The organism is Klebsiella sp. M5al (assembly GCF_002090195.1).
In the GTDB taxonomy this organism is placed as follows: Bacteria; Pseudomonadota; Gammaproteobacteria; order Enterobacterales; family Enterobacteriaceae; genus Klebsiella; species Klebsiella grimontii.
In genome coordinates this window covers 1,843,559-2,304,931 of sequence record NZ_CP020657.1, presented here as the reverse complement: position 1 = coordinate 2,304,931, position 461,373 = coordinate 1,843,559, and the positions used below count along the sequence as shown (strand labels likewise).

Below are 461,373 nucleotides of genomic sequence, written 5' to 3'. Positions count from 1 at the left end.
ATGAATACACGAGGATAATATGGCACGATAGCCCCCGGGACGAAAGTCTGGGGGCAGAGGGTTACCGATACTCAACATCCAGAATAGCGAGGGTCCGTTGCGGGTTAATATATCTTAATTGCGCAGAACGGATATTTTCGTTGTGTATATTCCCTTTCTCAAGCTGTTGAGCAGAAATTTTAATCGCTTCCGCCCTCGGGCAATCCATAATAATCTGGTTATTTATAGTACTAAGCTGACAGGGCGCTTCCACCACCCGCCCGTAAAAATGAATGACGCCGGCCACGGTCTTTTCCGCGAGCACGGGGCTAACAAAACAGGGTAAAATAAACAGAGCGGCAAGTGGCGCATATTTGATTTTTTTCATTATAAAACTCCTCTGCATATCGGTATAGCGACTGAAAAGCACCAGCCATCCATGAGTGCATCGGGTTATATTTTTTTACTTCAAGTTAATTATATTAACAATTTAAAAACAAAATACATCATCCGTTAGAATCTGATAACAAAATCGATTCACTGACTTTCGGTGCAGTTAAAACATTTGATATATAAGGAAAAATAGAATGCAGGGGGGAGATTAACGACGGGGTAAACCTGGCGCCAAAAACGGCAAAAGAGCCCGCAGGGCCCTTTTGTGATGTCAACGGGGATACATTAAAAAACGATCAGCTGCTTTGGTTAGCAAGAGGTTTATTTTTCTCAGCCCGGGTCGCCAGCCACAGACCGCTATTTTTCATAGCGTAGCCAAATACCAGACCCAGCGCGAGTGAAGGCACAACCAAACGCCAGTCGCCGCTGCCGGCAAACGTCGCACACGCGCCAATAAAAGTTCCCGGCACAAAAGAGAGCATCAGCTGACGCGCCTGAATGCACATCAAAAACGCCACGATGCCGGTCATGATATAGCTGACAATTTCCAGCTGCGGCGCCAGCGCGCTGCCGTGAATAATCACCAGCGCCCACACAACGCCGCTCATGACCGTACAGGTTGAAATGAACAGCCCTTTTAACCCACCTTGCGGACAGGCAAAGTAAGCCGTACAGCCGAGGAACCCCGCCCAGCTCAGCAGACCCAATGCGACCGCCACCCATCCCCAGATACCGGAGAGAATGCCCGTCGTTAATGCGATTGCGAAGAGTATGTTCATGGCGCGTATCATAACAGAAACGCGCCCGTCAAATGCGACACAGAGCACACTAAATGAAATTAAAAATATTGCGTTGCATTTAAAATGTGATGTATATCACAAATTATTGTTCATTTTCTTCCTGCAGTTCATCCCACATAGCGGAGACCGCTTCGCGAGTCAGCGGGGCCATCGTGCGCCAGAACGGCGTGGTGGCATGCGCTTCAACTTTGCCCAGGAACTCACCGCACCACGGCAGGATATATTCCGCGAACAGGGTTTCCAGAACTTCGCTTTCCTCTTCCGCCGCGTGATCTTCCAGCCAGGAAGCGGCCAGCAGCAAGGAGCCGAAATGATCCGCCGCCCCCTCCCCCGTAGGTACGCCATGTGCGGTGAGGAAACCACGGACTTCAGCTTCCGTAGCGCCGTCAACCCATGCGCTACGGTAAGGCGCGACGCGGCACTCTTCACCGACAAACAGCACGTTGTATTCGGCGGCCAGCGACTGCATATCACAGCTTTTTTGCAGGCGCTCCAACAGTTCATCCTGCTCCAGCGGCCAGCTCGCCGCCAGCTTCCCTTCGCGGATAAGGGTAAAGAGCGGAACCAGCAGCGGGTCCTGCGGCTGACGATAATAGAGAGAGCCCAGCACGCGGCAGAGGATTGAAAACTCGTTCATTCATTTATTCCAGTTATTCACATTAAAGTTCAGCCAACTCAGGAATCGCAGGCATGCCGCGCGATTCAAGAAAATTAAGCAGACGCCGGGGCGTTACGTTAAGAATTCGCTCTTCCGGAAAACCGACGGCATCAAGAATTTTTCGGCATTCGCTAAATTCACCGAGCGTAAATGCCGTATGGGAATCCGAGCCCAGCGCCACCCAACCACCGGCATCGCGTACGGCCGCCGCAACGGCGCGGCAGTTATCTTCGCTGCCGATACGCGACGAGACAAAAGAGGAGTTATTGATTTCCAACGCCACATGGTGCTTCGCCGCGGCGGCGGCAATGGCCGGGATGTCAACGGGAAATTTAGGGTTACCCGGATGGCTAATGATATGCACCGCGCCGCTCGCTATCGTGGCGATCATCGCTTCTGTATGCGTCGCTTTGTCCTGCGGAGGGAATACCGGCTCGTGAAAACCGGCGATAATCAGGTCCAGCGAGTTGAGCATCGGGCCGGTACAGTCGATTTCGCCCTGGGTATTTTTGATATTGGCTTCGATACCGCGCAGAATGCCAACGCCATCCACCAGCCGCGGCCAGATACGCATATTAATAAAATGCCAGTAATGCGGCGCATCGGCCATATCGGGCCCGTGGTCGGTAATAGCAAAGAGTTTGATCCCCTTGCGCTTTGCTTGCGCAATATAGTCGTGCAGGGTGCTGTAAGCGTGGGTACTGGCGACGGTATGCATGTGCAGGTCAACAGGATACATCACAATCTCCTTCTCTGTTTGTGGCAAGAATAGCAGGAATCTGCGCCCATGATCAGCAAAACCCCGCTCAGGCGGGGCTATCGCTTAGTATCCCAGCTGGCGATTGACCTGCCCGCTGACCGTTTCGCCCCGTTCTAACTGAGCAATGGTTTTAGCGATATAAGCGATGGCTTCCAGAGGCCGGGTGACGGCAGCAATATGCGGCGTCATCGCCACTCGCGGGTGCCGCCAAAGCGGGCTCTCTTCCGGCAGCGGTTCGCGGCTGAACACATCCAGCATCGCCCCTTTTAAGTTGCCGCTATCCAGCGCGACCAGCAGATCGTCTTCCACCACATGAACCCCGCGAGCGAGATTCAGCACATAGCTATTATCCGGCAGCTGCGCCAGGCGCGCGCTATTAATAATGCCAACGGTTTCCGCCGTGTTGGGTAGCAGATTAATCAGCACTCGCGTACCGTTCAGGAAATCCCCCAGCTCGGCTTTCCCCGCAAAGCTCGTTACCTGAGGCCAGGATTTGCGGCTACGGCTCCAGACGCGTAGCGGAAAACCCCAGCTTTGCAGGCTTTCTGCCACTTTCGCGCCCAGTACTCCCGCCCCCATAATGCCGATGGTGAAGTCCTCGCGCTGATACTCCTCCAGCGGCTGCCACCGCGCCTCCTGTTTTAAGGCCTGATAGTCATCAAAACGACGGAACCAGTGCAGCACCTGGCTCACCGCATACTCTTGCATCTGCAGACCCATGCCGGTGTCTTCCAGACGGAACAGCGGCGTAGACAGCGGCAGCATTTCCGGGTTTTCCCGCAGTTTACTTAGAATTGAATCAACGCCGGCGCCAAGGGCAAAGACGGCTTTAAGTTCGCGGCCTTGCAGCATTTCAACCGGCGGATGCCAGACCAGCGCATAGTCCGCGGGTTGATTATCACCGGATTTCCATTCGCGGACTCGCGAGCCGGGGAGCTGTTTTTCCAGCTCCGCAATCCAGAAAGGGGTGTCGAACGTCGGGTGGTAAAAGATGATATCCATAAGGGCTCCTGACAGCTGACGCTATCGGCAGGTTAGGCTAGCGTCGCGTTTTACTCGTTGTTTTCTATTGGTTTGCCAGCATAGCAAATTTCGTCAGGCGAGCGTGTGAAAAAGGGAATGGCGACAAAAAAATCGATTCTCGCGCATTTAGAGAGCAAGTTGCTTGAAGTTTGGCTAAACGGGCGATTTTTTTAAAAAGTTGATTGACGGGAGATACGTATTTCCCTAAATTAGCGCCCGTTCCCGGCAGCAACGGGAAAAACAATATGGTGAGGTGTCCGAGTGGCTGAAGGAGCACGCCTGGAAAGTGTGTATACGGCAACGTATCGGGGGTTCGAATCCCCCCCTCACCGCCATATTTAAAGAAGAGCTCGTACGCAAGTACGGGCTTTTTTTTCGCCTGTTGCACTCCCCCCGGTAGCCCGGACAGGTGCGCAGCACCGCCTCCGGGAAATGATGCCATCCTGCGCTCTGCTCCCGGGGGCGGCGCAGAGCGCCTTGCCCGGGCTACGGGTACGTGCGGCCTGCGTTTGGGTAGCCCGGACAGGCGCATCGCGCCGTCTCCGGGAACCGTCGCCATCCCCCCGGCTTCAGACTTTCTTCGATAGCGCAGCGCCGCCGGGATTGTGGCAAATGCTAATCCTCCTCCATCCGCTGATACTCTTCGCTGAGGAAATCAACCAGCGCCCTGACCGAGGGCAGCAGCCCGCGGCGCGAGGCAAACACCGCATGGATCACCTCCCGGCGCGGTTGCCACTCATCAAGGACAACCACCAGCTCTCCGGCGGCCAACTGATCGCGCACCATTAATAAAGGAAGCTGTACCACCCCAACGCCGGCGATAGCCGCTTCACGGAGCGCCAGCATATCCGTGGTCACCAATCGGGGAGTGAAGTAGATCTCCGCCCTTGCACCCTCGGGACCGGTCAACTGCCACTTATGCTGATGTTTACCTGCTCCCAGGCTCAACCCCGGCCAATCGCTTAATTCTGACGGAACCCGGGGCTGCCCTTGCCGCTCAACCAACCCGGGGCTGGCGACCAGACGGTGCCCGCGGTCGGCCAGGACACGCATCACCAGGTCGCTGTCTTCTATCGGTCTTGGGCGCACGCGAATCGCCACGTCGACGCCCTCGCCAACAACATCCACTCGACGATTAGTGGCTTCCAGCTGAAGATTGACGCCCGGATAGCGCACCATAAACCGTGCCAGCATCGGCCCGACATGCGCATGCAATAACGTTACCGGACAGGTCAGCTTCACGCTGCCGCGCGGCTCGGAGCGCAGGGTTTCCACCGCCTGTTCTGCCGCTTCCGCCTCGATCAGCATCGCCTTGCAGTGTTGATAAAAAGTAAGCCCAACTTCCGTTACCGCAAACTGGCGGGTTGTACGTTGAATCAAACGTACGCCGAGGCGTTCTTCTAACTGGGCGATTCGACGGCTCAATTTTGATTTGGGTTGATCGAGCGCCCTTCCCGCCGCAGCAAATCCACCGTGATCGACCACCTGTACAAACCAGGCTAAATCATTGAGATCCTGCATCCTTCCTCCATCGTTCCATTTTTAGAACAGTATAGGTCGTTTTTGCTATCTAGCGGACTATTAGTGGCGAATATATGCTTATTCACATCAGAAACAGACATTCAGGAGACTGCCATGAAACAAATCACTGGTATCTACACCGCACCTTCGCAGCACTGGGTCGGCGATGGTTTCCCGGTTCGCTCAATGTTCTCTTATCAGACGCACGGCGAACAGCTAAGCCCCTTCCTGCTGCTTGACTATGCAGGCCCGCATCACTTCCCGGCGGGAACGGAGAAACGCGGCGTCGGCGAACATCCGCATCGCGGATTTGAGACCGTTACCGTCGTCTACTCCGGCGAAGTTGAACACCGTGACTCTACCGGTAGAGGCGGCGTTATTGGGCCGGGTGATGTGCAGTGGATGACCGCGGGCGCCGGGATCCTGCACGAAGAGTTCCACTCGGCGGAGTTCACCCGTACCGGCGGCGAGCTGAAGATGATCCAGCTCTGGGTCAACCTTCCGGCTAAAGACAAAATGACGCATCCGGGATACCAGAGCATTACGGCAGATGTGATTCCTGACGTTGACCTGCCGAACAATGCCGGCCGCATGCGGGTGATTGCCGGGCGCTACGAGGATACGGTTGGCCCCGCGCACACCTTTTCTCCGCTGAACGTCTGGGACCTGCAGCTCAACCAGAGTCAGGAGATCACCCTGCACCAGCCCGCTGGCTGGAGTACGGCGCTGGTCGTCCTGGAAGGTGAGATTGTGGTGAACGGCGAGGGCAACGCCCGCGAGGGTCAGCTGCTTGTGCTCAGCCAGAAAGGAGAAGCGCTCCACCTCGCGGCCGGTACCAACGCAAAAGTACTGCTGATGGCCGGTGAACCGCTGCAGGAGCCGATCGTGGGCTACGGCCCGTTTGTGATGAATACCAAAGCACAAATCGCAGAAGCGGTTCGTGATTTTAATAGCGGCCGCTTCGGCCAAATCTGATATTGAATGAGGTGAAGAATATGTCTACCCCAGCTAACTTTAATGGTTCTCGTCCGGTTATTGATGTCAATGATGCCGCCATGCTGCTGATTGACCACCAGAGCGGTCTGTTCCAGACCGTGGGTGATATGCCGATGCCGGAGCTGCGGGCGCGCGCCGCCGCGCTGGCGAAGATGGCTTCATTAGCCGGGATCCCGGTAATCACCACGGCGTCAGTGCCGCAGGGACCGAACGGCCCGCTGATCCCTGAGATTCATGCGAACGCGCCCCATGCGCAATATATTGCGCGTAAAGGAGAGATTAACGCGTGGGATAACCCGGAATTTGTTGCCGCGGTAAAAGCGACCGGGCGTAAAACGCTGATTATCGCCGGTACGATTACCAGCGTCTGCATGGCGTTCCCGTCCATTGCCGCCGTTGCCGATGGGTATAAGGTTTTTGCCGTCATTGATGCTTCCGGTACCTATAGCAAGATGGCGCAGGAAATCACCCTCGCCCGCGTCGTCCAGGCTGGCGTCGTACCGATGGATACCGCGGCGGTCGCCTCCGAGCTGCAGCGCACCTGGAATCGACCGGATGCCGCGGAGTGGGCTGAGGTGTATACCAAGGTCTTCCCGGCATACCAGCTGCTGATCGAGAGCTATGCCAAAGCTCAGGACGTGGTCAAGAACAATGAACAGCTTGATTCACAGCGTTAAAATGCCTGCCCCGCCGCGCTACGGCGGGGCAGTGTTCATTGCTTAACCGAACGATAGCAAAAGAATAAATACTGCTTGACCGTTTTAGCGCAACTCCCTATAGTAGCGCCCCGTTGCCCACCCAAGGTGAGCAGCAAAACAATATGGTGAGGTGTCCGAGTGGCTGAAGGAGCACGCCTGGAAAGTGTGTATACGGCAACGTATCGGGGGTTCGAATCCCCCCCTCACCGCCATATTTGAAGAAGAGCTCGTACGCAAGTACGGGCTTTTTTTCGCCTGTTGCACTCCCCCGGGGGGATGAGATGCCCCGACCGGGGTTCGACAACTGGCGCCAGCCAGTTGGACAGATGACGAGCCTGCGAGGAATCTGCCCGGAGGGCGAGCGCAGCGAGTCAATCCCCCCCTCACCGCCATATTTGAAGAAGAGCTCGTACGCAAGTACGGGCTTTTTTTTCGCCTGTTGCACTCCCCCGGGGGGATGAGATGCCCCGACCGGGGTTACCCCCGGCGCTCCTGTTTTATCAAGCCGCGTGACGCCTTTTCCAGTATCTCCCCATCCCCAGCAACATGCTAAAAGACGCCGGCAGTACGGTTAACGTGACGAGCGTGGCGACGATCAGCCCGCCAATGATGGCATACGCCATTGGCCCCCAGAAGACCTGGTGAGAGATGGGGATCATGCCCAGGATCGCGGCGCAGGCGGTCAGAAATATTGGCCTGGCCCGGTGCTCCGCGGCGGCAATAATGGCGGCGTCGCTTTCCATGCCCTGAGCGAGATTATTGTCGACCTCACTGATCAGTATCACGGCATTGCGGATAATCATCCCCGCCAGCGCGATCGCGCCGAGCAGAGCCACAAATCCCATTGGCGTATCGCTCGGCAGCATGGCCATGACGATCCCCGGTAAGCCGAACGGGGCCATGAACAGAGCCAGCAGCATACGAGAATAGCGCCGCAGCTGGAGCATCAGCAGTAACAGCATCACCCCGAGGGTGACGGGTAAAATATCAAATACCGAGCTGTTGCCTTTTTCGGACTCCGCGACCACCCCGCCTTCAACAATGCTGTAACCGCTGGGTAGACCCGCGCGCAGTTTATCCACCGTCGGGCGCAAACCGTCCGATACGCCTTCTGCCCGCATCCCCGGCGCGAGGTCGGTTTGTACGGTGATAAACGGTAACCTTTGCCGACGCCAGAGTACCGGATCGTCCACTCCCCAGACCGGCGTGGCTACCGCGCCAAGGGAAATTTTTTGTCCATCGCGTCCCTCCACCGTCAGCGATGACAGGGTGGCAAGATTCAACCGCTCGCTGTCATTCGCCCGCAGCACCACGTCAACCAGCCGATCGTCATCCCTTATCGACGTCACCGTCGTGCCGGACCAGACGGTATTAAGCGTCTGCGCCAGACTCTGCGACGACACCCCCGCCGCCCGCGCGGCGGTCTGGTTCACCTGCAGAACGAGGGTTCTCTCCGGCTCGCCCGCGGTCTGATTCACCTCCCGGGTTAACGGCGAGCGCCCTATCGCCTCGGCCAGACGCCCGGCATACTCTCTGACTTTGAGATAATCCGGCCCGCTGACCCGGTATTTGATCGGCCAGCCCACCGGCGGCCCCAGCTCCAGCGGCGAAACGCGCGAGGTTAGATCGCTGAATTGCGCGCTCAGCAGCGTATTTAACTGTTCCCGCAGGCGGTCCCGGGCGGCCAGATCCTTCGCCACCACGACCAGCTGCGCCGTATTTTCATTATCCAGCAGAACATCCATCGGTAAGTAAAAGCGGATAGCGCCCGAACCCACATAGGTCGAGTAATGGTCAATATTGCGATTCCCTGCAAGCGCCCGTTCCAGCCTTTCCGTTTGTTTCTCCGTAGCAGACTGCGAAGCATTGGCCAGCAGCGTCAGGCTGACCAGCAGCTCCGGACGATCGGATGAGGGGAAAAACTCCCCCTGCATAAACGTTGTGCCATACACCGATAGCCCCAGCACGGCCAGCGCAATTCCCAGGGTGGCGAGCCGGTGGCGCAGCGCCGTTCGCAGAAGTCGTCCATATCCCCGCGCCATTCGGCCCGGGCCTGCGGCATGGTGTTTAAGCTTTTCCGGCAGCAGCCATGCTCCGGTCAAAGGAGAGAACAGAATCGCCACGATCCATGAACTCAGCAGCGCCATCAGCACCACGGCAAACAGCGAAAAGCAGTATTCGCCAGCGCTGGATGAGGCAAAACCGACGGGAATAAACCCGGCAATCATAACCAGCGTACCGGTCAGCATCGGAAATGCCGTGGTTTTGAAAGCATAGGTCGCCGCCCGCCGTCGCGTATCACCGGCCTCCAGCCGGGATACCATGGTTTCCACGGCGATCATGGCATCATCCACCAGCAGTCCAAGCGCAATAATCAGGGCCCCGAGAGAGATTCGCTGCAGGCCGATGCCTGCCAGCATCATTCCGGCAAAGGTCATCGCCAGCACCAGCGGGATCGCCGCGGCCACCACCAGCCCGGCCCTTAATCCCAGGGAGACAAAAGAAACCGCCAGCACAATCAGCACGGCTTCCACCAGCACCCGGACAAACCCGCTTACCGCGCCGCTGACCACCGCCGACTGGTCAGCCACTTTCACCATCTCAATACCGTGCGGCAGCCCGGCACCGATGGCGCTCATTCTGTAGTTCAACGTCGCGCCAAAGCGCAGCATATTTCCCGTTGGCGCCATGGAAATCGCCAGACCAACGGCAGGACGCCCGTTAACGCGATACGCCGCAGAAGGCGGTTCAGCCGCTCTTCTCTCGATGGTGGCAATGTCGGTCAGGGGAAGATAGCGATCGTTAATGCGCAGGGTGACGGCGCGTAAGCTCTCTTCGCTCCTGAGCGCCCCGCTGACGTTTATCGTCATCTTCTCCTGCCCGGTGCGCAGAACGCCGGCCGGAACTACCGCATTCTGGGCCCGCAGAGCATCCGTAACCTGCTGAATGCTGAGCCCCATACCGGCCAGTCGGGCGGGTGAAAAAGCGATCGCAATCTGCTCCTGCTGCTCGCCAAGCAGAACCGTTTTGCCGATATCCGGCACGGACATCAGTTCACGGCGGATCGTCTCCACCTGCTGGCGCACCTCCCGGAGGGTATATCCGTCAGGAATAAAGGCATAAATCGTGCCGTACGTGTCGTCAAACTCATCGTTCACGCTCGGCCCCTGCGCGCCTTCGGGCAGCGATGGCGCAATATCCTGCATTTTTTTGCGGATCTGATACCAGATCGCCGGGACTTTTTGCGCCGGCGTGTCATCACGCAGATTAATATAGATAACCGTTTGTCCGGCCCGGGTTTCACTTTCGATATAATCGAGCCAGGGCGTTTCCTGCAATTTTTTTTCCAGGACGTCCGTCACCAGATGGGTCGTGTCCGTTACCGATGCGCCCGGCCACTGCGCAGAGACTACCGCCGTTTTGATGGTGAACGCCGGATCTTCATTACGCGGCAGCAGCGTATAGCTGAGCGAACCGATAACCATCATCAGCAGCATAAAAAAGCTGACCATTTGCGGGTTTTCCAGCGCCCAGGCGGAGAGATTAAAGGTATTTTTTGACGGCGCTTTTTTCACGGCTGCTTCTCTCCGGCGACGACTTTTTCCCCCGGCCGAAGTTTACTCACGCCCGCGGTAATAACCCGGTCGCCGGGCATAAGTCCGGAGGCGATGATAACGGAAGAAGCCGTGTAGCTGGCGGGAACCACAACGCGCAGCTGCGCCTGCATCTGCGGGGTAATCACAAAGACGGCCGGTTTTTCTCCGCAACGGCTCAGCGCCGAAGCCGGTACCGCGTAACCCGCCGAGCCGGATGACGGCAGCCTTACCGTGACGCTGGAACCCAGCGCCATCGCGGCGGGCGGTTTCTTGAGGGTCGCCCTGACGCGCCATGTCCGGGTCTGGGGATCGGCCTGCGGGCTAATATCACGCAAAATGGCGAAAGCGTTCACCCCGGCATCGCTGAGCAAAGCAACCTGAAATTCCTCCGCCCTTTGCGCCTCAACCTTAGCGGGATCCGGGATATCAAACACCACGTCGCGCGCCTGCCCGGCCGCCAGCGTCACCACCGTCTCACCGGCGTTGACGACCTGACCGGGAGAGGCGCTGACCGCCGTAATGATCCCCTCACCCGGCGAGGTCAGGCGAGTCCAGCCAAGGCTTTCCCTGGCGTTGCGCAAAGCGGCCTCGCTGCTCTTCACCCGGGCGCTGGCGACCAGCCAGTCCGCCCGCGCGCTGTCGAGCTGGGAGCGGGCGATTGCCCCTGTCGCGATGAGCTTTTGCATCCGGCTAACGTTCAGCGCGGCCACCCGGGCGGTCGCTCTGGCGCTCTCTTCGTCAGCCGTCGCGCTATCCAGCTGGTTTTGTGCGCTGGTATCGTCAAGCGTGGCCAGCAGCTGCCCATAATTGACCCGATCGCCAATATCCACCGCGCGCGTCATCATCCTGCCCGCCGTACGAAAGCTCAGGGCCGTCTCATCGTGCGCATGGATCTCGCCGGTTCTTTCCAGAGAGGGAAGCGTTGCCGGGGAGCCGATGACCACGTAGCGCACCGGGCGGGCCGGCGCCGGCTTATCGCCGCTTTTATCGCCGCAGCCCACCAGCGGTACGATCATCAGGGCCAGTACGATCGGCGGCAGCAGCGCAAACCAGGGTAGCGATCGCTCGGCGCCGAGCAAAGCGTACACGCACTGACGAAGGGAAAGAACTAACTCATATAACATAACGCCACTCCGTTCGGGAAATGGCGCCATTACATGACACATTAATCGAGAATGGCTCGACGTTCTGTCAAGGGATTATCAAGATGCGCTCTTTTCTTCCGCGCCGGGGTCGTACGGCAGATGAACGCGAATCAGCAGACCGCCGCTCGCCGGTGGCGACGCGCTAATACGCCCCCCGTGCGCCGCGCAGATAGCGCGCGCAATAGATAATCCCAGGCCGCTGCCGCCGGAGTGTCTGGCGCGGGACGCCTCCTCGCGGGTGAAACGCTGGAACATTTCCGGTAAAAAATGCCGCGCCACGCCGGGCCCGTCATCAACAAAATCGATGAGGTAAGCCCCCTCTTCGCGGCGCAGTTTAATAGAAAGATGGCCCCCCTTGCGCCCATAGCGAACGGCATTTTCCATCACGATGGTAAAGACCTGCCCCATGCGGAAGGCGTCGCCGCGAAAGGGGCATGCCGGCGAAGGCTGAATGGCGATCGTGACGCGCTGAGCGTCCGCCTGCGGCGTTAACCATGCGGCTCGCTCCTGCAGGAGCTCATCCAGAGCGAATGGCTGGTCATCCAGGACCAGATTGCCGGCATCCGCGAGGGAAAGGAGATGCAGTTCATCCGTCAGCCGATTCAGATGCTGGAGCTGTTTCATCACCATCTCCAGCTGCTGCGGCTGGGTATCAAAAACGCCATCCAGCATGCCCTGCAGACGGCCAATCGCCGCCGTTAGCGGAGAGCGAAGCTCATGCGCCATCGCCACATGCGAGGCGCGGAGTTCTTTATCGTAGCGGGCCAGCTGGCCGGTCATTTTGTTAAAGTCGGCGGCAAAGCGGATCATTTCCGCCGGCGCGTCCTCAATCAGCTCCGCCTGGCGGCCAAATTGCCCTCCGGTCACGTCCTTCGCCGCATCACGAAGACGGCTGAACTGCAGCGAGAGCGGACGGGCGTAGCGCAGCCCCATCACAACAATGAAGGGGATCATGACCAGCACCAGCACCGCGAAGGTCACCCAGTCCGCCGAGGCGATAGAGGGCGTGGAATAGCTCAATCCCCACCAGCTATCGACAATCTGATGAAAACGCGCCGGATTGGCCTCGGGATGGCGGCTGAGCGCGATAAATTCCTCGCGCAAGGCGGGCGGCATTTTATGCATGATCCAGTAGTTCTGCACGGCGAAGCGCAGCCACATACAGGTGGCGATAACAATCACGCTGCCGATAGCCAGCGCCAGAATGCGCCCGCAAATCCAGCGCCAGAGAGAAGAGTGACGGGTCTTGATCATGGTTGTCTGAACCGGTAGCCCACGCCGCGAACGTTGACCAACGCGCCGGATACTCCCGCGGCCTCCAGTTTTTTACGCAGGTTATAAATATGCGTATCCACCACGCGCTCCAGCGCTTCGCTCTCGGGAAGGCAGCGCTCCAGCAGATACTGTCGCGAGAAGGGGCGTACGGGGGCGCGCATCAGCGTGGCCAGAAGCGAAAACTCGGTCGGGGTCAGGTCGAGAATAGACGCAGGTTCCCCCGAGTGACTGACGGTCGCGACAATGGCCGCGACATCAACCTCCAGCCCCTGCCAGCGCAGAATGTCTTCCCGGGCGTCGTCTTTGCGACTACGCCGGAGCACGGCCTGAACGCGCGCCACCACTTCGCCAGGGTGGTAGGGTTTGACCACATAATCGTCGGCGCCGTAGCGCAGCGCGCCAATACGATCGGGCATGTCTCCCATTGCGGTCACCATAATCACCGGCACATCGCTTTTCCGCCGCAGGCTGGCCAACACCTCGGTTCCGTTTAGCCCGGGCAGCATCACATCCAGCAGGATCAGGTCAGGCTTCCAGCGCTGCGCCATATCCAGCCCGGAGAGTCCGTCCATGGTCACCGCCACGTCATAGTTTTCCCGGCGTAAATAGGCCTCAAGCACGCCGGCCGCGTCGGCGTCATCTTCAATTATCAGCACTCTTCTGGACAACATCTGTTCACCTTGACCGTTTCTTAACACTATCCCGACCGTTTATTGATTTAGCAAAACCATACTGCAGCGGCATTCTGCGGCGTCCCCGATCGGACGGCGCCCGTTTCCATATGGAGAACAGTATGATAGCCAGAAAAATTTCGCCGTATATGGTCGTGCCGTTTTTAATGGCGATAACGCCCGGCGCGCGCGCCGATGAAGCCGCCGCGCCTTCTGACGGGCTGACTATCGGGGTGGGGGGAAAGTACGCGCCTCGTTACAGCGGTTCTGACAAGCAGATTTGGCAGGTGGTTCCCGTACTGCAGGGGCGGAAAGGCGCTTTCTTTATTGATAGCCAAAAAGGCATAGGCTACGACCTGTCAGGCGACAGCGGCCTCTACTTCGAGCACACGCTCGGTTACGACCTCGGGCGAGCGGAAAAAAACTCGAGCTGGCGCGATGGGGCTAATACGCTGAAGGGGATGGGTAATATTAAAGCCACCATGAATACCGCCTTCGCCGTCGGCTGGTCGGTCACGCCGTGGCTCACCGTTGAAGGCAAGGCTACGCTTCCGCTCACCGACGCCCAGGGCGCGCATTATCAAACTTCCGTCACCCTCCTGCTGGTTCAAAACCCGCAGGATATCGTTGCTTTACAGTCCGCCGCGCTGTTTGGCGACAGCCGGTACGTCAATACGTTTTACGGGGTTGATCGCCGGCAGAGCATCCGTTCCGGCTATCGACCCTATCGCGCAGCCGGCGGACTTTACGGCATCGACAGCGCGCTGACCTGGAGCCATCAATATAACGAGCATTGGGGCTCCATACTCAGCGCCGGCTATAGCTGGCTCGGGGAACACGCTGCTGAGAGCCCGCTCGTCTCACGGCGCAATGAAGGTACCGTGACGGCGGCAATCACCTGGACATTTTGAGCTACAGGTCAGCGACAATGATTCCCTTATATAGCAGTAAACTACCGTTATTTTCGTTTATAGCGGCCTGGATAACGTGATGAAAAAAACCAGAAACCCCGACCACGCTAATGATAAACTTCTGCAGCGTTACCTTTAAATGTTAAGGAAAGAAAATGAGCACCATTGCCGTTGTTGTTCTGACTTACGTTAAACCGCTTGAGGAAGTAGACGCCCAGCTTGCTGCGCACGTGGAGTGGCTGAAGCAAGGGTACGCTGACGGAATATTTCTCGCTTCGGGGCGTAAAATCCCCAGGTCCGGCGGCGTGATTCTGGCTAAAGGCGATGATCTGGATGCGCTGCAAAACCGGCTGAGCCAGGATCCGTTCCAGCAATCGGGCGTAGCGAAAGTCGATATCATTCCTTTTGAAGCAACGATGGCCAGCCCCTCACTGCAGGCTCTTCTGTAGTGCGCTAAAAACAAAGCCCGGTCACCCGGGCTTTGCAGACTCAAAAGGACTCAGTAGTAGGCTTTCAGCGCGCGCTGGCAAAGCGTTGAGCGCACGCAATCGTCGGTCGTAAAGCGCACAATACCGACCATCTCATCTTCCTCAAAACGCGCCAGCGCATCGCTCAGGCCCGAGCGGACCCCAGAAGGCAGGTCGCACTGGGTAATGTCGCCGTTGACGATAACCGTCACGTTCTCCCCGAGGCGGGTCAAAAACATCTTCATTTGCGCAGCGGTCACGTTCTGGGCCTCGTCCAGAATCACCACCGCATTTTCAAATGTACGTCCGCGCATATAGGCGAACGGCGCGATTTCCACCTTGCCGATTTCCGGGCGCAGGCAGTACTGCATAAAGGAAGCCCCTAGTCTTCTCACCAGCACGTCATAAACCGGGCGGAAATAGGGAGCGAACTTCTCGGCGATATCTCCCGGTAAGAAGCCGAGATCTTCATCGGCCTGCAGAACGGGACGGGTAACAATAATTCTGTCCACATCCTTATGGATCAGCGCTTCAGCTGCTTTTGCCGCGCTAATCCAGGTCTTACCGCACCCGGCCTCGCCCGTCGCGAAGATCAGCTGTTTATTGTCGATGGCATTCAAATAATGCGCCTGAGCGTCATTGCGCGCTTCGATTGGCGAGGCGTCGCGGCTATCCCGCGCCATGCCAATGGCTTCTACGCCACTCATTTGCACAAGTGATGTGACCGATTCTTCTTCGCGCTGCTTATGGCTTCGCGAATCCTGTCTCAGCACACGTTTGGCCTCACGACGAGCTCTGGTCACTGCTTTTTGTCTTCCCATGGATAGCACCTTGCGTTGTTGGTTTACATCACACGCGTCACGATCGACGCGATTATGCGCACTAACGATTGAGGTTTGGCTTCCTTGTAAGCCATTGCTTGCCTGACGAATTGGCAGAGGGTCACGGCTACGCGCACCGGTAACCTTGCCTGGGTTCGGGTTTTCTTTACTAGAAGAGGAGGATTTTACGGTGTGAAAATCGCGGCCGGAAGTTGGGCTCCCGTGCTGATGAGTACGGTCTGGGGTTTGACGTTTTCCGTTACAGCAATCGGGCATTCGCGATCTCCATAATGAAACGAGACTACTGCCGAGAACTACCGCGCCTGTAATAAGTACATCAGAAATAATTCTAAGCGCAACTTATTTTTCACATACAGACAACAAATAATTCTCATCACAGCTGAGGAGAGTTTCCGACTATAAGATTACAGAAAAATGAAACAAGGCAGGAAATACAAAAAATGAATGGAAAAACAGCAGAAAACGCCCTGCCCTCGCGGGCAGGTACGTCAGGCTTCGAGCAGCGATTGCCCGAGATAATGCCGATCGTCGATAACCCCCGGCAGAACAAAGAAATAGCCGCCGCCAATGGGCTTCACGTACTCTTCCAGCGCTTCACCGTTCAGGCGCTTTTGCACCGTCAGAAAGCCTTTTTCCAGATCGTGCTGGTAGCAGACAAACAGCAGCCCCATATCCAGTTGCCCGGAATTGGTCACCCCCAGCGAATAGCTGTAGCCCCGGCGCATCATCAGGCTGGATTGCGTTTCCGGGGTGCGCGGGTTGGCAAGACGAATATGGCTATCGAGCGCAATGGTATCGCCGTCAGGGTCTTTGCTGTAATCCGGCACGTCGTGCTCGTGCTGCATCCCAAGCGGCGCACCGCTCAGCTTATCGCGACCAAAAATGGTCTGCTGCTCTTTCAGCGGCGTACGATCCCAGAACTCAACGTGGAACTGAATAATCCGCGCCGCCTGATAGCTGCCGCCCGTCGCCCACGCGGGCTCTCCCTGGTCGGCGGTTACCCACACCACCTTATCCATTAGCGCCTTATCGGTGCTCACCGGATTCGCGGTGCCGTCTTTGAAGCCCAGCAGGTTAACCGGCGTCTCTTTACCCTTGCTGCGCGCGGCGCTGTCGGAGATAAACCCTTCCCGCTTCCAGCGCACGCTAAGCAAATCCGGGGTGTGCTTAATCACGTCGCGCAGGGCGTGAATCACCGTATCCTGGGTGTTGGCGCAAATTTGCAGCAGCAGATCGCCGTGGCACAGCGCTGCATCCAGCGAATCGTTCGGAAAACGCGTCATCTTCTGCAGCGTCTTCGGCGCCTGATTAGCCAGGCCGAAACGCTCGTCAAACAGCGAATGCCCTACCGAGACGGTGATCGTCAGGTTATCCGGCGCGATCCACGGTCCGAGAATGCCTGAGTCCATCGGTGGCAGGCGCGGGTTCGGCGTCTCCGGCGCGGGACCGCCTTTGGTCAGAAAGGCGATACGCCCGGTCAGCAGGCGAAACAGGCGCTCAAGGTCCGCTTTATCGCTGGCGAGCACGTCAAAAGCGACAAGCATCATCGACGCCTGCTGCGGCGTCAGCACGCCGGCCTGATGCGGACCGTAAAACGGCTGCGCTTCCATACGCGCGTTTGGCGACAGCGTGCCCGGAGAGCTGTTGTCTTTAGCCGCGTGCGCCACCGGACAGCCGCCGGTTATCGCCAGCGCGCCGCCAAGCGCGCCGATCCCTTTTAACAACCGCCGCCGGGACGGTTCATTAACATCATATTTTTGCTCAGCCATCGACTTAGTCCAGACCCAGGATCCCGCGCAGCTGGGCCAAATCTTCCGCCAGCGTGGTGATCGGGCCTTTCAGCGCGTTGCGATCGGCATCCGTCAGCTTGTCATAGGTCTCGAAGCCGTCTTTGGTGCGGTATTTGCTGAGAATGGTATCCACTTTTTTGAAGTTGGCGTCCACCTTCGCCAGCAGAGCGCTGTTCTCTTTCTGCAGCTGCGGACGCAGCAGGTCGACGATTTTCTGCGCGCCGTCAATGTTGGCCTGGAAATCCCACAGGTCGGTATGGCTGTAGCGATCTTCTTCGCCGCTGATTTTGCTGGCGGCCACTTCTTCAATCAGCCCGGCAGCGCCGCCGACCACTTTTGACGGCGGGAACGCCAGTTCGCTAATGCGTTTTTGCAGCTCGAGAACGTCGGCGTTCAATTGATCGGCATAGTTATCCATTCCCTTGACGCTGTTATCGCCAAACAGCGCTTTTTCCAGCCGGTGGAAACCGGTGAATTTCGGATCTTCGGCTTTTTTCTCGTAGTCATCCTCGCGGGCGTCAATGCTGCCATCGAGGTCGGAGAACAGCTCGGCGATCGGTTCAATACGTTCGTAGTGCTGGCGCGTCGGCGCGTACAGCGCTTTCGCCTTCTCGATATCGCCCGCTTTCACCGCATCGGTAAAGGCTTTGGTGCCGCTAACCAGCTCCGCGGTCTCGGCGGTAACGTAGGCTTTATAGGCGGTAATGGCTTCACCCAGGCTGAGCAGCGCATCGGCTTTGGCGGCATCTTTGGTCGCCTCGCCGGTCACCGTCAGTTTGCCTTTCGGGTTGGTCAGCAGACCGCAGGTCATATCATATTCGCCCGGCTGCAGGTTGGCCGTCAGCTTTTGCGTAAAGCCGGGAGCGATATTCTCCCGCTCTTCCACCACCATCACCCCTTTCAGAATCTCCCACTCCAGCGCTTTCTGGCTGTGGTTCTGAATGATGAACTGGGTTTTACCCGCCTTCACGGTGACGTTCATCGGCTCGCACTGTTTGTCGGTGACGGTCACTTTGACCTGCGGAATATCGGCCGCCTGGGCGTAAAAAGCCGAGCTGAACAGCGCAGCGAGCGTAAGCTGCAGCGCATTACGACGAAAATGATTCATCATGACCATCCCTTTCGATAAGTATGTTGTCACTATTGCAATCCGCGATGCCCGACTACGCTGCCCGGGATGCGGTGGTTTTTTTTCCCGGCGGCGAGACGTACAGCGCCAGCGCCGGGATCAAATAGATAAAGTAGACCGCCACTTCGCTGACGGTCGGCGTTTCCTGATAGCCAAAGATCCCCTCCAGCAGCGTGCCGAATAGCGTGTGCGTCGAAATGACGTTGCTCAGGTCGAAGGCGACCTCCTGAAAATGGTTCCACAATCCGGCCTCATGGAAGGCGCGGATAGCTCCTGCGGCGAGGCCTGCGGCCACCAGTAAAATAAACAGGCTGGTCCATTTGAAGAAGACGCCGAGATTCATGCGGATACCGCCCCAGTAGATCAGGAACCCTAAAACGATGGCCGTCGCCAGGCCGAGCATCGCCCCAATGGGCGGCCAGATCCCGACATCCTGCTGGAAGGCGGCGAGCAGGAAAAAGACCGATTCCAGGCCTTCACGCGCGACGGCGAAAAAGACCATCATCACCAGCGCCCAGCCGTGATTGTTCCCGCGCTGGAGGGCATTATCGACCGCCTGCTCAAGCTGCTGTTTGACGTTGCGCGACACTTTACGCATCCAGAACACCATCCACGTCAGAATGCACACTGCCACCACTGCCACGATGCCCTCAAACAGCTCCTGCTCGCGCTGCGGAAACTCACCGGTGGTTTCGTTGATGAAGATGCCCAGGCCCAGGCACAGCGCCGCTGCAAGCAGCACCCCAATCCACATTACGCCAATCCAGCTGCCGCGCTGGGTGCGTTTCAGATAGCTGGCAATCAGGCTGACAATCAGCGCAGCTTCCAGGCCTTCACGTAACATGATGAGAAATGGGACAAACATGCCAACACCCTTAAATGTGAACCGCAGTCAACTGATGCAAAGATAGGTAAATATTTCTGATAGTGATTATCATTACAATAATCAGAAACACAAGTGAAATGTGGAGTGAATGATGACGATTTGTAAATTAATCGCGAACAAATAATGACTTGCGCGATTATCTCGCAGCCCTGGCCCCACGGGGCAGGAGAAGGGGATTTTTTGCGGTGGATATTTACCCGGCTGCGCAGCTGTGGCTAAATGGCGGCCTTATTGACCTGCGAAATAAACGACATGACTCAATTCTTGCACTTCCTGCTGGCGCTGGTGGTTATCCTCGCCCTTGCCTGGCTCGCCAGCTATGACCGTAAAAAAATCCGCATTCGCTATATTATCCAGCTAATTGTTATTGAAGTTGCCCTGGCTTTCTTTTTTCTCCACGCCGAAAGCGGCCTGTGGCTAGTGAAAAATATTGCTTCCTTTTTTGAATCCCTGCTCGGTTTTGCCGCCGAAGGCACCAATTTTGTATTTGGCGGCATGAGTGAAAAAGGGCTGGCGTTTATTTTCCTTGGCGTGCTGTGCCCCATCGTCTTTATCTCCGCGCTCATCGGTATTCTTCAGCACTGGCGTATTCTGCCGATTTTCATTCGCCTGATTGGCACCCTGCTGTCAAAGGTTAACGGTATGGGCAAGCTGGAGTCCTTCAACGCGGTCAGTTCGCTGATCCTCGGACAATCAGAGAACTTTATTGCCTATAAAGGCGTGCTCGGCGACCTCTCTTCACGCCGCCTGTTCACCATGTCGGCCACCGCGATGTCGACGGTTTCGCTCTCCATCGTCGGCGCTTATATGAGCATGCTCGACGCGAAATACGTCGTCGCCGCGCTGATCCTGAATATGTTCAGCACCTTTATTGTGCTGTCGATCATTAACCCGACGCGTCTGGGCAGCGAGGAGGAGATCAAGCTTGAAAAGCTGCATGAGTCCCAGAGTTTCTTTGAAATGCTCGGTGAATATATTCTGGCCGGTTTTAAAGTCGCGATGATTATTCTGGCGATGCTGATCGGTTTTATCGCCTTAATTAGCGCGATTAATGCCCTCTTCGCCACGATATTTGGCCTGAGCTTCCAGCAGATCCTCGGCTACGTCTTTTATCCGCTGGCGTGGCTAATTGGCATTCCGCTTAGCGATGCGCTGAACGCCGGGAGTATTATGGCGACGAAACTGGTGGCCAATGAATTTGTCGCCATGATTGAGCTGCAAAAAATAGCCGCCAGCATGACGCCGCGCGGGCTGGGAATTTTATCCGTGTTTCTGGTTTCCTTCGCCAACTTTGCCTCTATCGGCATTATCGCCGGGGCGATTAAAGGCCTGAACGAGCAGCAGGGGAATATCGTTTCCCGCTTCGGCCTGCGCCTGGTGTATGGCGCAACGCTGGTCAGCCTGCTCTCCGCCAGCTTCGCGGGGCTGGTGCTGTAAATACAGCGCGTTGGCCTGTTATCCCGGGTAAGGCGTTAGCCGCAACCCGGGAATGTCATCGGATTCAAGTTAAAAATGTACGCACACCGGCTGGTCAACGCGCATCACCGACTCCTGCGCAAAGCGTGATTTATAGGTAGTGCGTAGCGCCTCAATCCCCTCTTCGCTCTTCGCATCTTTACCGTGAATCAGCATCAGCGCTTTGCTCTGCTCGCGCGCCACGGTACCATCATTGCCCAGCCACTGCCCGCGCGCGTCAAAGACCGTCAGGCCATCGCGAAAGCGCGGCGTCACGTCGCGGTCAACGAACTGCTGCCACTCCTGAGCGGTGATATCCTTCCCGGCCGGACGGCTTAAGCCGAAATAGAGCGTGGTTTGCACCATCGCGTTATCCGCCGGGCAGGCGTTAGCATCAACCGCCGGGGTGGTCTTCGCGGCAGGCGCTACGCAGCCGCTCAATAATCCTGCCAGCACCAGCGCCACTGCACCCTGTCTGAAACTCATTTCGCTACCCTCATTGTTATTTGTGCTGAGATATCAGCGTATTTTCAAACGATTAGCAAGAGGCATAAATAACAAAGCCCGCAGAGCGCGGGCTTGATGAGGCTGCAGAGGCTTACTCGGCGGTTGCGCGTACCGGCGGCGCGGAGTGATAATGGGCGTCTGCTTCGGCGAAGCGTCGCTGCATCTCGGAGGAAGGCGCTTTACCCAGCAGGCTGAAGACCACAATCCCCAGGCTACCAAAGATAAAGCCTGGGATGATTTCATACAGGCCCAGCCAGCCGAACTGCTTCCAGACGATGACCGTGACCGCGCCGATGATCATCCCGGCCAGCGCGCCGTTCCGGGTCATTCGTGACCACATCACCGAGAACAGCACCACCGGGCCAAACGCCGCGCCAAAGCCTGCCCATGCGTAGCTCACCAGACCCAGCACGCGGTTCTCCGGGTTGGCAGCCAGGGCGATAGACACCAGCGCCACGACCAGCACCATAAAGCGTCCTACCCATACCAGCTCTTTCTGACCGGCATTTTTACGCAGAAACGCTTTATACAGATCTTCGGTAATCGCGCTGGAGCACACCAGCAGCTGGCAGCTCAGGGTCGACATCACCGCCGCCAGAATCGCCGACAGCAGGATCCCGGCAATCCACGGATTGAACAGAATCTGCGCCAGTTCGATAAACACGCGTTCGGCGTTCTGGTTGACCGCTCCGGCAACGCCCGGGTTGTTATTGAAGTAGGCAATACCAAAGAAACCGACGGCAACGGCGCCCGCCAGGCAGAGGATCATCCAGGTCATGCTGATACGACGAGCGTGAACGATGCTGTGGTGCGAGTCCGCGGCCATAAAGCGCGCCAGAATATGCGGCTGACCAAAATAACCCAGCCCCCAGCCCATCAGCGAAATAATCGCCACAAAGTTCAGGCCCTTGAGCATATCGACGTTCTCAATACTCTTTTGCTTAATCACTTCCAGAGAATCGCCAAAACCGCCGACGGAAATGACCACCATCACCGGCGTCAGGATCAGGGCGAATATCATCAGGCTGGCCTGGACGGTATCGGTCCAGCTCACCGCGAGGAAGCCGCCGACGAAGGTATAAATAATGGTTGCCGCCGCGCCGGCCCACAGCGCGGTTTCATAACTCATGCCAAAGGTGCTTTCAAACAGACGTGCGCCGGCCACAATCCCGGAAGCGCAATAGATGGTGAAAAATAACAAAATCACCAGCGCCGAGATAATTCGCAGCACGCGGCTTTGATCTTCAAAGCGGCCGGTAAAATAATCCGGCAGCGTCAGGGCGTTATTATTGACTTCGGTATGCACCCGCAAACGCCCCGCCACCAGCTTCCAGTTAATCCATGCGCCTAACGTCAGGCCAATGGCAATCCAGCTTTCGGAAATACCGGAAATAAATATCGCCCCTGGCAGCCCCATCAGCAGCCAGCCGCTCATATCGGAGGCCCCGGCGGAGAGCGCCGTGACGAATGGGCCAAGGCTGCGGCCGCCGAGAATATAATCATCAAAGTTCTTCGTCGAACGCCAGGCAATAAAACCGATGAGTACCATGCCAAAAATATAAACAATAAAAGTCACCAACATGGGTGTGCTAATAGCCATGTAAAAATCTCCAGAATTTTTGTCGACAGCGTCCAAATTTGTCGTTTTATCCACTACCGGAACGGGGCAATGGCCTATTGGTTGTATTGGGCGACCGTATCCTGACGGAAGCTTTGTTTTTTCACAAACGATTTAACACAGCATTTACACGAAATGCTTCCGGGACCAAACTTCATTTTGTTATAGGTTGCACTCTCTCACGTTTTTAGCGGTTGCACCACGCAAAAGTGTTAAGTGACGCATAGAAATACCTTATTAGACAGGGGATAAATATCTGCTATTTTCGTCATTATTTTTAACAATCCCGGCGTTTTACTACCTGCCACACAATTCTCAATTAACAAGGTTGCACAAAGTTGCAACATGGTAGATATTTCTACGCAACCTCATCTTGGCACGAAGACGTTCTATTACAGGAGTTCCTGACATGGGCACCACCACCATGGGTGTAAAACTTGACGACGCGACGCGTGAACGTATTAAATCCGCGGCGAGCCGTATTGACCGCACGCCGCACTGGCTGATTAAACAGGCCATTTTCAACTATCTGGAAAAGCTGGAAAACGACGAGACGCTGCCGGAGCTGCCGGCGCTGCTGTCCGGCGCGGCTAACGAAAGCGATGAGGCCGGTAACCCGGCTGACGAACCTTATCAGCCCTTCCTCGATTTCGCCGAGCAGATCCTGCCGCAGTCCGTTTCCCGCGCGTCGATCACCGCCGCCTGGCGCTGGGCCGAAACCGACGCCGTACCGATGCTGCTGGAGCAGGCTCGCCTGCCGCAGACTCTCGGCGAACAGGCGCACAAGCTCGCGTATCAGCTGGCGGAAAAGCTGCGCAATCAGAAAACCGCCAGCGGCCGCGCCGGAATGGTGCAAAGCCTGCTGCAGGAGTTCTCACTCTCCTCACAGGAGGGCGTGGCGCTGATGTGCCTGGCGGAAGCGCTGCTGCGCATTCCGGACAAAGCCACCCGCGACGCCCTGATCCGCGACAAAATCAGCAACGGCAACTGGCAGTCGCATATCGGCCGCAGCCCGTCGCTGTTCGTCAACGCCGCCACCTGGGGGCTGCTGTTTACCGGCAAGCTGGTCTCGCCCCATAACGAAACCAGCCTGTCGCGTTCGCTGAACCGCATTATCGGCAAGAGCGGCGAGCCGCTGATTCGTAAAGGCGTCGATATGGCGATGCGCCTGATGGGCGAGCAGTTCGTCACCGGCGAAACCATCGCCGAAGCGCTGGCCAACGCCCGCAAGCTGGAAGACAAAGGCTTCCGCTACTCCTACGATATGCTCGGCGAAGCGGCGCTGACCGCCGACGATGCCCAGGCCTATATGGTCTCCTACCAGCAGGCGATCCACGCCATCGGCAAAGCCTCCAACGGACGGGGCATTTATGAAGGACCGGGCATTTCTATTAAGCTCTCCGCGCTGCACCCGCGCTACAGCCGCGCCCAGTACGACCGCGCGATGGAAGAGCTTTACCCGCGCCTCAAGTCGCTGACCCTGCTGGCGCGCCAGTACGATATCGGCATCAACATTGACGCCGAAGAGGCCGATCGGCTGGAGATCTCTCTCGATCTGCTGGAAAAACTCTGCTTTGAGCCGGAGCTGGCGGGCTGGAACGGGATTGGCTTTGTCATTCAGGCCTACCAGAAACGCTGCCCGTTCGTGATTGACTACCTGATCGACCTCGCCACCCGCAGCCGCCGTCGCCTGATGATTCGTCTGGTAAAAGGCGCCTACTGGGACAGCGAAATCAAACGCGCGCAGATGGACGGCCTCGAAGGCTATCCGGTCTATACCCGCAAGGTCTACACCGACGTCTCCTATCTGGCCTGCGCGAAAAAGCTGCTGGCGGTGCCGAACCTGATCTACCCGCAGTTCGCGACCCATAACGCCCACACCCTGGCGGCGATTTATCAGCTGGCCGGGCAGAACTACTACCCTGGACAGTACGAATTCCAGTGCCTGCACGGCATGGGCGAGCCGCTGTACGAGCAGGTCACCGGTAAGATCGCCGATGGCAAACTCAACCGCCCGTGTCGTATTTACGCGCCGGTCGGCACCCACGAAACGCTGCTGGCGTATCTGGTGCGCCGTCTGCTGGAAAACGGCGCCAACACCTCGTTTGTTAACCGGATCGCCGACAGCACCCTGCCGCTGGACGAGCTGGTTGCCGACCCGGTCGCCGCGGTGGAAAAACTGGCCCAGCAGGAAGGTCAGGTGGGCCTGCCACACCCGAAAATCCCGCTGCCGCGCGATCTTTACGGTAAAGGGCGCAGCAATTCCGCCGGTCTGGATCTGGCCAATGAGCATCGCCTGGCCTCCCTCTCCTCCTCGCTATTAAACAGCGCGCTGCATAAGTGGCAGGCGCTGCCGATGCTGGAACAGCCGGTGGCCGAAGGCGAAATGCAGCCAGTCATCAACCCGGCGGAGCCAAAAGATATCGTCGGCTACGTGCGCGAAGCCAGCGATGACGAAGTTCAGCAGGCGCTGACCAGCGCGGTTAACAACGCGCCAATCTGGTTCGCCACCCCGCCGCAGGAGCGCGCGGCGATCCTCGAACGCGCCGCGGTGCTGATGGAAGGCCAGATGCCGACCCTGATGGGCATCCTGGTACGCGAAGCGGGGAAAACCTTCAGCAACGCGATTGCCGAAGTGCGCGAAGCGGTGGATTTCCTCCACTATTATGCCGGCCAGGTGCGCAACGATTTTGACAACGAAACCCATCGCCCGCTGGGCCCGGTCGTCTGTATCAGCCCGTGGAACTTCCCGCTGGCGATCTTTAGCGGACAAATTGCCGCCGCGCTGGCGGCAGGCAATACCGTGCTGGCAAAACCGGCCGAGCAGACGCCGCTGATCGCCGCTCAGGGCGTGGCGATCCTGCTGGAAGCGGGCGTGCCGCCGGGCGTTATTCAACTGCTGCCGGGCCGCGGGGAAACCGTCGGCGCCGCGCTGACTTCCGACGAGCGCGTACGCGGCGTGATGTTCACCGGCTCAACCGAAGTCGCCACCCTATTGCAGCGCAATATCGCCAGCCGCCTGGACGCTCAGGGCCGCCCGACGCCGCTGATCGCCGAAACTGGCGGCATGAACGCGATGATCGTTGACTCTTCAGCATTAACCGAACAGGTGGTGATCGACGTTCTCGCCTCGGCGTTCGACAGCGCCGGACAGCGTTGCTCCGCCCTGCGCGTACTCTGCCTGCAGGATGATATCGCCGACCATACGCTGACCATGTTGCGCGGCGCGATGGCCGAGTGCCGGATGGGCAACCCGGGGCGTCTGACCACCGATATCGGGCCGGTGATTGACGCCGAAGCCAAAGAGAATATCGAGCGCCACATCCAGACGCTGCGCGCCAAAGGGCGCAAAGTCTTCCAGGCGGTGCGCGAAAACGGCGAAGATTCCCGCGAGTGGGCCAGCGGTACTTTCGTTCCGCCGACGCTCATTGAGCTCGACAGCTTCGACGAGCTGAAAAAAGAGGTCTTCGGCCCGGTGCTGCACGTGGTGCGCTATAACCGCAACGAGCTGGAGGGGCTGGTCGAACAGATCAACGCCTCCGGCTACGGCCTGACCCTCGGCGTACATACCCGTATTGACGAAACCATCGCTCAGGTTACCGGCAGCGCCAACGTCGGCAACCTGTACGTCAACCGCAATATGGTCGGCGCCGTGGTCGGCGTGCAGCCGTTCGGCGGCGAGGGCCTGTCGGGTACCGGTCCAAAAGCCGGCGGCCCGTTGTATCTGTACCGACTGCTTTCCAGCCGCCCGCAGAACGCCGTCGGGATCACCCTCGCCCGTCAGGACCCGGAGTACCCGCTGGACGCGCAGCTGAAGACGCTACTGGAAAAACCGCTGGTCGCTTTACAGCAGTGGGCGGCGGATCGCCCGGAACTGCAGGCCCTGTGCCAGCAGTTCAGCAAGCAGGCACAGGCCGGAACCCAGCGTCTGCTGCCCGGGCCAACCGGCGAGCGCAACACCCTGACCTTTATGCCGCGCGACCGGGTGCTGTGCGTGGCCGATAACGAGCAGGACGCGCTCACCCAACTGGCGGGCGTGACCGCCGTTGGCTGCGAAGTGCTGTGGCCGGACGCCCCTCTGCAGCGCGAGCTGGCGAAAAAGCTGCCGCGCGAGGTCAGCGAGCGGATCCACTTCGCCAAAGCGGAAACCCTGACGACCGAGCCTTTCGATGCGGTTATCTACCACGGCGATTCCGATCAGCTGCGGGAGCTGTGCGAACAGGTGGCGGCGCGCGATGGCGCGATCGTTTCGGTGCAGGGCTTCGCCCGCGGCGAGAGCAATCTGCTGCTGGAGCGCCTCTATATTGAACGTTCGCTCAGCGTCAATACCGCCGCGGCCGGCGGCAACGCCAGCCTGATGACGATTGGCTAAGACCGCTCCCCGGGTCGCGGCTAACGCCTTACCCGGGCTACCCCAACGCAGGCCGCGCGTACCCGTAGCCCGGGCAAGGCGCTCTGCGCCGCCCCCGGGAAAACGGACGGCACAACGTCAGCTAATGACACCAGGCGCAGGCTGTGGTTAATTAAGGCTCCCGGACGGGAGCTTTTTTTATGGGAGTTGACCAATGAAACGCACTTTACTCGCTTTTGCCGCGCTGCTGGCAAGCACCCATGTGCTGGCGGACGAATGCAGCAACGCCAGCAATCAAACGGAAATGAACCAGTGCACCGCCGAGCAGTACCAGGCTGACGACAAAAAATTAAATGAAACGTATCAGGAAGCGCTGAAGCGCGCCTCCGGCAAGCAGCAGGAATTGCTGAAAAAAGCGCAGCTGTCGTGGATTGCCCTGCGCGACGCCGACTGTCAGTTCCTCGCCTCCGGCGCTGAGGGCGGCAGCGTACAGCCGATGCTGATCAACCAGTGCATGTCCGATAAAACCGTCGAGCGCGAGTCGTTCCTCGCCTCGCTGCTGCAGTGCGAGGATGGCGATCAGAGCTGCCCGCTGCCGCCCGCCAATTAACGCACGCGGATCCCTTCAATAATCATCCGCTGGACGTTATCGACGGTTTGCTGAAAAAACGCCTCATCGCGCAGCGTCGCGCCGGTTACCGCCTCAACCTGAGTGGCGAAATCGGCGTAATGCTGTGTGGTCGCCCAGATCATAAAGATCAGGTGCTGCGGGTCAACCGGCGCCAGCCTGCCGCTCTCGACCCAGCCGGAAATAATCGCCGACTTTTCATCCACCAGCGCTTTCAGATCGCCGGTCAGTTCACCCATCAGCAGCGGCGCGCCCTGCAGCATCTCCAGGCAGAACAGCCTTGACGCCTGCGGGTGATCGCGGGACACCTCCAGCTTGAGGCGAATATATTCGCCGATAGCCACCAGCGGGCTGATATCTTCGCGAAAGGCCTTCAGCGGCGCCAGCCAGATAGCCAGAATCTGCTGCAGCACGGCAATATACAGCGCCTCTTTCGACGGGTAGTAGTAGAGCAGGTTCGTTTTTGATACCCCGGCCAGCTCGGCGACCTGCTCAAGCCGCGTACCGTGGATACCAAACTGCGAGAACGCGTCCAGCGCGGCGGCCAGGATCGCCTCTTTTTTCGCGCTCACCGCCAGTGAACGTTTGCCGATCTTTTTCACGCTGCCCTGTGCCATTCATCATCTCCTTCTTTTCACGCCATCAGCATAGCAAAAGCCCAGCGCCGACACGACTCTCTGCACCCTGATTGCGCACGACTGCGGTTTTTTCGTGCACCGATTTTGACCATTCAGTCCACTTTTATTGCTGCTATTTTCGGCAAACATCCAGTAACACCCTAATAACATTAACCTTTGTAAAACTGGCATCGCCTTTGCTTTATCTTTCAGGCGAGGTGATTGAGGGAGATGCAGGATGCAGCGCCGCGCGCCTTCTTGTTCAACGACATGCAGAGAGGTAGGTATGAAAATTGGTGTCTTCGTTCCGATTGGTAATAACGGCTGGCTGATTTCCACCCATGCTCCCCAGTACATGCCAACGTTTGAGCTGAATAAGGCCATCGTGCAAAAAGCCGAACACTACGGCTTCGATTTCGCGCTGTCGATGATTAAACTGCGCGGCTTCGGCGGCAAGACCGAATTCTGGGATCATAATCTGGAGTCCTTCACCCTGATGGCCGGACTGGCGGCCGTCACTTCGCGCATTCAGATCTACGCCACCGCCGCTACGCTGACGCTGCCCCCGGCGATCGTCGCCCGCATGGCCTCGACCATCGACTCCATTTCCGGCGGCCGCTTTGGCGTCAATCTGGTGACCGGTTGGCAAAAACCGGAATACGAGCAGATGGGCATGTGGCCGGGCGACGACTACTTCGCCAGCCGCTACGACTATCTCACCGAATATGTCCAGGTGCTGCGCGACCTGTGGGGAACCGGACGCAGCGACTTTAAAGGCGACTACTTCACCATGAACGACTGTCGCGTCAGCCCGCAGCCGTCGCAGCCGATGAAAGTGATCTGCGCCGGGCAAAGCGACGCCGGTATGGCGTTCTCCGCCCAGCACGCGGACTACAACTTCTGCTTCGGCAAAGGGGTCAATACCCCTGCCGCCTTCGCTCCCACCGCCGCGCGCATGATGCAGGCGGCGGAAAAAACCGGCCGCGACGTCGGCTCCTACGTCCTGTTTATGGTGATCGCCGACGAGACCGACGAGGCGGCCCGCGCCAAATGGGAACATTATAAAGCCGGCGCCGATGACGAGGCGCTGGCGTGGCTTACCGAACAGAGCCAGAAAGACACCCGCTCCGGCAGCGATACCAACGTGCGCCAGATGGCCGACCCCACCTCGGCTGTCAACATCAATATGGGTACCCTTGTCGGCTCTTACGCCAGCGTCGCCCGCATGCTCGACGAAGTGGCGGCGGTTCCCGGCACCGACGGCGTGCTGCTGACGTTTGATGATTTCCTGATCGGAATCGAAGCCTTTGGTCAGCGTATTCAGCCGCTGATGCGCTGCCGCGACCATATCGCCACCATGACTCAAGAGGTTGCCTGATGATTACCCTACCCGCTCGCCCGGAATCCCTGACCTTCGCGCCGCAGCAGAGCGCGCTGATCGTCGTCGATATGCAGAACGCCTACGCCAGCCAGGGCGGCTATCTCGACCTCGCCGGATTTGACGTTTCCGCCACCCGACCGGTTATCGACAATATCAACCTCGCCGTGGCCGCCGCACGCGCCGCCGGGATGCTGATTATCTGGTTCCAGAACGGCTGGGACGACCAGTACGTAGAAGCAGGCGGCCCCGGCTCGCCGAATTTTCATAAATCCAACGCGCTGAAAACCATGCGTAAGAACCCGGAGCTGCAGGGCAAGCTGCTGGCGAAAGGCGGCTGGGACTACCAGCTGGTCGATCAGCTGAAACCGCTGCCCGGCGATATCGTGTTGCCAAAACCGCGTTACAGCGGCTTCTTTAACACCGCGCTCGACAGCATCCTGCGCAGCCGCGGCATCCGCCATCTGGTGTTTACCGGTATCGCCACCAACGTCTGCGTGGAATCAACCCTGCGCGACGGCTTCTTCCTCGAATATTTCGGCATCGTACTGGAGGACGCCACCCATCAGGCCGGTCCGGCGTTTGCCCAGCAGGCGGCGCTGTTCAATATTGAAACCTTCTTTGGCTGGGTCAGCGATGTCGCCAGCTTCTGTACCGCCCTTGAGCCCGCCGCGCCGCGCGCCTTTACCGAGGAGAAACGTTATGCCTAAACAGGTGATTATTCCGCCAGGCACCACCACGCCTATCGCGCCGTTTGTCCCCGGTACGCTGGCCGATGGCGTGGTTTACGTCTCCGGCACCCTGCCGTTCGATAAGCAAAACAACGTGGTGTATATCGGCGACCCAAAGGCGCAAACCCGCCACGTGCTGGAAACCATCAAGAGCGTTATCGAGACGGCGGGGGGCAGTATGGAGGATGTGACCTTCAACAGCATTTTTATCACCGACTGGAAAAACTACGCCGCGATTAATGAGGTCTACGCGGAGTTCTTCCCCGGCGACAAACCGGCGCGTTTCTGCATACAGTGCGGGCTGGTGAAGCCCGATGCGCTGGTGGAGATCGCCACCGTCGCGCATATCGGGAAACCGGCATGATGAAGCTGAACATCTCCCCGGCGCCTTATTCGGGCGCGCCGGCGGTGGTTCTGAGCGCCGGGCTCGGCGGCGCGGGCGGCTACTGGCTACCGCAGCGGGCGGCGCTCGAACCGCACTATCAGCTGGTGAGCTATGACCATAACGGCACCGGCGAAAACGGCAGCCCGCTGCCGACAGGCTACAGCATGGCCGCCATGGCGCAGGAGCTTTACGCGGCGCTGCAGGCGGCGGGGATTGAGCGTTTTGCGCTGGTCGGCCACGCCCTGGGCGCGCTGATTGGCCTACAGCTGGCCCTGGACTATCCCGCAGCGGTAAGCGCCCTGGTGCTGGTAAACGGCTGGCTGACGCTCTCCCCGCATACCCGCCGCTGCTTCTTGGTGCGCGAACGCCTGCTGCACGCGGGCGGCGCGCAGGCATGGGTGGAGGCGCAGCCGCTGTTCCTCTACCCGGCGGAGTGGATGGCCTCGCGCCTGCCGCGGCTGGAGGCCGAAGACGCGCTCGCCATCAGTCATTTCCAGGGCAAAGAGAATCTATTGAAAAGGCTGAACGCCCTCAAGCAGGCCGACTTTTCACGCCGGGCGGCAGCGATAACCTGTCCGACGCTGATCATCAGCGCCGCTGACGATCTGCTGGTCCCGGCCTCCTGCTCCCGGGTGCTGCAGGCGGCAATCCCCGGCAGCCAGCTGGCGGAAATGGCCTGGGGCGGCCACGCCTGCAACGTCACCGATACCGCCGCCTTTAACCCTATTTTATGCGACGGGCTTGCCGCGATGCTGCCCGTCCCCCAGGAGAACCTATGAGCGAAGCCATTAGCCCGGCCGCCTGCGCCGCGCTGTTTACCGAGGCCCGAACCCACAACGGCTGGCTGGATAAGCCGGTCAGCGACGAGCAGCTGCGTGAAATCTACGACTTGCTGAAAATGGGGCCGACCTCCGCCAACTGCTCCCCGGCGCGCATCGTCTTCGTGCGCACGGCGGAAGGCAAAACGAAGCTGCGCCCGGCTCTGTCGAGCGGCAATGTCGAGAAAACCATGCAGGCGCCGGCCACCGCTATCGTCGCCTGGGACCGCGCATTTTACGATCGGCTGCCGGAGCTGTTCCCCCATGGCGACGCCCGCAGCTGGTTTACCTCCAGCCCGCAGATGGCGGAGGAGACCGCTTTTCGCAATAGCTCACTGCAGGCGGCATACCTGATTTTCGCCTGCCGCGCGCTGGGCCTGGACACCGGCCCGATGTCGGGCTTTGACCGCGAAATGGTCGATGCGGCGTTTTTTGCCGACGGCGGCTGGAAAAGCAACCTGCTGATCAATATCGGCTACGGCGATCCCGGCAAGCTGTACGGCCGCCTGCCGCGTCTGCCTTTTGATGATGCCTGCCAGCTGGCATAAGGAGCCCGTATGTCTATTGCCGATAAACAAAGCTTTCGCGACGCCATGGCCCACGTCGGGGCGGCGGTGAACATTATCACCACCGATGGTCCGGCAGGCCGCGCCGGCTTTACCGCCAGCGCCGTCTGCAGCGTCACCGACGCGCCGCCCACGCTGCTGGTCTGCCTGAATCGCTCCGCCTCGGTGTGGCCGATCTTCAGCCAGCACCAGGCGCTGTGCGTCAACACCCTGGCGGCCGGCCAGGAAGAACTCTCGAACGTTTTCGGCGGTAAAACGCCGATGGCGGAGCGCTTCGCCGCCGCCGACTGGCAAACCGGCGCGACCGGCTGCCCGCGTCTGGAAGCGGCGCTGGTCAGCTTCGACTGCCGTATCAGCCAGATCGTCAGCGTCGGGACTCACGATATTCTGTTTTGCGAAGTGGCGGCGATTGTACGCCATCCGGAACCGCGCGGACTGATGTGGTTCGACCGCGGCTACCACACGCTGATGCGTCCAGCCTGTTAACCTTAAACCCAGGATCTCATCATGGCTCTCTTCGATTTTCCTCGCTGGCAGTTAACCTCCCCCTCCGCCGCCTCCGGCGTCGTGGCCCCCGATGAACGGCTGTCGGTCGGGCAAACCGTGGTGATGGGCGTTCAGCACGCGGTGGCGATGTTTGGCGCGACCGTTCTGATGCCAATCCTGATGGGGCTGGATCCCAATCTGTCGATCCTGATGTCCGGCGTCGGCACCCTGCTGTTCTTTTTGGTTACCGGCGGGCGCGTGCCGAGCTACCTGGGCTCCAGCGCCGCCTTCGTCGGCGTGGTGATCGCCGTCACCGGCTTCAACGGCCAGGGGCTTAACCCGCACCTCAGCGTCGCGCTGGGCGGGATTATTCTCTGCGGACTGGTTTATACCCTGATTGGCCTGGTGGTGATGAAAATCGGCACCCGCTGGATCGAGCGGCTGATGCCGCCGGTAGTTACCGGCGCGGTGGTCATGGCGATCGGCCTTAACCTCGCGCCAATCGCGGTGCGCAGCGTGTCAGCGACGCCGTTCGACGGCTGGATGGCGGTGCTGACGGTGCTGTGCATCGGTCTGGTGGCGGTGTTTACCCGCGGAATGCTGCAGCGGCTGCTGATCCTCGTCGGGCTGATTATTGCCTGCGCGCTGTACGCGCTGCTGGCCAACGGCCTCGGGCTGGGCAAACCGCTGGATTTTAGCCTGCTTGCGCAGGCGGCGTGGTTTGGCTTGCCGCAGATAACCGCCCCGACCTTTAACAGCCAGGCAATGATGCTGATCGCCCCCGTGGCGGTGATTCTGGTGGCGGAAAACCTCGGTCACCTGAAGGCGGTGGCCGGGATGACCGGACGCAATATGGACCCGTACATGGGGCGGGCGTTCGTCGGCGACGGGCTGGCCACGATGCTCTCCGGCTCGGTCGGCGGCAGCGGGGTGACCACCTACGCGGAGAATATCGGCGTGATGGCGGTCACCAAAGTGTACTCAACGCTGGTGTTCGTCGCGGCGGCGCTGATTGCGATGCTGCTTGGATTTTCACCGAAATTCGGCGCGCTGATCCATACCATTCCGGGACCGGTGATCGGCGGCGCATCGATTGTGGTGTTCGGCCTGATTGCCGTCGCGGGCGCGCGGATTTGGGTGCAGAACCGCGTGGATTTGAGCCAGAACGCGAATCTGATTATGGTGGCGGTGACGCTGGTGCTGGGGGCGGGCGATTTCGCGCTTTCTCTCGGCGGCTTCACCCTCGGCGGGATCGGTACGGCCACCTTCGGCGCAATTCTGCTGCACGCTCTGCTTAACCGCCGTCCGCGTGAAGCCGGGCAAACCAACGTCACCCCAGTATGAAAGCGGGCGCCGTTAACGGAAGCTGCGTTGCGCGTTGCTTCCCGGAGGCGGCGCTTTACGCGCCTTGTCCGGGCTACCGGTCCGCAGGCAACGGTAAACCCGTAGCCCGGTTAAGGCGTTTACGCCGCGAGCCGGGAGTTCCTCCCGCTCAACGGCCGCGGCAAAGAGACAAAAAAAACCGCCGACGTAACGTCGGCGGCGAGGGCGATGGGGTCGGGCCCGGGAGATTAACCCCCATCAGCAAACAATCAGGGGACGCTAGCTTTCGCGGCTACCATGACTGTTTTTACCCCCTTTCTTACCCGCTTCGGATGCGCGTTGAGGATCGTTTTTAAAGTTCCCCCCGCTGTGCTGGCCACCTTTACGACCTGCTTCTGATGCTCTTTCACGGTCTTCGGCAAAGTTGCCGGCGCCGCCACGATGGTTTGCCATTACTGACCTCCATTTAGGTTAGACATCATGCTGCATTAGGTGAAACACGAGGCTTTAGCCTCCGCGATACGGGTTGCGTATCACGTGCTTTTAAGGTTAGCGAAGGAAAGCCGTGCCGGATGGATATCGTCACATCCTGAAATAGATTTTGTATAAGAACTGCCGCTATTACGCCGGACGCGCGCTAAGCGGCTCTTATGACAGCCTAAAATGGCGCCACTAAAGATGTATCTTTTTGCAACAGCCCTCATTTTTTGCAATTTTGTTATAAATCAAATAAATGATTGTTGCATTTGCACTCTTCGCCACAGGTCTTATCTTTAAAGATAGCCAGTCGACTGGCTGGCTCATAACGCAACCGAGGAGTGATGCAAATGGCTAAGATTCTGGTGCTTTATTATTCTATGTACGGACACATCGAGACCATGGCGCATGCCGTCGCCGAAGGGGCAAACAAGGTGGATGGCGTTGAAGTGGTCGTGAAGCGCGTGCCGGAAACCATGCAGGCAGAGGTTTTTGCCAAAGCAGGCGGGAAAACGCAAAACGCGCCCGTCGCCACGCCGCAGGAGCTGGCGGAGTACGACGCCATCATCTTTGGTACCCCTACCCGTTTCGGCAATATGTCCGGACAGATGCGCACCTTCCTCGATCAGACCGGCGGTCTGTGGGCATCCGGGGCGCTGTACGGCAAGCTGGCCAGCGTGTTTAGCTCGACCGGCACCGGCGGCGGCCAGGAACAAACCATTACCTCAACCTGGACCACCCTTGCCCACCACGGGATGATTATTGTGCCGATCGGCTACGGCGCCCAGGAGCTATTTGATGTCTCGCAGGTTCGCGGCGGTACGCCTTACGGCGCCACCACCATTGCCGGCGGCGACGGCTCGCGTCAGCCGAGCGAAGAGGAGCTGGCGATTGCCCGCTATCAGGGAGAGCACGTTGCGGGCCTGGCAGTAAAACTACACGGTTAATCTTCAGCAGGAGGAAAGCATGCCGAATCAAGAAGCAAAGGCCCACCGCGTCGGTGAATGGGCAAGTCTGCGCAATACGTCTCCTGAAATTGCCGAGGCGATTTTTGAATTAGCCCATTACGATGAAAAGCTGGCGGAGAAAATCTGGGAGGAAGGCAGCGATGAAGTCCTGCCCCTCGCCTTCGCCAAAACGGATAAAGACTCCCTGTTCTGGGGCGAACAAACTATCGAACGCAAAAACGTGTAGCCCGGACAGGTACGCAATACCGCCTCCGGGAGTTCTTGCATGAGCTTCCCGGGGGCGGCGCAGAGCGACTTGCTCGGGCTACATCAGCGGAGCGCCTGCGCCCGCCATAACCGAAAACCCGGATTGCTCCGGGTTTTTTATGCTCTGTTATTTTGTCGCCTCGGCCATCACTTTTTTGAAGGTGTCCATCGGGCAGAAGCCGTTATCATCGACCGGACAGCCGTTCAGCGCCAGCGTCACCCGCTGCGGCGGCGACTGCAGGGTTAACGCATCGGCATTGCGCAGCTGCTCGGTGCTTTGATAGACGTACTCAATCTTCATCAAATCACGATTGCCGCCGTTATCATGCCAGCGCTGGAACACCAGCTTGCCGCCGATAGGCGTGCGCTCATATTGGTTATGCAGCTGATAGGGTTTAAAATCCAGCGCCGTCAGCAGCGAAGCGATATTGGAGTCGTGTCCCACCAGCAGCGTCACTTTCGCCGCCTTCGCCGCATCGCCCACCAGCGCGTTGTCAATATATTTCACCAGCGGCTTAGCCACGTTGCGCGCCACTTCAGGGGAAGTAAACAGGCTATCCTGATAGCCGTTTTTCAACTTCGACAGCACCTGCCACTGCTTATCGGTTTTGATTTCGCCCCAGGCGACCTGGTCTTTCGGGAATCCCTCGTAATACTGCAGCGTAAAGGCGTCAACCAGCGAGTTACCGACCTTAAGCGGCCCGGAAACGCCAGGCTCCTGCTGATATTTGGCGCTAAAGGTATCCTTCCCTTCGCTCAGCGAGCACTGCTGCTTCTCTTTACAGGACGGAGAATTGCGGTAGTCGATTATCGCCTCCAGCAGCTTATAGCTTTCGCCCAGTTGCATCCCCTGCCGCTCTTTCTCCATCGCCTGCACCGCCTTTTCGCTGAAGGCGGCGGAATCGTCGACGATCACCGGATTAAACGTTGGGTCCATGGTGCCCATTTTTTCCTGATGGTGCACCGTCACCCCGCAGCCGGGAAACGCGCCGGTAATAAAGAACTGCGCGGTCGCGACGGTGCGCTGCAGGCTATTGGCATAGGCGTAGACCGCGTTCTCCGGCGGGCATTCGCCGCTGGTCACCAGCCCCTGCTGCGCCAGCCATTCACGCATATAGTGCCCCATATAGACTTCCAGCACCCCGCCCTTGGTCGTCAGCTGGCCGCCGGGAACATCCCACTCCGGCCAGGACTTCGGCGTGGATTGCTCCAACACGCTGCCGTTGTTCGCCAGCGGCGCGCGCAGGTTATGGCGGCTCATGATCAGCACCTGCTGAAGCTGATACCCTTCCGGTGCGGCCTGTTCCTGCGCCTGGACGCCAGCGGACAGTAAGACAACGCCGGCCACGGCGGCGGCGAGTAGACTTTTTCTCATCCCTTAACCCTCAGTCAGTGATTATCATCGCCTTAATTGTGACAAATTTATGACATTTTTCCGGGCAATGGCTCGCAAAGTGCGGAAAGAAATACGCTTTCCGCCGTGACGCAGGAAGAGTGAAATCAGAGGGATGGCGTTACTCCGGCAGCGGCACCGCCGCGAGGGTGCAGATAGCTTCATGCTTGCCGCCGCGATGGTCGACGATCAGCACTTTATCGCCGGCTTTTTTACCTTCGCAGGGTTTTAAAACCTGATCGACAATACGTTCGCGAATTGACGGGTTCCCGGGATCGGCCAGGCTATTGAACGACGTCAGAACCAGCAGCGGCCCAACAACAGCGATGATTTGCTTATTAAACATTTGTGACTCTCACCCCTTATTTAGCGGGCCAAGGGTAGCAGCCCGTCGCGCTCTCGTCTGTAAATTCGCTTAAACGAGTGTTACTCGTTCATTTTTTCACCATCATCGCGCTTTACTCTTCACATTTATTCATGTAAATAATAATTTCAGTGCACTGCTGGCAGTCTATTCTCGTCTTATTCATCGGGTCATCTTTAAGAAATATCCCGATGCTATTATCCCGATATCACGGTATTTTTTCTTCATGTTAAACATAACATTAGGTTAATCTATGTCAGGTATCCTGCTCTTTATCGTCGCGGTGGTTTTGCTGGGAGTAGCCATCTACAGCCTGGTCTCCTATGTCAAGGATCGGCGCTCCGCACAGCTGCCAACTCATAAGAAAAAGAAATAATTCATCCTCACTATTCTTACCTTCTGCCCCTGCTATTTCTCCCCGACCGCCTGATTTCAAACGAGAATGACAAAAAGAAGGCAGGCTCGCCGGCCTGCCTTTATGTCTGAGCTAAAAAATCGTTACGATTCCCAGGCCTGTTCCGCTTTGGCCCCGTCAAACTGCGGCGGCGGCTTACGAAAGCGGCGGGTCAGATAAGTCAGATACAGCAAACCCAGGCCCGCCCATATCAGACCGAGCGTCAGCGAGGTCGCCTCCAGGTTAATCCACAGAACGCCCACCGTCAGCGCGCCGACCATCGGCAGCAGCAGATAGTGAAAGCGATCTTTCCAGGTTTTGTTAAAGCCCTTCCGCCGCCAGAAGTGATTAAACACCGACAGGTTAACGAAGGTGAACGCCACCAGCGCGCCAAAGTTAATCAACGCCGTGGCGGTGACCAGGTCGAAGAACAGCGCCGACAGCGCGACGATGCCCACCATGATCACGTTCAGCGCCGGAGTCCGCCATTTTGGATGGACATAGCCGAAAATGCGCTCCGGGAAAACGTTATCGCGGCCCATGACGTACAGCAGGCGCGAAACGCTGGCGTGTGAGGCCAGGCCTGACGCCAGGGTATTCACAAAGGTGGTGCACAGGAAAATCGACTGGAACAGCTTGCCGCCGACGTAGAGGGCGATCTCCGGCAGCGCCGCATCCGGGTCTTTAAAACGGCTAATGTCGGGGAAAAAGAGCTGCATAAAGAACGAGGCGGCAATAAAAATCACCCCGCCGTAGACCGCGGTCAGGAAGATAGCTTTCGGGATCACCCGCGCGGCGTCCGGCGTCTCTTCGGAGAGGGTCGTCACCGCATCAAAGCCGAGGAACGAAAAGCAGACTATCGTCGCCCCGGTAATAATCGGGATCAGGTGCGCGTTCTGGCTAATAAACGGCTGGAGCGACCAGACGGTACCGACGCCCTCCCCTTTATGCAGCCCTTGCACCACCAGCACGATAAAGACCACCATGATTGAGATCTGCACCAGCACGAACAGGGTATTGAAGTTCGCCACCAGATTGACGCTTTTCAGGTTCGCCGCGGTCAGAATGGCCACAAACGTCACCACCCATACCCAGGGCGGCACGTCCGGAAACAGCGCGGAAAGATAAATCTTGGCCAGCAGAACGTTGATCATCGGCAGGAACAGATAATCCAGCAGCGAAGACCAGCCCACCATAAACCCGACGTGCGGGCTGATCGACTTCTGCGCGTAGGTATACGCCGATCCCGCCTGCGGAAACTGGCGTACCAGCTTACCGTAGCTAATGGCGGTAAACAGCACGCCGGCCAGCGCCAGCAGATAGGAGGCCGGAACGTGGCCGTTGCTGATGCCGGAAACGATGCCGAAAGTATCAAAAACCGTCATCGGGGTCAGATAGGCGAGGCCCATCATCACCACCTGCCAGAGCTTGAGAGACTTGCGCAGCCGCGGTTTGCCCGCTTCAGAGGCGTTATCGAGAGAGGTGTTAATAGCCATGGCCATTTCCCCCGCTGCACATCCGGGTTTGCGGTCGTAGAGACCGGGAAACCAACCTGCTTCGCAACGGGGTTAATGGCAAATCAAAAGGTAAAAAGAACCGACGAGCGGTGGCGGCGCACTCCATGCGGCCATGACGGCCCCCTTCTCCCTGCGGATATTTAAACATCTGCATCATTTCCTACCTCGTTACACACTGTGTCGTTAACTGAAGCCCCGTTGCCGCCTGCGCTCCTTAACGCGGCATCCGGGAATGGCTGGGCTCCCAGCAAAAACGTCCGACCAGGCTCCGCTCAGGCCGTATGATGCTACTCGTGATAACGCTAAGCTGCCCCCTGCGGGGCGGCAATCAGGCGTTTTTCAACATCCACTCGATTTCGGTTTCCGTGATCAGCCGCTCAAACTGCAGTAATTCGTCGTTTTTACAGGCGTGATAAACGTGGCAGAAACGTTCGCCAAGCCGCTCGCGCAGGTGATCGTTTTGCATAAACTCCCACAGCGCATCGCTCTGGCGAATCGGGAACGGCAGCCCCTCCTGCTCAAGGCCGTTGCCTTCCACCTCTTCCTGTAGCGGCAGCGGATTATCCAGACCGTGGAGGATGCCGGCGAAAATCGCCGCCATCACCAGGTACGGGTTGGCGTCCGCCCCGGCCACGCGATACTCGACGCGGTGGTTGTGCCGATCGCCGCACGGAATGCGCAGCGCCACCGTCCGGTTGTTGTGCCCCCACGACGCCTGGGTCGGCACGTACATTCCCGGCTGGAAACGACGATACGAGTTGACGTTCGGCGCCAACAGCGCCATCGACGCCGGCATCAGGTCAATCATCCCGGCGAGCGCGCGTTTTAACATCGCGGAATCTTCGCCGTCCGCGTCCGCCAGCACGTTCTCGCCTTTGTTGTTCTGCATGCTGATATGGATATGCATCCCGCTACCGGCGTGCTCTTCATAGGGTTTGGCCATAAAAGTGGCGTGCATCTTATGCTTCTCCGCCATCAAACGCACGAGACGTTTTAACGCCAGCGCGTCATCGCAGGCGTCGAGCACGTTATCGGTATGGTGGAGGTTGATTTCAAACTGACCGGGAGAGGCTTCCGCCACCGCGCCGTCCGCCGGGATCAGCTGGAGCTGGGCGATCTCATCGATTTCGTTCAGCACGTCGGCAAAGTGGTTGAGGTTGTCGACGGAGTAAACCTGACTCTGGGTATTGCGATCGCCGGTTCCCGGCGCGCACGGCGGCTGCAGGTAGCCTTCCGCGTCGCGCTTGCGGTCAAGTAAATAGAACTCCAGCTCTACCGCTACCACGGGGAACAGCCCGCGCTGGCGCAGCTGCTGCCAGAGCCGGTTCAGAACGTTCCGCGGCTCAACGTCAAAGGGAGCGCCATCTTCATCAACCATGGTCAGCAGAACCTGACCGATGTATTCCGGGTCCGCCGCTGACGGCGTTAAGGTTCCCAGCACCGGTACGCAGGTGCGATCCGGTTCGCCCATCTCCTGGCCGAGTCCCGCCTCTTCCACCACGTTGCCGAGAATGTCCATCGCGAACACCGAAGCCGGGAAATAGCAGCCCTTCTCCAGTTTGCTCAGGCCGGACACCGGGATCCGCTTACCGCGGAAGCAGCCGTTCAGGTCGGTTAACAGTACATCTACGTATTGCGTATTGGGGTAACGCTCGAGGTAGCGCTTCACTTCCCAGGTGAACGCGCTGACCCGTCTCTCTTCCGACTGCTGAACAAAATTCTCAACTTCTACGATATTGGTTTCCATGATTCACCGCCGTTGTTTTAGTTTCGGACCCTGAATGGCACTGTTAAATATAATGTCCACTCTTCGAATGTGTATGCAAACAAATTGTTTGTCAAATGTTAAATTAAGTTTGCAAAGGGCTATATCCACTGCTAGATTGAGAAAATATTGAACGAAATGGCCGTTTTACCCGCTAATCCGGTCATAATTTAGTCCACTTTGTGAGGGCGATCATGGAAAATATAATGTACAAGCCAGTTATTGGCGTGGTGATGTGTCGAAACAGGCTTAAGGGTCACCAGACCCAGACTCTGCAAGAGAAGTATCTGAACGCGATTGTTAACGCCGGCGGCGTGCCGATTGCCCTGCCGCACGCGCTGGCGGAGCCGGAACTGCTTTCCGCGCTACTGCCAAAACTGGATGGCATTTATCTGCCCGGCAGCCCGAGCAACGTACAGCCGCACCTCTATGGTGAAAACGGCGATGAGCCTGACGCCGATCCCGGGCGTGATCTTCTGAGCATGGCGCTGATCGACGCCGCGCTCGAAAGGCGCATCCCCATTTTCGCCATCTGCCGTGGACTACAGGAACTGGTTGTCGCCACCGGCGGGACTCTGTATCGTCGTCTGTTCGAGCAGCCTGAGCTTCTTGAACACCGCGAGGACCCCGAACTTCCCGTCGAGCAGCAATATGCGCCCTCGCATGAAGTTCAGGTTCAGGAAGGAGGATTACTTTCTCAGTTAATACCGGGCTGCAACACGTTTTGGGTAAACTCGTTACACGGACAGGGAGCGAAAACCACGGGTCCACGGCTGCGCGTGGAGGCGCGTTCTCCGGACGGGCTGGCGGAAGCGGTCAGCGTTAACGACCATCCTTTCGCCCTCGGCGTGCAGTGGCATCCTGAATGGAACAGTAGCGAATACGCCCTGTCGCGAATGTTGTTTGAGGGTTTTATCACCGCCTGTCAGAACTATGTCGCCGAAAAACAGCGACTCTGACCACTACCGTTAAGGAAATGCAAATATGAGCGATGACGGACTGGCGCCAGGGAAACGTCTGTCAGAGATCCGCCAACAGCTGGGTCTCTCACAGCGTCGTGCCGCCGAACTGTCTGGGTTAACACATAGTGCCATCAGCACCATAGAACAGGACAAAGTCAGTCCTGCCATCAGTACGCTGCAAAAGCTGCTGAAAGTCTACGGGCTGTCGCTCTCGGAATTCTTTTCTGAACCAGAAAAACCGGCTGAACCCCAGGTGGTTATCAATCAGGACGATCTGATTGAAATCGGCAGTCAGGGGGTGTCGATGAAGCTGGTTCATAATGGCAATCCGAACCGCACGCTGGCGATGATTTTTGAAACGTACCAGCCTGGAACCACAACCGGGGAGAGGATCAAGCATCAGGGTGAGGAGATAGGCACCATACTGGAGGGTGAAGTCGTGCTGACCATTAACGGTCAGGCGTATCACCTGGTGGCTGGGCAAAGCTATGCCATTAACACCGGCATACCGCATAGCTTCAGCAACACCTCGGCGGGTATCTGCCGAATCATTAGCGCCCATACTCCCACCACATTCTGATTTTTTAGCCTGAGGTTTTCTCAGGCTTTCTTCAGGCCTGCGCCGCCGGGGATTCATTCCGGCGGCGCGAAGAAAACGCTAGTTCACCTTGCGCAATGCGGAAAAAGGTATTCCGCTGGCCCCGGATAATTCACGCCCGTTAACGGGCAATTTACACGGTAATCAACCCCGGGGACGCCCTGCGCCCTGAGGGTCAGAAATAGCCAATTTTTATCTTTTCCCGATTACGTTATTAAGGAGTCATGATGGATTTTCACAACCTGGCTTACTGGCAACAAAAAGCACGCGAACTGACGATTGAGACACGCTTATTTATTAACGGCGAATACAGCGCCGCCGCCGATAATAGCGTGTTTGCCACCATCGACCCGGCAGCGCAGCAGACCCTTGCCGAGGTCGCGCGCGGCAAAAAGGCCGACGTCGATCGCGCGGTCCAGGCCGCCCGCGGCGTTTTCGATCGCGGCGACTGGTCGCAGGCGTCTCCTGCCCAGCGCAAAGCGGTGCTGACAAAATTCGCCGACCTGATGGACGCCCATCGCGAAGAGCTGGCGCTGCTGGAAACCCTCGACACCGGCAAGCCGATTCGCCACAGCCTGCGCGACGATATCCCCGGCGCCGCCCGTGCGATCCGCTGGTATGCCGAAGCTATCGATAAAGTCTACGGCGAAGTCGCCCCCACCGGCGGCAACGAACTGGCCATGATCGTCCGCGAACCGATTGGCGTGATTGCGGCGGTGGTGCCGTGGAATTTCCCGCTGCTGCTGGCCTGCTGGAAGCTTGGCCCGGCGCTGGCGTCCGGCAACAGCGTGGTGCTCAAGCCGTCGGAAAAATCCCCGCTTACCGCCCTACGTCTGGCGGGCTTAGCAAAACAGGCCGGACTGCCGGACGGCGTATTTAACGTGGTGAGCGGTTTCGGCCATGAAGCCGGTCAGGCGCTAGCGCTGCATCCGGACGTCGAAGTGATTACCTTTACCGGCTCCACCCGCACCGCTAAACAGCTACTGAAGGACGCGGGCGACAGTAATATGAAACGCGTCTGGCTGGAGGCGGGCGGCAAAAGCGCCAATATCGTCTTTGCCGACTGCCCGGATCTACAAAAAGCAGTCAACGCGACCGCCGGCGGTATTTTTTACAACCAGGGCCAGGTCTGTATCGCCGGTACCCGCCTGCTGCTGGAAGAGAGCATCGCCGACCGCTTTCTCGATCTCCTGAAAGAGCAGGCAAAGGGCTGGCAGCCGGGCAATCCACTCGACCCGAATACCACTATGGGCATGCTGATCGACAACACCCATGCCGATAGCGTCCACAGCTTTATTCGCGCCGGCGAAGCGCACAGCACGCTGCTGCTGGACGGGCGCAAAAATCCGTGGCCCGCGGCGGTCGGCCCGACCATCTTCGTCGACGTCGACCCCGCCTCCCCGCTCAGCCAGGAGGAGATCTTCGGCCCGGTGCTGGTGGTGACTCGCTTTAAAAACGAGGAGCAGGCGCTGGCGCTGGCCAACGATAGCCGCTACGGCCTCGGCGCGGCGGTCTGGACCCGCGATCTCTCCCGCGCTCACCGCGTCAGCCGCCGTCTGAAAGCCGGCTCCGTCTTCGTGAACAACTACAACGATGGCGATATGACCGTGCCCTTCGGCGGCTACAAGCAGAGCGGCAACGGACGCGATAAGTCCCTGCACGCGCTGGAAAAATTCACTGAACTGAAAACTATCTGGATTGCCCTGGAGTCTTAATCATGAGCGAACATACCACCAGCTATTACGCCGCCAGCGCCAACCGCTATGAGCCGTTCCCGACGCTGGGCGAATCAATCAGCTGCGACGTCTGCGTCGTCGGCGGCGGCTATACCGGCCTCTCATCGGCGCTGCATCTGGCCGAAATGGGCTACGATGTGGTGCTGCTGGAAGGCGCGCGCATCGGCTTCGGCGCCAGCGGGCGTAACGGCGGCCAGCTGGTTAACTCCTATAGCCGCGATATCGACGTTATCGAAAAAACCTACGGTCCGGACGCGGCGAAAATGCTCGGCAGCATGATGTTTGAAGGCGGCGACATTATTCGCGAGCGCATCCAGCGCTATCAAATCCAGTGCGACTATCGCCCCGGCGGGCTATTTGTCGCGCTGAACCATAAACAGCTGGAGACGCTGGAAGAGCAGAAGGCGAACTGGGAGCGCTACGGCAATACCCAGCTGGAGCTGCTGGATGCCAGCGCCATTCGCCGCGAAGTGGACAGCGACCGCTACGCCGGCGCCCTGCTGGACCACAGCGGCGGCCATATTCATCCGCTGAACCTGGCGATTGGCGAGGCGGACGCCATTCGGCTAAACGGCGGTCGGGTTTACGAACAATCACCGGTCACCCGCATTCAGCACAGCAGCCCGGCGGTGGTGACTACCGAACGCGGGCAGGTTACCGCCCGCTATGTGATCGTCGCCGGTAACGCCTATCTCGGCGATAAGCTCGAGCCGGAGCTGGCGAAACGCAGCATGCCGTGCGGCACCCAGGTGGTCGCCACCGCGCCGCTGGCTGAGGATCTGGCGCGCTCGCTGATCCCGAAAAACTACTGCGTGGAGGATTGTAACTACCTGCTGGATTACTACCGTCTGACCGCCGATAACCGCCTGCTGTACGGCGGCGGCGTGGTGTACGGCGCGCGCGATCCGGACGACGTTGAGCGGCTGATTATGCCGAAGCTGCTGAAAACCTTCCCGCAGCTGCAGGGGGTGAAAATCGACTATCGCTGGACCGGCAACTTCCTGCTGACCCTCTCAAGGATGCCGCAGTTTGGCCGCCTCGATAACAATATCTATTATATGCAAGGCTACAGCGGCCACGGCGTCACCTGTACCCACCTCGCCGGACGGCTGATTTCGGAGCTGCTGCGCGGCGACGCCGAACGTTTCGACGCCTTTGCGAAGCTACCGCACTATCCGTTCCCCGGCGGGCGCAGCCTGCGCATTCCATTTACCGCCATGGGCGCGGCCTACTACAGCCTGCGCGACAGGCTCGGCGTTTAATCCCCCCGGCCGACGGCGCCTGCCGTCGGCAATGTTGCCTCGTCGTCCTGCTGCGGAAAGCGCTGGCGGAAGTAGCGGCGTAAAAACTCCACGGTGGTGCGAATTTTGGCCGAGGTCGCCAGCCGCGAGACGTATACCGCCCAAATATTGGCAGGCTGGTAATACTCCGGCAGCAGATGCACCAGGTTGCCGCTGGCGATATTTTCCCTGACGTCCCACCACGAGCGCAGCGCGATCCCCTGCCCCTCGAGGCACCACTGATGGACGATTTCGCCGTGGTTTGACGACAGCGGCCCGGTCACCTTGATGGCGTGCTCGCCCTCTTTATCGCGCAGCTGCCAGACGCCAAAGGGCCGGTCGCGCTCTTTGATCACCAGGCAGGGTAAGGCGGCAAGGTCGCTAAGCTGCTTTGGCGCCGGGTGACGGGCGATAAATTCCGGCGAAGCACAGAGAATTCGATGGTTGGTAGCAAGCTGGCGGGCAATCAGGTTAGGAGCGATGTCGTCGCCGACGCGAATATCCAGATCGACGCCTTCATTGGCTAAATCCACCAGCCGGTCGGCGACGTCGAAACGGATCTCCAGCTGCGGGTAGCTACGGGCCAGCTCGGAGAGCGCCGGCGCGACTACCCGCCGGCCAAAGCCAAAGCTGCTGATAATCCGCAGCGTCCCCTGCGGCACCTGCCGCGCATCGGAGAGCTCATCCATCATCTGATCGACGTCCTGCAGGATGCGCAGCCCCCATTCGTAGATGCGCTCCCCCTCTTCGGTGATAGCGACGCGTCGGGTGGTGCGGTGCAGCAGCTGGACGTTGAGCGTTTGCTCCAGCAGCGACACGCGCTTGCTGACGAAAGCCGGAGAGACCCCCAGCTCTTCAGCGGCGGCGGCAAAACCGGCGCGGCGGACAACCAGCATAAAGACGCGCAAATCGTTCAGCAGCGGCAGATTATTCATGATTCGTGTTTTATGTTTCACCAGTTGGCGGGATTAATTATGAATCAGTCAATTATAGGATAGAGATGAAGTCAATTTCCCTTACCTGAAACTGAGAACAATGATGAATAAAACCTTACGTATTGCCGCCATCCCCGGCGATGGCATCGGTAAAGAAGTGCTGCCGGAAGGCGTCCGCGTGCTGCAGGCCGCCGCCGAACGCTGGGGGCTGGCGTTAAGCTTCGAGCACTTTGAGTGGGCCAGCTGCGACTATTACGCGCAACACGGCGCCATGATGCCCGACGACTGGCGCGCACAGCTGCAAACGTTCGATGCGATCTACTTCGGCGCGGTCGGCTGGCCGGATATCGTGCCGGATCACATCTCCCTGTGGGGCTCGCTGCTAAAGTTCCGCCGCGAATTTGACCAGTACGTCAACCTGCGTCCGGTGCGCCTGTTCCCCGGCGTCCCCTGCCCGCTGGCGGGTAAGCAGCCCGGCGATATCGATTTTTACGTGGTGCGCGAGAATACCGAAGGGGAATACTCCGCCCTCGGCGGGCATGTGAATCCGGGGACCGAACATGAAGTGGTGATTCAGGAGTCGGTATTTACCCGCCGCGGCGTTGACCGCATTCTGCGCTACGCTTTTGAATTAGCGCAAAGCCGCCCGCGCAGAACGCTAACGTCGGCGACCAAATCCAACGGTCTGGCCATCAGCATGCCCTTCTGGGACCAGCGCGTCGAAGCGATGGCGCAGGAATACCCGGAGGTGAAATGGGATAAACAGCATATTGATATTCTGTGCGCCCGCTTCGTGCTGCAGCCTGAGCGTTTTGACGTGGTGGTCGGCTCCAACCTGTTCGGCGATATTCTCTCCGACCTCGGTCCTGCCTGTACCGGCACTATCGGCATTGCTCCGTCGGCGAATCTCAACCCGGACCGCACCTTCCCGTCGCTGTTTGAAGCGGTGCACGGTTCCGCGCCGGATATCTACGGCAAAAATATCGCCAACCCGATTGCCACCATCTGGGCCGGCGCGATGATGCTCGACTTCCTCGGCAACGGCGACGCGCGCTATCAGGCCGCCCATGACGGCATTCTGGCGGCGATTGAGCAAACCATCGCCAGCGGACCGAAGACGCCGGATATGCAAGGCACCGCCTCCACCCAGCAGGTGGGCGAAGCGATTTGTCAGGCGATTGCCGCACACCAGGTCTCCCGGCAGACGGCTGGTAACCCGTAGCCCCGGTAAGCGCAGCGCCACCGGGGAGATAACTACAGCTCCAGCTCGCGCTGCAGCAGCGCCGCGATCGCCTCGCTGCTCTGCGCCGTCACCAGCGATTGCCGGAACTCCGCATGCATAATGCGCCGCGCCAGCCGCGAGAAAATACGCATATGCTGATCGCCCGCCGAATGTTTGTTCAGCGTCAGCATAATCACAAACTGCGCCTCGTCGTCGCCCCACGCTACCGGCTGCGCCAGGCGGGCGACGCTGATGGTCGACTGCTCGATATGCTCCGATTTACTGTGCGGAATGGCGAAGCTAAAGCCCAGCCCGGTGGAGAACACCGCTTCGCGGGCCCACAGATCGGCTTCCAGCTTACGCGGGTAGCGGCAGCGCCCGGCCAGCAGCAGATTGTCGGTCATACCCTTAATCACCTCCTCTTTACTGCGCCAGTCGCTGTTCAGCGTAATGCACTGAGGGGTAATCAGCGGCGCGTCCTGCTGGGTCATGCGGAACTGGGCCAGCAGGTGCTCGACCTCCAGCGAAGTACGGCACTGCATCGCCTGATTCAGCAACTGACGGCAGGCGCGGCTATCGAGCTGCGCCAGACGCGCCTTGGTCGCGGGGATCGACGGCGCGCTCATGCTTAGCTCATCGAGCCCCAGCCCTACCAGCAGCGGCAGCACCGAGCCTTTGGCCCCCAGCTCGCCGCACAGGCCGATCCATTTACCCTGACGATGCACCGCCTGAACCGCATAATCCAGCGCGCGCAAAAAGGCCGGGTTAAGGCTGTTGTAGTGGCGCGTCACCTTGGCGTTATCGCGATCGACCGCCAGCAGATACTGGGTCAGGTCGTTACTGCCGATACTAAAGAAATCAATCTCTTCGCAGCACTGATCGATGATAAACATCACCGACGGCACTTCGAGCATAATGCCCAGCGGGATCTTCTCATCAAACGGAATATGTTCGCTGCGCAGCGACTGTTTGGCATCCGCCAACTGCTCCTTCACCCACAGAATCTCCTCCATCGAGGAAATCATCGGGATCATGATTTTCAGCGCGCCGTGCGCCGAGGCGCGCAAAATCGCCCGCAGCTGGGTGCGGAACAGCGCCTGATACTCTGCGTAAATACGTACCGCCCGGTAGCCGAGAAACGGGTTGTTCTCCGCCGGAATGTTGAGGTAGGCCACCGGCTTGTCGCCGCCGATATCCATAGTGCGGATGATAATGCCGCGCCCGTTAGCCGGCTCCAGCGCCTGGCAAAATATGTTGTAGAGCTCGTTTTCCGAGGGCGCGCTGGGCCTGTCCATATAGAGCATTTCGGTGCGGAACAGGCCTACCGACTGTGCGCCGTTGTTGAAGGCCGCCGTCGCCTCTACCGAATGGGCGATATTGGCCGCCACTTCCAGACGAATCCCGTCTTCCGTACGCCCCTCTTTATCCAGCCAGGCCTGCTGCTGGCGGCGGATCTGCGCCTGCACCCAGGCCTCCTGCTGATAGTAGCGCGCCACCGCTTGATTGGGATTGACCACCACCAGCCCGGCGTTACCGTCAATCTGCACTCGCCGATCGACCCACGGCAGCAGCGCTTCCATATCGACACCTACCAGAGTGGGAATATTGAACGAACGCGCGAGGATCACCGTATGTGAAGTGGTGCCGCCGCTGCGCAGCAGCAGGCCTTTAAGCAGGGTTTTATCCAGCTCAAGAAACTGGCTGGGAGTGAGTTCATCGGCGAGGCAGATGGCCTCTTCCGTCAGCTTACCCGGCGCCGGGAAGCGCGCTTCGCCGTAGATATGCTGGAGCAACTGGAAGCAGACGTCGCGAACGTCCAGCACGCGCTCCTGCAAATAGCTGTTGCCGGATGCGCTGAACTGGGCGCAAAAATGTTCACCGCTAGCGACCACCGCTTCGGCGCAGCTCAGGCCGCTCAGCAGCCCGTCCAGCAGGTGCTGGCGCAGCGAAGCGTCGGTGGCCAAGGAGCGATGCGCTTCAAGGATCGCGCTGGCGGTGCCGTCGTTATCCAGCAGGCGGAACTCAATGTTTTTCACCAGCAGCGTTAGCCCTTTATCCAGCGCCGCCTGCTCCTGTTCGATGGCGCCCGCCGCCGGTAGCGCGCCTAAATCGCGCAGATCGAGGGACTTAAGATGGGTGAGCCTGCCGCCCGCGCTGCCGGCGCAGACCGGTAAGGCGTGAAACAGCGTGGGATTGAGGCGCGAGAGGGATTCAGGAACCGGCTGAACATCCATCTGCTCAGCCGTCGGCAGCGGCGCATCGCAGTGCGGAAATTCGTCGCGGATAAACGCCGATAGCGCGGCGAACGCCTGTTCTTCGTCCTCTCCGCTGACGATCAGCTCACAGCGGTCCCCCTTCAAGGTATTGGTGCCGATAATCGCCAGCGCGCTTTTCGCGTTCCCGCGCCCTTCCGTGCGGATATTTAACCATTCGACCGAAGACGAAAAAGTATTGCACAGCGTTTCGACCAGGCTTGCCGGGCGCGCATGTACGCCGTTGGGCAAATCACATATGAATTCAATTACCAGAGCCATCGCCTTCCTCCTGAATAATGCGTATTAGCCAAAAGGTAAAGAAAGAAGCCGCCCGCCACTACGTGATAAAAGTGGTAATTACTGGATAATTGTATGCCAGACTCTTTTTTATGCTCGTGGTCACAAATCGCCCTATTAACGGCGTCAAAAACCCGCCAGAACTAAGATTTGAGGTGGATCGCAATTTTCTTCTCGTCTTACAAATATCCAGTAAATGCACTTTTTCTCTACTATTTTATGCGCCGCCCTTTTTCTAAGGTTGAGACATCAACTCAGTCACGGGCCACGCAGCGCTCAGGAGAAAAACAATGAATGAACTGGTGCAAATATTAAAAAATACACGCCAGCACCTCATGACCGGGGTGTCACATATGATCCCGTTTGTCGTGTCCGGTGGGATCTTGCTGGCAGTCTCCGTCATGTTGTACGGCAAGGGCGCGGTGCCCGATGCCGCCACCGACCCTAACCTGAAAAAACTGTTTGATATCGGCGTGGCCGGGCTGACGCTGATGGTGCCGTTTCTGGCAGCCTATATCGGCTACTCCATCTCCGACCGCGCGGCGCTGGCCCCCTGCGCCATCGGCGCCTGGGTCGGCAACAGCTTCGGCGCCGGCTTCTTCGGCGCGCTGATTGCCGGGATCATCGGCGGGCTGGTGGTCTACTACCTGAAGAAGATCCCGGTGCACAAAGTGCTGCGCTCGGTGATGCCCATCTTCGTTATCCCGATTATCGGCACCTTTATAACCGCCGGGATCATGATGTGGGGTCTCGGCGAGCCGATTGGCGCGCTGACCGCCAGTCTGACCGGCTGGCTGCAGGGCATGCGCGAAGGCAGCATCGTGATTCTCGCCATCATTATGGGTCTGATGCTGGCCTTCGACATGGGCGGTCCGGTGAATAAAGTCGCCTACGCCTTCATGCTGATTTGCGTCTCGCAGGGCGTTTACAGCGTGGTCGCTATCGCCGCCGTCGGCATCGCCGTGCCGCCGCTGGGCATGGGCCTGGCAACGCTGATTGGGCGCAAATACTTCTCCGCTGAAGAGCGAGAAACCGGTAAAGCCGCGCTGGTGATGGGGTGCGTTGGCGTCACCGAAGGGGCGATTCCCTTCGCCGCCGCCGACCCGCTGCGCGTTATCCCGGCCAACATGATCGGCGCAGCCGCCGGCTGCGTCACCGCCGCGCTGCTCGGCGCCCAGTGCTACGCCGGCTGGGGCGGGCTGATCGTGCTGCCGGTGGTTGAAGGTAAAGGCGGATTTATTGCCGGTCTGGCGGTGGGCGCCATCGTCAGCGCCGCCTGCGTCATCCTGCTCAAAGCCCTTGCGAAAAAGAAAACGTCAGACGCCAAAGCCGATGACGAGATGGATCTTGATTTCGAAATTAACTGAAACAGTGGAAGGAATATTGTATGACCAAAATTATCGCCGTTACCGCTTGCCCGTCTGGCGTCGCCCACACCTATATGGCCGCCGAGTCGCTGGAGAGCGCCGCTAAAGCCAAAGGCTGGCAGGTCAAAGTCGAGACTCAGGGCTCCATCGGTATTGAGAATGAACTGACGGCGGAAGACGTCGCCAGCGCCGATCTGGTGATCCTGACTAAAGATATCGGTATTAAGTTCGAAGAGCGTTTTGCCGGTAAAACCATCGTGCGCGTCAATATCAGCGATGCCGTGAAGCGCGCCGAAGCCATTATGAACAAAATCGACAGCCACCTTTCACAGAATGCCTGACCGAAAGCACGGGGCGCGACCTGCGCCCCGCAAAATAACATGGAGTTTGTCATGACTAATCGCACTCAACGCTTAAAAGACCGTCTGTTCGCCAACCCGCGCGAAATCTCCCTCGAGCGGGCCCTGCTCTACACCGCCAGCCATAAACAGACCGAGGGAGAGCCGGTGATGATCCGCCGGGCGAAAGCGACCGCATGGGTTCTCGACCATGTGCAGATTTCGATTCGTGATGATGAACTGATTGCCGGTAACCGCACGATCAAGCCGCGCGCCGGGATTATGTCCCCGGAAATGGACCCCTACTGGCTGCTTAAGGAGCTGGACCAGTTCCCGACCCGCCCGCAGGACCGCTTCAATATTAGCGAAGAAGATAAGCGCATCTACCGCGAAGAGCTGTTCCCCTACTGGGAAAATCGCTCGATGAAGGACTTCATCAACAGCCAGATGACCGATGAAGTGAAGACCGCCGTCAGCACGCAGATTTTTAGCGTTAACCAGACCGATAAAGGCCAGGGGCATATCATTATCGACTACCCCCGCCTGCTGGAAAACGGCCTCGCCGCGCTGGTGGCGGAGCTTAAGGCGTTGAATAAGCAGCACCCGCAGAACAGTTTTTATCAGGCGGTGCTGATCCTGCTGGAAGCCTCCCAGCGCCATATTCTGCGCTATGCCGCGCTGGCCGATGAGATGGCCGCCGGCTGCGTTGACCCGCAGCGGCGCAAAGAGCTGGAAACCATCGGCGAAATTTCGCGCCATAACGCGCTGCACCGCCCGGAAGACTTCTGGCAGGCCTGCCAGCTGTTCTGGTATATGAACATCATTTTGCAGTATGAATCCAACGCCAGCTCCATTTCGCTGGGACGCTTTGACCAGTACATGCTGCCGTACTATCAGGCGTCGTTGAATCGCGGCCAGGATCCGCAGTTTCTTCAGGAGCTGCTGGAGTCGCTGTGGGTGAAGTGCAACGATATCGTCCTGCTGCGCTCCACCAGCAGCGCGCGCTACTTCGCGGGCTTCCCGACCGGCTATACCGCCCTGCTCGGCGGCCTGACCGAGACCGGACGCAGCGCGGTCAATATCCTGTCGTTTTTATCCCTCGACGCCTACCAGAACGTGCGCCTGCCGCAGCCGAACCTCGGCGTGCGGGTCAACGAGCTGATCGACCGTCCGTTCCTGCGCAAAACCGCCGAAACCATTCGCCTCGGCACCGGCATTCCGCAAATCTTTAATGATGAAGTGGTGATCCCGGCGTTTCTCAACCGCGGCGTCTCGCTGGAAGACGCGCGGGATTACTCGGTGGTCGGCTGCGTTGAGCTGTCGATCCCGGGGCGCACCTACGGCCTGCACGATATCGCCATGTTTAACCTGCTGAAGGTGATGGAAATCGTGATGCTGGAAAACGAAAGCAATCCTGATATCACCTGGGATGGGTTGATTAATCAAATCCGCGACAAGATTCGCTATTACATTAAGCTGATGGTCGAAGGCAGCAATATTTGCGATATCGGCCACCGCGACTGGGCGCCGGTTCCCCTGCTCTCTTCCTTTATTGAAGACTGCGTGCAGCACGGCCAGGATATTACCGAAGGCGGCGCGCGCTATAACTTCTCTGGGGTGCAGGGTATCGGCATCGCCAACCTCAGCGACTCGCTGCACGCGCTCAAAGGGATGGTGTTTGAGCAAAAACGCCTGAGCTTCGCCGAGCTGATCGCGGTGCTGAAAGCCAACTTCCAGACGCCGGAAGGCGAAAAGATCCGCGCGCGCCTGATCAACCGCTTCGAGAAATACGGCAACGATATCGACGAAGTGGACAACATCAGCGCCGATCTGCTGCGCTTCTACTGCAAAGAGGTTGAGCGGTATCAGAACCCGCGCGGCGGTCATTTCACGCCGGGCTCCTATACCGTCTCCGCCCACGTGCCGCTGGGGTCGGTGGTTGGCGCGACGCCGGACGGACGCCTGGCCGGGGAGCAGCTGGCGGACGGCGGGCTGTCGCCGATGCTCGGCCAGGACGTGCAGGGGCCGACCGCGGTGCTCAAGTCGGTCAGCAAGCTGGATAACTTTCTGCTCTCCAACGGGACGCTGCTGAACGTCAAATTCACCCCGGCGACCCTTGCCGGCGACAGCGGCCTCAACAAGCTGGCCGACTTTCTGCAGGCCTTCACCAAGCTGAAGCTACAGCATATTCAGTTCAACGTGGTCAACGCCGACACCCTGCGCGAAGCCCAGCAGCGGCCGCAGGACTTCGCCGGTCTGGTGGTGCGCGTCGCCGGCTATAGCGCCTTTTTTGTCGAGCTGTCGCAGGAGATTCAGGATGACATTATCCGCCGCACCGCGCATCAGCTGTGAGGTGATGGAAACGCGCGCCGATAAGGCGCGCATTTTTAACATCCAGCGCTACTCTTTGAATGACGGTCAGGGGATCCGCACCGTCGTGTTTTTTAAAGGCTGCCCGCACACCTGCCCGTGGTGCGCCAATCCGGAATCGATCTCGCCGAAAATTCAGACCGTACGCCGCGAGAGCAAGTGCCTGCGCTGTTCCCGCTGCCAGCAGGACGTGGTCGAGTGTCCCTCCGGCGCGTGGGAGCAGATTGGCCGCGACGTCACCCTGGATAATCTGCTTAAAGAGGTGCTGAAGGATGAGGTCTTCTTCCGCGCCTCCGGCGGCGGCGTCACCCTATCGGGCGGCGAGGTGCTGATGCAGGCCGAGTTTGCCGCGCGTTTTCTGCGCCGCCTGCGCGAATGGGGAGTGAGAACGGCGATTGAAACGGCGGGCGATAGCGCCTTCAGCCGTTTTTTTCCGCTGGCGCAGGCGTGCGACGAAGTGCTGTTCGATCTGAAAATCATGGATGAAGCGCTGGCCCGCGAGCAGCTGCGGATGAATATGCCGCGGGTGCTGGATAACTTCGCCCGTCTGGTGGACGCGCATATTCACGTGATCCCCCGGGTGCCGCTGATTCCGGGGTTCACGCTTAACGAAGAGAATTTCCGCCAGATTCTGGCTTTTTTGGCCCCCTTTAAGCTGCCCGAAATTCATCTTCTGCCGTTCCATCAGTACGGCGAACCCAAATATCACTTACTGGGAAAAACATGGTCGATGTTGATGATTAAAGCGCCCGCGGAATCTGAGATTCAACCATTCAAGACGCTGGCCGAACGGGCCGGTTTTAGCGTGACCGTCGGCGGATAACGCCTGGAGGATGCTATGGATTTCACTATCGTTGCCGTCACGGCCTGCGTCAGCGGCGTCGCTCACACCTATATGGCGGCCGAGCGGCTGGAAAAAGTCGGCCACCAGGAGAAATGGAATATCAAAATAGAAACCCAGGGCGCGTTGGGGGTGGAGAACAAAATCACCGCTGAGGATATTGCCCACGTCGATGTCGTTCTGCTGGTGACGGATATTGAAATTGACGATGCCCAACGTTTTCACGGCATCCGCACCATTAAGACCAGCATTAAAACCTTTCTGCTGCAGCCGCAGCAGATTGTCGAGGCGGTGAAATGCATTATGAAAAAACCGGTGGTGTATATTGAGATCCCGTGAGCGCACCTGTGATTTTGTAGCCCGGGCAAGGCGCTTGCGCCGCGGCCCGGGGAAATAACACTTCGGCAGTTTCAGGTTTTCCCCGGTCACGCTGCGCTTACCGGGGCTACAATTCCACGCGATTCTTACTCCACGGCCAGCAGCCATTTCTGCGCGGGCGTCAGGCGGCTGGCGGTTTCCGGCGTCAGCCAGCGCTGCTGATCCTGCTGTGCGGTATCCGCCCTGTCGATATATAAACCGTGCAGCACGCGCCTTCTGCTGCCGACGCGGTTGCGCGTCCCGCCGTGCCAGGCGTGGGCGTTATAAATCATCACGCTGCCCGCCGGCGCGGCGAACACCACCTCATCAGGATGCGCCAGCTCCGGGTCGTCCAGCACTTCTTCCGGCAGCTCCGGGCGAAGATGCGTGCCGGGAATAATGCGCGGCGCGCCGTTTTCCGCGCTCAGGTCATCAATGGCCCAAATGGTATTCACCAGATGCACTTTCGGAAAATCGGGACGCGGCTTTTTCCAGTCCGCATGCAGCGGCTGATGGCCGCCGTTAAACAACGCTTCCCGCGCGTTCAGGCTGGAGACTTTAAAATCGCCCTGAAAAACATGCCGACAGGCGGAGAGAATCAGCGGGTGGGACCAGACCTTTTCCCAAATCGCGCCTTTGTTAATCAGGTTGGCGATGCGGGTTGCCGTCGCTTCCTGGTGGTGCTCCATCGCCAGATTATCGCCCTCTCTCTCGACGATGGCGTCGATAAGCGCGCGCATCGCCGCCAGCCACTCCGCGTCCGCCACGTTATGCACGACGGTGTAGCCCAGGGTATCCAGCTCCTGTTTCATTGTCGGGCTCAGCGCAACGTTCGCCCCCAGCGCATCCAGATAAACCGCAGATTGTTGTTCCATATTTATATTCCTTAACTTATCGATAACACAAAACAAACTCTAATCTGCGGCGGGCGGGAATACATGAGGCCAAAACTACGAAAAACTGGACAAGCGTACGCGGCAGAAAAAAGTGTGATGGCCATCAAAATCCAGCTTTTCCGCCTTCCAGCAGGGCCATCATTCGCGAAGTCGCCTGATACAGAACAAACCTGTGCAGATAAAATAGATTATAATCAACAGGATAATTGCTCTCTTCTAAGGCGTACGGAATGATTGACGATCTGGCGGATATTTTAAATCGTTTAGTAAATCAGAAAGATAATCTGCACGTCAGGTTCCCCGACCCGGATATCTCCGAGCCCGCGCTGGCGTTTAAGGTGCCCTTTCCACGGCTGGAAATTGTGCTCGAGGGTGAGCTTAAGGAGAGCGGGCTGCCGCTGTCGGAGACGATGCTCTCCGCCTCGCAGGTACTCTACGTTCAGGCGGGTAAATGGACGCTGCCGGAATGGACCGCGCCGGCATCGACGTTAAGCATTCTGTTTGGCCGCCAGAAGCTGGGGTTTTGCGTTCAGCACTGGGACGGCAGGCAGCTGCGCACGGAAAAGCAGAACGTCGCCCGCCTGGGGCCGCGCGTGGGCTCCTACCTGCTGCTGTCGCTCAATGAAATCTGCCTGCAGCCGGACCCGGTGACCGCCCGGCTGGTCGTCTCTGCGCTGTTAAGCCACTGCCTTGAGCAACTGGTCGGGCTGGAGATGCGCGTCAGCCGCAGCCGCGATCTGTTTCTGGCGGTACAGGATTATCTCGAAGAGCATCTCAGCCAGCCGCTGACCCGCGAGTCGGTGGCGAAACGCTTTCACATTACGCCCAACTATCTTTCGCATATATTCCAGAAATCCGGCTCCGTCGGTTTTAACGAGTTTCTCACCAGCGTCCGCCTGGAAAAGGCGAAAAAACTACTCCGCGGCTACGACCTTAAGGTCAAAGAGATCGCCCACAACTGCGGGTTTGTCGACAGCAACTATTTCTGCCGGGTGTTTAAACGCTATACCGAGCGCTCTCCGTCCGAATATCGCCGCCACTGCCGCAGCGCGCAGCAGGGATAGTTCACACGGCCCATTCCACTCGCCCGCGGCCGTTATTTTTTGCCTTATAGAGCGCGTCATCGACCTTTTTAATAAACTGATTCTGCGGCTCGTCTTTATGCCGCAGGCCAACGCCAATGCTAATCGACAGCGGGTTGTCGTGGTTGATCAGGATTGCCCGGGCGTTTTGCAGAATAGACTGCGCCAGTTCATCCACTTCCTGCGCCGACAGGCCATCAACGATAATGGCAAACTCTTCGCCGCCAATCCTCGACGGCAGTACCTTATCGCTGGTGAGTTTCGCCAGCTGTTTGCCGAGGGCAAACAGCACTTCGTCCCCCACCAGATGACCGTAGGTGTCATTAATTTTCTTAAAGTAGTCGATATCAACAATCATCAGCGCCTGCGTATTCCCCGCCTTTTCGCGGACGGTATCGATAAAGAAGCGGCGGTTTGGCAACTGGGTCAGCTCATCCTTAAGCGATTGAGAACGCGCGTCGACGTACAGGAGATTGATGCGCTCAATGATTTTGTAGACCCCGACCGCGCTCAGCAGCATGCCGGTCAGACGCAGCAGATCTTCACAGTAGTATCCCATCCAGCGCGGCTGGCGGAAGATTTCGTCCATCAGATCGAACGTGCCTCCGGCAATCCATAGCAGCAGCCCGTAGCGTACCCAGTTGACCGCCACGTGGTTCATGCGCACCTTGGTTGAGCTCCAGAGCATAAACAGCAGAAAAAGCAGCGCCAGAAGATCGATATACATACCGGGATTAGACAAAATCACGCGCCACGGTCCCAGCGGCGGCGAGACGAACGCGCACAGACCCGATACGGCGGCGATCGCCAGCAGCGCCGGAAAGATATGGGTTCGGGAAATAGAAGACGAGGGTTGAATATGGATGTTTTTTTCGCGTTCGGCCATGGTCAGGTCTCTTTACAGCGCGGCTTGCCAGGGCGTTAGCATAACAGCGGAAAGCGTTTGCGCGAACTGTAAAGGCGCGCGGGCGGGCGACAGGGAGCGGATTTCCACTTATCCCGCGTAGCGTATTAGATGAAATTGTTATCGAAGCGGGTTCGCGCAAAAGCGGTAGTCTAAACGTACAGGTTTAAATCAACAGGCGGTGGGAGAATATTCATCAAAACCACGCCAGGATCAGGGAGAAATTTCATAAACCGCAGGAAGTCCGCCGCAAAATAAGGAATTCAGCGCCCTTTGCGCATTTCCCTACCAACTGGCTGAGCGGGGATTGCCATCATTTATCTCCCAGGACTATGCTAATAGCACCAGCCTCATCAGTCATGCCCTGCGGGTTAAGCGATAAATATAAGGTGTCGTTATGGCCATTGATCCGGAACTATTATATATAGAAATTCTGGAGACTATTCTGTTGGCTACGCTGGATTCTCAATTCTGGAAACCCGCGCTGCAGAAACTGTCGTTACTGACAGGACATCAGTACGCGGCATTGCTTTATTATGACAAAGGTAATGCGCATCTTATGACGGATTCATTACTTTTTGATGAAAAAGTCTTTACGGCCTACCGGGATGTTTTTCTGGCAATCGATCCTGCCGAAAAAATATTGACGGGGTTGCCTGTAGGGCAGATGTACAGAGACAGGGAGTTTTTAGGAGATAAATTTATTGCTAATAGTATTTATTATAATGAATTTCATCACCCTAATGATTTAAATTATCTTACCAGCGTCAAACTAGGTACCGTCAACGGTTATGCCACTTATTTATCGCTGATGACGGCTAATGAAGCGGCCTATCCACAGCCCACGCAATTTGACCTGTTCCGGCGCCTCATCCCCGCGTTAATTACCGCCAGCCAGCTTCATGCCAGATTTGAACACCTTCGTGACACGATTAAATATCAGGGTGCCGTCATGGACAACGGTATTTACCCGGTCTGGCTTGTGGGTCATGCCGGTAAAATCCTTTACGCCAACACCCGGGCCGAAAATTACCACCGCGCGAGCCATAGCGCGATCTGGTCTGTCGGCGCTGACACGCTAAGCCTGAACACAGACAGCAAAAAACTGCGGCATGCCATTGAACAGGCCACCCGGACGGAGGCGCGCCCCCGAGCAGGATTATGCTACACCGCCGGGCGGCAAGCAAAGCCGATCCTGGTCATCCCGTCCCCCAGCATTCCCGGTGCGGCTTGCATTATCATCCCCGAGCCTTTCCTCACCGGCAGCGCATTCATGGAGCTCTTTAATGTCAAACCCGCCGAGAATGCGGTAGCAGAACTGCTGGTCAGAGGGATGACCCCGGATGAATGCGCCCTGCATCTCGGCGTCTCCATCACCACCGTCAGAACCCACCTTAGTGCGCTGTACCGGAAAACGCATACCCGTAATCAATCCGAGCTGCTGCTCATTATCAGGGCTATTCATAGCTAATTTATTTTACCCACTCATTCATTTGAATGAATGTGGATGCCATGACCACCACTATACTGAACCTTATCTGCGGGGACGCGTATCAGTATAACCCCGTGGGTATAAGATGACCCCTTGTTGTAAATAGAAATACCTGCGTATATTAGTTTATCTTCGCATGCCAGGAATAAAATAATTTTATCCTGGCGAGGAGCGCATTTATGTTTTTACTAAAAACACACGCATCAGTAATTGTTTTATTTTTTATTTCCGCCGCCGCTCACGCTAATGAAGCCTCCTGTCAGGCTCAGCAGTCCTGCGGTGAACATATCAACAAATATTTAATTTACCTTGTGTTTTTCATCGTTATCTTTGGTACCTTGCTTTCTATTTTAGTCATCCGCAATTCACTTCCTAAAGCGTGGTCTTTAGCCGATGCGCTTTCTGAAGATGTTGAATTATCCGCTACCGAAGAGGTTAAAGCCACCAGGGACGGCACTGATACCGTGACAAAGAAGCCTCTTTATGACGATGCAGGCAGGCCGCGGCTGGTCAAAGAAATGAAAGCCAGTTCGAGCCGGCTCATTGCGCTAATCGGCATGCTGGTTATTTTGTTTATGTATATTGGCTTCGGCTCGTTATTGCTACTTGACTTTGGCCGCAATGGAAAAATATCCAACCCTGACGCCCTGAGTGAAATCATTAAATTCCTGATAGCCGGAATGACATTATTTGCGCCTTACCTGGTAAATAAAGTCTCTTCTCTCTTTCAGGGCTTAACCTCGAGTAAATAGACCTAAGACACTATCTCAACATTCGTCACCGTCATGAAGGAGAGTTTTATGGATACTATCAACAAGCGTATATTCATCGCGACTCGCTATCCTGTCAGCACGCAGCATGGTCGCCCACCGATAGCGTTTTTAGAACAGTTAGTCGATACTTTAAATGCTTTACCTGATGAGGTTTTTGCTGAAAATAAGCTTCATGATATCTATGCCGTAATGAAAGGGGCTCTCGGGCCTTACACCAGCCTTTTACACCGTAAAGCCGTCATGTGTGAAGTGCTTCGCGTTCAGGCGGGGTTTGAATCAGACTGGCGCTGGGATGCCGGCGTTGATTCCGAAAACGCGCATTCAATGGCTCACATGGAAAGCGAGGAAACCGGGGCGTTTCAGGTGTCATTTGACAGCATCGGCAATGGAAAGGCGGAACTCCTGAGTTTTGCTAAACAGCATGGCATTGATACAGCTGAAAAATTCATTACAAAAATGAAAACAGACCACCCGCTGGCGATAGAGTATTGTGCCCGACTGTTGCGTTTCAGCACCAGCTGGTGCGGTACCATCGTAAACCCCGCGATGGTTATCTCTCACGTGCGACGCGATGCCGTGGAAGAATTCCAGACATTTGTTACGCTACATACGCCTCCTGTGATGTTTGCCGATAGCATCACGCCGCTGAGCGACAAAGAAAAAATGCTCGACGTAGTCAATATTGCCACAACGCCGGATCGTTATGAAAAAGTTCAGGCCATCGCTGCGATTGAGCTTTTCAAATTAGCCCATGAGCAGTGGCCGCATGATGGTTGCGCCCTGAACCTGGCTAACCTGTTACAGGCCGGAGGGATTGCCGTTCCCGATATTACGCAGGCATTAGCTTTGGGTAACTATCTTCGTGATAAACGACAATGGAAAGTCATTTCTGTGGGTGATCAACAGCCCGGCGATGTCGGTTCCACCTGCGGTCCCGTAGCGCACCACGGTTACGATCATATTTATCTGGTGCTGGAATGCGAAGGTAACGACATAATGCTCATTGCCGATAATCAAAAACCAGTCCCTCATCAACGACTAGCCAGTGGAAATGGCAAAACACCCACAACTTTCTTTTTGCGGCCAGTCTGATTCAACCCGGAAAAAACTTACCGCGTACTGAATCCCGTAACAGCAACGCTTTGGGTATTGCACGGGGTCGGATAGCCCGGGCAGGTGTGCGCCACCTCCGGGTATATCCGGCCTGCGTCGCGATAATCCGTTACCTTTTTTGCCGCTGTCGCTGATTATGCTGCTCAAGCTCATACTCAATAAAGGCATCTATCATGGACCGATATACTTTCTCAATAATCACTTCGGGCAACCCTGCCGCAGCCGCTTTTTCGCGAACCCGATCAATAACCTGCTGCACGCGTTCTGGCGCGCGTACGGCTGAGTGGTCTGTTTTAAATGCGGCGGCGGCTTGAACACACGTAGCGCGCTGAGCAATCAGGCTAACCAATTCGCTATCAATCGAATCGATCTGGCTTCTGACATCGGCAAGGCTGGAAAACGTCATCACTTAAACCTCCAAACTAGTACATAGGATCAGCATGATATAATAAATTTCGCCCGATTCCACGCCTGGCGTCTATTCAGGCAGCGTTGGCCAGCTTTTCTTCAAAGCCGATGCCGGCGGCGAGCTGCAGATGTGACCTTTCGTTTTTATCCGCGGACGCGCGTATTTGTTAGTGATAAAGCTTAGCCGGACAGCGGTGGTCGCTGGGTACGCATAGCCGCATACAGCGAGCATAGCTCCTGCAGGCTGTTGGTCCCCATACGCTTCATCAGCCGGGTACGCTGGACGCTGACCGTGGACGGACTGACCCCGCGGATACGGGCAATATCATCCAGAGAATGGCCGCGTAAACTGAGCCTCATGATCTGTTGCTCGGCGTGGGTAAAATTAAACGTATCGGGCAGATAAGCAACGCTTTGGTTCTGGGCCGAAAACAGGCCCATCACTTTTAACGCCTGACGCAGCTCTTCGACCGTCAACCTCTCTGACAAACAGAGCTTTAGCAGGCCCGGAAACAGCCGGTTGATAGCCTCAAAATGGCGCTCAGAGGTGATGAAGATGGCGTAGTGCTCCGGCGGATGGCGAAAGAACAAAGCGTATATCTCCTGGATATCCATCCCGCAAGTGACATACACGCAGTTGCTTAACCCTGCATCCGCGCCATCGTTCAGCTCCTGCAATAGAGTCTCTACGCCAGAAATAAATACACGATCCTTTCCATGAATAGTCATCTTGAAGTCCCGAGGTTACTGTCTTTTATTATCCTTCCATATGGATGCTTTTCTGAGAGTGTTATGTCGTCAGTCTGGCAGATCAATAGCGCAATCTTTTCCGTTTAGCTTTCGTTTAGGTTAAAGGAATCGGAAGCATGGGCTTCAGTTTAACCATTGAAACCGACGGAGTATTTTTTAAGTTTTAACAAATTGAGCGCTTTAAAATATAGGAATACGATTACTGCCAATTCAAAGAAAAGCTTAAATTCACGCATAAAACGGCGTCAAAAAACCAGAAACAAATACATAACACTATGATACGCATGGAAAATATAGAATTAGGATTATCTTTATAAATAACATAAAAAATATTTACCCTCTCTTTTTAATATTCAGATCTCGATCTCAAAACATCATTTCATTTTGTGTAAAAGTTATTTTCAATAAAATTACAAGCAGTGCGAATTAGCCATCAACAGGGAATAAAGAATAATGTGTGGTGAATCCCCCTAAGCGGCGGGGTCAAGCTGAATCGAGGAATACCCTCATCTACGTTTCGTTTTTATTGACGAATCAGGAAGTCAGCGCCTGATTCACCGGGAGGCACCCGGCACCACACCACCCTCTAATAATTTAATGTGTATCGTTCTGCCTGCTTTACGGCAGGTAATTTCTTGTACCTTTGGAAAATATAAAAAGTAGAGGCACTCTATGTTTCGCTCATTATTATTAGTCACGATTCCTTTTATCAGTATTGCTGCCCACGCGGTGACCTTTGATTACCGTCATGAAACCAATGACAAAGCCGGCAATAATCATAAAGACAGACTGTTGATGTCTCACCGTTTTGCTAATGGTTTTGGCTTGTCGCTGGAAGGGAAATGGAAAGGTTCGCAGGATAAAAATAAAGCCTATGATGAAACCGTTAGTAACGGCACCGAAGTGGTGGCGAGCTATGTGCATAAAATAAATAAAACCTTTCAGATTGAGCCTGGCTTCTCTCTGGATACCAGCTCGTCTTCAAATAGCTACCGCCCTTATCTGCGCGGCAAAGCCAACCTGACAGATGACCTCAGCGCCTCACTGCGCTACCGCCCTTACTACAAGCGCAATTCAGGCAATATCGGCACGTCTAAAGACACCTCGGAGAACGGTTATAACCTGACCAGCGTTATTTCCTGGAAATTCCTCAAAGATTATCAGCTGGATTATGAACTGGACTATAAAAAAGCCAACTCCGCAGGGGTTATTTTAGCGGATAACGAAAGCTACGACTGGACCCATGATTTTAAGCTGACCTATAAATTTGATAAAAACTGGTCGCCTTATATGGCAATAGCGAATGTTTCCGGCAGTAAAGCCACCGATGAACGCCAGACGCGTTATCGCGTTGGCGTGAAATACTCCTTCTGATAACTTCCTGTCAGCCAGATAAAAATAAATAAGGGTTTCATTAAACCCTTATTTTCATTAAGAGGAAAATAATGAAGATTGCAAAAATCACCCTGGCATTGGGCGCTCTGAGTCTCTTTTCCCTGAGTGCTGGCGCCCAGGAGAACGCGCGTCTGAGCAGCGTAAAGCAGTTCGCCGAGGTCGTGCTGGATAAAGCGGGGGATCGGTACGGCCATCACTCTCCTCTGCTGGCAAACGGCGTGGATCCTCGCACCGGCAAGCAAATGGAATGGGTTTTTCCGGACGGTAAAGTTACCGTGCTGTCGAACTTCTCCGCCCAGCAAAATTTAATGCGGGTGCTGGTAGGGTTAAGCAACCTGACCGGCGAAGCAAAATATAAGCAGCGGGTCGCGGAGAATATTCGCTACTACTTTGACCACTATCAGGACGCCAGCGGGCTACTGCTGTGGGGAGGCCATCGCTTTGTTGATTTGAAAACGCTGCAGCCTCAAGGCCCGAGCGAAAAGGAGATGGTCCATGAACTTAAGAACGCGTACCCCTATTACGACATGATGTTTGCCGTCGATGACAAGGCCACCGCGCGCTTTATCAAAGCGTTCTGGAATGCCCATGTTTACGACTGGAAAACGCTGGAAACCAGCCGTCACGGGGAGTACGGCAAAGCGATGGGCGCGCTCTGGCAAAATGATTTTGTCCAACAGCCGCCGTTTTTCGCCACCAAAGGCCTGAGCTTTCTCAATGCCGGCAACGACCTTATCTACTCCGCATCGCTGCTCTATAAATACGATGGCGACGCAGGCGCGCTGACGTGGGCGAAGCGTCTGGCCGAACAGTACGTTCTGCCGCGCGATAAGAAGACCGGGCTCGGCGTCTACCAGTTTACCCAAGCGCTAAAACGCGCCGACACTACCGATGATAGCGATACGCACTCGAAATACGGCGACCGCGCGCAGCGTCAGTTTGGTCCCGAACTGGGGCCCGATGCGCTGGAAGGCAATATGCTGCTGAAGGGCCGGACCAGCACCCTCTACTCAGAAAATGCGCTGATGCAGCTTGCCCTGGCTAAATCGCTGGGCACCGCCGGCGACGATCTCAAAAAATGGACCCTTGATGGCCTCAAGGCCTTCGCGACCTACGCTTACGATGAGCAGAACAATACCTTCCGCCCTCTGCTGGCCAACGGCACGGACCTCTCCGGCTACGCGTTAAAACGCGATGGCTATTATGGGAAAAAAGGCACGGTGCTGAAAGCCTATCCGGCGGGAAATGAATTTCTTCTCTCCTATGCCCGCGCCTGGACGCTTGAACCGGATCGTGCCATCTGGAAAGTCGCGCGAGGTATCGCCAAAGGCCAGGGACTGGGCGATATTGGCGAACCCGGCGGCGCGAACCGCAGGCTGAATAACCAAACGGAGAATCATCAGCCGTATGCGATTTTCGCGCTTATCGACCTGTGGCAGGCCACCGGGCAGCAGGACTATTTGACGCTGGCGGATCGTATCGGCGCTAACATCATCAACAAGCAGCGCATCAACGGCTTTTTTGTCGATAACCCTGAGGCCGAATATGCCAGTATCGATAGTATCGCCCCCTATGCGCTTCTCGCCCTGGAAGCCGCCTTCCGCAATACGCCGGACGCGGTGGCGCCGTTCCTGAACGGCGCGGGATTCACGGAGGGTGCTTATCGGATAGCTGACGGGACGGTTCGCTACTCCACCCGCGATGACGAGCTGTTCCGCCTTAAACCCGGCGAACAGCTCAAACCGAACGGCAAAAAATAAAACGGTCCCCCACAGCCACCGGTGTGGGACCGTACCGCGCCGGACCGCCCGGCGCTTACTTTCCGGCATCCAGCGCCGACACCGCGCGCGAATAGGCGTCTATCGCCAGCGCCACATCATCGGCGGTGACCGACTCGGCGGGATGATGGCTGATGCCGCCTTTGCAGCGGACAAACAGCATCGCTGACGGCCAGCGTTCGGCAATGGCGATGGCGTCATGCCCGGCGCCGCTCGGCAGCGTTAGCGAACGCCCCTGCACCGCCTGCACCGCCTCGCTCAATACCTGCTGCAATCCGCTATCGCAGGCGGTAGCGGCAATCCGGTAAAACTCTTCGGCGCTGAACCGCAGCTGGCGACGAGCGGCAATGGCCTGCGCCTCCGTCAGCAGCGTATCCAGCAGCGCATCCAGCGGCTGGTCTTTCGGCCCGCGAATGTCGAGGGTCAGCGCGACTTCGCCGGGAATGACGTTAACCGCGCCGGGCGCGCAGCGCAGCGTCCCCACCGTGGCGACCAGGTTTCCGCCCTGTTCGCGGGTCAGCGTCTCTATCAGCACCATCCACTCGGCGGCGGCGGCCAGCGCATCTTTCCGATGGCTCATCGGCACGGTCCCGGCGTGTCCCGCCTCGCCGGTAAAGCGGCAGTTCAGACGACGCGCGCCGTTAATCGCTTCCACTACGCCTAAGGCCAGTCCTTCCTGCTCCAGGCACGGCCCCTGCTCGATATGCAGTTCCAGATACGCGGCGATCTCCTCCTGGCTGCGGGCGGCCAGGTGAACGCGCGCCGGATCCAGCCCGGCCAGCACCATCGCCTGCGCCACGCTGACGCCATCGGCATCGGTCTGCGCCAGCCAGCTCTCGGGCCAGGTGCCGGTCAGCCCGCGGCTGCCGAGCAGCGTAATACCGAAACGCGTCCCTTCTTCATCGCTAAAGCCGACAATCTCGATCGCCTTTTTCAGCCTACGCCCCTGTCGATGCAGGCTGTCCACCACCTCGATCGCCGTCAGGACGCCGAGCATACCGTCATAGCGTCCGGCGTTACGCACCGTATCAAGGTGCGAACCCAGCAGGATGGCGGGCGCTCCCTCCTGCTCTCCCTCGTAGCGCCCGCATATATTGCCGACGCTGTCCTGCCAGACGGTCATCCCGGCCTGGGTCATCCACAGCGCCGCCCGCTGGTTGGCCGCAAGATGCTGAGGAGAGAGATAAACCCGGGTCAGGGCGTCCGGCGTTTCGCTGATCGCCGCCAGCTCGTCGGCGCGGGCCATCACCCGGGCCGCGGCCTGCTGCATATCCGCCTGCTGGCGTTGTGTTTGACTCATTGCGCGCGCTCGCTGCGATAGTGGTCCCACGCGGCCTGCATCGCGGCGCCCTGGGTGGTCGGGAATTTGAGATAGTTCAGCACCGACTCCAGGGCGCTGAGCGTAGTCATCACGCAATCTTTCCGCGCGTTATAGCCCATGGTGCCGATCCGCCATACCTTGCCGTGCAGCGGGCCAAACGAGGTGCCGATTTCAATGCCGAAATCTTCCAGCATCAGCTTGCGCGCCTGGTCGCCGTTGATGCCCTGCGGGATGACGACGCCAAGCACGTTGTTCATCTTGTGTTTCAGGTCGCCGAAGGTCTCCAGCCCCATCGCCTGGATGCCTTTAACCAGCGCATCGCCGTGCAGCTTATGCCGGGCAATGCCGTAATCCAGGCCTTCCTGGAGGATCAGGCGGGCGCATTCGCGGGCGCCGAACAGCGCGGTAGTGGCCTCGGTATGGTGGTTAAGGCGCTCCGGCCCCCAGTAGTCCATCACCATGCCGAGATCGAAGTAGTTGGAGTAGATCATCTCCTCGTCGCCGTCGCGGTGGGCATCGGTGCGGATCCCCTCTTCCACGCATTTGCGGCGGCGAATCGCCTCTTCCATGCGCGCGCTGAGGGTAATCGGCGAGGTGCCGGACGGGCCGCCAAGGCATTTTTGCATCCCGGCCGAGACCGCATCCAGTCCCCAGACGTCGGTTTCCAGCGGGTTGCCGCCCAGCGAGGCGGTGGCGTCGGTGTAAAACAGCGCGTCGTAGCGGCGGCAGATCTCCCCCAGCTCCGCCAGCGGCTGCAGCATGGTGGTCGAGGTATCGCCCTGCACCGTCAGCAGCAGGCGCGGACGAATACGTTTGACGGCATCCTCCACCTGGTCCGGGGTGAACACTTCGCCCCACGGCACTTCAATGGTATGCACTTCCGCCCGGCAGCGGCGGGCGATTTCGCACAGCAGATGGCCGAAGCGGCCAAATACCGGTACCAGCACCTTGTCGCCCGGCCGAATAGCCGAAACCAGGATCGCCTCAATCCCGGCCCTTGAGGTTCCGTCCACCAGCATCGTCCAGCGGTTTTCGGTACGAAATACGCCGCGGTACAGCGCCATCACTTCGTTCATATAGTGGGTCATCGCCGGGTCGTACTGGCCGATAAGCTGGCTCGACATGGCGCGCAGCACGCGCGGGTCGGCGTTAATCGGGCCGGGCCCCATCAGCAGGCGCGACGGCGGGTTGAGTTGCGAAAACTGGGTGATATCCATCTTTAAGTCCTTATTGATTGAGGCCGCGCACGGATGAAATAAACTGCTTCAGTTCGCTGGTCTGCGGGTTGGCGAACAGCGTTTTGCTGTCGCCCTGCTCCCAGACGCGTCCCTGATGCATAAACACGACGCGGTCGCCCACTTCGCGGGCAAAATTCATTTCATGGGTCACGAGAATCAGCGTCATGCCCTCCGCCGCCAGCTGCTCCAGCACCTTGAGCACTTCGCCCACCAGCTCCGGATCCAGCGCCGAGGTGATCTCGTCACAGAGTAAAACTTTTGGCGACATCGCCAGCGCGCGGGCAATCGCCACGCGCTGCTGCTGGCCGCCGGAGAGACTCGACGGGTAGTAATCGAGCCGGTCGCCCAATCCGACCTTTTCCAGCATCCGCTGGGCCAGTTCACGGCACTCGGCGGCGCTCTTCTTCAGCACCCGACGCGGCGCCAGCATCACGTTTTCCAGCGCCGTCATATGCGGGAACAGGTTAAAGTTCTGGAACACCATGCCGATAGAGCGGCTGATCTCACGCGCCTGCGAGTCGCGGTCGGTAATGGTCATCCCGCCGAGCTTAATGCTGCCTTCCTGATAGCCTTCCAGCCCGTTGATGCAGCGCAGCAGCGTGCTCTTGCCGGACCCGCTGCGGCCGATAATCGAGATAACTTCGCCCATATCGATATCCAGATCGACGCCCTTGAGCACGTGGTTATCGCCGTAATACTTCTGCATCTGATTAATGGTGATGAGAGGCATTGAATTTGTTCTCCAGATAACGGCTGTAGCGGGACAGCGGATAACACAGAATGAAGTAGCCCAGCGCCACCAGCGCAAAGACTTTAAACGGCTGATAGGTGACGTTGGTCAGCATGGTGCCCGCTTTGGTCAGCTCGACGAAGCCGATAATCGACGCCAGCGCCGTGCCCTTGATCACCTGCACGGCAAAGCCGACCGTCGGGGCGATGGCGATCCGCAGCGCCTGCGGCGCGACGACGCGATACAGCGTCTGGCCAAAGCTCAGCCCCAGACAGCGCGACGCTTCCCACTGCCCTTTTGGCAGGGCGCGAATGCTGCCGAACCAGATATCGAGCAAAAAGGCGCTGGTGTACAGCGTCAGCGCCAGCGAGGCCGCGGTCCACGCCGAAACGTCGATGCCGAACAGCGCCACGCCGAAAAAGGCGAGAAACAGCTGCATCAGCAGCGGCGTCCCCTGGAACAGTTCGATATAGCCGCGGATCAGGCGTTTTACCTGGCGCCCGCCGGTCATGCGCAGCAGCAGGAGCGGCAGCGTCACCAGCGCGCCGCCGAGAAACGCCACCAGCGACAGCAGCACCGTCCAGCGCCCGGCCAGCAGCAGATTGCGGACAATGTCCCAATCGGTAAAGGTGGTCATCATGCCTGTACCCCCAGCCATTTACGTCCCGCCGCCAGCAGCAGCTGGCGCATCGTTATCGACAACGCTAAATAAATCCCCGTCGTCACCAGATAGACCTCAAAGCTGAGGAAGGTGCGCGACTGAATCAGGTTGGCGGCGAAGGTCAGCTCTTCATAAGAGACCTGCGACACCACCGACGAACCGAGCATGACGATGATGCACTGGCTCACCAGCGCCGGATAAATGCGCTGTAGCGCGGGCGGCAGAATGACCTGAATGAAGGTCTGCGTCCGGGTCAGCCCGAGCACGCGCCCCGCCTCCCACTGCCCTTTCGGCGTCACCTGAATACCGGCACGTACGATCTCGGTACTGTAGGCCCCGAGGTTCACCACCATCGCCAGCAGCGCGGCCTCGCCCGCCGTCATCTTCAGCCCCAGGTTCGGTAAGCCGAAGACGATAAAAAACAGCTGTACCACAAACGGCGTGTTGCGAATCAGTTCGACATACCCGCCCCATATCCGGCTGAACCACGTCGGACGCCCGCTGCGAACGGCGGCGCCGAAAATGCCAATCGTCAGGCCGCCTATCGTCGCCAGTACGGTCAGCTGAATGGTCACCCACAGCCCCGCCAGCAGCTCCGGCCAGTGCGGCCAGAGCTCAGAGAAATGAAGTTGCTCCGTCATGCCCGAACCTTAGGCGCCGAGGCTGGCAGGCAGCGGCGCTTTCAGCCACTTCTCAGACAGCCCGTTGAGGGTGCCGTCTTTCACCCCCTGCTCAATCAGCGCATCCACTTTCGCCTTCAGGGCCGGTTCATTTTTCTTCAGGCCGATAAAGCACGGCGAGTCTTTCAGCATAAAGCTCGGCACCGGGGCTTTGTCAGCGTTCTGCCGGGAGATGGCCGCCACCACCAGGTTTCCGGTAGCGACGTACTGCACCTGGCCGGAAAGATACGCCGACAGCGTGGTGTTGTTGTCTTCGTAGCGCTTAATCTGCGCCTCTTTCGGCGCCACGCTGGTCAGCACCATATCTTCCACCGCGCCGCGGGTCACGCCAACGCTTTTACCACTCAGCGCCGCCGGGTCTTTCAGCTCTGCGCCCTTCGGACCAAATACGCCGAGGAAGAACGGCGCGTAGGCGCGGCTGAAATCGATCACCTTCTCGCGCTCGGCGTTTTTACCGAGGCTGGAAATCACCAGGTCCACCTTATCGGTTTGCAGATAAGGCACGCGGTTGGCGCTGGTGACCGGCACCAGCTGCAGCTTGAGCTTCATCTGTTTGGCGAGGTAGCGCGCCATATCGATGTCGTAGCCCTGCGGCTGAAGGTCGGTCCCCACCGAGCCAAACGGCGGGAAATCCTGCGGCACCGCAATGCGGATCGTGCCGCGCTTTTCAATATCCTGGAGCTGGTCAGCCTTCGCCGCCGAGAGGTTGGTTAACAGACAAGCGGCCCCGGCCAGTGCGATCAACAGTTTCTTCATGGTGTTTACCCGTTACGTTAGCATGAAACAAAAGATTCTTTAAAGTCACTTTTGCAACTAATGTGCCAGATAAATCGCCGCGCATCGGGTGAGTCCGCCGTTTGGCTAAGCGAAGGTAAAACAAGGGAAAGTGAGGAATTAAGAGGAAACGACCGCGCGTTTCCCCATTATTTTGTCGCACCAAAATCATGCAAGGCACCACGCTGGCGCCCCATTATCGTTGTTCCAGCTCGTCCAGCTGCTGATAGAGGGTGGCAATATCGTGAATACGCGGGCGGCCTTTATCGAGAATTTCGTGCAGAAACGCGTTCGACAGTAGATTGATCAGGCTATTGACCGACGCGTAGCTATCGTAGGCCGATACGCTATCCAGCGGCGCGCAAAGCCGCCAGCGCGCCAGCGGAAACAGGCCGTGGGCCTGCGGCTCGCACATCAGCAGCGCCGGAATACCGCTGCTCTGTAGCTGCTGCAGCAGCGGGCGAATAATGCGCGGGCGGCGGCGAAACGCCATCACCACCACCAGATCGTCAGCGGTTAAATCCACCAGCTCCTCGCTTAAGCTTTGTCCCGGCTGCGGCAGCACCAGCACCTGCCCGCGCGCCTGAAGAAGCTGCTGGCGCAGATGCAGCGCCGCCGGATAAGCATTGCGCATGCCGATAATCACAATACGCCGGGCGCTTACCAGCGCCTGAATCGCCTCGGCGAACTGCTGGACATCAAGGGCGTTAACCCACTGGGTCAGGTTGGCGATCTCCTGTTTATAGTGGCGCGCCAGCAGCGTGTTGCCCTGCACCGCATCGCGATTATCGGTCAGCGGCATTCCGCTCTGGCGCAGGGTGCGCAGCTCATCGCGCATATCTTTATATTTCTCATAGCCCAGGCGCTTGAACAGACGGCTGACCGTGGCTTTCGATACCCCGCTAAGCTGCGCCAGCTCTGCGCTGTTGTAGCTAATCAGGTCATCAAAATGATCGAAAATAAAATCCGCCACCCGCTGTTCCTGCGGCGATAAAGACGGGTACTGCTCTTTTAGTCGTTCATCAAGCTGTTGCATAAGACCTCTGTAACTTTCGTTTCACCGCACTATACCGCTAACGCCTTTCATAATGCATGCCAGTTCGGCAAAAAACGCCCATCGCCAGCAGCGATTGAAACTTTGCGTTCAGACATGGAACAGCTTTTGCAACCCTCTGGCGACGATTCGGTTAATTGAGGACACCCCATGCAAAGTCATGTTGCCGCCCACGGGATGGCGGTCGCGCCCCATCATCTGGCCAGCCAGAGCGCGCTGGCGGTTCTGCGCGAAGGCGGAAGCGCGATAGAAGCGATGGTCGCCGCCGCCGCCGCCATCGCCGTGGTTTACCCGCATATGAACGGCCTCGGCGGCGATGGCTTCTGGCTTATCGTGCCGCCCGAAGGCGACCCCATTGCCATTGACGCCAGCGGCGCGGCGGGCTCGCTGGCGACGCCGCAGGCCTACGCCGGCCTGGCGCAGATCCCCCACCGGGGCCCGCAGGCGGCCCTCACCGTAGCGGGCACCGTCAGCGGCTGGGACGAAGCGCTGAAGGTTTCGCGCGAGTTAAGCGGAAGATCGCTGCCGCTGTCGCGGCTGCTGGAAGATGCCATCGGCTACGCCGCGAGCGGCATCCCGGTTACCGCCTCGCAGGCCAGCGCCACCGCCGGGAAATTCAGCGAACTGCGCGACCAGCCCGGCTTCGCCGAAACCTTTCTGGTGGACGGCCAGCCGCCGAAGGCCGGGAGCCGCTTTTTGCAGCCGGCGCTGGCGAACACTCTGCGCCGGTTAAGCGAGGAAGGATTGGACAGCTTCTATCGCGGGCCGCTGGCGGAGCATCTGGCCCGCGGTATGGGACAGTATGGACTGCCCGTGACCCTCAGCGATCTGCAGCAGCATCGCGCCCGCCGCCCGCTGCCGCTCAGGCTTGAGCATCAGCACGGGGAACTGTGGAACCTCGCGCCGCCGACCCAGGGGCTGGTTTCGCTGGCAATCCTCGGCATCACCGACCGGCTGGCGATGGCCGACGCCGACGATGCGATGACCGTCCACCGCATCGTTGAGGCGACCAAGCTGGCTTTCGGCCTGCGCGACGCGCATATCACCGATCCGCGCCACCTTGATGTCGATATCCAGAGCCTGCTGGCGGCGGCGGCGCTACAGCCGCTAGCGGATAACATCGACGACCAGCAGGCTGCCCCGTGGGGCGCGGGCAAAGGCCCTGGCGATACCGTATGGATGGGGGTTATCGATAAAAGCGGACTGGCGGTCTCCTTTATTCAAAGCCTTTATCACGAATTCGGCAGCGGCGTGGTGCTGCCGGAGAGCGGAATTGTCTGGCAGAACCGCGGGGCCTCTTTCAGCCTCGACCCGAGCCACCTGCTGGCGCTGGCGCCCGGCAAACAGCCGTTTCACACCCTCAACCCCGCCGCAGCAAGGCTGAACGATGGCCGGGTGATGGTGTACGGTTCGATGGGCGGCGACGGTCAGCCGCAAACCCAGGCCGCTATTTTCACCCGCTACGTGCTGCAAAACGCGCCGCTGCAGGAGAGCATCACCCGGCCGCGCTGGCTGCTGGGACGCACATGGGGGCAAACCTCCGACTCGCTCAAGCTCGAAGGCCGCTTCAGCGCCGAATGCGTTGCCCGCCTGCGTCAACTGGGGCATGACGTTGAAGTGCTAGCCGATTTCAGCGAAGCCATGGGCCACGCCGGGGCGATCGTTCGCCACCCCAACGGTCTGTTCGAGGGGGCCAGCGATCCGCGCAGCAACGGCTCCGCCGCCGGATATTAGGAGCTGATGATGAACACACCGCACAACGAATGGGACGCTTACCTCACGCAAATGGAACAGCTGTTGGCGCTGGAGCTGGACGATGCGCGGCGCGCAGAGCTCCGGGTGCAGTTTAGCCGCATTGCCGCCATGGCCGGGCCGCTGCTGGCCTTTCCCCTCGACGAGCGCGTCGAAATCGCCGGAGTTTATAAAGCATGAAGCTGCCTGAAATGACGATTCACGACATCCAGCGCGCGCTGGCCAGCGGCGAACTCAGCGCCAAAGAGATCGCCCGCCACACCCTGGAGAACATCGCGCGGGTTAACCCGCAGATCAACGCCTGGACCCACATCAGCGAAAAACGCATGCTCGCTGAGGCGGAAAATATCGATACCCTGCGGCGGGAAAAAAAGCCTCTGCCCGCGCTGGCAGGCGTTCCCTATGCGGTGAAAAATCTTTTCGATGTCGCCGGACACACGACCCTTGCCGGGGCGCAGCTGCTGGGCGATCGCCCCGCCGCCGTTGCCGATAGCTGGGCGGTGCGCCAGCTGCTCAGCGCGGGCGCGCTGCTCTCCGGGATGCTGAATATGGATGCCTACGCCTACGGGTTTACCACCGAAAACAGCCATTACGGGGCGACGCGTAACCCGCACGATCTCTCGCGGATCGCCGGGGGTTCCTCGGGCGGGTCGGCGGCGGCGGTGGCCGCCGGGCTGGTGCATTTTTCGCTGGGGAGCGACACCAACGGCTCCATTCGCGTCCCGGCATCGCTGTGCGGGATCTTCGGCCTCAAGCCGACCTTTGGCCGCTTATCGCGTTCCGGCAGCCATCCTTTCGTCGCCAGCCTCGACCATATCGGTCCGTTTGCCCGCTGCGTCAGCGACCTTTCCGCAGTTTACGATGCCCTGCAGGGCCGCGATCCGGGCGATGGTTTTCAGGCCGACAAGGCCAGCGAGCGCACGGCGAATCTGCTGTCGCGCGGTCTCGAAGGCCTGCGCTGCGCCACGCTCGGCGGTTATTTTACGACATGGTGCGATAACGACGCCCGCGCGGCCGTCGCTCGCGTCGCCGGGGCGCTGGCGGCACATGAGGAGCTGATCTTCCCGGAGGCGGAGCTGGCCCGCTCGGCGGCGTTTATTATCAGCGCCGCCGAGGGCGGCAACCAGTACCTGCCCGCGCTGCGTAGCCAGGCCGAACGTTTTGAGCCGAACTCACGCGAGCGCCTGCTGGCGGGCGCGATGATCCCGTCGGCCTGGTATCTTCAGGCCCAGCGCTTCCGCCGCCACGCACAGCAGGCGTTTAAAGCCCTGTTCGCCCATGCGGATGTGCTTATCGCCCCGGCCACGCCGTGCAGCGCGACGCTCATCGGCGCGCAGAACATGGAGATCAACGGCCAGCCGCTGCCGATCCGCGCCAGTATGGGGATGCTGACTCAGCCCATCTCCTTCCTTGGCCTGCCGGTGGTCACCGTGCCGCTGCGCACGGCGAGCGGGCAGCCGATCGGCCTGCAGCTGATTGCCGCGCCTTTTAATGAACAAGCCTGTCTGCGGGTCGCGCGGGCGCTGGAAGAGACGGGCGTGACCGACGCCCGCCCGGTGGAGATAGCAGCATGATGACGCAAGAGCATATTAATCGCCCGCGGATCCTCGCCGAGGTGACAGCGGCGTTTTACCGCTATGAGGAAGCGCTGGTCAGCAATAATATCGCGGTGCTGGATGAGCTGTTCTGGCACGATAAGCGCACGGTGCGGCTGGGGGCCGGGGAAAATCTCTACGGTATCGACGAAATCCGCGCCTTTCGCGCCGCCCGTCCCACCGCCGGATTAGCGCGCGAGCTGCGGCACACCGCCATCACCACCTTCGGCGAGGATTACGCGGTGTGCAGCACCGAATTCACCCGCGAAGGCAGCGAACGCATTGGCCGACAGCAGCAAACCTGGGTGCGCTTCCCCTTCGGCTGGCGCATCGTCGCCGCCCAGGTGAGTTTAATGAGTTAAGGGAATCCCCCGGGTTGCGCTGCGCTTACCCGGGCTACGGGTCCATCGCCGTCTGCGGGCCGGTTGCCCGGACAGATGCGCAGCATCGCCTCCGGGAATGTGCCAGATCTGAAATGCTCTGCGGTTTGCTTCCCCGGTGGCGCTTCCCTGACCGGGCTACGGGTTAACTCGCGCCTGCAGGCCAGTAGCCCGGGTAAGCCGCTTGCGGCGCGACCCGGGGAACGACTTTACCCACCAAACGGATGAACCTCGCGCCAGTGGTCGGCGATCTGCTGACGGGTGCAGACCCAGACCCGGTCGTGCTGCTGCACATAATCGAGGAAACGCTGCAGCGCGCGAAAGCGGCCCGGACGCCCCAGCAGGCGGCAGTGCATACCGATGGACATCATCTTCGGCGCGCTGGCCCCCTCTTCATACAGCACATCAAAGCTGTCTTTCAGATAGATGTAAAACTGCTCGGCGGTATTAAACCCCTGGGCGGTGGCGAAGCGCATATCGTTGGCATCGAGGGTATAAGGCACGATCAGGTGCGGCCTACGCGTCCCGTCGCCGCAGGCCACCTCGCTCCAGAACGGCAGGTCGTCGCCATAATAGTCGCTGTCGTAATCAAAACCGCCGTGCTCCACCACCAGCTGGCGAGTATTGGGGCTGTCGCGCCCGGTGTACCAGCCGGTGGGCGGCTTGCCAAACAGATCGGTTAACACCTGCACCGCTTTATGAAGATGCTCCCGCTCCTGCTCAATGGACATATTCTGGTAATGGATCCAGCGCCAGCCGTGGCTGACCACGTCATAGTTCGCCGTCTTAATCGCCTCGACCACCTCGGGATGCCGCGCCAGCGCCATGGCAACGCCGAACACGGTCAGCGGCAGTCCCCGCTTGCTGAACTCATTATGGATGCGCCAGAAACCGGCGCGGCTGCCGTACTCATACAAGGAGTCCATCGACATATGCCGGTCAGGGTAGCTGGCGGCGCCGATAATATCGGACAGAAACTGTTCAGAACCGGCATCGCCGTGCAGCACGTGGTTTTCCGAGCCCTCTTCGTAGTTCAGCACAAACTGCACGGCGATGCGCGCGTTGTTCGGCCACCGCGCATGCGGCGGCTGTCCGCCGTAGCCGCGCAGGTCGCGCGGGTAATCGTCTGCCAAAAATGCCATCTGCCACCTCTTTCATTCAAAACGGGGTTAATGCCTGAAATTTGCCGCTCAACGCCTTGTTTTCGGGAAAAGCTAAATCGCCGTGCTTGCTGGTCGACAGGCCTAACGCCACCAGCGACTCAACCATTTTGACCGCCGCGCTGACGCCGTCGATCACCGGCACGCGCAGCTCGCGGGTCAGCTCCTGGGCCAGCGTCGCCATCCCGCCGCAGCCCAGTACGATGGCCCCGCAGCCGTCCTCTTTTAGCGCCTGAATACAGCGCGCACGCACCTTCTCCTGCGCCACACCGCTGCCGTCCTCCAGCGCCAGCACCGGTAAATCAATGGCGTGCAGGGCTGCGCAGTGGTCATGAAAACCATACTGGTGCAGCAGATGACGGGCGATGATCAGGGTGCGCGGCAGCGTGGTCACGATGGAGAAACGGGTGGCCACCAGCGTCGCCATATGCATCGCCGCTTCGGCAATGCCCACCACCGGCCCCTGCGCCAGCTCGCGCGCCGCCAGCAGCCCGGGGTCGCCAAAACAGGCGATCACGTGCCCGTCTACCCCCTGTTGGCGACCGGCTTTGATCTGCTCCAGCACGCCCACGGCGGCGATGGCTTCATCAAAGTGGCCCTCTATCGATGGGACGCCTTCGCGGGGGCAGACCGCCAGAATCTCGGTTCCCGGCGCGGCGACCGCCCGCGCGGCGGCGCCGATGGTTTCCGTCATTGCCAGGCTGGTGTTGGGATTGATCACTTGTATACAAACAGCGGCCATTACGGCTCCTTATAACCGGCAAACAGCCGGGCAAAATCGGGCAGGGTCACGCCAGAACGCTCAAAGCAAAGGCTGGCGACAATATGTTCAAAATGGTGGCTTAACGCATCGCTCAGCGGCTGCAGCGCCTTGTCGCGCAGCAGCTGGACAAGCCGTTCGTGATCGTCGCAGCGGCAGCCCTGACGCCACGGCGATCCCCACGCCGCGATAACTAATGAAGAGCGCTGGCTCAGGCGGGTCACCATCTCGGTGAGCACCTGATTGCCGGAGATCGCCTGCAGCTGAATATGAAACTCGGCGGAGTAGCGGATCGCCGCCGGGCCGTCATAGCGTTCATGGGCCTGCTGCTCCTGACGGATAATGGCCTCCAGCGCCGCCAGATGCGGCGGCTGACAGCGGGCCAGCACATCCGGCAGGTTGGCGACCTCCAGCAGCGCGCGGGTGCGGAAGATCTCTTGCGCCTCTTCGACCGTCGGGCTGGCGACCTGTGCACCACGTTTGGGCGTCAGGGCGACCATTTGCACAGTCGCGAGTCGTTGCAGCACCTTTCTGATCCCGGTGCGGCTTACGCCGAACACCTCCGCCAGCGCCTCCTCCGGCAGTTTGCTCCCCGGCGGCAGCTGATGCTCGACGATCGCGGTCATCAGCGCCTGATAGATGGATTCGTCTTTATCCTGCAGTTCTGGCGCGGCCTGCAGACGATGTTGGTTGCTCATTCACCACTCCGGTTTTACTTTTTGATATCGGATCGTATACATAAAATTTAATTATTGCATACAAAAATAACTACTTTGGCCTAAATCCTGCAACAGCCTCAGCAATCCATTTAAACGGGTGTTCATTTACAGGAGCAGGTTTCATGCCAAATCAACAAAATACACATCAGGTTAAGGCCGCTGATCCCCACGCTGGATACAGCCCACGGCTTTGCAATGAGGATCTGGCGCCGACGCGCGACCAGAACTGGAGCTGGTACAACATCTTTTCTTTCTGGATGTCGGACGTGCACAGCATGGGGGGCTACGTGGTGGCGGCGAGCTTCTTTACCCTTGGTCTGGCGAGCTGGCAGGTGCTGCTGTGCCTGCTGGTGGGGATTTGCATCGTTCAGCTGTGCGCCAACCTGGTGGCGAAGCCCAGCCAGATGGCGGGGGTGCCCTACGCGGTCATTTGTCGTCAGGCGTTTGGCGTCTTTGGCGCCAATATTCCGGCGGTGATCCGCGGGCTTATCGCCTTCGCATGGTACGGCATTCAGACCTATCTCGCCGCCAACGCGCTGATGCTGGTGCTGCTGAAGTTCTGGCCCTCGCTATCAACGCTCACCGCCTCCAGCTTCCTTGGCCTGTCGCATCTGGGCTGGCTCTGCTTCGCCACCATGTGGCTGCTGCAGGCGATGGTGTTCTGGCACGGAATGAACGCCATCAAGCGCTTTATTGATATCGCTGGCCCGGCGGTCTACGTGGTGATGCTGGCGCTGGCGGGCTGGATTGTATACAAGACCGGTTTTGACGGGATCTCCTTTACCCTCGCCAGTAAGTCTCTGAGCGCCGGGGAGCAAACCTGGCAGATGATCACCGCCACCGCGCTGGTGGTCTCCTACTTCTCCGGCCCGCTGCTCAACTTTGGCGATTTCTCGCGCTACGGCAAAAGCATGGGCGAAATCCGCCGCGGCAACCGCTGGGGACTGCCGTTTAACTTCCTGCTGTTCTCCATCGTGACCGTGGTGATTGTCTCCGGAACGCAGTCGCTGTTTGGCCGCATGATCACCGACCCGATTGAGACCGTGAGCCGCGTGGGCAACGACCTGGCGGTCGCCATTGGCCTGTTGACCATGATCACCGCCACCATCGGGATTAATATCGTGGCCAACTTTGTCTCCCCGGCGTTCGATTTCTCTAACTGCTCGCCGCAGAAAATCAGCTTCCGCACCGGCGGGATGATTGCCGCCGTGGGGTCGATTCTGCTGACGCCGTGGAACCTGTTTAACTCGCCGGAGCTTATCCACTACACCCTTGATGTGCTGGGGGCGTTTATCGGCCCGCTGTTCGGCATCCTGATTGTGGATTTTTACATCATTAAGCGCGGTAAAGTTTCCGTCAACGACCTGTTTGACGACACGCCAAAAGGCCAGTACTGGTACCGCAACGGCTTTAACCCGAAAGCGATCGCCGCCCTGATACCCTCCGTCGCTATTGGCCTGGTCATCAGCTTTATTCCGGCCCTGCACGAAGTGGCCAACTTTAGCTGGTTTATTGGCGTCTTCCTGAGCGGCGCGGCCTACCGCTGGATTGCCCGCGACGAGCGCGTCGGCGCGACGGCCGGTTTCAGCGCCCTCGCCCAGAAAGAGTAACCCCGCATCCCCGCCGCGGCGTCACGTCGCGGCGGCTCTCCGTCTGCGCAAACTGGCATTAATCTTGCTCAATCAACCTATCCTTTCGCTAACCCACAGGGCAGCTATGATGTTTGACTACCATGCCGCAGTTCGCGGCGCATTTTTCGATATCGCCGCCGTTGCCGATAGCGCTGACGATATCGCCCGCCATGCGCGCTATCTGGAGGATGGCGTGCTGTTTCTTCGCGACGGACGCGTTCAGGCGCTGCTGCCATGGCAGGAGGGCGAACGGTACCTGCACCCGCAGAAGGGCTATCGCGACCTGCGCGGTAAGCTGCTGCTGCCGGGGTTTGTCGATGCCCACGTCCACTATCCGCAAACCGAGATGATTGGCGCATTTGGCGAGCAGCTGCTGGAGTGGCTCACCACCTATACCTTTCCGGTGGAGAGCCAGTTTGCCGATGCCGACTACGCCGCCGAGATCGCGCAATTTTTTGTCAACCAGCTGCTAAGCCACGGCACCACTACCGCGCTGGTTTTTTGTACGCTGCATCCGGAATCGGTCGATGCCCTGTTTAACGAAGCGCTGCGCCTGAATATGCGCCTGCTCGCCGGGAAAGTGATGATGGATCGCCACGCGCCGGACTACCTGAGCGAAAGCGCGGAGCAGAGCTACCGGCAAACCCGCGAGCTGATTGAACGCTGGCACCAGCGCGGCCGTCTCGGCTACGCCATTACGCCGCGCTTTGCGCCGACCTCGACGCCAGAGCTGCTGGCGGCGGTGCGGCAGCTGCGGGAAGAGTTTCCCGATACCTGGCTGCATACCCACCTGAGCGAAAACCTCAACGAAGTGGCGTGGGTAAAAAGCCTGTGGCCGGAGCATGAGCACTATCTCGACGTCTACCATCATTATCGGTTAACCGGCGAGCGCAGCGTGTTTGCCCACGGCATTCACCTGGCGGACGCCGAGTGGCAGTGCCTGCACGAGACCGGTTCAGCGCTGGCCTTTTGCCCGACGTCGAACCTGTTCCTCGGCAGCGGGCTGTTTCGTTTACCGGTCTGCTGGCAGAACAAGGTGCGGATGGGCATCGGTAGCGATGTTGGCGCGGGCACTACGTTCAGTATGCTGCGCACCCTCGGCGAGGCGTATAAGGTCAGCCAGCTGCAAAGCTATCGCCTGCGCGCCAGCGAAGCCTTCTACCATGCGACCCTCGGCGGCGCGCGCGCCCTGCGCCTTGATGAGAAGATTGGCAATTTCCAGCCCGGCAAAGAGGCCGATTTTGTGGTTATCGACCCGGCGGTCACGCCGCTGCAGCGCTTACGCAGCGGGCGCTGCAAAGATATCTATGAGCAGCTGTTCGTGCTGATGACCCTGGGCGATGAACGCAATATTAGCGAGACGTGGGTAAACGGCGAGCGCGTATGGGGAGATGCGGCTGCGCAGTAGTCCCTTTCCCAGAGGCGCGCAGCGCCGCCTCCGGGGGACATTTAGCTGCCGCGATAGGTGGACCAGCCGCCGGGGGCAATTAAAAACGGTAAATGATAGTGCCCGCCAGCCGCTTCGCGGATGGCGAAATCAATCTGCGCGCTCAGGTAGAGCGTCTCGCGCCCGCTGGCGGTAAACCACTCGCCGATTTCCGCGCTCAACCGGTAATGCCCCGGCGCCAGCGGCCCGGCGCCGAGTTCGCCAATACGGCCGTTCTCATCGGTGGCCCCGCGGGCAATCAGCGCGCCTTCGCGCTCCAGCACAACCTTCACGCCCTGCGCCGGTCGGCCGGTAGAGATATCCAGAATATGGGTGCTTAAGGTACTCATTCGCCAATTGCTCCTTCCAGTCTTAATAAGGTGATTTCGCGCAGCTGCGCCAACGCGTCCTGAACTTCTGCGCGCTCGCTGTTTTGCAGGCGACGCGACAGCGCCGCTAAGATTTCATCCCCGCTGCGCCCTTTCGCGCGAATCAAAAAAACCCGGCCAAATCGCGCTTCGTAGCGGGCGTTGCCCGCTTTCAGCGCCTGCGCCAGCGCAGCATCGCGCTCATCAACGCTTCCCTGCTCCTGACGCGAGAGCGCCGCGTGCGCCTGAGACCCGGCGGGCTTTTCGCCAATACGCGGATGGGCGCTTAGCGCCTCGGCCAGCTCCGCTTCGCCCCACGCCGCCATCAGCCGCTGCGCGGCGCTGAGCAAATCAGCGCGGCTGCGCCAGGGCCGGCCGGCGGCGAGCGCCGCTGCCCAACCAGGAACGGCAACGCAGGGCGCCAGCAGGGAAACGGCCTCTTCGCCGCTCAGCTGGTTAAAGTGATTCAGCGCGATCATCGGTGCTCCTTGTGGCCGCCGCCGCGGCCGGTTTCTCTTCCGGGATAATCAGATTCAGGACAATCGCCACCAGCCCGCCGCTGGTCGCCGCGGAGCCGAACAGGTTACCCACGATCGGCGGGAAGTGGGTCAGAAACGCCGGGACCGCTTCAATGCCGAGACCAAAACCAAAGGCCAGGCCAACGATAAGCATATCGCGGCGGGTCAGCGGTTTCTGGGTGATAATGCGGATCCCCGCCGCCACGACGCAGCCAAACATCACCATCGTCGCGCCGCCCAGCACCGGCGCCGGGATCTGGCGCAGTATCTCGCCGAACGGCGGAAACAGGCCCAGCAGAATCAAAATCACCCCAATGTAGCGGCCAACGTAGCGGCTGGCGACGCCGGTCATCTGAATCACGCCGTTGTTTTGCGCAAAGGTGGTATTGGGGAACGCGCACAGCATCGCCGCCACCATGCAGCTTATGCCATCGGCAAGAATGCCGCCTTTTAGCCGGGAACGGAAGGCCTCGTCATCTATCGACTGCCGAGAGATCAGGCAGTTAGCCGTCAGATCCCCCACCGCCTCAAGAATGCAGACCAGCGACACCAGCGCAATCGGCATAAAAATCGCGCTGTTAAACTGAAAACCAAACGGAAACAGCTGCGGCAAGCGGAACCAGACATCGCCGACGCCTTTAAGCTGGAACGATCCGCTCAGCGCCGCCGCCGCGCAGCCGACGGCAATCCCCACCACCACCGAAGAGAGGCGCAGCCAGCGGTTTTTCGCGCAGCTCAGCAGGACGATGGTCCCCAGCGTGCCCGCGCCGAGGGCGATATTGCTCATGCTGGCAAAGGCTTTCGCCTGCTCGCCGCCGCACCAGTTAATGACGCTGACTTTAATCAGGCTAATGCCGATCAGCGCAATCACGCTGCCGGTAATCACCGGGGTAAAAATACGCTTCAGCGGTTCAATAAAGCGGCTGACGAGACAGGGCACCAGCGCGGCGACGAAGTTGACGCCAAACAGCATGGCCATAATATCCTGCGGCGTGCCGCCCTGCCCTTTTGCCCACATACCGCCGGCAATGGCGACGCCGAGGAACGCAAAGCTGGTGCCCTGCATACAGATCATGCCCGCGCCGATCCCCCAAACGCGGTTGGATTGCAAAAAGGTACCGATGCCGGAGGCCAGCAGGGACATGCTGATTAAATAGGGCAGCCACTCCCCCAGCCCCAGCGCCGCGCCGATAATCAGCGGCGGCGTGATGATGCCCACCAGCCCGGCGAGTACGTGCTGTAAAGCGCTAAAAAATGCCGGGAGCGGCGGGATCCGCTGCTCGAGGCCGTACAGTAAGCCGCCGTTTTTTTCATCTGACATGGTCGTTTCATCCCGTTGCGAATAAGCGTGCGGGAACGGGTGCACAAAACAGGCCAAATTCGCTCACACTTGCGCAACATTTAATTTTTCCTCAATTTTACAAAGAGATAAATCATCTTCCTGGTTAACCCCTGTGCGCCTGCGCGGGCCGCCGCGGTGAAACTTTAGATTCTCGATTCCTAATATAGAAATTATTGATTCATAAAAAGGCAACAAAACCCCCATCACGCACCACGATTGTGCAACCGCACGATGGCGGGGAGGCCGAATCGGCGAAATCCGCGCCTGCGTCAAAGTGGTACGCAAATTGCTCAAGCCAATCACGACGTATGTAAAGGAGAAGCAAATGAAAGCATTAGTTATCGGCGGCGGCATCGGCGGCCTGAGCGCGGCGGTGGGGTTAAAAAATGCAGGTATCCATTGCGAAGTCTTTGAAGCGGTGAAAGAAATCAAACCGGTGGGCGCGGCCATCTCCATCTGGCCTAACGGCGTGAAGTGCATGAAGCATTTAGGTATGGGCGATATTATCGAGAGCTACGGCGGCCCGATGCATTTTCTCGCTTATAAGGATTATCTGCGCGGGGAGGACCTGACCCAGTTCAGCCTCGCTCCGCTGGTAGAGCGTACCGGCGGCCGCCCCTGTCCGGTTTCCCGCGCTGAACTGCAGCGCGAGATGCTCGACTTCTGGGGACGCGACGCCGTGCAGTTTGGTAAACGCGTCACCCGCTGCGAAGAACACGCCGACGGCGTTCGCGTCTGGTTTACCGACGGGTCGATGGCGGAGGGAGATTTTCTGATTGCCGCCGACGGTAGCCATTCCGCGCTGCGCCCGTACGTGCTCGGCTATACCCCTGAGCGCCGCTACGCGGGTTACGTTAACTGGAACGGTCTGGTGGAGATTGATGAGGCGATTGCGCCGGGCAACCAGTGGACCACTTTCGTCGGCGAGGGGAAACGGGTGTCGCTGATGCCGGTCTCCGATGGCCGGTTTTACTTTTTCTTTGATGTTCCGCTGCCGGCGGGGCTGGCCGAGGATCGCAGCACGCTACGGGCGGATCTCAGCCGCTACTTTAGCGGCTGGGCGCCGCAGGTGCAGAAGCTGATCGCCGCCCTCGATCCCCAGACCACCAACCGCATTGAAATCCATGATATTGAACCGTTTGAGCGGCTGGTTCGCGGCAAGGTGGCGCTGCTGGGCGATGCCGGGCACAGCACCACGCCGGATATCGGCCAGGGCGGCTGCGCGGCGCTGGAGGATGCGGTGGTGCTGGGGGATCTGTTCCGCGAGAGCCGCGATATCGCCGGGGTGTTGCGCCAGTACGAAGCGCAGCGCTGCGATCGGGTCCGCGACCTGGTGCTGAAGGCGCGAAAACGTTGCGACGTGACCCATGGTAAAGATATGGCGCTGACGCAAGCCTGGTATCAGGAGCTGGAAACCGAGACCGGAGAGCGGATTATCAACGGCCTGTGCGAAACCATTCAGGGCGGCCCGCTGGGGTAAAAATATTGGCATCAGCGCCCTTCCCGGCTCGCGGCGTAAACGCCTTAGCCGGGCTACCGACCCGCAGACGCGGGTGAACCTGTAGCCCGGTCAGCGCAGCGCCGCCGGGGAAGCAAACCGCAGAATATTTCAGGCCGGGGACATTCACGCAGGCGGCGAGATGCGCCTCTCCGGCTACCGGATCGCAGACGCGGGTGAACCCGCTGCCCCGGCCTGCATCTCCTCCATCACGGCGGTCAGCTTCTGGATCGCCATCTGCGCCGGGCGGGAGAGCTGGCGCGACGGCGCGGTGCACAGGGCCAGGGTGAGCGGACGCAGCAGCTTGTTGCGTAGCGGGACAAACGCCAGCTGCCCGAGCTTCACCTCTTCCAGCACGTCCAGACGGCTGAGAATCGTCACGCCGCCGCCTTTCAGCACCAGCGATTTGATCAGCCGGATATCGTTACAGCTAATACTGTTGGCCGGAGAAAAATCATAATGGCGATAAAGCATCGCGACCCGATCATGGACGATCAGCGGCGCGCCGGGAACAATATGCCGCTCCTCGCTGAGCTCCCCTGGCGACAGCATCACGGCCTGCGCCTGAGGATGATCCGGGCGCATTACCGCGCCCATCTCCAGCTCAGCAAAGGCCAGCACGCTCAGCCCCGCCTGGCCTTCAGGATCCAGAATCAGGCCGAAATCGAGATCCGCCTGCCGCACCTTCTGGCTGATGGTATGGCTATCCGCCACCTGCAGATTCAGCTCCAGCCACTGCCAGCTGGCGATAATGTCCGCCAGCGCGGCGGCAAAGCTCCCTTCCGCCAGCGCCTGCACCATGCCAAGGCTGACGCTGCCGCGCTTCAGCCCCTGCAGCTCATCAAACTTTTGCCGCGTCAGATGAAACTCCTTTTGCCAGCGCAGCAGATTGTCATACAGCAGCTCCCCGGCGGTAGTCATACGCAGCCCTTCCGGCAGGCGCTCAAACAGCGGCGTACCAAAGGCCTCTTCCGCCTGCAAAATTTGCCGGTTGATGGCCGAAGCGGAAATATGCAGCTTTTCCGCCGCCCGCCGCAGGCTGCCGCTGCGGGCCACTTCGGCAAAATAGATAGCGAAACGTGAAAATGGGCTCATTGGCGACCTGTTCTCTTTTTTGCAACGGCTGGGTGAATTCTTGCTGATGGATGTCAACACCCTAATATGGCAACAATAAACTCACAACAATTAAACAAATGTTTTTGTGAGCAGGAAGAGAAGCCATGAACAAACCACAACCTACCCCGCCCGCCCATTGCACCTTTGAGCCCGAGGACTGGCTGCGCCTGGCGAAATGCTGGCATCCGGTCGCCCGCGCCTGCGATATCGGCCCCGCGCCGGTAAAAGCCACCCTGCTTGATGAACAGCTGGTTATCTATCGTATCAAGGGCCAGGTGGTGGTCGCTCGCGACGTCTGTCCCCACCGCGGCGTGCCGCTGACGCTCGGTTTTCACGACGAAGAAGGGATCGTCTGCCCGTACCACGGCCTGCGCTTCGGCGAAGATGGCCGCTGTAACCGTATCCCGTCCAGCCCCGACCAGCCGGTACCGGCGAAGCTCAACCTCACCAGCTTTGCGGTTGAGGAACGCTATGGCCTGATCTGGACCTGCCTGGCCTTCGACCCGGAGAATCCGATGCCGCTGCCGGTGATGCCGCACTGGCACGACGACGGCTTTCAGCAAATCAACTGCCCGGCCTTTGAGGTCAACGGCTTTGCGGGCCGCCAGGTCGAGGGCTTTCTGGACGTCGCCCATTTCGCCTGGATCCACACCGAGACCTTCGCCGACCCGGATAACCAGGTGGTGCCGAACTACAACCCGCAGGAGACGGCGTTTGGTTTTATCGCCGATTACTGGAGTTCAGTCGGCAACTATCCCGCCAGCTCCGAGTTTCGCGCGCCGGAAGGCTTCCAGTGGCTGCGCCATTTCGAGATGCATCTGCCGTTTACCGCCACCCTGACGATTCATTTTCCCGGCGAGGCCCGGCTGGTGATTATGAACGCCGCCTCGCCGGTTTCCTCACGGATCACCCGCATGTTCGCGCCCATCGCGCGTAATTTCGATCTGCACGTGCCGGTAGAGGATGTTCACGCCTTTAACCTGCGCGTCTTTGAGGAAGATCGCCTGATGGTAGAGACCCAGCGCCCGGAGAGACTGCCGCTGGATTTAACGCTCGAAGCGCATATCCCCGCCGATCGCAGCTCCATCGCCTATCGCCGCGGGCTGAAAAAAATGGGCTTCGGCGACTTTTTCCTCGTTTAAGCGGAGAGCCATTATGAGCGATGTAATAGAGGTTATCGTTGACGGTATCTGGCGCCAGGGCAGCCAGAACCTCGCCGTCAGGCTGGTGGCGCAGGACGGCCGACCGCTCCCCGCCTGGCAACCCGGCGCGCATATTGATGTGCATCTGCCGTGCGGCATTATCCGCCAATATTCGCTGACCGGCCCGGACGGCCCTGACGACGGCTACCTGATCTGCGTGGCGCTGGAGAAAGCGTCACGCGGCGGCTCGCGCTATATCCATCAGCAGCTGCGCCCCGGCCAGACGCTGTTGATTTCTCCCCCGCGCAATCTGTTTCCTTTACGCACAGCGGAGCGGGTGACGCTGCTGGCGGCTGGGATCGGCATTACGCCGCTGTACGCGATGGCGCTCAGGCTTAAGGCGGAAGGCGTGCCGTTTACCCTGCACTATTACCTGAAAAACCGCGCGCAGGGGGCGTTTGTCCGCGAACTGCAGCGGCGGTTCAGCGCCGAAAGCGTGGTGATTCACTGCTCTTGCGAAGGAGACAGCGCCCGGCAACATTTAGCCGCCGCGCTGAACAATACGCATACCGGATATCCGATTTATCTCTGCGGGCCGGAGGGATTTATGGCCGCCGCGCGTCGGGCCGCTATGGAACGGGGCTGGGCGGACACGCTAATCCATAGCGAAGCCTTTCAGCCCATCGCCGCGCCAGCCGGCGCTGAGGAGGGAGAAACCTTTAGCGTGACGCTGGCGTCCTCGGGAGAGCGGTGGCCGGTGCCCCCGCATAAAACTATCGCCCAGGTGCTCCAGGAAAACGGCGTCGCCGTCCCGCTCTCCTGCGAGATGGGGATTTGCGGCGCCTGTCTGACGCCGGTTATCGAGGGGGTTGTCGACCATCGCGACACCGTACAGTCGGAGGCGGAGAAATCCGCCAGCGCGCAGCAGATCGCCCTGTGCTGCTCGCGCAGCCGATCGGCGAATCTGTGCATTGATTTATAGACCGGCGCCGCTAGCGGGCGAAAACCCGCGCCTCGCCCACCACCTCAATGCGTACCGCCGCCCCCGGCCGCCATAACGGCTGGCTGACGGTTTTGACGATCAGCGGCTCGCTCCGGCCGGGCATCGTCAGGGTTAACGTCGAGAGATGGCCGCTAAAGTCCACATCGCGTACGGTAAGCTGCGGGTCATCCGCCCGGCAGGGAGAAATAACCAGCTGCTCGGGGCGCAGCATCACCCTTCCCTGTCCGACGGCCTGCGGATTGTCAGTTAAGAGTTCACCTATCGCGCAGCGCGCGCGGCCGCCGCGCAGCTCGGCGGGCAGCACCAGCGCATCGCCGAGAAAAAGCGCGGTCTCTTCATCAACCGGGTGACTGTAGACCTCATACGGCGTACCAACCTGGGCAAAACGCCCCTGACGCATCACCGCGACCTGGCTGGCAAAGGAGAGCGCTTCATTCTGATCGTGGGTGACCAGAATCGACGCGACGCCGGCCTGCGCCAGCAAATCGGCGGTGGCTTTACGCGTGGCCGCGCGCAGTCCGGTATCGAGGGCGGAAAAAGGCTCATCCAGCAGCATCAGCGCGGGCCGCTGCGCTAGCGCGCGCGCCAGGGCCACGCGCTGCTGCTGACCGCCGGAAATTTCGTGCGGCCAGTGGTTCGCCAGCTGGCTGTCCAGCGAGACCCTCTCCATCAGCGCCGCTACCTGCTGGGATTTCTCCTGGCGACTGCCATCGAGCCCCCAGGCGATATTGTCCGCGACGTTCAGATGGGGGAACAGCGCGCCCTCCTGCGGCACGTAGCCCACCCCGCGCAGGTGGGCGGGAATAAATGTCCCCTGCGCAAACAGCGTGCGCCCCTGCATGACAATCCGCCCGCTATCCGGCGTTTCGAAACCCGCGAGGATCCGCAGCAGCGTGGTTTTACCGGAGCCGGAGGGGCCAACGATCGCCGTACGGCTGCCTGCGGCCACCGTCAGATTGAGGTTTTCGAGCACCCGTGTACCGGCAAAAGATTTTGAGATTGAGGAGAGTTCGAGCATTTACAGGCCTGCGATTTTTTTCGACTGAATATAGAGAATGCCGGTCAGCGGCAGCGAAAGCAGAATCATCAGCATCGCGTAAGGGGCGGCGGCGACATAATCAATTTCGCTGGTCAGCGCCCAGAAGCCGGTCGACAGCGTGCGGGTGCCGAGTGGCGAGAGCAGCAGCGTGGCGGTCAATTCATTGGTGATGCCGAGAAACACCAGCGCCGCCCCCGCCGCCGCGCCCGGCGCCGCCAGCCGCATGGTGACGCTCCACAGCGCCCGGCCGGGGCTGCGGCCTAAACTGCGGGCGACGTTTTCCAGCTCGACGGGGGCCTGCGCGATCCCGGCCCGCAGGTTGACCAGCGCCCGGGGCATAAACATCAGCAGCCAGGCGAGCAGCAGCGTGACCTCGGTCTGATAGATGGGACGCGCATAGTGAATGGTGACCGTCACCAGCGCCAGCGCCGTTACGATGCCGGGCAGCGAGCTGGTCATGTAGTTACACCCCTCCAGCAGACGAAAAAGACGCTGCGGATAGCGAACGCCCAGCCAGGCGATGGGAATTGCGCAGGCGGTGGTGAGGAACGCGCCCACCGCGCCGAGCAGCAGCGTTTGCCGCAGGGAGAGCCACAGGTCGGCGCTCATCCAGTTTTCCACGCCGCCCAGCCAGAGCCAACGGCAAAGCACCATCAGCGGAACGCCCAACGCCAGCATCACCAGCGTCAGCAGCGCGAGCTGAAGAGGGATCGCCGACAGCCGGCCCAGCGGCTGCCGCTGCTGTTCGCGCGCGGCGCCCGAACCGATGCGGGCATAGCGCGCCTTCCCCCGCGACGCCCCTTCCAGCAGCAAAATGGCCAGGCAGCAAAGCGCCAGCACCCCGCCCAGCATGTTCGCCGCCGGGCCGCTGAAGGTTGACTGGAACTGGTCATAGATGGCGGTGGTAAAGGTATCGAAACGGACCATCGCGAACAGGCCGAACTCCGCCAGCAGATGCAGCGCCACCAGCAGCGCGCCGCCGCATATCGCCAGCCTGAGCTGCGGCAAAACCACGCGGAAAAAGATCCGCCACGGCGGCGTACCTAATGAGGCGGCAACATCTTCCAGCGTCGGGTCCAGCCGCCGCAGAACGGCGGCAACCGGCATATAGATAAACGGGTAATAGGCCAGCAGCGAAAGAAACACCCCGGCAGACAGGCCGTGCATTGCCGGCACCGCGCTGACCCAGGCGTAGCTTTGCACAAAGGCCGGGATCGCCAGCGGCGCAACCGCCAGCACCGACCAGAGCCGCCGCCCCGCCAGCAGCGTGCGCTCCGTCAGCCAGGCCAGGCCAACGCCCAGCGCAATGCACAGCGGTACCGTCAGCGCGATAAGCCACAGGGTGTTGCTCAACAGCTCAGCGACGCGCGGACGAAAGACCAGCGCCCGGATTGTCTCCCAGCCGGTATCGACCCCCACGGCAATAACAAAACCCGGCGGCAAGAGCGCCAGCAGAGAAAACAGAACGGCTAACGCGATCATCGGAAAAGCAGGACGCCTGCGCTCGGGCAGGCGTTGGGCTTTTTTTCCGAGCGCGAAACTCAGAGAAGACATAGCGTATTCACTTTAACGGACGATTACAGCAGGCCAGCCTGGGTCATCAAATCGACCACTTTTTTGCTGTTCAGCGAAGACGGCTCAACCTTCGGCGCCTCTAACGCCTGCAGCGGCGTCAGCTTCGGGTTAGACGCGGCGTTGACGCCAACGGCGTATTCAAAGGCGTTATTGGTGCGCAGCTCATCCTGCCCCTGCTTGCCGGTGATCCACTTGATAAAGGCCTGAGCCTGTTCCTGATGTTTGCTGGAGGCCAGAACGCCGCCGCCGGAAATGCTGACAAAAGCGCCAGGATCCTGGTTTTTAAAGTAGTGGAGACGGGTATTTTTGCTGTTCTCGCCGGTTTTCGCCTGATCGACAAAGCGGTAGTAATGATAGATAACGCCGCCATCAATCTGACCGGCATTCACCGCTTTCATCACCGTGCTGTTGCCCTTGTAGGCCACAAAATTGGTTTTCATCGCTTTAAGCCATGCCAGGGTGGCCTGCTCGCCTTTCAGCGCCAGCATCGCGCTGACGATGGCCTGGAAATCCGCGCCGGATGGCGAAGCGGCCCAGCGCCCTTTCCACTGCGGTTGCGCCAGATCCATCAGCGACTTCGGCAGCTGCGCTTCGCTGATTTTCGCCGGATTGTAGACGAATACGGTGCTGCGGGCGGCAATGCCTATCCAGCGGCCGTGCTCAGGGCGGTACTGCGGGGCGACCTGCTGAAGGGTCTCGGCCGCCAGAGGCGCAAACAGCTTCGCGTTATCCACCAGCACCATCGCCGGGGAGTTTTCCGTCAGAAAGACGTCCGCCGGGGACGCCGTCCCCTCCTGCACCAGTTGATTCCCCAGCTCGCTATCGCCGCCGTTACGCAGCGTCACTTTAATGCCGGTCTCTTTGGTAAAACCGTCAACCCATGACTTAACCAGGTTTTCATGCTGCGCGTTGTAGACCACAATCCCGTCGCTGCTGGCCGCCGCCAGCGCCTGCGGAGCAATAAACGCGGAAGAAGCCATCAATGCAGCGGAGCAATAAGACACCAGACGAAAACGCATACGCTAATCCTTAATAGAGGTGGGCAAAGGGTAACTGGCAGCCGGTCGGCAGGGATTAAATCACAGAGGAATGTGAATGATAATGCAAACAATTACCATCTAATGAAAAAAGAGAAATATACTGCGCGCGGGCGGCACCAGGCGGGGAAAATGCTATAAAAAAATAACCGCCGCGATGAACATTAAAATAACCTTAAGACAGCTTAATTTTATTTTACACTGCCTTCAAAATCCCACTGCGGGCGGGCTTTGGCCACTGCGTTAGCGAAAACTCCACTGCACGCTCACCACAAAGACGGCGGGAAGAATAATTCCGCTTTCCACGCCGAAATAATCGGTAAAGTTGTACTGAAATCCATGGTAAATATAGGGAGAAAAGCCTATACCGGTCGCATCTTTAAAATCCTTGTAAGAACCATGGTCGCCGCAGTGCTCAAAGGCCGAGAAGAAAAACTCGCCAACGTAGCCATAAATTCCCTTAAATACCCAGCCGTTGCCCAGCGAGGCCCAGTCGCGGCGTACCCCGAGCGCGATGCAGCGATCGTCAAAGCTGTTTTTCATCGTTCCGGCCAGCAGGCTGTACGGAGAATCTTCGGAGAACTTGCGTTCAACGGAGGCAAACTGGTTGTCAAAACCTTCGGTGTACTGCCCGTGGTTATTCGACAGGTGGTATATCCAGGAGCCGGTATTAACCGAATAAAGGTTGATTTCATCCGCCCGTAGGGCCGTCGACGACATCAACAGCGCGGCGGCAGCCACCGCAGGCTTGATCATTTTTCTGCGCATCAACATCATCCCCTGGTTCAGGCGTCGGCCCGGCTGGATAATAAGAGTATAGAAACCGCCGATTGGCTCTGCCGGAGAAATGCGCGATTTTCTGCAAAGAGATATTTTAATGAAATTCTGGCGGGCTAATTTTAGTAATACAGCGTATTTATTCCGGTCTTCATTGTCTGATGAACAAGAATAAAATGGGGTATTTAATTAATTTTCAGGACAGGAGTTGATCGTTAATAATAAAATACCTGGCGTCTGACCAGGTATTTATGAGGTGGATTTAGCGCTGACAAATTTTTATCAACAGTTCCGCCATCCAGCGGTGGCTTCTCTCCTGGCCCGCCGTTTCATGCCACGAGAGATAGCAGGTGCGGCTGTCCATTTCTAAAGGCAGCGGCAGCAGCTGCAGCCCAAACTGCTCTTCAAACTCTTGCGCCAGCCACTCCGGCGCGATAGCCACCATATTGGTTTGCGACACAACGCTCAACACGCTGACCATCGCGTTACCATGAAAAGCGACGCACGCCTGCTGCTCTTCAGAACTGTACCAGGGGGAGCTGAAGGAGGCGTAGCGATCCAGCGCGACGGTAGCGTGCTGCTCGCGATAAATATCCTCCTCACTCAGCGGCGATGCGATACGCGGATGGTTGCACCTGGCGACCAGTACCATTTTGTCGTTGAACAGCGGGATGCTGGTAAACTCCGGATGATTGAATTTGTTGTAGTCGAGAACAAATTCCACCTCCTGATAGCGCAGCTGATTTGTCACCTGCTGACTTAGCGAAGATTTAAAGGACAGACTGACCCTGGGAGCAATCTCGCTGATTTTGTTAAAAATAAGCGGCGTCAGGTAGTTATCCAGCGGGCTACAGACGCAAAGGGTGTAGAGACGTTCGCAGTCAAGCGGGTCGAAAAGCGTGTCCGGCAGCTCATTTTGCACCAGCGACAGCGCGCGTCGAACCGAGCTAAAGAGTTGAAAGGCGCGCTCTGTCGGTTTAATGCCGCGGCCGTTACGGACAAACAGTTCATCTTTAAACAGCACCTTCAGGCGAGAGACCGCGCTGCTGACCGCAGGCTGAGACATACCCAGCGTTTGCGCCGCTTTGGTTAGGCTTTGTTCCTGCATGACGGTATCAAAAATAGTCAGCAGGTTGAGGTCGACTTTGCGCAATACCGGCTGCAGGACTTTCGGTTCAGAGGTTGGTTTAGATGTTGTATTTTCACTCATGTAGGGAACTCCACCAGCACATTAATCAGCGATTCTGCTGCGTAACACTGAGACCTTTCGCCAAAGGAAAAAAATAGGCAGATAAATCACCATCGGCCCCAGCAGCCATGTGTTATCGGTTTCCAGCAGCACGCTCAAATGTATGAAACTTATTATCAAAATGGTAAACAGCAGAAGAATATGAAACGTATTATGTTTTCTGGAGAAAACGGCATAGCGGTAAAGCATTCATTTTTCCTTCGTTCACTCCTTGAACAGCGGAGAATACCATATAAAAAGTGATGAAATTTCTGAAAAATACGCGACTTAATCCTAATAAGTAAATTCTCATTAAAATTTTTCGCCTGGGCTTAGCTAAATCGCGAATCAGGCAGAACGCCGATATTCCTTTGCCGCTACAGGGAGTCTAAAACCGGGTAATAACTTTCCATGACGCATAGGGGCTAAAGAATAGAAATTATTTCACAGAAAATAGTCACGTATATGCAGCAATAGCCGGAAGGAGGCGAAGGCGGTGGGCGAAATAAAATTGTGCGGAAGCGGGAAGCGCTCTGTTAACGCGCTAAGTCGATATTGGGCCGCCATCGAGGCCTCGAACCCCGTTCCCTACAACGTATGTCGTTCGCTCTTCCAGATGAGCTAATGGCGGTCAGGCGCTAATCAGTAAAGTTCAGCAGTGGCGTGCCGATACCAATTAGCGACGCGAATACTAGCCAGTCGGTTGGACGGAGTAAATAATATAAATGTACGAAATATCTGAATCGTCCCTCTCAGCGCCGGCCGATACGGGTCAAGGTTGAGGATGCAGACAAAACCTTACACGCCAGCCCCTTGTACATTGATAAGGATTGTTTATGATCCTCGGGTTCTGAAATGTCCTGGTACCCTATGCGCAACCGTCGGCTCCCTGGTAAATGGTTTTTGATACTGACCTGCTTCGTCATGGCATTCTGCCTTGTTCAGCGGGCGGCCTATCTGCACCATTTTTTGGCGGACGCCAGCGCCCAGGCGCAGGAGAGCGTTCTCAGCGCACAGGCCCAGCAGCCCTCTTCAGAGGAGGCTGAGCAAGGGCCTTCGCCCTGCCAGCTGAGCGCCAAATCCTTGCTCTGCACGCAGCCGCTTTTCTTCGATGGCGCATTGCCGGCCGTTCTTTTATTCCTTACCCTGCTTCAGCTGCTCGCCGCGGGCCGTCCGGTGGTTTTGCGGGACGATCCCGTTCGTCCGCCCACGCTGCGAATACATCTCAAAAACTGCGTTTTCCGTGAGTGAAAAAATCGTTCTTAGACGATTAGTTTTTTAATTCACGGAGAAAAAAATGCTGAATATCTTCAGGGGCTTCGTCTTCCTGTTACTGACCTGCGCGGGCGTTGCCCACGGGGCGGACACAGGATGGCTGACATCCCCGCAACACGACCACGCCCGGATCCGCTTCCAGGCGGAAAAAGGCAAAGATCGGATCGACGGACTGCTCTCTATTGAGCTGGCTTCCGGCTGGAAAACCTACTGGCGCTCGCCGGGTGAAGGCGGCGTCGCCCCGCAAATAATCTGGAACAACGGCGAACGGGCGCGGTGGTACTGGCCTACCCCGTCAAGATTCAAGATTTCCGGCCTGACGACCCAGGGCTACCACGACCGGGTGGCGATCCCGATGACGATCGCCGCCGCCCCCGGCGACGTGCTGGAAGGCATGCTTACGCTGTCGACCTGCAGCAACGTCTGTCTGCTGACCGACTACCGGCTGCATCTCGATTTCAATCAGCCCGCGGACGGCGAGTTCCGGAACGCCTTTGCCCGGGCCATGCGCGCTGTCCCGGCGGATAACGGGGTGACGAACGATCTCGCCGCGCATCTGGTCGGTAGCCAGTTGGTCATCACCGCGACCACGACCGGCGAATGGAAAAATCCCGGGGTCTATTTTGACCCTATGGACGGGGGGATTGTGGCCGGCGATCCGGAGATTCGCGCCGAGGGCGACCGCCTCAAGGTGACGGTGCCGGTCACCGATGAATGGGGAGAAATACCCGCCACGCTGGCGGGAAAAGCACTGTCGTTGGTGCTGACAAATGGCGAAAAAGCGCAGCAGATAAACCTTACGACTGGCGCCGATCTCGCGCCAACGGCGACGGTTAGTCTCGGGAAAATAGTGCTTTTCGCGCTGCTCGGCGGCGTCATCCTCAACCTGATGCCCTGCGTGTTGCCGGTGATGGGCATGAAGCTCAGCGCGGTGCTGCAGGCCGGGGCCGATCGGGGCAGGGTCCGGCTGCGCTTTCTGGCCACCAGCGCGGGCATCCTGACCTCGTTTGCCCTGCTGGCGCTGATGGTGATGATACTCAAGCTCACCGGCGCCTCGCTGGGCTGGGGGATCCAGTTCCAGAATCCCTGGTTTATCGGCGTAATGGTTGCCGTCACCTTTCTCTTCGCGCTGAATCTGTTCGGGATAGTCGAGATGCTGCTTCCCTCGGCAGCCGTTAGCCGGATGGCGACCGCCGGCGGCGCCGGGATAGCGGGGAGTTTCTGCGAGGGCGTTTTTGCCACTCTGCTGGCAACGCCCTGCTCGGCCCCCTTCCTGGGCACGGCGGTCGCTTTCGCGCTTGCCGCCCCGTTTCATGAGCTGTGGCTGATTTTCATGGTGCTCGGACTGGGCATGGCTGCGCCGTGGCTGTTCGTCGCCCTGTTCCCGCAAACCGCCGCCCTGCTCCCCCGCCCTGGCCGCTGGATGAACAGCCTGAAAATGGCGCTTGGCGTCATGATGCTGGCTTCCAGCTTCTGGCTGACGACGCTGCTCGGCGTTCACCTCGGCGAGACCTCCAGCGTCGTGATGACGTTGACTCTCACCGTGGCGGCCCTGATCGCCTTGTTAGTCGCCCATCAGCGAACGACTCCCGCCTTCTGGCTGGTGGTTATCGCCCTGGCGGCGTATGGCGGCTTTCAGGTTCGCGGTCTGCTGGCGCAGGGTTCCACCGTCTCGTCGCCGCAGGCTAACGCTCAGCAAATTCGCTGGCAGCCCCTTAGCGAGGAGGCCATCCGCAGCGCGCGGGCTGAAGGCAAACGGGTGTTTATCGATATCTCCGCCGACTGGTGCGTAACGTGCAAAGTGAATGAACTCCGGGTGTTAAATCAGCCCGCCATTATCCGCGCGCTGGCTCAGCCCGATGTCGTGGCGCTGCGCGGCGACTGGAGCAAGCCTTCTGAGCCGATCGCCCGTTTCCTGCAGAGCCGCAATCGCTACGCCATTCCCTTCAACCAGGTCTACGGTCCGGGCCAGCCGCAGGGAGAAATGCTGCCGCCGCTGCTCGATCAACAAACCGTCCTCAAGGCCCTCAATCGTGCCAAAGGTTAAATTAACGATGAAAAAAACGCTGCTCACCCTCGCTCTCCTCCCGGCATCTTTGACGGCTGCGGCGTCTTCGCCGCTTACGCCGGCGCAGGAGGCCCGCGTGCAGGAACTGGTTCAGGAGACGCTAATCGGCCATCCTGAAATTTTGATCGCCGCGGCCGAAAAACTCGATCGGCAGAATGCCCAGGCCGGACAGGAATCGTTAAAGCAGGTACTGTCGCAGGACGGCGAGTTTATCTTTCACGACCCCAACTCACCGCGAATCGGCGCGCAAAATCCGAAGCTGACGCTGGTCGTCTTTACCGATCATAACTGCCCGTATTGTAAAAAGTTTGACCCCTATCTGGAGAAGATTGTGGAAAAATACCCGGACGTTGCGGTGATCTTTAAGTTTCTGCCCTGGCGCTCCGAAAGCTCAATGACCGCGGCCAGGGATGCGCTCACCCTGTGGCGCACGCATCCTGAACAGTTTGTTAAATTTAACCCTATCCTGATGGCGAAAAAGGGGTATCACGACAGTGTCAGCATTGAGCAGGCAAAAAAGAAGGCGGGGGTCATGGCGGCTCAGCCGGATGCGCAAAGCCTGGAGACGATTAAGCGCAGCTTTGCTGTCGCCGAAAAGCTTGGCATTCAGGGAACGCCGGCCACGCTTATCGGCGATGAGATGCTCTCAGGCTGGATCCCCTGGGAGCAATTTGATGCCACAATCGGCGACGCGCTGAAAAAACAGTAACCCACGTCAGGGGGAGCGATCCCCCTGCATTGCGAGGCGATATGATGAAATACTTTTTACTGCTGGCGGCCTGGATGATGCCGGGCCTGGCGCTTGCCGAGGGGGCTATCCCCCAGATAGTTAAAAATTTTGGTGAACAGCAAGGAATCAAAATTATTAAGGAGATAGATTCCCCCGGCGGCGTGAAAGGCTGGGTCGGTCAGTATCAGGATATGGGAGTGACCCTGTTTTTGACGCCGGACGGGAAGCACGTTATTTCCGGGTATCTTTACGATGATAAAGGGCAAAACCTCAGCGAGGGGTACTTCAAAGAAGCGATCTATATCCCGTTAGGCCGCGAAATGTGGAAGAAGCTGAACGATGCCCGGCCGCTCAAGGAAGGCGCTGATTCCACTGCCAGAAAAGTGATTGTCTTCGCCGATCCGTTCTGCCCCTACTGCAAGTCGTTCTGGTCAGCGGCGCAGCCGTGGGTAAAAGCCGGTAAGGTCCAGCTGAATACCCTGCTGGTTGCCTTTCTCAACCCGAAAAGCGGCCAATACGCCACGGCAATCCTGAATGCCAAAGATCCGGTAGCCGCCTGGCAAGAGTATGAACTCTCCGGCGGCAAAAAACTCCCGCGCTTTGACGGCGTGACGCCGCGCGAAACCTTTAATCTTCTTCAGCATAACCAAAAGCTGATGGATGATTTGGGCGCCAGCGCGACGCCGGCTATCTATTACATGAATGAACAGAACGAGCTCCAGCAGGTGATCGGCATGCCCGATAAGAAGCAGTTGGTGGAGATGTTCGGGCCTGAGCCCTGATGCAGAGCGGGCGTCCCGCGGGGCGCCTTGCTAACCCAGGACTGACTGCGTATTTTTACTCTTACGCTGCCCGTCCGGGCATTCAACGCTTGAATGAATGAGGAATAATGGAACGCTTATTTGTCTACGGCACGCTGCGTCCGGGCCACTCGAATGCCCATATTATGGACAACATTGGCGGTGAGTGGCAGCCCGGCTATGTGAAGGGGCTGTTTTATGAACGCGGCTGGGGAGCGGCGGCGGATTTTCCGGGGATCGTGCTCGACAACAACGGGCCTCGGGTCGACGGCTATCTGTTCCTGTCCGCGAATCTTAGCGTCCACTGGCCGATGCTGGATGCGTTTGAAGAGGGCTACGATCGCGTTGCCGTGGACGTTACCACGGAAGACGGCCAGCGCGTGACCGCCTGGATCTATCAGCTACAGCCGAAGGTCGCAGCGTAATCCCCTTTCGCCCCGCGTCTGCGGGGCGTCGCTCAGCCCAGGTTTAGACGTCGCGCCAGCCCATTGCCGGCGCAACGTGCTTCAGTATGGACTCAATCACGTGGGCGTTATACTCCACGCCCAGCTGGTTCGGCACCGTCAGCAACAGCGTATCCGCTTAGGCAATCGCCTCGTCCTGCTTCAGCTGTTCGACCAGCTTGTCCGGCTCCGCGGCGTAGCTGCGGCCAAAAATGGCGCGAGTCTTCTCGTCGAGGAAACCTATCGAATCGCTCTCGTCACAGCCTGAACCGAAATACATCCGGTCACGATCGTTCATCAGCGCGAAAATGCTGCGGCTGACCGAAACCCGCGGCGTGCGCGTATGGCCCGCTTCTGCCCAGGCCTCGCGGTAGGCGCGGATCTGTTTCGCCTGCTGAATATGGAACGGTTCGCCGGTTTCATCGTCTTTCAGCGTCGAACTTTGCAGATTCATCCCCAGCTTTGCCGCCCACCTTGCCGTCGCATTCGAACCGGCGCCCCACCAGATTCGCTCGCGCAGCCCTGCAGAATAAGGCTCAAGCCGCAGCAGGCCCGGCGGATTGGGGAACATGGGCTGCGGGTTAGGTTTCGCAAACCCCTCTCCGCGCAGCGCGTCCAGCAACACTTCGGTATGGCGGCGCGCCATGTCGGACTCGTTTTCGCCTTCTCCGGGAACATAGCCAAAATAGCGCCAGCCGTCGATCACCTGCTCCGGCGAGCCGCGGCTGATACCCAGCTGTAAACGGCCGCCGGAAATTAAATCCGCCGCGCCCGCATCCTCGGCCATATACAGCGGGTTTTCGTAGCGCATATCAATAACGCCGGTGCCGATTTCAATACGTTTGGTTTTCGCCCCGACCGCAGCCAGCAGGGGAAACGGCGAACTGAGCTGGCGGGCGAAATGGTGCACCCTGAAATAGGCGCCATCCGCGCCCAGTTCTTCGGCGGCAACGGCCAGATCGATGGATTGCAGCAGCGCGTCAGCGGCCGAGCGCGTCCCGGACTGCGGCGACGGCGTCCAGTGACCAAATGACAAAAAGCCAATCTTTTTCATGACGTGGGTATCCTGGTTGGCGGGGAGGTCGTCGGCAGGTGGCGCATAATGAAACGTGTCTGCCGCGTTATGCCTCTACTCTACGCATAACCAGGTGAGAATAAATATCGTTTGTTTAACCGAATGCTTCAAATAAATTGATTGAGTCTGCGCGACGCCACAGACCGCGGCCCGGGCGATAAACACGGGCTCACAGGCCGAATATCGCCTCAATTTCAATTTTGAGATCCGCAGAAAACAGGCGGCTGACTTCAACGAGCGAGCTGGCGGGTAAGCAATCGCCGTAGTTCCGGTAAAGCACTTTGCGCAGCTCGTCGAGCTCATCAAAAGAAGTGATAAAGATCGTGACTTTGATAAGAGACGAAAAATCGATGCCTTCGGCCTGGGCAACGGTTCGTATCTGGGTAAAAATCTCCTCCGCCTGGGCGGCAATACCGTCGTGCTGCGCTCGGGTACCGAACGCGGTGAGCCCAGAAATATAAAGCGTGTTTCCGTGCTTAACCGAATGAACGTAGGGAGCCTTGACCTCGCCCAGTTCAGGGTAATTTTTTCGTACTATCTGACTCATACCGATATCCTTATTTTACAAGAAACTGACTTGCCTCACTCGTTCGGCGGTCTTGTCGTCATTCATTAGCCAGTCGCTAAACAGCGGCTGGCTAATGGCCCGCGCTTTTCATGGCATCCTGCCTGCCCGGATTGCACGGCTCTTTTGTATCCGGAAGATAAAATTTTCCGGACGAGTCAGGCTGCGTTCCGCCGGGGCAACCATCGCGCCCAGACGCGGTCGCGCTGCCATCAGAGCCATTGCCCCCATCCGAGTTATCCCCATTCCCGCCGTCGCCGCCATTACCGCCGTTAGCGGCATAGGCTGAGCATGCGCACAGCATGAAGAAACACACCAAAAAGCGTCTGACCATCACCATCCCCTGTCATCGGATTTAAACACAGACTAAAAACAGGTGAATTGTACTCGCTTCCAGAATCCGTTGAACGCATTTCTGCCGCATCGCCGGATAAGAAAAACCGTACGCGACGCGACGATCGTTATGCTCAGGGACAGGGCATGGAATAAGGCAGGAATAATCCAGGGGCAGGCCGTCGCGATATCGCCAGCACGGCTTTCGCTATCGCGGCCGTAACGCTATAAATCGTTATTTATCGCACAGGGTGACGTGGGTGGCAGCAGGGCCCTTGTCATCTCTATGGAGTATGGCATATTCAACTTTCTGGCCTTCAAACAGGGTATTAAAATTATCACCACGAAGCGCCGAGCAATGGACCGAGATATCTTTACTGCCATCGAGAGGTGAAATGAAACCAAATCCCTTTGACTCATTATACCACTTGACCAGACCTTTAATTCTTGAGGACATACTGACTCCAGTTGCACATCAGGTAATTGACAGAAAACGTGTCGGATTAAACGTATGGACTCAAAAGAAAGGGGGTATCAGCGATAGCGCCTGGTAATGAGAACGGGCCGGTAAAATTTTTAAGCTCATGCGTTTTTTCGGATTAATAATTTCATTAATGCATAAATACCATTAATAAGCAAATGAAATTTTAGCCGTCCAGATGCCCCGCTGGGGATAAAATAATGAGAAATGGCCTTAAATTTATTGCGCTGCGACTCATGATATAGCTTCACCGCCGCGTGAGCCTGTTCGGAAAAATAAAAGAACATCCCTCCAGATTTATCCACGTCACCATAGCCAAAACCTTGGCTAACCAATGAAATAATGGATTTTATTATCATTAAACCATCAACAAGGCGCTGGCGAATCACTCCCCCCTCTTTCCGTATTAGTCTCCGTCCCGGCAATATCAATTGAAATAAGTCTTGCTATCCGCGGTGAAGTATGTGACTAATGATTGGTCGGTTAAGTACACAGACATAATAAAGCGGTTTAGTAAAGCAGTCCTCATCTCAAGTGTTATCCGTTGATAATTCTTCCTTTTGAGTCTCCTTATCGTTATTAATTAGATTCTGTGCGAAACCTTTTTTCGCCGTAAGGCTCAGATATGTTGAGGTATTATCAATGTCTAATAAAATGACTGGTTTAGTAAAATGGTTTAATGAGTCGAAAGGCTTTGGTTTCATCACCCCGGACAACGGTAGCAAAGATGTGTTTGTACATTTTTCTGCTATCCAGAGCGGCGGTTTTAAGACCCTGAACGAAGGCCAGAAAGTCGAATTCACCATTGAAGATGGCCAGAAAGGCCCTTCAGCGGGTAACGTCTACGCCATCTAAGCTGCGCTTTATTCACTGGCGGTAGATTTCAGCTTCGCTGCTGATGATGGACTCACGCCAGTTCAAAAACCCTGACATCATGTCGGGGTTTTTTCGTTGTGTCGCGAGGCAACGGATCCCGCGGGTTAAAACCGATGGTTATTGTATTGGCTGCCGCTGATGAAATTCCTGACCAAATCACAATGCGTCTTTATTTCACTATTTGAATCAACGAAATTCATCTTCCCCACCTTGTTTAACGAGCTTGCCCCATTTTAACGCCCCCGCAAACTATGACTCCCACCAGGTCGAAATTTTTAAATTCGGCGACGGAAATAAAACACCTTAGAACAATAGCGCATTAAGTTATGAATAATATTTGCAACACGCCATGATTTAAGTAAACAGCTTAGGTATCAGTAAATAACATTCAGGCATGAGTTAAACCAAAAAATAATAATGCACTGATAACAAACTCCGTTATCGTGTTCGCGTAATACGTTGTTTTTCAGAAATGACTTTCTCATCAGGGTAAAAATATGCCAAGAAAAATTCATAGATTGCTATTGTCGCTGGCGATCGCCGCCGCGCCTTTTTTCAGCCATGCCGAAGAGTCCACCTGGGATCATATTAAGCAATCGGGCGAACTGCGCATCGGAGTCGCGCAGGGGGAACCGTGGTATTTTAAAGATCCAGCCACCGGTCAGTGGAACGGCATTGGCTATAACGTAGGTAAAGTACTGGCAAAAGATTTAGGCGTAAAACTGGTGCCGGTGGAAACCACCTGGGGGAATGCGGTCGCCGCGCTGCAGGCCGGACAGATTGATACCATGCTGGTGCTGGACCCCACCGATGAACGCCGCAAAGCCGCCGACTTTTCCGACCAGCCCTTCCTCTGGTATGCGCAGGGGGTCCTGATCCGCGACGGCGTGAAGGCCGAGAGCTGGGAAGATCTTAATCGCCCGGATATTAAGATTGGCGTCACACTCGGCAGCAGCCCGGATCTGATACTGACCAAAAAATTACCCAAAGTGCAGCTGGTGCGCTTTACCAATATGGATGAAGGCGTCGCAGCCTTCTACGCCGGACGCGTCGACGCCCTCTCGTACGTTCACCCGGCGCTAGCGCTGCAGCAGGCAAAAGTGCACAAAGGCAACCTGATTCTGCCAAAACCGATTATTGCCATCAGCACCGGCGGCGCGCTGCGCAAAGAGAGCGATCCCCGCTTCCGCAACTTCCTGAATGAAGAGTTTGCCAAAATTTACCAGTCGGGACAGAGCAACCAGTTTTATGAAGACGCCCTTAAGCTACGCGGTGTGGATATCAGCAAAGTGCCCTCGGTGATTAAAGAAGAGTGGAAATGAGCGATTAATCTCCTGGCGCGGGCAGAAGCGGCGCGATTGCCGCGCCAATGTCCGCGCAGCGTTCCATATCCAGCAGAGCGTCAATCAGCCGCGCTGCCCGCGGAGCGCTGAGGCGTGATGACAGGTTGGCCACGCATTTATCAACGATCCGCTGTTCCGGCAGCGGATTTTCTGCGCACCCCGGCGGGAAGTCGATACGCTCTCCGGCGATCGTCCTTCCCTTTAGCACAATTTCCACGCGCGCGGCGGGACGGCGATGCTGCAGCATCAGCTGTTCAAAGGTCTCATCGGCGATAATTTCAACCCGGTCAGCAAAGGCAAGGAGTGGCGCCGCGCCGCGCGTCCGATCGCTGCTCCACTGATGACGCGCGATTTTAAACGCCAGGCAGGCTATCGCCAGCGGCAGACTGAACTGCGCATCGGTATTGCTGACGGGACGCGCGTCGGCGAAAAAACGCGCCAGGGTGAAACTCCCATAGACGCGTATCCGCTCAATCGACTCTGCCGACGGAATATGCTCCAGCAGACGCTCAAACGACGCCAGCGCCGTATGCATCCAACGGCATACCGGATAGTCTTTGAAACTGGCGTGCCTGAGCTGCCAGTGCGTCGCCAGATTCTCCGTCAGCCGTTCTGGCTGAAAGCGGTCGGAGCCTGACATCCGCCAGAACCCCTGTTCGCCATCAAGTATCTCGCGCGGCCCCACTATCCCCGCGAGGTGTAGCTCCACCGCGCGTACGCCGGCCTCTGCCGCCGGCGCATTGTAATCCTTAAACGAAACCAGTGGACGCGCCTGCCAGTTGTACTTATGCAACGTGGGCAAAGGGGTTAACGAGGCGGCCAGTCCCAGGCTATTTTCCAGCCCCGCGGCATCGCAGCCGCGCAGTAAACCATACGCCACCGCCGCCCCCAGCGATTCGTGCTGGCACACGCCATACACTTGTTGAAACCTTTCAGGACTCGGCTGCTGAGAGATAATCACGCGGCTGTTGATTTCCCAGGCCGCCACCAGAGAGGTCAGCAACGCCCCGCCGCTGACCGGCCCACCCTGGCCCACCGCGGCCAGCGCCCCGGCCACCAGCGTGGCGCCGGGATGCCCCATCCCCCGCCCGGCGACTTCAAAACCATCGTCATAATCCAGCGCGTTTATCGCAGCGGCGTTAAGGAACGCGGCGCCGCTGGCGGAGAGCGGAGTTCCACCGTCAAGCGCCACGCTTCTGCCCGTCGCGTACTGGCTCCGAATAACCCGCGCGCTTTTACGCAGCACGCTGTCTTCGCCGCCGGCAATGCCGCAGCCCAGGCTATCGATAAAATGCAGAGCGATCCTGGCTTTCACCGACGCCGGTATCGCAGCCGGAGTGAGTTCGCCGGCAAAACGCGCCAGCGTAGCGGTTAAAGAATCAAAGTTTGGCATTGCTTTCTCGCGTAAATATTTATAACCAAAAGAGATAATAGCAATGGTTTTTATTATTTAATTATCACATTTCGCTACTGCTAAGATGATGTCGTTCTAAAACCATCACCATCGTTTTGCGTTTTTCAGGGGTTCCAGAACTATGTCGTATCAATGGGATTTTGCCGCCATCTGGCCATATCGCATGCTGTTGCTGGAGGGGCTGTGGGGTACCATTCAGATCGGCGTCACCAGTATTTTATTCGGCATGCTGGCCGGCATTGCGCTGGCGTTGATGAAGGCCTCGCCGCTAACGCTCTTCCGTATGCCGGCGCTGATACTGATCGGCTTTTATCGTAATACTCCCGCGATTGTCCACTTCTTCTGGATCTACTACGCTCTGCCAATCGTCAGCCCGCTGACGCTCTCGCCGTTCGCTGCCGCTGTACTGGCGCTCTCCGCCCAGTCGGCCGCGTTTTATGCCGAAGTTTACCGCGGCGGCATCCAGTCGATCGGCGCCGGACAATGGGAAGGGGCGAAGGCGTTGGGCATGTCGCGCGCCACCGCGCTCCGACGGGTTATTTTCCCTCAGGCGCTGCGCAGAATGATTCCTCCTTTCCTTGAGCGTTCTTTCGAACTGCTCAAATCCACCGCCCTTGCTTCGTCTCTGGCGTACAGCGAGCTGCTGTATCAGGCGATGCAAATCAACAGTCAGACTTACCGGCCCCTGGAAGTGTATTCGCTCATCGCGGTGATGTACTTCACCCTGCTGCTGATTATCAGCCAGGGCAGCCAGCTGCTTGAACGACGCCTTGCCGTCTCCGACACACGTTAACGAGAGAACAACCATGCATTATCAGTGGGACTTTTCCCTTGTCTGGCAAAACTTGCCGGTACTGCTGAAGGGACTGGGCGTTACGCTGGAGCTATGGCTGCTGGCGGGAATTGTCGGCACGCTGCTCGGGCTTGCCGTTGGCGTCGTCCGTGCCCGCGGGCCGCGCTTTTTTTATCCCCTTACCAGCGCCTTTGTCGAGGTGTTCCGCAATACGCCGGTGCTTATCCAGCTCATCTGGTTCTACTATGCCTTTCCGGTGCTGGTGGGCATTCAGTTTTCCACTTTTGGCGCCGCCGCGCTGGCGTTAACCCTGTACACCGCCGCCTACAGCACCGAAATTTTTCGCGCCGGGCTACAGTCCATCGAACGCGGACAGTGGGAAGGGGCAAAAGCCTTAGGCATGCCGCCGGGCGTGATGCTACGGCGCATCATCCTGCCGCAGGTATTTCGCCGTATGCTGCCAGCCCTGACAAACCGCATGATTGAACTGGCGAAGGTGACCTCCCTGGCCTCGATTCTCACGGTTAATGAACTGATGTATCAGGGCAGGCTGCTAAGCAGTACCTGGTATCGCCCGGTGGAGATTTTCACCGTCGTCGCCCTGCTCTATTTTGTGCTGATCTGGCCCGGAAGTTACCTGGCGGCACGACTGGAGCGCCGCTACCGTCCACATCCTTAATTTGATGAGAAAGGCCATGTCAGAGAAAAAAGTCGTCATGCGGATACGCGCCCTGCACAAACGCTTTGGTGCGCAAAGCGTGTTACAGGGCATCGATTTAGATATCTATGCCGGTGAGAAAATCGCCATCATTGGCGGCAGCGGCTCGGGTAAGAGCACCCTGCTGCGCTGTCTGAACTTTATGGAAATACCCAGCGCTGGCACCGTAGAACTGGACGGCGTTACCCTCGGTAAAATCGACAGCCGCGGTCAGCGGCGCTATAGCGAAAAACAGCTGAGCGATGTTCGCCAGCGCGTGGGGATGGTGTTTCAGCAATTTAATCTCTTCCCGCATCTGACGGTACTGCAAAATGTCAGCGAAGCCCTGATATCGGTGAAAAAGATGCGTCGCGAAGAGGCGATGCGCATTGCCCGCGCGCAGCTGGAAAAAGTGGGGCTCGGCCATAAGCATCAGGCCTGGCCCGGCAGCCTGTCCGGCGGTCAACAGCAGCGCGTCGCGATTGCTCGCGCCCTGGCAATGACGCCAGAGATAATATTGTTCGATGAGCCCACCTCGTCCCTCGACCCTGAACTCGTGGGGGAAGTCCTGCATACCATCCGTGAACTGGCAGATGAGGGACGGACGCTGCTGCTGGTCACTCATGAGCTGGGCTTTGCCTGGCATTTCGCCGATCGGGTGATTTTTATCGAAAACGGCGTGATTCATGAAATGGGCACCGCGGAAGAGGTGCTGCGCCATCCGCGCCAACCGCGCACCCAGGCCTTCCTTTCCCGTTTCGCTGAACGGGCATTTTAACCGCAAGGAAACATGATGAGTTTAGCTCTCTCCGGTCAAAGCAGTCAGGCGTACCTGCAGGATACGCGCAACGACAATGTGCAAGTGTACGTCAACGGCGAATTCGTTCATCGCGATCGCGCCACGGTTTCCGTTTTCGATTCCGGCTACGTCTGCGGCGACGGGGTCTGGGAGGGGCTGCGGCTGGTAAACGGCAAGCTGATCGCCCTTCAGGCGCATCTCGATCGCCTGTTTGCCGGGGCAGCCGCTATCCAGCTCAATATCGGCCATAGTCCTGAGGAGCTAACCGATATTATGTACAACACGCTGAAGATCAACGGTATGACGGACGGCGCCCATTTGCGGCTCATGATCACCCGCGGCAAAAAGCGCACGCCAAATCAGGACCCGCGCTTTATCCTCGGCGGCGCCACTATCGTCTGCGTGGCGGAATATAAGGTTGTTGATGAACAAGCCAAACGGCGCGGCCTTGCCCTGTTCACCTCGACCTATCGTACCAGCGCGCCGGATGTTTTCGATTTGCGTCTTAATTCCCACAGCCGCCTGAATTTGATTCAGGCGCTATTGCAGGCGCTGGATGCCGGCGCAGATGAAGCGCTGATGCTGGACCCTCATGGTTTTGTCGCCAGCTGCAATTCCACCAACTTTTTTATCATACGCCAGGGCGAGCTGTGGACCTCAAACGGCCTGTACTGCTTTAACGGTATTACCCGCCGCACGATCTTGTCACTGGCGCGCCAGCAGGGCCTCGGCGTACAGGAAAGATCCTTTACCCTTGCCGAAGCATTCACTGCGGACGAAGCTTTTGTCACCGGAACGCTGGCAGGTATTACCCCGGTAAGCAGGCTCGACGGCAGGCGCTTCGACCTCAACGAAAATCCCGTGACCCAACGCATCAGCGGCTGGTATCAGGACTATTTACAGCAGGAGGAGTCGCCGCCCGCCGACAATCGCTGGACGAAAAAAAACCCGCAGAGATAGCGCGGGTCGATTCAAGTGCAAATCCATTGACTGCAAATAACATCACAATAACCGAGCGTTATTTTATGACTTGCATCACAAAAACATCACCCCCTGTTCGGGGGGATGCTAACTTCTCCCCGGTATCTCTTTATCCGTCCCGAGCGCAACGTGAAGGGCATAAGGGACATGAAATAGCGACGCCTGCGCATTTCTGCTTCATGCTCAACTGAGATGGTCTGAGGATTTTTGCTTTTTTCGAGGCCGGATGTAAGAATCGACGAACGTTTTTGATGGGTCAACGCGTTCACTCATGCCGCCCACCGCAGGGGCATGGATATTGGCTATCGGGATAACATTGCGCCTGCATCGTTGCGATGCCCGCCCGCCATATCAAATGATGACTGCTATCTACCAGAGCCCCCCTGTATTACTGCATTCAACGGGAAACAGTATGAAGCCAAAACAAGCGGAAATTATCCGCCATTCTATGTCCCTGTTTAACAAAGAGGGGTATCAGTCGCCGAGTATTGACCGGATTTCGGAGAATGCGGGCATCTCCAAAATGACGTTCTACCGCTACTATCCGGATAAAGAGGCGCTCATTCTTGATATTTTACAGCAGAAAGAGTGTGATTTTATGCAGGCGCTGCAGGACATTACCGCGGATAAACCCACGGGGCGTGAAAAGCTGTTTGCCGTCTTTGAATACTACAATAACTGGTTCACCTGTGCGGATTTTCACGGCTGCATGTTCACCCGCGCCCTGTTTGAATACGGGACCTCGTCTCCCGCTATCCGGACGATATGTTCACAGTTTAAATCGCGCCTCTACCAGTTTTTCCGCGACATCCTCATCGGACTATTAAAACCAGAGCCTGCGGAACGGGTGGCGATGATGATGCTTATGCTGATTGATGGCGCGATTGCCGCCCAACAGGCCGAGTCATCGGAATGCCGGGAGATCCCTCCCGGTATAACGGCCTGGAGCGCGGCAAAAGCGCTTATTTATTCAGAGGGCGGTACTCTCTGATTCGCGGTCAGCGAGCGTGCGTAACGCCTCCAGCAGACAATCGTAATAATCGCAGCAAGTCTGAAGACGCAGCGCTGCGCCAGAGTAGACCTCTTCCAGCGCAGCCGGATTTTTATTGCCGATCGGCACGATAACGTTATTCAGCCATCCATCCGCGTGGCCGATATCAACCTCGATATGCTCTGAGTAATAATGGACGTCGCGATCCGATAGCCCAATACGGCGGCAACCTGTCACCAGCTTCTGGTACTGCGGCGGATCCAACAGTTCCGTCATCGCCATGACGCCAAGCGATTTGTAGTAATGCTGACGGTTAACGCCGCCCAACATAAACGCATTGTAGCCAGCGAGTCCCTGCCAGTCGTACAGATGGGCGAAATGATTTTCAGGCAACGCAATATCCCTTCGCTTCAGTAAATCCTTATACAGATTAACGTGCGTGATCTCCTGGCTGCCCTGGCCTATTTCATCCCAGAGATTCTGGGCAATCTCTGCGCGCGTTTCCGGCAGAGAACCGACCAGCCCCATTGCCACCAGATCGAAAAACAGCAGATTCAGCGCGCTATCGCTTTTGAAGAAATAGTCGATTTGCGTAGCGGAAGCGGAAGAAGCGAGAAAATCAAACAGAGGATGGTGCGAGGCCGGGTGTTTCTGACAGAGGTCACGAAGTTCCTCAACGATATTGCCGGCGTTAAGCGCAGGTGCCGGGAAAGCGAACCGTTTTTTTTCCACCCGAAGCCATTCTGTCTCGATGTAGCTTCTGATCCCGCAGAGCAAGGGATGGAACTGGTTTTTTGCCGCCGCCGATAGCGGCTCCGCCAGCCAAGCCTGGTACAGTTTAAACAGCGCGCCGTGGGCACGCTTTTTAGCCTGCGGGTCGTTGGCGGTAAAAGCCTTGATGCAGGTGTTTTCAGTCAGGTACCAGACTCTGTCGGCCAGTAGCGGATTAGCCGTAAGTTTTAGTGAAAGCGCGTTGCTGTGGAGAAGCTGATCAATCATGTCATCCAGAGAGAGCCTGGCCATTGCGGAATGCGGTTCGTTCCCGGTGAAACCATTTTCTGTCTTACGCATCGATTTATCCCTGTATAAAGCATGGTATAGATACGTTATCGTACAGATATATATGCTGCAATCAGATTTTTTGCACATGCGTAACAAAGTTTTAATTATTTGTTTTTTAAATAAAAAATAGCAAAAACCCAAAATAACAATAAAATTTAATTGATATATTAAAAAAAATAAAGTTACCATTTAGTACAGTTCGAAGCGATGCAAGGAATCAGCATGCCTTACCTGTTACTCACGCTGGCGGCCCTGTTTTGGGGAGGGAATTATGTCGTAGGGCATATTCTCGTTCAGGGCGCGGACCCGATCCTGATGACCGAAGCGAGATGGGCGTTGACCGCGATACTGTTGGTATTGCTCTATCAGCGGCAAATCCGCGACAGTCGGCTGCTGTTTCGCCAAAATGCGCCAACGCTGCTGATCTTAACGCTGTGCGGGCAGGTAAGTTTTCCCTTAACTCTCTATATTGGCCTGCAGTCGACTTCGGCGCTGAACGCAGCGATTTACATGTCTGCGACCCCCTGCATGGTGCTTATTATTAATCGGCTGATTTTCCGTGACCGGGTGTCGGCGCGTAACTGGTGGGGAGTGCTCTTTAGCACCGCAGGCGTCCTGCTGCTGCTTCTGCACGGCAACCTGACCAGCGCAGAGGGGCTAAAAGGCTTCAGCCAGGGAGATCTGTGGGCAATGGGGTCCGCACTAAGCTGGGCGGTATATTGCTCTCTGTTACGTAACAAAGATCGTCGTATCCCCGCCAACGCTTTCGTCGCCGTCAGTTCGCTTCTCGGCGCCCTTATTCTGCTTCCGGTGGTGATTTTCTGGCTGTGGCGGCACCCCGCTACCTCATTCGCTTCGTACCACGATATCTCTTTCCTGACCGGACTGGCGTACCTGGTTATTTTCCCCTCGTGGCTGGCCTACTTATTCTGGAATAAAGGCATCGCGGCCATTGGCGCCACTCGCGGGGAAATTTATACCCATATTATTCCGCTGTCTGGCGGCATATTAAGCATTCTGTTTTTACACACCCAGCCGCACCTCTATCACTTACTGAGCACGCTGCTAATTTTGACCGGGATCGCGATTTGTTCACTCGCTAAAAAAACAGCGGCGCATTAATTAATAATAACGCCACATTGTAATCCATATTAACCGAAGAGTTTAACATGCTCAGGATATACTTATACCTTATTCTCGCCGCATCGGTTTCCGCGCTGGCAACAGATATGATCGTGCCGGCGCTGCCCCTGTTACAAAAAGCGTTCCACAGCGATTATTCATCTATTCAGTTAACCATTAGCGGTTTTCTGGTGATATACGCCTGTAGCCAATTATTATCAGGGTTTATCGGCGAAAAACTGGGTAAATTACGCGTGCTGACGGCCAGCTTTTTGCTTTTCCTGGCAGGGAGCCTCCTCTGTTTTATTTCCGATAGTTTATCAATGCTGTTGGCCGGTAGGGCATTACAGGCCGTGGGCGCCGGGGCAGGACCGGTTCTGTCTAAAGCCATCGCCAAAGAGACTTTTTCTCCTCTGACGCTCAAGCGCGCCCTTTCCGATATTTCTTCCGCCAGCGCGGTGGTTCCGCTTATTGCACCGCTGGCCGGCGCCGCGATCCTCGGCCATTTGAGCTGGAACCATATCTTCCTCGTTATGGCCCTGTTTAGCGTCGTTACCCTCCTGCTGTCTCCGCGCCGCCTTGGGCATCGCGATAGCGCTGCGGCGCCCTCTTCTTCCGGGTTTATCACGCCGGCATTTATCCAGGGAACACTTCTGGTTTCACTGATCCTGAGTTCGCTGTTTTGCTATATCTCGCTGTCGCCAGCCATTTTTATGCAGCAGCTTGGGCTGAGCACAATGCACTACTCACTGCTGTTTTCCGCTTCCGTTTTATTTTTTATTATTGGCAATCAGTTCTCAAAATTTGAGCGCATAAATAATCCCTGGATTTTGTTTATCATGAATGCGCTGGCGGTCTCTCCATTTATTATCGGTTGCCACTCACTCATATTATGCATCGCTGGATCGATGATTTTTAATTTCAGCCTTGGCGCCTATTACCCGACCGCCAACTTTATCGCACTGCAAATCAAAGGTACTAAAACCGGTATTGCGGCATCAGTCACCGGTTTTATTCAAACAGTCTGCGCCGGCGCCATCAGCTATTTCGCTGTAAAACTCACGGATACCGGCCTGGGGTTTGACAGAACCCTCGGCACGAGCACGTTAACGCTGGCAATTTTATCTCTTCTGGTAGTCACGACAATGAAGGTAACGCAATGGAAAACTGGCAAAAAAGGAAAATAGATAGATCGCTAAAATATCAAACCAGGGTGTTCTCTGAACATATTAATGAACTGGTGGTAGCCAAAAGGGATGGCAAGGTCATTACCCTCGACGATGGCAGAAAAATGGTGGAATTTGTCTCATGTTCCTATCTTGGGCTGGAGACTCATCCGACGCTGAAAAAAGCGGTTATCGACGCGATTGAGCGTTTTGGCGTGCAGGTTTCCGTCGCCAGAACGCGGGTAAAAGTCGATCTGTTCCCGCAGCTGGAAGCGCGACTGAACCAAATCATGCATGGAGCTCATACCCTGACGTTTAACGCGGTGACGCCCTGCCATATCGCGGTATTACCGCTGCTGGCGTCCGGAACGCTGCCGCATTTTACGTTCAGTAAAAAACCCTATTTTATTATGGAGAAGACCGCCCACGCGACGCTGCAAATCAACCGTGGTCTTTTACAGCAGTTCGGGGACGTCGTCAGAATTGATTTCCAGGATACGGCGCGGATCGAAGAGGCCTTTCGCTATGCCGCCAGCCAGGGACTGACGCCGATCTCGGTATCAGACAGCGTAGGCTCCATGGGCGGAGTCGCCCCGGTCGCGCAGATTGTCCGCCTGGCGCATCAGTATGACGGCTACGCATATATAGACGATGCGCATGGCACCTCTATCTACGGCGACTACGGTTCGGGATATGTGATGGCATGCCTCGGCCATCGGCTTGACGAGCGTATTATTATCGCCGGATCGCTGTCTAAAGCATTTGGCTCGCACGGCGGATTTATCGCCTGTCACGCCGCAGAGACCATCAATTTTATTAAGACCTACGGCACAACCTACGCCTTTGGCGGACCGCCGTCATTACCAGGGATTGCCGCCTGCGTAGCCGCCGCCGACCTCCACCTGGACGGCACCGTCGCCGCCCGCCAGGAGAAGCTACAGAACGTTATTCGCTATTTTGACGAAGTTTTCGGCAAGACCGAAATCGTTAACCGGGGCACCACGATGCCGATTCGGGGGATCCTGATTGGTAACGAAGATCTCGCCATCACGATGTGCAAAAAGCTGCACGATCGCGGCTTCGCGACGACCGTGGCGATGTATCCGACCGTTGAAGAAGGGCACGCCATTTTGCGCTGCGCGTTGTCTGCTCTCCACGAGAGCGGGCAAATCGACGACTTCTATCGAAACTTCAGAGAGTCACTGGCTGAAGCCACGAGATAAATAGCTGCTGCCGGCCTGCTTCGTCAGGCCGCTTACGGACACTCATTCATATGAAAGGAACAGGGTTCCCTCTGCGCGGAACGTCTCTCATGGTGGCGACCATTATCGGCGGCGGCATGTTCGCGTTGCCGATCGCGTTCGTCCACGTATGGTTTTTAAAAGGCCTGCTGATCCTGTCGGCGACGGGCATATTGATGCTGATGACGGGGCTAATCCTCGTTGACATCACGATGCGATTTCCTCCCGGCGCCAGCTTTCATACTTTCACCAACGCGCTGCTCGGCCCCGCCGCTAGCGTTATCATCGGGATAGCCTTCTGCTTTGTGCTCTACCTACTGACCTACGCGTACATCTCAGGCGCCGCGTCAATATTACGCGATCTCTTACCGCCCGCTGCCAGGGACCGCAGCTGGCTGCCGATAATTCTGCTGTCGCTGACGACCTCGGCGATCCTGTGGGCAGGCGGCAGATTACCCGGCTATATCCTTTCAGGCCTTATCGCCGCCAAGTTCACCCTGTTTTTTCTGCTGTTCGCCGGTGCCGCGGGTGGCGTAAAGCCGCTCAGATTGTTCGACATCTCCGCCAGCACGCCGCTCGGGTATTACCTGCCGATCGTGCCGGTCTGTATTATCGCTTTTGGCTTTCATGGCAGCGTGCCCTCCCTGAGCAGAATGTACAGACGGGATAATCATCGCGCGGTTACCCGCTCTCTCTATTACGGCTTTGCGGTTTCGCTGATCGTCTACGCCTTCTGGCTGACGCTGACCATGGGCGCACTCACGCCTCAGGCGATCCAGCATGTCAGCGACCAGGGCGGGAACATCGGGGCCTTTATTACCGCCCTTAATATCCACCAGACCACCTCGGCGACCCGTATGACGCTGGTCTCCTTTGGGTGTATTGCCGTTTTAGCCTCACTGATGTCGGCCTCAATCGGCTTGAGTGATTATCTTGAGGATATACTGAATAAAATCAGCCGCCGGGGATCGCGTCCGCTGGCAATATTTCTGACCTATTTCCCTCCCGCCCTGGCCTGTATTTTCGCCCCGCAAGGATTTTTATCTGCTCTGGCCTTTGCCGGCATTTCACTGGTGCTATGGAGTATATTATTGCCGCCTTATTTACTCATTAATGCCAGGCGTTCCGCCCTACCGCCGGTATATATTTTCCCGGCCAGCAATGTCCTTCTGAAAATGATAATTATCGTCGGCGCCCTACTCTGGCTACTGATGATTTACGCTTTTCTTGAGTAGATATGCATCGCCATGACTGTAAAAAATGCTTCAGCTGGGCCATCAAATCCCGGTACGGACGACAAACGGCAAAAAGCCTGAGCATGGGAAACCCTTAATCAGCTCCCGAATACTCAGACCCGTGACCAAAAAAAGGAGCGGTCATCATTCAGGGGGCCAGGCTTCTGAGAATCAACGAGGAGAGAATGACCGCCGCCGTCGGCGCCGTTTCGAGGTTAAACTGCAGCTGAACAGGGTTAATGAAGGGGCACATCACCATGTATATCGCATAGGTTGCCTCGTCAAGAGGGGTTTTCCTCTCAAACTCGCCGGCCTGCCTGCCTTCGACAACGATGCTTTCAATCAGCTTTAACAGGCGTTCCGCATACCTTTCCGTTGAAGGCCACTTATCCCGCGAGGCGACGGCGGCAATGTCGTAGAGCTTACGATCGTGGAAAAACAGTTCGCTTCCCGCTTCGGTGAGCGCGCGAAAGAGGCGGCGTAATTTTTCGCTGGCTGATGGCGCATCCGCCACCGCTGCAAGTACCGCCGTCATGATCGTCTCCAGGCGGTTAGCGCAAATAACTTCGCCGATAGCCTGTTTGGAATCGAAAAACTTATAGATGTAGGCCTTTGAAAAACCGATAGATTTAGCTAATTCCGCTACGGTGGTTTTTTCGTAGCCGTAATGCCCGAAATGCTCAAATGCGGCGTTGACGATTTGCTCCCGGACGCTGTGATCGAGTGGGCCACGTGCTGATGGTACGTTCATATTCTTAGTCATTCTGTTAGCTTAACGTGATGGTCTTTGATTGACAAATAGTGACCATTTTATCATTCAGCCACAATTTCGCTTGATGCAAGGTCGTGCAAAATTGTATCAGACAAAATCCTCTGCCAACAAAAGCATCGGCTCCCCCCGATACAACTTTATTTCAACCACACCACAGATTTGAATAAGCGGTAAACATCACCTCGCCGCCTGCTGTTCAGAAAGGTATTTTTGCCGCCATTTAGCCGGAGATACGCCGTGCATTTTCTTAAAAGCCTTAGAAAAATGCAGCTGATTTTCATAGCCTACGGAAATGCCCACCACTTTAATCGCCGTATTGCTGTTTTTGAGAAGGCTGACGGCGATGCTCATCCGGAAATTGAGCAAATACGCCTTGGGACCTATACCGTAGGCGCTTTTGAACAACCGACAAAGGTAGCTGCGGTTGATATTACAGTATGCGGCCAGGCTCTCAACGCTCAGAGGTTCGTGGTAGCGATTTTCAATTTTTTTGATCGCCTTTTGCAGGTGCCTGGTCTTGTCATCCCGGAGAGGAGCCCTTTGATCATGCGTATTGCTGATTAAGGTCGAAAAGAAGAGATAGCACAGCCCCTGCACCTTCAGCCGGTGTTCATCGCCATGTTCGACAATTTGCCGCAGGTAGCCGAGGGCGCTGACGTTGTCTTTATTCAGGTTGGGCCGGTAAATCGGTGATTGCCGGCTCAGATGGCACTCCGCGAAAATTCTGGCGGCGATCAGCCCATCGACCTCAAGCCACATATAATGCCACGGATCCTTTTTATCCGCGCAGTAGGTGGTCACATCATGGGGGTGGATCAAAAACCCCTCCCCCGCGACGACAGGAAAAGCGCCGGATTCACTGTAAAAGGTGCCGGTTCCACTTATCACATAATGAAATAGGTAATGCTGGCGAACAGCGGGGCCATAACGGTGCCCCTTATGACAACTCTCCTCGCCGTACTGGTACAAGTTCAATTCGATATTGTCGGTATGATTGAGGGTAAAAGTCTTGTGCATCAGTAACTCGCGCTTTTTTCCCCTCACATTATCAGAGATACCGCCAGTAAAGTCCCCCGGTTCAGTCAGATTCAGAGCTGGCTCACACTTTCTTTTCGACATCATTTTTCGCCATAGCAATATCACATTTAGCCATATTTCCGGGTCACGCCGCAGCGTACATTCTGCCTGACCAAAACAGCAGGAACGGAGAAATACCATGATTAAAGTGACATTTATGGGCGCGGGCAGCACCATTTTCGCCAGAAACGTACTCGGGGACATTATGGCGACCCCGACGCTGAAAGAGGTGGAGATAGCGCTGTACGACATCGACGGCGCGCGTCTCAATGAATCACTCGCCATGTTGAACAATATCAACAGCAATACCAATGCGGGCAGAGCGAAGATTGCCGCTTACCTTGGCGTTGAGAACCGCCGCGCGGCATTGAAAAACGCCCATTACGTGGTGAACGCCATCCAGGTCGGCGGCTACGACCCTTGCACCATTACCGACTTCACTATCGCAAGAAAATATGGTCTCCGGCAGACGATTGCCGATACCCTGGGGATTGGCGGTATCTTCCGCGCGCTGCGCACCATACCCGTAATGTTTGATTTCGCGCGGGATATCGAAGCCGTCTGCCCGAACGCCTGGTTACTGAACTACACCAACCCTATGGCCACGATAACCGGCGCTATGCTGCGCCATACGGAGGTGAAAACGGTTGGACTTTGCCACAGCGTTCAGGTCTGCGCTGAAACGCTGTTGAAAAGCGTGGATATGCCAACCGACGACGTGCAATTTCATATCGCGGGTATTAACCACATGGCCTGGCTGCTGGACATTCGCCGCCACGGCGAGGATCTGTACCCGGAAATTAAGCGCCGGGCCAGCGCCCTGCAGGGCAAGCATGACGATATGGTGCGCCATGAAATCATGAAAACTTTCGGCTATTACGTTACCGAATCGTCAGAGCACAACGCCGAATACATGCCTTACTGGATCAAACGCAACTACCCGGAACTGATCGAGCGATTCAATATTCCGCTGGATGAATATCCGCGCCGGTGTATTGAGCAGATTGAACAATGGCAGCAGCAGAAAGTGGCGCTGACCCATGACACCAGCCTGACCCACAGCCGTACCCATGAATACGCGTCTTATATCATCGAAGCGATGGAAACCGATCGGCCCTATAAAATTGGCGGTAATGTGCTCAACACCGGTTTGATCGCCAACTTACCTTCCGAGGCCTGCGTCGAAGTACCTTGTCTGGTGGATGGCCAGGGCGTCACGCCATGCTACGTCGGCAACTTGCCTGAGCAGCTGGCGGCGCTGAACCGTACCAACATCAATACCCAGCTGTTGACCGTCGAGGCGGCGGTTACGCGCAAGCGCGAAGCTATCTACCATGCTGCGCTGCTCGACCCGCACACTTCCGCCGAACTGTCGATCGATGACATCCGCAAGCTGTGCGATGAACTGATTGAAGCGCATAGCAACTGGCTTCCAGCCTACCATTAATCGCCCTAAGGCTCTGCAGCTTCCTGTACGCCCGCAAGGCGCGGAGGTTTCCGCGCCGTTACCAACAGGAAGGTGAGCTATGTTTTACTTAAAAAACAGGAATTTTTGGATTTTCGGTGCCTTTTGCTTTTTCTATTTCTTTATCATGGGCGCGGTACTGCCGTTTTTTCCGATATGGTTGCATGATGTCAACCAGCTCGATCAGCGACAAACCGGACTGGTGTTTGCCAGCATGGCGCTGTTTGCCCTAGTATTCCAGCCAGTTTTTGGCTTTGTTACAGACAAGTTTGGTCTGAAGAAACACCTGCTGTGGATGATTATCTTCCTGCTGCTGTTTCTGGCTCCTCTGTTTATCTACGTGTTCTCACCGCTGCTGCAAAGCCACTTTTTTCTGGGGGCTCTGTTGTGCGGTATTTATCTTGGACTGGTCTGCAGCGGCGGCTCGCCAGCCATTGAGGCCTATATTGAGAAAGTCAGCCGCCGCAGCCAGTTTGAGTATGGCCGCGCCCGCCTGTTTGGCTGTATCGGCTGGGCAATTTGCGCCTCCATTGTCGGCTATATGTTTACTATTAATAACCAGTTCGCGTTCTGGCTGGCGTCGAGTTTCTCGCTGGTATTGGCCGGTTTGCTGTATCTATTTAAACCGGAAGAAAACGCGACTCTGGCGGTAGCGGATGGCCTGGCGCTGAATCAAAAACCCATCAAGCTTAAAGCGGCATTGGGATTGTTAAAAATGCGCAAATTCTGGTGTCTGGTGATGTATATCGTCGGGGTGGCGTGCGTGTATGACGTCTTCGATCAGCAATTCGCTAACTTCTTTACCTCCTTTTTCCGCGACCGACACACCGGTACCCAGGCGTTTGGCTATGTCACCACGCCAGGTGAATTTCTTAACGCTTTTATTATGTTTTTTGCCCCACCGATCATTAACCGCATTGGCGGCAAAAATGCGCTACTGATTGCCGGTATGATCATGTCGGCGCGGATCATCGGTTCTTCCCTTGCCGACTCTGTGACGGAGGTGATTATCCTGAAGACCCTGCATATGTTTGAAGTTCCGTTTCTGCTGGTAGGCATTTTCAAATACATCACCACCCAGTTTAACGTTAATCTCTCCGCATCGATTTATCTGTGGGGGTTTTGCTTCTTTAAGCAGCTGTCAGCCATCGGCATGTCCTACGCGGCAGGGATGATGTACGTCACTTACGGTTTCAAAACCTCTTATCTGATCCTTGGCTGCACCGCGTTGCTGTTTACCATTATTTCAGCCTTCGCGCTGAGCGGTAAGGTACGGCGAGCTACCGGGCAACCCGCGCAGGACGTATCGTTATCGAATATAAAAGGCGAATTCGGATCGGAAGCGCAACGTTAACGGTCTACGTTGGCAGCAATATATCTTGATAGTGTTAACGGAAAGAAGAAGTCGATTCAGCCTTATCCGGATAGGTGAAAGACGTTTCCGCTATAGGGCTGCTTTTGCCTGCGTCATCTCGGCTCGACTCTCATCAATCAACTACGGCGCTTTTGAAGACCACAAGCGCCCCGGAGGCATACGCTCATTGATGAGACGCGTTCAGGACAAATACGCTGTTTTGTTTTTCTTGCGATATTCACCGGGGGGTAAATGGAAATGCCGGGTAAATAATCGAGTGAAGGTTTGCTGCGAGTCATAGCCGTAGCGCAAGCCAATACTGTAAATATTCTCATCGGTTTCGCGTAAATCGCGGGCAGCTGAATCCAGCTTTTTATGACGAATGTAGCGCCCCAGACTCTCTCCTTTATATTGCAGGAACAAACGCTGCAGATACCATTTTGAATAACCTGAATAATGAGCTATCTGTTCTATACGCAGTGGTTTATGTAAGTTATCGTCGATCCAATCAATGATAACGGCGATCACGGATTCAGAAATAAACATGGGGTCTCCTCCTTATGCATTCTCCCGGTATTATCAAGGTGGTTCTGTGGTAATTTTTGCTAAAGCCTCTGATGCTACTCGTGTTGTAATAAGCACAATATTAAGCTGATGGCATTGATAATCCTTTAATTATCAAAGACAGACCATACTCAAAAGCGGTATCCGGATGTGGATTGACCAACGATTCGATATGGGCAATTTCTGCCGGTATTTTTGATAACATTTTATTATCATTACCGTACGTTCGCGACTGTTCCTCTAATACGCACCCCAAAGTGTATTCGCTAATCGCGAGTAATATCATTGCGGCTTCTGCCTCAGTGAAACCGGCTCGAACAAGATAAACCAGTTTTGGATAAAAGGTTTCTCCTCCCACCCGGGTCGGCGATGTCCCTGCATGTAACAGAGCGCCGTCCCGATGGGCGAGCAGAGCGCGGCGGAAACTACGTGCGTTATCCGCCAGCCAACTTGTCCATTCCGAAGTTTCTTCGGGCACAGCTAGCGCATGGTGTTTGGCTAAAACAGCTGAAGCCATTTCTTCCAGCAAATTGGCCTTGTTTTTGAAATGCCAGTACAACGTCGCGGATTCCACGCCCAGTTTTTGAGCCAGTTTACGGGTCGTCAACGCTTCCAGACCGACTTCATCTAAGAGAGCTAATGCTGCCTCAATCACCTGATCTCGTTGAATTTTCGCCATGATATTGATCCTGTTGTTAATCCATTTACCCGGGCTAGCGGCCTGTGAAGAGACATTTTGTCTGACCCCGGCGCCTGACGGAAACTTTAATGCAAATTACTCTATCAATGATAGATAAATTGATCAATGATAGATTTCTTCACTTATCGTCTGTTAGGGGGCTTTTTATGAATATCCATCAAGGCAAGCTGGTCAAGGAAACAACCCATCCGCGACCGACAAATGCCATACCGCCAGTGTTGTGGATGCAGGCAGCCATTATCACGCTGGGAGCTTTTTCCACCATGCTTTCATCAACGATGCTCAGCGCTGCGCTGCCCGCCATGGCCATCGGCCTGGGGGTACCGGACTCGGCAATACAATGGATAGCAACAGCGTATCTTATGGCCCTTGCAGCAGGCGTTCCGCTGAGCGCCTGGGCCGTCAGACGCTTTGGCGCTACGCAGCTTTGGCTCTATGGGCTGATTTTATTTGCGATCTTCTCGGCAGTTTGCGCCCTTTCCCCACGTTTCGAGGTGCTGCTTGCCGCAAGAATGTTGCAAGGTCTGGCAGGGGGATTACTCGTACCGGCGGGGCAAACTATTCTTGGCCTGGTCGTCGGACGCGAACGCCTGGGGCGGGTCATTGGCACGATTGGCGTCGCCATCGTCATTGCCCCCTTATTGGGGACATCGCTTGGCGCACTCCTGGTTGAAAGCTGCGGATGGCGAGGGTTATTTTGGATCACCGTGCCCTTCTGCCTGTGTGCATATCTTACCGGGTGGAAGTTGCTTCCCCGTCCGGCAATAAAAAATGACAGGCCCCTCTCGCTGGACTGGCTGGGACTGGCGCTGGTCTTTTGCAGCCTGCCGATGCTGATGGAAGGCATGAAAGAGCTCAGCCTGAATAACGGCAAATATGGCTGGAACGTCATCATGCTGAGCGTGGGCGCCCTGTTCACCTGCTTGTTTATTTATCGCTCTTTGCGCATCGAATCCCCCTTACTTCATCTCGGACTTTTCAAACATCGGGGCTTCACTTTATCTGCCGTATTGATGACTATCGGCGGCGCGGTGAATTTTGGCGGGCAGTTCCTGCTTCCTTTATATTTTCGCGACGTTTGCCATAAAACGCTGGCTGAAGTGGGCTTGCTGCTTACGCCTCAGTTAATCGGTTCGGCGATAGGATTTCCGGTGGCAGGCTACTTTTCTGATAAGCTGGGGCCACGCGCGGTGCTGATCGTTGGCGGCTTACTCGCGGCATTTGCCACCCTGCCGCTGGGGATGATTGATGCGCAAAGTCGCTATTCGCTTGTGGGTGGAGCAATCGCCGTCAGAGGGTTCGGTTTAGCCCTGGCGACGGTACCCGCTATGGCAGCGGGCATGGCGATGGCTGGCAGCCGTCATGTCGCTGATGCCGCGCCTATTCTTAACATCCTCCAGCGTATTGGCGCGATGGCGGGAACGGCATTGATTACCGCGAGCTACATTAGATTCGCTCCGACTAATGGGAGCTTAACCGCCTTTCACCACGCCGGATGGATACTTACCGCTGGGGCCGTACTGCTCGCGCTTTGCGCATTTTTTATGGTAAATCATTCCGTTTTAACAACGCAGGAAGAATAAAAGTTTAATCAGAAAATTTATCGCTTTCAGACCCGATCCCAAAGCCTGCCGATTAAATTTGCAGAAATGGACTTCGTTGCCTGCAAAATAAACCATTCGGAGCGACTGATAAGCCGTCATGCCGGTCCGCTGCGAAGCCGACCGACATGACGCATTCTCACTGACTAAATCGCGCCGATCAATCCGCCATCAACCCGAATCACCGCACCGGTAATGTAGCTGGCAAGCTGGCTTGCCAGAAACGCCGCGGCGGCGCCGTACTCCTGCGGTTCACCGTAGCGCCCGGCCGGAATGCTCAGACGACTCTTTTCGGCGACCGCTTCCGCACTGCTGTTTTCCCGTTGCGCCCTGAGTGCGTCCAGCTGCCCCACGCGGTCGGTGGCGATGCGCCCTGGCACCATCACATTCACCGTAACGCCGTCGCCGGCCACTTCACTGGCGAGGGTTTTCGACCAGCCGAGCAGGCTCATGCGCAGCGCATTCGAGAGGGCGAGGCCAGGAATGGGGGTAATTACGCCGGATGACGTGGTGGTAATAATGCGTCCCCAGCCGCGGCTGCGCATGGCGGGCAGGAGTTTATCGGTGAGCTGAATCAACGAGGCGACCATCACTGAAAACTGCTGTTGCCAGACTGCGCCATCTGTCCCCTGCGCCGATGCGGGCCGCGGGCCACCGGAGTTGTTGACCAGAATATCGATATCGCCCCACTGCTGGCGAATATCGGCAATCACCGAATCAAACCGTTCCGGGGCGGCCAGATCCAACGGCCAGGCGCGGGCAGTACCGCCCGTCCGGGTGATACGCTCCACCGTTTGCGCCAGTTTATCAGCATTGCGGCCGGTGACCGCCACCCTCACGCCCTCCTGCGCCAGCGAAAGGGCAATAGCCTGCCCAAGGCCGCTTCCGGCACCGCACACCAGCGCCACTCGTTGTTGTATCTGCAAATCCATAAATGCTCCTGATTGTATTTTCAGAAGCAATATGTGCAAGAGCGATGCCAGCTATGCGCGACCGTTTTTAACATTGACCTGGTCAAACGCGTATTGCAGGTGTTTTCTCATCAATTCCGCCGCCTGTTCCTGCTTGTTCTCTCGCAGGGCATCGATGATAGCAACGTGCTCTTCGCACCACTCTTTTACGCGGCGCTTATTGTGATAGCTGCCAAATTCCAGCAGACGGCGCAGCCGGTTTTGTTGCTGGATAGCCTGTACCACAAACAGATTGCCGCTGGCTTCCGCCAGCAACTCATGAAATAAAGCGTCGGTTTCGAAAATCTCTTTTGCCGGAACCTGCGTAATGTCCGGGTGGGTGATGAGGCGCAGATGCTGGGCGCGCAGGCGTTTAAGCATCTGCCTGTCCACATGCAGGTTGGGTGTCAGCAGCGCCGTCGGTTCAATCATCAGGCGAAAACCGTAGCTGTTGCGCAGGGCGACATCGGAGTTGAGGGTTTGCAGAAAGCGCCAGCCGTGCCCCGCATTGCGCGCAATCAGGCCGTCCTCCGATAGCTTCACCAACGTACGGGTCAGCACCCCGCGATCGACCTCATAGCGCTGACTGATTTCAGTCTGGGTAAACGATTCCGGCAGCACGCCCGCAATACGGTCATGGACCAGCTGTTCGTAAAGCTTCTGGTCATTGCTCTTGGACTGCTCAATCTCCAGCAGCTCCAGCTCATTGCTGCGTTTAAGCAGGAAAAAACCCTGATTTGGACGCGCTTCAACCGCCCCCATTCGGGTCAACTCTTTTAACCCGGCGCGCACCGGCGTACGCGAAACCCCCAGCGCATCGGCAAGATGTTGCTCGCGTAAATGATGACCTGGATCGAATTTTGCTTCAGATATCAGGTCGAGTATTTGCCGGGCTATCCGGCGACTGCTCGCAGTGGAGTCAGGCTGCATGGAGAACGCTTCCCTGGAATGCATTGTTGTGGTCGATATATACAATATCACGCACAACAAAACGCAGCAAAACAAAGCAAGGACTGCACGATTAACGTGCAATACGCACCAGAATGAGACGTTTTTTTCACACGTATAATTGTATTTATTGACACATTAAATTCAATTTAGACCTTAACCAGGAGACGACTATGTCCAGCAATTCTTTATTGTTTCGCCACGTGCGTACCTTGATGTTCGCGCTGACCGCACTCCCGCTGGTGGGCCATGCTGCGGTGGAAACCATCGCCCCGGGCAAGCTGACCTACGGCACGGCGGCGACGTTTATGCCTTTTGAGTTCGTGAAAGAGGGCAAGCTCACCGGCTTCGATATCGACCTGATTAACGCGCTAAGCAAAGAGATCCGGCTGACGCCTGCGCCGATGCCGATGGAGTTCAAAGGGCTTATCCCAGCGCTGCAGGGGAAACGTCTCGATATCATTAACTCCGCCATGTACGTCAACCCGACCCGTGCCGCGCAGGTCGACTTCGTGCCTTACCTCAAGATCGGCAGCCGCGTGGTGGTGAGCAAAGGTAATCCGGCAAAAATCACCGGACGCGACCTGAGCCTCTGCGGCAAAAATATCGCCGTGACGCTCGGCGGGATCGAAGAGAGCCAGGCCCGGGCAGACAACCAGCGCTGCCTGGAGGCCAAAAAACCGGCCATTAACGTCATGACCTTCCCCGCCGCTACCGACTCCGCCGTTGCCGTCTCCCAGGGTCGCGCCGATGCCGAATTCCTCTCCACGCCGGGAACCGTCGCCCTGCTAACCGAAAAAGCGGGCATGTTCGAAGCGGTTGGCGATGAGTTCGAAGCAGATACCCACATCGCGTTTGCCGTGCGTAAAGGCGATAGCGAAACCCAGGCTCTGCTGGAAAAAGGTCTCCAGGGCCTCGTCAAAAATGGCACCTACAAGCAACTGATAAAGAAATGGAACTTCCCTGACTCCGTTGCCCTTTTCTAACCCGTCTCGCCATTAACCGGAGAACGCTATGTCGATCGAACTTATGTGGCAGTACTTCCTCTCACCCGAGTTTGTTCAGGGTGCCTGGATGACGCTACTGATTACCCTCTGCTCACTGTTGTGTGGCGTGGTGCTGGGCCTGGTGTTGGCGCTGTTGCAGGAAGCGCCGTTTCGCGCCGGGAAAGGGCTGGCCTTTTTCTACCTGTGGCTGTTTCGCGGGACGCCGGTGCTGTTCCAGATAATCTTTGTCTACAACGTGCTGCCAGGCTTCGGCTTACGCTTCTCCGCATTTACCTGCGCAGTGCTGGCGCTTTCGCTTAATGAAGGCGCCTACATGGCGGAAATTCTGCGCTCTGGCCTGCAGGCCGTAAAAAGCGGCCAGCGCACCGCCGGCATGGCGCTCGGTATGACCAGCGGGCAGATCATGCGAAAAATCGTGCTGCCTCAGGCCGCACGCATCGTTCTGCCGCCGATGGGTAACCAGATGATCAGCATGCTGAAATCGAGCGCGCTGGTCTCGGTTATCGCCGTTCAGGAACTACTGCTGGTCGCCAACCAGACCGCCAGCGCCAGCTTCCGCTACTTCGAAGCGCTATGCGCCGCAGGCATCTATTACCTGCTGCTCACCAGCCTGTTTATGGTCTTCCAGTCGTGGCTGGAAAGCGTGCTGGATCCCAAACAGCGCCGCAGCAAAAGCCAGAAGCGGCTGAACCGCCTGTTTAAATTACCAAAACCCGCCCGGGAGGAACCATGAGCGAGAAACCGCTGCTGGAGATGATCGGTATTGATAAGACTTTTGGCCGCCAGACCGTGCTCAAGAACTGCTCTCTTGAGGTGCAGCGCGGGGAAACCGTGGTCCTGATTGGGCCATCGGGCTCGGGGAAATCCACCCTGCTGCGCTGCGTCAACATGCTCTCCCCTGCCGACAGCGGCGACGTGTTCTTCGCCAGCCAGCACATCAGCCGGGGCGAAGTGCCGGTGCACAAACTGCGGCAGCGTATTGGCATGGTGTTCCAGAACTACGAGCTGTTCTCGCACCTGACGGCGGCGGAAAACATCATGCTGGCCCCGATGACGGTGCTGGGGATGAACCGCACTGATGCCCGTACGCTGGCGGACAACCTGTTGGCGAAGGTGCGCATCAACGAACGCGCGGACCACTTTCCGGACGAGCTCTCCGGCGGCCAGCAGCAGCGCGTGGCGATTGCCCGAGCCCTGGCGATGAAGCCCGAGCTCATGCTCTACGACGAACCCACGTCAGCCCTCGACCCGGAGATGATCCGCGAGGTGCTGGAAGTGATGGCGGAGCTCAGCGCAGAAGGAATGACCAGCATGGTGGTGACCCACGAAATGGGCTTCGCCCGCCGGGCCGCTAACAAAATTCTTTTTATGGAAGACGGCGAAATTATCGATCGCGCCAGCACCAGCGATTTCTTCGCCGGCAACGTCAGCGAGCGCGCGCAGCGCTTCCTGACGCAAATATTACATTAATCACGGAGTCCCTATGTTCAGTTATCAGGTTGACAGCGCGCGTATGAAAAAGGACTTAGCGACGCTGGTTGCCATCAATACGGAGAATCCGCCGGGCCATGAGCGTGAAGCCGCCGAATGTCTGGAAGGCTGGCTGCTGACCGCCGGATTCGATCTCTCCTTTAGCGAATACGCGCCGGGGCGGACCAACGTTATCGCCGTCCTGCACAATGGACCGGGGCAGTGCTTCGCCTTTAACACCCATATCGACACCGTTCCGGCGGGCAGCGGCTGGACCAGCGATCCCTTCACGCTCGCCGAGCGCGGCGGGCGCCTGTACGGGCGCGGCGCCTGCGATGCCAAAGGCCCGCTGGTGGCGATGGTTGAAGCCCTGCGTTTGCTGGCCGCCACTCGTCAGCGCTGGTCCGGCACGCTGATGGGCGTGTTCACCGCCGATGAAGAGGTCGCCAGCGAAGGGGCGAAATTCTACGTACGTGATAACCCACCGGCGATTGATTTCGCGGTGATTGGCGAGCCGACATCGAATGCGACCTTCTCCGCTCACAAAGGCAGCTTGCGTCCTCGCGTGCGGGTAAAAGGCGTCACCGCGCACTCCGGCACGCCGGAGCTGGGGGTTAACGCGATTTACCAGTCCGCGCGCCTTTTAGGGCTGATTGAAGAGGCCCACCACCAGCAGGTGCGTTGCCGCTGCCACGATCTGGTCGGTAACGCCAGCCTGACGGTGACCCGCATCCACGGCGGCCATGCGGACAACGTGGTGCCCGACAGCTGTGAGCTGCTGCTTGACCGCCGCATGGTCCCGGGTGAAGACGAAGCGGTCGTCAAGGCCGAACTGCAACAGCTGCTCGACCACGCGCACGCTCATGCGGGCGTGGAAGCCGAAATTATCGCCTGGCAGCCCACCACCGGCGGTGCGACGCAAACCGACAGCAGCGAAGCCATCGTCGAGCAAAGCCTTGCCGCCTGCCGCCGTCACGGACAGAGCGAGCCCGGCCCGTTTGGTTTTCAGGGCGGCTGCGACCTGGTGCATTTCCGTTCGCTGGGCGCAAAGGGCGTGGTCATTGGCCCCGGCTCGCTGGCCGTGGCGCACAAGCCCGATGAATTCGTCCCCGTCGATGAATTTATCGCCGCGGCATATATCTATCTCGATATTGCGCTCGCCATGCTGCCGCCGGAGCCCGGTTTATGAAAGCGCAGCTCTTTCGCGGAGAACTGCATTATGCCGGTGTGATGCTGCATACCGCCGCCTCCGGCCCGGTGACGGCGCTCGACACCCTCTGGCTGCGTCTGGAAGACCAGGGCGTGACGGGGATTGGCGAAGTGCGGCTCAATATTCGCTACCTGCATGGCTATAGCGAAGAGCAGGTGCTGAACAACCTGCTTCAAATCCTCAGCCGTTGGGACTGGCGCCGGCAGCCCGCGGCGCTACTTACTGCGCTGCATGGTGAGGACCCCACGCTGCTGCCGCCGTCACGCATGGTGCTGGATATGGCATTGCACGATCTGCTGGCGCGTCAGGAGGGGGTAAGCGTTGCCGCCTGGCTGGGGGCGCAAGCTGGCCTGCCCGCCTGGCGCACCAATCAAACCCTGTTCTGGAGCAGCGAGTCGCGGATGCTGGAGCAGGCGCAACGCTATGTCGATCGCGGTTTCACCGAGCTGAAGTTACGCACGGGCGTAGCGGATTTCGCCACCGACCTGGCCCGCCTGCAAAGGCTGCGTCAGCGGTTTGGCCAGCAGATTTCGCTGGCGATTGACGTGAACGGCCAGTGGTCGCTGGCGCAGGCTCACGCAGCGTTCCCCTCTCTGCGAGCGCTGAATCTCAGCTACATCGAACAGCCGTTAAGCCCGGTATACGACAGCCAGCTTGCCGAACTGTACGGCTACGGCATCCCGATCATGCTCGATGAAAGTCTCAATAGCGACGCAGCCATCACCCGGCTGATCGCCGCCAAAGGCGCGCTGTGGGGGCATCTCAAGCTGGTGAAATTGGGCGGCCTCGCTCCGACGCTTGCCGCCGCCCGCCGTCTGCGGCGCGCCGACGTGCCGTTCATGATTGGTCAGATGAATGAAGGCCATGCCGCCACCGCCGCCGCGCTCCAGCTTTGCCGGGTGGTGCAACCGGCATTTGCCGAACTGTATGGCGCCGATGGCTTAACGGATGATCCCGTCAGCGGGCTGGAATACCGCAATGGACGGGTCACCGTCAACGACTCTCCCGGTCTGGGCGTGCAGTTCAATGCCGCGCAGGCCAACTTACTCCAGGAGTTTAACGATGCAAGATGTTAACAATGTGATTCAGGGCAGTGAGTCCGCCTTTAGCGCTGACGAATATGCGCAACGCATTCGACGTACCCGCGAACGCTTAAGCAGCGCGGGCGTGGACGTCATGATTGTTACCGGACCAGAAAACATTTTCTGGCTTACCGGTCAGCAAACGCCGGGATATTACACCTTTCAGGCGCTGCTGCTGCCGGTAGAAGGGGATCCGGTCTTTGTGATTCGTCAGCTCGAATACTTTAACTTTATCGCCAACACCTTTATTTCAGATGCCGCTATTTACCAGGATGGCGATAACCCGGTGGATTTTCTGGTGGCTATGCTGCAACAGCGCGGCTGGCTCAATAAGCGCATAGGACTGGATAAACGCGGCTGGTTCCTGCCGATTGCCGTGTATGAAGCCCTGCAGTCTAAGCTCGGCGCGATTGCCGATACGGCTGGCGTCATCGAACCGCTGCGCGCGGTGAAGTCGGCCGCGGAGGTGGAAAAAATCGCCGCCGCGGCCCGCTATGTCGATGCGGGTATGCGCGCCGGGATGGCGGCGATTCGCAGCGGCGCAGACGAAAACGCGCTGGTCTCGGCGATGATGGGGGCCGCCATTGCCGCCGGTTCCGAGTATGTCGGTATGGAACCGCTGGTCTCAACCGGCCCGCGAAGCGGCGTGCCGCACGGCACATGGCGACGTCGGGTGATGCAGGATAACGACCCGGTTTTTCTGGAGATGTCTGCCGCCCACGATCGCTACCACGCCGCGATGATGCGCTCCGCCTGGCTGGGCCGCCCGCCCGCTATCGCCATCGAAATGGAAAAAGTTTGTCAGGAAGCCCTGCAGGCCTCCCTCGACGCCATTCGTCCGGGCGCTACCTGCGAAGCGCCGCACCTGGCCTGCCAGAAGGTGATCGACCGCGCCGGTTTCACTGAAAACTTCAAAAAACGCACCGGTTACTCCATCGGCATCGCCTTTGCGCCGGACTGGGGCGAAGGCGGCATTCTCAGCCTTTACAGCGGCGTCACCACCGAGCTGCAGCCAGGAATGACTTTCCACATCCCACCGGCCCTGCGTATCTACGGTCAATTCACCGTCGGCGTCAGCGAAACCGTGGTGGTGACTGAAACCGGATATCGCCAGCTGGGTTCCCTGGCTCGCCCATTAACACTGCTGTAAGGAAAGAAAGATGAAAGATATCAATGAGTGTCGTGAACGCCTGCGCGGTATTTTCAACATCACCGTCACCCCGTTCGACGCCAGCGGCGCGATCGACTACCCGGCGTTGCGTGAAAACATCGAACGCGTGATTGGTCTGGGCTATGACGGCCTGCTGATTGGCGGCACCTACGGCGAGTTCCCGGTAATGACCGTCGAAGAGCGCCGCGAATTGTTTCATGAAGTGATGGCCTGCGTGGATGACCGCGTGGCGGTAATGCTGTGCAGCGCCAGTTCCGATCCGCGCGACGCCCGCGAGCTGACCGTTCTGGCAAGCGAGCTGGGCGGCCTGCCGATGGTCACCGCGCCCTTTGTTAGCGAAATCACTGACGAACAGATTGTCAGCTACTTCAATGAGATGGCACCGTTATCCAAAACCGGCATTCTGGTGTACAACGCGCCGGGCATCGGCATTACCCTCTCCCCGACGCTGCTGGAACGGCTGGCAGAGATCCCGAATGTGGTCGGCATCAAACAGGGCGATCTCAACCCCACCGCCATCGACCAGATTGCCAACCGCCTGCGCGGGCGTCTGCGCCTGTTCTGCGCCTCCGATCTGGCTTTCCTCGGACCGATGATGGCCGGGTTTGACGGCATCAGCACGACCAACAGCGGCGCGCTGCCGGAGCTGATCGTCAATACGTTCCGCGCCGTGGAACGGGGCGATGCCGCCACTGCCCGCGATTTGCATCAGCTGTGGTACGCGTATCGAGCCCTGGCGCGCAAATACGGGCAGCCGCAGCTGGTGAAAGCGGCGATGGCGCTGCGCGGCTTTAACGGCGGCACCGTACGCGCACCGTTAAAACCGATCGGCGACGCGGCGCTGGCAGAGCTAACCCGCGTCATGCAGGCGCTCGCCAGCGACCAGCGCAGCGGGGTTACGCTGGCGCGTTAAGCGCCGCCTGTAGAAACGCGACGAACAGCGGATGGGGCGCATCCGGGCGGGACATCAGTTCCGGATGCCCCTGAACCCCCTGCCAGAACGGCAGCTCAGGCTGGGAAACGGCCTCCACGATACCGTCGCGTTGCGCGCTCACGCTGACCCCGCCGGGGGACAGCGCCGGCAATAAGTCGGTGTTGAAGCAGTAGCGATGGTTGTAGTGCATTTCGCGGACATCGCCGGGGATAAGCCCCGAGGAAAAAGGGAATACACCGCAGCGATGACGACCATCGGCAAAGGGAACAAAGCTGTGCAGAGCCTCATGCGGAGCGACTTCTGCGGGAATGGCCGATTCGAAACCCGGACTCCGGCGCACGGCAGCAGTCATCATGCTCTGCATTCCCAGGCACAACCCCAGCGTTGGCTGCCCGCGGTTAAGCGTATCTTCCGCCACGCGGATTTGTCCATTGACCGCCGCCATTGAGGAACCGCCTGGCAGCACCACGCCCTGGAAGAGGTGAAGTTCGTGTAACTCGGCGGACAGACTGACTGGCGCGAAGAAATGGACATCCAGGTTCAGCCCCAGCGACGCCGCGGCATCGCCCAGTGAGCCGAGCGTGGCGGGATAGACCAGACGGTGGTCCGCCTCGCGGCCAATCAGCGCGATGCGCAAGGACGCCCTGGCGGACGACGGTCTCCCGGCATCCCAGCGGCCATAGCGGTCGGGGGTGAGCGCTAACAGCGTGTGTTGCCCGTCGCTGAGCGTCAGGCGGTGGTTGCTGTCATCGCTGTAAAGCCGCTGGCCCGGCAGGTCGGCGATGAGCGGCGCCTGCGAGGACGACAGCACAATGACGACGTCTGATGACGGCAGGCGGGCGATATCGCGCACCTCTTCACGCAGCGTATCGCTGCGCCAGAGGCCGCTGGTCACGCAGTACCCTGCACGAATGACGTGCTGGTGGCTATCGGGTACATCCCCGGCGAAGTCGGGGCGAAGGCTCCAGAGAGGCAACCCAAGACGATTGGCCCACAGGCTGGCGGTGATACCGTAGCGGGCGGGGGCGGAGCTGTTATCGAGAATAAAGATCGGTGACACGGCGAGTTTCCTGCTGATGTTGGGTGCCTAATTGTATTAATTGAATCATGAGATACAAAAGAGGATTTATGAATAACAGTCAAATCGCCCGTCGTATGCGATCCGTACGGCCTTCTCCGACCGCGGCCATTTCTGACCAGGTACGGGTACTGGAAGCCGCAGGCAAGCAGGTTATCAACCTGGGCGAAGGGGAACTGGATTTTGCTACCCCGCCCCATATTAGCTATGCGGGCATTGAAGCTATCGTACATCACCAGACTAAGTATACCGCCGTTTCCGGCACCGCAGCGCTCAAGACGGCCATTGCCGCCAAGTTCGCTCGCGACAATCAGCTGCGCTACCGTCCGGAAGAGATCATCGCCGGGAGCGGCGCCAAACAGCTTATTTTCAACGCCTTTCTGGCAACCCTGGACGCCGGGCAGCAGGTGATTATTCCCGCGCCCTACTGGGTCTCTTACCCGGATATGGTCTCTCTGGCCGACGGCGAACCGGTGATTGTACCCTGCGATGAACAACACGGCTGGAAGCTGACGCCGGAACAACTGGCCGCTGCCCTCACCCCGTCAACGCGCTGGTTGATCCTCAATTCGCCGGGCAACCCGACCGGGGCGATTTACAGCGAACCGGAGCTGCGCGCGCTGGCAGACGTGCTGGCGGACTATCCGCACGTGCTGGTGATGGCCGACGACATTTACGAGCCGCTGCGCTACGACAATGTCCCGTTTATCACTTTTGCTCAGGCCGCGCCGCAGCTGGTTTCGCGCACCCTGACGGTGAACGGGGTCTCCAAAAGCCACGCCATGACCGGCTGGCGTCTGGGCTATGCGGGTGGGCCGCAGTGGCTGATTGCCGCCATGCAGATCCTGCAATCGCAAAGCACGTCCAATCCCAGCAGCATTTCACAGGCGGCGGCGATCGCGGCCCTTAACCATTCGGCGGATTTCTTCGACGGCTGGCTGCATAGGTTGGATAAACGTCGCCAGCAGGTGCTGGGGATGATTGCCGCCACCGAGGGCCTGAGCGCGGGCATCCCCCAGGGCGCATTCTATGTCTTTGCCAACTGCCAGCAGCTCATTGGGCGGGTGACCCCTGGCGGCGAAACCCTCCGCGACGACAGCGGGCTGGCGAACTGGCTGCTAGAACACACTCAGGTGGCCGTGTTACACGGTTCCGCGTTCGGAATGCCGGGATATTTACGTATTGCCTACGCGGTAGAAGATGGGCTGCTGGCGCAGGCCTGCCAGCGGATTGCCGGGGCCTGCGCGCAGCTGCGTTAGGGACGGGTTGAGGCAGCGTTTACCTACGCGGGCGCTGCATCAACGCGTAATCAGGATAATGGCGCAACAGAAAGCGTATAAAACAAAAAAACCCCGAGCTATTTAATAGCTCGGGGTTTGTATTTGGCGGAAGCGTAGTCCGCCATACTCAAATCCATGGCAATCCAATACAAACCATAACTATATTGATTTATAGATATTTTTTGTGAATTTGGTCCAATTCATTCCAACCTAAACCTGTAGTATCTCAGTATAAATGGCACAACAAATGGCACAACACTTTTGTTGTGCCTGCAGATAATGATATGAGGCCCCACATGGCAATCCTGACCGACACCAAAGCTCGGCATATCAAGCCCGGCGACAAAGCCCTGCCTCACGGTGGAGTGATTGGGCTTACACTTAATCCCACAAGAGCAAACAAAGGCCGGGGTTATTGGATCTTTCGTTACGTTAGCCCTGTGACACAAAAACGGCGCCAGGCCAGTCTCGGGACTTATCCAGAAATCAGCATCGCGGAGGTAGGAAAAATAGCCTCAGCAATGCGTGAGCAGTTGGCAAAGAACATCGACCCTCTTGAAGAGAAGAGTATCCAACAACAAAATGAGAAACGGAAAGCATCTATCCCAACATTTCAGTCAGCCGCAGAAACACTTCACCCTACTCTGCTTCCGGGATGGAAAAACATTAAGCATGGAAAACAGTGGATAACCACATTACAAACTCACGCTTTTCCCATTCTTGGAGTCAAAACATTAGATACCATCAATGCTGCTGATATTGCTGAAATTCTCTCTCCTATTTGGCTCTCTCATCCGGCAACGGCGAAAAGAGTTAAACAGCGGATTTATACCGTGATGGAATGGGGGCTGGCGCAAGGTTACTGTAAAATAAATCCCGTTGATGTGGTTGCCCATTTGCTGCCGCAGCAAAACAAACTGGCAACACGAGCCAGGCACTTTCCTGCTATGCCATGGAAGGCTATCCCTCTGTTTTTCGCTAACCATTTGCATTCCGACAACGCATATGACGTCAGTCGGGCTCTGCTAGCAATTGTGATTTTAACCGCCTGCCGCTCAGGAGAGGTCAGAGCCATGAGATGGTGTGAAATTAATGAAAAACAACAAATATGGACAATTCCTCCCGAGAAGATGAAAGGTGGCATTCAGCACCGTGTGCCCCTGACAAATCAAGCGATAAAGATAATCCTGAAGATGAAAGGAAGACATAAAGATCTGGTTTTCCCGTCCGTGCGTAAGCAAACCGTTCTTAGCGATATGGCCCTCACCTCTTTTTTACGTCGCGTTGAGGCCTCAAGTGATATTCCTGATAGAGTAGCCACTGCACATGGCTTTCGCTCAAGTTTTCGTGATTGGTGCAGCGAACATGGTTACTCACGAGATCTTGCTGAAAGAGCACTCGCCCATGCTATTCAGAGTAAAGTTGAGGCCGCTTACCATAGGACGGATTTGCTGGAACAACGTCGCCCTATGATGCAGGCATGGGCTGATTACGTATTTTCAGTAGTGACATAAAATTATTTCAGCGCCTTACGGGGCGTTTTTTACCTCATTCTTCCCTTTGCATCAGCTAATTACTTCCATACAAAAAAGAAGTTCCTGTTATCTTTCTTCAAATCTCGAAGCCTGTCGTAAAAGCCATCATCATTGATGAATTACGGCAACAATAAGAACTGACCAGGGCCGGAGTTCACTTGCCGCGCAATGGATCAATGGGCCTTTGAGCATGGTGTGGAACTACGGCTTATCCAGCCAGGTAAGCCAACGCAGAACGGATTTATTGAGAGCTTTAACGGACGATTTCGCGATGAATGTCTGAATGAAAACTGGTTCAGCGATATCGGTCACGCCAAGAGAATCATTAATGACTGGCGGCAGGGTTATAACGAACATCGTCCACATTCGGCACTAAATTATCAGACACAATCAGAGTTTGCAGCACGGAGGCGAAATGAAAATGTGAAGATAAACAAACCGACATTACTAACCGACGGTTGTATCTAATACTGGGGGCAGATCAATTGACCCACCCTCAAAGATGAGAATGCATATCATTCGTTTATAAGAGAATAAGCTACCTGTATTCTCATTAAAAGATAGATACAGTTGAGGGAGCCTGTGCTAAATGGATTGTTGCCAAAAGAAAAACGATCATTATGGTATTTTCACGCTCTGTACTTTTAATATACGTTACCTTTAGGATAAATACTTCCTTTATTTCTTAAAAGGAATACCTTCTTTGAAATTACTTTATCCATAAGTATTTATATCATTGCCTAACTATTTAGTAAGTAAAGAGTTCTCTTTTTTGCATGAAAAATCAAAAAGAGAATGCAATGCCCCCTGATGTAAGGTGAGTTAGCAGCTATATCTGTTGCTACATTACATGAGTTCCCTTTAGTGTCTCATCTTATCCCTCAGGATAATATTTTGATACAGATGCGTATCTTTTACTTGCTGATTTTTTTATGGAAATTTAACCCATGCTGATAGAGCTAAAACTGTGGCAAATATTTTTAGTTTTACTTCCTGCGGGAATAGCCTGTGGAGCTGCCACCAGGTATTTTGAATTAAATGTATATGTTCAGACAGTGGCAGTTTCAGTACTGACAATTTTTCTTATGCTGATATTTCCTTTTTTTAACAAAAGGGTAATAAAATGATTGAAATTACTTCTCAGGATTTAACAGTAGTCTCAGGAGCTGGTGATGTGAACTGGGTTCAGGTTGGCCGCGATGTTGTCACGACAGGAGCTGTAATTGCCGGAGGTGCTTTCGGATCTGGTATTGGTGGTCCTGTAGTAAAATGCAAAGTTTTAAGCAGTCCTCAAACAGCCGTTGAAAAACTAAAACGTATTCTTGCCAATCAGCATCCAGCAGGCGAACACAACTCATAGTGTACCCCTTGGGAGGCGTTCACTGCGGCATGTACGCTACAGTACCACTGGACCACCCTTACCTCTGTTCAGATATCATAGCCAAGCTTGCGGTATTCATTAGCTTCAATACCGTAACGCTTCAGTTTATTGTAAAGCGCTCCACGCGAGAGATTGAGCGCGATAGCAACCTGACGCAGATTACCTTGTTTTTCCACCAGACAGCGTTCTATAAGCGTCTTTTCACTATCTTTCAGACAGTAATTTTTAGTGCTCCAGCCAGGTATCTCCGAATCACTATAGGTAGGCAGGTGTAATTCCTCGGGCAGATCTTTGTCCCTGATTTCCTCTATCTCAGTGAGATTTATAGTGCGTTCGACGATGTTCTCCAGTTCTCTAACGTTGCCCGGCCAGTCATAGCTTTCCATCACTTTCAGAGCGGAATCAGAAAATAACGCACGATTTCGACCAAGCGCCCGGCATACTTTTTCACAGAACCAGTCCGTCAGTTCTTTGATATCTTCTTTTCTCTCCCGCAATGGTGGAATTGGCAGACTGATTACGTTCAGACGGAAGTAGAGGTCACGGCGGAAGGAACCATGTTCAATATCTTTTTTCAGGTCCCGGTTGGTCGCTGCGATAATCCGCACGTTAACTTTCAACGGACGCTTGCCGCCAATGCGCATCACTTCACCTTCCTGTAAAACTCTCAGCAGGCTAGCCTGCGCTTCAAGCGGCATATCCCCGATTTCATCAAGAAATAACGTCCCGCCATCAGCCAGTTCAAATTTACCTGCGACACCACCACGCCTTGAACCAGTAAACGCCCCATCTTCATAGCCAAACAATTCACTCTGTACTAGATCGCGCGGAATTGCACCGCAGTTAACAGCAAGAAAAGGTCCCGCATTACGATGACTGCCATTATGAATAGATTGAGCAAAAAGCTCTTTTCCAGTTCCGCTTTCACCGGTCAGCAGTACGGTACTATCGCTACGTCCGACGCTGCGCGCCTTATTACGCATATCCTGCATCACACGTGACTGGCCAAGAATCATATCGAAGTTGTAACTGGCACTGCTGCCAATAACACGGTGAGTCATATCCCGCACGCGTCGGTTATCACGCATCGAGATCACTCGGCCACCTTCAGGAGTAGTGACAACAGAGATCACACATGAAATACGTGAATCAGCAACGGGACAGAGCGTGATATAACGATCTTTGCAGGCCGGTAGTTCTTTAAGAGAACATCCGTCCGGGCGCAATACTTCATCAGCATCACGAAAACGGACATCTTCCTGAATACCCAACACCTGGCGGGCATAACAATTTAGCTGGCGAATAGAACCTTGCTCGCTGATGACCAGCACGCCCTCATTTAGCGATTCCATCACCGACTCCTGCTCGTTCACCAAACGACGAAGAATCAGTTGCTGAGATATTGCCTCCGCGGCGGCCTGAACCGTGCCCAGCGTATGATAGTGGAAACAACCAGGATTAGCCGTCAGCGTCAGAACCCCTAGCATCACACCGTTTTCATCTCTGATCGGCGCTGCTGCACAGTGCTTGCCGCGTAAACGTAACGCTTCTTTATAGTTCTCTGCGCTCAGCAAATAGACGAGTTTGTTCTCTTTCAGACAGCGTCCGGTACAGTTTGTCCCCTGTACGGCCTCGCAAAGAATGCTACCAATTGGCGTCAAATCCTGACCACAAAAATGCACGATCACACCATTAGCATCTGTCAAGTTGATATGCCCGTCAGGGTTATAGGCTAGCAGGTTGCGCATGATATCGCGCGCGATGGAGATCAGCAGTGAATTATGCGCCATTATTCTGCGCAGTTCACTCTGTTCGCAAAACTGATACTCGAAGCGATAAGCATCAATACCATCGGTGTGGCTACGTAGCCATGACGCATGAATAGCAGATCGCAAACCTTTGGGCATTTGCCCCTGCTCAAATGCTTTCCAGGCCAAGCCTAGTTCATCAGTGTATTGGGCAAAACCGTGTTCGTAGTTAAGCCTCGCAATCAGCTCCCATTCTTCATCCCAGACACCGCCATAATTATGATTCATAAATTTCATTCTATTTTATTTTGGAAGTGTTCATTCTATGAACATGTTGTGATCATATGTCTTTTTTATAAACACTTTGTGATCATTGTCTTTTTTTATTTCCTTATAAAACATAGAAATGTGATTTGGCACGACTGTTGCTTTTAAAAGATGTCTTCCCTACAAAGACAAAAACTAAAAAAACCAACGTGGAGAAATAATGAAATGTCTACACGAAAGCGCAACGTGCCTTACCTCATATTCATATGTGCCATCGCATCCGTTAGCGGGATCATCCTTGGTTACGATGCCTCCGTTATCTCAGGCGTCATCGACCCGCTTACCGAACATCTGTCGCTCACACCAGCACAAAGTGGTTGGGCAGTTTCTAACGTTATTTTGGGATGTATCGTGGGAGCCTGGGGTGTTGGGCGCTTTACCGATCGTTTTGGTCGTAAAGCAACCCTGATCATCACTGCCATCCTTTTCGCAATTTCCGCTATCGGATCAGCACTAGCCAACGATCTGACCTGGTTTGTTGTTTATCGCATGATTGGCGGGCTGGCCGTGGGCATGGCATCTGCTGTCACTCCACTCTATATCGCGGAAGTATCCCCAAAAGATCTTCGTGGGCGGATGCTGGGCATGCAGCAGATGCTAATGGTTGGCGGCCAATTAGTGGTTTATATCGTGAATTACCTGATTGCCAGAGGCATGGCCCATGAGTGGGTAGTATCTATAGGCTGGCGTTGGATGCTGGCATCTGCGCTAATTCCCTGCGTGCTGTTCCTTGTGATGGTTTTCTTTATGCCGGAATCGCCGCGCTGGTATGCGATGCGCAACCAGAAAGAAAAGTCACTCAAAGTACTTACCTCTCTGTCTAACCCAGGACATGCCGAGCGCTTATATGCTGAAATTCGTACCTCCATCGCTACCGATTCTGCTTTGCTGAGTATACCAACACCGCGCGGTATTCTGAGGGATAAAAAATCGTCTTACATCCTGTGGATCGGCTGTGCTATCGCCGTATTACAGCAGGTTTCCGGCATCAATATCCTGATGTACTTTGCACCTTCACTTCTGCAAAACGTTACTGGAAACACACAGGATTCCATGTTCCAGAGTATTTTCCTCGGCCTCGCGCTATTGGCTGGTGTGAGTATTGCACTGGTCGCCTTCGATCGTATCGGACGGCTCCCATTATTACGCTGGGGATCATTAGGTTGTGCCGCTTTCCTGTTATTCACCTCTTGGGCCTTTATGAATGAAGTTAAAGGCTACCTTCCCATTGTCGGCTTAGTTGGATTTATCTTTGTGTTCGGTATGTCCTGGAGTCTTGGTGCCTGGCTGCTCATTTCCGAGATCTTCCCGAATCGCATGCGTGCTGTTGCCATGGGTTATGCGTTTTGCTCTATGTGGGTTTCGAACTTTATTGTCACCCAGAGCTTTCCGATGATGAACCGTAACCCTGTATTGATGGAGCACTTCCATGGGGCTTTCCCCCTGCTTTTATGCAGTGGATTCAGCATTATAGCTTTCTGGTTTGTTGGACGTTTCCTGCCGGAAACCAAGGGTGTTTCGCTGGAAAATATTGAACCGCTAATGCTTTCAAAATCCCGCCGTTTTGGTCGCGAGCAGCAGATGCTCGTCACGCCAGAATCTGTTTCGCAAAAATAATTAATCAATACCCTACATCTAAGGAGAATTTTATGTCAGTAAAAAACGTTGTTCGCGTTGGTCTTATTGGCGCAGGTCGTATGGGCACCTTTCACGGTGAGAGCGTTGCTCAGCGTATACCGGGCGCAACGCTGGTTGCTGTTGCCGATCCTGTTCCGGGCGCAGCCGAGGAGCTGTCCGCCAGACTGGGGGCGAAAAAATCTTATACCGATCCGCAGGAGTTGCTGAACGATCCTGAAATCGATGCCGTCGTGATCGCATCTCCGGCGCGTACTCACGCCGAACTGGTCGTCGCCGCAGCCAAAGCGGGTAAAGCCATTTTTTGTGAGAAGCCAATGGCGGTCACTCTGGAAGATGCAGATAAAGCCATTAATGCGGCTAAAAAAGCCGGGGTTGCTCTACAGGTAGGCTTCAACCGTCGATTCGTGAGCGGTTTTTCTGCAGCGTACGAAGAGATCAAAGCAGGTAAAATTGGCGTACCGCAACTGTTACGTTCAACGACTCGTGACCCTGGTTTGGGCGATCCAACACCGATCCCGCACTGGACTATTTTCCTTGAAACACTGATCCACGATTTTGACATCCTGCTGCACCTGAATCCGGGCGCGAAACCCACCCGCGTTTATGCGGTTGCCGATGCATTAGTGCGCCCCGATTTTAAAGATCGCGGCCTGCTGGATACCGCAGTCGTGAATATTTGTTTCGACAATGGCGCGTTCGCCACGGCTGAAGCTAATTTCCAGGCAGTGTACGGCTATGACGTTCGCGGTGAGGTCTTTGGTAGTAAAGGCATGCTACAGGCAGGAAATATCAATGTGAATAACTGTGTGCGTTACACCGCTGACGGTATCTCTATTGACACCGCGCGTCGTGATACCGATCTGCTACATGATGCCTATGTTGCAGAAGTGACCGACTTCGTACGTTGCGTTGCGACAGGCGACACGCCAAAAGCGACCGGTGAAGATGCGCGTAATGCGCTGGAAGTCGCTCTGGCATGTATCGCATCTGTTCAACAGTCCCAGCCGATTAAGCTCTAAGGATAAAAATATGTCTACTTACTCACTGTCTGTCTGCGCTGAAATGGTATTCCTTGATCTGCCATTCATCAAGCGCGTTGAACGCATTCACGCCATGGGCTTCGGCGTGGAGATTTGGGACTGGACCCAAAAAGATATTGATGCGCTGGCGAAAACCGGTGCCCGCTTTACCTCAATGACGGGCTATATCTCGGGAAACCTGACCGATGATGAAGAAATTGATCACCTGCTTTCCAGCGCCAGTCAGTCACTTGAAACTGCTCGCCGCCTCGGCTGCCCGTCTCTCAACTTGCACGGCACCGGGCTGAACAATGTTGGTCTGCCGGTGAAGCCTGTTGAAATTGTAACAGGTGCAATGTGGCTGAAAGCGAAGAAGACATTGGATGCCCTTGCGGCTATGGGGGAGAAGGCGGGCAAGGTATTCACTCTGGAAAACCTGAACACCGCCGTTGATCATCCGGGAACACCTTTCGCTAAAGCAGAGGAAACCATGGCCCTGGTGAGCGCGGTGAACAGTCCGTACCTGAAAATGAACCTGGATATTTATCATGCGCAGATCGGTGAAGGCAATCTTGTCGAGCTTATCCGCAAAAGCGAGAAACATATCGGTGAAATTCAGGTTGCCGATGTTCCGGGCCGTAAGGAACCAGGTACCGGTGAGATCAACTATAAGGCTGTAGCCCGCGCATTGAAAGGGATTAACTATCAAGGTGTGGTCGCGATGGAAGGTTGGGCATCGGGTGATTCTGTCATCGCGCTTGAAGCTTTCCGCGAAGCGTTCACGCTATAAGCGTTAACATCCTTAGGGGCTCATTTTGCATCGCTTCTAAGCTGGTCAGGAAGCGATGCATTTATTGTGAAGGATAGAACGATGAACGTATCAACACGTATTCATGTTGGCGTTAGCCCGCTCTCCTGGACTAACGATGTGCTGGAAGATCTCGGTGGCTATATCCCACTGGAAACCTGCCTGGCAGAAGCGGCGGAGGCAGGCTATGAAGGAATTGAACTTGGCCGAAAGTTTCCACGAACAATCGACACTCTTGCGCCAGTACTGAATCAGGCAAAGCTTAAGCTTGCGTCCGGTTGGTATAATGGCCTGCTGGCTAAACGAAGTTTTGAGGATGAGTTAGCAGCGGTACACGATCATGCCATGTTATTGAAATCACTGGGGGCAAAAGTCATGGTATATGGTGAGTGCGGCGCGATGCCCGGCCTCACACCACTCGATGAGCCCCTGTCGAAATCTCCACCCTTAGGGCATATTGAACTGCCCCAATACGCAGAAAAAGTGAATAATTTGGCAGTGTCTTTATTGAAGAACTATGGTTTACGTCTGGCTTATCATCACCATCTGATGATGGTTGTTGAAACCGACGATGAGTTGAAAGCCTTCCTGAAAGCAACCAATGACTTAGTCGGTATCGCCCTGGACTGCGGGCATGCAACCGTGGCAGGCGTGGATATCAACTGGGTGCTGGAAAATTATGGCAACCGCGTGGCGCATGTCCATCTAAAAGATGTGCGTGGTGAAGTGCTCAATAACGTCATTAATAATAACCTGAGCTTCAATAATGCAGTAAGAGCAGGTCTGTTTACTGTCCCTGGCGAGGGGATAGTTAATTACGCTCCGGTTATTCATTTCCTTAAAAACTCAACCTACGAAGGCTGGATTATCATTGAAGCCGAACAGGATCCAGAAAAAGCACCGCCTCTGGAGACAGTAAAAAAAGCGCGCGCGTGGGTTAAAAGCGAGGTGGGTATTTAGCATTTGAACAGGTTTGCTGTAGGTTTTTGGCGCTCTTTGAGCGCCTTTTTTGACCGTTGCCCACACCCACCCGCATTACTCCCTGTTGAGCCGACTAGCTTGTAATAACGATCCCGCTTGCCCGGACCGCGACCGTCACCGCCACTCATAATCCAGCCTCCTGTCCTTTCAGGCGCTCCAGTGCAGCCAGGCGACGCTCAAGCTCCTGCCGGGCTTCCTGTTCTTTCAGCAACAGCGCCTGGTTTTCCAGACGGGCCTGACGCTCCTCTTTCAGCGCTTCAACCAGCAGGGCCACCACGCCGTTGATATTGATACTGCGTGCATCGGGTAGGACGCTGCCTCATTGAGCGTCAGCTCGGTCTGCGTGACCGACAGGGGCAGTACTGTCTCGATTTCCTGGGCAATCACCCCGGCTTCCGGTACGCCCTGTTTGAGGTAGGTGTAACCGCTGATGCTGCCGAGTTTGTACAGCGCATTGTCGATTTTCTCAACATTTGTTTTCATGCGGGCATCGGAGCTGCTGTTCCAGGCTCCGTTGGTGTAGGCATGGCCGTCGTTGCGGAATTCGTACCAGCCCTGAGCGCCACCATTGGCCACATGCAGACCGAGGAAGTGATGCTGCCCGATACGCTCGTAGTGATAGAAGTCAGCGGACAAATCGCCCGCCCCCTGAAGCCAGAGGCCATTTGTTTTATTCGCCCTGTTGTTATCCACCGGGCGGTTACCCTGCGCTCAGAACCAGCCATCGGGATTACGTTTGACATACTGTCCGGCATCGAGCCATGTGAACGCCTGAGCGACTAACTATAACAGGGGAGCTGTTACTCAAAATAGCTTACAGGTGCCATTGATTACCTCAGCGTTTTCCTACTGCTTTTGCAAACGCTGCACTGACACACTTATCTCCACTGGGGACAGACCATTCCCGCAACAAATCACCAAACCTCCCCTCGATTTCTGCCTCATCGAGCGAGTCGTCTTCATCCTGAACAGAAGGCCACCCATGTTCCTCAATATAGGGACGTAAATCTTTAATGAGGTCACTTATAGCATCCGTCTTCGTTTTCCATCCCCCGGGTCGCGCTTCCAGTAATTTTATCACCTCCTCTTTAATACCGTTAAAACGTGCCGCTTTCCTTTTCCCGCCTAAAGCAGAATTTAGTTTATGCTGCTCCTTGAGATTTTTTGCTGCTGCAGTTGTACAGCGTTTCAGACCACACTCCAGAAGAGCAATGGCATTCTGCATCAATTGCACCGCATGATCGGGATCCGATTCCAGAATCGCCTTCCCTTGCGCCCAGGTTTGTTGAGCATCAGCCAGATTGCCCCTGATGCCTTTTTCTACCCATGCAGAACGACTGAATACTTTAAGGTAGCGCCGCCAGTTTTTCTCTCCCTGCTGGCAGGCCAGTGCCTGTGCTAAATCTTTAGAGCTGGTTTGCCTCCCTGTGTTTATCACCACAACAAGTTCAACATCTTCTGTCACCCTTGTTCTTGCAATATGTTTCTGTTTGATCCCAAGATGAAAGCACAGTGCTTTTTTTTTCTTCCGATATCTGCTTAATAATTCTTCAAATAAAAGGTTTTCTTTAACATTAGCCATTCATAACTCCCAGCTTCTGAATGATAGCTTTCATGCAGAAACAGATTGTCTTCTCTGACATGGTAGATATCTCAGGGCCAAAACCCCGGCCCTGAACTCATCGAACCAGATACAAGGCAGCTTTTGGTCAAGTATTTACAACTTTCACAAATAAACAGGTCTGGTATCAACAAAAAACGGTGAAAATCGCCCAAAATAAATCTCTACCACATTGTAATAAAAGATTTTTTCCAATACCTTCACTACGGACATACTCTCCCCTTTTCCTGCCTTGTAAGATCGCATCCATACTGAGACAAAGAGAGACAAACATACATGGCTGCACAAAATCTCAAGGTACTACGCATCCGCGCCGTTGTGAACAAACTCGGCATAGCTCGTTCAACCATTTACGACTGGATCAATCCGAAGTCACCACGCTACGACGCAACCTTTCCAAAGCAACGCAGACTGGGCATGCAATCTGTCGGCTGGTTTGAATCGGAACTGGATGAATGGTTGTTAAAACGTCATCAGGCATCATCGACAGATATTGCCGAACATCCATAAAGGCAGTGTTACCTGCTGTGTACTTAGCAAAAATACCTGATAAATAAGAGCATTAACAATGCATTAATCTAATGCATTAAATTGCTAGTGTATTTCAGTCTCATTTGAGACAAATATATCTTAATTACTAACGATATATTAAAAAACACTATCAATTATGCTCATGATTAGTGAGTAACTCTTTATTTATCATCCAACAAGATTGACTGTAATAAGAGTCTTATTATGGCTATTTGTAAAAGAAATAATTGTAATCTCTCAATAGGTGATTTACCAGATGAGCGTAAATTGCGCTTATGCCCAAAACATTATCAGGGTAAGCTATCTAATGCAGCTAAAAGAGCCCAAAGGTTGGGTCTGACGTGCCAGTACCCGCCCTGTGGTATTAGCCTATCTGGTACCCGCAATCAGCGATATTGCTGTATTGAGCATCGTAACAAAGACAGAAGACTTATAGATGACGATGCCATTGTCAGTCTGGTAAAACATTCTTACTGGATTAACGTAGAATCAATGCTGAAGAATAATCCCCTCGGGCTGAGGAGTATCAACTGCCCTGATGACATCGCTGAACTCATCAGGTTATACGAGCGTAAAGCAGCTCACCAGAAAGCATATAACACGATCAATGGCCGCAGGGTGACAGACTCAAAGGGGCTGGCAATAAAACGCTTAACGCCCTGGCTGGAGTTAGAACTGTGCCATATTTACCCTAATTCTAAAGGCGGTGCCAATACTACATGCAACATCATTATCGCTCCGTCACTGATTAACAGAATGATGAAAGACTCAGTGCCTGTTTGTACCACAAGAGGAACATTCAGCGGCATAAAAGCGGCAGGCTTATCCCTGCCTGTTGAATCAACGCTATTGAAAGCACTCACAGAGAAATATGGAGCATTTGAAATACAGGAAGCATTATCTCCTGTAAAACATGTGACATTTGCTGATCCTGGTATACCACGCAGGCTGTTTTGCACAGATATTTATGCTCATCCACCTTTATTGAAACTTTTAAAGGAGGAATCATCGCGCCTGGAGCTCTGGGATTTAAGGGAATCTATTAATCATATTGAAAGTAGTCACTGGCTGTCAGCTGGCCCTGCAAATGAGTTATTTGCAGTCGCAACTTTTCATGCCATGTTAAATGGGGATACAGATAACTTACTTGAGATATTTTCCGGGCTGCACGAAGACGTAACGGAACGAACCAGGCGAAAAGAAAGATTGATTCATGCATATTACCAAAACGCACTTGATGATTATATGGCTCGCTATTTTGGTCTTGACCTGAGTAATCAGGAAGCCTGCATTTTATTTTACAATACATTTTTCACAGCACCACCACTTGATAAAGATGGGGCTTTGGTTATACCTCCTCAATTCTGATGCTAAGCGGGGATCAGGAGTTGGTCTCCCGGTGCAGATAGCTAAAACCGGCCTTATTTCAACGAAATAGTAGACAAAACCGACCTGTTGTTAACATAAAGAAGCCAGATTTAACAAATTCGGGCAGCGACATCGTCACGTGCTTTACCACTTAATCCAGATGAGTACTTGCCTGGAATTTTACTTTGCAAGATCTGGCATTTATATTTCCTTTATACAATAACAAATGAACTATCGCAATGAAATTTAAATCTACGTTAACGACCAGCCTAAAAGATATGGGTTACCAGACATCTCCAAAAAGCACACAATAACACTCAGGGTAACTCATTAATATTTCAGAAATATATAATTACCATGAACCAGTACAAAGAAGGAAAATAACCAAAATCAAAAAAACCACCCGCATTATATTGACAATACCCAGATACAAAAAATTATTCTAGTTGGTGTAATCCTGTATATTTCAAGACACACCCTGTCCGTATCCATTAGCATGGAGTATATATTAACCATTTCCGGTGACACATCCGTGCAGCAGTCCCTTTTACAGTGTGACTTCATATCATACTGACTGAGGGCGGATAATGGCTGTCTACCGCAACGATGCAGATTTACATTTGCTGGGCCAGTGCAGCAATGAAGAGCTGCAATTGCTGATTTCCATCCTGACCACTGACCCACGCGACGGCGACACCCGCTGGAAAGATAGCCTGACCAGCACTCCGGAATACCGTCTGCTGGCACCAGACCATCGCCGCTACTGGCAACTGATAGCCGCTGAGCTTCAGCGCTATGGCGCGAATACCTTAATGAGTATGGCACGTCTGGGGCAAGGCGTGGTTTACCGGGAAATTCTCGAAGATGTCTGCAGCAAACTCGATGTTAACTACAACCCGAAAAGCACTACTGAAACCATTGAACTCGCCCTGTTAATGAAGGTGCTGGAGAAAAGTCTGGATCAGATGACGCAGGAAGAGCTGTCTGCTTTTTCCCGCACGATGCAGCTTGGCCTGACCAACCCGACGCCTCAGCTCATCATCATGGCGATACAGGCAGCGATACGGACTTCCTCTCTGGCGGCCCTGGAGCTTGCTACTGTGATGTCTGCAGGCATCATTACCTCACTGGGTGGCATTGCTACCTGGGGCACTGTGGTCGTGGCGTCAAGGGCTCTGTCTGTCATTGCCGGTCCCGTTGCCATTGCACTCAGTTCTGCATGGATGATTTCCGACATTACCGGTCCGGCCTACCGGGTAACCATACCCGCCTGCATGATCGTGGCCTGGCTCCGTCAGCAACATATTTCCCGTTAATCCACTTTGGCCGACCGATGGCGGGTCCGGCTATTTTCTGCAGGGAGCAGTTACCATGCCTGAACAGGAACACCGTTATGACCGGTTAGCCAGTCGTCTCGCCATACTGGTCAGCCGCCTCTTTATGGGCGAAACGCTCAGTGTCAGGCAACTCGCGCAGGAATTTGGCGTCTCTGAGCGCACTGTACAACGAGACCTGCGTGAACGCCTGCGCTATATCGACACGGAATATATCGACGGTAACGTCAGCCTCCGTGATGCACGAGGACCTTTTCGCACCAACAATGATATCCTGCGTTTTGCCCGAATAACCAGCGTTGCACATTATTTTCCGGCTCTTGACCCTAAGCTGCTTTCAGTACTCCTTGATAGTGGTCAGGACTCTCCCTGCATCATCTGGAATGATCCTCCGCAACAGGCCCCTGCATTATTTGGCGGTTTTCAGATCATCGTTCAGGCCATCATCCGTCATCGCCTTATCCACTTCCTGCATCAGGAACGCCAGCAGCCATCAGTCGCACCTTACAGACTCATTTGCCAGGACGGAGAGTGGTATCTTGTGGCTGTCTCGAAGGATCGCATTCAGGTTTTTACCCTCTCAGCAATTACCGATGTGGTGATTACAGTCAGCAGTTTTGTACGGAACAGACATATCGACCGCATCATGCAGGACCCGAGGTTTATGCGTGCGCTTCCTCATTTTAATTACATCAGCGGAATTATTCATAAATGAGTTTATTTCTCTGACGTCGCATTAAATAACAAGGTGAAAAATGTCTGTTCACCCGACCACATTAAAAAATTTATTTACCAATACGAAGGAATCTGAAATGAAAATGTACAAATCAGCGATATTTATTATTATCGTTTCCATCCTGACAGGGTGTGGGGATAATTTTTCGTGTGAAAACGAAGAGGTATTAAAATCAGTTAATGAGGCTATAGTCAGTAACGCTGTAAATGAACGCGACTTCAGAACATTTCGCCCATACCGTCAGTCAGGCCTGACAGGCAAGGCAGTGATGATAGCCTGGGATACCCCCCTCACTATTGACAGCAATCCGAATGCTAAATCGTTAACCTGTAAGGTGCGTTTTACCGCTATGTTATCTGATGATGAAACCAGCCGTATAAAACAAAGGATTGATGACATTACCCACAGGGCGGAGAGCGAGCCCGGCTACGAGAGTAATAAAGGATTTATTGCAAATGTGAATAAAGCAGCAATGAATATGGCAAGAACCAGACAGGTCACAGGCACGATAGAGTATAACCTCTATCAGTCAAAGGGACATCCTGTCACTGAAGTCGGTAATACGCCGGAGAACAGTCAGACAATTAAGGATGTTGGCGATAAGTTATTACGCCCGGTGGCAAGGATTTATGCTGCTCAGGGGGGAGAGCTGGCATTAAATGATTTTTATTCTGTCGATATAATATCCATGTTTCGCACACGATAAGAAAGGCGTAAGGAACCGAGTTTAAATGCTGTGATTACGTATTTAAATCATCGGTAATCATTAAGGAGAAACCATGAAAATATTATTCTCTGTTACACTCACCGCTGTGATACTGAGTGCTGTACCCACAGCGTTTGCCGTTCGCAATATCTGGCATTCAGGCTTCGGCATGGGCGTGTCCGAGTACATCATCACCAGCCCGCAGCATACCGGACTCAACATCAGTTGTACCAGTAATCCCGATGAGAACCAGGTGCTCCAGCACAGCGTACTGGTCACCCTGCCGGATGGCCGCACCCTCAGTTCACAGGATGACGGTACCGCTATTACGCTCGTCACCGGTGGAGAACAGTATGGCGTGCCTGCTTCCCTAGGCTGGCGTAATGGGGATAATGCTTGGGTATCATTCATTGATGCTGTCAAAAAAGCAACATCATTTGAAGTCTGGGTTAACGACAAAAAAGTAGCCAGTTTCACACCCTCAGCCAGTGATGTTCATAAGGTGCTTGCTGATATGTCAGTTTGCACCTCCCTCACGGCGGATTAGCATCAACTCCATACACCGTCCCAGCACCCGTTTCGTCTGAAACGGGTGCTCTCACATTCCCCTGGATTTCGTTTTGCATGCCACCTCACGGTGGCGTTGAGGCTTTCCTATGCCCTTTTTAAAAATGCTCATCACTGCCTTAGGTCAGGTGCTGACCTGGTGCGGCGGACATCAGGCCCGGCAGTATATTGAAATCCGCTTCCGTCAGGCTGGCTACGATGACGACAGCATTGATGCCGCCAGAGAAGCGGTCACGCTGCTGGTCAACGCACTTATCGCCGCTCTGATGGCGCAGATATTAAAGATTCTGGATACGCTGTAATCCCGCCCTATCCGTTCATTGAGAACAACACATCCAGCCCCTGCCTCCTCACGGAGCAGGGGCTTTTGCTTTTATGCCTTCAGATTAACCAGATGAGGAATCAACTATGCGATTAGCCAGCCGTTTTGGTCGGGTGAACCAGATTCGCCGTGACCGTCCCTTAACCCACGAAGAACTGATGCAGCATGTCCCCAGCGTCTTCGGGGAAGACAAGCACGACTCCAGAAGCGAAAAGTACACCTACATACCCACGATCACCCTGCTGGAGAACCTTAAACGCGAAGGGTTCCGGCCATTCTTTGCCTGTCAGTCACGAGTGCGCGACCAGAGCCGACGGGAACATACAAAGCATATGCTCCGACTGCGTCGTACCGGTCAAATAAACGGTCAGCAGGTGCCGGAAATCATCATTCTGAATTCGCACGATGGCGCATCGAGTTTTCAGTTACTGCCGGGGATGTTCCGAAGCGTCTGCACCAATTCGCTCGTTTGCGGACAGTCGTTTGGCGAGATCCGCGTGCCACACAGGGGCGACGTTGTCGGGAAGGTGATTGAGGGGGCCTATGAGGTTCTCAGCGTCTTTGAGCGGGTGGAAGAGAAACGTGAAGCCATGCAGTCCGTGCAACTCCCGTCACCCGCACAACATGCACTGGCTAAAGCGGCGCTCACATATCGTTTTGGGGAAGAGTACCAGCCAGTAACTGAATCGCAAATTCTTGCTCCTCGACGCTGGCAGGACGAGAGCGATGACCTGTGGACCACTTACCAGCGCATTCAGGAAAACCTGCTGAAAGGCGGGCTAAGTGGCCGTACCGCGCAGGGGAAACGTACCCACACCCGCCCAGTAAACGGGATTGATGGCGACGTTAAGTTAAACCGTGCGCTCTGGGTGATGGCGGAGAACATGCTGAACCTGTTGGACAGGTAATCACCCGCGCCCCGCCACCGAAATCAATCCCCGGCCCGAGACCTCCATTCGACATCTACATGCATAAGGAAAAATTAACATGACCGACATTATTAATATTAACGACAACCATCAGCGACCTCTGCAGGCTGGCGATAACGGTTCTGCACCTGCTCTGACAGCCACGCCCGTACCGGACGAACTGCGTGTGGAATTCTGGCCGCAGCACTTTGGTAACATCCCGCAGTGGATAACCCTTGAACCGCAGGTCTTTGCGTGGATGGACCGGTTCTGCGCTGACTACAGCGGTGGTATCTGGAATTTTTATACTCTCAGCAACGGCGGGGCCTTCATGGTTCCGGGAACGGACAACGATGCCTTCTGGTCGCTGTTCAACGCCATGAATGGCAACGCCGCAGACATGAGCGCCGAAGCTGCAGGGATTGCAGTCTGTCTTGTCGCTTACAGTCATCACGCATGCCGCACAGAATGCGATGCCATGACGGAACATTACTGGCGTCTGCGTGACTATGCGCTGCATCACCCGGAATGCAGCGCCATCATGCGCATTATCGACTGAGTGTCCCGCTATGCCGTATGAACTGTCTCACCTGAATGCCCTGTGGGATGCGCTGGGGAAAACAACGGCCAGGGATGAGGACGGTGACGTTGTGTTCGACGAACCCTTCCTGCATTTCCCGACGGGTACCCCTCTCTTCCATATCTGGTCATGGTTTGAATCCCTGCACGACGGGTTCGTCGTTGCCGTGAAGCCGTACAACACATCCGTCCCGGATACGTCAACAGACAGGAAAAGCAAATGAATACCACCACGTTCCCCCCTGACCGCGGGGGAATATCTCCCGTCGCACAGCGCACTATCAGACGCGCACTGACCCTCCTGGAACGCCAGTTACGCGAACCCGGCGAGGCATTCACCTCCAGTCAGGCGGTCCGCGACTGGCTCCGTCTGCAGCTCACCACGCTGGAGCGTGAAGTCTTCATGGTACTCTTCCTCGATAACCAGCATCGTCTTATTGCCCATGAAACGCTCTTCACCGGCACCATCAACCATACGCAGGTACATCCCCGCGAAGTGATAAAGGCAGCACTGAAATACAACGCGGCTGCCATCGTGCTTTCACACAATCATCCGTCAGGTTATGCGGAACCCGGCCATGCTGACCGACTTATCACTGACCATTTGAAACAGGCACTTAAACTCGTGGATATCTACCTGCTGGACCACCTGGTCGTGGGAGGCATGGACATCGTCTCGTTTGCCGAGCGTGGCTGGCTTTAGGGAGAGAATAACGATGAAAATCATCAGTAAACGTCAGGCAATGGCGATATACCGCCAGCATTCTGAGTCCCGGCTGTTTCGCTTCTGTATCGGGAAATATAAATGGTCCGGCAGTATCTGCCATTACCACGGCAGGGAAGTGCAGGATATCCGGGGTGTGCTGGCCGTGTTTGCTGAACGCCGACAGGACCGCAACGGTCCGTATGTGATCCTGCGAAGCGTCACCCTGAATTAACTCACCGTTGAGGAGTACTTACATGCAGAAAGCAACCCGTGTAATCAACCATAATATCGCGGAACCCTGGTGGGGCCTCAGACGCAACATCACGCCGTGTTTTGGTGCCCGGCTTGTACAGGAGGGTAACCACCTGCATTACCTAGCTGACCGCGCCAGCATTGCTGGGACATTCAGCGACGCAGATTTACGCCATCTGGACCAGGCATTTCCGGTAGTGATGAAGCAGATGGAGCTCATGCTGACCAGCAACGAACTCACGCCCCACATTCAGCGCTGCATCACGTTCCACGCAAAAGGGCTGATATGTGAGGCCGATACGCTCGGCTCCTGTGGCTATCTTTACATCGTAATTTATCCGACATCTGCAACAACCGCATAAACCCCGGACGCTTTTCCTTCGTCAAACCAGCCAACAAAGAGCGCAAACCATGCAAATACAATCCCTGCCCCCACAAAGGGCGGCATCGTCACGTCTGTCATCAGTCGAAATCTGGCAAAAATTACTGGAGTATCTGCTGGAGCAACACTACGGCCTTACCCTCAACAACACACCGTTTTGCAACGACAGTGTGATCCAGAAGCACATTGATGCGGGTATCTCACTGTGTGACGCGGTGAATTTTATCGTGGAAAAGTACGACCTGGTGCGTACTGACCGTCACGGCTTCAGCGTGAAAGAGCAGTCTCCGTTTATCGGCAGCATTGATATGCTCCGCGCCCGCAAGGCTACCGGGCTGATGCCCCGCAAGGGCTATCAAACCGTTACTGACATTACCAGTGGCAGATTCAGCGGAGGGAAATAATGACGTTAACCCTGATCGTTGACGACAGCACCGTCAGCGATCAGTCCCTCAGGCGCCAGTACAACGACTGGCGCTTTTATCAGATCTCCATCAGCTGATACAGATGTTCGCTCAGACACCGGGTATGGCGGTAACACCTTAGCGGAGATATCTGTCTGCAGTAGAATAGAGTGCGGCAGGACGCCACCAGAACATCAGGGGCCGTATCATCTACCAGGAGAGAGCTTAATTCCGGGGCGTTCAGTAAAATGAAACATTTCTCCGGGAGCATACCATCGGTATTCCCTTTCGGAAAATAACCGCCCAGATACAGTAACACGGCCAGCAGCCGGAACTGTCGGGTGAGTACCGCTTCGGTGTCCCGGTAATGTGCTGCTATCCACAGGCATTCCCGCAGCATAAATCGCCGGGTTCGTCGGGTCAGGTCACCGCCTTTGTCATACCAGCGTTCGACGATATCCCTGACAGAGCGAATGGAGTCATCACCCGTTATCGCCGTTTGCCACGACCGCGCCAGAAGCGTTGAGATATCCATGGATTAACGCCGCACCTGCGAAACGGCTGCGGGAGTATTGCGGACACCAGGCAGATAAATATTGCGGACCAGCTTCAGGAGGAAAAAGACATCGCTCAGGTTGCTCACGCCGGTTACCAGATGGCGAAAGGCTACCCGCGTACGAAAACGCGCCCGGACCGCCTGCCGGTCACTCACCCTGCGCCGGTACAGGCCCAGAAAGTGACGGCTTTCCACCAGCGCATGCCTGACCAGCGCTCGTCTGACAGACCGGTACTGCGTCTGTGTACTGAGTGCCAGAATATCTGCAATCACGTCGCTATAGCTGAACGCGCGGATATCGTAATAATCCGGGCAGTGGGTAATTGACGCCGGGTTATTCACCCACAGGTAATCCTGTCTGTCAGAGAAATAAAACCGGCCATCTGCGGCGGCAAGCTGTATCGTCCAGAGAATATCCTTGTGGCTTTTCCCTTCCTGGAATCGCAGGTCGTGCTCGCGAATATACGCTGAACGGATTATCTGCAGCCACAGATAATGCGGCCATTCCCTTTGACTGACGCAATGGTGTATCCACTGCTGACCCGTCAGTGTCTGACCGTAAGGCTGTCTGCGGTGAACGGGATGCCGAAGATGTCCGGCGCTGTCTGTATGCCGGGCATTGAAAAGGACGATATCAGCCTGTGCTTCGCGTGCTGTGCGCAGCCTTTCCTGCAGAAAATCTGCCGCAACCCGGTCATCTGCATCCAGGAACACCACCCATTCGCCACGGTGAATCGCCAGTGCAGCATTACGGGCAGCATACACTCCCTGATTTTCCTGCCGAATGAGGATCAGTCGTTCATCTGTAATAGCGCTGAGTACCGTCCATGTTTCGTCGGTTGAGCCGTCATCCACAACAATGATTTCAGAACTCAGCGTTGTTTCGCCAAGTAGTGTATGGATCAGACCCCCGATACTGTCAGCTGCATTGAAGACAGGAATAATGACGCTGATATCGATGTTGTTTTTCATTGAACAAAGGAAATGTAAACAGAGGGAAAGTTCAGCGTTGTTACCCCATCAGAGGCAATAACCTGCCGGGTAAGATGCATTATCAGGAAGAACGCTCCGGTGATTTTTGTGCTGGCGCGGACACCACTCGTTTTTCTCTGATTTCCTGGTTAACCACCATCAGACAGTCATCGCAGAATTCTTTATCAAGCCCGAAAATCCGGTCCAGAACGCCTCTTTTCTTGTTACATCTGGCACATCTTTTCATTCCATCACCTGCTGTCGCATTCCGTTGCCGAGCTCGTAGGACAAAAGAACGCCGCCCACCAGAAGACAGGAAATAAATTAATAAAGAATACATTAAATGAATTTTTGAGAATTTAGCACAGGCACTACCGGGCCGGATAATTCATTTTGCAGATCAATTTTTACCAATCGATCGGTTTAATCGATCATCTTTTTTACTCTGCTTTACATGCCATCCGTGTGCCTGAATACCCTATCGGAGCGTTCGGTTTGTCGAGCTGTAAAGGATGCTATGCCTGCTGGATAGTCAAACCATTCCCGATAACTGACATCATGTGGAATAGAAAATATACAAAAATTATTATCGCTTTGAATGGCAGCTATAAGTGGACCTTCAAATCCGAACAGGTTCAATTGATTAACCTTGGCTGTCAGTTGAGCCATCGTTAACATGAAGCCGATCGAAAATTCCCTATTGCATTTTTTACAAATACGCATTGGCAAGAAAGATAGATTCTGGCTCATGACAAGTAGAGTGGTTCATTTGTATAAAGAGACTTCGCCTTCAGGACGCGTTTTGAACCTGCGATGCATCCACAGGTATTGCTCGGGGGCACGGAGAATTTCACGCTCGATGATCTTGTTCATATAAGCCGCTGCGGCGACCTTGTCTTCCCCTGGATAGCCTGCCAAAGGATTGCTGATATACATGTGATAACCTTTTTTATCGCTACGTCTAATCATGCTAAGTGTGATCAAGTGTGCACCAGCGAGTTTTGACAGAGCATACGTTCCGTTCGTCGTGGCTGCTTTTTTTACCGAGAAAAAAGGTGCAAAAACGCTTCCCTTAGCCCCATAATCCTGGTCTGGTGCAAACCAAACGGCTTCACCAGCTTTTAGCGCATGAACAAAACCAGATAAATTACGTCGATTAATCATAGCTTTATTTGAACGCATACGCCCTTTTGTCTGTACCCATTCCATTAATGGATCATTGTGTGGGCGATACGTTGCCATCATAGGATGGCATAACCCCATTACTCTTCCACACAACTCAAGGGACATAAAATGAATCCCGACAACCATTACTCCTTTTGTCGCGCCGGTCAGGTTTTCAAGCCCTTCGACATCAAACCATTTTTTGACTCTCGCATCGCTCCAGAACCAGGCCATTCCTGTTTCCATCAGTCCCAGCCCGAGAGAAACAAAGTTTTTATTGACCATCTGGCTCCGGGCAAACGGTGTCATCTCGGGAAAGCACAGTTCGATATTTCTAATCGCAATTCCTTCCCGGCGTTTCAGAAAGGGTCTGGATATTTTTCCAAGGCCAGAGCCCAGAGTATGTAAAACCGGGTAAGGAAGTTGAACGAGAAGCCACAGCAGACCCAAACCAGACCAGGTAAGCCAGTGGCGAGGATGAAGTAAATTATGAGTAAAAGTCTGTGCCATAAATTTCCTTAATGCTAATGAAGGTTATAACGCAAAAGGAAAACAATGAAGCAATTCGTCTTTAGCGATACATTCTGTTTTAGACAATTTAAAGTCATCTAAATTCAGAAAAAAATAACTTTGCAATGACTGGTAAAGAATTTAAAGAGTCAGGAATGAATTGTAAGCCAGCAAAGTTATTCTGTTATAAATCCATGTTTTATCATTGATACTCAAAAAATTGTCTTCTTGATTCATCATCATCAAGGTACTCAAAAGAAAGAAGCCGAATTTTGGTAAGTTTATAAAACCACTCACAATCGTTTCGTTGAATAATTTCGCCTGGTTTGAAACATATCCCGGATGCCACCCGAATAATCGCATATTTACCATTACTAAACCTGACCCGGTGAATACAGAAAGGTTGGCCAGCCTGTCCGTGACAGCTGTTCGACATGATATGCCCTTCAATAAAAACAGATTTTTTAGATTTCATTATCATACCCTCGACAACAGCAGTACAGGAGGAATGTTGTCATTTTCCGACATCACTGACGTTAAGTGGCAGAAGCTGATCAGCCGCCGATACACCAGCATTCTGAAGGTCTGAACAACAGTCCGCAGGCAGGGCACTCAAGAACCGCATCTTTTCTTAGTTTACCTGCTTTCTGATCGGCTCTGTGTGCACATACCGGGCAGGCAACATGAACCGGTCTTTCTTTAAAATACCTGAGCCCATTTGTATAAGACATAAATAATTCTCTGAGGAATAGAGTAATTATTATACGCTTTAATATAAAAATAACTGGCATAAGTTATGTTAAGTTGTGTCTGAATCAGGATATCAGATATTGAAAATTGAACGTCTTATTTATGATACACTACCCTTCCGTGAGAAATTTAAGATGAAATCAGAAGACACCCTTGACTGGTATCCGGCACAATTACCGCCTGTGAAAATTATTCTTGGAGAAGCCGTGCTGGCTGTGGGTAAACAGGGCCGACCGATTAATACCCGCACCTTGCTGGAATACCTTCAGGTCATGCAGGACAAACAAAAAAGGCGGGATGACAAAATCGCCATGCAGACTGCGATTGATGTTCTCAGGGATAATCAGCGCATTAACGGCAGACGTTAATGCACCTCCGGGATCAGTGTCAGTTCTGAATGATCTCAACCGTATGGTTTTGTCCATCATCCTTCAGCGGTATTCTGTCATCAGGGAGGAGAACACCATCCAGCGTCACGCAATATTCTGCATCGCCGCGTGAAACACTAATCTGATAATGGCTTTCACCATATTGATATGCCATAGAAAAAGACGACCACTCATCCGGTAACCTGGCATGAACACTAAAGTCAGTGCCGGAACGTTTTATCCCCAGTAATTCCTCGGTAAGTAAACGCCAGGCCCAGGCTGCTGAACCGGTATACCAGCTCCACCCTGCACGTCCGGTATGGGGAGCGACGCTGTAGACATCAGCACTCATGACATAAGGCTCAGCTTTATAAATCCCGACAGAGTCCGCATTCAGGGTATGATTTATAGGGCTGAGCATTGACCAGAGTTGCCAGGCTCGTTCGGCATTCCCCATTCGGGCAAAGGCCATCACTGCCCAGATGGCGCCATGCGTATACTGCCCTCCGTTTTCCCGCACGCCGGGCAGGTACCCCTGTATGTAGCCCGGATTTGGACCGTGTCCGTCGAAAGGAGGCGTTAACAGTTTGATCAGCCCTCCTTCGTTATCCACAAGGAGCTTATCCAGCGCCTGCATGGCCTTTGCGCACCGTCCCGGGCTCGCGGCGCCGGACAATACAGACCAGCTCTGCGCAATCGCATCAATCCGGCAGTCCTGTGAGGTTTTCGATCCCAGGGGAGTACCATCGTCAAAATACCCGCGCCGGTACCATTCCCCATCCCAGGCGTGGGCTTCGAGATTACTTTGCAGGCGCAGAGCCTGTGAACGGCACATCGCGGCGACGCTTTCATCCAGCCTGCGCTCCGCCAGCGCTGCAAACCGCTGCAAAATGTCGTACAGGAAGAAGCCCAGCCAGACGCTTTCACCTTTGCCTTCGATACCCACCCGGTTCATCCCGTCATTCCAGTCACCAGCCCCCATCAGCGGCAGGCCATGCACCCCGAAGCGAAGTCCATAGTGAATAGCTTTGACGCAGTGTAACCAGAGTGTCTCTTCGGTGCCGCTGATGACCGGCGTGTCATAGACAGACTCTTCACCAGGATGAAGCGAGCGTCCCTCCAGATAAGGAATGCGTATTTCCAGTGCATCCATATCCCCCGTCGTTTCAACATAGTGGCAAACAGCAAGCGGCAGCCAAAGATAGTCATCGGAACAGCGGGTACGCACACCGTTGCCGTGTGGCGGGTGCCACCAGTGCTGCACATCCCCCTCGATAAACTGCCGTGATGCACAGAGTATTATCTGTTCACGCATCCGGTCCGGAGCAGCGTGGCTCAGAGCCAGCGTATCCTGCAGCTGATCGCGAAAACCAAATGCACCGCCAGACTGATAGTAGCCACTCCGGGCCATAAGACGACAGGCGACCGTCTGATACAACAGCCAGCCATTAACCAGTAAATTTACGGACGTGTCGGGGGTGTTAACTACGATTTTATCGAGAACATTGTGCCAGTGATTATGAATCCGGTTCAGCTCCTGGCGGACCGTATCCTCGTTCATGTAGCGGGCCAGCGTCTCCTGAGCACAAACATCATTCTCCTCTGCGCCGAGGATAAAAATAAACGTCCTCTGGTCCCCGTCAATTAATGTAACCGCCGATTGCACCGCTCCGCAGGGATCCAGACCGGCCCCCGTCTTACCAGAAAGCTTTTGCAGTTTCGTGGCCGAAGGGGCGTGAAGGGAACCATTACGGCCAATAAACTCCCGGCGATCCCCTGTCAGAGAACAGTCATTACCGCTGACGGCAAAAAATGCAGTTCGGCCGCCACCATTATCACCATAAAAGTTATTCGCAAGCACCCCGCAGCCGCCGGGCGTTCTGGCCACATGTGTCACAATGTGAGGGGCTGAGCGCGTTCGTGTTTCTCCGAGCGTCCACTCTACATAGCCTGTGACGGAAAGTTGACGTGTCCGTCCCGAAGAGTTACTGAGCGTCAGGAGCACCAGTTTAACCGGATCTTCTTCAGCAACCAGGACCGTCAACTCGCTGTCTATACCACTCTCACGATGGGCAAAAACGCTGTAGCCAAAACCATGGCGGGTCAGGTAATCACCGTGTCCGCGAACAGGTAAAGCCGTCGGCGACCAGCACTCCCCGCTCTCTTCATCGCGCAGGTAAAATGCCTCGCCGCAGCGATCGCTCACCGGATCGTTTTCCCACGGTGTTAACCGGTATTCATGGGCATTCTCATACCAGGTATAGGCCTGCCCTGCCTCTGAAATCACGCTGCCAAAACGGGGATTTGCCAGTACGTTTGACCAGGGAGCCGGTGTCTGCGCATTTTCCCGCAGAACAATTTGATATTCCCGCCCATCCTGTGAAAATCCACCGAACCCATTGTAATAGCATAACTGACTGATATCGGGGCTCCAGTCCGTATGTTGATTACGCTCGCGCACAGCGCGTGGAATGAATGCCCTTGCCGGCGATTTCAGGGTATGAATACGCTGGTTAAGCTGCTCATTAATACCCCCTGCGCGATCATCAAGATAAAAACAGGCCACGCTCATCAGAAGCAACTTATCTTCTGCAGAGAGATGCTCGCCATTACGGACAAAAAGGCCGCCCGTTTTGTCCAGCAGACTGGCTTCAGACCCCGCATAAATTAACTCCATAATCTGATTTTGTAATCCCTGCTGGTAGCCACCGGGGCTGTTATTCAGGATAACCAAATCAACATCCAGTCCTTTCTGTCGCCAGTAACGGTGTGCCTGAATCAGTTTGGTCACTGAGCCGATACTTTCTTCGCCGGTTATACTGAGCAGTACTATCGGCAGATCGCCTGAAATTGCCCAGCCCCACAGACCGGACTGACCACGCCGGTTGCGGCTGATCACCTGGCCTTCGGCGCGTAGCTCCTGGACAGGGTAAAGCACAGCGCCAGCGAGACGATTAAACAAAGTTGCATCATCTTCACTGGCATTCATCTGGCGTAATACCACCAGACTGTGAGACCAGGCCAGTTCAAAGACGCGATCGGCAATAGGGTAATCGCGATATTTTTCCAGCAGGGCCAGGCTCTGCTGGCGGTTCTCGCTGATACCATAAATGATATCAATCGTAACCGGATGCCCCGGCTGTAGAGTGATGGAGTGACGTATTGCCAGTATCGGATCCAGCACTGACCCCGACGTGTTACTGAGCGTCCCTTCCGTCTCTGTTGCCAGGGTATCAGCAGGGTTTCTGCCACGACCAAGAAATTTTGCCCTGTCCGTTTCAAACGAGACGTGATGTCGGTTATCGCCATGCACCACCATCATGTGAAACAGGCAGGGGCTTGCTTCATCCGGAGAGCGCGGGCGTCGGTGGCAAAGAATGGCGCCACGCTCAGGATCCAGCTCAGTCTGAATAAACAGATTGCTGAATGCCGGGTGTGCCAGATCGCTGGCATCAGGTGCCAGTACGACTTCAGCATAAGTTGTCAGTTCCAGAGAGCGGGGCTGGCGACCACGATGGATCAGTGTGAGCCGTCGCAACTCAACATCATCCTCCGGGGAGATCACCACCTGAGTTTTGACGCTAAGTCCTCCAAAGGTGCGTCGGAATTCAGCCCCCGCATCGGTGAACAACACTTCCTCGTCTTGTCCGCTGGAGTTGCCTGTCGGTTGCCAGGTATTGCTCCATACATCCCCCGTCTGCGTATCACGGATGTAGCAGAATGCTCCCCAGTTATCACGGGTGGTATCACTGCGCCAGCGTGTTAGTGCAATATCGTTCCAGCGACTGTAACCACCGCCGCCCGCGGTCAACATCAGATGATAATGGCCGTTGGACAGGAGTTGAATATCCGGGGCGGGAGTATCCACGCTATAGAAAATACGGGGTTCATAGCGAACGGGTTTGACCCTGCCTTCATGAGATTCAAAATGACGGCGCGGACTGTACAGATCGACCGCATCCGGCACGCGCTCCTGTAACAGCAGGCTAGCTGACCGGAACACCGTACTGGACATGAATCGTTCAGTCATGGGGGCGTCAAGCAGCACATGAGCCAGTGCCTGAAATGCCATGCCCTGGTGATGCGCCATCCAGGACTGTACCACCGCATAGAGCTGGCCGGTTGCGAGTCGTGAGGGGGTATAGTCCAGCGCTTCATAAAAACCGTATTCTCCGCGTGCACCATTTTTTTGCAGCCTGAACAGGTTCTCACAGGCTCTCTGTGGAGAAACCATCAGCGCCAGCATTGTGGCGTAAGGTGCGACAACCATGTCATCAGCAAGCCCCCTGCGCAGACCAAGACCCGGTACGCCAAATGCCTGATACTGATAATTATGCTGAACATCAAAAGCATGATAGCCAGACTCTGAAACACCCCATGGTACCCCGCGTTCTTTCCCCCAGTGAATCTGGCGCATAACCGCCGACTGACTCATTTCATCGAGCAGGCTGCCGGGCCAGGTGGGCATCACCAGATTCGGCATCAGATATTCAAACATGGATCCGCTCCATGACATCAGGGCAGTTTCATTATCAATCGTGGTAAACAATCGACCCAGCGCGTACCAGCTTTTAAGAGGCAGCTGATTAGTCGCAATGGCAAGAAAACTGGTCAGGCGGATTTCAGACGGCAGGAGATCGTAGTGGCTCTTGTCAGGTGTATTCGTGTCACAGTTATAACCGACGCTGAGCAGACTGGTTGCTTCACTGTACAGAAATGCGAAATCCATCCGGGCATGCTCATCCAGCCGCTGTTCCAGCTCGGTGATAATATTGAGTCGCATTCGGGCCTGCTCCGCCACTGACGCCGGAGGCGTTCCTGTACCGGTTAATGTCGGACGGGCAAGCTCGCTCAGCGTCGGCAGCGTCTGTTCATTCCAGGATGCAGGTAACCAGCCAAGCAACAGAGACCACTCATGGCACAGCTGAACCAGTTGATGCTCCAGATGTCCAGCCCAGCGCATCTGAAGAGTAGATCCCTGATGACATGCACTGGTCAGATGGTTACATTGGATGCTCATGTTTTTCAGTTCACTGAAAAATGCCTGTGGAGAGAGTGACACCGCGCTCAGGCAGTGTTTGCGCAGCAGTCTCAGGCTGTCAGGTGGGTTCTGCCCCCACTGTTTTTCCAGAATATCCAGCGTATCGTTCAGTCCTGCCAGTATCTGTTGGCTGTTTAAAACAGGCTGATGACGCATGGCGGACAGCCCTGCACGCAGCGTCAACAAATGCCCGGCCATATTGCCGCTGTCGACGCTGGAGATATAGCGTGGACTGAGGGGGACCAGCGTACGGGTGTCATACCAGTTGTAGAGATGGCCCCGGTAGTGCTCCATTTTATCCATCGTGTCGAGCGTGAGCGATACGCGCCGGAGCACCTCTCCGCCGGGCAGGTAGCCAAAGTCCCATGCCGTCAGGTTAGCCATAAGTGAAAGACCAATATTGGTAGGAGAAGTTCGGTGTGCCACCGTCGGTTGTGGTATTTCCTGATAATTATCAGGCGGAAGCCAGTTCTCTTTTTCTGTGGCAAAGGTTTCAAAAAATGCCCAGATTTCACGGCTTGTCTGGCGTAACAGCTGTTTTTGTTCCTGAGTTGGCGAAAAAACCTTACGCACGGGCTGGCGACTCAGCCAGCTCATCAGCAGCGGGGCCACACACCATACCAAACCGATCGGTAACACAATCCCCAGCAGCTGTGGGGCAAATTGTCCGGTCAGTATTGTCAGCGCCACGCCACCGGCAACATTCAGCCACATTGCCTGATAAAAACGTGCAACAGTGGATCTGGCCTGACTGCTGTCCTGGCTGTGGCTGACCCACTGGCTGAGGTGACGCCTGCTTATCCCCAGTCGCCATAGCGTCACGGCGATCGCTTTCAGCGAATATCCGGCTTCGTGCGGCAGTATCGCAAAATTAAGGCTGATACCTGACAGACGCTTTAACGCGCCCGCCCCCACCAGTAACAGATGCGGCTTCACGCGGCGACGCAGAGGTTTATGCAGAAGGTCATGGCTAATGCAGAGGATGGCTGGCAACAGCCATATCAGCAACAGTATGCCCAGCCAGTAAACCGGATTGGGTACCCAAAGCAGAGTGAAGAACAGCAATACCAGTAAGGAGGGGGCGACCAGACTGCGACGTAGATTATCGAGTAATTTCCAGTAAGAAAGCGCGGTCAGCGGATTCCTGACCCGGGTTCCATCGGCTTTTCTGACGCGTGGTTTTAGCCAGTTAAGCAGTTGCCAGTCACCCCGGATCCAGCGTGAACGTCGTGCAACATCCGACAGATAATTATTAGGGTACTGTTCGTACAGTAACACCTCGCTCAGCAGACCCGAACGTGCATAGCATCCTTCAAGCAGATCGTGGCTGAGTACCAGGTTTTCCGGGCAGATGTTGGTAGTGGCCTGCATAAAAATATCAACATCGTAAATCCCTTTGCCCACAAACGAGCCCTCCCCAAAGAGATCCTGATAGATATCCGAAGACATCATCGAATAAGGGTTATTGCCCGGTACGCTGCTGCGCAGGCCTGCGTAACGCCCCTGACCGTTGCGTGGTATCTCTTCCGCAAGACCGGGCTGTAAAATACCGAATCCTTTGACAACCCTCTGGCGTACCGGATCATACTCAGGCGTATTCAGCGGATGCGCCATCGTCGCGACGAGTTTGTGTGCCGTATCGCGCGGGAGCACCGTATCGCTGTCCAGGGTAATGACGTATTTTATGTGACCCGGTAAAAGGTGGGCAGGCATGTCTGCAACGCTGACAAATTGCGTTCCGGGATGACGCAACCAGCTGTTCAGTAACGCCAGTTTTCCCCGCTTGCGTTCATAGCCCATCCACGCTCCTTCCGAGGGGTTCCATTCAGGCTGACGATGTAACAGATAAAAACGTGGTCGACCGGAGGGGTAGCGCCGATTCAGCCCCTGCGTATCAGCGATAGCCTGTCTGAGCAGCGCGTGACTTTCTGGCGAGGGTTCATTTTCAGAATCTGCAAAATCAGTGAGCAGTGCGAACCTGAGATTTTCGTTTTCATTCCCAAGCCAGCAGACTTCAAGACTGGAGAGGAGCTGGCTGAAACTTTCATGGCTGGTCAGCATGCAGGGGATGACGATCATAGTGGCACTGTCAGCGGGAATGCCGGTTGAAAAATCCATCCCCGGCAAGGGGCGAGGAACGCGAAAACGGGTGGTTGCGTCACTGAGTAAATCACTCATTAACTGAGTTAAAGCGATAACCAGAGGCAATATCACCGCGATTAACAGCCAACCTGCGCCCTGCATGGCAGTTTCGTGCAATATTGCCGCGGTCGCAGCGGTTGTCAACAACACCAGGCTGCCAAGCCATGACAGCAGGGTTATTCTGTTGAAACTGTGCCGCAAGCGTATGAGTCCTGAGGTATCTGCCAGGAGATGTATATCCAGCGCCTGTCGACCTTCGCCCGCGAGGTAATAACCAACATGATATTCCGGTGTATTGGGTGCTTTTTCCTCTGAAAGCGCCAGCACCCTGTCAGCAACCTCATGCTCGCTGAGACCACTGTCTCTGGCCAGAACCTCAACTACGTGGCGGTAATGATCCCGGGTATTGAAGTGCATCCGGGGATAGATCCCGGCAGGATCATTGCGTAATGCCTGTTCGACGACGCTTATCGTTTCGGCGAAATCAGCCCAGTCCGTTTCACTCACTAATCGGAGACCCGCGATGCTGTTACTGACAGACAACTGGCTGGCGGCTAGCTGTTGATTGAAACTATGTATGAGAACGTCGGTGGTGATCCCCTGTTCCCGAAGGCACTGATCAATCCAGGTCAGAGGTAACGACAGCGCGTTGCCATGCCCCTGCAGGCGCCGCATCAGCTCTGCAACAAACGCGTTGGTTAACGGGGGGCGGGAGCGCGCCATATCAGCAACCACCATGATTAAATCGCCAGGTGCACTCTTTGCACATTCGACAATCCTTGTTATCCACGTATCGGCAAGGTTTCTGTCCTGCTGCGCTTTTATCACTTCCATACTGATACGACGAAGATTTTCAATCAGCGCCAGGCGCAGCATTCCCGGTAACGCCCAGACTTCACCCAGCGTCAGCGGTGTCACCTGTTGATAGGCAGTGAGATAGCTGGTCAGGCTGGCGGCATCCCAGCGGCCATCGCCGTGAGCAATGGCCTCTGATGCAATATGATAAATTCGTGGGCAATTCAGTGGCGATACCAGCGACGGGAGGCCTTTTCCAAAGCTTTTCGGCAAGTGCTGGCGGACTGTGCGGATTTGTTCCTCAATAAGATAATAATTGTCCAGCAACCATTCACCGGCGGGCATGATACTGGTCTTTTTACCCGCGTTAAGCTCATAGCAGTTTTGGGTGATGACGTCCTCATTGTCGCCAAGCCTTTTCAGAAGATAATAAGGATGTTTATCCGACGATACTTTATGAGTCCGCGCCAGCTTCTGACCGTAGCGTTCCATCTGGACGGTCGAAAAGAGTTCAGACCGCGGAGTGCTTTCGCTTGCAGGATCGTTCGCCGAAAACGTCACGTTTTCGGCAGCATTCATCGGGATACGGGAGCGGTTAAACCACGCTCTGGGGTTCATTTTCATAGCATTGCTCCGATGCAACATTAGCGCGCAGGAGCAGTTGCGAAATCAGTTCAGAAACGTTCTCTCAGGATGGGCGTCAGGCATCAGGGATTTAACAGCTGCCGGAATTTAACTTAAGTATAGAGCATGGGCTCTGAATGCTGTTTTGGTTGGGACTAGGGTCGGGAGATAAACAGAGCCTTGCAGCCGGGGCAAAGCATTGCCTGATTGCGCCGGATTTTTGACAAGGGTTGAGCTGATTTTAAGCCACAAACAGGGCAGGTGGCGGTAGACACACCGCTGAAAAGTTTCATTGCGTAATTGATAACAGACATAACCATTAACCTTTCAATGAATGAGCTTCACCGTATCACATATGGTTAAGTTTTAATCTATTTATTTTGAAGCACTGAAATTCAGAAAAGGTAGATGTTGGCAGCCATTGGCCCCCTGAGACCGTTTATCCGACAAAATTCAATGCGACTTCCTGGGATGAATCATTCTGATTTGCGGGAGTTAACGGCTGAAATGTGAAGCAGATCGTCTTTTCGGCTATCAGAAGGGATGATGAGACATTTAACACTAAGAATGTCATAACTTTTGACAATTCCTGCCATTTTATAAGAGAAGTCAATTTCTTATTGAAAACACGTAAAGACTATACGTTGAAAGTGGTATTCAGCCACTTTTATTTTCCCTGCAGGACCTCTGGACGGCTAAAAGATAATTTGCTTATATCGATTCCCTGTGCCTTAATGAATTCCATCAGTTCGATATACAAACGAACGTTAAGCATTTTCCGGGCAGTCCTCATTAGCAGGCGCTATCGCTGATATCACCTCTTTTTGAGCCCGTACCTTTAATACTATACGTTTACTATTCAATACTATTATGTATAACGGGGGTTAGTATGACCTTAAGAATTAAAGGTCTGGTAAAATGGTTCAGCGAAGGCAAAGGGTTTGGTTTCCTCTCTCCTCTTGATGGCAGAAAAGATATCTTTGTTCATTTTTCTGCCCTCAACGGCGATGGTTTTAACACCTTATTTGAAGGTCAGAAAGTTGAGTTCGCGATACATAATGGTGAAAAAGGCCCTGCTGCTACAAACGTAATACTCTGCGATAAATAAATTATTGTGGTTCTGCGATAACGATGAAGGATTATTCCTGAGTAGACAGCCCCATAACTAAAATCAGTGAAAATCGTTTATTCTTAATATCTGATCAGCATATTTTTCACAATTATGAGTGCGCTGACCGATGTAATGAAATGCAGGACTACTGCATAAAAATTTTAAAAGAACATACTAACTGCTTGTTAAATAAGAAGTGCGTAATGAGCGAGGCTATCTCCGAAAGCACCACGTAATGGCTTTGACCTTAATGGCATCTGCCAGTTAACACCCACGAGAGAACAGGGTAATAGAATATGATTAAAGTCCTTGTTTTCTTTAATGCTGAATCCTGTAAAGTCATGACCGTTCTGGAAGGTATATCCTCTGTCAGGCAGGAATATCCAAACGGTGAAGAAACACATCTTCGGATTATGTCTGCAGGTTTTCCTTCCTTAACTGGCGATCATGGTATTGTTTACGTGGCAACTGACAGGGAGTTAACGTCACAGGAGATACTTGATGCGGCCAGGAAATATTTATAGCATTTTTGTCATGCTCTCTGCTCCACGTTTAATTGCATGCTTACCCTATTTATCAGAATCGAACAAAAAATGAGTTACAAACATTTATGGCCTGCTAACAGCAGGCTTTTTTTTACATTACACTTTTTTAGAAACACCTCTATAAAGAGAGCGTAATTGGCTACCCTCTGACAAAATGCAGGTGTCTCTCGCCTGCGTGCCATCTTGCCATTTGTGAAAAATCTTACTAAGTGGCCGCGCTAATTCACTAAATGTCTCTCCTGATTTAAAGTTCATCTGGTATGACTGAAGCAATAAGTTATGAGGGTACACGTAAAATGCTGAAGATAGTATGATCTCGCATAATAACTTCAGTGAATAAGGGTTCGTTGAAAGGATAGACATAAGCATCGCCGGAGCCTATTCGAAGATGCATCAACACGTAGCTAAAAACTCATTCTTCATCCGATGCAAGCTAGCCGGGAACACTCTAAGCTAAAGAGAAATGGCACAACAAATGGCACAACAGAAACAGTATAAAACGAAAAACCCCAAGCTAATTAATAGCTTGGGGTTTATATTTGGCGGAAGCGTAGAGATTCGAACTCTAGAACCCTTTCGGGTCGCCGGTTTTCAAGACCGGTGCCTTCAACCGCTCGGCCACGCTTCCAATGAGGCGCACTATAAACACCTCTGTTCTGGCTGTAAAGCACCAATTTATTCAACTGCCTTAAAATTAAACAAAAACGCGTTATTCGTCTGAAATTCAGGCAGTTTGCGCAGATTTTCAGCGCAAACTGCCCTCTGCGGGTTAATGTTTTTTGATGTACATATCTTTGCTGTAGTAATACCCCAGCTTATCCGGCGTAAATCCGCCTACCCATGGCTTGACCAGATGGGTGCGCACATAGTGATAGACCGGAATGGCCGGGACATCCTGCCCTAACAGATCTTCCGCCTGCTGGTAGAACTTGCCCCGCGCCGTCGTATCAGCGGCTTTTGCCGCATTGTGCAGCGCCTCATCATAGGCCGGGTTGCTGTACTGGCTGGTATTTTCACTGTCGCCGGTGCGGAAGTTGTTGAGAAACGTCGCCGCATCGTCATAGTCAGCGATCCACGCGTAGCGCACGGCGTCAAAATTATGTGTATGCATGGCGTCGAGCATCGTTTTCCACTCCTGGTTTTGCAGCTTCGCCTCCACGCCAAGATTCTTTTTCCACATTGAGCTGGCGGCGATGGCAATTCGCTGGTGAGATTCGGATGTGTTATAGAGCAGATTAAAGACCAGCGGGTGTGACTCGTTATACCCAGCCTCGCTCAGCAGCTTTTTCGCCTCGGCGATACGCTTATCGCGCGGCCAGCTGGCGTACTCGGGATTGTGCAGCTTCACCCCGCCGATGTCAGGCTGGCTGATAAGCCAGGCCGGACGCTGCCCCTGCCCCATCACCTTCTCCGCGATAATGTCTTTATCGAGGGCCATATTGAGCGCCCGTCGCACACGGGGGTCGTTAAACGGCGGCCGGGTGGTGTTGAATTCGTAATAGTAGGTGGCCAGCTGCGGCGAAACATCCAGCTGATCGCCCATGGTTTTTTTGAGCTGGGCAAACTGATTAATCGGCACCGTATAGACGATGTCGATCTCCCCCGCCTTATAGCGGTTGACGTCGGCGGTTTCAGAACTTATCGGCAGATAGGTCACCTTATTGATGACCGTATGCGCGTTATCCCAGTAGCGCGGATTGCGCTCGGCCACAATGCGCTCATTCACCACCCACTGCGACAGCTTATAGGGCCCGCTGGTCACCATATGCTCCGGTTTGGTCCACTTGTCGCCGTAGCGCGATATCAGCACTTTATCGAGCGGAACCAGAGACGGGTGCGCCAGCATCGCCAAAAACGCCGCATTCGGCTGAGTTAAGGTCACCTCAAGGGTGGTATCATCCAGCGCCTTGACGCCCAGCGTCTCGGGCGCTTTTTGACCCTGCGCTATCTCCGCGCCGTTGACGATATGCATATTGCCGGGATAGCTCGCGTAAGGGGACGCCGTAAGCGGCGACACCAGACGCTGCCAGCTCCAGACGATATCCTGCGCCGTAATCGCCGTACCGTCGGACCAGGTCACTCCGGGGCGCAGATGGAACGTCCAGACGGTGTTGTCTTTATTCTCCCACTTCTCCGCCAGCCTGGGCTGAATTTCTCCTGCTGGCGAAACGCTGACCAGCCCTTCGAAAAGATCGCTGATAATGTTGTTTTCAACGTCGCTTTCCACTTTATGCGGATCCAACGACGACGGCTCGCTGCCGTTATTTCTGACCAGCTCCTGCTTCTCCGCCAGCACCGTTCCCGGCGGCACCTGAGCGGCCAGCGCCGGAATAGCCATGGAGAAAAGGCCGACGGCCAGTAGTACGCGTGTGATGTGATTATATTTTTGTGATTTCATACCCCTTGCCTTTGTTACGCTTCGTTTGTACCCTCTCCAGAGTTAGTCGCAGAATGGCATTAACGCAATATTTTTCAGTTAGTTATCAGATTTCGATCTGGCTTCAGAAGGCGAACAAATAAACATACCGCGCATTTTCATTTTTCTGGAATAAAATGCTGCATTCAGCCCGCATGCCTTGAGTAAAGATGGGTAAAAGCACTATGGCTTCGGCCTTGATTTTTTTATGCTTCGTTATTAATTACATCTGTCATAAGAGAGTGACTCATGGATCGTATCATTACATCGTCGCGTGACCGTTCATCGCTGCTTAGCACGCACAAAGTTCTGCGGAACACCTATTTCCTGCTTAGCCTGACGCTGGCATTTTCGGCCATTACGGCGACGGCCAGCACCGTGTTGATGCTGCCTTCTCCGGGTCTGATTCTGACGCTGGTCGGTATGTACGGCCTGATGTTCCTGACCTATAAAACGGCGAATAAGCCAACGGGTATCATTTCCGCGTTCGCCTTTACCGGTTTTCTGGGCTACATCCTGGGGCCAATGCTTAACGCCTACCTGTCTGCGGGCATGGGAGACTTAATCGGCCTGGCGCTGGGCGGTACCGCGCTGGTGTTCTTCTGCTGCTCGGCCTACGTGCTGACCACCCGTAAAGATATGTCCTTCCTCGGCGGCATGCTGATGGCGGGCGTGGTGGTCGTGCTAATCGGTATGGTCGCCAACATTTTCCTGCAGCTGCCGGCCCTGCATCTGGCTATCAGTGCGGTGTTTATCCTGATCTCTTCAGGCGCGATTCTGTTTGAGACCAGCAATATCATCCGCGGCGGTGAAACCAACTACATCCGCGCGACCGTTAGCCTGTACGTCTCGCTGTACAACATCTTCGTCAGCCTGCTGAGCATCCTTGGGTTCGCCAGCAGAGACTAATTCTCTCCCCCGGTCGTTCTGAGGCCCCGCTTATGCGGGGCCTTATTTTTTGCTACACTGCCGCCATTTTCAGCGGTATGTGAAGAATCATGTTTATCTTTGACGGTAATGAAATAGAAACCGATAGCGAAGGCTATCTGAAGGACACAACCCAGTGGAACGAAGCGATGGCGGCCGTTATCGCCGAGCAGGAGGGCATCAGCCTTTCCGTTGAGCACTGGGAAGTGGTGCGCTTTGTGCGCGACTTTTATCTGGAATTCAACACCTCACCGGCGATTCGTATGCTGGTAAAGGCGATGGCGAACAAGTTTGGCGAAGAGAAAGGCAACAGCCGCTATCTCTACCGCCTGTTTCCGAAAGGCCCGGCTAAGCAGGCGACGAAAATCGCCGGACTGCCCAAGCCGGTAAAGTGCATCTAATACAAAATGGCGAATTTCTGCCACTCTCTGGTGGGCTGATGGGGCTCGGTCAGAACCCTGTCAACTCGCGCGCTGCGCGGCCCGCCGGCTTTCAGCCAGGCGATGAGCTTCTCCACCTGTTCAGCCTCTCCACAGGCCAGCACTTCCACGCCGCCGTCGTCGAGGTTGCGCGCGTATCCGGTTAATCCAAGCTGCAGCGCCTCGCGCTGGGTCGAATAGCGAAACCCGACGCCCTGAACGGAACCGTAGACCCACGCCATCGTGCAAACCGTTGCCATATTCTCTCTCCTTTCCGGACAATGACTCACTACAGAGGATAGCAAATTCTTTCAGCGTACATGCTTTGGCAGTACGCCGTAGTGCTGACGAAAACGGGCGGTAAAGCGCGATCCGCACTGGTAGCCGCTGTTTTGCGCAATTTCGCCAATGGGCCGCGACGTCGACTGTAATTGCCCCAGCGCGTAGGCCATACGGACCTCTTCCACGATCTGGCGGAAACTGCGGGACTCCTGCTGCAAACGGCGGCGCAGCGTCGACTCTCCCAGAAATAGCATTTTAGCCACTTTCGCTACGCTCCACGCATCGCCAGGCGACAGCATAATAATTTGCCTGACCTGGCCGGTTAGATCCTCGCGCCGTTCGTTGAGCAGCGGCCCGGCGTATCCGGCCTGATACAGCGCCAGCAGCAGCCCCATCGCCTGATGATGCTGCAGTTCGCCGCTGAGCCCCTCCCGTACCGCCTGCAGGACGCTTTGCCACATAAACGACAGTTCCGCCCCCAGCGGCGCGCAAAGCGACGTCAGACGGCCAGCCTGTGGTTCGCTCATATAGCGATTCTTAAAATCCGCCAGCAGCTCCGGGGTTAATGAGAGCAGATCGGAGCAAAACAGCCCGTTTTCCGGCTGATTAATCACCTCGAGCTCAACCTCGGCGGGCAAAATGATCAGCTGCTGCGGCGTTGCCAGCATCTCGCTGGCGCCCTGCACAATCACTTTGCTGCCGCGGTTTACCCGGCAGATCGCAGGCGCGAACAGCGTGACGCGGTGCAGTTTGCATAATCGTCGGGTGGTAATTTCCGCCGCCGTTAACGCGTTATGGTGAAAATTAATGTTCCGCATCAGGCTGCCCTTATTTTATCTTCCGGCCATCGCCGTTATCTGCGCGCTGGCGATGGCGTGGCTATGTAACATAAATCCGACTAACGCCCCGCTGGACTCGCCGTCAATGGGCAGCGTCGGGATATCCAGCGCCCATACCGTAAAGCGGTAGCGATGCGGTTTATCGCCGGCGGGCGGACACGCGCCGCCAAAGCCGGCATAGCCAAAGTCATTGCGCCCCTGTACCGCCCCGGCGGGCAGTTTAGCGTTATTTTTGTCTCCGGCGCCAGCGGCTAAGCTTGTCGCCTGTTGGGCAATATTCACCACCGTCCAGTGCCACCAGCCGCTCCCGGTTGGCGCATCAGGATCGTAAGCGGTCACCGCGAAACTGCGGGTACCCGCCGGGGCATTTTGCCAGGCGATCTGCGGTGAGATATTGCCGCCGGTGCAGCCAAAGCCGCCAAACCAATGCCTCTGCGCCAGAGCGTCTCCTTCGCGCATATCCGCGCTGCTGACGCTAAACGGCGCGGCAATCGCCGTTCCACTTATCATGACCATTATCGCGGCAGCGACTTTCAATCCTGTTTTCATCGTATTTTCCTCCGTCAGGTGAGGAAATACTGTAAGATCGCGGCGTGATTTTTATTGTGCCAAAGCGCCTGCGTTTTGTGCCGAAACGCTCACCTGTCGATACCGGTGGAATGGTGCTTGCCGCAGCCACTTGTGCTAACCTACGCGCCATTTTTTCGGTGCCGACATTCCCGTTGCTTAAAGGTAGCCCATGACAGACTCCATTTTCCCCCGCTTAGTGTTAACCAAAGGACGCGAGAAATCCCTGCTGCGTCGCCATCCGTGGATTTTCTCCGGCGCCGTCGCCCGAATGGAAGGTAAAGCCCGTTCAGGTGAGACCATCGATATCGTTGATTCGCAGGGAAAATGGCTGGCCCGCGGCGCCTATTCACCGTCTTCGCAGATCCGCGCCCGCGTCTGGAGCTTCGATCGCGATGAAGCCATTGATAACGCCTTTTTCGAGCGTCGTCTTCAGCAGGCGCAAACCTGGCGCGAGTGGCTGGCAGCCCGCGACGGGCTTGATAGCTATCGCCTGATAGCCGGTGAATCCGACGGCCTGCCGGGCGTGACCATCGACCGTTTTGGCGACTTTTTTGTTCTGCAGCTGCTGAGCGCCGGTGCCGAATACCAGCGCGCGGCGATTGTCAGCGCGCTGCAAACGCTGTTCCCGAACTGCGCTATCTACGATCGTAGCGACGTCGCGGTACGTAAAAAAGAGGGGCTGGAGCTGGCGCAGGGTCCGGTTGTCGGCGAGCTGCCGCCTGCCCTGCTGCCGATTACCGAGCACGGTATGCAGCTGCTGGTAGACATTCAGGGCGGCCATAAAACCGGCTATTACCTTGACCAGCGCGACAGCCGTCTGGCGACGCGTCGCTACGTCGCCGATAAGCGCGTGCTGAACTGCTTCTCCTATACCGGCGGTTTTGCCATCTCCGCGCTAATGGGCGGCTGCCGCCAGGTTGTCAGCGTTGATACCTCCCAGGAGGCGCTGGACGTCGCCAGACAGAACGTTGAGCTGAACAAGCTGGACCTGTCAAAAGCGGAGTTCATCCGCGACGACGTCTTCAAGCTGCTGCGTAAATATCGTGACGCCGGGGAAAAGTTCGATGTTATCGTGATGGATCCGCCGAAGTTTGTGGAAAATAAAAGCCAGCTGATGGGCGCCTGCCGCGGCTATAAGGACATCAACATGCTGGCGATTCAGCTATTGAATCCCGGCGGCATCCTGCTGACCTTCTCCTGTTCCGGCCTGATGACCACCGATTTATTTCAGAAAATCGTTGCCGATGCCGCCCTGGATGCCGGACGTGATGTACAATTTATAGAACAGTTCCGCCAGGCTGCCGATCATCCGGTGATAGCAACCTACCCGGAGGGGCTGTATCTGAAAGGGTTTGCTTGCCGCATCATGTAACTTGAAAAATGGAGAATCGGCCCGCATATAGCAGGTAATCATGTCTCCCGGGAGGTGCTTATGATAGCCAGCAAATTCGGTATCGGCCAACAAGTTCGCCACACGCTTCTGGGCTACCTGGGCGTGATCGTCGATGTCGATCCAGAGTACTCGCTCACGGAGCCGGAGGAGGACGAAATCGCCGCTAACGACGAACTGCGTCTTGCGCCCTGGTACCACGTGGTGATGGAGGACGATGATGGTCAGCCGATTCACACTTATCTTGCAGAAGCGCAGCTGAGCAGCGAAGCCAGCGATGAGCATCCGGAGCAACCGTCGCTGGACGAACTGGCGCGAACCATTCGCCAGCAGCTGCAGGCACCCAGATTGCGTAACTGATCTCAAAAACCCGCGTTGCGGGTTTTTTATTGCCCTTTATCTCTGCGCGGCATTTGCCAGCGCCTGGCAAATCAGACTATTGAATTGTCCGTCACGCTGCTGTTGTTCACTCCAGCGGTCGTTTGCCCGCTTCATTGCGCGGGAAATCCCCTCGCTGGTAAGCGCAAGCTGCTGAAAAAAAGGCGCCAGCATCGCACCGCCGGGCAAAACCAGAGTTTTAAACACCGGACTCCCGTCAGCGTAACGGTACGTTAGCGCTTTTTCAGGCAGTTTTGTTGGCGCAAAATACTGCTGCGCATAGCCGGCCCAGAAGTTCGCCGCCCCATAGCCGCGCGAGAAATTACTTTCACACCCGGAAGGCTCAGCCAGCGGCGAAACTCTTTTCTCCGGGGCTCTGAAGGCATTTTCCATCCAACGCGCCATTCCCTCCAGGTACCATCTCTGTTTAAAAACCGCGTAACCGTACTGGTATAAATGGAATAATTCATGGGCTGGCGTAACGTTGCGCGCGGGCTGCAGCCCGGCGTTAAGCACGATTTTTAAGCCGCAGGGCAGCGCCGTTCCGTCGCTCATCGTTTCCGCCGCCACGCGATCGAAGGCAAGGCCATGACCTTTAGGAAGCGCCAGCAGATAGAGGTTAATCTGTCGGGCCTGGGCATAAATCTTCTGCCGCAGAGGCGAGCGCAGGCCCAGCCGCGACGTGTAGAGATATTGCGCCGCCTGTAGCTGACGACCAATATCTTTTATAACGTCCGGCACGCCATCGCCGGTACTGTCCTGCGGATATCGCAGGGCATCTTTGCCCTGCAGGCTGTAGTAAATATGAAAGTCATCGACCACGTGCGTTTTTTCCAGACGATGCTCATGAAGCAGGGAGCCGGGAACGCAGCGCGAAACCTGCACGACATCGCGCGCCAGCAGCGGCGAACTGCAGCAGGACGCCAGCAGTAGCGCGATGACTCCCCTCATCGCCGCGCCAGGGGGCCAGGCAAAGGGAAAAGGCGCTGACGGTTATCCAACGTTAGCCGCCTGATGACGCTTTTTTTCCGGCCCGCTCTCCAGCTCCGTCCCGGTATCCAGCTGACGTTCGCTTGCCTGCCGCCATGCCGCCCATCGTCCGGCGATCGCACTGGCGTAGTAGCGTTGCGCGTTGCGCAGCGCGGCCTGCTGCATACTTTGCTGTAGCGTCTTGTCGGAGATGACCTTGATCATCGCCGCCGCCAGCGCGCCCTCATCGCCGCAGGGCACCAGAATCCCCGCCTGCCGGTCCTGCAGGATGTCGCGCGGGCCATATTTAATGGCAAAGCTAATCAGCGGCGTACCGTATGCCATCGCCTCGACGGCGGAAATGGACTGCCCCTCCTGAGTCGAACAAAGCACCGTGCAGCAGGCCGTTTTATGCGCCTGCGCGATGTCGGAGGTGAAGCCGTTGATATGGATAGCCTGCTCCAGCCCCCACTCCGCCACCTGCGCGCTTAAGCTGCGCCGCAGCGGCCCTACCCCGTAAGTGTGCAGCTGCGCGTCGGGGATCGCCTTCACCACCTGACGAAACGCGCTCAGCAGTAAAGCGTGCTGCTTCTCTTCCGAGTAGCGCGCCAGGTAAATGACCGTTTGCGAAGGCGTCTTCTGCGGGTTCGCCGGTATAGCGCCGTTATCGAGATGGTTGGGGATCACCGCCATCCGGGCGGCCGGAAATCCCTCCTGCTGCAGGTCCTGCCACTGCTCATCAGTCAGGACAATCAGCTGGTCTACGAGTTCCGGCTGTTCCAGGATATGCCGGTATGAGCTTTTCAGCGCCCCGTTAGACAACTGATGATGGGAGTGGATAATCGCGCTCAGCGTGCAGGCCATACGCTGGGCGGGCCGTGAGCAAACGAAGCTTTTCCACGTTTTATTTTTATCGACGATAAAGTGCCAGCGCCCTTTTTCCGCCAACCGGGTTTCCAGCATCCACGCATAAAACGCCTCTTCCTGAGCAAAGCGTTTAACGTCCCCTCCCGGCAGAGCGATTTCAAGATGGCTTAGCTGCACGTTGCCCTTTTTTTCGTCAAAGCTTTTGCGCAGCAGAATATTGCCGGCGCGATCAATATAATCCTCGATGATTCTTCCCTGTGGACGCAGCAGGAAGTTGTGTTTACCCACCGGTAGATCCGCGGTGGGATTCACGGCATGTCTGAGCTCAATATTGCCCACCAGCGGCGCCAGCGCAGAGATCGCATTCAGCTCAAGACAATCGCTTAGCCAGGCATAAAGGTTATAAACCGGCACCTCTTCGGGCAGCGCGCCGCGAGCTTTCAGCGCCTTAACCGCCGTGGAGAGTTCGGGATTCCACGTCGCGGTAATCAGCCAGGGTACGGTGCGCAGATGTTCGGTGAACAGTTTCGCCCGGCGCATGGCCGCCACCTCAATACCGTTGCCGACGTCACGCAGCGTCTCCAGCAAAAACACGGGGGTCGCGCTATTCGCCGGCTGCGCGTCGTCCTGCTGGAGCGGCGGCTTTTTTGCCGCTAAATGGTATTTCTGGTAGGCGATAAAGCCGGAAAGATAGTGCTCAACATCATCGATACGCACGCGGTAGCTGTGGTGGCGAATAAAGAAGCTGTTAACGATCCGCGCGGGATTTTTAAAGAACATCGCCAGCTCGGGCCAGAAAAAGCCGTTCAGCAGATAGCGGGCGCGGGCCTCCAGCGCCTGCCAGAACTTCTGCTGGTCAAAATCCGCCAGCAGATGACGATGCTCGGGCGAGGCGTCCAGCCGGGTCACCATTTCAGACGCCGCCATCATTAATTCCAGCAGCGTGGGATAGGTGGTGACGCGATGCAGCACGAAATCAAGATGATCGCGCACGTTATTCAGGCCAAAGCGAAAGTACTTCTCTTGCGGACGGAAGCGGGTCAATTCATTCACGCAGTAGCTCAACCAGTGGTCATGATGCTGCCAGTGTTTATTTTTAATGAAATAGGCGAAGGCTTTCTCCACCATCTCCAGCCACTGCGGCGCGTTGGTCAGGCCGTACAGGCGCATCAGGGCAAAAGCCGCTTCGCCATCGTAATAAATGATGCGGAATTTGGCTTTCAGCGACAGATCGCGGCTATTTAATACATGAACAAACTGGCCGCTGAGCGGATCCTGCATAAAAGCAATGCCGGTCGCCAGCTGCGCCATCAGCGGTAGATATTGCCGGTCTCCGGTCGTTTCGGTGTATTTCACCAGCGCCAGGATGCTGACGGCGTTGCCGCCGAGCTTGATCTCATCGCCCACATCGCAGAGAAACGCCGCCTCGCGGCCATCGTCCAGCGTCCGCACTTCAATCAGCGTGTTAACCAGGTACGCAATCGCCCGGTCTATCGCCTGACGAACCGACGGCTGACGCGTCGCCTCCCAGCCCTCGATCAGCGAATAGGTCGAGCTGGCATGGCGCAGCGCGTTATAGGAGCGGACCGGGCGATCGAAACAGGGAAACCAGCCGTAATGGTAGAGGCCGTCTTGTTTTACCTGGCGGGCCAGATAATCGGTGCCTTTTTTAATCACCTCGGCCAGGCACTCGTCCTGCCACTCTTCCCCGATGACGCGATAGCCGGAACCCCGTCCGGTGTGTTCAATCACTTTTGCCCCAAAACGATCGCAGAAGACGCCCTGAGTTTTAAAGCGCCAGAGCGGCTGCTGCGGATCTTGCGGCCAGCTCAGCGTCTGCTTAAACCGCCGCTGGGCGTAGTTTTCCAGATTGACGCTATTCGGCGCCACGACGCCGTTATCCCCGTCATAGAGCAGCGCGTTACCGGTAATTTCTTGCTCAAGCATCGCGCAGCTAAACTGCGGATCAAACGCGAGGCCAAAGCGAAAATAGTTACGCTTGGTGACCATGAATTTTTCGTTGAGGGATTGCCAGCTGAGCTTTTCCACGCTGTCCACGATGTCAATCCGCAGCCACTGCGGTTCGCTGTCCTGTTTTTTACGCCACTCCTGCAGCGCTCTGGCCCCCGCCAGCCACGCGAGGTCAAAGCTGGTTCCGCTGGAGATATGAGTATGCGCGCGTGACTTACCATCGCTGACGCTGAAGAAGATGACCCATGCCGGATAGTCAGAGGGCAATTCGGTGGATTTTAATTTTTTCGCCTGAAAGCAGGCTTGTTGCAGTAAGTCACTTAGCGCCATCTTTCCCTCTCCGTATAATCAAGAATGCGTTGCATGTTTAAAAATTATTATTTCAACCCGTTTTGGAAATTGCGCTTATGTCTTTGCCCGGCACACTCCCCGGAGGCGGCGCTTAACGCGCCTTGTCCGGGCTACCGGCCCGCAGACGGCTGTGAATACGTAGCCCGGTCAGCGCAGCGCAAGCCGGGGAAGACGCTGCGCCGATATATCAGCCCGGCACAGGTCAGCCATCGAATTAACGTTCTCTTAATGCTTCTTTTGCCCGATTAAACGGTTTGACCAGATAATCCATGACCGTTTTTTCCCCGGTCTTAATATCAACGGTGGCAATCATTCCCGGGCCGATTAAAAAGCGCTTGCCGCTTTTATTTTCCAGGTAATCGTAGTCAGTTCGAATAAACACCCGGTAGTAGTAAATATCGGGTTTAGCTTCGTCCTGGGTTGTATCCGGCGATATGGTTTCCACCACGCCGTTAAGCGCGCCATAGATGGCATAATCATAGGCGGTAATTTTCACCAGCGCCTGCTGGTCAGGATGAATAAAAGCGATATCGCGCGGTGAAATCCGCGCTTCGATTAATAACCGGCCATCTACCGGAACAATTTCCATCAGCTCACCGTTGGGCGCAATAACCCCACCAATGGTGTTGACCTTGATATTTTTTACGATCCCCTGCACCGGCGAGCGAACGGTTAAGCGCGTGACCGAATCGGCGCGGCCTTTAATCACTTCCGCCAGGCTGGCCACGTCGGCATTGGCTTTTGACAGCTGTTCACGCGCGTCAACAAAATAGCGGGTATTAAGATCGATCTTTTTAAAACTGATATCCGCGACCTGCTGGCGAAGACGCAGCACTTCAACGTTGCTCGCCGCCCCGGTTTTCGCCAGCCTTTCGGTGATGGCCAGTTCGCTATTGACCAGTTTTAGCGACTCGTCCAGCTGGCGCGTCGATTTGCTCAACTGCTCCTTGCGGCTATGGTAGAGGCGAGTCTCTTCCGCCAGCAGCGCGGGCCAGGCTTTCAGGGAGTCGGGAAACGCCAGCGGCTGATTGTTGACCTCGGCAGTTAAACGAATGCTCGCCGCCAGCGAGGCGCGATATTTCGCCTGGCTTTCGCCGACGTTAGATTCGCTGCGGGTGGGGTCGAGGCGGGCCACGACCTGTCCGGCTTGTACCTTGCTACCTTCCCGCACGTTCAGCTCGGTTAAAATACCGCCGTCGAGGGTTTGTATTACCTGCTCCCGGGAGCTGGGGATCACTTTCCCGGTGCCCGTTGAGACTTCGTCCAGCACCGCGAACCATGCCCAGACGCCGCCCACCAGCAGCATCACGGCCAGCAGGAGAATCAGCCGCCGCGATTTTACGATCTGCGCTTCGTCTTGTTCGCTCTCCGGAAGCAGCGCCACCGGGTCGTTGTCGGCCAGTAAGGGAAATTTACTCATATATTCACCACCTGACCGCGGGCTTTCTCTTGTTCAAAGACCGTCGCTTTGGGTTTATCCAGCGCCAGCTGCCCGTCCTGGATAACCAGGATCCGGTCAACGATATTGAGCACCGCCGCTTTGTGCGTGGCGATAATCATCGTTCTTTCACCGGCCCACTGCGCCAGCTGTTCCACAAAAGCTTTTTCCGTTCGCTCGTCGAAAAACGAGGTCGGCTCATCGAGCAGGATAATGTTCGGATCGCGCAGCAGCGTTCTGGCCAGCAGCAGCGACTGCCGCTGGCCGCCTGACAGCCCCAACCCGCCTTCCATAACGACGTGTTCAAGACCAAGAGGCAGTTTGCGCACGAACTCCAGCGCGCCGCACAGGGTAAGCACCGAGAAGATTTCATCATCCGTCGCCGCCGGACGCCCGAGGATCAGGTTCTCGCGCAGGGTGCCGTGGAACAGCCGCGCCTCCTGGGTCAGCAAGGTGGCGTTGCGGCGAATATCGGCGAGGTCGATCTGCGGCAGGCTTAAATCATCCAGCCGCAGCTCGCCGGAGACCAGCTCGATGTTGCCCATCATCGCCTGCAGCAAGGTCGATTTACCGGCGCCGATTCGTCCAAGAACAGCGATTCTCTCCCCGGCTTTTATCGACAGTTGATTAATCCGCAGCGGGATGGCGGCGTCGTTAAGGCCGTAGCGGAATTCCGCCTGGCGGAACTCGTAGTTGCCGTGCAGCACGGCGCGGTGAACCCGGGGTTCGTCCTGCCCCCCTTCGACCGGCAGCGCCATCAGCGTATCGAGGCTGGCCTTCGCCGTTTTCACCTGCTGCCAGCGGGCAAGTACCCCGCACAGCGCGGTCATCGGCGCCACCATGCGGGTCGATAGCATCGATGCCGCCACCATCGCCCCGGTGGTGATGTCGCCATTAATCACCAGCGGCGCGCCGACCACTACCACCGTGGCGTACAGCAGGTTTTGCACCGACATTCCCCAGCTGACCAGGCCGTGGGTGAGCCTGCGCGTTTTGACCCCCGACTCGGCGGTAATCGCGATATAGCTATTCCACTGATGCAAGAAACGGCTTTCCGCCTGCATCATTTTGATGTCCTGCAATCCCTGGATGCTTTCCACCAGGATGGCGTTACGTAAGGTATTTTCGTGCTGGTTTTTGTTGGCCAGCGCCGCCAGCTTGCGCTGCAATAGCAGGCCGGGGAGGATCATCAGGACCGTCGCCACCGGCGCAATCCAGCTTAGCCACGGCGAGACAATAAACAGCACCACCTGAAACAGGAGAAAGAACGGTAAATCCGCCACGATGGTCATCATCGTCGAGGTCATCATTTCTCGCACCTGCTCCAGCTCGCGGATTTGCGAAATAAAGCTCCCCGTCGAGCGCGGCACCGCGCTGTTTTTCAGGCGCAGCGCGTGGCCGAAGACCCGGTCAGAAACGCGAATATCCCCGCGTTTGCCGAGCAGATCCGTGACGTGCCCGCGCATAATTTTCAGCACAAAAGCAAAGACCGCCGCCAGCAATACGCCGCTGAACAGAACATAAAGCGTGGGATAAGACTGCGCCGGGATCACCCGATCGTAAACCTGCATCGAAAACAGAATTCCGCTCAGCGCGAGAACGTTGATGGCGAAAGACGCCAGCATCACGTGCATATAGGGGCGAATATCTTTCAGTACAATTTTGCGTAGCCAGTCCGGCTGAAAGCGGGCCAGATAGCTCTCGGTGCGAATATCCCTTTCCGGCGCCGCCGGGCGAAAAGCAATGGTCTTTTCAATTTCCGGCAGCAGGGTTTCCAGCGGGCAGTAGCTGAGCAGCGCGAGCTCCTTCACAAACCGCACCCCAACGGCGTTATTGACGTCAACGCTTTCAACCACGGCGATTTGGCCGTCGCGCAGCTGGATGACCAGCGGTAGCCGCCAGGCCGACATTTTCTGATCGGCGGCGGATAAAATCTGGCAGTTTAGCCCGGCGTGGCGCGCCAGGTGCCGAAGCGCCTCCGGCAGGGTTTTCTGCGTGGCCCACTCGGCGGCGGCATGCAGCGTTCCGGGCGAAAAGCTTTGTCGATAGTGGTTGGCAATAAAGGCTATCGCATTGGACCAGTCGATCAGATGCGGTATCCCGGCGCGTTCATCTTGTGGGGTCATGGGCGGATCTCCACGCCCTGGATATTTTGTTTTTCCAGCGCGAACACCGTGCGCATCTTGCCGGTGCTGAACAGGCAGTCCAGCTCCAGAGAGCGCAGTTGCGATTCCGTCAGGACCTGGCTAAATCTGGCCTGGTAAATTTCCTGATCGACGTTGAGCAGATCCAGCAGCGGCCGCGAACCGAGCTGAAGGTACTGATCCTGATACAGCGCCCGGGTTTGTTCGCCCAACTCCTGCTGGCGCTTCTGAATACCCAGCGACTGAGTCAGATTAACCGCTTCATCGCGCGAGGCGTTGAGCTTCTGGCTGGCGTCCAACTGGGCGGTTTTGATCGCCGCATTCGCCGCCGCCAGGCTTTGCTGGGCGGCGTCGCGGGAGGCGGTCATCGCCCCGCCCTGATAGATAGGCATCTGCACTTTCACCCAGGCGGAATATTGCGTTTTATTGAGCACCGCGCTGTTGGCGTAGTTATCGTTGAGGTAGTGGGTAACTTCCGGCTCAAGGGAAATCGTCGGCAGCATTTGCGCGTTGGCGTTATCCAGCTGCGCCTGCGCCTGGCCGGCCTGGGCCAGCGCCGCTAATACCGCAGGCACTGAGCGGTAATCGATTTTGGCTACCGCGCAGGCGGCATCCATCCCCTGCGGGACGTCATCCGTTACCGTGGCGATTCCGCCGATGCCAATGTAGGTCGCGAGCGTGGCTTTCCAGCGCTCAAGGGCCGCCTGATATTGCAGGAGCGTGGATTGCGCCCCTTCCACGCGGGTGTCGGTCTGCACGACGTCCGATAAAGACGACGCCCCCGCATCGTTGCGCTGGCGAATAAGATCGCCAATCTGTTTGAGCGACTCGACCTGCGCTTTGGCGATGTCCACCAGCTTTTGATAGCCCTGAACCTGGACTACCGCCGCCGCGGTGTCATGAGCGACCTGATCGATGCTCAGCATGACGGTGGCCTGCTGTTGGGCAACGCCGGAGTCTGCGGCTCTGACCGAGCTGGACACTTTGCCGAAGTCGTAAAGCATTTGCGATACCGAGACGACCAACGATGGCGTATATCCGGCATCAGAATAGGTATTACTATAACCATTATTCATACCCGCACTAACTTGCGGGTAATATTTGGCTTTCGCCACGTCGACTTTCTGCGCCATCTCCTGGAGTTTACTCACCTCCTGGGTTATAGATGGATGCCAGTTCACCGCATTTTTTACCGCTTTTTTAATATCCAGCGGGCCGGATATTCGGCTTTGGCTATTAATAATCTCTTCGTTATACCCCGCCACCTGTTGGCTATCGGTTAAGCGCTGGCTGCTAATATCATTCGGCATCAAATATGAATTTTCCGCATGAGCAAAAAACGCCGGATTCAAAGAAATAAAGAGGGCTGTATAGCCGCAGGTTATGACATTCCTTTTTTGTTTAAATAGACGCATCAAATTTACCCTTCAGAAAACACGCACTGAAAAAACGGATATAATCATTTCCGCATCATTATTTTTATTAAATGATAGTCGGCTATCTCCCGGTTCACTGACCGATTCATTCCTCCCCTATTAAATAACCTCGACGGCGCGTCCCTGCGCCATCAGCGTTATAACGCCTGTTAGTTGGAGTTATTCGTATCAATCAGCTCGTTGAGCGAATTGATATGCACCCCTTCCAGCGTAATTAAGGTTGTTGATTGATGGTCTCCGGCCCCGCCGTCGCGGTCGATGGATACCACCGTGTTATTGCCAACGTAGCTCAGGGTCACATAGTTGCCCAGGCTGCTGCTGTTACCATCCCAGTCAACCAGCAGCGCCGACACATCGATATGATCCCCTTGCGCAACCGAGAAATCCTTCCAGGTATCGCCGCCGTTGCCGCCGCTATTGTCATCAGCCAGCAGGTTGTAAACCACCGTGTCGGCCCCGATACCCAGGGTGAAGGTATCGTCATAAGCGGTGCTGTGAATATCGTCGCCGTTCACGCTGCCGGTAATCTGCGGATGCAGATCGATGGTCAGCGTCGCCGCGGAAGAGCCGCCATTGCTGTCGTTCACCGTGTAGGCAAAGACCTCCTTGTGGGTGATTGTCGACACATCCAGACCTGCATTCAGACTGTAGGTATAAGAACCATTATTCGCCATCGTCAGGTTGCCATAGTCACCGTAAATTGTGACGCTGGTTGCGCTTACGCTACTACCGTCGCTGGTGGTGATACTGCCGTTGCTGTGGAAGGTCCATGATTCGGCACTGCCAGAGGAAGTATGTCCGGCGACGGTGTATGAGGCATACAGCACGCCATGGAAATCTTCCGTACCGCCCGAGTTGTTTCCGTTCTGGATATTCCCGCTGACGTTGGTTCCTGCCACCGTATAATGCGTTGCGGTATCGATCGTCGTACCGGCGATCGTTGCACCTACCGTATAGTTCGGTGGTGTGGTGACGAAATTATCCAGAGTGGCAGTAGCTTTAGAAGCCAGGACCATCTCGTAATTTCCTTCGCTCAATGCCACACCCGTTAGCGTTAGCGTATCCGTAGCGCTAGCTGTGGCGCCGATAATCGTGGTCAAGCTTTCTGTCGGCGTCCCTTGCCATACCAGGACCTTACTACCATCGCTGAGTACGTGATAAATGCTGACCGTGCTGTCAATCCTGACGGTATTGACCACTGAGCCACTCGCGGTGTAATTCACATTCACCGAGAGGGTATCCATTTCGCGATCGGCCCCCACGCTAAAGTTAATCAACTTACTCGCTGATACTCCGCTCCCGCTCGACTTACCGCTGGTGTTCAGCCCAGAGGTGTCAATCGCCGGAACATTCACCGTTGCCAGCGCCGTTGCCACGTTCAGCGCAACCACGTCATTCACCGCCAGCGAAGCCGGGCTGTCGATATCGAACGTCAGCGTCGTGCTCGCCGTGTGACCCAGACTGTCGGTTATGGTGTAGGTAAAGACCTCCGATTGGCCGACGCTATTCACTCCGCCATAAGGCTGATAGGTATAGCTACCGTCGCTGTGAATGGTCAGCGATCCCCAGGCACCGGCTATCGTCGTTCCGCTGCTGGTGACCGCCACCGGATCGGCGTCGGTAACCGAGGTGGCGGTGACGCTGGTCACCTTAATATTTACCCCGGAGTCCGCCACGTCGCCGTCGCCATCGCTTTGCAGGACGTTCCCCGTCAGGCTGTCGGTGTGATAGCCCTCAGAGTCGGTGACCGACACGTTGATAAAGGTGCCCAGGTTCAGGTCCAGCAACGCGCCCAACAGGCCGCCGGTATTCGGTGAAGAGACCACCGCCGTGTACGATCCTGAAGGTAACATTGAGGACCAGCCGCCGCCGCTGTAGCCCAGGCTGAGACCCAGTCCGTCAACATTAATATTGACGGCGTTGGTCAGAACCTGCACCACTTCGCCGGTCGCCTTATCGACGATTGAGAGATCCGCCGTAAAGGACGATGCCCCGCCCAGCAGGCTCAGCAACGTGCTCAAGGCCGCGCCCAGGCTCAGGCCAGTGCTCCCCGAGACAGTGAGCAGCACTTTTTCGTTCGCGCCGGCGGCGACGTCAAAGTCAAAACTATTGCCGTTAAGCAAACCTACATTGACGTTACCGAGTAACGAGACGCCGACCAGTTGTCCGACGGTACCGCTTTCGCCATTAAGATTATCGAACGTCGCGGTCAGGTCCGTCTCCTGCGCATCCGGATTGGCCTGCGCCGGTTCGATATTTCCTCCAATATTGATCGTCAGAGAAGTGGTCGATGTATTCCCCGCTGCATCGGTAATGGTGTAGCTAAAGACATCCGATTGACCGACAGCGGCTCCGCCTTTGGTCAACTGGTAGCTATAGCTGCCGTCAGAGTGAATGGTCAGTACGCCATAGGCCCCCGTGACGTTGACGCCAGCGCTGGTCACGGTCACTGCGGTCGATCCGTCAACGGAGTCCGATACCGCGCTGGTGACCGTGATGCCCTGGCCGCTGTCCTGCATATCGCCGCTGGCGGTGTTGTCCAGCACGTTTCCTTCAATGGCGCCGACGCTATACCCAACGGAGTCCGTCACGTCCACGTTGACGAAGCTTGCTACCTGAGCCTCCGCCAGCGCGTTGATCAGCGATACCAAGGCGCCGTTACTTTCCGGCGCGGAGATAATCATGGTGTAGTCGCCCGCCGGCAGATTGGCAAAGGACGCCGTGCCGCTATAGGTGAGCCCGCCAAGCAGGCTCGCCGAGATAGAGACGCTGTTTTCCGCAATCGCCACGACTTCGCCGGTGACCGTATTCACCACCGACAGATCGGCGCTCAGGGTGTTGCCAGCCCCCAGCAGGTTGACGATGGTGGTCAGCAATCCGCTCGCCGTGAGCAGCGAGTTGCCGTTCACCGACACCGTCATATCCTCAACGGTTCCGGAACCCACGCTAAAGCGCAGATTATTGCCCGACAGCAGCGAGACATCGACGGTGCTGAGTAGCGTCAGGCCAACCAGTTGACCGCTGGTGCCGCTGACGTTATTCAGGTTTCCGTCCTGAGTCACCACATCCGGGCTGTTGCTATCCGGTACAGCCTCGATATCGCTATCGGAGTCGCTGTCTGAATCCGAATCGCTGTCAGAATCGGAATCGCTGTCGGAGTCCGAGTCACTATCCGAATCGGAATCGCTGTCGGAATCGGAGTCACTGTCGGAATCCGAGTCACTATCCGAATCAGAATCGCTGTCGCTATCCGAGTCGCTGTCGGAGTCAGAGTCGCTGTCAGAATCGGAGTCACTGTCGGAATCCGAGTCACTGTCAGAATCGGAGTCGCTGTCAGAGTCAGAATCGCTGTCCGAATCCGCATCGCTGTCGGAGTCCGAGTCACTATCCGAATCAGAATCGCTGTCGGAATCCGAATCGCTGTCGGAGTCCGAGTCACTATCAGAATCCGAGTCGCTGTCCGAATCGGAATCGCTGTCAGAATCCGAGTCGCTGTCAGAATCCGAGTCGCTGTCAGAGTCCGAATCGCTGTCGGAATCCGAGTCACTGTCAGAGTCCGAATCGCTGTCCGAATCCGCATCGCTGTCGGAGTCCGAGTCACTATCAGAATCAGAATCGCTGTCGGAATCCGAATCGCTGTCGGAGTCCGAGTCACTATCAGAATCCGAGTCGCTGTCCGAATCGGAATCGCTGTCAGAATCCGAGTCGCTGTCAGAGTCAGAATCACTGTCGGAATCCGAGTCACTGTCCGAATCCGAGTCGCTGTCGGAATCGCTGTCAGAATCCGAGTCGCTGTCAGAGTCAGAATCGCTGTCGCTATCCGAGTCGCTGTCAGAGTCAGAGTCGCTGTCGGAATCGCTGTCCGAATCCGAATCGCTGTCAGAGTCTGAATCGCTGTCCGAATCCGAGTCACTGTCCGAATCCGAGTCGCTGTCGGAATCCGAATCGCTGTCCGAATCCGAGTCACTGTCCGAATCCGAGTCGCTGTCCGAATCGGAGTCACTGTCAGCATCCGAATCGCTGTCAGAGTCCGAGTCGCTGTCAGAATCCGAATCACTGTCCGAGTCAGAATCGCTGTCGGAATCCGAGTCGCTGTCAGAGTCAGAATCGCTGTCAGAGTCGGAATCGCTGTCAGAATCCGAGTCGCTGTCGGAGTCAGAGTCACTGTCGGAATCCGAATCGCTGTCAGAATCCGAGTCGCTGTCCGAGTCCGAATCGCTGTCGCTATCCGAGTCGCTGTCCGAGTCAGAATCGCTGTCAGAGTCCGAATCGCTGTCGCTATCCGAGTCGCTGTCCGAATCCGAATCGCTGTCAGAGTCGGAATCACTGTCAGAATCCGAGTCGCTGTCGGAGTCAGAGTCACTGTCGGAATCCGAATCGCTGTCGGAATCCGAATCGCTGTCGGAATCGGAGTCGCTGTCAGAGTCCGAATCGCTGTCGGAATCCGAGTCACTGTCCGAATCCGAGTCGCTGTCCGAATCCGCATCGCTATCCGTATCATCAGCCAGACCAATATTGATAGTCAGCGTCGTGGTAGCCGTATCACCATCCGCATCCGTAATGGTGTAGGTAAAGACCTCCGTTTGGCCGACAGAATCAGCGTCCCCGGTCGCGTGATAGGTGTAAGAACCATCGGCATAGATCACCAGCGTACCGTAGGCGCCCTCGACAATCGTTCCACCTGAACTAACCGTTTCCGCCGTTGCCCCCGGCACCGAAGTCGCAATGATGCTAGTCACGGTAATATCCGTACCGATATCACCAACATCCCCGCCAGCATCCGTCTGCAGGACGTTACCGCTGATAATCGCGGACTCGTATCCTACGGAATCGGTTACCGCAACATCCACCGCGGTCACCACGCTGATATTTGCCAGGAAGTTCACCAGCGTCGGCAGCAGTCCGGTATTCGTCGGCGACGAGATCACCACCGTATAGTTACCTTCCGGCAGATCGCTGAAGCTGGCGCCACCGCTGTAATCCAGGCTGACGCCTCCCGCCGTGATAGTCACCGCATTCGACGCCAACGCAACCACTTCGCCGGTCGCCGTATTCACCACCGCGAGATCGGCCTGGAAGGTATCGGTACCGCCCAGCAGAAGCAGCAGCGTATTGATCAGTGCCGCCGAACTCAGCGTTGTCCCGCCGGAAATATCCAGCACCACATCCTGAGTCGTTCCACTCGCGACGGTAAAGTCAAAGTTGTTGCCGCTAAGCAGCGAAACATCAACTACGCCAAGCAAGTTCACGCCAGTCAACTGGGTAATCGTACCGTTTACACCATCGAGATTGTCATGGTTCTCAGAGATCAGCGCAGTATTGGTATCCGCGTTGGCCTGCGGAATATCCGAGTCGCTGTCAGAGTCCGAGTCGCTGTCCGAGTCAGAATCGCTGTCAGAGTCCGAGTCGCTGTCGGAATCGGAGTCGCTGTCTGAATCCGAATCGCTGTCTGAATCCGAGTCGCTGTCGCTATCCGAGTCACTATCGGAATCGGAGTCGCTGTCAGAGTCAGAATCGCTGTCAGAATCCGAATCGCTGTCGGAATCCGAATCGCTGTCGCTATCCGAGTCGCTGTCCGAATCCGAATCGCTGTCAGAGTCGGAATCACTGTCAGAATCCGAGTCGCTGTCGGAGTCTGAGTCACTGTCGGAATCCGAATCGCTGTCGGAATCCGAGTCGCTGTCGGAATCCGAGTCGCTGTCCGAATCCGAGTCGCTGTCCGAGTCAGAATCGCTGTCGGAATCGGAGTCACTGTCGGAATCCGAGTCACTGTCGGAATCCGAGTCGCTGTCAGAATCCGAATCACTGTCGGAATCGGAATCGCTGTCAGAGTCTGAATCACTGTCAGAATCCGAATCGCTGTCAGAATCCGAGTCACTGTCAGAATCCGAGTCGCTGTCAGAATCCGAATCGCTGTCAGAGTCTGAATCGCTGTCAGAGTCGGAGTCGCTGTCAGAGTCAGAATCGCTGTCGGAATCCGAATCGCTGTCGGAGTCTGAATCACTGTCCGAATCCGAGTCACTGTCAGAATCGGAGTCGCTGTCGCTATCCGAGTCGCTGTCGGAATCTGAATCACTGTCCGAGTCCGAGTCGCTGTCAGAATCGGAGTCGCTGTCGGAATCCGAGTCGCTGTCCGAGTCAGAATCGCTGTCGGAATCGGAGTCACTGTCGGAATCCGAGTCGCTGTCCGAGTCAGAATCGCTGTCGGAATCGGAGTCACTGTCGGAATCCGAGTCACTGTCGGAATCCGAATCGCTGTCCGAATCCGAGTCACTGTCCGAATCCGAGTCACTGTCCGAATCCGAGTCGCTGTCAGAGTCGGAATCGCTGTCGCTATCCGAATCACTGTCGGAGTCAGAGTCGCTGTCCGAATCCGAGTCACTGTCAGAATCCGAATCGCTGTCAGAGTCGGAGTCGCTGTCGGAATCCGAATCGCTGTCAGAGTCAGAATCGCTGTCGCTATCCGAGTCGCTGTCCGAATCCGAATCGCTGTCAGAGTCGGAATCACTGTCAGAATCCGAGTCGCTGTCGGAGTCAGAATCACTGTCGGAATCGGAGTCGCTGTCAGAGTCCGAATCGCTGTCGGAATCCGAGTCACTGTCCGAATCCGAGTCGCTGTCAGAGTCTGAGTCTGAGTCGCTGTCGGAATCCGAGTCACTGTCCGAATCCGAGTCGCTGTCGGAATCCGAATCGCTGTCAGAATCCGAATCGCTGTCGGAGTCAGAGTCGCTGTCGGAATCCGAATCGCTGTCCGAATCCGAGTCACTGTCCGAATCAGAATCGCTGTCTGAATCCGAATCGCTGTCGCTATCAGAGTCGCTGTCGGAATCCGAGTCGCTGTCAGAGTCAGAATCGCTGTCCGAGTCCGAATCGCTGTCGGAATCTGAGTCGCTGTCGGAATCCGAATCGCTGTCAGAATCCGAATCGCTGTCGCTATCAGAGTCGCTGTCGGAATCGGAATCGCTGTCCGAATCCGAATCGCTGTCAGAATCGGAATCGCTGTCGCTGTCGCTATCGGAATCGCTGTCAGAGTCCGAGTCGCTGTCGGAATCCGAGTCACTGTCCGAATCCGAGTCGCTGTCAGAGTCTGAGTCGCTGTCAGAGTCCGAATCGCTGTCGGAATCCGAGTCGCTGTCAGAGTCTGAATCGCTGTCCGAATCCGAATCACTGTCCGAGTCCGAATCGCTGTCCGAATCCGAGTCACTGTCCGAATCCGAGTCACTGTCGGAATCCGAGTCACTGTCAGAATCCGAATCACTGTCAGAGTCGGAGTCGCTGTCAGAATCCGAATCACTGTCGGAATCGGAATCGCTGTCAGAGTCCGAGTCGCTGTCAGAATCGGAGTCACTGTCTGCATCGGAGTCGCTGTCTGAATCCGAATCCGAATCGCTGTCGCTATCAGAGTCGCTGTCGGAATCCGAATCACTGTCGGAATCCGAGTCGCTGTCGGAGTCGGAATCGCTGTCGGAATCAGAATCGCTGTCGGAGTCAGAGTCGCTGTCAGAATCCGAATCACTGTCGGAATCGGAATCGCTGTCAGAGTCTGAATCACTGTCAGAATCCGAATCGCTGTCAGAATCCGAGTCACTGTCAGAATCCGAGTCGCTGTCAGAATCCGAATCGCTGTCAGAGTCTGAATCGCTGTCAGAGTCGGAGTCGCTGTCAGAGTCAGAATCGCTGTCGGAATCCGAATCGCTGTCGGAGTCTGAATCACTGTCCGAATCCGAGTCACTGTCAGAATCGGAGTCGCTGTCGCTATCCGAGTCGCTGTCGGAATCTGAATCACTGTCCGAGTCCGAGTCGCTGTCAGAATCGGAGTCGCTGTCGGAATCCGAGTCGCTGTCCGAGTCAGAATCGCTGTCGGAATCGGAGTCACTGTCGGAATCCGAGTCGCTGTCCGAGTCAGAATCGCTGTCGGAATCCGAGTCACTGTCGGAATCCGAATCGCTGTCGGAGTCAGAATCGGAGTCGCTGTCAGAATCCGAATCACTGTCGCTATCCGAATCACTGTCGGAGTCCGAGTCGCTGTCAGAGTCTGAATCGCTATCCGAATCCGAGTCACTGTCCGAATCCGAGTCGCTGTCAGCATCCGAATCACTGTCCGAATCCGAGTCGCTGTCGGAATCGGAATCGCTGTCCGAATCCGAATCGCTGTCAGAGTCTGAATCGCTGTCCGAATCCGAGTCACTGTCCGAATCCGAGTCGCTGTCGGAATCGGAATCGCTGTCCGAATCCGAATCGCTGTCAGAGTCTGAATCGCTGTCCGAATCCGAGTCACTGTCGGAATCGGAGTCACTGTCGGAGTCGGAGTCACTGTCGGAGTCGCTGTCAGCATCCGAATCACTGTCCGAGTCCGAATCGCTGTCAGAGTCCGAATCACTGTCGGAGTCGGAATCGCTGTCGGAATCCGAGTCACTGTCAGAGTCGGAATCGCTGTCGCTATCGGAATCGCTATCGGAATCCGAGTCGCTGTCAGAATCCGAGTCACTGTCCGAGTCAGAATCGCTGTCGGAATCCGAGTCACTGTCCGAATCCGAGTCGCTGTCAGAATCCGAATCGCTGTCGGAGTCAGAATCGGAGTCGCTGTCGCTATCCGAGTCGCTGTCAGAATCCGAATCACTGTCCGAGTCTGAATCGCTGTCGCTATCCGAGTCACTATCGGAATCGGAGTCACTGTCGGAATCCGAATCACTGTCAGAGTCAGAATCGCTGTCAGAGTCGGAGTCGCTGTCAGAATCCGAATCACTGTCGGAATCGGAATCGCTGTCAGAGTCAGAATCGCTGTCGGAATCCGAGTCACTGTCAGAATCCGAATCGCTGTCCGAGTCCGAATCGCTGTCGCTATCCGAGTCAGAATCGCTGTCGGAATCCGAATCGCTGTCAGAGTCAGAATCGCTGTCAGAATCCGAGTCACTGTCGGAATCGGAGTCGCTATCGGAATCCGAGTCGCTGTCAGAGTCGGCATCACTATCGGAATCGGAGTCGCTGTCAGAGTCCGAGTCACTGTCGGAATCGGAGTCGCTGTCGGAATCCGAATCACTGTCGGAGTCGCTGTCAGCATCCGAATCACTGTCAGAGTCAGAATCGCTGTCAGAGTCGGAGTCGCTGTCAGAATCCGAATCACTGTCGGAATCGGAATCGCTGTCAGAGTCAGAATCGCTGTCGGAATCCGAGTCACTGTCAGAATCCGAATCGCTGTCAGAATCCGAATCGCTGTCAGAGTCTGAATCGCTGTCAGAGTCGGAGTCGCTATCCGAGTCAGAATCGCTGTCAGAATCCGAGTCGCTGTCAGAATCCGAATCGCTGTCCGAATCCGAATCACTGTCGGAATCCGAATCGCTGTCAGAATCCGAGTCACTGTCAGAGTCGGAATCGCTATCGGAATCCGAATCACTGTCAGAGTCAGAATCGCTGTCAGAGTCCGAGTCGCTGTCAGAATCCGAATCACTGTCCGAGTCCGAATCCGAGTCACTGTCGGAGTCCGAATCGCTGTCGGAATCCGAGTCATCGCTGAGATCGACAGTCAATTCAAATATCGGGGAACGCTCGCTGACGTTCCCGGCCTTGTCGGTCACCGTCGTGCTCAGGCTGTGGCTACCTTCGGCCAGCGCTCCCGGGGTAAAGCTCCAGCGGCCATCCTCGCCCGCTATCGCAGTGCCCAGGACGGTATCACCGTCATAAATTGTGACCGTGGCACCCGCTTCCGCCGTGCCGCTCAGGGTCGGCGTATCATCATCCGTTACGCTGCCGTTGTTGAGAATGCCTGTTTCTTCACCTGCATTATCAGTCACCTGCAGATCGCTGACCGGCACCACCGTAGTGTCCACCGTAAGTTCAAACGCCGGTGAACGCTCGCTGACGTTCCCGGCTTTGTCGGTCACCGTGGTGCTCAGGCTGTGGCTACCTTCGGCCAGCGCTTCCGGAGTAAAGCTCCAGCGCCCGTCAACACCCGCAATCACGGTGCCCAGCACGGTGTCGCCGTCATAGATCGTGACCGTAGCGCCCGCTTCCGCTGTGCCGCTCAGGGTCGGCGTGGTGTCGTTGGTCAGATCTCCGCTCTGCAGCGGACCAGTGTGCTCAGCTACGTCATCGGTTACCTGTGGAGCGCTGGCAGCGGGCGCAGTGGTATCTATCGTCAGCTCAAACGCCGGTGAACGCTCGCTGACGTTCCCGGCTTTGTCGGTCACCGTCGCGCTGAGGTTGTGGGTCCCCTCGCTCAGCTCCGGTAAAGTGAAGCTCCAGTTGCCATTCTCATCCACCACGACAGTACCTAGTACGGTATCGCCGTCGTAAATCGTTATTGTTGCCCCTGCTTCTGCCGTTCCTTTAATCTCTGGGGTCGTATCGTCGGTTACATCTCCAGAATGCAGAACGCCGGTGATGGGACCGACATTGTCATTCACCGTAATATTCTCTGCCGCGGTAGGTAACTCGGTATCTGAGTCGCTGTCAGAATCCGAATCGCTATCGGCATCGGAGTCGCCATCGCTATCAGAGTCACTATCTGAATCGGAGTCGCTGTCAGAATCCGAATCACTATCCGAATCACTATCCGAATCGGAGTCGCTGTCGGAGTCCGAATCGCTGTCCGAATCCGTATCACTATCGGAGTCCGAGTCACTATCAGCATCTGAGTCGCTTTCAGAGACCGAAGAGTGGTGGTCTTTGTTTGAGGTGCCGGCGAACATCGCCGCAATGCCCAGCAAAGCCGCGCCCGCCATGACCCAACCAGCAATACTTTGTCCTGCGCCACCGGTCGCGATGACTTCTGAAAGATCGCTAATCAGCGAGTAGTGTGCTCCATCGGTACCCGCGCCTTCCAACCACCATAATGCGCCGGTCTCATCATCCATAAGAACCAAATCACTGTGCTGCCCATGCTCATCCACAACGAAAAAGTTTTTAATTGTAACGGTGTCACCGTTATGGAGTTTTAGAACAAGATCATTACCTTGGCGGGTATACGAACTTATATCCTCACGTTTAACGTGCAGGAGAACCACTGACTGCGTATTGAGATTAATTTGATTACCATCAACGGTGTATTCAACACCTGTTTCTTTCACTGTCACATTTATATTTTTCATCAGGTTGCACCCTTGAGATGAAGACGCAGTCAGAGGTATGAGATAATTCTTAATTATGCACCTTATTAGATATACCAGTTCCCGGCGTCCCGCAAGGTTAAAGGCAAACAGATGATTTACATTCTGAAATAAATAAAAAACATTAAATTACAACCAGTTAAAATAATAAGCTTACATTTTAAAATGTTAATTAAGGCTATAATTAAAATCGTTACTCACGGTTATTACAATGAAGATAAAATTATGGATAATACATTTCCTATATCACCAAACCTGCTTTCAAGCGCTACCCGAAAAATATCTGTGATATTAGTCATATAAATGACATGAGAAAAAACAATTATTTTTTTAAACTTTAAAATATTTTACAAGGATTCCCCATGTATTTTCTATGGTTTATTTATAAAAAATAAATTATCTGTCGGAGAAGATTTTTCGTAATAAGGGAGATAAAGTCAGGAAGGTGTCCGTTAAACCCACAGAGATAATGTGATTTATTTTTAAATAAAGAAACGTTTCGATGTAGTTTTAATTAAAATTCTGCCCCTAAATAACTTAATTAATATTGATAAACCTAAAACCCCGTCAGGCGGGGTTTTAGGTTTATCGGGCTAGTCCCAATCGAGGGATCTCAATCGCCGGACAGCGATCCATCACCACGTTAAGTCCAGCATCCCGGGCGAGGACAGCCGCCTGTTCGTTGATTACCCCCAGCTGTAGCCACAGCGTTTTCGCACCGATAGCCACCGCCTCCTGGGCAACGCCCCAGGCCGCTTCCGAGTTACGGAAAACATCGACCATATCTACTTTTTCCGGCACGTCAGCAAGCGTGGCATATCCCTTTTGCCCCAGAAGAGTAGTACCTGCCACCTTAGGGGAAACGGGAATAACGTGATATCCCTGATCCAGAAGGTACTTCATCACCCGGTAGCTGGGGCGGTCAGGTTTGTCGCTTGCTCCCACCAGGGCGATAGTCCGCGTCGAGGTCAGAATACCTGCGATATCATTCTCTTTCATCATCATCCTCCTGCTATTTAGCCCAAGTGTATGCTAATCCGGATGAATCAGCATGAGTCCTGACCTACAGATGCGTCAAATTTTTTCATCCTGACGCTTGCAGCAACAATCACTTCCAGTAATCTGTCTACAGGCCAAAATGTGGAATGAAATGATGGAACTAACAACACGTACATTGCCAGCGCGCAAGCATATTGCACTGGTCGCTCACGATCACTGTAAAGATATGCTGATGAAATGGGTCGAGCGCCACCAGCAACTGCTGGCGCAGCACACGTTATCGGCAACAGGAACGACCGGAAATCTGGTGTCACGCGCAACCGGGCTGGAGGTGCAGGCGATGCTGAGTGGTCCCATGGGCGGCGACCAGCAGGTAGGAGCGCTGATTTCAGAAGGTAAAATCGATGTATTGATTTTTTTCTGGGATCCGCTGAATGCCGTGCCGCACGATCCGGATGTGAAAGCGTTATTACGTTTGGCAACGGTATGGAATATTCCCGTCGCCACCAACGTTTCGACCGCCGACTTTATTATCCAGTCCCCGCACTTCAACGACCCTGTTGATATCCTGATCCCTGATTATCAACGCTACCTTGCAGAGCGTCTGAAATAAAACCTGCTGGCGGCCATGCCGCCAGTCATTATGGTTTTCTTGCTACCGGGACACCCAGCGCCTCTAACATTTCAACAAACGGCGAAGGTTGTTCTTTATTAAACAATAACCATACGCGTAGACGTGCGCGGGTGATGGCGACATACAGTAAACGCCTCTCTTCGGCATCGGGAAAATCCTCCGGCTGTGGTAATAGCGCCTGCTCCATAATCGACTCGCGCGCCGGTGCGGGAAACGCGTCATCCCCCTCCTGAAGGCCAAGAATAATGACGTAATCTGCCTGTTGCCCTTTGCTGGCATGAATAGTCATAAAATCGAGATGCAGATGCGGCCAGCGCGTGGCGGCTTTCTCCAGCGCCGCCGGCTTCAAATGATGGTAGCGAGCTAACAACAAAATCCGCTGTTCTCGTTTGACATAACCGCTCATTTTATCAAGCAGATCGTCGAGTTTGTCCTGCGCTAGTAACGTCACCGCTTTTTTGTCCCCTGCGACCAGGCTGTTTAGCGGTTTCGTTAACTGATGCGGATTTTGTTGGATAAACCCGTTGGCGACCTCTCCTATCCGACTATTAAATCGGTACGTCGTATCCAGCGCGCAGCAATCTCCTTCGCCAAAATAGTGATTAAAGGCCGTTGTTAAAGAGAGCTGAGCACCGCTAAAACGGTAGATAGCCTGCCAGTCATCGCCAACGGCAAACAGCGTAGTCTGTGTGTTTTGCCGACGTAACGCGGCGAGTAGGGATGCCCGCTGCGGTGAGATATCCTGAAACTCATCCACCAGAATATGCTTCCACGGGCTGACAAAGCGCCCCTTATCCAGAACATTAATCGCCTGATGAATCAGGCCGGAAAAATCGACGGCATTTTCATCTTTTAACGCCGTTTTCCACGCTTTTAGCAAAGGGGCCATCAGCTTGACGCGCTTGCCAAAAAGATCACGTACCTCTTCAGGCGCTCCGGCAATCATTTCCGCCTGCGAGCCGCCATGCATACGCATCAGGCTAACCCAGCGATCAAGGCGACTGGCGATACGACGCTGCAGCGTTTTATCCTGCCAAAAATCCCCTTCTGGGATCTGCCAGTCCATTTCTTCTTCCAGCCACAGTCGCCAGCCTTTCGCCTGCGCTTTTTTCTCCTGGCACTGCTGCTGCCAGTTCTGAACTAAGAGTTTTTGCCGCGCGGCGCTGTCGTTCTCCAGCTTGCTGATCGTCGGAGCTTTTTTACTGCCCTGCTGAATAATATACAGAGCCAGGGAATGAAAAGTGCGCGTAGAGATCTCTTCAGTACCCAGGCGCTCGCGGATGCGCTCATCCATCTCCTGCGCGGCTTGTCGACCAAATGCCAGGAGCAGAATTTGCTCGGCCGCCGCTTCGCCACGAGTCAATAGCCAGCCAGCGCGCGCCACTAATACGGAAGTTTTACCGCTTCCGGCACCTGCCAGCACTAACAACGAACGCTCGCCGTTCACCACTGCGCGCGCCTGAGCCGGATTCAGTGGCGATGATTCTACCGCGGCAAAAAAGCCGCGGTATTGTTCCAGCATTGATTCAGTAAACGTTTGATTATGCTCGAGCCTGGCTTTTTCGGTATTACTCAACCAACTCTGACATTGCCGCCATAACTCGCGGCAGTTATCGAAAGCGTCAAGACGGGCTGTTGGCACAGGTAATCCGCCAAGCGCATGGCGTATTTTACGCTGGATATCGGTCACCTGCTGACGCGTCAACCACTTCCCCTCTGCGCTGGAACGCGCCACGTCAGCCAGTTGCTGGCGAAGGACATCAGCGGCGATATCGCTCATTTCCTCGCTCCACTGCTGCCAGAGCGTGTTCAAATGATGGTAAAAACGCTGGGTTTCATTCCATTCGGTGCCATGCAAACGCACAACTTTCTCGCCCGGCAGGATAAATTCCAGTTCCCCCCATACCAGACCACGCTTGCAATGAATTGATAATAACTGATTGAAAGGTATAAGATATTCATGACTGTCGCCGGAAACCTTTACTCCGGCATTAAGAAGTTGCACCCTATCATAAGGATGCTGAGCCATGCGCTTGCCCAATGTTGTCGCTCTAAGTTCCATATAATGTCGAATTTCAATCAGGTTGGATGTTTTTAAGTTTAACCGCCAGCGACCGGGTGCTCCAGCGTAAAAAACGCTACAATGGCCAGGCCTTATTATCCACGGAATTAAACAGAGGGTTTATGCGTACCGTTCTGAATATTTTAAACTTTATCCTTGGCGGATTCGCCACCACGCTCGGCTGGCTTCTGGCGACGTTGGTCAGCATCGTGCTGATCTTTACGCTACCTCTCACCCGCTCCTGCTGGGAGATAACAAAACTCTCTCTTCTACCCTATGGTAATGAAGCCGTTCATGTTGATGAACTCGATCCTCAGGGAAAGAATAGCCTGCTAAACGCGGGCGGGACACTATTGAATATTTTATGGTTTATTTTCTTTGGCTGGTGGCTGTGCCTGATGCACATCTTTTGTGGTATCGCACAATGCCTGACCATCATCGGCATTCCGGTTGGCATCGCCAATTTCAAAATCGCCGCTATTGCTTTATGGCCAGTAGGCCGTCGAGTCGTCTCCGTCGAGACCGCTCGTGCTGCGCGTGAAGCCAATGCGCGCCGCCGCTTTCAGTAACTGAATGGAACACAGAAATGCTCACCCCCCTGCTACGCCGCTATACCCGGAACAGCGCCTGGTTATATAACATCAGGATTTTTATCGCCCTCTGCGGCACGACCGCGTTTCCCTGGTGGCTTGGCGAAGTAAAACTCACGATTCCTTTAACGCTTGGGGTCGTGGCAGCGGCGCTGACCGACCTTGATGACCGCCTGACAGGACGTCTGCGTAATCTGGCCATTACCCTCGTGTGCTTTTTTATTGCCTCGGCCTCGGTGGAACTGCTCTTTCCCTGGCCGTGGTTATTCGCAGCAGGATTAACCGTTTCTACCATCGGCTTTATTTTGCTCGGCGGGCTGGGCCAGCGCTATGCCACAATCGCCTTTGGTGCCTTGTTAATCGCCATCTATACCATGCTGGGGGTAACGCTTTATAGCCACTGGTATCTCCAGCCGCTGTTTTTGCTGGCCGGGGCGGTGTGGTACAACTTACTCACCCTCGCAGGGCATCTTATTTTCCCCATCCGTCCCCTTCAGGATAACCTTGCACGCAGCTACGAGCAGTTGGCGCACTATCTTGAACTTAAATCGCGCCTGTTCGATCCGGATATTGAAGATGAAAGCCAGGCTCCTCTGTATGACCTGGCCATAGCCAACGGCCAGCTAGTGGCAACCCTGAATCAGACCAAAGTTTCCCTGCTGACGCGCCTGCGCGGGGATCGCGGGCAGCGCGGAACGCGTCGCACCCTGCAGTATTACTTCGTGGCGCAGGATATCCACGAACGCGCTAGCTCTTCGCATATTCAATACCAAACGCTGCGCGATCGCTTTCGTTACAGCGACGTGATGTTCCGCTTCCAGAGAATGCTGTCCATGCAGGCGCAGGCCTGCCAGAAACTGTCTCGTGCCATCCTGCTGCGCGAACCCTATCTTCACGATACTCACTTTGAGCGCGCTTTTATGCACCTTGACGCCGCGCTCGATCGCGTAAAAGCCAGCGGCGCGCCGGCAGAACAGATTAAGGCGTTAGGGTTTTTGCTTAATAACCTACGCGCAATTGACGCCCAGCTGGCGACAATTGAATCTGTCCAGACCACCGCGCAGTTCAGTAACAACACGGAAAACCTGCTGGCTGACGACCAGCCTGGCGGTTTTGGCGATGTCTGGCTGCGCTTACGCAGTAATATGTCCCCCGAGTCCGCCCTGTTTCGCCATGCGGTTCGTATGTCGTTGGTCCTGTGCGCTGGCTACGCTTTTATCCAGCTGACCGGGCTGAATCATGGTTACTGGATATTGCTGACCAGCCTGTTTGTTTGCCAGCCAAACTATAACGCGACTCGACACCGGCTGGCGTTAAGGATAATCGGTACTCTCATCGGCGTGGCGATAGGTCTCCCGGTGCTGCTTCTCGTTCCGTCCGTTGAAGGCCAGCTGTTTTTAATTGTTTTAACCGGCGTGCTGTTCTTCGCTTTCCGTAATGTGCAGTACGCCCATGCGACAATGTTCATTACCCTCCTGGTTTTACTTTGCTTCAACCTCCTGGGTGAAGGTTTTGAAGTCGCCCTACCGCGCATATTTGATACGCTGATCGGCTGCGCTATCGCCTGGGCCGCTGTCAGCTTTATTTGGCCTGACTGGAAATTCCGCAATCTGCCGCGAGTACTCGAACAAGCAATCAACGCTAACTGCCGGTATTTAGACGCCATACTTGAGCAATATCATCAGGGACGCGACAACCGCCTTGCCTATCGCATTGCGCGAAGAGCCGCGCACAACAGGGACGGTGAATTGGCATCAGTAGTCTCAAACTTATCAACTGAACCAAGAGCGGGCTCGCAAATTCGAGAAACCGCGTTTCGTTTGTTGTGCCTGAACCACACTTTTACCAGCTATATTTCAGCCCTGGGCGCCCATAGGGAAAAGCTGACAACGCCAGATATCCTGGCGCTGCTGGACGATGCCGTTTGTTATGTTGATGACGCGCTGCACCACTCGCCGGCCGATGAGCAGCGGGTACAGCAAGCTCTAGCAAACCTGCAGACCCGGATACAGCATCTCGACCCCCGTGCCGAGAGCAAGGAGCCGCTGGTGCTTCAACAAATCGGACTGCTTCTGGCGCTGCTGCCAGAGATTTGTCGGCTACAGCGACAGGTTGAGATTCAACCTGAATAGGCCTCCCTCTCCTGCATCTGTTCCGCCGCCCACTCCTCAAGCTCCTGACGCTGTTGCGTTGGGAGCGTGGCCGCATGTACGCCGGCAATGGCTCCCTGTAGGCAATAAAGAATATTAACCGTTAGCGCTTTATTCATTTTCCGTAACCTCAGCCAGGCTTCTTTTGCCCCAATCTTACGCAGCGTTAATTCATCGGTGATGCCTGAATTAATCAACTGTAGCTCCATGTGAAAACTGATATTTGGCAAATTTTTCAATCTCCCGGAATGCCGCTGCCGATGTTTTTCATAGCGAGCGCTCTGTAATGACAGCGCTGATAAATGAAAAAGCATATTGCTATCCTGCCAAAGCCCTTCATCAATATGATAATACTTCAGCGCGACCAGACGACCATTCTTCTGCATTTTCAAAAGCGGGTTTTTATGCGCCACGCGGTACTCCGCGCTCTGCTCACAAACCCGAAGATAGATTTCCCCCTCGGCCATCATGGCAAATACGGTGTTGTCTATCGCCAGGCTATAGCCACCAAATAAGGGCCGACAGCTTATTTTTCCTAATGGAGTCAAACATGCCCGAAACTGATGGAACCTAAAACATACAAGTTTCTTCATGATTATTCCTTTGTTAATCATGTAAATAAGACATAAATTTGCTAACGGATCCGTTAATAAAGAAAATAAGTGACTTCTCTTCATGCGGCAACATGAATTATCTCTTTATTTTAATCAGCTTGTTTTTTTGCGAGCGGCTTTCAGAAAATAGCCTGTTGATGAAGTCAAAAGCAGGAAAAGTAAAATGCTTAATTAATATTAATCACATTAGAGCACAAAGTGTCAGGTATCTCTGGTCACTCGTAGACGGTTAACGTCATCATTTGTGAGAAAAATTTATCCAGGTAAAAAGCGCGACAACGATGAATTCACATGATGTACGCGCTGACATCCGACGCTATCGGCGCTTACTTACCCCCTGAGATGTACAAATTTCATCCAGAAACAGAGAAAATAGAGTTGATCTTTCACCCTGTCGCATATACTGTATATGCATACAGTAACCCACAGGCGGGATAGACTATGTTTACATCAGCTCACGCAAATCGTTCACCACTGACTTCTACTTCAGTACGTCGTCGCTCTCATGACGCTGCCGAACAGCCAGCTAACGGGCTGATCAGTGAAATAGTCTATCGCGAAGATCAGCCTATGATGACGCAGCTACTATTGCTTCCTTTATTACAACAGCTTGGTCAGCAGTCCCGCTGGCAGCTCTGGCTGACTCCACAGCAGAAGCTAAGCCGTGAATGGGTGCAGTCATCCGGTTTACCGCTGTCCAAGGTTATGCAGATCAGCCAGCTCTCCCCCGCTAATACCCTGGAATCAATGGTTCGCTCACTGCGCACCGGAAATTATAGCGTCGTTATTGGCTGGCTATCAGAAGAACTGAGCATTGAAGAACATGAACGACTGGTTGCCGCTGCAGAAGAGGGTCACGCGATGGGCTTTATCATGCGCCCGGTAAGAAATACCGATCAGCCAGGCAGACAACTTTCCGGGCTAAAAATTCACTCAAATCTGTATCATTAACCGAGTTTAGGATTAATCCTGGAATTTTTTTTGCCCTGACGTGAGATGGGCTTTCTTGATGGGCATTTTTGTTAAAATGCTTGTCTGATGCGGCTTCGCGACTTTTTTTGCCCCAAACAAGTTCAACCGTATTTGTTAAACATAGCGTACACAACCCTTTTTTTTCATATGCCTGACGGAGTTCACACTTGTAAGTTTCGAACTAAGTTGTAGACTTTACATCGCCAGGGGTGATCGGCTTACGCTGCATGTATCAGCATAGTTAACAACAAGTCACGCCCCGGGTGAAGGATTTAACCGTGAGGTCTTCTGAACCTTCATGGCGAATTTTGGATGATAATGAGGCGCAAAAAATGAAAAAGACAGCTATCGCGATTGCAGTGGCACTGGCTGGCTTCGCTACCGTAGCGCAGGCCGCTCCGAAAGATAACACCTGGTACGCAGGTGCTAAACTGGGCTGGTCCCAGTATCACGATACCGGTTTCTACGGTAACGGTTTCAAAGGTAACAATGGTCCGGTTCGTAACGATCAGCTGGGTGCTGGTGCGTTCGGTGGTTACCAGGTTAACCCGTACCTCGGTTTTGAAATGGGCTACGACTGGCTGGGCCGTATGGCTTATAAAGGCAGCGTTGACAACGGCGCTTTCAAAGCTCAGGGCGTTCAGCTGACTGCTAAACTGGGTTACCCGATCACTGACGATCTGGATATCTATACCCGTCTGGGTGGTATGGTTTGGCGCGCAGACTCCAAAGGTAACTACGCTTCTACCGGCGTTTCCCGTAGCGAACACGACACTGGCGTATCCCCGGTATTCGCGGGCGGCTTAGAGTGGGCTGTTACTCGTGACATCGCAACCCGTCTGGAATACCAGTGGGTTAATAACATCGGCGACGCTGGCACCGTTGGTACCCGTCCTGATAACGGCATGCTGAGCCTGGGCGTTTCCTACCGTTTCGGTCAGGACGATGTTGCTCCGGTTGTAGCTCCGGCTCCGGCTCCGGCTCCAGAAGTGACTACCAAGCACTTCACCCTGAAGTCTGACGTTCTGTTCAACTTCAACAAATCTACTCTGAAACCAGAAGGCCAGCAGGCTCTGGATCAGCTGTACACCCAGCTGAGCAACATGGATCCGAAAGACGGTTCCGCAGTTGTTCTGGGCTACACCGACCGTATCGGTTCTGATGCCTACAACCAGCAGCTGTCTGAGAAACGTGCTCAGTCCGTTGTTGATTACCTGGTATCCAAAGGTATCCCGGCTAGCAAAATCTCCGCTCGCGGTATGGGTGAATCCAACCCGGTTACTGGCAACACCTGTGACAACGTGAAAGCTCGTGCAGCTCTGATTGACTGCCTGGGTCCGGATCGTCGCGTAGAGATCGAAGTTAAAGGCTACAAAGACGTTGTAACTCAGCCGCAGGCTTAAGTTATATCGTCAATAAAAAACCCCGCAATGCGGGGTTTTTTTTGGCTTAAATTCCGCGTTCAAAAAACAGCAGCGGAATCCCGGTGCCTGCATCGCTACTCTTTACCTAACAGCACCTGCAAATCATGCTTCAGGCTGGACATCTTGCTGGCATACTTCTCTTTATGCTCAGCATCCTCAATCAACTGCACGATAGTTTCCGACAGCGTTTTACCCCGTCTTTGCGCCAGACCTGCAAGGCGCTGCCAGACCACGAATTCAAGGTCGATAGACTTTTTACGCGTATGCTGATGCTCCGCGTTGAAGTGACGCTTACGTCGGGCGCGGATAGTCTGCTTCATGCGGTTCACTAGCTCTGGATTCATATGCTGCTCAATCCAGGTATTCACCAGCACGGGTTCATTTTCGAGCGTCAGTAATAAATCGACCGCGGCTTGCGCAGCGCTGGCTTCAATGTAGCGGGTAATAAGCTCACCTTCCCGATGCTTTTTTACCAGATAAGTCCATTTCCAGCCGCTTTCAAGGTTTTCCAGTTGTTGATATTTCATTGCGATCTCAATGTGACCGTGTAACTCATTTCAGGATATCAGTTTTTTCCTGATGTGCTGAGAATAAATCATCTTTCGTGATGTTGGTAGATTCGTTATCACCACGACAATCGCAATCCCCCGTGTGCTCAGACGCTGCATAATGTATAATCGCGCGTTTTACATCTGACTAAAAAACAGCGACTTTGACCATTACGAAACTTACCCGAAACGACCTTGCTCCTGATACGGAAAGTTATCAGGCGCTGTTTGCACAAGCCGACCTGGCTCACGCAGAGGAATCCCTCTCAGGCGAACTGCAACCCCGTCTCTTTTATGCCCTGGAGCAGCTACTGGTCACTCCAGCCATTTCGCCATTTATGCTGGTTAAAATTCCGGAAGAACCGGAGTACCTGCAATGGCTAGCTAATGAAACCCGAACTTTACATCAACCGGCAGCAACGCTCTGTGGCGTTCACTATCAGGTTGATGGCGGAAAAATCTCTCTTACGCCAGCGCAGACTGCTGAAGATAATTTCGCCAGCGTTGCTCCGGTCGAAGCCGCTGACTGGATCGAAGCAGAGCAGCTGTTTGGCTGCGTGCGCCAGTTTAATGGTGAGATCACCTTACAAGCCGGTCTGGTCCATCGCGCCAACGGCGGCGTATTGATTCTCTCCCTGCGCGCCTTACTGGCTCAGCCCCTACTGTGGATGCGGCTAAAAAATATGGTGGCCCGCCAGCGTTTTGACTGGCTGTCATTCGATGAATCTCGCCCTCTTCCGGTGAGCATCCCTTCTATGCCCCTGAGCCTGAAAGTGATCCTCGTCGGCGAGCGGGAATCCCTGGCTGATTTCCAGGAGATGGAACCCGAGCTTTCTGCGCAGGCTATCTACAGCGAATATGAAGATAACCTGCAAATTGCTGATGCAGAGACGCTGAAGCAATGGTGCCAGTGGGTCTGGCAAAATGCTCAACAGCTTGAACTTCCGGGACTGTCCGCTAACGCCTGGCCGCTGCTGATTCAGGAAGGCGCGCGTTATACCGGCGATCAGGAAACTTTGCCGCTGTGCGTTCTCTGGATTGCCCGCCAGCTTCGAGAAGCTGCCGCGTTCTGTGATGGTGAAGAGATTAGCGCCGAAGAGATACAAACCATGCTGGTGCGTCGTCTGTGGCGCGAGGGCTATCTTGCTGAGCGCATCCAGGATGAAATCCTGCAGGAGCAAATCCTGATCGAAACCGAAGGCGAATGCGTAGGACAAATCAACGCACTTTCTGTCATTGAGTTTCCGGGTCACCCTCGCGCGTTTGGCGAGCCTTCGCGTATCAGCTGCGTCGTGCATATTGGCGACGGCGAATTCATCGACGTTGAACGTAAGGCCGAGCTGGGCGGTAACATTCATGCAAAAGGTATGATGATCATGCAGGCGTTTCTGATGTCCGAGCTGGAGCTCGAACAACAGCTTCCCTTCACCGCCTCCCTGACCTTCGAGCAGTCCTACAGCGAAGTGGATGGCGATAGCGCCTCCATGGCCGAACTGTGCGCGCTGATCAGTTCGCTGGCCAATGTACCGATTAATCAGAGCATCGCCGTTACCGGCTCTGTCGATCAGTTTGGTCGCGTACAGCCGGTTGGCGGGCTCAACGAAAAAATTGAGGGCTTCTTCGCTATTTGCCAGCAGCGTGGGCTGACCGGTAAACAGGGCGTCATCATCCCCTCCGCCAACGTTCGTCATCTGAGCCTGGCGCAGGAACTGCAGCAGGCCGTTTCGGATGAACAGTTCTTTATTTGGGCAGTCGATGACGTGTCGGAAGCGCTGCCCATTCTGACCCAGCTGCTCTGGGACGGCGAAGGACAAACTTTACGGCAAACCATTCAGGAACGAATTGCGCAGGCGACACAGCAAGAGAGTCGTCATCGCTTTCCGTGGCCGCTACGCTGGTTAGGCGGTTCAGGTTCGAACTGATCGGACTTGTTCAGCGTACACGTGTTAGCTATCCTGCGTCCCGAACTCAAAATAAGGCTTACTGAAAACATGGTAGATAAACGCGAATCCTATACAAAAGAAGACCTTCTTGCCTCTGGTCGTGGTGAACTATTTGGTGCGAAAGGCCCACAGCTGCCGGCGCCAAGTATGCTGATGATGGACCGCGTCATCAAAATGAGCGAAACCGGTGGTAACTATGACAAGGGTTATGTTGAGGCAGAACTCGATATTAACCCGGACCTGTGGTTCTTCGGTTGCCATTTTATTGGTGACCCGGTAATGCCGGGCTGCCTGGGTCTGGATGCCATGTGGCAGCTGGTTGGCTTCTACCTGGGCTGGTTAGGCGGCGAAGGTAAAGGGCGTGCATTAGGCGTCGGTGAAGTTAAACTCACCGGCCAGATACTGCCAACGGCGAAGAAAGTGACCTACCGTATTCATTTCAAACGCGTGATAAACCGTCGTTTAATTATGGGCCTGGCGGATGGCGAAGTGCTGGTTGACGGGCGTCTGATTTACACCGCGACCGACCTGAAAGTGGGCCTGTTCCAGGACACTTCCGCATTCTGATAAGCAGTGACGCGTTAGAAAAGGCGAAGCCCCCGCGCAGCGGAGGCTTCTTTTTAAAGAGACAGTCAGGCAGTTTGTACCCTGTCCTCCATGGCTTCTCGCCAGCCTCCTAGCCAATAAGACCTTTGGTTTAAGGTCTGGTAAGGACACATTTCCTTCGACCTTCCGGTAATACCGGCCTGGTACCCACGCTGATGTGCCCGTTCCAGGCGATCTCGTTTTTGTCTCTTCATGCCTCGTTTCCCTCATTCTTTGATCTGGTGGAAAAGAAAACAATGGTCACTTAATACGCAACCACGGTTAACGAATACCGCGAATCAGGGATAGCGTCAATGCGCAAAATTCACGCCATTGTCATATTTGTGAGCTACAAGAAAGTTCGTTTGTACAAAAACTGTGAACCAGCACAAGTAACAATCTGATGAGACAAACAAAAAAGCCGCTGCGATTTTCGTTCTCGCAGCGGCTTTTTACTCTTATGAATTTTACTTATGGCAGGCGGTTTAGCTCGCTGGCAATTGCGGTTGCTTCCTGAGTCCAGGCCTGAGCTAAGGTTTTCACCATCGCGTCGTAGCCATCCTCTTGCTGCTTAAGCTCAATATGGAACGGCCGCTTGATCAGCTGCCCCTGATGCTTCAACAGCCACTCGCCGCTGACGATTACCCGGCCATCGTAACGACCGTGAAAACCACTAACGGAGACGTTCAGCGTATCCTGCTCGCTACCCAGCGGTTGAGAAGCGACAACCCATCCCGGTAGCTGGTTGCTAAGGTTCGCCACCAGCGTCGTTCTCAGCTGTTGATCGAGCGGGCTAGCCCACAGATTGTTGTTGGCAATCACATACTGGACATCGGTGGTCTGATAAACCACCCCGTTACCGGCCAGATAATCTGGAATGCTCACCTGCTCGACCCACAGCAAATTTTTGCTTTGGTGGGCGGCGCTTTGCGCGCCTCCCTGCGCCACCGGAAGCTGATAGTAAGTTTTACTGTCGCCGCCGCTGCTGCATGCCGTCAGCGCGCAAACCGCAGCCGCTATTAGCCATTTCTTCATTATTTCGCTCCCTTCGGCTGCGGATCTTTTTTATCCTTCGCCTCAAATACCAGCGCATTGCTCTTATCATTGAGCGTTTTCAGTACCGGCTGCAGTTCACGAAGAACCTGATCGAGACGCTGCATATCCGCAACCATCTTATTGTATGCCGCCGATCCCGGCTGGAAGCCCTGCATACTACGATTAAGTTCACGCAACGTATTCTGCATATCGCCCGGTAGCTGCTGCATCGACTGACTTGACGTTATCTTGTTCAGACTATCCAGCGTCGCCTGTACGTGCTGCATCGTTTTTTCACTTTGCGCCAGCGTACTGGTTGCCTGCTCCAGCAGCGGGTTAATGGGCAGATTATTAATCTTATCCAGCGCGTCCATCAGGCGCTGCTGAATCTGCGCCAGGCCACCGCTCACGGTTGGAATAATCGGATAACCGCCAAACTCCTGGAACTTGCCGCGCGCTGGCGCTTTCGGGTAGAAGTCGAGATCGATATACAGCGCCCCGGTGACCAGGTTACCGGTTTTAAGTGAACCACGCAGTCCACGGTTCATCAGATCATCGATATGCTTACGAATGTCAGGATCGGCGCCTAATTGATTGATCAGGCGTTCAGGCTCAATCCGCACTTCGACCGGAATACGATAGTCGTCGTTTAAGTTCTGCTTCAGGCCAGGGATAAAGAACGGTACTTTACCCACGGTCCCAAGGCGGATACCGCGGAACTCAACCGGCGCGCCGGGCTGCAGACCGCGAATCGAATCTTTAAAGAACATTACGTAGTCAATATGCTGAGTAAACACCGAATCCTGAATGCTGCGCTGATCGTCAAACAGATGATATTCGGTTTTATTCGCCACCGGCTCACCTAGCGGCAGCCCTTCGGGAATATCAAAGCTGACGCCGCCGCCAAACAGGGTCGACAGCGATCCCATTTCAACGCGCATACCCGCAGCGGTTAGATCTACCGCAATACCGCTATCCTTCCAGAAGCGTACGTTATTGGTTACCAGCCGATCGTTAGGCGCGCTGATAAACAGTTGATAAGTAATGTTCCGTTTTTGCGCATCGAAGGTGCTGGTTTCAACTGAACCTACGCGATAGCCGCGGAAAAGCACCGGATCGCCGGGAGAAAGCTGACCCGCTTTACTGCTTTCCAGCAGGATACGAATACCTTTTGCATCAGGGGATGCCAACGGCGGTGAATCCAACAGCGGGTACTGCGCCGGGACAGAACCTTTGGTACCCGGCTGCAGTTCGATATAGGCGCCGGATAGCAACGTCCCCAGACCGCTAATCCCTTCACGACCTACCTGCGGTTTAACCACCCAAAATACCGAATCCTGGTGCAGCAGTTTTTCCATGCCTGAATTCAACCGGGCTTTAACTTCCACGTGGGTCAGGTCATCCGTCAGCGTTGCGCTTTCAATCACGCCGACATCAACGCTGCGGCTTTTGATCCGGGTTTTCCCCCCTTCAATTCCCTCTGCGTTAGTCGTAATCAGGGTCACTTCCGGCCCCTGGTGACTATAGTGATAAAAAAGAATCCAGGCGCCAATGAGCGCCGTTACTATCGGGAAGATCCACACCGGTGACCAGTTTTTCACCTTTTGCACCTTCGCTTCTCCGCTCTTATTTTCCATGCTGCAGTCTTTCCTCACGGCTTGAATCTGGCTCACGATCCCACAATAAACGAGGGTCAAACGTCATGGCCGAAAACATTGTCATTACTACGACCAGCGCAAACATCACTGCTCCTATCGCCGGATAGATATTCATTAATCCACCAATGCGTACCAGAGCGGAGAGGACTGCGATAACAAACACATCAATCATTGACCAGCGGCCAACAAACTCGACGACTTCATAGATCAGATGCATGCGCTCCGAGTCGCGCTCTCCCTTGCCGCTGGCGTTCCAGCATAGCCAGCCAATGGCAATCATCTTTAACGTCGGCACCATAATACTGGCGATAAATATCACCATAGCGACCGGATACGATCCTTCACTCCACAGCAGGATCACCCCCGCCATAATAGTTGAGGGCATTTTATCGCCCAGCAGGTCGGTAATCATGATCGGCAAAATATTGGCGGGCATGTAGAGGATCAACGAAGTCACCAGCAGCGCCAGCGTCCACTGCAGGCTGTTTTTACGCCGGGCGGTTCCCCTGGTACGGCAGCGCGGACAAACGGCCTCATCCATAGGCAATACCGCCGTGCAGCATGAACACGAGCGTAGCCCCTGACGTAGACCGGAAACGCCGACTTTTAGCGGCTGTTTAATCGGCGGCATTGGCGCAATGTCATCCCATAACCAGCGGCGATCCACGCACTGGAACGTCCGCAGCTGTAACAGGCAGAACATACACCAGGGAATAAAACTCAGGCCAATGCCAATATCGCCGTAGGCCATCAGCTTAACGAAGCTGACCAGTACCCCGGCGAGGAAGATCTCCGCCATCCCCCAGGTTTTAAGGTGAAACAGGATCCGCGCCAGGAAGGCTTTCAGCCCGGAAGGCATGCCCACCCGGTTGACCAGCAGCAGTATCGTGACCAGGCAGAAAGCCGGCACCAGCTGTACGAACAGTAAAAAGAAAGTCCCGAGGCTGGCGTAATCCTCGGTAAACAGCACATTTGGAATTTCCAGTAGCTCAATTTCGCTGCTGATCCCCCCAACCTTCATATAGATGAAGGGGAAAAGATTGGCCAGCAGCAGCATGAACAACGCGACCAGCGCATAGGCTGTGGGACGCTGCCGGGGCGCGTCCCATGACGTTGTTAATGTCGTTCCGCAACGCGGACACGTAGCTTTCTGGCGATGCTCCAGCTGCGGCAAAGCCACCAGCAGATCACATTGTCGACACAGGATATGCCGCGCAGCATGATGATGATCGCACATGAAAACTCCTCAGCTTATGCGCCGTTTTTTAATCCTTCGAGATATTCCCAGCGTTCGAAGGCGGTTTCCAGCGCCTGCTCCGCTTCACTCAGCTGCGCAAGCACCTGCTGCGTATGGTCATGCGATTGCCCAAAGAAAGAAGGGTCGGCAACCTGCTCCTGCAACTTCTGCAGCTGGGCTTCCAGCTCTTCCAGTTTCTGCGGCAGCTGCTCCAGCTCGCGCTGCAGGTTATAGCTTAGTTTGCTGGCAGCGCGTTTGACACTTTCTGCTTTCGGTTGAGCAACTTCAACAGACTTTTTAGAAACCGACTGCTTTTTCGCCAGATACTGGGCCTGCTGACCGCGGGCGTCATGATAGCCGCCGACGTATTGACCAATTTGTCCCGCGCCTTCGAAGATCCAACACTCCGTAACCGTGTTATCAACAAACTGACGGTCGTGGCTCACCAGCATCACGGTTCCCTGATAGCCGTCAACCAGCTCTTCCAGCAGTTCCAGGGTTTCGACATCCAGATCGTTTGTCGGTTCATCGAGAATCAACAGGTTGCTGGGCTTAAGGAACAGACGCGCCAGCAGCAGACGGTTACGCTCACCGCCCGACAGCGCGCGCACCGGCGTCATCGCGCGTTTTGGATGGAACATAAAGTCCTGCAGATAGCCCAGGACGTGGCGCGGCTTGCCGTTCACCATAACTTCCTGTTTACCTTCCGCGAGGTTATCCATCACCGTTTTATCCGGATCAAGTTCCGCGCGGTGCTGGTCGAAGTAAGCGACCTCCAGCTTGGTACCCACGTGAATGCGTCCGCTATCCGCCTGCAGCTGACCAAGCATCAGCTTCAGCAGCGTGGTTTTCCCGCAGCCGTTGGGGCCAATCAACGCAATTTTGTCGCCGCGCTGGATTTGGGCAGTGAAATCTTTCACCAGCACCTTGCCATCAACCTGGTAGTTGACGTTCTCCATTTCGAACACGATCTTGCCCGAACGCGCGGCCTCTTCGACCTGCATCTTCGCGCTGCCCATCACTTCACGGCGCTCACCGCGCTCGCGACGCATGGCTTTTAACGCCCGTACGCGCCCTTCGTTACGGGTACGACGCGCTTTGATCCCCTGGCGGATCCACACTTCTTCCTGCGCCAGCTTGCGATCGAACTCCGCGTTCTGCAATTCTTCCACGCGCAGCGCTTCTTCTTTATCCAACAGATACTGATCGTAGTTACCTGGATAGGTCACCAGCTTGCCGCGATCGAGATCGACGATTCGCGTCGCCATATTGCGGATAAAGGAACGGTCGTGCGAAATAAAAATAATGGTGCCTTTGAACATCTTCAGGAAACCTTCCAGCCAGTCGATAGTTTCAATATCGAGGTGGTTGGTCGGTTCATCGAGCAGCAGCACGCGCGGCCCGCTGACCAGCGCGCGGCCAAGGGCCGCTTTACGCAGCCAGCCGCCGGAAAGCGAGGAGAGCTCGGCGTTAGGATCGAGATTGAGCTGTTCCAGCACTTCATTAATGCGACTATCGAGCTGCCACAGGCCTAAATTATCCAGCTGCTCCTGCAGACGCGCCAGTTCGTTCAGATTCTTATCACTCGGATCGGTCATCACCAGCTGCGAAACATCGTGATAACCCTTGAGGTAAGCCGCTTGTTCCGCAATCCCTTCGGCCACAAAGTCGTAAACGGTGCCGGTAACATTACGCGGCGGATCCTGCTGTAAACGTGCCACAACCAGATCCAGTTCATAGATAATGCGCCCGTCATCAAGACCCTGTTCACGATTGAGGATCTTCATCAGGGTCGATTTACCCGCACCGTTGCGTCCAACCAGGCAGACGCGTTCGTTATCTTCGATATGCAGTTCAGCATTATCCAGCAGCGGCGCATCGCTGAAAGAGAGCCAGGCGCCGTGCATACTAATTAAAGACATTCTTTATTCCTTTCAGGCTGCGGTAATCAGCCAGCAGTTGTGAATCTGACGGTTACGGGCAAAATCCTGAGACAGCGTTTTTTGCGTGATCTCCTGCGCCTTCAGGCCCAGCTGCGCCAGCCCGTCATGATCCATACGGAAACCGCGTTTGTTGTTCGAGAACATAATCGTGCCGCCTTTACGCAGCAGACGTTTTAAATCGGTCATCAGACGCAAATGGTCGCGCTGAACGTCAAACGCATCATCCATACGCTTGGAGTTGGAGAAGGTTGGCGGATCGATAAAGATCAGGTCGAACTGTTCGGTCGTCTCACGCAGCCAGCCCAGCACATCGGCCTGCATCAGGCGATGCGCGCGGCCGGTTAAGCCATTGAGGCGCAGGTTACGTTCAGCCCATTCAAGATAGGTACGGGACATATCGACCGTCGTCGTGGAGCGCGCGCCGCCAAGGCCGGCGTGAACGCTGGCGCTGCCGGTGTAGGAGAACAGGTTGAGGAAGTCTTTGCCTTTGCTCATCTGCCCCAGCATGCGGCGAGCGATACGGTGGTCGAGGAACAGGCCGGTATCCAGGTAATCGGTCAGGTTGACCCACAGACGCGCATTATACTCCTGCACCTCAATGAATTCGCCTTTCTCGCCCATTTTCTGATACTGGTTTTTACCTTTCTGCCGCTCGCGGGTTTTCAGCACCAGCTTGTTCGGCGCAATCCCCAGTACCGCAATGGTGGCGGCAATAATATCAAATAAGCGCTGGCGGGCTTTATGCGCGTCAACGGTTTTCGGCGGCGCGTACTCCTGCACCACCACCCAATCGGCGTAGCGGTCGATGGCGACGTTATACTCCGGGAGGTCGGCATCATACAGGCGATAGCATTCAATACCTTCCTGACGCGCCCACTTCTCGTATTTTTTCAGGTTCTTGCGCAGGCGGTTGGCGAAATCTTCCGCCAGCATCGCGGTTTTGCCGCCTTCGTTTTCTGCAAGATGGTAGTTCTTCTGGACGCAGTCGAGCGGGCCGTTTTTCGCTTTAAACTGTTTATCAGCACGAAGCTGCAGGCAGCTCAGCAGATCCGGCGAGGCGCTAAACAGCGACAGGTTCCAGCCGCCAAACTGGTTCTTCATAATCCGCCCCAGCAGGCTATGCAGGGCAATCAGCGCCGGTTCACTCTCCAGACGCTCGCCGTACGGCGGGTTGCTTATAACCGTGCCGTAAGGGCCCTTCGGCAGCGGATTGCTCAACTGGGCAACATCTTTCACTTCGAAGGTAATCAGTTCGCCAATACCGGCGCGGCGGGCGTTACGCTGCGCGCGTTCGATAACGCGGGCGTCAACGTCGGAACCGTAAAAGCGCGACTCATACGCCGCCAGTCCCTGACGGGCGCGGGTTTGCGCTTCGGCTTTCACTTCTTTCCAGATAGCATCGTCATGCTGCGCCCAGCCGCCAAAACCCCAATGACCGCGGTGTAAACCCGGCGCACGATCGGTGGCCAGCATCGCCGCTTCAATCAGCAGCGTACCGGATCCGCACATCGGATCGAGCAGCGGCGTACCCGTGGCCCAGCCGGAACGCATCACTATCGCCGCGGCCAGGTTTTCTTTGATTGGCGCCATGCCGGTCCCGTCGCGGTAGCCGCGCAGGTGCAGGCCCTCGCCGCTGAGATCCAGGGAAATATGCGCGGTCTCTTTATTTAGCCAGACGTTAATACGCAGATCGGGGTTTTCGCGATCGACGTTGGGACGCGGCAGGTTCTTACGCGTAAAGCTGTCGACGATGGCGTCTTTAACCTTCAACGCCCCGTACTGGCTGTTACGAATCTCTTCGTTCAGCCCGCTAAAGTGCACGGCAAAAGTGGCATCCTGGCTGAAAATCTCGGTCCATGGAATAGCCTGTACGCCAAGATACAGATCCAGGTCGCTGTAGACGCTGCACTGCCCCAGCGGCAGCATAATCCGCGAAGCCAGCCGGCTCCACATCAGGCTTTGATACAGCAACCGCGTATCTCCCTGAAAATGGACCCCGCCCTGGACCAACTGGCAGTCCATCGCGCCCAGTCCTTCCAGTTCAGTTTTTAACAGCTCTTCCAGCCCACGAGCCGTACTGGCAAACAGAGAATTCATATCGTCACTTTTACTAAAAGAAAATTGGTGCGCATTATAGCCAATATGCGCCCCATGTCATAAAGTTAAAGGCTTATTTTTAAAGCCAGGGGCAGCGTATGGTCACCCTTTCGCGTCTTTTTATTCATCCCGTCAAATCAATGCGGGGAATTGGCCTGAGCCACGCTTATGCAGACATCAGCGGGCTGGCCTTCGATCGTATATTTATGGTGACGGAAACCGATGGCACCTTCATCACCGCCCGTCAGTTTCCGCAAATGGTCAAGTTTATTCCGGCGCCGCTCCATGATGGTCTGCATCTGACCGCGCCGGACGGCAGCAGCGCGGTGGTCCGCTTCAGCGATTTCTCGACGCAGCAGGAGCCTACCGAAGTCTGGGGCAACCACTTTACCGCCCTGATTGCCCCGTCCGCGGTCAACCAGTGGCTAAGCGGGTTCTTTAACCGCAACGTTCAGCTCCGCTGGCTGGGGCCGCAGCTTAGCCGCAGGGTGCAACGCCACGATGCCGTTCCCCTCTCCTTCGCCGACGGTTTTCCCTATCTGCTGGCCAATGAGGCTTCACTACGCGATTTGCAAAAACGTTGTCCGGCCAGCGTAAGCATAGAACAGTTTCGCCCGAATCTTCTGGTAACTGGCGCAGCCGCCTGGGAGGAGGATACGTGGAAAGTGGTACGCATTGGCGAGGTCGTTTTTGATGTCGCTAAACCGTGCAGCCGCTGCGTATTGACCACCGTCAGCCCGGAGCGCGGGCAAAAGCATCCTGCCGGCGAGCCCTTAAGCACGCTGCAGCGTTTCCGCACGGCGCTGGACAACGGCGATGTCGATTTCGGCCAGAACCTGATCGCGCGAAACAGCGGCGTAATCCGCGTTGGCGATGAGTTAGAAGTACTGGCCCGCGGCCCGGCGAAGGCCTACGGCGCAGGCGATAGTGATGATACGCCGGCACCTGAAGCACAGCAGAACGCGACGGTGGAAATAGCGTGGCAGGGAGTGAGTTTTACCGGTAATAATCAGCAAATCCTGCTGGAGCAGCTGGAACAACAGGGAATTCGCATTCCTTACTCCTGTCGGGCAGGAATCTGCGGCAGCTGCCGCATCCGGCTGGAAGAAGGGGAAGTCAGCGCGCTGAAGAAAAACGCGGTAGCCGCCGATGGCACTATTCTGTGCTGTAGCTGCGTACCGAAAACCGCGGTGAGGCTGGCGCCTTAAACCGCCTGGCCCAGGCTGTAGCTGGCGACGCCTGGCGCTGGCTGCAGTCTGTCATTCATAATTTTAATCACGTCGCCCAGCTGCATCACGCGGCCGGCAAGCGTCAATCCGGGCTGCGCTAACAGGCATAGCGCGGCGTTTTCGCCGGGTTCAACCACCAGCAGATTGACCTGCTGGCCGGTATCGCTGAGCCATGCGCTGGCGGCATCGCCAACGCCGGGCTGCCAGCTTTCTTCATGAGTATTGAAGTGCCAGCTTTTCGGCATTTGCGGTTTGAGAAAACGAATGGCGACCAGCGCATTAAGTACTAATTCTGCGCGCTGTTCTTTTGTTAATTCGAGGTCGCGGCATTTTTCTTCAAATGAGAAATAGAGCGCAGCGTCATCAACGCAAAATCCGGAAGGCGCGAAGGCGTCGGGCGTCAACATCCGTCGGGCAAAACGCGACCTGAATAACATGCCATTGGCCAGATCGAGCATCATACGGTCATGCTCTTCATCGTAATACCAGCGCCAGTTATCGTCAGGTTTGATCCGCATTTCTACCCCCGTCCTCTTCCACTTCCATCTGTAATAAACAGGTAAACTGCTACAGAATATTTCCAAAATTAAGAAAAGACTAAAATGTTTAAATAAGCAACAATGAAGGAATATAAAACAACCAGGGCTATAAATAAAGCCCTGGTGAAGTATCAGAAGGGGAAAAGATTAGATATGGGTAACAATTTCTTTAATCAGCGGCGGACCTTTAAAAATAAATCCGGAATAAATCTGCACCAGCGTCGCTCCGGCGGCTATCTTTTCCCGGGCGGCAATCACCGAGTCAATACCGCCGACTCCGATAATGGGCAGACGGCCATTTAATTCCGCAGACAGCATACGGATAATTTCCGTACTCTTTAGCTGCAACGGACGTCCGCTAAGCCCACCGGTTTCATCACAATGTTTCATCCCCTGTACCAGCGATCGATCCAAAGTTGTATTGGTGGCAATCACGCCATCTATATTATGCCGGACTAAACTGTCCGCCACCTGGATCAATTCTTCGACAGAAAGATCCGGGGCGATCTTCACGGCCACAGGAACATATTTCTGATGCTTCTCTTGTAGCTCACGTTGCTTATTTTTAATACCAGAGAGCAAATCATCCAGCGCGTCTCCGTATTGTAAAGTACGCAAGCCTGGGGTATTCGGCGAAGAGATATTAATGGCGATATAGCCGGCATAAGCATAGATTTTTTCCATACAAATCAGATAATCATCTTTGCCTTGTTCTACCGGGGTATCTTTATTCTTGCCAATATTAATCCCCAGAATGCCGTCAAAATGCGCCTTTTTTACGTTCTCAACGAGGTTATCAACACCGTGGTTATTAAAGCCCATGCGGTTGATCAACCCTTCAGCATCGACCAGGCGGAAGATCCTTGGCTTATCGTTGCCCGGCTGCGGGCGTGGGGTCACGGTGCCAATTTCAATGGAACCAAAACCCATCGCGCCGAGCGCATCAATGCACTCGCCGTTTTTATCCAGCCCGGCGGCCAGGCCCAGCGGGTTCTTAAATGTGAGTCCCATACAGGTCACCGGTTTTGTCGGCACCTTCTGGCGAACCAACATTTCCAGTGGGGTACCCGAAACACGGCGTAATTGTTGAAAAGTGACTTCATGAGCGCGCTCAGGATCGAGCTGAAAAAGGGCTTTACGAACGAAGGGGTAGTACATGAACTCTCCTGGATTCCCGGTGTGCAAACCGGGGGCGTATTATGTGCGATCCACCCCGGAAAGGGAATTGACCTACGACAAAAAATCTTACCTCCGACGCAAACGTTTACTTTCGCCCCTTCCGTTATGCACTTTCTGACAATCCAACGCCGGATAAATCATTTAGGGAAATAAAAGCGCTCTGTCACACTGCAGCTAAATGTTATCAATTATAGATAAATGCGAATATTTAGTTATAAGGAGTGAGTATGCGAGTCATCACACTTGCGGGCAGCCCGCGTTACCCTTCCCGCTCCAGCGCGCTTCTGGAATACGCCAGAGAGACGCTCTCCGCGGCGGATATTGAAGTCTGTCACTGGCACCTGCAGAATTTTGCCCCGGAAGACCTGCTTTACGCTCGCTTTGATAACCCCGCCCTCCATGCGCTGAATGAACAGCTTGCCGGCGCCGATGGGCTGATCATCGCGACCCCCGTCTATAAAGCCTCTTTTTCCGGTGCGTTAAAGACGCTTCTGGACCTGCTGCCGGAACGCGCGCTGGAGGGAAAAATCGTTCTGCCGCTGGCTACCGGCGGAACCATCGCCCATATGCTGGCGGTGGATTACGCCTTAAAACCGGTACTCAACGCGCTGAAAGCCCAGGAGATCCTGCACGGCGTTTTTGCTGATGATAGTCAGGTCACGGATTATCAGCATAAACCGCAATTTACCCCGAATCTGCAGGGTCGCCTCGACCAGGCGCTGGAAACCTTCTGGCAAGCTCTGCATCGTCCCAGCAGCCGCGCGCCGGCGCTGAAAAATTTACAGCGGGTTGCGCATGTTTAAAAACCCGCGTTGATGCCCCTATCCAGGCAAAACGGTCAAGAATAAAGGAACACTTTATGGCGACGCTTTCGCAAAAATTCCTGATCCGCGTAGCCCCCTGGCTTTTGCCGGTCGGCAGCGTGATCGTCTGGCAATTCGCCTCCTCCGTCGGTTGGCTATCGACCCGTATTTTACCGTCGCCGGAAGGAGTGCTAAAAGCCTTCTGGACGCTCTCCGCCAGCGGCGAGCTCTGGCAGCATCTGGTTATCAGCTCATGGCGGGCGCTTATTGGTTTTAGCATCGGCGGTTCTATTGGCCTGGTTCTCGGGCTGATTAGCGGCCTGTCGCGCTGGGGCGAACGCCTGCTGGATACCTCCATTCAGATGCTGCGCAACGTGCCGCACCTCGCGCTGATTCCGCTGGTGATTTTATGGTTCGGCATCGATGAGAGCGCCAAAATCTTCCTCGTGGCGCTGGGAACCATGTTCCCGATTTATATCAACACCTGGCACGGTATTCGAAATATTGACCGGGGACTGGTCGAGATGGCCCGCAGCTACGGCTTATCGGGTTTTGCTCTCTTCCGCCACGTGATCCTGCCCGGCGCCCTGCCCTCCATTATGGTCGGCATCCGTTTTGCGCTCGGCCTGATGTGGTTAACGCTCATCGTGGCCGAAACCATCTCGGCTAACGCCGGTATCGGCTATCTGGCGATGAACGCCCGCGAATTTCTGCAGACCGATGTCGTGGTCGTCGCCATTATTCTTTACGCTATTCTCGGCAAACTGGCCGACTTCAGCGCCCAGCTGCTTGAACGCGTCTGGCTGCGCTGGAATCCGGCCTATCACCTTCAGGAGGCCAACGCATGACCACCGCGCGTCTTAATCCGGGGATCCCGCTGCTGCTTAACGGCGTAAGCAAACGTTACGGCAGCAAGACGATTCTGAATGAACTCGATCTTCATATTCCCACCGGGCAATTCGTCGCGGTGGTCGGGCGCAGCGGCGGCGGTAAAAGCACCCTGCTGCGTCTGCTGGCCGGGCTGGAAAAACCCAATGCCGGACAGCTGCTGGCGGGTTCGACCCCGCTGGCGCAAATCCAGGACGATACCCGGATGATGTTTCAGGATTCCCGCCTGCTGCCGTGGAAAACGGTGATCGATAATGTCGGCCTCGGGCTGAAAGGCCAGTGGCGCGAGGCCGCGCTCAGGGCGCTGGCGAGCGTCGGCCTTGAAGACCGCGCCGGTGAATGGCCCGCAGCGCTTTCCGGCGGGCAAAAGCAGCGCGTGGCGCTGGCTCGCGCGTTAATTCATCGCCCCGGATTATTACTGCTTGATGAACCGCTGGGCGCGCTGGACGCGCTCACTCGCCTCGAGATGCAGGATCTGATTGTCTCGCTGTGGCAGGAACATGGATTTACCGTCCTGCTGGTCACCCACGACGTCAGCGAGGCGGTGGCAATGGCCGATCGCGTTTTGCTGATTGAAGAGGGGAAGATAGGGCTGGATCTGCTGGTGGACATTCCACGTCCGCGGCGCACGGGTTCGGCGAAGCTGGGCGAACTGGAAGCGGAAGTTTTGAATCGGGTAATGCAGCGCGGTCAGAACGAGTCTGCGCCGCGCTTAGCCAGACACGGCTGAACCGCCGTCGTTTTTATAACATCCGGCCACAGCGCAGCTGCGCCATGGCCGGAAATCACATCACTGTTACGCCAGCGCTTTGCTGATTTTCTCGAACAGATCCCCGGAAAGATTCTCCAGACCTTTCAGCTGCTCCAGCGCCCCGCGCATCAGCGCCTGACGCTTCTCGTCGTAGCGCTTCAGGCGAATCAGCGGTTCAATGAGACGCGAAGCAACCTGCGGGTTGCGGCTGTTCAGTTCAGTCAGCATCTCGACCAGGAACTGATAACCGCTACCGTCTTCGGCGTGGAACGCCGCCGGGTTGCTGCCGGCAAAGGCGCCGATCAGGGAACGGACGCGGTTCGGGTTACCCATGCTGAACGAGCGATGATTCAACAGGCCGCGAACCGTCTCCAGGGCGTTATCCGCCGGGCTGGTGGACTGCAGGATAAACCATTTATCCATGACCAGACCGTCCTGGTGCCATTTGTCGTCATACTCCTGCATCAGCGCATCACGGCACGGCAGCTGGGCCGCTACGGCCGCCGTCAGCGCCGCCAGCGAGTCGGTCATATTGTCCGCTTGATGATACTGCGCGCTAACCAGTTTATCCGCCAGTCCGGCTTCGCCAAACGCCAGGTAGCGCAGGCAGGTGTTACGCAGAGAACGCTTGCCGATATCGGCATGCTCAACGCGGTAGCTGTCGAGCTTATTGGCGTTGTAAACCGCCAGGAACTCGTCCGCCAGCTCTTTCGCCAGCGTGCGGGTCAGCGCTTCGCGCACCGCGGCGATGGCGATCGGATCGATAATCGCAAACAGCTCCGCCATTTCATTTGCCGAAGGCAGGGTCAGGATCTCCGCCGCCAGCGCCGGATCGATCTTCTCATCCAGCAGAATCGCACGGAACGCATCGGCTACGTGGATCGGCAGCGACAGCGGCTGCCCCTGCTGGTGACGGTTGACGTTGAGTTTGATATAGGTCGCCAGCAGGCTCTGCGCCGCGTCCCAGCGGGAGAAATCATTCCGCGCGTGGCGCATCAGGAAGGTCAGCTGCTGATCGCTCCATTTGTACTCCAGCTTCACCGGCGCGGAAAACTCGCAAAGCAGCGCCGGGACCGGCTGGAAGTAGACGTTGTCGAAAACAAAAGTCTGCTCCGCCTGGGTCACGTTCAGTACGTGATGCACCGGATGGCCGCCCTTCTGCAGAGGGATCACTTTGCCTTCGTTATCGTACAGCTCGATATCGAATGGGATATGCAGCGGCAGCTTCTCCGCCTGTTCTGACGTCGGCGGCGTGCGCTGGCTGATGGTCAGGGTGTACTGCTCCGTTTCCGGATTGTAGTCGTCATGGACGGTGACAATCGGCGTACCGGACTGGCTATACCAGCGGCGGAAATGGGACAAATCGACGTTGGAAGCGTCTTCCATCGCCTGGACAAAATCATCGCAGGTCGCGGCGCTACCGTCGTGGCGTTCAAAATAGAGCTGCATTCCTTTCTGGAAATTCTCTTCGCCCAGCAGGGTATGCAGCATGCGGATCACTTCCGCGCCCTTCTCATACACCGTCAGGGTGTAGAAGTTGTTCATTTCAATCACGCTGTCCGGGCGAATCGGATGCGCCATCGGGCTGGCGTCTTCGGCGAACTGCAGGCCGCGCATGGTACGTACGTTATTGATGCGGTTGACCGCGCGAGAGCCGAGATCGGAGCTGAACTCCTGATCGCGGAAAACGGTCAGGCCCTCTTTCAGGCTAAGCTGGAACCAGTCGCGGCAGGTGACGCGGTTGCCGGTCCAGTTATGGAAATATTCGTGACCAATGACGCGTTCGATATCCAGATAGTCTTTATCGGTCGCGGTATCGGTACGCGCCAGCACGTATTTGGAGTTAAAGACGTTAAGCCCTTTGTTCTCCATGGCGCCCATATTGAAGAAGTCGACGGCGACAATCATATAAATGTCGAGGTCGTACTCGAGACCAAAGCGGGTTTCGTCCCACTTCATTGAATTTTGCAGCGAGGTCATCGCCCATGGCGCGCGGTCAAGATTGCCGCGGTCAACGTACAGCTCCAGCGCGACTTCACGCCCCGAACGCGTTTTGAAGGTATCGCGCAGGACGTCGAAATCGCCGGCCACCAGCGCAAACAGGTAGCACGGTTTCGGGAACGGATCCTGCCACTGGATCCAGTGGCGGCCGTTTTCCAGCTCGCCCTGGGCCACGCGGTTACCGTTGGAGAGCAGGAACGGGTATTTTGCTTTATCGGCGATGATTCTGGTGGTGAAGCGCGCCAGAACGTCCGGGCGGTCCAGATACCAGGTAATATGGCGGAAGCCTTCCGCTTCGCACTGGGTACACAGCGCTTCGCCGGACTGATACAGTCCTTCCAGCGCGGTATTCGCCGCGGGGCTGATTTCGTTGACGATGGTCAGGGTGAAATGTTCCGGTAAACCGCTAATGACCAGTTGGTTATTTTCTTCCTTGTAGTCGCTCCACGGTTGGCCGTTAACCTGCAGAGAGACCAGCGTCAGGTCTTCGCCATCCAGACGCAATGGCACATCAGACGTAGCCGCCTGGCGGGAGACCTTGCTCTCAGCCGTCACTACGGTTTTCGCGGCATCCAGGTCAAAGGTCAAATCGATATCGCTAATCAGATACTCCGGCGCACGATAGTCGTGGCGGTATTTGGCTTGGGGCTGTTGTGTCATAAAAAACCTTTAGCGTGTCCTGTAAAGTGTCGACTCAGTCTATTCCTGTTGCGCAAATCTCGCTATGCAGAATCTTCATCTTTTCAATGCTAAACATGAAAATTGCTACATTTTGATAACACAAGAGGCACGAAATGCGCTCGACCAGGCGCAAAGCTTGTGGTGTGATGCGTGTTCAATATATTAAACTAGGCCTCGCAAATGACCGTCAGCGTCGCCATCAGCCGTCGCCGCGGGACAGAGTCGGGTATTACAGGTATACTCCGCCTCCTTTTTACCGCTTTGGTTTTGATGGAAACGCTCCAGTGAGAGGATGCTACTGCGCACCATGACCCAATTCACTTCTCCTGTACTGCACTCGTTGCTTGATACGGATGCCTATAAGCTGCACATGCAGCAGGCTGTCTTCCACCGCTACAATGATGTACAGGTTGCGGCGGAGTTCCGCTGCCGTGGGGATGATTTGCTCGGCATCTACGCCGATGCGATTCGCGAGCAGGTTGAGACGATGCGCGACCTGAGGCTACAGGACGATGAATATCACTGGTTGTCGAGCCTGCCCTTCTTTGCGCCAGACTATCTTGAGTGGCTACGCGGCTTCCGCTACGACCCGCGCCAGGTTACCGTCATTAATGACAACGGCAAGCTGAATATCCGCCTTTCCGGGCCCTGGCTTGAAGTCATTATGTGGGAAGTCCCGCTGCTGGCGGTGATAAGCGAGTTGGTGCATCACTATCGCTCGCCGGAAATCAGCGTCAATCTCGCGCTGGACACGCTCGAGCATAAGCTAACTGACTTTAACCGCCTCACGGCTGATATCGATATGTCGGGCTTCCGCCTGATGGATTTCGGTACCCGCCGCCGCTTCTCGCGCGAGGTGCAGCAGGCCATTGTTCAGCGTCTTCAGCAGGAACCCTGGTTCACCGGCACCAGCAATTACGATCTGGCGCGTCGTCTGAATCTGACGCCGATGGGAACCCAGGCGCACGAATGGTTCCAGGCGCATCAACAGATCAGCCCGAACCTGGCAAGCAGCCAGCGCGCGGCCCTCGCGGCCTGGCTGGAAGAGTATCCCGATCGGTTGGGGATTGCCCTGACCGACTGCATTACGATGGATGCTTTCCTGCGCGATTTCGGACCGGAATTCGCAACCCGTTATCAGGGGCTGCGCCACGACTCCGGAGACCCGGTCGAATGGGGCGAGAAGGCTATCGCCCACTACAAAAAGCTGGGCATCGACCCGCTGAGCAAAGTGCTGGTATTTTCCGATAATCTCGACCTGACAAAAGCGCTTGATCTCTATCGCCACTTCTCCTCGCGGGTGAATCTGAGCTTCGGTATCGGTACGCGTTTAACCTGCGATATTCCCCAGGTGAAGCCGCTGAATATTGTTATCAAGCTGGTGGAGTGCAACGGTAAGCCTGTCGCCAAACTTTCTGACAGCCCGGGTAAAACAATTTGCCACGACAAAGCGTTCGTCCGCGCTCTGCGCAAAGCCTTCGATCTGCCGCCGGTTAAAAAAGCCAGCTAGGTCATGTCATATAAAGACAAAATGCGTCCGCCAAAACGGACGCATTTTTATTAGCCTCCACTTATCATCCCGAGACTTTATCAAGCGTTAAGAATCCCGTTCGCCCTGCATGGGATAATCACTATGAACGAATCCCTCTTAATATCAGGCTCTCCCTCAGCAAAGAAGGCGATCTCCTTATTTATTTCCTAAAAGCCCCCTTTCTTGTGCGAAATCTACTTGTCTGATGGAAGATGACAGGTAACATAGATATCCCCCTGCTGAAGGGGAATACAGATTTTTCTATTGGACTAACAAGAGAGACTATTATGAGCGTTGTGCCTGTAGCCGACGTACTCCAGGGCCGCGTTGCCGTTGACAGCGAAGTCACCGTGCGCGGATGGGTGCGTACCCGCCGAGATTCTAAAGCTGGCTTTTCTTTCCTCGCCGTCTATGACGGTTCCTGCTTTGATCCTGTACAGGCCGTTATTAGTAATTCTCTTCCCAATTACAATCAGGAAGTCCTGCGCCTGACTACCGGCTGCTCGGTCGTGGTAACCGGCAAAGTCGTGGCGTCTCAGGGACAGGGCCAGAGCTTTGAAATCCAGGCCAGCCATGTTGAAGTCAGCGGCTGGGTGGAAGATCCGGATACTTATCCGATGGCGGCTAAACGCCATAGCATTGAGTATCTGCGTGAAGTTGCCCACCTGCGTCCGCGCACCAACCTGATTGGCGCGGTGGCGCGCGTTCGCCATACGCTGGCGCAGGCGCTACACCGTTTCTTCGACGAGCAGGGTTTCTTCTGGGTTTCTACTCCGCTGATTACCGCTTCCGACACTGAAGGCGCCGGCGAGATGTTCCGCGTTTCAACGCTGGATCTGGAAAACCTGCCGCGCAACGACCAGGGCAAAGTCGATTTCGATAAAGACTTCTTCGGCAAAGAGTCGTTCCTGACCGTTTCCGGCCAGCTGAACGGCGAAACCTATGCCTGCGCGCTGTCTAAAATCTACACCTTTGGCCCGACCTTCCGCGCGGAAAACTCCAACACCAGCCGCCACCTGGCGGAGTTCTGGATGCTGGAGCCGGAAGTCGCCTTTGCTAACCTGAACGATGTGGCAGGTCTGGCGGAAGCGATGCTGAAGTACGTTTTCAAAGCCGTTCTCGAAGAGCGCGCTGATGACATGCAGTTCTTTGCCGAACGGGTTGATAAAGACGCCATCGACCGCCTGCAGCGTTTCGTTTCCGCTGATTTTGCCCAGGTTGATTACACTGACGCGGTCACCATTCTGGAAAATTGCGGTAAGCAGTTCGAAAACCCGGTGTACTGGGGCGTGGATCTCTCCTCCGAGCACGAACGCTATCTGGCGGAAGAGCACTTTAAAGCGCCGGTTGTCGTGAAAAACTATCCGAAAGATATTAAGGCGTTCTATATGCGCCTTAACGAAGACGGTAAAACCGTCGCCGCTATGGACGTCCTGGCGCCGGGCATCGGTGAAATCATCGGCGGCTCCCAGCGTGAAGAACGCCTGGACGTGCTTGACGCGCGTATGGCGGAAATGGGCCTTAATAAAGAAGACTACTGGTGGTATCGCGACCTGCGCCGTTACGGCACCGTGCCGCACTCCGGTTTCGGTCTGGGCTTTGAACGTCTGATCGCTTACGTGACCGGCGTACAGAACGTTCGTGACGTCATTCCGTTCCCGCGGACCCCGCGTAACGCGACATTCTGATTTTTTTCTGCAATTTTTGTCAAAGGCCAGCGCAAGCTGGCCTTTTTTTATGTCAATTTACGTTAACGAATATCAGGAAACTTAAACATCAACCGTCATGGTTCACAATTATGTTACGCACTATTTCATTAGCGACCGCTAATTAAAACCGCACCTTTTGTTCATAAACTGGCAAACATGCTGATTATATTGCTCGTTTTTTAACCACACGCAGCACAACTTGCAACGACAAGATTTGAATAAAAATAAAGCAAAATGCAGATGCAAAATGCGCAAACCCTCTCTTATCTAAATTAATCATAATTAATTCATATAGATATATAAAGGAAGGTGATTTTGTCAGCAAATACGACCGGAATGTTGATTGAGTTCACAAAGTTCCCAAAAATACACATTTAGTTACATAGAATTTCCTTTTGTTACTCATATGAGATATTGGTAGCATTTTCAGGCTAGCGAAACGTTGTTCTGAATGGAAAGATGCCTCCAGACACCAAACTATCATCAATAGTTCCGTAAATTTTTATTGACGAAACTTATTGGCGGCAGTGGCAAGTGTTCATAAAAAAATATAAATGAGGGTAATAAATAATGATGAAGCGCAAAATTCTGGCAGCGGTAATTCCTGCCCTGCTGGTAGCCGGTGCAGCTAACGCTGCAGAAATCTATAACAAAAACGGCAACAAACTGGACTTCTACGGGAAAATGGTTGGCGAGCACGTTTGGACCACCAACGGCGACACCAGCAGCGATGATACCACTTACGCCCGTATCGGCCTGAAAGGCGAAACCCAGATCAACGATCAGCTGATCGGCTACGGTCAGTGGGAATACAACATGGATGCGTCCAATGTTGAAGGTAAACAGACCACCAAAACTCGTCTGGCTTTCGCAGGCTTAAAAGCCGGTGAATATGGTTCATTCGACTACGGTCGTAACTATGGCGCCATCTACGACGTCGAAGCGGCAACCGACATGCTGGTTGAATGGGGCGGCGACGGCTGGAGCTATACCGACAACTTCATGACCGCGCGTACCAACGGCGTTGCAACCTACCGTAACTCTGACTTCTTCGGTCTGGTTGACGGTCTGAGCTTCGCGCTGCAGTACCAGGGTAAAAACAAAGACCGCGACGTGAAGAAACAAAACGGCGACGGCTTCAGCACCGCGGCTACCTACGCGTTTGACAACGGCGTAGCGCTGTCCGCAGGCTATGCGAACTCCAGCCGTACTGGCGATCAGAAAGCTGATAAAAACGGCGAAAAAGCTGAAGCATGGGCAACCTCCGCTAAATATGACGCGAACAACGTCTACGCTGCGGTCATGTACTCCCAGACCTACAACATGACGCCGGAAAACGAAGGCAACTACTTCGCTAACAAAACTCAGAACTTCGAAGCCGTCGTTCAGTATCAGTTCGACTTCGGCCTGCGTCCGTCCATCGGCTACGTACAGACTAAAGGTAAAGACCTGCGCTCTCGCGCTGGCTTCTCCGGCGGCGATGCTGACCTGGTTAAATATGTCGAAGTGGGTACCTGGTACTACTTCAACAAAAACATGAACGTCTACGCTGCGTATAAATTCAACCAGCTGGACGACAACGATTACACCAAAGCCGCTGGCGTTGCGACCGACGACCAGGCCGCAGTGGGTATCGTTTACCAGTTCTAATCTGCAGTACACCCCTTCGTGATATGCCTAAAAAGCAGGACTTCGGTCCTGCTTTTCTGCTTTCCTGAGAGGAAGATCGTAACTTTCAAAAACCTTCTCGCTTTTTGTCGCAAACGGTTGGCAATTAACATAACTCCCGTTAACCTGATAGCGGATTTCCCTTCAGTAATCACAATGGAACCTCGTCATGTTTGAGAACATTACCGCCGCCCCTGCCGACCCAATTCTGGGCCTGGCCGATCTGTTTCGTGCCGATGACCGCCCAACAAAAATTAATCTTGGAATTGGTGTTTATAAAGATGAAACGGGTAAAACACCGGTCCTGACTAGCGTGAAAAAAGCAGAGCAGTATCTGCTGGAAAATGAAACCACCAAGAACTACCTGAGCATTGATGGTATCCCCGAATTTGGTCGCTGCACCCAGGAGCTTCTGTTTGGGAAAGGAAGCGCAATTATCAATGATAAACGCGCCCGCACCGCCCAAACGCCGGGCGGTACAGGCGGCCTGCGCGTCGCCGCCGATTTCCTGGCGAAGAACACCGATGCAAAACGTATTTGGGTGAGCAACCCATCCTGGCCGAACCATAAAAGCGTATTTAATTCAGCCGGCCTGGAAGTTCGCGAATATACCTATTACGACGCCGCTAACCACAAACTCGACTTCGACGGTCTGCTGGCCAGCCTGAACGAAGCCCAGGCCGGCGACGTGGTGCTGTTCCACGGCTGCTGCCACAACCCTACCGGTATCGATCCGACGCTTGAGCAGTGGCAACAGCTGGCGCAGCTGTCGGTAGAAAAAGGCTGGCTGCCGCTGTTTGACTTCGCCTATCAGGGCTTTGCCCGCGGTCTGGAAGAAGACGCGGAAGGCCTGCGCGCTTTCGCTGCGCTGCATAAAGAGCTGCTGGTTTCCAGCTCCTACTCGAAGAACTTTGGCCTGTACAACGAGCGCGTAGGCGCCTGTACGCTGGTTGCCGCGGACCAGGAAACGGTAGACCGCGCGTTCAGCCAGATGAAGTCCGTCATTCGCGCTAACTACTCTAACCCGCCGGCTCACGGCGCCTCGGTAGTGGCGACAATTCTCAGCAATGACGCGCTGCGCGCTATCTGGGAACAAGAGTTGACCGACATGCGTCAACGCATCCAGCGTATGCGCCTGCTGTTCGTGAATACCCTGCAGGAAAAAGGCGCCAGCCGCGATTTCTCTTTCATCATTCAGCAAAACGGGATGTTCTCGTTCAGCGGTCTGACCAAAGAGCAGGTATTACGTTTGCGTGAAGAGTTCGGGATTTACGCGGTGGCGTCCGGACGTATAAACGTCGCCGGTATGACGCCTGACAACATGGCGCCGCTGTGCGAAGCGATTGTCGCCGTGCTGTAACCTCAAGCTCAGGACAAACAAAAGGCCGCATTTGCGGCCTTTTTTACATTCTGGCTCCAGTCACCAGACCGGCATTTCATCCTGCAGGAAAGGGTTATGCAGACGCTCATAGCCAAGCGTCGACATAGGGCCATGGCCAGGAATAAACGACACGTCATCGCCCAGCGGCAATAGTTTGCGTTTAATCGCATCGATCAGTTGATTATGGTCGCCGCGAGGGAAGTCGCTACGCCCTACTCCGCCTTTAAAAATCACATCGCCGGAAATCAGCAGTCGGCAAGCCGGATCAAAGAAGACTACGTGCCCCGGCGTATGGCCAGGACAGTGCAGCACCTGCAGGGAAATATTCCCCACGCTAACCGCATCGCCTTCGTTCAGCCAGCGATCGGGCTGCAGCGGCTGACAGTCTTCAAGACCAAACATCCGGCTCTGCGCCGGCAATCCTTCCAGCCAGAACTCATCTTCTTTTTCCGGACCAATAATCGGCACGCCATAATGCTGCGCCAGCTCCGCCGCCGCGCCAACATGATCGAGATGACCGTGCGTGAGCAGAATCTGCATCAGGCTAACGCCTGCCGCCGCGACTTCCTGTTTGATTCGCTCAGCGTCACCGCCGGGATCGACCAGCGCCGCCAGTTTGGTTTGTTCACACCAGATTAAAGAACAGTTCTGCGCGAACGCGGTAACCGGAATAATACGATAGTTCATGAGGCTCCTTTCGTTACCAGTGCCGTACCGGCCCGGTATCAATATGCACAAAGTTGCTACGTGGGTAGTATCCTACACCACCTGTGCGCATAGATAACGCCGCTTTGCGAACATTGCTTAACGAAATGCCTTCAATATGGAAATCCATCGCCTGGCCTTTAGTGTGGTAGCTGTGTTTCGCCACCCCTCGGCTGCGGGCGCGAAGCTCATTATTGGTATCAACAGAACGATAACCGGAAATAAGCTGGACAGGCTTGTTGGTGCCAAGTAATCCCTGCAAACGATAGAGTTGATCGAACAAACCGGGATCGATGGATTTAATCTTATTCGCGCGATAGTCGCGGAAAAAATGATTAAGTCTTGCTAATTCATCCTGAATATAGCCTCTGCCATCGAAAAACTCCGCCTTGAGTGATTCACCAGTATGCAGGTTGTTCAGCGTCAAAATACGCGGTCGGGGGGTCGAGAGGGTGGCAAATGCCGGCGCAGGCAGAATGGCAGCAGCACCGAGCGCGGCTCCACCTAACGCCAGCAGTTTGCGGCGATTAGCGTCAAATTTGTCCATGATAATCAGGTCTACAGGTAAATGAATCGTAATATACTTTTCCCGCAATCCGCCCGTTAGCCGCCAGCGCGCGCTCGCTCCCCTAAGGCTAATCAATATCAGCTATGGAGAATGGGCTGCTTACCGCCACAACGCCTTTGCAGGATTATATGTATATGCACTTCTGGCGCACGAAAGGCACCTTACCGGGCATTATTGCCAACGTCAAGGTAGCCTAACCCCAGTAAACTCGGGCCTTGCAGCATGCCAGGCCCGTTTTCACACACAGATAGGACAACCAAATCCGTTGAACTACTTCATTTATCTGATTAATTGTTCAGCTTTAGGCAATATTTGTGCGCTGGATCGCGCGGTGAGATCGTAATTGTAAATATCTGTTCGATATTGTGTACGTCCATCAGCGCCGACAAACGCGGTCAAATAATAGAGATTAACCGGGATATTCTGGCGAATATTAACGTAGCGGGTGTTTCCCTGTTTAAGCGCATCTGAAATACGCGCGTCATTCCAGCCAGCATCCTGCAGTAGCATATTCGCCAGCTCAGAGGCTTTATTGACGCGTACGCATCCGGAGCTCAACGCACGCCCATCCCGCTGGAACAGATTGTGATTTGGCGTATCGTGCAAATAGATAGCGTCCGAGCTTGGCATATTGAATTTATAGCGCCCCAGCGAATTGCGCGCGCCGGGAGCCTGCTGGAAGCGGAACGGCAGATTCGATGCGGTTATCGTTTCCCAATCGACCTGATAAGGGTCGATTGTCTCTTTGCTATTCCAGCCGCGCATCATCGTATAGCCGTGCTGCTCAAGGTAGCCTGGGTTATTGCGCACCTTCGGCAGAATATCGTTGCGCGCCAGCGTCGGCGGCACGTTCCACGGCGGGTTGACCACGACATTGTTCAGGGCGCTGCTCATCATCGGCGTTTTACGGTCCGGGCGACCAACGATAACCCGCGATGCCAGCACCTGGCTACCGTCCTGGTAATAGACCAGCGAAAAGGCGGGAATATTCACCATGATGCCGGTCGCCAGATTACCCGGCAGCAGGCGCAAACGCTGAATATTCAATGCCAGCACGCCGGCGCGTTGCGCGGGAGAAACGTTGAGCCAGTCGCGGGTCGCCTGACCAATCACACCGTCAGCGCCCAGCCCCTGCCAGGCCTGGAAGCGCTTAACGCCCTCGACTAACTGGCGATCGTAAACGCCGCGGCCGCTGTTTTTGGCCTTTTTCCCGGCAGATGGGCTCACCACCTCATCGCCCGGCAAAGCAATCTTTGCCGATTCATCCAGCATACCGGTGCGCTGTAAAATTTCGCGCAGCGCGCCGGCATCATTGCTCCATTCGCCCGGGCGCAGCGACGTCTTGCTGGTAAGCTGCGGCCATGGACGGGAATCGGCAACCTGCGCTAATAGCGCCTGATGCATTGCGGCATACTGCGGATGCTGCGGGGCGAGCCCGGCAATAAACTGCGGCAGCGAACCGTTATCCAGCGCCACCTGCCACTGGTTAATGACCGACAGAGGCGGCGTCGACATCGCATACGGTTTGGTGCCGTACAGCCAGCGGTTGCCCTGAGTCGGAATACCGCTAATAAAATGCAGATAGCCCATCATGGCGTCAGAAAGAACAACATCCCGCGCCAGACCGTTCACTGCCGGGTCGGTCAACAGCTCAACCCAGGTGGTGAACTGCGGCTGGAAACCGGCGATAGCCACTTCAGCCAGCTGCTGTTGAAACGCCTGCACCGCCTCGCGGTTATCCCACATCGGTTTCATATCCCTGGCCGCATACAGCGATACCAGCGGATTCATAAATACGGGTTGATAACCGGTCGGCAGCACCGCCTGAATATCGGCACGGCTTTTTGCCGCCGCCTCGGCTGGAAGCGCCTGCTCGCCGGCCATTTTGGCGACCGCCGCAGATTGGTTTGCGCTTTGGCTCAGCGCAGAAGAAAGCTCGCTGATGGCGGTAGCGCTATCCGATGGTACCACTTCAGGCTCTTCGGCCTGGACATTGAACAGTGGAGCAAATGCAAAAGCCAGGCTCAGACTGAGCGCGGACAATTGACGACCATACCGTTTCTTTAGCAACATCCCTTGCCCCCTGTTAACACATTGCTGCCCGCTAAATTGGGGCTTACTTTCAGTATATGAAGACGAAAACGCTTTTGCCTTCCCAAATGTAAAGAAGTTAAAAGATTATACAATCCTAAAATACAGGAACGGATAACAAAAAGGGCGACATCGCGTCGCCCTTTGGCTGGTTATTATACCACCCTATGAAGCATTTGCCGTTCCCGGCAGCGTTTCGGGCAGCTGCGGCGCGAAGCCACGCAGACCGACGACGTGCACGTGCTCGTGATTATTCACGACCTTACGCACAAGCTTATAGGTGGTGCCTTTTTCCGGACTGATATTTTCCGGCGCCGCGATAATCAGCTGCATCTCCAGACGATCGCAGAGCTCGAACAGCGTCGCGATAGAGCGGGCATCCAGACGCGCCGCTTCATCAAGGAACAGCAGACGACACGGCGAAATGTCCTTACCGCGCAGGCGCGAAGATTCATCTTCCCAGCTCTGTACCACCATCACCAGGATCGACATCCCGGTACCGATAGCCTCACCGGTCGATAGCGCACCGGATTCCGCGCGCAGCCAGCCGTCGGAACCACGGTTAACTTCCACTTCCATCTCCAGATAGTTGCGGTAGTCCAGCAGCTCTTCGCCGATGGTCTGCGGCGTACGCTGCCCCATATCAATCTGCGGATTCAGGCGCTGATACAGCTTCGCCAGCGCTTCCGAGAAGGTCAGACGATTGCTGTTGAACAGATCCTGATGCTGTTCATGCTGTTCAGATAGCACGTCCAGCAGCATCGAGTGGGTTTCCCGCACGTTGACGTTCAGACGCACGCTGTTAACCTGGCCGAAGGAGACGCTCTGCAGCCCCTGGTTGAGCATGCGAATACGGTTTTGCTCGCGCTGGATAGTCTTGCGGATAATATTGGCCACGCTGCGGGAGCTGATGGCCAGCTTCTGCTCGCGGTTGGTCAGCTCTTCCGTCAGACGGCTGAGTTCGATCTCCATCTGCTCAATCGCTTCCACCGGATCGTCGGTGCGGATGATATCCTGGCGGATACGCTCGCGCAGATGCTGATACACGGCGACAAAGAACTGGATTTTGCGTTCCGGGCGTTTCGGATCTTCAGAAATACGCAGCACATCGCGCAGATGTTCGTTATCCGAGACCGCCAGACGCAGCGCGCCGAGCGCCTTATCCGACATGGAGCGCAGCTCATCTGCAGACAGGTAAGCCAGCTCGCGACGATGCAGGCGACGCTCCACGCCGTTGTCTTTCACCAGGCGCATGACCGCGCACCAGCCCGCTTTGGCGCTGACCACCTGTTCGCGCATTTCGCAGTAATCGCGCTCCAGCTTGCGCAGTCTGCGGGTCAGGTTATCCATTTCCGCTTCGCAGAAGGTCAACGCTTTCTCAAGTTGATTGCGGCGCGCGCGGTTGTTGCTGAGCTGAGCGTGGAGCTCATCGCGGCGCAGACGGGCGCGCTCTTCGGCGCCGGCGTCGGCGCGTACGCCAATATCCTTAAGCTCTTTATGCAGGTCGTTGAGCAGCTCTTTTTTGGTGTCATACGAACTTTTCAGCGATGCCAGCACCTGATGGTACTGATTGAGCTGCGCGGCGTGGGTACGCAGCGCGTCGCGGGTGCGGGCACGTTCCGCTTCCGCCTGCTCCAGGCGATGGCGCAGCTTCTCGTTCAGATCGCTATTACCGCTGAGCATCTCTGCGGAATCAGAGTAGCTAAAGTGGGCGCGACGCTGCACCACTTCGGTCAGCGCAAACGCCTGCTGACGCGCGTCGCGCTGGGTCTGCTGCGAATACGCATAGTCTTCTTTCAGCTGTTCAAACTGCTCCGGGTCGCTCTGAAGAACGGAAACGATCGGCTCCAGCTTTGCCAGCTGATTGCCGTGCTGCTGTACGAAGCGCGCGGCTTCCTGCGCTTCGTCAAGGCGTTCCTGGATTTCATCCACGCGATCGGCCAGCGAGTCGTCGGCCAGTAGATTCAGACGCGGCAGCAGGCGGTTGAGGGCGGATACCCCCTCTTTGGCCTGCTCATACTGCGCCCGGTTCTGCTGGTTATCGCTCTCATGGGCAGTCAGCGCCCGCTCCAGTTCGCCGCGACGCGTATTCAGTTTGCGGATTTCCTCTTCCGGGTCGTCCTCAAAGGCCACCGCCAGATGGTTGCCGATAAAGCGGCTGAACGCCTGATGCAGGCGCTGGGTTTTCTGCACATCAAACGACAGCGTCGCAAAACGCTCGGACAGGCTTTCGCGCTCGGCGTGCAGGGTTTCAACACGGCTTTCGCGGGCCGCGCGGCCAAACAGCGGCAGCGTCGGGAAGCGTGAATAGCGCCACTGGCGATCGGCAATCTTCACGACCACCGCTTTTTCCAGCTCATCGACGCTGAATACGCTGTCATCAAACGACTGCGGATCGCCTTCGATCAGGTAGAGATCTTCGGGACAATCTTCAAGACCTTCCAGCTGATCGGCAATCAGCGACAGATCCGGTACCACGATGGCGTGGCGGGAAGGACCGTAGAGCGCGGAGTAATAAGGCGCATCATCGAGACTCACGTCATCGTAGATTTCCGACAGCAGTACGCCGCCAAAACGTTCCGCCAGCGCGTTCAGGCGCTGATCTTCCGAACCGCCCGGCTGGCTAAGACGCTCAATTTCATCATCGATAGCGCGCTTGCGGGCGCCGACTTCATCGCGCTCCACGATAGCTTCGCGTTCACGCTCCAGCAGCTGCTGGAGATATTCGGTAACTTCCTGGCTGGACTCAAACTGCTCGCCGCTCTGCTCGCACAGCTGGTTAAGGCTGTTCTGCGCCGCCAGCCAGATGGGCGCGCGGCGCATCAGCGTTTGCGTCCGCGACTGCAGCTGTTCCAGCTCCTGGCGTAGGGTCATCCGCCGTTCGCTGGCGGAGGAGACGCTGTCGGAAAGCGACGCGATGCGGGCTTCCAGCTCCTGATGCAGAGCTTCCAGCTCATCGATATCGTAGCGTTTGCCCTGCCGCTTACAGAATTCATTGAGCTGGCGTTCGGCGTCCTGCTGTTCACGCAGGCGCTGTTCGAGCTCGGTCAGGCGGCTGCGCAGCCCGTGCGCCTGTTCAGCCTGATGGCGTTGATTAACGCCTTCGCGCAGCAGCTCGCGCGCTACGTTCCAGGCTTCATTACGCGCCAGCGGGCCGTTGATCTCCGCCACCAGCTGGTATGCCTGTTCAAACTGGCTGTGCGCGGTTTGCGCCACGCTCATTTTCTGTTCCAGCGACAGCATTTTTTCCGTCGCTTCCTGCTCTTTCGCCTGGAACGTTTCCAGCCACTCGTCGGCACTTTCCGGGGTTAAGTCCGGCAGATGGCAGAGGGTTTTTGCCCGCTCCAGCGCCTGCAGCGCCTGGGTGTACTGAATCGCGCGGGTCTGCTGCACGTCCAGCGCCTGCTGGTAGTCGGCAAGCTGGTTTTTCAGCTCATCCACTTCCAGCTCGGCGGCTTCGGCGCGGGCTTCGTTCTCTTCCTGTAGATCAACCGCTTCCGCGACGACTTCATTTTGCTCTTCGAGGCGAATCTGCAGTTCATCAAGATCCGCTTCATAGCGCTCGATTTTTTCCTGCTGGCGCAGCGCGGTCTGTACCAGGTTCAGATGGTCGCTGGCGGCCTGGTAATCGGCTTCCAGATCGCCTTCCGCGCCGTTATGTTCCTGCAGTTCGCGGGCCATATCGACGTGCTTATACTGTTCCGCCGCGAGCTGAGCGCGGGAGGTGAACAGATCCCGGCGATATTCCAGCGCTTTATCGAGATGAATGCGCCGTTCATTGGCGTGACGCATATAGTCGGCGGCAACGTAGTTGGTGGCTTCGCTGATCAGATGCTTGAAGAGATCGCGGTCCGACTGCGTCACGCGGATAGCTTCCAGCGTCATGCGGTTTTCACGCAGCGCCGCTTCCATATCCTGGAACGCCTTACGCACGCCGCTGTTTTCCGGCAACAGGTAGTCGCGCAGCGAGCGGGTAATGGTGCTCGAAATACCGCCGTACAGCGAGGCTTCGATCAGGCGATAGTATTTGCTACGGTCCGAAGCCGAACGCAGGCGACGGGCCACCACGCCCAGGTCAAACATCAGCGAGTGATATTCGGTAATAGAGTTAAACTGCTTAAACTGCACCCCTTCCATCGCTTCGAGCTTATCTTTCAGCTCGTTGAGCGTCACCACGCGCGCCTGGCGCTCGTTAAGGGTTTCGGTCAGCAGCTGGGTTGGCTGGATGGAGGTTGGCAGGCCCTGGATTGCAAACGGCTTGATATCGACTTTACGATCGCGACCGGCCACCTGCTGTAGGCGAACGCCGACCACCACGCGCTGGTGGCGGGAGTTGATCACGTCCAGCACCGAGTAGCAGACGCCAGCGCGCAGCTTACCGTGCAGGCCTTTATCGCGCGAGCCGCTGGTGGCCCCCGCTTCCGTGGTGTTACGGAAGTGCAGCAGCGTCAGGTCCGGGATCAGCGCGGTGACGAAGGCGGCCATGGTCGTGGATTTACCGGCCCCGTTACCACCGGAAAGCGTGGTCACTAATTCATCAAGATCAAAAGTCCGGGCAAAAAAGCCGTTCCAGTTAACCAGCGTTAGCGAGCGAAATTTACCGCGTTCAATCATTACTCTTCCTCCCCGCTATCCGGCTGATTCTCTTCATTCTCATCATTAAGCTGCAGGCGATTTTCCAGCGCCATCGCTTCACCGTCGCGGATCATACGCAGCTGGGCTTCGCGCGGATCGTCACCGGCGCGCACATCGGCGCCGAAGCGAAATACCGATTCGGTGATGCGGAATTTGCTGCTGTCGTGGCCCATAAACCACACCATGCCGAGACGGCGCAGGCGGTTGAGTGAAGCGCGCATTTTTTCCTGCAGTTTCTGGCGATCAAGGTCGGAGCCGGTAGAACGGTTATTGACCAGCTTCAGCAGCTTGGCTTCATCCGCCAGAGTCAGCAGCTCGTCGTAAAGCTCCTGCTGGGTGAAGATGCCTTCATTCGCCAGGCGCTCCGGGCTGAGGTAGAGATAGCAGAGAATTTTGCCCACCATCATATCCAGCTCGGAGAGCACCGAGCGCGGGATCAGCGTGGTCGACCGCGGACGCAGATAGAAAAATCCTTCCGGGGCGCGAATCAGCTCGACGTTGTAGCGAGCATAAAATTCTTCCAGGTAATCCTGAAAATCCATTAAAAATGCGTGATTATCCAGCTCGTCGAGGCCGATATGGCGGCCCGCGCGCAGGGCGCTATCCAGCGCCGGAAATAACGGATTAGCCAACGCTTGCGCCAGTTTAACCGGCATCACTTGTTCAATATTTGTCGATGACATGCGCCTGTACCTTGGCTCCGTAATCATTAATCGGCTGCCATTTTGCCGGCAGTCCGGTGAAATCTGCTTGCGCTACGCCCAAACGTACCGCCTGGTCGACCACAATGCGCGCGACATCAAAGTGGCGTGCGCGCGGATACTGCGACAGATATTCGCGAACCACCAGGCCAAGATCCAGCGGCAGTCCCTTCTCTTTATAGACCACCAGCTGTCCTTCAATCAGCGCCGCCAGCTGTTCGCGAATTTCGTTAAACTCTTCGTACTCCAGATCCGCCGGAAGTTCCCCGGTGACCTCTTCATCATGCAGCGCCATCTCTTCATCGCGCATATCAAGCAGTCGATCGGCATTCGCGTGGGTGAGCGCCCACGGAGCGTCGAAGTAGGTTTGCACCGACTGACGCAGACGCTGCGCGAAGACGCGGTTTTTATCCATATCGATGGCGGTACGGATAAATTTATGCACGTGGCGATCGTAGCCGATCCACAGGTCAATCGCCTGCTGGCCCCAGCTGACGATGCGGTCCAGCTTGCTTTGCAGATCGAACACCAGACGATCGATAAAATTCAAATCGTCGCGCGCCATGGTCGAGTCCTGGATACGCAGTAGGTTTGCCTGCAGCTTATCGCCCGCCGCGTCCAGCGTATCCTGCAGTTCGCGCAGGGTGCCGGAGGTTTCCGACAGCAGCAGCTCACAGCTGGAGATCGCCGCTCGCCAGTCCTTGTTCAGCAGCTGGGCAATATCATCTTTCACCAACTGCTGCTGTTCATCCATGATCCGCTGAGTCAGGTCGATGCTGTCAAAAATTTCCGCTACCGAGTACTTCAGCGGGGCGAAAACGTTACGATGCCAGTGGAACTCATCGCCGCCCTCTTCTGCCGAGTCGGCGGCGCGCTTGAGTTCGCCGGCAACGATGGAGAGCTGCATCGACAGGCGCAAGGTGGAGAACTCACGCTGGCGAATATAGTAGTCGGTGATCCCGATGCCCAGCGGCGTCAGGCGATAAATAGCATTACTCTCGGTGATTTCGCTGGTAAAGCGGTTCAGCAGACGCTGGCGCACCATATCGTTAATGGCATTATTGGCGCGCTGGCTGATGGTTTCGCTGGTCTGCTCAAACGCATCACTCACGTGGCGGAACGCGTCCACCAGTTCTCCCTCGGTCATTTCCCCTTCCATCCGCTCGCCGTTCAGCGTGGCGATCGCCAGCAGAAAAGAGAGTCTGTCGACTGGCAGCGAAATAGAAAAATCATTTTTCCTGGCCCAGGCAACCAGTTCGGGGACTGTCTGGGAAAATTCACTCATAGTTTATCCTTGCATCTGCGGCTTAAGCGCGGTGACGTGAATATAACGGCCTAAGCTAATATACGGCTCCTGGCGACAGTAGCGCGTTTCCAGCTCCAGCAGCGCCGCAAATTTGTCGTGCTGTTGGTGTTTTTCACGCAGATAATCATGAAACACCCGTACGCCTGTCTTACCGGTAATCTGCCAGCCAATCTCTTCCAGCCAGCCGTAAACCTGCTGCGGATCGCGCGGATAGTCCGGCGACAGCGTGCGTTTTTTCTTTTTCGGCATGCCGATTTGCACATAGTCGAGATTTCCGGCGACCATATTGTGCATCAACAGACCGTTAGCATTGTAGAACATCAGCGACAACGCGCCGCCGGGACGCAGCATCGCCCACAGCGTACGCAACATCGCCTGAGGTTCGGCTACCCATTCCAGCACCGCATGAAACAGTATCAGATCGACCGGACTTTCCAAATGCTGCTCAATATCCTGAGCCGCGCATTGTACAAAATGCATGTTGTCGATCACACCTTTATCGGCAGCCGCCTGCCTGGCGCGAGCCACCATTTCTCCGGAAAGATCGCATAACGTGACGTGATGGCCCATTTCCGCCACTTTGATCGCCGTCTGTCCCTCGCCGCCGCCCGCGTCAAGAACTCGCAATGGCCCAGGCCCCAGCTGGTTCAGCAGCGGTTGCAGATCCTGCCAGAGGATCGCCTGCCGCAGCTGGCCTTTGGTGGTGCCATATATATTGCGCGAAAACTTTTCAGCAATATCATCGAAATTACGATCCTGCACGGGTGACTCCACACGCCAACACAAAGCCGCTATTTTGTCATACCCGCGCGGAGAATGAAGCGATCTGTTGTAAGATCCGGGTATATCTTTGGTTAGATGGTTAAAAAAGGAACCGTACGGCATGCTTTTTACGCTGAAAAAGGTTTTAGGCGGCATGATGCTGCCGCTTCCCCTGCTGCTGTTGCTGATTGCGCTCGGGATCGCACTGCTGTGGTTTAGCCGTTTCCAGCGCACCGGCAAGCTCTGCGTCAGCCTCGGCTGGCTACTGTTACTGCTGTTGAGCCTGCAACCCGTAGCCGATAGCCTGCTAAAGCCGATTGAAGATAAATACCCGACGTGGAGAGATGAAAAGCGCGTGCAGTATGTCGTCGTGCTTGGCGGCGGCTACACCTGGAATCCGAACTGGGCCCCCAGCTCAAATCTCATCAACAACAGCCTGCCGCGGCTGACGGAGGGGATCCGCCTGTGGTATGAAAACCCGGGCTCGAAACTCATTTTTACCGGCGCCGCGGCAAAAACGAATCCAGTCAGCACGGCGGAAGCCGGGGCCAGAGTTGCCGAGAGTCTGGGGATACCGCGCAGCGAAATCATCGTTCTGGATAAACCCAAAGACACCGAAGAAGAAGCCGCCGCGGTGAAGGAGGCGATAGGCGATGCGCCGTTCCTGCTGGTTACCTCCGCCTCGCATCTGCCGCGGGCGATGATTTTCTTTCGCCGCGCCGGGCTAACCCCCCTGCCCGCGCCGGCCAACCAGTTGGCGATTGAGTCACCGCTCAACCCATGGGAGCGGGCAATTCCTTCGCCCGTTTGGCTCATGCATAGCGATCGGGTGGGTTACGAAACGCTAGGCCGCATCTGGCAATGGCTGAAAGGATCCTCAGGCGATCCAGGGCAGGATTGATTTAGCCGCCAGATCAAACCGGGTGCGGTCAAAGCGCCCGGTATTCACCAGATTATCCACTTCGTCCCACAGCAGATACAGCCAGCGCCGCCAGAGAAACGCTTCCGCCACCGGCGCCCGCCGGAGATAGTGCCACAGCAGCTCCTCCTCCTGACCGCTATCGGCCAGACGGAATAGCTCATATTCCCGCGGCGCCCAGAGCATCATACCCGGCCCGACCATCGCCAGCAGCTGATCGCTGCGCGGATCTTTAAGCATGCTGCGCAGCGTGAAGCTACCGTGTACCAGCACGCAGTTATCATTGAAATCTTTAAACAAATCCATAAGGCATTCGCGGGTGCGGAACAGAATGCGTTTATCCTGCATCGTCAGGCCGGTATCATGATAAAGATTCAGCGTGCTCCATAGCACCTCCACGCGCTGGCGATACCAGTACGGCCAGAGGTTTTCCTGAGTACTATCGACCATCCCGACGCAGCCGCCGCTGTCCTGGCGGTGCCAGGCCAGCAGCGCTTCAACGATCTGCTCCTGCAGCTGCTCCCAGCGCTCCGGCGTGCGGGCGGGGGCTTCAACCGAGACGCCGCGCAGCCGTTCGATCAGCAGAACATCGGGGCCGGGATGCTCTTCATGCGTCATTACGCCGTAGACAACCGGCATACGCACGGTGCCGCTTCGCGCGAGGGTCGATATTTTCCACGCCAGCTGGCGCGCCACCCCCGGCGTCGTAAAGCTGCGCGCCAGCAGCGGCATTGGGTTTCCCTGTGCATCATATAGCGACCACAGCGCCGACGAGGGTTTCTCGCTGACGCACTCCACGCGGCTTAGTTTTTCACCCAGCAGGTGGCTCAGCTCGGTACGCAACTGTTCCATTTCTGATTACCCCTATGAATACTACCGGATTCATAATGAGCGCCTGCGCCGGGGTTGTCATCGGGTGAGATCAAAATTGACGTAAAAAAGTATGGAATAACGGCCTGGGGATATCCCCTCCTGGCGGAGGGGACGGAGGGATTAACGCAGCTCCGCGCGAACGCGCTCCAGATCTTCCGGTGTATCGACACCCGTACCGGGAACCACTTCCGCCACCGCGACATGGATTTTCTCGCCGTACCACAGCACGCGCAGCTGCTCGAGCATCTCTATTTGCTCCAGCGGGCTCGGTGCCCAGCTAACATAGCGGCGGATAAATCCGGCGCGATAGCCATAAATCCCAATATGGCGCAGCAGCGAATCGCCAACAGCCTCGCGGGATTTGGCGAAACGATCGCGATCCCACGGAATGGTGGCGCGTGAGAAGTAGAGCGCATAGCCCTCAGCATCCATCACGACCTTCACCGCATTCGGATTAAACGCTTCTTCCGCATCGTGGATTGGCACCGCTAAGGTCGCCATACCGCTCGTGCTTGCCGCCAGATTTTCGGCCACCTGCCGCACGATGGCTGGCGGGATCATCGGCTCGTCGCCCTGAATGTTAACGATGATGGTGTCATCGCTGAAGGCGCATTTTTCGACCACTTCGGCAAGGCGTTCGGTACCAGATTGATGATCTTCACGCGTCATGCAGACTTCGCCACCGGCGGCTTCCACCGCATGGGCCACGTCCGGATGGTCGGTAGCAACGATGATACGCTCGGCACCGGATTCGCGCGCGCGTTCCAGAACGTGGACAATCATCGGCTTGCCGTTGATATCCTGGAGCGGTTTCCCTGGCAGGCGGGTAGAAGCAAAGCGCGCGGGGATGATAACCACGAAACTCATGACTGGCTCTCTTCTACAGGAAGCGGGCGCGCTTCGGTTTCCAGCAGTACGGGAATGCCTTCACGCAGCGGAAAAGCCAGGCGATCAAGTTTGCAGATCAGTTCTTGCTTATCCTGGCTGTAATACAGCTTACCGTTACAAACCGGACAGGCGATAATTTCAAGTAAACGGTGATCCATGATTCCTCCAGATGGACCGAATAGATTCTTCAGCAGCATATCACACGTGGGCTCAGGCGGCGTCAATTTCCCAACCCTGCTGCAGGCCGGCAAAAAGCGCCGGAGGTAGCCGTCCGCAGGTCACTCGCGCGGCGCCCTGCCAGAGGGCAAAATCATCAATGGCGCGTTTTAGCCCACTCTCCAGCCCGGACGTCACCTTTACCCCCTCTTCCAGCCACAGGGCGATAATTTCCAGCACGCCGGTTTTACGGTGCATTTTGCTGTCCATTCTGCCAACCAGTCTCCCCTGGTGCAGCAGCGGTAACACAAAATAGCCGTACTGCCGTTTCGGCGCGGGGGTGTAGCACTCCAGGCGGTAGGTAAAGCTAAACAGCTGTTCCGCTCGTTTGCGATCCCATACGACCGGATCGAAAGGCGAGAGCACGGCGCTGTGGCTGGCGGCGAGCCTGCCGCCGGGAGAGGACTCCAGCAGCGTCAGGGCATCACGGTGAAGCCACATTTCGCCCAGCGTCTCAACGTTAACCGGCACCACCAGCCCCTCATCCTGCCAACTCGCCAGCAGCAGCGGCAGCGGGGGCTGACGCAGACGATAATAATCCGCCAGCCACTGCGCGCGAAAAATCCCCAGGCTACGAGCGCTATTGCGTAACATAATGGCTTCAGCCTGCTCCTGAGAGAGCCCATCTCGCGCATCGTCCCAGTTCGGCATCACCCGATGGGTCAGGTCGTAAACGCGCTGAAAATTACGCCGCTCGATAACCATCACTTCACCGGCGGTAAATAAACCTTCAAGATGGCGCTTATGCGGTTTCCACTCCCACCAGCCGCTGGCGCCTTTGCGCGGATGCTCGAAGTCGGCCGAGCGCACCGGGCCATTTTCAGCAATATGGGCCAGCAGCTCCTGAATGCCTGCGGCGTGCTCGGTCATCCACGCTTTGTGATATTTCCAGCCCATGTTATCCGGCGCCAACATGCGGTGACGCACCAGCGAAAAGTCGCTGCGCGGTAAAAAACAGGCTTCGTGCGCCCAGTACTCCATCAGCTCGCCGGCGCGGAGCGCCTCGTTCAGCCAGCCCTGAGGATAGCGGCCAAGGCGGCTAAAAAGCACCAGGTAAGGACTGCGGGCAACCACGTTGATGGTATCGATTTGCAGCAGGGACATCTGCCTGATGGTCTGTAGAATGTCCTCGGGCCTGGCGCGACGACGGGGCTTTTTCAGCAGCCCCTGCGCGGCGAGGTGGAGATGGCGGGCATCTTTAAGCGAGAGGGACAATACCGGCATGCAGCTACTCCGTTAAGGGTTCAGGCGCAAGCGGTGATGGACAAAATCAGCGTTGCGCCAGCGTAATTAAGTCAGTGAGCAACCGCTGCGCGCGTTCATCAGTCATTATCGCGTCGACCGGGAGATACCACCAGTTTGCCTGCGCAAACTCGCGGCACTTCACCGCGTCTTTTTCGGTCATCAGCAGAGTTTGCCGCGCTGTCGCCAGGGCAGCGACAGCGCTCTGCGTCAATGCCTGATGATCGGCCAGGGCAACGGTTTTGACCGGCTGTACGCCGCAGCTTTCAAGAGTGGCGAAGAAACGCGGAGGGTGGCCGATTCCGGCCATCGCCACCACGTTGTCAAACGCCGCGACATCCCGGCGTTCACCGGTCCGCAGATTCACCGCCAGTCCGGGGCGAAGCTGCATCGGAATTTCTCCCGGGCGGGCGAGGCCCCCGTTAACAATAACCGCATCCACGCTGCGTAAACGCGAAGCGCGCTCACGCATAGGCCCGGCGGGCAGCCACCAGCCGTTGCCAAAACGGCGCACGCCGTCAATCACCACAATTTCTTTGTCGCGCGCCAGCTTATAGTGCTGCAGGCCATCATCAGTGACGATAAGCTGAAGATCCTTGGCGGCAAGCAGGGCCTGTACCGCATCGCTGCGTACCGGCGAGACGGCAACCGGCGCGCCGGTACGCTGGTAAATCAGTACCGGCTCATCCCCCGCTTCCCCGGTGCGGGTATCCGGATTAAGCAGCAGCGGATAGCTCGCTGCTTTACCGCCGTAGCCGCGTGAAACGACACCAACGCGAATACCGCGCTGCTGGAGCTGTTCCACCAGCCAGACGACAACCGGCGTTTTACCATTGCCGCCTGCGGTCAGGTTACCCACCACCACGACCGGCACCGGCGCTCGCCAGGCTTTTCGCCAGCCCAGTTTATAGCTAAGCCGTATCAACCCGCTCACCAGGCCATAGAGCCAGGAGAGCGGAAGCAGCAGCCGCCATAAGGGCGACTCACCGGACCAGATACGAGCAATCATGCGCCGAACTGCATCTTATGCAGCTGAGCGTAGACGCCCTTGTGCTCAAGCAGATCGGTATGGCTGCCGCGCTCAACGATCTGACCATCTTCCACCACCACGATCTCATCAGCCTGCTCAATCGTCGACAGACGGTGGGCAATAACCAGCGAGGTGCGGTTTTTCTGCAGTTCGTCCAGCGCGGCCTGAATCGCGCGTTCGGATTCGGTATCCAGCGCCGATGTGGCTTCGTCGAGGATCAGGATCGGGCTGTTACGCAGCAGGGCGCGAGCGATTGCGATACGCTGACGCTGGCCGCCGGAAAGCATCACGCCGTTTTCACCGATAATCGTATCCAGGCCATTGTCCATTTTGTTGATAAAATCCATGGCATAAGCCATACGCGCCGCTTCCTCAATCTGCTCGCGGCTGTACTCTTCGGTACGCGCATAGGCGATGTTATTCGCTACGGTATCGTTAAAGAGATGGACGTTTTGCGACACCAGCGCAACCTGATCGCGCAGGGAGCTCAGGGTGTATTCACGCAGGTCGTGGCCGTCCAGCAAGATCTGTCCATCATCAACATCGTAGAAACGCGTAATAAGGCTGGCGATGGTCGACTTACCCGAGCCCGAGCGCCCGACCAGCGCCACGGTTTTCCCTTCCGGAATATTCAGGTCGATATTGCGCAGGGCGGCGACTTCGCGTCCTGGGTATCTGAAGGTGACGTTTTTAAATTCGAGGTTGCCCTTCGCGCGTTCGATAACCCGCGTGCCTTCATCCTTCTCCTGCTCGGAATCAAGAATGGCGAAAAGGGTCTGACAGGCGGCCATCCCGCGCTGGAACTGCGCGTTGACGTTAGTCAGCGATTTCAGCGGGCGCATCAGCGCGATCATCGAGGAGAAAACAACGGTGATGGTCCCGGCCGTCAGCGTCTCCATCACGCTCGGGAAGCTGGCAGCATAGAGCACGAAAGCCAGAGCCAGAGAGGCGATCAGCTGGATAATCGGATCAGAAATTGACGACGCGGAGACCATTTTCATCCCCTGCAGACGCATCTTATTGCTGACTTTATCAAAACGTTTGGTTTCGACGGCCTGGCCGCCAAACATCAGCACTTCTTTGTGCCCTTTCAGCATCTGCTCTGCGCTGGTCGTCACCTGTCCCATGGTGTTCTGCATATTCTTGCTGATATTACGGAAACGCTTCGAGACCACGCGAATAGCAATAGACACGATCGGCGCCAGCACGATCAGAATCACTGACAGTTGCCAGCTGTAGTAGAACATCATAACGAACAGGCCAATAATCGATGCGCCTTCACGCACAACGGTAATCAGCGCGCTGGAGGAAGAGGACGCGACCTGCTCAGAATCATAGGTAATACGCGATAACAGCGTCCCGGTGGACTGTTTGTCAAAGAAGGCAACCGGCATCCCCATCATATGGCTGAATAAACGACGGCGCATCGTCATCACGACTTTGCCGGACACCCAGGAGATACAGTAGCTTGAAACGTAGCTGGTAATGCCGCGCAGAATCATTAACCCGATCACCACCAGCGGCATCCATATCAGCACGGAGCGATCCGTTTTACCAAAACCATCATCCAATAACGGTTTAAGAAGCGATAGCATGAAGGTATCACTAGCCGCGTTAAGCACTAACGCTACCGCTGCAACGATTAGCCCGGGTTTAAACGGCGCTATAATCGGCCAGAGTCGGCGGAAGGTCTGCCACGTGGAGAGATCTTTATCGTTCTGCATTCAATAAACCAGCTTGTGTTGAAATAGCCGCATATTCTACCCGTTCTACGCCTTCCCGCCAAACCACTGATGATACCAACGAGGTAAAACTTGATCCCGTAAGCCATGGATTTGCCAGCCGTCCGGGGAAAAAACGACCGTAATTTGCCCCTGATGCGGCGTATCGAACCATTGATAACGCTGATTCCGGTAGCGCTGAATCACTTTCGCTGATGGCATACGCCAGGCGTTATAGCGAGAAGCGGAAGCAAGCGCCGCCTTGCCGCCAACGCTCCGCAGTAGGGCTATCCCTGACGAGGTATTACTGCCGTGGTGCGGAACCTGGATAAGTGTAGACGCAAGATGCTGCCAGTAGTGGCTAATCATCGCCAGCTCCGCCGGCGTTTCAATATCCCCGGTCAGCAGAATACTGTACTGCCCATCGTCAATTCGCACCACGCAAGAGCGATTATTTCCCGCTTTTGTCGCCCCAGGCAGCGGCCAAAGCGCGCGAAAGGTTAAGCCTCGCCACTGCCAGGTTTCTCCGCGCCGGCACGCTAAATGACCAGCCCAGCCCAGCGGGCTGCGCACCGCTGTCTGCGGCCATGCTTTTAACACTGAGTTGAGCCCACCGCGGTGATCGAGATGCTCGTGGCTGAGAACGATCCCCTCCAGCTGCAAATGGTGCCAGCGTAGCCACGGGATAATAATCTGCTGGCCGCTGTCGCCATCAGGCCAGGCAAGCCCGGTGTCATAGAGAAACGCCGCGCCCTGACGTTCAATGACCACCGCCAGCCCCTGCCCTACGTCCAGCATAGTGGCTCGCCATTCGTCAACTGAGGCGCTTCGCCAGAACGGCCTGCTCAGCAGCACGAGGCAGGTCAAGCAAAATGCGGGCGCCGTCCGCCAGGCGTGAAAGCGCCAGACGATCAGCGCCAGCCACGGCACTATGCTTATCCCAAGCCAGCGAGCGTCAAGCCCCAGCCAGCCGGACGGCAGCTGGCGTAATAACCAGAATAAGATAGCCAGGATCCTGTCCGCTGATTGCCAGACCGCCATCTCAATGATAGACGGCGCGCAGAGGTGTAAAAACATGGCTGCCAGGATCAACGGGACGACGACAAAGGTCACCAGAGGCACGGCGATAAAGTTGGCGACCACGGACGTTAAGCTTATACCGTGAAACAGAGCGATCTGTAGAGGAGCGAGCAGGAACATCAATCCGATCTGCAGGTGGCATAACGCAAGGCTTTGACGCAGTAGCCAGTTCTTTTTGCCGGCCGGCATCGGCGCCAGTTGATACCAGAAAATAAGCGCCGCTACGGCGAACGCTGATAGCCACAGGCTTTCGGATAACATTGCCAGCGGATCGGCAAACAGTATTGCGCCAATGCAGCAGACCCATAGCTGCCATGGCGACCAGCGTTTTCCGGATAGCCTCAGCGCGCCCCCCGCAGCCAGCGCGACGCAGGTGCGCAGCGCCGGCGGCTGCATGCCGGTTAGCCCAGCGTAAAATATCGCGCTCGCCAGGCCCATAAGCAGCGGCGCCCGCCAGCCAAGCCAGCGGCACGGGAGAAAGAATTGCGCGCCCCTGAGCAGCAACCAGCCCAGAGAAGCCCCCAGCGCGATATGTAAGCCAGAAATCGCCATCAGGTGCGATATGCCGGTTTCCTGCATCAGGGATTTTATCTCGCGAGGTATCGCCAGACGCTCCCCCATGCCTAACCCTAGCATCACCGATTGCCACGGCAACGCGGCCAGCGTGTGATTCAGCGAAGCCAGATAACGCGCTCGCAAACTGCAGTTTCGCTCCCGGATTTCAGCCGTGATAAAGCGCCCGGTTAACGGACGATGCTGCGCTAATGCATAGCGTTGGCTATCGAAACCGCCATCGTTGAGCTGACCGTGGACTGGACGCGCCCGCAGCGTCATGGCCCAAACCTGGCCTGCGCAGGGCGTTTCTGGCAGATAGTTGCCGTAGAGGCTAATCCCCGGAGCAGGAAACAGCCGACGCCCATCCAGACGAATAATTTTGCCCTGATGCGTTGTCTGCCCGTCCGTTGCGGTCAGCTCAACTTCAACCCGCTGATTCTTGTCCGTTAACCTCTCTGTCGGCCATAGCGTCTGGCGAGCGCTGAGCACTCCCCAGACAAAAAACAGCGTTATCAATGCCGCGTATTGCGCAGGTCTGCGCCGACATTGCGCAATGAGTAGCGCCAGGACCATTAACCCCCAGGTAACCCACCGCCCGGGCAGAACGGGCAACCAGAGTAGCGGCAGGATACCGATAATCACGCAGCCCGCAAGTTGTGGTAAACGCATGAGCACCTCCCTGTCAGAGGGAGTGTTACGCTAAACAGGCAGGCTGTCTCTGAGGACGGAGAGAAACTGCATCGCGCTATCCAGAGAATTTACTTTTCTGGTGCAACAGAACCTGCGTTTTGCGAGGTAGCTTCAAAGAGAGATTAAAAGTCATAAAAAAAGCACCCGAGGGTGCTTTTTTAACGTTTAAGTATGTTGTCGCCGATCGGCGAAACTTACTCTTCGTAAATATTGGCGCGGTCGCGTAATTCTTTGCCCGGCTTAAAGTGCGGAACGTATTTACCTTCCAGTTCAACTTTATCGCCAGTTTTTGGGTTACGCCCGGTGCGGGGTGCTCGATAATGCAGAGAGAAGCTGCCGAAACCGCGGATTTCAATGCGCTCGCCTTGAGCAAGCGTTGAGGCCATATGCTCCAGCATTTCTTTAACAGCATCTTCCACTGCTTTCGCAGGAATGTGAGATTGCTGGCTGGCAAGTCTTTCTATCAATTCTGACTTGGTCATTATTCCTCCGGTTTCCTTCAAGGCAAAATTAGCTAACAGCTTAAACAAGGGCGGCCGTAGCCGCCCTTTGTGCTTGATTACAGGACGAATCCCGCAATCTGTCAAGTAAACTCGTCGTAATTCAGGTTGTTGTAACCCGAAAGACTAAGATTACTCGCCTTTAGCTGCTTTGAAAGCTTCAGCCATTGCGTTGTTAGAGAAGTTTGCATCTTCCTGTTTGTTAACAGTTGCGATTGCATCTTTCTCGTCAGCTTCGTCTTTCGCACGAACAGACAGGCTGATTGCACGGTTTTTACGATCAACGCCGGTGAATTTAGCTTCAACGTCGTCGCCAACGCTCAGAACCAGAGTTGCATCTTCAACGCGGTCACGGGAAGCTTCAGAAGCGCGCAGGTAACCTTCAACGCCGTCAGCCAGCTCTACGGTTGCGCCTTTAGCGTCAACTGCAGTCACTTTACCGTTTACGATTGCGCCTTTCTTGTTCAGTGCAACCCAGTTGTTGAACGGATCTTCTGCGAGCTGTTTAACGCCCAGAGAGATACGCTCACGCTCTGCGTCAACCTGCAGAACAACTGCTGCGATTTCGTCGCCTTTTTTGTATTCACGAACTGCTTCTTCGCCTGCAACGTTCCAGGAGATGTCAGACAGGTGAACCAGGCCGTCGATGCCGCCGTCCAGGCCGATGAAGATACCGAAGTCAGTGATAGACTTGATTTTACCTTCAACACGGTCACCCTTGTTGTGGGTTTCCGCGAACTGCTGCCATGGGTTGTTTTTGCACTGCTTCAGGCCCAGGGAGATACGACGACGTTCTTCGTCGATATCCAGAACCATAACTTCCACTACATCGCCAACGTTAACAACTTTGGACGGGTGGATGTTTTTGTTGGTCCAGTCCATTTCGGAAACGTGAACCAGGCCTTCAACGCCTTCTTCGATTTCAACGAAGCAGCCGTAGTCGGTCAGGTTGGTCACGCGACCGGTCAGTTTGGTACCTTCCGGATAACGTTTAGCGATAGCTACCCACGGATCTTCGCCCAGCTGTTTCAGGCCCAGAGATACACGAGTACGTTCGCGGTCGAACTTCAGCACTTTAACAGTGATTTCGTCGCCAACGTTTACGATTTCGCTCGGATGCTTAACGCGTTTCCATGCCATATCGGTAATGTGCAGCAGGCCGTCAACGCCGCCCAGATCAACGAATGCACCGTAGTCAGTGAGGTTCTTAACGATACCTTTAACTTCCATGCCTTCCTGCAGGTTTTCCAGCAGCTGATCGCGCTCTGCGCTGTTTTCGGATTCGATAACGGCACGACGAGAAACAACAACGTTGTTACGTTTCTGGTCCAGCTTGATGACTTTGAATTCAAGCTCTTTGCCTTCCAGGTGCAGCGTGTCGCGCACCGGACGAACGTCTACCAGGGAGCCCGGCAGGAACGCACGAATACCATTCAGCTCAACAGTGAAGCCACCTTTAACTTTGCCGTTGATAATACCGACTACAGTTTCAGCGTCTTCGTAAGCTTTTTCCAGCGTGATCCAAGCTTCGTGACGTTTAGCTTTCTCACGGGACAGCAGGGTTTCACCGAAGCCGTCTTCTACTGCATCCAGAGCAACGTCAACTTCGTCACCAACCTGGATTTCCAGCTCGCCCTGGGCGTTTTTGAACTGCTCTGCCGGAATGGCAGACTCAGATTTCAGACCGGCGTCAACCAGTACTACGTCTTTGTCGATAGCAACAACAACACCACGAACGATGGAACCCGGACGGGTTTCGATTGTTTTTAAGGATTCTTCAAATAGTTGAGCAAAAGATTCAGTCATGTTTAATCTTCAGGTTTCATATTTAACGTCCACCTGGCTCCATGCCGGATGGGGTTGTTTAACATACCCGCTAACACTCCATTGCTGCGGGGGTACTGCTAAAATTCGGAGGCTCTTGTGCTTTTTCGATAAGACAATTAAGCGGAAGCCAGTTTTTCGCGCGCATATTGTAGCGCTTTTTCAATCACTTGCTCAATGTTTAGTTCTGTTGAATCAAGAACTAAAGCATCGGCAGCCGGGATCAGCGGCGCGACTGTACGATTGCGATCGCGATCGTCGCGCTCTTTTATCTCGGATAAAAGGCGATCAAAGTTAACACTAAAGCCCTTTTCCTGCAACTGGAGCATGCGGCGATGAGCACGTTCTTCCGCGGAAGCGTCAAGGAAAATTTTCACCGGCGCATCAGGGAATACGACGGTGCCCATATCGCGTCCGTCGGCGATCAGGCCCGGCAATTCGCGAAAGGCTCGCTGGCGGCGGAGCAATGCTTCACGCACGCGAGGAAAAGCAGCCACTTTAGATGCCGTGTTGGCAACATCCTGAGTGCGAATTTCAGCGCTAACATCCTCCCCCTCCAGAACCACTTCCAGGCTACCGTCAGTAGAGACAAAACGCACATCCAGGTGCGCAGCCAGCGGCACCAGCGCCTCTTCGGATTCCACATCCACATGATGATGTAGGGCCGCGAGAGCAAGCACGCGATAAATCGCCCCAGAATCGAGCAGATGCCAGCCCAGCGTTTCTGCCATTGCCTTGCATAAGGTGCCTTTGCCCGCACCGCCAGGCCCATCAATGGTGATTACCGGAACTGTTGCCGTCATCTTTTTCTCCTTCAGCAGGGCGCATCAATATATAAACGCCGCGCATTATACGCATCTCTACGACAGAAAGTGAGCATTGCTTGTAAATTACGGATAACAGGAAATCTCCTGCGGAAGAATTGTGCAATTATAGCGGGCTGTCAGAGCAACAGCCCGGAAGATGATGTCGTTTTACTGTTTATCTGCGGCGATACGGTCGCGAATATGCTGCGCGCGTTCTGTTGAAGGTGGGTGTGAATCGAACAGAGATTTGCTACGCCCGGCGTCAAGACTGGCCAGTTTTTCGAAGCTTCCCACCAAGCCTTGGGTGCTGATTTTGCGCTTCTTCAGCAAATCGTAAGAGAAATCATCGGCGTCCGACTCCTGCGAACGAGAGAAGGCTGAGTTGATCATCCCCTCGCCAATGTCGCCCAACTGGGATTTTGACAGACTTGCAGCCGCTCCGCCGGTTGCCGAAATGGCATCACGCGCGGCGACGGTTGCATACGCGGTTTGCATCGCTTTACGCGAGTGGCCCAGCGCGACGTGACCCAGTTCATGGCCCAGTACAGCTTCAACTTCATTATCGGTCATCATGTCCATCAGGCCGCTATAGACGCGCACGCAGCCGTTGGCCATTGCCCAGGCATTGACATCTGACGTCATATAAACCTTATAGTTCACCGGGGTACCATTGATGTTATTTCCAAGCGCTTTGGCAATTTTATTCAGACGTTTGGTGTACTTACTTGAAGCGCCGGCCTGTTTATTTTCGCTATCCATTTGCTTACAAGCATCGTCGGAAAGCGCTTTGACTTCAGCGTCAGAAAGCGTTGCCGCTTTGTAGGCCGTCATCCCTGAACTTACGAGGGCGTTGGTGTCCATCCCCTGCATATTTTTACAACCTGCCAACAACGTGGCGGAAACCGCTAAAGCCAGCATTACTTTTGTATTTCTCATATCAATCATCCATTGATTTTCATATTAAATGCTTATAAATCCTGCATTTACAAGCAGCCAAGGCTAGCATTTAGTTTCCCGCCCGACAAGCAGACATAAAAAAACGCCGACACGATGGTCGGCGTTTTTACCTTAAACTCACGTCATTCAGGCCGGCGTACTGATTCGTGCCAGCTGCTCGAAGTAGTCCGGGAACGTTTTCGCCGTACATTTCGGGTCAAGGATGGTGACCGGCGTATCGGAAAGTGCCACCAGCGAGAAGCACATTGCCATACGGTGGTCGTTCCAGGTGCCGATCTCAGCAAACTGAAGCTTCGCAGGTGGAGTAATGCGGATGTAATCCTCCCCCTCTTCAACCTCTGCTCCCACTTTACGTAGCTCCGTGGCCATAGCAAACAGACGGTCGGTCTCTTTGACCCGCCAGTTATAGATGTTGCGCAGAGTCGTGGTGCCTTTCGCAAACAGGGCTGCCGTGGCGATCGTCATCGCCGCGTCCGGAATATGATTCATATCCATATCGATGGCGTTCAGTTCACCATGGGTGCAGGCAATAAAGTCATCGCCCCAGGTAACGGTTGCGCCCATTTTTTCCAGCACATCGGCAAAACGGATATCACCCTGTACGCTGTTGCGGCCAATACCGGTGACCTTCACCGTACCGCCTTTGATCGCGCCAGCGGCGAGGAAGTAGGATGCCGAGGAGGCATCGCCTTCCACCAGATAGTCGCCCGGCGCGAGGTAGTGTTGATTGCCGCGCACGATAAAGCGCTGATAAGACTGGTTTTCAACCTCAACGCCAAAGGTTTTCATCAGGTGCAGCGTGATATCGATATAAGGTTTGGAAACCAGATCGCCTTTAATCACGATCGCGGTATCCTGCGGCGCCAGCGGAGCCGCCATCAGCAGCGCGGTCAGAAACTGGCTGGAAACGCTGCCGTCCACTTCAACCTGGCCGCCGCTGAAACCGCCGCGCAGGCGCAGCGGCGGGTAGTTTTCCTGCTCCAGGTAATCAATCTGCGCTCCGCCCTGACGCAGCGCGTCAACCAGGTGGCCAATCGGCCGCTCTTTCATTCGCGGTTCGCCGGTCAGCACAATATCGTTACGGCCTAAACATAACGCAGCCGCCAGCGGACGCATCGCCGTTCCAGCATTACCGAGGTACAGTTCTAGTGCTTCAGCCGCCTGCAGAGGGCCGCCGTTGCCGGTGACTTCACAGCGAGTACGATCGGAAGACAGGGTATAATGAACTCCCAGCGCGCTCAGGGCATTCAGCATGTGGCGTACATCGTCGCTATCCAGCAGGTTGGTCAGCACCGTAGTGCCCCGGGCCAAAGCCGCCAGCAGCAAGGCACGGTTAGAAACACTCTTGGACCCGGGCAGGTTAATCGTGCCATCTACGCGTGCGATGGGTTGTAACGTCAGGGATTCCATTAAACTCAACTCTCAAACAAACAGAATAAAAACCCCGCAGAGCGGCTGCGGGGATGAAAAACACGACAGCGATTAACCGTGACGGCGTTCGAAGTCCTGCATAAAGTCGGTCAGCGCCTTCACGCCCGCCAGCGGCATGGCGTTATAGATGGAAGCACGCATGCCGCCCACGACACGGTGGCCCTTCAGCGCATGCAGACCGGCGGCAAAGGACTCTTCGAGGAACAGTTTATCAAGCGCGCTGTCCGCCAGCTGGAACGGCACGTTCATGCGCGAGCGGTTCGCCGCAGCGACATCGTTGCGATAGAAAGCGCTGTTATCGATGGTGCTATAGAGCAGGTCGGCTTTCTGCTGGTTGATTTTATCCATAGCGGCAACCCCGCCCTGCTCTTTCAGCCATTTAAACACCAGACCTGACAGGTACCAGGCAAATGTCGGCGGCGTGTTAAACATGGAGTCATTGGCGGACAGAATGGAGTAATCCAGAATCGATGGGCAGGCTACGCTGGCTTTACCCAGCAGATCTTCGCGCACAATAATCAGCGTCAGACCAGCAGGGCCGATGTTTTTCTGCGCGCCGGCGTAGATCACGCCATAGCGGCTAACGTCAATTTCACGGGATAAAATCGTCGATGACAAATCCGCCGTGACGACCACATCGTCGCCAAAGCTTGGCGCTTCTTCAATGGCAATACCGTCAATGGTTTCGTTCGGACAGTAGTGCAGGTAGGCAGCGCCCGGAGTCAGCTGCCATTCGCTCATCGGCTTAACCGCGCGCAGGCCGTCAACGGTAATTTTGGCGTCGATCACGTTCGGCGTGCAGTATTTATGCGCTTCTTTTACCGCGCTGGCCGCCCAGTAGCCGGCATCGACGTAGTCGGCAACGGTTTTATCGCCAAGCAGGTTCAGCGGGATACCGGCAAACTGTCCGCGACCGCCGCCGTGGCAGAATAAAACTTTATAATTGGAAGGAATATTGAGCAGGGAGCGAAAATCCTGTTCCGCCTCTTCAGCCACCTTAATGAACTCTTTGCCACGGTGGCTGATTTCCATCACCGACGTTCCCAAACCGTTCCAGTCGCACAGTTCCTTTTGCGCCAGTTTGAGTACTTCCGCCGGCAGCATTGCCGGGCCTGAACTGAAGTTATAGACCTGAGCCATTTCCCCTCACCACTTGCTATGTTATTTACCCGCGAACCGTCGCGGGCATAAGTTATTCCTGTGGCTATCGGTTTTATCATTCAGTGACACGCACCGCAATGGCTAAAACTGAGCGTCGGGGAAATGCGGCCTCGCTCACACAAAAGAATCTGCCAGCTTGACGTCATAAAACCGACATAATTGCTGTCAAGTGACTCTTTTTGCCCGGCTGACCTTCGACCATTCTGCATTTGCGCAGCGAGGGCATAATTGTTTATCCCCGGCGCGTAGCGTAAGGATTGCGCTACAGCGAACGCAGGCATAATGGTCGTCCCGGGGAATAGTGGTAAAACGATCGGTAAAGCGGGAAGGAAGAATGGAGAGTCCGGCTTTAACATCTTCATCCTCGTAGAAATAGAGGCTGATCTGGCCGTTGGTTTCCAGAATAGCCAGCCGCACCTGTCCCAGTTGTTCAACCCCGCTGATTCTCAGCTCCATAAAAAATTCAAATTCGGTCATGTTTTCCGCCTGCAGTTTCTCCCATGCCAGCTCGCCGTTTTCCACAACAATAATCGGCTTGCCTTCCAGCAGATCCTCAAGTTTTTCGCTATGCCCCATCAGCCACATAATCAATCGATACAGCAGCGCCAGCGTAATAAAAACCGCCAGTACCGGCAGCATAGGGACGTCATCGTAAAATGCGACGTCGCCCGCGGCCGAACCGAGAGTCAAAATGATGAGCACTTCGAACAGAGACATCTGACGAACGCCCCGCCGCCCGGTTATCTTGAGAAAAATAAATACCAGTACGAAGGTGTAGAGGCTCCGTAATGCCACCTCGGCCAGAAATTCCATGGGCACTTTATCCAGTGCCATACGATGCCAGTCAAATGTCTTCATGTTTTACGCCTGAACAGTTATTGAGTGACATAAGCATAGCCAGACGATGGAGATAGCACCCGTCATCTAAAACCCGTATCATTGCGCGCTTTACGTACGATAAAAGTGACCGCCATGACTCAAACATTTATACCCGGCAAAGATGCCGCCCTGGAAGATTCCATCGCTCGCTTCCAGCAGAAGTTGCTCGACCTCGGATTTGATATTGAAGAGGCCTCATGGCTCAACCCGGTACCGCACGTCTGGTCAGTGCATATCCGCGATAAAGAGTGCGCCCTGTGCTTCACCAACGGCAAAGGCGCCACCAAAAAAGCCGCGCTGGCCTCCGCGCTCGGAGAGTACTTTGAGCGCCTCTCGACTAACTATTTCTTTGCCGATTTCTGGCTGGGCGAGACCATCGCGAATGGCCCTTTCGTCCATTACCCTAATGAAAAATGGTTCCCGTTAACCGACGATGACGACGTGCCGGAAGGCCTGCTGGATGCCCGCCTGCGCGCGTTCTACGATCCTGACGAGCAGTTAACCGCCAGCATGCTGGTGGATCTGCAGTCTGGTAATGACGAGCGCGGCGTCTGTGGCCTGCCGTTCACCCGTCAGTCTGATGGTGAAACGATCTATATTCCGATGAATATCGTCGGCAACCTGTACGTTTCTAACGGGATGTCCGCGGGCAACACCCGCAACGAAGCCCGCGTTCAGGGGCTTTCGGAAGTGTTTGAACGCCATATTAAGAACCGCATTATCGCCGAGAGCATCAGCCTGCCGGAGATCCCTGCGGAGGTGATGGCGCGGTATCCGGGCGTAGTAGAATCGATCAATAAGCTGGAGGCCGAAGGCTTCCCGATTTTCGCATATGATGGTTCGCTCGGCGGCAAATATCCGGTTATCTGCGTCGTACTGTTTAACCCGGCTAACGGCACCTGTTTCGCCTCTTTCGGCGCACATCCCGATTTCGGCGTGGCGCTGGAACGTACCGTTACCGAACTGCTACAGGGCCGCAGCCTGAAAGATCTCGACGTTTTCACGCCGCCAACCTTCGATGATGAAGAAGTCGCCGAACATGCGAACCTTGAAACGCACTTTATCGACTCCAGCGGCCTGATCTCCTGGGATATGTTTAAGCAGGATGCCGACTATCCGTTCGTGGACTGGAGCTTCTCCGGGACCACGGATGAAGAGTTCGCCACTCTGATGGCTATCTTTAAACAAGAAGATAAAGAAGTTTACATCGCCGATTACGAACACCTGAGCGTCTACGCCTGCCGAATCATTGTCCCGGGCATGTCTGATATCTATCCGGCGGAAGACCTTTGGCTGGCGAATAACAGCATGGGCGCGCCTCTGCGGGAAACGATTCTTTCCCTGCCGGAAAGCGAGTGGGAAAAAGAAGATTATCTGGCGCTTATCGAACAAATGGACGATGAAGGCCTCGATGATTTCACCCGCGTGCGCGAACTGCTGGGTCTGGCGACCGGCAAAGACAACGGCTGGTATACCCTGCGCATTGGCGAGCTGAAAGCAATGCTGGCGCTGGCGGGCGGCGATCTCGAGCAGGCGTTGATCTGGACCGAGTGGACGATGGAGTTCAACGCCTCCATCTTTAGCGCCGAGCGCGCCAATTACTACCGCTGCCTGCAAACCCTGCTGCTACTGAGCCAGGAAGAAGAGCGTCAGCCGCTGCAGTATCTGAACGCTTTTGTGCGCATGTACGGCGCCGATGCCGTAGAAGCTGCCAGCGCCGCGCTCAGCGGAGAAGCACCGTTTTATGGGCTGCAGGCCGTTGACAGCGATTTGATGGCTTTCCCGGCTCATCAGTCGTTATTGAAGGCCTATGAAAAGCTACAGCGCGCGAAAGCCGCATTTTGGGCTAAATAAAGCGTTTCTTCCGTTAAAATGACGATAACAGGGGGTCGACTGCGACCCCTTTTTCCTGTTTTGCACTATTTCCGCCGATGTTGTAGCTATAAAGTTAATTAGTGGTGAGAAATAATAAAATACTGCCGCAAATATTGTTAATTTTAATAAAAATACCCCATTTTAATTAACCGAAAAACGGGGGCAAAATGAAAATAATCAACATTATTTGTAAATTTTAAAATTTATTTTTTTATTAAAAAACAAAAAGTTACCTAAAAAAATAAGCAAACCCACACACTAAAAAGGCCTATAGTTCCGGTAGGATATGATCTACATCAAATTCCCTTCTATAATGCTTTGTTAGTATCTCACCGCCAACTTACATAAAGAGAGAGTTAGTGTGAAAGCTGACAACCCTTTTGATCTTTTACTCCCTGCTGCCATGGCGAAAGTCGCCGAAGAAGCGGGCGTCTATAAAGCGACAAAACATCCGATAAAGACGTTTTATCTGGCTATCACCGCAGGTGTCTTCATCTCTATCGCTTTTGTTTTCTATATTACCGCGACAACCGGCACGGCCGGGATGCCATTCGGGGTTGCCAAACTGATTGGGGGCATCTGCTTCTCACTGGGTTTGATTCTCTGCGTTATTTGCGGTGCCGACCTGTTTACCTCAACCGTTCTTATCGTTGTCGCGAAAGCCAGCGGAAGAATCACATGGGGTCAACTGGCGAAAAACTGGCTCAACGTATATGTTGGTAACCTGATTGGTTGCTTACTGTTTGTATTGCTGATGTGGCTTTCAGGCGAATATATGACTGCCAACGGTCAATGGGGACTTAACGTTCTGCAAACCGCCGACCACAAAATGCACCATACTTTTGTTGAAGCCGTGTGCCTGGGTATCCTGGCAAACCTGATGGTCTGCCTTGCGGTATGGATGAGTTACTCCGGCCGTAGCCTGATGGATAAAGCCATGATTATGGTTTTACCGGTGGCAATGTTTGTTGCCAGCGGGTTTGAGCATAGTATCGCGAACATGTTTATGATCCCGCTGGGTATCGTTATCCGCGACTTTGCAAGCCCGGAATTCTGGACCGCAGTTGGTTCAACTCCGGAAAGTTTCTCTCACCTGACCGTCATGAACTTCATCACTGATAACCTGATTCCGGTAACTATCGGGAACATCATCGGCGGTGGTCTGCTGGTTGGGTTGACATACTGGGTCATTTACCTGCGTGGCGACGACCATCACTAAGGGTTGTTTCAGGCAGTAAATAAAAAATCCACTTAAGAAGGTAGGTGTTACATGTCCGAGCTTAATGAAAAGTTAGCCACAGCCTGGGAAGGTTTTGCGAAAGGTGACTGGCAGAACGAAGTCAACGTACGCGACTTCATCCAGAAAAACTATACCCCGTACGAAGGTGACGAGTCCTTCCTGGCTGGCGCAACTGACGCGACCACCAAGCTGTGGGACACCGTAATGGAAGGCGTTAAACAGGAAAACCGCACTCACGCGCCTGTTGATTTTGATACTTCCCTTGCGTCCACCATCACTTCTCATGACGCTGGCTACATCGAGAAAGGTCTCGAGAAAATCGTTGGCCTGCAGACTGAAGCGCCGCTGAAACGTGCGATTATCCCGTTCGGTGGTATCAAAATGGTAGAAGGTTCCTGCAAAGCGTACGATCGCGAGCTGGACCCGATGCTGAAGAAAATCTTCACCGAATACCGCAAAACTCATAACCAGGGCGTGTTTGACGTATACACCAAAGACATCCTGAACTGCCGTAAATCTGGCGTTCTGACTGGTCTGCCGGATGCCTATGGCCGTGGTCGTATCATCGGTGACTACCGTCGCGTTGCGCTGTACGGTATCGACTTCCTGATGAAAGACAAATACGCTCAGTTCGTTTCTCTGCAAGAGAAACTGGAAAACGGCGAAGATCTGGAAGCAACCATCCGTCTGCGTGAAGAAATCTCTGAACAGCACCGCGCGCTGGGTCAGATCAAAGAAATGGCGGCTAAATACGGCTGCGATATCTCTGGTCCTGCAACCACCGCTCAGGAAGCTATCCAGTGGACCTACTTCGGTTACCTGGCTGCCGTTAAATCTCAGAACGGCGCAGCAATGTCCTTCGGTCGTACCTCCAGCTTCCTGGACATCTTCATCGAACGTGACCTGAAAGCCGGTAAAATCACCGAGCAAGACGCACAGGAAATGATTGACCACCTGGTCATGAAACTGCGTATGGTTCGTTTCCTGCGTACTCCTGAATATGATGAACTGTTCTCTGGCGACCCGATTTGGGCAACCGAATCTATCGGCGGTATGGGCGTTGACGGCCGTACTCTGGTCACCAAAAACAGCTTCCGTTTCCTGAACACCCTATACACCATGGGGCCGTCTCCGGAGCCGAACATCACCATTCTGTGGTCTGAAAAACTGCCGCTGAGCTTCAAAAAATACGCTGCGAAAGTGTCCATCGATACCTCTTCTCTGCAGTACGAGAACGATGATCTGATGCGTCCTGACTTCAACAACGATGACTATGCTATCGCTTGCTGCGTAAGCCCGATGGTTGTTGGTAAGCAAATGCAGTTCTTCGGTGCTCGCGCTAACCTGGCGAAAACCATGCTGTACGCAATCAACGGCGGCGTTGATGAAAAACTGAAAATGCAGGTTGGTCCTAAATCTGAACCGATCAAAGGCGACGTCCTGAACTTCGACGAAGTGATGGAGCGCATGGATCACTTCATGGACTGGCTGGCTAAACAGTACGTCACTGCGCTGAACATCATCCACTACATGCACGACAAGTACAGCTACGAAGCTTCACTGATGGCGCTGCACGACCGTGATGTTATCCGCACCATGGCATGCGGTATCGCAGGTCTGTCCGTTGCGGCTGACTCCCTGTCCGCAATCAAATATGCGAAAGTTAAACCGATTCGTGACGAAAACGGTCTGGCTGTCGACTTCGAAATCGAAGGTGAATACCCGCAGTTTGGTAACAACGACTCTCGCGTCGATGATATGGCCGTTGACCTGGTTGAACGTTTCATGAAGAAAATTCAGAAACTGCACACCTACCGCAACGCTATCCCGACTCAGTCCGTGCTGACCATCACCTCTAACGTTGTGTATGGTAAGAAAACCGGTAACACCCCTGACGGTCGTCGCGCTGGCGCTCCGTTCGGACCAGGTGCTAACCCGATGCACGGTCGTGACCAGAAAGGTGCTGTTGCCTCTCTGACCTCCGTTGCGAAACTGCCGTTTGCTTACGCGAAAGATGGTATTTCTTACACCTTCTCTATCGTGCCGAACGCGCTGGGCAAAGACGACGAAGTGCGTAAAACTAACCTCGCCGGCCTGATGGATGGTTACTTCCACCACGAAGCGTCCATCGAAGGCGGTCAGCATCTGAACGTCAACGTCATGAACCGCGAGATGCTGCTCGACGCGATGGAAAACCCGGAAAAATATCCGCAGCTGACCATCCGCGTATCCGGCTACGCAGTACGTTTTAACTCCCTGACTAAAGAACAGCAGCAGGACGTGATTACTCGTACCTTCACTCAGACCATGTAATGGTATTGACTGAAATCGTACAGTAATAAGCGTACAATAAAGGCTCCACGCAAGTGGGGCCTTTTTAGCAATATCATCCTGTCCCAGTCTCTTTTGTCTGCTGTCTATACTTTATGGATAACAGCCAAAACAGACTCGACATAGCCTTTGAGCTGTGCATCTACATAGGCCCCGGATGGGCCAAATTCGGAGATATCACCGCAATGTCAACAATTGGTCGCATTCACTCCTTTGAATCCTGTGGCACCGTCGATGGCCCGGGGATCCGCTTTATCACCTTCTTCCAGGGCTGCCTGATGCGCTGCCTCTATTGCCACAACCGCGACACCTGGGATACCCACGGCGGCAAAGAGATTACCGTTGAAGAGCTGATGAAAGAGGTGGTGACCTATCGCCACTTTATGAACGCTTCCGGCGGCGGCGTGACGGCATCCGGCGGCGAGGCTATCCTGCAGGCCGAATTTGTTCGCGACTGGTTCCGCGCCTGCAAGAAAGAAGGTATTCATACCTGTCTCGATACCAACGGCTTTGTGCGCCGCTACGACCCGGTTATTGATGAACTGCTGGAAGTCACCGATCTGGTGATGCTCGATCTCAAGCAAATGAATGATGAAATTCACCAGAATCTGGTTGGCGTCTCTAACCATCGGACGCTGGAGTTTGCCCGTTACCTGTCAAACAAAAACATCAACGTCTGGATCCGCTACGTTGTGGTCCCGGGCTGGTCCGACGACGACGATTCCGCGCATCGCCTGGGCGAGTTTACCCGTGACATGGGCAACGTCGAGAAGATTGAACTGCTGCCGTACCACGAGCTGGGCAAACACAAATGGGTAGCCATGGGCGAAGAGTACAAGCTGGATGGCGTCCATCCGCCGAAGAAAGAGACCATGGAACGCGTGAAGGGTATTCTCGAGCAGTACGGTCATAAGGTGATGTACTAAGGTTATCTCCCGGTAGACCTTGCGCTACCGGGTTTCTCCTCCAGCGATAAGCATCAGGACATAAAATATTCCGACAGCTTATTCGCCACGCTCTCAATTGAGAAAATCCGCTTCTGATGCGCTTTACGGTATTCCGCATAGCGTTCATCCTGCTCTTCAAGCGCGCTCAGTATCCGGTCAGCCACCATCATTGCCCCGGCAATTTCCGCAAACCCCGATTCGCCTTCCCCTTGTAGGGCCACCGCCGCCTGAAGATTCCAGTCAGACAAACGGGCCAGCGGCGCAAACGTCCCGCGGGTCAGCGACAATATTTTAACGCCCTGCTGCTTTGCCAGCGACAGGGCCTGCATCATATCCGCCGACGCCTGTTCGCTATGCACCACAATAATGCCGGTTTTCTGGTTATCAGAAAGCAACGGCATCGCCGCCGGGTAGGAGCGATCGACAAAGCTTGCCGCCTTACCCATATTGATGAGGTTCATCTGCAGGAATAACGCCACCGGCACCGCCGTGCCCACGGCATAGATAGCGATGCTGTTCAGGGCGTTAAGCCAGTCAGCCGCGGCTTTCAGCTCCTGGCTATCGACAATGGCATTACTGTCGCGAATGCTCGCCAGCACCGGCGCAATCTCTTCGCTCTCGTTGCTACCGCTATCTTCCAAACGCGCGGCGCCCTGCTCCATCGCCAGCGCGGTTCTGAAATCCGAGAAACCTTTAAAACCAAAGGCCCGACAAAAACGGGTGATGCTGCCCTCACTGGTATCAATGGAGTCGGCCAGTTCTGAAATCGTGTGACGCATCACAAAGTCAGGATTCTCCGTAATAAAACGGCCCACTTTCTCCAGTATTGGGCTTAGCCCTGAAGCTCCATTTCTTATGCTAATCAACAAGTTGTTGTCTATATAGCTCATTTTTCGCCCTATTTACTCAAAATGCAAACACAGTCACATCTTTCGGCCTGCGGTAAAGATAATAATTATTATCTCACATAAATAAATAAAAATAATTATTTTTACACACAGGAGAACATCGAATGAAAGGTCTCATAGTCTGTCGTACCGGTATGGGCAGCTCCTTAATGCTCAAAATCAAAGCCCAAAAAATCATCGACAAACACGGCTGGGATATCGAATTGGAACACGACGTCCTCTCAGGCTTACGCACCTGGCGAGACATTGATTTTGTCATCACTATGCGCGATCTCACCGATGAAGTCGAAGCCGCCGGATTCAGAGCTGTCGGCATTACCGACCTGATGAACAGTGAAGAGATGGAGTCTGCGCTCACTGACATCGTTCAAAGCAACTAACCTCTCCCGGAGGCAATATGGATTTCCTCAGATTTATTGTATTCGACATTCTGGGCGTAACCCCACTTTTAGTTGGCTTTATTGCATTAATCGGCCTGTTAATCCAACGTAAGCCGATTGAAAAAGTGCTTTCCGGCACCTTCAAGACCATCGTCGGTTTTCTGGTTTTCGCCGGCGGCGCCGGTCTGGCGGTCACTTCCCTGGGTAATTTTCAGACCTTATTCAGCGATGGATTTGGCCTGAAGGGCGTAATGCCGCTGGCGGAAGCGCTAACCGGACTGGCGCAAACCAAATTCGCCATGTGCGTATCGCTAATCATGGTGATTGGCTTTGGCTGGAACCTGTTCTTTGCCCGCGTGACGCCGTTTAAATACATCTTTCTGACCGGGCAACATAACCTTTATCTCTCCGCGCTGCTTACCGTGACGCTGAAGGCGCTGGGCTACAGCGACATGACGACCATCATTGTCGGCTCCGTCCTGCTGGGTCTCGCCGCCTGCCTCTATCCGGCTATTGCGCAGCCGTGGATGCGAAAAATTACCGGTAACGATGAGATCGCGATGGGGCACTACGTCACCCTGGCCTACGCCGCATCCGGCTGGATCGGCTCAAAGGTCGGCGATCCTAAACAATCTACCGAAAAGCTGAATCTCCCCGGCTGGCTGGGGATCTTTAAAGACTACATCGTCTCAGTGTCGATCTCGGTGAGCATTTTCTATTACATCGCCGCGCTCGCCGCCGGGAAAGCCGCGGTCACCGCTGCGGCCGGCGGGATGCACTGGCTGGTTTACCCGCTCTTTCAGTCGCTGACCTTTACCGCCTCGCTGTACATCATTATTACCGGCGTACGCCTGCTGCTGTCAGAAATTGTTCCGGCCTTCCTTGGCATCTCGGAAAAGTTTATCCCTAACGCCAAACCCGCGCTCGATTGTCCGGTGGTCTTTCCCTACGCCCCGACCGCCACGGTGCTGGGGTTTATCTCTTCGTTTGTCGGCGGGCTGGTGGTGATGGGCTTTCTGGCGATCCTTGGCCAGACCGTGATTATCCCGGTAGCCATCCCCTACTTCTTCATCGGCGCGACCGCAGCGGTATTTGGTAATGCCTCCGGCGGCTGGAAAGGCGCGATTGCCGGGAGCTTCATCACCGGGATCCTGATCGGCATCGGCCCCGCGCTGATTTACCCGATTATGGAGTCCGTCGGTCTTTCAGGCACCAGCTTCCCGGAAACCGACTTCGTCGCGCTGGGTCTGGTCGTGTACTACATCGGCAAAATGCTGCCCTAAGAAGGAAAGAACATGAACATTGATGAACTGAAATCCCACGCGCTTGCCGCCCGCCGCGAGATCGTCACCCTGATTTACGAGTCCGGAATTGGCCATCCGGGCGGAGCATTATCGATAATCGACATTCTTACCTGGCTCTATTATCAAGAGGTCGATCTGGCCGCCTCTCCCCGCTCGCGCGTGGTGATGAGTAAAGGCCACGCCGTCGCCGCGCAGTACGCCATGCTGTACCAAAAAGGGAAGATCGATCGCAGCGAATTCTCTACGTTCCGACAGATCAACTCGCGTCTGCAGGGTCACCCGAGCATAAAGTCGCTACCCGAGGTCGATGCAACGACCGGCCTGCTGGGCCAGGGGCTGTCGATTGCTTTGGGTATGGCGGCCGCCAAAAAGCGGCGCAACGATCCGCACCGGGTGTTTGCCATCGTTGGCGATGGTGAAATGCATGAAGGCCAAATCTGGGAGACGCTACAGCAGGCCGGGCATATGAAAATGGATAACCTGGTCGCCATCATCGATTACAACGGCTTCTCTTCCCACGATCCGGTCAATGAAGTCGTTAACCTCGAGCCGCTGGCGGACAAAATCCGCAGCTTTGGCTGGCATGTACTGGAACTGCATAACGGCAATGATATGCATCAGGTTGCCGATACCCTGATGCTATCCCGCCACCTGAAAGGTAAACCTGTCGCTATCGTGGCGCACACCACCAAAGGCTCCGGCGTCAGCTATATGGAAAACAACGGCGACTGGCACTCAAAAACCCCGAGTAAAGAACAATTTCAGCAGGCAATGGAGGAGTTACAGTGATGAAAGCGCCCCGTGATGAGATCGGTAATGCCCTGATTGACCTTAAAGAAAAGGGCTATCCCGTCGTTGTTATCGACAGCGATTTAGCCAGCTCCACCCGTACTGACCAATTTCAGGCCGTCTATCCAGAGGCTTTTTTCGAAATGGGCATTGCGGAAGGTTCCGCCATGAGCTTCGCGGTCGGCCAGGCGCTGGAGGGCTTTATGCCCTTCTACGTCAACTTTGCCATGTTCGTCACCGGCACCGCCTGGACCCAGCTGCGGCAGGCGTGCTATGCCAAAGCCAATATTAAACTCGTCGGTAGCCACCCCGGTATGGATGATGGTCCGGACGGCGCTTCGCATCATGCGCTGGAGGATTTAGCGCTGACCCGCGTCCTCCCGGGATTAACCATTCTGACCCCGGCAGATGCGGAGGAGATCGCCGAGGCCTTTGAGCAAGCGGCCAAAATAAAGGGCCCTGTCTATATTCGCGTGGCGCGCGAGCCGATGCCGGTTCGCGATAAAAGCGTCGTTCCGCGGGTCAGCGATATCGCCGCCATCGCCGATAGCGGCGCCGATTTCGCGATTCTGTTTGAAGGGACGGTGCTGGAGCAGGCTACCGATGGCTATGAAAAGCTGATCGCCAGCGGCAAAAAAGGCAAGCTTATTCACGTTGCAACCCTCAAGCCCTTTAACGAGCAGGCATTTTATCGGCTGGTTGAAGGCTGCCCGCTTATCGCTACGCTTGAAAATCACACGGTAAACGGCGGCCTCGGCGGACTGATCGCGGAAACCCTGGCGCAAAAGGCGCATCCGGCCCGCCTCACTCGGCTGGGAACGCCAGACACATTTACCGAATCGGGTAATAGCAGGCAGCTAAAAGCGAAATACGGCATCTCGGGAGAAGCGCTATTTAACGCTCTACGCTAACCACCAGGCGAGCCGGTCAGCTCGCGCGTAAAGGGAACATATATGGAAGAGACGCTATTTTCCGCCTGTCAGTTCACCAGCGACAGCCTGAACTGGCGCAGCGCCGTTCAGCTCGCCTGCCGCCCGCTTGAGCAGCAGGGAAAAATCACCGGAAGCTATGCCAGGGCTATTATCAGCGCCACGGAGCAGGATGGTCCCTGGTATATACTGAGCCCGGCGTTTGCGCTACCGCACGCGCGACCGGAAGCCGGAGTGCTGAGCAGAAACAGCGCGCTTTCGCTGCTTTGCTGTCGCAAGGCCGTTGATTTTCCGCAGCATCCCGGTATTCGGCTGATAGTCGTACTGGCGGCGGCCGATAGCGAACAGCATATTCAGACAATCCAGCGGTTAGTCAGTTGGCTGGATGAGGAGGACAGACTACGGCGATTCACCGAGGTTCACAATCAGGCCCAGCTTGAAGCGCTTCTCGCTTCGCATTAATCGATAGCCAGGGGCGTCTCTCCTGGCTATTTTCGACCACAATCAGGCGTGAGCAACCGGCGTAGGGTGATGCCCCGCTTTGCGCAGCAGCGTCAGCAGGTAGATGAAGGACACGCTGGCTATCATGATAAACAGCAGATTGTCAGAGAAATTCTGCATCAGCATCGCGGTCAGCGTTGGCCCAAGCAGGCTGCCCACGGTATAGCTCAGTAACAGCGCCTGGTTCATCGCCACCAGCTGATGACGCTCCACTTTTTCACAGGCCCAGGCCATAGCGACCGGATAGAGCGTGAAGCCGGAAGCGCCCAGCACGAACAGCGCAGGCGCCATTGCGGCCTGGCTTAACATCGCCAGACAGCCGAGAATCACCACAAACACCTGGACGCGTAGAACCAGCAGGCGACCGTAGCGATCGGCGAGCCGACCAATCGGCCACTGCCCAACGATGCCTGCGCTCACCATCACCGCCATCCAGAAGCCGATGCCGGAATCGCTGACGCCCTGGTGGTTAAGCCACAGCGGCATCAGGCCATACAGCGAGCCGAGCACGATACCGGAAATAATGCAGCCATTGACCCCGTGACGGGCCTGACGCAGCCTTAACATTGGCCAGATACGCGCCGGTTCGTGCGGCTCATCGCCCCGAGTCGCCACGCGAGCAAACAGCAGCGGCAGAATGGCCGCCAGAGCCAGCGCCGTCACCCACGGCAGGACGCTCATCAAATCCGTCGGCAGTTTGCTGACCATTAACTGGCCCAGCACCGTGCCAACGTAATAAATCATCATATACGCCGCCAGCAGGCGACCGCGGCTCCGCGAAGTGCCGCTACAGACCAGCGCGCTCTCCACCACCACCCAAATCATCGCGCAGCCGACGCCCGCGATAAAGCGCCAGCTGAACCAGCTCCAGAAGCCAAGCGTAATGCCGAGCCCAACGCAGCCCACGGCAAAAATAATGGATGCCAGATAATAGCTACGATTAAAACCCAGACGCTTAATCACCCATCCGGCGAGCAATGTCCCCACCAGATTACCGGTAAAGTAGGACGACCCTACCATGCCGACCTGCCAGGTCGGCATATTTTCATGGGCGAGCCAAAGCGGGACAAGCGTATTTAAAACCGCTATCGCCAGGGTCAACAGAAGCAGGCCACAGAGCAACATTTGCACTGGCCGGGTGTAGATGGTCATGGATATAAACCGTGATGGAGTTCAGATTTCGTGCGCATCATGCCACTGCTGCAAACATTGTCAATCCACCTGAAATCAGGCGTGACGCGGTTTGCGGGCGTACGATAGAAGTTTTTTATCCAGCGGATCGGCAACAGAATAGTTGTTTATATTATTCCATTGTTTTTATTAATTTATTAGGAAAATGAGGTGGGAGTATCGGTAGAAATATTTCATGAATCGACCGCACTTTTTATCGCGCCAGAAAGTAATATCCTGGCGCGATAAAGGGCGGTTAGCTGGCGATTGCCATCCCTACGGTCATATGCAGGCCGTAGAAGACGCCGCGGCCGATCATCTCGCCGACCAGCATTAGCACAAAAGCCAGCCCCAGCATCGGCAATGCGGGCTGATAGCCTTTGAGCTGCGGAGCGATCCAGCAGACCAGGGCCAACGCCAGCGCAACCAGACGCCAGGCCATTAGCGAGCCGTAGTCCGGCACCAGCACGGAAGCTTGCTGGATGGAGCTATGGATTGTCGCCAGCTCGCTTCCCTGCATTAGCCCCACGATCGCGCTAATCACCAGCGCCAGCAGGGTCACCGCCGGCAGCAGGCGCATCGCCCAGCCGGTAACGTCCGCAACGCGCAGCAGCAGATATCCCAGCAGCGGACCGCCGATAAACATCGTCAGGAAGAAACTCAGCGGCGTCCAGACCGTATACCAGGTGGGTACCGTATCAATAGTGTTATAGACGCGGACCATCATCCAGACAAAGATAACCCCCAGCACCATGGTAATAATCAGCCAGAGATGACGCAGTCCCGCCGGTAGCTTATTGACCACCGCCAGCAGCCAGCCAATACCGCCGACAGCAAAGAAAAGCGCCCCGCTGGCGATTTCATTGCTGAGCGACGAGGCCCCTACGCGATTGAGCGAGTTAAACGCGCGCATGGGCGACCCAAGATGCAGGGTTGAGGCAATAAAGCCCACGCCCATCAGCACCCACAGGCCAAACATGCTCCACACCACGCGCTGCTGCTGTTCACGCGATAAGTCGCCTTTCATGAGCGCCAGAGCCAGTACAATAAAGCCGCCCACCACGCACTGACCAAAGACCGTGAAAATAATCAGCGGCCATTCATGCCATCCACTCCCCATCTCACACCTCCTTCGGGTTAGCCAGATAGCCGGTGGTATCTCCACACGGTCGGCTGTTGGCGTTAGGTTTAATCACAATACTTGGTTTAGTGAAGTGGGCCGAAGGCAGCGGCGCAACGGCAGCCAGCTGGCCGTGTTTTTTACGCAGCTCTTCAATCGGGCCAAAATCAAGCGCGCGGAGCGGACAGGACTCCACGCAAATCGGCTTTTTGCCCTCGGCGACGCGTTCGTGGCAGCCGTCGCATTTGGTCATATGCCCTTTTGCCGCATTGTACTGCGGCGCGCCGTACGGGCAGGCCATATGGCAATAGCGACAGCCGATACAGACATCCTCATCGACAACGACAAAGCCATCTTCACGTTTATGCATCGCCCCGCTCGGGCAAACTTTGGTGCAGGCCGGATCTTCACAATGGTTGCAGGCGATAGAGAGGTAATAGGCAAACACGTTCTGCTGCCAGACACCGTTATCTTCCTGCCAGTCGCCGCCCGCGTATTCGTAGATACGACGGAAACTCACCTCCGGCGTGAGGTTTTTGTAGTCTTTGCATGCCAGTTCGCAGGTTTTGCAACCGGTGCAACGGGCGGAATCAATAAAAAATCCATATTGAGTTGTCATCGGTCACTCCTTACAGCTTTTCAACCTGGACGAGGTTGGTATGCGATGGATTGCCTTTCGCCAGCGGCGATGGGCGTTGGGTGGTCAGCACGTTAATGCTGCCAGCCTGATCCACGCGACCGGCGTCCGGGTTATACCAGGCCCCCTCACCCAGCGCGACCACGCCCGGTATCATTCGCGGGGTCACTTTGGCTTCGATATGCACTTCACCGCGATCGTTAAAAATGCGGATCCGATCGCCATTGGCGATACCGCGCTTCTGCGCATCAAGTGGGTTGATCCACATCTCCTGACGGCACGCGGCTTTCAGTACGTCAACGTTGCCGTAGGTGGAGTGAGTGCGGGCTTTGTAGTGAAAGCCGGTCAGCTGCAGCGGATATTTTTTAGCCAGCGGATCGTCATAATTTTCAAACCCAGGGCTGTAGATCGGCAGCGGGTCGATAACATCCTCTTCTTTCAGCTCCCAGGTCGCCGCGATTTCCGCCAGCTGCGCAGAGTAAATTTCAATTTTCCCTGACGGGGTCGTTAACGGATTGGCGGCAGGATCTTCACGGAAAGCCTTATAGGCAACGTGGTGGCCTTGCGGATCGCGCTGTTTGAAGATCCCCTGCTTGCGGAATTCATCAAACGGCGGCAGCGCCGGGATCGCTTTACGGGATTGCTCATAGAGGTGACGCAGCCACTCTTCCTGAGTGCGGCCTTCGGTGAAGCGTTGCTCAACGCCCATGCGCTTCGCCAGCTCGGTAGTCATCTCATAGATGGTTTTGCACTCAAAACGCGGTTTGATGGCCTGGTCGGCAAAAATCACGTAGGACATGTTGCCGCAGGAAGCATCGAGGGCAAAATCCATCTGCTCCGAGGCGGTACAATCCGGCAGCAGAATATCGGCATATTTCGCAGACGAGGTCATATGGCAATCAATGACCACAATCATCTCGCACTTTTTGTCATCCTGGAGGATGTCATGGGTACGGTTGATTTCTGAATGCTGGTTGATCAAGCAGTTACCGGCATAGTTCCAGACCATTTTGATGGGGACGTCGAGCTTATCTTTACCACGCACGCCGTCGCGTAGTGCGGTCATTTCCGCTCCGCGCTCAATCGCATCGGTCCACATAAACATGGAAATACTTGTTTCAACCGGGTTATCCAGCGTCGGCATGCGCTCAAACGGCAGCGAGTAAGAGCCTTCACGCGCGCCGGTATTCCCGCCGTTGATTCCAACGTTGCCGGTTAAGATCGCCAGCATGGAAATCGCGCGGGAAACCAGCTCGCCGTTAGCATGGCGCTGCGGGCCCCATCCCTGAGAAATATAGGCAGGTTTTGCGCCGGCGATTTCACGCGCCAGCTGCACGATACGCGCCTGAGGAATGCCGGTAATCGTCGACGCCCACTCTGGGGTCTTCGCGATACCGTCTTTGCCCTGACCGAGAATATAGGCCTTATAGTGACCATTGGCCGGCGCGCCTTCCGGCAGCGTTTTCTCGTCATAGCCTACGCAATACTTGTCGAGGAAAGGCTGGTCTACGAGATTCTCGTTAATCATCACCCACGCCAGCGCCGAGACCAGCGCGGCATCGGTTCCGGGGCGGATAGGGATCCACTCATCTTCGCGTCCGGCACCGGTGTCGGTATAGCGTGGATCGATAATAATCAGTCTGGCGTTGGATTTCTCCCGCGCTTGTTCCAGGTAGTAGGTCACCCCGCCGCCGCTCATCCGGGTTTCCCCCGGGTTATTGCCAAACAGCACCACCAGCTTGCTGTTTTCGATATCCGACGGGCTATTGCCATCGGCCCAGCCGCCGTAGGTGTAGTTCAGTCCCGCGGCGATTTGAGCGGTGGAGTAGTCACCGTAATGGTTGAGGTAACCGCCGCAGCAGTTCATCAGACGGGCAATCAGGGTTTTCCCCGGCGGCCATGAGCGAGTCAGGGTTCCGCCGAGGGTTCCCGTTCCGTAGTTCAGATAGATGGACTCATTACCGTACTCTTTTATCAGGCGCTGCATATTGCTGGCGATAGTATCGAACGCTTCTTCCCAGCTGATGCGTTCGAATTTGCCCTCTCCGCGTTTGCCCACCCGCTTCATCGGATATTTCAGGCGATCCGGGTTGTAGACGCGCCGACGCATCGAGCGACCGCGCAGACAGGCGCGAACCTGGTGCAGGCCATCGTAGTTATCGTCACCGGTATTGTCTGTTTCAACATATTTAATCTCACCATCAACCACATGCATCCGCAGCGGGCAGCGGCTTCCGCAGTTCACCGTACAGGCGCTCCAGGTGAGCGTTTCGCTGACAGGGTTGAGGTTGTCTGCGGCATGGGCAATGCGCGTGAAGGGTAAGGTAAAAGCGCTGCTGGCCATCGCCAGCCCGCCAATCGCCGTGGTTTTCATTAAACCACGCCGGCTCACCTCGGCAGCCAGTAAAGCATCGGGGGTTTTGATTTTCATAGATACTCGCTTCGGTTGCTCACAATGAACTTAAAGCCGTTGTATAGTTATTGATACAACGAAATTAGTCTTTATTAGTTTTTTATGCTGGATAATCCAAAGGGAGTATCTTCGTAATCGCGAAGTCGATTATTGCCCGGTATCAAGAAGGGGGTAAAAAAAAAGCGCCCGCAGGCGCTTTTGAGAAGAGTGTTGAAAAATCAGCCGATAAACTCAAGGCCGCGCATATACGGGCGCAGGACTTCTGGGATCGCAATGCGACCATCCGCCTGCTGATAGTTTTCCATCACCGCGACGAGCGTACGTCCAACCGCCAGGCCAGAACCGTTCAGCGTGTGTACGAGGCGAGTTTTCTTGTCAGACTTGCTGCGGCAGCGCGCCTGCATACGACGCGCCTGGAAATCCCAGACGTTAGAGCAGGAAGAGATCTCACGATAGGTATTCTGCGCCGGTACCCACACTTCCAGATCGTAGGTTTTGCATGCGCTAAAGCCCATATCGCCCGTGCACAGAGCCACTTTACGATACGGCAGACCCAGCAGCTGCAGCACTTTCTCGGCGTGGCCGGTCATCTCTTCCAGCGCCGCCATGGAATCTTCCGGACGTACAATCTGCACCATTTCGACTTTGTCGAACTGGTGCATACGGATCAAGCCGCGGGTATCGCGGCCATAGGATCCGGCTTCAGAACGGAAGCACGGCGTATGCGCGGTCATTTTGATCGGCAGATCGTCTTCGTCGATGATCTCATCGCGCACCAGGTTGGTCAGCGGGACTTCCGCCGTCGGGATCAGCGCGTAGTTGCTGCTGTCAGCTTCTTCTTCCAGCGGACGGGTATGGAACAGGTCGCCGGCGAATTTTGGCAACTGACCGGTACCGTACAGCGTGTCCTGGTTAACCAGATACGGGACGTAGTTTTCGCTGTAGCCGTGCTGTTCAGTATGCAGATCCAGCATAAACTGCGCCAGCGCGCGGTGCAGACGCGCCAGTTGGCCCTTCATGACCACAAAGCGAGAACCGGTCAGCTTCACGGCGGCGGCAAAATCCAGCCCCCCGTGCATTTCGCCCAGCGTCACGTGATCGCGAACGTCAAAATCAAACTCGCGCGGCGTACCCCAGCGGCTGACTTCAACGTTGTCATTTTCGTCGCGGCCGGCCGGAACGTCATCGTGCGGAATATTAGGGATGGTCAGCGCGATATCGCGGATTTCCGCCAGCAGCGCGTCCAGTTCGGTCTTAGCGGCATCAAGCTGCTCGCCGAGTTTGTTCACTTCCAGGCGTAATGGCTCAATATCTTCCCCGCGCGCTTTCGCCTGGCCAATGGATTTCGATCGGGAGTTGCGCTCCGCCTGCAGGTTTTCAGTTTGAACCTGCAGAACTTTACGACGCTCTTCCAGAGCGCGAAGTTTATCTACATCCAGCTTAAAGCCCCGGCGTGCCAGTTTTTCTGCGACTGCGTCTGGCTCGGTACGCAGCAGATTGGGATCGAGCATGCTTATCCTGTGCTTATCGAATTAATAAAGAAAAATGGCCGCAGAGCGCGACCACGGAAATAGTGTGACAACCTTACCGCAACGCCTCAATTATCGGTAGCGTTTTATCGGGCTATTTTGATCCTGTTCGGTTAACCAGGCGAGCTTTTCGCCTATTTTGCCCTCCAGCCCCCGGTTTGTCGGCTTATAATAGCGCGTTTGCGCCATTTCCTGCGGGAAGTACTGCTCTCCAGCGGCATAGGCATTTGGTTCATCATGAGCATAGCGATACTCCTGCCCGTAGCCCATCTCCTTCATTAGCTTCGTTGGGGCATTGCGTAAATGTACCGGTACGTCGTAATCGGGGCGTTCGCGGGCATCGGCCATCGCCGCTTTAAACGCGGTATAGACCGCGTTGCTTTTCGGCGCGCAGGCAAGATAAACAATGGCCTGGGCAATCGCCCGCTCGCCTTCCGCCGGTCCGACACGAGTAAAGCAATCCCAGGCGGAGATCGCAACCTGCATCGCGCGCGGATCGGCATTACCGACATCTTCCGACGCGATTGCCAGACAACGGCGCGCGACGTAGAGCGGATCGCCGCCGGCGGTAATAATCCGCGCGTACCAGTAGAGGGCGGCATCCGGTGCGCTACCGCGAACCGATTTATGCAGCGCGGAGATTAAATCGTAAAAACGATCGCCTTTGTTGTCGAAACGCGCGCTGCGCTCGCCGGCGATTTCGGTCAGCAGCTCAACTTTCAGCACGCGATTGCCGGAGGCGTCGGACTCGGCCATATCGGCCATCATTTCCAGGGTATTCAGCGCCCGCCGCGCGTCACCGTTGACCAGGTCGGCGATGGCCTTGCGCGTCTCGTCCGGCAGAACGATATTTTGCCCGCCGTAGCCGCGCGTTTTATCGCTCATCGCCTGGCTGAGCACCTGTTCGATGTCGTCGCTGGTCAGCGATTTCAGCAGATAGACGCGCGCGCGGGATAACAGTGCGGAATTGAGTTCAAAGGAGGGGTTTTCCGTCGTCGCGCCGATAAAGGTGATGGTTCCGTCTTCGATATGCGGCAGAAAGGCATCCTGCTGGCTTTTATTGAAACGGTGAACTTCATCGACAAACAGAATTGTGCGGCGACCCGCGTTGCGGTTTTGTCGCGCGCGTTCAATGGCCTCGCGGATCTCTTTCACCCCGGAGGTCACCGCTGAAATACGTTCAACGTCGGCGCTGGCATAGCGCGCAATCACCTCGGCCAACGTGGTTTTCCCCGTCCCCGGCGGCCCCCAAAGGATCATGGAGTGCAGATGACCGGCTTCAATCGCCCGCGGTAAGGGTTTACCCGGCGCCAGCAGATGCTGCTGACCAATGTACTGCGCTAAATTTTCTGGCCGCATGCGTGCGGCCAGGGGTTGAAACGCGTTGTCGGAAAAATCGAGCGACAGATTGCTCACGTTCGCCTCTACTTACGTTGATCGTCCACCGTAACCCCTTGCGGCGGCGTAAAGGTGAACTTAGATGCGTCGACGGCGCCATTTTGTTGCGACTTCAGCTGATAGCTGCTGCGTTGATCGTCCTGTTCCACGGCGCTGAACTGATGAATCGTGCCGTCACGACCCACGTTAATGGTGAACTGCTTTAGATTACCGCTACCGTTTTTCGGGGTCAGAACAAAATCATCGCCGTTTTGCTTAATATTGTAGTTCTGCCAGTCGCTGGCCTGATTGCGGGCAATCAGCATAAACGGCGTGTTGCTGGTCGCATCTTTCAGCCAGGTGGCGGTAGCCTGCTCAACAAACGGGTTATAGAACCACAGCGTTTTGCCGTCGGAAACCAGCACGCTTTCATCCGGCTGGGTCATATGCCAGTTGAACAGATTTGGTCGTTTGACCCACAGGTCGCCCTGCCCGTCCTGCACGGCGTTGCCGCTGCCGTCCGTCACTTTCTGCGTAAAGCTGGAGTGGAAGCTGCTCACTTTATCAAGGCGGCTTTTTAAATCGCTGGCAGCGTCCGCCCATACCTGACTGACGACAAAACTGGACAGTAATGCACAGGTGATTGCGAGTTTTTTCATTGTTATTCCTTAATGTGCGTCACTCCCGACGCGGGAGCCTGATCTGCTGCTAATGTAGAACGGCCAACGGCGGTTAAACAGCAGAACAGGCTGATTTTCACTTATTTACCCAACTTTGCGGTTACTCAAAAGGCGGCGGAGCCAGCACCTCACGGTTACCGTTATGACCCTGCTCGCTCACGATACCCTGAGCTTCCATTTGCTCAATGATACGCGCGGCGCGGTTATAGCCAATACGGAACTGACGCTGCACCCCGGATATGGAAGCCTTGCGTTTCTCCGTCACAAAGTTGACGGCCTGATCGAACAGCGGATCGAGCTCTTCACCGCCCTCGTAGCCACCGCCGCCGCCTTCGCTTTCGCTATCGGAGGTGATGCCATCGACATACTGCGGACGCCCGCGCGCCTTCCAGTCCTGAACGACGGCGTGAACTTCCTCGTCGCGTACAAAAGCGCCGTGCACGCGCACCGGGATCGTGGAGTTAGGCGCGGAGTAGAGCATATCGCCCATTCCCAACAGAGACTCCGCACCGCCCTGGTCAAGGATGGTCCGCGAGTCAATTTTACTCGATACGGTAAAGGCGATACGCGTCGGGATGTTGGCTTTAATCAGGCCGGTGATAACGTCAACCGACGGTCGCTGGGTCGCCAGCACCAGGTGGATCCCCGCGGCGCGCGCTTTCTGCGCCAGACGCGCGATCAGCTCTTCCACTTTCTTGCCGACGGTCATCATCAGGTCGGCAAATTCGTCGACCAGCACCACGATATAAGGCTCTTTTTTCAGCACCGGATGCGTCGCATCCATACTGTCGCCAGGCTTCCAGTAAGGATCCGGAATGGGTCGTCCCATACGCGCGGCTTCGGCAATCTTCTCGTTATAGCCTGCGAGATTACGTACGCCCAGCGCGGACATGAGTTTATACCGGCGCTCCATCTCGTTAACGCTCCAGCGCAAAGCGTTGGCCGCGTCTTTCATATCCGTCACGACTTCCGTCAACAGATGCGGTATTCCCTCATAGACCGACAGTTCGAGCATTTTCGGGTCAATCATGATGAATTTCACATCTTCCGGCTGCGCTTTGTAGAGCATGCTGAGGATCATGGCGTTGACCCCAACGGACTTACCGGAGCCGGTGGTACCCGCCACCAGCAGGTGCGGCATCTTCGCCAGATCGGCGGTCACAGGTTCGCCCGCGATGTCTTTACCGAGGACCACCGTGAGCGGTGAAGGATTGTCGCGGAATTTCGCATTATCCAGCACTTCGCGCAGGTAAACGGTCTGGCGCCTTTTGTTAGGCAACTCCAGGCCAACGTAAGGTTTACCCGGAATAACTTCCACCACACGAACCGCCGCCGTGGACAGTGAACGCGCCAGATCTCGCGACAGGTTGGAAATCCGCGCCGCTTTCACCCCTGGAGCCAGGTTTAGCTCAAAGCGGGTGATGACCGGGCCTGGTGAGTAGTTCACCACGTCGGCTTTAATGCGGAAATCGGCCAGACGAGCTTCAACCAAACGCGCCATCTGCTCGAGGGCAAAGGTATCGATCGGCTCAACCTCAGCTGGCGGCGGCGTGAGCAGATCAAGCGAAGGCAGCAGCGTCGTGGGTTTCTGCAACGGGCGACTGTCGCCATTGCGCATCAACAGCGGGTGAATCAGGCTTTCCTGCGGCTGCGGGATCGGTTGCTGCTGCTGCGAAGCCTGCTGCTGCGGATAACCGCCAGGAGCCTGCTGTGGCATCTGCGGATGTTGAACCGGCTGCTGCTGTACTGGCTGATAGGCCTGAGGCTGCGCACTTTGCGGCTGCTGATGCATCTGCTGGTGCGGCATCGGCTGCTGTACGGGCTGCGAATGCTGGGTCGGCTGCGGGGCAGGCTGCTGCACTTCCGGCATCGGCGTGAAGACAGGCTCGCTCGGCGTATCATCAACTAACGTTTTCATTGGCGAGAATTCATAATCAGCCGCAGAGAACGGATGCGATCCCGGCGGCTGCTCGCTGGCGTAACGCTGCTGCTGGGAAGCGGCAAACTGACGGGCAAGTTCGGCTTCAGCGGCGGAATCCTCGTCTACATTATCCTCTTCCGCAGCGTAGCTATCGCCATAGCGCTGATTTTGCGCAGCCGCGAACTGACGCGCCAGCTCGCCCTGCTCAAACTCTGCAACTTCCTCGTCCGTCAGCGCATCATCATCATAGTGCTGATGTTCTGCCTGACGCGCGCGTTCTTCAGCCAACCGCTGCGAAGGCAGCTTAATGCCATAGGATGCCAGCTCACGTCGCGTTGGAACACGAACGCGATTTGGACGAGGCAATTTCGGGCCTATGCCCTCTTTTACCTGCGCACGCGGGCCGCCAGACGCCGGGCTAAACAGCGGCGCGGCGCTGGATGCGACGGAGGCCGCCGCGGCGCTTGCCCCGGTGGCCTGATGGACGCCGGCCGCCAGCGCGCTCACCGCGGCAACATCAGCCGCCGGAGCAGGCGGAGGCGAGATCGGTTTTGTCGCAACTGGACTGACCGGTTCTGGAATTGGCTGATACCACGCGGCAAGCTGCTCGCGTTCACGCGCGCGTTTCTCTTCCACTTCTTCGAAGTAGTACATCGGCGGACGCTGTGGTTTCACTTCCTCTGCTGGCTCAGGCTCTACGGCAGAAGCAGGAACGTAAGGTTCAGGCTGCTGGATAGGGGCCTGCTGCGGCGGGTAAGCTGGTTCAGGCTGATAAGCGGGCTGCTGAACTGGAGCCTGCGCTGGCTGATAGGCCTGCTGCGGCGGGTAAGCCGGTTCTGGCTGATAAGCAGGCGGCTGAACAGGGGCCTGCGCCGGCTGATAGGCCTGCTGCGGCGGGTAGGCCGGTTCAGGCTGATAAGCAGGCGGCTGAACAGGTGCCTGCGCCGGCTGATAGGCCTGCTGCGGCGGGTAGGCCGCTTCAGGCTGATAAGCAGGCGGCTGAACAGGAGCCTGCTCCGGCTGATAGGCATGCTGCGGCGGGTAAGCCGCTTCAGGCTGATAAGCAGGCTGCTGAACAGGGGCCTGCGCCGGTTGATAGGCCTGCTGCGGCGGGTAAGCTGGTTCAGGCTGATAAGCAGGCTGCTGAACAGGAGCCTGCTCCGGCTGAGACGCGTACTGCGGCGGGTAAGCCGGAGCAGGCTGATAAACTGGCTGAGCGTCATACCCAGGCAGCGGTTCAGACCATGCCTGCGGCGCCGCGGTATCCTGCGCGGCCAAAGCCACCGGATCGGCAATGCTATGCCCGTTCAACAGAGGATCGTAGGGGTCAAAATCGCCGGGGCGCGCCGCGCTGGCTCCGGAGAACAGAACATCATCGGCGTTCGCCGGACGCGCTGCGCTAGAACCAGAAAAAAGCACATCGTCTGCGGCAACAGGCGCGCCGCTGGCGCTGTACTGAACCTCGCCCTCGGCGTCGTCCATCCGTTTACCGGAGAACAACGCGGCATCGGTCTTACGCCCCAGCGGATTGGCAAACTTCTCAGCCAGGCGCTGGCGGCGTGCTAAGGCGCTGCGTAGAATCCGCGCCCGACGAGAACCTTGCGGTTTAGTGGATTCATCGTCTTCATATTCTTCTTCATCTTCTTCATATTCCCCTTCATCGACCCAGGTGTCGTCACGACGGGTACGGTTGCTGGCGAAAGTGAGAATAGAAAGGATCGCGCCGCCGAGTTTTTCAGCAATGCTAACCCAGGACCAGCCGGTAAACAGCGTCAGTCCTGCCGCCCAGATGCAGAGCAGCGCGATTGTACCGCCGCTGCTGTGCAGCAGCGGTTGCAGGGTCGTGCTCAGTAGGCTGCCGATCACCCCGCCCGAAGCGAAGTACCAGATATCATCCGCGTTAATCGCCGCCAGACCGCAGGACGTGAGGATCAGCGCCAGCGCGCCAATCAAACGCAGCGAGACGGCGAAATAGTCGATGTACTCGTCGTTTTCCTGATGACGCCAGGCAAACCAGCAGCCGCCGATAATGATGACCGGAATGGTATAGGCCATTACGCCAAAAATAAAAAATAGCGTATCGGCGAGCCAGGCTCCCGGCGTCCCGCCTAAGTTGTGAATAGGCTCATGCCACGCCGTTTGTGACCAGCTAGGATCCGAGGGATTAAAGCTGAGTAAGGCCGCCATCAACCAGATGGCAAAAAGGGAGCAAAGAATGAGTAACGCCTCAAGGAGTCGGCGCCCGCTACTTAGCTTTGTGAATTTGACTTCTTTGTCTTCGGTGTATTCCTGGCTCAAGAAAGGCTCTCCAGGTATCAGGCTGTTTCCTGCCTTCGGCTAAAACGGACAACAGTGCCGGGTCTCCCCGGCACTGTTGCTGTATGGATTAACAGGAGTGTAATCAAACTACATCGATTTTGCACCTGTTCCGTGTTAGCGCGTCTTGATTACCAAACGATTACTTTGCTTGACTTCTTCCATTACCACATAGGTACGGGTGTCATTTACGCCCGGCAGGCGCAGCAAGGTCTCGCCCAGTAATTTACGATACGCTGACATATCCGGCACGCGAGTTTTCAACAGATAGTCGAAATCCCCGGAAACCAGATGACACTCTTGAATTTCTTCAAGTTTTTGCACAGCGGAGTTAAATTGCTCAAACACATCCGGCGCGCCACGATTCAGAGTAATCTCAACAAATACCAGAAGTGATGCATCCAGATAATGCGGGTTGAGCAGCGCTGTATAGCCCTGAATAAAACCCTGTCTTTCCAGTCGACGCACGCGCTCAAGGCAAGGCGTCGGAGAAAGTCCCACCCGTTTAGAAAGCTCGACGTTGGAAATACGCCCGTCTTTTTGCAATTCATTCAAAATATTACGATCAATGCGGTCGAGATCTTTGCCAGGGCGCTTCTTGCTATCTACCATTATTATTGTCTCTCTGTATTCCTTCCCTACTCCTGTTCCGACTCTGAGCCTTCACTGCCAGAGTCCATCCTGTTATCACCCGTACGACGTTGGGTAACCCAGGGGTACGTGAGAAGCCCGTTGCCTGACGGCAGCCACCGACATCACGCATGGCGTCTGTCCACACCATGCGTAGATTTCGCTAACCCGGATAAAAATGGCATTTGCGTGCATGAAAATTCGCCACACGCCAAACACTGCTTTTCTTCTTCCATGAATGTTTTCGCAAAAGCACAGGGGATTGTCAAAGCAAAACATCGATTTTTAGTACAAGATGCCAGATATTCATTATCCTCCCCGGTTGATTCTCATGTTTTCCTCTTATAATTGTCCCGCTAACAGTAGAATTAGTTATATTCTTCGTTCGTTAAATCGCCAATTAATCGGCATCTTCTATTGCACATATCGTTAACAAAACCGCCGCGCTCTTTTTTTACGTCAACAAATTCCCTACAATCCAGCTCATGTATGCCAATAAATTATGAGGATCTCATGGGCACGGCCAAACACAGTAAACTGCTTATTCTTGGTTCTGGACCTGCGGGATACACCGCTGCGGTCTACGCAGCGCGCGCAAATCTGCAGCCGGTACTGATTACCGGAATGGAAAAAGGCGGTCAGCTGACCACCACCACTGAAGTGGAAAACTGGCCAGGCGATCCTAACGATCTGACCGGACCGCTGCTGATGGAGCGCATGCACGAACATGCCACCAAGTTTGAAACCGAAATTATTTTCGATCATATCAACAGCGTCGATCTGCAAAACCGTCCGTTCCGCCTGGTTGGCGACAGCGGTGAGTACACTTGCGATGCCCTGATTATCGCTACCGGCGCATCAGCGCGCTATCTGGGTCTGCCATCGGAAGACGCGTTTAAAGGCCGCGGCGTTTCTGCCTGCGCGACCTGCGACGGTTTCTTCTATCGTAACCAGAAGGTCGCGGTGATCGGCGGCGGCAATACGGCTGTAGAAGAGGCGCTGTACCTGTCTAACATCGCTTCCGAAGTCCATTTGATCCACCGTCGTGATAGCTTCCGCGCGGAAAAGATCCTTATCAAACGCCTGATGGACAAAGTGGAGAGCGGTAACATCGTGCTGCACACCCACCGTACGCTGGAAGAAGTGACCGGCGACCAGATGGGTGTGAGCGGGTTGCGTCTGCGCGATACGCAAAATGCTGACAACGTGGAATCCCTCGAAGTTGCGGGGCTATTCGTGGCAATCGGCCACAGCCCGAACACGGCAATTTTCGCCGGTCAGCTGGAGCTGGAAAACGGCTACATTAAAGTTCAGTCCGGCATCCACGGCAACGCCACCCAGACCAGCGTTCCGGGCGTTTTCGCCGCCGGCGACGTGATGGATCATATCTATCGTCAGGCGATTACTTCTGCCGGTACAGGCTGCATGGCGGCGCTGGACGCAGAGCGTTATCTGGATGGTTTAGCCGACGCTTGCAAATAATCTTTACAAGTCAGTAACAAAGGTAAAGAAGGCGACGAAAAGTCGCCTTTATTTTTGCCCCGTTGTAACATTGCCGTGCCCAAAAAACTCATAACTACACCTGCTAAGCGCGCAATGAATAAAACCCGTCAACAAGAGTTAACCCGTTGGTTAAAAGATCAAAGCATTATCTCCCGTCGCTGGTTGATGATTTCCCGTGTATTGGGCGTCGTTAGCGGCCTGTTGATCGTTGCTCAGGCCTGGTTCCTGGCGAGGATCCTTCACCGCATGATTATGGAAAATATCCCCGCGACGGCGCTGCTGCTGCCCTTTACGTTACTGGTGCTGGTCTTCGTGCTTCGCGCCTGGGTGATCTGGCTGCGTGAAAGAGTGGGTTTTCAGGCAGGTCAACATATCCGCCTGGAGATCCGCCGTCAGGTTCTGGATCGCTTACAGCAGGCGGGGCCGGCCTGGATACAGGGGAAACCCGCCGGTAGCTGGGCCACGCTGATCCTTGAGCAGATCGACGATATGCATGATTACTATGCTCGCTATTTGCCGCAGATGACGCTGGCGGCCTCTATCCCTTTGCTGATTGTCATCACTATTTTCCCGGTCAACTGGGCTGCCGCGCTTATTTTGCTGGGCACCGCCCCGCTTATTCCGCTGTTTATGGCGCTGGTTGGGATGGGCGCGGCCGATGCCAACCGACGCAACTTTCTCGCTCTGGCGCGGTTAAGCGGCCATTTTCTCGATCGTCTGCGCGGTATGGAAACGCTGCGAATTTTTCATCGCGGTGAAGCAGAGACCGACAACATACGCGAAGCCTCGCAGGATTTCCGCCAGCGGACCATGGAAGTGCTGCGCCTGGCGTTTCTCTCCTCCGGGGTCCTGGAATTTTTCACCTCGCTCTCTATTGCGCTGGTCGCCGTTTACTTTGGCTTCTCCTATTTGGGAGAACTCAACTTTGGCCATTACGGCGCCGGGGTGACGTTGATGTCCGGTTTCCTCGCTCTAATTCTGGCCCCCGAGTTTTTCCAACCGCTGCGCGATTTAGGTACCTTTTATCATGCTAAAGCGCAGGCTATTGGCGCCGCTGATAGCCTGAAGACCTTTATGGAAACGCCGCTGGCGCAGGCAGAGCGTGGAGAAAAGGCATTAAGCGATAATGAAATGATAAGTATTGAAGCTCGCGACCTGCTAATTAAGTCTCCCGAAGGAAAAGTGCTGGCCGGGCCGCTGAGTTTTTCCTTACGCGCCGGGGAACGTGTGGTGCTGGTTGGGCAAAGCGGCTCGGGCAAGAGCTCGCTGCTGAATACGTTAACCGGTTTTCTTCCTTATGATGGCTCTCTCAGGGTCAATGGCGTTGAGTTAAAGAGCCTGGACGCCGACCGCTGGCGCCGTCTCCTGAGCTGGGTTGGGCAAAATCCGCAGCTGCCCGCGGCGACGCTGCGCGAAAACGTCCTGCTCTCCTGCCCTGATGCTACTGAAGCCCAGCTGCAGCTTGCGCTGGATAAAGCCTGGGTCAGCGAGTTCCTCTCCCTTCTGCCGCAGGGTATCAATACCCCTGTTGGCGATCAGGCCGGTCATCTGTCGGTCGGGCAGGCCCAGCGCGTCGCCGTCGCCCGGGCGCTGCTGGTGCCCTGTCGTCTGCTGCTATTGGACGAGCCAGCGGCCAGCCTTGACGCGCATAGCGAACAGCGGGTGATGCAGGCGCTGACCAATGCGTCAACGCAGCAAACCACGCTAATGGTTACCCACCAGTTGGAAGGCCTGGCAAACTGGGATGCCGTCTGGGTTATGCAGGATGGTCAAATTGTTGAGCAAGGCAGTTATTCGCAGCTGGCGGCCGCAGGCGGCCCGTTCGCGACCCTACTCGCCCATCGTCAGGAGGAGATTTAAATGCGCGCGTTGTGGCCTTACCTGGCGCTCTACAAACGACACAAATGGCTGTTGCTGCTCGGAATCGTGCTGGCGATCGTGACGCTGCTGGCCAGTATTGGCCTATTAACGCTGTCGGGCTGGTTCCTGTCGGCATCCGCCGTGGTTGGCGTAGCGGGCATCTACAGCTTTAACTATATGCTGCCTGCCGCCGGCGTACGCGGCGCGGCGATTATTCGCACCGCAGGCCGCTACTTTGAGCGTCTGGTTAGCCATGATGCCACCTTCCGCGTCCTGCAGCACCTGCGGGTCTTTACCTTCAGCAAGCTGCTGCCGCTCTCCCCAGCCGGGCTGGCGCGTTTTCGTCAGGGCGAGCTGCTCAACCGGGTGGTTGCCGATGTCGATACCCTGGATCATCTCTATCTGCGCGTTATATCGCCGCTGGTAGGGGCGCTGGTGGTGATCCTGGTCGTCACCGTGGGGCTGAGCGTGCTGGACGTCACGCTGGCCCTGACCCTCGGCGGTATTATGCTGCTCACCCTGCTGGTGATGCCGCCGCTGTTCTATCGCGCCGGCAAACCCGCTGGTGAAAGCATGACCCGGCTTCGCGGGCAGTATCGCCAGCAGTTGACCTCCTGGCTGCAGGGACAGGCGGAGCTGATGCTGTTCAACGCCAGCGATCGCTACCGGCGGCAAATGGAAAAAACGGAAGCGCATTGGCTGGATGCACAACGTCGCCAGGCGGAACTGACCGCCCTCTCTCAGGCGCTGATGCTACTGATTGGCGGTATTGCAGTTATTGCTATGCTGTGGCTCGCCTCCGCGGGGGTTGGCGGCGATACTCAGCCAGGGGCGCTGATTGCGCTGTTTGTTTTTTGCGCGCTGGCGGCGTTCGAAGCGCTGGCGCCGGTTACCGGCGCATTTCAGCATCTCGGGCAGGTGATCGCTTCTGCAAAACGCATCACGCAAATAACCGAGCAAGAGCCGGAAGTCTCCTTCACTCAGGGCGAAGAGCGGAAGCTGGAGCGCGTCGCGTTGAACTTAAATCAGGTTAGCTTCAGCTATCCTCAGCAGCCCTCCCCTGCGCTGGAGAAAATTTCATTGCAGGTCAAGGCCGGGGAGCATATCGCCATTCTGGGGCGCACAGGCTGCGGTAAATCAACCCTGTTGCAGCTGCTGACCCGGGCATGGGATCCGGCGGAAGGTGAAATATTACTCAACGGTGAGCCACTGGCGCAGCTTAACGAGGCAACGCTGCGTCAGGCGATGAGCGTCGTGCCGCAGCGCGTGCACCTGTTCAGCGCCACGCTGCGCGATAACCTGCTGCTGGCTTCCCCGAACGCCAGCGACGCCCGGCTTGCCGAAACGCTTGAGCGCGTCGGTTTAGCAAAATTACTGGACGATAGCGGCCTGAATAGCTGGCTGGGCGAAGGCGGCCGTCAGCTCTCCGGCGGCGAACTGCGCAGACTGGCTATCGCCCGCGCCCTGCTCCACGACGCGCCGCTCATGCTGCTTGATGAGCCTACTGAAGGCCTCGATGCGACGACTGAAAGCCAAATCCTTGATTTACTCGCAGAAGTGATGCGTGAAAAAACCGTATTAATGGTGACCCATCGTCTGCGCGGACTGGCGCGTTTTAATCAGATAATAGTCATGGACAACGGGAAGATTATTGAGCAAGGTAGTCACGCAGAACTGCTGGCTGAACAGGGGCGTTACTACCAGTTTAAGCAGCGCCTGTAGGCTACTATTGAATCATTGCCTGATGCGTTGAGGTAAAAATGCGGCTGGTTCAGCTCTCTCATCATTCCATCGCCTTCCCCTCCCCGGAAGGCGCTTTACGTGAACCTAATGGCCTGTTGGCGCTGGGCGGCGATCTTAGCCCGGCGCGGCTACTGATGGCCTATCAGCGCGGTATTTTTCCGTGGTTTTCACCCGGCGATCCTATTTTATGGTGGTCTCCCGATCCGCGAGCGGTACTGTGGCCGGAGAAATTCCATCTCAGCCGCAGCATGAAGCGCTTCCATCAGCGCTCGCCCTATCGTGTGACGCTGAATCACGCCTTCGGTCAGGTTATCGAGGGCTGTGCCGACCATCGCGATGAGGGCACATGGATAACGGCAGGAATCGTTCAGGCCTACCATCAGCTGCACGAGCTGGGACATGCGCATTCTATTGAAGTGTGGCAGGGAGATGCTTTAGTCGGTGGAATGTACGGCGTCGCGCAGGGCGCGCTGTTTTGCGGAGAGTCGATGTTCAGCCGTGCCGAAAACGCCTCTAAAACCGCGCTGCTGATCTTTAGCCAGGTATTTTCACAGGATGGCGGAAAATTAATCGATTGTCAGGTGCTGAATAAGCATACGGCATCGCTGGGCGCAGTGGAAATTGCTCGCCGGGATTATCTCGACTATCTCTCCGTGCTGCGGACTTATCGTCTACCGGAACGATTCTGGGTACCGAGGGTGCTATTTGCAGGAGAAGCGTAAATGTTTTCAGCACATTTTTTGTTGGGATGTTATAATTGCGCGGTAGAGTAGCTTCTGCCCGTTGCCCCGCCGCCGTTTGGGAATAATAAGAGTCAGATAACACCCATTGTTCTGTCACTCCCCCTTTACGTTTGCGCCTGTCACCCGGTTTATCCGCGTGAATTACGGGTAATGCGCCAAAACTACTTCGGCGATTTGACGTAAAACTTTACATACTTGCTGAACTTCGGCATTATCTTGCCGGTTCAAAACTACGGTAGTGATACCCCAGAGGACTAGATGGCCAAAGAAGACAATATTGAAATGCAGGGCACCGTACTTGATACGCTGCCTAACACTATGTTCCGCGTAGAACTGGAAAACGGTCACGTGGTAACTGCGCATATTTCCGGTAAAATGCGTAAAAACTACATCCGCATTCTGACGGGCGACAAAGTGACTGTTGAGCTGACCCCGTACGACCTGAGCAAAGGCCGCATTGTCTTCCGTAGTCGCTGATCGTTTTCGCGCTTAACGCGCCAGATGCTGAAGGCCGGGATAATTCCCGGTCTTTTCATTTCTACATCATTGACAACTTAAAGCGCGCAGATAAAAAAACCGGCCCTAAGGCCGGTTTTGTCATTGAGTACCAGAAACTTAATGCGCCGCTTCCGGTTTGTGCTTCTGCGCACTCTGGAAGTCGTAGGTCAGCGCGTTTTTCTCTTTATCCAGTTCCACAGTCACCTGGCCGCCGTCAACCAGTAAGCCAAACAGCAGCTCGTTGGCCAGCGGTTTTTTCAGGTTGTCCTGAATTACCCGTGCCATCGGACGTGCGCCCATGGCCCGGTCGTAGCCTTTCTCGGCCAGCCAATCGCGGGCTTCCTGGCTCACTTCCAAAGAGACGCCTTTCTGATCCAGCTGAACCTGCAGCTCGACGATAAATTTATCCACCACCTGATGGATAACCGTCGTAGACAGGTGATCGAACCAGATAATGTTGTCGAGACGGTTACGGAATTCCGGCGTAAAGATCTTTTTGATCTCATCCATCGCATCCGGACTGTTGTCCTGATGGATAAGGCCAATGGATTTACGCTCGGTTTCACGCACCCCGGCGTTGGTGGTCATCACCAGCACCACGTTGCGGAAATCCGCTTTGCGGCCGTTGTTATCGGTCAGCGTCCCGTTATCCATCACCTGCAACAGCAGGTTAAAGACGTCCGGATGCGCTTTTTCAATTTCATCCAGCAGCAGCACCGCGTGCGGATGCTTGATAACCGCATCGGTCAGCAGCCCGCCCTGATCGAAACCGACGTAGCCCGGAGGCGCGCCGATTAAGCGGCTGACGGTATGACGTTCCATATATTCGGACATATCAAAACGCAGCAGCTCAATGCCCAGCGACTTCGCCAGCTGCACGGTGACCTCGGTTTTACCCACCCCGGTAGGTCCGGCGAACAGGAAAGAACCCACGGGTTTGTGCTCATGGCCAAGCCCGGCGCGCGCCATCTTGATCGCTTCGGTTAAGGCCTCAATCGCCTTATCCTGGCCAAAGACCAGCATTTTCAGGCGATCGCCGAGGTTTTTCAGCGTATCGCGATCGCTGCGGGAAACGCTCTTCTCAGGAATGCGCGCAATCCGCGCCACCACGGACTCAATATCCGCCACGTTAACCGTTTTCTTACGTTTGCTCACCGGCATCAAGCGCGCACGCGCTCCGGCTTCGTCAATCACGTCAATCGCCTTATCCGGCAGATGACGATCGTTAATGTATTTCACCGCCAGTTCCACCGCCGCACGTACCGCCTTCGCGGTGTAACGGACATCGTGGTGCGCTTCATACTTCGGCTTCAGGCCGTTAATAATCTGCACCGTCTCTTCCACGGAAGGTTCGGTGATATCAATTTTCTGGAAACGACGCGCCAGGGCACGATCTTTTTCAAAGATGTTGCTGAATTCTTGGTAGGTTGTCGAACCAATTACCCGGATCTTACCGCTGGAAAGCAGCGGTTTAATCAGGTTAGCGGCATCGACCTGCCCGCCGGAAGCCGCGCCCGCACCGATGATGGTGTGGATTTCATCAATGAACAGAATACTGTTGGTGTCCTGCTCCAGCTGCTTGAGCAGCGCTTTGAAGCGTTTTTCAAAATCGCCGCGGTATTTGGTGCCTGCCAGCAGCGAGCCGATATCCAGCGAATAGATAGTGCAATCTGCCATCACTTCCGGCACGTCGCCCTGCACGATACGCCAGGCAAGACCTTCAGCAATAGCGGTTTTACCGACGCCGGATTCCCCTACCAGCAGCGGGTTGTTCTTGCGACGGCGGCACAGAACCTGAATAGCGCGTTCCAGCTCTTTCTCGCGGCCGATCAGCGGATCGATACCGCCTACGCGGGCAAGCTGGTTGAGGTTGGTGGTGAAGTTTTCCATACGATCCTCCCCGCCTGCTTGCTCTTCGCTGCTGCCTGGCTGGCTTCCGCTGTTATCGGAAGACTGGCTCGGCTCGTCTTTACGCGTACCATGAGAGATGAAATTCACCACATCAAGTCGGCTGACTTCATGTTTACGCAGCAGATAGGCCGCCTGAGACTCCTGCTCGCTAAAAATCGCGACCAGAACGTTGGCGCCGGTCACTTCGCTGCGGCCGGAAGACTGGACGTGGAAAACGGCACGCTGCAGTACGCGCTGGAAGCTCAGCGTCGGCTGAGTATCGCGCTCTTCTTCCGTTGCAGGCAGTACGGGTGTGGTCTGTTCGATGAAGGCTTCAAGCTCCTGACGCAGCGCGACCAAGTCCACTGAACACGCTTCAAGCGCTTCGCGGGCCGAAGGGTTGCTAAGCAGCGCCAGCAACAAGTGCTCGACGGTCATGAACTCATGACGGTGCTCGCGCGCTCTGGCGAAAGCCATGTTTAAACTGAGTTCCAGTTCTTGATTGAGCATAGGCACCTCCCCCAAGTTTATTGCCTGCATTCAGGCTTTTTCTAGCGTACACAACAACGGATGTTCGTTCTCCCTCGCGTACTGGTTCACCATCGATACTTTGGTTTCCGCGACTTCGGCGGTAAAGACCCCGCAAATCGCTTTACCTTGATAGTGAACCGTCAGCATCAGTTGCGTTGCACGTTCAACATCATAAGAAAAGAATTTTTGTAACACGTCAATAACAAACTCCATTGGAGTGTAGTCATCATTGACTAATATCACTTTATACATAGATGGCGGTTTAAGCGCATCCTTAACTTCGTCCTCTACTAGCTGATCGAAGTCCAACCAGTCTCTCTTACTCATCGTCAGTGTTCATCATCGGTTGCTGTTGCCAACAGGCGGTGGCCTGTCGATGACCAGAGGCTATGCACATCACAAATCTACAATAGATCATAGATAATTATCATCTATTACTTCCATCCGCGATGTCTGTCACATTCCCCGGCAATAGCGTTAACTGCTTCAAATTTTGACGCATTTTTCACCGTCCCCCAGCGTCAATCGCTTGACGCATTTCCTGATTTCTCTAAATTGTAGTGGCGAGAGTTGGCGAGCAAATGAACAACTCGTCACTCCACTACCGGTTCATTCCATCTTACTTATAAGATTTACGAAGGATGTCGAAGTATGGAAATGGGTACTGTTAAGTGGTTCAACAATGCCAAAGGGTTCGGTTTTATCTGCCCTGAGGGCGGCGGCGAAGACATTTTCGCCCATTACTCGACCATCCAGATGGATGGTTACAGAACGCTAAAAGCCGGACAAGCGGTTCGGTTTGATGTTCACCAGGGGCCAAAAGGTAACCACGCCAGCGTGATTGTCCCTGTTGAAGCTGAAGAAACAGAAACAGCCGCATAACTCTTTTGCTTCATTGTGTACATCCCGCCAGCAAAATGCCAGTCCTTCTGACTGGCATTTTTTTATCGCTACTCGCGCGCCAGGGCGTCTACCGGGTCCAGACGCGCCGCGTTGCGCGCCGGTAGCCAGCCAAACAGCACCCCGGTCAGCGTGGAGCATAAAAACGCGGTCAATAGCGCCAGCGGTGAAAAACCGATCTCCCAGCCGGGTAAAAACAGCTGTAGAACAAAGGCGATCAGCAGCGAAAGCGTGACGCCCAGCGCCCCGCCGACCAGGCAAACCAGCACCGCCTCGATCAAAAACTGCTGTAACACATCGCTGGCCCGCGCCCCGACCGCCATACGGATACCGATCTCCCGCGTGCGCTCGGTGACTGAGACCAGCATAATGTTCATTACGCCAATTCCGCCGACCACCAGCGCAATCACCGCCACCAGCGTCAGAAACAGCTGTAATGTATGTGTGGTCCGCTCCGCCGTTTTCAAGACGCTGTCCATATTCCAGGTAAAAACATCTTTCTTGCCGTGACGCAGTTCCAGCAGGCGCAGCAGCTGCTGCTCAGCAATCGAGCTGTCATAACCTTCGTTCACCCGCACGGTAATGGAGTTCAGCCACGACTGTCCCATCACCCGCCCGGCCATCGTGGTATAGGGTAACCAGACGCGCAGAATTTTGCTGCTGCCGAACATCGACTGTTTTTCATCCGCGACGCCGATCACCGTTGCTGGCATATTGCCGACCAGAATGATCTCACCCACCACTTTCGCTTTGTGCGGAAACAGCTGTCGACGCGCGTTGCTGTCGAGCACCACCACCTGCGCGCGGCTATTTAGCTGGAGCTCGTTAAAGGTATTTCCTTCGCTAAAAGTCATGCCGTAGACGTTAAAATACTGCGCCCCCACGCCCTCGGCGCTGGCGGCAACGTCAATATTATCCGCCCGCAGACGCAGGCTTTTTGATACCGCCGGGGTCGCCGAGCTGACCCAGGGCTGTTTCTGAATAGCCAACAGATCATCGTACTTGAGAGACTGCTGATAGCGGGGATCGTCATCGCCGAAATCCTTGCCGGGATAAACATCAATGGTATTGGTACCGATAGCGCGAATATCGGCGAGCACCATCTGCTTCGCGGCATCGCCCACCACTACAATCGACACCACCGAGGCAATGCCGATAATAATCCCGAGCATCGTCAGCAGCGTGCGCATTTTATTCGCCGCCATCGCGCGCCAGGCCATGACCAGCGCTTCGCGAAAGCCGCTGCTGAACTGACGCCACGCCGATGGCTCAGCCGCCCCGCGCTGGCGCAGCACGCCGCCGTAGGCAGAACCCAGCGCGGGCGGATTACGCACGATTTCACCATCGTGTATTTCAATGACCCGTTCCGCCTGGGCCGCCACCTGCGGGTCGTGGGTGACAATAATCACCGTATGCCCCTGCGCTTTTAGCTGGTGAAGGATCCCCATGACCTCTTCGCCGGAGCGGCTGTCCAGCGCGCCGGTTGGCTCATCCGCCAGAATCACTTCCCCGCCGTTCATCAGGGCGCGGGCGATACTCACCCGCTGCTGCTGGCCCCCGGAGAGCTGCGAAGGCTGATATTCAGCCCTGTCGCCCAGCCCCAGCCGAATCAGCAGCTCATGGGCCCGAGCCAGGCGCGCTTTACGCTCCGCGCCGGCATAAACCGCCGGAACTTCGACGTTCTGCGCCGCGGTCAGATGCGATAGCAGATGATAGCGCTGGAAAATAAAACCGAAATGTTCCCGCCGCAGGCGTGCCAGTTCATCGCCGTTAAGACGGGCCACGTCCGTACCCGCGACCCGATAGGTGCCGCTGGTGGGTTTGTCCAGACAGCCCAGAATATTCATCAGCGTGGATTTACCGGAGCCGGACGCCCCGACGATAGCCACCATTTCTCCGGCGGCGATGCTCAACGTAATGCCTTTCAGCACCTCAACGTTGCCCTCGCCAGAAGGATAGCTGCGGCGAATATCACGCAGTTCCAGTAACGCCGTCATTTCGCCGCTCCGGCCGCACCTTCGCCGATAATCACTTCATCCCCCTCTTCCAGCCCTTTCACCACCGCCACATCGGTGTCGTTACGCGCGCCGATAACGATTTCGCGCTCTTTAACTTCACCGGTACGCAGCAGACGCACGTGATAGCGGTTATCGCCGATGGCGTCACCCAGCGCGCTCAGCGGGAGGGTGATGACGTTTTTCACTTCCGAAAGCTGGATATGCACCTGAGCGGTCATCTCCAGGCGCAGAATGCCCTGCGGGTTCGGCACCTCAAAACGGGCGTAATAGAAAATGGCGTCATTGACCTTTTCGGGTGTCGGCAGGATATCCTTCAATGTTCCTTCATAGCGCGTCAGCGGATCGCCCAGCACGGTAAACCAGGCTTTTTGCCCCGGCTTCAGATGAATCACGTCCGCTTCCGAGACCTGCGCCTTCACCAGCATGGTGCTGAGATCGGCCAGGGTTAAAATATTCGGCGCCTGCTGGGCGGCGATCACCGTCTGCCCCTGAAGGGTAGTAATTTGCGTCACTTCCCCGGACATCGGCGCCAGAATTTTGGTGTAGTCGAGGTTGGTTTTGGCCGTATCCAGGGTAGCCTGATTACGTTTGACCTGCGCTTCAATCGTACCGATTTGCGCCTCTTTGACCGCTAAGTCGGTCGCGGCGGTATCGAGGTCCTGGCGAGAGACCAACTGGCGCTGCGCCAGCTGCTGCTGGCGGGCCAACGTCGTCGCGGACAGTTTACGTTCCGCACGCGCCTGGTTGAGCTGCGCCCGCAGCTCCATCAGCGTCGCTTCAACTTCTTTAATCTGGTTTTCCGCCTGCTCGGGATCGATAACCCCCAGCAGCTGATCTTTTTTCACTTTGTCGCCAATCTCAACGCGCAGCGTTTTTAGCTGTCCGCTCACCTGCGCCCCGACGTCAACTTTTTTTAACGCATCCAGCTTACCGGTCGCCAGCACGCTCTGCTGCAGGTCTCCTTTGCGTACCACCAGCGTCTGATACTGCGGCAGAGGCGCATTCAGAATTCGCCATCCCCAGACGGCGAGGGCCAGTACGACAATCGCCAGCAGCCACCATACTTTCCTGCGCTTTCCATTTAATTTCATAAAAATTCCTGATGTTTTAACCCGCAGAACCCGCGACAATTCTATCTAAATGCGGTAATAGAATAACGCGCATTTTTAGCTGCGCTTAATTTTTGTTTAACCGAAGTTGAAGGTCGTGCGGATAAAGGCGTGCCGGGAGAGTTCCCGGCAGAGAGATAAACGGCGGTCGGCGCTAATCCGCCCGCCCGCGCGCCAGCCATAGCACGCGGGAGAACATTTTTTTCAACAGCGCAGGAATGGCGTCAACCCCGCGACGCCCGGCCTCCATCGCCACTTCAATCGCCAGGTCCGGTTTTGACGAACGGTGGATCGCTTTGGTGATCACCCGCCGCATATTCATGGGAATATTTATCGGCAGCTGGGCCACCCGATGATAAACATCGTCGAAGCCCTGGCGATACATAAAATGCTCCATATCCATCGCCGGTAGCGCGGTGAGATGGTCGCGCTCAAGCATTTTGTCGTCATTCAATAGCCCGCGAACGGTGGCGGCATATTTCTTCCCGGCCTCATCGCCGTCCACCAGCACGTGCCATTCAATCCCCATTCGCCGGGCGAATTTGATAAGCGGTTTTAATCCCGACTGGGCAAACTCAATCACCTTCACCCCTTCCGCATCAAAGTGGTGGCCGCACTGGCGCGCCAGCTCGTTGATAACCCAGGTTTCGGTCTCCCCTTCGACCAGTAGCCAGCAGCGGGCAAACAGCGATGAAGCGCGGTTAAAGCGAATATGAAAAGCGATGCGCCGGCTGTCTTCGGCATTCATCCCGCCGGGCCCCAGCCGCCAGGCGGATACCCGTGATGATTCACGCACCAGTCGGCAGACGTGCTCGACGGGCGTTAATGACAGCAGTTCGCCGGAGTTCGTCGTCGTCACCCGCTGTAGCGGCAGTAAATTAAGTAAATGCCAGGCTACGGACAGCATAATCGGATGCAGCCGGGTTTCCGGGTCCTCAATCAACAAGAGCGGCCGCGCATCGCGATCGAGTCTCACCGTGCCTTTCGCCTGCAGCAGCGTAGAAAACAGTCCCAATAAAATCACCCGATGGCTGCGCCCGCCGGGCTTGTCGATCATCCTGTTAATGATGTCCAGGTAGCGCCAACTGCGCTGTTCATCATGTGAATGACGGCGCATCAGGCGATGACGCGACTGCGCGCTGCTCTGCTCGGCAAAATAGTGCTCCAGCAATTGCACCATGGCCGACAGTCCCTGGCGGATCTGCCCATCGGTTAAATTTTGCGGATGATGCACCAGTTCACGAGAGAGGAAATCAAGCTGGCGCGCGGTAATTTCGATCTGCGGCGAATGCGGAACGGTGCCGTTGTGGATCCGTCGCATAAAGCGGGCGTCGCGCAGCCGCAGAACCGGCATCAGCCGCACCAGGTGACGGGCGAGTTCATCAATATCGTCAAGCTCCAGCGCTTCCCCTTCACCGTTAATAAAACTACGCAGGGTCATTACGCTGTCGTCATCGGCAAGCTCCCCCTCGAGGCGATAGAAAACGCGCTGATAGCCGTCGTCGCAGGGCACCCAGCAGTTACTGAGAGGGCGATAGCGTCGCACTCGATGGCGGCCGGGTTCATTCTCACGGAAGGTCAAAATGATATGCAGATGATGCTCGCGTCCCTGAATATCGCCGGGCGGAAACCAAAAATCTTCCCGAACAAAATGATAAAGGTCAAACTCCGGGGACAGGAGTAGCGTCAGGGCATCCAGCAGGCTGGATTTACCCCAGGCATTTTCGCCAATCAGCACGTTATTTTGCTCAAGCATCAACGATAAACGGTTAATGCCGCGAAAACCGACTATTTCGACGCGCTCAAGATGCATATGCCCTCCGCTCGGTGGCGACTATCTCCTTCAGTTATCAGCAGTATAGCGAGGTGAGCATCAACATGACACTCCGGGCGTATTATGAATCGCTATAGGGTGAAGAGGCGGAATGTGATGCGCGGTATTTCACTTAATTGAGAAACGCATTCATCATCAAAAGTCGTTTTTTTCATCATTTTTGTTCTACACTTTTAAAAATTCCCATGAAAAAAGGAATCCCAGCACATTGTTCTAAATCAAATTACATCAATTTATTTAACTGGTCCCGGAGTAGCGATCGTCCATAGAATAGCGTCGCTTTATTCTAGTCGTCATTCTTTGTGGCGAAAATAAAGGCCGGCACGAAAACTCGTGCGCGTTTACGTTTTTATTGAGGTGGTTATGTTTAGAAAATTAGCAGCAGAATGCTTTGGTACATTCTGGCTGGTATTCGGTGGTTGCGGCAGCGCCGTTCTGGCTGCAGCGTTCCCGGAACTGGGAATTGGTTTTGCCGGCGTCGCGCTGGCTTTCGGTTTAACCGTATTAACCATGGCCTATGCCGTTGGTCATATTTCCGGCGGGCATTTTAACCCGGCGGTGACTTTAGGTTTATGGGCCGGCGGTCGTTTCCCGGCCAAAGAGGTAATTGGTTATATTATCGCCCAGGTTGTCGGCGGTATTATCGCCGCCGCTATTCTGTATGTTGTCGCCAGCGGTAAAGCGGGCTTCGACGCCGCCGCTAGCGGGTTCGCTTCGAACGGTTATGGCGAACACTCTCCGGGCGGCTTCTCCATGCTTTCCGCCATTGTGATTGAGATTGTCCTGACCTGCGGCTTCCTGCTGGTTATTCACGGCGCCACGGATAAAAACGCCCCTGCCGGCTTCGCCCCTATCGCCATTGGTCTGGCGCTGACGCTTATTCACCTAATCAGCATTCCGGTCACCAACACGTCGGTAAACCCGGCGCGTAGCACCGCGGTAGCGATTTTCCAGGGCGGCTGGGCGCTGCAGCAGCTGTGGCTATTCTGGGTAATGCCGATTATCGGCGGCATTCTCGGCGGCGTGCTCTACCGCACCCTGCTGGAAAAACGCAGCTAAGCTCCCACGATTCTCTTGAGGCCCGGTACTGCCGGGCCTTTCTTTTTTCCGACTACTTTACTCAGTCCGGCGATTTGGGTAGTGTCAGTGACGCTATTTTCACTCTGCAAGGATCGTGTCGTTCATGTTTTCGGGACTATTAATCATTCTGCTGCCGTTGGTCATAGGCTATCTTATTCCTCTTCATCGGCCATCAGCCCTTAAACTCATTACGCGATTTCTGAGCTGGATCGTCTACGTTATTCTCTTCTTTATGGGTATTAGCTTGGCCTTCCTGGATAATCTGGCCAGCAATCTTCTGGCGATCCTTCATTATGCGGCGGTCAGCGTCGTTATTATTATGCTGTGCAATATTGCCGCCCTGATGTGGCTTGAACAGAAAATGCCCTGGCAAAATCATCATCGTCAGGAAAAATTACCCTCGCGTCTGGCAATGGCGCTGGAATCCCTTCAGCTATGCGGCGTGGTGCTTATTGGCTTCCTGATTGGTCTGAGCGGTCTCTCTTTTTTACAACACGCCACCGAGGCCAGCGAATATACGCTGATTTTCCTTTTGTTCCTCATCGGTATTCAGCTGCGTAATAATGGCATGACGCTGCGGCAAATCGTTCTTAATCGTCGCGGCATGATTGTCGCGGTGGTGGTGATGGTCAGTTCATTGCTGGGCGGCGTCATCAATGCCTTTATTCTCGACCTGCCGCTAAAAACCGGGCTGGCCATGGCCTCCGGTTTTGGCTGGTATTCGCTCTCCGGGATCCTGCTGACCGAATCCTATGGCCCGGTGATTGGCAGCGCGGCATTCTTTAACGATCTTGCCCGTGAACTGCTGGCGATTATGCTTATCCCCGGGCTGGTGCGCCGCAGCCGTTCAACGGCGTTAGGCCTTTGCGGCGCGACATCAATGGACTTTACGCTGCCGGTACTACAACGCTCAGGCGGGGTGGAGATCGTCCCGGCGGCCATCGTGCATGGCTTCATTCTGAGCCTGCTGGTGCCCATTTTGATGGCTTTTTTCTCCGCTTAATACCTCTCTGGCGGTAGTTCCCTGCCGCCAATTTTGCGCTAAATCAATCTCCCTGTAAGTTGTACGAGAAATACCTTTTATCTTCATGCGCTCGGGCATAACCTTAAACATGTATATTAAATATAACTTTAAAAAAGGTGTGATCATGTTTTGTGTGCAATGTGAACAAACCATCCGTACCCCGGCAGGGAACGGCTGCTCTTACGCGCAGGGTATGTGCGGGAAAACGGCCGAAACGTCCGATCTGCAGGATCTGTTGATTGCTTCTCTGCAGGGCCTCTCCGCATGGGCGCTTAAAGCCCGCGAATACGGCATCATCGACCATGACATCGATAGCTTCGCGCCGCGCGCTTTTTTTTCCACGCTGACCAACGTTAACTTCGACTCCCCGCGTATCGTTGGCTACGCCCGCGAGGCCATCACCCTGCGCGAAGCGCTGAAAGCCCGGTGCCTGAATATCGACGCTCATGCGACGGTTGATAACCCGATGGCCGATCTGCAGTTAGTGAGTGACGATCTCGGCGACCTGCAGCATCAGGCGGCGGAATTCACCCCGAACAAAGACAAAGCGGCCATCGGCGAGAATATTCTCGGCCTGCGCCTGCTGTGCCTGTACGGCCTGAAAGGCGCGGCGGCCTACATGGAACACGCCCACGTTCTCGGTCAGTACGACAACGCCATCTACGCCCAGTACCACAAAATCATGGCGTGGCTCGGTACCTGGCCTGCCGATATGAACGCGCTGCTGGAATGTTCAATGGAAATCGGCCAGATGAACTTTAAGGTGATGAGCATTCTGGACGCCGGCGAGACCAGCAAATATGGCCATCCCACCCCGACGCAGGTCAACGTCAAAGCGACCGAAGGCAAATGTATCCTGATTTCTGGCCATGACCTGAAAGATCTGTACAACCTGCTGGAGCAGACCGAAGGCACCGGCGTTAACGTCTACACCCACGGTGAAATGCTGCCGGCGCACGGTTACCCGGAGCTGCGTAAATTCAAACATTTGATCGGTAACTACGGCAGCGGCTGGCAAAACCAGCAGGTCGAGTTTGCCCGCTTCCCTGGCCCGATTGTCATGACCTCAAACTGCATCATCGACCCAACCGTCGGCGCCTATGACGATCGTATCTGGACCCGCAGCATCGTCGGCTGGCCGGGCGTGAATCATCTGGAAGGCGAAGATTTCGCCCCGGTTATCGCTCAGGCGCAGCAGATGGCGGGCTTCCCGTACAGCGAGATCCCGCACCTGATCACCGTTGGTTTCGGTCGTCAGACCCTGCTGGGCGCGGCGGATACGCTGATCGACCTGGTGAGCCGTGAAAAGCTGCGCCATATCTTCCTGGTGGGCGGCTGCGACGGGGCGCGCGGCGAACGTAACTACTTCACCGATTTCGCCACCAGCGTACCGGACGACTGCCTGATTCTGACCCTGGCCTGCGGTAAGTACCGTTTCAACAAACTCGAATTCGGCGATATCGAAGGTCTACCGCGTCTGGTCGATGCCGGTCAGTGTAACGACGCTTACTCTGCCATCATCCTGGCGGTCACCCTGGCGGAAAAACTGGGTTGTGGCGTGAACGACCTGCCGCTGTCTCTGGTGCTCTCATGGTTTGAACAGAAAGCGATTGTTATTCTGCTGACCCTGCTGTCGCTGGGCGTGAAAAACATCGTCACCGGCCCGACGGCGCCGGGCTTCTTCACGCCGGATCTGCTGGCCGTGCTTAATGAGAAATTCGGTCTGCGTTCGGTGACCACCGTAGAAGAAGACATGAAGCAACTGCTGAGCGCGTAAGGAGTAAAAGTATGACTTTGCCAACCCATCAGTGCCCGTGGCGGATGCAGGTTCACCACATCCATCAGGAAACGCCGGATGTGTGGACAATTTCGTTGCTCTGCCACGACTATTATCCGTATCGTGCCGGGCAGTACGCGCTGGTCAGCGTACGCAATTCGCCGGAGACGCTGCGTGCCTACAGCCTCTCCTCGACGCCGGGCGTTAGCGAATATCTTACGCTGACCGTACGCCGTATTGACGAGGGCGCGGGTTCGCAGTGGCTCACCCGCGACGTGAAGCGCGGCGACTATATCTGGCTGTCCGACGCGATGGGTGATTTCACCTGTGACGATAAAGCGGACGATAAATTCCTGATGCTGGCCGCAGGATGCGGCGTCACGCCAATCATGTCAATGCGCCGCTGGCTGGCGAAATATCGCCCGCAGGCTGATGTTCAGGTGATTTTTAACGTGCGTTCTCCCCAGGATGTCATTTTCGCTGAGGAATGGCGTCAGTATCCGGTGACGCTGGTGGCGGAAAATCACGCCGCCCACGGTTTCGTGGCAGGACGTTTAACGACCGAACTGCTGCAAAGCGTGCCGGATCTGGCATCGCGTACCGTCATGACCTGCGGCCCGGCGCCGTATATGGAGTGGGTTGAGCAGGAAGTGAAAGCGCTGGGCGCGACGCGCTTCTTCAAAGAGCAGTTCTTTACGCCGGTAGCCGACGCCGCTACCAGCGGCCTGAAGTTCACCAAACTGCAGCCGGCGAAAGCGTTCTATGCGCCGGTCGGCGCCACGCTGCTCGAAGCGCTGGAAAGTAACAAAGTGCCGGTTACCGTCGCCTGTCGCGCAGGCGTCTGCGGCTGCTGCAAAACGAAAGTGGTTTCCGGCGAGTATACCGTCAGCAGTACCATGACGTTAACCGATGCGGAAATCGCAGAAGGCTACGTGCTGGCCTGCTCCTGCCATCCGCGGGGCGATCTGGTACTGGCTTAACCAGCAACTGCCGGATGGCGCAGCGCCATCCGGCTATCTTTACCGCCAGGCCGAATTGCCGGCGATGGCATAGCGCCCTGCCCCCAAAAAAGCGACCGCCAGCGCACCCACGAAAAAATAGACCAGGCTCTCAATCGCCCACGCGCCGACCGCATCCAGCGCGAAGGTTTTGCCCGTCCCGACCATCAGCCAGGCGACGACCATCGTAAACGCCAGCACCAGCGCCGCCGGACGGGTAAGAATTCCCAGGATCAGCAGGCAAGGCGCAACCACCTCACCCACTAATACCCCATAAGCGATAAAACCCGGCAATCCTTTTGCTACCAGCATATTGCTGATTCCCCCTACGCCATCAAATAGCTTGTGCAATCCGTGAAACAGCATCAGTCCGCCAACGGCAAGTCGTAACAAGAGTTTGCCGAAATCGTCATGAGACAGCAGTTTATTAACAGCATTTAACAGCGATTTAACCATTTGAAATGATTCCTGTTTACCACTTTATGTGAGCACAGATTATGCGGAGTTTTTGCTGAAAAAAACCAGCGAAAATGAGGGGTTAAAGCGAGCGTAACTGGCAGTATCATCTAAGCTTGTAAGCGTTATCACAAAAAGGAGATGGAGAACCATGAAACAGACCGTGGCGGCATACATTGCCAAAACTCTTGAACAGGCTGGCGTTAAACGTATTTGGGGCGTAACCGGGGATTCTCTTAACGGCTTAAGCGACAGCCTGAACCGCATGGGGACCATCGATTGGATGCCCACGCGCCACGAAGAAGTGGCCGCCTTCGCCGCCGGAGCGGAGGCCCAGCTTACCGGCGAACTGGCGGTATGCGCCGGTTCCTGCGGGCCGGGCAACCTGCACCTGATTAACGGCCTTTTCGACTGTCACCGCAACCATGTTCCGGTGCTGGCTATCGCCGCCCATATTCCTTCCAGTGAAATCGGCAGCGGCTATTTTCAGGAGACGCACCCTCAGGAGCTGTTCCGCGAATGCAGCCACTACTGCGAACTGGTCTCATCCCCGGAACAAATTCCGCAGGTGCTGGCCATCGCCATGCGCAAAGCAGTAATTAACCGCGGCGTCTCGGTCGTGGTGCTCCCCGGCGACGTTGCGCTAAAACCCGCGCCGGAAAGCGCCAGCAGCCACTGGTACCACGCGCCGCTGCCGCAGGTGACGCCGGCGGAAGAAGAGCTGAAGAAGCTGGCCCAGCTGCTGCGCTATTCCAGCAACATCGCCCTGATGTGCGGCAGCGGCTGCGCCGGAGCGCATAAAGAGCTGGTGGCGTTCGCCGCGAAGCTCAAAGCGCCTATCGTTCATGCGCTGCGCGGCAAAGAGCACGTTGAATACGACAACCCTTATGATGTGGGGATGACTGGGCTGATTGGCTTCTCCTCCGGCTTCCACACCATGATGAACGCCGACACCCTGGTACTGCTCGGCACCCAGTTCCCCTATCGCGCCTTCTACCCGACGGACGCGAAAATTATTCAGATCGATATCAACCCCGGCAGTATCGGCGCCCACAGTAAAGTGGACATGGCGCTGGTCGGCGATATCAAATCCACCCTCAACGCGCTGCTGCCGCTTCTCGAAGAGAAAACCGACCGCAAATTCCTCGATAAAGCGCTGGAACACTATCGCGACGCGCGTAAGGGGCTCGACGATCTGGCCAAGCCCAGCGACAAAACGCTTCATCCGCAGTATCTGGCGCAGCGCATCAGCCACTTTGCCGACGAGGACGCCATTTTTACCTGTGACGTGGGTACGCCGACCGTCTGGGCCGCGCGCTATCTGCAGATGAACGGCAAGCGCCGCCTGCTCGGCTCCTTCAACCATGGGTCAATGGCTAACGCCATGCCGCAGGCCATCGGCGCAAAAGCCACGGCTCCCGACCGCCAGGTCGTGGCAATGTGCGGCGACGGCGGCTTTAGCATGCTAATGGGGGATTTCCTCTCGCTGGCGCAAATGAAGCTGCCGGTGAAAATCGTTATCTTCAATAACAGCGTACTGGGTTTCGTGGCGATGGAGATGAAGGCCGGGGGCTATCTGACAGACGGCACCGAGCTGCACGCCACCAACTTTGCCCGCATCGCCGAAGCGTGTGGTATCAAGGGCATACGCGTTGAGCGCGCGTCAGAGGTTGATGAAGCGCTGCAAACCGCTTTCGCTACCGATGGCCCGGTACTGGTGGATGTGGTCGTCGCCAGTGAAGAGCTGGCGATGCCGCCGCAAATCAAACTGGAGCAGGCCAAAGGTTTCAGCCTTTATATGCTGCGCGCGATTATCAGCGGCCGCGGCGACGAGGTTATTGAACTGGCGAAAACTAACTGGCTAAGGTAAAAATATCCTTTTCAATTCATACACAAAATCCTTCGTGTTGCCTCAAGGCGGCAAGCCCGAACATCCCTGGGAGCATAGATAACTATGTGACCGGGCTTTGAGGGTGTAGCCAACGCAGAGGCAGCGCGAAGAAAGAAGTGTATAAGGATATGACATGATAGATTTACGCAGTGATACCGTCACCCGCCCGGGCCGCGCCATGCTGGAAGCTATGATGGCCGCCCCGGTCGGGGATGACGTCTATGGCGACGACCCGACCGTTAACGAACTCCAGCGCTTTGCTGCCGAGCTGGCGGGCAAAGAAGCCGCGATCTTCTTGCCCACCGGCACCCAGGCCAACCTGGTCGCCCTGCTCAGCCACTGCCAGCGCGGCGAAGAGTATATCGTCGGCCAGGGCGCGCATAACTATCTCTATGAAGCCGGCGGCGCGGCGGTACTCGGCAGCATCCAACCGCAGCCCATCGACGCCGCAGCGGACGGCACCCTGCCGTTGGACAAAGTCGCGGCCAAAATCAAACCGGACGATATTCATTTCGCGCCCACCCGCCTGCTGTCGCTGGAAAATACCCATAACGGCAAAGTGCTGCCGCGTGAATATCTGAAAGAAGCCTGGGAATTCACGCGCCAGCGCGGCCTCGGACTGCACGTGGACGGCGCGCGTATTTTTAACGCCGTCGTGGACTACGGCTGCGAGCTGCGCGATATCACCCGCTACTGCGATTCTTTCACCATCTGCCTGTCCAAAGGCCTTGGCGCGCCGGTAGGCTCGCTGCTGGTAGGGAGCGAAGAGTATATTCGCCGCGCGATCCGCTGGCGGAAAATGGTCGGCGGCGGAATGCGTCAGGCGGGAATTCTGGCGGCGGCTGGCCTGTATGCTTTGCAGAACAACGTCGCGCGCTTAAAAGAGGATCATGACAACGCCGCGTGGATGGCGGAGCAGTTGCGCGCCGTCGGCGCTGACGTGATGCGCCACGATACCAATATGCTGTTTGTTCGCGTTGGTGAAGCGCGCGCCACCGCGCTGGGCGAGTATCTGCGCGAACGCGGGGTGCTGATCAACGCCTCGCCCATCGTGCGCCTGGTGACGCATATTGACGTTAACCGCCAGCAGCTCGCCGAAGTAGTGAGCCACTGGCAGGCATTTTTAAACCGTTAAGGAGTCCGGTGTGTCGCAGCGAATTCTGGTGCTTGGCGCCAGCGGTTATATCGGCCAGCATCTGGTGAAAAGACTCAGCGAGCAGGGCTTCACCGTGCTGGCGGCGGCACGCCACATCGACAGGCTTAAAAAACAGCATCTCCCCGGCGTCGAGTGCTATTCGCTCGATTTAAACCAGCCGGAAGCGCTACCCGACCTGCTGGCGCAGGCTGATACCGTTTACTATCTGGTGCACGGGATGGGCGAAGGCGGCGACTTTATCCGCCACGAGCGGCAGGTCGCGCTCAACGTTCGCGACGCGCTGCGCGAGACGCCGGTGAACGAAGTCATCTTTCTCAGTTCCTTACAGGTGGCGGAGCAGGAGCAATCCGATCATCTACGCGCCCGCCAGATCACCGGCGATCTGCTGCGCGAATCGGGCGTCCCGGTAGCGGAAGTTCGCGCCGGCATTATCGTCGGCGCCGGTTCCGCCGCCTTCGAAGTGATGCGCGATATGGTTTACAACCTGCCGGTGCTGACGCCGCCGCGCTGGGTACGCTCGCGCACTACGCCGATTGCGCTGGAAAATTTGCTCTACTATCTGCTGCGGTTGCTTGACCATCCGTCCCGCGAGCATCGGGTGTTTGAAGCCGCCGGGCCGGAAACGTTAAGCTATCAGCAGCAGTTTATCCGCTTTATGGCGGTCAGCGGCAAACGACGCCCGCTGATTCCTGTTCCTTTCCCTACCCGCTGGATTTCAGTGTGGTTTCTCAATGTGATTACCTCGGTGCCGCCAACCACGGCCAAAGCCCTGATTCAGGGGCTAAAGCACGATCTGATCGCCGACGATCGCGCCCTGCGGGCCTTAATTCCTCAACCGCTTATCGCGTTTGATGAGGCGGTGCGCCGCACGCTTAAAGAAGAGGAGCAGCTAGTGAACTCCAGCGACTGGGGCTACGATGCGCAGGCCTTCGCCCGCTGGCGGCCCGAATACGGCTACTATCCGAAACAGGCGGGCTGTACCGTTAATACTTCCGCCAGCTCCGGCGCGCTGTGGGAGGTGATCAACCAAATCGGCGGCAAAGAGGGCTATTTCTTCGGTAACGTGCTGTGGAAAACGCGCGGGGCGATGGACCTGCTGGTCGGCCATCGGCTGGCAAAGGGGCGTCCGGAAAGAGCGTATCTGCAAACCGGCGACGCGGTGGACAGCTGGAAGGTCATTATCGTCGAGCCGGAAAAGCAGCTGACGCTGTTATTCGGCATGAAAGCGCCCGGCCTTGGCCGCCTGAGCTTTACCCTGCGCGATAAAGGCGATCATCGCGAGCTGGACGTGCGCGCCTGGTGGCACCCGCACGGTATGCCGGGGCTCTTCTACTGGCTACTGATGATCCCGGCGCATCTGTTTATTTTTCGCGGTATGGCGCGACGCATCGCCCACCTGGCGGAGCAAATCACCATCAAATAGAGTATACGTATAGAATTCTTTCATGATTCTCATTGCATCGTAGTCAGAATCACGGAAAAATGCGCACGAAATTCTTTTGTTTAACAGTGGATCGATATGAAGGTACTGGTTACCGGTGCGACCAGCGGATTGGGCCGCAACGCGGTGGAATATCTGCGTAACAGGGGCATTAGCGTCAGAGCGACCGGGCGCAACGAAGCGATGGGCAAGCTTCTGAGCAAAATGGGCGCAGAGTTCGTCCCTGCGGACTTAACCGAGCTGGTCTCTTCGCAGGCCAAAGTGATGCTCGCCGGTATCGATACCCTGTGGCACTGTTCCAGCTTTACCTCGCCGTGGGGCACCCAGCAGGCCTTCGATTTAGCTAACGTCCGCGCGACTCGCCGTCTCGGCGAGTGGTCGGTAGCCTGGGGCGTGCGCAACTTCGTGCACATCTCTTCGCCGTCGCTCTATTTTGATTATCACCATCATCGCGATGTTAAGGAAGATTTTCGCCCGCAGCGTTTCGCCAACGAATTCGCCCGCAGCAAAGCGGCAAGCGAAGAGGTGATCCATCTTCTGGCGCAGGCCAACCCGAATACCCGCTTTACGATCCTGCGCCCGCAGAGCCTGTTTGGCCCGCATGATAAAGTGTTTATCCCGCGGCTGGCGCAAATGATGCAGCACTACGGTAGCGTTCTGTTGCCGCGCGGCGGCAGCGCGCTGGTGGATATGACCTACTATGAAAACGCGGTACACGCGATGTGGCTCGCCAGCCAGCCCCAGTGCGACCTCTTGCCCTCGGCCCGGGCGTACAACATCACTAACGGCGAACCGCAAACCCTGCACAGCATCGTACAGAAACTCATCGATGAGCTGGGAATAAAGTGCCGCATCCGTTCGGTCCCTTACCCGATGCTGGATATTATTGCCCGCAGCATGGAGCGCTTTGGCAATAAGTCAGCTAAAGAGCCCGCCTTTACCCACTACGGCGTCTCTAAGCTGAACTTTGATTTCACCCTGGATATCTCCCGCGCCCAGCAGGAGCTAGACTACCGGCCGGTTGTCACGATGGATGAAGGCATTATCCGTACCGCCGCGTGGTTGAAGGACCACGGTAAGCTGCACTATTAACCCCGCCCATACTTTTCCAGCAGCGCTTCGGCTATCGCCAGGGTTTGGGCATCGGCAACCCCGTCCCAGCGCTCGGGGCGGAAGTGCATCTGGAAAGCCATAATGACCCGCTTCTGCTGTGCAGGGGTCATGTCCGGCGTCACCTGATAGCCGTAGCGAGACAGCACGTCCAGCAGCTCTGCGGCGTCGACCGGCTCGTATGACGGGCGCCCCTGCAGATAAAACGCCACGCGCTGGGCATCCGGCCATGCGCCAATTCCCTGTTCGGCCAGCCTGCGCCACGGGAACAGCGGCCCCGGATCGTCTTTACGCTGCGGGGCGATGTCCGCATGCGCGACCACGTTCTGCGGCGCGATATGGTAGCGGGCGATAATGTCTTTCGCCAACGGGATCAGAGCGTCAATTTGCGCCGGATTAAACGGCGTGAAGCTTTTGCCCCCGGCCGTTTTTTGCCAGCCGCGATTCTCCAGCTCAATACCAATCGAGGTATCGTTAATACGCGTGCTGCCGCGCCAGAAGCTGACGCCCGCATGCCAGGCCAGATCCTCTTCCGGCACCAGCTGCCAGATCCGCGGTTTGCCTCCGTGCAGCGGCGGTATCTCCGGAATCAGGTAGTGAGAGCTCACCTGGTTATCCGTCAGCGTCGCCAGCGAAACGTCGAAATCATCGGCGGTGTAGTGGATCACCAGCACTTTGATGCGCGGATAAGCCGCCTGCGCCGGGTGGCGCGTATCCAGCTGATAGCCGTCGCGATCGATAATGCCCTTTTCCGTAGCGCAGCCCGCCAGCAGCAGCGTCAGCAGGACGCCTGCCCGGCACATTCTCATCGCCGGGTCTTCACCGCGGTGCCGCTGACGCTGACCATCAGCATGCTGCTATCTTTACCGACGGTTTCATAATCAATATCAATGCCGACAACCGCGTTGGCGCCCAGCGCTTTGGCCTGTTCGCTTAGCTCTTCAAAGGCGATTTCCCGGGCTTTACGCAGCTCTTTTTCATAGGCGCCGGAACGACCGCCGACGATATCGCGGATGCTGGCGAAAAAATCGCGGAATACGTTAGCGCCGAGAATCGCTTCCCCGGTGACGACGCCGCAGTATTCGATGATGGGCTGACCTTCGAGGGTTGGCGTAGTTGAAAATTGCATGTTCAAACTCCTTCTATAGCGTTCAATGCGTTAGCTCTAAGGGTCAAGCACAATCCCTATCTGATACACTATGCTTGAACAGATATTCTAACGTAGTGAGCTCATAAGGAAATCATCATGCGCTACAAAGTTCTTGCATTAGTCCTCCCCTGCGCGCTGGCGCTCAGCGCCTGTACAACCGTCACGCCTGCCTACAAAGATAACGGCACCCGCAGCGGCCCCTGCATCGAAGGCGGCCCGGATGACGTGGCGCAGAAGTTTTATGACTATCAGGTGCAGCACCGCAACAGCGATTTAACGGCGCTGCGTCCGTACCTGAGCGACGGTCTGGCAAAACTGCTGAACGACGCGCGTCAGGACCCGTCTAACAACGCCCTGCTGCAGTCAAACCTGTTCTCCAGCAGCACAACGCCAGCCGACAGCGCCGATGTCGCCAGCGCCTCGACCATTCCTAATCGCGACGCGCGCAATATTCCGCTGCGCGTGGAGCTGAAACAGGGCACCCAAAGCTGGAAGGACGAAGTACTGATGATTCAGGAAGGCCAGTGCTGGGCCGTGGATGACGTGCGTTATCTCGGCAACAACGCCCATGCGCCGGCGGGCACCCTGCGTCAGAGTCTCGAAAAACGCTAATCCGGGCGCCAGGCCGCTCAGGCCGAATGAAATAACCCCGGTAAAATGTCGGCATTTCCGCTGGTAATGCCGACATTGACTTCTCCCGCCTTCACGAAGCCATATTTTGTGCTAACTTTAAATGTAAACATGGTTTACATTTAACTTTTAACGCATAAATATTGCATAACTATTCTGCCAAAGGTACTATTTGCGGCCTCAATTGCTATTTGTATCAGACTGCCCAGATGAGCATTAAATTAAACGGCATTAATTGCTTCTACGGCGCGCACCAGGCGCTGTTCGACATCACGCTGGATTGCCCGCAGGGGGAAACGCTGGTGCTGCTCGGCCCAAGCGGTGCCGGTAAAAGCTCGCTGCTGCGCGTCCTCAATCTGCTGGAGATGCCGCGTTCCGGTACGTTGCATATCGCCGGAAACCATTTCGACTTTACCAAAGCGCCTTCTGACAAAGCCATTCGCGAGCTGCGCCAGAACGTGGGTATGGTTTTCCAACAGTATAATCTGTGGCCGCATCTGACCGTGCAGCAAAATCTGATTGAAGCCCCCTGCCGCGTACTCGGTTTAAGCAAAGATCGGGCGTTAGACCGCGCGGAAAAGCTGCTCGAACGTCTGCGCCTGAAACCCTATAGCGATCGCTACCCGCTGCATCTTTCCGGCGGCCAGCAGCAGCGCGTGGCCATTGCCCGCGCCCTAATGATGGAACCGCAGGTTCTGCTCTTTGATGAACCCACGGCGGCGCTCGATCCAGAAATCACCGCCCAGATCGTCAGTATTATCCGCGAACTGGCTGAAACCGGCATTACGCAGGTTATCGTCACCCACGAAGTGGAAGTGGCGCGCAAAACAGCCAGCCGCGTGGTCTATATGGAAAATGGCCATATCGTTGAACAAGGTGATGCCGGCTGCTTCGCGCATCCGCAGACCGACGCGTTTAAAAACTATCTTTCACATTGATGTTTTCGGGGAAATGACGATGAAAAAAGTACTGATTGCCGCTCTTCTTGCGGGCATGAGCCTCTCCGCTACCGCAGCCCAGACCATTCGTTTCGCCACCGAGGCCTCCTACCCTCCATTTGAATCGATCGATGCCAACAACAAAATTGTCGGCTTTGACGTCGATCTGGCGAACGCCCTGTGTAAAGAGATTGATGCGACCTGCACCTTTACCAACCAGGCCTTCGATAGCCTGATCCCCAGCCTGAAGTTCCGTCGTTTCGACGCGGTCATGGCCGGGATGGACATCACTCCTGAGCGTGAAAAGCAGGTGCTGTTCACCACCCCGTACTATGAGAATTCCGCGCTGTTCGTCGGCCAGCAGGGTAAATTCACCAGCATTGATGCCCTGAAAGGCAAAAAAGTCGGCGTGCAGAACGGCACCACTCACCAGAAATTCATCACCGACAAACACCCGGAAATCACTACCGTTCCTTACGACAGCTACCAGAATGCGAAGCTGGACCTGCAGAACGGCCGTATTGATGCGGTATTCGGCGATACCGCCGTAGTGACCGAATGGCTGAAGAGCAATCCGAAGCTGGCCGCGGTGGGCGACAAGGTTACCGATAAAGACTACTTCGGCACCGGTCTCGGCATCGCGCTACGTCAGGGCAATACCGAACTGCAGCAGAAATTTAACGCTGCGCTGGAAAAAGTAAAAAGCGATGGGACTTACCAGTCTATCTATAACAAATGGTTCCAGAAGTAACGCTGAATGAACGAATTTTTTCCATTAGCAAGCGCCGCCGGGATGACCGTCGGCCTTGCCGTTTGCGCCCTGATCATCGGCCTGGTGCTGGCGATGCTGTTTGCCGTCCTCGAGTCGGTGAAGCTGCGTCCGATCGCCTGGCTCGCAACCGGCATTGTCACCCTTTTACGCGGACTACCGGAAATTCTGGTGGTTCTGTTTATCTATTTTGGTTCCTCACAGCTGCTGCTGACCCTTTCTGACGGCTTTACGATCAATCTCGGCTTTGTGCAGATCCCGGTACAGATGCAGATTGAAAACTTCGACGTCAGCCCGTTCCTCTGCGGAGCTATCGCGCTTTCTCTGCTGTATGCCGCTTACGCATCGCAGACCTTGCGCGGAGCGCTAAAGGCCGTTCCGCAAGGGCAATGGGAATCCGGCCAGGCGCTAGGACTATCGAAAGCCGCTATTTTCTTTCGCTTAGTGATGCCGCAAATGTGGCGTCACGCGCTGCCGGGTCTCGGTAACCAGTGGCTGGTGCTGCTGAAGGATACCGCGCTGGTGAGCCTGATCAGCGTCAACGACCTGATGCTGCAAACCAAAAGCATCGCCACTCGTACCCAGGAGCCGTTTAACTGGTACATCATCGCGGCGGCAATCTATCTGGTCATCACCCTGTTGAGTCAGTACATCCTGAAACGTATTGACCAGCGTGCGACGCGCTTCGAACGGAGACCGGGCTGATGCTTGATTACTTACCTGAACTGCTAAAAGGGCTGCATACCAGCCTGACGCTGACGGCGGCCTCTATCGTCGTGGCGCTGATTCTGTCGCTGATCTTTACCATTATCCTGACGCTAAAAACGCCGGTGCTGGTGTGGATCGTGCGCGGCTATATCACGCTGTTTACCGGCACGCCGCTGCTGGTGCAGATCTTCCTGATTTACTACGGCCCGGGACAGTTCCCGTCGCTGCAGGAGTATCCGGTACTCTGGCATCTGATTTCCGAGCCCTGGCTCTGCGCGCTGATCGCCCTTTCTCTTAATAGCGCCGCCTATACCACGCAGCTGTTTCATGGCGCCATTCGCGCCATCCCGGACGGCCAGTGGCAATCCTGCGGCGCGCTGGGGATGAGCAAGAAAGATACCCTGGCGATCCTGCTGCCGTACGCCTTTAAACGCGCCCTCTCCTCCTACTCCAACGAAGTGGTGCTGGTGTTCAAGAGTACGTCTCTGGCCTACACCATTACCCTGATGGAAGTGATGGGTCACAGCCAGCTGCTCTATGGCCGCACCTATGACGTGATGGTGTTCGGCGCCGCCGGTATTGTCTACCTGGTGGTCAACGGCCTGCTGACGCTGCTGATGCGCCTGATTGAACATAAAGCGCTGGCGTTTGAGCGACGGAATTAAAATCGCATAACTAGCCAGACCAAGACGGATAACCTCACTGAATTATCCGTCTTTTTTTAACCTAATAAAAATAACTATCCATCTTTATTGAATATAAATTCATTTGGTGGCATTGTTAGACCCAGCCGCAAACACGGCACAACATCATAAGATTGACCGACGGGAGTTCCACAATGAAAAAGTTAGTTCTGGCCGCACTGCTTAGCTCTTTCGCCTTTGGCGCCGCTGCCGCAGAAAAAATCAGCTTTGGCGTTTCTGCAACTTACCCACCGTTTGAATCCATGGACGCCAATAACCAAATCGCCGGTTTCGACATCGACCTGGCGAACGCGCTGTGCAAACAGATGCAGGCCGAGTGTACTTTTACCAACCATGCTTTCGACAGCCTGATCCCGGCGCTCAAATTCAAGAAATATGATGCGGTCATTTCCGGCATGGATATTACCCCGGGGCGCAGCAAGCAGGTGGCGTTCACCGACCCGTACTACGCTAACTCCGCGCTGGTTATCTCGAAGAAAGATGCCTTCCACTCTTTTGACGATCTGAAAGGCAAACGCATCGGGATGGAAAACGGCACCACGCACCAGAAATACCTGCAGGATAAACATCCTGAGGTGAAAACCGTGGCTTACGATAGCTACCAGAATGCGTTTATCGACCTGAAAAATGGCCGTATTGACGGGGTGTTTGGCGATACCGCCGTGGTCAACGAGTGGCTGAAAACCAACCCGCAGCTGGGCGCGGCGACGCCGAAAGTGACCGACGCGCAGTACTTCGGCACCGGCCTCGGCATTGCGGTACGCCCGGATAACAAAGCGCTGCTGGAAAAACTGAACGCGGCGCTGAAGGCGATTAAAGCTGACGGTACCTACGATAAAATCAGCAAGCAGTGGTTCCCGGAGTAAGCATTTCCCGGAGGCGGCGCTTGACGCGCCTGTCCGGGCTACCGGCCCGCAGACAGCCGTGGCCCCGTAGCCCGGGCAAGCGCAGCGCGGCCCGGGAAACAGCCGCAACAAAGCCTCAATCCCGGCGCAGTCCCCGGGTTGCGGCGTAAACGCCTTACCCGGGCGACCGATTAGCAGACGGCGGTAAACCGGTAGCCCGATCGGCTAATCCGCAACCTTACACCGGCAGGGTAAACTGGAAACAGGCCCCTGCCGGCGCGTCAAGCAGGCGAATATCGCCGCCGTGCAGCTGCAGCATCCGTCGCACAATCATCAACCCCAGTCCCCCTCGTGATGCGCTTTGCGCGCCAGGCGCCAGCACCGAAGGCCGCTCGAACAGCGTTGCCCGCAGCTCGCTGCCAATGCCCGGCCCGCTGTCGGCCACCTCGACGATAAACTCCGGTCCCGAGCGACGCGCCGCCAGACGGATAAGCCCGCCTTCCGGGGTATGACGAATGGCGTTATCGAGCAGATTAGTCAGCACCCGCTCAATCATCGAGAGATCCGCGGTTATCGGCGGTAACCCAGTGGCCAGCTCCAGCCGTAGACCGATATTGCGCGTCGCGATTGGCAGGTCGAATTTTTGCGCCACATCCTGTACCAGCTCGGCCAACACAAATGTTTCCGGCTGCGGCTTAATCCCGCCGTGCTCCAGGCGAGCCAGCTCAAACAGCTGCTGAGACAGATGGCGGACTTTGTTGCCCTGGCGCAGGGCGATATTCAGATACTGCTTGTTCTCCTCCATCGTCAGGCGATCGGCCTTCAGGCTTAACGTTTCCAGATATCCCAGCAAAGAGGTAAGCGGCGTGCGTAAATCGTGGGAGATGTTGGCGACAAATTCCCGCCGCTGACGATCGCTATCGGCCAGACGGTCCCACTGGCTGGCAATCTGGCGAGCCAACTCAATAAAGCGATTGTGCAGCACGGCCACTTCATTTCCGGGGTTTGCCTCCGGGGTTTGCGCCGCCAGCGCCTTGATCGCATGAATACTGTCCTGGCTGTCGGTTGCCACCAGCGCGGTGAGCTGACGCACCGGGCGCGTTACCCAGAACCAGGCCAGCCAGCCCGCCAGCCCGCCGAGACCGGCCACCAGCAGCAGAGTCCACAGCAGCAGGCTCCACAAGGTTTTCTGCCAGGCGCTCGCCGCCAGCTCATTAAAGGTTTCGCCTTGCAGGATAATGTAGAGATAGCCGCGCAGCTGGCCGTCCTGGCGCAGCGGCGCCACGCTAAACACCTTTTGCTTATCAAGGCTGCGCGGATCGTCGCCGTACACCGGCCAGGCGCCGCCGGACAGGAACGTTTGCACCGGCGCCAGATCGATGCGCTGGCGCTTAATATGCCCCGGCGGCGCGGCGTCGGCCAGCAGCTCGCCGTCGGGCGAAAGCAGATACAGCTCCACGCTGGGATTAAAGGTCATCAGCCGGTCAAAAAGCGGTTTCAGCATCTGGCGGTCAACCTGCCCCTGAGCGTCCAGCAGCGGCTCGCGGGCGGCGATCTGCTGCGCCAGCCCGGCGGAGAGACGCTGGACCATTACATTACCGTACTGCGCGCTGCTGTACAGCTGGATCAGGCAAACGGCTATGGAGCAGAGCAGCAGCAGTGAGGTAAACACCAGCGCCAGGCGCTGGCTGAGGCTGAGACGGCGGATCATGGCTGCGCCTCTTTGCGCTCCACGGCAAACTTATAGCCTTTTCCCCAGACGGTCAGAATGATGTCCGGCTCCGCCGGGTCGCGCTCAATTTTGGTGCGCAGGCGGTTGATATGAGTATTGACCGTATGCTCATAGCCGTCGTGCTGATAGCCCCACACCCGATCGAGCAGCTCAAGGCGGGAAAAGACCTCCCCCGGATGGCGGGCAAAGTAGTAGAGCAGGTCGAACTCGCGCGGCGTCAGATCCACCGTCTCGCCGCGCAGCTTAACGTCGCGCGATAAGGGGTCAATGCTTAAACCATGGCTGGCAATACGCCCGGCATCCATCAGCAGATTTTGCCCCATCGCCTCCTGACGACGGAACACCGCCTTAACCCGGGCGGTCAGTTCGAGAATCGAAAACGGTTTGGCCAGGTAATCATCCGCTCCCATCTCCAGCCCCTGCACCCGTTGGGTTTCGCTGGCGCGGGCGCTGATAATAATCACCGGCAGATAGCGGGTTTGCTGACGAATGCGGCGACAAATTTCCAGACCGTCGACGCCCGGCAGCATCAGGTCGAGGATCACCGCATCCCAAAGCTCTTTTTCCAGCAGACTCAGGGCCTGCGCCCCGTCCGCCACGTGGACAATCTGATAACCCTCATCCAGCAGATTCAGGCGCAGCAGCGCGGCGATATCTTCATCATCTTCAACCAACAGGATTTTTTTTGCCACCGGCAGCACTCCGCTATTCTTACGTTCTGATTAGCCAAGCTTACCCGATCTTCACCGCCTGAAGAGTTCACATTTTGTTTATACTTCGCGAACCAGCAGGGTCAGCACCTCATAATGGGCGGTGTGGGGGAACATATCGAACAGCTGGACGCGCTCAATACGATAACCGCTCAGGCGAGCGATATCTTTCGCCATCGTTCGGGCGTTGCAGCTGGAATAGATAATAAACTCCGGCGCCATACGGCTTAAATACGCGCATAGCTCGTCGCCGATGCCGCGACGCGGCGGATTCACCAGCACCAGATCCGGGATCTCGCCTTCGCCGGTGGCAAACTGCGTGGAATCAAGCGCCTGGAAATGCAGGTTATGCAGGCCGAGCTCTGCCGCCGACTGCTTCGCGCAGGCGATGGCTTCCGGGGCGATTTCGATCCCGGTCAGGCGCATCTCAGGCGAAGCGCAGTGCAGACCAAAGCCGCCGACGCCGCAGAACAGATCCCACATATGGTTGACCGGCAACTGGCGCACCCAGTCGCGAGCGGTGGCATACAGCCGGCTGGCGACCGTCGGGTTAGTCTGAAAGAAGCTCTGCGGGCGGATCCACAGCGGTACGCCGTTGAAATTTTCCGCCAGCGCCTGCTGGTCGGTAAGGAAAATTTCCTGCGGCCCCTCCATGATAGCCATATGCACCGGCTGAATATTGGCGGTAATGACTTTCAACTGCGGCAGCAACGCCTGCAGCGCCGGCAGCGCGGCGCGCAGCTGGGTAAGCCTGGTCTCCGAGCGCAGGACAAAGCGCAGCATCATACCGCCGTCGAGCCGGCTTTCGGTCAGCAGAATGTACTTCAGCTCTCCGCGCCTGCGGGCGACATGATAGGGCGTGAGCCCGGCGCGGGCGATAAACGGCTTAAGCGCAGCGAAAACCGGCGCGAAGCTTTGCGGATAAAGCGGGCAATCGGTCAGGTCTTCCGGAGCGCCATCACGGTGCAGCATCCCGAGCAGCGGGCGCTCAACGCTACCGCTGACCACCATTTTGGCTTTGTTGCGAAACCCACTCTCCGGGCCGCAAGCCGGTGCGCACCACTCAGCGACGGGCGCATCGGCCAAAAGCGCGCGCAGATCGGCCATTTTATCGGCGAGCTGTTGGGATATCGGCAGTTCCAGCCACTGGCAGGAGCGGCAGCGACCCGCGTCATAAAGTGCGCAATGCATAACAAGACCTTCATAAAAACAGGGGCGGGGATTGTATCACCGTTACTGTAAACGGAAAAAGCGTCGGCACGGGGCCGGCACAAACAGCATCGCCAGCACCAGCAGATCCGGTAGTTTTTGCAGCACCAGGGAGCGAAAGATTTCGCGCTTCGATTCCCCGGCAATGCTAAACAGCTCGGGGTAACCGTAGCCCAATGACGCGGCCCACAGGTAGCCAATCACGATAATCTGCGTCAACAAGAATAGCCAACGCGCCCAGTTGCGCCCTTTTACCAGCGAAAAAGCGCACCAGATTTCAATAAACACCAGCACCAGGCTTGAGAGGAACACCAGGGTGAGCGCCCACGTCTGCACGCTGCGATGGACAAAATCCACCATTCCCTGAACGCCAAGCTGGTTGAGGATCATCAGCAAATCCAGACCGCGGATTAAAATAATGGCGAAGGCCGCCACCTGCACCAGCGCAGGAACGTTAAGACGTGCATGAGAAGAACGCGTATTAGTAAACAATCCCAACGTAAAGTCTTCCATGAAAACGGCGCCTCAAGTGCGGCGCCGATGTTAACTCTATTGCAGATTTTAGGTGGTTCAGCCGGTTCTTGCACGCTGGATATCGCGTACCCGCTGCTTTTCCGCGCGGGCCATCAAATACCAGGCGATAAAACCAACAATTCCAACCACGCCGAGGATTAACGTCGCCAGGGCGTTAATCTCCGGGTTGACCCCCATGCGCACGCTGGAGAAGACCAGCATCGGTAGCGTTGTCGCCCCCGGTCCGGAAACAAAGCTGGCTATGACAAGGTCGTCGAGCGACAGCGTAAAGGCCAGCAGCCAACCGGAGACCACCGCCGGCATAATCATCGGCAGCGTAATGACGAAAAAGACCTTCAGCGGCGCGGCCCCCAGATCCATCGCCGCCTCTTCAATGGAGTGGTCAAGCTCACGCAGGCGCGATGAAATAACCACCGCGACGTACGCGGTACAGAAGGTGACGTGCGCCAGCCAGATGGTCAGCATGCCGCGATCCGACGGCCAGCCAATGGAATGCCCCAGCGCCACAAACAGCAGCAGCAGCGACAGGCCGGTAATCACATCGGGCATCACCAGCGGCGCGGTGATCATAAAAGCAAAGCCGTTTGAACTGCGGAAGCGGCCAAAACGCACCATTACCACCGCGGCAATGGTACCGAGGATCACCGCCGCCGTCGCGGCGCAGGCGGCAATGGTCAGACTTAAGCCTACCGCGCTCATCATCGCATCGTCATGAAACAGCTCGCGATACCAGCGCGTCGACCACCCGGCCCATACCGTCACCAGCTTTGAGCTGTTGAACGAGTAAATCACCAGCATCAGCATCGGCGCATACAAGAAGGTAAAGCCGAGCAGCAGAATTAAAATTCGCCACGGCGAACGGACTACCGGCAAATTATTCATCCGTGTTCCCCCACCTGTTTTTGCTGATGCTTGTGGAACCACATGATCGGCACGATCAGCAGCAACAGCATCACGATCGCCACCGCCGACGCGACCGGCCAGTCGCGGTTATTGAAGAACTCCTGCCACAGCACGCGGCCAATCATAATGCTGTCCGGGCCGCCCAGCAGTTCCGGGATAACGAACTCCCCGACCGCCGGAATAAACACCAGCATCGACCCGGCAATAATCCCACCTTTGGTGAGCGGAACGATCACCTGGAAGAAAGTCTTCAGCGGTCGGGCGCCCAGATCCAGCGACGCCTCCACCAGCGAGTAATCAATACGCGTGAGAGCGGTATAGATCGGCAGCACCATAAACGGCAGATAGGCGTAAACAATACCGATATAGACCGCCAGGTTGGTGTGCAGGATCTCCAGCGGCTGGTCGATGATCCCCAGCCACAGCAGGAAGTTATTGAGCACGCCGTTGCTTTTCAGCAGCCCCATCCAGGCGTAGACGCGGATCAGAAACGAGGTCCATGACGGCAGGATCACCAGCAGCAGCAGGATATTTCGCGTCGATGGCTTACTGTGCGCTACCGCCCACGCCAGCGGATACCCCAACAGCAGGCAGCAGAACGTCGAGATCGCCGCCACCTGAAGCGACTGCAGATAGGCTTCAAAATAGAGCGGATCGTCGGTGAGCTGCAGGAAATTCCCGAGATTCAGCGTTAACGTGAGCTGACCGTCGGCCCACTCCAGCAGGTCGGTGTACGGCGGGATCGCCCGCGCCATCTCCGCCAGGCTGATTTTAAAAACAATCAGGAACGGCAGCAGGAACAGCAGGATCAGCCACACGTAGGGCAGCGCAATAACCAACTTGCGCCCGTGGGCCATCTGCAGTCGCGCCAGCCATAGCGCAAAACCGCCCGGTTTTTTTACGCCTGACGGGGGTTCTAATGTACTCATCGCCCTCTCCTTACACCGTCAACACGACGCAGCTATCGGCATCCCAGCACAAACGCACCTCATCACCCCAGGTTGGCGCCCCCTTACGGTAACGATGTTCGTTCTGCAGCTGAGCGCTCAGCATCTGCCCGCTTTTCAGGCGCACATGGTAGATAGACAGGTCGCCGAGATAGGCTATATAGATAACCTCGCCCACCGCGAAGTTATAGCCATCCGCGGGCGGGTCCTCGCAGAGCATGATTTTTTCCGGGCGCAGGGCCACCCACACCGGAACGTTATCGACGACGGAGGCATCGGGATCGACCTTCAGCGGATGGGTCAGGCCCGGAGAGTCCAGCACCAGGCCATCTTCCTGACGCTCTTTCACCAGCCCTTCAAAGACATTGACCGAGCCAATAAACTCCGCGCTGTAGCGGGTGGTCGGGTGTTCGTAAATTTCCTCCGGCTCGCCGATTTGCACGAACTTGCCGCGGTTCATAATGGCGATACGCCCCGCCATGGTCATCGCCTCTTCCTGATCGTGGGTCACCATCACGCAGGTGACGCCGACGCGCTCAAGAATATCGACGACTTCGAGCTGCATCCGATCGCGCAGCTTTTTATCCAGCGCCCCCATCGGCTCATCAAGCAGCAGCAGTTTCGGTCTTTTCGCCAGACTGCGGGCCAGGGCCACGCGCTGACGCTGGCCGCCGGAGAGCTGATGCGGTTTACGCTTTGCAAACTCCTGCATATGCACCAGCGCCAGCATCTCCTGCACCCGGCTGGTGATTTCGGCCTTGGGCAATTTGTCCTGCTTGAGGCCAAAGGCGATATTCTGCTCCACCGTCATATGGGGAAACAGCGCGTAGGACTGGAACATCATATTAATCGGCCGCTGATACGGCGGCACCCGCGCCAGATCGACACCATCCAGGACAATCTGTCCGGCGGTAGGCTGTTCAAAACCCGCCAGCATACGCAGCAGGGTTGACTTGCCGCAGCCGGAAGCGCCCAGCAGTGCGAAAATTTCGCCTTTATAAATAGTGAGGTTGACGTCGTCGACGGCGTGCTGACCGTCGAACGACTTGGTTAAATTACGGATTTCCAGCAGCGGGGTCAGCGCTTTGGGGGTTTTCGCCTGCGGGCGAGGAATCACATCATTCACGGGGTGTTCTCCGGCAGAAATCAAATCATGGTGCAGGCGCACCATCGCGGTGCGCCTGTTGCCGGCAGCGCGAGGCATCGCCGGCCTACAACTCACGGAGAATTACTTACCGCTTTTCACCTTCGTCCAGGCGCGAGTACGCACGCGGTCGATTTTCGGATCCTGTACTTTTAGCGTGAACAGCTTGGCGAAGACGTCAGCCGGCGGATAAATGGCCGGGTTATTGCGGATCTCTTCGCTGACCAGCGGGAGAGAGGCTTTATTGCCGTTAGCGTAATAGACATGATCGCTGATGTGGGCGATAACATCCGGGCGCATCAGGTAGTTGAGGAACTGATAAGCCTCATCTTTGTTTTTCGCATCTGCAGGCATCGCGAAGACGTCAAAGAACGCCAGCGCCCCCTCTTTCGGAATAAAGTAGGAGACATTAACGCCGTTCTTCGCTTCTTTCGCCCGGTTCGCCGCCTGCCATACGTCGCCCGCCCAGCCGATAGCGACGCAGATATCGCCATTCGCCAGGTCATTGATGTACTGCGAGGAGTGGAAATAACGAATATTCGGCCGCAGCTTCAGCAGCAGGTCGGTCGCCGGGCCGGTGTAATCGTCGGCTTTACTGCTGTTAGGATCTTTGCCGAGGTAGTTCAGCACGGTGGCGAAAATCTCTTCCGGGGCATCAAGGAAGGAGACGCCGCAGCTTTTCAGTTTCTCCAGGTTCTCCGGCTTCATCACCAGATCCCAGCTGTCCAGCGGCGCGTCTTTACCCAGTACGGCTTTCACTTTATCGATGTTATAGCCAATACCGGTGGTCGCCCACAGGTACGGGATCGCGTATTTATTGTCCGGGTCGTGCTTCGCCACCAGCTTCAGCACTTCCGGATCGAGATTTTTCCAGTTGGGAAGTTTGCTCTTATCCAGCGGCTGGAAAACCCCTGCCGCCAGCTGGCGCTCAAGGAAACTCGCCGACGGCACCACCAGGTCAAAACCGGTGCTGCCCGCCATGAGCTTACCCTCCAGCACTTCGTTGGAGTCAAAGACGTCATACACCACTTTAATGCCGGTCTCTTTTTCAAAATTCGCCACCGTATCCGGCGCAATATAATCAGACCAGTTATAAACATGCAGGGTTTTTTGTTCGGCTGCGAGCGAACCGGCAGAGACGGCCATCAGCGCACCCGTAACCAGACCTGTTAACCATTTTTTACCAAAGGCGGTCATATCTCTTATTCCTTCTCAATGCCCGTTAACAAGCGGGCTGAATATACGCACTTGTTCGCATGCAATAATCATGCATATTTTTTCATTGCCTAAGAAAAGGAGAGAGGACCTCTCCCGGAATGGTTGCCCGCAACTGGAAGCAGCGTCAGAATAACTGTAGCCAGAATAAGAGGCTATAGCCCAGGTAAAAAAAACGGCTTTTATCAATTTTTTATGCAATAAGGGTCTATGTGATAAGCCGAAAGCGGCAGAATGGCGGTGAAAAATTCTTTACAGGAAGGTTAATAGCAGAATAAAAGCACGTAATACGCAGCCGCCATGGCAGTGGCTGCGCTATTTTTCGACAGGCTTAGTGAAGAAAATGGTACTGAATATTCTCAGCCGCCGGCTCTTCTTCCTCGGACTTATACAGCACCTGATTGGCGCTGGCCTCAAGGATAACCATAGAAATCTGTTCTTCGCTCTGGCGGAAAAACCACGCGAACTGGTCGAGGGTCACGCCGACGCCGACGGTCAATGCCTGACACACCACCAGTTTCGGCAGATTATCGTCCTGAATATCGAGGAAAGCTTTGACCGTCAACGAACTGGCGTTAATCGCAGAAAGATCGGCGGAAAGCGGCAACAGTGCGGAGGGTTTGACCTCAGCCAGCGCGGAGAAAAGCACCACGTTATCCACCAGGTCAAGTTTGGCATCAAAAATGCCTTCGAAATTTTGCATATGCGGCAGGTGCAGTGCCTGGCAGGAATCACACTCAAAAAAGCTGATGCCCAATTCGTCGAGCCATTGACGTAATGTATCAAGACCCGGAACGACCAGTGAATCCATATGACCTGTGACCTCTTACTGTGAAAAATGCGACGCCATAGCTTACGCAAAAAAAGCGGCGTATTCCATGACGGTGTCGTGAAAGGGAACTATCCGCCCATTTTCAGACAAAATCCGGGCGTGGCTTGTCGTTCGATCCAGGCGATCATTTTGCCGGCGATATCGACGCCGGTGGTGGTTTCAATCCCTTCAAGCCCCGGAGAAGCATTAACCTCCATCACCAGAGGACCGCGCGTGGCGCGCAGAATATCAACGCCAGCGACGTCCAGCCCGAGCGTCTGCGCGGCCTTAATGGCCATTTCACGCTCCTGCTCGCTGATAAACGCCACCGACGCTACGCCGCCGCGATGCAGGTTAGAGCGAAAATCCCCCTCCTTCGCCCGCCGCTCAATCGCCGCCACGACCTCATTGCCCACGACCAGGCAGCGCACGTCCCGGCCTTTCGCCTCGGCGATATACTCCTGCACCAGAATATGCGCATTCAGACCGCGAAAAGCGTCAATGACGCTCTCTGCCGCCTGCCGCGTTTCGGCCAGCACGACGCCGATGCCCTGAGTGCCCTCCACCAGCTTTACCACCAGCGGCGCGCCGCCAACCATCGCGATCAGGTCGCTGGTATCGTCTGGCGAATGGGCAATGCCGGTGAGCGGCAGGTCGATTCCCTGACGCGCCAGCAGCTGGAGCGAACGCAGCTTGTCGCGGGCGCGGGTGATGGCGACGGACTCATTGAGCGGATAGCTGCCCAGCAGCTCAAACTGACGCAGCGCCGCGGTGCCGTAGTAGGTAATCGCCGTGCCGATGCGCGGAATGACGGCGTCAAAATGCGGGAGCTGGCGGCCTTTGTAGTGAATGGATGAGGCCACCGGACTGACGTTCATATAGCAGGAAAGCGGATCGAGGATTTCCACCTGATGACCGCGTTTTTGCGCGGCTTCGCGCAGGCGTCGACATGAATAAAGCGTTCCATCCCGGGATAATATGGCAATTTTCACCCTGCACCTCTGCGAAAAGACCCGCTCCGGCGGGCCTTTGGTAGTCAATGAGCGCTGACCTGCGGAATTTCCTTACGTCAGACCAGGGGCAGTTTACACGCAATCAGCGCGTAGCCCATCCCTGCTTATGCAGATATTCCAGAATAAATGGACGGCTCTCTTTGACGATAGTCCGGCGGATATGGTCGCTCCAGGTATCGCGACGCGTGTTGCTGCCGCGTGAGAGATAATACTGCGCCAACTGCTCGTCATATTCCGCAAGGACCGTCTCATCCAGCGGCTGATAGTGATTTTCATGCACCAGCATCGCCGACGGCATGCGCGGTTTCACTTCCGGGTTATCGTCAGGCCAGCCAAGGCACAGGCCAAACAGCGGCAGCACGTGCTGCGGGAGCTTCAGCAGCTCGGTCACCGCATCGATATTGTTGCGCAGGCCGCCGATATAGACGCCGCCCAGGCCAAGGGATTCCGCCGCCACCAGCGCATTCTGCGCCAGAAGAGCGGTATCGACGCAGCCCAGCAGCAGCTGTTCGGCGAGGCCCAGCTGAGCGTCCGGGCAGATTTGCAGATTGCGGTTAAAATCAGCGCAGAATACCCAAAACTCCGCGGCCTGCGCCACGTGCTGCTGACCGCCGCTCAGCGGGACCAGCTGTTGACGTATTTCCGGGTCGGTAACGCGAATAATTGAGGAACATTGTAAAAAACTGGAGCTTGAAGCGCCCTGCGCGCTGGCAATAATCGCGGCGCGCTGTTCGTCGCTTATCGGCGCGTCGGTAAAATGGCGAATAGAACGGTGGCTACGCAGCAGCTCAATGGTCGGCGTCATCTCGTTTTTCTCTGTCAGGCAGTGAGGAAGGTGGGGTTTTCGTGTGCGTCAACTGCGGGGCAATGACTTGCGCCACGCGCCACATTAACGCCACGGCGGCCGGGAGCATCAGCAGGATCCCCGCGAAGATCATCAGCAGCGCCGCCGTCGGGCTGGAAAACGGCGCGGGCAGGCTGACGTACTGGTTGAGCGAGAGCCAGGCCAGGGTCAACAGCACCATGCCGATAATCTCGACTACCAGAATACTTGTGGGTAATGCAGCGGGCGATCGCATAACGCTCCTCCGGTCCAAATCATGCACGCTCCCGGGCAAAAACCGGTCGCGTATCAGGCCAGTATAGCGGTTTCATCAGCAGAATATTTAACAAACATAGCCTTAAGCCATCAAAGCAAAAGGCAGAACCTTCTTTCCCTCGCCGACATAACGCGGCATGATACCCGCCATTCGCCATCCGGCTGAGGTTTAAGGAGAGAGACTATGTTTACGGTAATTTTTGGTCGTCCAGGCTGCCCCTATTGCGTTCGCGCCAAAGAGCTGGCGGAAAAGCTGAGCAATGAGCGCGATGATTTTAACTATCGCTACATTGATATTCACGCAGAAGGCATCAGCAAAGCCGATCTGGAAAAAACCGTGGGTAAACCGGTAGAAACCGTGCCGCAGATTTTTGTCGATCAGAAGCACATTGGCGGCTGCACTGACTTTGAAGCCTGGGCGAAAGAGAATCTCGGCCTGTTCGCCTGAGACGGCTCACTCCTCTGACGAGGGCTTGCGTCTGGTATCAAGCCAGGCGCAAATAAACAAAAAGCACAGCGCGCCCAGCGCGCACCAGAACACCGCGCTAAACAACCACGCCAGTTCCTGCCAGAAAGAACGCTGGGTCACAAAGAAAAGCCGCATGACCACCAGACACACTGGCGCAGCCAGCATCGCGCCGATAAGCGGGCGAATAACCCGCTGTCCGGGAGAGAGGCAGCTTGCCGCCGCACCGGGTAGCAAAAAGAATAGCAGCCCGAGCTCAGGGTTACCGGTAGCCCGAAAGGCGCCTTTCATATGTAACAGTAGTGACAAACAAACCACAATAAATAGAAAGAACCCACAGATAATACCGGCCCAGGTACGCTCAGATTTCACGACATCCTCCTGATTTTGCCTCTAACCAACTTCCACTTCGCCCAGTCAGATAAAGATTCTGGCAATCCATGCCAATAAAAGATCCCGTCAATGTAAAAACGATTGTTACTAGCCGCAGCCTCCAGGAAGGATTAAACTGTCGACTATATTTTGCTGGTTATAACGGGATGCCAGAATAGCGTTCGGGACAACGCGAACACTGGACCAACCTTAGACCAAATAACCATTTCCTTCAACAACTTACTAGTAAATGAGAAGTTGGCTTTCGTGAATATAAACGTCGCAGATTTGTTAAACGGGAATTACATCCTGTTATTGTTCGTTGTACTAGCATTAGGACTCTGCCTCGGGAAACTGCGTCTCGGGTCGGTACAACTTGGTAATTCCATTGGCGTTTTAGTCGTTTCCCTATTATTAGGGCAGCAGCATTTCAGTATTAACACTGACGCCCTCAATCTCGGCTTTATGCTGTTTATTTTCTGCGTCGGCGTGGAGGCGGGACCCAACTTTTTTTCTATTTTTTTTCGCGATGGGAAAAATTACCTGATGCTCGCTCTGGTGATGGTCGGCAGCGCGATGCTGATCGCCATGGGGCTGGGTAAGCTATTCGGCTGGGATATCGGCCTGACGGCCGGGATGCTCGCCGGCGCTATGACCTCCACCCCCGTGCTGGTGGGCGCCGGAGATACGCTACGCCACTTCGGCCTGCCCAGCGACCAGTTAGCCCTTTCGCTCGATCATCTGAGCCTCGGCTATGCCCTGACCTATCTGGTTGGCCTGGTCAGCCTGATCGTCGGCGCCCGCTATATGCCGAAGCTGCAGCATCAGGATTTACAGACCAGCGCCCAGCAGATCGCCCGCGAGCGCGGCCTCGACACCGATTCCCGGCGTAAGGTGTACCTGCCGGTGATCCGCGCCTACCGCGTCGGCCCGGAGCTGGTGGCGTGGGCTGATGGTAAAAACCTGCGCGAGCTGGGCATTTACCGCCAGACCGGCTGCTACATTGAGCGCATCCGCCGCAACGGCATTCTCGCGAACCCGGACGGCGATGCGGTGCTGCAGATGGGCGATGATATCGCCCTGGTGGGTTACCCGGATGCCCATGCCCGCCTCGACCCAAGCTTCCGTAACGGCAAAGAGGTCTTCGACCGCGATCTGCTCGATATGCGTATCGTCACCGAAGAGATCGTGGTCAAAAACCACAACGCCGTCGGCCGCCGCCTGGCGCAGCTGAAGCTTACCGATCACGGCTGCTTCTTAAACCGCGTTATCCGCAGCCAGATCGAAATGCCGATCGACGACAACGTTGTGCTCAACAAGGGCGATGTGCTGCAGGTTAGCGGCGATGCGCGTCGCGTCAAAACCGTCGCGGATCGTATTGGCTTTATCTCCATCCACAGCCAGGTGACCGACCTGCTCGCCTTCTGCGCCTTCTTTATTGTTGGCCTGATGATCGGCATGATCACCTTCCAGTTCAGCTCGTTCAGCTTCGGCATCGGTAACGCCGCCGGTCTGCTGTTTGCCGGCATCATGCTCGGCTTCCTGCGCGCCAACCATCCGACGTTCGGCTATATCCCGCAGGGGGCGCTGAATATGGTGAAAGAGTTCGGCCTGATGGTATTTATGGCCGGCGTGGGGCTCAGCGCCGGCGCCGGCATTAATAACGGCCTCGGCGCCGTCGGCGGTCAGATGCTGGCGGCGGGCCTCATCGTCAGCCTGGTGCCGGTGGTTATCTGCTTCCTGTTCGGCGCGTACGTCCTGCGCATGAACCGCGCGATGCTCTTCGGCGCCATGATGGGCGCCCGCACCTGCGCGCCGGCGATGGAGATCATCAGCGATACCGCGCGCAGCAATATTCCGGCGCTGGGATACGCGGGGACCTACGCCATCGCTAACGTGTTGTTAACCCTGGCAGGTACGCTGATTGTTATCATCTGGCCGGGGCTACAGTAAACTTTTCAGAAAAAAAACGCGTATACGCAGAACTTTTTTAGCTGGCGTCAGTCATAAGTAGTGCCACTGCTTTTCTTTGATGTCCCCATTTTGTGGAGCCCATCAACCCCGCCACTTAGGTTCAAGGTTGATGGGTTTTTTGTTGCCTGAATTTTACCACCCATAAAATCAATCACTTACATCAGCACTTTTCCATGCATGGCGGCAAAGAGGCGACAGCGATTTCAGTTCTGCTCTTGACCTTCCTGATCGAGAGCAAAACTGTTACAACTTCAACAGTTTCGCTTGTGCAGGATTTACAGTTTCGACGTAGTTTTTGACACCTATTTTATGTGGCTCATAATCACTAGCGTAGAAATCAATGATGAAGTCACTCATTTTCTGTGGGGAAACTTTCATCGTTCCTCTACCCAAACTCAAGTTGAACACGTTAATAAGTACTGATGGTTCTGTAAGCACCCCTGCTTCAGTTCCATGCACTTTTTGAGAGTTCCGGTTTTTCAGCCATCAGCCGGTACTCTTCCGGTGTCAGGTTATTCAGGGATTCATGAGGCCGCTCGTTGTTATATTCCATCAGCCAGCGCTCGGTAATTTCCCGTGCTTCATTCAGTGTTCTGAACAGGTAAAAATCCAGGATTTCTGTCCGGTATGTTCGGTTGAACCGTTCGATAAAAGCATTTTGTGTCGGCTTACCCGGCTTGATAAATTCGAGCTGTACGCCATGTTCTTCGGCCCATTGTGCCAGCGCCAGCGAGACCAGCTCTGGCCCGTTGTCCATCCGCATTTTCAGCGGGTAGCCGCGGTTTGCCACGATCCTGTCCAGCACCCGGATGACTCGCTGAGCCGGGATATTCAGGTCGATTTCTATCGCCAGTGCTTCACGGTTAAAATCATCCACCACATTAAAGGTTCGGAAGCGTCTGCCGCAGACCAGCGCGTCGTGCATAAAATCGATGGACCAGCTCTGGTTTAACGCTTGCGGTGTCGCCAGTGGTGCGGGATTACGCACAGGCAGCCGCTGTTTTCCCTTGCGGCGAAAATTCAGTTTCAGCAGGCAGTAAATCCGGTGAACACGTTTATGGTTCCAGGTATTACCCTGCCTGCGCAGCAGCTGGAACAGTTTCTTAAAACCGTAGCGCGGATAGCGTTCTGCCAGCTCAGTCAGCGCGTGGATCACAGGTTCATCACGCCGGGTATCGGGCTGATAAAAATACACCGTCCTGCTCAGCGATAACGTCCTGCAGGCCTGGCGTAAACTCATGGCAAATTGCACCGTCAGATAGCTGACGAGTTCACGCTTTATCGCTGGTTTTAAAGCTTTTTTTCGATGACGTCTTTAAGTGCCCGGCACTCAAGGCTGAGATCAGCAAACATCTGTTTTAAACGTCGATTCTCATCCTCAAGATCTTTGATTTTTTTAATATCGGCCGCTTCCATCCCACCATATTTCGCCTTCCAGTTGTAATAGCTGGCTTCCGAAATAGCGGCCTCACGGCACACATCCTTGACGGTACGTCCGGCTTCGACGGACTTCAGAACGGCGATGATCTGGTGTTCAGTGAATCGGATCTTACGCATAGCGATCTCCTCAGGGGACATTATCAGTATGTCGGAAGATCTCTAAAAGTGAATGGTTCGTTTTGCCGGGATACTTACAGTTCCTGAGTTTTAACAAGATTGGGTTGATAGCCCGATTTATCCATTGCAACTAAAATTTCGTCGTAAGCAGTTTGCAGCTGAACCAAATCATTTGAAGATATGATCACATCATCCATGTACACACTAAGCTTCACATTGGGATGTTTGTTCAAGCGCCGCAATAGACTACCTAAATAACTCCTATCCAAACAAAGGGTAGCAAGCATAGGTGATTGGACAAAACCAAAAGGAAGAACGTGCTTATGGGGGCTATGAGACAGGTTTCTCACAGTTGAAAATTTTGAAATTTCTCTCGACTGAGAATAGGTAAAGTAGGCTTTTAAATCACGGGTAACTCGGCTACGGCTAGTAGACTGAAAAAAATTTTTAATATCAACAACAGCAAGAAAATCACTTTTAAGATGTAATCTGGCTGCTTTAAGATGGCCGCCGGTTCTTAAATGATAAAAATAGAGTGGTGGAATCCACTTGTTCCTGATTGCTTGAAGTATCCGTTCCCCAAGTTCACTTGCCTCAGCACTTGGGACATAGACCCAAACCCCTGGTCTTATCTCAAATTTGTGATCCCATCTTTGAACTTCTATTTCCATGATTTAAAGAGTCGTAGTTGAAGGCCATGTTAAGAACGCTGTAAACCGTACCGACTAACACTACAAATGCAGTTGCGCATTTGAGCATAGCGGTAACAAGTTCCACACGCGCCTTAACTAAGCCAAGTTCGTTGATATCCATAACTTGTTACTCCGTAGAATCCTGACGTCTCTTAGCGCAAGCGCATGGCCTAACTAAATAATAAAACTTCGACAATTTGTAAGCCCAGTAAGCCCAGCAAATCGGCGTCCGGGATGCACAGCACATCGGCATACGGCACGCTAGTCGCAAAGCGACAAACTCCACTTCTACGGATGGGGGACATTTCCCCGCTAACGTCAGGCCGCTATAACTTAACTCTAATCCCCTAAAATGAATAGTTTTTTATAATTCCAGAGGCCAAATCAGCAGAATAGTTTTTTAATTATCTTCATGACCACTTTTTATCAAAAAAAGGATGTCTGCCCAGATTCTGAGGGATGAGGTGGCGCGGAGCTGATTTTCTGCGGGCGGCACACCGAACGAACAAATGTTTCATGCGTAACGAAGGTATGCCCACATTCAAGGTTAGTGCACTGGTTGTATCGCTCCTTCGTCTCATTGGAAACTTGAAAGCTACTGCGAGTATGCGCAGCCTGCCCGCACATTGGACAATTCATCATTTCATTCAGCCCTCACTCTAAATAAGTTCGCAATAATGATACATTCATGTTCTCAATTTGGAACCAACTATTCAATTTAGAACTCATCAATTTTCACCTCAAGGTCTAGGCTAGTCGTAAATCCGCTATCCGGGTTGACAGTGTGTGTTAACGTGGTGATGGTCCAGCTGGCATCATCAATGGGCTGTTTAAAGCCGGTGACCTTCACGGGCATTTCTGTATAGAGATCCGCGCGGCCTTCTGCCAGCTGCAGGGAAAATGACGCCACACCGCGCTGCAGCCGCTCCCAGTTCATTTTTGCTGCACGCTCCGCATTACTGCGGTTCGCATAGGTCCGGTTCAGAACCAGCACGTTCTCATCCGTCCCGATCAGGTAATCCCCCTGCTTTGCTTCTGGCTCTTTTGGTTTTGTCGTCTTCCGGCGGCGCTTCACTTTGGTGGTTTCTTTTTTCTCCGGTTCGCGCGTATGCAGCCAGTGAGCAATCACCCCGGTATACGCACCCCTGTCCGCCAGGCTGAAGCGGTGACTGTCACCGTCCCGGCGGGTAATAGTGATGACCGGCAGCGCTTTACCGCTGGCTGTTTTCCCCTGCCCCTGCCGGATAAACAGCAGGTTACTGTCCTTCACCGATGCTATCGCGCCGTACTGCCGCGCCAGCTTCATCAAAAAGCTGGCGTCGCTTTCGTTGGTCTGGTCCAGGTGATCCAGCGCCTGCTCCGCGACATCTTTACCGATGGCAACCTTCAGGCTGTGCCGCGCGGCAATCTCCTTCACCACCTCGCCCACCGTCGTTTTATGCCACGACTTTTCACGTCGTACATTCAGCGTTTCCCTGAAGTCTGCGCTACGGGCACGGATTGTCAGTCGGTCCGGGCTGCCGCTATGCTCGATCTCATCAACGGTAAACTTCCCTTTTGAAAACAGCGGCTCGCCTTTCCATCCCAGCGCCAGAGAAATCACCGCGCCACGACGCGGCATAATCACAAGGCCGTCGGCGTCGTCCAGCTCCAGATCGAGCTGGTCGGCTTCAAATCCGCGGTTGTCGGTCAACGTCATACCCAGCAGGCGCTTATCCAGCGTCTGCGTTGCATCCTTGCCTTCTATCACGATGCGAAAGGCCGGGGTCTTGCTGAGGTTGAGTAAATCAGTCATCTCGCTCACTGCAGCAACCCTCCTACCGTGGTTTTGATATTCCCTACCGCTGCCGCTGCGGAATCCTGCAGGCTGCTAAGCTGGTCACTCAGGCTGCCGAACATTTCGGACAGTGACTCATCAACACGCTTCAGCCCCAGCGAAAACTCTATTTTTCTCGCTTCACCGCTGGCGAAAAACTCTGTTTTCGTCTGGCTCAGGTTTTCAATCACGTATATACCGTAGATAGTCCCGCCGCCCTCGATCAGCGGCCAGGCCTTCCCCTGCTCCGCCATCAGCTCCAGCGCCAGCAACGACAACCGGCCGCCGGTCACTTCCGGCATGAGGACGCCGGATAGCGTGAGCTGATCGTTATCTGGCCCCAAAAATTGCGTTGTCGGACGGCGATTAACGCGGTTGTTGGTGACGTGCCGCCAGTTCCGCTGATACTGCAATTGCTGATAGGGAACCGTGCGCAGCTGAAACACAAACAAGCCCAGAACCATCATCATGAATCATACCCCCCTTGATCGCTGAAGTTGCTGCGGGCCTTAGCCCTCATGCGGCGCTCACGCTCATCGAGCTGTCGCGCAACCTCCCGCGCAATATCCTGCGGACTCTGCCCTGGTAGCGCCTGGATAATAATTTGTGCCTGGGTTTCAAACTGGAATACCGGCCGCGTGCCTGGCGGTTTCTCTGCTGCAGGGCGATAGGAGGCTGCCGGCAGGCTCATTGGATGAAGCGGCGCAGCCTCTGCAGGCGTAGCTCCCCCCATCATTCCGGCGACAACGGACGCCAGCGCCGCCGTCCTTCGGCGGCTGGTCACATAGGCCGGGCCGTTAATCAGTTCCGGGCCATTCTCGCCAGCAATGCCCACCTGCCCGCGTGGAATATAGCCGCCGCTGTCATACATCCCCGCAAAGAATCCGCCTGCGCCTTTCTGCTGGGGTGCACCTGGCGATTTGTCGCCGCCGGTCATCCAGTCCGGCAGGTAGCTTTTCACCGATGCCAGCTTGCTCTTGAGCGTCTCCCACTTCTCATTGATACCGCTCAGGATGCCGTCAATGATCGCGCCGCCCACCGCTTTAAACTTCGCGGGCAGCGCGGCAACATCACTCAGAATTTCATCCCATTTGCTGCTTATGGTCTGCTTAATCACAGCCCATACCCTGGATACCCCGGAGGAGATGGCGTCCCACATTGCTTTGAATTTTGGCCCCAGCGTTTCCCAGTTCTGCCAGATATAAATGGCCCCCATCGCAATCAGGCCAATTATCGCCAGAATGGGGTTAGCCATCATCAACCTGCCCAGCCACAGGATCGCCTGGCCTGCACCGCCGATGACTTGCTTAATCAGACCAAAAGCAGAGGCAAACTTAATTCCGAGAACCCCGGCACTCACCCGTACTACAGCCATCGGCCCCAGAATGGACGCCAGCGCCAGCGACAACACACCCGCAGCGGTCGCAACGACGGCAAACACGGCCGCAATCTTAAACAGCGCCGCCGTCAATTGCGGATGCCGTTTAACAAAACTATCCAGCGCGGATGCCAGATTACCCAGCCAGTCTGCAATATTTTTGAGTACCGGCGCGACGGTTTCACCGATGCTCGCCATGGCGTTGGTAAAGGAGCCGCCAGCGGCCTCCCATTTGTTCCCCAGGGTATTAAGAGACGCCTCGACGCGCTCGCGCAGGGTTGCCTGGTTTTCCAGTTTTGCGACGGTTTCGCGGTAGCCCTCGATACCTTTTGTAGTCATGATGCTCAGCGCTTTTAGCACTTCGTTATCATTACCAAACAGGGCTTTCATCGTCGCTAGCTTTGTTTCAGGATTTAGTTTTTCAAGCTTATCTAACTGTGCGTACATCTTTTCCAGGCCGCCAAATCCGCCTTTCCCGTCGGAAAAATCAAACTTGATACCTTTGCCTTTCAGCTCATCGTTTACACTCTTAATCTTTTTAGCATCCAGCGTGGCCTGAAAAATTTTACGGTAGGCATTACCCGCTGACTCTCCGGCCATCCCCGCCTGATCGGCCATGACCAAAAGCGGGCTGAAGGTTTTAGCAGCATCCAGCCCCCTCTGTTTGATAATCTCCATTGCACTGCTGATATTTGCAAAACCCTGCAACATATTGCCAGGGTCAACGCCCGCGTAATAACCCCGCTGGATCACGTCCATCAGACTCATCATGTCCTTTTCGGTGGTCTGCGTGGCGTCCTGCAGTTTCGCGGCAAACTCTGCGGCATCCGTTGGTGCCATTTGCAGCTGCACGCCGAGATACGCCGCCGACTCACCCAGCCCGCCCAGGATGACCTGTGCCGACATGCCCTGACGGCGCAACATGGTCATCATGTTTTGAAAGTCTGCCGTGGTGCCGGGCAGCCGGTCACCCAGGGCGATCGCCAGCTTGTTTAGCTGCAGGAACTCCGCTGCAACTTTTCCGCCCGGCCCCATCATGGAGCCTGCCAGCTGGTTAGCCGCGTTCTCTGATTCCGAATAGGCGCGAATGGGGGCCAGCAGCGTCGCGCCCGTTGTCACCCCGGCGGCCATCATCCCGGCCCCGTTCCCCGCGAGGCTGTTACGCACGTCGCGCATCTTGTCAGCTTTCGCCCTGACCGTATTCAGCTTGCGCTGGCGCTCGCCCACGTCCCGCAAGCGTCTCTCCTGCTCTGCCAGCTGCTTGTTATAGCGATCCGTTTCGCGGGTAATGCGGGCTGTTTCACGGGCACCGCCTCCCGCAGAGATGCCGAGGCGGTACAGCTCCGCCCTGGCTGCCGCCATCTGCCGCGTTTCCTGCTGCTGCTTTTGCTCCAGACGTGACACGGCCCGCCATTGCGTTTCAAGCGCCGCTGTCTGCTTTTTCGTCGGAGATTCCAGGGCTGACATTTCGCGGGTCATCATTTGCGCACGCAGCCGCGCCTGGTCCAGTTCGTTACTGGTCCGGCTCAGGCTCTGTGACAGCTGATCGAAGGATTTTAACTGGCCCCCCGCATCGTTTAGCCGTTTAAGCTGTTCGCGGGTCTGCCGGACGGCGGAGGCCAGCTCCTTAGAGCCAGCCTGCGCAACTTTTAAAGGGCGGGTGAGTTTATCAACCGCATTCAGAACCACCTGCAGGCGCAGGTTTTTATCACTCATCGCTGGCCCCGCTTCGCATTATCGCTCTGTGCCGCCACTCCAGCACTTCTGTAAGCGGCATAACGTCAGTGACGGACGGCGGCCAGTGAAAGATCGTGGCGATATCCGCCACCAGGTCATCTACCGTCAGGCTGTCGGCAAATCTGCAAACGCCGACTTCGGCAACAAAAAAAGGACCACCTCGATCGACATTGCGGCAAGGTCTGCCGGGTCAAGGTCCGCCATTTCCTGAGGGGTCAGCGTCGGTGTGGAGATGCGGGGGATCACGGTCATCATAGAGGCCACGTCCATCTCCATCACTGCCTGCAGTCGCGTACCACGCAGTGCGCCGGACTGCGGTTTGCGCAGCACAATTTCCGTAATCGTGGTATCACCGCGCTTGATTGGGCTATCCAGCTTCACCGTTGCTTCTGTTTTCTCACTCATGTTCTTTTCCTGTTATGGGGTGGCTGGCGCGGCATCCCGCGCCAGTGCTGCATTAAAGGCCGATGGCGTTGCGGTGCTCTTCCATCAGGTCAACGCCATCAACAATTTCAATCATGTTGATCACATCGACTTCATAGAGCACTTCGCCGTTAATGGTCAGCTTCGCATAGCTGTTTACGCTGCTGACTTTGGTGGTATTGCTCTCGCCGGTTTTCCACTCGCCGGAATCCACCTCTTTGTGGCGTCCGCGTACAACCAGCTCAACGGCCTGCACCTCGCCGGTGTCATCGCGCTGGATAGAGCCGGTGAATCGCATCTGCACGCCGTCCACCGTGGCCTTGCCCATCTGTTTGAACAGCAGCGCCTCAGTGCCGCCGATGGTCATTTCCGTATCCAGTGCCCCATCATCCAGCCCCAGATCGATACCGACTGAACCGGGCATACCGCCCCCGCGATAGTTCTCAAGCTTGCGGGTAAATTTCGGTAAGGTGACGGATTCAGCAATGCCCATCCAGTTGTTACCGGCGTTGAAGATGTTCAGGTGTTTTAGCTTGCGTGGTAAGGCCATGGGTCCCCCTTATGCGCTTACGCGGGTGGTGAAATCCACCAGGTAACGGTCAGTGATGCGCTGGCGCAGCATCAGGTTTTCCAGCGGCGGCACTGGCGTATAGTCGTAGTCGATCCAGAGCTTCCCGGCTTTCAGGGTATCTTTGTCGTTAACGCTGTCATCAATCCAGCAATCACCGCCGATGAGGTAGCCCTGATTCACCAGGCTGCGCATTTTGGCGCGGATACCTTCGATAATGTCGCGGGCCAGCGACGGGTTAAGCGGCATGTCCACCGCCCACATATGGCCCTCTGCCATGGTGTCAGCCAGCACCTGCGCGGTGCGGGTATAGTTTTCAAACTGGAACAGCGGATCATCGCTGAGGCAGCGGGAACCCCAGAAGCGGAAACCATCCTTCCTGATCAACGTGGTGACGTCGTTCTGGTTCAGCAGTCCGGCATCGGTTGCAGGGTCCTGCAGATCCCAGAATACATCCGCGGACAAGCCGGTTACGCCGTTGACGCCCACGTTAGACAGGGTTTTGTGCCAGCCGGTTTGCTCGTCGATTTTGGCACGCAGGCCAAGTGCGCGGGCGGTGGCGTAGGCGGTCGTATCCGCCTGCAGTACCGTGTCAAAGTTGATGAAGTCAGGCCAGATCAGCATCCCTTCACGCTGACTGAAGTTGTCGCGGTAGGTGATTGCCTCTGCCACTGTTTTACAGCCGTATGCCGACATATAGGCAAAGGCCCGCAGACTCTGCGCCACGCTCAGCAGCTCAGTGGATACGGCCTGCGTATCATGACCCGGTACGCCAAGAATGCGCGGTTTCACACCCAGTTGCGACTGCGCGGAAAGTAGCGCCTTCATGCCGGTTTTCTTACCGTCGGCAGTCACGCCGCCGATAATATTTGAGGTGGTTTCCGCTTCGGTTTCGCCCTGGGCAACACGCACCACTACGGTGACGGGTTTTGCCTGGTCTGCGATTGCGTCCAGTGAGCGGGCCAGCGTGCCGGACTCACCCGCTTTGCCGCTGGCGGTCAGTACATCAGTAAGCAGTACCGGCTTATTGAGCGGGAACATGGAGGCATCGGCATCATCGCCAGTGCACACCATGCCCACGATCGCCGTGCTCACCGTCGTGATAGAGCGGGTGCCGTCGTTAACTTCTACAACGCGCACGCCGTGGTGGTAGTCTTGCGCCATGGAATAAATCTCCTGTTTAGGGGTTCACCCATGGTAGGGAAATCACTCACCGCAAGCCGTTGATGCCCGTTGTACCGTCGTTGATACAACCGCAGGGAGAAAAAAAGCCCCATTCCGGGGCTGATTGGGTCAGTGATTTGACTGGCGATTCAGGCAACGCGGCTCCAGCACATCAGCAGGGTGTGGGCTTCAACCACGCTGAACGATTTACCCTCGCCGAGGTTGGCGGTTTTGCCACTGGTCGTGTGTTTGTGTGCCGGTACTGTGACTTCGTGATCGTGCTCTCCGGCGTCATCGGTCAGACCCAGCTCTTTCGGGTTAAAGAGCTGACGCACATCACCGCCAATTTCCCACGGGTCATCCTTACCGGCCACCCCACCATGATTGTGAACACCGCCGCGCGTGGTCGTCAGCTTCTGCTCTCCCTGCTCGCTGGTTTCGCCGCTCACGTCAATCTGCACGGCGGGCAGGTTGGCCTGCTGAAGCGTGACGGTATCGCTGCCGCCGGTCGCGCCGACGTCTGAACCGTCCGCTTTGCCGACGCGGAGCGTTTTGTTTTCGCCGGTATAGATCCATTGCGACCAGGGCCACTTTTCATTCGGGTTGACGTTCTGATTAAAAAATCGCGTCGTACCCACAGGGTTATCGTCTTCCCAGAAATCACGCTTTGCTGCTGTAATGGCGTCGATAATAACTTGTTGAATATCAGTATCAAGCTGGCCTACGATCTGATCGGCATAATCCTTTGCCTCACTTTTTGCGCGGTTCACCTCTGCAACGGTAGCCAGAATAACCGCCGGGTCCGCTTTAATCGTCACATCGCTGGTTTTGCTGACGGCAATCCACATATTAACCGACTGTAATCGCCCGGCCCCCTCCGCAAGCAGCGGCTTATAGGTCGGAGCCATATTCGCAACGGCAAGGCAAGTCCCCTCATCATCGTAGAGCGCCGCTTCGCGTAGCCAGAACCCTCCCACCTGCGGCATCATGATCATTTCAACACGGATGACGTTAGCAGCCAGGTCAGCGATGACTACACGGTTTATTTGAGCCCGGAATCGCTCGTTAACCAGCCCGTCAATGCGTGAAGGGTCAGGCAGGATGCCGCCGCCATCGCCCACCGCCATCTCATGAAAACTGACCGGTTCACCAGACACCGCCGCCGCTGCAAACTTTTGCTCCCCGGCAGGGGTCAGGCGCGTATAAAATGGTTTGCCCACATTCTCCCCCTTAAGGAATAACTACGCCTTTCCCTGCCATAATGGTACGTGCTTTTGCGAACAGACCTGCGATGGTCGCGCTATCCAGCGCACCGTTATACATTGCCCATAATCCCACTCGCCCGGTAATCCCGAGATTGTGGGGAGCAATATAGCCGCCACCAATGCGGATTGTGCTTTTCGGCTCGCGTCGGGTTTCAAACGGCGTGGTCACTGTTCCCATAGTCGATGCACGGGTTACCGAAAGTTGTTTTGCTCCCGTCACTACTGCGACTAGCTCCCAGTCCGGCGTGACATTGCCGGTTTGAGCGTGGATTGTCGTCGGCGTTGCCCCAATATCAGCCACTAAAAACCCTTCTTTAGTTATCGCCGCTCGCGTTCCCGTGAAAGGACTCACCGATTCAGGCAGACCCGAGTAAATCTGCGTTGTGACTTCCTGCGGGTTAGCACGAAACGCAACGATGACGGTATTAGCCAGAGGCTCAATAATTCCCGTATCTGCGTAATGGCCATCAATGCCATCACACACCAGCCCCTCACTATCAAAGGTCAGACCGTTAACCTCCAGCGCCCTGCCATTACTGCTGCTTTCTTTTGAGCTGCGCATTTCGTAAATAGAGAGCGCTGAATCCAGATACATTTCCGAGCGGGCCTTACTGACGGGCAGTAGTGGATTACCAAAATCCTTAGCGACCTGAAACTGAATCATAAAATACCTCGTTTAATTTCATCTGTTATTCGAAAATGGCAATCTTCTGAATCGGCAAGTAGTTATAAAGCGGATAAGGTTTGCCTTTCTCATCTGTTAAATCAGTTTTCTCAGGGTCCGAATCATGAATAGTTGTTCGTACTCCTGTTTCCCGTCCGAAAAACCATTGTTGATATCGGTTATTTGTAATTCCACCTCGGTTTTCTGGAGTCCAGGCAAAAGCCACAAACGCCCCGTCTCCGATATCTTTTTTCGATACGATTTTAATTTTTGTCCCCGCCACAACTTCTACGGATGCAATATCAAGCCGCCCGTTTTCATCATGTAATTCGACACCATGATTACCATCAGCCAGCTCAGTGATATACGAATCATCAATAACCAACGGTGGATGATATGTAAACACGTCAGTAATCACGGTTCTGCTGTTTATTTTACGGGCACGGGTTGCATGTACAGGCAGATATTTTTCCCCGTTCGGTTTATCCGCTGTGCGTGTTCGCAGGCGATGGCGTAATGCTTTTTGCGCATACAGCCCCATCAGACGATAACCGTGGGCGTTGTGATGGACGTTACCCTGTCCGATGGTATGGTTTGCCGGAAGTCCCATATATGACGGCCCCCACATATCAATCAGCGGGTCATTCAGGGCCATATCTAATTGTGCCTGGGCGATAACCTCCGGCGGATTTTCCGCTGTCCCGACGTAATAACCATGAGAAGAGGTCTGATACATCAACATGACCAGATCCCGATCTGTATCACGCATCCCGGCAGTGTCTGCGGCAACATCTTCACGCAAGGTTGACACCCTCCCGGTATAACTGGCAGCACTGGTTCCGTTTGCCATGTTCGCTTCGCCCTGAATCCACAGCATAAAATCCGCAGCATAATCTCGCCCCTGTAGCGCCATCTGCGAAGCCGTCCAGCTCAGGTGAGCAATCAATCGGCTATATGGTTCCGTGCCTTTCGAAAGCCCTTCAACCGTGATTCCTCCCACACCACCGGCATTAAACAGCAGGTCACGACCGGCCATATCACTGACGTTATCAGTAAACCCATACGCCAGAGAGGATGCCACTGTCTCCCCGTTACTGCCGCTGACAGTTTCACGCAGCGGTACAAGTGACGATGGGTTTGAGCTATAACTACGCACCCCCGTATTGAACATCAGCGCGTTGCGTGTCGGCGTGTTCAGTACCGGTGTACCGTATTGCCCGATAGAGAGTGATTGCCCGTAGATGATGACATGCAATACCTCAGCAAATTCGAGCCAAAACTTTACTTCTTCTACCGGTTGCGGCTCCCCCGCTGAATTATTGAAAACCTCGCCATTGCTACCTATCCCGGCGGATACCCGCTGATTTTCATCAATAATTTCAAGAAAGTTCTCACCTTCCGTGACAAAAATCCGCATTCCCATCACTTCGATGAAGCCTGTTTTCCCGATACCAAAGACAACGCGCCCCAGCTCATCACCGAATGCAAAACAGTAATCGGAGTCATCCGGCAGGTTGGTTACGGGAACTCCCATAATGCGCATTCCGGCGTTTGCCTCCAGCACACCACGCAAATCAATACCCACAGCGCGACGGAAAAATTCATCAACAAATTCGACGGCATAATCTGGATCAACCTCCCCCATAATCCCGGCATCTGGCAACATCCTGTCCATTGCACGTTTATCCGCGACCTCTAGCAGCTTAACCGCACGATCTCCGTCATTCCGGTAAACCGTCTCGGTGCTGCTGTCATCGGGGTATGCAACCCGAAAAACCTGGCCCGGCACCGTCAATGACAATCCAGCCTTCTCACCTGTCGGATCATCATCACTGGTGAAAACCACCACCGAAATACCCTGGCTGTCAGGCAACCGCTTGCCGGTTGAAACAGGCACCCCGTTAATATTTTTAAACTCTTCAACCCATACGCCCGCGCTTTCAGAGCGAACGGAAAACAAACTATTTTCAGGGATTTTCCCCGCCGCAATAGCGGCCTTTGCTTCATCTTCATTTGAATAAGGAAGCTCGCCCGATTTAATCAGGGTGCTGTATGCTTCGACGGATTGTTTCAAAAACCGGGTACGGTTTGCCAGTTGCTGAGCCTGAATATTAGCCGCACCATCTCTCCCGCCTTCAACTTTTTGTTGGCGGGCAATCATACTTATATTATTTTCCCATTGTGGTTTTTCACTAATATTCATTTGCTGTCACCTGAAAAATGATAATTTCCGTCGTAATAGGCTTTCCCGTCGTAATAAATACCTTCATCCGGGGTATAGCCAGCCGGATAAATCGTTATTTCTTCCCCGTCTAATATTGCACACCCAATATTTGCAATGCCTTTAGTGCTCACCGATAGCGTTAGCTGCGATATATGGCGGCTCACGGGTTTTGCATCGCCAATAATTCGCTCAAGCTCGGTAATCATCACCTCAGTTATGCCGATATCATTGAGGTCAATTTCAAGCCGGAATGTGCCCGCAGGGTCTGCGACCTCCCACCACTCCTCAAGGGTCATTGAGTAGCCCAGCCCCTCGATCACACGCTTAACCGCCGCCACGGTCCCCTTGCGTTGATGTATCCAGAACGCATCGCTGACAGCCTGGCGTTTTGCGGTTTCCGTCCAGGTTTCCTCCCAGCGGTCCACAGAAAACGCCCAGGCCAGATAAGGCAGGAACTTTGCCGGGCATTTCCACGGATTCCACAGGTCGCGCAGAGGAACGTTTAAATCGCTGATTCCAGAACAGGCCTGCGCCAGCCTACGCTCCAGCGCGGACGATCCCGGCGGTAACAGGCTATTCATCAGAACCACCAATTTCTGCTTTAAAATCGGTGCAATAGGACGCCTGCGTTTTATCTAACACCATGTCAGCCAGGGGCTTCATCAGCTCAACGCGCTGCACGCCCTGCACATGCAATGCGGCATAAATCGCGGATAGCCTGACGTCACGCCCCAGGCGGCGCTGCTCGTTGATATATGCCGCGCCTTGCGCTTTCGCCGCCGCCAGAATCGGCTCTTTCGCCGGGCCGGGGTAAACATACAAAACCGCGTCGATCTCATAGCGGATAATCTCAGCAGATCGCACGCTCACCCGGTCCGCCACAGGGCGCACGGTCTCATCATTCAGGGCAGCCCCGACCACCTGCAGCAAATCATCCTGCGCGGTGCCATCACCGTCGCGGGCCAGAACCGTCACCACCACTTCCGCCGGGGACGGACTGAACGCCGAGGCATCGGCTACCCGGCCATCCGAGCTAAGGGCGTGATATTCATACGCGCCGACGGGACCGGCAACGCTCATCCCCTCAAAGGCCGCCGGGATGCGCTGGCGATAATCCGCGTCCGATTCCATTTCCGCCTCAGTCGGTGGCGTGGTGGTATCGTCTGCGGGGGTGATCACCCTCCGCTGCACGTTATTGTTAGCGCCTAAATTATCCAGGTCATCACTGCCGGAATAGGCCACCATGACAGCCCGTGCCGCCTCGTTAATCCGCTGGCGCAGCAGCAGCTCCCGGTACACGTTTTCCTGCAGCGTTTTTACGATGGGTTCCGATTCCAGCATTAACGTGCGGGCCACAGCTTCCTGTTCTTCTGTCGGATAGAGCGCGACAAACTCCGCCTTACGCTCTGTCAGCAGGGTTTCAAAATCCGGCTCATCCACGATCTGCGGCGGCGGCAGCTGGGAAAGGTCAATAACGGCCATTGTCTGCTCCTGTCGATACGGAAAGGGATACCGGCACGCCGTCATTGCGCTGGCCTGCCAGCTCAATCACCATTGCGCCATCCATGCTGCTGCTGTTAATCGTGATGGTGTCGAGCTGTAGCCGCGGCTCCCACCGCTGCAACGCGACGTACACCGCCGCCATGATCTGCAGGCGCAGCGCCGGGTTTTGCGGCTGGTCAATCAGCGCTGACAGCAGAGAACCGTATTCCCGGCGGGCAAGGCGGCTGCCCTGCGGCGTCAGCAAAATATCCCGCACGGACTGGCGCAGGTGGTCCGTTTCCGTTATTGCCTTTCCGGTATCGCGATTCATCCCGATATAGAGCGTCAAATTGGATCTCCCGTCGTTCCGCCGCTGTCGCCAGGGTGTTTATGCTTATCGGCTACAATGCCGTTTGACGTCATCGCTCCACCACCGTGGGTCACATCGCCATTCAGGATCACGTTGCTGTTAATGCGGGTCGTGTCGGCCTCGATCACAAACTCCCCTGTTTTGCAGGAAACCAGCTGCGACGACTCAATCAGCACGGCTTTAACGCCCCGGATAATCCAGCGCCCGGTGGCCGGGTCGTATTCGAACCAGCCGCCATCCTCGTATTCGGTCACGTCCGCGTTTTCAGAGTCTGACGGCGGCGGGCACGCGTCGGAGTAGATGGCCGGAAGCGCAAACGCTGTTTCCAGATTGCCGCCCAGGCTGAACAGCACCACCTGTTCCCCCGGCGACGGGCACCACCAGGTGCGAGATTTACCGGCGCGGTAGGTCAGCCAGTTAATCCAGTTGGTTTCTAGGTCGCCTGTTTTCACCCGGCACAGCCAGCCGTCCCGGTCCACCTCGGTCACAATGCCGGTGCGGATCAGATTGGTGATAAGGCGCATGATTTCGGTTAATTGGGTATTCATGAGGGCAAGATTGCCACGCGCGGAGTGAGCGAGGCAGCGCGACGGATTGTGTCGTCCCTGACACAAAATCAGTCAGACAGCCAGCGCAAAAAGGTATCGCGCGTAATGTCCTCTACTTCGTCATTGATGCCGAGTAACCGGCGCTGTGAATACTGCACCTCCGGCCCTCTGCGGCTGACACGGTCACGCAGACCGTAATGATGAACGCGGGCAATACGCTGCACCCTGCCCTCAAATTCGACACTGGCAGAGTCCGGGCTGGCAACGGCTTTCAGGTATTTTGCGGTGCGGAGTTTGGCAAACATTTGCCGACGTATGCGGCCAGTTTTCGTGCGTGCCGTTACCCGTCGTGGTTCGTATTCCGTGCCGTCCGGGTTACGCTGCATCCTGATATTTTTCTGCTGGCTGCGGCGCAGCTGCTGCGCCAGCTCCCGCATCATGCGCTTACGCTCGGCAGGCTCAAGAGCAGCCAGCAGCGCATCTAACCAGGCGTCAACCTCCTGCAGCTCAGCCACGGTGCACCGCCCACATCTCGTCCGGTTCGTCCGGTTCCGGCACCGCTTCAACGCGGGACAAGTTACCGTCAGCACTGACGATCACGCGCTCTGTCAGCTGCAGGTTCAGGCTTATATCACAGATATCATTGCGCAAGATATCGACCTCAAACGTAAACAGCTTTTCACGGTGTTCCGGGTTATGGATAGCATCGGGCTGATTCTCCATCAGCCAGGCCAGCACAGGAGCCATCAGCAATCCCTGATCGCCGCTGAAATCCACGACCACCACGTTAAGGGTATAGCGATACTCCCAGGACAACGACGCTGCGCCGGTCGCCACCACCGATCCGTTATCCACGAATAAATGCAGCTTGTCCGGGTTGTCCCGGACATACGCCACGGCGCTATTCAGGGCGAGGCGTAAGGACTGAGGTTTGTTCACTGTTTCGCTCCTGGCAGGAAATTATCGCGTCCACCTTGTCAGCACAGATCGACCAGGCCGCCTCTGCCTCATCCAGCGCCGCCAGCAAATCGCCGTTAGTGCTGGCTGCTGACTTTTCCAGCCGGCACTGCGTCACTCTGGGACAACCATTCACGGTAAGCTGCACCTCCGGCGAGGGCCGGACGTTCGCGCATCCTGATAATGTCAGGAGGCAAAGGAGTATCAGCCCAGCGGCGCAAATCCTCGTTTTCACGTTTTAGCTCCTCAATCCGGTGCTGACGGCTTCGCAGCAGCGCGTTTGTACTTTCTGCCGCCGCGTAAAGCCGCGTCTGCTCCCGGTTGTTGGTTTCGGACAGGATGGACAGGGCGATCAGCTGGCTGTTCGTTTTTGCCAGTTTGTCGCCCGCCGTTTTCAGGTCCCCGCCTTGCTGATCGATGGTGTGGCTGGCCTCATTCAGTCGCCATGACTGCCAGCCCAGCGCCGCCAGTACGAGCGCAAGAATTACCGCCAGCGCGCGCGTCATACCGTCACCGACTCCGCATCAACAACCTGCGCACGCAGAACCTTAAGCGCGACCAGCGTCAGCAGATAAAATGCCAGGGTGACAACGTGGCCCGTAAAGGCGAGGAAAATCACAAGCAGTGAACGCCTGGCCCATCTGATCACCTGGTTTCCTGGCGTACTGAAGAAGCGCGTCAGCGCCTGCCTTGCCTCTTCCCGATGAGTGCCGCCTGCATACCACCCGGTCAGGCAAAGCAGCACCACCACCCAGACCAGCAAACAGGCTACCCAGGTCAATGCGGTGACCAGCGCCGAGGCCATGCCGTTTGGGACAAAGAGACTTAAAATCATCAGCGCCGCGTACAGCACCGAAAGCAACCCACTGATAAGTTTCTTCTTCATTTCGTTACGCTCCTTTTAAGCACCAGGCCAGCTCCCGCCCGCGGCGGTTTTCCAGGCCCTGATTAAATATGCCTTTGACATATACCCAGCGCGGCAGCTGATAGCAGGCATCGCGCCAGCGCTTCTGATTGATAAACTTCACCATGGTTGAGCTGCAGGCATTGCCCGTGCCAACGTTGAACGCCAGCGACACCAGGGCGTCATAAACGTACTGCGGCACGCTCACCAGGACACATCGCGCCAGCGCGGTTTCTACCCGTAATACGTTGGTGATGAAGTTCCCCGCCGCCTGCCGCTCTGTGATGGTCTTCCCCGGCACCACACCGGACGTGTTACCGATGCCGTCGGTCCACACGCCTGCGTTGCACTGGTACGGCTGCAGGCGGCACCCCTCGTAATCAGCAATCAGCTTCAGCCCGTCCACTGAGGTGTGGAGCTGCTGGAAATTGGGCAGCGTGGCAGCGATGGCCAGCACCGCCCCCACCAGGCAGCGCTTAACGATTGAAGGATTCATATTCCCCCTGGGTTATCTTCCCGCCGCGCAGCAGCTGATAGGTTTTGTGTTTGTAGTACCAGTTGATCGCCAGCATCAGCAGACCAATCAGCACACCGCCCACCGTAGAGGCATCCTTAAGCGATAAATCGCCCATCCACGCCAGCAGTACAGCGATGCAGTACGTAATAAAGGCGCTGATCCGTTCAAGGGTCATAATTCAGTCCCATAACTGGACGGTCTGCACCGTGTTAGTGGTCGCAATATCCGGCAGCTCCACCTGCAGCCCGTGAGGTAAAAAAGGGCCATGCTCAGCCAGCCCCGGATTTGCCTGCAGTACCTGCTCCGTGACGCCTCGCGTGCGCCCGTAATGACGCCAGCAAAGCGCATCCACCGTGTCACCCTGGTACGCACGCACTTTCATCAGATCAGCTCCACCGTACAGTGGGGTGCATCCTGCACCCGGCTAATCGCCCAGCGGGCATCACGCCACAGATCGCCGCTGGCCTCCGCCAGCTCATCACCCCGTTTAACGCCGGATGCCGTGGCGTCATAGTCCTGGTAACGTTCATTCACCTGGGCACGCGCCCAGCAATACACGGCGTTATGGTAGTGGTGGATGCGCTCGCTTTTGCCGTCCAGCACTTCCGCCGGTACGTCTGCCAGGGTTTGGAATCCCAGCAACTGCTGGCGCTTCCGGAATTCGTACAGCTCCGCGTTGACCTCCGACATAGCAGACCGGATAAGCTGCCCGAGACGCGGTGACGTCACCGTGCCATCCGTTCGCATCACGCTGCGAAACTCCGACAAATCCACATCGGGCCAGAATGGGGTGTTTTTGATGACCTCCGCCTGCTCTGGCACCTGTTCTGGCGCAACAAACTTCATGCGGGTTTTCTCCTGAAAAGGTGGGCGGTGAACGGGATTTTGATAAGGCGCTGCCTGTCGCCATCCCGTGCCGCCCGTGCGCGGGGCACGTTCCGTCAGTGGCTGTTACGCAAATGGCGCTCCAGCCGCTCTTTGTCTTTTTTCACGCCGCAGCGGGGATCGAGCTGCAGTGCAAACGTGTAGTGGTTCAGGGCTGCGGCGGGGCGGGATTCGCTGATCACGGCGGCGATGGCTTTATGCAGTCGGGCGCGGGACTGGTCCGGCATATCCAGCGCGTCCGTCAGCGAAAGCGCCTGCAGCAGCACGTCGGCAGGGAATTCTGCCTTCATGCGCTGTGCGGCCTCCGCCTGGTCTGCCAGTTCTTCCGCGACAACGGTCTGCACGTTGCGGCGGCCCAGCGCCTGCGGCATCACCCAGCCGTGTTTGAGCGCGTGCGCGGCAATCTGCAGGCCACCGGCAAAATCACCGGCATCGATACGCCACACCATCAGAAACATCAGCACGTCATCCTGCTGCGCTCCACCGGCTGCCAGTACACCATCCGCCCAGGCTGTATATTTGGGTAACAGCTCCACCTTGATCTGCGCCTTTTTCACGGTGGACTGAACCCCCTTGAGGCGGCGGCGGTCCTCCGCCAGCTGCAGCAGCATCAGGTCATACCCCGACGCATGGCGAACACTGCCGCCCTGACGGGCGGCCTGTTCAGCCTGAACGCGCAGGCGGTGCTGCCGTGCGGGACTCAGGCTCATGCGTTACTCCCCGGCACCGGCGCTGAAATCGCCAATAGTGATGTTTTCCACCAGTGCCACGCAGCGGTAATCCTCCACCACATACGCCTCATTGACGGATTCGAAGTTTTCGATGCGATCGCGTTTCGGGTTATCAATGACCGAACGGCGGCGGGTATCTTCCTGCCAGTAGATGGACAGGTTATCCAGACGGGTGATCAGCACGGCATTAGCCGGGAATGACGGGGCGCGGACAGCCTGCAGGCCACCCATGCGTTTCTGGCTGATAATCAGATCAGCGGCCAGTTTTTCGCTGTTTTCCTGCTCCTTATTGACCAGCGGGAAATACTTGTCAGACAGCAGCTCACGACCACAGATCACGACCAGATCAGCATCATCCTGGAAAATCGGGTCAATCAGCTCATTGACGGCATCCATCACCAGCGCATCCAGGTTGGCATATTTACCGCCTTTGCCTACCTTCACCGGGTCCGCGGTGCTGGTGCCATCTTCTGCCGTGGTGCTGCCCATCACGCAATCTGCCGCATCTTCGCGGACTTTCTGCAGCCAGCCTTTATTGACGTCCTGCAGCAGCGGGTTATCGACTCGGTTTGAGGTTTTGGCACGCTTCACACCGTTGAATCCGATCATGATGCGGTCCAGAGCCTGGCGCTTGACGATGGCGTTACGGATGCGCACCTGGAAATCCTGGAATTTCGCCCACAGATCAAGTTTTGCGTAGGTCAGCACCGTATCAAAGTTGGTCTGCTCGCACTTGTACTCAACATCAACCATGACCGTCGGATCGGTTGGTTCGCGCTCCTTCGTGGTCGTGTCAGTCGTCCCGGCAATGGTGCTGCCGACGCCCAGCCCCAGCAACTGGCCTGATTGCTCAGTCACCCCAATGATGTTAATCATGGTCAGGAATGCTGCGGACTGCTGGATCTGGTCTTCCAGCGTCTGCTGCACCGATGGTTCCACGGTGAACTTGCTGGACAGCTCCTCAACTTCTACGCCATTCAGGCGCGCCAGCTGCTGCAGGTAGGCGTTAAAGGCAAAACGTGTTTTCTTTTTCATTGGTTCTTATGCTCCATCAGCAATTGGTCAGGGTGCCTGCCGGCGCGTTACCGCCCGGCGCGCGCTGGCGATAATCTTTGCGGCTGTCTTCCTGTTGCAGTTGCTGCTCCAGTTCCGCAAAGGCGGTCTGCTGCTCCTGAAGGGAGGTTTCCAGCGCAGCAAGACGCTTATCCTGCGCGGACAGGGATTTATCGGTGCGTTCGCTCAGGCTCTGCTGCTCGGTGGCGACCAGCTCAACAGCACGATGCACATCAGAGAAACGCGCATCATCGGTCTGCGATTTTTTGGCAAACATCGCGGTAACGCGGGCAAAAAGGGAGGGTTTATCGTCCTGGACCTCTTCCCACTCGATCAGCGTTTCTTCTGCGGCGGTAAAGAGGTTTTCCGGGCTTTGTTTGCGCCCGGCCAGCGGGTTGCTTTTGGCGCTGGCGCTAAACTGCAACATTTCTGTACCCAGGCTTGCCGGGTCGTCAGTCGCTGCGAGGCCAACCAGGTACGCTTTGCCGGTATCAGCAAAACTGGTATTGACCTCCATCGAGGTGAACAGCTTTTGCAGCTTGCGGGTATACGCCACCAGGTCATCTGACGGGCTGATCCACGCATACAGGGCCATTTTCCCCTTCAGCGGGCCATCCGCAATTTCTTCGGCCTCCAGCTTATCCACGGTCCCGAAGCGGCGGAATGGACTGTCCGGGGTGTAGCCCTTGATATGTTCCAGATTAATCAGCGCCGTATAGACCTGCGGGTTATAACTGGCCGCCATCTGTTCCAGCCAGGCGCGCTCAATGGTGCGCCCGTCGGTTGTTGCCCCTTCCACACCAATGCGGAAGCGTTTTGCTTTAACTGCCATTTGAGCGACTCCATCAAATAACTCAGTGAGGCCTTATGGTTGCTGTGATGGAGGGGGTGAAACAACGCGCAGACCTTGTGAGGTAAACCACACAAAAGCCAGCCGGGGAAAGGCTCAGGGCAAGCCCGTATGTTTGTCCCATGGAAACGATGACCCCCGCAGACCTCGATCCCCGTCGGCAGGCACTACTGCTGTATTTTCAGGGATACCGCATAGCCCGCATTGCAGAAATGCTGGGCGAGAAAGCCGCAACCGTTCACAGCTGGAAAAAGCGCGACAAATGGGGCAGCTATGGTCCGCTTGACCAGATGCAGCTCACCACCGCCGCGCGGTACTGCCAGCTGATCATGAAGGAGCAAAAAGAAGGGAAGGACTTTAAGGAAATTGACCTGCTGGCACGCCAGTCCGAGCGCCACGCTCGCATCGGGAAATTTAACAACGGCGGCAACGAGGCCGACTTAAACCCGAACGTGGAAAACCGCAACCGCGGCCCCCGCAAACCACCTGAAAAAAACCTGTTCAGCGATGAACAGATCGAAAAGCTGGAAGAGATTTTCCGCGCTGGCATGTTCGAATATCAGCGCCACTGGTGGGAAGCAGGGATTAAACATCGTATCCGCAACTTGCTGAAGTCCCGCCAAATCGGGGCAACGTATTATTTTGCGCGTGAGGCACTGATCGATGCCCTGGTGACTGGTCGCAACCAAATTTTCCTGTCGGCCAGTAAAGCCCAAGCGCATGTCTTTAAAGGCTACATCATTGAGTTCGCCAAAGAGGTAGACGTTGAGCTGAAAGGCGATCCGATGGTCCTGCCGAACGGTGCCACGCTGTATTTTCTGGGGACCAATGCCCGCACCGCGCAGAGCTACCACGGCAACCTGTACCTTGATGAATATTTCTGGATACCGAAATTCCAGGAGCTGCGCAAAGTTGCCTCCGGTATGGCGCTGCACAAAAAGTGGCGGCAAACCTATTTTTCCACCCCGTCCAGCCTGACGCACAGCGCCTACCCCTTTTGGTCTGGTGCGCTGTATAACCGTGGTCGCTCAAAATCGGACCGTGTGGATATCGACCTGACCCACTCGGCACTGGCGGCGGGCATGCTTTGTGCTGACGGTCAGTTCAGGCAGATCGTGACGGTAGAAGATGCCGTGCGCGGGGGCTGTAACCTGTTCGACCTCGACCAGTTGCGACTGGAATACAGCCCGGACGAATACCAGAACCTGCTAATGTGCGAGTTTATTGATGATCTCGCGTCCGTGTTCCCGCTTTCCGACCTGCAGGCCTGCATGGTGGACAGCTGGGAGGTCTGGGAAGATTTTCATGCACTGGCTCTGCGTCCGTTTGGCTGGGGCGAGGTATGGATCGGATATGACCCGGCGAAAGGCACCCAGAACGGTGACAGCGCCGGGTGCGTCGTTATCGCCCCGCCTGCCGTTCCCGGCGGCAAGTTCCGCATACTGGAGCGCCACCAGTGGCGCGGCATGGATTTCCGGGCGCAGGCAGAAGCCATCCGCCAGCTCACCCTGCAGTACAACGTAACCTATATCGGCATTGACTCTACCGGCGTCGGTCACGGCGTCTATGAAAACGTCAAAGGCTTTTTCCCTGCCGTCCGGGAGTTCGTCTATAACCCCAACGTCAAAAACGCCCTGGTGCTCAAGGCATACGACATTATCAGCCATCGCCGGATCGAGTTTGACGCCGGTCATACCGATATCGCGCAGTCATTTATGGCTATCCGCCGGGCCACCACCGCCAGCGGAAACCGCCCTACCTATGAAGCCAGCCGCAGCGAGGAAGCCAGCCACGCAGATTTGGCCTGGGCGACCATGCACGCATTGTTTAACGAACCGCTGCAGGGCGAGGCAGCCAACACCAGTAACATCGTGGAGATTTTTTAATGACTGAGAACACCGTACAGGACGTCATGCCGCCTGACGTACAAACCAATGATTCAGCATCTACTCAGGCGTTCAGCTTTGGCGATCCCATTCCTGTGCTGGACCGCCGCGAACTGCTGGATTATGTGGAGTGCGTGCAGATGGACAGATGGTATGAGCCGCCAGTAAGTTTTGACGGACTGGCACGCACCTACCGCGCCGCGGTGCATCACAGCTCACCGATTGCCGTTAAGCGCAACATCCTGACCAGCACGTTTACCCCCCATCCGTTGCTGAGCCAACAGGCATTCAGCCGCTTTGTGCAGGACTATCTGGTGTTTGGTAACGCTTATCTGGAGAAAAGGACTAACCGGCTAGGCGGTATTCTGTCCCTGGAGCCATCACTGGCGAAATACACCCGACGTGGAATCGACCTCGACACTTACTGGTTTGTGCAATACGGCATGACCACACAGCCGTATGAGTTCACCAAAGGCAGTATATTTCACCTGATGGAACCCGATCTGAACCAGGAGATTTATGGTCTGCCGGAATACCTGTCCGCCATCCCTTCAGCCCTGCTTAATGAGTCCGCGACACTGTTTCGCCGTAAGTATTACATCAACGGCAGCCACGCCGGTTTCATCATGTACATGACCGACGCGGCGCAGAACCAGGAGGACGTGAACAACATCCGCCAGGCCATGAAAAGCGCCAAAGGGCCAGGCAACTTTCGCAACCTGTTTATGTACTCACCCAACGGCAAGAAAGATGGCATTCAGATCATCCCGCTGTCAGAGGTAGCGGCAAAGGATGAGTTTCTGAACATCAAGAACGTGAGCCGCGATGACATGATGGCAGCGCACCGTGTCCCGCCACAGATGATGGGTATCATGCCGAGTAATGTTGGTGGGTTTGGAGATGTGGAGAAGGCTTCCAATGTTTTTGTTCGCAATGAATTATTACCACTTCAAAAAAGGATGCAAGAAATAAACGACTGGTTAAAGGATGATATACTGCAATTTGAAAATTACTCCTTAGCTTAATTTTTAAAGTGGGAGGCATAGCCTCCCAAGAAAAAATCATAGCTCTCTCAATGCCGTTCTCAAAAGGGTGCGAATATATCTTGCACCGCTCAACGTTAGACCCTCACCAGGCACACAATATCCTAAGCGCACCATATCTTTTGCAAATTGCGTTTTACCATTTTCCCAGTGTTTATTATTAAAGTAATTCTGAATCTCGCGAGATGATAGCAATACGTCTGAAGCATTAATCTCATAGGATTCTATAATGTCAGGCACAATTGTCGAAGCAATATAATTTTGCACTAATCTTTTTTTCATATCCGAGTCAAAAGAAAAGCCTTCCCCGCCTTGTTGATCTCGGCTAGACATACGACTTGCAAATAATCGTTTTTTCAACTTTGTTAGTTCGAACTGTAATTTTTGCGATTCCTCCTCCTTGATTTTAAGCTCTTCCTTTATTTTCTCCTTCTCTTCATGTTCTAAATTAGCCTTTTCTAACAGTTTATTTATCAATTCACTTCGTTCGGCATTTATCTTACTTAGCTCACTCTCATCAACTTCAATTTTTTCTTTCATTTGATTTACCCCTGAATTTCTTGGGGATGCCATTATGCTACGCATTGAGTTATAGCCTTCATCTAAACTTTTTAATCTCTCACCAAACCCGCTTTCTATTCTTATCAACAAGTCAGCAATATCTTTCGTAAATTTAAAAGTGTTGTTATAAAAATCATTACTTGTCTCAGTAGCTTTAAAATAAAAAACTGCAGATAAGCCAACAGAAAACAATGCCAGCACAGTTGATAATAAGGCTATAAAATCAAAGTTCATTGTGAAAGTTGCATTGTAGAATTTTAGAGACAGGAAAAAAACTACAATTATACTGATAATCGCTTTAACCCAGTCCCAGAGATTTGCTTTTAACATAGTTAGTTTTTCAGTTATTCAGTTGGATTAGATGGTAGGAATGTTAACCCTACTTTTCAGACTTAGTAAACACCTCAAACTTCAAACTCTTAAAATTTCCTCAATTTTTTATCTGAGAAGTCCACAGATATGGCATGTTAAAAGGGAAGTTCTGGCAACTCATGAGTAAAGATTGATAATCTTACCTAGGGCGCGCGCTCGTATCCCCGCCACGCCTGCCCGCTTTATGGAGTGGTTTTCATGCAGGTGCATGATAGGCCAGAAAGCCCGCCAGTACTGGCGGCTCTGGCCCGTTGCGATCCTTTCTGGATCATGCGAATCCATGCACCATAGACATGCACTATCTTCTCAACATCAAGTGCGCTCTGTGGGAGGGAATTTCACAGAGAACAAAACGATTAATGTTTACATTCATCCTGACCTACCCCGTACTGATTTAACCTGTTCACCAGTTCGCTTGTCAGTTCTGACAACCACGAAATGGCAACCTCCTTATCGTCATCGCTACAATCTGTGCTGGCAACCAGCCGGGCCATAAGTTCTATCCGCTGCAGTGCAAGTGATTCTATGAACAAATCGTTCATAACTCCCTCCCAATATTACTGTTTATATATACAGTACATCATATAATTTTAAAGCTGAAATACTTTTTACTCAGCTAACCCTTTGATTAATCTATAACCTCATTCCTGCATTTTTCAGTACCACTGACGCCATTTGTCATCCTCCTGTAGACGCTGGTTCCGGTAGAACAGGCGCAGCCCGGCCCCAGATGGCAGACTTCCGCCACGCAGAAGCAGATCCACCTCCGTTTCACTCGCGTCAAATCCTCTAGACCGCAGCTCCGCATCAAGCTGCAGCCGTTGGTGTTCCGTAATTTCCTGTTTGTAGCCTTTACGGCGCTTCGGTTTGACCAGCCGCAGCCTTGCTGTCAGCTCACGCAGCTCTTTTTTACTCATGTTTTCGAAGTCCGGTAGCGCTGCAGGTTCTTCGCTGCCCGGTAATTCGCCCCCTGCCTGGTACATTTTTTCAACAGGGGGACAGTTATTGCCACGAGTCCAAGGGGCGCAAGCGCCCTGGTCGGCTGTCGCCTCCTGAACGTCAACGGCCTTACGAACCATTTTCCACTTCATCGCGTGCGTGCAAATCCGGCCCTCAACAATCGGGGACCAGATGCCATAGATACGGATGCCGTGATCGCCGTAGGTGCCAGGCTCGTCGTTAAGCTCGTAGGCCGTTCTGATGAGATGATTTTTGCGGGGAACCAGCACGCCGCCCTGTTTCATGATGTAAGTGGCAAAACATCCCACATCGGCGGCGGCTAGCACGGCATCGAGCCGTGGATTTTCCAGCACCGGCACACCGGCTTTTTTGTCGCCCTGCGCTCTCGCGGCCTGCCCGGCAAGCAAACGCAGCTCGCGGTATGCCTGGCGTCCTGGAATACCGAAGAAACGGAATTGCTGAACGCGGTGAAGCGATGCCCAGGCACTGACGTGCTCGGCGCTGTCGCGTAGTGATTTACCGGTTTCTTTGCTGATCTCTTTTGCCAGTCCACGCCCGTCGATGTTCTTGCTGATGTATTTGGCGATGTAGCTGGTCGGCGTGCCTTTGCGCGGGTTGATGAGTTCAGACTTGAAGCGTGGGCCAGTATTGTTGCCCAGCTCTGCGCGGTCTTCACGAATGGCGAATTTACGCAGCAGTGCAGTAAGGGTGCGGCGGTCTTTTTTGCGCATAAAGCACAGCAGATGCCAGTGCACGGTGCCGTCGTGATGTGGCTCAGCAACGCGCACGCCATACCAGCGCAGCCCGGCTTTGTGCATGGCTTTGCGGAATGCGGCGAACGTATCGACCAGATAATCACTGCTCTGCCGGACCGTTTCGCTGGTCCACTTCGGGTTGGGCCTGCCGTTGTTGAGCGTGGCGTGGAAGCGTGACGGGCATGTGATGGTATAGAACACGGCGCAATCCCCGCGCATTTCGGCGATCAGCTCCAGGCCTTTCACGCACGCCATCATTTCATTGCGACGGTGCGCCGGGTTGCTGCTGCTGGCGTTCACCACGTCTTCCATATCCAGCGTGTCACCGTCGGCATTGACCAGCTCATGCGACTGGAAAAACTCCAGCGATTTGCGGCGCTGCTCGCGTTTGTGGATCACAGCTTCATAGCTGACATACGGGGAAGCTTTCCTGTTGACCAGGCAAACAGCGCGCAGCTGTTCTTCCCGCCACTCACAGCGCATCTGCCACAGCTTGCGATACCACCAGTCTGCACACAGCATACGCGCCAGCGAACCCGGAATAAGGTCATATGGCACCGGCTTACGACGGCGTTTCTTGCGGCGCAACTGTTCAAAGGCGGGTGGAATCACATCAAGACGCATAGCCTCAGCGGCTACCTTTTCCCATGACTGGCGGATGTGTTCTGGCTTCACGTCATCAGTCACAAACAGATCGCTGCATGCGGCATCGAGACAGAGACTCATGTGCGCCGCAACCAGCGTGGATAACCGTTTGACCTGCTCCTGATTCATTTCCGGCAGTACTAGCAGCCCCTCCAGACCTTCGTGGCTTGCCATAAACCTGAACGAGGCAGACACCTGACTTTCACGCACGCACTCAAGCCGTTCAAGACACGGCATGATGGTTTCGCGGAGATAGCGGGAATATGCCTTCGGCCTTCCCAGCCCCTGGAAGAACTTAATCCTTTCCAGCAGAGGTTTGCTTACGTGGGCGGGTTCTGCACTAACGTTAGCCAGAATGACTAAATCGGGATTAAAGCGCTGCTGCTCATGGGCCATTCTGGCGCGGCTGATGAGCTGGTCCTGTTCCATTTCACGCTGAACAGGATCGCGGGACTCATTGAAGAAATAGCGTTCCCAGACCTCATCACTCAGCGCCTCACGGCGCAGCTGCTCCTGCTCGTTGTCCGCAGCGTAGAGAGTGATCAGGTTTGAAAGCGCGGACACCGGCGCAACGTCCGCCGGGTCCAGATAGGGGTTAACTGCTTTTTTAGGCGAGGTCCATGGATATGCCCCGGTAGCATTACCTTCGCTACCAGGGGCTTCAGATACATGCGGTGCGACAGGACGGCCTGAACTGATATCCGTCACTCACAAACTCCCGCATAGACGCTACTGCACACCGCACTGTCGTTTGTGCCTGCAAGCAGATCAAATTGGGCACCACCTCGTGTGGTTAACGCCCAGTCGCGATAAGTCTCAATGCCGTAGCCATCTACGGTGATGACTTCAATACGCTTCTCGGCCCGTCGCGGATCGTGAGTCGACGGGAAGAACGTTGAATTACCACGACGAGAGCATTCAGCTACCATCCTTTCCCATTCTGCGACACGGCGAATTTCTTCTGGCCAACGCTGGAAGATTTCTGCCAGTTCGGATTTACGGGCATGGATGCAGGGCATGCATCCGACACGGCTGCAACCCTGCAGATAAAGCGGATTAGGTTTGATTCCATGACGTTTGGCTATGGCAAACACATCTTCGTGCTGCCAATTGAGGATCGGGCGATAAACATGAAGACCAGGAGTGTTATCAGCATCTTCTTCCCATTCCGGAAGCAATGCACGCGCTGGCGATTCCTGCGCCCTGACGCCCTGCCAGCTGATAACCTCGTCATATTCTTCTAATGCAGGAACAATTACCTGAGTACGGACAGGCTCATGCTTCAAATCAAATGTGCAAAAACGAGCCTTAGTTGACGGGAATCGCCCTTTCCACATGCATAAATCAAGAAAAGGATTGCCAGTTGGTTTAAGAATTTCCAGTGCGCGATGGATACGTTCTGCGGCTTCATCAGGAGACATACCGCATTCCTCAACCAAAGAAACGGGCCACTTTTCAGAAATGAATTTTCGCTTACCTTCTATCTGGCGAGTGAAATCCGCTTTCACACGGATGACCTTGCCAAGCCTGGATTCCAGATAATCCAGGTAGTCCATCGTCTGTGGATGTTCATGTCCCGTATCAGCGAAAACTGAAAGATGAGGAGCATCGTTTTCGATGGCTCGCAGCCACTGTGCAAGACTATCCTTGCCGCCTGAAATACTGATGGTGTTGATGGTGTTGGCGGCAAAGCAGCGCGGATCGATGATGTTCATACCGCGCGACCGCTGTAATGTTTGCCTTTAAGCTCAGCGATTTCCTGACACGTCACGCAACACTGCACCCCCGGAATGGCTTGTCTGCGAGCCGTTGGGATTGGCGCGTCGCAGTCGATGCAAAGAACGCGTGCCGTACCTGGCTTTCTGGTACGGGCGTTCTGGATATGGCGCTGCAGGTTTTCTTCAACGCGCTGCTGTACGAGGTCCATTGAATCTGCCATCAGTGCCAGTCTCCGCGTGATTCAGCCTCATAGCGGGCAACTTCACGGCGCAGCAACTCCGCCGCCTCTACTCCGGTCATTTCCTTCTGCAGGATGTGGATCGCCAGTGCCTCCATGCGGATGGATACGGCAAAGGCACAGCTTTTACGTTCATCAAGCCGAGTCTCGTTAAACAGTTGGAACAAACCAGCATCATCTGGTCCTGTTTTTGTGGTGCGGGTTTCACTATTTCGCATAATCAATTCTCCTGAATTTGGGCAAAAGAATGCCCGGCGGGTTTACGCCATTAATTTCTTTTTTGGGTTAACTCGGCATGGTTAGCCGTTTGGGAAATAAGCTCACCACTGCACGAAAATGATTCATTGCTTTAATCAGCTCCCGCGTTTCGTCAGTGGTCAGCTCATTGATATTGACGCTGTGACGTTCTGCCGGAATTTTTGCCATGAAGAATATGGCGGCCAGTGCCCTCTCGTTCTGTTTGTGGTTAATGTCGCGTGGATCGCGCATCTCATTAATAAACCGATCCATCTCTCGCTCAATATTCAAACCAAACACTTTTGCTCTCAGCTCCGCGATATGGTTTAGTCCATCAAGGCGTTTACCAGGACTTAGTGGAACAGTCGCCGCAGGGCCTTCAATAGCCATGGTTTCCCCTGTTTTATAGTGGACAGGTCAGCCAGAAGCGCATCCTGCGAGTGGCACGGATGCCAGCGCTTACCATCCTTCCCGATAATCCAGCCGTGGCCGCAGTGCATTGCCGGGCTTTGTTTTACGAGAAGCGACGCAAATGAGGGTTCAGTGTTCAGCATATCACCTCAGCTCAGAGCGAATGATGAACCAAGGCCCGTCATCGTATCGACAACACTTGCCATTGCAGGGTTAGCATGTAGCCGCGCCTGCAGTGAAATGGCGGTAAGCGCCATTAGACGAGTAACAGAATTGACGCTTTCGACAACCTGCCGGCGTGTGGTCGCATTCATCTGAACGCCAGATACTGCGCTGGCGGCGACACGGCCGATCTCAGCAGTGGCTTTCAGAACGTACTGAGGCATTTTCTCCCGTGCGACTTCATTGGTTGGCACACATGGCAGGCAGTGAATCTGAGCCAAGAACCCGTCAACCAGCGTTGAGTCTTCGGTGAGATCGGTCAGCAGCCAAATATCAGGTGCTGTGAGCTGATGCGGCTGCTCAGGGTTAAGCTTATTACGCAGGGTTTGAACGTTCATACCTGCACGTTCTGCCAACTTCGCCATGTTGTGGCGTATAGCGAAAGCCCGGCAAGCTTCATTGAAATAAGGATGTTTTGATATGCGATAGTCAAACATAGTCAGTTGCTCCGTGAAGTCTCAAAATGGAACTAGTTGATAGTCACGTTGCAATCAGCAAGGGCATCGACAGTCATCGCAGCAATGTTAATCATCACTTTTTCACGCTTTTTATCCTTGCGTAGGCGATGACGAAGCAACCGACCATCTGCAAGCATGTCGTTGATAGTGTCGATAGATAACCCAGTGAGTTCACTATATCTTTCAATAGTGACGTGGGGGGTAATGAGAGTAATTGAAATGTTAGGTCTCATGATGCAACATTCCTCGTTTAGCAATGATAAATCAGGATGAATACTGATCGTTTGTATTTTGTGAACACCATAAACATACGATCACATCATGAAATCGTCAAGATAAAAGTTCACCTGGAGTGACCATGAATTTGGAAAAAGGCGGCCGTGGTGCCATAGAGCGTATGGTTGAAGCTTATGGTTTTAAGACAAGACAAGCTTTGTGCGACCATTTGGGGATTTCGAAAAGTACCTTGGCAACACGCTATATGCGGGACTCTTTTCCGGCTGAATGGGTGATTCAGTGCGCCTTAGAAACTGATACCTCTCTGAACTGGCTAACCACAGGACAAGGATCGAAACAGGGTTCACATAAAGCAAACACTAAAGAACTTGAGAAGCATGTTTTGACCAATGGAGCACTATGCAAAGACGGCTCATATGTTTTTGACACAAGCTTTTTGCCAGATAATTTGAAAAAACCTGTTGTTGTGATCGACGGCACTGCAGAATTTATCTGCGATATGGATTATGGGGATGTGCGAGACGGCATGTGGATAGTCAGTATTGATGGAGAGGTTGCCCTGAGGAGTTTGACACGTCTTCCAGGTAGCAGGCTTCGCATAGATGGAGGCAATAGTTCATTCGAGTGCGCAATTGCGGATATTGAGATACTTGCAAAAGTTTTAGTTAGCTGCCTCCGATAAAAGGAATTTTTATGACAACGACGTCGGAATCAAATGATGAACTGAATCAAAATGGTGATCTTAGGGCTGTTAAGCGCCTCTATGAGCTGACTATTCGCATAAGAGACTTTGAGATAACCCAGTTATCTCAACGTAATAATTTTTTCATGATCTTTCAGGGTGTTCTTTTCGCAGGTTTAGCCACCCTATATCAGAATGATAAAGGTGAGGCATTCGTTCCTTTCATTGCATTTGTTGGCCTGATTGTATCGTTATTTCAAATAGGAATTTCTTCTGGTGCAAAATATTGGCAAGAGTATTGGGAGGAAGCAGTAAAAGAGATTGAGGAAGAATTACTCCGTGTGATGTCATTGAAGGGGCAGGAAACACGCGAGAAAGTTTACCGCATATTCAGCATTTCGATGGTAGAAGTCGATGCTAAGGTCAAAGATCGATTAAATCGCTCTAGTACAAACAGAATAATAAAATATTTAGTATCCTGTAAATTTTCAGTTAGTCGCATACCAATATACACTGCTCTAACATTTTCCTTCCTTTGGCTCTCCCTGGGTATATATAGTTTTATTGGACGTCATTTCTTGATTCTTTGGATATAAGGAATATCAAATGGAAAACTTATACTACACGCAGTTCAGCCGTATAGACTTTAACGATCCCTTCTTCGATTCACTAAACAATGATTATCCTGGATTTGCAGGATGGATTGATAAGAAAAAAAATGATCCATCAGCCTTAGCCTATGTTCTTTTTAATGAACAAAACAACATTGAAGGTTTTTTGTATCTGAAAATCGAAAATGAGAATATTACTGACGTAACCCCTCAATTACCGATGAGAAAACACCTAAAGGTGGGTACATTTAAATTTGAATCTCGTGGAACTCTACGAGGTGAGCGTTTTATCAAGAAGATATTCGATCATGCATTAGAATGCGATGCAGATGATATTTATGTAACAGTTTATCCAAAACACGCTTATCTTATCAGATTATTTAAGTCGTTTGGATTTGATATTGTTGGTTCAAAAGGTCCTGAGGATAATGCGGAAGAAGTGTTACTAAAAGAAATGCAGAACGTTCAGTTGACTGGGGATATAGTCAATGACTATCCATTCATGCATCATTCAGATAGTAATAGAAAATTCATTCTCTCGGTAGATCCTCATTACCATACAAACCTTTTTCCGGACTCCATACTCCGTACAGAATCTCCTAGCATCGTCAGCGACGTGTCACATACGAATAGCATAAGAAAAATATATATTTGTGCAATGCACGGAGTCACATCATTTAGACCTAATGACCTTGTTTTAATATATCGGACGAACAAAGGACTATCTGGTTCTGCGTATTATAATTCAGTAATCACTTCATTATGTGTGGTTAGTAATATTAGGCATATAGATGAATTTGATACAGAAGATAGTTTTATAAATTATTGTAAAAAATATAGTGTTTTTGACATTAATGATTTAAGTTATTTCTATCGTTCAAAAAAATATCCATTCATAGTTTCATTTACATATAATTTAGCTTTTCCTAAAAGACCAAACCGTGCTAAACTTATTTCTGAAGTTGGTTTGAATCCTAATGCCTACTGGGGGGTATTAGATTTATCCGACCAACAATTTGAACATATTATTAAACTTGGTGAAGTAGATGAAAGTGTTATTGTCAATTAAACCTGAATATGTTGAAAAGATTCTTGATGGAACAAAGAAGTTTGAATTCAGAAAAGGAATCTTCAAAAACCCAGATGTCAAATCTGTGGTTATTTACTCAACTATGCCAGTAGGTATGATTGTTGCTGAGTTTGATATCGCTGATGTTATAGAAGACAAGCCAAGTACCGTATGGAAAAAAACCTGTCGTTATGCTGGCATTAGCAAACAGTTTTTTGATTCGTATTTTCACAGTAAAGATAAAGCCTTTGCTATAAAAATTGGTGAGTTAAAAATTTACGATCAGCCCCGTCACCTTAGCTCATTAGGCGAAAACATCACAGCACCTCAATCTTATAGATACCTGTGATGTATGTTACTTAGAACAACATACGTTGACACTGTTTATATATACAGTAAAAATGCTCTCCATATGGAGGGCATTTTTTATGGCAGTACGAAAACTCGACTCGGGAAAATGGATTTGCGAGTGCTACCCCGCCGGACGCAGTGGGCGTCGTGTGCGTAAGCAATTCGCCACAAAAGGCGAAGCGCTGGTTTTTGAGCGTCACATGATAGATGAGGCAGATGCTAAGCCCTGGCTAGGTGAATCGGTAGACCGTCGGACTCTGAAAGACGTGGTTGAACTTTGGTTCAAACTGCACGGCAAATCTCTTACCGCTGGTGAGCATGTTTACGACAAGCTGGTCCTAATGGTCGATGCACTTGGAAACCCTCTTGCTACTGATCTCAGCTCAAAATTGTTCGCGCATTACCGTGACAAGCGCCTAACAGGTGAAATCTATTTCAGTGAGAAGTGGAGGAAAGGTGCCAGCCCGGTAACAATCAACCTCGAGCAAAGCTATCTGAGTAGCGTTTTTAGCGAGCTGGCCCGACTCGGAGAATGGGCAGCACCAAACCCGCTGGAAAACATACGCAAGTTCACCATTGCCGAGAAAGAAATGGCCTGGCTGACGCATGAACAGATTAACGAGCTTTTGTACGACTGCCAACGCCAAAGCGCCCTCCTCGCTCTGGTCGTTAAAATCTGCCTGAGTACAGGAGCACGCTGGCGGGAAGCAGTCAACCTTACGCGCTCTCAGGTCACCAAATACCGGATCACTTTCGTCAGAACCAAGGGCAAGAAGAACCGCAGTATCCCGATCAGCAAAGAGCTGTACGAGGAAATCATTGCCCTAGATGGTTTCAAGTTCTTTACAGATTGCTACTTCCAGTTTTTGTCTGTGATGGACAAAGCCTCCATTGTGCTTCCGCGTGGTCAGCTTACCCACGTCCTGCGCCATACGTTTGCAGCACACTTTATGATGTCCGGCGGGAACATCCTTGCGCTCCAGAAAATTCTGGGCCATCACGACATAAAAATGACTATGCGCTATGCCCACCTGGCACCTGATCACCTAGAAACGGCCCTACGCTTCAATCCCCTGGCAACCATGGATCAGTTACCTATTAACGCTACTCATGTACGCGCCTGATAGTTGGGGAGTAATATTAGGGCGGTATAGATTATGAGGGAAATATGATTATGAATGAGTTACAGAAACAGGGCTTAGAGCTTCGTACTAAAGCTAAAGAATTGGCACTTGCTGTTCTGGCAAAGCATCCTGATGGGCAAAAAAATGGCAAAGGAATTAAACAATCTGAAGTGTTCAAGCTTTGTGGCTTCGATTGGGGAGCAAAACCGAAGGCTACAAGCTCGAATCAGCAATATTGGGTTGTAGCGTTGTTACGTGAACTTGAAGAAGATGGATTAGTCGAACAGATCAAAGAGAGTGGACCTTGGCGTTTAAGGTAAATAACTATGAGCCAAGTGGCGACAAAGTGGCGGCAGCGGTTGGCATTACCCCGTAATCGCCACTCCTTACCACCAAACTAACTCATTGATAATATTGCAACTCGTTGTTTTCACTAACCCATTTACATAAATGGGTTTTTTGTTTTCTGCGCCCCGCTCACTCTCCCGCCAGCCGGTCTACCATCAGTCGAATCGCTTCTCTTGATAGCGGCGCTCTGTCGGTCACGAAGTGCAGCGTCATCCCCTCGATAAAGGCGTCCAGCCCGCGGGCCGTTGCCGGTTCAAACCACTGCTCAAGGGTCTGCTGGCTGCGCAGCATCCAGTTCTGCATGACCGCTTTTAAATTCGGCTGGCTGCTGCAAAAAGCATAAAGCTGATACATCAGCTCCATATTGCGCGCGGTAGTGACCTGGGCGCTAAAAATCAGCTCGGCAATGGCGTCACAGGCCTCCCGGCGATTATGCACATCGGCAAAAAACTGCTGATACTGCGCCGACATCTGGCCGGTAAACAGGCTGAACGCCTCTTCGACCAGCGCCTCAATACCGCTAAAATAGTAGGTCAGCGAACCCAACGGCACGCCCGCGCAGGTGGCGATTTTCCGGTGCGTAACCGCATGAATGCCGTGTATCGCGATCGTGTCCAGCGTCGCCTGCAAAATCCGCTCCCGACGCTGCGGGTCGTTTGGTCGACGGGCCATACTCTTTTCCTCTTTCATTTAATATGCCTCAGGCTGAATCGAATCATAGAGGTCAATAAAAAAGCATTCCTCAGCAAGCAACCTGGATGTACAAATGTACACAACCTTGCTACTGTTGTCTGCATCTCTTCACTCTCGGGCATTTACGGATGACAGCGCAAACTTCACGCAGGGCCCTTCAGCTAAGGCTGTGGGCGCTCTTCATGTTCTTTTTTATCCCCGGATTACTCATGGCGTCATGGGCCACCCGCACGCCGGCGATTCGCGATCTGCTCGCGCTATCGACGGCGGAAATGGGGATTGTATTATTTGGACTCTCAATAGGTTCAATGAGCGGCATCCTCTGCTCAGCGTGGCTGGTCAATCGATTCGGCACCCGTAAAGTGATTCGCGCCACCATGTCCTGCGCGGTGGTCGGCATGCTGGTGCTCAGCGCCGCGCTATGGTTCACGTCGGCGGTGCTGTTTGCCATTGGCTTAGCCATCTTCGGCGCCAGCTTTGGCTCCGCGGAAGTGGCGATTAACGTCGAAGGCGCCGCCGTTGAACGCGAAATGAATAAAACCGTCCTGCCAATGATGCATGGTTTCTACAGCTTCGGCACGCTCGTCGGCGCCGGGATTGGCATGGCGGTAACCGGCTTCGGCCTGCCCGCCGCGCCGCACATTCTGCTGGCGGCGCTGGTGGCTATCGCCCCCATCGCTATCGCCATTCGCGCGATTCCTGAAGGCACCGGCAAAAATGCGGCGGAAGCGGCGCGCCATGAAGGCAAAGGCCTGCCGATCTGGCGCGATGCCCAGCTGCTGCTGATTGGGGTGATCGTCCTGGCCATGGCCTTTGCCGAAGGCTCCGCTAACGACTGGCTGCCGCTGCTGATGGTGGACGGCCATGGCTTCAGCCCAACCTCCGGCTCGCTGATTTATGCAGGCTTCACCCTCGGCATGACCCTTGGCCGCTTTACCGGCGGCTGGTTTATTGACCGCTACAGCCGCGTGACGGTGGTACGCGCCAGCGCGGTAATGGGCGCGCTGGGCATTGGCCTGATTATTTTCGTCGACAACCCGTGGGTCGCCGGTCTCTCCGTATTATTATGGGGCCTCGGCGCGTCGCTGGGCTTCCCGCTGACCATTTCCGCCGCCAGCGATACCGGCCCCGATGCGCCGAAGCGCGTCAGCGTGGTGGCGATTACCGGCTACCTCGCCTTCCTCGTCGGGCCGCCGCTGCTGGGCTTTCTCGGCGAACACTTCGGCCTGCGCAGCGCCATGATGGTAGTGCTGGCACTCGTGCTGGTCGCGGCCATCGTCGCCCGCGCGGTAGCGAAGCCACAATCTGAACCCGTGATGGAGAACAGTTAATGAGCATCAAATTGATTGCGGTAGACATGGACGGCACCTTTCTGAGCGATGCCAAAACCTATAACCGTCAGCGTTTCCTCGCCCAGTATGCGCGGATGCGCGAGCAGGGCATCCGCTTCGTCGTCGCCAGCGGCAACCAGTATTACCAGCTCATCTCCTTCTTCCCTGAGGTGGCGCACGAAATCGCTTTTGTCGCCGAAAACGGCGGCTGGGTGGTCAGCGCCGGCGAGGATGTGTTTAACTGCCGGATGCCGAAGGAACATTTCAATACCGTCATCGACCATCTTCTGACGCTGACCAACATTGAAATTATCGCCTGCGGTAAGCGCAGCGCTTATACCCTCAACCGCTATAACGATGCGCTGAAAGCGGTCGCGGCGAAGTACTATCATCGCCTCGAACTGGTCGACGATTTTAATCATATTGCTGATGATGAAATTCTGAAGTTCGGTCTCAACGTGCCGGATCAGCTGATTCCGCAGATCCAGCCGAAGCTGCACGCCGCGCTTGGCGATATGGTCACCGCGGTCGCCACCGGCTACGGTAGCATTGACCTGATTATTCCCGGGGTGCATAAAGCCAACGGACTGCGCATCCTGCAGGAACGCTGGGGCATAAAGAACCATGAAGTGGTGGCGTTTGGCGATAGCGGCAACGATATCGAAATGCTGCAGCACGCCGGATTCGGTTTCGCGATGGCCAACGCCGCCGCGCCGGTGAAGGCCGTCGCCGGCTACCGTGCCCCGCACAATAACGAAGAAGGCGTGCTGCATATTATTGATAAGGTACTGAATCGCGAAGCGCCGTTCGCCTGAGGTAGCGCCTGCTGCGGCGCGTCACGTCGCAGCAGGGCATTTGAAGGTTACTGCGGTTCGTGGGCGTTGCCCACGCGTTTATCCTTCAGGAAGTAGACCGTCATCGCCAGCCAGAGCACCCCGCTCAGCAGGTTGAGCAAGCTGAAGAGCCCGCTACCGCCAAACTCATAGGCGTGCTTACTGACTTCGATACCCACGGTAAAGATCAGCATTTGCAGCATCCCCATCGCCGCCGACACCGTCCCCTTACTCATCTCGCTGGCAAACAGCGTCAGACGCACCAGTCCGGCGTTGGCGAGACCAATCCCGAAGGCGTAAACGCTCAGACCGGCGGTCATCCACAGATACGCGTGCGTCGACGCCACCGTCGCCACGGCGGAGATCAGCAGGCCGATCATAATCGGCCAGCCGCCGAGAATAATCAGCGAGCGCACCGTTTTGCGTGAAGTCTGGCGCGCCAGCACCAGGTTCCCGGCAATCAGCGCGCCAAAAATCGGCACCTGCAGCAGGCCATATTCGTAGCTGGTCGCCTGCTCGCCGCTGATGATGATCACCGGCGATTGGGCAATCCACGCCAGCAGCGGCAGGCTGACAAAACCGGTGGCCAGCGCGCCGGCGACAAAGCGCAGGTTTTTCAGCACCTCACGATAATCACGCCCCAGCTCTTTTACCGATAGCTTCTCGCCCATGCGGGTGGCGGTTTCCGGCATCGCCTTCTGTAGCCCGAAAAAGGCGATGGCGGCCAGCACGGCAAACAGGACAAACATCATCTCCCACGGCAGGAGATGAACCCAGGCCGCGCCCACCAGCGGCCCGAGCAGCGGCGCAATCAGCGCGACGTTGGCCATCAGGGCGGTGATCTTGATGCACACCGCCTCTTCAAAAGACTCCTGTATCGCCGCATAGCCGACCGCGCCGATAAAGCACAGGCTGATACCCTGCAAAAAGCGCAGCAGCGTGAACTGCTCAATAGTTTGCGCCAGCAGCGTCGCCAGGCAGGTTACGATAAACCACACTACCCCGGTCAGCATCACCGGACGACGGCCGATGCGGTCCGAAAGCGGCCCCAGCAGCCACTGCAAAAACATACCGCCGGCCAGATAGGCGGTCATTGAGGTCGGCACCCACTCGTTGCCCACGCCAAATTCTGCCACCACCGAGAGCATGCCCGGCTGGATCATGTCATTGCCGATATAGGTGGAGAACTCGTATAACACCAGGCACAACGGAAAGAGCAGCGCCTGACGTCCGAGGCGTTTGCCAGAAAGCGAATAATTCTGCATGAAATCTCTTATTTAAATAAAACCGCGCAAAGTTTAATGAAAGTCGTCTCGGGGAGATAGCGAATTGTGAGCGATGAAGCAAAATATCGCCACACGGATAGCGCATCGCCAGCAACCAATCAAAATCCAGCTGTATATATTTCGTTTATGTTTCAATTAGATTACAGGCTATATACTCCTTCAATCAGTCTGTTAACGAAGCCACGCCCGCGTTTTAATTCATAACAAACTGATAATTAAGACAATACTGCTTTATCTTATCGCCACCGTTTTTTAAGGTGGGCGGCTTGTTGCTAACGGACCCAAGAGCCTGGATGTATGCTGGAAAATATTAACTACTCGCTGTTTGCATTACTCAACGCTACCCCCGCATCGCCGTGGTGGGCGATTGAAATCGCGACGTTTATCGCCAAAGACCTGATAATTATGGTGCCATTATTGGTGTTGGCCTTATGGCTTTGGGGCCCAAACCAGCGGCAGTTAGTATTTAAGGTCATGATGGCATTAGCCATTAGCCTGACGCTTTCGTGGATATTCGGCGTATTTTTTCCGCATGACCGTCCGTTTGCCGCCGGTATTGGCTATAACTTCCTGCATCATTCGCCCAATAACTCCTTCCCGAGCAATCACGGCACGATCTGCTTTACCTTTGCGCTGGCCTTTATGTTCTGGCACCGCCTGTGGTCGGGCGCGCTGCTGTTCGCCCTTGCCTGCGCGATTGCCTGGTCCCGGGTCTATCTCGGCGTGCACTGGCCGATGGATATGCTGGGCGGGCTGCTCACCGCGATGATCGCCTGCCTTAGCGCCCAACTGCTGTGGCAAAGCGGCGGAAAAACCCTCTATCAGCATCTGCAGCGGCTGTACCGTCTGTTTTTTTCGCTGCCGATTCGCAAAGGTTGGGTGCGCGAATAGATGTTCCTGACCAGCTGGTAAAGTTGCGGTAGCGCCCAATTCCTGCGCGTGACTAAGCCTCTTCCGGCAGGTAAAATCGCCGCTGACGCCCTGTCAATGCAGGGCGCTTTCAGCTTAGAGGGAATATGGAAACTCGTCGTGACGAACGCATCAGTCAGCTTATTCAGGCACTCAAGCGCAGTGATAAACTCCATCTAAAAGAAGCGGCCACCCTGCTTGGCGTGTCAGAGATGACCATTCGTCGCGATCTCAACGGCCACAGCGGCCCGGTCGTTTTGCTGGGCGGCTATATCGTTCTGGAGCCGCGCAGCGCAACGCACTATCTGCTGAGCGATCAGAAAACACGCCTTGTGGATGAAAAACGCCGCGCAGCCCGCCATGCGGCTAAGCTGCTTGAGCCCCACCAGATGGCCTTTTTTGACTGCGGGACCACCACGCCGTGGATCATCGACGCCATCGATAGCGCCCTGCCCTTTACCGGGGTCTGCTATTCGCTCAATACCTTTCTTTCCCTGCAGGAAAAACCCCAGTGCCGCGCGATTTTGTGCGGCGGCGAGTTCCACGCCAGCAACGCCATTTTTAAACCGCTAAGCCTGCAGGATACGCTGAGCCACCTTTGCCCGGACATCGCGTTTTATTCCGCCGCGGGCGTCGATTGCGAGCAGGGCGCGACCTGTTTTAACCTGGAAGAGCTGCCGGTCAAACACTGGGCGATGAAAAGCGCGCGCTACCACGTGCTGGTCGTCGATCACAGTAAATTTGGTAAAGTTCGCCCGGCGAGGATGGGGGATTTAGCGCAGTTTGACGTGATTGCCAGCGACGTGTGTCCGGATGACGATCTGCTCGCGCTGGCGAAGGAAAAACAGATTTCACTGCTTTACTAACCGCGCCCCGCAGGGCGCGGCCTGCATTTTAAGAGAACCAACCGCCGAACCAGCCGTGCAATTTCATCAGCATGAAATCGATCATCCGGCTAAAGAAACCGCCTTCGTTTACCGCTTCCATCACAATCAGCGGCCGCTGCTCAATGGTTTTATCATTAAGCTTGAAGTCGATGGTGCCGACCACCTGCCCTTTGGTGAGCGGCGCGGTCAGCTGCGTATCATTCAGGGTGTAGCTGGCCTTGAGGTTTTTCAGCTGGCCTTTCGGCAGCGTGATGGAGCCGGCCTCGCCCGCCCCCAGCTTCGCTTCGCTGCTATCGCCAAACCAGACGCGCTGGGTAATAAAGGTGGCATCGGGTTTAATCGGCGTCACGGTTTCATAGAAACGGAAGCCCCAGGTCAGCAGTTTTTCTGATTCGTTAAAACGGATACGGTCAGTTTTGGTGCCGAGCACGACGGCAATCAGGCGCATATCGTTTTGCGTCGCGGAAGAAACCAGATTGTAGCCCGCCCCGGCGGTGGTCCCGGTTTTCACGCCGTCAGCGTTGAGATTCGTGCTCCACAGCAGACGGTTGCGGTTCGGCTGACGGATTTTGTTGAAGGTGAACTCTTTTTCTTTATGGATCGCATACTCTTCCGGCACGTCATGGATCATCGCTTTGGTGAGCAGCGCCATATCGCGGGCGGTACTAAACTGACCCGGCGCATCCAGACCGTGCACGGTCATAAAGGTGGTGTTGGTCAGGCCCATTTTCTGCGCATAGCCGTTCATCAGGCTGACAAACGCGTCCTGGCTGCCCGCCACGTAGTCGGCGATCGCGATGCTGGCGTCGTTGCCGGATTGAATGATAACGCCCTTGTTAAGATCTTCGACCGACACCTGCATTCCTGGCTTAAGGAACATCACCGATGAGCCGCGCAGCGCCGGGTTACCGGTTGCCCACGCGTCGCGCCCGATAGTCACCATATCGGTCGACTTAATCTTACCCGCCTTTAACGCCTGGCCGACAACATAGCTGGTCATGATTTTGGTCAGGCTCGCCGGATCGAGTTTTTCATCGGCATTGCCTTCGCTGAGCACTTTGCCGCTGGCATAGTCCATCAGGATCCAGGCTCGCGCGTCAATGGATGGCGCATCGGGGAGTTGTTCTGCAGCCTGCACCGCAGGCGCAACGAGAAATAAAAGCGCGCAGCCTGCCGCGAGGCCGCGAAGGGAAAAAGCATCATGCGTCATAAGAGCCACCCAAGTATCCTTTCCAAACAAAAATATGCCACTACACTCGTTCGGCGCCGCAGCAGCCGGTGAGTAAAGCGTACAAATGACCTTAAAGAAACAGCGAGTTGGTAAAGTTTTTAAAGTTTACGCAATAACCTCGCCCGGCGCTGCAAACAGAGCAATTTTTTTGATCGCGGTTGCCTAAATATTAACTTTATTCCAACATGAATGCTCACTACGCCGCAACGGCGGCTTAATAAAAAGCAGGAGCGGATATGATTACGCTGTGGGGCAGAAATAACTCGACCAATGTGAAGAAAGTGCGCTGGGTGCTGGAAGAACTCGACCTCCCGTATCAGCAAATTCTGGCCGGTCTGGAGTTCGGTCTGAATCACGATGCGGACTATCTGGCCATGAATCCCAATGGCCTGGTACCGTTATTGAAAGATGAGACGACCGATCTCGTGCTCTGGGAATCAAACACCATTATCCGCTATCTGGCCGCGCAGTACGGTCAAAATCGCCTGTGGGTGGAGTCGCCCGCCGAGCGCGCTCAGGGGGAAAAATGGATGGACTGGGCCAACGGTTCGCTCTCGCCTGCCCATCGGCCGGTGTTAATGGGGCTGGTGAGAACCCCGCCGGAAAAACGCGACCCCGCCGCGATTGAAGCCGGTATTGCCGCCTGCGAGACGCTGTTCGCCATTCTGGATGATGAACTGTCGCGTCATCAGTGGCTCTCAGGCAACGCCTTCGGCCTCGGCGACATCGCCGTCGCGCCGTTCATTTATAACCTGCTGGAGATCGTTAAAACCTGGCAACCGCGCCCGCACCTGCAGCGCTGGTATCAGCAGATTAACCAGCGCCAGGCCTGGCGCAACGTGGTGATGATTCCGGTCACCTGATATTAGCCCGCCGGTCTCACCTTCAGCAGCTCGCCGTTGGATTCGTCGGTTAGCACATACAGATAACCATCGGGTCCAACGCGCACATCGCGGATACGTTTTCCGCGATCGCCCAGAATCCGCTCCTGTTCCGTGACGTTATCGCCGTCAACCTTGAGAACAATCAGCGATTTATCCTTCAGCGCGCCGATAAACAGCCGGTGCCGCCACTGCGGAAAAGTCTGCGCGTCGTAAAACGCCATACCGCTCACCGCCGGCGATTTTTCCCAGACAAACAGCGGCGCTTCGGTTCCTTCCGCCGTTTTGCCTTTGGCCTCCGGGATCGGCAGGCCGCTGTAGTTAATGCCGTGCGTCGCCAGCGGCCAGCCGTAGTTTTTGCCTTTTTGCGGAATATTGATCTCATCCCCGCCTCGCGGCCCGTGCTCATTTAACCACAGCGTATCGCTCCACGGGTTCATCGCCATCCCCTGGGGGTTGCGAATACCGTAAGACCAGATTTCCGGTCTGACGCCGGCCTGGCCGACAAAAGGATTATCGTCCGGGACCTTGCCATCAGCCGTTAGCCGCACCACTTTTCCCTGCAGCTTATCGAGATCCTGAGCGGTCGAACGCTGGTTATTCTCCCCGAGTCCAATAAACAGATAACCGCGGCCGTCGAACACCAGCCGTCCGCCAAAATGATTGCCGGTTGAGAGCTTCGGCTGCTGGCGGAAAACCACCTGGAAATTTTCCAGGCGCTGGAGGTCATCGCTCAGTCGGCCGTAGCCCACGGCGGTCCCGGCCTTGCCGTCACTCCCGCCTTCGGCGTAGCTCAGCCAGACCCGGCGCGACTGGGCGAAATCCGGAGCCAGCGCCACGTCCAGCAGACCGCCCTGCCCGTTGGCCCAGACCTGCGGCACGCCCGAAATCGCAGGCGCGAGGCCTTTATCCCGCTGCCACAGACGGAGCTCGCCGCCGCGCAGGGTCATCAGAATCCCCCGGTCGTCGGGAAGAAAGGCCAGCGCCCACGGGTGTTCAAGCTGGTTCTGCAACACCTCTACGCGCTCCTGGGCGGCAAGGCTTGCCGTTGGCAACAGCAGCGCGGTAAGGGCGATCAGGTTAATGGTCTGGCGCATGGCATACTCCTTTTGTCAGCAATGCTGATAAGGGTAGCCAGCGTGGGAAAGCGGGAAGGGATTTTTACATAACATTAATCGGGGGGAGCAGGCTCCCCCCGATTTCAGGCGTGCGTAATGGGCTGAGAATCATTCAATTTATGAATATTTAGCCGCAATACCGCCAGACAGCTTTCCAGCTTATCTACGTCGACAGCGATGTAGGACGGGCAGTCATGATGTCCGCTCAACAGGCAGACCGCCGCGGAAGCGACGGCCTCGCCGGCCAGCCGCAGGGCTTCCTTCTCCTCCGGCGCGACGGCGTGCTGCAGGCGCGGCGCGTGTTGATGCATTTCATGGCACAGTTCAAACAAGTTATCACGTAGATGGTCGTTTTCGCTGACTGACATATAGCCTTTTGCTTTACGCAGCTGCAAATAAGCGTCGAGATCAATGTTGGCATTAATCAGCTTATTCATCAGGTTACGATACAGTCTGTCAACGCTCATCGCGGTTCCTCCTCTGTCGTCCTTTACCACAACCATAATATGGTCATTTTTTGTACAAAACGATGAGGCAGATCAATAATTCTCAGGTCATTAACATCCTTTACAATGTTACAACGGCGATTAAAATCCTCTTCGGCGATCTCAACGACCAAAAGTAAAAAATGTTATACGCTCTCAAAACTAAAAACCTTTCAACTCACGATAATAAAATTATTTATTGCAGTAATGATCACATATTATCGCAATTCACATTGCCATAAAATGCCGCCAGGTGTCATATCATTTCATAAAATGTATTACGTATAACATTCAATAAGAGCAGCAAGCAGATCGATCCTGCTTGTAACCTTTACCGCTACCGCTTGAAGGAACTGAAATGATTACGCCCGGCAAAAGAAACTATATCTTGTTGAGTCTTTTCGATTTCCTCTACCTCTTCGCCTGGTCCTCGACCATGGCGTTCTTCGTTATCTGGACCACTCAGCATCTCGGGATTAGCGCAACCAAAACCGGTCTGCTCTACTCGGTCAACGCCTTTATCGCCCTGCTGATGCAGCCCTTCTTCGGCTTTATTTCCGATAAGTTCGGCCTGAAAAAACGGCTGATCTGGATCCTGGTCGCCATGCTGCTGCCGGTAGGCCCGTTCTTTATTTATTTGTATGCGCCGCTGCTGGTGCACAGCTTCTGGCTGGGCGCGCTGCTTGGCGGGGTATACCTGGGGATTATTTTCAACTCCGGCTGCGGAGTTATCGATTCGTATATTGATAAAATTTCGCGGCGCTACCAGTTCGAATACGGCCGGGTCAGGATGTGGGGATCGTTAGGCTGGGCCGCCGCCGCGTGGATCGTCGGCAAATATATCGACAGCAATCCAAACCTCGCCTTCTGGCTGGCCAGCGTCGCCATCGTTATCGCGGCGATCTGCTTTATGCTGACCAAAATCGAACTGACCGAAGCGGAAATGCAAAAAAGCAGCGCGCTGAAAGTTTCGCACGCCCTGGAGCTGGCCAAGAACGGCCAGTTCTGGATGCTGCTGGTCTTCACCCTTTTCGTCACGCAAATCTATGACACCTACGATCAGCAGTTCGCCCAGTACTTTTCTCTGCAGTTTTCGACGCCGGAAGAAGGCAATCGCTGGTACGGCATTCTGGCCTCCATTCAGGTATGCGGCGAGACCCTGTTTTTATGCCTGATGCCGTGGTTCGTAAACCGCACCGGCGCGAAATGGGCGCTGATCATCGCCGGGCTGATCATGTCGGTGCGTATCGTCGGCTCCGCAATTCCGCTGGGTCCGGTGTGGATAGGCGCGGTAAAAATGATGCATGCGCTGGAAAAACCGCTGATTTTAGTGTCGGTGTTTAAATTTATCGCCGCCAACTTCGACAACAAGCTCTCCTCGACGGTCTACCTGCTGGTGCTGTTCGTCGCCTCTATCGCCACCGCCATTTACTCGCCGCTGGCCGGGTATTTGTACGACACCATCGGCTTTGCGCATACCTATTATATTCTGGGCGGCATCGCCGGGCTGTTTACGCTAATCTCGGTATTTACGCTTCGCGATAATAGAGAACCGACCGCGCCGGGGGCTGCGCCAGGCGCTGGCGTTGCGCAAAGCCATTAATCAAAATTCGCCCGGAAGCCTCTTTCGGGCGAATTAGCGGAAGCTCCACTGCACGCTCATCACAAATATGGCCGGGACGATAATGCCCGTTTCGACGCCGAAATAATCGGTAAAATTGTACTGCAGGCCATGATAAATATAGGGAGAGAAACCGACGCCGGTGAGTTTCTTCGCCGTTCGATAGGTGCCTGAATCGCCGCAATCGCGAAAGGCTTTAAAGAAGAACTCGCCGGTATAGGCATAGACGCCCTTGAACGTCCAGCCATTTGCCCCCGCGTACCAGTCCCTTCGCGCTCCCAGAGAGAGGCAGCGGTCGGCAAAACTATTCTTCATGGTCCCGACCAACGCGCTGTACTTTGAATCCGCAGACAGCTTGCGCTCAACGGAAAAAAACTGGTTATTGAATTTTTCGTTATATTGACCGTGATTACCGGTCATGTGATAAACAAATGAACCGGTATTGACCGAATATAACGCCATCTCGTTGGCATAAACGGGCGTCGCGCCGATCATGGCCAGCGCGCAGACGAAACCACCCAACTTTTTAAACATGGGAAACCTGATAAAAAATAAAGACTAAAAGCAGCGGCTATTTTACCGCTTCAGGTTAAACCAGATCTAAACCGACGTCCCCCGATTGCCGAGATAATGGCTGAATAACCCCCTTATTTTGATTAACAATCTGGATAATCATGCCGATAAAAAGAAACACAGATATCGCCGGGCTAACATGAAAAGGAGTATAAACTTTCCGCCGATCTCTGTAGAATCCCTGCCCTGACCATCCCAATAATTGAACACTTTTTAAGCTATGAGCAATGTCACCCCTCAGCCGAAAATCGGCTTTGTCTCTCTGGGCTGCCCGAAAAATCTCGTGGACTCAGAACGTATCCTGACTGAACTGCGCACCGAAGGATATGACGTGGTTCCCTCCTACGATAACGCTGATATGGTTATCGTTAACACCTGCGGCTTTATCGATAGCGCCGTGCAGGAGTCGCTGGAAGCGATTGGCGAAGCGTTGAAAGAAAACGGCAAAGTGATCGTCACCGGCTGCCTGGGCGCAAAAGAAGATCAGATCCGCGAAGTGCATCCGAAGGTGCTGGAAATTACCGGCCCGCACAGCTATGAACAGGTGCTGGAACACGTCCACCACTACGCGCCGAAGCCTAAACACAACCCGTTCCTCAGCCTGGTGCCGGAACAGGGCGTGAAGCTGACGCCCCGTCATTACGCTTACTTAAAAATTTCCGAAGGCTGCAACCATCGCTGCACCTTCTGCATCATCCCGTCCATGCGCGGCGATCTGGTCAGCCGTCCGATTGGCGAAGTGCTGGCGGAAGCCAAACGCCTGGCCGATGCCGGGGTCAAAGAGCTGCTGGTGATCTCTCAGGACACCTCCGCCTACGGCGTTGATGTCAAACATCGCAGCGGCTTCCACAACGGCATGCCGGTCAAAACCAGCATGGTTAGCCTGTGCGAAGAGCTGGCGAAGCTCGGTATCTGGGTGCGCCTGCACTACGTCTATCCGTACCCGCACGTTGATGATGTAATCCCGCTGATGGCGGAAGGCAAAATTCTGCCTTATCTCGATATTCCGCTGCAGCACGCCAGCCCGCGTATTCTCAAAATGATGAAACGCCCGGGCTCCGCTGACCGCCAGCTGGCGCGCATCAAGCAGTGGCGTGAAGTTTGTCCCGAACTCACCCTGCGTTCGACCTTTATCGTCGGCTTCCCGGGCGAAACGGAAGACGATTTCCAGATGCTGCTCGACTTCCTGAAAGAAGCCCGCCTCGACCGCGTCGGCTGCTTCAAATACAGCCCGGTAGAAGGCGCAACCGCTAACGAACTGGCGGATCAGGTGCCGGAAGAGGTGAAAGAAGAGCGCTGGAACCGCTTTATGCAGCTGCAGCAGCAGATCTCCGCCGAGCGCTTGCAGGAGAAAGTCGGTCGCGAAATTTTGGTGCTGATCGACGAAGTGGATGAAGAAGGGGCAATTGGCCGCAGCATGGCCGATGCGCCGGAAATCGACGGCGCGGTCTACCTTAACGGTGAGAGTAAAGTCAAACCGGGCGACGTTGTGCGGGTGAAAGTCGAACACGCCGACGAATACGATCTATGGGGCTGCCGGGTTTAATTTCGCCCGCTGACCGTATCCCGGATGACGGCGCTCGCGCGCCTTATCCGGGCGACAAAACCGCACAGGATTAACGTGCGGAGTGCTTTCCCGGAGGCGGTGCTGCGCACCTGTCCGGGCTACTAAACCGCATACGGTGGTGAATCCGTAGCCCCGGTCAGCGCAGCCGGGGAATCACGCCCCTACCCTTTTATCCTCGGATCCAGCGCATCGCGCAGGCCGTCACCCAGCAGGTTAAACGCCAGCACCGTCAGGAAAATCGCGATTGCCGGGAACAGCGCCACGTGCGGCGCCATCACCATATCCGCCCGCGCTTCGTTGAGCATCGCCCCCCACTCCGGCGTCGGCGGCTGCGCGCCAAGCCCCAGAAATGACAGGCTGGCGGCGGAGATAATCGACACGCCGATGCGCATCGTAAAGTAGACCACAATCGACGATACCGTGCCGGGCAAGATGTGATTAAACAGGATGTTAGCATCGCTGGCGCCAATGCTGCGCGCCGACTCAATAAAGGTCTGCTGCTTAAGCACCAGAGTATTGCCGCGCACCAGACGTGCAAATGCCGGGATCGAAAAGATCGCCACCGCGATAATCACGTTCGACATTCCGCTTCCCATTACCGCCACCACCGCAATTGCCAGCAAAATCCCCGGGAAAGCGAACAGCACGTCACAGATACGCATAATAATGCGGTCCCACCAGCCTTCGTAGTATCCGGCCAGTAGCCCAAGCACCGTGCCGATGGCCGCGCCGATGAATACCGCGAGTACCCCGGCGGCCAGCGAGATCTGCGCCCCCACCAGCACCCGACTGAAGATATCCCGCCCCAGGGAATCAACGCCGAACCAGTGCATCATTGACGGGCCGTCGTTGAGCCGGTCGTAATCAAAATAGTTTTCCGCATCGAACGGCGCAATCCACGGCGCTACGATCGCCACCGCGATCAGCAGCAGGACAAATATCCCCGCCCCCATCGCCACCGGCTGACGGCGAAACCGCCGCCAGAACTCGTGCCATGGGGTACGTATCTGCCCGGGTTTAATCCCCGGCATCGCGTTGATAACCGCTTGTCTTCTCCAGTTGAGCAATCGCACCTTACTTGTACCTGATAGCTGGATTAATGGCGGCATACAGCACGTCCACCACTAAATTAATAAGAATAAACTCCAGCGAAAACAGGAGGACTTCCGCCTGAATCACCGGGTAATCGCGCATCTCCACCGAGTCCACCAGCAGACGCCCGAGGCCTGGCCAGTTAAAGACCTTCTCCACCACGATTGAACCGCCGAGCAAAAAGCCGAACTGCAGCCCCATCATGGTCACCACCGGGATCATCGCGTTGCGCAGGCCGTGCTTGAGCACCACCAGCGTTTCGCTGACGCCTTTCGCCCGCGCGGTACGCATGTAATCTTCATGCAGGACATCGACGAACGAGGCGCGGGTAAAGCGCGCCATCACCGCCGCCACCGCCGCACCCAGGGTCAGCGAAGGCAGAATATAGTGGCGCCAGCTGTCGGCGCCCACCGTCGGCAGCCAGCCCAGCTCAACGGAAAAGACCTGCATCAACAGCATGCCGAGCGCGAACGCCGGGAACGAGATCCCGGTCACCGCCAGCGCCATCCCCAGGCGATCCGGCCAGCGGTTGCGCCACACCGCCGCCACGATCCCCGCCGCCATCCCGAACACTACCGCCCAGCTCATGCTGGCGAGCGTCAGCCAGAACGTGGGCATGAAACGGCTGGCGATTTCGCTGCTTACCGGGCGACGCGAGGCCATCGAGGTACCGAAATCCCCCTGCACAATATTGCTGATATAGTGCCAGAACTGCACGTGCAGCGGCCGATCGAGCCCCAACTGCTGGCGCACCATTCCCACCACCTGAGCATCCGCTTCCGGCCCGGCAATCAGCCGCGCCGGGTCCCCGGGCAGCATATGCACGAACAGAAACACCAGCACCGCCACAATCAGCAGCGTGGGGATCAGCCCCAGCAGGCGTTTAATCACATAATTGAGCATGCTTCTCCTTGCGTGAAATTCCCGCAGCCTGCGCCCGGGGACCCACAGCTATCTACTTAAGATCCGCCTGTTCAAAGCTAAATCCGGTATCCGGCTGGATATAGAATCCGGTCAGATTTTTACTGTGCGCTGAGACCAGTTTTTCGACCACCAGCGGCACCCACGGCGACTCTTTCCAGATAGTATCCTGCGCGTCCTTATACAGCCGCGTTTTTTCCTGCGCATCGGTGGTTTTCAGCGCGTCGTTGAGATCTTTATCGACCTGAGGATTGCTGTAGAAAGCGGTATTAAATAGGGTCGGCGGCCAGTTTTGCGACGCGAACAGCGGCGACAGCGCCCAGTCAGCTTCCCCGGTCGACGCCGACCAGCCGGTGTAGAACATGCGTACGCCGCTCTCTTTCTGCCCCTTACCTTCCACCTCCGCCGCGCGCTGGCCCGCATCCATCGCCGTCAGCTGCGCCTTAATGCCCACCTGCGCCAGCTGCTGCTGGGTAAACTGCAGCACTTTCTGCGCCGTACTGTGGTTATGCGACGACCACAGCGTGGTGCTAAATCCATTCGGATAGCCTGCCTCTTTCAGCAGCTCGCGGGCCTTGGCCGGATCGTACGGCCAGGCGCTGTAGCTTTCAGCGTAGGCAATAGACGGTGGCACCACGCCGGTCGCCGGGGTGGCATAGCCCGCAAAGGCCACCTTCACCAGCGCCTGACGGTTGATGGCGTAGTTAATCGCCTCGCGCACTTTAGGGTTATCGAACGGCTTCTGCGTCACGTTCATGCTGATATAGCGCTGCATGATCGACGGGCTGGCCACCAGCTCCAGCTTGCTGTTTTTCTCCAGCAGCGGCGCCTGCTCGTAGGGGATCGGGAACGCAAACTGCGCTTCGCCGGTCTGCAGCATCGCCGCGCGGGTATTGTTATCCACCACCGGACGCCAGGTAATGGAGTCCAGCTTCGGCAGCCCCGGCTGCCAGTAACCGGCGAACTTCTTCACTTTAACGAAGTCGGTCTGATTCCAGGTGTCGAGCTGGTACGGACCGGTGCCGACCGGATGGAAACCAATCTCTTTACCATATTTCTTCAGCGCCGCCGGAGAAATCATCGCCGTTGCCGGGTGGGCCAGGATATTAATAAACGCCGAGAAAGGCTGTTTGAGGGTAATTTTCACCGTCGTCGGGTCAACCGCCTCGGTGCTGGCGATATTTTTATACAGGTTATAGCGCTTGAGATGATTTTCCGGATTGCTGGCGCGATCGAGGTTGGCCTTGACCGCTTCGGCATTAAACTCGGTACCGTCCTGGAACTTCACCCCCGGGTGCAGCTTAATGGTATAAACCAGCCCGTCCGGAGAAACGGTATAGCTTTCCGCCAGCACGTTATGCAGTTTCATCTCTTTATCCAGGCCGAACAGCCCCTGATAGAAAGACTTCGCCACCGCCTGCGACAGCGTGTCGTTAGCATCATAGGGGTCGAGGGTCGTAAAGTTAGAACCGACCGCCACCACCACATCTTTTGCGGCAAAAGCCGGCGTCGCTGCCAGCGCCGAAGCGACGCCCAGCGCCAACAGCCATTTGCCTGAAACGCGTTGAGTCATGTTGTTCTCCTGAAATGCTGCATTATGGATGTCGTTGTTATCGTGCCAGCACGTCGGCGGCGGACTCTCTGGCGACAAAGTGCCCCGGCCCCACCTGCTGTAACGGCGTACTCACCCCCTCTTCGCCCCGTCTGAAGATATTACCCGGCAGCTCGTCGGAGAGCAGCACGCGCTGCGGACGACGATGCGTAGGGTCGGCTACCGGAACGGCGGCCATCAGTTTACGGGTATAGGGATGCTGCGGGTTTTCAAACACCGCGCGGCGCGGGCCAATTTCGACAATGCGCCCGCGATACATCACCGCCACGCGGTGGCTGATGCGCTCAACCACCGCCATGTCATGGGAAATAAACAGAAATGCGATGCCCATCTCGCGCTGCAAATCGAGCATCAGATTGATAATTTGCGCGCGTATCGACACGTCCAGCGCCGATACCGATTCATCGGCAATCACCACTTTTGGATTGAGCGCCAGCGCGCGGGCAATACAGATGCGCTGGCGCTGGCCGCCGGAAAACTCGTGCGGATAGCGCCAGGCATGTTCCGGCTCCAGTCCGACGCGTTCCAGTAGCCAGGCGACACGTTCGCGGGCGGCGTCCCCCTCGAGCAGGCGGTGCACGCGCAGCGGCTCCATAATCGAATAGCCCACCGTTTGCCGCGGGTCTAGGGAAGCGTAAGGGTCCTGGAAAATAAACTGGATATCGCGGCGCAGCGCCTGAAGCTTACCGCCCGTCAGCGTATCAATTCGCTGACCGTTGAAGGTGATGCTGCCGCCCTGGGTTTCCACCAGACGCAGCAGCGCCCGTCCGGTGGTGGATTTACCGCAGCCCGACTCCCCCACCAGGCTTAGGGTTTCGCCGGGCCATAAATCAAAACTGACTTTTTCGACCGCATGCACTTCACGGGTAATGCGGTTGAGAATACCGCTACGCAGCGGAAAGCGCGCCACCAGATCGCGAACTTTGAGGATCGGTTCCCCGGCCACAACGGTGTTCTGCTCCTCCGGCGACGGGCTTTGGTTTAGCAGCGGGAAACGGCGCGGCAGAGAGGTGCCGCGCATCGCGCCCAACCTGGGCACCGCGGCCAGCAGCGCCTGGGTATAGGGATGCTGCGGCGCGCGGAAAATCTCCTCCACGCTGCCGGTCTCCACCGCTTCGCCGCGATACATCACCAGCACGCGATCGGCGATATCGGCCACCACGCCCATATCGTGGGTAATAAAGATAACGCCCATCGCCATCTCTTTTTGCAGAACGGCGATCAGCTGTAAAATTTGCGCCTGGATAGTCACATCCAGCGCGGTCGTCGGTTCATCGGCAATCAGCACCGCCGGGCGGCAGGAGAGCGCCATGGCGATCATCACCCGCTGACGCATCCCGCCGGAAAGCTGATGCGGAAAGCGCGACAGCATGGCTTCCGCTTCCGGAATGCGTACCTGATCGAGCATTTTTTTCGCTTCGCGCAGGGCCTCATCATGCTTCAGGCCCTGATGTAATCGAATCGACTCGGCAATCTGTTCACCGATAGTGAAGACCGGATTCAGCGAGGTCATCGGCTCCTGAAAGATCATCGCCATATCCGCGCCGCGCACGCCGCGCATATCGGCGTCAGACTGTTCGCTCAGCTCAATCACCTGCCGGTTGCGACGACGCAGCAGCAGCGCATCGCTGCGCACTTCGCTGACCGCCCGATCGAGCAGGCGCATCAGCGCCAGCGACGTTACCGATTTGCCCGAGCCGGACTCGCCGACTATCGCCAGCGTCTCGCCGCGCCGCAGGGTAAACGACAGGTCGCGAACGGCGGAAAAAGCCTGCTGCTGCTGGCTAAACGTAACGTTCAGGCCGCGCACCTGCAGAACATCATTAGCATCGATTTCTTGACTATGCGGCAACGCCCTTTCCTCTTATTCGCGATAAATACCAATCGTGGGCGTATCACCCGCATAACACCAGGCCCGGTACATGCCTTCACTATTAAACGGCAGCGCCACGTTGCCTTCACGGTCGACGGCGATCAGGCCGCCGCTGCCGCCCAGCGCGGGAAGTTTCTCCATCACCACCCTTTCGCAGGCCTCCTGCAGGCTGAGATGGCTGTACTCCACCAGCGCCGAAATATCGTAAGCCGCCAGCGTACGCATAAACACCTCGCCGGTGCCGGTACAGGAAACGGCGACGCTGGCGTTATTGGCATAGCAGCCCGCCCCCGGCAGCGGGCTATCGCCGACGCGTCCCGGCAGCTTATTGGTCATTCCGCCGGTTGATGTCGCCGCCGCGAGGTTACCCGCCAGATCCAGCGCAACCGCGCCGACGGTGCCCATTTTGTGCCGCTCATCCAGCGGCGCGGCGTGGTGGTCGAGCACGATATCGCCGCCCTCCTGCGCCTGACGCAGCTGCAGCAAGCGCTCGGGGGTCGAAAACAGGCTGTTATCGACCCGTTCCATACCGTGGGCAGCGGCAAACGCTTCCGCCCCCTCGCCAATCAACAGCACATGCGGGCTCTGTTCCAGCACCAGGCGCGCCGCCAGCACCGGATTACGTAAATGCTGAACTCCCGCCACGGCGCCGGCCTGCAAGCGGCAGCCATCCATCACGCAGGCATCGAGTTCATGGCGGCTATCGCGGGTAAATACCGAGCCAATACCGGCGTTAAATAACGGGCACTCCTCCAGCAGCCGGACCGCTTCGGTTACCGCATCCAGCGCGCTGGCCCCGGCCGCCAGCATTTTTTGTCCGCTATCGACAATCGCCGACAGCGCCGTTACGTACTCCCGCTCGCGCGCCGGCGTCATCTGCGCGCGGCTAATCGCCCCGGCCCCGCCGTGAATTGCTATAACCGCCTTACCCATTACGCCGTTCCTTACCGATAAAGTGTATAAATATCATTATCGTGCTGACTGTCCTATACAATTTTTGAATATAGAAAGAGCGGACGGTGATGTAAAGCTTGTACCCAGGTGGCATATAGCCCGCCCCTCTTTTCTGCCATAATAGGCGTTTTCGATGTTTGCCCGCAGGAGAAACCCATGGATTTTACCGCCGGACTGATGCCGCTCGACACAGCCCTGACCCAGATGCTCACTCGTATTACGCCGCTGAATGCGACGGAAACCGTACCGCTGTTGCAGGCCTTTTCGCGCGTGACCGCCCATGATCTCGTTTCACCGCTCAACGTTCCCGGTTTTGATAACTCGGCGATGGACGGCTACGCCGTACGCCTGGCGGATCTCGCCGACGGCGCAGCGCTGCCGGTGGCGGGCAAGGCCTTCGCCGGTCAACCCTATAACGGCGTCTGGCCCGCGGGCGCCTGTATCCGCATTATGACCGGCGCGCCGGTACCGGAAGGCTGCGACGCGGTGGTCATGCAGGAGCAGACCGAACAAACCGATGATGGGATCCGCTTTATCGCCCCGGTGAAAAACGGGCAGAATATCCGTCGTCTCGGCGAAGATATCGCTCATGGCGCGGTCGTCTTCCCCGCGGGAACCCGCCTGACCGCCGCCGAGCTGCCGGTCATCGCCTCGCTGGGCATTGCCGAGGTTGACGTGGTGCGTAAAGTGCGGGTGGCGGTGTTCTCCACCGGCGATGAGCTCCAGCTGCCGGGCCAGCCGCTGGCCGACGGGCAAATTTACGATACCAACCGCCTGGCGGTACACCTGATGCTGCAGGAGCTGGGCTGCGAAGTGATTAACCTCGGCATTATTCCCGACGACCCGGCTAAACTGCGCGAAGCCTTTATCCAGGCAGACCAGCAGGCCGACGTGGTGATAAGCTCCGGGGGCGTTTCCGTCGGCGAGGCGGACTACACCAAAGCGATCCTCGAAGAGCTGGGGGAAATCGGCTTCTGGAAGCTGGCGATTAAGCCGGGTAAACCTTTCGCCTTCGGCAAGCTCGGCCATAGCTGGTTCTGCGGCCTGCCGGGTAACCCGGTTTCCGCCACGCTGACCTTCTACCAACTGGTTCAGCCGCTGCTGGCGAAGCTGTCCGGCAACGTCGGGCAGGCTCAGCCGATGCGCCTGCGCGTGCGCGCCGCAACCCATCTGAAAAAATCGCCGGGCCGTCTCGATTTTCAACGCGGTGTGCTGCAGCGCGGCCCGGACGGCGAGCTGGTGGTAAACAGCACCGGTCACCAGGGCTCGCATATCTTTAGCTCATTCAGCCTCGGCAACTGCTTTATCGTGCTGGAGCGCGAGCGCGGCAACGTGGAAGCCGGCGAATGGGTGGAAGTCGAGCCGTTTAATCATCTGTTCGGAGGGCTGTAATGGGCGTGGAGCTGAGCGATGCGGAGATGCTGCGCTATAACCGGCAGATTATTCTTCGCGATTTCGATTTTGACGGTCAGGAGCAGCTGAAAGCCTCGCGCGTGCTGGTCGTCGGCCTCGGCGGGCTGGGCTGCGCCGCCGCGCAGTATCTGGCGGCGGCAGGCGTCGGCCAGCTTACCCTGCTCGATTTCGATACCGTGTCGCTCTCCAACCTTCAGCGCCAGACCCTGCACAGCGACGCCACCATCGGCCAGCCGAAGGTCGACTCCGCCCGCGGCGCGCTGGCGCGGATGAATCCCCACGTTCAGCTCACGACGCTCAACGCACGGCTGGAAGACGCGGCGCTGGCGGCGCAAATCGCCGCCCACGATCTGGTGCTCGACTGTACCGACAACGTCGCGATCCGTAACCAGCTCAACGCCGGATGTTTCCGCCATAAAACGCCGCTGGTCTCCGGCGCCGCGATTCGCATGGAGGGACAAATCAGCGTCTTTACGTATCAGGAAGATGAACCCTGCTACCGCTGCCTGAGCCGCCTGTTTGGCGACAACGCCCTCACCTGCGTCGAGGCCGGCGTCATGGCGCCGCTGGTTGGCATCATTGGTTCACTACAGGCGATGGAGGCGATTAAGCTACTCGCCCGCTACGGCAGCCCGGCGACCGGCAAAATCGTCATGTACGACGCCATGCGCTGTCAGTTCCGCGAAATGACGCTGCCGCGTAACCCTCACTGCGAGGTGTGCGGTACGCCCTAACCCCTTTCCGGCGGTACCGCCGCCGGATGTTTTGTGACCCGCCGCGACTTTTTCGCCTCCGTTTTCCCCCCTCGCTATGCTTGTTGATTTATATCAATACAACTTTCATTCGAAAGTAATTTAATCTTCATATGCAAATTAGAGGGTGAATTATGATCTTCAACATTCAGCGTTATTCAACCCATGACGGCCCGGGGATCCGCACTGTCGTCTTCCTCAAAGGGTGTTCGCTGGGCTGCCGCTGGTGCCAGAACCCGGAAAGCCGCGCCCGCACGGCGGATTTGCTGTATGACGCGCGCCTGTGCCTGGACGGCTGCGACCTCTGCCAGCAGGCCGCGCCGGAGGTGATTACCCGCAAGCTGGACGGCCTGATTATCCACCGCGAAAAACTCACCGATGCGTATATTGGCAAACTGCGCGACTGCTGCCCGACCACCGCATTAACGGTGTGCGGCGAAGAGAAGAGCGTCGAAGAGATTATGGCCACGGTGCTGCGCGACCAACCGTTTTACGAGCGCAGCGGCGGCGGCGTCACGCTCTCCGGCGGCGAGCCGTTTATGAATCCCGAGCTGGCCCGCCAGCTGTTTGAGGCCAGCCACAACGCAAGGATCCACACCGCGGTCGAAACCTGCCTGCACGTGCCGTGGAAATACGTCGAGCCCTCTTTGCCGTTTATCGACCTGTTTCTCGCCGACCTCAAGCACGTCAACGAAGCGATTTTCCAGCAGTGGACGGACGGCAGCGCCCGCCGGGTGCTGGATAACCTGCAGCGCGTCGCGCAGGCCGGAAAGAAAATTATCATTCGCGTGCCGCTGATCCAGGGCTTTAACGCCAACGAAAGCGATATTGCCGCCATTACCGATTTTGCCGCTGACCGCTTAAAGGTTGGCGAGATCCACTTCCTGCCGTACCACACGTTAGGAATGAATAAATACCAATTACTCAGTCAGCCCTATACCGCACCGGATAAACCGCTTGCTGCACCCGAGCTGCTCGCCTTCGCGCAGCGCTATGCTCAGAGCAAAGGTTTAACGGCGACTCTACGAGGATAACCTTATGACAACGTTGAAACTGGATACTCTGAGCCCGCGCATTCAGGCGCATAAAATGGCGCTGGTGCATATCGTCAAGCCGCCGGTCTGTACCGAGCGCGCCCAGCACTATACCGAAGCCTATCAACAGCACCTGGATAAACCGATCCCGGTACGCCGCGCGCTGGCGCTGGCCCATCACCTGGCGGAACGCACGATCTGGATTAAGCACGATGAACTGATCGTCGGCAACCAGGCCAGCGAAGTTCGCGCGGCGCCTATCTTCCCGGAATACACCGTTAGCTGGATCGAAAAAGAGATCGACGACCTCGCCGATCGTCCCGGTGCCGGGTTTGCCGTTAGCGAAGAGAATAAACGCGTGCTCCACGAAGTGTGCCCGTGGTGGCGCGGTCAAACCGTGCAGGATCGCTGCTACGGCATGTTTACCGACGAGCAAAAAGCGCTGCTGGCGACCGGCATTATCAAAGCGGAAGGCAATATGACCTCCGGCGATGCTCACCTTGCGGTCAACTATCCGCTGCTGCTGGAAAAAGGCCTCGACGGCATGCGGGCGAAAGTCGCCGAACGCCGTTCACGCATTAACCTGACCGTGCTGGAAGATCTGCACGGCGAGCAGTTCCTCAAAGCCATTGATATCGTGCTGGAAGCGGTCAGCGAACACTGTAAGCGCTACGCCGAGCTGGCGCGCAGCATGGCCGCGACGGAGAGCCGCGAAGCCCGCCGCGACGAGCTGCTGGCGATAGCCGAAAACTGCGATATCATCGCCCACGAGCCGCCGAAGACCTTCTGGCAGGCGCTGCAGCTGTGCTATTTCATCCAGCTGATTCTGCAGATCGAATCCAACGGCCACTCGGTCTCTTTCGGCCGCATGGACCAGTATCTCTACCCTTACTACCGCCGCGACGTTGAGCTGGCACAATCATTGGATCGCGAACACGCCATCGAGCTGCTGCACTGCTGCTGGCTGAAGCTGCTGGAGGTGAATAAAATTCGCTCCGGCTCGCACTCGAAGGCGTCCGCCGGTAGCCCGCTGTACCAGAACGTCACCATCGGCGGCCAGAATCTGGTGGACGGCAACGCGCAGGACGCGGTGAACCCGCTCTCCTACGCCATCCTTGAATCCTGCGGTCGCCTGCGCTCGACACAGCCTAACCTCAGCGTGCGCTATCACGCGGGCATGAGCAACGACTTCCTCGACGCCTGCGTGCAGGTGATCCGCTGCGGCTTCGGCATGCCGGCGTTCAATAACGACGAAATCGTTATTCCTGAATTTATCAAACTCGGCATTGAGCCGCAGGACGCGTACGACTATGCCGCGATCGGCTGCATCGAAACCGCCGTCGGCGGCAAATGGGGCTATCGCTGCACCGGGATGAGCTTTATCAACTTCGCCCGCGTCATGCTGGCGACCCTGGAAGGCGGCCGCGACGCCACCAGCGGTCAGGTCTTCCTGCCGCAGGAGCACGCCCTGTCGAAAGGCAACTTCGACAACTTCGAGCAGGTGCTGGCCGACTGGGATACGCAGATCCGCTACTACACGCGCAAATCTATCGAGATTGAGTACGTCGTCGACACCATGCTGGAAGAGAACGTGCACGATATTCTCTGCTCGGCGCTGGTGGATGACTGCATCGAGCGCGCGAAGAGCATTAAGCAGGGCGGTGCGAAATATGACTGGGTTTCCGGGCTACAGGTCGGCATCGCTAACCTCGGCAACAGCCTGGCGGCGGTGAAGAAGCTGGTGTTCGATCAGGGCGTTATTGGTCAGCAGGCGCTGGCAAAGGCGCTGGCTGAAGACTTCGAAGGCCTGACCCACGAGCAGCTGCGCCAGCGCTTAATCAACGGCGCGCCGAAATACGGCAACGATGAGGACAGCGTGGATATGCTGCTGGCTCGCGCCTACCAGACCTATATCGATGAGCTGAAGCTGTATCATAACCCGCGCTACGGCCGCGGCCCGATCGGCGGCAACTACTACGCCGGCACCTCGTCCATTTCCGCCAATGTGCCGTTTGGCGCGCAGACCATGGCGACCCCAGATGGCCGTAAGGCGCACTCGCCGCTGGCGGAAGGGGCCAGCCCAGCCTCCGGTACCGACCATCTCGGGCCGACCGCGGTCATCAGCTCGGTGGGTAAACTGCCGACCGGTTCGATTCTTGGCGGCGTGTTGCTTAACCAGAAGCTGAACCCGGCCACGCTGGAGAATGAATCCGATAAGCAGAAACTGATGGTGCTGCTGCGCACCTTCTTCGAGGTGCATAAAGGCTGGCATATTCAGTACAACATCGTGTCGCGCGAGACGCTGCTTGAAGCGAAGAAACACCCTGACCAGTATCGCGATTTAGTGGTCCGCGTGGCCGGTTACTCGGCGTTCTTTACCGCCCTGTCGCCGGATGCTCAGGACGATATTATCGCCCGTACCGAGCATACGCTGTAAATAACGTCCCCCGGCTTGCGCTGCGCTTAGCCGGGCTACAGGTTCGAAGCCGTTTGCGGGCCACTGCCCCGGGTAAGGCGTTTACGTCGCAACCCGGGGTTTTCTCCTGCACATCGGTGAACGCCAACTTTCATTCGAAATAAATTTGTGCTCCCCATCACATTGTAATTAGAATGTTACTGGTCGAAGTTAAGCCAGGAGCATGTGTTATGACCGTTAAAGTTATCGTCACCGATATGGACGGAACTTTTCTCAATGACGCCAAGCAGTATGACCGCTCGCGTTTTCTTGCGCAGTTCGCGCAACTGCAACAGCAGGGTATTGAATTCGTTGTCGCCAGCGGCAACCAGTACTACCAGCTGATCTCTTTTTTCCCGGAAATCCGCGACCGCATCTCCTTTGTCGCCGAGAACGGCGCGCTGGTTTACGAACACGGTCAACAGCTGTTCCACGGCGAACTGACCCGTCATGAATCCCAGGTCGTCATTGGCGAACTGCTGAAAGACCCGCAGCTCAACTTCGTCGCCTGCGGCCTCGAAAGCGCCTATGTCAGCGACCGCGCGCCCGAGGCGTTCGTCACCCTGATGTCAAAGCACTACCATCGCCTGCAGCGCATTAGCAGCTATCATGATATTGACGATAAGCTGTTCAAGTTTTCGCTTAACCTGCCGGATAGCGAAATCCCGCAGCTTATCGATAAACTGCACGTCTCGCTGGACGGCATCATGAAGCCGGTCACCAGCGGCTTCGGCTTCGTCGATTTAATTATCCCCGGCCTGCATAAAGCCAACGGCATCAGCCGCCTGCTGAAGCGCTGGAGCATCTCGCCGCAGGCGTGCGTGGCCATTGGCGACAGCGCTAACGATACGGAAATGCTCAAGCTGGTGAAATACTCTTTCGCGATGGCCAACGCCGCCGACAGCATCAAGGCGGTGTCGCGTTTTGCCACCGATGATAATAACCACGACGGCGCGCTGAACGTCATTCAGGCCGTCCTCGACCACGCCGCCCCCTTCAACCAGTAACGCCGCGCCGGGGTTGACCGCCCCGGCTTCCCGTTTTGTGCGCCTCTGCATAATTTTAAACTTGCATTAACTTAATTTTAACTTAAATTATCATATGTAAGATTTATTACTTTCGAATGAAAGATGAGAGGTCATCATGGCTGTTACCCATACCAGTGAAACTTTACCTGCCGACCCTAAAGCGGCTATCCGCCAGATCAAGCGGGAGCTGCGGGCGCAAATTGGCGACGTACAGGCGGTGTTCGATCGGCTGACGGCGCGTATCGCCGCGCGTCTGGAAGAGATTGACGCCCTCAAGGCCAGCGCTCAGGACGTTTGGCCGACAATCCCGTTCGAGGCGATTGCGCGTGGCCAGGTCACGGAGGCCCAGCGCGAGCTCATCAAGCGTCGCGGCTGCGCGGTCATCAAAGGCCATTTTTCTCGCGAACGGGCGCTGGCGTGGGATAACTCGATGCTCGACTATCTCGACCGCAACCATTTTGATGATGTCTACAGAGGCCCGGGCGATACCTTTTTTGGCTCGCTGGAGGCGTCGCGGCCGGAAATCTATCCGATTTACTGGTCCCAGGCGCAGATGCAGGCGCGCCAGAGCGACGAAATGGCCGCCGTGCAGTCGTTCCTCAACCGCCTGTGGACGTTTAACCGCGACGGGAAACAGTGGTTTAACCCGGACGTGAGCGTCATCTACCCGGACCGCATTCGCCGCCGCCCGCCGGGAACCACTTCGAAAGGTCTGGGCGCGCATACCGACTCCGGCGCCCTGGAGCGCTGGCTGCTGCCGGCCTATCAGAAAGTGTTTGCCGACGTGTTTAATGGCAATATTGATGCTTACGACCCGTGGGACGCGGCGCACCGTACCGAAGTCGAAGAGTATACGGTCGACAATACCACCAAATGCTCGGTGTTCCGCACCTTCCAGGGGTGGACCGCGCTCTCCGATATGATCCCCGATCAGGGTCTGCTGCACGTGGTGCCGATCCCGGAAGCGATGGCGTACGTGCTGCTGCGTCCGCTGCTCGATGATGTCCCGGATGATGAACTGTGCGGCGTCGCGCCGGGTAAGGTGCTGCCGATTTCGGAAAAATGGCATCCGCTGCTGATCAAAGCTTTAAGCTCTATTCCGGCGCTTAACGCGGGCGATTCGGTATGGTGGCACTGCGACGTGATCCACTCGGTCGCGCCGGTGGAAAATCAGCAGGGCTGGGGCAACGTGATGTATATTCCCGCCGCGCCAATGTGTGAGAAAAACCTCGCCTACGCGCAGAAGGTCAAAGTCGCGCTGGCGCGCGGCGCTTCGCCGGGCGACTTCCCGCGCGAAGATTATGAAGCCAGCTGGGAAGGACGTTTCACGCTGGATGATTTAAATATCCACGGTAAGCGCGCGCTGGGAATGGTTGATTAATCGTCATATAGCCCCTTCGCTTCAACGGCGGTACGGCGGTTACCGGCGCGTATCCGCCGCACCGAATCGCGTACCGCCAGCGTGCCATGCAAGAGTAACGCGCCGTGCGGCGCATCGGGACGGATCAGTCTTTGCTGTAGCAAATGCACCGCTTCAACCCCTAATTCATCGCGCGGGACGTGGACGGCGGTTAGCGGTACATCCTGAATCGCCGCCAGGTTAAAACCGTCGATACTCATGACGGAAATGTCCTGCGGGACGCGCAAACCGCGTTTTTGTAAGGCGGCGATCGTGCCTGCCGCCATAAAATCACCGCCCACCAGAAATGCCGTCGGCAGCGGGCCGTCGCCGCGCTGATCCAGCCACTCTCCTACTTTTTCCTCGGTATCCCGGGCGCTGAAATTGGCCACATCAATGAGATCCCTGCTTTCGGCAAAGCTCAAATTCCGCGCGCGCCACGCCTGCTTGATCCCCAGCAGACGCAGCTCCATGGTATAGCGGCGCAGGCACATCACGTTCATGATCGCCTGATGCCCCATCTCAAACAGGTAGCGGGCGGCGAACTGGCCGATCAGCCGATGATCCGGCGCGACGGAGGGTAAGCGCATTCCCGCGTCGTGGCAGTTGATCATCACGCAGGGCTTCGCCAGATCGGCCGCCAGATCGTGAATATGCGGATCGTCGATACCCAGTAAAATAGCGGCCTGGGTCGAGGCTTCATGCATGCGCTGCAAAAACAAATTGGCATCGCTGTCATTCTCTTCCAGCGCGCAGTAGCGCAGGTGCACCTCGTGCGGCATAAGGGCGCTATTGATGCTTTGAATCACCCGATAGTAGTAAATATCCGTACGCTCATCGAAAGCGCGCTGGGGCGCGAATACCACGAGGTTGTTGAGCAGCATTCGCCCGGCGGCGATACCCTCCATCACGCCCAGCTCGCGGGCGCACTCCAGTACCCTCTGGCGGGCCCTGGCGCTGGTGTTCGCTTTCCCCGCCAGCACCCGCGATACCGTGCTGACCGACAGCCCGGTACGCGCCGCGATTTCGCTCACTTTAAGCTTTTTGTCCATTTTGTGATCGCGCTCTACTTTGCTGATGAAAAAATTTTCATATCGAGAATGTGAATATTTTTAAGCGATTTGGCGATGTCATACTGCGATCCCGATCGCCCCATGAAAAAATTTGCAGAATTGTCGCTATTGCCCGCTCGCATTCTCCCTTAGCCTGAATTGGTCCAACACCTTTGAGATTAGTCAACCAATAGTGTCGAGACATCAACCTTAACAAACAACGAAATAGAAAATTTTAGCGACAACTCAGCAAGCGGGTTGGTCAATTTTCCCTACTACATGTCTCGTGGAGAGTTCTATGAGCCAAGGCCTCAATAACGATATGGCGGTGAGTAAATCGCGCCGCATAGTGAAGAACCTGCGCTGGTGGATGCTGGTGCTGTTTTTGCTCGGCGTCACCGTTAACTACATCACGCGCAATTCGCTGGGGATTATCGCCCCGGAATTAAAAACCTCTCTCGGTATTACCACTGAACAGTACTCGTGGATCGTCGGCGCTTTTCAGCTGGCGTATACCATTTTTCAGCCGCTCTGCGGCTGGCTTATCGACGTCATTGGTCTCAAGCTCGGCTTTATGATCTGCGCCACGCTGTGGGCCATCGCCTGCATCGCCCATGCCGGCGCGGGGAGCTGGCTGCACCTGGCGATTCTGCGCTTTTTCATGGGCGGCGCTGAGGCGGCGGCGACGCCAGCCAACGCCAAAACGCTCGGCGAGTGGTTTCCTAAATCCGAGCGCCCAATCGCAGCAGGCTGGGCCGGGGTTGGTTTCTCCATCGGCGCCATGCTGGCGCCGCCGATTATCTACTTCGCGCACGCCTCGTTCGGCTGGCAGGGCGCATTTATGTTCACCGGCGCGCTGGCGCTCGTATGGGTCGTACTGTGGTGGGCGTTCTATCATAACCCGGAAAAACACCCTAACCTCGGCAAAGCCGAGCTGGCGCTTATCCAGCAGGACAATGAAGCGCCGCCGGTTAAGCTGCCCTTCTTTACCGCGCTGAAAACCGTATCGAAAAACAAGCGCTTCTACGGTATCGCCATTCCGGCCTTTATGGCGGAACCCGCCTGGGCGGTGCTGAGCTTCTGGGTACCGCTCTACCTGGCGAAAGAGCACGGCATGGATCTCAAGCAAATCGCCATGTTTGCCTGGCTGCCGTTTCTGGCGGCCGACCTCGGCAGCGTCGCCAGCGGCTATCTGACCAAACTGTATACCCGCTGGTTCGGCTGCTCGCGGGTGAACTCGGTGGTCGCCAGCTCCGTCACCGGCGCCTTCCTGATGATTTCCCTCGCCACCGTGGCGATTACCCGCGATCCCTATATCACCATCGTGCTGATTTCAATTGGCGGCTTCGGCCACCAGATTATCTCCTGCATGCTCAGCGCGCTGGTGGTGGAGTCGTTCGATAAAGGGCAGATGGCGACCGTAAACGGGATGCGCGGCTCCGCCGCCTGGATCGCCAGCTTTTTGTTCTCGCTGTTAATTGGCGTCACCGCCGACAAAATCGGCTTCAACCCGCTATTTATCGCCATGGGGTTCTTTGACCTGATTGGCGCGGTATTCCTGGTGGCATTTATTGCTGAACGTCGCGCAAAACGCGCCTGAGAGTGGATGTAAAAAATGAAGACTTTGAAAAACTGGACCTTACACCAACGGCTGGAGCATCACGTTGAGCTGCTCGTCGACGGCCAGCACACCCTGTGTCTGTACGTGCTGGAAGAAAATATGTTCCGCGTACTGCTGAAGCGGCACGGCCAGCTGGCGCTGGATCGCACCTGGAGTATCGCTCCCGGACAGGACGTGCCGTGGGAAGGACGCCCGCGCGAAGAGCTGAGCGGCTTTAGCCTACCCGCCTGGCAGCTCACGGAGCATAGCGACGCCCTGACCATTGCCACCGACCAGCTGCGCGTCACCGTCCACCAGCCGCTGTGGCTGGAATGGCGCTATCGCGATGAGGCCGGCGAGTGGCAGCCGCTGGCGAACGACCGCCCCACCAGCGCCTATCTGGCGAATGCGCACGGCGACGGCGTTGCCCACTACCTGAGCCGACGCAAAGACGAACGCTTCTATGGTCTGGGCGAAAAGGCCGGCGATCTGCAGCGTAACGGTAAACGCTATGAGATGCGTAACCTCGACGCCATGGGCTATAACGCGGCGAGCACCGACCCGCTGTACAAACATATTCCGTTTACCATCACGCAGCGCAGCGATGTCAGCTACGGTCTGTTTTACGACAACCTGAGCAGCTGCTGGCTGGATCTCGGCAACGAAATCGATAATTACCATACCGCCTATCGCCGCTGGCAGGCGGAAGCGGGAGACATTGATTACTATTTGTTTTCCGGCAAGCGGGTACTGGATATCACCAAAGCGTTCGTCCGCCTGACCGGCAAAACGCTGTTCGGACCGAAATGGAGTCTCGGCTACAGCGGTTCGACGATGCACTACACCGACGCGCCGGATGCGCAAAACCAGCTGATGAACTTTATCCGCCTGTGCGATGAACACGCCATTCCGTGCGATTCGTTCCAGCTCTCTTCCGGCTATACCTCGATTAACGGCAAGCGCTACGTCTTTAATTGGAACAACGACAAGGTGCCGCAGCCGAAGGTGATGAGCCAGGCCTTCCACGATGCCGGGCTGAAGCTCGCCGCCAATATTAAGCCCTGCCTGCTGCAGGACCATCCGCGCTATCACGAGGTCGCGGAGCGCGGGCTCTTTATCCGCGATTCACAGGCCGATGCTCCCGAGCGCTCCAGCTTCTGGGATGACGAAGGGTCGCATCTCGACTTTACCAACCCGCAAACCGTCGCCTGGTGGCAGGAAGGCGTGACGACCCAATTGCTGGAGCTGGGCATCGACTCCACGTGGAACGATAATAACGAGTATGAAGTCTGGGACGGCGAAGCCCGCTGTCACGGATTCGGCCACGAAATTGCTATCAAACATATTCGCCCGGTGATGCCGCTGCTGATGATGCGCGCGTCGCTGGAGGCCCAGCAGCGCTTTGCGCCGCAGAAACGCCCGTATCTGATCTCTCGCTCCGGCTGCGCCGGGATGCAGCGCTACGTCCAGACCTGGAGCGGCGATAACCGCACCAACTGGGAGACGCTGCGCTATAACACCCGCATGGGGCTGGGTATGAGCTTGTCCGGGCTGTTCAACGTCGGACACGATGTGGGCGGCTTCTCTGGCGACAAACCGGACCCGGAGCTGTTCGTGCGCTGGGTACAAAACGGCGTTATGCATCCGCGGTTTACCATTCACTCGTGGAATGACGACCAGACGGTCAACGAAGCCTGGATGTACCCGGAGGTCACCCCGGCGATCCGTTCAGCCATTGAGCTGCGCTATCGTCTGCTGCCGTACCTCTATACCCTGCTGTGGCAGGCTCACGCCGACGATGAACCGATGCTGCGCCCGACCTTCCTCGATCACGAACACGACGCGCAGACGTTTGCCGAATGCGACGACTTCCTGCTGGGTCGCGATCTGCTGGTCGCCAGCGTCGTCGAACCCGGCGCGCGTCAGCGCCGCGTGTGGTTGCCGGCAAACCAGGACGGCTGGTACGACTTTTACAGCCACCAGTGGTACGCAGGCGGCCAGTGGATCGTCCTTGATGCGCCGCTGGAAAAACTGCCGCTGCTGGTTCGCGCCGGCGCAGGCCTGCCGCTGAGCGAACGCATTCGCCACGTTTGCGCTGAAAAAGACGATACCCGCGAGCTAAAACTGTTCCCGCTGAAAGGAATGGGGACCTGTCGCGGCCTGCTGTTTGAAGACGACGGCGAAAGCTGGGGCTACCGGAACGGCAATGCGCTGTGGGTGGAATGGGAAATGGTCTGCGATAGCGCCAGCATTAACCTGAAGGTCAAGGCGCGCGGCGATTATCGTCCGGCGTGGAAAGCGCTGAAGGTATCGTTGCCGGCGGGGGAAAAACGCAGGCTGCGGGTGAACGGTGAAAAAAGGAGCGAGTGGCGGGTGTAGCCCGGATAAGGCGCACTGGCGCCTCCGGGGAATTCTGCCACTCTGCAAACTGCTCCCGGGGGCGGCGCTTGGCGCGCCTTGCCCGGGCTACGGGCTCACCGCCGTCTGCGGGCCGGTAGCCCGGATAAGGCGCAGCGGCGCCGCAATCCGGGACAAGCAACAGAAAAATTATTCGATACCTTTAGTGCGCAGATAATCTTCGTAGTTACCGGTGAAGTCGACCACGCGCTCCGGCGTAATTTCAATCACCCGGGTCGCCAGCGAGCTCACAAACTCACGGTCGTGGGAAACAAAAATCAGGGTCCCCTGATACATCTCCAGCGCCATGTTCAGCGATTCGATCGATTCCATATCCAGGTGGTTGGTCGGTTCGTCCATCACCAGAATGTTCGGTTTCTGCATCATCAGCTTACCGAACAGCATACGGCCTTTTTCGCCGCCGGAGAGCACTTTCGCCGGCTTTTTGATGTCGTCCTGGCTGAACAGCAGTCGGCCCAGGATGCTGCGCACCGCCTGCTCGTCATCGCTTTCCTGTTTCCACTGGCTCATCCACTCAAATACCGTCAGATCGTTTTCGAATTCATATTCGTGATCCTGGGCATAGTAGCCAATCTGCGCGTTCTCGGACCATTTAACGGTACCGTTATCCGGCATCAGGTCGCCGACCAGGGTTTTCAGCATTGTGGATTTACCCACGCCGTTGGCGCCCAGAATAGCGATCTTCTCCCCCACTTCCAGCAGCAGGTTGAAGTTTTTAAACAGCGGGCCGTTGTCAAAGCCTTTTGCCAGCGCTTCCACTTCCAGAGCGTTACGGAACAGCTTCTTATCCTGCTCAAAGCGAATGAACGGGTTCTGACGGCTGGACGCTTTCACTTCGTCCAGCTTAATTTTGTCAATCTGACGGGCGCGCGAGGTCGCCTGGCGAGATTTAGAGGCGTTGGCGCTAAAGCGGCTCACGAAAGATTGCAGGTCGGCAATCTGCGCTTTTTTCTTGGCGTTATCCGCCAGCAGACGTTCGCGCGCCTGGGTCGCCGCGGTCATATATTCATCGTAGTTGCCCGGGTAAACGCGCAGCTCGCCGTAATCCAGATCCGCCATGTGGGTACAAACCATGTTCAGGAAGTGACGGTCGTGCGAAATGATGATCATGGTGCTATCGCGATCGTTGAGGGTCTGCTCCAGCCAGCGGATGGTATCGATGTCCAGGTTGTTCGTCGGTTCATCAAGCAGCAGGATATCCGGGTTGGAGAACAGCGCCTGCGCCAGCAGCACGCGCAGCTTCCAGCCGGGAGCCACTTCGCTCATCGGGCCGTAATGCTGTTCAACCGGGATACCGACGCCGAGCAGCAGTTCGCCGGCGCGCGCTTCGGCGGAGTAGCCGTCCATCTCGCCGTACAGCACTTCAAGGTCAGCCACCTTGTAACCGTCTTCTTCGCTCATCTCCGCCAGGGAGTAGATGCGATCGCGCTCCTGCTTCACTTCCCACAGCTCGCCGTGGCCCATAATGACCGTATCCAGCACGCTGAACTCTTCAAACGCAAACTGATCCTGGCGCAGCTTACCGATACGCTCATTCGGGTCGAGGGAGACGTTGCCCAGCGTCGGCTCAAGATCGCCGCCGAGGATCTTCATAAAGGTGGACTTGCCGCTACCGTTGGCGCCAATCAGGCCGTAACGATTGCCGCCGCCAAATTTGACGGAAATATTTTCGAACAGCGGCTTACTGCCGAACTGCATGGTGACGTTGCTGGATACTAGCACGGGGTTATCCTGAAAATAGAGAATGAGAAGTGTGATGAACCAGACATTATGCCAGCAAATGCTTCACTTTTCACGGGGCGTTATAAAATCATCAATGACGCTTGTGTTAGGGTCGTGTCATATTGCGCGGTTACACTGCTTAATGCGTAATTTTTTACCTTAATCTGGAAGGAACCTATGACCACACTCTCCCGCCATCCGGCTTTCTTATCGCTGCAGGGCGGTATCAACTTTCGTGACCTGGGCGGCCAGCGTACCGCCGACGGCCGCCGCGTGCGGACCGGAAAACTATTCCGCTCCGGCTCGCTGCATATGATGACGGCCGATGACCTCACCCACCTGGACGCCATCCCCCTGAGCCGGGTCATTGATTATCGCGACCCGGGAGAAGTGAATCGTAGCCCCGATAAGCTGAACGAAGCGGCTCGCTACCTCAACGCTCCGGCGAATCCGCACGTTCGCGACGTCAACGCCAAAGTCACCGAGCTCAACGCCGCCACGCTAAACGCCCTTAACGGCGAGCAGTTTATGCTGGAGCTCTATCGCCAGCTGCCGTTTAATAACGCCGCTTATCGCCAGCTGGCCGGCTGGCTAATGGAGCCTTTCGACGGCGCGCTATTGCAGCACTGCGCGGTAGGGAAAGACCGTACCGGCGTGGGCTGCGCGCTGACGCTGTTCGCCCTCGGCTGCGATCGCCACACGGTGATGGAGGAGTACCTGCTCACCCAGGGCATGCTGACGCAGGTCGAGGATTTTTTGCTCGCATCCCTCCGCAATGAGCTGACCGTCCGCGGTCGGCAAAACCTGGCGGAAATGATGACGGTGCATGAATCTTACCTTGCCGCCGCGCTTTCCGGCATCGATGAACGTTACGCCAGCGTCGATGCCTGGCTGGAAAAAGAGTATCAGCTGACGCCGCAGGCGCGAGAAGCGCTCCAGGCGCGGCTTCTGGAGGGGTAATCCCCTCCCGTTTTTAGCCTGCAGGGCCAGCGTTGACGGGCTACACTCACGGTCACAGGAAAAAAATGTGATTTCGTACACATCTCATTTACCTGTTTGCCGGAAAGCACATATAATGCGCTCCCATCGACTTCCTGTTTAAACTGACAAAGGCCTGTGCGGCATTAATATCGCCCACGACATAAAGATTATGAAATTATCAACACTCTTCGCGGCAGCCTTCGCCATCGTGGGCTTTTGCAACACAGCTTCTGCTGTAACCTACCCTCTGCCTACCGACGGCAGCCGTCTGATTGGCCAGAACCAGGTGATCACCATTCCGGAAGGCAACAAGCAGCCGCTGGAATATTTCGCCGCCGAATACCAGATGGGTTTATCCAACATGCTGGAAGCCAACCCGGGCGTGGACACCTTCCTGCCGAAAGGCGGCACCGTGCTGAATATCCCGCAGCAGCTGATCCTGCCGGACACCGTGCATGAGGGTATCGTCATCAACAGCGCGGAAATGCGCCTTTACTACTATCCGAAGGGCACCAACACCGTCATCGTGCTGCCGATCGGTATCGGCCAGCTCGGCAAAGACACGCCGATCAACTGGGTAACCAAAGTTGAGCGTAAAAAAGCCGGTCCGACCTGGACGCCTACCGCCAAAATGCACGCTGAATATGCCGCTGCCGGCGAACCGCTGCCGGCCGTTGTTCCGGCCGGTCCTGATAACCCGATGGGCCTGTACGCGCTGTATATCGGCCGCCTGTACGCCATTCACGGCACCAACGCCAACTTCGGCATCGGCCTGCGCGTCAGCCACGGCTGCGTGCGTCTGCGTAACGACGATATTAAATTCCTGTTTGAAAACGTGCCGGTCGGTACCCGCGTAGAGTTTATCGATGAGCCGGTAAAAGCCACTACCGAGCCTGACGGCAGCCGCTTCATTGAAGTTCACAACCCGCTGTCCACCACTGAAGAGCAGTTCCAGGGCGGCGAAATCGTACCGATTAACCTGACCAAATCCGTACAGGCGATTACCAGCCAGACTGACGTAGACCAGAGCGTGGTCGATCAGGCGATCCAGAACCGTTCCGGTATGCCGGTGCGTCTGAACTAACAGCGCATCGCGCAGCGCGGCGGGCCCGGTGCCCGCCCTTTTTTTATCCGTTATTCACCAGAATAATTCCGCCGTGATCGTAGCGATAGTGGCAATGGGCATACTCCAGCGGCGTACCGTCCTCCAGATAGATCACCTGCTCCACCTCCAGCACCGGATCGCTCGCTTCGCAGTTGAGATATTCCCTGTCCAGCGCCTGCGGTTTCATCGCCCGCACCACCCGATACGATCCCATCATCTTGAGCCCCAGCGTCTCCTGCAGGTAGCGAAACACCGAGCCTTCGAGATGCGTTTTATTCAGGCCGGGCACCAGCGCGACCGGCATCACGGTGAGATCCAGCGACACCGGTTCCTCGTTGAGCAGCCGCAGGCGAACGAAATCATAGACCGGGGCATCGGCGTCAATCAGCAACGAAGTTTGCTCTTTTTCCGTCGGAAAGCGCAGCTCGAAGCGGATCACCCGGCTGGCCACTTCCCCTAAGTGCTCCCAGGTTTTGGTGGCGCCAAAATAGTCGCTGCCGGGCAGTTCCCACTGCGAAAGCTGGAGGAAATTTTTGCGCACGAAGGTGCCCTGCCCCTTGCGGGTGTAGATAAGGCCTTCGACAATCAGCTGACGCATCGCCTGCTGGATGGTCATCCTGCTGGTGCTGAATTCCGCCGCTAACGCAAACTGGTCGGGTAACGGCGCGCTGGCGGGATACTGTCGGCTGATGATACGTTTTTTGATTTCCCGCGCGATACTCAGATATTTGGCCGTCATTCCCCGATCCTTTTACGTTGCTGATAGCGACTGGCGGGCAGAATATACCATCTGCCCGCGCGAGGCGCCGTTACATCTCTTCGCCATTGCTGCGAATGGCCCGCTTGAGCCAGGCATAGCTTTTCTTCGGAACGCGCTTAAGGTCCTTCAGATCGTGGTTTTCACGGTTCACATAGACAACGCCGTAGCGTTTGCGCATATCGCCCTGCGAACTGAGAATATCGATCAGTCCCCAGCCCAGATAGCCAATCACCTGCGCGCCGTCCTCAAATATCGCCTCTTTCATGGCGTTGATATGATCGCGATGATAGGCGATACGGTAATCGTCAGCGATCGGGTTCTCGCCGTCCCAGGACTCAATCACCCCGATGCCGTTTTCAATCGGGAAGACCGGCAGACGCCAGTCGTTGTAGTAGCGGGTAATGATGGTGCGAAAGCCCAGCGGATCAATCTGCCAGCCCCACTCGGTAGCGTTCAGATAGTCATTCTTTTTATCGCCGAACTGCATGTAGTGGTTCACCGGCGTGCCCGGCGGGATCGGATCGCTATCCAGCGCCTTGCTGGCGTAGTAGCTAAAGGCCAGATAGTCGATTTTGACCTGCGCCATCAGCGCCAGATCCTCTGCGCGGTAGATATCCGCAAAGCCTTCGCGGGCGACAACGTGCATGACCTCCGGACTGTAGCCCTCCCCGGCGAAGGCGCGCAGCAGGTTCTGGTTTAAAAACTCGTCGAGCTGCTGGGCGCAAAGGATATCGCGCGGTTTACAGGTCGCCGGATAGACCAGCGCGTGGGCCAGCATGCCGCCCATCAGGCACAGTGGCTTCGCCTGGTGCAGATACTGCGTCAGGTGCACGTGGGCCATCATCACGAGGTGCTGGATCTGATACAGCTCGCGCAGGGTCTTCTCGCCGCGCATGTAGCCTGAAATCAGAAACGCGTCCGGCATATGGTAGAGATTCTGTTCATTAAAGGTCAGCCACCACTTCACCTTGTCGCCAAAGCAGTCGATCATCTTCTGCCCGTAACGAATAAAGGCTTCCATCACCCGGCGGTCGGTAAACCCGTTGTAGCGTTCAGCCAGCGACAGCGGCATATCGAAGTGATACAGGCAGATCATCGGCTCAATGCCGCGGGCAATCAGGTCATCGATAAACTGGTGATAAAAGGCGATACCTTCTTCATTGAACTCACCGTCGCCTTCCGGGCAAACGCGGCTCCACGCAATCTGGAAGCGGTAGCAGTTCATGCCCAAATCCTGCATCAGGTCGAAGTCTTCCCGGTAGCGGTGGTACGAATCGGTCGCCACCTTCCAGTCGGAAGCCAATTCCGCGGACTGGCGGATATCGTAAACCGACATCCCTTTACCGCCCTCATTCCACGCCCCCTCGGTTTGCATGCTGGAAACCGAGTTACCCCATAAAAAATCTGCCGCTAGTGTTCTGTTCATCGCTCGCACCCATGACTAGTCATATAAATTTCATGACTAGTCATATAAACGAAATCTTATTTTCGGGCAAACCCAGGGATCGTTTTTTGTGAGCGCAGCGGATAAAAAAGCCGGATCGCGAAACAGACGATCCGGCGTGCAAGAGAGGAAGTTACTGCTGTGCTAGCTGGTCGCGACGGTATTCGCCCTGGCGCTCCAGCATCCAGCCCGGATACTCTCGCGGCAGCGCGCTGACCGCATCAAGCCGCGCCAGCTCGTCGCCGCTGAGGACAATGCTGGTTGCCGCGAGGTTCTCGGCGAGCTGCTCCGCGCGCTTCGCGCCAATGATCACACTGCTTACCGCCGGCTGATGCAGCAGCCAGGCCAGCGCGATTTGCGCCACCGAAACGCCCTTCGCATCGGCAATCTCGCGCATTACATCAATGCAGTCAAAAGCCCGCGCTTTGTTCACCGGTGGGAAATCGAACTCCTGACGACGGCCGCCGCTCGCCGACTGTCCGTCGCGATCGTACTTACCGCTGAGCAGCCCTCCCGCCAGCGGACTCCAGACCATCAGGCCCAGGCCTTCGCTCTGCATCATTGGCGCCAGCTCGCGCTCCAGATCGCGCCCGGCAATGGTGTAGTAAGCCTGCAACGAGGCAAAGCGCGCCAGCCCCAGTCGTTCGGAAATGCCCAGCGCTTTGACTATCTGCCATGCCGCCCAGTTCGACACGCCGATGTAGCGGACGTGGCCGTGCTGCACCAGATTATCCAGCGCATACAGCGTCTCCTCGATGGGGGTCGCCGGATCGAAGCCATGGAGTTGATAGAGATCGATATGATCGAGCTGCAGGCGACGCAGGCTCTCCTTCACGCTGCCGATGATGTGATAGCGCGAACTGCCGCGCGAGTTCACGCCTGCGGTACCGGTTTCGCCAAACACTTTAGTCGCCACCACGACGTTTTCACGCGGCACCTTCAGATTCTTCAACGCCTGGCCGGTAATCTCTTCCGAGCGCCCTTCCGAATAGACGTTAGCGGTGTCGATAAAGTTGATGCCCGCATCGAGCGCGCTGCCCACTAGCTGCTCTGCCTCCGCCTGGCGCAGCTGCCCCACTTTCCCCCACAGGCCGCCTTCGCCGCCGAAGGTCATGGTGCCCAGGCATAGCTCAGAGACAAAAAGGCCGGTATGGCCCAGTTTTTGATAACGCATAGGACTCTCCTTAATCAGGGTGATTCACCATCGTGAAGAGAGTTATACCCCGGAAAAGGAGAGCGCGAATGTGGCGTTTCTGTCCGTTTCTTGCCCAATTCTCTGAAAATCAGAGCTGCAGCAATCCATACCCCACCAGCGCCGCCCACAGCAGCATGGGCAGGGAATAGACGTGGAAACGCCACCAGATACGACGATCGCCGGCCATGCGCAGCGCAATCAGATTGGCCAGCGAGCCCGGCAGCAGGCCGAACCCGCCGACGTTAACCGCCCAGGCCAGCAGCGTTGAGGGCGGAACGTAATTAAGCAGCAAAATGGTCGCCGGGACGTTGCTGATAAACTGCGACAGGCCAATCGAGGTCAGCCACAATCCTCCCGCCGAGAGCTGGCCAACGCCGTTGAGCGCATGCTGTAGAACAGGCAGTTGGATCAGCAGGTGAACGTCAATAAACATCGCCATAAACACCAGCAGCAGCGTCCAGTCGACATTGATAATCACCGCCCGCGCCAGCAGCAGAAAACCCAGCGCGATCAGCGCCAGTCCCCACAGCTCCTGCTTCAGCTCTAAGGCGGTCAAAAAGACCAGATAGAACGCCAGGCAGCTCCAGACCAGCTTTGGCCGCCACGATGGCGCCTTATCGCTGCTCTGATAGTTGAGATGTTTCGCGGGAAAGCAGAACCAGCACAGCGCCAGCAGGGTGATCATCATCGCCGCCGCCAGCGGCAGCATCTGGCCGATAAAGGCCGGAAAGGAGAGACCTGAGCGCCCCCAGAGAAGAATGTTTTGCGGGTTTCCGATAGGCGTTAACAACGACCCGGCGTTCACCGCCAGCGCTTCAAAAATGATTAACCGGCTTGTCGGGATGGCGCACCATTTTTTCAGGGTCAGCGTGAGCGGTACGACAATAAACAGCGCCACGTCGTTGGTTAAGAAGGTGGAAAGCAGCGCGGCCGCCAGCACCATAAAAATGGCCAGCTGGCGTTCGGTCACAAAGCGGCGCGCCATTTTGCGGCCAATGACGTCAAAATAGCCGCTCAGTTCGATACCTTTGGTCAGTAGCATCAGCCCGCTAAGGGTGATAATCGTATGCCAGTCAATGGCGTGAAGCCAGGCGGCGGGGGCAAACGGAACAAAGAAGCTTAAAACAACGCCGATAATCAGCAGCAGATGTAAAAAGCGGTCGCGGATCAGCGACTGAACAAAGACGAGGTTCATTCTCCCAGCGACCCCTGCTTGAGGGTAAACTGTTTAAACATCGCCAGCGTCTCTTCGCTGACGTGGTGCTCCATCCCTTCGGCGTCGCGACGCGCAATCTCCGGGCTAACGCCGATCACCAGTAAAAAGTTTTCGACGATCTGGTGGCGTTCCCGGCTTTCATGCGCCAGCTTCTCGCCTTCCGGAGTCAAAAAGATCCCCCGCCAGGGGATCTGTTCGATCAGCCCGACGCTCGCCAGTCTTTTTAACATTTTCGCAACCGTTGGCTGCGACACCCCAAGACGCGCGGCCATGTCCACCTGACGGGCTTCTCCCACTTCCATAATTAGATCGGAGATCAGCTCCACGTAGTCATCAATCAGCTCCCGACGATGCGCCTCGCGCACCTGACGAAACCCCTCAACGTGCTCCTCGACATTCACTAGCTGCGTCACTTTTTTTGTTATTGGCTTACCTGCGCGACGGTTCATTGTGCTTCCTCATTCCTGTGACGCATCAAGCATCATATAAAAGGATCCCCATTGTAATGGATCGCGCACGGAGAACAAAAAATTAACGTTTTAGCCATAGCTATAAAATATAGCCTGTGCTATATCTGTACGTAATACACACATCCTTCAGGGAGCGAAGGACGAAGTTACAGGAGGTCGTTATGAATGAATTCAAGAGGTGCTTAAACGTGTTTACCCATTCTCCTTTTAAAGTTCGGTTAATGCTTGTCGGTATGCTGTGCGATCTGATCAACGGCAAACCCCCACAGGATAAACCCAACAACTAGCGCGGCGTCGCGGTACGCCGCTTCATTTTTCTGTCATATTTCCCTGCCATACTGGCCGATTACTCAGCGCTTCAGCAACTTTTTTCAAGTTTTGTAAGCTTTCTCCCAAAACAATCCGTTATGGATAGTTGACCTTAACATTTGCAAGCCCTATCTTTTGTCAGCCCTGCCACTACTGCGGCTCGCAGAGACCCTCTTCACGCACTGTCCAGCAGGTTTTACCCCTTGATGCCAGGGGACGCACATGGCTCTTTTTTGATTGTTTACTATGAATGTCACGCTGAAAGAAACGCTGGTCGCCCGCGGACTGGTACTGAACCCATGGACAGGATTCTATTTTTTACAATCGCTGTTTATTAACCTGGCGCTGGGCTACGACTTTAGCCTGCTCTATACCGTTGCTTTTACCTGCGTGCTGCATCTTCTGTGGCGCAGCTTTCCGCGCGCGCAAAAAGTGGTGGTCGGCGTTTATTCGCTGCTGGCGGCCATGTACTACCCTTTTGGCCAGGCCTACGGCGCGCCTAACTTCAATACGCTGCTGGCGCTGCATGCCACCAACCTCGAAGAGTCCACTGAGATCCTGACCATTTTCCCGTGGTACAACTATCTGCTGGCCGTGTTTATCTTTGCGCTCGGCGTCATTGCCGTACGCCGCAAGCCGGAAACGTCGGCGCGCTGGGGGAAAATGGATACGCTGGGGCTGCTGTTCTGCACCGCGATTTTCTTTCTCCAGCCGGTGCAAAACCTCGCCTGGGGCGGCGTCTTTAAGGTTATCGATACCGGCTATCCCGCCGTCCGCTTCGTTAAAGATGTGGTGGTGAATAATAATGAAGTGCTGGATGAGCAGGCGCGAATGGCGCAGCTCGCCAATATGAAAGACAGCTGGCACGTACTGGCGGTAAAGCCGAAGTATCATCTGTATGTGGTGGTGATTGGCGAGAGCGCCCGTCGCGATGCGCTCGGCGCCTTTGGCGGCCACTGGGACAACACCCCGTTCGCCAGTTCGGTAAAAGGCTATCTGTTCAATGACTACGTTGCCGCCAGCGGCTCAACGCAGAAGTCGCTCGGTTTAACCCTCAACCGGGTGGTCGACGATAAGCCGCAGTTTCAGGATAACTTTGTGACCCTCGCCAACCGCGCCGGTTTTCAGACCTGGTGGTTCTCGAATCAGGGGCAAATTGGCGAATACGATACGGCGATTGCCAGCATCGCCAAACGCGCGGATGAGGTTCAGTTCCTCAAGAATGGTGATTTCGAGGCCAATAAAAATACCCAGGATGAGCAGCTCTTAACGCTGACCGCGCAGGTGCTGGCCACCCGCCGTACCCAGCCGCAGCTGATCGTCCTGCATTTAATGGGCTCACATCCGCAGGCCTGCGATCGCACCAAAGGGAAATACACGGTTTTTGTTCAGTCGAAAGAGACCTCCTGCTATCTCTACACCATGACGCAAACCGACACGCTGCTGAGCAATCTTTATACTCAGCTACAAAACTCTGGCGAAACCTTCTCGATGACCTATTTTTCCGATCACGGTCTGGCATTTAAAGAGCGCGGGAAAGAGGTGCAGTATCTGGCGCACGACGATAAGTATCAGCAGAATTTCCAGGTACCGTTTATGGTGATCTCCAGCGATGATAAAGCGCATAAGGTCATTAAAGCGCGGCGCTCCGCCAACGACTTCCTGAGCTTCTTTTCCCAGTGGACCGGGATCAGCGCTCAGGAGATTGCCCCGCGCTATCGTTTCATCTCTGAACAAAAGGCTGGCCCAACCTACATCACCAACTTCCAGCTGAAGAAAGTGGACTATACCCATCTGGGTACCGACGCGTTCACTATCAATTAACTCAGACGCGTAAACAGCAGGCAAAAAAAATCCGCCCCTCGAGGCGGATTTTTTATATCACCGAAGTGATTAGAAGCGGTAACCTACGCCAGCAATCCAGGTGCCAACGTCAACGTTACGAATGCGAGACTGCTCGTAGGAGAAGTCCAGGGCAACGTTTTCGATCGGGTTGAACTGCAGACCAGCGCCGTAAGAGAAACCGTAGTCGCTCATATCAGATTTGTTCGGGTAGCTGTTGTCCTGGAATTTACCGTAACCAACACCCACTACGCCGTAGATGCTAGCCCAGTCGTTCAGACGGTAAGCCGGACCTGCGGTGATGCCGTAGTACTGGCCTTTTTTGTAAACGCCAGATTCAGAACGATCTTTTTCGGTGTAGGTGAAAGAACCGATAACACCCAGCGGGTTGTTGTCTTGCTCGTAGCGGTACTTCAGGTTGAAACCGCCAGCTTTGTTCGCTTCACCCTGCATGTCGCTCTGCGCGTAGCCACCGGTAACGGTAGAAGTCGCAGCGAAAGCAGTGGTACCTACGGATGCAGCCAGAACAACGGCCAGTGCTGAAAAACGTGCAATTTTATTCATAACCACCTCAAATGTGTTTCTAATAAGTCCTAAGCCTTAAATATAACAAAAACTTTTGGGAAACTCTTTTCACTTTACATTGTCTAACGTACTTTTTCATGTAACTAAAGGTTTCTACGTTTCTATAACAAACTGGAAAACAAACCTTTTTTACAAATATACTCCTATTAAGGCTCATAAAGCGCCAGACGTGTATCCAGATTATTCCTAATCTGGTGGTGAAATTATCTTCAGACCCGCCCTATTGTACTGCTTTTAAGACCCTTTTTTTCAACATTAGCTCAACCGGCGCGGGGTAATTCAATTACACTGGAACCTTTACCGCATTTGACAAAATTGACAGGAGAAAGGATGCCCGGCTCGTCTCGTAAGGTACCGGCATGGTTGCCGATACTGGTTATTTTAATCGCCATGATTTCCATTCAGAGCGGCGCCTCGTTGGCCAAATCACTCTTCCCGCTGGTCGGCGCCCCAGGCGTTACCGCCCTGCGCCTGGCGCTCGGTACCTTAATCCTGGTGGTCATCTTCAAACCCTGGCGCCTGCGCTTTGCCCCGGAGCAGCGTCTGCCGCTGCTGCTGTATGGCCTGTCGCTTGGCGCGATGAACTACCTGTTCTATTTATCGATTCAACGCATTCCGCTCGGCGTCGCCGTCGCGCTGGAGTTTACCGGGCCGCTGGCGGTAGCGCTATTTGGATCCCGCCGCCCCCTCGACTTCGTCTGGGTGGCGCTGGCGGTGCTCGGGCTATGGTTCCTGCTGCCGCTGGGGCAAAGCGTGGCGCAGATCGATCCCGTTGGCGCGCTGCTGGCGCTCGGCGCGGGCGCCTGCTGGGCGGTTTACATTCTGACCGGCCAGCGCGCCGGGGAAGAGCACGGCCCGGCAACGGTTGCCATGGGGTCGCTGATCGCTGCGGTGGTCTTTGTGCCGATGGGGATGATTCAGGCCAGCGATACGCTATTTCAGTGGGGGCTGCTGCTGCCGGGGCTCGGGATCGCCATTTTATCTACCGCGCTGCCCTACTCTCTGGAGATGGTGGCCCTGACCCGTATGCCGAGCAAGACGTTCGGCACCCTGATGAGCATGGAGCCAGCTCTCGCCGCGCTTTCCGGGATGGTGTTTCTTGGCGAAACGCTAACCGCGACCCAAACGCTGGCGCTGGGGGCGATTATCCTGGCGTCAATGGGCTCTACGCTGACAATGCGTCGGGAAACCAAAATCCAGAAGGTCGACATCAGCTAACTAAAAAAGGGCTGATTGGCGGAAAAACCAATCAACCCCCTTTGATTTATAAAGCATTTCACCCGACTAACAGCCCTGCACTATCAGACCGATAGAGACTACCGCCGCTGCAAAGCTCAGATCCGTTGCTATACTTAATTCCGCAAGTTATTGGGATGAGACGCTCCGAATAATTCGAATTTGAAGTATGACGAGTACATATATCAAGAGGATATGACACTATGAGTACCGCAAAACTGGTTAAAACTAAAGCAACGAATCTGCTCTATACCCGTAACGACGTCGCTGATAGCGCTAAGAAGGCGACCGTTGAGCTGCTGAATCGCCAGGTGATCCAGTTCATTGACCTGTCTTTGATTACCAAACAGGCTCACTGGAATATGCGCGGTGCAAACTTTATTGCCGTTCATGAGATGCTGGACGGCTTCCGCACTGCGCTCGTCGACCACCTTGATACGATGGCAGAACGTGCCGTACAGCTTGGTGGCGTAGCGCTGGGTACCACTCAGGTCATCAACAGCAAAAGCCCGCTGAAAAGCTACCCGCTGGATATCCATAGCGTCCAGGACCATCTGAAAGAGCTGGCCGACCGCTATGCCATCGTCGCCAACGATGTGCGTAAAGCCATCGATGAAGCCAAAGATGAAGACACCGCTGATATCTTCACCGCCGCTTCCCGCGACCTGGATAAATTCCTGTGGTTCATCGAAGCCAATATCGAGTAACGCTAACTGCCGTCAGCCACGCTGGCGGCTTTTTTTATTTACTTCCTTCCCCCCCGCCACGCACCACCTCAGTGCATGAGAATGTTCAAAATACGTGCAAAAGTAAATCAATTGTAATAATCACCTCACACAATCGTTACGCCGAGATTGTTTTAACATCAGGGTTTGCGCTAAAAATGCTCGTGTTATGCGATGCTCTTATGATGCACCAAAATAACGCCCCATAATGGTGCATTTAACGTTGTCCGTTATCAACATTGTGCAACAGGATTCATCCTGATTGTTATAAAACAACAGGTTGTAAAACTGGCATGATATTTTCATAAGGCAACTTGTTCTCGCAGGGGATCGTCCCGTGGATAAAAAAGGAAATGCTATGAAGTCTGTATTTAAAGTTTCACTGGCTGCACTGACCCTGGCTTTTGCGGTTTCTTCTCACGCCGCTGATAAAAAACTGGTTGTCGCGACCGATACGGCGTTTGTTCCGTTCGAATTTAAGCAGGGCGATAAGTATGTTGGTTTCGACGTTGACCTGTGGGCAGCGATTGCAAAAGAGCTGAAGCTCGATTACACCCTGAAGCCAATGGACTTCAGCGGCATTATTCCGGCGCTGCAAACCAAAAACATCGACCTTGCGCTGGCGGGGATCACCATCACCGACGAGCGTAAAAAAGCCATCGACTTCTCAGACGGCTACTACAAAAGCGGCCTGCTGGTCATGGTCAACGCCAATAACAACGATATTAAGGATGTCAAAGATCTGAACGGTAAAGTGGTTGCCGTGAAAGGCGGCACCGGTTCCGTTGATTACGCAAAAGCGAATATCAAAACCAAAGATCTGCGCCAGTTCCCGAACATCGATAACGCCTATATGGAACTGGGCACCGGTCGTGCCGATGCGGTTCTGCACGATACGCCAAACATCCTTTACTTCATCAAAACGGCGGGCAACGGCAAGTTCAAAGCGGTAGGCGACTCGCTGGAAGCGCAAAACTACGGTATCGCCTTCCCGAAAGGCAGCGACGAGCTGCGCGAAAAAGTGAACGGCGCGCTGAAAACGCTGCGTGAGAACGGCACCTACAACGAAATTTATAAAAAATGGTTCGGTACTGAACCCAAATAATAATTAGCGATGCTCTCTTCCAGGCCTGCGGTGGTCTGGTAGACCTGGAGCGCTCCGGGCTACCCCCTCAGCAGGCCTGAATAGTTTTCTCAGAGGGTTTTCCTCTGTTTTCGAGACGGTAACAGGAACACATTATGCAGTTTGACTGGAGTGCCATCTGGCCCGCCATTCCTATTTTGCTGGAAGGCGCCAAAATGACGCTGTGGATTTCGGTCCTCGGCCTGGTCGGCGGTCTGATAATCGGTCTGGTGGCCGGTTTCGCCCGCTGTTTCGGCGGCTGGATTGCCAACCACATCGCGCTGGTCTTTATCGAAATCATCCGCGGCACCCCGATTGTGGTGCAGGTGATGTTCATCTACTTCGCTCTACCCATGGCGTTTAGCGATTTACGTATCGACCCGTTCTCCGCGGCGGTGGTCACCATTATGATCAACTCCGGCGCCTATATTGCGGAAATCACCCGCGGCGCGGTGCTGTCGATCCATAAAGGCTTTCGCGAAGCCGGCCTCGCGCTGGGCCTCTCTCGTCGGGAAACCATTCGCTACGTGATCCTGCCGCTGGCGCTGCGCCGTATGCTGCCACCGCTGGGCAACCAGTGGATTATCAGCATCAAAGATACTTCGCTGTTTATCGTCATCGGCGTGGCCGAACTGACCCGCCAGGGCCAGGAAATTATTGCCGGTAACTTCCGCGCGCTGGAAATCTGGAGCGCCGTTGCGGTTATCTATCTGATCATCACCCTGGTGCTGAGCTTTGTTCTGCGTCGTCTTGAAAGAAGGATGAAAATCCTGTGATTGAATTTAAAAACGTTTCCAAGCACTTTGGCCCAACCAAGGTGCTGCATGATATCGATCTGAAGATCAACCAGGGCGAAGTCGTGGTGATTATCGGGCCGTCCGGTTCCGGTAAATCGACCCTGCTGCGCTGTATTAATAAACTTGAAGAGATTACCAGCGGCGATCTGATCGTCGACGGCCTGAAGGTTAATGACCCGAAGGTTGACGAGCGCCTGATTCGCCAGGAAGCCGGGATGGTGTTCCAGCAGTTTTATCTGTTCCCACACCTGACGGCGCTGGAAAACGTGATGTTTGGCCCGCTGCGCGTGCGCGGCGCCAATAAAGCGGCGGCGGAAAAACTGGCGAAAGACCTGCTGGAGAAAGTCGGCCTCGCGGAACGCGCGCACCACTATCCTTCTGAGCTTTCAGGCGGGCAGCAGCAGCGCGTGGCCATTGCCCGGGCGCTGGCGGTGAAACCGAAAATGATGCTGTTTGATGAGCCCACTTCCGCGCTTGACCCCGAACTGCGTCATGAAGTGCTGAAGGTGATGCAGGATCTGGCCGAAGAAGGCATGACCATGGTTATCGTTACCCATGAAATCGGCTTCGCCGAGAAAGTGGCTTCGCGCCTGATCTTTATCGATAAAGGGCGCATTGCGGAAGATGGCGATCCGCAGGTACTGGTGAATAACCCGCCCAGCCCGCGCCTGCGCGAGTTTTTGCAGCACGTAGCCTGATGCCCCCCGGCTCTCCCTTCGCGGGAGAGCCGCTTTCCAGAATCATCCCAACCCCACTCTCCGAATCGCGTCTTCTATACTTATTGGTTTGAGATGCAATGGAGGTGCCTGTGCCGCGGATTTTGTTACTGCTTGCCCTATTCTTCACCGCTCCGCTCTGGGCCGCGACGCTGCCCGGCGTTCCGGCAGCCACAACGGATCAGTCCAGCAGTAGCGAACCCGATGTGGCGCAGAAGAAAGCGGCCTACGGCGCGCTGGCCGACGTGCTTGAAAACGCCGATGCTCGTCAGGAGCTTATCGATCAGCTGCGGAAAGCCGCCGCCACGCCGCCGCCGGACAGTACGCCGACGCTGACGCCGCCGGAAATAAAAGATGAGACCACGGTGCTGGAGAACGTCACCCACATCAGCCGCGAATACGGCGAACAGCTCTCTTCGCGCTTCTCCCAGCTGTGGCGCAACATCACCGGTTCTCCGCACAAAGCGTTTAATTCACAAACCTTCACCAGCGCCGCCTGGCATTTCCTGCTGCTGGCAGGTCTGGTGTTTGCGTTCTGGTGGCTGGTACGCCTGGCGGCCCTGCCGCTGTATCGCAAGATGGGTCACTGGGGACGGCATAAAAACCGCGACCGCAGCAACTGGCTTCAGCTACCTGCAACGATCGCCGGCGCGTTTATTTTCGACCTGCTTCTGCTGGCGCTCACCCTCTTCGTGGGCCAGCTTTTAAGCGACCGCCTGAACGGTAATAATCCCACCATCGCCTTCCAGCAAAGCCTGTTTCTCAACGCCTTCGCGCTGATTGAATTTTTCAAGGCCATTCTGCGGCTTATTTTCTGCCCCCGCATCCCGGAGCTACGCCCGTTCAACCTCAGCGATGACGCGGCGAAATACTGGAACCTGCGCCTGAGCGCGCTGAGCAGCCTGATTGGCTACGGGCTCATCGTCGCGGTGCCGATTATCTCCAACCAGGTCAACGTCCAGTTTGGCGCGTTGGCCAACGTGGTGATTATGCTGTGCATTACGCTCTGGGCGCTGTATCTGATATTTCACAATAAGAAATTGATTACCCAAGGACTCATCCATCTCGCCGACCGCTCGCTGGCCTTCTTTAGCCTGTTTATCCGCGCCTTTGCGCTGATCTGGCACTGGCTGGCCTGCGCTTACTTTATCGTGCTGTTTTTCTTCTCGCTGTTCGACCCCGGCAACAGCCTGAAATTTATGATGGGCGCGACGCTGCGCAGCCTGGCCATCATCGGTGCCGCCGCGCTGGTCTCCGGTATTCTGTCGCGCTGGATTGCGAAAACCATCACCCTGTCGCCGGAAACCCAGCGCAACTATCCTGAACTGCAAAAACGGCTTAACGGCTGGATCTCCGCCTCGCTGAAAGCGGCGCGGATATTAACGGTTTGCGTGGCGATTATGCTGCTGCTCAGCGCGTGGGGCCTGTTCGATTTTTGGCAGTGGATGCATAACGGCAGCGGGCAAAAAGCGGTGGATGTGCTGATCCGCATCGCGCTGATCCTGTTCTTCTCGGCGATTGGCTGGACGCTGCTCGCCAGCCTGATTGAAAACCGTCTGGCATCGGATATTCACGGCCGCCCGCTGCCCAGCGCCCGCGCCCGAACGCTGCTGACGCTGTTTCGCAACGCGCTGGCGGTGGTCATTAGCACCATTACTATCATGATCCTGCTTTCGGAAGTGGGTGTGAATATCGCCCCGCTGCTGGCCGGCGCCGGCGCGCTGGGCCTCGCGATTTCGTTCGGCGCGCAAACCCTGGTTAAAGATATTATTACCGGGATTTTCATCCAGTTTGAGAACGGCATGAATACCGGCGATCTGGTGACCATCGGGCCGTTAACCGGGACGGTAGAACGTATGTCGATTCGTTCCGTCGGCGTACGCCAGGATACCGGCGCCTATCATATTATTCCGTGGTCTTCGATAACCACCTTCGCCAACTTCGTGCGCGGGATCGGCTCGGTGGTGGCCAACTATGATGTTGACCGGCAAGAAGATCTGGATAAGGCCAACCAGGCGCTGAAAGACGCGGTCGCGGAAGTGATGGCGCAGGAAGAGATTCGCGGGCTGATCATTGGCGAGCCCTCCTTCGCCGGGCTGGTGGGCTTAAGCAACACCGCCTTCACCCTGCGCGTCACCTTTACTACTCTGCCGCTGAAGCAGTGGACGGTCCGCTTCGCCCTTGATACTCAGGTAAAACGACACTTTGACCTCGCGGGCGTGCGGGCGCCGGTACAAACTTACCAGGTTCTGCCGATGCCAGCGCCGGCGGGACCGCCGGCTCCCGCCGAGCCGACGTTATAAAGCGCGGCGACGTTTGGCTTCGTCCATAAAGGTCCATGCGATAAAGCGGCTTTGCTTATTCCCCTGGGCCATCTCTTTTTTCACCACTTTCACCGCGCCGACGTCGGTCAGCGCGCGGTAGAGCGGCGGCAGGTTGTCGCCGCGAGACACCAGCGAGGTAAACCACTTCACCTGACGGCCAAACTGCTGGCTCTCCTGAATCATCTGCGTAATAAACGCGACCTCGCCCCCTTCGCACCACAGCTCCTGCTGCTGGCCGCCAAAGTTCAGCACGCTCTCTTCGCCCAGCCCCAGGTTGCGACGCTTACGCTCACCGCCCGCCTGCGCGCTGGCGGCGGAATCATGGAACGGCGGGTTGCACAGGGTTGCGTCGTAGGTCTCATTTTTATGAATAATGCCGGTCAGAATCGCTTTGGCGTCTTTTTGACGACGCAGGCGGATCTGGCGAGTAAGGCCGGGATTGCCGTTGACGATAGCCTGGGCGCTGGCGAAGGCGTCGGCGTTCACTTCGCTGCCGGTGAAACGCCAGCCGTACTCATGCACGCCGATCAGCGGATAGATGCAGTTTGCGCCAACGCCAATATCGAGAATGCTGGCGTTGGCCGGGATGATCCCGCTATCCAGCGCCAGCAGATCGGCGAGATGATGGAGGTAGTCCGCCCTGCCCGGCACCGGCGGGCAGAGAAAGCCGTCGGGTATATCCCAGTGTTTCACCGCGTAGAAGTGCGCCAGCAGCGCTTTATTCAGCGCCTTCACCGCCAGCGGGTTAGCGAAGTCGATGGTCTGCTCACCCACCGGGTTAAGGGTGATAAAGCCCTGTAGCTCAGGGTGGGCCTGGCACAGCGCGGGCAGGTCGTAGCGTTGTTGGTGACGGTTACGCGGGTGTAACCCCGGTTTCTGGGCTTTCATGGCAATCTCCTTTGAACAGCCGCGTAAGATACCCGTTGACGGCGGCGCGGTAAATAAGTGAGTCTGGATATCTCTTTTTTTGTCACGGGTATCGTATGTACTTCTACCAACCTTCGCACGGACACGGGCTGCCTCACGACCCGCTGAACGCTATTATCGGGCCGCGGCCCATCGGCTGGATAGCTTCCGTTGATAACAGCGGCCAGCGTAACCTCGCCCCCTACAGTTTTTTCAACTGCTTTAACTATCGGCCACCCATTATTGGTTTTGCCAGCAGCGGTTGGAAAGATAGCGTGCAGAATATCGCTGAGACGAAAGAGTTCGTCTGGAACCTGGCCACCCGCCCTCTGGCGGTCGCGATGAACGAAACCTCGGCCACCCTTCCCCATAACGAAGATGAATTCATCCGCGCCGGGCTGACTGCCGCTCCCAGCCGCATCGTCAGCGCGCCGCGGGTCGCCGAAAGCCCGGTAAACTTCGAGTGTCGCCTCTCACAATGCATCCAGTTAACCACCGCCGAAGGGCAAGCGGTTGACACCTGGCTGGTGCTGGGCGAAGTGGTCGCGGTGCATATCGATGAATCGCTGCTGGATGAGGGAATTTACCAGACCGCCAAGGCCCAACCAATCCTGCGCGCCGGAGGGCCAAGCGCCTATTACGGCATTGATGAAAGCCTGCGTTTTGATCTTATTCGTCCGGACGCCCGCTAAGCGTACTTCCCGGCCGGCAATATCTCCGTTGCCCAGGCCGGGCTGCTGATTTCCGTATCCCCGCCTTAAGCTCCCCCTCCCCGTGCGCTTTATGTAGAAAAATTGCGGTCAATGTAAATAAATGTATTTATTTTTTTATAAATGAGTGATAAAAATTCGTTCGTTTTTGATAATGATTATCACAATCATTATCAAACTCATTACTTTGTATAGAAATCACCTGCAGTGGTCGGGGCGAAGCAACGCTTCGTCTGCGGTCGTTATGGCCTAATTAAAACGATAAGTCACTTATTGAAATGGAAAAAAATAACAATTTGCCGTTCAGCAGTTTTAACTCGCTCACGCTCTTCACTGGCTTATGCCTGAGTCTTTCTCCGTCCGGCCAGCTACTTGCAGCGGATAGCACTGAAAATACTAGCGGCGAAACGCTGGTGGTCGAAGCGCAGACGCCATCGCTTTACGCGCCGACCCGCTCCGCCGATCCAAAATTTTCACGGCCGATCGCCGACACCACGCGAACGGTTACCGTGGTTTCTGAGCAGGTGATGAAGGATCAGGGGGTCACTAACCTTACCGACGCGCTGAAAAACGTCCCCGGCGTCGGCGCTTTCTTTGCTGGCGAAAACGGCAACTCGACCACCGGCGACGCCATTTACATGCGCGGTGCGGACACCTCCAACAGCATTTACGTCGACGGTATCCGCGATATTGGCAGCGTCAGCCGCGATACGTTTAATACCGAACAGGTCGAAGTCATCAAGGGGCCGTCAGGCTCCGACTATGGGCGCAGTGCGCCGACCGGCTCGATCAATATGATCAGCAAACAGCCGCGCCTCGATTCCGGTATCGACGCCTCCGCCAGCGCTGGCAGCGCCTGGTTCCGACGCGGCACGCTGGATATTAACCAGGCCATTGGCGAAACCAGCGCGGTGCGTCTGAATCTGATGGGCGAGAAAACCCACGACGCGGGCCGGGACAAGGTGAAAAACGAGCGTTACGGCGTCGCACCATCGGCGGCATTTGGTCTCGGCACCGAGAACCGTCTGTACCTTAACTATCTGCACGTGACCCAGCACAACACCCCCGACGGCGGCATTCCTACCATCGGGCTGCCGGGCTATTCCGCTCCCAACGCCGCCACCTCAGCGCTGAATCACTCCGGCAAGGTCGCCACCAGCAACTTCTACGGCACCGATTCCGACTACGATGATTCCACGACTGATACCGTGACGATGCGTTTCGAGCACGACCTGAGCGACACGACGACGATCCGCAACACTACCCGCTGGTCTCGCGTGAAGCAGGATTATCTGATGACCGCGGTGATGGGCGGAGCGTCAAACATTACCCAGCCAAACCCTGACGATGTGGGCACCTGGACCTGGTCGCGCCTGGCGAATACCAAAGACATCAGCAACAAGATCCTGACCAACCAGACTAACCTGACGTCGACGTTCTACACCGGCGCTATCGGTCATGACGTCAGCACCGGCGTGGAATTCACCCGTGAAACCCAGACCAACTACGGGGTCTATCCGCTCACGCCTCCGGCGGTGAATATTTACCATCCGAACAGCGACATCTCCATCGGCGGCCTGAACCGCAGCGGCGCCAACGCTAACGGGCAGACGGATACCTTCGGCGTCTATGCTTTCGATACCCTGCAAATTTCCCAGGACTTCGAACTTAACGGCGGGATCCGTCTGGACAATTACCAGACCAAATATGATAGCGCCAGCCTTTGCGGCGGTACCGGACGCGGCGCCATTGCCTGCCCGACGGGGGTCGCGAAAAATACCCCGCTCACCACCGTCGATACCTCAACCAGCGGTAACCTGGTGAACTGGAAGGCCGGCGCGCTGTACCACCTGACCGATAACGGCAATCTCTACGTCAACTACGCCGTTTCCCAGCAGCCGCCGGGAGGCAGCAACTTTACCCTCGCGCAAAGCGGCACCGGCAACAGCGCCAACCGAACCGACTTTAAACCGCAGAAGGCCAAAACCAGCGAGCTCGGCACCAAGTGGGAGCTGATGGATAAACGCCTGCTGCTGACCGCCGCCCTCTTCCGCACCGATATTGAAAACGAAGTCGAGCAGAACGACGACGGCAGCTATTCGCAGTATGGTAAGAAACGCGTTGAAGGCTATGAGATTTCACTGGCCGGTAACATCACTCCTGACTGGCAGGTTATCGGCGGCTATACCCAACAGCATGCCAGCGTTCGTGAAGGCGCGAACACCGCCCAGGATGGCACCAGCGCGCTGCCGTATACGCCAGAGCACGCGTTTACCCTCTGGAGCCAGTACCAGGCCACCGATGCGATCGCCGTCGGCGCCGGCGCGCGATACGTCGGCAGCATGCATCGCGGCAGCGACGGCGCGGTCGGCACGCCTTCTTATACCGAAGGCTACTGGGTGGCCGATGCTAAAGTCGGTTACCGCATTAACCGCAATCTCGACCTGCAGCTGAACGTCTACAACCTGTTTGATACCGACTACGTCGCCTCGATTAACAAGAGCGGCTACCGTTATCACCCGGGCGAGCCGCGGACCTTCCTGCTTACCGCCAATATCCATTTCTGATCCACGGCGGGGCGGCAACGCCCCGTTTTCTCAGGAGATAAAACGATGATGTACCATATTCCCGCCGTTCTCACCCCTCAGGAAGTGGACGATTTTACCGCTCAGCTTCAGCAGGCGGAATGGGTTGACGGGCGCGTGACGACCGGCGACCAGGGCGCTCAGGTCAAACATAACCAGCAGGTGGACACCCGCAGCAACCTCTACGCCGAGCTTCAGGGCAACGTGCTGGCGGCGCTGAACCGCAGTTCGCTTTTTTTTGCCGCCGCGCTGCCGAAGGCGATTTCCAGCCCGCTGTTCAACCGCTACCAGCAGAGCGAAACTTACGGTTTCCACGTCGACGGCGCGGTGCGCAGCCAGGCGCAGGGCGGCTGGATGCGCACCGATCTTTCCGCCACCCTGTTTTTAAGCGCTCCGGAAAGTTACGCAGGCGGTGAGCTGGTCGTCAACGACACCTACGGGCAGCACGCGGTTAAGCTCCCGGCCGGGGACCTGGTGCTCTACCCTTCGAGCAGCCTGCACTGCGTCACCCCGGTGACCTCAGGCGTCCGCGTCGCCTCGTTCTTATGGATTCAGTCAATGATCCGTGACGATAAACGCCGCAGTATGCTGTTTGAACTGGATGGCAATATTCAGAAATTAAAAAGCCGCCACGGCGAAAGCGACGAAGTGCTGTCTCTGCTTAATCTGTACCATAACCTGCTGCGCGAATGGTCAGAGATCTGAGCCTTGTCTGGTCATTTTTTACCCCCATATTCTCTATACTAAAGAGAGAAGAGATAGAGAGGTGAACTATGGCATCAGGTTGGGCAAATGATGACGCGGTGCAGGAACAGATCGACAGCACCATCAACGACGCGATAGCCCGGGCGCGAAATGAGCTGTCATCGGGCGAAAGCAACAAATTTTGTGAAGAATGCGGAGAGCCGATTCCTGAGGCGCGCCGACGGGCGGTGGCGGGAGTCAAATACTGCGTTAAATGCCAACAGGAGAAAGATTTACATAACAATACATTTTCGGGATATAATCGCAGAGTTTCCAAAGATAGCCAGCTTCGCTGACCGATATTTACCGTTCATTACCGCATATCGCATTAACTTTTCGCGCACGATTTTTGGCAAACGGAGTGGCAAAATGTGCCCTTCCAGCCCGCTGAACGCCGTCCCAACCGGTTTCGCCGCCATCGGCTAAAATAATTTATTAATATTCAATAAATTAATAATCATTCAAAAAATTAGATTGAGATTGTTAATTTCCTTCGATTTTATCTCCCGCCAAAAACCGTGATACTTATCACATCGACGGAACATCGTCCCCTATACAGAACAACCTGCGAGAGATTAATTATGAAAAACATCAAATACGCTGCTGCTGCTATCGCCCTGTCCGCTCTGTCTTTCGGCGCGTTCGCCGCTCAGCCGGTCACATCGGCTCAGGCAGAGAGCATGAACAAAATCGGTGTGGTTTCTGCTGAAGGCGCGACGACGCTGGATGGACTGGAGGCCAAACTGGCTGAAAAAGCAGAGGCCGCTGGCGCGACCGGCTATAGCATTACCTCCGCTAACAGCAACAACAAACTGAGCGGTACCGCGGTTATCTACAAATAATCGCCAGCATTTCCTGTAGCAACACTCTGTAATGCCACTGTTTTAACCCTGTAAGATCCTTTAATACCCTTGCCTTGCCCGTCCATGCCACTGGACGGGCTTTTTTTTGCCTGCCGATACGCTTACCAGCTCTCAGCCACCTTCGCCAGCCCCTGCTCCAGAGAGGCGACGACGCCGGTCGCCACCAGACAGCAGGCCAGCTGAATTTTCAGCGATTGCGGCAACGGCTCGCTCCCTACAGAACAGTGCTCAATCCAGCGCGCGGTCACTTCGGGATCTTTTGACGCCGGCAGGACGAGCGCCTGCTCCGCTGCGCCATCCTGACGCTCGTTAACCACCCGCGTACCGGCCGCGTCAATCAGGCTGATCTGCGGACAGCGCTGCGGATTGGCGTAAACTTCGCCTTCGGTACCGTGCATCAGCAGCGCCCGGCCGCCGATCTCGGCAAAGAATTTCGCCACCCGGCCAACGTATTCAGGATGCGAAACGCTCGACAGGCGCAGCGCCGCATCTTCAGCAAACGGCGTCGCCAGCTTGGCCAGCGTGTGGGCGCTGTTACGCACCCCCATGCGCCAGCGCATCGCCAGCTGTTTTTCCAGCGGCGGACACAATGCGCCGACCGGCACGTAAACCGGCTGATGGCTGTCTAACCGCGCCTGGGCCTGGCCCGCCTGAAGCGTCGCCGGGATCCCCATCAGTTCAAAAATCGTTTCCGTCAGCACGCGGGTGGGATCGTGGCTCACGCCGTGAACAATCACCGGGAAGCCAAGCTTATGCAGAAGCACGGCGAGCAGAGGCGTCAGGTTAGCCTGCTTGCGCGCGCCGTTGTAGCTGGGGATCACTATCGGCATCGGTTTAGCGATCGGCGGCGTCAGCTTCATCGTATGATTCTGCATCGCTTCATAGAAGCCCTTCATCTCCGCTTCACCTTCGCCCTTGATGCGCAGGGCAATGAGAATGCCGCCGAGTTCGAGCTCAGGCACCTCGCCGTTAAGCATCCGCGAGTAGAGCGCGCGCGCCGTCTCCACGTCCAGGTCGCGGGCGTGATTTTTGCCGCGCCCGACTTCTTTAATGATTTTGCTGTAGTCCATTGCAGGCTCCTCTGAGCTTCTCACATCATCGACACTGCACCGCTAACGCCGTTTGCGACGCGTCTGTTTTGTTTTAGTTTTTACTATAACCTCAGGGACGGCTGGCTGCTCTATCGGAAATACGGGTAATGCATTCAATAAACGCTTACCGTAGTTTTTGGTCAACAGGCGTTTGTCATAAATCACCACCTCTCCCCAGCAGCTATGGCTACGAATCAGGCGGCCAACCTGCTGAATCAGGTTGAATGACGCGCTGGGCAGGCTCTGAACTTCGAACGGATAGCGGTTGAGGCTTTTGAGCCATTCGCCTTCGGTAATCACCACCGGGCTGTCTATCGGCGGGAACGCGATCTTATGAATATGCACCTGGCTTAACAACTCGCCTTTTAAATCCAGCCCTTCCGCGAAGGATTGCAGCCCAACCAGTACGCTGCGCTCGCCGCCTTCTACGCGTTTGCGATGCAGCTCGACCAGCCGGTAGCGAGGCTTATCGCCCTGAACCAGCAGCAGCAGGCGCAGATCGGTAACGTGTTCGAGAAAGCGCTGCATCGCTCTTCCGCTGGCGAACAACACCAGCATGCCGAGATGCTTTTTGCTCTCGACCTGCTCCCGGAAATAGGCGGCCATCTCGGCGATATGCTGCTCTTCGTTATCGATAAGCGGTTCGTAATGCATCTGCGGAATGACGATTTTGCCCTGTTCGACGTGGTTGAAGGGCGAGTCCAGCGCCACAAAGCGGTCTCCCGCCTCCTCTTTCAGCCCGCTCATCTCCTGCAAACGCGAAAAGCTATTCAGCGAGCGTAGCGTCGCAGAGGTGACGACGATATGCGGGACGCTGCGCCACAGCAGCCTCTCCAGCTGTTCGCTGACGCGGATCCCCACGCAGTGGAACCAGATATGCATCTGGCCATCCCGCAGGTCGCGGGTAACCCATTTGGTCACCGGCGCGCCGGAGGATTGCGCCAGCGATGCCAGCCGCCAGAGTTTACTTTGGCTCTCAAACATCCCCAGCGCGCGGTTCATCTGCAGCAGAACCCGGTGCAAACGCACCACGTCGTGGCTGCCGGTTTTTTCGCCCAGATCGTTAAGGAACAGCTCCGCCAGACCGCGCAGCGTCTCGGTGAGCTTCGCCAGCCGCTGGCAGATTTCCATCACTTCCGCCGGTAGCTCTCCCATCGGGAAGCGGTGCTCAGCCTCCTGCCCGGCCGGCATGTACAGGTTGAGGATGTTATTCAGGGAGGAGATGAGTTCGTAGAGCTCCTCGCAATGCCCATTCAGCCGTTCGGGATTGGCCAGCGGCGGCGTGGTCTTAGGACGAAACTGCTCCATGCAGGTCGCGACCAGCTTCGTAAAAAGATCCAGCTGCAGGCGGTACCACGGGGCGGTAATTTCCGCGCTCATTTCCAGCGCATCGCGGGCCACCTCCGGAAGATGGTGGCCTTCATCCAGCACCAGCAGCAAATGCTTAGGCTCCGGCAGCACCGCTTCGCTCTCCATGGCCGCCATCACCAGCGCATGGTTCGCCACCACCACTTCGGCCTCCTGGATTTCCCGGCGGGCGACGAAGAAGGGGCATTCGCGGTAGTAGTGGCAGTTGCGGTTCAGACAGCTGGCTTTGTCGGTGCTCAGGCGGCTCCATAATGAATCATCAACGTTTTTATCGGTATGATCGCGCAGGCCGTCCCATTTATAGCTATCGAGATCCGCTTTCAGCGTCGCGCACAGCTTCTGCTCCGCCTGGTTATTGGGCGTGAGTTCGTCATCAAGAAAGGCCAGTAAATCCTGCTGCGTCGGTTCGGTGCTGGCAAGGGCGGCCAGGTTACGCGGGCAGACGTAGCGCCCGCGGCCAAAGGCGGCGGTAAATCGCAGGTCGGGAATGATTTTGCGCAGCAGCGGCAGGTCTTTGCTGTAGATTTGGTCCTGCAGAGCAACGTTGGCGGTACTGACCACCAGCGTTTTTTGTTCTTCACGGGCAATGGCGATGCCGGGAATCAGATATGACAAGGTTTTACCGACGCCGGTCGGGGCTTCTATCGCCAGATGCCGCCCCTCTTCCCCGGCAAGCGTCTTCGCCACATCGGCGATCATCTGCCGCTGCGGAGGACGGGGAATAAAGTCAGGAATTTGTTCCTGAAGCGCCTTATACCAGGCGGCGATTTGCGCTTTCAGCGCTGCGGTCAAAGCCATGAGAAAACCTGAATACTGTATAAACAGCCACTATTGTGCCATTTTTTCGCCATCGGGAGGAATGTCTTTCTGAGCAAACTGGAATCTCGCTCGAGGTTCAACGTGAGCGAAGAGCATGCCGGGCAAGGAGCCTTACCCGGATAACCCATCCGGGGCATGGCCGCGCGTTCGCGGCTATGCCCGCAGGAGTGACGGGATAGGGTTACTCAGCCGCCGCGGGTTTGCGCGGGCGACGACGGCGAGGAGGTTTACCGTCCTGAGTTCGCGCTTTCGGCGCTTCGCCATCGGTACGACGCGGCGCGGACTGCTGACCGCGACCTTGTCCCTGGCCGCCGCGGCCCTGACTTTGGCCACCACGGCCGCCGCCGCCGCGCTGCTGCTGACGACCGTTCTGAATCGGCTCGGCTTTGATCGACGGATCCGGCTCATAGCCCGCAAGGGCGATACGCGGGATCTCTTTTTTCAGCAAGCGTTCGATATCATGCAGCAGCTTATGTTCATCCACGCAGACCAGCGACAGCGCTTCACCCGTTGCCGCGGCGCGCCCGGTACGACCAATACGGTGCACATAGTCTTCCGGTACGTTTGGCAGCTCGTAGTTCACCACGTGCGGCAGCTCTTCAATGTCCAGACCGCGCGCGGCGATATCGGTCGCCACCAGCACGCGAATGCCGCCGGATTTAAAGTCAGCCAACGCGCGGGTACGCGCGCCCTGGCTCTTGTTGCCGTGAATGGCGGCGCTGCGGATGCCGTCTTTATTAAGCTGCTCCGCCAGATGGTTAGCGCCGTGCTTGGTGCGGGTAAAGACCAGCACCTGCTGCCAGTTGCCTTCGCCGATCATCTGCGACAGCAGCTCGCGCTTGCGCTTTTTGTCGACAAAATGCACCAGCTGGCTCACCTGTTCTGAAGCGGTGTTGCGGCGAGCGACTTCAATTTCCAGCGGATTATGCAGCAGCTTTTCCGCCAGCGATTTAATCTCGTCGGAGAAGGTTGCGGAGAACAGCAGGTTCTGGCGCTTTGCCGGCAGCTTCGCCAGTACCCGGCGAATATCGTGAATAAAGCCCATATCCAGCATACGGTCGGCTTCATCCAGCACCAGCACTTCAACTTTGTCCAGGCTCACGGCGTTCTGATGTTCAAGATCCAGCAGGCGGCCGGGCGTTGCCACCAGGATATCGACGCCGCTGCGCAGCTTCATCATCTGCGGGTTAATGCTCACGCCGCCGAACACCACCAGCGAACGAACGTTAAGGTATTTGCTGTAATCCCGCACGTTCTCGCCAATCTGCGCCGCCAGCTCGCGCGTGGGGGTCAGGATCAGCGCGCGCACCGGACGACGGCCTTTAGCGTGCGGTTCTTTCTGGACCAGGTGCTGAAGCAGCGGCAGCGTAAATCCCGCCGTTTTACCAGTACCGGTCTGGGCGCTGGCCATCAGATCGCGACCCTGTAATACCGCCGGGATGGCCTGCTGCTGAATAGGGGTTGGCTCAACGTAGCCCTGCTCAGCGACGGCGCGCAGGATTTCAGGATTCAGGCCAAGGGAATCAAAAGACATAACAACTCCGAACCGCCCCGGCCCGTCACAGGCGTAGTTTTCAGGGAGATTATTGCGAAAGAGATGGCAAAAACCACAATGCCATGAAGCTGCGCAGTCTAGCAGATTTTGTGATGAACCGCATAAAATCTGCCGAAAAGAATCCTCTGGCTAACAAACCACTGCTCCCGGTCCTGGCGATAAACAAGCGCCGCCGCAGAACGCGGCGGCGAAAACAACTAACGCAGGCGATACTTAATTTTTTCGACCATCTTCGCGGTGGAAATGCCGTAGCGGTCGTGCAGCGTCGGAAGCGCCCCGGCCAGCAGGAATTCGTCGGGCAAACCGACGGTATCCAGTTCGCAGCGCACGCCTTTGCGCATCAGCAGCGCGGCAACCGCCTCCCCTAACCCGCCAACCGACGTGTGGTTTTCCGCGGTCACCACCAGACGACCGGGCCTCGACGCCTGCGCAACGATCGCTTTTTCATCGAGCGGTTTGATGGTGGGTACGTGCAGTACCGCCGCGCTGATATTATCGGCCCGCAGTTTTGCAACCGCTTCCAGGGCGCGCATGGTCATCAGCCCGGAAGAGATAATCAGCACATAATTACCGTCCTCCAGCAGCTTCGCCTTGCCCAGCTCAAATTGATAATCATATTTATCGAGCACCAGCGGCACCTTACCGCGCAGCAGACGCATATACACCGGACCGCTGTGGTCGGCAATCGCCGGTACCGCCTGTTCTATCTCCAGCGCATCGCAGGGATCGACGATGACCATCCCGGGGATGCCGCGCATAATCGCCAGATCTTCCGTTGCCTGATGGCTCGGCCCGTAGCCGGTGGTCAGACCCGGCAGCGCCGCGCAGATCTTCACGTTCAGATGCTCTTCGGCGATAACCTGATGGATAAAATCATAGGCGCGGCGGGTAGCAAAAGCGGCATAGGTGGTGGCGAAGGGAATAAATCCTTCCTTCGCCATTCCCCCGGCGGCCCCCATCAGCAGCTGCTCCGCCATCCCCATCTGGAAGAAGCGATCCGGGAAGGCCTGGGCGAAGATATGCAGATCGGTATACTTTGACAGATCCGCGGTCATCCCGACGATTTCCGGGCGCTGCGCCGCCAGCTTCGATAGGGCGACGCCAAACGGGGCGGAAACGGTCGCCTGGCCTTCATCAGCAATAGAGGCGATCATCGCCGACGTCTTTAAACGTGGTTTACTCTGGCTCATTACAGCACTCCTTCCGGTTTGTTGGCGTCCAGCACCGCAATCGCCTTTTGCCATTCGTCGGCATCGACGCGGATAAAATGGTTCTTATCGCGGGTTTCCAGGAACGGCACCCCTTTGCCCATCAGCGTGTCGCATAAAATGACCCGCGGCTGGTTGCCCGCATGATTTTTCGCGTTGTCGAAGGCGGTAATCACCGCCGCCAGATCGTTGCCGTCCACGCGCTGCACGTACCAGCCGAAGGCGGACCATTTTTCATGCAGCGGCTCAAAGCCGAGGATTTTGCGCGAATCGCCGTCCGCCTGCTGTTTGTTCACATCAACGATATTTATCAGGTTCGTCAGGCCGTAATGGGCCGCCGACATCGCCGCTTCCCAGGTCGACCCTTCGTCCAGCTCCCCATCAGACATGGAGTTATAAACCCAGGATGCGCTGCGCTTCTGCCGCAGGCCGAGCGCCATCCCGACGGCAATGGAGAGCCCCTGTCCCAGCGAGCCGCCTGACATCTCCATCCCCGGCGTATAGGTTGCCATACCCGACATCGGCAGACGGCTGTCGTCGGAACCGTAGGTCTCCAGCTCCTCTTGCGGGATAATTTCCGCTTCCAGCAGCGCCGCATAATAGGCGATGGCGTAATGGCCGTGCGAGAGCAGGAAGCGGTCGCGTCCTTCCCACTCCGGTTCTTCCGGGCGGTAGCGCATCGCGTGGCTGAACGCGGTGGCCAGCACATCCGCATAGCCTAACGCCTGGCCGATGTAGCCCTGTCCCTGAACCTCGCCCATTTGCAGGGCATAGCGGCGGATACGCCACGCCGCCGCGGCAACTTTTTGTGATTCCGTGATTTTCATCTGCTTGCCTCGCTTAGTGGATTAACATGCCGCCGTTCACGTCCAGGGTGATACCGGTCGAGTAGGAAGAGAGATCGCTGCCGAGGAACAGGGCGGCGCGCGCGATATCCACCGCATCGCCAAGGCGGTTCATCGGGATCCCGGCAAGGATATTGGCCGTCATGTCGTCGGTCAGCTTACCGGCGGTGATATCGGTCTGAATCAGCCCCGGGGTAATGCAGTTAACGCGGACGTTATCCGGACCAAGCTCGCGCGCCATCGCCCGCGCCAGGCCGAGCACCCCGGCTTTCGCCGCGCTGTAGTGCGGGCCGCCGAAGATACCGCCGCCGCGCTGGGCGGAAACCGAAGAGATACAGACGATGCTGCCCGATTTTTGCGCCCGCATCGTCGGAATAACCGCCTGCGACATCAGCAGCGTGCCGCGCAGGCTGACGTCCAGCACCGCGTCGTAGTTGGCGCGCTTAATATCCATCAGCTTCAGCGGCTGAGTAATCCCGGCATTATTCACCAGCACATCGACCCGGCCATATTTCGCCAGAATCTGTTCCATCGCCGCCTGAACCTGAACTTCATCGGCAACGTTCGCCGCCAGGCCAAGATGGCCTTCGCCTAAGGCCGCGGCCGCCGCTTTGCTGGCTTCGCTATTGAGGTCGAGAATGACCACGCTGGCGCCGTTTTCAGCAAATAATTTGGCGGTGGCAAAACCCAAACCGCGTGCCGAGGCCGCGCCGGTAATAATGGCGACTTTATCTTTTAATAACATATTTTCACTCCATGATATGACGCATATTAATTAACAGGATATATTTCCGTTATTGTGGCTCATCGAGAAAGAGAATCACCACCAGACCTATTGCGGCGCAGATACCAAAATAGGTGAATACCGAATTAAAGCTGCCGGTTTGATCGAGTAAAAAGCCCGCAGCCATCGGGGCAACAAATCCGCCGAGGTTACCGCCGCTATTGATAATAGAAGAGGCGATCGGATAGGTTTTATTATCCGAAACGGCCATACCGTAGGCGGTAAAGGCCGGCCAGCCAATATTCAAACATAAACCGACGAAGAATAATCCGACACAGACCGCCCAGGTGCTCGCGGGAATATTTAGCATAATGAGCATCATGACCACGGTGGAAATCGCGGTAAACATCATTGTCGGTTTACGTCGCCGGCCTAATACCTTATCCGAAATCCATCCACCGCCAATCGCACCTATAAAACCGCCAATACACGGCATACTTGCCACGAAGCCCATGCTCATTACATCAAAACCGCGCTCTTTAACCAAATAAAGCGGGATCCACGTTAATAATCCGTACAGCACGCTAACCATCATAAAATAAGCCAGACAGTCGCCAAGAATATTTTTCGAGGTAAATAATCCTTTCGCCGTATCAATAGGGGTAAGCTTTTTCACCCGAATAAATTTATCCAGCCAGATAAAGCGATCGGCAATTAATATATTTTGCCGTACGGCGTTTTTATCGCTTTCACGCCCGGCGTTAATCTCTTCCAGTTCGCTTTGCGAAACAAATCCGCTCTCTGCGGGTGTTGACTTAACCAACAGGTACCACGCCACCGCCGCCACAATTCCCGGTATCGCAAAGGAGAAAAAGACCCATCGCCAGCCCCAGGTTACCGCGATCCATACCGCCAGCGGCGGTACGATGATCGGCGCAAACATGGTGGCGGCGATGTAGACGCCCGTTGCCGTGGCTTTCTCTTTCGGCGGGAACCAGTTATTAATGGTCGAAGCCAGGCCTACCGGACATGGCCCTTCGCTAAGCCCCAGCCCCAGCCGCACCATCTTCAGGCCAAACACCGAGCTCACGGTGCCCATTAGCCAGGTAAAAGCAGAAAAACCGAAAATCGACAGCGCGACCAGCCCTCGCGTGCCGCGTTTGGCAATGAAAAAGCCGGCCGGGATCTGGCTGACCGCATAGCCCAGGAAAAACATGCTGGCGATGGCCCCGGCTTCAAAGTTGTTGATATGAAACTCATCAATAATGAACGGCAATACCGCGCCGATATTCGTTCTGTCGGCGTAATTTATGGCATACACCAGGAAAATCATCGTCAAAACCACAAAACGATATTTTGTTTTCCTGGCGTCAGTACAGACCACAGTATCTATACGTGACATAGGGTATCCTCTGTATTTTTTATGCTTTTTGTCGCGAACCTTACCGCATCGCGCCCTGTTATCAGGCCTGTGGTTGCAATATAACAATCCCAAAAAGAAAGGGTATTCAAAAAAGCTCAATTACGCGTGAGAAAAATTTGCTTCGTGACTGCATTCAAATTCCTGTCAATTATTTTTCCGAGAGCTTCATATTTAAAACTGTTAAGTTCATCACGGATTACGCCATATCTTATTTCCCGGCTATGCTATCCTGACCCTCATTTTCTGGGATAACCGCTGGATGTACTGTTTTTTGAGTAAACAAATCACCCTGCATTATTCCACTCACCGGAGGAAATCATGAACCAGCCGCTGCCAAATAAAAGCTTGCCGATGCCATCCTTACGCAATATTCAGGCATTTATTGAAGTGGCCGATACCGGCAGCCTGAACCTGGCAGCGGAGAATCTCAATATTACAGCTTCCGCAGTCAGTCATCAGATAGCCAGCCTGGAACAGTATCTGGGAAAGAAGATATTTTCCCGCAGCAGTAAAGGAATGGTCTTAACCACCATTGGTGAAAAATATCTTAAAGAAGTTTCCGGAGCCTTAAATATTATTGGCCAGGCCACTAACCAGGTGATTAATGATATCCACCAGGATTATTTACGGATTCATTCAGCGCCGAGCTTTGGCTTATTGTGGTTGATGCCCCGACTTCATAAGTTTCGCCAGGCCTGGCCGGAGCTTAAAATTAGCCTGACCTGTTCTTATGAAAGCATTCAGTTCTCCCGCGATAATATCGATATTGATATTCGCCACGGGCTCTCACAGTGGCCAACCCTGGTGGTCAAGACCATAAAAAACGAACGCATGCTCCCCTTCACCTCATCGACTTATTTAGCCGGACGCGACGTTCAGTCCATTGAAGATTTGTTAGCCTGCGATCTTATTCATTCCGATAGCACGCTGATCGGCTGGAGCAACTGGCTGTCCTGGCATAAAGTTCGCGGCTGGAATAAAAACTTTATTTTTAATTTTGACCGCTCCTATATGAGTATCGAGGCCGCGCGCATGGGGATGGGGATTATTCTTGAGAGTAATTTGCTGGCCGGGCAGAGCGTTCGTCAACGTCACCTGGAACCCGTCTTTAGCCGCGACGTCAGTATGCCGGTTAATGCCCATCACTTCGTTTTACCGCACCCGAATGAGCAAAAAGAGAAAGTGAAGATCTTCTTTAACTGGGTTGCCGAGGAGCTAAGCCACGAAGGATTTCATATCTAGCAGCAAACGGTGGACAAACCGCAAACCTGCGCCTAGAGTTAATCAATCGATTGATTAACTTTTCCAGCGTGATGACGACAACTCCCATTACCAGCAAGGGCGAGCAGGCGAAAAGCCAGCTTATCGCCGCCGCAATCGCCCAGTTTGGCGAATACGGCCTGCACGCCACGACCCGCGATATCGCCGCTCAGGCCGGGCAAAATATCGCCGCCATTACCTACTATTTTGGTTCCAAAGACGATCTCTACCTCGCCTGCGCCCAGTGGATCGCTGATTTTATCGAACACAATTTCCGCCCCCACGCACAGGCGGCGGAAGCGCTGTTCACTGAGCCTGTGCCGGATAAAACTGCGATGCGCAGCCTGATACTTGGCGCCTGCCAGAACATGATCCTGCTGCTGACCCAGGACGACACCGTCAATTTGAGCAAATTCATCTCCCGCGAGCAGTTGTCGCCGACGCCGGCCTACCGGCTCATCCACGATCAGGTGATTGCTCCACTACACTGCTACCTGACCCGTTTAATCGCCGCCTATACCGGCCTTAACGCCGACAGCACGCAAATGGTGCTTCACACCCACGCGCTGCTGGGCGAAGTGCTCGCTTTTCGCCTTGGGCGGGAAACGGTGCTGCGCCGCGCGGGCTGGGCCGAGTTCGATCGGGACAAAACCGCACAAATTATTGAGGTTATCACCTGCCATATTGATTTCGTTCTGGAAGGATTATCGCAAAGGAGTCTGGAGTCATGAAAAAACCGCTCATCATCGTTGTGCTGCTTCTCCTGCTGGCCGCTGTCCTTGGCGGAGGCTGGTGGTGGTACCAGAGCAGCCAGCAGAAAACGCTCACGCTATATGGCAACGTGGATATTCGTACCGTCAACCTCAGCTTCCGCGTGGGCGGGCGGCTGGCGTCGCTCAGCGTCGACGAGGGCGATGCGATTAAAGCCGGGCAGACCCTGGGCGAGCTGGATCGCGCGCCGTACGAAAACGCCCTCCAACAGGCGCAGGCCAACGTGTCCACCGCCCGGGCGCAGTACGACCTGATGATGGCGGGGTATCGTTCGGAAGAGATTGCCCAGGCCGCCGCCGCGGTCAACCAGGCGCAGGCGGCTTACGACTACGCGCAGAACTTTTACCAACGCCAGCTGGGGCTGCGCAAAAGCAGCGCCATCTCCGCTAACGACCTGGAAAACGCCCGCTCCTCGCGCGATCAGGCCCAGGCGACGCTGAAGTCCGCGCAGGATAAGCTGCGCCAGTATCGCGCGGGAAATCGTCCGCAGGAAATCGCCCAGGCCAAAGCCAGCCTTGAGCAGGCGCAGGCCGCGCTGGCGCAGGCGAAGCTGGATCTGCACGATACCACGTTGACCTCGCCGTCCGACGGAACGCTGATGACCCGCGCCGTCGAGCCGGGCAGCATGCTCAGCGCCGGCGGCACGGTGATGACGCTCTCGTTAACCCATCCGGTGTGGGTACGCGCCTATATCGATGAAAAAAACCTCGGCCAGGCCCAGCCGGGTCGCGAAGTGCTGCTTTACACCGATAGTCGCCCGGATAAACCCTACCGCGGCAAAATCGGCTTCGTTTCCCCTACCGCTGAATTCACGCCGAAAACCGTGGAGACGCCGGATCTGCGCACCGATCTGGTTTATCGCCTGCGTATTGTGGTCACCGATGCCGACGACGCGCTGCGCCAGGGGATGCCTGTCACCGTCACCTTCAGTCACGGAAACGGCCAATGAGCGAGGACGTCATTACGCTGAGCGGCCTGACCCGGCGCTTTGCCGGCATGGACCGCCCGGCCGTCGCGCCGCTGGACTGCACCATTCACTCCGGCTATGTAACCGGTCTGGTGGGCCCTGACGGCGCGGGAAAAACCACCCTGATGCGCATGCTCGCCGGGCTGCTGAAGCCCGACGCAGGCAGCGCAACGGTCATCGGCTACGACCCGATTGCCGACGATAGCGCCCTGCACGCGGTGCTCGGCTATATGCCGCAGAAATTCGGCCTGTATGAAGATCTGACGGTGATGGAAAACCTGACGCTCTACGCCGATCTGCGCAGCGTGACCGGCGAGGCGCGGGAAAAAACCTTCGCCAGGCTGCTGGAATTTACCTCCCTCGGCCCCTTTACCAGCCGGCTGGCGGGCAAGCTTTCCGGCGGCATGAAGCAGAAACTTGGTCTGGCCTGCACCCTGGTCGGCGAACCGAAAGTCCTGCTGCTTGATGAACCCGGCGTCGGCGTCGACCCCATCTCGCGCCGCGAACTGTGGCAAATGGTGCATGAACTGGCGGGCGACGGAATGCTGATCCTCTGGAGCACCTCTTATCTTGATGAGGCCGAGCAGTGCCGGGACGTGCTGTTGATGAACGAGGGCCAGCTGCTCTATCAGGGGGCGCCAAAAGAGCTGACGCAGACCATGGCCGGACGCAGCTTTTTGATTTCCAGCGGCGAGGAGAATAATCGCCGCCTCCTCCAGCGGACGCTGAAGCTGCCGCAGGTGAGCGATGGCGTGATTCAGGGGAAATCGGTACGCCTGATCCTTAAAAAAGAGGCCAGCATCAGTGAAGTCCAGAACGCTACCGATATGCCGCCGCTCGAGGTCGCCGAAACCGCGCCGCGCTTCGAGGACGCCTTTATCGACCTGCTGGGCGGCGCCGGGACCGCCGAATCGCCGCTGGGCAACATTATCCACACCGTGGAAGGCTCCCATGAGGACACGGTGATTGAAGCGCAGACCCTGACCAAGAAATTCGGCGATTTTGCCGCCACCGACCACGTTGATTTCCAGGTCAAGCGCGGGGAGATATTCGGCCTCCTCGGGCCTAACGGCGCGGGCAAGTCCACTACCTTTAAGATGATGTGCGGCCTGCTGGTCCCCACCTCCGGTAAAGCGCTGGTGCTGGGCATGGACCTGAAAGTCAGCTCCGGCAAGGCGCGTCAGCATCTGGGCTATATGGCGCAGAAGTTCTCGCTCTACGGCAACCTTTCCGTCGAGCAGAACCTGCGCTTCTTCTCCGGCGTGTACGGCCTGCGCGGGCGGGAGCAGAACGACAAAATCGCCAGCATGAGCGAGGCGTTTGGCCTGAAAAGCATCGCCCGGCAGGCCGCCGACGATCTGCCGCTCGGCTATAAGCAGCGCCTGGCGCTGGCCTGCTCGCTAATGCACGAGCCGGATATCCTGTTTCTTGATGAACCCACTTCCGGGGTCGATCCCCTCACCCGCCGTGAATTCTGGCTGCATATCAACAGCATGGTGGATAAAGGCGTGACGGTGATGGTCACCACCCACTTTATGGATGAAGCGGAGTATTGCGATCGTATCGGCCTGGTCTATCACGGCAAGCTGATCGCCAGCGGCACGCCGGACGATTTGAAGGCGCTGGCAGCGGATGATAAACAGCCTGACCCGACGATGGAGCAGGCATTTATTACCCTCATCCACGATTGGGACAAGGAGAACGCCGGTGAGCGCTAAATGGCTATCGTGGCGGCGCGTACGCGCCCTGTGCGTGAAAGAGACGCGGCAGATTGTCCGCGACCCCAGCAGCTGGCTGATTGCGGTGGTCATCCCCCTGCTGCTGCTATTTATCTTTGGCTACGGGATTAACCTCGACTCCAGCAAGCTGCGGGTGGGCGTGCTGCTGGAGCAGCAAAGCGAAGAGGCGCTGGATTTTGTCCATACCATGACCGGCTCCCCCTATATCGACGCCACCGTCAGCGATAACCGCCAGCAACTGGTGCAGATGATGCAGGCGGGACGCATTCGCGCGCTGGTAACCATTCCGGTAGATTTCGACCGCAAGATGGCCCGCCCCGGCGACGATGCGCCGATCCAGCTCATCACCGACGGCAGCGAACCGAATACCGCTAACTTCGCCCAGGGCTACGTCGAAGGCATCTGGCAAATCTGGCAGCAGCAGCGGGCGGAAGATCGCGGCGAAACCTTCGAGCCGCTTATCGACGTGCAGACGCGCTACTGGTTTAACCCGGCCGCCATCAGCCAGCATTTTATTATCCCCGGCGCGATTACCATCATTATGACGGTGGTCGGCGCGATCCTGACCTCGCTGGTGGTGGCCCGCGAGTGGGAGCGCGGCACCATGGAGGCGCTGCTGTCGACCGAGATTACCCGCGCCGAACTGCTGCTGTGCAAGCTGATCCCCTACTATTTCCTCGGCATGCTGGCGATGCTGCTGTGTATGCTGGTGGCGGTGTTTATTCTCGGCGTGCCGTTTCGCGGTTCGCTGGTAATTCTGTTTTTTATCACCAGCCTGTTTTTGTTGAGCACCCTGGGAATGGGGCTGCTGATTTCCACCATTACCCGCAACCAGTTTAACGCCGCGCAGGTGGCGCTGAACGCCGCGTTTCTGCCGTCAATTATGCTGTCCGGGTTTATTTTTCAGATCGACAGCATGCCGGCGATAATCCGCGCGGTGACCTACGTGATCCCGGCGCGCTATTTTGTTAGTACCCTGCAAAGCCTGTTTCTGGCGGGCAATATCCCGGTGGTGCTGCTGGTGAACGTAATGTTTTTAATCGCCTCGGCGGTAATGTTTATCGGCCTGACGTGGCTGAAAACCAAACGGCGTCTGGATTAATTTGTCTGCGCCCGCTACCCGGGTCGCGGCGTGAACGCCTTACCCGGGCTACCGTTTCTGCCAGATTAGGTAGCCCGGATAAGCGCAGCGCAATCCGGGGATCACAAAGAGAGAATATACGATGTTTCATCGCTTATGGACATTAATCCGCAAAGAGCTGCAGTCGCTGTTGCGCGAACCGCAGACGCGGGCGATTTTGATTATGCCGGTACTGATCCAGGTACTGCTGTTCCCCTTTGCCGCCACGCTGGAGGTAACGAACGCCACCATCGCCATCTATAACGAAGACAACGGCAAGCACGCCGTGGAGCTGACCCAGCGCTTCGCCCGCGCCAAAGCCTTCACCCACGTTCTGCTACTGAAAAGCCCGCAGGAAATACGACCCACCATCGATGAACAAAAAGCCCTGTTGGTCGTGCGTTTCCCGGCGGATTTTTCGCGCAACCTCGACACCAACCAGACCGCCCCGCTCCAGCTTTTGCTGGACGGGCGCAACTCTAACAGCGCGCAAATTGCCGCGAACTATCTCCAGCAGATCGTCAAAAGCTATCAGCAGGACCTGCTGGAAGGTAAAGCCAAACCGAACAATAGCGAGCTGGTGGTGCGCAACTGGTATAACCCGAATCTCGATTACAAATGGTTCGTGGTACCGTCGCTGATCGCCATGATCACCACCATCGGCGTCATGATCGTCACCTCGCTCTCCGTTGCCCGCGAGCGCGAACAGGGCACGCTCGACCAGCTGCTGGTGTCGCCGCTGGCAACCTGGCAAATCTTTATCGGTAAAGCGGTCCCGGCGCTGATCGTCGCCACCCTGCAGGCAACCATCGTGCTGGGGATTGGCATCTGGGCCTATCAAATTCCGTTTGCCGGCTCATTGCTGCTGTTTTACTTCACGATGATCGTTTACGGCCTGTCGCTGGTAGGATTCGGCCTGTTGATTTCGTCGCTGTGCTCCACGCAGCAGCAGGCGTTTATCGGCGTATTCGTCTTTATGATGCCGGCGATTTTGCTCTCCGGCTACGTTTCGCCGGTGGAGAATATGCCGGTATGGCTACAGAACCTGACGTGGGTAAACCCGATTCGTCATTTCACCGATATCACCAAGCAGATCTATCTGAAGGATGCGAGTCTGGCAATCGTGTGGGGGAGTTTGTGGCCGCTACTGGTCATAGCGGCCACCACCGGCTCAGCGGCGTATGCGATGTTCCGAAGAAAGATCGCGTAGTTTTTTATCTTTCGCCAGCAGTGATACCACCGCCGGACCGGCCAGTATCGCCAGCCCGGCGAGGGCCAGCAGCAGGTTATTGTGCAGTACGCGCGACAGCAGCCACAGCACGATCACCGCGGTGCCGAAGTACCAGGTGGTGGTGAGTTCCTCAAGGAAATCACCGACGTCGCGCCAGCGCTCATCGTGATGGCGCTGCAAAAACAGCATCGACACTAACGTGACGCCGTACAGCACGCACAAACCTAATCCGACGCGCACCAGCGCGCCGCTCATCCAACCCATCACCAGTACTGCCACGACCAGTAGATGCAACATAATCTGCCAGCAACTAAGACCCGTTGCGACGCGTACACGTTGTTGCCACTTCATGGCTTCTCTCCTGAAGGATTTTTCTCTGCTACTCAGAGTACCGCACTTTACGGAAAATTCCGTATCACCGCATCTTTTTGTGACCTCTACTACACTATTTCCTACAGGAAAGTGACATTGCCCAGAGAAATAAGGACGAACAAATGCCGCGATTTTCGTTAAACGTGCTGACAATTAACACCCATAAAGGCTTTACTGCGTTCAATCGCCGCTTTATTTTGCCCGAATTACGCGAAGCGGTGCGCAGCGTCAGCGCCGACATTGTTTGCCTGCAGGAGGTGATGGGGGCGCACGAAATTCATCCGCTGCATATCGAAAACTGGCCGGATACCACCCACTATGAGTTTCTCGCCGATACCATGTGGAGCGATTACGCCTACGGCCGCAACGCCGTTTACCCGGAAGGACATCACGGCAACGCGGTGCTTTCTCGTTTTCCCATTGAACATTATCAAAATCTCGATGTTTCGGTGGGCAACAGCGAAAAGCGCGGCCTGCTCTACTGCCGCATCGTGCCGCCGGAAAGCGGAATCGCTATCCATTTATTCTGCGTGCACCTGGGGCTGCGCGCTCATCAACGCCAGGCCCAGCTGACGATGCTGGCGGAGTGGGTGAACGGTTTACCCGCGGGCGAACCGGTGGTGGTGGCCGGTGATTTTAACGACTGGCGGCAGCAGGCTAACCGGCAGCTTAAAGCCCAGGCCGGGCTGGAGGAGATTTTTACCCGCGCCAGAGGGCGTCCGGCGCGGACTTTCCCGGTCAGCTTCCCCCTGCTGCGCCTCGACCGCATCTACGTAAAAAACGCCCATGCCAGCCAGCCTAAAACGCTGGCGTTAAAACAGTGGCGTCATTTGTCCGATCATGCACCGCTTAGCGTGGAGATACATCTGTGAAATGCAGCTGGCAGGAAGGAAACCGCATTCGGCTATTAGAAAATGGCGATAACTATTATCCGGCGCTGTTTGCTGCCATTGGTCGCGCGCAGCAGCGGGTGATCCTCGAATCCTTTATCTGGTTTGAAGATGACGTCGGCAAACAGCTCCATGCCGTTCTGTTAAAAGCGGCCCAGCGCGGCGTGCGCGTCGAGGTATTACTGGACGGCTACGGCTCGCCGGATTTAAGCGAAAGCTTTGTGGGCGAGCTGACGTCGGCTGGCGTGATTTTTCGCTACTACGACCCGCGCCCGCGACTGCTCGGTATGCGCACCAATTTGTTTCGCCGCATGCATCGTAAAATCGTGGTGATCGACGACGTTACCGCCTTCGTCGGCGGAATTAACTACTCCGCCGAGCATATGACCGATTACGGCCCGGAAGCCAAACAGGATTATGCCGTGCAGGTAGAAGGGCCGGTGGTGCTCGATATCCTGCAATTTGAACTGGAAAACCTGCCTACCAATGAGGCGACCCGCCGCTGGTGGCAGCGGCGTCGGCATAAGCCTGAAATCAACCGCAACCCCGGCGAGGCCCAGGCGCTGTTTATCTGGCGGGATAATCAGGATCATCGCGACGATATTGAGCGTCACTATCTGAAAATGCTGACCACCGCCCGCCGGGAAGTGATTATCGCCAACGCCTACTTTTTCCCCGGCTATCGCCTGCTGCACGCCATGCGCAACGCGGCCCGCCGCGGCGTGCGCGTCAAGCTTATCGTGCAGGGCGAACCGGATATTCCGATTGTCAAATTCGGCGCGCGCCTGCTCTATCACTATCTGGTGAAAGGCGGCGTGCAGATTTTCGAATACCGCCGCCGTCCGCTGCACGGCAAAGTGGCGCTGGCGGACGACCACTGGGCCACCGTCGGTTCCAGCAACCTCGACCCGCTCAGCCTGTCGCTGAATCTGGAAGCCAACCTGGTGATTCACGACCGCGAATTTAACCAGACGCTGCGCGATAATCTCAATGGCTTAATCCTTAACGACTGCCGCGAGGTCGATAAGCGCATTTTGTCGAAACGCACCTGGTGGCGGCTCGGCATTAGCGTGCTGGCGTTCCACTTCCTGCGCCACTTCCCTGCCTGGGTCGGATGGCTACCGGCCCATACGCCACTGCTGTCGCGGGTTCAGCCCCCGGTACAGCCAGAAATTGAAACTCAGGATCGCGTAGACCCGGAAAATCAGGAGGTGAAATCCTGATGGCGAAATCTCACCCTCGCTGGCGGATGGCGAAAAAAATCCTGACGGTGCTCTTTTTTATCGCCGTCGTCGTTCTGCTGGTGGTCTACGCCCAGAAAATTGACTGGCAGGACGTGTGGAAAGTGATTCGCGATTACAACCGTACGGCGCTGCTCAGCGCCATCGGGTTGGTTATCGCCAGCTACCTGATCTATGGCTGCTACGATCTGCTGGGGCGCGCCTACTGCGGCCACAAGCTGGCTAAACGCCAGGTGATGCTGGTGTCTTTTATCTGCTACGCCTTTAACCTGACGCTCAGCACCTGGGTAGGCGGCATTGGTATGCGCTATCGGCTCTACTCGCGTCTGGGGCTGAGCGGGGCGACCATTACCCGTATCTTCTCCCTGAGCATTACCACCAACTGGCTGGGGTATATCCTGCTCGGCGGCATTATTTTTAGCTCCGGCATGGTGAAGGTTCCCGAGCGCTGGTATATCAGCCAGCCGTCGCTGCAAATTCTGGGCGTCGTTTTGCTGCTGATTTCCGCGTTTTACCTGTGGGCCTGCGCCTTTGCTAAAAAGCGCCATCTGACGATAAAAGGCCAGCGGCTGGTTCTGCCTTCCTGGCGCTTCGCGATATTGCAGATGGCGGTTTCCAGCCTGAACTGGATGGCGATGGGGGCGATTATCTGGCTACTGTTGGGGCCTCAGGTGGACTATTTTCTCGTGCTCGGGGTACTGCTGGTGAGCAGCATTGCGGGGGTTATCGTGCATATTCCGGCAGGCATTGGCGTGCTTGAGGCGGTGTTTATCGCCATGCTTTCCGGAGAAGAGATTTCGCGCGGCGCGATTATCGCCGCCCTGCTCGCCTACCGCGCGCTGTACTACTTCCTGCCGCTGCTGCTGGCGACCATCGGCTACTTAATTCTGGAGAGCCGGGCGAAGCATCTGCGGGAGAAAAACCAGCGCAAGCTGGCGGGAGAAGAGTAAAAAAAGCCCCGGTCGCGGATGCTGACCGGGGCTGCGGTTTGGTCGATATCGTGGATATCTGCCGCTATTTTATCCACTTTTCCGTTGATGAACTTTCCCGGTGGCGCTTCGCTGACCGGGCCACAAGTTCACCGCTGTCTGCGAGCCGGTAGCGCGGATAAGGCGCATCGCGCCGCCACCCGGGAACGAGTTAACGACGGTTGCCGAAAATGCGCAGCAGCATCAGGAACAGGTTGATAAAGTCCAGATACAGCGTCAGCGCCCCAAGAATCGAGTATTTGCGCAGCGTTGACGCATCGCGAACGTCAATCTGCTCGCCGATGTTTTTCAGCTTCTGGGTGTCATAGGCGGTCAGGCCGACAAATACGATCACCCCGATGTAGGTCACTGCCCACATCAGCGCTTCGCTCTTCAGCCAGAAGTTAACCAGCGACGCCAGCAGGATACCAATCAGCGCCATAAACAGCATATTGCCGAAGCCGCTCAGATCGCGTTTGGTGGTGTAGCCGTAAAGGCTCATCGCGCCAAACATCCCGCCGGCCACCACGAAAGTACTGGCGATCGACGAGTAGGTATAGACGATGAAAATGCTGGAAAGCGTGAGCCCGGTGAGCGCCGAATAGAGCATAAACAGGGTGGTCGCCATCCCTGCGCTCAGCCGCTGCACCATGCCGGAGAGCACGAATACCAGCCCCAGTTGGGCGATGATCAGGCCGAAAAAGGTTATTTTGCTGGAAAAGACGAACATCATCACCGCAGGAGTATTGGCCGCAAACCACGCGATAAACGCCGTGAGCAGTAGCCCGACCGTCATCCAGCCGTACACCTGCGCCATATAAGTTTGAAGTCCGCTGCGACCCTGTACGATCGCCCCGGAACGAGGATATCTGTCCATGACTGTCTCCTGATTAACGAAATTTATCTTCTAAGCGTACCACACTACCAGCGTTCTGCCGCCCTGCGGTCGCTATCTCGCGCATCGACCCAGCGCTCGCCTTCCGGCGTCGCTTCGCGCTTCCAGAACGGCGCGCGGGTTTTCAGGTAATCCATAATAAACTCCCCCGCCGCAAACGCGCTGCCGCGATGGACGCTGGTGACGCCGACAAAGACAATCTCTTCTCCGGGCCACATTTCGCCGATACGGTGAATCACCGTGACCCGCCCCAGCGGCCAGCGCTCGCGCGCCAGCTCAACGATTTCCGCCAGCGATTTTTCGGTCATCCCCGGATAGTGCTCAAGAGTCAGCGCTTTGACGCTGTCGCCAAGGTTGTGGTTGCGAACCTTGCCGGTAAAGGTCACCACCGCGCCGTCTTCATCGCGCTCGGCCAGCCAGGGATATTCGTCGCCGACCTTAAAGCGGTCGTGGCTAACGATAATACGCGTCTGCGTCATCTTATCCTCCGGTGACCGGCGGGAAAAACGCCACTTCATCGCCGGCCGCCAGCGGATGATCAAACGTCGTCAGCGTCTGGTTTACCGCCGCCAGTAGCTTGCCCTCCTCCAGCGCCAGCGCCCAGCGGTCGCCGCGGGCGATCAGCTGCTGGCGAACGGCTTCAACCGTGGAAAGCCCGTGCGAATCGAGCGTCAGGGAATCGGTGCCGAGCAGTTCGCGCACCTGAGCAAAAAAAAGGACCTTAATCATGGCTATCTTCCACTTTAAAATCGCCGGACTTGCCGCCGCTTTTCGCCAGCAGGCGCACCGGACCAATCACCATATCTTTCTGTACCGCTTTGCACATATCGTAAATCGTCAGCGCGGCGACTGAGGCGGCGGTCAATGCTTCCATTTCGACGCCGGTTTTCCCGGTCAGGCGGCACAGGGATTCGATGCGCACCCGGTTATGCTCGGGCTGCGCCTGCAGATGGACTTCGACTTTGCTCAGCATCAGCGGATGGCACAGCGGAATAAGCTCCCAGGTGCGTTTTGCCGCCTGGATCCCGGCGATGCGCGCGGTAGCGAAGACGTCGCCTTTGTGATGGCTGCCGTCGATAATCATCGCCAGCGTCTTGGCCTGCATCTCAACATAGGCCTCGGCGCGCGCTTCGCGAACCGTCTCCGCTTTCGCCGAGACATCGACCATGTGCGCTTCGCCGGCGGCGTTAATATGGGTCAGCTGTGACATAAATTACTTCTTAAGGTGAGAGATAAAGTTGCACGGGCGCGTACGCGCATCGAGCTGCGGCGCAATAATATTGTCCCATGCGGTACGACAGGCTTTGGTTGAGCCAGGCATCGCAAAAATCAGCGTACGGTTGGCGACCCCGGCAACGGCGCGGGACTGCAGGGTCGAGGTGCCGATCTCTTCGAAGGAGAGCATGCGGAACACCTCGCCGAAGCCTTCGACCTCACGGTCAAACAGCGGCAGCAGCGCTTCCGGCGCCTGGTCGCCGTCGGTAAAGCCGGTGCCGCCGGTAATCAGCACCACCTGCGCCTCATCGCCGGCAATCCACGCCGACACCTGGGCGCGAATGGCGTAGCGGTTCTCTTTAACAATCGCCTTATCGACGATGACGTGGCCCGCCTCCTCTGCCGCATCGCGCAGCCAGTGGCCGGAGGTGTCGTCCTCTTCGCCGCGTCGGCTGGAGACGGTGAGAATAGCAATACGGGTCGGGATAAACTCAGCGCTGGCCTGGCTCATCTGATCGCTCCTTAAAATGAATTATCCGCCGATATACGACAGGTTCTGCGTAATACCGGTGTTGCCCTGATGCAGGAAATGAGTTTGCTTTTTGTGCGTTAACGCCTCGGAAATTCTCGCCTCCAGCGCCGACTGCTGCCGCTCATCGGCGAGCAGATCGCGCAGGTCGACGCCGCCTTCGCCGAACAGGCACAGGTGCAATTTACCCACGGAAGAGACGCGCAGGCGGTTGCAGGTGGCGCAGAAATCTTTTTCATAAGGCATGATCAGGCCGATTTCCCCGGCATAGTCCGGATGGCAAAACACCTGCGCCGGGCCGTCGCTACGCTGGCGGATCTGATGGATCCAGCCGCGGCGCAGCAGCTCATCGCGCAGCACCATGCCCGAAATGTGATGGCGGCGAAACAGATCGCTGCCTTCGCCGGTTTCCATCAATTCAATAAAACGCAGCTGAATGCGGCGCGGCTGGATCCACGCCAGAAAGGTGTCGAGCTGGTGATGGTTAACGTCGCGCATCAGCACGGTATTGACCTTCACTTTTTCGAAGCCAGCGGCAAAGGCGGCATCGATGCCGTCCATCACCTGACGAAACTTGTCCTGGCCGGTGATGGCGTGAAACTGACGCGCATCGAGGCTGTCCACGCTGACGTTAATCGCCGTCAGCCCGGCATCGCGCCAGCTTTCAACATCCCGCGCCAGCCGGTAGCCGTTGGTGGTGACCGCAATCTGGCGAATGGAGGGATTTTCCCGCACGGCGGCGATGATGTCGGTAAAATCGCGACGCAGCGAAGGCTCACCGCCGGTCAGGCGCACCTTTTCCGTCCCCAGGGCGGAGAACGCGCGGGTGACGTGACGGACCTCATCGACGCTGAGGAAGCCTTTATTGGTGACGGCGCCGGGCTTATAGCCATCGGGCAGGCAGTAGGTGCAACGAAAGTTGCAGACGTCGGTAATTGATAAGCGCAGATAGTAAAACTTCCGCGCATATGCATCGGTAAGCTGTGAAGCCATAGACACCTTTCCAAATACGGGAGACGCGGTCATTTCTTTCCACGCCCTGGTGACAACCGAAGTTGTCACGGCCAAAGCACCATATCTTTTGACACAGGCACAGAGGCTAGAGTGTTAACGGGTTATGCCGATAGTAGCGCTTTCATAACGGTTTCGCCATTTCCGATTTCGTTATATATTCAATTACATATCGCTACGATCGCGCATTTTCGCTACAGAATAGCTAAAAACCACGCTTTTGCATTGATGTCGGTCAGTTTGTCAGGTCCCGCCCATCGTCTTTTAGGGGTAGATCGGTTACTGTGAGCCCGATTAATTGTTATAAGGGATTTTTATGCGCAATCGTACTTTCGCCGATCTTGATCGCGTTGTGGCTCTCGGTGGCGGGCACGGGCTGGGCCGGGTGATGTCATCCCTCTCTTCGCTCGGTTCACGCCTTACCGGCATCGTCACCACCACCGATAACGGCGGCTCTACGGGACGCATTCGTCGCGCGGAAGGCGGCATCGCCTGGGGCGATATGCGCAACTGTATTAATCAACTTATCGCTGAACCCAGCGTGGCGTCGGCGATGTTTGAGTACCGTTTTAGCGGCAACGGCGAACTTTCCGGGCATAACCTCGGAAATTTAATGCTTAAGGCGCTGGATCACCTGAGCGTCCGGCCGCTTGAAGCGATCAATTTGATCAGAAATCTCCTTAAGGTTGACGCGTTTCTGATCCCGATGTCGGAACAACCGGTCGATCTGATGGCCATTGACCACGAAGGGCACGAAGTCTACGGCGAAGTGAATATCGATCAGCTTGCCAGCGTGCCGCGCGAGCTTATGCTCTCGCCGCCGGTCCCCACCACCCGCGAAGCGATAGAAGCCATCGCCGAAGCCGACTTAATTCTGATTGGCCCCGGCAGTTTCTATACCAGCCTGATGCCGATTCTGCTGCTCGATGAGATGGCGCAGGCGCTACGCCGCACGCCCGCGCCGATGGTGTTTATCGATAATCTGGGCAAAGAGCACAGCCCGGCAGCCAGCCTGACGCTGGCGGACAGAGTCGCCATTATGGAACAGCAGATCGGTAAACGGGTGATTGACGCGCTGGTGGTCGGCCCGAAGGCCGATATCGCAGGGATTGAAAATCGGGTCGTCATTCAGACGCCCCTGGACGCCAGCGATGTGCCCTATCGTCACGATCGGCAGCTATTACGCCGCGCGCTGGATAAAGCGATTCAGGCCTTAGGCTAATCCTCAAAGCAGGCTTATTGTCGGGACACAATCAGGCTGGCTTAAAATCTTAAGGTTGTCTTAAAAAAAAACGGGCAGCATAGCGAACATCTCTTTATGTGGACGTTCGCTATGTCGTTATTTTCTTTACGCCGGCCAATGCTTAACCGTACGGTCTATTTGATTCTTTTCGCCAGCTATATCGGTCTGGTGCTGAATATCGCTTTCTATCGCCAGGCGTTTACCCTGCTGCCGGTCAACGGTCTGCACAACTGGCTGGTGTTCCTCAGTATGCCGATTGTGGCCATCAGCGTGATGAATATCATCACCACGATAGCGTCGTTCCTGAAGCTTGACCGCCTCGTCATCAGCCTGTTTATTTTGCTTAGCGCTTCGGCCCAATATTTTATCTGGACCTTCGGGGTGATTATCGATCGGGCGATGATCACCAATATCCTCGATACCACGCCCGCCGAAAGCTTTGCGCTTCTCTCCGGCAGAATGGTCTTGATACTGGGTCTCACCGGCGTTCTGGCGGTGGTCGCGGCCTGGTGGGTTAAAATCCGCAAACCGGCAACCCTGTGGCGCAGCGTGGCGATACGGCTGGCGAGCATCGTGGTTTCAGCGCTGCTGATTATTCTGGTCGCGGCATTTTTTTATAAGGATTACGCCTCGCTGTTTCGCAATAACAAAGAGCTGGTGAAGTCCCTGAGCCCGTCAAACAGCATTGTGGCGGTGAATTCATGGTATGCGCATAACAGAATGGACAATCTTCCGCTGGTCAAAATTGGCGAAGACGCGGTTCAGAAACCGGTGATGCGCAGCGGACCGCGGAAAAACCTGACCATCGTGGTATTAGGCGAAACCTCAAGGGCGGCCAACTTTTCCCTGAACGGCTACGCCCGCGAGACCAACCCGCGCCTGAAACAGGATAATGTTATCTATTTCCCCGATACGACCTCTTGCGGCACCGCGACTGCGGTTTCCGTACCGTGCATGTTCTCTAATATGCCACGCGCCCACTATGATGAAGAGCTGGCGCACCACCAGGAAGGCGTGCTGGATATCCTGCAGCGGGCGGGAATTCAGGTGCAGTGGAATGATAACGACGGCGGCTGCAAAGGGGCCTGTGACCGGGTGCCGCATCAGAACGTCACCGATCTCAAGCTGAGCGGCCAGTGCATCGACGGCGAGTGCTACGATGAGGTGCTATTCCATAGCTTGGATAGCTATATCGACAATCTTCAGCAGGACGGAATTATCGTTCTGCACACCATCGGCAGCCACGGTCCGACCTACTACAATCGCTATCCGGCGCAGTTTAAACAGTTTACGCCGACCTGCGATACCAACGAAATTCAGAGCTGTACCCAGCAGCAGCTCACCAATACCTACGACAATACGATTTTGTATGTCGATTATGTGGTCGACAAAGCGATAAAATTACTGCAGTCAAAGCAGGATAAATTCACCACCAGCCTGGTGTATCTGTCGGATCACGGCGAGTCGCTTGGCGAGGATGGGGTATATTTGCACGGGCTGCCGTGGTCCATCGCGCCGGAGACGCAAAAACACGTCCCGATGCTGCTGTGGCTGTCCGCGGATTATCAACAGCGCTATGGCGTCTCCAGCCAGTGCTTGCAGCAGAAAGCGAAAACGCAAGCGTATTCGCAGGATAATCTCTTCTCCACCCTGCTCGGTCTGCTCGGGGTCAGCACCCGCGAGTACCAGGCAACAGACGATATTTTAACGCCATGTAGAGAGGCAGGCCGATGAAAATTTTAGTCATTGAAGACGATGCGCTCCTGTTACAGGGATTAATCCTGGCGATGCAAAGCGAGGGCTACGTCTGCGACGGCGTGTCAACCGCCCACGAAGCCGCACTCTCTCTGGCCAGCAATCACTATAGCCTGGTGGTCCTCGACCTCGGCCTGCCGGATGAGGACGGCCTGCACTTCCTGGCGCGTATGCGGCGGGAAAAATTCAGCCAGCCGGTGCTGATCCTCACCGCCCGTGATACCGTTGATGACCGCATCAGCGGTCTGGATACCGGCGCGGATGACTACCTGGTTAAGCCATTTGCGCTGGAAGAGCTTAACGCCCGTATTCGCGCCCTACTGCGTCGTCACAACAATCAGGGCGATAACGAACTGACCGTCGGCAATTTACGCCTGAACGTCACCCGGCGGCTGGTCTGGCTCGGCGAGCAGTCTCTGGATTTAACCCCCAAAGAGTACGCCCTGCTTTCTCGTCTGATGATGAAGGCGGGCAGCCCGGTGCATCGCGAAATTCTCTATAACGACATTTACAGCTGGGACAACGAACCGGCCACCAACACGCTGGAGGTGCATATCCATAATCTGCGCGATAAGGTCGGCAAATCACGCATCCGCACCGTCCGGGGCTTTGGCTATATGCTGGTTGATAACGCGGAGACGGAATAACGCTATGGCTTTTTTTGTCAGTGAAAACTGGACCATGCGTCATCGGCTGCTGCTGACAATTGGCGCAATCCTGGCGGTGTGCCAGTTGATCAGCGTGTTCTGGCTGTGGCATGAAAGCCAGGAACAGATACAGCTGCTGGTCGCCAGCGCCATCGAAGGGCATAACAATCAGAAGCATATTGAGCATGAGGTTCGCGAAGCGGTAGCCAGCCTGCTGATCCCGAGCCTGCTGATTATTGGCCTGGCGCTGTATATTTCCCTGCTGGCGGTTAAAAAAATCACCAGGCCGCTTTCTCGACTGCAGCTCGAGCTGGAAAGCCGTACCCCGGATAATCTGCAGCCTATCGCGCTGAAAGAATCGGTTCCTGAAGTGACCGCAGTGACCACCGCGATCAATCAGCTGGTATCCCGCCTGAATTTAACCCTCGATCGCGAGCGCCTGTTTACCGCCGACGTCGCCCATGAGCTGCGCACGCCGCTGGCCGGGCTGCGGCTGCACCTGGAGCTGCTGGCGAAAGTGCACGGCGTTAACGTGGATCCGCTGATACAGCGTCTCGATCAAATGACCAACAGCATTACTCAACTGCTTCAGCTGGCGCGCGTCGGCCAGTCATTCTCCGCCGGTAGCTATCAGCAGGTTGCGCTAAAAGAGGATGTTTTCGAGCCGTTGCAGGACGAGCTCGAGACGATGCTGCAGCAGCGCCAGCAGAAGCTAGTGTTCAGTGATAAAGAAGGTGAAGCGGTGGTTTCGGGCGACGCCACGCTGGTGCAGGTGATCCTGCGCAATCTGGTGGAAAACGCCCATCGCTATAGCCCGACGGGGTCGACGATTAAAGTGTCGATAGCGCCCGGCCCAACGCCAATTCTGGCGGTCGAAGACGAAGGCCCGGGAATCGATGAGGCGAAAAGCGGTGAATTAAGCAAAGCGTTCGTTCGCATGGACAGCCGCTACGGCGGTATTGGTCTTGGGTTAAGCATCGTCACCCGCATCGCCCAGCTGCACGACGCGCAGTTCTTTTTACATAACCGTCAGCCCGGCCCCGGCGTTCGCGCCTGGGTACTCTTCCCTAAAGCTTCGCGTCAGAACGTCAGCACCCACTGATGGAAAAAGGCAACGACGATAACAAACGCGCAGGTGACTGCCAGGTATTCGCGGAAGGTTAATTTTTGCATGGCGCTATCCTCAGTAAAGTGAGGATAGTTTCGCCAAACAAGATTAAGCCAACATTAAGCATTACGGAAAATCACGACAGAGGGGCGATAAATAACCAAAGCGTTCTGGCCACCTCGTTTTGACGCATGTGCCCGCTTTTCTGTCGGGTGGCGGCTAACGCATTTTCCGACCTACGAAAAACACATCCTGTCCATCACCCCGAAGACCGTAAGGCCCGGCGATAACTCCGCTACGACGCGGCGATAAACAGCTCGCGCAGCTGGTGAAGCTGGTCGCGAATTTGCGCCGCCTCTTCGAACTCCAGGTTCTGCGCGTGCTGCATCATCTGCCCTTCCAGTTCGTGAATCTTCTGCTGAAGCGCCTTCGGCGTGAGGGCGACCGTATCCGCCTCAACCGGAGAGCGGGACTTGCCGCGCCCCTTGGTTTTGGTTTTCGCGATATTCTGACCGAGCGCCAGAATATCGACCACTTTCTTGTTGAGCCCCTGCGGAACAATGCCGTGCTCTTCGTTATACGCCTGCTGCTTCTCACGGCGGCGCTCGGTTTCACCGATCGCTTTCGCCATCGACGGGGTGATTTTATCGCCGTAGAGAATCGCTTTACCGTTGATGTTGCGCGCCGCGCGGCCAATGGTCTGAATCAGCGAGCGTTCAGAGCGCAGGAAGCCTTCTTTATCGGCGTCCAGGATCGCCACCAGCGAGACTTCCGGCATATCCAAACCTTCACGCAGCAGGTTGATGCCCACCAGCACGTCAAACTCGCCGAGGCGCAGGTCGCGGATAATCTCCATGCGCTCCACGGTGTCGATGTCCGAGTGCAGGTAGCGAACCCGCTCGCCGTGCTCTTCCAGATATTCGGTTAAATCTTCCGCCATCCGTTTGGTCAGCGTCGTGACCAGCACGCGCTCGTTGATCGCGGTGCGGAGGCGAATTTCCGAGAGCAGGTCGTCGACCTGGGTGCCTACCGGACGCACCTCGATGATCGGATCCAGCAGCCCCGTCGGGCGAACAACCTGGTCCACCACCTCGTCGCCGGATTTATCCAGTTCATAGGCCCCCGGCGTCGCCGAAACGTAGATCGTTTGCGGCGCCAGGGCCTCAAACTCTTCAAACTTCATTGGCCGGTTATCGAGCGCCGACGGCAGACGGAAACCATACTCCACCAGCGTCTCTTTACGCGCCCGGTCCCCGCGGTACATGCCGCCGATTTGCGGGATCGTTACGTGGGATTCATCGATCACCAGCAGACCATCGGCCGGCAGGTAGTCAAACAGCGTCGGCGGCGGCTCGCCCGGGCCGCGGCCCGACAGGTAGCGCGAGTAGTTTTCAATCCCCGAACAGTAGCCCAGCTCGTTCATCATTTCGAGGTCGAACTGCGTACGCTGGCTTAGACGCTGCTCTTCCAGCAGCTTGTTGTTCTCCAGCAGCACCTTACGCCGCTCCGCCAGTTCCACTTTAATCTCTTCCATCGCCTGGACGATGCGCTCGCGCGGGGTGACGTAGTGGGTCTTCGGGTAGACGGTGAAGCGCGGGATCGTCGACTCGATATGACCGGTCAGCGGATCGAATAGCGACAGGCGCTCAACTTCCTCATCGAACAGCTCAACGCGCAGCGCGACGTCGTCAGATTCCGCCGGGAAGATATCAATCACTTCGCCGCGCACGCGGAAGGTACCGCGCTGGAAGGCCTGATCGTTGCGGGTATACTGCAGCTCGGCCAGGCGGCGCAAGATAGCGCGCTGGTCAATGATCATGCCCACCGTCAGGTGCAGCATCATCTTCAGATAGAGGTCCGGGTCGCCCAGGCCGTAAATAGCGGAGACCGACGCCACCACCACCACGTCGCGACGCTCCAGCAGGGCTTTGGTCGCCGACAGACGCATCTGTTCAATGTGTTCGTTCACCGACGCATCTTTCTCGATGAAGGTGTCCGAGCTTGGTACGTAGGCTTCCGGCTGGTAGTAGTCGTAGTAGGAGACGAAATACTCCACCGCGTTCTCCGGGAAGAACTCTTTCATCTCGCCGTAAAGCTGCGCCGCCAGGGTTTTGTTCGGCGCCAGCACCATCGTCGGGCGCTGCAGGTCAGCAATAACGTTGGCGATAGTAAACGTTTTACCTGAGCCGGTTACCCCGAGTAGCGTTTGATGCGCCAGGCCATCTTCCAGCCCCTCTTCCAGGCGACGAATGGCTTCCGGCTGGTCGCCGGAGGGACGGAAAGCAGAATGCAGCTTGAACGGTTTACTCATCAATCAGAACCTGAAGAAGGGTTGAATGGCAGGTGTTTAATTCTACTCGTCAGCTCAGCTTTTGCCAATAAAAAATACTGGATATAAAGCCAGTACCCTATTATCGTATCCGGGCTAATTCGCGCTTTTTACCGCCAACATGGGCAAATAAAAAGCGCTTTACGGGATAATCCGCCACTCTGTAGGGTTATCCCCAAAAAGTATTGTCATTTAACATTTGTCAAGCGAGAGGATGAATGTTTTATGGCAGCCGGTGACACTTTTCTTACAGGCATTGCTTTTATCTAATCAATTGATATTTAATATAATTTAATAAAAGACGGGTTTCGCGTCAATTCGCCCGCAGGCCGCGTACTCTCTAGCTTACCGCAAGTTTTCTAACTCTAATGCACAAGGTTATCCACAGGAATAGTGGATAACTGTCTGCAGCCCATGACCCGTGCCACCCGCACAAAACCGATCGCCTCGGCAAAAACCGTCGCGAAAAAAATTAATTGAATTTTTTTTGCTGTTTATCGACGAAGAACAGCGAGATTTTTTGCACCACATTTCAGCGCGCGGGCACCGGGAAAGTGCAAGGTCGATCCGCTTTCGCCCGGCAGCACCTGTATAGACCAGCAAATACCGAGAGTTCTTTTTCCTGGCAAGAGATTTGCAGAATCTTCTTGTCGCCTGCTATCCCAGGAAAGGAGAAAACGTCTATGTTGAGTCTACGTGCCGTGAATCACTATTACGGAAGCCAGCACACGCTGTGGAATGTCGACCTCGAGCTCAGGCCCGGTAAATGCACCTGCGTAATGGGGCTTCAGGGGATGGGTAAAACCACGCTCGTCAACTGCATTACCGGCCATCTGCCGGTGGCCAGCGGCAGTATGACCTGGCAGGACGGCGGATCGGCGCCCTATGACCTGATGCCGCTCTCCGCGCAGTCGCGCAGCGCCATCGGCATTGGCTACGTCCCGCAGGATAAACGGATCTTTTCGCAGCTGAGCGTCGAGGAAAATCTGCATATCGCCCTCGCGGCGGGCGGCGAACCGGCGTCAGCGGTCGCCGGAGAGATTTACGATCTGTTTCCCGAGCTGTACGCTCTGCGGCAAAGTAAAGGGATTACCCTGACCGCCGACGACCAGTACCAGCTGGCGCTGGCGAGAGCGCTGATAACCCGCCCGCGCCTGCTGATCCTCGACGAGCCTTCGCGCGGCGGCGGCCAGCGTTTCCTGCACAAGCTCGGGGATTTACTGATGCGCCTGAACCGCGATATTGGCCTGACGGTGCTGATCGCCGAACAGCATCTGCCGTTTATTCGCCGGGTGGCGGATCGTTTCTGTCTACTGCACTGCGGACGCAGCGTCGCTCAGGGCGACGTTAACCAGCTGGATACTCCGCTGCTGGCGAAGTGGATGACGCCCGATCCAGCGCGCTGAGGTCGAGATACTGCCCCAGATCCTCACGCTGAACCGCATTCGCCAGCCACGGGATCTCGCCGAGCAACGGCGCGGGCAGTACGCGCTTCAGCGTCGCCAGATACTCAGAGTGGCGCCTGCCCGGCGGCTGGATATCATTGGCTATCCAACCCGCCAGCGGCAGCCCGGCCTGAAGCACCGCCTGAGCGGTAAGCATCGCATGGTTGATGCACCCCAACTTAACGCCAACCACTAAAATCACCGGCAGCCGCTCTTCCCGTACCCAATCGGCAAAGGTCAGCGTCTGCGAAAGCGGCGTAAACCAGCCCCCCGCCCCTTCCACCAGCAGCCAGTCAGACAGCGCTTCCAGACCGCGCAGGCCTGTAGAGATCGCGGCGGCGTCGATCGGCCTCCCTTCTTCAGCGCTGATAATATGCGGTGACGTCGGCTCAGCAAAGGTAAACGGGTTGACCTGCTCGTAGCGTAGCGCCACCCGGCTATTGCGCTGTAAAGCCAGCGCATCCTCGTTGCGCAGCCCCTGCGGCGTATATTCGCTGCCGGAAGCCACCGGTTTGTAGCCCGCGCTCTTAAATCCTTCGCGGTTGGCCGCCTGCAGCAGAGCGCAGCTGGCGACGGTTTTACCCACTTCGGTGTCGGTACCGGTAACGAAAAAACGTTTAATCACGTTCGATAACTCCTGTGAAAAGATGATACGTCAGCGGACACTGGCCCTGCTGCTGCGGCCAGGCGAGCTGAAGCTGCCGCAGCTTGCCGCGGCTGAGCGTAGCTGCGCCGCGCCCGTGGTGTAGATGGGTCGCGCCAATGCCTTTAAGCGAGCGCATCGCGCTGAGCGCGTCGGCAAACGGCAGCGTGATGGCGTGGACGTGACCGCTGGCGCGGCGACCGGCCAGCGCCTGATGCACCGCCTGCTCGCTGAGAAAACGGTTGGCGTGCGGCCGCGCATCGATGGCTCGCCAGGCCTGATTGAGCTCCGGCAATGAACCAGACAGCAGCGTACTAAACGCGACGCGCCCGCCGGGGCGTACCACCCGGGACAGCTCATCAATGGCGGTAGCGAGATTGTCGCACCACTGAACCGCAAGGTTGCTCCACGCCAGGTCAACGCTGCCGTCCGCCAGCGGGAGCGCTTCGATGTCGCCCTCGACGTAGCGGTGCGCGCAGTTTCCGCGGCGGGCTTCCGCCAGCATGTCGACGGAAAGATCCAGCGCCGTCACCCGGCTCCCTGCATCGCGCCAGAAACGGCTTACGCTACCGGGGCCGCAGCCCGCGTCCAGCACTTCAGGAAAGGTCTTGATATCGAGCTGTTCCAGCAGCAGAGAGGCGCTTAGACGCTGTAATTCGTCGTGCTGGGTGTAATGCCCCGCCGCGCGGCCAAACGCCGCCGCGATGGCGCGCTTATTCACCGCCGTCATGCAGCACCTCCAGCAGGCGGGCGATATCGGCGGATTTATGCGCGGCGGTCAGCGTCAGGCGCAGCCGCGCGCTGCCGACGGGGACCGTCGGCGGGCGGATTGCCGTCGCCCAGCAGCCTTCCTCGCGCAGGCGGGCGGCCAGCCGCAGCGCGCGGGCGTTGTCGCCGACAATCAGCGGCTGAATCGCGCTGCCAGAATCGGTGAGTTCGCCGGGATAGCGGGTCATTCCCCGGCGAAAGTCGGCGATATGGCCGGCCAGCGTTTCCCGCCGCGCCTGACCCTCGTCGCCGCGAATAACCTCCAGCGCGGCGCTCAGCGCCACCGCCTGCGCCGGGGGCATGGCGGTGCTGTAAATCAGATGGCGGGCAAACTGCAGCAGATAATCCGCCAGCGCCTCGCTGCACAGCACCGCCGCGCCGCTGACGCCAAACGCTTTCCCGAAGGTGACGATAAGCAGATCCGGGCGTACCTGCTGCGTATGGCAACTGCCGCGCCCCTCTTCGCCGAGCGCGCCGATACCGTGCGCGTCGTCAACCAGCAGAAGCGCGCCCGCGGCCCGCGCCGCCTGGCATACCTCCGCCAGCGGCGCGCTATCGCCGTCCATGCTAAAAATGCCTTCGGTCACCACCAGCTGCTGGCCGGTAAGCGGTTTCGCCAGCAACTCGTCAAGATGGCGGCAGTCATTGTGCTGAAAGCGCCGCAGCTGCGCCGGACTCAGGCTGGCGGCTTCCAGCAGCGACGCGTGGCTGAGACGGTCGGCGACAATCCGATCCTCTTTGCCCGCCAGCGCGGCAATCACCGCCTGGTTCGCGGCAAAGCCGGAAATAAACAGCAGCGCGCGCGGATAGCCCAGCCAGTCGGCCAGCTGCTCCTCCAGCGCGCGGTGCGCCTCGCTATAGCCGCTGACGTGACCGGAGCCGCCGCTGCCGACGCCGTAGCGCTCCGCGCCCTGCTGCCAGGCTTTGACAATAGCCGGATGCTGGCTGAGGCCAAGATAATCGTTGCTGGAAAAATTGAGCCAGCGCCGTCCTTCGCGGCTGAGCCAGCGTCCTGCGCCCAGCGTCACCGGCAGGCGACTGCGCAAGGCATCCGCCGCCCGCCGCTCCTCCAGCGCCAGCTCGATGCGGTGCTGCCAGCTCATAGCGCCGCCGCGTTGTAATATTCCTCGGTATCCGGATTCATCAGCGCCTGCTCCAGGCGCTGCTGCTGGGCGTTATCGCCTTCCAGCACCGCGGTCTGCTGCGGGTTAATCCCCAGCTTGCGGAACAACTGCAGGTCTTTGTCCTCTTCCGGGTTTGGCGTGGTCAGCAGCTTGCAGCCGTAGAAAATCGAGTTCGCTCCGGCCATAAAGCACATCGCCTGGGTCTGTTCGTTCATCTGTTCGCGCCCGGCGGAGAGACGCACGTGCGAGGTCGGCATCATGATGCGCGCAATGGCGATAGTGCGGATAAAATCAAAGGCGTCCACGTCGTCGTTGTCCGCCAGCGGCGTGCCTTTAACCTTCACCAGCATGTTGATCGGCACGCTTTCCGGCGGCGTCGGCAGATTGGCCAGCTGCAGCAGCAGCCCGGCGCGGTCTTTAACCGTTTCGCCAAGCCCGACAATCCCGCCGGAGCACACTTTAATCCCGGCATCGCGCACCTTGTCGAGGGTGTCCAGGCGCTCCTGGTAGGTACGGGTGGTGATGATATTGCCGTAGAATTCCGGCGAGGTATCAAGGTTGTGGTTGTAATAATCCAGACCGGCGCCGGCCAGGCGCTGCGCCTGGCTATCGTCGAGCGTACCGAGGGTCATGCAGGCTTCCAGCCCCAGCGCTTTCACCCCTTTCACCATCTGCTCAAGATACGGCATATCGCGGTCGTTAGGGTTCTTCCACGCCGCCCCCATGCAGAAGCGGGTTGAACCGGCTTGTTTCGCCTGTCGCGCCGACTCCAGCACCTGTTCAACTTCCATCAGGCGTTCGGATTCAAGGCCGGTTTTATAGCGTGCGCTTTGCGGGCAGTATTTGCAGTCTTCCGGGCAGGCACCGGTTTTAATCGACAGCAGCGTGCTGACCTGAACCTGGCGCGGGTCAAAGTACTGACGATGGATCTGCTGCGCTTCAAACAGCAGGTCCAAAAATGGTTTATTAAATAACTCAGTGACTTGCGACATTGTCCAGCGTGGGTGGTGAGCCATTAGCCTCTCCAAAGGGTTTTGTTAATTGTCGGTTCGGTTTATACTCGTAAACCTAAATGTTTTCAAAATGGTTTACAAGTCGATTATGACAATGGACGATCTCGCTTTCGATCGGCGCCACATCTGGCACCCTTACACTTCAATGACTTCGCCGCTGCCGGTCTATCCGGTGGTGGCCGCCCACGGCTGTGAGCTGACCCTCGCCGACGGCGGGCAGCTGGTTGACGGCATGTCGTCCTGGTGGGCGGCCATTCACGGCTACAACCACCCGCGGCTGAACGCGGCGATGAAAGCGCAGATTGAGCAGATGTCGCACGTGATGTTCGGCGGGATCGTTCACCCTCCCGCGATCGCCCTGTGCCGCCAGCTGGTGGCGATGACGCCGGAAAGCCTTGAGTGCGTATTCCTCGCCGATTCCGGTTCCGTCGCCGTTGAAGTGGCGATGAAAATGGCGCTTCAGTACTGGCAGGCGAAGGGCGACCCGCGCCGGCGCTTTCTCACCTTCCGCAACGGCTATCATGGCGATACCTTCGGCGCGATGTCAGTCTGCGATCCGGCGAACTCAATGCACAGCCTGTGGCAGGGTTATTTACCCGATAATCTCTTCGCCCCGGCGCCGCAAAGCCGCTTTGACGGCGAGTGGGATGAGCGGGATATCGTGCCGTTCGCCCGACTGATGACCGCCCATCGTCATGAAATCGCCGCGGTGATCCTCGAGCCGATTGTCCAGGGCGCGGGCGGCATGCGGATGTACCATCCCGAGTGGCTCAGGCGGATCCGCAAGATGTGCGATCGCGAAGGCATTCTGCTGATTGCCGATGAGATTGCCACCGGCTTTGGCCGGACGGGTAAGCTGTTCGCCTGCGAGCACGCGGGTATCGCGGCGGATATTCTGTGCCTCGGCAAAGCGCTGACCGGCGGCACCATGACGCTCTCCGCCACCCTCACCACCCGTCAGGTGGCGGAAACCATCAGCGACGGTCAAGCCGGCTGCTTTATGCACGGCCCGACCTTTATGGGTAACCCGCTGGCCTGCGCGGTGGCGACCGAGAGCCTGCGCCTGCTGGAAAGCGGCGAATGGCAGCAGCAGGTGGCGGCCATTGAAGCGCAGCTCAACGCCGAGCTGGCGCCGGCGCGCGAATCAGAGCAGGTTGCCGACGTGCGGGTACTGGGAGCGATTGGCGTGGTCGAGACGCATCGATCGGTCAACATGGCCGCCCTGCAGCGCTTTTTCGTCGAGCAAGGCGTGTGGATCCGCCCGTTCGGTCGCCTGATCTACCTGATGCCGCCGTACATCATTACGCCGGAGCAGCTGAGCCGCCTGACGCGGGCGGTTAACATCGCTGTTCAGGATGAAACATTTTTTAGCGAATAAGAGACGGTAAAGGCGCGGCTCACGCGCTACACTTCTTTGCTAATCAGTGAATTAATGCGAGGAAAGACGATGAAATTAATCAGTCATGATTTGCAGGATGGCGAGAAGCTGCCCAATCGTCATGTCTTCAACGGCATGGGCTACGATGGCGATAATATTTCGCCGCATCTGGCGTGGGACGATGTCCCGGCCGGAACCAAAAGCTTTGTGGTGACCTGTTTCGATCCCGATGCGCCGACCGGCTCCGGCTGGTGGCACTGGGTGGTGGCCAACCTGCCGGCCGATACCCGCGTGCTACCGCAGGGGGCGGGCTCCGGACAGGCGGAACTGCCCGAAGAAGCGATTCAGACCCGCACCGATTTTGGCCAGGCCGGATACGGCGGCGCGGCGCCGCCAAAGGGCGAGACCCATCGCTATATCTTTACCGTCCACGCGCTGGACGTCGAAAAGATTGCCGTCGATGAGGGCGCAAGCGGCGCGATGGTCGGCTTTAACGTCCATTTCCACAGCCTCGGCAGCGCATCGATTACCGCCCTGTTTAGCTAACGATCCCGGATTGCGGCGTAAACGCCTTATCCGGGCTACAGGTGAGTGCGATTGGGTAGCCCGGGTAAGGCGTCAGCCGCAACCCGGGAAAACCAAAACAATAACTACTCTGTTACCGCCAGTACGGCGTTTTTGCGCACACGCGCAAACCACACCGCCGTCAGCAGTCCAAGCCATACCAGACCGGCGATCAGCGCAATCCGCGTCTCCTCCACCATTCCCAGCACCGCGATGACCAGCCCCATAAACAGCAGCGTCAGCAGCGGGGCAACCGGCCACAACGGCACCGGGAACGCGATATTGCCGCGCTCTTCAGCGGACAGGCCGCGACGCATCGCAAAGTGAGCCAGCAGGATCATCACCCAGACCCATACCGTCGCGAAGGCCGCCAGTGAGGCAATCAGCACAAACACCTGCTCCGGCATCAGGTAGTTCAACACCACCGCCGCCAGCAGCGCCACGCCCATCACCACCACCGTCATCCACGGCACGCCGTTGCTGGCGATACGCTGGAAGCTCTTCGGCGCCAGCCCCTCTTTCGCCATACCGTACATCATGCGCCCCGCGCCGAAAATATCGCTGTTGATCGCCGAAATACTGGCGCTGATGACGATGATATTCAGGATGGTGGCCGCCGCTGGAATACCCAGACCATCAAAAATCAGCACGAACGGACTGCCCCGCTCGCCGAAGCTGTTCCACGGGAATATCGCCATCAGAATGGCCAGGGTGCAGACATAGAACAGCACGATACGCAGCGGGATAGTGTTGATCGCCTGCGGGATCACCTTCTGCGGATTCTTCGCTTCCGCCGCGGTGACGCCGATAATCTCGACGCCGCCAAAGGCGAACATCACGATACCGAGCGAGGCAATAATCCCCTCCCAGCCGTTAGGGGCAAAGCCGCCATGGCTCCATAGGTTCTCCAGCCCG

At 55.9% G+C, this 461,373-nt stretch carries 418 protein-coding genes, 3 tRNA genes, 5 pseudogenes and 1 riboswitch (1 of these 427 running past the window's edge); of the genes and pseudogenes, 200 read left to right on the top strand and 226 right to left on the bottom strand.

Annotated elements, in window-relative coordinates; genetic code table 11:
- Window positions 1-61 precede the first annotated feature (61 nt).
- The 5 genes from BWI76_RS10910 to ghrA all read right to left on the bottom strand — a co-directional run bounded on the left by BWI76_RS10910 (window position 62) and on the right by ghrA (window position 3,592).
- Window positions 62-367, bottom strand: coding sequence for a type 1 fimbrial protein (locus BWI76_RS10910; protein ID WP_004871239.1), 306 nt, complete (start codon window positions 365-367; stop codon window positions 62-64).
- Window positions 368-668: 301 nt separating this feature from the next.
- Complete coding sequence (locus BWI76_RS10905; protein ID WP_004871242.1) at window positions 669-1,151, bottom strand: DUF1097 domain-containing protein; 483 nt, start codon at window positions 1,149-1,151, stop codon at window positions 669-671.
- Window positions 1,152-1,254: 103 nt separating this feature from the next.
- Entirely contained in the window at window positions 1,255-1,809 is a 555-nt protein-coding gene (locus tag BWI76_RS10900) for a molecular chaperone (RefSeq protein ID WP_004871244.1), read from the bottom strand.
- Between the two features lie 22 nt (window positions 1,810-1,831).
- Window positions 1,832-2,569 (bottom strand): phosphatase, encoded by a 738-nt coding sequence (locus BWI76_RS10895; RefSeq protein WP_049085353.1) that lies wholly within the window; start codon window positions 2,567-2,569, stop codon window positions 1,832-1,834.
- Between the two features lie 84 nt (window positions 2,570-2,653).
- On the bottom strand, window positions 2,654-3,592 hold the full coding sequence (gene ghrA, locus BWI76_RS10890) for a glyoxylate/hydroxypyruvate reductase GhrA (protein WP_004871246.1): 939 nt from the start codon (window positions 3,590-3,592) through the stop codon (window positions 2,654-2,656).
- 268 nt (window positions 3,593-3,860) lie between these two features.
- On the opposite strand from ghrA, the gene BWI76_RS10885 reads away from it, so the two are divergent.
- Window positions 3,861-3,948: transfer RNA gene (locus BWI76_RS10885), tRNA-Ser, on the top strand.
- Between the two features lie 280 nt (window positions 3,949-4,228).
- On the opposite strand, the gene BWI76_RS10880 is transcribed toward BWI76_RS10885, so the two are convergent.
- Window positions 4,229-5,134 carry a LysR family transcriptional regulator gene (locus tag BWI76_RS10880; protein ID WP_024359565.1) on the bottom strand — a complete coding sequence of 302 codons (906 nt, stop codon included), beginning with the start codon at window positions 5,132-5,134 and terminating at the stop codon, window positions 4,229-4,231.
- A gap of 114 nt (window positions 5,135-5,248) precedes the next feature.
- Here BWI76_RS10880 and BWI76_RS10875 point away from each other — a divergent pair, with 114 nt between their 5' ends.
- The 3 genes from BWI76_RS10875 to BWI76_RS10865 all read left to right on the top strand — a co-directional run bounded on the left by BWI76_RS10875 (window position 5,249) and on the right by BWI76_RS10865 (window position 7,040).
- Window positions 5,249-6,109 carry a pirin family protein gene (locus BWI76_RS10875; protein ID WP_049088324.1) on the top strand — a complete coding sequence of 287 codons (861 nt, stop codon included), beginning with the start codon at window positions 5,249-5,251 and terminating at the stop codon, window positions 6,107-6,109.
- 20 nt (window positions 6,110-6,129) lie between these two features.
- A complete protein-coding gene (locus BWI76_RS10870) occupies window positions 6,130-6,807 on the top strand; it encodes an isochorismatase family protein (RefSeq protein ID WP_049088323.1) in 678 nt (225 codons plus the stop codon).
- Between the two features lie 145 nt (window positions 6,808-6,952).
- Window positions 6,953-7,040: transfer RNA gene (locus BWI76_RS10865), tRNA-Ser, on the top strand.
- Between the two features lie 288 nt (window positions 7,041-7,328).
- Here BWI76_RS10865 and BWI76_RS10860 read toward each other — a convergent pair.
- From BWI76_RS10860 to BWI76_RS10845, 4 genes are all read right to left on the bottom strand, one after another.
- Window positions 7,329-10,403 (bottom strand): efflux RND transporter permease subunit, encoded by a 3,075-nt coding sequence (locus tag BWI76_RS10860; protein ID WP_049099867.1) that lies wholly within the window; start codon window positions 10,401-10,403, stop codon window positions 7,329-7,331.
- Window positions 10,400-11,548, bottom strand: a complete 1,149-nt coding sequence (locus BWI76_RS10855) for an efflux RND transporter periplasmic adaptor subunit (RefSeq protein ID WP_004871252.1) — start codon at window positions 11,546-11,548, stop codon at window positions 10,400-10,402. The genes BWI76_RS10860 and BWI76_RS10855 overlap by 4 nt, the downstream gene beginning before the upstream one ends.
- Before the next feature lie 78 nt (window positions 11,549-11,626).
- On the bottom strand, window positions 11,627-12,823 hold the full coding sequence (locus BWI76_RS10850) for a sensor histidine kinase (protein WP_004871255.1): 1,197 nt from the start codon (window positions 12,821-12,823) through the stop codon (window positions 11,627-11,629).
- Window positions 12,820-13,515, bottom strand: coding sequence for a response regulator (locus BWI76_RS10845; protein ID WP_004871257.1), 696 nt, complete (start codon window positions 13,513-13,515; stop codon window positions 12,820-12,822). The genes BWI76_RS10850 and BWI76_RS10845 overlap by 4 nt, the downstream gene beginning before the upstream one ends.
- Window positions 13,516-13,637: 122 nt before the next feature.
- On the opposite strand from BWI76_RS10845, the gene BWI76_RS10840 reads away from it, so the two are divergent.
- Both BWI76_RS10840 and BWI76_RS10835 read left to right on the top strand, forming a co-directional pair.
- On the top strand, window positions 13,638-14,426 hold the full coding sequence (locus BWI76_RS10840) for a MipA/OmpV family protein (RefSeq protein WP_049088269.1): 789 nt from the start codon (window positions 13,638-13,640) through the stop codon (window positions 14,424-14,426).
- Between the two features lie 155 nt (window positions 14,427-14,581).
- Window positions 14,582-14,875 carry a YciI family protein gene (locus BWI76_RS10835; RefSeq protein WP_004871263.1) on the top strand — a complete coding sequence of 98 codons (294 nt, stop codon included), beginning with the start codon at window positions 14,582-14,584 and terminating at the stop codon, window positions 14,873-14,875.
- Window positions 14,876-14,925: 50 nt separating this feature from the next.
- Here BWI76_RS10835 and phoH read toward each other — a convergent pair whose 3' ends face one another.
- From phoH to efeU, 4 genes are all read right to left on the bottom strand, one after another.
- A complete protein-coding gene (phoH, locus tag BWI76_RS10830; protein WP_004871266.1) occupies window positions 14,926-15,714 on the bottom strand; it encodes a phosphate starvation-inducible protein PhoH in 789 nt (262 codons plus the stop codon).
- A gap of 509 nt (window positions 15,715-16,223) precedes the next feature.
- Window positions 16,224-17,504: an iron uptake transporter deferrochelatase/peroxidase subunit gene (gene efeB / locus BWI76_RS10825; protein WP_004871269.1), complete on the bottom strand. Its 1,281-nt coding sequence runs from the start codon at window positions 17,502-17,504 to the stop codon at window positions 16,224-16,226.
- A gap of 4 nt (window positions 17,505-17,508) precedes the next feature.
- Entirely contained in the window at window positions 17,509-18,636 is a 1,128-nt protein-coding gene (gene efeO / locus BWI76_RS10820) for an iron uptake system protein EfeO (protein ID WP_024359574.1), read from the bottom strand.
- A 52-nt stretch (window positions 18,637-18,688) separates the two neighbouring features.
- Complete coding sequence (gene efeU / locus BWI76_RS10815) at window positions 18,689-19,519, bottom strand: iron uptake transporter permease EfeU (protein WP_004131307.1); 831 nt, start codon at window positions 19,517-19,519, stop codon at window positions 18,689-18,691.
- Window positions 19,520-19,792: 273 nt separating this feature from the next.
- Between efeU and BWI76_RS10810 the strand changes: the two genes are divergently transcribed.
- Window positions 19,793-20,977 (top strand): NupC/NupG family nucleoside CNT transporter, encoded by a 1,185-nt coding sequence (locus tag BWI76_RS10810; RefSeq protein ID WP_004871277.1) that lies wholly within the window; start codon window positions 19,793-19,795, stop codon window positions 20,975-20,977.
- 69 nt (window positions 20,978-21,046) lie between these two features.
- Here the strand turns inward: BWI76_RS10810 and BWI76_RS10805 are convergent, their stop codons facing one another.
- On the bottom strand, window positions 21,047-21,481 hold the full coding sequence (locus BWI76_RS10805) for a DUF3574 domain-containing protein (protein ID WP_004131305.1): 435 nt from the start codon (window positions 21,479-21,481) through the stop codon (window positions 21,047-21,049).
- Between the two features lie 112 nt (window positions 21,482-21,593).
- A complete protein-coding gene (gene putP, locus BWI76_RS10800) occupies window positions 21,594-23,102 on the bottom strand; it encodes a sodium/proline symporter PutP (RefSeq protein WP_004871280.1) in 1,509 nt (502 codons plus the stop codon).
- A gap of 427 nt (window positions 23,103-23,529) precedes the next feature.
- On the opposite strand from putP, the gene putA reads away from it, so the two are divergent.
- Window positions 23,530-27,492 (top strand): trifunctional transcriptional regulator/proline dehydrogenase/L-glutamate gamma-semialdehyde dehydrogenase, encoded by a 3,963-nt coding sequence (gene putA, locus BWI76_RS10795; protein ID WP_084402779.1) that lies wholly within the window; start codon window positions 23,530-23,532, stop codon window positions 27,490-27,492.
- A 193-nt stretch (window positions 27,493-27,685) separates the two neighbouring features.
- On the top strand, window positions 27,686-28,081 hold the full coding sequence (locus BWI76_RS10790) for a lysozyme inhibitor LprI family protein (RefSeq protein ID WP_004871288.1): 396 nt from the start codon (window positions 27,686-27,688) through the stop codon (window positions 28,079-28,081).
- Here BWI76_RS10790 and rutR read toward each other — a convergent pair.
- A complete protein-coding gene (gene rutR, locus BWI76_RS10785) occupies window positions 28,078-28,716 on the bottom strand; it encodes an HTH-type transcriptional regulator RutR (RefSeq protein WP_004871292.1) in 639 nt (212 codons plus the stop codon). The genes BWI76_RS10790 and rutR overlap by 4 nt on opposite strands.
- Before the next feature lie 286 nt (window positions 28,717-29,002).
- On the opposite strand from rutR, the gene rutA reads away from it, so the two are divergent.
- The 7 genes from rutA to rutG are packed head-to-tail and all read left to right on the top strand — an operon-like array spanning window position 29,003 to window position 34,424.
- A complete protein-coding gene (gene rutA / locus BWI76_RS10780) occupies window positions 29,003-30,094 on the top strand; it encodes a pyrimidine utilization protein A (RefSeq protein ID WP_004131300.1) in 1,092 nt (363 codons plus the stop codon).
- Window positions 30,094-30,804 carry a pyrimidine utilization protein B gene (gene rutB, locus BWI76_RS10775; RefSeq protein ID WP_004871297.1) on the top strand — a complete coding sequence of 237 codons (711 nt, stop codon included), beginning with the start codon at window positions 30,094-30,096 and terminating at the stop codon, window positions 30,802-30,804. The genes rutA and rutB overlap by 1 nt, the downstream gene beginning before the upstream one ends.
- Window positions 30,797-31,189 carry a pyrimidine utilization protein C gene (rutC, locus tag BWI76_RS10770; protein ID WP_004871301.1) on the top strand — a complete coding sequence of 131 codons (393 nt, stop codon included), beginning with the start codon at window positions 30,797-30,799 and terminating at the stop codon, window positions 31,187-31,189. Before rutB ends, rutC begins: the two co-directional genes overlap by 8 nt.
- Complete coding sequence (rutD, locus tag BWI76_RS10765) at window positions 31,186-31,989, top strand: pyrimidine utilization protein D (protein ID WP_064371677.1); 804 nt, start codon at window positions 31,186-31,188, stop codon at window positions 31,987-31,989. Before rutC ends, rutD begins: the two co-directional genes overlap by 4 nt.
- Complete coding sequence (locus BWI76_RS10760; protein WP_024359581.1) at window positions 31,986-32,576, top strand: malonic semialdehyde reductase; 591 nt, start codon at window positions 31,986-31,988, stop codon at window positions 32,574-32,576. The genes rutD and BWI76_RS10760 overlap by 4 nt, the downstream gene beginning before the upstream one ends.
- 9 nt (window positions 32,577-32,585) lie before the next feature.
- The gene (rutF, locus tag BWI76_RS10755) at window positions 32,586-33,080 is read left to right on the top strand and encodes an NADH-dependent FMN reductase RutF (RefSeq protein ID WP_024359582.1); all 495 of its coding nucleotides are present in this window, start codon (window positions 32,586-32,588) and stop codon (window positions 33,078-33,080) included.
- Window positions 33,081-33,101: 21 nt separating this feature from the next.
- On the top strand, window positions 33,102-34,424 hold the full coding sequence (gene rutG, locus BWI76_RS10750) for a pyrimidine utilization transport protein G (RefSeq protein ID WP_064371676.1): 1,323 nt from the start codon (window positions 33,102-33,104) through the stop codon (window positions 34,422-34,424).
- A gap of 258 nt (window positions 34,425-34,682) precedes the next feature.
- On the opposite strand, the gene BWI76_RS10745 is transcribed toward rutG, so the two are convergent.
- The gene (locus BWI76_RS10745) at window positions 34,683-34,856 is read right to left on the bottom strand and encodes a general stress protein (RefSeq protein WP_004131287.1); all 174 of its coding nucleotides are present in this window, start codon (window positions 34,854-34,856) and stop codon (window positions 34,683-34,685) included.
- Between the two features lie 374 nt (window positions 34,857-35,230).
- Here BWI76_RS10745 and wrbA point away from each other — a divergent pair, with 374 nt between their 5' ends.
- The gene (gene wrbA / locus BWI76_RS10740; protein WP_004131278.1) at window positions 35,231-35,827 is read left to right on the top strand and encodes an NAD(P)H:quinone oxidoreductase; all 597 of its coding nucleotides are present in this window, start codon (window positions 35,231-35,233) and stop codon (window positions 35,825-35,827) included.
- A 19-nt stretch (window positions 35,828-35,846) separates the two neighbouring features.
- On the top strand, window positions 35,847-36,074 hold the full coding sequence (locus BWI76_RS10735) for a YccJ family protein (RefSeq protein WP_004131277.1): 228 nt from the start codon (window positions 35,847-35,849) through the stop codon (window positions 36,072-36,074).
- Window positions 36,075-36,221: 147 nt separating this feature from the next.
- Here BWI76_RS10735 and agp read toward each other — a convergent pair whose 3' ends face one another.
- Together agp and BWI76_RS10725 are read right to left on the bottom strand one after the other, a co-directional pair.
- Window positions 36,222-37,469, bottom strand: coding sequence for a bifunctional glucose-1-phosphatase/inositol phosphatase (agp, locus tag BWI76_RS10730; protein ID WP_049085162.1), 1,248 nt, complete (start codon window positions 37,467-37,469; stop codon window positions 36,222-36,224).
- 139 nt (window positions 37,470-37,608) lie between these two features.
- The gene (locus tag BWI76_RS10725) at window positions 37,609-37,833 is read right to left on the bottom strand and encodes a hypothetical protein (protein WP_004871321.1); all 225 of its coding nucleotides are present in this window, start codon (window positions 37,831-37,833) and stop codon (window positions 37,609-37,611) included.
- 271 nt (window positions 37,834-38,104) lie between these two features.
- On the opposite strand from BWI76_RS10725, the gene BWI76_RS28060 reads away from it, so the two are divergent.
- Window positions 38,105-38,227: a small membrane protein gene (locus BWI76_RS28060; RefSeq protein ID WP_004131271.1), complete on the top strand. Its 123-nt coding sequence runs from the start codon at window positions 38,105-38,107 to the stop codon at window positions 38,225-38,227.
- A gap of 122 nt (window positions 38,228-38,349) precedes the next feature.
- On the opposite strand, the gene BWI76_RS10720 is transcribed toward BWI76_RS28060, so the two are convergent.
- Together BWI76_RS10720 and puuA are read right to left on the bottom strand one after the other, a co-directional pair.
- Window positions 38,350-39,741, bottom strand: coding sequence for an APC family permease (locus BWI76_RS10720; RefSeq protein WP_004131269.1), 1,392 nt, complete (start codon window positions 39,739-39,741; stop codon window positions 38,350-38,352).
- A 349-nt stretch (window positions 39,742-40,090) separates the two neighbouring features.
- A complete protein-coding gene (puuA, locus tag BWI76_RS10710) occupies window positions 40,091-41,509 on the bottom strand; it encodes a glutamate-putrescine ligase (RefSeq protein WP_004131267.1) in 1,419 nt (472 codons plus the stop codon).
- Window positions 41,510-41,733: 224 nt separating this feature from the next.
- On the opposite strand from puuA, the gene puuD reads away from it, so the two are divergent.
- The 4 genes from puuD (at window position 41,734) to BWI76_RS10690 (ending at window position 46,085) form a co-directional block, all read left to right on the top strand.
- Complete coding sequence (gene puuD / locus BWI76_RS10705) at window positions 41,734-42,486, top strand: gamma-glutamyl-gamma-aminobutyrate hydrolase (RefSeq protein WP_162685309.1); 753 nt, start codon at window positions 41,734-41,736, stop codon at window positions 42,484-42,486.
- A gap of 25 nt (window positions 42,487-42,511) precedes the next feature.
- A complete protein-coding gene (puuR, locus tag BWI76_RS10700) occupies window positions 42,512-43,069 on the top strand; it encodes an HTH-type transcriptional regulator PuuR (protein WP_004849766.1) in 558 nt (185 codons plus the stop codon).
- Window positions 43,070-43,314: 245 nt separating this feature from the next.
- Window positions 43,315-44,802 carry an aldehyde dehydrogenase PuuC gene (puuC, locus tag BWI76_RS10695; protein WP_024359584.1) on the top strand — a complete coding sequence of 496 codons (1,488 nt, stop codon included), beginning with the start codon at window positions 43,315-43,317 and terminating at the stop codon, window positions 44,800-44,802.
- 2 nt (window positions 44,803-44,804) lie between these two features.
- Window positions 44,805-46,085, top strand: a complete 1,281-nt coding sequence (locus BWI76_RS10690) for an NAD(P)/FAD-dependent oxidoreductase (protein ID WP_004871338.1) — start codon at window positions 44,805-44,807, stop codon at window positions 46,083-46,085.
- Here the strand turns inward: BWI76_RS10690 and BWI76_RS10685 are convergent.
- Window positions 46,082-47,059 carry a LysR substrate-binding domain-containing protein gene (locus BWI76_RS10685; protein WP_186439788.1) on the bottom strand — a complete coding sequence of 326 codons (978 nt, stop codon included), beginning with the start codon at window positions 47,057-47,059 and terminating at the stop codon, window positions 46,082-46,084. The two genes, BWI76_RS10690 and BWI76_RS10685, sit on opposite strands and share 4 nt — an antisense overlap.
- A gap of 82 nt (window positions 47,060-47,141) precedes the next feature.
- Between BWI76_RS10685 and BWI76_RS10680 the strand changes: the two genes are divergently transcribed.
- Entirely contained in the window at window positions 47,142-48,260 is a 1,119-nt protein-coding gene (locus BWI76_RS10680; RefSeq protein WP_064371830.1) for a tartrate dehydrogenase, read from the top strand.
- Between the two features lie 32 nt (window positions 48,261-48,292).
- On the opposite strand, the gene ptsP is transcribed toward BWI76_RS10680, so the two are convergent.
- Window positions 48,293-50,794, bottom strand: coding sequence for a phosphoenolpyruvate--protein phosphotransferase (gene ptsP / locus BWI76_RS10675; RefSeq protein ID WP_064371674.1), 2,502 nt, complete (start codon window positions 50,792-50,794; stop codon window positions 48,293-48,295).
- A gap of 308 nt (window positions 50,795-51,102) precedes the next feature.
- Here ptsP and BWI76_RS10670 point away from each other — a divergent pair, with 308 nt between their 5' ends.
- From BWI76_RS10670 to BWI76_RS10650, 5 genes are read left to right on the top strand one after another with little or no spacing between them, the layout of a single operon-like run.
- The gene (locus BWI76_RS10670) at window positions 51,103-52,179 is read left to right on the top strand and encodes a PTS fructose transporter subunit EIIC (protein ID WP_004131253.1); all 1,077 of its coding nucleotides are present in this window, start codon (window positions 51,103-51,105) and stop codon (window positions 52,177-52,179) included.
- A gap of 20 nt (window positions 52,180-52,199) precedes the next feature.
- Complete coding sequence (locus BWI76_RS10665) at window positions 52,200-52,520, top strand: PTS fructose-like transporter subunit IIB (RefSeq protein ID WP_004871348.1); 321 nt, start codon at window positions 52,200-52,202, stop codon at window positions 52,518-52,520.
- A gap of 51 nt (window positions 52,521-52,571) precedes the next feature.
- A complete protein-coding gene (locus BWI76_RS10660) occupies window positions 52,572-54,869 on the top strand; it encodes a formate C-acetyltransferase (protein ID WP_024359589.1) in 2,298 nt (765 codons plus the stop codon).
- Window positions 54,835-55,710: a [formate-C-acetyltransferase]-activating enzyme gene (locus tag BWI76_RS10655; RefSeq protein WP_004871356.1), complete on the top strand. Its 876-nt coding sequence runs from the start codon at window positions 54,835-54,837 to the stop codon at window positions 55,708-55,710. Before BWI76_RS10660 ends, BWI76_RS10655 begins: the two co-directional genes overlap by 35 nt.
- Window positions 55,711-55,725: 15 nt before the next feature.
- Window positions 55,726-56,067 (top strand): PTS fructose-like transporter subunit IIB, encoded by a 342-nt coding sequence (locus BWI76_RS10650; protein WP_004871359.1) that lies wholly within the window; start codon window positions 55,726-55,728, stop codon window positions 56,065-56,067.
- Window positions 56,068-56,192: 125 nt separating this feature from the next.
- On the opposite strand, the gene BWI76_RS10645 is transcribed toward BWI76_RS10650, so the two are convergent.
- On the bottom strand, window positions 56,193-56,960 hold the full coding sequence (locus BWI76_RS10645; RefSeq protein ID WP_004871361.1) for a phytanoyl-CoA dioxygenase family protein: 768 nt from the start codon (window positions 56,958-56,960) through the stop codon (window positions 56,193-56,195).
- Window positions 56,961-57,211: 251 nt separating this feature from the next.
- On the opposite strand from BWI76_RS10645, the gene BWI76_RS10640 reads away from it, so the two are divergent.
- Window positions 57,212-58,045 carry a helix-turn-helix transcriptional regulator gene (locus BWI76_RS10640; protein ID WP_004871363.1) on the top strand — a complete coding sequence of 278 codons (834 nt, stop codon included), beginning with the start codon at window positions 57,212-57,214 and terminating at the stop codon, window positions 58,043-58,045.
- Window position 58,046: 1 nt separating this feature from the next.
- Here the strand turns inward: BWI76_RS10640 and BWI76_RS10635 are convergent, their stop codons facing one another.
- Entirely contained in the window at window positions 58,047-58,949 is a 903-nt protein-coding gene (locus BWI76_RS10635; RefSeq protein ID WP_004871366.1) for a GGDEF domain-containing protein, read from the bottom strand.
- Window positions 58,950-59,364: 415 nt separating this feature from the next.
- Between BWI76_RS10635 and BWI76_RS10630 the strand changes: the two genes are divergently transcribed.
- From BWI76_RS10630 to BWI76_RS10620, 3 genes are all read left to right on the top strand, one after another.
- A complete protein-coding gene (locus tag BWI76_RS10630) occupies window positions 59,365-60,438 on the top strand; it encodes a helix-turn-helix transcriptional regulator (RefSeq protein WP_004871369.1) in 1,074 nt (357 codons plus the stop codon).
- A 200-nt stretch (window positions 60,439-60,638) separates the two neighbouring features.
- Window positions 60,639-61,211 carry a hypothetical protein gene (locus BWI76_RS10625; protein WP_024359591.1) on the top strand — a complete coding sequence of 191 codons (573 nt, stop codon included), beginning with the start codon at window positions 60,639-60,641 and terminating at the stop codon, window positions 61,209-61,211.
- 48 nt (window positions 61,212-61,259) lie between these two features.
- On the top strand, window positions 61,260-62,324 hold the full coding sequence (locus tag BWI76_RS10620; RefSeq protein ID WP_004871377.1) for a hypothetical protein: 1,065 nt from the start codon (window positions 61,260-61,262) through the stop codon (window positions 62,322-62,324).
- Window positions 62,325-62,454: 130 nt separating this feature from the next.
- On the opposite strand, the gene BWI76_RS10615 is transcribed toward BWI76_RS10620, so the two are convergent.
- Window positions 62,455-62,751 (bottom strand): chorismate mutase, encoded by a 297-nt coding sequence (locus BWI76_RS10615; RefSeq protein ID WP_004871378.1) that lies wholly within the window; start codon window positions 62,749-62,751, stop codon window positions 62,455-62,457.
- 182 nt (window positions 62,752-62,933) lie between these two features.
- Window positions 62,934-63,482: a helix-turn-helix transcriptional regulator gene (locus tag BWI76_RS10610; RefSeq protein ID WP_024359593.1), complete on the bottom strand. Its 549-nt coding sequence runs from the start codon at window positions 63,480-63,482 to the stop codon at window positions 62,934-62,936.
- A 693-nt stretch (window positions 63,483-64,175) separates the two neighbouring features.
- On the opposite strand from BWI76_RS10610, the gene BWI76_RS10605 reads away from it, so the two are divergent.
- Window positions 64,176-64,877, top strand: a complete 702-nt coding sequence (locus BWI76_RS10605) for an oligogalacturonate-specific porin KdgM family protein (protein ID WP_004871401.1) — start codon at window positions 64,176-64,178, stop codon at window positions 64,875-64,877.
- A gap of 71 nt (window positions 64,878-64,948) precedes the next feature.
- On the top strand, window positions 64,949-66,658 hold the full coding sequence (locus BWI76_RS10600) for a pectate lyase (protein ID WP_064371672.1): 1,710 nt from the start codon (window positions 64,949-64,951) through the stop codon (window positions 66,656-66,658).
- A gap of 55 nt (window positions 66,659-66,713) precedes the next feature.
- Here the strand turns inward: BWI76_RS10600 and hpxK are convergent, their stop codons facing one another.
- The 7 genes from hpxK to hpxU form a co-directional block, all read right to left on the bottom strand.
- On the bottom strand, window positions 66,714-67,976 hold the full coding sequence (gene hpxK, locus BWI76_RS10595) for an allantoate amidohydrolase (protein ID WP_064371671.1): 1,263 nt from the start codon (window positions 67,974-67,976) through the stop codon (window positions 66,714-66,716).
- Window positions 67,973-69,214: a pyridoxal-phosphate-dependent aminotransferase family protein gene (locus BWI76_RS10590; RefSeq protein ID WP_004871408.1), complete on the bottom strand. Its 1,242-nt coding sequence runs from the start codon at window positions 69,212-69,214 to the stop codon at window positions 67,973-67,975. The genes hpxK and BWI76_RS10590 overlap by 4 nt, the downstream gene beginning before the upstream one ends.
- Before the next feature lie 10 nt (window positions 69,215-69,224).
- On the bottom strand, window positions 69,225-69,965 hold the full coding sequence (locus BWI76_RS10585) for an amino acid ABC transporter ATP-binding protein (protein WP_004131222.1): 741 nt from the start codon (window positions 69,963-69,965) through the stop codon (window positions 69,225-69,227).
- On the bottom strand, window positions 69,946-70,602 hold the full coding sequence (locus BWI76_RS10580; RefSeq protein ID WP_004871411.1) for an amino acid ABC transporter permease: 657 nt from the start codon (window positions 70,600-70,602) through the stop codon (window positions 69,946-69,948). The genes BWI76_RS10585 and BWI76_RS10580 overlap by 20 nt, the downstream gene beginning before the upstream one ends.
- On the bottom strand, window positions 70,602-71,267 hold the full coding sequence (locus BWI76_RS10575; protein ID WP_004871413.1) for an amino acid ABC transporter permease: 666 nt from the start codon (window positions 71,265-71,267) through the stop codon (window positions 70,602-70,604). Before BWI76_RS10575 ends, BWI76_RS10580 begins: the two co-directional genes overlap by 1 nt.
- Window positions 71,268-71,276: 9 nt before the next feature.
- Complete coding sequence (locus BWI76_RS10570) at window positions 71,277-72,062, bottom strand: transporter substrate-binding domain-containing protein (RefSeq protein WP_004871415.1); 786 nt, start codon at window positions 72,060-72,062, stop codon at window positions 71,277-71,279.
- A gap of 214 nt (window positions 72,063-72,276) precedes the next feature.
- The gene (gene hpxU / locus BWI76_RS10565) at window positions 72,277-73,116 is read right to left on the bottom strand and encodes a MurR/RpiR family transcriptional regulator HpxU (RefSeq protein WP_004871416.1); all 840 of its coding nucleotides are present in this window, start codon (window positions 73,114-73,116) and stop codon (window positions 72,277-72,279) included.
- Between the two features lie 168 nt (window positions 73,117-73,284).
- Between hpxU and hpxW the strand changes: the two genes are divergently transcribed.
- Genes hpxW through hpxZ form a run of 4 tightly spaced genes read left to right on the top strand, consistent with a single transcriptional unit; the run spans window position 73,285 to window position 76,843 of the window.
- Entirely contained in the window at window positions 73,285-74,868 is a 1,584-nt protein-coding gene (hpxW, locus tag BWI76_RS10560; RefSeq protein ID WP_024359596.1) for an oxamate amidohydrolase, read from the top strand.
- 9 nt (window positions 74,869-74,877) lie between these two features.
- On the top strand, window positions 74,878-75,066 hold the full coding sequence (gene hpxX, locus BWI76_RS10555; RefSeq protein ID WP_004871419.1) for an oxalurate catabolism protein HpxX: 189 nt from the start codon (window positions 74,878-74,880) through the stop codon (window positions 75,064-75,066).
- Window positions 75,063-76,460 carry an AtzE family amidohydrolase gene (locus tag BWI76_RS10550; protein WP_004871421.1) on the top strand — a complete coding sequence of 466 codons (1,398 nt, stop codon included), beginning with the start codon at window positions 75,063-75,065 and terminating at the stop codon, window positions 76,458-76,460. Before hpxX ends, BWI76_RS10550 begins: the two co-directional genes overlap by 4 nt.
- Window positions 76,457-76,843, top strand: coding sequence for an oxalurate catabolism protein HpxZ (hpxZ, locus tag BWI76_RS10545; protein WP_024359597.1), 387 nt, complete (start codon window positions 76,457-76,459; stop codon window positions 76,841-76,843). The genes BWI76_RS10550 and hpxZ overlap by 4 nt, the downstream gene beginning before the upstream one ends.
- A gap of 227 nt (window positions 76,844-77,070) precedes the next feature.
- Here hpxZ and puuE read toward each other — a convergent pair whose 3' ends face one another.
- The 3 genes and pseudogenes from puuE to BWI76_RS10530 form a co-directional block, all read right to left on the bottom strand.
- On the bottom strand, window positions 77,071-78,003 hold the full coding sequence (gene puuE, locus BWI76_RS10540) for an allantoinase PuuE (RefSeq protein ID WP_024359598.1): 933 nt from the start codon (window positions 78,001-78,003) through the stop codon (window positions 77,071-77,073).
- A gap of 40 nt (window positions 78,004-78,043) precedes the next feature.
- A pseudogene (gene hpxA / locus BWI76_RS10535) lies at window positions 78,044-78,763 on the bottom strand (allantoin racemase); the annotation flags it as partial.
- Window positions 78,763-79,479: a GntR family transcriptional regulator gene (locus tag BWI76_RS10530; RefSeq protein ID WP_004871433.1), complete on the bottom strand. Its 717-nt coding sequence runs from the start codon at window positions 79,477-79,479 to the stop codon at window positions 78,763-78,765. The gene BWI76_RS10530 and the pseudogene hpxA, both read right to left, overlap by 1 nt.
- Before the next feature lie 143 nt (window positions 79,480-79,622).
- On the opposite strand from BWI76_RS10530, the gene BWI76_RS10525 reads away from it, so the two are divergent.
- Entirely contained in the window at window positions 79,623-81,110 is a 1,488-nt protein-coding gene (locus BWI76_RS10525; protein WP_004871435.1) for an NCS1 family nucleobase:cation symporter-1, read from the top strand.
- A gap of 109 nt (window positions 81,111-81,219) precedes the next feature.
- Complete coding sequence (guaD, locus tag BWI76_RS10520; RefSeq protein WP_049085007.1) at window positions 81,220-82,539, top strand: guanine deaminase; 1,320 nt, start codon at window positions 81,220-81,222, stop codon at window positions 82,537-82,539.
- Between the two features lie 41 nt (window positions 82,540-82,580).
- Here guaD and uraH read toward each other — a convergent pair whose 3' ends face one another.
- The 3 genes from uraH to BWI76_RS10505 are packed head-to-tail and all read right to left on the bottom strand — an operon-like array spanning window position 82,581 to window position 84,764.
- A complete protein-coding gene (uraH, locus tag BWI76_RS10515; protein WP_004871437.1) occupies window positions 82,581-82,907 on the bottom strand; it encodes a hydroxyisourate hydrolase in 327 nt (108 codons plus the stop codon).
- The gene (uraD, locus tag BWI76_RS10510; protein WP_049085008.1) at window positions 82,904-83,404 is read right to left on the bottom strand and encodes a 2-oxo-4-hydroxy-4-carboxy-5-ureidoimidazoline decarboxylase; all 501 of its coding nucleotides are present in this window, start codon (window positions 83,402-83,404) and stop codon (window positions 82,904-82,906) included. The genes uraH and uraD overlap by 4 nt, the downstream gene beginning before the upstream one ends.
- Entirely contained in the window at window positions 83,382-84,764 is a 1,383-nt protein-coding gene (locus BWI76_RS10505; protein ID WP_004871443.1) for a nucleobase:cation symporter-2 family protein, read from the bottom strand. Before BWI76_RS10505 ends, uraD begins: the two co-directional genes overlap by 23 nt.
- 346 nt (window positions 84,765-85,110) lie before the next feature.
- On the opposite strand from BWI76_RS10505, the gene hpxO reads away from it, so the two are divergent.
- Complete coding sequence (gene hpxO / locus BWI76_RS10500) at window positions 85,111-86,265, top strand: FAD-dependent urate hydroxylase HpxO (RefSeq protein ID WP_004871444.1); 1,155 nt, start codon at window positions 85,111-85,113, stop codon at window positions 86,263-86,265.
- A gap of 174 nt (window positions 86,266-86,439) precedes the next feature.
- On the opposite strand, the gene hpxR is transcribed toward hpxO, so the two are convergent.
- Complete coding sequence (gene hpxR, locus BWI76_RS10495) at window positions 86,440-87,378, bottom strand: LysR family hpxDE operon transcriptional regulator HpxR (RefSeq protein ID WP_024359603.1); 939 nt, start codon at window positions 87,376-87,378, stop codon at window positions 86,440-86,442.
- A 125-nt stretch (window positions 87,379-87,503) separates the two neighbouring features.
- Here hpxR and hpxD point away from each other — a divergent pair, with 125 nt between their 5' ends.
- Window positions 87,504-88,541: a molybdenum cofactor-independent xanthine hydroxylase subunit HpxD gene (hpxD, locus tag BWI76_RS10490; RefSeq protein WP_004871446.1), complete on the top strand. Its 1,038-nt coding sequence runs from the start codon at window positions 87,504-87,506 to the stop codon at window positions 88,539-88,541.
- A gap of 13 nt (window positions 88,542-88,554) precedes the next feature.
- Window positions 88,555-89,523: a PDR/VanB family oxidoreductase gene (locus BWI76_RS10485; RefSeq protein ID WP_004871448.1), complete on the top strand. Its 969-nt coding sequence runs from the start codon at window positions 88,555-88,557 to the stop codon at window positions 89,521-89,523.
- A gap of 10 nt (window positions 89,524-89,533) precedes the next feature.
- Here BWI76_RS10485 and BWI76_RS10480 read toward each other — a convergent pair whose 3' ends face one another.
- The 5 genes from BWI76_RS10480 to leuO form a co-directional block, all read right to left on the bottom strand.
- Window positions 89,534-90,562 carry an ABC transporter ATP-binding protein gene (locus tag BWI76_RS10480; RefSeq protein WP_049099658.1) on the bottom strand — a complete coding sequence of 343 codons (1,029 nt, stop codon included), beginning with the start codon at window positions 90,560-90,562 and terminating at the stop codon, window positions 89,534-89,536.
- Complete coding sequence (locus tag BWI76_RS10475; protein ID WP_004871449.1) at window positions 90,563-92,137, bottom strand: ABC transporter permease; 1,575 nt, start codon at window positions 92,135-92,137, stop codon at window positions 90,563-90,565.
- A gap of 23 nt (window positions 92,138-92,160) precedes the next feature.
- Window positions 92,161-93,177, bottom strand: a complete 1,017-nt coding sequence (locus BWI76_RS10470) for an iron ABC transporter substrate-binding protein (protein ID WP_004871451.1) — start codon at window positions 93,175-93,177, stop codon at window positions 92,161-92,163.
- A gap of 261 nt (window positions 93,178-93,438) precedes the next feature.
- Window positions 93,439-93,951, bottom strand: coding sequence for a hypothetical protein (locus BWI76_RS10465; RefSeq protein ID WP_098066853.1), 513 nt, complete (start codon window positions 93,949-93,951; stop codon window positions 93,439-93,441).
- A gap of 283 nt (window positions 93,952-94,234) precedes the next feature.
- Window positions 94,235-95,182, bottom strand: coding sequence for a transcriptional regulator LeuO (gene leuO, locus BWI76_RS10460; protein ID WP_004871457.1), 948 nt, complete (start codon window positions 95,180-95,182; stop codon window positions 94,235-94,237).
- An 888-nt stretch (window positions 95,183-96,070) separates the two neighbouring features.
- On the opposite strand from leuO, the gene BWI76_RS10445 reads away from it, so the two are divergent.
- The 5 genes from BWI76_RS10445 (at window position 96,071) to BWI76_RS10425 (ending at window position 100,498) form a co-directional block, all read left to right on the top strand.
- Entirely contained in the window at window positions 96,071-96,451 is a 381-nt protein-coding gene (locus tag BWI76_RS10445) for a hypothetical protein (RefSeq protein WP_004871458.1), read from the top strand.
- Window positions 96,452-96,497: 46 nt separating this feature from the next.
- The gene (locus BWI76_RS10440) at window positions 96,498-98,522 is read left to right on the top strand and encodes a protein-disulfide reductase DsbD family protein (protein WP_049086929.1); all 2,025 of its coding nucleotides are present in this window, start codon (window positions 96,498-96,500) and stop codon (window positions 98,520-98,522) included.
- A gap of 7 nt (window positions 98,523-98,529) precedes the next feature.
- Complete coding sequence (locus tag BWI76_RS10435; protein ID WP_049086930.1) at window positions 98,530-99,252, top strand: DsbA family protein; 723 nt, start codon at window positions 98,530-98,532, stop codon at window positions 99,250-99,252.
- Between the two features lie 44 nt (window positions 99,253-99,296).
- Window positions 99,297-100,055, top strand: coding sequence for a thiol:disulfide interchange protein DsbG (dsbG, locus tag BWI76_RS10430; RefSeq protein WP_049086931.1), 759 nt, complete (start codon window positions 99,297-99,299; stop codon window positions 100,053-100,055).
- Between the two features lie 107 nt (window positions 100,056-100,162).
- On the top strand, window positions 100,163-100,498 hold the full coding sequence (locus BWI76_RS10425) for a gamma-glutamylcyclotransferase family protein (protein ID WP_004871461.1): 336 nt from the start codon (window positions 100,163-100,165) through the stop codon (window positions 100,496-100,498).
- A 43-nt stretch (window positions 100,499-100,541) separates the two neighbouring features.
- Here BWI76_RS10425 and BWI76_RS10420 read toward each other — a convergent pair.
- The 4 genes and pseudogenes from BWI76_RS10420 to BWI76_RS28055 form a co-directional block, all read right to left on the bottom strand.
- Window positions 100,542-101,570 (bottom strand): annotated as a pseudogene (locus tag BWI76_RS10420) (LLM class flavin-dependent oxidoreductase).
- A gap of 190 nt (window positions 101,571-101,760) precedes the next feature.
- Window positions 101,761-102,138, bottom strand: coding sequence for a RidA family protein (locus tag BWI76_RS10415; protein WP_024359614.1), 378 nt, complete (start codon window positions 102,136-102,138; stop codon window positions 101,761-101,763).
- Between the two features lie 586 nt (window positions 102,139-102,724).
- Window positions 102,725-102,946 (bottom strand): cold shock domain-containing protein, encoded by a 222-nt coding sequence (locus BWI76_RS10405; protein ID WP_004871463.1) that lies wholly within the window; start codon window positions 102,944-102,946, stop codon window positions 102,725-102,727.
- 125 nt (window positions 102,947-103,071) lie between these two features.
- Entirely contained in the window at window positions 103,072-103,359 is a 288-nt protein-coding gene (locus BWI76_RS28055; protein ID WP_004871465.1) for a hypothetical protein, read from the bottom strand.
- Between the two features lie 253 nt (window positions 103,360-103,612).
- Here BWI76_RS28055 and cspA point away from each other — a divergent pair, with 253 nt between their 5' ends.
- A complete protein-coding gene (cspA, locus tag BWI76_RS10395) occupies window positions 103,613-103,825 on the top strand; it encodes an RNA chaperone/antiterminator CspA (protein WP_004131139.1) in 213 nt (70 codons plus the stop codon).
- Window positions 103,826-104,343: 518 nt separating this feature from the next.
- Window positions 104,344-105,168 (top strand): transporter substrate-binding domain-containing protein, encoded by an 825-nt coding sequence (locus BWI76_RS10390; RefSeq protein ID WP_064371670.1) that lies wholly within the window; start codon window positions 104,344-104,346, stop codon window positions 105,166-105,168.
- 4 nt (window positions 105,169-105,172) lie between these two features.
- Here BWI76_RS10390 and BWI76_RS10385 read toward each other — a convergent pair whose 3' ends face one another.
- A complete protein-coding gene (locus tag BWI76_RS10385; protein WP_004871472.1) occupies window positions 105,173-106,582 on the bottom strand; it encodes an MmgE/PrpD family protein in 1,410 nt (469 codons plus the stop codon).
- A gap of 142 nt (window positions 106,583-106,724) precedes the next feature.
- On the opposite strand from BWI76_RS10385, the gene BWI76_RS10380 reads away from it, so the two are divergent.
- From BWI76_RS10380 to BWI76_RS10360, 5 genes are all read left to right on the top strand, one after another.
- Window positions 106,725-107,396 (top strand): amino acid ABC transporter permease, encoded by a 672-nt coding sequence (locus tag BWI76_RS10380; protein WP_004871474.1) that lies wholly within the window; start codon window positions 106,725-106,727, stop codon window positions 107,394-107,396.
- A gap of 13 nt (window positions 107,397-107,409) precedes the next feature.
- Window positions 107,410-108,075 carry an amino acid ABC transporter permease gene (locus BWI76_RS10375; RefSeq protein ID WP_004871476.1) on the top strand — a complete coding sequence of 222 codons (666 nt, stop codon included), beginning with the start codon at window positions 107,410-107,412 and terminating at the stop codon, window positions 108,073-108,075.
- Between the two features lie 16 nt (window positions 108,076-108,091).
- On the top strand, window positions 108,092-108,871 hold the full coding sequence (locus BWI76_RS10370; RefSeq protein ID WP_004871478.1) for an amino acid ABC transporter ATP-binding protein: 780 nt from the start codon (window positions 108,092-108,094) through the stop codon (window positions 108,869-108,871).
- A 15-nt stretch (window positions 108,872-108,886) separates the two neighbouring features.
- Window positions 108,887-109,852 (top strand): aminotransferase class IV, encoded by a 966-nt coding sequence (locus tag BWI76_RS10365; protein ID WP_004871480.1) that lies wholly within the window; start codon window positions 108,887-108,889, stop codon window positions 109,850-109,852.
- A 433-nt stretch (window positions 109,853-110,285) separates the two neighbouring features.
- Entirely contained in the window at window positions 110,286-110,864 is a 579-nt protein-coding gene (locus BWI76_RS10360; protein ID WP_004871483.1) for a TetR/AcrR family transcriptional regulator, read from the top strand.
- On the opposite strand, the gene BWI76_RS10355 is transcribed toward BWI76_RS10360, so the two are convergent.
- Window positions 110,844-111,935: an iron-containing redox enzyme family protein gene (locus tag BWI76_RS10355; protein ID WP_004871485.1), complete on the bottom strand. Its 1,092-nt coding sequence runs from the start codon at window positions 111,933-111,935 to the stop codon at window positions 110,844-110,846. The two genes, BWI76_RS10360 and BWI76_RS10355, sit on opposite strands and share 21 nt — an antisense overlap.
- 213 nt (window positions 111,936-112,148) lie before the next feature.
- Here BWI76_RS10355 and BWI76_RS10350 point away from each other — a divergent pair, with 213 nt between their 5' ends.
- From BWI76_RS10350 to BWI76_RS10335, 4 genes are read left to right on the top strand one after another with little or no spacing between them, the layout of a single operon-like run.
- A complete protein-coding gene (locus BWI76_RS10350) occupies window positions 112,149-113,048 on the top strand; it encodes a DMT family transporter (protein ID WP_004871486.1) in 900 nt (299 codons plus the stop codon).
- Between the two features lie 47 nt (window positions 113,049-113,095).
- The gene (locus BWI76_RS10345) at window positions 113,096-114,235 is read left to right on the top strand and encodes an MFS transporter (protein ID WP_049085432.1); all 1,140 of its coding nucleotides are present in this window, start codon (window positions 113,096-113,098) and stop codon (window positions 114,233-114,235) included.
- Entirely contained in the window at window positions 114,208-115,437 is a 1,230-nt protein-coding gene (locus BWI76_RS10340; protein ID WP_004871491.1) for an aminotransferase class I/II-fold pyridoxal phosphate-dependent enzyme, read from the top strand. The genes BWI76_RS10345 and BWI76_RS10340 overlap by 28 nt, the downstream gene beginning before the upstream one ends.
- A 50-nt stretch (window positions 115,438-115,487) precedes the next feature.
- Window positions 115,488-116,690, top strand: a complete 1,203-nt coding sequence (locus BWI76_RS10335; RefSeq protein WP_074168733.1) for an aromatic amino acid transport family protein — start codon at window positions 115,488-115,490, stop codon at window positions 116,688-116,690.
- A gap of 148 nt (window positions 116,691-116,838) precedes the next feature.
- Here the strand turns inward: BWI76_RS10335 and BWI76_RS10330 are convergent, their stop codons facing one another.
- Both BWI76_RS10330 and BWI76_RS10325 read right to left on the bottom strand, forming a co-directional pair.
- The gene (locus BWI76_RS10330) at window positions 116,839-117,453 is read right to left on the bottom strand and encodes a TetR/AcrR family transcriptional regulator (RefSeq protein WP_004871494.1); all 615 of its coding nucleotides are present in this window, start codon (window positions 117,451-117,453) and stop codon (window positions 116,839-116,841) included.
- 186 nt (window positions 117,454-117,639) lie between these two features.
- Window positions 117,640-118,479: an AraC family transcriptional regulator gene (locus BWI76_RS10325; protein WP_049085439.1), complete on the bottom strand. Its 840-nt coding sequence runs from the start codon at window positions 118,477-118,479 to the stop codon at window positions 117,640-117,642.
- A 199-nt stretch (window positions 118,480-118,678) separates the two neighbouring features.
- On the opposite strand from BWI76_RS10325, the gene BWI76_RS10320 reads away from it, so the two are divergent.
- Together BWI76_RS10320 and BWI76_RS10315 are read left to right on the top strand one after the other, a co-directional pair.
- Window positions 118,679-119,986: an alpha-glucosidase/alpha-galactosidase gene (locus BWI76_RS10320; protein ID WP_049090219.1), complete on the top strand. Its 1,308-nt coding sequence runs from the start codon at window positions 118,679-118,681 to the stop codon at window positions 119,984-119,986.
- Window positions 119,987-120,065: 79 nt separating this feature from the next.
- Window positions 120,066-121,358: an MFS transporter gene (locus BWI76_RS10315; protein ID WP_064342428.1), complete on the top strand. Its 1,293-nt coding sequence runs from the start codon at window positions 120,066-120,068 to the stop codon at window positions 121,356-121,358.
- A 201-nt stretch (window positions 121,359-121,559) separates the two neighbouring features.
- Here BWI76_RS10315 and BWI76_RS10310 read toward each other — a convergent pair whose 3' ends face one another.
- Window positions 121,560-121,904, bottom strand: a complete 345-nt coding sequence (locus BWI76_RS10310; protein ID WP_004871504.1) for a RamA family antibiotic efflux transcriptional regulator — start codon at window positions 121,902-121,904, stop codon at window positions 121,560-121,562.
- A 100-nt stretch (window positions 121,905-122,004) separates the two neighbouring features.
- Window positions 122,005-122,601 (bottom strand): TetR/AcrR family transcriptional regulator C-terminal domain-containing protein, encoded by a 597-nt coding sequence (locus BWI76_RS10305; protein ID WP_004871507.1) that lies wholly within the window; start codon window positions 122,599-122,601, stop codon window positions 122,005-122,007.
- Between the two features lie 167 nt (window positions 122,602-122,768).
- On the opposite strand from BWI76_RS10305, the gene BWI76_RS10300 reads away from it, so the two are divergent.
- Window positions 122,769-124,205 carry a DHA2 family efflux MFS transporter permease subunit gene (locus tag BWI76_RS10300; RefSeq protein WP_064343383.1) on the top strand — a complete coding sequence of 479 codons (1,437 nt, stop codon included), beginning with the start codon at window positions 122,769-122,771 and terminating at the stop codon, window positions 124,203-124,205.
- Between the two features lie 164 nt (window positions 124,206-124,369).
- Here BWI76_RS10300 and BWI76_RS10295 read toward each other — a convergent pair whose 3' ends face one another.
- Together BWI76_RS10295 and BWI76_RS10290 are read right to left on the bottom strand one after the other, a co-directional pair.
- Window positions 124,370-125,155: an SDR family oxidoreductase gene (locus tag BWI76_RS10295; RefSeq protein ID WP_004871510.1), complete on the bottom strand. Its 786-nt coding sequence runs from the start codon at window positions 125,153-125,155 to the stop codon at window positions 124,370-124,372.
- A 51-nt stretch (window positions 125,156-125,206) separates the two neighbouring features.
- Window positions 125,207-126,103: a GntR family transcriptional regulator gene (locus BWI76_RS10290; protein WP_049086026.1), complete on the bottom strand. Its 897-nt coding sequence runs from the start codon at window positions 126,101-126,103 to the stop codon at window positions 125,207-125,209.
- Window positions 126,104-126,294: 191 nt separating this feature from the next.
- On the opposite strand from BWI76_RS10290, the gene BWI76_RS10285 reads away from it, so the two are divergent.
- The 7 genes from BWI76_RS10285 to BWI76_RS10255 are packed head-to-tail and all read left to right on the top strand — an operon-like array spanning window position 126,295 to window position 132,974.
- Window positions 126,295-127,107 (top strand): ABC transporter substrate-binding protein, encoded by an 813-nt coding sequence (locus BWI76_RS10285; RefSeq protein ID WP_004871515.1) that lies wholly within the window; start codon window positions 126,295-126,297, stop codon window positions 127,105-127,107.
- Between the two features lie 28 nt (window positions 127,108-127,135).
- Window positions 127,136-127,861, top strand: a complete 726-nt coding sequence (locus BWI76_RS10280) for an amino acid ABC transporter permease (RefSeq protein ID WP_004871517.1) — start codon at window positions 127,136-127,138, stop codon at window positions 127,859-127,861.
- Window positions 127,858-128,598, top strand: coding sequence for an amino acid ABC transporter ATP-binding protein (locus BWI76_RS10275; RefSeq protein WP_004871519.1), 741 nt, complete (start codon window positions 127,858-127,860; stop codon window positions 128,596-128,598). Before BWI76_RS10280 ends, BWI76_RS10275 begins: the two co-directional genes overlap by 4 nt.
- 13 nt (window positions 128,599-128,611) lie before the next feature.
- Entirely contained in the window at window positions 128,612-129,787 is a 1,176-nt protein-coding gene (locus BWI76_RS10270) for a M20 family metallopeptidase (RefSeq protein ID WP_049086025.1), read from the top strand.
- Window positions 129,784-130,884 carry a mandelate racemase/muconate lactonizing enzyme family protein gene (locus BWI76_RS10265; RefSeq protein ID WP_004871524.1) on the top strand — a complete coding sequence of 367 codons (1,101 nt, stop codon included), beginning with the start codon at window positions 129,784-129,786 and terminating at the stop codon, window positions 130,882-130,884. The genes BWI76_RS10270 and BWI76_RS10265 overlap by 4 nt, the downstream gene beginning before the upstream one ends.
- On the top strand, window positions 130,871-132,040 hold the full coding sequence (locus BWI76_RS10260) for a M24 family metallopeptidase (protein ID WP_004871527.1): 1,170 nt from the start codon (window positions 130,871-130,873) through the stop codon (window positions 132,038-132,040). The genes BWI76_RS10265 and BWI76_RS10260 overlap by 14 nt, the downstream gene beginning before the upstream one ends.
- A gap of 10 nt (window positions 132,041-132,050) precedes the next feature.
- A complete protein-coding gene (locus BWI76_RS10255; protein ID WP_004871529.1) occupies window positions 132,051-132,974 on the top strand; it encodes a dihydrodipicolinate synthase family protein in 924 nt (307 codons plus the stop codon).
- On the opposite strand, the gene BWI76_RS10250 is transcribed toward BWI76_RS10255, so the two are convergent.
- Window positions 132,958-134,055: a glutamine amidotransferase-related protein gene (locus BWI76_RS10250; protein ID WP_004871530.1), complete on the bottom strand. Its 1,098-nt coding sequence runs from the start codon at window positions 134,053-134,055 to the stop codon at window positions 132,958-132,960. The genes BWI76_RS10255 and BWI76_RS10250 overlap by 17 nt on opposite strands.
- Before the next feature lie 68 nt (window positions 134,056-134,123).
- Here BWI76_RS10250 and BWI76_RS10245 point away from each other — a divergent pair, with 68 nt between their 5' ends.
- From BWI76_RS10245 to BWI76_RS28050, 4 genes and pseudogenes are all read left to right on the top strand, one after another.
- Window positions 134,124-135,332, top strand: coding sequence for a pyridoxal phosphate-dependent aminotransferase (locus BWI76_RS10245; protein ID WP_064371669.1), 1,209 nt, complete (start codon window positions 134,124-134,126; stop codon window positions 135,330-135,332).
- 317 nt (window positions 135,333-135,649) lie between these two features.
- Complete coding sequence (locus BWI76_RS10240) at window positions 135,650-136,867, top strand: tyrosine-type recombinase/integrase (RefSeq protein WP_004132706.1); 1,218 nt, start codon at window positions 135,650-135,652, stop codon at window positions 136,865-136,867.
- A 145-nt stretch (window positions 136,868-137,012) separates the two neighbouring features.
- Window positions 137,013-137,394, top strand: a pseudogene (locus BWI76_RS10235) (integrase core domain-containing protein); the annotation flags it as partial.
- A gap of 617 nt (window positions 137,395-138,011) precedes the next feature.
- Complete coding sequence (locus BWI76_RS28050) at window positions 138,012-138,248, top strand: colicin V family bacteriocin (RefSeq protein ID WP_127719242.1); 237 nt, start codon at window positions 138,012-138,014, stop codon at window positions 138,246-138,248.
- 68 nt (window positions 138,249-138,316) lie between these two features.
- Here the strand turns inward: BWI76_RS28050 and BWI76_RS10230 are convergent, their stop codons facing one another.
- A complete protein-coding gene (locus BWI76_RS10230; RefSeq protein ID WP_053088433.1) occupies window positions 138,317-140,305 on the bottom strand; it encodes a sigma-54 interaction domain-containing protein in 1,989 nt (662 codons plus the stop codon).
- Between the two features lie 204 nt (window positions 140,306-140,509).
- On the opposite strand from BWI76_RS10230, the gene BWI76_RS10225 reads away from it, so the two are divergent.
- The 4 genes from BWI76_RS10225 (at window position 140,510) to iolE (ending at window position 144,769) form a co-directional block, all read left to right on the top strand.
- Complete coding sequence (locus tag BWI76_RS10225) at window positions 140,510-141,961, top strand: sugar porter family MFS transporter (RefSeq protein ID WP_049094930.1); 1,452 nt, start codon at window positions 140,510-140,512, stop codon at window positions 141,959-141,961.
- Between the two features lie 32 nt (window positions 141,962-141,993).
- Window positions 141,994-143,001, top strand: coding sequence for a Gfo/Idh/MocA family oxidoreductase (locus BWI76_RS10220; RefSeq protein ID WP_049094929.1), 1,008 nt, complete (start codon window positions 141,994-141,996; stop codon window positions 142,999-143,001).
- Between the two features lie 10 nt (window positions 143,002-143,011).
- Window positions 143,012-143,791, top strand: a complete 780-nt coding sequence (locus BWI76_RS10215; RefSeq protein WP_049094928.1) for a TIM barrel protein — start codon at window positions 143,012-143,014, stop codon at window positions 143,789-143,791.
- 81 nt (window positions 143,792-143,872) lie between these two features.
- Window positions 143,873-144,769 carry a myo-inosose-2 dehydratase gene (gene iolE, locus BWI76_RS10210; RefSeq protein WP_049094927.1) on the top strand — a complete coding sequence of 299 codons (897 nt, stop codon included), beginning with the start codon at window positions 143,873-143,875 and terminating at the stop codon, window positions 144,767-144,769.
- A gap of 145 nt (window positions 144,770-144,914) precedes the next feature.
- Here iolE and BWI76_RS10205 read toward each other — a convergent pair.
- Window positions 144,915-145,549, bottom strand: a pseudogene (locus BWI76_RS10205) (tail fiber domain-containing protein); the annotation flags it as partial.
- A gap of 76 nt (window positions 145,550-145,625) precedes the next feature.
- Window positions 145,626-146,372: a hypothetical protein gene (locus BWI76_RS10200; RefSeq protein ID WP_049094926.1), complete on the bottom strand. Its 747-nt coding sequence runs from the start codon at window positions 146,370-146,372 to the stop codon at window positions 145,626-145,628.
- Window positions 146,373-146,687: 315 nt separating this feature from the next.
- On the opposite strand from BWI76_RS10200, the gene BWI76_RS10195 reads away from it, so the two are divergent.
- From BWI76_RS10195 to BWI76_RS10130, 14 genes are all read left to right on the top strand, one after another.
- On the top strand, window positions 146,688-146,921 hold the full coding sequence (locus BWI76_RS10195; protein WP_075209927.1) for a helix-turn-helix transcriptional regulator: 234 nt from the start codon (window positions 146,688-146,690) through the stop codon (window positions 146,919-146,921).
- A gap of 225 nt (window positions 146,922-147,146) precedes the next feature.
- The gene (locus tag BWI76_RS10190; protein ID WP_084402774.1) at window positions 147,147-148,310 is read left to right on the top strand and encodes a hypothetical protein; all 1,164 of its coding nucleotides are present in this window, start codon (window positions 147,147-147,149) and stop codon (window positions 148,308-148,310) included.
- 587 nt (window positions 148,311-148,897) lie between these two features.
- A complete protein-coding gene (locus BWI76_RS10185) occupies window positions 148,898-149,626 on the top strand; it encodes a DUF3944 domain-containing protein (protein ID WP_004139644.1) in 729 nt (242 codons plus the stop codon).
- 55 nt (window positions 149,627-149,681) lie between these two features.
- A complete protein-coding gene (locus BWI76_RS10180; RefSeq protein ID WP_004139645.1) occupies window positions 149,682-150,359 on the top strand; it encodes a helix-turn-helix transcriptional regulator in 678 nt (225 codons plus the stop codon).
- 97 nt (window positions 150,360-150,456) lie between these two features.
- Window positions 150,457-151,086 carry a hypothetical protein gene (locus BWI76_RS10175; RefSeq protein ID WP_049094924.1) on the top strand — a complete coding sequence of 210 codons (630 nt, stop codon included), beginning with the start codon at window positions 150,457-150,459 and terminating at the stop codon, window positions 151,084-151,086.
- 73 nt (window positions 151,087-151,159) lie between these two features.
- A complete protein-coding gene (locus BWI76_RS10170) occupies window positions 151,160-151,633 on the top strand; it encodes a hypothetical protein (protein ID WP_049094923.1) in 474 nt (157 codons plus the stop codon).
- A 109-nt stretch (window positions 151,634-151,742) separates the two neighbouring features.
- The gene (locus BWI76_RS10165) at window positions 151,743-151,955 is read left to right on the top strand and encodes a hypothetical protein (RefSeq protein ID WP_049094922.1); all 213 of its coding nucleotides are present in this window, start codon (window positions 151,743-151,745) and stop codon (window positions 151,953-151,955) included.
- A gap of 106 nt (window positions 151,956-152,061) precedes the next feature.
- Window positions 152,062-152,883 (top strand): DUF932 domain-containing protein, encoded by an 822-nt coding sequence (locus tag BWI76_RS10160; protein ID WP_049094921.1) that lies wholly within the window; start codon window positions 152,062-152,064, stop codon window positions 152,881-152,883.
- A gap of 79 nt (window positions 152,884-152,962) precedes the next feature.
- Entirely contained in the window at window positions 152,963-153,442 is a 480-nt protein-coding gene (locus BWI76_RS10155; RefSeq protein ID WP_224240015.1) for an antirestriction protein, read from the top strand.
- A gap of 10 nt (window positions 153,443-153,452) precedes the next feature.
- Window positions 153,453-153,686, top strand: a complete 234-nt coding sequence (locus tag BWI76_RS10150; protein ID WP_049094920.1) for a hypothetical protein — start codon at window positions 153,453-153,455, stop codon at window positions 153,684-153,686.
- A complete protein-coding gene (gene radC, locus BWI76_RS10145; RefSeq protein WP_049094919.1) occupies window positions 153,683-154,165 on the top strand; it encodes a RadC family protein in 483 nt (160 codons plus the stop codon). Before BWI76_RS10150 ends, radC begins: the two co-directional genes overlap by 4 nt.
- 13 nt (window positions 154,166-154,178) lie before the next feature.
- Entirely contained in the window at window positions 154,179-154,400 is a 222-nt protein-coding gene (locus tag BWI76_RS10140) for a DUF987 domain-containing protein (RefSeq protein WP_049094918.1), read from the top strand.
- A 22-nt stretch (window positions 154,401-154,422) separates the two neighbouring features.
- Window positions 154,423-154,782, top strand: coding sequence for a type IV toxin-antitoxin system YeeU family antitoxin (locus BWI76_RS10135; protein ID WP_049094917.1), 360 nt, complete (start codon window positions 154,423-154,425; stop codon window positions 154,780-154,782).
- Window positions 154,783-154,831: 49 nt separating this feature from the next.
- Complete coding sequence (locus BWI76_RS10130) at window positions 154,832-155,206, top strand: TA system toxin CbtA family protein (RefSeq protein ID WP_049094916.1); 375 nt, start codon at window positions 154,832-154,834, stop codon at window positions 155,204-155,206.
- A gap of 79 nt (window positions 155,207-155,285) precedes the next feature.
- On the opposite strand, the gene BWI76_RS10125 is transcribed toward BWI76_RS10130, so the two are convergent.
- The 5 genes from BWI76_RS10125 to BWI76_RS28755 form a co-directional block, all read right to left on the bottom strand.
- On the bottom strand, window positions 155,286-155,741 hold the full coding sequence (locus BWI76_RS10125) for a hypothetical protein (protein WP_224240016.1): 456 nt from the start codon (window positions 155,739-155,741) through the stop codon (window positions 155,286-155,288).
- A gap of 3 nt (window positions 155,742-155,744) precedes the next feature.
- Window positions 155,745-156,734, bottom strand: a complete 990-nt coding sequence (locus BWI76_RS10120; protein WP_049094915.1) for a glycosyltransferase — start codon at window positions 156,732-156,734, stop codon at window positions 155,745-155,747.
- 765 nt (window positions 156,735-157,499) lie between these two features.
- Window positions 157,500-158,408 (bottom strand): kdo(2)-lipid IV(A) palmitoleoyltransferase, encoded by a 909-nt coding sequence (gene lpxP, locus BWI76_RS10115; protein ID WP_049094914.1) that lies wholly within the window; start codon window positions 158,406-158,408, stop codon window positions 157,500-157,502.
- Window positions 158,409-158,610: 202 nt separating this feature from the next.
- On the bottom strand, window positions 158,611-158,883 hold the full coding sequence (locus BWI76_RS28305) for a hypothetical protein (RefSeq protein ID WP_192831626.1): 273 nt from the start codon (window positions 158,881-158,883) through the stop codon (window positions 158,611-158,613).
- 79 nt (window positions 158,884-158,962) lie between these two features.
- A complete protein-coding gene (locus BWI76_RS28755; RefSeq protein WP_213076229.1) occupies window positions 158,963-159,139 on the bottom strand; it encodes a YnfU family zinc-binding protein in 177 nt (58 codons plus the stop codon).
- A gap of 153 nt (window positions 159,140-159,292) precedes the next feature.
- Here BWI76_RS28755 and BWI76_RS10105 point away from each other — a divergent pair, with 153 nt between their 5' ends.
- Window positions 159,293-159,526: a hypothetical protein gene (locus BWI76_RS10105; protein WP_004132711.1), complete on the top strand. Its 234-nt coding sequence runs from the start codon at window positions 159,293-159,295 to the stop codon at window positions 159,524-159,526.
- Window positions 159,527-159,545: 19 nt separating this feature from the next.
- On the opposite strand, the gene BWI76_RS10100 is transcribed toward BWI76_RS10105, so the two are convergent.
- The 3 genes and pseudogenes from BWI76_RS10100 to BWI76_RS28445 form a co-directional block, all read right to left on the bottom strand.
- Window positions 159,546-168,128 (bottom strand): GH36-type glycosyl hydrolase domain-containing protein, encoded by an 8,583-nt coding sequence (locus BWI76_RS10100; RefSeq protein ID WP_084402772.1) that lies wholly within the window; start codon window positions 168,126-168,128, stop codon window positions 159,546-159,548.
- A gap of 155 nt (window positions 168,129-168,283) precedes the next feature.
- Window positions 168,284-168,442: a YnfU family zinc-binding protein gene (locus BWI76_RS28450; protein ID WP_219676590.1), complete on the bottom strand. Its 159-nt coding sequence runs from the start codon at window positions 168,440-168,442 to the stop codon at window positions 168,284-168,286.
- 81 nt (window positions 168,443-168,523) lie between these two features.
- Window positions 168,524-168,724: pseudogene (locus tag BWI76_RS28445) on the bottom strand (cold shock domain-containing protein).
- 293 nt (window positions 168,725-169,017) lie between these two features.
- Here BWI76_RS28445 and BWI76_RS10090 point away from each other — a divergent pair.
- The gene (locus BWI76_RS10090; protein ID WP_004132707.1) at window positions 169,018-169,236 is read left to right on the top strand and encodes a cold shock domain-containing protein; all 219 of its coding nucleotides are present in this window, start codon (window positions 169,018-169,020) and stop codon (window positions 169,234-169,236) included.
- A 299-nt stretch (window positions 169,237-169,535) separates the two neighbouring features.
- A complete protein-coding gene (locus tag BWI76_RS10085; RefSeq protein ID WP_049094912.1) occupies window positions 169,536-169,763 on the top strand; it encodes a hypothetical protein in 228 nt (75 codons plus the stop codon).
- A gap of 561 nt (window positions 169,764-170,324) precedes the next feature.
- Here BWI76_RS10085 and BWI76_RS10080 read toward each other — a convergent pair.
- Both BWI76_RS10080 and BWI76_RS10075 read right to left on the bottom strand, forming a co-directional pair.
- A tRNA-Ser gene (locus BWI76_RS10080) sits at window positions 170,325-170,412 on the bottom strand.
- Window positions 170,413-170,553: 141 nt separating this feature from the next.
- Entirely contained in the window at window positions 170,554-172,182 is a 1,629-nt protein-coding gene (locus BWI76_RS10075) for an ABC transporter substrate-binding protein (RefSeq protein ID WP_064342420.1), read from the bottom strand.
- A 267-nt stretch (window positions 172,183-172,449) separates the two neighbouring features.
- On the opposite strand from BWI76_RS10075, the gene yccA reads away from it, so the two are divergent.
- Window positions 172,450-173,109, top strand: coding sequence for an FtsH protease modulator YccA (gene yccA, locus BWI76_RS10070; RefSeq protein ID WP_004100829.1), 660 nt, complete (start codon window positions 172,450-172,452; stop codon window positions 173,107-173,109).
- An 89-nt stretch (window positions 173,110-173,198) separates the two neighbouring features.
- Window positions 173,199-173,528, top strand: a complete 330-nt coding sequence (tusE, locus tag BWI76_RS10065; RefSeq protein ID WP_004131058.1) for a sulfurtransferase TusE — start codon at window positions 173,199-173,201, stop codon at window positions 173,526-173,528.
- Here tusE and yccX read toward each other — a convergent pair.
- The 3 genes from yccX to BWI76_RS10050 are packed head-to-tail and all read right to left on the bottom strand — an operon-like array spanning window position 173,525 to window position 175,216.
- On the bottom strand, window positions 173,525-173,806 hold the full coding sequence (gene yccX / locus BWI76_RS10060) for an acylphosphatase (RefSeq protein WP_004131057.1): 282 nt from the start codon (window positions 173,804-173,806) through the stop codon (window positions 173,525-173,527). The genes tusE and yccX overlap by 4 nt on opposite strands.
- 51 nt (window positions 173,807-173,857) lie before the next feature.
- Window positions 173,858-174,646 carry a helix-turn-helix transcriptional regulator gene (locus BWI76_RS10055; RefSeq protein ID WP_004871534.1) on the bottom strand — a complete coding sequence of 263 codons (789 nt, stop codon included), beginning with the start codon at window positions 174,644-174,646 and terminating at the stop codon, window positions 173,858-173,860.
- A gap of 15 nt (window positions 174,647-174,661) precedes the next feature.
- Window positions 174,662-175,216 (bottom strand): YbhB/YbcL family Raf kinase inhibitor-like protein, encoded by a 555-nt coding sequence (locus BWI76_RS10050; RefSeq protein WP_004871536.1) that lies wholly within the window; start codon window positions 175,214-175,216, stop codon window positions 174,662-174,664.
- A gap of 190 nt (window positions 175,217-175,406) precedes the next feature.
- Between BWI76_RS10050 and rlmI the strand changes: the two genes are divergently transcribed.
- Together rlmI and hspQ are read left to right on the top strand one after the other, a co-directional pair.
- Window positions 175,407-176,609 carry a 23S rRNA (cytosine(1962)-C(5))-methyltransferase RlmI gene (rlmI, locus tag BWI76_RS10045; protein ID WP_004871539.1) on the top strand — a complete coding sequence of 401 codons (1,203 nt, stop codon included), beginning with the start codon at window positions 175,407-175,409 and terminating at the stop codon, window positions 176,607-176,609.
- A gap of 60 nt (window positions 176,610-176,669) precedes the next feature.
- Window positions 176,670-176,987, top strand: coding sequence for a heat shock protein HspQ (hspQ, locus tag BWI76_RS10040; protein WP_004871541.1), 318 nt, complete (start codon window positions 176,670-176,672; stop codon window positions 176,985-176,987).
- 36 nt (window positions 176,988-177,023) lie between these two features.
- Here the strand turns inward: hspQ and BWI76_RS10035 are convergent, their stop codons facing one another.
- The 7 genes from BWI76_RS10035 to BWI76_RS10005 all read right to left on the bottom strand — a co-directional run bounded on the left by BWI76_RS10035 (window position 177,024) and on the right by BWI76_RS10005 (window position 198,285).
- On the bottom strand, window positions 177,024-177,956 hold the full coding sequence (locus tag BWI76_RS10035; protein ID WP_004871543.1) for a hypothetical protein: 933 nt from the start codon (window positions 177,954-177,956) through the stop codon (window positions 177,024-177,026).
- Window positions 177,957-177,998: 42 nt separating this feature from the next.
- Window positions 177,999-181,142, bottom strand: a complete 3,144-nt coding sequence (locus BWI76_RS10030; RefSeq protein WP_064371668.1) for a glycosyltransferase — start codon at window positions 181,140-181,142, stop codon at window positions 177,999-178,001.
- 235 nt (window positions 181,143-181,377) lie between these two features.
- Window positions 181,378-182,583, bottom strand: a complete 1,206-nt coding sequence (locus BWI76_RS10025; RefSeq protein WP_004131043.1) for an HlyD family efflux transporter periplasmic adaptor subunit — start codon at window positions 182,581-182,583, stop codon at window positions 181,378-181,380.
- A complete protein-coding gene (locus BWI76_RS10020) occupies window positions 182,580-184,727 on the bottom strand; it encodes a type I secretion system permease/ATPase (RefSeq protein ID WP_004871548.1) in 2,148 nt (715 codons plus the stop codon). The genes BWI76_RS10025 and BWI76_RS10020 overlap by 4 nt, the downstream gene beginning before the upstream one ends.
- Window positions 184,724-186,160 carry a TolC family outer membrane protein gene (locus BWI76_RS10015; protein WP_004871550.1) on the bottom strand — a complete coding sequence of 479 codons (1,437 nt, stop codon included), beginning with the start codon at window positions 186,158-186,160 and terminating at the stop codon, window positions 184,724-184,726. Before BWI76_RS10015 ends, BWI76_RS10020 begins: the two co-directional genes overlap by 4 nt.
- Before the next feature lie 170 nt (window positions 186,161-186,330).
- Window positions 186,331-197,268 carry a BapA/Bap/LapF family large adhesin gene (locus tag BWI76_RS10010; protein WP_064371667.1) on the bottom strand — a complete coding sequence of 3,646 codons (10,938 nt, stop codon included), beginning with the start codon at window positions 197,266-197,268 and terminating at the stop codon, window positions 186,331-186,333.
- Between the two features lie 603 nt (window positions 197,269-197,871).
- Window positions 197,872-198,285 (bottom strand): CoA-binding protein, encoded by a 414-nt coding sequence (locus tag BWI76_RS10005; RefSeq protein ID WP_004871554.1) that lies wholly within the window; start codon window positions 198,283-198,285, stop codon window positions 197,872-197,874.
- A 154-nt stretch (window positions 198,286-198,439) separates the two neighbouring features.
- Between BWI76_RS10005 and mgsA the strand changes: the two genes are divergently transcribed.
- On the top strand, window positions 198,440-198,898 hold the full coding sequence (gene mgsA, locus BWI76_RS10000) for a methylglyoxal synthase (protein ID WP_024360052.1): 459 nt from the start codon (window positions 198,440-198,442) through the stop codon (window positions 198,896-198,898).
- A 28-nt stretch (window positions 198,899-198,926) separates the two neighbouring features.
- Here the strand turns inward: mgsA and helD are convergent, their stop codons facing one another.
- The gene (gene helD, locus BWI76_RS09995; protein WP_004871558.1) at window positions 198,927-200,981 is read right to left on the bottom strand and encodes a DNA helicase IV; all 2,055 of its coding nucleotides are present in this window, start codon (window positions 200,979-200,981) and stop codon (window positions 198,927-198,929) included.
- A gap of 122 nt (window positions 200,982-201,103) precedes the next feature.
- Here helD and BWI76_RS09990 point away from each other — a divergent pair, with 122 nt between their 5' ends.
- Both BWI76_RS09990 and yccS read left to right on the top strand, forming a co-directional pair.
- Window positions 201,104-201,550, top strand: coding sequence for a YccF domain-containing protein (locus BWI76_RS09990; RefSeq protein ID WP_004871560.1), 447 nt, complete (start codon window positions 201,104-201,106; stop codon window positions 201,548-201,550).
- A gap of 17 nt (window positions 201,551-201,567) precedes the next feature.
- Complete coding sequence (gene yccS, locus BWI76_RS09985) at window positions 201,568-203,703, top strand: YccS family putative transporter (RefSeq protein ID WP_049087565.1); 2,136 nt, start codon at window positions 201,568-201,570, stop codon at window positions 203,701-203,703.
- Here yccS and BWI76_RS09980 read toward each other — a convergent pair.
- Entirely contained in the window at window positions 203,691-204,314 is a 624-nt protein-coding gene (locus tag BWI76_RS09980; protein ID WP_049087566.1) for a TfoX/Sxy family DNA transformation protein, read from the bottom strand. The two genes, yccS and BWI76_RS09980, sit on opposite strands and share 13 nt — an antisense overlap.
- 462 nt (window positions 204,315-204,776) lie before the next feature.
- Here BWI76_RS09980 and sulA point away from each other — a divergent pair, with 462 nt between their 5' ends.
- Both sulA and ompA read left to right on the top strand, forming a co-directional pair.
- The gene (gene sulA / locus BWI76_RS09975) at window positions 204,777-205,286 is read left to right on the top strand and encodes an SOS-induced cell division inhibitor SulA (protein ID WP_025107493.1); all 510 of its coding nucleotides are present in this window, start codon (window positions 204,777-204,779) and stop codon (window positions 205,284-205,286) included.
- A gap of 353 nt (window positions 205,287-205,639) precedes the next feature.
- Window positions 205,640-206,710, top strand: coding sequence for a porin OmpA (gene ompA / locus BWI76_RS09970; protein ID WP_004871566.1), 1,071 nt, complete (start codon window positions 205,640-205,642; stop codon window positions 206,708-206,710).
- 95 nt (window positions 206,711-206,805) lie between these two features.
- On the opposite strand, the gene matP is transcribed toward ompA, so the two are convergent.
- On the bottom strand, window positions 206,806-207,258 hold the full coding sequence (matP, locus tag BWI76_RS09965; RefSeq protein ID WP_004871567.1) for a macrodomain Ter protein MatP: 453 nt from the start codon (window positions 207,256-207,258) through the stop codon (window positions 206,806-206,808).
- A 185-nt stretch (window positions 207,259-207,443) separates the two neighbouring features.
- On the opposite strand from matP, the gene BWI76_RS09960 reads away from it, so the two are divergent.
- On the top strand, window positions 207,444-209,201 hold the full coding sequence (locus BWI76_RS09960; protein ID WP_049100531.1) for an AAA family ATPase: 1,758 nt from the start codon (window positions 207,444-207,446) through the stop codon (window positions 209,199-209,201).
- A gap of 69 nt (window positions 209,202-209,270) precedes the next feature.
- Window positions 209,271-209,789: a bifunctional 3-hydroxydecanoyl-ACP dehydratase/trans-2-decenoyl-ACP isomerase gene (fabA, locus tag BWI76_RS09955; protein WP_004131011.1), complete on the top strand. Its 519-nt coding sequence runs from the start codon at window positions 209,271-209,273 to the stop codon at window positions 209,787-209,789.
- Between the two features lie 65 nt (window positions 209,790-209,854).
- On the opposite strand, the gene rmf is transcribed toward fabA, so the two are convergent.
- The 6 genes from rmf to rlmKL form a co-directional block, all read right to left on the bottom strand.
- Window positions 209,855-210,022: a ribosome modulation factor gene (gene rmf / locus BWI76_RS09950; protein WP_004871568.1), complete on the bottom strand. Its 168-nt coding sequence runs from the start codon at window positions 210,020-210,022 to the stop codon at window positions 209,855-209,857.
- A 256-nt stretch (window positions 210,023-210,278) separates the two neighbouring features.
- On the bottom strand, window positions 210,279-210,842 hold the full coding sequence (gene pqiC, locus BWI76_RS09945; RefSeq protein WP_004871569.1) for a membrane integrity-associated transporter subunit PqiC: 564 nt from the start codon (window positions 210,840-210,842) through the stop codon (window positions 210,279-210,281).
- Window positions 210,842-212,479 (bottom strand): intermembrane transport protein PqiB, encoded by a 1,638-nt coding sequence (gene pqiB / locus BWI76_RS09940; protein WP_004871571.1) that lies wholly within the window; start codon window positions 212,477-212,479, stop codon window positions 210,842-210,844. Before pqiB ends, pqiC begins: the two co-directional genes overlap by 1 nt.
- A complete protein-coding gene (gene pqiA / locus BWI76_RS09935; protein ID WP_004871573.1) occupies window positions 212,469-213,737 on the bottom strand; it encodes a membrane integrity-associated transporter subunit PqiA in 1,269 nt (422 codons plus the stop codon). Before pqiA ends, pqiB begins: the two co-directional genes overlap by 11 nt.
- A 14-nt stretch (window positions 213,738-213,751) precedes the next feature.
- Window positions 213,752-215,659: an ABC transporter ATP-binding protein gene (locus BWI76_RS09930; RefSeq protein WP_024360058.1), complete on the bottom strand. Its 1,908-nt coding sequence runs from the start codon at window positions 215,657-215,659 to the stop codon at window positions 213,752-213,754.
- A 12-nt stretch (window positions 215,660-215,671) separates the two neighbouring features.
- Window positions 215,672-217,777: a bifunctional 23S rRNA (guanine(2069)-N(7))-methyltransferase RlmK/23S rRNA (guanine(2445)-N(2))-methyltransferase RlmL gene (gene rlmKL / locus BWI76_RS09925; RefSeq protein WP_004871577.1), complete on the bottom strand. Its 2,106-nt coding sequence runs from the start codon at window positions 217,775-217,777 to the stop codon at window positions 215,672-215,674.
- Between the two features lie 98 nt (window positions 217,778-217,875).
- Between rlmKL and BWI76_RS09920 the strand changes: the two genes are divergently transcribed.
- Complete coding sequence (locus BWI76_RS09920; protein WP_024360059.1) at window positions 217,876-218,985, top strand: YcbX family protein; 1,110 nt, start codon at window positions 217,876-217,878, stop codon at window positions 218,983-218,985.
- Here the strand turns inward: BWI76_RS09920 and zapC are convergent.
- Window positions 218,982-219,524 carry a cell division protein ZapC gene (zapC, locus tag BWI76_RS09915; RefSeq protein WP_004130998.1) on the bottom strand — a complete coding sequence of 181 codons (543 nt, stop codon included), beginning with the start codon at window positions 219,522-219,524 and terminating at the stop codon, window positions 218,982-218,984. The two genes, BWI76_RS09920 and zapC, sit on opposite strands and share 4 nt — an antisense overlap.
- A gap of 168 nt (window positions 219,525-219,692) precedes the next feature.
- Window positions 219,693-220,703, bottom strand: a complete 1,011-nt coding sequence (pyrD, locus tag BWI76_RS09910) for a quinone-dependent dihydroorotate dehydrogenase (protein ID WP_004130996.1) — start codon at window positions 220,701-220,703, stop codon at window positions 219,693-219,695.
- 248 nt (window positions 220,704-220,951) lie between these two features.
- On the opposite strand from pyrD, the gene ssuE reads away from it, so the two are divergent.
- From ssuE to ssuB, 3 genes are read left to right on the top strand one after another with little or no spacing between them, the layout of a single operon-like run.
- The gene (gene ssuE, locus BWI76_RS09905) at window positions 220,952-221,527 is read left to right on the top strand and encodes an NADPH-dependent FMN reductase (protein ID WP_049087512.1); all 576 of its coding nucleotides are present in this window, start codon (window positions 220,952-220,954) and stop codon (window positions 221,525-221,527) included.
- Between the two features lie 56 nt (window positions 221,528-221,583).
- Window positions 221,584-222,375: an aliphatic sulfonate ABC transporter permease SsuC gene (gene ssuC, locus BWI76_RS09900; RefSeq protein ID WP_004871586.1), complete on the top strand. Its 792-nt coding sequence runs from the start codon at window positions 221,584-221,586 to the stop codon at window positions 222,373-222,375.
- Complete coding sequence (gene ssuB, locus BWI76_RS09895) at window positions 222,372-223,145, top strand: aliphatic sulfonates ABC transporter ATP-binding protein (RefSeq protein ID WP_049087513.1); 774 nt, start codon at window positions 222,372-222,374, stop codon at window positions 223,143-223,145. The genes ssuC and ssuB overlap by 4 nt, the downstream gene beginning before the upstream one ends.
- Window positions 223,146-223,211: 66 nt before the next feature.
- Here the strand turns inward: ssuB and pepN are convergent, their stop codons facing one another.
- Entirely contained in the window at window positions 223,212-225,827 is a 2,616-nt protein-coding gene (gene pepN, locus BWI76_RS09890) for an aminopeptidase N (RefSeq protein WP_004871589.1), read from the bottom strand.
- Window positions 225,828-226,155: 328 nt separating this feature from the next.
- Between pepN and pncB the strand changes: the two genes are divergently transcribed.
- The 4 genes from pncB (at window position 226,156) to BWI76_RS09870 (ending at window position 232,116) form a co-directional block, all read left to right on the top strand.
- The gene (gene pncB / locus BWI76_RS09885) at window positions 226,156-227,358 is read left to right on the top strand and encodes a nicotinate phosphoribosyltransferase (protein WP_004871590.1); all 1,203 of its coding nucleotides are present in this window, start codon (window positions 226,156-226,158) and stop codon (window positions 227,356-227,358) included.
- 308 nt (window positions 227,359-227,666) lie between these two features.
- Window positions 227,667-229,067 carry an asparagine--tRNA ligase gene (asnS, locus tag BWI76_RS09880; RefSeq protein ID WP_004130975.1) on the top strand — a complete coding sequence of 467 codons (1,401 nt, stop codon included), beginning with the start codon at window positions 227,667-227,669 and terminating at the stop codon, window positions 229,065-229,067.
- A gap of 591 nt (window positions 229,068-229,658) precedes the next feature.
- Window positions 229,659-230,738 (top strand): porin, encoded by a 1,080-nt coding sequence (locus BWI76_RS09875; RefSeq protein ID WP_004137614.1) that lies wholly within the window; start codon window positions 229,659-229,661, stop codon window positions 230,736-230,738.
- Window positions 230,739-230,925: 187 nt separating this feature from the next.
- Window positions 230,926-232,116, top strand: coding sequence for an amino acid aminotransferase (locus BWI76_RS09870; protein WP_004137615.1), 1,191 nt, complete (start codon window positions 230,926-230,928; stop codon window positions 232,114-232,116).
- A gap of 60 nt (window positions 232,117-232,176) precedes the next feature.
- Here BWI76_RS09870 and BWI76_RS09865 read toward each other — a convergent pair whose 3' ends face one another.
- The 7 genes from BWI76_RS09865 to cmoM form a co-directional block, all read right to left on the bottom strand.
- Entirely contained in the window at window positions 232,177-232,824 is a 648-nt protein-coding gene (locus BWI76_RS09865; protein ID WP_004871622.1) for an MBL fold metallo-hydrolase, read from the bottom strand.
- A 13-nt stretch (window positions 232,825-232,837) separates the two neighbouring features.
- A complete protein-coding gene (locus BWI76_RS09860) occupies window positions 232,838-233,389 on the bottom strand; it encodes a YcbK family protein (RefSeq protein WP_004130967.1) in 552 nt (183 codons plus the stop codon).
- Window positions 233,390-233,689: 300 nt separating this feature from the next.
- Window positions 233,690-235,483 carry a L,D-transpeptidase gene (gene ldtD, locus BWI76_RS09850; RefSeq protein WP_049087514.1) on the bottom strand — a complete coding sequence of 598 codons (1,794 nt, stop codon included), beginning with the start codon at window positions 235,481-235,483 and terminating at the stop codon, window positions 233,690-233,692.
- A gap of 183 nt (window positions 235,484-235,666) precedes the next feature.
- Window positions 235,667-240,115, bottom strand: coding sequence for a chromosome partition protein MukB (gene mukB, locus BWI76_RS09845; protein WP_024360065.1), 4,449 nt, complete (start codon window positions 240,113-240,115; stop codon window positions 235,667-235,669).
- On the bottom strand, window positions 240,115-240,819 hold the full coding sequence (mukE, locus tag BWI76_RS09840) for a chromosome partition protein MukE (RefSeq protein ID WP_004100725.1): 705 nt from the start codon (window positions 240,817-240,819) through the stop codon (window positions 240,115-240,117). Before mukE ends, mukB begins: the two co-directional genes overlap by 1 nt.
- Window positions 240,800-242,122, bottom strand: a complete 1,323-nt coding sequence (mukF, locus tag BWI76_RS09835) for a chromosome partition protein MukF (RefSeq protein ID WP_004871630.1) — start codon at window positions 242,120-242,122, stop codon at window positions 240,800-240,802. The genes mukE and mukF overlap by 20 nt, the downstream gene beginning before the upstream one ends.
- Window positions 242,123-242,125: 3 nt before the next feature.
- A complete protein-coding gene (gene cmoM / locus BWI76_RS09830) occupies window positions 242,126-242,905 on the bottom strand; it encodes a tRNA uridine 5-oxyacetic acid(34) methyltransferase CmoM (protein ID WP_004871632.1) in 780 nt (259 codons plus the stop codon).
- A 121-nt stretch (window positions 242,906-243,026) separates the two neighbouring features.
- Between cmoM and elyC the strand changes: the two genes are divergently transcribed.
- Window positions 243,027-243,806 carry an envelope biogenesis factor ElyC gene (elyC, locus tag BWI76_RS09825; protein ID WP_004871635.1) on the top strand — a complete coding sequence of 260 codons (780 nt, stop codon included), beginning with the start codon at window positions 243,027-243,029 and terminating at the stop codon, window positions 243,804-243,806.
- On the opposite strand, the gene BWI76_RS09820 is transcribed toward elyC, so the two are convergent.
- The 14 genes from BWI76_RS09820 to BWI76_RS09750 form a co-directional block, all read right to left on the bottom strand.
- Window positions 243,783-244,676 carry a YcbJ family phosphotransferase gene (locus BWI76_RS09820; protein ID WP_024360069.1) on the bottom strand — a complete coding sequence of 298 codons (894 nt, stop codon included), beginning with the start codon at window positions 244,674-244,676 and terminating at the stop codon, window positions 243,783-243,785. The genes elyC and BWI76_RS09820 overlap by 24 nt on opposite strands.
- Before the next feature lie 141 nt (window positions 244,677-244,817).
- Window positions 244,818-245,564, bottom strand: coding sequence for a 3-deoxy-manno-octulosonate cytidylyltransferase (kdsB, locus tag BWI76_RS09815; protein WP_004871641.1), 747 nt, complete (start codon window positions 245,562-245,564; stop codon window positions 244,818-244,820).
- A complete protein-coding gene (gene ycaR, locus BWI76_RS09810) occupies window positions 245,561-245,743 on the bottom strand; it encodes a protein YcaR (RefSeq protein WP_004130952.1) in 183 nt (60 codons plus the stop codon). The genes kdsB and ycaR overlap by 4 nt, the downstream gene beginning before the upstream one ends.
- A gap of 52 nt (window positions 245,744-245,795) precedes the next feature.
- The gene (locus BWI76_RS09805) at window positions 245,796-247,025 is read right to left on the bottom strand and encodes a winged helix-turn-helix domain-containing protein (protein WP_049087516.1); all 1,230 of its coding nucleotides are present in this window, start codon (window positions 247,023-247,025) and stop codon (window positions 245,796-245,798) included.
- A 46-nt stretch (window positions 247,026-247,071) separates the two neighbouring features.
- Window positions 247,072-248,052: a tetraacyldisaccharide 4'-kinase gene (gene lpxK / locus BWI76_RS09800; RefSeq protein ID WP_049087517.1), complete on the bottom strand. Its 981-nt coding sequence runs from the start codon at window positions 248,050-248,052 to the stop codon at window positions 247,072-247,074.
- Window positions 248,049-249,797, bottom strand: coding sequence for a lipid A ABC transporter ATP-binding protein/permease MsbA (gene msbA, locus BWI76_RS09795; RefSeq protein ID WP_024360073.1), 1,749 nt, complete (start codon window positions 249,795-249,797; stop codon window positions 248,049-248,051). The genes lpxK and msbA overlap by 4 nt, the downstream gene beginning before the upstream one ends.
- A 45-nt stretch (window positions 249,798-249,842) precedes the next feature.
- Window positions 249,843-252,098 (bottom strand): ComEC family protein, encoded by a 2,256-nt coding sequence (locus tag BWI76_RS09790; protein WP_049090029.1) that lies wholly within the window; start codon window positions 252,096-252,098, stop codon window positions 249,843-249,845.
- 215 nt (window positions 252,099-252,313) lie between these two features.
- The gene (gene ihfB, locus BWI76_RS09785) at window positions 252,314-252,601 is read right to left on the bottom strand and encodes an integration host factor subunit beta (protein ID WP_004100704.1); all 288 of its coding nucleotides are present in this window, start codon (window positions 252,599-252,601) and stop codon (window positions 252,314-252,316) included.
- A 150-nt stretch (window positions 252,602-252,751) separates the two neighbouring features.
- Window positions 252,752-254,425 (bottom strand): 30S ribosomal protein S1, encoded by a 1,674-nt coding sequence (rpsA, locus tag BWI76_RS09780; RefSeq protein ID WP_004100702.1) that lies wholly within the window; start codon window positions 254,423-254,425, stop codon window positions 252,752-252,754.
- Window positions 254,426-254,562: 137 nt separating this feature from the next.
- Window positions 254,563-255,246: a (d)CMP kinase gene (cmk, locus tag BWI76_RS09775; RefSeq protein WP_024360075.1), complete on the bottom strand. Its 684-nt coding sequence runs from the start codon at window positions 255,244-255,246 to the stop codon at window positions 254,563-254,565.
- A gap of 171 nt (window positions 255,247-255,417) precedes the next feature.
- Window positions 255,418-256,185, bottom strand: coding sequence for a M48 family metallopeptidase (locus tag BWI76_RS09765; RefSeq protein WP_024360076.1), 768 nt, complete (start codon window positions 256,183-256,185; stop codon window positions 255,418-255,420).
- 147 nt (window positions 256,186-256,332) lie between these two features.
- Window positions 256,333-257,616, bottom strand: a complete 1,284-nt coding sequence (gene aroA, locus BWI76_RS09760) for a 3-phosphoshikimate 1-carboxyvinyltransferase (RefSeq protein WP_064371666.1) — start codon at window positions 257,614-257,616, stop codon at window positions 256,333-256,335.
- Window positions 257,617-257,688: 72 nt separating this feature from the next.
- Complete coding sequence (gene serC, locus BWI76_RS09755; RefSeq protein WP_004871667.1) at window positions 257,689-258,777, bottom strand: 3-phosphoserine/phosphohydroxythreonine transaminase; 1,089 nt, start codon at window positions 258,775-258,777, stop codon at window positions 257,689-257,691.
- Between the two features lie 186 nt (window positions 258,778-258,963).
- A complete protein-coding gene (locus BWI76_RS09750) occupies window positions 258,964-259,656 on the bottom strand; it encodes a DUF421 domain-containing protein (RefSeq protein ID WP_064371665.1) in 693 nt (230 codons plus the stop codon).
- Between the two features lie 114 nt (window positions 259,657-259,770).
- Here BWI76_RS09750 and ycaO point away from each other — a divergent pair, with 114 nt between their 5' ends.
- The 4 genes from ycaO (at window position 259,771) to pflA (ending at window position 266,049) form a co-directional block, all read left to right on the top strand.
- Window positions 259,771-261,531 carry a 30S ribosomal protein S12 methylthiotransferase accessory factor YcaO gene (ycaO, locus tag BWI76_RS09745; RefSeq protein WP_004871670.1) on the top strand — a complete coding sequence of 587 codons (1,761 nt, stop codon included), beginning with the start codon at window positions 259,771-259,773 and terminating at the stop codon, window positions 261,529-261,531.
- 382 nt (window positions 261,532-261,913) lie between these two features.
- Window positions 261,914-262,771, top strand: a complete 858-nt coding sequence (focA, locus tag BWI76_RS09740) for a formate transporter FocA (RefSeq protein WP_004849465.1) — start codon at window positions 261,914-261,916, stop codon at window positions 262,769-262,771.
- 51 nt (window positions 262,772-262,822) lie between these two features.
- Window positions 262,823-265,105: a formate C-acetyltransferase gene (pflB, locus tag BWI76_RS09735; RefSeq protein ID WP_024360081.1), complete on the top strand. Its 2,283-nt coding sequence runs from the start codon at window positions 262,823-262,825 to the stop codon at window positions 265,103-265,105.
- 203 nt (window positions 265,106-265,308) lie between these two features.
- Window positions 265,309-266,049, top strand: coding sequence for a pyruvate formate lyase 1-activating protein (gene pflA, locus BWI76_RS09730; RefSeq protein ID WP_004871674.1), 741 nt, complete (start codon window positions 265,309-265,311; stop codon window positions 266,047-266,049).
- Window positions 266,050-266,102: 53 nt separating this feature from the next.
- Here the strand turns inward: pflA and BWI76_RS09725 are convergent, their stop codons facing one another.
- Window positions 266,103-266,960, bottom strand: a complete 858-nt coding sequence (locus tag BWI76_RS09725; RefSeq protein WP_049087521.1) for a MurR/RpiR family transcriptional regulator — start codon at window positions 266,958-266,960, stop codon at window positions 266,103-266,105.
- A 122-nt stretch (window positions 266,961-267,082) separates the two neighbouring features.
- Between BWI76_RS09725 and BWI76_RS09720 the strand changes: the two genes are divergently transcribed.
- The 5 genes from BWI76_RS09720 to BWI76_RS09700 are packed head-to-tail and all read left to right on the top strand — an operon-like array spanning window position 267,083 to window position 270,842.
- The gene (locus BWI76_RS09720) at window positions 267,083-267,358 is read left to right on the top strand and encodes a PTS sugar transporter subunit IIB (RefSeq protein ID WP_004100672.1); all 276 of its coding nucleotides are present in this window, start codon (window positions 267,083-267,085) and stop codon (window positions 267,356-267,358) included.
- A 17-nt stretch (window positions 267,359-267,375) separates the two neighbouring features.
- Window positions 267,376-268,641 carry a PTS ascorbate transporter subunit IIC gene (locus tag BWI76_RS09715; RefSeq protein WP_004871676.1) on the top strand — a complete coding sequence of 422 codons (1,266 nt, stop codon included), beginning with the start codon at window positions 267,376-267,378 and terminating at the stop codon, window positions 268,639-268,641.
- A gap of 12 nt (window positions 268,642-268,653) precedes the next feature.
- Window positions 268,654-269,451 (top strand): transketolase, encoded by a 798-nt coding sequence (locus BWI76_RS09710; RefSeq protein WP_004871681.1) that lies wholly within the window; start codon window positions 268,654-268,656, stop codon window positions 269,449-269,451.
- Window positions 269,451-270,362 carry a transketolase family protein gene (locus BWI76_RS09705; RefSeq protein WP_024360083.1) on the top strand — a complete coding sequence of 304 codons (912 nt, stop codon included), beginning with the start codon at window positions 269,451-269,453 and terminating at the stop codon, window positions 270,360-270,362. Before BWI76_RS09710 ends, BWI76_RS09705 begins: the two co-directional genes overlap by 1 nt.
- 42 nt (window positions 270,363-270,404) lie before the next feature.
- Window positions 270,405-270,842, top strand: coding sequence for a PTS sugar transporter subunit IIA (locus tag BWI76_RS09700; protein WP_004871686.1), 438 nt, complete (start codon window positions 270,405-270,407; stop codon window positions 270,840-270,842).
- A gap of 42 nt (window positions 270,843-270,884) precedes the next feature.
- Here the strand turns inward: BWI76_RS09700 and BWI76_RS09695 are convergent, their stop codons facing one another.
- The 9 genes from BWI76_RS09695 to lrp all read right to left on the bottom strand — a co-directional run bounded on the left by BWI76_RS09695 (window position 270,885) and on the right by lrp (window position 284,656).
- Window positions 270,885-272,033: an MFS transporter gene (locus BWI76_RS09695; RefSeq protein ID WP_004871688.1), complete on the bottom strand. Its 1,149-nt coding sequence runs from the start codon at window positions 272,031-272,033 to the stop codon at window positions 270,885-270,887.
- 274 nt (window positions 272,034-272,307) lie between these two features.
- The gene (locus tag BWI76_RS09690) at window positions 272,308-273,171 is read right to left on the bottom strand and encodes a dimethyl sulfoxide reductase anchor subunit family protein (RefSeq protein ID WP_004871691.1); all 864 of its coding nucleotides are present in this window, start codon (window positions 273,169-273,171) and stop codon (window positions 272,308-272,310) included.
- A 1-nt stretch (window position 273,172) separates the two neighbouring features.
- The gene (locus BWI76_RS09685) at window positions 273,173-273,790 is read right to left on the bottom strand and encodes a DMSO/selenate family reductase complex B subunit (protein WP_004871693.1); all 618 of its coding nucleotides are present in this window, start codon (window positions 273,788-273,790) and stop codon (window positions 273,173-273,175) included.
- Window positions 273,791-273,800: 10 nt separating this feature from the next.
- A complete protein-coding gene (dmsA, locus tag BWI76_RS09680; RefSeq protein ID WP_024360085.1) occupies window positions 273,801-276,239 on the bottom strand; it encodes a dimethylsulfoxide reductase subunit A in 2,439 nt (812 codons plus the stop codon).
- 200 nt (window positions 276,240-276,439) lie between these two features.
- Window positions 276,440-277,732 carry a serine--tRNA ligase gene (gene serS / locus BWI76_RS09675; RefSeq protein ID WP_004871699.1) on the bottom strand — a complete coding sequence of 431 codons (1,293 nt, stop codon included), beginning with the start codon at window positions 277,730-277,732 and terminating at the stop codon, window positions 276,440-276,442.
- Between the two features lie 90 nt (window positions 277,733-277,822).
- Complete coding sequence (gene rarA, locus BWI76_RS09670; protein ID WP_004871703.1) at window positions 277,823-279,166, bottom strand: replication-associated recombination protein RarA; 1,344 nt, start codon at window positions 279,164-279,166, stop codon at window positions 277,823-277,825.
- A gap of 8 nt (window positions 279,167-279,174) precedes the next feature.
- Window positions 279,175-279,786, bottom strand: a complete 612-nt coding sequence (gene lolA, locus BWI76_RS09665) for an outer membrane lipoprotein chaperone LolA (RefSeq protein WP_004130911.1) — start codon at window positions 279,784-279,786, stop codon at window positions 279,175-279,177.
- A gap of 121 nt (window positions 279,787-279,907) precedes the next feature.
- Window positions 279,908-284,026 carry a DNA translocase FtsK gene (ftsK, locus tag BWI76_RS09660; protein WP_004871707.1) on the bottom strand — a complete coding sequence of 1,373 codons (4,119 nt, stop codon included), beginning with the start codon at window positions 284,024-284,026 and terminating at the stop codon, window positions 279,908-279,910.
- Between the two features lie 135 nt (window positions 284,027-284,161).
- Entirely contained in the window at window positions 284,162-284,656 is a 495-nt protein-coding gene (gene lrp / locus BWI76_RS09655) for a leucine-responsive transcriptional regulator Lrp (protein WP_002439523.1), read from the bottom strand.
- A gap of 531 nt (window positions 284,657-285,187) precedes the next feature.
- On the opposite strand from lrp, the gene trxB reads away from it, so the two are divergent.
- The 5 genes from trxB (at window position 285,188) to infA (ending at window position 291,000) form a co-directional block, all read left to right on the top strand.
- Window positions 285,188-286,156, top strand: a complete 969-nt coding sequence (gene trxB, locus BWI76_RS09645; RefSeq protein ID WP_004871710.1) for a thioredoxin-disulfide reductase — start codon at window positions 285,188-285,190, stop codon at window positions 286,154-286,156.
- Between the two features lie 114 nt (window positions 286,157-286,270).
- The gene (gene cydD / locus BWI76_RS09640) at window positions 286,271-288,037 is read left to right on the top strand and encodes a heme ABC transporter permease/ATP-binding protein CydD (protein ID WP_064371664.1); all 1,767 of its coding nucleotides are present in this window, start codon (window positions 286,271-286,273) and stop codon (window positions 288,035-288,037) included.
- On the top strand, window positions 288,038-289,759 hold the full coding sequence (cydC, locus tag BWI76_RS09635; protein ID WP_024360088.1) for a heme ABC transporter ATP-binding protein/permease CydC: 1,722 nt from the start codon (window positions 288,038-288,040) through the stop codon (window positions 289,757-289,759).
- A gap of 38 nt (window positions 289,760-289,797) precedes the next feature.
- The gene (gene aat, locus BWI76_RS09630; RefSeq protein ID WP_024360089.1) at window positions 289,798-290,502 is read left to right on the top strand and encodes a leucyl/phenylalanyl-tRNA--protein transferase; all 705 of its coding nucleotides are present in this window, start codon (window positions 289,798-289,800) and stop codon (window positions 290,500-290,502) included.
- A gap of 279 nt (window positions 290,503-290,781) precedes the next feature.
- Window positions 290,782-291,000 (top strand): translation initiation factor IF-1, encoded by a 219-nt coding sequence (gene infA, locus BWI76_RS09620; protein ID WP_002211347.1) that lies wholly within the window; start codon window positions 290,782-290,784, stop codon window positions 290,998-291,000.
- Window positions 291,001-291,138: 138 nt separating this feature from the next.
- On the opposite strand, the gene clpA is transcribed toward infA, so the two are convergent.
- Both clpA and clpS read right to left on the bottom strand, forming a co-directional pair.
- Window positions 291,139-293,421 (bottom strand): ATP-dependent Clp protease ATP-binding subunit ClpA, encoded by a 2,283-nt coding sequence (clpA, locus tag BWI76_RS09615; protein WP_032711149.1) that lies wholly within the window; start codon window positions 293,419-293,421, stop codon window positions 291,139-291,141.
- A 30-nt stretch (window positions 293,422-293,451) separates the two neighbouring features.
- Window positions 293,452-293,769, bottom strand: a complete 318-nt coding sequence (clpS, locus tag BWI76_RS09610) for an ATP-dependent Clp protease adapter ClpS (protein ID WP_004130898.1) — start codon at window positions 293,767-293,769, stop codon at window positions 293,452-293,454.
- A gap of 324 nt (window positions 293,770-294,093) precedes the next feature.
- On the opposite strand from clpS, the gene cspD reads away from it, so the two are divergent.
- The gene (cspD, locus tag BWI76_RS09605; protein WP_004100627.1) at window positions 294,094-294,324 is read left to right on the top strand and encodes a cold shock-like protein CspD; all 231 of its coding nucleotides are present in this window, start codon (window positions 294,094-294,096) and stop codon (window positions 294,322-294,324) included.
- A gap of 68 nt (window positions 294,325-294,392) precedes the next feature.
- Here the strand turns inward: cspD and macB are convergent, their stop codons facing one another.
- The 3 genes from macB to BWI76_RS09590 form a co-directional block, all read right to left on the bottom strand.
- Entirely contained in the window at window positions 294,393-296,339 is a 1,947-nt protein-coding gene (gene macB, locus BWI76_RS09600) for a macrolide ABC transporter ATP-binding protein/permease MacB (RefSeq protein WP_049090038.1), read from the bottom strand.
- Entirely contained in the window at window positions 296,336-297,451 is a 1,116-nt protein-coding gene (gene macA, locus BWI76_RS09595; RefSeq protein WP_004871729.1) for a macrolide transporter subunit MacA, read from the bottom strand. The genes macB and macA overlap by 4 nt, the downstream gene beginning before the upstream one ends.
- A 172-nt stretch (window positions 297,452-297,623) precedes the next feature.
- Window positions 297,624-299,282 (bottom strand): ATP-dependent endonuclease, encoded by a 1,659-nt coding sequence (locus tag BWI76_RS09590; protein ID WP_004871731.1) that lies wholly within the window; start codon window positions 299,280-299,282, stop codon window positions 297,624-297,626.
- A gap of 384 nt (window positions 299,283-299,666) precedes the next feature.
- Between BWI76_RS09590 and aqpZ the strand changes: the two genes are divergently transcribed.
- The 4 genes from aqpZ (at window position 299,667) to hcr (ending at window position 304,164) form a co-directional block, all read left to right on the top strand.
- The gene (gene aqpZ, locus BWI76_RS09585; RefSeq protein WP_004130892.1) at window positions 299,667-300,362 is read left to right on the top strand and encodes an aquaporin Z; all 696 of its coding nucleotides are present in this window, start codon (window positions 299,667-299,669) and stop codon (window positions 300,360-300,362) included.
- Window positions 300,363-300,486: 124 nt separating this feature from the next.
- Window positions 300,487-301,386 carry a lysine exporter LysO family protein gene (locus BWI76_RS09580; RefSeq protein WP_004871736.1) on the top strand — a complete coding sequence of 300 codons (900 nt, stop codon included), beginning with the start codon at window positions 300,487-300,489 and terminating at the stop codon, window positions 301,384-301,386.
- Between the two features lie 145 nt (window positions 301,387-301,531).
- A complete protein-coding gene (gene hcp / locus BWI76_RS09570; protein WP_004871740.1) occupies window positions 301,532-303,184 on the top strand; it encodes a hydroxylamine reductase in 1,653 nt (550 codons plus the stop codon).
- Between the two features lie 11 nt (window positions 303,185-303,195).
- Window positions 303,196-304,164, top strand: a complete 969-nt coding sequence (gene hcr / locus BWI76_RS09565; RefSeq protein WP_004871744.1) for an NADH oxidoreductase — start codon at window positions 303,196-303,198, stop codon at window positions 304,162-304,164.
- Between the two features lie 39 nt (window positions 304,165-304,203).
- Here hcr and BWI76_RS09560 read toward each other — a convergent pair whose 3' ends face one another.
- Window positions 304,204-304,638, bottom strand: coding sequence for a DoxX family protein (locus BWI76_RS09560; RefSeq protein ID WP_004871745.1), 435 nt, complete (start codon window positions 304,636-304,638; stop codon window positions 304,204-304,206).
- Window positions 304,639-304,789: 151 nt separating this feature from the next.
- On the opposite strand from BWI76_RS09560, the gene poxB reads away from it, so the two are divergent.
- From poxB to BWI76_RS09540, 4 genes are all read left to right on the top strand, one after another.
- Complete coding sequence (gene poxB, locus BWI76_RS09555; protein WP_024360095.1) at window positions 304,790-306,508, top strand: ubiquinone-dependent pyruvate dehydrogenase; 1,719 nt, start codon at window positions 304,790-304,792, stop codon at window positions 306,506-306,508.
- A 154-nt stretch (window positions 306,509-306,662) separates the two neighbouring features.
- Window positions 306,663-307,664 (top strand): low-specificity L-threonine aldolase, encoded by a 1,002-nt coding sequence (gene ltaE, locus BWI76_RS09550; protein WP_004871751.1) that lies wholly within the window; start codon window positions 306,663-306,665, stop codon window positions 307,662-307,664.
- Window positions 307,665-307,674: 10 nt separating this feature from the next.
- The gene (locus BWI76_RS09545) at window positions 307,675-309,108 is read left to right on the top strand and encodes a DUF2867 domain-containing protein (RefSeq protein WP_004871754.1); all 1,434 of its coding nucleotides are present in this window, start codon (window positions 307,675-307,677) and stop codon (window positions 309,106-309,108) included.
- A 96-nt stretch (window positions 309,109-309,204) separates the two neighbouring features.
- Window positions 309,205-310,218 carry an NAD-dependent epimerase/dehydratase family protein gene (locus BWI76_RS09540; protein ID WP_024360097.1) on the top strand — a complete coding sequence of 338 codons (1,014 nt, stop codon included), beginning with the start codon at window positions 309,205-309,207 and terminating at the stop codon, window positions 310,216-310,218.
- Here BWI76_RS09540 and BWI76_RS09535 read toward each other — a convergent pair.
- The gene (locus BWI76_RS09535) at window positions 310,215-311,045 is read right to left on the bottom strand and encodes an N-acetylmuramoyl-L-alanine amidase (RefSeq protein WP_049087316.1); all 831 of its coding nucleotides are present in this window, start codon (window positions 311,043-311,045) and stop codon (window positions 310,215-310,217) included. The two genes, BWI76_RS09540 and BWI76_RS09535, sit on opposite strands and share 4 nt — an antisense overlap.
- Window positions 311,042-311,365 (bottom strand): heavy metal-binding domain-containing protein, encoded by a 324-nt coding sequence (locus BWI76_RS09530; protein WP_004100606.1) that lies wholly within the window; start codon window positions 311,363-311,365, stop codon window positions 311,042-311,044. Before BWI76_RS09530 ends, BWI76_RS09535 begins: the two co-directional genes overlap by 4 nt.
- A gap of 117 nt (window positions 311,366-311,482) precedes the next feature.
- Here BWI76_RS09530 and BWI76_RS09525 point away from each other — a divergent pair, with 117 nt between their 5' ends.
- The 6 genes from BWI76_RS09525 to artJ all read left to right on the top strand — a co-directional run bounded on the left by BWI76_RS09525 (window position 311,483) and on the right by artJ (window position 316,001).
- The gene (locus BWI76_RS09525) at window positions 311,483-311,998 is read left to right on the top strand and encodes a lipoprotein (RefSeq protein ID WP_004849391.1); all 516 of its coding nucleotides are present in this window, start codon (window positions 311,483-311,485) and stop codon (window positions 311,996-311,998) included.
- A gap of 227 nt (window positions 311,999-312,225) precedes the next feature.
- Complete coding sequence (gene artP / locus BWI76_RS09520) at window positions 312,226-312,954, top strand: arginine ABC transporter ATP-binding protein ArtP (RefSeq protein ID WP_024360099.1); 729 nt, start codon at window positions 312,226-312,228, stop codon at window positions 312,952-312,954.
- A 19-nt stretch (window positions 312,955-312,973) separates the two neighbouring features.
- The gene (gene artI, locus BWI76_RS09515) at window positions 312,974-313,705 is read left to right on the top strand and encodes an arginine ABC transporter substrate-binding protein ArtI (RefSeq protein WP_004130868.1); all 732 of its coding nucleotides are present in this window, start codon (window positions 312,974-312,976) and stop codon (window positions 313,703-313,705) included.
- Window positions 313,706-313,711: 6 nt separating this feature from the next.
- Window positions 313,712-314,428 (top strand): arginine ABC transporter permease ArtQ, encoded by a 717-nt coding sequence (artQ, locus tag BWI76_RS09510; protein ID WP_049090041.1) that lies wholly within the window; start codon window positions 313,712-313,714, stop codon window positions 314,426-314,428.
- Window positions 314,428-315,096: an arginine ABC transporter permease ArtM gene (artM, locus tag BWI76_RS09505; protein WP_004130864.1), complete on the top strand. Its 669-nt coding sequence runs from the start codon at window positions 314,428-314,430 to the stop codon at window positions 315,094-315,096. Before artQ ends, artM begins: the two co-directional genes overlap by 1 nt.
- A 173-nt stretch (window positions 315,097-315,269) precedes the next feature.
- On the top strand, window positions 315,270-316,001 hold the full coding sequence (gene artJ, locus BWI76_RS09500) for an arginine ABC transporter substrate-binding protein ArtJ (RefSeq protein ID WP_049090042.1): 732 nt from the start codon (window positions 315,270-315,272) through the stop codon (window positions 315,999-316,001).
- 217 nt (window positions 316,002-316,218) lie between these two features.
- Here artJ and BWI76_RS09495 read toward each other — a convergent pair whose 3' ends face one another.
- The 12 genes from BWI76_RS09495 to BWI76_RS09440 form a co-directional block, all read right to left on the bottom strand.
- Window positions 316,219-317,691: an ATP-binding protein gene (locus tag BWI76_RS09495; RefSeq protein WP_064371662.1), complete on the bottom strand. Its 1,473-nt coding sequence runs from the start codon at window positions 317,689-317,691 to the stop codon at window positions 316,219-316,221.
- Entirely contained in the window at window positions 317,688-318,404 is a 717-nt protein-coding gene (locus BWI76_RS09490; protein WP_004134579.1) for a response regulator transcription factor, read from the bottom strand. Before BWI76_RS09490 ends, BWI76_RS09495 begins: the two co-directional genes overlap by 4 nt.
- A 78-nt stretch (window positions 318,405-318,482) precedes the next feature.
- Entirely contained in the window at window positions 318,483-319,613 is a 1,131-nt protein-coding gene (gene rlmC / locus BWI76_RS09485; RefSeq protein ID WP_004134585.1) for a 23S rRNA (uracil(747)-C(5))-methyltransferase RlmC, read from the bottom strand.
- A gap of 42 nt (window positions 319,614-319,655) precedes the next feature.
- Window positions 319,656-320,144, bottom strand: a complete 489-nt coding sequence (locus BWI76_RS09480; RefSeq protein WP_004134587.1) for a YbjO family protein — start codon at window positions 320,142-320,144, stop codon at window positions 319,656-319,658.
- 57 nt (window positions 320,145-320,201) lie between these two features.
- A complete protein-coding gene (gene potI / locus BWI76_RS09475; protein WP_004134588.1) occupies window positions 320,202-321,047 on the bottom strand; it encodes a putrescine ABC transporter permease PotI in 846 nt (281 codons plus the stop codon).
- Complete coding sequence (potH, locus tag BWI76_RS09470) at window positions 321,044-321,997, bottom strand: putrescine ABC transporter permease PotH (protein WP_004134590.1); 954 nt, start codon at window positions 321,995-321,997, stop codon at window positions 321,044-321,046. The genes potI and potH overlap by 4 nt, the downstream gene beginning before the upstream one ends.
- 10 nt (window positions 321,998-322,007) lie before the next feature.
- Complete coding sequence (potG, locus tag BWI76_RS09465; RefSeq protein ID WP_004134592.1) at window positions 322,008-323,141, bottom strand: putrescine ABC transporter ATP-binding subunit PotG; 1,134 nt, start codon at window positions 323,139-323,141, stop codon at window positions 322,008-322,010.
- A gap of 102 nt (window positions 323,142-323,243) precedes the next feature.
- A complete protein-coding gene (potF, locus tag BWI76_RS09460; RefSeq protein WP_004134594.1) occupies window positions 323,244-324,356 on the bottom strand; it encodes a spermidine/putrescine ABC transporter substrate-binding protein PotF in 1,113 nt (370 codons plus the stop codon).
- 349 nt (window positions 324,357-324,705) lie between these two features.
- Entirely contained in the window at window positions 324,706-325,185 is a 480-nt protein-coding gene (locus tag BWI76_RS09455; RefSeq protein ID WP_004130838.1) for a YbjN domain-containing protein, read from the bottom strand.
- An 89-nt stretch (window positions 325,186-325,274) separates the two neighbouring features.
- Window positions 325,275-326,177, bottom strand: coding sequence for a 30S ribosomal protein S6--L-glutamate ligase (gene rimK / locus BWI76_RS09450; RefSeq protein WP_004134597.1), 903 nt, complete (start codon window positions 326,175-326,177; stop codon window positions 325,275-325,277).
- Between the two features lie 103 nt (window positions 326,178-326,280).
- Entirely contained in the window at window positions 326,281-327,003 is a 723-nt protein-coding gene (gene nfsA, locus BWI76_RS09445) for a nitroreductase NfsA (RefSeq protein ID WP_004134599.1), read from the bottom strand.
- Window positions 326,987-327,277, bottom strand: a complete 291-nt coding sequence (locus BWI76_RS09440) for a YbjC family protein (protein WP_004134601.1) — start codon at window positions 327,275-327,277, stop codon at window positions 326,987-326,989. The genes nfsA and BWI76_RS09440 overlap by 17 nt, the downstream gene beginning before the upstream one ends.
- Window positions 327,278-327,481: 204 nt before the next feature.
- On the opposite strand from BWI76_RS09440, the gene BWI76_RS09435 reads away from it, so the two are divergent.
- Window positions 327,482-327,745: a GrxA family glutaredoxin gene (locus tag BWI76_RS09435; RefSeq protein ID WP_004100567.1), complete on the top strand. Its 264-nt coding sequence runs from the start codon at window positions 327,482-327,484 to the stop codon at window positions 327,743-327,745.
- 6 nt (window positions 327,746-327,751) lie between these two features.
- On the opposite strand, the gene ybjM is transcribed toward BWI76_RS09435, so the two are convergent.
- Complete coding sequence (gene ybjM / locus BWI76_RS09430) at window positions 327,752-328,135, bottom strand: inner membrane protein YbjM (RefSeq protein ID WP_004134606.1); 384 nt, start codon at window positions 328,133-328,135, stop codon at window positions 327,752-327,754.
- A 267-nt stretch (window positions 328,136-328,402) separates the two neighbouring features.
- Here ybjM and BWI76_RS09425 point away from each other — a divergent pair, with 267 nt between their 5' ends.
- Window positions 328,403-330,088: an aspartate:alanine antiporter gene (locus tag BWI76_RS09425; protein WP_004134610.1), complete on the top strand. Its 1,686-nt coding sequence runs from the start codon at window positions 328,403-328,405 to the stop codon at window positions 330,086-330,088.
- 466 nt (window positions 330,089-330,554) lie between these two features.
- Here BWI76_RS09425 and BWI76_RS09415 read toward each other — a convergent pair.
- The 30 genes from BWI76_RS09415 to BWI76_RS09270 all read right to left on the bottom strand — a co-directional run bounded on the left by BWI76_RS09415 (window position 330,555) and on the right by BWI76_RS09270 (window position 351,876).
- A protein-coding gene (locus BWI76_RS09415; RefSeq protein WP_142981865.1) for an IS3 family transposase occupies window positions 330,555-331,666 on the bottom strand; the annotation gives its coding sequence in 2 pieces (ribosomal slippage) (window positions 330,555-331,405 and window positions 331,405-331,666; 1,113 coding nt in all).
- A 74-nt stretch (window positions 331,667-331,740) separates the two neighbouring features.
- On the bottom strand, window positions 331,741-332,337 hold the full coding sequence (locus tag BWI76_RS09410; RefSeq protein WP_077265775.1) for a reverse transcriptase domain-containing protein: 597 nt from the start codon (window positions 332,335-332,337) through the stop codon (window positions 331,741-331,743).
- Window positions 332,300-332,479 carry a hypothetical protein gene (locus BWI76_RS09405; RefSeq protein ID WP_004134615.1) on the bottom strand — a complete coding sequence of 60 codons (180 nt, stop codon included), beginning with the start codon at window positions 332,477-332,479 and terminating at the stop codon, window positions 332,300-332,302. Before BWI76_RS09405 ends, BWI76_RS09410 begins: the two co-directional genes overlap by 38 nt.
- A gap of 305 nt (window positions 332,480-332,784) precedes the next feature.
- Window positions 332,785-333,000, bottom strand: coding sequence for an ogr/Delta-like zinc finger family protein (locus BWI76_RS09400; RefSeq protein WP_004134616.1), 216 nt, complete (start codon window positions 332,998-333,000; stop codon window positions 332,785-332,787).
- Between the two features lie 76 nt (window positions 333,001-333,076).
- Complete coding sequence (locus tag BWI76_RS09395; RefSeq protein ID WP_406565775.1) at window positions 333,077-334,153, bottom strand: phage late control D family protein; 1,077 nt, start codon at window positions 334,151-334,153, stop codon at window positions 333,077-333,079.
- A gap of 5 nt (window positions 334,154-334,158) precedes the next feature.
- Window positions 334,159-334,644, bottom strand: a complete 486-nt coding sequence (locus BWI76_RS09390; protein ID WP_004134618.1) for a phage tail protein — start codon at window positions 334,642-334,644, stop codon at window positions 334,159-334,161.
- On the bottom strand, window positions 334,641-337,268 hold the full coding sequence (locus tag BWI76_RS09385; protein WP_084402770.1) for a phage tail tape measure protein: 2,628 nt from the start codon (window positions 337,266-337,268) through the stop codon (window positions 334,641-334,643). Before BWI76_RS09385 ends, BWI76_RS09390 begins: the two co-directional genes overlap by 4 nt.
- Window positions 337,261-337,380, bottom strand: a complete 120-nt coding sequence (locus BWI76_RS09380) for a GpE family phage tail protein (RefSeq protein WP_002896220.1) — start codon at window positions 337,378-337,380, stop codon at window positions 337,261-337,263. Before BWI76_RS09380 ends, BWI76_RS09385 begins: the two co-directional genes overlap by 8 nt.
- Before the next feature lie 14 nt (window positions 337,381-337,394).
- Window positions 337,395-337,694 (bottom strand): phage tail assembly protein, encoded by a 300-nt coding sequence (locus tag BWI76_RS09375; RefSeq protein WP_004134620.1) that lies wholly within the window; start codon window positions 337,692-337,694, stop codon window positions 337,395-337,397.
- A 52-nt stretch (window positions 337,695-337,746) separates the two neighbouring features.
- Window positions 337,747-338,262 (bottom strand): phage major tail tube protein, encoded by a 516-nt coding sequence (locus tag BWI76_RS09370; RefSeq protein WP_004134621.1) that lies wholly within the window; start codon window positions 338,260-338,262, stop codon window positions 337,747-337,749.
- A 9-nt stretch (window positions 338,263-338,271) separates the two neighbouring features.
- Window positions 338,272-339,444: a phage tail sheath protein gene (locus BWI76_RS09365; protein ID WP_004134622.1), complete on the bottom strand. Its 1,173-nt coding sequence runs from the start codon at window positions 339,442-339,444 to the stop codon at window positions 338,272-338,274.
- A 149-nt stretch (window positions 339,445-339,593) separates the two neighbouring features.
- Window positions 339,594-340,664, bottom strand: a complete 1,071-nt coding sequence (locus BWI76_RS09360; RefSeq protein ID WP_004134623.1) for a phage tail protein — start codon at window positions 340,662-340,664, stop codon at window positions 339,594-339,596.
- A 10-nt stretch (window positions 340,665-340,674) separates the two neighbouring features.
- Window positions 340,675-341,373, bottom strand: a complete 699-nt coding sequence (locus BWI76_RS09355; RefSeq protein WP_004134624.1) for a hypothetical protein — start codon at window positions 341,371-341,373, stop codon at window positions 340,675-340,677.
- Window positions 341,374-341,398: 25 nt separating this feature from the next.
- Complete coding sequence (locus BWI76_RS09350; RefSeq protein ID WP_004134625.1) at window positions 341,399-343,576, bottom strand: sialate O-acetylesterase; 2,178 nt, start codon at window positions 343,574-343,576, stop codon at window positions 341,399-341,401.
- Window positions 343,573-344,181 carry a phage tail protein I gene (locus BWI76_RS09345; RefSeq protein ID WP_064371829.1) on the bottom strand — a complete coding sequence of 203 codons (609 nt, stop codon included), beginning with the start codon at window positions 344,179-344,181 and terminating at the stop codon, window positions 343,573-343,575. Before BWI76_RS09345 ends, BWI76_RS09350 begins: the two co-directional genes overlap by 4 nt.
- Complete coding sequence (locus BWI76_RS09340; protein WP_004134629.1) at window positions 344,171-345,079, bottom strand: baseplate assembly protein; 909 nt, start codon at window positions 345,077-345,079, stop codon at window positions 344,171-344,173. Before BWI76_RS09340 ends, BWI76_RS09345 begins: the two co-directional genes overlap by 11 nt.
- A complete protein-coding gene (locus tag BWI76_RS09335; protein WP_004134631.1) occupies window positions 345,066-345,428 on the bottom strand; it encodes a GPW/gp25 family protein in 363 nt (120 codons plus the stop codon). The genes BWI76_RS09340 and BWI76_RS09335 overlap by 14 nt, the downstream gene beginning before the upstream one ends.
- Window positions 345,425-345,997, bottom strand: a complete 573-nt coding sequence (locus tag BWI76_RS09330; RefSeq protein ID WP_004134632.1) for a phage baseplate assembly protein V — start codon at window positions 345,995-345,997, stop codon at window positions 345,425-345,427. The genes BWI76_RS09335 and BWI76_RS09330 overlap by 4 nt, the downstream gene beginning before the upstream one ends.
- A 68-nt stretch (window positions 345,998-346,065) precedes the next feature.
- On the bottom strand, window positions 346,066-346,512 hold the full coding sequence (locus tag BWI76_RS09325; RefSeq protein ID WP_004134634.1) for a phage virion morphogenesis protein: 447 nt from the start codon (window positions 346,510-346,512) through the stop codon (window positions 346,066-346,068).
- The gene (locus BWI76_RS09320) at window positions 346,505-346,936 is read right to left on the bottom strand and encodes a phage tail protein (RefSeq protein ID WP_004134635.1); all 432 of its coding nucleotides are present in this window, start codon (window positions 346,934-346,936) and stop codon (window positions 346,505-346,507) included. The genes BWI76_RS09325 and BWI76_RS09320 overlap by 8 nt, the downstream gene beginning before the upstream one ends.
- Window positions 346,899-347,144 carry an Rz1-like lysis system protein LysC gene (lysC, locus tag BWI76_RS28435; RefSeq protein ID WP_227493334.1) on the bottom strand — a complete coding sequence of 82 codons (246 nt, stop codon included), beginning with the start codon at window positions 347,142-347,144 and terminating at the stop codon, window positions 346,899-346,901. Before lysC ends, BWI76_RS09320 begins: the two co-directional genes overlap by 38 nt.
- On the bottom strand, window positions 347,032-347,460 hold the full coding sequence (gene lysB, locus BWI76_RS09310; protein ID WP_004134636.1) for an Rz-like lysis system protein LysB: 429 nt from the start codon (window positions 347,458-347,460) through the stop codon (window positions 347,032-347,034). The genes lysC and lysB overlap by 113 nt, the downstream gene beginning before the upstream one ends.
- On the bottom strand, window positions 347,457-347,840 hold the full coding sequence (locus tag BWI76_RS09305) for a DNZ54_00345 family protein (RefSeq protein ID WP_004134637.1): 384 nt from the start codon (window positions 347,838-347,840) through the stop codon (window positions 347,457-347,459). Before BWI76_RS09305 ends, lysB begins: the two co-directional genes overlap by 4 nt.
- Before the next feature lie 4 nt (window positions 347,841-347,844).
- Window positions 347,845-348,354: a lysozyme gene (locus BWI76_RS09300; protein ID WP_004134638.1), complete on the bottom strand. Its 510-nt coding sequence runs from the start codon at window positions 348,352-348,354 to the stop codon at window positions 347,845-347,847.
- Window positions 348,335-348,550: an HP1 family phage holin gene (locus tag BWI76_RS09295; protein WP_004134639.1), complete on the bottom strand. Its 216-nt coding sequence runs from the start codon at window positions 348,548-348,550 to the stop codon at window positions 348,335-348,337. The genes BWI76_RS09300 and BWI76_RS09295 overlap by 20 nt, the downstream gene beginning before the upstream one ends.
- Before the next feature lie 3 nt (window positions 348,551-348,553).
- Entirely contained in the window at window positions 348,554-348,757 is a 204-nt protein-coding gene (locus BWI76_RS09290) for a tail protein X (protein WP_004134640.1), read from the bottom strand.
- Window positions 348,757-349,221 (bottom strand): head completion/stabilization protein, encoded by a 465-nt coding sequence (locus tag BWI76_RS09285; RefSeq protein WP_004134641.1) that lies wholly within the window; start codon window positions 349,219-349,221, stop codon window positions 348,757-348,759. The genes BWI76_RS09290 and BWI76_RS09285 overlap by 1 nt, the downstream gene beginning before the upstream one ends.
- A gap of 95 nt (window positions 349,222-349,316) precedes the next feature.
- Window positions 349,317-349,970 (bottom strand): phage terminase small subunit, encoded by a 654-nt coding sequence (gene gpM, locus BWI76_RS09280; protein WP_004134644.1) that lies wholly within the window; start codon window positions 349,968-349,970, stop codon window positions 349,317-349,319.
- A 3-nt stretch (window positions 349,971-349,973) separates the two neighbouring features.
- Window positions 349,974-351,026, bottom strand: a complete 1,053-nt coding sequence (locus BWI76_RS09275; protein WP_004134646.1) for a phage major capsid protein, P2 family — start codon at window positions 351,024-351,026, stop codon at window positions 349,974-349,976.
- A 16-nt stretch (window positions 351,027-351,042) separates the two neighbouring features.
- On the bottom strand, window positions 351,043-351,876 hold the full coding sequence (locus tag BWI76_RS09270) for a GPO family capsid scaffolding protein (protein WP_004134647.1): 834 nt from the start codon (window positions 351,874-351,876) through the stop codon (window positions 351,043-351,045).
- A gap of 140 nt (window positions 351,877-352,016) precedes the next feature.
- On the opposite strand from BWI76_RS09270, the gene BWI76_RS09265 reads away from it, so the two are divergent.
- The gene (locus tag BWI76_RS09265; protein ID WP_084402767.1) at window positions 352,017-353,780 is read left to right on the top strand and encodes a terminase ATPase subunit family protein; all 1,764 of its coding nucleotides are present in this window, start codon (window positions 352,017-352,019) and stop codon (window positions 353,778-353,780) included.
- A complete protein-coding gene (locus BWI76_RS09260; RefSeq protein WP_004134652.1) occupies window positions 353,780-354,805 on the top strand; it encodes a phage portal protein in 1,026 nt (341 codons plus the stop codon). Before BWI76_RS09265 ends, BWI76_RS09260 begins: the two co-directional genes overlap by 1 nt.
- A 36-nt stretch (window positions 354,806-354,841) precedes the next feature.
- On the opposite strand, the gene BWI76_RS09255 is transcribed toward BWI76_RS09260, so the two are convergent.
- The 9 genes from BWI76_RS09255 to BWI76_RS09210 form a co-directional block, all read right to left on the bottom strand.
- Entirely contained in the window at window positions 354,842-355,714 is an 873-nt protein-coding gene (locus tag BWI76_RS09255; protein WP_004134654.1) for a hypothetical protein, read from the bottom strand.
- 698 nt (window positions 355,715-356,412) lie between these two features.
- Window positions 356,413-358,824, bottom strand: coding sequence for a replication endonuclease (locus tag BWI76_RS09245; protein WP_004134657.1), 2,412 nt, complete (start codon window positions 358,822-358,824; stop codon window positions 356,413-356,415).
- Window positions 358,821-359,831 carry a phosphoadenosine phosphosulfate reductase family protein gene (locus BWI76_RS09240; protein ID WP_004134659.1) on the bottom strand — a complete coding sequence of 337 codons (1,011 nt, stop codon included), beginning with the start codon at window positions 359,829-359,831 and terminating at the stop codon, window positions 358,821-358,823. The genes BWI76_RS09245 and BWI76_RS09240 overlap by 4 nt, the downstream gene beginning before the upstream one ends.
- The gene (locus BWI76_RS09235) at window positions 359,828-360,055 is read right to left on the bottom strand and encodes a TraR/DksA family transcriptional regulator (protein ID WP_004134661.1); all 228 of its coding nucleotides are present in this window, start codon (window positions 360,053-360,055) and stop codon (window positions 359,828-359,830) included. The genes BWI76_RS09240 and BWI76_RS09235 overlap by 4 nt, the downstream gene beginning before the upstream one ends.
- Window positions 360,055-360,291, bottom strand: a complete 237-nt coding sequence (locus BWI76_RS09230) for a DUF2732 family protein (protein WP_004134663.1) — start codon at window positions 360,289-360,291, stop codon at window positions 360,055-360,057. The genes BWI76_RS09235 and BWI76_RS09230 overlap by 1 nt, the downstream gene beginning before the upstream one ends.
- Window positions 360,292-360,358: 67 nt before the next feature.
- Window positions 360,359-360,700, bottom strand: a complete 342-nt coding sequence (locus BWI76_RS09225; RefSeq protein ID WP_004134665.1) for a DUF5347 domain-containing protein — start codon at window positions 360,698-360,700, stop codon at window positions 360,359-360,361.
- Entirely contained in the window at window positions 360,664-360,864 is a 201-nt protein-coding gene (locus BWI76_RS09220; protein ID WP_004134673.1) for a phage filamentation protein Fil family protein, read from the bottom strand. Before BWI76_RS09220 ends, BWI76_RS09225 begins: the two co-directional genes overlap by 37 nt.
- A gap of 6 nt (window positions 360,865-360,870) precedes the next feature.
- Window positions 360,871-361,380 carry a phage regulatory CII family protein gene (locus BWI76_RS09215; RefSeq protein WP_004134675.1) on the bottom strand — a complete coding sequence of 170 codons (510 nt, stop codon included), beginning with the start codon at window positions 361,378-361,380 and terminating at the stop codon, window positions 360,871-360,873.
- 32 nt (window positions 361,381-361,412) lie between these two features.
- Complete coding sequence (locus BWI76_RS09210) at window positions 361,413-361,634, bottom strand: hypothetical protein (RefSeq protein ID WP_004134678.1); 222 nt, start codon at window positions 361,632-361,634, stop codon at window positions 361,413-361,415.
- A gap of 125 nt (window positions 361,635-361,759) precedes the next feature.
- On the opposite strand from BWI76_RS09210, the gene BWI76_RS09205 reads away from it, so the two are divergent.
- The 6 genes from BWI76_RS09205 to BWI76_RS09180 all read left to right on the top strand — a co-directional run bounded on the left by BWI76_RS09205 (window position 361,760) and on the right by BWI76_RS09180 (window position 365,795).
- Window positions 361,760-362,320, top strand: a complete 561-nt coding sequence (locus BWI76_RS09205; protein WP_004134680.1) for a phage repressor protein CI — start codon at window positions 361,760-361,762, stop codon at window positions 362,318-362,320.
- Window positions 362,321-362,331: 11 nt separating this feature from the next.
- Window positions 362,332-362,916 carry a hypothetical protein gene (locus BWI76_RS09200; RefSeq protein WP_004134682.1) on the top strand — a complete coding sequence of 195 codons (585 nt, stop codon included), beginning with the start codon at window positions 362,332-362,334 and terminating at the stop codon, window positions 362,914-362,916.
- 10 nt (window positions 362,917-362,926) lie between these two features.
- On the top strand, window positions 362,927-364,000 hold the full coding sequence (locus BWI76_RS09195) for an N-acetyltransferase (RefSeq protein ID WP_084402764.1): 1,074 nt from the start codon (window positions 362,927-362,929) through the stop codon (window positions 363,998-364,000).
- Complete coding sequence (locus BWI76_RS09190; protein ID WP_084402762.1) at window positions 363,978-364,349, top strand: ASCH domain-containing protein; 372 nt, start codon at window positions 363,978-363,980, stop codon at window positions 364,347-364,349. The genes BWI76_RS09195 and BWI76_RS09190 overlap by 23 nt, the downstream gene beginning before the upstream one ends.
- Before the next feature lie 79 nt (window positions 364,350-364,428).
- Window positions 364,429-365,475, top strand: a complete 1,047-nt coding sequence (locus tag BWI76_RS28750; RefSeq protein WP_004135114.1) for a tyrosine-type recombinase/integrase — start codon at window positions 364,429-364,431, stop codon at window positions 365,473-365,475.
- Window positions 365,476-365,525: 50 nt separating this feature from the next.
- Window positions 365,526-365,795 carry a hypothetical protein gene (locus tag BWI76_RS09180; protein WP_084402818.1) on the top strand — a complete coding sequence of 90 codons (270 nt, stop codon included), beginning with the start codon at window positions 365,526-365,528 and terminating at the stop codon, window positions 365,793-365,795.
- 157 nt (window positions 365,796-365,952) lie between these two features.
- Here BWI76_RS09180 and BWI76_RS09175 read toward each other — a convergent pair whose 3' ends face one another.
- Complete coding sequence (locus BWI76_RS09175; RefSeq protein ID WP_004130826.1) at window positions 365,953-366,495, bottom strand: TetR/AcrR family transcriptional regulator; 543 nt, start codon at window positions 366,493-366,495, stop codon at window positions 365,953-365,955.
- A 149-nt stretch (window positions 366,496-366,644) separates the two neighbouring features.
- On the opposite strand from BWI76_RS09175, the gene BWI76_RS09170 reads away from it, so the two are divergent.
- Together BWI76_RS09170 and BWI76_RS09165 are read left to right on the top strand one after the other, a co-directional pair.
- The gene (locus tag BWI76_RS09170) at window positions 366,645-367,847 is read left to right on the top strand and encodes an MFS transporter (protein WP_004135117.1); all 1,203 of its coding nucleotides are present in this window, start codon (window positions 366,645-366,647) and stop codon (window positions 367,845-367,847) included.
- Window positions 367,847-368,662 (top strand): Cof-type HAD-IIB family hydrolase, encoded by an 816-nt coding sequence (locus BWI76_RS09165; RefSeq protein WP_004135118.1) that lies wholly within the window; start codon window positions 367,847-367,849, stop codon window positions 368,660-368,662. The genes BWI76_RS09170 and BWI76_RS09165 overlap by 1 nt, the downstream gene beginning before the upstream one ends.
- Window positions 368,663-368,709: 47 nt before the next feature.
- Here BWI76_RS09165 and BWI76_RS09160 read toward each other — a convergent pair whose 3' ends face one another.
- Window positions 368,710-369,945: an MFS transporter gene (locus tag BWI76_RS09160; RefSeq protein WP_004135119.1), complete on the bottom strand. Its 1,236-nt coding sequence runs from the start codon at window positions 369,943-369,945 to the stop codon at window positions 368,710-368,712.
- A gap of 318 nt (window positions 369,946-370,263) precedes the next feature.
- Between BWI76_RS09160 and ybjG the strand changes: the two genes are divergently transcribed.
- A complete protein-coding gene (gene ybjG / locus BWI76_RS09155) occupies window positions 370,264-370,857 on the top strand; it encodes an undecaprenyl-diphosphate phosphatase (RefSeq protein ID WP_004135120.1) in 594 nt (197 codons plus the stop codon).
- A gap of 125 nt (window positions 370,858-370,982) precedes the next feature.
- Entirely contained in the window at window positions 370,983-371,741 is a 759-nt protein-coding gene (gene deoR, locus BWI76_RS09150; protein WP_004135121.1) for a DNA-binding transcriptional repressor DeoR, read from the top strand.
- 28 nt (window positions 371,742-371,769) lie between these two features.
- On the opposite strand, the gene dacC is transcribed toward deoR, so the two are convergent.
- Window positions 371,770-372,972, bottom strand: a complete 1,203-nt coding sequence (dacC, locus tag BWI76_RS09145; RefSeq protein WP_004135123.1) for a serine-type D-Ala-D-Ala carboxypeptidase — start codon at window positions 372,970-372,972, stop codon at window positions 371,770-371,772.
- A gap of 257 nt (window positions 372,973-373,229) precedes the next feature.
- Here dacC and BWI76_RS09140 point away from each other — a divergent pair, with 257 nt between their 5' ends.
- Window positions 373,230-373,856 (top strand): glutathione S-transferase family protein, encoded by a 627-nt coding sequence (locus tag BWI76_RS09140; protein WP_004135126.1) that lies wholly within the window; start codon window positions 373,230-373,232, stop codon window positions 373,854-373,856.
- A gap of 2 nt (window positions 373,857-373,858) precedes the next feature.
- Here the strand turns inward: BWI76_RS09140 and BWI76_RS09135 are convergent, their stop codons facing one another.
- Together BWI76_RS09135 and bssR are read right to left on the bottom strand one after the other, a co-directional pair.
- Window positions 373,859-374,971, bottom strand: a complete 1,113-nt coding sequence (locus BWI76_RS09135) for a PQQ-dependent sugar dehydrogenase (protein WP_049086372.1) — start codon at window positions 374,969-374,971, stop codon at window positions 373,859-373,861.
- Window positions 374,972-375,075: 104 nt separating this feature from the next.
- Window positions 375,076-375,459: a biofilm formation regulator BssR gene (bssR, locus tag BWI76_RS09130; RefSeq protein ID WP_004135130.1), complete on the bottom strand. Its 384-nt coding sequence runs from the start codon at window positions 375,457-375,459 to the stop codon at window positions 375,076-375,078.
- 379 nt (window positions 375,460-375,838) lie between these two features.
- Here bssR and BWI76_RS09125 point away from each other — a divergent pair, with 379 nt between their 5' ends.
- Window positions 375,839-377,080, top strand: a complete 1,242-nt coding sequence (locus BWI76_RS09125) for an oligosaccharide MFS transporter (RefSeq protein WP_024360110.1) — start codon at window positions 375,839-375,841, stop codon at window positions 377,078-377,080.
- A gap of 33 nt (window positions 377,081-377,113) precedes the next feature.
- On the opposite strand, the gene BWI76_RS09120 is transcribed toward BWI76_RS09125, so the two are convergent.
- A complete protein-coding gene (locus tag BWI76_RS09120) occupies window positions 377,114-377,593 on the bottom strand; it encodes a hypothetical protein (RefSeq protein WP_165775004.1) in 480 nt (159 codons plus the stop codon).
- Between the two features lie 298 nt (window positions 377,594-377,891).
- Here BWI76_RS09120 and rimO point away from each other — a divergent pair, with 298 nt between their 5' ends.
- Window positions 377,892-379,217, top strand: a complete 1,326-nt coding sequence (gene rimO, locus BWI76_RS09115; protein ID WP_004135138.1) for a 30S ribosomal protein S12 methylthiotransferase RimO — start codon at window positions 377,892-377,894, stop codon at window positions 379,215-379,217.
- Between the two features lie 182 nt (window positions 379,218-379,399).
- Here rimO and gsiD read toward each other — a convergent pair whose 3' ends face one another.
- The 5 genes from gsiD to iaaA are packed head-to-tail and all read right to left on the bottom strand — an operon-like array spanning window position 379,400 to window position 385,669.
- A complete protein-coding gene (gsiD, locus tag BWI76_RS09110) occupies window positions 379,400-380,311 on the bottom strand; it encodes a glutathione ABC transporter permease GsiD (RefSeq protein ID WP_004135139.1) in 912 nt (303 codons plus the stop codon).
- 1 nt (window position 380,312) lies between these two features.
- A complete protein-coding gene (gene gsiC, locus BWI76_RS09105; protein WP_004130799.1) occupies window positions 380,313-381,233 on the bottom strand; it encodes a glutathione ABC transporter permease GsiC in 921 nt (306 codons plus the stop codon).
- 52 nt (window positions 381,234-381,285) lie between these two features.
- Window positions 381,286-382,824 (bottom strand): glutathione ABC transporter substrate-binding protein GsiB, encoded by a 1,539-nt coding sequence (gsiB, locus tag BWI76_RS09100; protein WP_004135142.1) that lies wholly within the window; start codon window positions 382,822-382,824, stop codon window positions 381,286-381,288.
- A gap of 37 nt (window positions 382,825-382,861) precedes the next feature.
- Complete coding sequence (gene gsiA, locus BWI76_RS09095; protein ID WP_024360112.1) at window positions 382,862-384,715, bottom strand: glutathione ABC transporter ATP-binding protein GsiA; 1,854 nt, start codon at window positions 384,713-384,715, stop codon at window positions 382,862-382,864.
- 12 nt (window positions 384,716-384,727) lie between these two features.
- Complete coding sequence (iaaA, locus tag BWI76_RS09090) at window positions 384,728-385,669, bottom strand: beta-aspartyl-peptidase (protein WP_004135143.1); 942 nt, start codon at window positions 385,667-385,669, stop codon at window positions 384,728-384,730.
- 177 nt (window positions 385,670-385,846) lie between these two features.
- Here iaaA and moeA point away from each other — a divergent pair, with 177 nt between their 5' ends.
- From moeA to BWI76_RS09060, 6 genes are all read left to right on the top strand, one after another.
- On the top strand, window positions 385,847-387,082 hold the full coding sequence (gene moeA / locus BWI76_RS09085; RefSeq protein WP_004135145.1) for a molybdopterin molybdotransferase MoeA: 1,236 nt from the start codon (window positions 385,847-385,849) through the stop codon (window positions 387,080-387,082).
- The gene (gene moeB, locus BWI76_RS09080; RefSeq protein ID WP_004135152.1) at window positions 387,082-387,837 is read left to right on the top strand and encodes a molybdopterin-synthase adenylyltransferase MoeB; all 756 of its coding nucleotides are present in this window, start codon (window positions 387,082-387,084) and stop codon (window positions 387,835-387,837) included. The genes moeA and moeB overlap by 1 nt, the downstream gene beginning before the upstream one ends.
- Window positions 387,838-387,989: 152 nt before the next feature.
- A complete protein-coding gene (locus BWI76_RS09075; RefSeq protein ID WP_064371846.1) occupies window positions 387,990-388,889 on the top strand; it encodes a glycyl-radical enzyme activating protein in 900 nt (299 codons plus the stop codon).
- A 4-nt stretch (window positions 388,890-388,893) separates the two neighbouring features.
- Complete coding sequence (locus BWI76_RS09070) at window positions 388,894-391,326, top strand: formate C-acetyltransferase/glycerol dehydratase family glycyl radical enzyme (RefSeq protein WP_064371847.1); 2,433 nt, start codon at window positions 388,894-388,896, stop codon at window positions 391,324-391,326.
- Window positions 391,327-391,535: 209 nt separating this feature from the next.
- Window positions 391,536-392,351, top strand: coding sequence for a Cof-type HAD-IIB family hydrolase (locus tag BWI76_RS09065; protein ID WP_004135161.1), 816 nt, complete (start codon window positions 391,536-391,538; stop codon window positions 392,349-392,351).
- A 136-nt stretch (window positions 392,352-392,487) separates the two neighbouring features.
- Window positions 392,488-393,753 (top strand): DUF1479 domain-containing protein, encoded by a 1,266-nt coding sequence (locus BWI76_RS09060; RefSeq protein ID WP_004135162.1) that lies wholly within the window; start codon window positions 392,488-392,490, stop codon window positions 393,751-393,753.
- Here the strand turns inward: BWI76_RS09060 and BWI76_RS09055 are convergent.
- Window positions 393,750-394,823, bottom strand: coding sequence for a LacI family DNA-binding transcriptional regulator (locus BWI76_RS09055; RefSeq protein ID WP_049085980.1), 1,074 nt, complete (start codon window positions 394,821-394,823; stop codon window positions 393,750-393,752). The two genes, BWI76_RS09060 and BWI76_RS09055, sit on opposite strands and share 4 nt — an antisense overlap.
- A 298-nt stretch (window positions 394,824-395,121) precedes the next feature.
- On the opposite strand from BWI76_RS09055, the gene BWI76_RS09050 reads away from it, so the two are divergent.
- On the top strand, window positions 395,122-396,423 hold the full coding sequence (locus tag BWI76_RS09050) for an MFS transporter (RefSeq protein ID WP_004135164.1): 1,302 nt from the start codon (window positions 395,122-395,124) through the stop codon (window positions 396,421-396,423).
- Between the two features lie 15 nt (window positions 396,424-396,438).
- A complete protein-coding gene (locus tag BWI76_RS09045) occupies window positions 396,439-398,802 on the top strand; it encodes a TIM-barrel domain-containing protein (RefSeq protein ID WP_064371848.1) in 2,364 nt (787 codons plus the stop codon).
- A 168-nt stretch (window positions 398,803-398,970) separates the two neighbouring features.
- Here the strand turns inward: BWI76_RS09045 and BWI76_RS09040 are convergent, their stop codons facing one another.
- Window positions 398,971-400,563, bottom strand: coding sequence for an ABC-F family ATPase (locus tag BWI76_RS09040; RefSeq protein WP_004135166.1), 1,593 nt, complete (start codon window positions 400,561-400,563; stop codon window positions 398,971-398,973).
- A 177-nt stretch (window positions 400,564-400,740) separates the two neighbouring features.
- On the opposite strand from BWI76_RS09040, the gene BWI76_RS09035 reads away from it, so the two are divergent.
- Complete coding sequence (locus BWI76_RS09035) at window positions 400,741-401,523, top strand: tyrosine-protein phosphatase (RefSeq protein ID WP_004135167.1); 783 nt, start codon at window positions 400,741-400,743, stop codon at window positions 401,521-401,523.
- A 190-nt stretch (window positions 401,524-401,713) separates the two neighbouring features.
- Entirely contained in the window at window positions 401,714-402,628 is a 915-nt protein-coding gene (gene ldtB / locus BWI76_RS09030) for a L,D-transpeptidase (RefSeq protein WP_004130773.1), read from the top strand.
- A gap of 43 nt (window positions 402,629-402,671) precedes the next feature.
- Here the strand turns inward: ldtB and BWI76_RS09025 are convergent, their stop codons facing one another.
- The 5 genes from BWI76_RS09025 to mntR all read right to left on the bottom strand — a co-directional run bounded on the left by BWI76_RS09025 (window position 402,672) and on the right by mntR (window position 407,713).
- The gene (locus BWI76_RS09025) at window positions 402,672-403,388 is read right to left on the bottom strand and encodes a GntR family transcriptional regulator (RefSeq protein WP_004135171.1); all 717 of its coding nucleotides are present in this window, start codon (window positions 403,386-403,388) and stop codon (window positions 402,672-402,674) included.
- A gap of 70 nt (window positions 403,389-403,458) precedes the next feature.
- Complete coding sequence (locus BWI76_RS09020) at window positions 403,459-404,835, bottom strand: glycoside hydrolase family 1 protein (RefSeq protein ID WP_064371849.1); 1,377 nt, start codon at window positions 404,833-404,835, stop codon at window positions 403,459-403,461.
- Window positions 404,836-404,986: 151 nt separating this feature from the next.
- Window positions 404,987-406,027, bottom strand: a complete 1,041-nt coding sequence (locus BWI76_RS09015; protein WP_004135173.1) for an aldo/keto reductase — start codon at window positions 406,025-406,027, stop codon at window positions 404,987-404,989.
- A gap of 109 nt (window positions 406,028-406,136) precedes the next feature.
- A complete protein-coding gene (locus tag BWI76_RS09010; RefSeq protein WP_004135174.1) occupies window positions 406,137-407,243 on the bottom strand; it encodes an anion transporter in 1,107 nt (368 codons plus the stop codon).
- On the bottom strand, window positions 407,240-407,713 hold the full coding sequence (gene mntR, locus BWI76_RS09005; RefSeq protein WP_004130763.1) for a manganese-binding transcriptional regulator MntR: 474 nt from the start codon (window positions 407,711-407,713) through the stop codon (window positions 407,240-407,242). Before mntR ends, BWI76_RS09010 begins: the two co-directional genes overlap by 4 nt.
- Window positions 407,714-407,895: 182 nt before the next feature.
- Between mntR and mntS the strand changes: the two genes are divergently transcribed.
- Complete coding sequence (mntS, locus tag BWI76_RS09000; RefSeq protein WP_004130761.1) at window positions 407,896-408,021, top strand: manganase accumulation protein MntS; 126 nt, start codon at window positions 407,896-407,898, stop codon at window positions 408,019-408,021.
- A 268-nt stretch (window positions 408,022-408,289) separates the two neighbouring features.
- Window positions 408,290-409,867, top strand: a complete 1,578-nt coding sequence (locus tag BWI76_RS08995; protein WP_004135176.1) for a phosphoethanolamine transferase — start codon at window positions 408,290-408,292, stop codon at window positions 409,865-409,867.
- A gap of 69 nt (window positions 409,868-409,936) precedes the next feature.
- On the opposite strand, the gene ompX is transcribed toward BWI76_RS08995, so the two are convergent.
- Window positions 409,937-410,449: an outer membrane protein OmpX gene (ompX, locus tag BWI76_RS08990; protein WP_004130755.1), complete on the bottom strand. Its 513-nt coding sequence runs from the start codon at window positions 410,447-410,449 to the stop codon at window positions 409,937-409,939.
- A gap of 351 nt (window positions 410,450-410,800) precedes the next feature.
- Here ompX and rhtA point away from each other — a divergent pair, with 351 nt between their 5' ends.
- The 6 genes from rhtA to ybiO all read left to right on the top strand — a co-directional run bounded on the left by rhtA (window position 410,801) and on the right by ybiO (window position 417,370).
- Entirely contained in the window at window positions 410,801-411,688 is an 888-nt protein-coding gene (gene rhtA / locus BWI76_RS08985) for a threonine/homoserine exporter RhtA (protein WP_004130753.1), read from the top strand.
- 221 nt (window positions 411,689-411,909) lie between these two features.
- On the top strand, window positions 411,910-412,413 hold the full coding sequence (dps, locus tag BWI76_RS08980) for a DNA starvation/stationary phase protection protein Dps (RefSeq protein ID WP_004130751.1): 504 nt from the start codon (window positions 411,910-411,912) through the stop codon (window positions 412,411-412,413).
- Window positions 412,414-412,789: 376 nt separating this feature from the next.
- Entirely contained in the window at window positions 412,790-413,536 is a 747-nt protein-coding gene (gene glnH / locus BWI76_RS08975) for a glutamine ABC transporter substrate-binding protein GlnH (RefSeq protein ID WP_004135178.1), read from the top strand.
- Between the two features lie 134 nt (window positions 413,537-413,670).
- Window positions 413,671-414,330: a glutamine ABC transporter permease GlnP gene (gene glnP / locus BWI76_RS08970; protein ID WP_004100490.1), complete on the top strand. Its 660-nt coding sequence runs from the start codon at window positions 413,671-413,673 to the stop codon at window positions 414,328-414,330.
- On the top strand, window positions 414,327-415,049 hold the full coding sequence (glnQ, locus tag BWI76_RS08965) for a glutamine ABC transporter ATP-binding protein GlnQ (protein ID WP_004135180.1): 723 nt from the start codon (window positions 414,327-414,329) through the stop codon (window positions 415,047-415,049). The genes glnP and glnQ overlap by 4 nt, the downstream gene beginning before the upstream one ends.
- Before the next feature lie 110 nt (window positions 415,050-415,159).
- Window positions 415,160-417,370: a mechanosensitive channel protein gene (gene ybiO, locus BWI76_RS08960; protein ID WP_004135181.1), complete on the top strand. Its 2,211-nt coding sequence runs from the start codon at window positions 415,160-415,162 to the stop codon at window positions 417,368-417,370.
- On the opposite strand, the gene rlmF is transcribed toward ybiO, so the two are convergent.
- Complete coding sequence (rlmF, locus tag BWI76_RS08955; protein ID WP_004135188.1) at window positions 417,365-418,279, bottom strand: 23S rRNA (adenine(1618)-N(6))-methyltransferase RlmF; 915 nt, start codon at window positions 418,277-418,279, stop codon at window positions 417,365-417,367. The genes ybiO and rlmF overlap by 6 nt on opposite strands.
- A 95-nt stretch (window positions 418,280-418,374) precedes the next feature.
- Between rlmF and BWI76_RS08950 the strand changes: the two genes are divergently transcribed.
- The 5 genes from BWI76_RS08950 to ybiJ all read left to right on the top strand — a co-directional run bounded on the left by BWI76_RS08950 (window position 418,375) and on the right by ybiJ (window position 423,178).
- Window positions 418,375-418,989 (top strand): flavin reductase family protein, encoded by a 615-nt coding sequence (locus BWI76_RS08950; protein WP_049090087.1) that lies wholly within the window; start codon window positions 418,375-418,377, stop codon window positions 418,987-418,989.
- Between the two features lie 296 nt (window positions 418,990-419,285).
- Complete coding sequence (locus BWI76_RS08945) at window positions 419,286-421,574, top strand: catecholate siderophore receptor Fiu (RefSeq protein WP_049090088.1); 2,289 nt, start codon at window positions 419,286-419,288, stop codon at window positions 421,572-421,574.
- A 45-nt stretch (window positions 421,575-421,619) separates the two neighbouring features.
- Complete coding sequence (gene ybiX / locus BWI76_RS08940; protein WP_004135195.1) at window positions 421,620-422,297, top strand: PKHD-type hydroxylase YbiX; 678 nt, start codon at window positions 421,620-421,622, stop codon at window positions 422,295-422,297.
- Window positions 422,298-422,365: 68 nt separating this feature from the next.
- A complete protein-coding gene (locus BWI76_RS08935; protein WP_004135197.1) occupies window positions 422,366-422,632 on the top strand; it encodes a DksA/TraR family C4-type zinc finger protein in 267 nt (88 codons plus the stop codon).
- 285 nt (window positions 422,633-422,917) lie between these two features.
- The gene (gene ybiJ / locus BWI76_RS08930; protein ID WP_004130722.1) at window positions 422,918-423,178 is read left to right on the top strand and encodes a DUF1471 family protein YbiJ; all 261 of its coding nucleotides are present in this window, start codon (window positions 422,918-422,920) and stop codon (window positions 423,176-423,178) included.
- 122 nt (window positions 423,179-423,300) lie between these two features.
- Here the strand turns inward: ybiJ and ybiB are convergent, their stop codons facing one another.
- The 7 genes from ybiB to BWI76_RS08895 all read right to left on the bottom strand — a co-directional run bounded on the left by ybiB (window position 423,301) and on the right by BWI76_RS08895 (window position 432,211).
- On the bottom strand, window positions 423,301-424,269 hold the full coding sequence (gene ybiB / locus BWI76_RS08925) for a DNA-binding protein YbiB (RefSeq protein ID WP_049090089.1): 969 nt from the start codon (window positions 424,267-424,269) through the stop codon (window positions 423,301-423,303).
- A 42-nt stretch (window positions 424,270-424,311) separates the two neighbouring features.
- Window positions 424,312-426,456 (bottom strand): ATP-dependent DNA helicase DinG, encoded by a 2,145-nt coding sequence (dinG, locus tag BWI76_RS08920; protein ID WP_004135199.1) that lies wholly within the window; start codon window positions 426,454-426,456, stop codon window positions 424,312-424,314.
- Window positions 426,457-426,658: 202 nt separating this feature from the next.
- On the bottom strand, window positions 426,659-428,011 hold the full coding sequence (gene rhlE / locus BWI76_RS08915) for an ATP-dependent RNA helicase RhlE (RefSeq protein ID WP_049087280.1): 1,353 nt from the start codon (window positions 428,009-428,011) through the stop codon (window positions 426,659-426,661).
- A 218-nt stretch (window positions 428,012-428,229) separates the two neighbouring features.
- Window positions 428,230-429,222, bottom strand: a complete 993-nt coding sequence (locus tag BWI76_RS08910; RefSeq protein ID WP_004135205.1) for a transketolase family protein — start codon at window positions 429,220-429,222, stop codon at window positions 428,230-428,232.
- Window positions 429,222-430,067, bottom strand: coding sequence for a transketolase (locus BWI76_RS08905; RefSeq protein ID WP_024360133.1), 846 nt, complete (start codon window positions 430,065-430,067; stop codon window positions 429,222-429,224). The genes BWI76_RS08910 and BWI76_RS08905 overlap by 1 nt, the downstream gene beginning before the upstream one ends.
- A 13-nt stretch (window positions 430,068-430,080) precedes the next feature.
- Window positions 430,081-430,830: an SDR family NAD(P)-dependent oxidoreductase gene (locus tag BWI76_RS08900; RefSeq protein ID WP_004135219.1), complete on the bottom strand. Its 750-nt coding sequence runs from the start codon at window positions 430,828-430,830 to the stop codon at window positions 430,081-430,083.
- Window positions 430,831-430,879: 49 nt separating this feature from the next.
- Window positions 430,880-432,211, bottom strand: coding sequence for an MFS transporter (locus tag BWI76_RS08895; RefSeq protein WP_004135221.1), 1,332 nt, complete (start codon window positions 432,209-432,211; stop codon window positions 430,880-430,882).
- Between the two features lie 339 nt (window positions 432,212-432,550).
- Here BWI76_RS08895 and BWI76_RS08890 point away from each other — a divergent pair, with 339 nt between their 5' ends.
- The 6 genes from BWI76_RS08890 to BWI76_RS08865 all read left to right on the top strand — a co-directional run bounded on the left by BWI76_RS08890 (window position 432,551) and on the right by BWI76_RS08865 (window position 439,299).
- Window positions 432,551-433,474 (top strand): LysR substrate-binding domain-containing protein, encoded by a 924-nt coding sequence (locus BWI76_RS08890; protein ID WP_004135224.1) that lies wholly within the window; start codon window positions 432,551-432,553, stop codon window positions 433,472-433,474.
- A gap of 71 nt (window positions 433,475-433,545) precedes the next feature.
- Window positions 433,546-434,223, top strand: coding sequence for a transcriptional regulator CecR (gene cecR, locus BWI76_RS08885; RefSeq protein ID WP_024360135.1), 678 nt, complete (start codon window positions 433,546-433,548; stop codon window positions 434,221-434,223).
- Window positions 434,220-435,212: a secretion protein HlyD gene (gene hlyD / locus BWI76_RS08880; protein ID WP_004135228.1), complete on the top strand. Its 993-nt coding sequence runs from the start codon at window positions 434,220-434,222 to the stop codon at window positions 435,210-435,212. The genes cecR and hlyD overlap by 4 nt, the downstream gene beginning before the upstream one ends.
- Complete coding sequence (locus BWI76_RS08875; RefSeq protein WP_024360137.1) at window positions 435,209-436,948, top strand: ATP-binding cassette domain-containing protein; 1,740 nt, start codon at window positions 435,209-435,211, stop codon at window positions 436,946-436,948. The genes hlyD and BWI76_RS08875 overlap by 4 nt, the downstream gene beginning before the upstream one ends.
- On the top strand, window positions 436,938-438,071 hold the full coding sequence (locus BWI76_RS08870) for an ABC transporter permease (RefSeq protein WP_004135232.1): 1,134 nt from the start codon (window positions 436,938-436,940) through the stop codon (window positions 438,069-438,071). Before BWI76_RS08875 ends, BWI76_RS08870 begins: the two co-directional genes overlap by 11 nt.
- A 121-nt stretch (window positions 438,072-438,192) precedes the next feature.
- The gene (locus tag BWI76_RS08865; RefSeq protein ID WP_004135234.1) at window positions 438,193-439,299 is read left to right on the top strand and encodes an ABC transporter permease; all 1,107 of its coding nucleotides are present in this window, start codon (window positions 438,193-438,195) and stop codon (window positions 439,297-439,299) included.
- Here BWI76_RS08865 and BWI76_RS08860 read toward each other — a convergent pair.
- A complete protein-coding gene (locus BWI76_RS08860; protein WP_004135236.1) occupies window positions 439,261-439,671 on the bottom strand; it encodes a YbhQ family protein in 411 nt (136 codons plus the stop codon). The two genes, BWI76_RS08865 and BWI76_RS08860, sit on opposite strands and share 39 nt — an antisense overlap.
- 143 nt (window positions 439,672-439,814) lie before the next feature.
- On the opposite strand from BWI76_RS08860, the gene BWI76_RS08855 reads away from it, so the two are divergent.
- Genes BWI76_RS08855 through BWI76_RS08845 form a run of 3 tightly spaced genes read left to right on the top strand, consistent with a single transcriptional unit; the run spans window position 439,815 to window position 442,773 of the window.
- The gene (locus BWI76_RS08855; protein WP_004135238.1) at window positions 439,815-440,564 is read left to right on the top strand and encodes an endonuclease/exonuclease/phosphatase family protein; all 750 of its coding nucleotides are present in this window, start codon (window positions 439,815-439,817) and stop codon (window positions 440,562-440,564) included.
- A complete protein-coding gene (gene clsB, locus BWI76_RS08850; RefSeq protein WP_004135240.1) occupies window positions 440,561-441,805 on the top strand; it encodes a cardiolipin synthase ClsB in 1,245 nt (414 codons plus the stop codon). The genes BWI76_RS08855 and clsB overlap by 4 nt, the downstream gene beginning before the upstream one ends.
- Window positions 441,805-442,773, top strand: coding sequence for a lysylphosphatidylglycerol synthase transmembrane domain-containing protein (locus BWI76_RS08845; protein WP_004135242.1), 969 nt, complete (start codon window positions 441,805-441,807; stop codon window positions 442,771-442,773). The genes clsB and BWI76_RS08845 overlap by 1 nt, the downstream gene beginning before the upstream one ends.
- A gap of 190 nt (window positions 442,774-442,963) precedes the next feature.
- Here BWI76_RS08845 and BWI76_RS08840 read toward each other — a convergent pair whose 3' ends face one another.
- From BWI76_RS08840 to moaA, 6 genes are all read right to left on the bottom strand, one after another.
- Window positions 442,964-443,668, bottom strand: a complete 705-nt coding sequence (locus BWI76_RS08840) for a Bax inhibitor-1 family protein (protein ID WP_004135244.1) — start codon at window positions 443,666-443,668, stop codon at window positions 442,964-442,966.
- A gap of 44 nt (window positions 443,669-443,712) precedes the next feature.
- A complete protein-coding gene (gene moaE / locus BWI76_RS08835) occupies window positions 443,713-444,165 on the bottom strand; it encodes a molybdopterin synthase catalytic subunit MoaE (RefSeq protein ID WP_004135245.1) in 453 nt (150 codons plus the stop codon).
- Window position 444,166: 1 nt separating this feature from the next.
- Window positions 444,167-444,415: a molybdopterin synthase sulfur carrier subunit gene (moaD, locus tag BWI76_RS08830; RefSeq protein WP_004135247.1), complete on the bottom strand. Its 249-nt coding sequence runs from the start codon at window positions 444,413-444,415 to the stop codon at window positions 444,167-444,169.
- Window positions 444,408-444,896, bottom strand: coding sequence for a cyclic pyranopterin monophosphate synthase MoaC (gene moaC, locus BWI76_RS08825; protein WP_004135249.1), 489 nt, complete (start codon window positions 444,894-444,896; stop codon window positions 444,408-444,410). Before moaC ends, moaD begins: the two co-directional genes overlap by 8 nt.
- Window positions 444,897-444,899: 3 nt before the next feature.
- Window positions 444,900-445,412 carry a molybdenum cofactor biosynthesis protein B gene (gene moaB, locus BWI76_RS08820; protein ID WP_004135251.1) on the bottom strand — a complete coding sequence of 171 codons (513 nt, stop codon included), beginning with the start codon at window positions 445,410-445,412 and terminating at the stop codon, window positions 444,900-444,902.
- A 21-nt stretch (window positions 445,413-445,433) separates the two neighbouring features.
- Window positions 445,434-446,423: a GTP 3',8-cyclase MoaA gene (gene moaA / locus BWI76_RS08815; RefSeq protein ID WP_004135253.1), complete on the bottom strand. Its 990-nt coding sequence runs from the start codon at window positions 446,421-446,423 to the stop codon at window positions 445,434-445,436.
- A riboswitch (molybdenum cofactor riboswitch) is annotated at window positions 446,411-446,549 on the bottom strand. Its footprint overlaps the gene before it by 13 nt.
- Before the next feature lie 208 nt (window positions 446,550-446,757).
- On the opposite strand from moaA, the gene yvcK reads away from it, so the two are divergent.
- The 4 genes from yvcK (at window position 446,758) to pmrB (ending at window position 451,188) form a co-directional block, all read left to right on the top strand.
- On the top strand, window positions 446,758-447,663 hold the full coding sequence (gene yvcK, locus BWI76_RS08805) for a uridine diphosphate-N-acetylglucosamine-binding protein YvcK (RefSeq protein ID WP_004135255.1): 906 nt from the start codon (window positions 446,758-446,760) through the stop codon (window positions 447,661-447,663).
- A 111-nt stretch (window positions 447,664-447,774) separates the two neighbouring features.
- On the top strand, window positions 447,775-449,418 hold the full coding sequence (gene eptA, locus BWI76_RS08800) for a phosphoethanolamine transferase EptA (protein WP_064371851.1): 1,644 nt from the start codon (window positions 447,775-447,777) through the stop codon (window positions 449,416-449,418).
- Window positions 449,415-450,086, top strand: a complete 672-nt coding sequence (gene pmrA / locus BWI76_RS08795; RefSeq protein ID WP_004135258.1) for a two-component system response regulator PmrA — start codon at window positions 449,415-449,417, stop codon at window positions 450,084-450,086. Before eptA ends, pmrA begins: the two co-directional genes overlap by 4 nt.
- Window positions 450,087-450,090: 4 nt before the next feature.
- A complete protein-coding gene (pmrB, locus tag BWI76_RS08790; protein WP_004135260.1) occupies window positions 450,091-451,188 on the top strand; it encodes a two-component system sensor histidine kinase PmrB in 1,098 nt (365 codons plus the stop codon).
- 301 nt (window positions 451,189-451,489) lie between these two features.
- On the opposite strand, the gene uvrB is transcribed toward pmrB, so the two are convergent.
- Window positions 451,490-453,505 (bottom strand): excinuclease ABC subunit UvrB, encoded by a 2,016-nt coding sequence (gene uvrB / locus BWI76_RS08785; RefSeq protein ID WP_004135262.1) that lies wholly within the window; start codon window positions 453,503-453,505, stop codon window positions 451,490-451,492.
- 701 nt (window positions 453,506-454,206) lie between these two features.
- On the opposite strand from uvrB, the gene BWI76_RS08780 reads away from it, so the two are divergent.
- Window positions 454,207-454,929 carry an ABC transporter ATP-binding protein gene (locus tag BWI76_RS08780; RefSeq protein WP_004135264.1) on the top strand — a complete coding sequence of 241 codons (723 nt, stop codon included), beginning with the start codon at window positions 454,207-454,209 and terminating at the stop codon, window positions 454,927-454,929.
- On the opposite strand, the gene bioD is transcribed toward BWI76_RS08780, so the two are convergent.
- From bioD to bioB, 4 genes are read right to left on the bottom strand one after another with little or no spacing between them, the layout of a single operon-like run.
- A complete protein-coding gene (gene bioD, locus BWI76_RS08775; RefSeq protein WP_004135266.1) occupies window positions 454,871-455,593 on the bottom strand; it encodes a dethiobiotin synthase in 723 nt (240 codons plus the stop codon). The genes BWI76_RS08780 and bioD overlap by 59 nt on opposite strands.
- On the bottom strand, window positions 455,586-456,341 hold the full coding sequence (gene bioC, locus BWI76_RS08770; RefSeq protein WP_004135268.1) for a malonyl-ACP O-methyltransferase BioC: 756 nt from the start codon (window positions 456,339-456,341) through the stop codon (window positions 455,586-455,588). The genes bioD and bioC overlap by 8 nt, the downstream gene beginning before the upstream one ends.
- Window positions 456,325-457,482, bottom strand: coding sequence for an 8-amino-7-oxononanoate synthase (gene bioF / locus BWI76_RS08765; protein ID WP_064371852.1), 1,158 nt, complete (start codon window positions 457,480-457,482; stop codon window positions 456,325-456,327). The genes bioC and bioF overlap by 17 nt, the downstream gene beginning before the upstream one ends.
- Window positions 457,479-458,519 carry a biotin synthase BioB gene (gene bioB, locus BWI76_RS08760; protein WP_004132455.1) on the bottom strand — a complete coding sequence of 347 codons (1,041 nt, stop codon included), beginning with the start codon at window positions 458,517-458,519 and terminating at the stop codon, window positions 457,479-457,481. Before bioB ends, bioF begins: the two co-directional genes overlap by 4 nt.
- Window positions 458,520-458,604: 85 nt before the next feature.
- Between bioB and bioA the strand changes: the two genes are divergently transcribed.
- Complete coding sequence (gene bioA, locus BWI76_RS08755) at window positions 458,605-459,894, top strand: adenosylmethionine--8-amino-7-oxononanoate transaminase (protein WP_064371854.1); 1,290 nt, start codon at window positions 458,605-458,607, stop codon at window positions 459,892-459,894.
- A gap of 69 nt (window positions 459,895-459,963) precedes the next feature.
- Entirely contained in the window at window positions 459,964-460,440 is a 477-nt protein-coding gene (locus BWI76_RS08750) for a kinase inhibitor (RefSeq protein WP_004132457.1), read from the top strand.
- Between the two features lie 104 nt (window positions 460,441-460,544).
- Here BWI76_RS08750 and BWI76_RS08745 read toward each other — a convergent pair whose 3' ends face one another.
- Window positions 460,545-461,373, bottom strand: the 3' portion of a protein-coding gene (locus BWI76_RS08745; RefSeq protein ID WP_049086687.1) for an amino acid permease. The gene runs 551 nt beyond the window's last position; the window shows 829 of its 1,380 coding nt (coding positions 552-1,380); its start codon lies beyond the right edge, outside the window; it ends in the stop codon at window positions 460,545-460,547.

Coding starts and splice junctions, on each gene's coding strand:
- BWI76_RS10910 (WP_004871239.1), bottom strand. CDS start 367: ATGAAAAAAATCAAATATGCGCCACTTGCCGCTCTGTTTATTTTACCC.
- BWI76_RS10905 (WP_004871242.1), bottom strand. CDS start 1,151: ATGAACATACTCTTCGCAATCGCATTAACGACGGGCATTCTCTCCGGT.
- BWI76_RS10900 (WP_004871244.1), bottom strand. CDS start 1,809: ATGAACGAGTTTTCAATCCTCTGCCGCGTGCTGGGCTCTCTCTATTAT.
- BWI76_RS10895 (WP_049085353.1), bottom strand. CDS start 2,569: ATGTATCCTGTTGACCTGCACATGCATACCGTCGCCAGTACCCACGCT.
- ghrA (WP_004871246.1), bottom strand. CDS start 3,592: ATGGATATCATCTTTTACCACCCGACGTTCGACACCCCTTTCTGGATT.
- BWI76_RS10880 (WP_024359565.1), bottom strand. CDS start 5,134: ATGCAGGATCTCAATGATTTAGCCTGGTTTGTACAGGTGGTCGATCAC.
- BWI76_RS10875 (WP_049088324.1), top strand. CDS start 5,249: ATGAAACAAATCACTGGTATCTACACCGCACCTTCGCAGCACTGGGTC.
- BWI76_RS10870 (WP_049088323.1), top strand. CDS start 6,130: ATGTCTACCCCAGCTAACTTTAATGGTTCTCGTCCGGTTATTGATGTC.
- BWI76_RS10855 (WP_004871252.1), bottom strand. CDS start 11,548: ATGTTATATGAGTTAGTTCTTTCCCTTCGTCAGTGCGTGTACGCTTTG.
- BWI76_RS10850 (WP_004871255.1), bottom strand. CDS start 12,823: ATGATCAAGACCCGTCACTCTTCTCTCTGGCGCTGGATTTGCGGGCGC.
- BWI76_RS10845 (WP_004871257.1), bottom strand. CDS start 13,515: ATGTTGTCCAGAAGAGTGCTGATAATTGAAGATGACGCCGACGCGGCC.
- BWI76_RS10840 (WP_049088269.1), top strand. CDS start 13,638: ATGATAGCCAGAAAAATTTCGCCGTATATGGTCGTGCCGTTTTTAATG.
- BWI76_RS10835 (WP_004871263.1), top strand. CDS start 14,582: ATGAGCACCATTGCCGTTGTTGTTCTGACTTACGTTAAACCGCTTGAG.
- phoH (WP_004871266.1), bottom strand. CDS start 15,714: ATGGGAAGACAAAAAGCAGTGACCAGAGCTCGTCGTGAGGCCAAACGT.
- efeB (WP_004871269.1), bottom strand. CDS start 17,504: ATGGCTGAGCAAAAATATGATGTTAATGAACCGTCCCGGCGGCGGTTG.
- efeO (WP_024359574.1), bottom strand. CDS start 18,636: ATGATGAATCATTTTCGTCGTAATGCGCTGCAGCTTACGCTCGCTGCG.
- efeU (WP_004131307.1), bottom strand. CDS start 19,519: ATGTTTGTCCCATTTCTCATCATGTTACGTGAAGGCCTGGAAGCTGCG.
- BWI76_RS10810 (WP_004871277.1), top strand. CDS start 19,793: ATGACTCAATTCTTGCACTTCCTGCTGGCGCTGGTGGTTATCCTCGCC.
- BWI76_RS10805 (WP_004131305.1), bottom strand. CDS start 21,481: ATGAGTTTCAGACAGGGTGCAGTGGCGCTGGTGCTGGCAGGATTATTG.
- putP (WP_004871280.1), bottom strand. CDS start 23,102: ATGGCTATTAGCACACCCATGTTGGTGACTTTTATTGTTTATATTTTT.
- putA (WP_084402779.1), top strand. CDS start 23,530: ATGGGCACCACCACCATGGGTGTAAAACTTGACGACGCGACGCGTGAA.
- BWI76_RS10790 (WP_004871288.1), top strand. CDS start 27,686: ATGAAACGCACTTTACTCGCTTTTGCCGCGCTGCTGGCAAGCACCCAT.
- rutR (WP_004871292.1), bottom strand. CDS start 28,716: ATGGCACAGGGCAGCGTGAAAAAGATCGGCAAACGTTCACTGGCGGTG.
- rutA (WP_004131300.1), top strand. CDS start 29,003: ATGAAAATTGGTGTCTTCGTTCCGATTGGTAATAACGGCTGGCTGATT.
- rutB (WP_004871297.1), top strand. CDS start 30,094: ATGATTACCCTACCCGCTCGCCCGGAATCCCTGACCTTCGCGCCGCAG.
- rutC (WP_004871301.1), top strand. CDS start 30,797: ATGCCTAAACAGGTGATTATTCCGCCAGGCACCACCACGCCTATCGCG.
- rutD (WP_064371677.1), top strand. CDS start 31,186: ATGATGAAGCTGAACATCTCCCCGGCGCCTTATTCGGGCGCGCCGGCG.
- BWI76_RS10760 (WP_024359581.1), top strand. CDS start 31,986: ATGAGCGAAGCCATTAGCCCGGCCGCCTGCGCCGCGCTGTTTACCGAG.
- rutF (WP_024359582.1), top strand. CDS start 32,586: ATGTCTATTGCCGATAAACAAAGCTTTCGCGACGCCATGGCCCACGTC.
- rutG (WP_064371676.1), top strand. CDS start 33,102: ATGGCTCTCTTCGATTTTCCTCGCTGGCAGTTAACCTCCCCCTCCGCC.
- BWI76_RS10745 (WP_004131287.1), bottom strand. CDS start 34,856: ATGGCAAACCATCGTGGCGGCGCCGGCAACTTTGCCGAAGACCGTGAA.
- wrbA (WP_004131278.1), top strand. CDS start 35,231: ATGGCTAAGATTCTGGTGCTTTATTATTCTATGTACGGACACATCGAG.
- BWI76_RS10735 (WP_004131277.1), top strand. CDS start 35,847: ATGCCGAATCAAGAAGCAAAGGCCCACCGCGTCGGTGAATGGGCAAGT.
- agp (WP_049085162.1), bottom strand. CDS start 37,469: ATGAGAAAAAGTCTACTCGCCGCCGCCGTGGCCGGCGTTGTCTTACTG.
- BWI76_RS10725 (WP_004871321.1), bottom strand. CDS start 37,833: ATGTTTAATAAGCAAATCATCGCTGTTGTTGGGCCGCTGCTGGTTCTG.
- BWI76_RS28060 (WP_004131271.1), top strand. CDS start 38,105: ATGTCAGGTATCCTGCTCTTTATCGTCGCGGTGGTTTTGCTGGGAGTA.
- BWI76_RS10720 (WP_004131269.1), bottom strand. CDS start 39,741: ATGGCTATTAACACCTCTCTCGATAACGCCTCTGAAGCGGGCAAACCG.
- puuA (WP_004131267.1), bottom strand. CDS start 41,509: ATGGAAACCAATATCGTAGAAGTTGAGAATTTTGTTCAGCAGTCGGAA.
- puuD (WP_162685309.1), top strand. CDS start 41,734: ATGTACAAGCCAGTTATTGGCGTGGTGATGTGTCGAAACAGGCTTAAG.
- puuR (WP_004849766.1), top strand. CDS start 42,512: ATGAGCGATGACGGACTGGCGCCAGGGAAACGTCTGTCAGAGATCCGC.
- puuC (WP_024359584.1), top strand. CDS start 43,315: ATGGATTTTCACAACCTGGCTTACTGGCAACAAAAAGCACGCGAACTG.
- BWI76_RS10690 (WP_004871338.1), top strand. CDS start 44,805: ATGAGCGAACATACCACCAGCTATTACGCCGCCAGCGCCAACCGCTAT.
- BWI76_RS10680 (WP_064371830.1), top strand. CDS start 47,142: ATGAATAAAACCTTACGTATTGCCGCCATCCCCGGCGATGGCATCGGT.
- ptsP (WP_064371674.1), bottom strand. CDS start 50,794: ATGGCTCTGGTAATTGAATTCATATGTGATTTGCCCAACGGCGTACAT.
- BWI76_RS10670 (WP_004131253.1), top strand. CDS start 51,103: ATGAATGAACTGGTGCAAATATTAAAAAATACACGCCAGCACCTCATG.
- BWI76_RS10665 (WP_004871348.1), top strand. CDS start 52,200: ATGACCAAAATTATCGCCGTTACCGCTTGCCCGTCTGGCGTCGCCCAC.
- BWI76_RS10660 (WP_024359589.1), top strand. CDS start 52,572: ATGACTAATCGCACTCAACGCTTAAAAGACCGTCTGTTCGCCAACCCG.
- BWI76_RS10655 (WP_004871356.1), top strand. CDS start 54,835: ATGACATTATCCGCCGCACCGCGCATCAGCTGTGAGGTGATGGAAACG.
- BWI76_RS10650 (WP_004871359.1), top strand. CDS start 55,726: ATGGATTTCACTATCGTTGCCGTCACGGCCTGCGTCAGCGGCGTCGCT.
- BWI76_RS10645 (WP_004871361.1), bottom strand. CDS start 56,960: ATGGAACAACAATCTGCGGTTTATCTGGATGCGCTGGGGGCGAACGTT.
- BWI76_RS10640 (WP_004871363.1), top strand. CDS start 57,212: ATGATTGACGATCTGGCGGATATTTTAAATCGTTTAGTAAATCAGAAA.
- BWI76_RS10635 (WP_004871366.1), bottom strand. CDS start 58,949: ATGGCCGAACGCGAAAAAAACATCCATATTCAACCCTCGTCTTCTATT.
- BWI76_RS10630 (WP_004871369.1), top strand. CDS start 59,365: ATGGCCATTGATCCGGAACTATTATATATAGAAATTCTGGAGACTATT.
- BWI76_RS10625 (WP_024359591.1), top strand. CDS start 60,639: ATGTTTTTACTAAAAACACACGCATCAGTAATTGTTTTATTTTTTATT.
- BWI76_RS10620 (WP_004871377.1), top strand. CDS start 61,260: ATGGATACTATCAACAAGCGTATATTCATCGCGACTCGCTATCCTGTC.
- BWI76_RS10615 (WP_004871378.1), bottom strand. CDS start 62,751: ATGACGTTTTCCAGCCTTGCCGATGTCAGAAGCCAGATCGATTCGATT.
- BWI76_RS10610 (WP_024359593.1), bottom strand. CDS start 63,482: ATGACTATTCATGGAAAGGATCGTGTATTTATTTCTGGCGTAGAGACT.
- BWI76_RS10605 (WP_004871401.1), top strand. CDS start 64,176: ATGTTTCGCTCATTATTATTAGTCACGATTCCTTTTATCAGTATTGCT.
- BWI76_RS10600 (WP_064371672.1), top strand. CDS start 64,949: ATGAAGATTGCAAAAATCACCCTGGCATTGGGCGCTCTGAGTCTCTTT.
- hpxK (WP_064371671.1), bottom strand. CDS start 67,976: ATGAGTCAAACACAACGCCAGCAGGCGGATATGCAGCAGGCCGCGGCC.
- BWI76_RS10590 (WP_004871408.1), bottom strand. CDS start 69,214: ATGGATATCACCCAGTTTTCGCAACTCAACCCGCCGTCGCGCCTGCTG.
- BWI76_RS10585 (WP_004131222.1), bottom strand. CDS start 69,965: ATGCCTCTCATCACCATTAATCAGATGCAGAAGTATTACGGCGATAAC.
- BWI76_RS10580 (WP_004871411.1), bottom strand. CDS start 70,602: ATGACCACCTTTACCGATTGGGACATTGTCCGCAATCTGCTGCTGGCC.
- BWI76_RS10575 (WP_004871413.1), bottom strand. CDS start 71,267: ATGACGGAGCAACTTCATTTCTCTGAGCTCTGGCCGCACTGGCCGGAG.
- BWI76_RS10570 (WP_004871415.1), bottom strand. CDS start 72,062: ATGAAGAAACTGTTGATCGCACTGGCCGGGGCCGCTTGTCTGTTAACC.
- hpxU (WP_004871416.1), bottom strand. CDS start 73,116: ATGCAACAGCTTGATGAACGACTAAAAGAGCAGTACCCGTCTTTATCG.
- hpxW (WP_024359596.1), top strand. CDS start 73,285: ATGCAAAGTCATGTTGCCGCCCACGGGATGGCGGTCGCGCCCCATCAT.
- hpxX (WP_004871419.1), top strand. CDS start 74,878: ATGAACACACCGCACAACGAATGGGACGCTTACCTCACGCAAATGGAA.
- BWI76_RS10550 (WP_004871421.1), top strand. CDS start 75,063: ATGAAGCTGCCTGAAATGACGATTCACGACATCCAGCGCGCGCTGGCC.
- hpxZ (WP_024359597.1), top strand. CDS start 76,457: ATGATGACGCAAGAGCATATTAATCGCCCGCGGATCCTCGCCGAGGTG.
- puuE (WP_024359598.1), bottom strand. CDS start 78,003: ATGGCATTTTTGGCAGACGATTACCCGCGCGACCTGCGCGGCTACGGC.
- BWI76_RS10530 (WP_004871433.1), bottom strand. CDS start 79,479: ATGAGCAACCAACATCGTCTGCAGGCCGCGCCAGAACTGCAGGATAAA.
- BWI76_RS10525 (WP_004871435.1), top strand. CDS start 79,623: ATGCCAAATCAACAAAATACACATCAGGTTAAGGCCGCTGATCCCCAC.
- guaD (WP_049085007.1), top strand. CDS start 81,220: ATGTTTGACTACCATGCCGCAGTTCGCGGCGCATTTTTCGATATCGCC.
- uraH (WP_004871437.1), bottom strand. CDS start 82,907: ATGAGTACCTTAAGCACCCATATTCTGGATATCTCTACCGGCCGACCG.
- uraD (WP_049085008.1), bottom strand. CDS start 83,404: ATGATCGCGCTGAATCACTTTAACCAGCTGAGCGGCGAAGAGGCCGTT.
- BWI76_RS10505 (WP_004871443.1), bottom strand. CDS start 84,764: ATGTCAGATGAAAAAAACGGCGGCTTACTGTACGGCCTCGAGCAGCGG.
- hpxO (WP_004871444.1), top strand. CDS start 85,111: ATGAAAGCATTAGTTATCGGCGGCGGCATCGGCGGCCTGAGCGCGGCG.
- hpxR (WP_024359603.1), bottom strand. CDS start 87,378: ATGAGCCCATTTTCACGTTTCGCTATCTATTTTGCCGAAGTGGCCCGC.
- hpxD (WP_004871446.1), top strand. CDS start 87,504: ATGAACAAACCACAACCTACCCCGCCCGCCCATTGCACCTTTGAGCCC.
- BWI76_RS10485 (WP_004871448.1), top strand. CDS start 88,555: ATGAGCGATGTAATAGAGGTTATCGTTGACGGTATCTGGCGCCAGGGC.
- BWI76_RS10480 (WP_049099658.1), bottom strand. CDS start 90,562: ATGCTCGAACTCTCCTCAATCTCAAAATCTTTTGCCGGTACACGGGTG.
- BWI76_RS10475 (WP_004871449.1), bottom strand. CDS start 92,137: ATGTCTTCTCTGAGTTTCGCGCTCGGAAAAAAAGCCCAACGCCTGCCC.
- BWI76_RS10470 (WP_004871451.1), bottom strand. CDS start 93,177: ATGCGTTTTCGTCTGGTGTCTTATTGCTCCGCTGCATTGATGGCTTCT.
- BWI76_RS10465 (WP_098066853.1), bottom strand. CDS start 93,951: ATGATCAAGCCTGCGGTGGCTGCCGCCGCGCTGTTGATGTCGTCGACG.
- leuO (WP_004871457.1), bottom strand. CDS start 95,182: ATGAGTGAAAATACAACATCTAAACCAACCTCTGAACCGAAAGTCCTG.
- BWI76_RS10445 (WP_004871458.1), top strand. CDS start 96,071: ATGCGCAACCGTCGGCTCCCTGGTAAATGGTTTTTGATACTGACCTGC.
- BWI76_RS10440 (WP_049086929.1), top strand. CDS start 96,498: ATGCTGAATATCTTCAGGGGCTTCGTCTTCCTGTTACTGACCTGCGCG.
- BWI76_RS10435 (WP_049086930.1), top strand. CDS start 98,530: ATGAAAAAAACGCTGCTCACCCTCGCTCTCCTCCCGGCATCTTTGACG.
- dsbG (WP_049086931.1), top strand. CDS start 99,297: ATGAAATACTTTTTACTGCTGGCGGCCTGGATGATGCCGGGCCTGGCG.
- BWI76_RS10425 (WP_004871461.1), top strand. CDS start 100,163: ATGGAACGCTTATTTGTCTACGGCACGCTGCGTCCGGGCCACTCGAAT.
- BWI76_RS10415 (WP_024359614.1), bottom strand. CDS start 102,138: ATGAGTCAGATAGTACGAAAAAATTACCCTGAACTGGGCGAGGTCAAG.
- BWI76_RS10405 (WP_004871463.1), bottom strand. CDS start 102,946: ATGTCCTCAAGAATTAAAGGTCTGGTCAAGTGGTATAATGAGTCAAAG.
- cspA (WP_004131139.1), top strand. CDS start 103,613: ATGTCTAATAAAATGACTGGTTTAGTAAAATGGTTTAATGAGTCGAAA.
- BWI76_RS10390 (WP_064371670.1), top strand. CDS start 104,344: ATGCCAAGAAAAATTCATAGATTGCTATTGTCGCTGGCGATCGCCGCC.
- BWI76_RS10385 (WP_004871472.1), bottom strand. CDS start 106,582: ATGCCAAACTTTGATTCTTTAACCGCTACGCTGGCGCGTTTTGCCGGC.
- BWI76_RS10380 (WP_004871474.1), top strand. CDS start 106,725: ATGTCGTATCAATGGGATTTTGCCGCCATCTGGCCATATCGCATGCTG.
- BWI76_RS10375 (WP_004871476.1), top strand. CDS start 107,410: ATGCATTATCAGTGGGACTTTTCCCTTGTCTGGCAAAACTTGCCGGTA.
- BWI76_RS10370 (WP_004871478.1), top strand. CDS start 108,092: ATGTCAGAGAAAAAAGTCGTCATGCGGATACGCGCCCTGCACAAACGC.
- BWI76_RS10365 (WP_004871480.1), top strand. CDS start 108,887: ATGAGTTTAGCTCTCTCCGGTCAAAGCAGTCAGGCGTACCTGCAGGAT.
- BWI76_RS10360 (WP_004871483.1), top strand. CDS start 110,286: ATGAAGCCAAAACAAGCGGAAATTATCCGCCATTCTATGTCCCTGTTT.
- BWI76_RS10355 (WP_004871485.1), bottom strand. CDS start 111,935: ATGCGTAAGACAGAAAATGGTTTCACCGGGAACGAACCGCATTCCGCA.
- BWI76_RS10350 (WP_004871486.1), top strand. CDS start 112,149: ATGCCTTACCTGTTACTCACGCTGGCGGCCCTGTTTTGGGGAGGGAAT.
- BWI76_RS10345 (WP_049085432.1), top strand. CDS start 113,096: ATGCTCAGGATATACTTATACCTTATTCTCGCCGCATCGGTTTCCGCG.
- BWI76_RS10340 (WP_004871491.1), top strand. CDS start 114,208: ATGGAAAACTGGCAAAAAAGGAAAATAGATAGATCGCTAAAATATCAA.
- BWI76_RS10335 (WP_074168733.1), top strand. CDS start 115,488: ATGAAAGGAACAGGGTTCCCTCTGCGCGGAACGTCTCTCATGGTGGCG.
- BWI76_RS10330 (WP_004871494.1), bottom strand. CDS start 117,453: ATGACTAAGAATATGAACGTACCATCAGCACGTGGCCCACTCGATCAC.
- BWI76_RS10325 (WP_049085439.1), bottom strand. CDS start 118,479: ATGCACAAGACTTTTACCCTCAATCATACCGACAATATCGAATTGAAC.
- BWI76_RS10320 (WP_049090219.1), top strand. CDS start 118,679: ATGATTAAAGTGACATTTATGGGCGCGGGCAGCACCATTTTCGCCAGA.
- BWI76_RS10315 (WP_064342428.1), top strand. CDS start 120,066: ATGTTTTACTTAAAAAACAGGAATTTTTGGATTTTCGGTGCCTTTTGC.
- BWI76_RS10310 (WP_004871504.1), bottom strand. CDS start 121,904: ATGTTTATTTCTGAATCCGTGATCGCCGTTATCATTGATTGGATCGAC.
- BWI76_RS10305 (WP_004871507.1), bottom strand. CDS start 122,601: ATGGCGAAAATTCAACGAGATCAGGTGATTGAGGCAGCATTAGCTCTC.
- BWI76_RS10300 (WP_064343383.1), top strand. CDS start 122,769: ATGAATATCCATCAAGGCAAGCTGGTCAAGGAAACAACCCATCCGCGA.
- BWI76_RS10295 (WP_004871510.1), bottom strand. CDS start 125,155: ATGGATTTGCAGATACAACAACGAGTGGCGCTGGTGTGCGGTGCCGGA.
- BWI76_RS10290 (WP_049086026.1), bottom strand. CDS start 126,103: ATGCAGCCTGACTCCACTGCGAGCAGTCGCCGGATAGCCCGGCAAATA.
- BWI76_RS10285 (WP_004871515.1), top strand. CDS start 126,295: ATGTCCAGCAATTCTTTATTGTTTCGCCACGTGCGTACCTTGATGTTC.
- BWI76_RS10280 (WP_004871517.1), top strand. CDS start 127,136: ATGTCGATCGAACTTATGTGGCAGTACTTCCTCTCACCCGAGTTTGTT.
- BWI76_RS10275 (WP_004871519.1), top strand. CDS start 127,858: ATGAGCGAGAAACCGCTGCTGGAGATGATCGGTATTGATAAGACTTTT.
- BWI76_RS10270 (WP_049086025.1), top strand. CDS start 128,612: ATGTTCAGTTATCAGGTTGACAGCGCGCGTATGAAAAAGGACTTAGCG.
- BWI76_RS10265 (WP_004871524.1), top strand. CDS start 129,784: ATGAAAGCGCAGCTCTTTCGCGGAGAACTGCATTATGCCGGTGTGATG.
- BWI76_RS10260 (WP_004871527.1), top strand. CDS start 130,871: ATGCAAGATGTTAACAATGTGATTCAGGGCAGTGAGTCCGCCTTTAGC.
- BWI76_RS10255 (WP_004871529.1), top strand. CDS start 132,051: ATGAAAGATATCAATGAGTGTCGTGAACGCCTGCGCGGTATTTTCAAC.
- BWI76_RS10245 (WP_064371669.1), top strand. CDS start 134,124: ATGAATAACAGTCAAATCGCCCGTCGTATGCGATCCGTACGGCCTTCT.
- BWI76_RS10240 (WP_004132706.1), top strand. CDS start 135,650: ATGGCAATCCTGACCGACACCAAAGCTCGGCATATCAAGCCCGGCGAC.
- BWI76_RS28050 (WP_127719242.1), top strand. CDS start 138,012: ATGATTGAAATTACTTCTCAGGATTTAACAGTAGTCTCAGGAGCTGGT.
- BWI76_RS10230 (WP_053088433.1), bottom strand. CDS start 140,305: ATGAATCATAATTATGGCGGTGTCTGGGATGAAGAATGGGAGCTGATT.
- BWI76_RS10225 (WP_049094930.1), top strand. CDS start 140,510: ATGTCTACACGAAAGCGCAACGTGCCTTACCTCATATTCATATGTGCC.
- BWI76_RS10220 (WP_049094929.1), top strand. CDS start 141,994: ATGTCAGTAAAAAACGTTGTTCGCGTTGGTCTTATTGGCGCAGGTCGT.
- BWI76_RS10215 (WP_049094928.1), top strand. CDS start 143,012: ATGTCTACTTACTCACTGTCTGTCTGCGCTGAAATGGTATTCCTTGAT.
- iolE (WP_049094927.1), top strand. CDS start 143,873: ATGAACGTATCAACACGTATTCATGTTGGCGTTAGCCCGCTCTCCTGG.
- BWI76_RS10200 (WP_049094926.1), bottom strand. CDS start 146,372: ATGGCTAATGTTAAAGAAAACCTTTTATTTGAAGAATTATTAAGCAGA.
- BWI76_RS10195 (WP_075209927.1), top strand. CDS start 146,688: ATGGCTGCACAAAATCTCAAGGTACTACGCATCCGCGCCGTTGTGAAC.
- BWI76_RS10190 (WP_084402774.1), top strand. CDS start 147,147: ATGGCTATTTGTAAAAGAAATAATTGTAATCTCTCAATAGGTGATTTA.
- BWI76_RS10185 (WP_004139644.1), top strand. CDS start 148,898: ATGGCTGTCTACCGCAACGATGCAGATTTACATTTGCTGGGCCAGTGC.
- BWI76_RS10180 (WP_004139645.1), top strand. CDS start 149,682: ATGCCTGAACAGGAACACCGTTATGACCGGTTAGCCAGTCGTCTCGCC.
- BWI76_RS10175 (WP_049094924.1), top strand. CDS start 150,457: ATGAAAATGTACAAATCAGCGATATTTATTATTATCGTTTCCATCCTG.
- BWI76_RS10170 (WP_049094923.1), top strand. CDS start 151,160: ATGAAAATATTATTCTCTGTTACACTCACCGCTGTGATACTGAGTGCT.
- BWI76_RS10165 (WP_049094922.1), top strand. CDS start 151,743: ATGCCCTTTTTAAAAATGCTCATCACTGCCTTAGGTCAGGTGCTGACC.
- BWI76_RS10160 (WP_049094921.1), top strand. CDS start 152,062: ATGCGATTAGCCAGCCGTTTTGGTCGGGTGAACCAGATTCGCCGTGAC.
- BWI76_RS10155 (WP_224240015.1), top strand. CDS start 152,963: ATGACCGACATTATTAATATTAACGACAACCATCAGCGACCTCTGCAG.
- BWI76_RS10150 (WP_049094920.1), top strand. CDS start 153,453: ATGCCGTATGAACTGTCTCACCTGAATGCCCTGTGGGATGCGCTGGGG.
- radC (WP_049094919.1), top strand. CDS start 153,683: ATGAATACCACCACGTTCCCCCCTGACCGCGGGGGAATATCTCCCGTC.
- BWI76_RS10140 (WP_049094918.1), top strand. CDS start 154,179: ATGAAAATCATCAGTAAACGTCAGGCAATGGCGATATACCGCCAGCAT.
- BWI76_RS10135 (WP_049094917.1), top strand. CDS start 154,423: ATGCAGAAAGCAACCCGTGTAATCAACCATAATATCGCGGAACCCTGG.
- BWI76_RS10130 (WP_049094916.1), top strand. CDS start 154,832: ATGCAAATACAATCCCTGCCCCCACAAAGGGCGGCATCGTCACGTCTG.
- BWI76_RS10125 (WP_224240016.1), bottom strand. CDS start 155,741: ATGGATATCTCAACGCTTCTGGCGCGGTCGTGGCAAACGGCGATAACG.
- BWI76_RS10120 (WP_049094915.1), bottom strand. CDS start 156,734: ATGAAAAACAACATCGATATCAGCGTCATTATTCCTGTCTTCAATGCA.
- lpxP (WP_049094914.1), bottom strand. CDS start 158,408: ATGGCACAGACTTTTACTCATAATTTACTTCATCCTCGCCACTGGCTT.
- BWI76_RS28305 (WP_192831626.1), bottom strand. CDS start 158,883: ATGAAATCTAAAAAATCTGTTTTTATTGAAGGGCATATCATGTCGAAC.
- BWI76_RS28755 (WP_213076229.1), bottom strand. CDS start 159,139: ATGTCTTATACAAATGGGCTCAGGTATTTTAAAGAAAGACCGGTTCAT.
- BWI76_RS10105 (WP_004132711.1), top strand. CDS start 159,293: ATGAAATCAGAAGACACCCTTGACTGGTATCCGGCACAATTACCGCCT.
- BWI76_RS10100 (WP_084402772.1), bottom strand. CDS start 168,128: ATGAAAATGAACCCCAGAGCGTGGTTTAACCGCTCCCGTATCCCGATG.
- BWI76_RS28450 (WP_219676590.1), bottom strand. CDS start 168,442: ATGTCTGTTATCAATTACGCAATGAAACTTTTCAGCGGTGTGTCTACC.
- BWI76_RS10090 (WP_004132707.1), top strand. CDS start 169,018: ATGACCTTAAGAATTAAAGGTCTGGTAAAATGGTTCAGCGAAGGCAAA.
- BWI76_RS10085 (WP_049094912.1), top strand. CDS start 169,536: ATGATTAAAGTCCTTGTTTTCTTTAATGCTGAATCCTGTAAAGTCATG.
- BWI76_RS10075 (WP_064342420.1), bottom strand. CDS start 172,182: ATGAAATCACAAAAATATAATCACATCACACGCGTACTACTGGCCGTC.
- yccA (WP_004100829.1), top strand. CDS start 172,450: ATGGATCGTATCATTACATCGTCGCGTGACCGTTCATCGCTGCTTAGC.
- tusE (WP_004131058.1), top strand. CDS start 173,199: ATGTTTATCTTTGACGGTAATGAAATAGAAACCGATAGCGAAGGCTAT.
- yccX (WP_004131057.1), bottom strand. CDS start 173,806: ATGGCAACGGTTTGCACGATGGCGTGGGTCTACGGTTCCGTTCAGGGC.
- BWI76_RS10055 (WP_004871534.1), bottom strand. CDS start 174,646: ATGCGGAACATTAATTTTCACCATAACGCGTTAACGGCGGCGGAAATT.
- BWI76_RS10050 (WP_004871536.1), bottom strand. CDS start 175,216: ATGAAAACAGGATTGAAAGTCGCTGCCGCGATAATGGTCATGATAAGT.
- rlmI (WP_004871539.1), top strand. CDS start 175,407: ATGACAGACTCCATTTTCCCCCGCTTAGTGTTAACCAAAGGACGCGAG.
- hspQ (WP_004871541.1), top strand. CDS start 176,670: ATGATAGCCAGCAAATTCGGTATCGGCCAACAAGTTCGCCACACGCTT.
- BWI76_RS10035 (WP_004871543.1), bottom strand. CDS start 177,956: ATGAGGGGAGTCATCGCGCTACTGCTGGCGTCCTGCTGCAGTTCGCCG.
- BWI76_RS10030 (WP_064371668.1), bottom strand. CDS start 181,142: ATGGCGCTAAGTGACTTACTGCAACAAGCCTGCTTTCAGGCGAAAAAA.
- BWI76_RS10025 (WP_004131043.1), bottom strand. CDS start 182,583: ATGAGTAAATTTCCCTTACTGGCCGACAACGACCCGGTGGCGCTGCTT.
- BWI76_RS10020 (WP_004871548.1), bottom strand. CDS start 184,727: ATGACCCCACAAGATGAACGCGCCGGGATACCGCATCTGATCGACTGG.
- BWI76_RS10015 (WP_004871550.1), bottom strand. CDS start 186,160: ATGCGTCTATTTAAACAAAAAAGGAATGTCATAACCTGCGGCTATACA.
- BWI76_RS10010 (WP_064371667.1), bottom strand. CDS start 197,268: ATGAAAAATATAAATGTGACAGTGAAAGAAACAGGTGTTGAATACACC.
- BWI76_RS10005 (WP_004871554.1), bottom strand. CDS start 198,285: ATGAAAGAGAATGATATCGCAGGTATTCTGACCTCGACGCGGACTATC.
- mgsA (WP_024360052.1), top strand. CDS start 198,440: ATGGAACTAACAACACGTACATTGCCAGCGCGCAAGCATATTGCACTG.
- helD (WP_004871558.1), bottom strand. CDS start 200,981: ATGGAACTTAGAGCGACAACATTGGGCAAGCGCATGGCTCAGCATCCT.
- BWI76_RS09990 (WP_004871560.1), top strand. CDS start 201,104: ATGCGTACCGTTCTGAATATTTTAAACTTTATCCTTGGCGGATTCGCC.
- yccS (WP_049087565.1), top strand. CDS start 201,568: ATGCTCACCCCCCTGCTACGCCGCTATACCCGGAACAGCGCCTGGTTA.
- BWI76_RS09980 (WP_049087566.1), bottom strand. CDS start 204,314: ATGAAGAAACTTGTATGTTTTAGGTTCCATCAGTTTCGGGCATGTTTG.
- sulA (WP_025107493.1), top strand. CDS start 204,777: ATGTTTACATCAGCTCACGCAAATCGTTCACCACTGACTTCTACTTCA.
- ompA (WP_004871566.1), top strand. CDS start 205,640: ATGAAAAAGACAGCTATCGCGATTGCAGTGGCACTGGCTGGCTTCGCT.
- matP (WP_004871567.1), bottom strand. CDS start 207,258: ATGAAATATCAACAACTGGAAAACCTTGAAAGCGGCTGGAAATGGACT.
- fabA (WP_004131011.1), top strand. CDS start 209,271: ATGGTAGATAAACGCGAATCCTATACAAAAGAAGACCTTCTTGCCTCT.
- rmf (WP_004871568.1), bottom strand. CDS start 210,022: ATGAAGAGACAAAAACGAGATCGCCTGGAACGGGCACATCAGCGTGGG.
- pqiC (WP_004871569.1), bottom strand. CDS start 210,842: ATGAAGAAATGGCTAATAGCGGCTGCGGTTTGCGCGCTGACGGCATGC.
- pqiB (WP_004871571.1), bottom strand. CDS start 212,479: ATGGAAAATAAGAGCGGAGAAGCGAAGGTGCAAAAGGTGAAAAACTGG.
- pqiA (WP_004871573.1), bottom strand. CDS start 213,737: ATGTGCGATCATCATCATGCTGCGCGGCATATCCTGTGTCGACAATGT.
- BWI76_RS09930 (WP_024360058.1), bottom strand. CDS start 215,659: ATGTCTTTAATTAGTATGCACGGCGCCTGGCTCTCTTTCAGCGATGCG.
- rlmKL (WP_004871577.1), bottom strand. CDS start 217,777: ATGAATTCTCTGTTTGCCAGTACGGCTCGTGGGCTGGAAGAGCTGTTA.
- BWI76_RS09920 (WP_024360059.1), top strand. CDS start 217,876: ATGGTCACCCTTTCGCGTCTTTTTATTCATCCCGTCAAATCAATGCGG.
- zapC (WP_004130998.1), bottom strand. CDS start 219,524: ATGCGGATCAAACCTGACGATAACTGGCGCTGGTATTACGATGAAGAG.
- pyrD (WP_004130996.1), bottom strand. CDS start 220,703: ATGTACTACCCCTTCGTTCGTAAAGCCCTTTTTCAGCTCGATCCTGAG.
- ssuE (WP_049087512.1), top strand. CDS start 220,952: ATGCGAGTCATCACACTTGCGGGCAGCCCGCGTTACCCTTCCCGCTCC.
- ssuC (WP_004871586.1), top strand. CDS start 221,584: ATGGCGACGCTTTCGCAAAAATTCCTGATCCGCGTAGCCCCCTGGCTT.
- ssuB (WP_049087513.1), top strand. CDS start 222,372: ATGACCACCGCGCGTCTTAATCCGGGGATCCCGCTGCTGCTTAACGGC.
- pepN (WP_004871589.1), bottom strand. CDS start 225,827: ATGACACAACAGCCCCAAGCCAAATACCGCCACGACTATCGTGCGCCG.
- pncB (WP_004871590.1), top strand. CDS start 226,156: ATGACCCAATTCACTTCTCCTGTACTGCACTCGTTGCTTGATACGGAT.
- asnS (WP_004130975.1), top strand. CDS start 227,667: ATGAGCGTTGTGCCTGTAGCCGACGTACTCCAGGGCCGCGTTGCCGTT.
- BWI76_RS09875 (WP_004137614.1), top strand. CDS start 229,659: ATGATGAAGCGCAAAATTCTGGCAGCGGTAATTCCTGCCCTGCTGGTA.
- BWI76_RS09870 (WP_004137615.1), top strand. CDS start 230,926: ATGTTTGAGAACATTACCGCCGCCCCTGCCGACCCAATTCTGGGCCTG.
- BWI76_RS09865 (WP_004871622.1), bottom strand. CDS start 232,824: ATGAACTATCGTATTATTCCGGTTACCGCGTTCGCGCAGAACTGTTCT.
- BWI76_RS09860 (WP_004130967.1), bottom strand. CDS start 233,389: ATGGACAAATTTGACGCTAATCGCCGCAAACTGCTGGCGTTAGGTGGA.
- ldtD (WP_049087514.1), bottom strand. CDS start 235,483: ATGTTGCTAAAGAAACGGTATGGTCGTCAATTGTCCGCGCTCAGTCTG.
- mukB (WP_024360065.1), bottom strand. CDS start 240,115: ATGATTGAACGCGGTAAATTTCGCTCGCTAACGCTGGTTAACTGGAAC.
- mukE (WP_004100725.1), bottom strand. CDS start 240,819: ATGTCATCGACAAATATTGAACAAGTGATGCCGGTTAAACTGGCGCAA.
- mukF (WP_004871630.1), bottom strand. CDS start 242,122: ATGAGTGAATTTTCCCAGACAGTCCCCGAACTGGTTGCCTGGGCCAGG.
- elyC (WP_004871635.1), top strand. CDS start 243,027: ATGCTTTTTACGCTGAAAAAGGTTTTAGGCGGCATGATGCTGCCGCTT.
- BWI76_RS09820 (WP_024360069.1), bottom strand. CDS start 244,676: ATGGAACAGTTGCGTACCGAGCTGAGCCACCTGCTGGGTGAAAAACTA.
- kdsB (WP_004871641.1), bottom strand. CDS start 245,564: ATGAGTTTCGTGGTTATCATCCCCGCGCGCTTTGCTTCTACCCGCCTG.
- ycaR (WP_004130952.1), bottom strand. CDS start 245,743: ATGGATCACCGTTTACTTGAAATTATCGCCTGTCCGGTTTGTAACGGT.
- BWI76_RS09805 (WP_049087516.1), bottom strand. CDS start 247,025: ATGCCGGTATTGTCCCTCTCGCTTAAAGATGCCCGCCATCTCCACCTC.
- lpxK (WP_049087517.1), bottom strand. CDS start 248,052: ATGATTGCTCGTATCTGGTCCGGTGAGTCGCCCTTATGGCGGCTGCTG.
- msbA (WP_024360073.1), bottom strand. CDS start 249,797: ATGCAGAACGATAAAGATCTCTCCACGTGGCAGACCTTCCGCCGACTC.
- BWI76_RS09790 (WP_049090029.1), bottom strand. CDS start 252,098: ATGCGTTTACCACAACTTGCGGGCTGCGTGATTATCGGTATCCTGCCG.
- ihfB (WP_004100704.1), bottom strand. CDS start 252,601: ATGACCAAGTCAGAATTGATAGAAAGACTTGCCAGCCAGCAATCTCAC.
- rpsA (WP_004100702.1), bottom strand. CDS start 254,425: ATGACTGAATCTTTTGCTCAACTATTTGAAGAATCCTTAAAAACAATC.
- cmk (WP_024360075.1), bottom strand. CDS start 255,246: ATGACGGCAACAGTTCCGGTAATCACCATTGATGGGCCTGGCGGTGCG.
- BWI76_RS09765 (WP_024360076.1), bottom strand. CDS start 256,185: ATGAGAAATACAAAAGTAATGCTGGCTTTAGCGGTTTCCGCCACGTTG.
- aroA (WP_064371666.1), bottom strand. CDS start 257,616: ATGGAATCCCTGACGTTACAACCCATCGCACGCGTAGATGGCACGATT.
- serC (WP_004871667.1), bottom strand. CDS start 258,777: ATGGCTCAGGTCTATAACTTCAGTTCAGGCCCGGCAATGCTGCCGGCG.
- BWI76_RS09750 (WP_064371665.1), bottom strand. CDS start 259,656: ATGAAGACATTTGACTGGCATCGTATGGCACTGGATAAAGTGCCCATG.
- ycaO (WP_004871670.1), top strand. CDS start 259,771: ATGACTCAAACATTTATACCCGGCAAAGATGCCGCCCTGGAAGATTCC.
- pflB (WP_024360081.1), top strand. CDS start 262,823: ATGTCCGAGCTTAATGAAAAGTTAGCCACAGCCTGGGAAGGTTTTGCG.
- pflA (WP_004871674.1), top strand. CDS start 265,309: ATGTCAACAATTGGTCGCATTCACTCCTTTGAATCCTGTGGCACCGTC.
- BWI76_RS09725 (WP_049087521.1), bottom strand. CDS start 266,960: ATGAGCTATATAGACAACAACTTGTTGATTAGCATAAGAAATGGAGCT.
- BWI76_RS09720 (WP_004100672.1), top strand. CDS start 267,083: ATGAAAGGTCTCATAGTCTGTCGTACCGGTATGGGCAGCTCCTTAATG.
- BWI76_RS09715 (WP_004871676.1), top strand. CDS start 267,376: ATGGATTTCCTCAGATTTATTGTATTCGACATTCTGGGCGTAACCCCA.
- BWI76_RS09710 (WP_004871681.1), top strand. CDS start 268,654: ATGAACATTGATGAACTGAAATCCCACGCGCTTGCCGCCCGCCGCGAG.
- BWI76_RS09705 (WP_024360083.1), top strand. CDS start 269,451: ATGAAAGCGCCCCGTGATGAGATCGGTAATGCCCTGATTGACCTTAAA.
- BWI76_RS09700 (WP_004871686.1), top strand. CDS start 270,405: ATGGAAGAGACGCTATTTTCCGCCTGTCAGTTCACCAGCGACAGCCTG.
- BWI76_RS09695 (WP_004871688.1), bottom strand. CDS start 272,033: ATGACCATCTACACCCGGCCAGTGCAAATGTTGCTCTGTGGCCTGCTT.
- BWI76_RS09690 (WP_004871691.1), bottom strand. CDS start 273,171: ATGGGGAGTGGATGGCATGAATGGCCGCTGATTATTTTCACGGTCTTT.
- BWI76_RS09685 (WP_004871693.1), bottom strand. CDS start 273,790: ATGACAACTCAATATGGATTTTTTATTGATTCCGCCCGTTGCACCGGT.
- dmsA (WP_024360085.1), bottom strand. CDS start 276,239: ATGAAAATCAAAACCCCCGATGCTTTACTGGCTGCCGAGGTGAGCCGG.
- serS (WP_004871699.1), bottom strand. CDS start 277,732: ATGCTCGATCCCAATCTGCTGCGTACCGAGCCAGACGCAGTCGCAGAA.
- lolA (WP_004130911.1), bottom strand. CDS start 279,786: ATGAAAAAACTCGCAATCACCTGTGCATTACTGTCCAGTTTTGTCGTC.
- lrp (WP_002439523.1), bottom strand. CDS start 284,656: ATGGTAGATAGCAAGAAGCGCCCTGGCAAAGATCTCGACCGCATTGAT.
- trxB (WP_004871710.1), top strand. CDS start 285,188: ATGGGCACGGCCAAACACAGTAAACTGCTTATTCTTGGTTCTGGACCT.
- cydD (WP_064371664.1), top strand. CDS start 286,271: ATGAATAAAACCCGTCAACAAGAGTTAACCCGTTGGTTAAAAGATCAA.
- cydC (WP_024360088.1), top strand. CDS start 288,038: ATGCGCGCGTTGTGGCCTTACCTGGCGCTCTACAAACGACACAAATGG.
- aat (WP_024360089.1), top strand. CDS start 289,798: ATGCGGCTGGTTCAGCTCTCTCATCATTCCATCGCCTTCCCCTCCCCG.
- infA (WP_002211347.1), top strand. CDS start 290,782: ATGGCCAAAGAAGACAATATTGAAATGCAGGGCACCGTACTTGATACG.
- clpA (WP_032711149.1), bottom strand. CDS start 293,421: ATGCTCAATCAAGAACTGGAACTCAGTTTAAACATGGCTTTCGCCAGA.
- clpS (WP_004130898.1), bottom strand. CDS start 293,769: ATGAGTAAGAGAGACTGGTTGGACTTCGATCAGCTAGTAGAGGACGAA.
- cspD (WP_004100627.1), top strand. CDS start 294,094: ATGGAAATGGGTACTGTTAAGTGGTTCAACAATGCCAAAGGGTTCGGT.
- macB (WP_049090038.1), bottom strand. CDS start 296,339: ATGACGGCGTTACTGGAACTGCGTGATATTCGCCGCAGCTATCCTTCT.
- macA (WP_004871729.1), bottom strand. CDS start 297,451: ATGAAATTAAATGGAAAGCGCAGGAAAGTATGGTGGCTGCTGGCGATT.
- BWI76_RS09590 (WP_004871731.1), bottom strand. CDS start 299,282: ATGCATCTTGAGCGCGTCGAAATAGTCGGTTTTCGCGGCATTAACCGT.
- aqpZ (WP_004130892.1), top strand. CDS start 299,667: ATGTTTAGAAAATTAGCAGCAGAATGCTTTGGTACATTCTGGCTGGTA.
- BWI76_RS09580 (WP_004871736.1), top strand. CDS start 300,487: ATGTTTTCGGGACTATTAATCATTCTGCTGCCGTTGGTCATAGGCTAT.
- hcp (WP_004871740.1), top strand. CDS start 301,532: ATGTTTTGTGTGCAATGTGAACAAACCATCCGTACCCCGGCAGGGAAC.
- hcr (WP_004871744.1), top strand. CDS start 303,196: ATGACTTTGCCAACCCATCAGTGCCCGTGGCGGATGCAGGTTCACCAC.
- BWI76_RS09560 (WP_004871745.1), bottom strand. CDS start 304,638: ATGGTTAAATCGCTGTTAAATGCTGTTAATAAACTGCTGTCTCATGAC.
- poxB (WP_024360095.1), top strand. CDS start 304,790: ATGAAACAGACCGTGGCGGCATACATTGCCAAAACTCTTGAACAGGCT.
- ltaE (WP_004871751.1), top strand. CDS start 306,663: ATGATAGATTTACGCAGTGATACCGTCACCCGCCCGGGCCGCGCCATG.
- BWI76_RS09540 (WP_024360097.1), top strand. CDS start 309,205: ATGAAGGTACTGGTTACCGGTGCGACCAGCGGATTGGGCCGCAACGCG.
- BWI76_RS09535 (WP_049087316.1), bottom strand. CDS start 311,045: ATGAGAATGTGCCGGGCAGGCGTCCTGCTGACGCTGCTGCTGGCGGGC.
- BWI76_RS09530 (WP_004100606.1), bottom strand. CDS start 311,365: ATGCAATTTTCAACTACGCCAACCCTCGAAGGTCAGCCCATCATCGAA.
- BWI76_RS09525 (WP_004849391.1), top strand. CDS start 311,483: ATGCGCTACAAAGTTCTTGCATTAGTCCTCCCCTGCGCGCTGGCGCTC.
- artP (WP_024360099.1), top strand. CDS start 312,226: ATGAGCATTAAATTAAACGGCATTAATTGCTTCTACGGCGCGCACCAG.
- artI (WP_004130868.1), top strand. CDS start 312,974: ATGAAAAAAGTACTGATTGCCGCTCTTCTTGCGGGCATGAGCCTCTCC.
- artQ (WP_049090041.1), top strand. CDS start 313,712: ATGAACGAATTTTTTCCATTAGCAAGCGCCGCCGGGATGACCGTCGGC.
- artM (WP_004130864.1), top strand. CDS start 314,428: ATGCTTGATTACTTACCTGAACTGCTAAAAGGGCTGCATACCAGCCTG.
- artJ (WP_049090042.1), top strand. CDS start 315,270: ATGAAAAAGTTAGTTCTGGCCGCACTGCTTAGCTCTTTCGCCTTTGGC.
- BWI76_RS09495 (WP_064371662.1), bottom strand. CDS start 317,691: ATGATCCGCCGTCTCAGCCTCAGCCAGCGCCTGGCGCTGGTGTTTACC.
- rlmC (WP_004134585.1), bottom strand. CDS start 319,613: ATGCATTGCGCACTTTATGACGCGGGTCGCTGCCGCTCCTGCCAGTGG.
- BWI76_RS09480 (WP_004134587.1), bottom strand. CDS start 320,144: ATGGAAGACTTTACGTTGGGATTGTTTACTAATACGCGTTCTTCTCAT.
- potI (WP_004134588.1), bottom strand. CDS start 321,047: ATGAATAATTTGCCGGTAGTCCGTTCGCCGTGGCGAATTTTAATTCTG.
- potH (WP_004134590.1), bottom strand. CDS start 321,997: ATGAGTACATTAGAACCCCCGTCAGGCGTAAAAAAACCGGGCGGTTTT.
- potF (WP_004134594.1), bottom strand. CDS start 324,356: ATGACCGCCTTTGGTAAAAAATGGTTAACAGGTCTGGTTACGGGTGCG.
- BWI76_RS09455 (WP_004130838.1), bottom strand. CDS start 325,185: ATGGATTCACTGGTCGTTCCGGGTCTTGATACATTACGTCAATGGCTC.
- nfsA (WP_004134599.1), bottom strand. CDS start 327,003: ATGACGCCGACCATTGAGCTGCTGCGTAGCCACCGTTCTATTCGCCAT.
- BWI76_RS09440 (WP_004134601.1), bottom strand. CDS start 327,277: ATGCGATCGCCCGCTGCATTACCCACAAGTATTCTGGTAGTCGAGATT.
- BWI76_RS09435 (WP_004100567.1), top strand. CDS start 327,482: ATGTTTACGGTAATTTTTGGTCGTCCAGGCTGCCCCTATTGCGTTCGC.
- BWI76_RS09410 (WP_077265775.1), bottom strand. CDS start 332,337: ATGGAAATAGAAGTTCAAAGATGGGATCACAAATTTGAGATAAGACCA.
- BWI76_RS09405 (WP_004134615.1), bottom strand. CDS start 332,479: ATGGATATCAACGAACTTGGCTTAGTTAAGGCGCGTGTGGAACTTGTT.
- BWI76_RS09400 (WP_004134616.1), bottom strand. CDS start 333,000: ATGATGAATTGTCCAATGTGCGGGCAGGCTGCGCATACTCGCAGTAGC.
- BWI76_RS09395 (WP_406565775.1), bottom strand. CDS start 334,153: ATGACTGATTTACTCAACCTCAGCAAGACCCCGGCCTTTCGCATCGTG.
- BWI76_RS09390 (WP_004134618.1), bottom strand. CDS start 334,644: ATGATGATGGTTCTGGGCTTGTTTGTGTTTCAGCTGCGCACGGTTCCC.
- BWI76_RS09385 (WP_084402770.1), bottom strand. CDS start 337,268: ATGAGTGATAAAAACCTGCGCCTGCAGGTGGTTCTGAATGCGGTTGAT.
- BWI76_RS09375 (WP_004134620.1), bottom strand. CDS start 337,694: ATGAGTGAGAAAACAGAAGCAACGGTGAAGCTGGATAGCCCAATCAAG.
- BWI76_RS09370 (WP_004134621.1), bottom strand. CDS start 338,262: ATGGCCTTACCACGCAAGCTAAAACACCTGAACATCTTCAACGCCGGT.
- BWI76_RS09365 (WP_004134622.1), bottom strand. CDS start 339,444: ATGGCGCAAGACTACCACCACGGCGTGCGCGTTGTAGAAGTTAACGAC.
- BWI76_RS09355 (WP_004134624.1), bottom strand. CDS start 341,373: ATGATTCAGTTTCAGGTCGCTAAGGATTTTGGTAATCCACTACTGCCC.
- BWI76_RS09350 (WP_004134625.1), bottom strand. CDS start 343,576: ATGAATATTAGTGAAAAACCACAATGGGAAAATAATATAAGTATGATT.
- BWI76_RS09340 (WP_004134629.1), bottom strand. CDS start 345,079: ATGGCCGTTATTGACCTTTCCCAGCTGCCGCCGCCGCAGATCGTGGAT.
- BWI76_RS09330 (WP_004134632.1), bottom strand. CDS start 345,997: ATGAATACCCAATTAACCGAAATCATGCGCCTTATCACCAATCTGATC.
- lysB (WP_004134636.1), bottom strand. CDS start 347,460: ATGACGCGCGCGCTGGCGGTAATTCTTGCGCTCGTACTGGCGGCGCTG.
- BWI76_RS09305 (WP_004134637.1), bottom strand. CDS start 347,840: ATGAAGAAGAAACTTATCAGTGGGTTGCTTTCGGTGCTGTACGCGGCG.
- BWI76_RS09300 (WP_004134638.1), bottom strand. CDS start 348,354: ATGAATCCTTCAATCGTTAAGCGCTGCCTGGTGGGGGCGGTGCTGGCC.
- BWI76_RS09295 (WP_004134639.1), bottom strand. CDS start 348,550: ATGACCCTTGAACGGATCAGCGCCTTTATTACGTACTGCATCGCTGTA.
- BWI76_RS09290 (WP_004134640.1), bottom strand. CDS start 348,757: ATGAAAGTGCGTGCGTACCAGGGTGACACGGTGGATGCGCTTTGCTGG.
- BWI76_RS09285 (WP_004134641.1), bottom strand. CDS start 349,221: ATGAAGTTTGTTGCGCCAGAACAGGTGCCAGAGCAGGCGGAGGTCATC.
- gpM (WP_004134644.1), bottom strand. CDS start 349,970: ATGAGCCTGAGTCCCGCACGGCAGCACCGCCTGCGCGTTCAGGCTGAA.
- BWI76_RS09275 (WP_004134646.1), bottom strand. CDS start 351,026: ATGAAAAAGAAAACACGTTTTGCCTTTAACGCCTACCTGCAGCAGCTG.
- BWI76_RS09270 (WP_004134647.1), bottom strand. CDS start 351,876: ATGGCAGTTAAAGCAAAACGCTTCCGCATTGGTGTGGAAGGGGCAACA.
- BWI76_RS09265 (WP_084402767.1), top strand. CDS start 352,017: ATGGAAACGATGACCCCCGCAGACCTCGATCCCCGTCGGCAGGCACTA.
- BWI76_RS09260 (WP_004134652.1), top strand. CDS start 353,780: ATGACTGAGAACACCGTACAGGACGTCATGCCGCCTGACGTACAAACC.
- BWI76_RS09255 (WP_004134654.1), bottom strand. CDS start 355,714: ATGTTAAAAGCAAATCTCTGGGACTGGGTTAAAGCGATTATCAGTATA.
- BWI76_RS09240 (WP_004134659.1), bottom strand. CDS start 359,831: ATGAACATCATCGATCCGCGCTGCTTTGCCGCCAACACCATCAACACC.
- BWI76_RS09235 (WP_004134661.1), bottom strand. CDS start 360,055: ATGGCAGATTCAATGGACCTCGTACAGCAGCGCGTTGAAGAAAACCTG.
- BWI76_RS09230 (WP_004134663.1), bottom strand. CDS start 360,291: ATGCGAAATAGTGAAACCCGCACCACAAAAACAGGACCAGATGATGCT.
- BWI76_RS09225 (WP_004134665.1), bottom strand. CDS start 360,700: ATGGCTATTGAAGGCCCTGCGGCGACTGTTCCACTAAGTCCTGGTAAA.
- BWI76_RS09220 (WP_004134673.1), bottom strand. CDS start 360,864: ATGCTGAACACTGAACCCTCATTTGCGTCGCTTCTCGTAAAACAAAGC.
- BWI76_RS09215 (WP_004134675.1), bottom strand. CDS start 361,380: ATGTTTGACTATCGCATATCAAAACATCCTTATTTCAATGAAGCTTGC.
- BWI76_RS09210 (WP_004134678.1), bottom strand. CDS start 361,634: ATGAGACCTAACATTTCAATTACTCTCATTACCCCCCACGTCACTATT.
- BWI76_RS09205 (WP_004134680.1), top strand. CDS start 361,760: ATGAATTTGGAAAAAGGCGGCCGTGGTGCCATAGAGCGTATGGTTGAA.
- BWI76_RS09200 (WP_004134682.1), top strand. CDS start 362,332: ATGACAACGACGTCGGAATCAAATGATGAACTGAATCAAAATGGTGAT.
- BWI76_RS09195 (WP_084402764.1), top strand. CDS start 362,927: ATGGAAAACTTATACTACACGCAGTTCAGCCGTATAGACTTTAACGAT.
- BWI76_RS09190 (WP_084402762.1), top strand. CDS start 363,978: ATGAAAGTGTTATTGTCAATTAAACCTGAATATGTTGAAAAGATTCTT.
- BWI76_RS28750 (WP_004135114.1), top strand. CDS start 364,429: ATGGCAGTACGAAAACTCGACTCGGGAAAATGGATTTGCGAGTGCTAC.
- BWI76_RS09180 (WP_084402818.1), top strand. CDS start 365,526: ATGAATGAGTTACAGAAACAGGGCTTAGAGCTTCGTACTAAAGCTAAA.
- BWI76_RS09175 (WP_004130826.1), bottom strand. CDS start 366,495: ATGGCCCGTCGACCAAACGACCCGCAGCGTCGGGAGCGGATTTTGCAG.
- BWI76_RS09170 (WP_004135117.1), top strand. CDS start 366,645: ATGACAGCGCAAACTTCACGCAGGGCCCTTCAGCTAAGGCTGTGGGCG.
- BWI76_RS09165 (WP_004135118.1), top strand. CDS start 367,847: ATGAGCATCAAATTGATTGCGGTAGACATGGACGGCACCTTTCTGAGC.
- BWI76_RS09160 (WP_004135119.1), bottom strand. CDS start 369,945: ATGCAGAATTATTCGCTTTCTGGCAAACGCCTCGGACGTCAGGCGCTG.
- ybjG (WP_004135120.1), top strand. CDS start 370,264: ATGCTGGAAAATATTAACTACTCGCTGTTTGCATTACTCAACGCTACC.
- deoR (WP_004135121.1), top strand. CDS start 370,983: ATGGAAACTCGTCGTGACGAACGCATCAGTCAGCTTATTCAGGCACTC.
- dacC (WP_004135123.1), bottom strand. CDS start 372,972: ATGACGCATGATGCTTTTTCCCTTCGCGGCCTCGCGGCAGGCTGCGCG.
- BWI76_RS09140 (WP_004135126.1), top strand. CDS start 373,230: ATGATTACGCTGTGGGGCAGAAATAACTCGACCAATGTGAAGAAAGTG.
- BWI76_RS09135 (WP_049086372.1), bottom strand. CDS start 374,971: ATGCGCCAGACCATTAACCTGATCGCCCTTACCGCGCTGCTGTTGCCA.
- bssR (WP_004135130.1), bottom strand. CDS start 375,459: ATGAGCGTTGACAGACTGTATCGTAACCTGATGAATAAGCTGATTAAT.
- BWI76_RS09120 (WP_165775004.1), bottom strand. CDS start 377,593: ATGATCGGCGCGACGCCCGTTTATGCCAACGAGATGGCGTTATATTCG.
- rimO (WP_004135138.1), top strand. CDS start 377,892: ATGAGCAATGTCACCCCTCAGCCGAAAATCGGCTTTGTCTCTCTGGGC.
- gsiC (WP_004130799.1), bottom strand. CDS start 381,233: ATGCTCAATTATGTGATTAAACGCCTGCTGGGGCTGATCCCCACGCTG.
- gsiB (WP_004135142.1), bottom strand. CDS start 382,824: ATGACTCAACGCGTTTCAGGCAAATGGCTGTTGGCGCTGGGCGTCGCT.
- iaaA (WP_004135143.1), bottom strand. CDS start 385,669: ATGGGTAAGGCGGTTATAGCAATTCACGGCGGGGCCGGGGCGATTAGC.
- moeA (WP_004135145.1), top strand. CDS start 385,847: ATGGATTTTACCGCCGGACTGATGCCGCTCGACACAGCCCTGACCCAG.
- moeB (WP_004135152.1), top strand. CDS start 387,082: ATGGGCGTGGAGCTGAGCGATGCGGAGATGCTGCGCTATAACCGGCAG.
- BWI76_RS09075 (WP_064371846.1), top strand. CDS start 387,990: ATGATCTTCAACATTCAGCGTTATTCAACCCATGACGGCCCGGGGATC.
- BWI76_RS09070 (WP_064371847.1), top strand. CDS start 388,894: ATGACAACGTTGAAACTGGATACTCTGAGCCCGCGCATTCAGGCGCAT.
- BWI76_RS09065 (WP_004135161.1), top strand. CDS start 391,536: ATGACCGTTAAAGTTATCGTCACCGATATGGACGGAACTTTTCTCAAT.
- BWI76_RS09060 (WP_004135162.1), top strand. CDS start 392,488: ATGGCTGTTACCCATACCAGTGAAACTTTACCTGCCGACCCTAAAGCG.
- BWI76_RS09055 (WP_049085980.1), bottom strand. CDS start 394,823: ATGGACAAAAAGCTTAAAGTGAGCGAAATCGCGGCGCGTACCGGGCTG.
- BWI76_RS09050 (WP_004135164.1), top strand. CDS start 395,122: ATGAGCCAAGGCCTCAATAACGATATGGCGGTGAGTAAATCGCGCCGC.
- BWI76_RS09045 (WP_064371848.1), top strand. CDS start 396,439: ATGAAGACTTTGAAAAACTGGACCTTACACCAACGGCTGGAGCATCAC.
- BWI76_RS09035 (WP_004135167.1), top strand. CDS start 400,741: ATGACCACACTCTCCCGCCATCCGGCTTTCTTATCGCTGCAGGGCGGT.
- ldtB (WP_004130773.1), top strand. CDS start 401,714: ATGAAATTATCAACACTCTTCGCGGCAGCCTTCGCCATCGTGGGCTTT.
- BWI76_RS09025 (WP_004135171.1), bottom strand. CDS start 403,388: ATGACGGCCAAATATCTGAGTATCGCGCGGGAAATCAAAAAACGTATC.
- BWI76_RS09020 (WP_064371849.1), bottom strand. CDS start 404,835: ATGAACAGAACACTAGCGGCAGATTTTTTATGGGGTAACTCGGTTTCC.
- BWI76_RS09015 (WP_004135173.1), bottom strand. CDS start 406,027: ATGCGTTATCAAAAACTGGGCCATACCGGCCTTTTTGTCTCTGAGCTA.
- BWI76_RS09010 (WP_004135174.1), bottom strand. CDS start 407,243: ATGAACCTCGTCTTTGTTCAGTCGCTGATCCGCGACCGCTTTTTACAT.
- mntR (WP_004130763.1), bottom strand. CDS start 407,713: ATGAACCGTCGCGCAGGTAAGCCAATAACAAAAAAAGTGACGCAGCTA.
- mntS (WP_004130761.1), top strand. CDS start 407,896: ATGAATGAATTCAAGAGGTGCTTAAACGTGTTTACCCATTCTCCTTTT.
- BWI76_RS08995 (WP_004135176.1), top strand. CDS start 408,290: ATGAATGTCACGCTGAAAGAAACGCTGGTCGCCCGCGGACTGGTACTG.
- ompX (WP_004130755.1), bottom strand. CDS start 410,449: ATGAATAAAATTGCACGTTTTTCAGCACTGGCCGTTGTTCTGGCTGCA.
- rhtA (WP_004130753.1), top strand. CDS start 410,801: ATGCCCGGCTCGTCTCGTAAGGTACCGGCATGGTTGCCGATACTGGTT.
- dps (WP_004130751.1), top strand. CDS start 411,910: ATGAGTACCGCAAAACTGGTTAAAACTAAAGCAACGAATCTGCTCTAT.
- glnH (WP_004135178.1), top strand. CDS start 412,790: ATGAAGTCTGTATTTAAAGTTTCACTGGCTGCACTGACCCTGGCTTTT.
- glnP (WP_004100490.1), top strand. CDS start 413,671: ATGCAGTTTGACTGGAGTGCCATCTGGCCCGCCATTCCTATTTTGCTG.
- rlmF (WP_004135188.1), bottom strand. CDS start 418,279: ATGAAAGCCCAGAAACCGGGGTTACACCCGCGTAACCGTCACCAACAA.
- BWI76_RS08950 (WP_049090087.1), top strand. CDS start 418,375: ATGTACTTCTACCAACCTTCGCACGGACACGGGCTGCCTCACGACCCG.
- BWI76_RS08945 (WP_049090088.1), top strand. CDS start 419,286: ATGGAAAAAAATAACAATTTGCCGTTCAGCAGTTTTAACTCGCTCACG.
- ybiX (WP_004135195.1), top strand. CDS start 421,620: ATGATGTACCATATTCCCGCCGTTCTCACCCCTCAGGAAGTGGACGAT.
- BWI76_RS08935 (WP_004135197.1), top strand. CDS start 422,366: ATGGCATCAGGTTGGGCAAATGATGACGCGGTGCAGGAACAGATCGAC.
- ybiJ (WP_004130722.1), top strand. CDS start 422,918: ATGAAAAACATCAAATACGCTGCTGCTGCTATCGCCCTGTCCGCTCTG.
- ybiB (WP_049090089.1), bottom strand. CDS start 424,269: ATGGACTACAGCAAAATCATTAAAGAAGTCGGGCGCGGCAAAAATCAC.
- dinG (WP_004135199.1), bottom strand. CDS start 426,456: ATGGCTTTGACCGCAGCGCTGAAAGCGCAAATCGCCGCCTGGTATAAG.
- rhlE (WP_049087280.1), bottom strand. CDS start 428,011: ATGTCTTTTGATTCCCTTGGCCTGAATCCTGAAATCCTGCGCGCCGTC.
- BWI76_RS08910 (WP_004135205.1), bottom strand. CDS start 429,222: ATGAGCCAGAGTAAACCACGTTTAAAGACGTCGGCGATGATCGCCTCT.
- BWI76_RS08905 (WP_024360133.1), bottom strand. CDS start 430,067: ATGAAAATCACGGAATCACAAAAAGTTGCCGCGGCGGCGTGGCGTATC.
- BWI76_RS08900 (WP_004135219.1), bottom strand. CDS start 430,830: ATGTTATTAAAAGATAAAGTCGCCATTATTACCGGCGCGGCCTCGGCA.
- BWI76_RS08895 (WP_004135221.1), bottom strand. CDS start 432,211: ATGTCACGTATAGATACTGTGGTCTGTACTGACGCCAGGAAAACAAAA.
- BWI76_RS08890 (WP_004135224.1), top strand. CDS start 432,551: ATGAACCAGCCGCTGCCAAATAAAAGCTTGCCGATGCCATCCTTACGC.
- cecR (WP_024360135.1), top strand. CDS start 433,546: ATGACGACAACTCCCATTACCAGCAAGGGCGAGCAGGCGAAAAGCCAG.
- hlyD (WP_004135228.1), top strand. CDS start 434,220: ATGAAAAAACCGCTCATCATCGTTGTGCTGCTTCTCCTGCTGGCCGCT.
- BWI76_RS08875 (WP_024360137.1), top strand. CDS start 435,209: ATGAGCGAGGACGTCATTACGCTGAGCGGCCTGACCCGGCGCTTTGCC.
- BWI76_RS08865 (WP_004135234.1), top strand. CDS start 438,193: ATGTTTCATCGCTTATGGACATTAATCCGCAAAGAGCTGCAGTCGCTG.
- BWI76_RS08860 (WP_004135236.1), bottom strand. CDS start 439,671: ATGAAGTGGCAACAACGTGTACGCGTCGCAACGGGTCTTAGTTGCTGG.
- BWI76_RS08855 (WP_004135238.1), top strand. CDS start 439,815: ATGCCGCGATTTTCGTTAAACGTGCTGACAATTAACACCCATAAAGGC.
- BWI76_RS08845 (WP_004135242.1), top strand. CDS start 441,805: ATGGCGAAATCTCACCCTCGCTGGCGGATGGCGAAAAAAATCCTGACG.
- BWI76_RS08840 (WP_004135244.1), bottom strand. CDS start 443,668: ATGGACAGATATCCTCGTTCCGGGGCGATCGTACAGGGTCGCAGCGGA.
- moaE (WP_004135245.1), bottom strand. CDS start 444,165: ATGACGCAGACGCGTATTATCGTTAGCCACGACCGCTTTAAGGTCGGC.
- moaD (WP_004135247.1), bottom strand. CDS start 444,415: ATGATTAAGGTCCTTTTTTTTGCTCAGGTGCGCGAACTGCTCGGCACC.
- moaC (WP_004135249.1), bottom strand. CDS start 444,896: ATGTCACAGCTGACCCATATTAACGCCGCCGGCGAAGCGCACATGGTC.
- moaB (WP_004135251.1), bottom strand. CDS start 445,412: ATGAGCCAGGCCAGCGCTGAGTTTATCCCGACCCGTATTGCTATTCTC.
- moaA (WP_004135253.1), bottom strand. CDS start 446,423: ATGGCTTCACAGCTTACCGATGCATATGCGCGGAAGTTTTACTATCTG.
- yvcK (WP_004135255.1), top strand. CDS start 446,758: ATGCGCAATCGTACTTTCGCCGATCTTGATCGCGTTGTGGCTCTCGGT.
- eptA (WP_064371851.1), top strand. CDS start 447,775: ATGTCGTTATTTTCTTTACGCCGGCCAATGCTTAACCGTACGGTCTAT.
- pmrA (WP_004135258.1), top strand. CDS start 449,415: ATGAAAATTTTAGTCATTGAAGACGATGCGCTCCTGTTACAGGGATTA.
- pmrB (WP_004135260.1), top strand. CDS start 450,091: ATGGCTTTTTTTGTCAGTGAAAACTGGACCATGCGTCATCGGCTGCTG.
- uvrB (WP_004135262.1), bottom strand. CDS start 453,505: ATGAGTAAACCGTTCAAGCTGCATTCTGCTTTCCGTCCCTCCGGCGAC.
- BWI76_RS08780 (WP_004135264.1), top strand. CDS start 454,207: ATGTTGAGTCTACGTGCCGTGAATCACTATTACGGAAGCCAGCACACG.
- bioC (WP_004135268.1), bottom strand. CDS start 456,341: ATGACGGCGGTGAATAAGCGCGCCATCGCGGCGGCGTTTGGCCGCGCG.
- bioF (WP_064371852.1), bottom strand. CDS start 457,482: ATGAGCTGGCAGCACCGCATCGAGCTGGCGCTGGAGGAGCGGCGGGCG.
- bioB (WP_004132455.1), bottom strand. CDS start 458,519: ATGGCTCACCACCCACGCTGGACAATGTCGCAAGTCACTGAGTTATTT.
- bioA (WP_064371854.1), top strand. CDS start 458,605: ATGACAATGGACGATCTCGCTTTCGATCGGCGCCACATCTGGCACCCT.
- BWI76_RS08750 (WP_004132457.1), top strand. CDS start 459,964: ATGAAATTAATCAGTCATGATTTGCAGGATGGCGAGAAGCTGCCCAAT.